Annotated in this window: 385 protein-coding genes, 2 tRNA genes, 1 other RNA gene and 1 pseudogene (1 of these 389 cut by a window edge); 204 read left to right on the forward strand and 185 right to left on the reverse strand. The window is 66.3% G+C overall.

Going from position 1 to position 459,987, the window contains the following annotated elements; genetic code table 11:
- The first annotated feature begins 61 nt into the window (after positions 1–61).
- The 6 genes from ACFFJ7_RS00480 to ACFFJ7_RS00505 all read left to right on the forward strand — a co-directional run bounded on the left by ACFFJ7_RS00480 (position 62) and on the right by ACFFJ7_RS00505 (position 7,433).
- Entirely contained in the window at positions 62–730 is a 669-nt protein-coding gene (locus ACFFJ7_RS00480) for a 4Fe-4S dicluster domain-containing protein (protein WP_377590193.1), read from the forward strand.
- 4 nt (positions 731–734) lie between these two features.
- Positions 735–2,360, forward strand: coding sequence for an FAD-binding protein (locus tag ACFFJ7_RS00485; RefSeq protein WP_377590195.1), 1,626 nt, complete (start codon positions 735–737; stop codon positions 2,358–2,360).
- A gap of 5 nt (positions 2,361–2,365) precedes the next feature.
- The gene (locus ACFFJ7_RS00490) at positions 2,366–3,607 is read left to right on the forward strand and encodes a complex I 51 kDa subunit family protein (protein ID WP_377590197.1); all 1,242 of its coding nucleotides are present in this window, start codon (positions 2,366–2,368) and stop codon (positions 3,605–3,607) included.
- 64 nt (positions 3,608–3,671) lie between these two features.
- On the forward strand, positions 3,672–4,823 hold the full coding sequence (lldD, locus tag ACFFJ7_RS00495) for an FMN-dependent L-lactate dehydrogenase LldD (protein ID WP_377590200.1): 1,152 nt from the start codon (positions 3,672–3,674) through the stop codon (positions 4,821–4,823).
- Between the two features lie 295 nt (positions 4,824–5,118).
- Positions 5,119–6,450, forward strand: coding sequence for a dicarboxylate/amino acid:cation symporter (locus ACFFJ7_RS00500; RefSeq protein WP_377590202.1), 1,332 nt, complete (start codon positions 5,119–5,121; stop codon positions 6,448–6,450).
- Positions 6,451–6,545: 95 nt separating this feature from the next.
- Positions 6,546–7,433: a LysR family transcriptional regulator gene (locus tag ACFFJ7_RS00505; protein WP_377590204.1), complete on the forward strand. Its 888-nt coding sequence runs from the start codon at positions 6,546–6,548 to the stop codon at positions 7,431–7,433.
- A gap of 19 nt (positions 7,434–7,452) precedes the next feature.
- Here ACFFJ7_RS00505 and ACFFJ7_RS00510 read toward each other — a convergent pair whose 3' ends face one another.
- Positions 7,453–8,232, reverse strand: a complete 780-nt coding sequence (locus tag ACFFJ7_RS00510; protein WP_377590206.1) for an inositol monophosphatase family protein — start codon at positions 8,230–8,232, stop codon at positions 7,453–7,455.
- Between the two features lie 268 nt (positions 8,233–8,500).
- Between ACFFJ7_RS00510 and ACFFJ7_RS00515 the strand changes: the two genes are divergently transcribed.
- Positions 8,501–9,274 carry an SDR family NAD(P)-dependent oxidoreductase gene (locus tag ACFFJ7_RS00515; RefSeq protein ID WP_377590706.1) on the forward strand — a complete coding sequence of 258 codons (774 nt, stop codon included), beginning with the start codon at positions 8,501–8,503 and terminating at the stop codon, positions 9,272–9,274.
- Between the two features lie 210 nt (positions 9,275–9,484).
- On the opposite strand, the gene ACFFJ7_RS00520 is transcribed toward ACFFJ7_RS00515, so the two are convergent.
- Positions 9,485–10,183, reverse strand: a complete 699-nt coding sequence (locus ACFFJ7_RS00520; RefSeq protein ID WP_377590208.1) for a FadR/GntR family transcriptional regulator — start codon at positions 10,181–10,183, stop codon at positions 9,485–9,487.
- 369 nt (positions 10,184–10,552) lie between these two features.
- Positions 10,553–13,375: a calcium-binding protein gene (locus ACFFJ7_RS00525; protein ID WP_377590210.1), complete on the reverse strand. Its 2,823-nt coding sequence runs from the start codon at positions 13,373–13,375 to the stop codon at positions 10,553–10,555.
- An 886-nt stretch (positions 13,376–14,261) separates the two neighbouring features.
- Here ACFFJ7_RS00525 and ACFFJ7_RS00530 point away from each other — a divergent pair.
- The 8 genes from ACFFJ7_RS00530 (at position 14,262) to lhpI (ending at position 22,951) form a co-directional block, all read left to right on the forward strand.
- The gene (locus ACFFJ7_RS00530; RefSeq protein ID WP_166953656.1) at positions 14,262–15,821 is read left to right on the forward strand and encodes an ABC transporter substrate-binding protein; all 1,560 of its coding nucleotides are present in this window, start codon (positions 14,262–14,264) and stop codon (positions 15,819–15,821) included.
- A gap of 61 nt (positions 15,822–15,882) precedes the next feature.
- Positions 15,883–16,857, forward strand: a complete 975-nt coding sequence (locus tag ACFFJ7_RS00535) for an ABC transporter permease (RefSeq protein ID WP_166953658.1) — start codon at positions 15,883–15,885, stop codon at positions 16,855–16,857.
- Positions 16,858–16,868: 11 nt separating this feature from the next.
- Positions 16,869–17,708, forward strand: coding sequence for an ABC transporter permease (locus tag ACFFJ7_RS00540; protein ID WP_377590213.1), 840 nt, complete (start codon positions 16,869–16,871; stop codon positions 17,706–17,708).
- 10 nt (positions 17,709–17,718) lie between these two features.
- Positions 17,719–19,305: an ABC transporter ATP-binding protein gene (locus ACFFJ7_RS00545; protein WP_166953662.1), complete on the forward strand. Its 1,587-nt coding sequence runs from the start codon at positions 17,719–17,721 to the stop codon at positions 19,303–19,305.
- Positions 19,302–19,580 carry an FAD-linked oxidase C-terminal domain-containing protein gene (locus ACFFJ7_RS00550; RefSeq protein ID WP_377590216.1) on the forward strand — a complete coding sequence of 93 codons (279 nt, stop codon included), beginning with the start codon at positions 19,302–19,304 and terminating at the stop codon, positions 19,578–19,580. The genes ACFFJ7_RS00545 and ACFFJ7_RS00550 overlap by 4 nt, the downstream gene beginning before the upstream one ends.
- The gene (locus ACFFJ7_RS00555; RefSeq protein ID WP_166953665.1) at positions 19,577–20,599 is read left to right on the forward strand and encodes a histone deacetylase family protein; all 1,023 of its coding nucleotides are present in this window, start codon (positions 19,577–19,579) and stop codon (positions 20,597–20,599) included. The genes ACFFJ7_RS00550 and ACFFJ7_RS00555 overlap by 4 nt, the downstream gene beginning before the upstream one ends.
- Before the next feature lie 175 nt (positions 20,600–20,774).
- Positions 20,775–22,019 carry a Zn-dependent hydrolase gene (locus ACFFJ7_RS00560; RefSeq protein WP_166953666.1) on the forward strand — a complete coding sequence of 415 codons (1,245 nt, stop codon included), beginning with the start codon at positions 20,775–20,777 and terminating at the stop codon, positions 22,017–22,019.
- Complete coding sequence (gene lhpI / locus ACFFJ7_RS00565) at positions 22,019–22,951, forward strand: bifunctional Delta(1)-pyrroline-2-carboxylate/Delta(1)-piperideine-2-carboxylate reductase (protein WP_377590219.1); 933 nt, start codon at positions 22,019–22,021, stop codon at positions 22,949–22,951. Before ACFFJ7_RS00560 ends, lhpI begins: the two co-directional genes overlap by 1 nt.
- Before the next feature lie 49 nt (positions 22,952–23,000).
- Here lhpI and ACFFJ7_RS00570 read toward each other — a convergent pair whose 3' ends face one another.
- The 4 genes from ACFFJ7_RS00570 to ACFFJ7_RS00585 all read right to left on the reverse strand — a co-directional run bounded on the left by ACFFJ7_RS00570 (position 23,001) and on the right by ACFFJ7_RS00585 (position 26,058).
- Positions 23,001–23,936, reverse strand: coding sequence for a LysR family transcriptional regulator (locus tag ACFFJ7_RS00570; protein ID WP_166953668.1), 936 nt, complete (start codon positions 23,934–23,936; stop codon positions 23,001–23,003).
- Positions 23,937–24,110: 174 nt separating this feature from the next.
- Positions 24,111–24,743, reverse strand: a complete 633-nt coding sequence (locus ACFFJ7_RS00575) for an RraA family protein (RefSeq protein WP_377590222.1) — start codon at positions 24,741–24,743, stop codon at positions 24,111–24,113.
- A gap of 53 nt (positions 24,744–24,796) precedes the next feature.
- A complete protein-coding gene (locus ACFFJ7_RS00580) occupies positions 24,797–25,141 on the reverse strand; it encodes a RidA family protein (protein WP_166953670.1) in 345 nt (114 codons plus the stop codon).
- Between the two features lie 296 nt (positions 25,142–25,437).
- Positions 25,438–26,058 (reverse strand): PadR family transcriptional regulator, encoded by a 621-nt coding sequence (locus tag ACFFJ7_RS00585; protein ID WP_377590224.1) that lies wholly within the window; start codon positions 26,056–26,058, stop codon positions 25,438–25,440.
- Between the two features lie 443 nt (positions 26,059–26,501).
- Between ACFFJ7_RS00585 and ACFFJ7_RS00590 the strand changes: the two genes are divergently transcribed.
- Both ACFFJ7_RS00590 and ACFFJ7_RS00595 read left to right on the forward strand, forming a co-directional pair.
- On the forward strand, positions 26,502–28,754 hold the full coding sequence (locus ACFFJ7_RS00590) for a TonB-dependent siderophore receptor (protein ID WP_377590226.1): 2,253 nt from the start codon (positions 26,502–26,504) through the stop codon (positions 28,752–28,754).
- A 154-nt stretch (positions 28,755–28,908) separates the two neighbouring features.
- Positions 28,909–30,165, forward strand: coding sequence for a YncE family protein (locus tag ACFFJ7_RS00595; protein ID WP_377590228.1), 1,257 nt, complete (start codon positions 28,909–28,911; stop codon positions 30,163–30,165).
- Between the two features lie 25 nt (positions 30,166–30,190).
- Here the strand turns inward: ACFFJ7_RS00595 and ACFFJ7_RS00600 are convergent, their stop codons facing one another.
- Positions 30,191–30,865 (reverse strand): TetR/AcrR family transcriptional regulator, encoded by a 675-nt coding sequence (locus ACFFJ7_RS00600; protein ID WP_166953672.1) that lies wholly within the window; start codon positions 30,863–30,865, stop codon positions 30,191–30,193.
- Between the two features lie 65 nt (positions 30,866–30,930).
- The gene (locus tag ACFFJ7_RS00605) at positions 30,931–31,107 is read right to left on the reverse strand and encodes a hypothetical protein (RefSeq protein ID WP_377590231.1); all 177 of its coding nucleotides are present in this window, start codon (positions 31,105–31,107) and stop codon (positions 30,931–30,933) included.
- A 153-nt stretch (positions 31,108–31,260) separates the two neighbouring features.
- On the opposite strand from ACFFJ7_RS00605, the gene ACFFJ7_RS00610 reads away from it, so the two are divergent.
- The 4 genes from ACFFJ7_RS00610 to ACFFJ7_RS00625 all read left to right on the forward strand — a co-directional run bounded on the left by ACFFJ7_RS00610 (position 31,261) and on the right by ACFFJ7_RS00625 (position 40,935).
- Positions 31,261–32,406, forward strand: coding sequence for an efflux RND transporter periplasmic adaptor subunit (locus tag ACFFJ7_RS00610; protein WP_166953673.1), 1,146 nt, complete (start codon positions 31,261–31,263; stop codon positions 32,404–32,406).
- Positions 32,407–32,411: 5 nt separating this feature from the next.
- A complete protein-coding gene (locus tag ACFFJ7_RS00615) occupies positions 32,412–35,564 on the forward strand; it encodes an efflux RND transporter permease subunit (protein WP_377590233.1) in 3,153 nt (1,050 codons plus the stop codon).
- A 291-nt stretch (positions 35,565–35,855) separates the two neighbouring features.
- A complete protein-coding gene (locus ACFFJ7_RS00620; protein ID WP_377590235.1) occupies positions 35,856–37,910 on the forward strand; it encodes a ShET2/EspL2 family type III secretion system effector toxin in 2,055 nt (684 codons plus the stop codon).
- Between the two features lie 163 nt (positions 37,911–38,073).
- Complete coding sequence (locus tag ACFFJ7_RS00625; protein WP_377590237.1) at positions 38,074–40,935, forward strand: ShET2/EspL2 family type III secretion system effector toxin; 2,862 nt, start codon at positions 38,074–38,076, stop codon at positions 40,933–40,935.
- Positions 40,936–40,992: 57 nt separating this feature from the next.
- On the opposite strand, the gene ACFFJ7_RS00630 is transcribed toward ACFFJ7_RS00625, so the two are convergent.
- From ACFFJ7_RS00630 to ACFFJ7_RS00650, 5 genes are read right to left on the reverse strand one after another with little or no spacing between them, the layout of a single operon-like run.
- On the reverse strand, positions 40,993–41,781 hold the full coding sequence (locus ACFFJ7_RS00630) for a cyclase family protein (RefSeq protein WP_377590239.1): 789 nt from the start codon (positions 41,779–41,781) through the stop codon (positions 40,993–40,995).
- A gap of 24 nt (positions 41,782–41,805) precedes the next feature.
- The gene (locus tag ACFFJ7_RS00635; RefSeq protein WP_377590241.1) at positions 41,806–43,047 is read right to left on the reverse strand and encodes an SDR family oxidoreductase; all 1,242 of its coding nucleotides are present in this window, start codon (positions 43,045–43,047) and stop codon (positions 41,806–41,808) included.
- Positions 43,044–44,234: a thiolase family protein gene (locus ACFFJ7_RS00640; RefSeq protein WP_377590243.1), complete on the reverse strand. Its 1,191-nt coding sequence runs from the start codon at positions 44,232–44,234 to the stop codon at positions 43,044–43,046. Before ACFFJ7_RS00640 ends, ACFFJ7_RS00635 begins: the two co-directional genes overlap by 4 nt.
- Before the next feature lie 26 nt (positions 44,235–44,260).
- The gene (locus ACFFJ7_RS00645) at positions 44,261–44,689 is read right to left on the reverse strand and encodes an organic hydroperoxide resistance protein (RefSeq protein ID WP_166953680.1); all 429 of its coding nucleotides are present in this window, start codon (positions 44,687–44,689) and stop codon (positions 44,261–44,263) included.
- Positions 44,690–44,733: 44 nt separating this feature from the next.
- A complete protein-coding gene (locus ACFFJ7_RS00650; RefSeq protein ID WP_377590246.1) occupies positions 44,734–45,528 on the reverse strand; it encodes an aspartate/glutamate racemase family protein in 795 nt (264 codons plus the stop codon).
- Positions 45,529–46,118: 590 nt separating this feature from the next.
- Between ACFFJ7_RS00650 and ACFFJ7_RS00655 the strand changes: the two genes are divergently transcribed.
- From ACFFJ7_RS00655 to ACFFJ7_RS00690, 8 genes are all read left to right on the forward strand, one after another.
- On the forward strand, positions 46,119–47,270 hold the full coding sequence (locus ACFFJ7_RS00655; protein ID WP_166953684.1) for an ABC transporter substrate-binding protein: 1,152 nt from the start codon (positions 46,119–46,121) through the stop codon (positions 47,268–47,270).
- 42 nt (positions 47,271–47,312) lie between these two features.
- Complete coding sequence (locus tag ACFFJ7_RS00660; RefSeq protein WP_166953686.1) at positions 47,313–48,356, forward strand: branched-chain amino acid ABC transporter permease; 1,044 nt, start codon at positions 47,313–47,315, stop codon at positions 48,354–48,356.
- Positions 48,353–50,122, forward strand: coding sequence for a branched-chain amino acid ABC transporter ATP-binding protein/permease (locus tag ACFFJ7_RS00665; RefSeq protein WP_377590249.1), 1,770 nt, complete (start codon positions 48,353–48,355; stop codon positions 50,120–50,122). The genes ACFFJ7_RS00660 and ACFFJ7_RS00665 overlap by 4 nt, the downstream gene beginning before the upstream one ends.
- Positions 50,122–50,832, forward strand: coding sequence for an ABC transporter ATP-binding protein (locus ACFFJ7_RS00670; protein WP_377590251.1), 711 nt, complete (start codon positions 50,122–50,124; stop codon positions 50,830–50,832). Before ACFFJ7_RS00665 ends, ACFFJ7_RS00670 begins: the two co-directional genes overlap by 1 nt.
- A 386-nt stretch (positions 50,833–51,218) precedes the next feature.
- Complete coding sequence (locus ACFFJ7_RS00675; protein ID WP_377590253.1) at positions 51,219–52,385, forward strand: acyl-CoA dehydrogenase family protein; 1,167 nt, start codon at positions 51,219–51,221, stop codon at positions 52,383–52,385.
- A 99-nt stretch (positions 52,386–52,484) separates the two neighbouring features.
- A complete protein-coding gene (locus ACFFJ7_RS00680; RefSeq protein ID WP_377590255.1) occupies positions 52,485–52,850 on the forward strand; it encodes a hypothetical protein in 366 nt (121 codons plus the stop codon).
- 10 nt (positions 52,851–52,860) lie between these two features.
- Complete coding sequence (locus ACFFJ7_RS00685; protein ID WP_377590257.1) at positions 52,861–53,601, forward strand: SDR family NAD(P)-dependent oxidoreductase; 741 nt, start codon at positions 52,861–52,863, stop codon at positions 53,599–53,601.
- A gap of 96 nt (positions 53,602–53,697) precedes the next feature.
- Positions 53,698–54,180, forward strand: a complete 483-nt coding sequence (locus ACFFJ7_RS00690) for a flavin reductase (RefSeq protein ID WP_166953696.1) — start codon at positions 53,698–53,700, stop codon at positions 54,178–54,180.
- A gap of 15 nt (positions 54,181–54,195) precedes the next feature.
- On the opposite strand, the gene ACFFJ7_RS00695 is transcribed toward ACFFJ7_RS00690, so the two are convergent.
- The 9 genes from ACFFJ7_RS00695 to ACFFJ7_RS00735 form a co-directional block, all read right to left on the reverse strand.
- Positions 54,196–54,681 (reverse strand): MarR family winged helix-turn-helix transcriptional regulator, encoded by a 486-nt coding sequence (locus ACFFJ7_RS00695; protein ID WP_166953697.1) that lies wholly within the window; start codon positions 54,679–54,681, stop codon positions 54,196–54,198.
- Between the two features lie 75 nt (positions 54,682–54,756).
- On the reverse strand, positions 54,757–56,799 hold the full coding sequence (locus tag ACFFJ7_RS00700; protein WP_377590261.1) for a 3-hydroxyacyl-CoA dehydrogenase NAD-binding domain-containing protein: 2,043 nt from the start codon (positions 56,797–56,799) through the stop codon (positions 54,757–54,759).
- 57 nt (positions 56,800–56,856) lie between these two features.
- Complete coding sequence (locus tag ACFFJ7_RS00705; RefSeq protein WP_166953701.1) at positions 56,857–58,023, reverse strand: ABC transporter substrate-binding protein; 1,167 nt, start codon at positions 58,021–58,023, stop codon at positions 56,857–56,859.
- Between the two features lie 88 nt (positions 58,024–58,111).
- Positions 58,112–58,510, reverse strand: a complete 399-nt coding sequence (locus ACFFJ7_RS00710) for a RidA family protein (protein ID WP_166953702.1) — start codon at positions 58,508–58,510, stop codon at positions 58,112–58,114.
- Positions 58,488–58,916, reverse strand: coding sequence for a thioesterase family protein (locus tag ACFFJ7_RS00715; protein WP_166953704.1), 429 nt, complete (start codon positions 58,914–58,916; stop codon positions 58,488–58,490). Before ACFFJ7_RS00715 ends, ACFFJ7_RS00710 begins: the two co-directional genes overlap by 23 nt.
- Positions 58,917–58,932: 16 nt before the next feature.
- The gene (locus ACFFJ7_RS00720) at positions 58,933–60,129 is read right to left on the reverse strand and encodes an acyl-CoA dehydrogenase family protein (protein WP_377590265.1); all 1,197 of its coding nucleotides are present in this window, start codon (positions 60,127–60,129) and stop codon (positions 58,933–58,935) included.
- A gap of 1 nt (position 60,130) precedes the next feature.
- Positions 60,131–60,988: an enoyl-CoA hydratase family protein gene (locus ACFFJ7_RS00725; RefSeq protein ID WP_166953707.1), complete on the reverse strand. Its 858-nt coding sequence runs from the start codon at positions 60,986–60,988 to the stop codon at positions 60,131–60,133.
- On the reverse strand, positions 60,985–61,791 hold the full coding sequence (locus tag ACFFJ7_RS00730; protein ID WP_377590268.1) for an SDR family NAD(P)-dependent oxidoreductase: 807 nt from the start codon (positions 61,789–61,791) through the stop codon (positions 60,985–60,987). The genes ACFFJ7_RS00725 and ACFFJ7_RS00730 overlap by 4 nt, the downstream gene beginning before the upstream one ends.
- A 9-nt stretch (positions 61,792–61,800) precedes the next feature.
- Entirely contained in the window at positions 61,801–64,134 is a 2,334-nt protein-coding gene (locus ACFFJ7_RS00735; RefSeq protein WP_377590270.1) for a bifunctional salicylyl-CoA 5-hydroxylase/oxidoreductase, read from the reverse strand.
- A 188-nt stretch (positions 64,135–64,322) separates the two neighbouring features.
- On the opposite strand from ACFFJ7_RS00735, the gene ACFFJ7_RS00740 reads away from it, so the two are divergent.
- From ACFFJ7_RS00740 to ACFFJ7_RS00760, 5 genes are all read left to right on the forward strand, one after another.
- Complete coding sequence (locus ACFFJ7_RS00740) at positions 64,323–64,871, forward strand: MarR family winged helix-turn-helix transcriptional regulator (protein ID WP_166953713.1); 549 nt, start codon at positions 64,323–64,325, stop codon at positions 64,869–64,871.
- A 243-nt stretch (positions 64,872–65,114) separates the two neighbouring features.
- A complete protein-coding gene (locus tag ACFFJ7_RS00745; protein ID WP_166953714.1) occupies positions 65,115–67,268 on the forward strand; it encodes a ferredoxin family protein in 2,154 nt (717 codons plus the stop codon).
- A 123-nt stretch (positions 67,269–67,391) separates the two neighbouring features.
- Positions 67,392–68,957, forward strand: coding sequence for an indolepyruvate oxidoreductase subunit beta family protein (locus ACFFJ7_RS00750; RefSeq protein ID WP_377590273.1), 1,566 nt, complete (start codon positions 67,392–67,394; stop codon positions 68,955–68,957).
- Positions 68,958–69,007: 50 nt separating this feature from the next.
- Positions 69,008–70,087, forward strand: coding sequence for an NAD/NADP octopine/nopaline dehydrogenase family protein (locus ACFFJ7_RS00755; protein WP_377590275.1), 1,080 nt, complete (start codon positions 69,008–69,010; stop codon positions 70,085–70,087).
- Positions 70,084–71,073 (forward strand): 3-hydroxybutyryl-CoA dehydrogenase, encoded by a 990-nt coding sequence (locus ACFFJ7_RS00760; protein ID WP_377590277.1) that lies wholly within the window; start codon positions 70,084–70,086, stop codon positions 71,071–71,073. The genes ACFFJ7_RS00755 and ACFFJ7_RS00760 overlap by 4 nt, the downstream gene beginning before the upstream one ends.
- Here the strand turns inward: ACFFJ7_RS00760 and ACFFJ7_RS00765 are convergent, their stop codons facing one another.
- Positions 71,074–71,577, reverse strand: a complete 504-nt coding sequence (locus ACFFJ7_RS00765) for a MarR family winged helix-turn-helix transcriptional regulator (RefSeq protein ID WP_166953718.1) — start codon at positions 71,575–71,577, stop codon at positions 71,074–71,076.
- 257 nt (positions 71,578–71,834) lie between these two features.
- Positions 71,835–73,466: an ATP-dependent acyl-CoA ligase gene (locus ACFFJ7_RS00770; RefSeq protein WP_377590279.1), complete on the reverse strand. Its 1,632-nt coding sequence runs from the start codon at positions 73,464–73,466 to the stop codon at positions 71,835–71,837.
- 127 nt (positions 73,467–73,593) lie between these two features.
- Between ACFFJ7_RS00770 and ACFFJ7_RS00775 the strand changes: the two genes are divergently transcribed.
- Complete coding sequence (locus tag ACFFJ7_RS00775; protein WP_377590281.1) at positions 73,594–75,210, forward strand: AMP-binding protein; 1,617 nt, start codon at positions 73,594–73,596, stop codon at positions 75,208–75,210.
- A gap of 70 nt (positions 75,211–75,280) precedes the next feature.
- Here ACFFJ7_RS00775 and ACFFJ7_RS00780 read toward each other — a convergent pair whose 3' ends face one another.
- Together ACFFJ7_RS00780 and ACFFJ7_RS00785 are read right to left on the reverse strand one after the other, a co-directional pair.
- Complete coding sequence (locus tag ACFFJ7_RS00780; protein ID WP_377590283.1) at positions 75,281–76,861, reverse strand: phytoene desaturase family protein; 1,581 nt, start codon at positions 76,859–76,861, stop codon at positions 75,281–75,283.
- Between the two features lie 28 nt (positions 76,862–76,889).
- A complete protein-coding gene (locus ACFFJ7_RS00785; RefSeq protein ID WP_377590285.1) occupies positions 76,890–77,711 on the reverse strand; it encodes a cyclase family protein in 822 nt (273 codons plus the stop codon).
- Positions 77,712–77,982: 271 nt separating this feature from the next.
- Here ACFFJ7_RS00785 and ACFFJ7_RS00790 point away from each other — a divergent pair, with 271 nt between their 5' ends.
- A complete protein-coding gene (locus tag ACFFJ7_RS00790) occupies positions 77,983–78,954 on the forward strand; it encodes an AraC family transcriptional regulator (protein ID WP_377590287.1) in 972 nt (323 codons plus the stop codon).
- Positions 78,955–78,975: 21 nt separating this feature from the next.
- On the opposite strand, the gene ACFFJ7_RS00795 is transcribed toward ACFFJ7_RS00790, so the two are convergent.
- From ACFFJ7_RS00795 to ACFFJ7_RS00830, 8 genes are all read right to left on the reverse strand, one after another.
- Positions 78,976–79,776 carry an SDR family oxidoreductase gene (locus ACFFJ7_RS00795; protein WP_377590289.1) on the reverse strand — a complete coding sequence of 267 codons (801 nt, stop codon included), beginning with the start codon at positions 79,774–79,776 and terminating at the stop codon, positions 78,976–78,978.
- A gap of 51 nt (positions 79,777–79,827) precedes the next feature.
- Entirely contained in the window at positions 79,828–81,045 is a 1,218-nt protein-coding gene (locus ACFFJ7_RS00800) for a styrene monooxygenase/indole monooxygenase family protein (RefSeq protein ID WP_377590291.1), read from the reverse strand.
- A 229-nt stretch (positions 81,046–81,274) separates the two neighbouring features.
- Entirely contained in the window at positions 81,275–82,273 is a 999-nt protein-coding gene (locus ACFFJ7_RS00805) for a SphA family protein (protein ID WP_377590293.1), read from the reverse strand.
- Between the two features lie 52 nt (positions 82,274–82,325).
- Positions 82,326–82,826 (reverse strand): flavin reductase family protein, encoded by a 501-nt coding sequence (locus tag ACFFJ7_RS00810; RefSeq protein WP_166953734.1) that lies wholly within the window; start codon positions 82,824–82,826, stop codon positions 82,326–82,328.
- Positions 82,823–84,229, reverse strand: coding sequence for a carboxylesterase family protein (locus ACFFJ7_RS00815; protein ID WP_377590295.1), 1,407 nt, complete (start codon positions 84,227–84,229; stop codon positions 82,823–82,825). The genes ACFFJ7_RS00810 and ACFFJ7_RS00815 overlap by 4 nt, the downstream gene beginning before the upstream one ends.
- A 72-nt stretch (positions 84,230–84,301) precedes the next feature.
- Complete coding sequence (locus tag ACFFJ7_RS00820; RefSeq protein ID WP_377590297.1) at positions 84,302–85,492, reverse strand: acyl-CoA dehydrogenase family protein; 1,191 nt, start codon at positions 85,490–85,492, stop codon at positions 84,302–84,304.
- 10 nt (positions 85,493–85,502) lie between these two features.
- Complete coding sequence (locus tag ACFFJ7_RS00825) at positions 85,503–85,907, reverse strand: nuclear transport factor 2 family protein (RefSeq protein WP_377590299.1); 405 nt, start codon at positions 85,905–85,907, stop codon at positions 85,503–85,505.
- 137 nt (positions 85,908–86,044) lie between these two features.
- A complete protein-coding gene (locus ACFFJ7_RS00830; protein ID WP_377590301.1) occupies positions 86,045–86,473 on the reverse strand; it encodes a cupin domain-containing protein in 429 nt (142 codons plus the stop codon).
- Positions 86,474–86,697: 224 nt separating this feature from the next.
- Between ACFFJ7_RS00830 and ACFFJ7_RS00835 the strand changes: the two genes are divergently transcribed.
- Positions 86,698–87,708: an AraC family transcriptional regulator gene (locus ACFFJ7_RS00835; RefSeq protein WP_377590303.1), complete on the forward strand. Its 1,011-nt coding sequence runs from the start codon at positions 86,698–86,700 to the stop codon at positions 87,706–87,708.
- Positions 87,709–87,890: 182 nt separating this feature from the next.
- Here ACFFJ7_RS00835 and ACFFJ7_RS00840 read toward each other — a convergent pair whose 3' ends face one another.
- Complete coding sequence (locus tag ACFFJ7_RS00840) at positions 87,891–88,814, reverse strand: LysR substrate-binding domain-containing protein (protein ID WP_246225343.1); 924 nt, start codon at positions 88,812–88,814, stop codon at positions 87,891–87,893.
- A 99-nt stretch (positions 88,815–88,913) separates the two neighbouring features.
- On the opposite strand from ACFFJ7_RS00840, the gene ACFFJ7_RS00845 reads away from it, so the two are divergent.
- The 15 genes from ACFFJ7_RS00845 to ACFFJ7_RS00915 all read left to right on the forward strand — a co-directional run bounded on the left by ACFFJ7_RS00845 (position 88,914) and on the right by ACFFJ7_RS00915 (position 106,091).
- A complete protein-coding gene (locus ACFFJ7_RS00845; protein ID WP_166953747.1) occupies positions 88,914–90,077 on the forward strand; it encodes an acyl-CoA dehydrogenase family protein in 1,164 nt (387 codons plus the stop codon).
- Positions 90,074–92,191 (forward strand): acetate--CoA ligase family protein, encoded by a 2,118-nt coding sequence (locus tag ACFFJ7_RS00850; protein WP_377590306.1) that lies wholly within the window; start codon positions 90,074–90,076, stop codon positions 92,189–92,191. The genes ACFFJ7_RS00845 and ACFFJ7_RS00850 overlap by 4 nt, the downstream gene beginning before the upstream one ends.
- Positions 92,192–92,427: 236 nt before the next feature.
- The gene (locus ACFFJ7_RS00855; RefSeq protein ID WP_377590308.1) at positions 92,428–92,898 is read left to right on the forward strand and encodes a tripartite tricarboxylate transporter TctB family protein; all 471 of its coding nucleotides are present in this window, start codon (positions 92,428–92,430) and stop codon (positions 92,896–92,898) included.
- Between the two features lie 6 nt (positions 92,899–92,904).
- The gene (locus ACFFJ7_RS00860; RefSeq protein ID WP_377590310.1) at positions 92,905–94,401 is read left to right on the forward strand and encodes a tripartite tricarboxylate transporter permease; all 1,497 of its coding nucleotides are present in this window, start codon (positions 92,905–92,907) and stop codon (positions 94,399–94,401) included.
- A 78-nt stretch (positions 94,402–94,479) separates the two neighbouring features.
- On the forward strand, positions 94,480–95,289 hold the full coding sequence (locus tag ACFFJ7_RS00865; RefSeq protein WP_377590312.1) for an alpha/beta fold hydrolase: 810 nt from the start codon (positions 94,480–94,482) through the stop codon (positions 95,287–95,289).
- Between the two features lie 119 nt (positions 95,290–95,408).
- Positions 95,409–95,795, forward strand: a complete 387-nt coding sequence (locus ACFFJ7_RS00870) for a Zn-ribbon domain-containing OB-fold protein (RefSeq protein WP_377590314.1) — start codon at positions 95,409–95,411, stop codon at positions 95,793–95,795.
- A complete protein-coding gene (locus ACFFJ7_RS00875; RefSeq protein ID WP_377590316.1) occupies positions 95,792–96,949 on the forward strand; it encodes an acetyl-CoA acetyltransferase in 1,158 nt (385 codons plus the stop codon). The genes ACFFJ7_RS00870 and ACFFJ7_RS00875 overlap by 4 nt, the downstream gene beginning before the upstream one ends.
- A 15-nt stretch (positions 96,950–96,964) precedes the next feature.
- Positions 96,965–97,888 carry an SDR family oxidoreductase gene (locus ACFFJ7_RS00880; RefSeq protein WP_166953762.1) on the forward strand — a complete coding sequence of 308 codons (924 nt, stop codon included), beginning with the start codon at positions 96,965–96,967 and terminating at the stop codon, positions 97,886–97,888.
- A 14-nt stretch (positions 97,889–97,902) separates the two neighbouring features.
- Positions 97,903–98,802 (forward strand): MaoC/PaaZ C-terminal domain-containing protein, encoded by a 900-nt coding sequence (locus ACFFJ7_RS00885; RefSeq protein ID WP_377590318.1) that lies wholly within the window; start codon positions 97,903–97,905, stop codon positions 98,800–98,802.
- Entirely contained in the window at positions 98,799–99,803 is a 1,005-nt protein-coding gene (locus ACFFJ7_RS00890) for an NAD(P)H-dependent flavin oxidoreductase (protein ID WP_377590320.1), read from the forward strand. The genes ACFFJ7_RS00885 and ACFFJ7_RS00890 overlap by 4 nt, the downstream gene beginning before the upstream one ends.
- Complete coding sequence (locus ACFFJ7_RS00895; RefSeq protein WP_377590322.1) at positions 99,800–100,576, forward strand: enoyl-CoA hydratase/isomerase family protein; 777 nt, start codon at positions 99,800–99,802, stop codon at positions 100,574–100,576. The genes ACFFJ7_RS00890 and ACFFJ7_RS00895 overlap by 4 nt, the downstream gene beginning before the upstream one ends.
- Positions 100,566–101,738: an acyl-CoA dehydrogenase family protein gene (locus ACFFJ7_RS00900; protein ID WP_377590324.1), complete on the forward strand. Its 1,173-nt coding sequence runs from the start codon at positions 100,566–100,568 to the stop codon at positions 101,736–101,738. Before ACFFJ7_RS00895 ends, ACFFJ7_RS00900 begins: the two co-directional genes overlap by 11 nt.
- A gap of 9 nt (positions 101,739–101,747) precedes the next feature.
- Positions 101,748–102,860, forward strand: a complete 1,113-nt coding sequence (locus ACFFJ7_RS00905; RefSeq protein WP_377590326.1) for an acyl-CoA dehydrogenase family protein — start codon at positions 101,748–101,750, stop codon at positions 102,858–102,860.
- Positions 102,861–104,960, forward strand: coding sequence for an acetate--CoA ligase family protein (locus ACFFJ7_RS00910; RefSeq protein WP_377590328.1), 2,100 nt, complete (start codon positions 102,861–102,863; stop codon positions 104,958–104,960).
- Positions 104,961–105,125: 165 nt separating this feature from the next.
- The gene (locus ACFFJ7_RS00915; RefSeq protein WP_377590330.1) at positions 105,126–106,091 is read left to right on the forward strand and encodes a Bug family tripartite tricarboxylate transporter substrate binding protein; all 966 of its coding nucleotides are present in this window, start codon (positions 105,126–105,128) and stop codon (positions 106,089–106,091) included.
- 51 nt (positions 106,092–106,142) lie between these two features.
- On the opposite strand, the gene ACFFJ7_RS00920 is transcribed toward ACFFJ7_RS00915, so the two are convergent.
- Positions 106,143–107,315 carry an alpha/beta fold hydrolase gene (locus ACFFJ7_RS00920; protein ID WP_377590333.1) on the reverse strand — a complete coding sequence of 391 codons (1,173 nt, stop codon included), beginning with the start codon at positions 107,313–107,315 and terminating at the stop codon, positions 106,143–106,145.
- Between the two features lie 208 nt (positions 107,316–107,523).
- Positions 107,524–108,018: an Lrp/AsnC family transcriptional regulator gene (locus tag ACFFJ7_RS00925; RefSeq protein ID WP_166953775.1), complete on the reverse strand. Its 495-nt coding sequence runs from the start codon at positions 108,016–108,018 to the stop codon at positions 107,524–107,526.
- Positions 108,019–108,178: 160 nt separating this feature from the next.
- Between ACFFJ7_RS00925 and alr the strand changes: the two genes are divergently transcribed.
- Both alr and ACFFJ7_RS00935 read left to right on the forward strand, forming a co-directional pair.
- On the forward strand, positions 108,179–109,336 hold the full coding sequence (gene alr, locus ACFFJ7_RS00930) for an alanine racemase (RefSeq protein WP_377590336.1): 1,158 nt from the start codon (positions 108,179–108,181) through the stop codon (positions 109,334–109,336).
- Entirely contained in the window at positions 109,333–110,589 is a 1,257-nt protein-coding gene (locus ACFFJ7_RS00935) for a D-amino acid dehydrogenase (protein WP_166953779.1), read from the forward strand. Before alr ends, ACFFJ7_RS00935 begins: the two co-directional genes overlap by 4 nt.
- 21 nt (positions 110,590–110,610) lie before the next feature.
- On the opposite strand, the gene ACFFJ7_RS00940 is transcribed toward ACFFJ7_RS00935, so the two are convergent.
- Positions 110,611–112,683 carry an ATP-dependent helicase gene (locus tag ACFFJ7_RS00940; RefSeq protein ID WP_377590338.1) on the reverse strand — a complete coding sequence of 691 codons (2,073 nt, stop codon included), beginning with the start codon at positions 112,681–112,683 and terminating at the stop codon, positions 110,611–110,613.
- Between the two features lie 180 nt (positions 112,684–112,863).
- Between ACFFJ7_RS00940 and fghA the strand changes: the two genes are divergently transcribed.
- On the forward strand, positions 112,864–113,706 hold the full coding sequence (gene fghA / locus ACFFJ7_RS00945; RefSeq protein WP_281351133.1) for an S-formylglutathione hydrolase: 843 nt from the start codon (positions 112,864–112,866) through the stop codon (positions 113,704–113,706).
- 78 nt (positions 113,707–113,784) lie between these two features.
- Here fghA and yghU read toward each other — a convergent pair whose 3' ends face one another.
- The 3 genes from yghU to ACFFJ7_RS00960 form a co-directional block, all read right to left on the reverse strand.
- Positions 113,785–114,660: a glutathione-dependent disulfide-bond oxidoreductase gene (gene yghU, locus ACFFJ7_RS00950; RefSeq protein WP_166953781.1), complete on the reverse strand. Its 876-nt coding sequence runs from the start codon at positions 114,658–114,660 to the stop codon at positions 113,785–113,787.
- Between the two features lie 150 nt (positions 114,661–114,810).
- On the reverse strand, positions 114,811–115,167 hold the full coding sequence (locus tag ACFFJ7_RS00955; RefSeq protein WP_377590341.1) for a YbaN family protein: 357 nt from the start codon (positions 115,165–115,167) through the stop codon (positions 114,811–114,813).
- Positions 115,168–115,181: 14 nt separating this feature from the next.
- Positions 115,182–116,387, reverse strand: coding sequence for an FAD-dependent oxidoreductase (locus ACFFJ7_RS00960; RefSeq protein ID WP_377590343.1), 1,206 nt, complete (start codon positions 116,385–116,387; stop codon positions 115,182–115,184).
- 308 nt (positions 116,388–116,695) lie between these two features.
- Here ACFFJ7_RS00960 and ACFFJ7_RS00965 point away from each other — a divergent pair, with 308 nt between their 5' ends.
- Positions 116,696–118,303, forward strand: coding sequence for an ABC transporter substrate-binding protein (locus tag ACFFJ7_RS00965; protein ID WP_377590345.1), 1,608 nt, complete (start codon positions 116,696–116,698; stop codon positions 118,301–118,303).
- Between the two features lie 23 nt (positions 118,304–118,326).
- Here the strand turns inward: ACFFJ7_RS00965 and panC are convergent, their stop codons facing one another.
- The 3 genes from panC to ACFFJ7_RS00980 form a co-directional block, all read right to left on the reverse strand.
- Complete coding sequence (gene panC, locus ACFFJ7_RS00970) at positions 118,327–119,187, reverse strand: pantoate--beta-alanine ligase (protein WP_377590347.1); 861 nt, start codon at positions 119,185–119,187, stop codon at positions 118,327–118,329.
- Complete coding sequence (panB, locus tag ACFFJ7_RS00975; protein WP_166953791.1) at positions 119,184–120,029, reverse strand: 3-methyl-2-oxobutanoate hydroxymethyltransferase; 846 nt, start codon at positions 120,027–120,029, stop codon at positions 119,184–119,186. Before panB ends, panC begins: the two co-directional genes overlap by 4 nt.
- 104 nt (positions 120,030–120,133) lie before the next feature.
- Positions 120,134–120,604: an Lrp/AsnC ligand binding domain-containing protein gene (locus ACFFJ7_RS00980; protein ID WP_166953793.1), complete on the reverse strand. Its 471-nt coding sequence runs from the start codon at positions 120,602–120,604 to the stop codon at positions 120,134–120,136.
- A 129-nt stretch (positions 120,605–120,733) separates the two neighbouring features.
- Here ACFFJ7_RS00980 and putA point away from each other — a divergent pair, with 129 nt between their 5' ends.
- Positions 120,734–124,483, forward strand: coding sequence for a trifunctional transcriptional regulator/proline dehydrogenase/L-glutamate gamma-semialdehyde dehydrogenase (putA, locus tag ACFFJ7_RS00985; protein WP_377590350.1), 3,750 nt, complete (start codon positions 120,734–120,736; stop codon positions 124,481–124,483).
- A 15-nt stretch (positions 124,484–124,498) separates the two neighbouring features.
- On the opposite strand, the gene ACFFJ7_RS00990 is transcribed toward putA, so the two are convergent.
- Positions 124,499–125,689: a DUF3422 domain-containing protein gene (locus tag ACFFJ7_RS00990; protein ID WP_166953797.1), complete on the reverse strand. Its 1,191-nt coding sequence runs from the start codon at positions 125,687–125,689 to the stop codon at positions 124,499–124,501.
- A gap of 200 nt (positions 125,690–125,889) precedes the next feature.
- On the opposite strand from ACFFJ7_RS00990, the gene ACFFJ7_RS00995 reads away from it, so the two are divergent.
- Complete coding sequence (locus ACFFJ7_RS00995; RefSeq protein WP_377590354.1) at positions 125,890–127,350, forward strand: protein adenylyltransferase SelO; 1,461 nt, start codon at positions 125,890–125,892, stop codon at positions 127,348–127,350.
- A gap of 198 nt (positions 127,351–127,548) precedes the next feature.
- Here ACFFJ7_RS00995 and ACFFJ7_RS01000 read toward each other — a convergent pair whose 3' ends face one another.
- From ACFFJ7_RS01000 to ACFFJ7_RS01020, 5 genes are all read right to left on the reverse strand, one after another.
- Positions 127,549–129,396 carry an ABC transporter ATP-binding protein gene (locus ACFFJ7_RS01000; protein ID WP_377590356.1) on the reverse strand — a complete coding sequence of 616 codons (1,848 nt, stop codon included), beginning with the start codon at positions 129,394–129,396 and terminating at the stop codon, positions 127,549–127,551.
- A gap of 4 nt (positions 129,397–129,400) precedes the next feature.
- Positions 129,401–130,282, reverse strand: coding sequence for a metallophosphoesterase family protein (locus ACFFJ7_RS01005; protein ID WP_377590358.1), 882 nt, complete (start codon positions 130,280–130,282; stop codon positions 129,401–129,403).
- Positions 130,283–130,348: 66 nt separating this feature from the next.
- Entirely contained in the window at positions 130,349–131,899 is a 1,551-nt protein-coding gene (locus ACFFJ7_RS01010; RefSeq protein WP_377590360.1) for an ABC transporter substrate-binding protein, read from the reverse strand.
- Between the two features lie 143 nt (positions 131,900–132,042).
- Positions 132,043–132,993 carry an ABC transporter permease gene (locus ACFFJ7_RS01015; RefSeq protein ID WP_377590362.1) on the reverse strand — a complete coding sequence of 317 codons (951 nt, stop codon included), beginning with the start codon at positions 132,991–132,993 and terminating at the stop codon, positions 132,043–132,045.
- A gap of 35 nt (positions 132,994–133,028) precedes the next feature.
- A complete protein-coding gene (locus ACFFJ7_RS01020) occupies positions 133,029–133,958 on the reverse strand; it encodes an ABC transporter permease (protein WP_377590364.1) in 930 nt (309 codons plus the stop codon).
- 170 nt (positions 133,959–134,128) lie between these two features.
- On the opposite strand from ACFFJ7_RS01020, the gene phnF reads away from it, so the two are divergent.
- Positions 134,129–134,887, forward strand: coding sequence for a phosphonate metabolism transcriptional regulator PhnF (phnF, locus tag ACFFJ7_RS01025; protein ID WP_377590366.1), 759 nt, complete (start codon positions 134,129–134,131; stop codon positions 134,885–134,887).
- Between the two features lie 42 nt (positions 134,888–134,929).
- Here the strand turns inward: phnF and ACFFJ7_RS01030 are convergent, their stop codons facing one another.
- A complete protein-coding gene (locus ACFFJ7_RS01030) occupies positions 134,930–135,754 on the reverse strand; it encodes an inositol monophosphatase family protein (RefSeq protein ID WP_166953807.1) in 825 nt (274 codons plus the stop codon).
- Between the two features lie 23 nt (positions 135,755–135,777).
- Positions 135,778–136,899, reverse strand: a complete 1,122-nt coding sequence (locus ACFFJ7_RS01035) for an ROK family transcriptional regulator (RefSeq protein ID WP_166953808.1) — start codon at positions 136,897–136,899, stop codon at positions 135,778–135,780.
- Positions 136,900–137,059: 160 nt separating this feature from the next.
- On the opposite strand from ACFFJ7_RS01035, the gene ACFFJ7_RS01040 reads away from it, so the two are divergent.
- A complete protein-coding gene (locus tag ACFFJ7_RS01040) occupies positions 137,060–139,819 on the forward strand; it encodes a glycerophosphodiester phosphodiesterase family protein (RefSeq protein ID WP_377590369.1) in 2,760 nt (919 codons plus the stop codon).
- Positions 139,820–139,965: 146 nt separating this feature from the next.
- Here the strand turns inward: ACFFJ7_RS01040 and ACFFJ7_RS01045 are convergent, their stop codons facing one another.
- The 8 genes from ACFFJ7_RS01045 to ACFFJ7_RS01080 form a co-directional block, all read right to left on the reverse strand.
- Entirely contained in the window at positions 139,966–141,003 is a 1,038-nt protein-coding gene (locus ACFFJ7_RS01045; protein WP_377590371.1) for an ABC transporter ATP-binding protein, read from the reverse strand.
- Complete coding sequence (locus tag ACFFJ7_RS01050) at positions 141,000–141,797, reverse strand: ABC transporter permease (protein ID WP_208394244.1); 798 nt, start codon at positions 141,795–141,797, stop codon at positions 141,000–141,002. The genes ACFFJ7_RS01045 and ACFFJ7_RS01050 overlap by 4 nt, the downstream gene beginning before the upstream one ends.
- Positions 141,794–142,621 carry an ABC transporter permease gene (locus tag ACFFJ7_RS01055; RefSeq protein WP_377590374.1) on the reverse strand — a complete coding sequence of 276 codons (828 nt, stop codon included), beginning with the start codon at positions 142,619–142,621 and terminating at the stop codon, positions 141,794–141,796. Before ACFFJ7_RS01055 ends, ACFFJ7_RS01050 begins: the two co-directional genes overlap by 4 nt.
- Before the next feature lie 152 nt (positions 142,622–142,773).
- Positions 142,774–143,823 (reverse strand): ABC transporter substrate-binding protein, encoded by a 1,050-nt coding sequence (locus ACFFJ7_RS01060; RefSeq protein WP_166953813.1) that lies wholly within the window; start codon positions 143,821–143,823, stop codon positions 142,774–142,776.
- 148 nt (positions 143,824–143,971) lie between these two features.
- Complete coding sequence (locus ACFFJ7_RS01065) at positions 143,972–146,188, reverse strand: esterase-like activity of phytase family protein (protein ID WP_377590376.1); 2,217 nt, start codon at positions 146,186–146,188, stop codon at positions 143,972–143,974.
- Between the two features lie 173 nt (positions 146,189–146,361).
- Positions 146,362–147,540 carry an acyl-CoA dehydrogenase family protein gene (locus tag ACFFJ7_RS01070; RefSeq protein WP_377590378.1) on the reverse strand — a complete coding sequence of 393 codons (1,179 nt, stop codon included), beginning with the start codon at positions 147,538–147,540 and terminating at the stop codon, positions 146,362–146,364.
- Between the two features lie 2 nt (positions 147,541–147,542).
- Positions 147,543–148,496 carry an amidohydrolase family protein gene (locus ACFFJ7_RS01075; protein WP_166953819.1) on the reverse strand — a complete coding sequence of 318 codons (954 nt, stop codon included), beginning with the start codon at positions 148,494–148,496 and terminating at the stop codon, positions 147,543–147,545.
- Between the two features lie 70 nt (positions 148,497–148,566).
- Complete coding sequence (locus tag ACFFJ7_RS01080; RefSeq protein WP_166953821.1) at positions 148,567–150,189, reverse strand: ABC transporter substrate-binding protein; 1,623 nt, start codon at positions 150,187–150,189, stop codon at positions 148,567–148,569.
- 226 nt (positions 150,190–150,415) lie between these two features.
- On the opposite strand from ACFFJ7_RS01080, the gene ACFFJ7_RS01085 reads away from it, so the two are divergent.
- The 8 genes from ACFFJ7_RS01085 (at position 150,416) to ACFFJ7_RS01120 (ending at position 160,239) form a co-directional block, all read left to right on the forward strand.
- On the forward strand, positions 150,416–152,101 hold the full coding sequence (locus tag ACFFJ7_RS01085; protein WP_377590381.1) for an ABC transporter ATP-binding protein: 1,686 nt from the start codon (positions 150,416–150,418) through the stop codon (positions 152,099–152,101).
- Between the two features lie 80 nt (positions 152,102–152,181).
- Positions 152,182–153,381, forward strand: coding sequence for an LLM class flavin-dependent oxidoreductase (locus tag ACFFJ7_RS01090; RefSeq protein WP_377590383.1), 1,200 nt, complete (start codon positions 152,182–152,184; stop codon positions 153,379–153,381).
- 25 nt (positions 153,382–153,406) lie between these two features.
- Entirely contained in the window at positions 153,407–154,393 is a 987-nt protein-coding gene (locus tag ACFFJ7_RS01095; protein ID WP_377590385.1) for an ABC transporter permease, read from the forward strand.
- Complete coding sequence (locus ACFFJ7_RS01100; protein WP_377590387.1) at positions 154,393–155,382, forward strand: ABC transporter permease; 990 nt, start codon at positions 154,393–154,395, stop codon at positions 155,380–155,382. The genes ACFFJ7_RS01095 and ACFFJ7_RS01100 overlap by 1 nt, the downstream gene beginning before the upstream one ends.
- A gap of 102 nt (positions 155,383–155,484) precedes the next feature.
- A complete protein-coding gene (locus tag ACFFJ7_RS01105; protein ID WP_377590390.1) occupies positions 155,485–156,744 on the forward strand; it encodes an acyl-CoA dehydrogenase family protein in 1,260 nt (419 codons plus the stop codon).
- Positions 156,745–156,828: 84 nt separating this feature from the next.
- Positions 156,829–157,866 (forward strand): ABC transporter substrate-binding protein, encoded by a 1,038-nt coding sequence (locus tag ACFFJ7_RS01110; RefSeq protein WP_377590392.1) that lies wholly within the window; start codon positions 156,829–156,831, stop codon positions 157,864–157,866.
- A gap of 200 nt (positions 157,867–158,066) precedes the next feature.
- Positions 158,067–159,098, forward strand: coding sequence for a LysR substrate-binding domain-containing protein (locus tag ACFFJ7_RS01115; protein WP_377590394.1), 1,032 nt, complete (start codon positions 158,067–158,069; stop codon positions 159,096–159,098).
- Between the two features lie 130 nt (positions 159,099–159,228).
- Positions 159,229–160,239 carry an aldo/keto reductase gene (locus ACFFJ7_RS01120; protein WP_377590707.1) on the forward strand — a complete coding sequence of 337 codons (1,011 nt, stop codon included), beginning with the start codon at positions 159,229–159,231 and terminating at the stop codon, positions 160,237–160,239.
- 21 nt (positions 160,240–160,260) lie between these two features.
- On the opposite strand, the gene ACFFJ7_RS01125 is transcribed toward ACFFJ7_RS01120, so the two are convergent.
- Positions 160,261–160,563: a hypothetical protein gene (locus tag ACFFJ7_RS01125; RefSeq protein ID WP_377590396.1), complete on the reverse strand. Its 303-nt coding sequence runs from the start codon at positions 160,561–160,563 to the stop codon at positions 160,261–160,263.
- Here ACFFJ7_RS01125 and ACFFJ7_RS01130 point away from each other — a divergent pair.
- Genes ACFFJ7_RS01130 through ACFFJ7_RS01150 form a run of 5 tightly spaced genes read left to right on the forward strand, consistent with a single transcriptional unit; the run spans position 160,553 to position 166,449 of the window.
- Positions 160,553–161,815, forward strand: coding sequence for an SfnB family sulfur acquisition oxidoreductase (locus ACFFJ7_RS01130; protein WP_377590398.1), 1,263 nt, complete (start codon positions 160,553–160,555; stop codon positions 161,813–161,815). The two genes, ACFFJ7_RS01125 and ACFFJ7_RS01130, sit on opposite strands and share 11 nt — an antisense overlap.
- An 11-nt stretch (positions 161,816–161,826) precedes the next feature.
- The gene (locus ACFFJ7_RS01135; protein ID WP_377590400.1) at positions 161,827–163,053 is read left to right on the forward strand and encodes an SfnB family sulfur acquisition oxidoreductase; all 1,227 of its coding nucleotides are present in this window, start codon (positions 161,827–161,829) and stop codon (positions 163,051–163,053) included.
- Positions 163,053–164,453 carry an LLM class flavin-dependent oxidoreductase gene (locus ACFFJ7_RS01140; protein ID WP_377590402.1) on the forward strand — a complete coding sequence of 467 codons (1,401 nt, stop codon included), beginning with the start codon at positions 163,053–163,055 and terminating at the stop codon, positions 164,451–164,453. Before ACFFJ7_RS01135 ends, ACFFJ7_RS01140 begins: the two co-directional genes overlap by 1 nt.
- A complete protein-coding gene (gene ssuD / locus ACFFJ7_RS01145) occupies positions 164,450–165,592 on the forward strand; it encodes an FMNH2-dependent alkanesulfonate monooxygenase (protein WP_377590404.1) in 1,143 nt (380 codons plus the stop codon). The genes ACFFJ7_RS01140 and ssuD overlap by 4 nt, the downstream gene beginning before the upstream one ends.
- Positions 165,589–166,449, forward strand: a complete 861-nt coding sequence (locus ACFFJ7_RS01150; RefSeq protein WP_166953860.1) for an amidohydrolase family protein — start codon at positions 165,589–165,591, stop codon at positions 166,447–166,449. Before ssuD ends, ACFFJ7_RS01150 begins: the two co-directional genes overlap by 4 nt.
- 50 nt (positions 166,450–166,499) lie before the next feature.
- Here the strand turns inward: ACFFJ7_RS01150 and ACFFJ7_RS01155 are convergent, their stop codons facing one another.
- The 4 genes from ACFFJ7_RS01155 to ACFFJ7_RS01170 form a co-directional block, all read right to left on the reverse strand.
- A complete protein-coding gene (locus ACFFJ7_RS01155; RefSeq protein WP_166953862.1) occupies positions 166,500–167,327 on the reverse strand; it encodes an ABC transporter permease subunit in 828 nt (275 codons plus the stop codon).
- Positions 167,324–168,097 (reverse strand): taurine ABC transporter ATP-binding protein, encoded by a 774-nt coding sequence (locus ACFFJ7_RS01160; RefSeq protein ID WP_166953865.1) that lies wholly within the window; start codon positions 168,095–168,097, stop codon positions 167,324–167,326. The genes ACFFJ7_RS01155 and ACFFJ7_RS01160 overlap by 4 nt, the downstream gene beginning before the upstream one ends.
- 99 nt (positions 168,098–168,196) lie before the next feature.
- On the reverse strand, positions 168,197–169,201 hold the full coding sequence (gene tauA, locus ACFFJ7_RS01165; RefSeq protein ID WP_377590408.1) for a taurine ABC transporter substrate-binding protein: 1,005 nt from the start codon (positions 169,199–169,201) through the stop codon (positions 168,197–168,199).
- Between the two features lie 226 nt (positions 169,202–169,427).
- The gene (locus tag ACFFJ7_RS01170; RefSeq protein ID WP_166953869.1) at positions 169,428–170,225 is read right to left on the reverse strand and encodes a MetQ/NlpA family ABC transporter substrate-binding protein; all 798 of its coding nucleotides are present in this window, start codon (positions 170,223–170,225) and stop codon (positions 169,428–169,430) included.
- 168 nt (positions 170,226–170,393) lie between these two features.
- Between ACFFJ7_RS01170 and ACFFJ7_RS01175 the strand changes: the two genes are divergently transcribed.
- From ACFFJ7_RS01175 to msrA, 9 genes are all read left to right on the forward strand, one after another.
- The gene (locus tag ACFFJ7_RS01175; protein WP_166953871.1) at positions 170,394–171,533 is read left to right on the forward strand and encodes a methionine ABC transporter ATP-binding protein; all 1,140 of its coding nucleotides are present in this window, start codon (positions 170,394–170,396) and stop codon (positions 171,531–171,533) included.
- Positions 171,514–172,167 carry a methionine ABC transporter permease gene (locus ACFFJ7_RS01180; protein WP_166953873.1) on the forward strand — a complete coding sequence of 218 codons (654 nt, stop codon included), beginning with the start codon at positions 171,514–171,516 and terminating at the stop codon, positions 172,165–172,167. The genes ACFFJ7_RS01175 and ACFFJ7_RS01180 overlap by 20 nt, the downstream gene beginning before the upstream one ends.
- A gap of 14 nt (positions 172,168–172,181) precedes the next feature.
- Positions 172,182–173,366, forward strand: a complete 1,185-nt coding sequence (locus ACFFJ7_RS01185) for an amidohydrolase (RefSeq protein WP_377590411.1) — start codon at positions 172,182–172,184, stop codon at positions 173,364–173,366.
- 147 nt (positions 173,367–173,513) lie between these two features.
- Positions 173,514–174,872 (forward strand): LLM class flavin-dependent oxidoreductase, encoded by a 1,359-nt coding sequence (locus ACFFJ7_RS01190; protein ID WP_166953877.1) that lies wholly within the window; start codon positions 173,514–173,516, stop codon positions 174,870–174,872.
- A 131-nt stretch (positions 174,873–175,003) separates the two neighbouring features.
- Positions 175,004–176,320, forward strand: coding sequence for an O-acetylhomoserine aminocarboxypropyltransferase/cysteine synthase family protein (locus ACFFJ7_RS01195; protein WP_377590414.1), 1,317 nt, complete (start codon positions 175,004–175,006; stop codon positions 176,318–176,320).
- Positions 176,321–176,378: 58 nt separating this feature from the next.
- A complete protein-coding gene (locus ACFFJ7_RS01200) occupies positions 176,379–177,428 on the forward strand; it encodes an amino acid ABC transporter substrate-binding protein (RefSeq protein ID WP_166953880.1) in 1,050 nt (349 codons plus the stop codon).
- A gap of 15 nt (positions 177,429–177,443) precedes the next feature.
- Positions 177,444–178,628 (forward strand): amino acid ABC transporter permease, encoded by a 1,185-nt coding sequence (locus ACFFJ7_RS01205; protein ID WP_377590416.1) that lies wholly within the window; start codon positions 177,444–177,446, stop codon positions 178,626–178,628.
- Positions 178,625–179,752, forward strand: a complete 1,128-nt coding sequence (locus ACFFJ7_RS01210) for an amino acid ABC transporter permease (protein WP_377590418.1) — start codon at positions 178,625–178,627, stop codon at positions 179,750–179,752. The genes ACFFJ7_RS01205 and ACFFJ7_RS01210 overlap by 4 nt, the downstream gene beginning before the upstream one ends.
- A 111-nt stretch (positions 179,753–179,863) precedes the next feature.
- Positions 179,864–180,373 carry a peptide-methionine (S)-S-oxide reductase MsrA gene (msrA, locus tag ACFFJ7_RS01215; RefSeq protein WP_166953884.1) on the forward strand — a complete coding sequence of 170 codons (510 nt, stop codon included), beginning with the start codon at positions 179,864–179,866 and terminating at the stop codon, positions 180,371–180,373.
- A gap of 157 nt (positions 180,374–180,530) precedes the next feature.
- Here the strand turns inward: msrA and efeO (ACFFJ7_RS01220) are convergent, their stop codons facing one another.
- Genes efeO (ACFFJ7_RS01220) through efeU form a run of 4 tightly spaced genes read right to left on the reverse strand, consistent with a single transcriptional unit; the run spans position 180,531 to position 184,832 of the window.
- On the reverse strand, positions 180,531–181,385 hold the full coding sequence (gene efeO, locus ACFFJ7_RS01220) for an iron uptake system protein EfeO (RefSeq protein ID WP_166953886.1): 855 nt from the start codon (positions 181,383–181,385) through the stop codon (positions 180,531–180,533).
- 26 nt (positions 181,386–181,411) lie between these two features.
- Positions 181,412–182,767, reverse strand: coding sequence for an iron uptake transporter deferrochelatase/peroxidase subunit (efeB, locus tag ACFFJ7_RS01225; RefSeq protein ID WP_377590421.1), 1,356 nt, complete (start codon positions 182,765–182,767; stop codon positions 181,412–181,414).
- An 11-nt stretch (positions 182,768–182,778) separates the two neighbouring features.
- The gene (efeO, locus tag ACFFJ7_RS01230; RefSeq protein WP_377590423.1) at positions 182,779–183,975 is read right to left on the reverse strand and encodes an iron uptake system protein EfeO; all 1,197 of its coding nucleotides are present in this window, start codon (positions 183,973–183,975) and stop codon (positions 182,779–182,781) included.
- 17 nt (positions 183,976–183,992) lie between these two features.
- Complete coding sequence (gene efeU / locus ACFFJ7_RS01235; protein ID WP_166953892.1) at positions 183,993–184,832, reverse strand: iron uptake transporter permease EfeU; 840 nt, start codon at positions 184,830–184,832, stop codon at positions 183,993–183,995.
- A 322-nt stretch (positions 184,833–185,154) separates the two neighbouring features.
- Here efeU and ACFFJ7_RS01240 point away from each other — a divergent pair, with 322 nt between their 5' ends.
- Genes ACFFJ7_RS01240 through ACFFJ7_RS01255 form a run of 4 tightly spaced genes read left to right on the forward strand, consistent with a single transcriptional unit; the run spans position 185,155 to position 188,923 of the window.
- Entirely contained in the window at positions 185,155–186,084 is a 930-nt protein-coding gene (locus tag ACFFJ7_RS01240; protein ID WP_377590426.1) for a heme/hemin ABC transporter substrate-binding protein, read from the forward strand.
- 21 nt (positions 186,085–186,105) lie between these two features.
- Positions 186,106–187,233, forward strand: coding sequence for a FecCD family ABC transporter permease (locus ACFFJ7_RS01245; protein ID WP_377590428.1), 1,128 nt, complete (start codon positions 186,106–186,108; stop codon positions 187,231–187,233).
- On the forward strand, positions 187,230–188,087 hold the full coding sequence (locus ACFFJ7_RS01250; RefSeq protein ID WP_166953898.1) for a heme ABC transporter ATP-binding protein: 858 nt from the start codon (positions 187,230–187,232) through the stop codon (positions 188,085–188,087). The genes ACFFJ7_RS01245 and ACFFJ7_RS01250 overlap by 4 nt, the downstream gene beginning before the upstream one ends.
- Positions 188,088–188,113: 26 nt before the next feature.
- Positions 188,114–188,923: a HugZ family pyridoxamine 5'-phosphate oxidase gene (locus ACFFJ7_RS01255; protein ID WP_377590430.1), complete on the forward strand. Its 810-nt coding sequence runs from the start codon at positions 188,114–188,116 to the stop codon at positions 188,921–188,923.
- 26 nt (positions 188,924–188,949) lie between these two features.
- Here the strand turns inward: ACFFJ7_RS01255 and ACFFJ7_RS01260 are convergent, their stop codons facing one another.
- The 4 genes from ACFFJ7_RS01260 to ACFFJ7_RS01275 form a co-directional block, all read right to left on the reverse strand.
- Positions 188,950–190,923: a glycerophosphodiester phosphodiesterase family protein gene (locus tag ACFFJ7_RS01260; RefSeq protein WP_377590432.1), complete on the reverse strand. Its 1,974-nt coding sequence runs from the start codon at positions 190,921–190,923 to the stop codon at positions 188,950–188,952.
- A 367-nt stretch (positions 190,924–191,290) separates the two neighbouring features.
- Positions 191,291–191,914 (reverse strand): YceI family protein, encoded by a 624-nt coding sequence (locus ACFFJ7_RS01265; protein WP_377590434.1) that lies wholly within the window; start codon positions 191,912–191,914, stop codon positions 191,291–191,293.
- 137 nt (positions 191,915–192,051) lie between these two features.
- Positions 192,052–193,137: an Acg family FMN-binding oxidoreductase gene (locus ACFFJ7_RS01270; RefSeq protein WP_377590436.1), complete on the reverse strand. Its 1,086-nt coding sequence runs from the start codon at positions 193,135–193,137 to the stop codon at positions 192,052–192,054.
- 28 nt (positions 193,138–193,165) lie between these two features.
- Positions 193,166–194,149 (reverse strand): zinc-dependent alcohol dehydrogenase family protein, encoded by a 984-nt coding sequence (locus ACFFJ7_RS01275; RefSeq protein ID WP_377590438.1) that lies wholly within the window; start codon positions 194,147–194,149, stop codon positions 193,166–193,168.
- A gap of 438 nt (positions 194,150–194,587) precedes the next feature.
- On the opposite strand from ACFFJ7_RS01275, the gene ACFFJ7_RS01280 reads away from it, so the two are divergent.
- A complete protein-coding gene (locus tag ACFFJ7_RS01280) occupies positions 194,588–195,883 on the forward strand; it encodes a porin (RefSeq protein WP_166949008.1) in 1,296 nt (431 codons plus the stop codon).
- Positions 195,884–196,245: 362 nt separating this feature from the next.
- On the opposite strand, the gene ACFFJ7_RS01285 is transcribed toward ACFFJ7_RS01280, so the two are convergent.
- The 6 genes from ACFFJ7_RS01285 to ACFFJ7_RS01310 form a co-directional block, all read right to left on the reverse strand.
- Complete coding sequence (locus tag ACFFJ7_RS01285; RefSeq protein ID WP_166949010.1) at positions 196,246–197,058, reverse strand: DUF1013 domain-containing protein; 813 nt, start codon at positions 197,056–197,058, stop codon at positions 196,246–196,248.
- Positions 197,059–197,397: 339 nt separating this feature from the next.
- Positions 197,398–198,144, reverse strand: a complete 747-nt coding sequence (locus tag ACFFJ7_RS01290) for a YebC/PmpR family DNA-binding transcriptional regulator (protein ID WP_166949012.1) — start codon at positions 198,142–198,144, stop codon at positions 197,398–197,400.
- A 182-nt stretch (positions 198,145–198,326) separates the two neighbouring features.
- Positions 198,327–199,043, reverse strand: a complete 717-nt coding sequence (locus ACFFJ7_RS01295) for a fumarylacetoacetate hydrolase family protein (RefSeq protein WP_377590441.1) — start codon at positions 199,041–199,043, stop codon at positions 198,327–198,329.
- 229 nt (positions 199,044–199,272) lie between these two features.
- Entirely contained in the window at positions 199,273–200,061 is a 789-nt protein-coding gene (locus ACFFJ7_RS01300) for an enoyl-CoA hydratase (RefSeq protein WP_377590443.1), read from the reverse strand.
- Positions 200,062–200,076: 15 nt separating this feature from the next.
- Positions 200,077–200,973 carry a 3-hydroxyisobutyrate dehydrogenase gene (gene mmsB / locus ACFFJ7_RS01305; RefSeq protein WP_377590445.1) on the reverse strand — a complete coding sequence of 299 codons (897 nt, stop codon included), beginning with the start codon at positions 200,971–200,973 and terminating at the stop codon, positions 200,077–200,079.
- A 75-nt stretch (positions 200,974–201,048) separates the two neighbouring features.
- Positions 201,049–202,545: a CoA-acylating methylmalonate-semialdehyde dehydrogenase gene (locus ACFFJ7_RS01310; RefSeq protein ID WP_377590447.1), complete on the reverse strand. Its 1,497-nt coding sequence runs from the start codon at positions 202,543–202,545 to the stop codon at positions 201,049–201,051.
- A gap of 149 nt (positions 202,546–202,694) precedes the next feature.
- Between ACFFJ7_RS01310 and ACFFJ7_RS01315 the strand changes: the two genes are divergently transcribed.
- Positions 202,695–203,600 carry a LysR family transcriptional regulator gene (locus ACFFJ7_RS01315; RefSeq protein ID WP_377590449.1) on the forward strand — a complete coding sequence of 302 codons (906 nt, stop codon included), beginning with the start codon at positions 202,695–202,697 and terminating at the stop codon, positions 203,598–203,600.
- On the opposite strand, the gene ACFFJ7_RS01320 is transcribed toward ACFFJ7_RS01315, so the two are convergent.
- On the reverse strand, positions 203,592–204,629 hold the full coding sequence (locus ACFFJ7_RS01320; RefSeq protein WP_377590451.1) for an AraC family transcriptional regulator: 1,038 nt from the start codon (positions 204,627–204,629) through the stop codon (positions 203,592–203,594). The two genes, ACFFJ7_RS01315 and ACFFJ7_RS01320, sit on opposite strands and share 9 nt — an antisense overlap.
- Before the next feature lie 171 nt (positions 204,630–204,800).
- On the opposite strand from ACFFJ7_RS01320, the gene ACFFJ7_RS01325 reads away from it, so the two are divergent.
- From ACFFJ7_RS01325 to ACFFJ7_RS01345, 5 genes are all read left to right on the forward strand, one after another.
- On the forward strand, positions 204,801–206,474 hold the full coding sequence (locus ACFFJ7_RS01325) for an acyl-CoA synthetase (RefSeq protein WP_377590453.1): 1,674 nt from the start codon (positions 204,801–204,803) through the stop codon (positions 206,472–206,474).
- Between the two features lie 18 nt (positions 206,475–206,492).
- The gene (locus ACFFJ7_RS01330; protein WP_166949026.1) at positions 206,493–207,260 is read left to right on the forward strand and encodes a 3-hydroxyacyl-CoA dehydrogenase; all 768 of its coding nucleotides are present in this window, start codon (positions 206,493–206,495) and stop codon (positions 207,258–207,260) included.
- A gap of 139 nt (positions 207,261–207,399) precedes the next feature.
- The gene (locus ACFFJ7_RS01335; protein ID WP_166949028.1) at positions 207,400–208,590 is read left to right on the forward strand and encodes an acetyl-CoA C-acyltransferase; all 1,191 of its coding nucleotides are present in this window, start codon (positions 207,400–207,402) and stop codon (positions 208,588–208,590) included.
- A 23-nt stretch (positions 208,591–208,613) separates the two neighbouring features.
- A complete protein-coding gene (locus tag ACFFJ7_RS01340; RefSeq protein WP_166949030.1) occupies positions 208,614–209,741 on the forward strand; it encodes an acyl-CoA dehydrogenase family protein in 1,128 nt (375 codons plus the stop codon).
- 10 nt (positions 209,742–209,751) lie between these two features.
- A complete protein-coding gene (locus ACFFJ7_RS01345) occupies positions 209,752–210,906 on the forward strand; it encodes a CaiB/BaiF CoA transferase family protein (protein ID WP_377590456.1) in 1,155 nt (384 codons plus the stop codon).
- A 72-nt stretch (positions 210,907–210,978) separates the two neighbouring features.
- On the opposite strand, the gene ACFFJ7_RS01350 is transcribed toward ACFFJ7_RS01345, so the two are convergent.
- The 8 genes from ACFFJ7_RS01350 to ACFFJ7_RS01385 form a co-directional block, all read right to left on the reverse strand.
- On the reverse strand, positions 210,979–212,223 hold the full coding sequence (locus ACFFJ7_RS01350; protein WP_166949034.1) for a phenylacetate--CoA ligase family protein: 1,245 nt from the start codon (positions 212,221–212,223) through the stop codon (positions 210,979–210,981).
- Between the two features lie 72 nt (positions 212,224–212,295).
- Positions 212,296–213,141 carry an ABC transporter ATP-binding protein gene (locus tag ACFFJ7_RS01355; protein WP_166949036.1) on the reverse strand — a complete coding sequence of 282 codons (846 nt, stop codon included), beginning with the start codon at positions 213,139–213,141 and terminating at the stop codon, positions 212,296–212,298.
- Between the two features lie 54 nt (positions 213,142–213,195).
- Entirely contained in the window at positions 213,196–214,533 is a 1,338-nt protein-coding gene (locus tag ACFFJ7_RS01360; protein ID WP_377590459.1) for an ABC transporter substrate-binding protein, read from the reverse strand.
- A 50-nt stretch (positions 214,534–214,583) separates the two neighbouring features.
- Positions 214,584–215,660 (reverse strand): branched-chain amino acid ABC transporter permease, encoded by a 1,077-nt coding sequence (locus ACFFJ7_RS01365; RefSeq protein ID WP_166949040.1) that lies wholly within the window; start codon positions 215,658–215,660, stop codon positions 214,584–214,586.
- A gap of 12 nt (positions 215,661–215,672) precedes the next feature.
- Positions 215,673–216,629 carry a branched-chain amino acid ABC transporter permease gene (locus tag ACFFJ7_RS01370; RefSeq protein ID WP_208394090.1) on the reverse strand — a complete coding sequence of 319 codons (957 nt, stop codon included), beginning with the start codon at positions 216,627–216,629 and terminating at the stop codon, positions 215,673–215,675.
- Positions 216,630–216,639: 10 nt separating this feature from the next.
- Positions 216,640–217,461: an ABC transporter ATP-binding protein gene (locus ACFFJ7_RS01375; RefSeq protein ID WP_166949042.1), complete on the reverse strand. Its 822-nt coding sequence runs from the start codon at positions 217,459–217,461 to the stop codon at positions 216,640–216,642.
- A 43-nt stretch (positions 217,462–217,504) separates the two neighbouring features.
- Positions 217,505–219,472, reverse strand: a complete 1,968-nt coding sequence (locus ACFFJ7_RS01380; protein WP_377590462.1) for an AMP-dependent synthetase/ligase — start codon at positions 219,470–219,472, stop codon at positions 217,505–217,507.
- A gap of 232 nt (positions 219,473–219,704) precedes the next feature.
- A complete protein-coding gene (locus ACFFJ7_RS01385) occupies positions 219,705–220,382 on the reverse strand; it encodes a Crp/Fnr family transcriptional regulator (RefSeq protein WP_166949045.1) in 678 nt (225 codons plus the stop codon).
- 179 nt (positions 220,383–220,561) lie between these two features.
- On the opposite strand from ACFFJ7_RS01385, the gene ACFFJ7_RS01390 reads away from it, so the two are divergent.
- Positions 220,562–221,092 carry an isochorismatase family protein gene (locus ACFFJ7_RS01390; protein ID WP_166949047.1) on the forward strand — a complete coding sequence of 177 codons (531 nt, stop codon included), beginning with the start codon at positions 220,562–220,564 and terminating at the stop codon, positions 221,090–221,092.
- A gap of 65 nt (positions 221,093–221,157) precedes the next feature.
- Here the strand turns inward: ACFFJ7_RS01390 and ACFFJ7_RS01395 are convergent, their stop codons facing one another.
- From ACFFJ7_RS01395 to ACFFJ7_RS01415, 5 genes are read right to left on the reverse strand one after another with little or no spacing between them, the layout of a single operon-like run.
- Positions 221,158–222,069, reverse strand: a complete 912-nt coding sequence (locus ACFFJ7_RS01395; protein WP_166949049.1) for a hydroxymethylglutaryl-CoA lyase — start codon at positions 222,067–222,069, stop codon at positions 221,158–221,160.
- Between the two features lie 3 nt (positions 222,070–222,072).
- Complete coding sequence (locus ACFFJ7_RS01400; RefSeq protein ID WP_377590465.1) at positions 222,073–224,097, reverse strand: acetyl/propionyl/methylcrotonyl-CoA carboxylase subunit alpha; 2,025 nt, start codon at positions 224,095–224,097, stop codon at positions 222,073–222,075.
- Positions 224,094–224,882 (reverse strand): enoyl-CoA hydratase/isomerase family protein, encoded by a 789-nt coding sequence (locus ACFFJ7_RS01405; protein WP_166949053.1) that lies wholly within the window; start codon positions 224,880–224,882, stop codon positions 224,094–224,096. The genes ACFFJ7_RS01400 and ACFFJ7_RS01405 overlap by 4 nt, the downstream gene beginning before the upstream one ends.
- Positions 224,883–224,894: 12 nt before the next feature.
- On the reverse strand, positions 224,895–226,517 hold the full coding sequence (locus ACFFJ7_RS01410; protein ID WP_377590468.1) for a carboxyl transferase domain-containing protein: 1,623 nt from the start codon (positions 226,515–226,517) through the stop codon (positions 224,895–224,897).
- Positions 226,518–226,519: 2 nt separating this feature from the next.
- Positions 226,520–227,701: an isovaleryl-CoA dehydrogenase gene (locus ACFFJ7_RS01415; protein WP_377590470.1), complete on the reverse strand. Its 1,182-nt coding sequence runs from the start codon at positions 227,699–227,701 to the stop codon at positions 226,520–226,522.
- 178 nt (positions 227,702–227,879) lie between these two features.
- Between ACFFJ7_RS01415 and ACFFJ7_RS01420 the strand changes: the two genes are divergently transcribed.
- From ACFFJ7_RS01420 to ugpC, 5 genes are all read left to right on the forward strand, one after another.
- The gene (locus tag ACFFJ7_RS01420) at positions 227,880–228,881 is read left to right on the forward strand and encodes an AraC family transcriptional regulator (protein WP_377590472.1); all 1,002 of its coding nucleotides are present in this window, start codon (positions 227,880–227,882) and stop codon (positions 228,879–228,881) included.
- Between the two features lie 146 nt (positions 228,882–229,027).
- A complete protein-coding gene (gene ugpB, locus ACFFJ7_RS01425) occupies positions 229,028–230,356 on the forward strand; it encodes a sn-glycerol-3-phosphate ABC transporter substrate-binding protein UgpB (RefSeq protein WP_377590474.1) in 1,329 nt (442 codons plus the stop codon).
- 178 nt (positions 230,357–230,534) lie between these two features.
- On the forward strand, positions 230,535–231,419 hold the full coding sequence (gene ugpA, locus ACFFJ7_RS01430) for a sn-glycerol-3-phosphate ABC transporter permease UgpA (RefSeq protein WP_166950183.1): 885 nt from the start codon (positions 230,535–230,537) through the stop codon (positions 231,417–231,419).
- Positions 231,420–231,429: 10 nt separating this feature from the next.
- Positions 231,430–232,278, forward strand: coding sequence for a sn-glycerol-3-phosphate ABC transporter permease UgpE (gene ugpE, locus ACFFJ7_RS01435; protein WP_166949063.1), 849 nt, complete (start codon positions 231,430–231,432; stop codon positions 232,276–232,278).
- A gap of 1 nt (position 232,279) precedes the next feature.
- Complete coding sequence (gene ugpC / locus ACFFJ7_RS01440; RefSeq protein WP_377590477.1) at positions 232,280–233,359, forward strand: sn-glycerol-3-phosphate ABC transporter ATP-binding protein UgpC; 1,080 nt, start codon at positions 232,280–232,282, stop codon at positions 233,357–233,359.
- 108 nt (positions 233,360–233,467) lie between these two features.
- Here ugpC and ACFFJ7_RS01445 read toward each other — a convergent pair whose 3' ends face one another.
- The gene (locus tag ACFFJ7_RS01445; protein ID WP_166949069.1) at positions 233,468–234,148 is read right to left on the reverse strand and encodes a TerC family protein; all 681 of its coding nucleotides are present in this window, start codon (positions 234,146–234,148) and stop codon (positions 233,468–233,470) included.
- Between the two features lie 304 nt (positions 234,149–234,452).
- The gene (locus ACFFJ7_RS01450; protein WP_166949072.1) at positions 234,453–235,700 is read right to left on the reverse strand and encodes an MFS transporter; all 1,248 of its coding nucleotides are present in this window, start codon (positions 235,698–235,700) and stop codon (positions 234,453–234,455) included.
- A 409-nt stretch (positions 235,701–236,109) separates the two neighbouring features.
- Between ACFFJ7_RS01450 and ACFFJ7_RS01455 the strand changes: the two genes are divergently transcribed.
- The 5 genes from ACFFJ7_RS01455 (at position 236,110) to ACFFJ7_RS01475 (ending at position 244,808) form a co-directional block, all read left to right on the forward strand.
- A complete protein-coding gene (locus tag ACFFJ7_RS01455) occupies positions 236,110–237,675 on the forward strand; it encodes a flagellin N-terminal helical domain-containing protein (protein ID WP_377590480.1) in 1,566 nt (521 codons plus the stop codon).
- 274 nt (positions 237,676–237,949) lie between these two features.
- A complete protein-coding gene (locus tag ACFFJ7_RS01460) occupies positions 237,950–238,801 on the forward strand; it encodes an ImuA family protein (RefSeq protein WP_377590482.1) in 852 nt (283 codons plus the stop codon).
- A gap of 22 nt (positions 238,802–238,823) precedes the next feature.
- A complete protein-coding gene (locus ACFFJ7_RS01465) occupies positions 238,824–240,272 on the forward strand; it encodes a Y-family DNA polymerase (protein WP_377590708.1) in 1,449 nt (482 codons plus the stop codon).
- 5 nt (positions 240,273–240,277) lie between these two features.
- The gene (locus ACFFJ7_RS01470; RefSeq protein WP_377590484.1) at positions 240,278–243,517 is read left to right on the forward strand and encodes an error-prone DNA polymerase; all 3,240 of its coding nucleotides are present in this window, start codon (positions 240,278–240,280) and stop codon (positions 243,515–243,517) included.
- Positions 243,518–243,677: 160 nt separating this feature from the next.
- Positions 243,678–244,808 (forward strand): polyamine ABC transporter substrate-binding protein, encoded by a 1,131-nt coding sequence (locus tag ACFFJ7_RS01475; RefSeq protein ID WP_377590486.1) that lies wholly within the window; start codon positions 243,678–243,680, stop codon positions 244,806–244,808.
- A gap of 424 nt (positions 244,809–245,232) precedes the next feature.
- Here the strand turns inward: ACFFJ7_RS01475 and ptsN are convergent, their stop codons facing one another.
- The 7 genes from ptsN to ACFFJ7_RS01510 all read right to left on the reverse strand — a co-directional run bounded on the left by ptsN (position 245,233) and on the right by ACFFJ7_RS01510 (position 251,594).
- Positions 245,233–245,715: a PTS IIA-like nitrogen regulatory protein PtsN gene (gene ptsN / locus ACFFJ7_RS01480; RefSeq protein WP_166949083.1), complete on the reverse strand. Its 483-nt coding sequence runs from the start codon at positions 245,713–245,715 to the stop codon at positions 245,233–245,235.
- 166 nt (positions 245,716–245,881) lie between these two features.
- Positions 245,882–246,484, reverse strand: coding sequence for a ribosome hibernation-promoting factor, HPF/YfiA family (gene hpf / locus ACFFJ7_RS01485; RefSeq protein ID WP_377590488.1), 603 nt, complete (start codon positions 246,482–246,484; stop codon positions 245,882–245,884).
- Positions 246,485–246,675: 191 nt separating this feature from the next.
- Positions 246,676–248,349: an RNA polymerase factor sigma-54 gene (rpoN, locus tag ACFFJ7_RS01490; protein WP_377590490.1), complete on the reverse strand. Its 1,674-nt coding sequence runs from the start codon at positions 248,347–248,349 to the stop codon at positions 246,676–246,678.
- Between the two features lie 119 nt (positions 248,350–248,468).
- A complete protein-coding gene (gene lptB / locus ACFFJ7_RS01495; protein WP_208394116.1) occupies positions 248,469–249,242 on the reverse strand; it encodes an LPS export ABC transporter ATP-binding protein in 774 nt (257 codons plus the stop codon).
- A gap of 93 nt (positions 249,243–249,335) precedes the next feature.
- Positions 249,336–249,986 (reverse strand): LptA/OstA family protein, encoded by a 651-nt coding sequence (locus ACFFJ7_RS01500; RefSeq protein ID WP_377590492.1) that lies wholly within the window; start codon positions 249,984–249,986, stop codon positions 249,336–249,338.
- 93 nt (positions 249,987–250,079) lie between these two features.
- Positions 250,080–250,745, reverse strand: a complete 666-nt coding sequence (gene lptC / locus ACFFJ7_RS01505) for an LPS export ABC transporter periplasmic protein LptC (protein WP_166949096.1) — start codon at positions 250,743–250,745, stop codon at positions 250,080–250,082.
- Positions 250,746–250,979: 234 nt separating this feature from the next.
- On the reverse strand, positions 250,980–251,594 hold the full coding sequence (locus tag ACFFJ7_RS01510) for a ribonuclease D (protein ID WP_166949098.1): 615 nt from the start codon (positions 251,592–251,594) through the stop codon (positions 250,980–250,982).
- Between the two features lie 717 nt (positions 251,595–252,311).
- On the opposite strand from ACFFJ7_RS01510, the gene ACFFJ7_RS01515 reads away from it, so the two are divergent.
- From ACFFJ7_RS01515 to recR, 7 genes are all read left to right on the forward strand, one after another.
- Complete coding sequence (locus ACFFJ7_RS01515) at positions 252,312–253,868, forward strand: methyltransferase domain-containing protein (protein WP_377590495.1); 1,557 nt, start codon at positions 252,312–252,314, stop codon at positions 253,866–253,868.
- Complete coding sequence (locus ACFFJ7_RS01520; RefSeq protein ID WP_377590497.1) at positions 253,865–254,890, forward strand: glycosyltransferase family 4 protein; 1,026 nt, start codon at positions 253,865–253,867, stop codon at positions 254,888–254,890. The genes ACFFJ7_RS01515 and ACFFJ7_RS01520 overlap by 4 nt, the downstream gene beginning before the upstream one ends.
- Before the next feature lie 42 nt (positions 254,891–254,932).
- The gene (locus tag ACFFJ7_RS01525) at positions 254,933–257,308 is read left to right on the forward strand and encodes a glycosyltransferase family 4 protein (RefSeq protein WP_377590499.1); all 2,376 of its coding nucleotides are present in this window, start codon (positions 254,933–254,935) and stop codon (positions 257,306–257,308) included.
- A gap of 70 nt (positions 257,309–257,378) precedes the next feature.
- An RNA gene (gene ffs, locus ACFFJ7_RS01530) (signal recognition particle sRNA small type) lies at positions 257,379–257,475 on the forward strand.
- A 90-nt stretch (positions 257,476–257,565) separates the two neighbouring features.
- Positions 257,566–259,407, forward strand: a complete 1,842-nt coding sequence (locus tag ACFFJ7_RS01535; protein ID WP_377590501.1) for a DNA polymerase III subunit gamma/tau — start codon at positions 257,566–257,568, stop codon at positions 259,405–259,407.
- A gap of 30 nt (positions 259,408–259,437) precedes the next feature.
- The gene (locus ACFFJ7_RS01540) at positions 259,438–259,758 is read left to right on the forward strand and encodes a YbaB/EbfC family nucleoid-associated protein (protein ID WP_166949106.1); all 321 of its coding nucleotides are present in this window, start codon (positions 259,438–259,440) and stop codon (positions 259,756–259,758) included.
- A 12-nt stretch (positions 259,759–259,770) separates the two neighbouring features.
- Positions 259,771–260,373 carry a recombination mediator RecR gene (gene recR, locus ACFFJ7_RS01545; RefSeq protein ID WP_166949108.1) on the forward strand — a complete coding sequence of 201 codons (603 nt, stop codon included), beginning with the start codon at positions 259,771–259,773 and terminating at the stop codon, positions 260,371–260,373.
- 63 nt (positions 260,374–260,436) lie between these two features.
- Here the strand turns inward: recR and ACFFJ7_RS01550 are convergent, their stop codons facing one another.
- The gene (locus tag ACFFJ7_RS01550; protein WP_377590504.1) at positions 260,437–261,963 is read right to left on the reverse strand and encodes a CYTH and CHAD domain-containing protein; all 1,527 of its coding nucleotides are present in this window, start codon (positions 261,961–261,963) and stop codon (positions 260,437–260,439) included.
- Between the two features lie 508 nt (positions 261,964–262,471).
- Here ACFFJ7_RS01550 and ACFFJ7_RS01555 point away from each other — a divergent pair.
- Positions 262,472–262,699: a hypothetical protein gene (locus ACFFJ7_RS01555; RefSeq protein ID WP_166949112.1), complete on the forward strand. Its 228-nt coding sequence runs from the start codon at positions 262,472–262,474 to the stop codon at positions 262,697–262,699.
- A 174-nt stretch (positions 262,700–262,873) separates the two neighbouring features.
- On the forward strand, positions 262,874–263,275 hold the full coding sequence (locus ACFFJ7_RS01560) for a Ros/MucR family transcriptional regulator (RefSeq protein WP_166949114.1): 402 nt from the start codon (positions 262,874–262,876) through the stop codon (positions 263,273–263,275).
- Between the two features lie 328 nt (positions 263,276–263,603).
- Here the strand turns inward: ACFFJ7_RS01560 and rpmF are convergent, their stop codons facing one another.
- Both rpmF and mtgA read right to left on the reverse strand, forming a co-directional pair.
- The gene (gene rpmF / locus ACFFJ7_RS01565; RefSeq protein WP_166949116.1) at positions 263,604–263,789 is read right to left on the reverse strand and encodes a 50S ribosomal protein L32; all 186 of its coding nucleotides are present in this window, start codon (positions 263,787–263,789) and stop codon (positions 263,604–263,606) included.
- A gap of 178 nt (positions 263,790–263,967) precedes the next feature.
- The gene (gene mtgA, locus ACFFJ7_RS01570; protein ID WP_377590507.1) at positions 263,968–264,723 is read right to left on the reverse strand and encodes a monofunctional biosynthetic peptidoglycan transglycosylase; all 756 of its coding nucleotides are present in this window, start codon (positions 264,721–264,723) and stop codon (positions 263,968–263,970) included.
- 320 nt (positions 264,724–265,043) lie between these two features.
- Here mtgA and ACFFJ7_RS01575 point away from each other — a divergent pair, with 320 nt between their 5' ends.
- Entirely contained in the window at positions 265,044–266,003 is a 960-nt protein-coding gene (locus ACFFJ7_RS01575) for a polyprenyl synthetase family protein (RefSeq protein ID WP_166949120.1), read from the forward strand.
- Between the two features lie 24 nt (positions 266,004–266,027).
- Here the strand turns inward: ACFFJ7_RS01575 and trmB are convergent, their stop codons facing one another.
- From trmB to ACFFJ7_RS01620, 9 genes are all read right to left on the reverse strand, one after another.
- Positions 266,028–266,753, reverse strand: a complete 726-nt coding sequence (gene trmB, locus ACFFJ7_RS01580) for a tRNA (guanine(46)-N(7))-methyltransferase TrmB (RefSeq protein ID WP_166949123.1) — start codon at positions 266,751–266,753, stop codon at positions 266,028–266,030.
- Between the two features lie 9 nt (positions 266,754–266,762).
- On the reverse strand, positions 266,763–267,935 hold the full coding sequence (gene metK, locus ACFFJ7_RS01585) for a methionine adenosyltransferase (RefSeq protein ID WP_166949125.1): 1,173 nt from the start codon (positions 267,933–267,935) through the stop codon (positions 266,763–266,765).
- A 212-nt stretch (positions 267,936–268,147) separates the two neighbouring features.
- Positions 268,148–268,600 (reverse strand): helix-turn-helix domain-containing protein, encoded by a 453-nt coding sequence (locus tag ACFFJ7_RS01590; protein WP_166949127.1) that lies wholly within the window; start codon positions 268,598–268,600, stop codon positions 268,148–268,150.
- A gap of 259 nt (positions 268,601–268,859) precedes the next feature.
- Positions 268,860–270,533 (reverse strand): apolipoprotein N-acyltransferase, encoded by a 1,674-nt coding sequence (gene lnt / locus ACFFJ7_RS01595; RefSeq protein ID WP_377590511.1) that lies wholly within the window; start codon positions 270,531–270,533, stop codon positions 268,860–268,862.
- A 2-nt stretch (positions 270,534–270,535) separates the two neighbouring features.
- Positions 270,536–271,681, reverse strand: coding sequence for a hemolysin family protein (locus ACFFJ7_RS01600; RefSeq protein WP_377590513.1), 1,146 nt, complete (start codon positions 271,679–271,681; stop codon positions 270,536–270,538).
- A gap of 70 nt (positions 271,682–271,751) precedes the next feature.
- Entirely contained in the window at positions 271,752–272,267 is a 516-nt protein-coding gene (gene ybeY, locus ACFFJ7_RS01605) for an rRNA maturation RNase YbeY (protein WP_166949131.1), read from the reverse strand.
- Positions 272,261–273,316 (reverse strand): PhoH family protein, encoded by a 1,056-nt coding sequence (locus tag ACFFJ7_RS01610; protein WP_166949133.1) that lies wholly within the window; start codon positions 273,314–273,316, stop codon positions 272,261–272,263. The genes ybeY and ACFFJ7_RS01610 overlap by 7 nt, the downstream gene beginning before the upstream one ends.
- Before the next feature lie 167 nt (positions 273,317–273,483).
- Positions 273,484–274,878 (reverse strand): tRNA (N6-isopentenyl adenosine(37)-C2)-methylthiotransferase MiaB, encoded by a 1,395-nt coding sequence (gene miaB / locus ACFFJ7_RS01615; RefSeq protein WP_377590516.1) that lies wholly within the window; start codon positions 274,876–274,878, stop codon positions 273,484–273,486.
- Positions 274,879–275,041: 163 nt separating this feature from the next.
- A complete protein-coding gene (locus tag ACFFJ7_RS01620; RefSeq protein ID WP_166949138.1) occupies positions 275,042–276,985 on the reverse strand; it encodes a potassium transporter Kup in 1,944 nt (647 codons plus the stop codon).
- Between the two features lie 494 nt (positions 276,986–277,479).
- Here ACFFJ7_RS01620 and zapE point away from each other — a divergent pair, with 494 nt between their 5' ends.
- The 8 genes from zapE (at position 277,480) to lpdA (ACFFJ7_RS01660) (ending at position 288,797) form a co-directional block, all read left to right on the forward strand.
- Positions 277,480–278,694, forward strand: a complete 1,215-nt coding sequence (zapE, locus tag ACFFJ7_RS01625; protein ID WP_377590519.1) for a cell division protein ZapE — start codon at positions 277,480–277,482, stop codon at positions 278,692–278,694.
- Positions 278,691–279,314, forward strand: a complete 624-nt coding sequence (locus ACFFJ7_RS01630) for a TetR/AcrR family transcriptional regulator (protein ID WP_246225070.1) — start codon at positions 278,691–278,693, stop codon at positions 279,312–279,314. The genes zapE and ACFFJ7_RS01630 overlap by 4 nt, the downstream gene beginning before the upstream one ends.
- A 273-nt stretch (positions 279,315–279,587) precedes the next feature.
- On the forward strand, positions 279,588–280,553 hold the full coding sequence (gene mdh / locus ACFFJ7_RS01635; protein WP_166949142.1) for a malate dehydrogenase: 966 nt from the start codon (positions 279,588–279,590) through the stop codon (positions 280,551–280,553).
- Between the two features lie 203 nt (positions 280,554–280,756).
- Positions 280,757–281,956, forward strand: coding sequence for an ADP-forming succinate--CoA ligase subunit beta (gene sucC / locus ACFFJ7_RS01640; protein ID WP_377590522.1), 1,200 nt, complete (start codon positions 280,757–280,759; stop codon positions 281,954–281,956).
- Entirely contained in the window at positions 281,956–282,840 is an 885-nt protein-coding gene (gene sucD / locus ACFFJ7_RS01645; RefSeq protein WP_166949147.1) for a succinate--CoA ligase subunit alpha, read from the forward strand. Before sucC ends, sucD begins: the two co-directional genes overlap by 1 nt.
- Before the next feature lie 175 nt (positions 282,841–283,015).
- Positions 283,016–285,976 carry a 2-oxoglutarate dehydrogenase E1 component gene (locus tag ACFFJ7_RS01650; protein ID WP_377590525.1) on the forward strand — a complete coding sequence of 987 codons (2,961 nt, stop codon included), beginning with the start codon at positions 283,016–283,018 and terminating at the stop codon, positions 285,974–285,976.
- 80 nt (positions 285,977–286,056) lie between these two features.
- The gene (gene odhB / locus ACFFJ7_RS01655) at positions 286,057–287,283 is read left to right on the forward strand and encodes a 2-oxoglutarate dehydrogenase complex dihydrolipoyllysine-residue succinyltransferase (protein ID WP_166949151.1); all 1,227 of its coding nucleotides are present in this window, start codon (positions 286,057–286,059) and stop codon (positions 287,281–287,283) included.
- Between the two features lie 113 nt (positions 287,284–287,396).
- A complete protein-coding gene (gene lpdA, locus ACFFJ7_RS01660) occupies positions 287,397–288,797 on the forward strand; it encodes a dihydrolipoyl dehydrogenase (RefSeq protein WP_166949153.1) in 1,401 nt (466 codons plus the stop codon).
- A 153-nt stretch (positions 288,798–288,950) separates the two neighbouring features.
- Here the strand turns inward: lpdA (ACFFJ7_RS01660) and ACFFJ7_RS01665 are convergent, their stop codons facing one another.
- Positions 288,951–289,838: an HpcH/HpaI aldolase/citrate lyase family protein gene (locus ACFFJ7_RS01665; RefSeq protein WP_377590528.1), complete on the reverse strand. Its 888-nt coding sequence runs from the start codon at positions 289,836–289,838 to the stop codon at positions 288,951–288,953.
- Positions 289,835–290,620 (reverse strand): 3-hydroxybutyrate dehydrogenase, encoded by a 786-nt coding sequence (locus ACFFJ7_RS01670; protein WP_166949157.1) that lies wholly within the window; start codon positions 290,618–290,620, stop codon positions 289,835–289,837. Before ACFFJ7_RS01670 ends, ACFFJ7_RS01665 begins: the two co-directional genes overlap by 4 nt.
- A 411-nt stretch (positions 290,621–291,031) precedes the next feature.
- Here ACFFJ7_RS01670 and ACFFJ7_RS01675 point away from each other — a divergent pair, with 411 nt between their 5' ends.
- Together ACFFJ7_RS01675 and ispG are read left to right on the forward strand one after the other, a co-directional pair.
- Positions 291,032–291,655: a transcriptional repressor gene (locus tag ACFFJ7_RS01675; RefSeq protein ID WP_377590530.1), complete on the forward strand. Its 624-nt coding sequence runs from the start codon at positions 291,032–291,034 to the stop codon at positions 291,653–291,655.
- A gap of 55 nt (positions 291,656–291,710) precedes the next feature.
- Positions 291,711–292,973 (forward strand): flavodoxin-dependent (E)-4-hydroxy-3-methylbut-2-enyl-diphosphate synthase, encoded by a 1,263-nt coding sequence (gene ispG, locus ACFFJ7_RS01680; RefSeq protein ID WP_166949159.1) that lies wholly within the window; start codon positions 291,711–291,713, stop codon positions 292,971–292,973.
- A gap of 92 nt (positions 292,974–293,065) precedes the next feature.
- Here the strand turns inward: ispG and ACFFJ7_RS01685 are convergent, their stop codons facing one another.
- The 4 genes from ACFFJ7_RS01685 to ACFFJ7_RS01700 form a co-directional block, all read right to left on the reverse strand.
- Positions 293,066–293,656, reverse strand: coding sequence for a BA14K family protein (locus tag ACFFJ7_RS01685; RefSeq protein ID WP_377590533.1), 591 nt, complete (start codon positions 293,654–293,656; stop codon positions 293,066–293,068).
- 211 nt (positions 293,657–293,867) lie between these two features.
- On the reverse strand, positions 293,868–295,118 hold the full coding sequence (locus tag ACFFJ7_RS01690; protein WP_166949163.1) for a glycosyltransferase family 4 protein: 1,251 nt from the start codon (positions 295,116–295,118) through the stop codon (positions 293,868–293,870).
- A gap of 123 nt (positions 295,119–295,241) precedes the next feature.
- Positions 295,242–295,802 (reverse strand): helix-turn-helix domain-containing protein, encoded by a 561-nt coding sequence (locus tag ACFFJ7_RS01695; protein WP_377590535.1) that lies wholly within the window; start codon positions 295,800–295,802, stop codon positions 295,242–295,244.
- 172 nt (positions 295,803–295,974) lie between these two features.
- Positions 295,975–296,385 carry a hypothetical protein gene (locus tag ACFFJ7_RS01700; protein ID WP_166949167.1) on the reverse strand — a complete coding sequence of 137 codons (411 nt, stop codon included), beginning with the start codon at positions 296,383–296,385 and terminating at the stop codon, positions 295,975–295,977.
- A gap of 585 nt (positions 296,386–296,970) precedes the next feature.
- On the opposite strand from ACFFJ7_RS01700, the gene ACFFJ7_RS01705 reads away from it, so the two are divergent.
- From ACFFJ7_RS01705 to hmuQ, 3 genes are all read left to right on the forward strand, one after another.
- Positions 296,971–298,881 carry a type I secretion system permease/ATPase gene (locus ACFFJ7_RS01705; RefSeq protein WP_377590538.1) on the forward strand — a complete coding sequence of 637 codons (1,911 nt, stop codon included), beginning with the start codon at positions 296,971–296,973 and terminating at the stop codon, positions 298,879–298,881.
- Between the two features lie 81 nt (positions 298,882–298,962).
- Positions 298,963–300,270 (forward strand): HlyD family type I secretion periplasmic adaptor subunit, encoded by a 1,308-nt coding sequence (locus ACFFJ7_RS01710; protein WP_166949171.1) that lies wholly within the window; start codon positions 298,963–298,965, stop codon positions 300,268–300,270.
- Between the two features lie 8 nt (positions 300,271–300,278).
- Positions 300,279–300,635 carry a heme-degrading protein HmuQ gene (gene hmuQ, locus ACFFJ7_RS01715; protein ID WP_166949173.1) on the forward strand — a complete coding sequence of 119 codons (357 nt, stop codon included), beginning with the start codon at positions 300,279–300,281 and terminating at the stop codon, positions 300,633–300,635.
- Here hmuQ and ACFFJ7_RS01720 read toward each other — a convergent pair.
- Genes ACFFJ7_RS01720 through ACFFJ7_RS01730 form a run of 3 tightly spaced genes read right to left on the reverse strand, consistent with a single transcriptional unit; the run spans position 300,620 to position 304,371 of the window.
- The gene (locus tag ACFFJ7_RS01720; protein WP_377590541.1) at positions 300,620–300,907 is read right to left on the reverse strand and encodes a sulfurtransferase TusA family protein; all 288 of its coding nucleotides are present in this window, start codon (positions 300,905–300,907) and stop codon (positions 300,620–300,622) included. The genes hmuQ and ACFFJ7_RS01720 overlap by 16 nt on opposite strands.
- An 8-nt stretch (positions 300,908–300,915) precedes the next feature.
- Positions 300,916–302,415 (reverse strand): anthranilate synthase component I, encoded by a 1,500-nt coding sequence (gene trpE / locus ACFFJ7_RS01725; protein ID WP_377590709.1) that lies wholly within the window; start codon positions 302,413–302,415, stop codon positions 300,916–300,918.
- An 18-nt stretch (positions 302,416–302,433) separates the two neighbouring features.
- Entirely contained in the window at positions 302,434–304,371 is a 1,938-nt protein-coding gene (locus tag ACFFJ7_RS01730; protein WP_377590543.1) for a peptidylprolyl isomerase, read from the reverse strand.
- 1,243 nt (positions 304,372–305,614) lie between these two features.
- Here ACFFJ7_RS01730 and ACFFJ7_RS01735 point away from each other — a divergent pair.
- The 4 genes from ACFFJ7_RS01735 (at position 305,615) to arfB (ending at position 315,571) form a co-directional block, all read left to right on the forward strand.
- Positions 305,615–313,594, forward strand: a complete 7,980-nt coding sequence (locus ACFFJ7_RS01735) for an autotransporter domain-containing protein (protein ID WP_377590545.1) — start codon at positions 305,615–305,617, stop codon at positions 313,592–313,594.
- Positions 313,595–313,892: 298 nt separating this feature from the next.
- Positions 313,893–314,180, forward strand: a complete 288-nt coding sequence (locus ACFFJ7_RS01740; RefSeq protein ID WP_377590547.1) for a hypothetical protein — start codon at positions 313,893–313,895, stop codon at positions 314,178–314,180.
- Positions 314,181–314,352: 172 nt separating this feature from the next.
- Positions 314,353–314,925: an invasion associated locus B family protein gene (locus tag ACFFJ7_RS01745; RefSeq protein ID WP_377590549.1), complete on the forward strand. Its 573-nt coding sequence runs from the start codon at positions 314,353–314,355 to the stop codon at positions 314,923–314,925.
- Positions 314,926–315,148: 223 nt separating this feature from the next.
- Positions 315,149–315,571 carry an alternative ribosome rescue aminoacyl-tRNA hydrolase ArfB gene (arfB, locus tag ACFFJ7_RS01750; RefSeq protein WP_377590551.1) on the forward strand — a complete coding sequence of 141 codons (423 nt, stop codon included), beginning with the start codon at positions 315,149–315,151 and terminating at the stop codon, positions 315,569–315,571.
- A gap of 36 nt (positions 315,572–315,607) precedes the next feature.
- Here arfB and ACFFJ7_RS01755 read toward each other — a convergent pair whose 3' ends face one another.
- Together ACFFJ7_RS01755 and epmA are read right to left on the reverse strand one after the other, a co-directional pair.
- Positions 315,608–316,678, reverse strand: a complete 1,071-nt coding sequence (locus ACFFJ7_RS01755) for a lysine-2,3-aminomutase-like protein (protein WP_377590553.1) — start codon at positions 316,676–316,678, stop codon at positions 315,608–315,610.
- On the reverse strand, positions 316,675–317,757 hold the full coding sequence (gene epmA, locus ACFFJ7_RS01760; RefSeq protein WP_377590555.1) for an EF-P lysine aminoacylase EpmA: 1,083 nt from the start codon (positions 317,755–317,757) through the stop codon (positions 316,675–316,677). Before epmA ends, ACFFJ7_RS01755 begins: the two co-directional genes overlap by 4 nt.
- A 137-nt stretch (positions 317,758–317,894) precedes the next feature.
- Between epmA and efp the strand changes: the two genes are divergently transcribed.
- The 3 genes from efp to ACFFJ7_RS01775 all read left to right on the forward strand — a co-directional run bounded on the left by efp (position 317,895) and on the right by ACFFJ7_RS01775 (position 319,478).
- Complete coding sequence (efp, locus tag ACFFJ7_RS01765; RefSeq protein WP_166949191.1) at positions 317,895–318,461, forward strand: elongation factor P; 567 nt, start codon at positions 317,895–317,897, stop codon at positions 318,459–318,461.
- Positions 318,462–318,567: 106 nt separating this feature from the next.
- Positions 318,568–318,996 (forward strand): organic hydroperoxide resistance protein, encoded by a 429-nt coding sequence (locus ACFFJ7_RS01770; protein ID WP_166949193.1) that lies wholly within the window; start codon positions 318,568–318,570, stop codon positions 318,994–318,996.
- A 161-nt stretch (positions 318,997–319,157) separates the two neighbouring features.
- On the forward strand, positions 319,158–319,478 hold the full coding sequence (locus ACFFJ7_RS01775) for a hypothetical protein (RefSeq protein ID WP_377590558.1): 321 nt from the start codon (positions 319,158–319,160) through the stop codon (positions 319,476–319,478).
- Positions 319,479–319,492: 14 nt separating this feature from the next.
- Here ACFFJ7_RS01775 and ACFFJ7_RS01780 read toward each other — a convergent pair whose 3' ends face one another.
- From ACFFJ7_RS01780 to ACFFJ7_RS01805, 6 genes are all read right to left on the reverse strand, one after another.
- The gene (locus tag ACFFJ7_RS01780; RefSeq protein WP_377590710.1) at positions 319,493–320,260 is read right to left on the reverse strand and encodes an SURF1 family protein; all 768 of its coding nucleotides are present in this window, start codon (positions 320,258–320,260) and stop codon (positions 319,493–319,495) included.
- A 44-nt stretch (positions 320,261–320,304) separates the two neighbouring features.
- A complete protein-coding gene (gene cyoD, locus ACFFJ7_RS01785; protein WP_377590560.1) occupies positions 320,305–320,700 on the reverse strand; it encodes a cytochrome o ubiquinol oxidase subunit IV in 396 nt (131 codons plus the stop codon).
- Positions 320,700–321,335: a cytochrome o ubiquinol oxidase subunit III gene (gene cyoC / locus ACFFJ7_RS01790; protein ID WP_166949199.1), complete on the reverse strand. Its 636-nt coding sequence runs from the start codon at positions 321,333–321,335 to the stop codon at positions 320,700–320,702. Before cyoC ends, cyoD begins: the two co-directional genes overlap by 1 nt.
- Entirely contained in the window at positions 321,332–323,341 is a 2,010-nt protein-coding gene (gene cyoB / locus ACFFJ7_RS01795; RefSeq protein ID WP_377590563.1) for a cytochrome o ubiquinol oxidase subunit I, read from the reverse strand. The genes cyoC and cyoB overlap by 4 nt, the downstream gene beginning before the upstream one ends.
- 6 nt (positions 323,342–323,347) lie before the next feature.
- Entirely contained in the window at positions 323,348–324,445 is a 1,098-nt protein-coding gene (gene cyoA, locus ACFFJ7_RS01800; protein ID WP_377590565.1) for a ubiquinol oxidase subunit II, read from the reverse strand.
- 358 nt (positions 324,446–324,803) lie between these two features.
- Complete coding sequence (locus ACFFJ7_RS01805; RefSeq protein ID WP_377590567.1) at positions 324,804–325,778, reverse strand: metal ABC transporter solute-binding protein, Zn/Mn family; 975 nt, start codon at positions 325,776–325,778, stop codon at positions 324,804–324,806.
- Positions 325,779–325,987: 209 nt separating this feature from the next.
- Between ACFFJ7_RS01805 and ACFFJ7_RS01810 the strand changes: the two genes are divergently transcribed.
- The 7 genes from ACFFJ7_RS01810 (at position 325,988) to ACFFJ7_RS01840 (ending at position 333,468) form a co-directional block, all read left to right on the forward strand.
- Positions 325,988–326,977, forward strand: coding sequence for an LLM class flavin-dependent oxidoreductase (locus tag ACFFJ7_RS01810; protein ID WP_166949207.1), 990 nt, complete (start codon positions 325,988–325,990; stop codon positions 326,975–326,977).
- A gap of 314 nt (positions 326,978–327,291) precedes the next feature.
- The gene (locus tag ACFFJ7_RS01815) at positions 327,292–327,987 is read left to right on the forward strand and encodes a hypothetical protein (RefSeq protein ID WP_377590568.1); all 696 of its coding nucleotides are present in this window, start codon (positions 327,292–327,294) and stop codon (positions 327,985–327,987) included.
- 265 nt (positions 327,988–328,252) lie between these two features.
- Positions 328,253–329,419, forward strand: coding sequence for an ABC transporter ATP-binding protein (locus tag ACFFJ7_RS01820; RefSeq protein ID WP_377590569.1), 1,167 nt, complete (start codon positions 328,253–328,255; stop codon positions 329,417–329,419).
- A gap of 40 nt (positions 329,420–329,459) precedes the next feature.
- Positions 329,460–330,596: an ABC transporter substrate-binding protein gene (locus tag ACFFJ7_RS01825; protein ID WP_166949215.1), complete on the forward strand. Its 1,137-nt coding sequence runs from the start codon at positions 329,460–329,462 to the stop codon at positions 330,594–330,596.
- A 122-nt stretch (positions 330,597–330,718) separates the two neighbouring features.
- Positions 330,719–331,564: an ABC transporter permease gene (locus ACFFJ7_RS01830; protein ID WP_377590570.1), complete on the forward strand. Its 846-nt coding sequence runs from the start codon at positions 330,719–330,721 to the stop codon at positions 331,562–331,564.
- Positions 331,561–332,382, forward strand: a complete 822-nt coding sequence (locus tag ACFFJ7_RS01835; RefSeq protein ID WP_166949220.1) for an ABC transporter permease — start codon at positions 331,561–331,563, stop codon at positions 332,380–332,382. The genes ACFFJ7_RS01830 and ACFFJ7_RS01835 overlap by 4 nt, the downstream gene beginning before the upstream one ends.
- Before the next feature lie 75 nt (positions 332,383–332,457).
- Positions 332,458–333,468 (forward strand): LacI family DNA-binding transcriptional regulator, encoded by a 1,011-nt coding sequence (locus ACFFJ7_RS01840; protein ID WP_377590571.1) that lies wholly within the window; start codon positions 332,458–332,460, stop codon positions 333,466–333,468.
- 36 nt (positions 333,469–333,504) lie between these two features.
- Here the strand turns inward: ACFFJ7_RS01840 and hemN are convergent, their stop codons facing one another.
- The 4 genes from hemN to ACFFJ7_RS01860 all read right to left on the reverse strand — a co-directional run bounded on the left by hemN (position 333,505) and on the right by ACFFJ7_RS01860 (position 338,186).
- Entirely contained in the window at positions 333,505–334,857 is a 1,353-nt protein-coding gene (gene hemN / locus ACFFJ7_RS01845) for an oxygen-independent coproporphyrinogen III oxidase (protein ID WP_377590572.1), read from the reverse strand.
- Between the two features lie 119 nt (positions 334,858–334,976).
- Positions 334,977–336,485 (reverse strand): catalase, encoded by a 1,509-nt coding sequence (locus ACFFJ7_RS01850; RefSeq protein ID WP_377590573.1) that lies wholly within the window; start codon positions 336,483–336,485, stop codon positions 334,977–334,979.
- A 203-nt stretch (positions 336,486–336,688) separates the two neighbouring features.
- Positions 336,689–337,366: a FadR/GntR family transcriptional regulator gene (locus ACFFJ7_RS01855; protein ID WP_377590574.1), complete on the reverse strand. Its 678-nt coding sequence runs from the start codon at positions 337,364–337,366 to the stop codon at positions 336,689–336,691.
- The gene (locus tag ACFFJ7_RS01860; protein ID WP_377590575.1) at positions 337,350–338,186 is read right to left on the reverse strand and encodes a sulfite exporter TauE/SafE family protein; all 837 of its coding nucleotides are present in this window, start codon (positions 338,184–338,186) and stop codon (positions 337,350–337,352) included. Before ACFFJ7_RS01860 ends, ACFFJ7_RS01855 begins: the two co-directional genes overlap by 17 nt.
- A gap of 360 nt (positions 338,187–338,546) precedes the next feature.
- Here ACFFJ7_RS01860 and trhO point away from each other — a divergent pair, with 360 nt between their 5' ends.
- Positions 338,547–339,578, forward strand: coding sequence for an oxygen-dependent tRNA uridine(34) hydroxylase TrhO (gene trhO, locus ACFFJ7_RS01865; protein ID WP_377590576.1), 1,032 nt, complete (start codon positions 338,547–338,549; stop codon positions 339,576–339,578).
- A 63-nt stretch (positions 339,579–339,641) separates the two neighbouring features.
- Here trhO and ACFFJ7_RS01870 read toward each other — a convergent pair whose 3' ends face one another.
- Entirely contained in the window at positions 339,642–341,354 is a 1,713-nt protein-coding gene (locus tag ACFFJ7_RS01870) for an L-lactate permease (RefSeq protein WP_343042504.1), read from the reverse strand.
- Between the two features lie 367 nt (positions 341,355–341,721).
- On the opposite strand from ACFFJ7_RS01870, the gene ACFFJ7_RS01875 reads away from it, so the two are divergent.
- Both ACFFJ7_RS01875 and ACFFJ7_RS01880 read left to right on the forward strand, forming a co-directional pair.
- Positions 341,722–342,492 (forward strand): FadR/GntR family transcriptional regulator, encoded by a 771-nt coding sequence (locus ACFFJ7_RS01875; RefSeq protein WP_343042505.1) that lies wholly within the window; start codon positions 341,722–341,724, stop codon positions 342,490–342,492.
- A gap of 89 nt (positions 342,493–342,581) precedes the next feature.
- Positions 342,582–344,444 (forward strand): Na/Pi cotransporter family protein, encoded by a 1,863-nt coding sequence (locus tag ACFFJ7_RS01880; protein ID WP_377590577.1) that lies wholly within the window; start codon positions 342,582–342,584, stop codon positions 344,442–344,444.
- A 9-nt stretch (positions 344,445–344,453) separates the two neighbouring features.
- Here ACFFJ7_RS01880 and ACFFJ7_RS01885 read toward each other — a convergent pair whose 3' ends face one another.
- Complete coding sequence (locus tag ACFFJ7_RS01885) at positions 344,454–344,882, reverse strand: MerR family transcriptional regulator (protein WP_428982477.1); 429 nt, start codon at positions 344,880–344,882, stop codon at positions 344,454–344,456.
- Positions 344,883–344,966: 84 nt separating this feature from the next.
- On the opposite strand from ACFFJ7_RS01885, the gene ACFFJ7_RS01890 reads away from it, so the two are divergent.
- Together ACFFJ7_RS01890 and ACFFJ7_RS01895 are read left to right on the forward strand one after the other, a co-directional pair.
- A complete protein-coding gene (locus tag ACFFJ7_RS01890; RefSeq protein WP_377590578.1) occupies positions 344,967–347,204 on the forward strand; it encodes a heavy metal translocating P-type ATPase in 2,238 nt (745 codons plus the stop codon).
- A gap of 180 nt (positions 347,205–347,384) precedes the next feature.
- Positions 347,385–348,374, forward strand: coding sequence for a DMT family transporter (locus ACFFJ7_RS01895; protein WP_377590579.1), 990 nt, complete (start codon positions 347,385–347,387; stop codon positions 348,372–348,374).
- A 39-nt stretch (positions 348,375–348,413) separates the two neighbouring features.
- On the opposite strand, the gene ACFFJ7_RS01900 is transcribed toward ACFFJ7_RS01895, so the two are convergent.
- The gene (locus ACFFJ7_RS01900) at positions 348,414–349,529 is read right to left on the reverse strand and encodes an alkene reductase (RefSeq protein ID WP_377590580.1); all 1,116 of its coding nucleotides are present in this window, start codon (positions 349,527–349,529) and stop codon (positions 348,414–348,416) included.
- 354 nt (positions 349,530–349,883) lie between these two features.
- Between ACFFJ7_RS01900 and ACFFJ7_RS01905 the strand changes: the two genes are divergently transcribed.
- Genes ACFFJ7_RS01905 through lpdA (ACFFJ7_RS01920) form a run of 4 tightly spaced genes read left to right on the forward strand, consistent with a single transcriptional unit; the run spans position 349,884 to position 354,865 of the window.
- Positions 349,884–351,140, forward strand: a complete 1,257-nt coding sequence (locus tag ACFFJ7_RS01905; protein WP_166949243.1) for a 3-methyl-2-oxobutanoate dehydrogenase (2-methylpropanoyl-transferring) subunit alpha — start codon at positions 349,884–349,886, stop codon at positions 351,138–351,140.
- Between the two features lie 2 nt (positions 351,141–351,142).
- Entirely contained in the window at positions 351,143–352,156 is a 1,014-nt protein-coding gene (locus ACFFJ7_RS01910; RefSeq protein ID WP_377590581.1) for an alpha-ketoacid dehydrogenase subunit beta, read from the forward strand.
- Position 352,157: 1 nt separating this feature from the next.
- Positions 352,158–353,450, forward strand: coding sequence for a dihydrolipoamide acetyltransferase family protein (locus tag ACFFJ7_RS01915; protein WP_377590582.1), 1,293 nt, complete (start codon positions 352,158–352,160; stop codon positions 353,448–353,450).
- Between the two features lie 2 nt (positions 353,451–353,452).
- The gene (gene lpdA / locus ACFFJ7_RS01920) at positions 353,453–354,865 is read left to right on the forward strand and encodes a dihydrolipoyl dehydrogenase (RefSeq protein ID WP_377590583.1); all 1,413 of its coding nucleotides are present in this window, start codon (positions 353,453–353,455) and stop codon (positions 354,863–354,865) included.
- Between the two features lie 36 nt (positions 354,866–354,901).
- Here the strand turns inward: lpdA (ACFFJ7_RS01920) and ACFFJ7_RS01925 are convergent, their stop codons facing one another.
- Together ACFFJ7_RS01925 and ACFFJ7_RS01930 are read right to left on the reverse strand one after the other, a co-directional pair.
- Positions 354,902–356,017, reverse strand: coding sequence for a hypothetical protein (locus ACFFJ7_RS01925; RefSeq protein ID WP_377590584.1), 1,116 nt, complete (start codon positions 356,015–356,017; stop codon positions 354,902–354,904).
- Positions 356,018–356,051: 34 nt separating this feature from the next.
- On the reverse strand, positions 356,052–356,522 hold the full coding sequence (locus ACFFJ7_RS01930) for a CesT family type III secretion system chaperone (RefSeq protein WP_377590585.1): 471 nt from the start codon (positions 356,520–356,522) through the stop codon (positions 356,052–356,054).
- A gap of 369 nt (positions 356,523–356,891) precedes the next feature.
- Between ACFFJ7_RS01930 and ACFFJ7_RS01935 the strand changes: the two genes are divergently transcribed.
- The 3 genes from ACFFJ7_RS01935 to ACFFJ7_RS01945 are packed head-to-tail and all read left to right on the forward strand — an operon-like array spanning position 356,892 to position 360,454.
- Complete coding sequence (locus ACFFJ7_RS01935; RefSeq protein ID WP_377590586.1) at positions 356,892–358,076, forward strand: RLV_5639 family protein; 1,185 nt, start codon at positions 356,892–356,894, stop codon at positions 358,074–358,076.
- Positions 358,060–359,019 (forward strand): DUF6384 family protein, encoded by a 960-nt coding sequence (locus ACFFJ7_RS01940; protein ID WP_377590587.1) that lies wholly within the window; start codon positions 358,060–358,062, stop codon positions 359,017–359,019. Before ACFFJ7_RS01935 ends, ACFFJ7_RS01940 begins: the two co-directional genes overlap by 17 nt.
- Positions 359,020–359,023: 4 nt before the next feature.
- Positions 359,024–360,454, forward strand: a complete 1,431-nt coding sequence (locus ACFFJ7_RS01945) for a coiled-coil domain-containing protein (protein ID WP_377590588.1) — start codon at positions 359,024–359,026, stop codon at positions 360,452–360,454.
- Position 360,455: 1 nt separating this feature from the next.
- On the opposite strand, the gene ACFFJ7_RS01950 is transcribed toward ACFFJ7_RS01945, so the two are convergent.
- Genes ACFFJ7_RS01950 through ACFFJ7_RS01965 form a run of 4 tightly spaced genes read right to left on the reverse strand, consistent with a single transcriptional unit; the run spans position 360,456 to position 365,104 of the window.
- Complete coding sequence (locus ACFFJ7_RS01950; RefSeq protein WP_377590589.1) at positions 360,456–361,175, reverse strand: ABC transporter ATP-binding protein; 720 nt, start codon at positions 361,173–361,175, stop codon at positions 360,456–360,458.
- A complete protein-coding gene (locus ACFFJ7_RS01955) occupies positions 361,172–361,954 on the reverse strand; it encodes an ABC transporter ATP-binding protein (RefSeq protein WP_377590590.1) in 783 nt (260 codons plus the stop codon). Before ACFFJ7_RS01955 ends, ACFFJ7_RS01950 begins: the two co-directional genes overlap by 4 nt.
- Positions 361,951–363,858, reverse strand: coding sequence for an ABC transporter permease (locus ACFFJ7_RS01960; RefSeq protein ID WP_377590591.1), 1,908 nt, complete (start codon positions 363,856–363,858; stop codon positions 361,951–361,953). The genes ACFFJ7_RS01955 and ACFFJ7_RS01960 overlap by 4 nt, the downstream gene beginning before the upstream one ends.
- 25 nt (positions 363,859–363,883) lie before the next feature.
- A complete protein-coding gene (locus tag ACFFJ7_RS01965) occupies positions 363,884–365,104 on the reverse strand; it encodes an ABC transporter substrate-binding protein (RefSeq protein ID WP_377590592.1) in 1,221 nt (406 codons plus the stop codon).
- Between the two features lie 268 nt (positions 365,105–365,372).
- On the opposite strand from ACFFJ7_RS01965, the pseudogene ACFFJ7_RS01970 reads away from it, so the two are divergent.
- The 3 genes and pseudogenes from ACFFJ7_RS01970 to ACFFJ7_RS01980 form a co-directional block, all read left to right on the forward strand.
- Positions 365,373–365,465: pseudogene (locus tag ACFFJ7_RS01970) on the forward strand (hypothetical protein); the annotation flags it as partial.
- 118 nt (positions 365,466–365,583) lie between these two features.
- The gene (locus tag ACFFJ7_RS01975; protein ID WP_377590593.1) at positions 365,584–366,357 is read left to right on the forward strand and encodes a ferredoxin--NADP reductase; all 774 of its coding nucleotides are present in this window, start codon (positions 365,584–365,586) and stop codon (positions 366,355–366,357) included.
- A gap of 176 nt (positions 366,358–366,533) precedes the next feature.
- Positions 366,534–370,067 (forward strand): vitamin B12-dependent ribonucleotide reductase, encoded by a 3,534-nt coding sequence (locus ACFFJ7_RS01980; RefSeq protein ID WP_377590594.1) that lies wholly within the window; start codon positions 366,534–366,536, stop codon positions 370,065–370,067.
- Between the two features lie 12 nt (positions 370,068–370,079).
- Here ACFFJ7_RS01980 and ACFFJ7_RS01985 read toward each other — a convergent pair whose 3' ends face one another.
- The 3 genes from ACFFJ7_RS01985 to ahpC all read right to left on the reverse strand — a co-directional run bounded on the left by ACFFJ7_RS01985 (position 370,080) and on the right by ahpC (position 373,354).
- Positions 370,080–371,045, reverse strand: coding sequence for a LysR substrate-binding domain-containing protein (locus tag ACFFJ7_RS01985; protein WP_377590595.1), 966 nt, complete (start codon positions 371,043–371,045; stop codon positions 370,080–370,082).
- Positions 371,046–371,056: 11 nt separating this feature from the next.
- Positions 371,057–372,634, reverse strand: coding sequence for an alkyl hydroperoxide reductase subunit F (gene ahpF / locus ACFFJ7_RS01990; protein ID WP_377590596.1), 1,578 nt, complete (start codon positions 372,632–372,634; stop codon positions 371,057–371,059).
- Positions 372,635–372,790: 156 nt separating this feature from the next.
- Entirely contained in the window at positions 372,791–373,354 is a 564-nt protein-coding gene (gene ahpC, locus ACFFJ7_RS01995; protein ID WP_166949287.1) for an alkyl hydroperoxide reductase subunit C, read from the reverse strand.
- Positions 373,355–373,942: 588 nt separating this feature from the next.
- On the opposite strand from ahpC, the gene ACFFJ7_RS02000 reads away from it, so the two are divergent.
- The 4 genes from ACFFJ7_RS02000 (at position 373,943) to ACFFJ7_RS02015 (ending at position 380,543) form a co-directional block, all read left to right on the forward strand.
- Entirely contained in the window at positions 373,943–375,343 is a 1,401-nt protein-coding gene (locus ACFFJ7_RS02000) for a hypothetical protein (protein ID WP_377590597.1), read from the forward strand.
- 331 nt (positions 375,344–375,674) lie between these two features.
- Positions 375,675–377,618, forward strand: a complete 1,944-nt coding sequence (locus ACFFJ7_RS02005) for a PrkA family serine protein kinase (protein WP_166949291.1) — start codon at positions 375,675–375,677, stop codon at positions 377,616–377,618.
- A gap of 70 nt (positions 377,619–377,688) precedes the next feature.
- Positions 377,689–378,996: a YeaH/YhbH family protein gene (locus ACFFJ7_RS02010; RefSeq protein WP_377590598.1), complete on the forward strand. Its 1,308-nt coding sequence runs from the start codon at positions 377,689–377,691 to the stop codon at positions 378,994–378,996.
- The gene (locus tag ACFFJ7_RS02015; protein WP_377590599.1) at positions 378,993–380,543 is read left to right on the forward strand and encodes a SpoVR family protein; all 1,551 of its coding nucleotides are present in this window, start codon (positions 378,993–378,995) and stop codon (positions 380,541–380,543) included. Before ACFFJ7_RS02010 ends, ACFFJ7_RS02015 begins: the two co-directional genes overlap by 4 nt.
- A 28-nt stretch (positions 380,544–380,571) precedes the next feature.
- Here the strand turns inward: ACFFJ7_RS02015 and ACFFJ7_RS02020 are convergent, their stop codons facing one another.
- Together ACFFJ7_RS02020 and ACFFJ7_RS02025 are read right to left on the reverse strand one after the other, a co-directional pair.
- Complete coding sequence (locus ACFFJ7_RS02020) at positions 380,572–381,867, reverse strand: Hsp70 family protein (protein WP_377590600.1); 1,296 nt, start codon at positions 381,865–381,867, stop codon at positions 380,572–380,574.
- Between the two features lie 103 nt (positions 381,868–381,970).
- Positions 381,971–382,432 carry a hypothetical protein gene (locus tag ACFFJ7_RS02025; RefSeq protein ID WP_166949299.1) on the reverse strand — a complete coding sequence of 154 codons (462 nt, stop codon included), beginning with the start codon at positions 382,430–382,432 and terminating at the stop codon, positions 381,971–381,973.
- 205 nt (positions 382,433–382,637) lie between these two features.
- Between ACFFJ7_RS02025 and ACFFJ7_RS02030 the strand changes: the two genes are divergently transcribed.
- Both ACFFJ7_RS02030 and ACFFJ7_RS02035 read left to right on the forward strand, forming a co-directional pair.
- A complete protein-coding gene (locus ACFFJ7_RS02030; protein ID WP_377590601.1) occupies positions 382,638–384,044 on the forward strand; it encodes a leucyl aminopeptidase family protein in 1,407 nt (468 codons plus the stop codon).
- Positions 384,041–384,823: a C40 family peptidase gene (locus ACFFJ7_RS02035; RefSeq protein ID WP_377590602.1), complete on the forward strand. Its 783-nt coding sequence runs from the start codon at positions 384,041–384,043 to the stop codon at positions 384,821–384,823. The genes ACFFJ7_RS02030 and ACFFJ7_RS02035 overlap by 4 nt, the downstream gene beginning before the upstream one ends.
- Here ACFFJ7_RS02035 and ACFFJ7_RS02040 read toward each other — a convergent pair.
- From ACFFJ7_RS02040 to motA, 19 genes are all read right to left on the reverse strand, one after another.
- Positions 384,817–385,554 (reverse strand): HesA/MoeB/ThiF family protein, encoded by a 738-nt coding sequence (locus ACFFJ7_RS02040; protein ID WP_166949305.1) that lies wholly within the window; start codon positions 385,552–385,554, stop codon positions 384,817–384,819. The genes ACFFJ7_RS02035 and ACFFJ7_RS02040 overlap by 7 nt on opposite strands.
- Positions 385,555–385,750: 196 nt before the next feature.
- Positions 385,751–386,869 (reverse strand): esterase-like activity of phytase family protein, encoded by a 1,119-nt coding sequence (locus ACFFJ7_RS02045; protein ID WP_377590603.1) that lies wholly within the window; start codon positions 386,867–386,869, stop codon positions 385,751–385,753.
- Between the two features lie 33 nt (positions 386,870–386,902).
- Complete coding sequence (locus tag ACFFJ7_RS02050; protein WP_166949307.1) at positions 386,903–387,847, reverse strand: SPFH domain-containing protein; 945 nt, start codon at positions 387,845–387,847, stop codon at positions 386,903–386,905.
- A gap of 175 nt (positions 387,848–388,022) precedes the next feature.
- Complete coding sequence (gene fliP, locus ACFFJ7_RS02055; RefSeq protein ID WP_166950211.1) at positions 388,023–388,751, reverse strand: flagellar type III secretion system pore protein FliP; 729 nt, start codon at positions 388,749–388,751, stop codon at positions 388,023–388,025.
- 41 nt (positions 388,752–388,792) lie between these two features.
- Entirely contained in the window at positions 388,793–389,311 is a 519-nt protein-coding gene (locus tag ACFFJ7_RS02060) for a flagellar basal body-associated FliL family protein (protein ID WP_377590604.1), read from the reverse strand.
- Positions 389,312–389,341: 30 nt separating this feature from the next.
- On the reverse strand, positions 389,342–390,055 hold the full coding sequence (flgH, locus tag ACFFJ7_RS02065) for a flagellar basal body L-ring protein FlgH (RefSeq protein WP_377590605.1): 714 nt from the start codon (positions 390,053–390,055) through the stop codon (positions 389,342–389,344).
- Positions 390,056–390,057: 2 nt separating this feature from the next.
- Entirely contained in the window at positions 390,058–390,732 is a 675-nt protein-coding gene (locus ACFFJ7_RS02070) for a MotE family protein (protein WP_377590606.1), read from the reverse strand.
- Positions 390,729–391,826 (reverse strand): flagellar basal body P-ring protein FlgI, encoded by a 1,098-nt coding sequence (flgI, locus tag ACFFJ7_RS02075; RefSeq protein WP_377590607.1) that lies wholly within the window; start codon positions 391,824–391,826, stop codon positions 390,729–390,731. Before flgI ends, ACFFJ7_RS02070 begins: the two co-directional genes overlap by 4 nt.
- Positions 391,823–392,320 carry a flagellar basal body P-ring formation chaperone FlgA gene (gene flgA / locus ACFFJ7_RS02080; protein WP_166949317.1) on the reverse strand — a complete coding sequence of 166 codons (498 nt, stop codon included), beginning with the start codon at positions 392,318–392,320 and terminating at the stop codon, positions 391,823–391,825. The genes flgI and flgA overlap by 4 nt, the downstream gene beginning before the upstream one ends.
- A gap of 51 nt (positions 392,321–392,371) precedes the next feature.
- Entirely contained in the window at positions 392,372–393,163 is a 792-nt protein-coding gene (gene flgG, locus ACFFJ7_RS02085; protein WP_377590608.1) for a flagellar basal-body rod protein FlgG, read from the reverse strand.
- A 215-nt stretch (positions 393,164–393,378) separates the two neighbouring features.
- Entirely contained in the window at positions 393,379–393,705 is a 327-nt protein-coding gene (gene fliE / locus ACFFJ7_RS02090; protein WP_377590609.1) for a flagellar hook-basal body complex protein FliE, read from the reverse strand.
- Complete coding sequence (flgC, locus tag ACFFJ7_RS02095) at positions 393,705–394,145, reverse strand: flagellar basal body rod protein FlgC (RefSeq protein WP_166949323.1); 441 nt, start codon at positions 394,143–394,145, stop codon at positions 393,705–393,707. The genes fliE and flgC overlap by 1 nt, the downstream gene beginning before the upstream one ends.
- Positions 394,142–394,534, reverse strand: coding sequence for a flagellar basal body rod protein FlgB (gene flgB, locus ACFFJ7_RS02100; RefSeq protein WP_377590610.1), 393 nt, complete (start codon positions 394,532–394,534; stop codon positions 394,142–394,144). Before flgB ends, flgC begins: the two co-directional genes overlap by 4 nt.
- A 151-nt stretch (positions 394,535–394,685) precedes the next feature.
- On the reverse strand, positions 394,686–395,168 hold the full coding sequence (locus ACFFJ7_RS02105) for a BspJ family T4SS effector nucleomodulin (protein ID WP_377590611.1): 483 nt from the start codon (positions 395,166–395,168) through the stop codon (positions 394,686–394,688).
- Positions 395,169–395,193: 25 nt separating this feature from the next.
- Positions 395,194–396,267, reverse strand: a complete 1,074-nt coding sequence (gene flhB / locus ACFFJ7_RS02110; RefSeq protein ID WP_377590612.1) for a flagellar biosynthesis protein FlhB — start codon at positions 396,265–396,267, stop codon at positions 395,194–395,196.
- 108 nt (positions 396,268–396,375) lie between these two features.
- Complete coding sequence (locus ACFFJ7_RS02115) at positions 396,376–397,407, reverse strand: flagellar motor switch protein FliG (RefSeq protein WP_377590613.1); 1,032 nt, start codon at positions 397,405–397,407, stop codon at positions 396,376–396,378.
- Between the two features lie 140 nt (positions 397,408–397,547).
- Entirely contained in the window at positions 397,548–397,934 is a 387-nt protein-coding gene (gene fliN, locus ACFFJ7_RS02120) for a flagellar motor switch protein FliN (RefSeq protein ID WP_166949333.1), read from the reverse strand.
- A 341-nt stretch (positions 397,935–398,275) separates the two neighbouring features.
- Complete coding sequence (locus ACFFJ7_RS02125; RefSeq protein WP_166950213.1) at positions 398,276–399,214, reverse strand: flagellar motor switch protein FliM; 939 nt, start codon at positions 399,212–399,214, stop codon at positions 398,276–398,278.
- A 2-nt stretch (positions 399,215–399,216) separates the two neighbouring features.
- Positions 399,217–400,116 carry a flagellar motor stator protein MotA gene (motA, locus tag ACFFJ7_RS02130; protein WP_377590614.1) on the reverse strand — a complete coding sequence of 300 codons (900 nt, stop codon included), beginning with the start codon at positions 400,114–400,116 and terminating at the stop codon, positions 399,217–399,219.
- Positions 400,117–400,301: 185 nt separating this feature from the next.
- Between motA and ACFFJ7_RS02135 the strand changes: the two genes are divergently transcribed.
- From ACFFJ7_RS02135 to ACFFJ7_RS02260, 26 genes are all read left to right on the forward strand, one after another.
- Complete coding sequence (locus tag ACFFJ7_RS02135) at positions 400,302–401,786, forward strand: DUF1217 domain-containing protein (RefSeq protein WP_377590615.1); 1,485 nt, start codon at positions 400,302–400,304, stop codon at positions 401,784–401,786.
- 7 nt (positions 401,787–401,793) lie between these two features.
- Positions 401,794–402,522: a flagellar basal-body rod protein FlgF gene (flgF, locus tag ACFFJ7_RS02140; protein ID WP_377590616.1), complete on the forward strand. Its 729-nt coding sequence runs from the start codon at positions 401,794–401,796 to the stop codon at positions 402,520–402,522.
- A 10-nt stretch (positions 402,523–402,532) separates the two neighbouring features.
- Positions 402,533–403,903, forward strand: a complete 1,371-nt coding sequence (fliI, locus tag ACFFJ7_RS02145) for a flagellar protein export ATPase FliI (RefSeq protein ID WP_377590617.1) — start codon at positions 402,533–402,535, stop codon at positions 403,901–403,903.
- 100 nt (positions 403,904–404,003) lie between these two features.
- On the forward strand, positions 404,004–405,257 hold the full coding sequence (locus ACFFJ7_RS02150) for a flagellar hook protein FlgE (RefSeq protein ID WP_377590618.1): 1,254 nt from the start codon (positions 404,004–404,006) through the stop codon (positions 405,255–405,257).
- A gap of 91 nt (positions 405,258–405,348) precedes the next feature.
- Positions 405,349–406,758 carry a flagellar hook-associated protein FlgK gene (flgK, locus tag ACFFJ7_RS02155; RefSeq protein WP_377590619.1) on the forward strand — a complete coding sequence of 470 codons (1,410 nt, stop codon included), beginning with the start codon at positions 405,349–405,351 and terminating at the stop codon, positions 406,756–406,758.
- A 4-nt stretch (positions 406,759–406,762) separates the two neighbouring features.
- A complete protein-coding gene (locus tag ACFFJ7_RS02160) occupies positions 406,763–407,785 on the forward strand; it encodes a flagellar hook-associated family protein (protein ID WP_377590620.1) in 1,023 nt (340 codons plus the stop codon).
- A 64-nt stretch (positions 407,786–407,849) separates the two neighbouring features.
- A complete protein-coding gene (gene flaF / locus ACFFJ7_RS02165; RefSeq protein WP_377590621.1) occupies positions 407,850–408,197 on the forward strand; it encodes a flagellar biosynthesis regulator FlaF in 348 nt (115 codons plus the stop codon).
- A gap of 5 nt (positions 408,198–408,202) precedes the next feature.
- Positions 408,203–408,598, forward strand: a complete 396-nt coding sequence (gene flbT / locus ACFFJ7_RS02170; RefSeq protein WP_377590622.1) for a flagellar biosynthesis repressor FlbT — start codon at positions 408,203–408,205, stop codon at positions 408,596–408,598.
- A gap of 27 nt (positions 408,599–408,625) precedes the next feature.
- Complete coding sequence (gene flgD, locus ACFFJ7_RS02175; protein WP_166949351.1) at positions 408,626–409,018, forward strand: flagellar hook assembly protein FlgD; 393 nt, start codon at positions 408,626–408,628, stop codon at positions 409,016–409,018.
- A 30-nt stretch (positions 409,019–409,048) separates the two neighbouring features.
- Entirely contained in the window at positions 409,049–409,318 is a 270-nt protein-coding gene (gene fliQ, locus ACFFJ7_RS02180; protein ID WP_166949353.1) for a flagellar biosynthesis protein FliQ, read from the forward strand.
- Between the two features lie 38 nt (positions 409,319–409,356).
- Positions 409,357–411,447: a flagellar biosynthesis protein FlhA gene (flhA, locus tag ACFFJ7_RS02185; RefSeq protein ID WP_377590623.1), complete on the forward strand. Its 2,091-nt coding sequence runs from the start codon at positions 409,357–409,359 to the stop codon at positions 411,445–411,447.
- Positions 411,447–412,202 carry a flagellar biosynthetic protein FliR gene (fliR, locus tag ACFFJ7_RS02190; RefSeq protein WP_377590624.1) on the forward strand — a complete coding sequence of 252 codons (756 nt, stop codon included), beginning with the start codon at positions 411,447–411,449 and terminating at the stop codon, positions 412,200–412,202. The genes flhA and fliR overlap by 1 nt, the downstream gene beginning before the upstream one ends.
- A gap of 164 nt (positions 412,203–412,366) precedes the next feature.
- Complete coding sequence (locus ACFFJ7_RS02195) at positions 412,367–412,765, forward strand: hypothetical protein (RefSeq protein WP_377590625.1); 399 nt, start codon at positions 412,367–412,369, stop codon at positions 412,763–412,765.
- An 83-nt stretch (positions 412,766–412,848) separates the two neighbouring features.
- Entirely contained in the window at positions 412,849–413,328 is a 480-nt protein-coding gene (locus tag ACFFJ7_RS02200) for a rod-binding protein (protein ID WP_377590626.1), read from the forward strand.
- The gene (locus tag ACFFJ7_RS02205) at positions 413,325–413,780 is read left to right on the forward strand and encodes a hypothetical protein (RefSeq protein WP_377590627.1); all 456 of its coding nucleotides are present in this window, start codon (positions 413,325–413,327) and stop codon (positions 413,778–413,780) included. The genes ACFFJ7_RS02200 and ACFFJ7_RS02205 overlap by 4 nt, the downstream gene beginning before the upstream one ends.
- Positions 413,777–414,229 carry a hypothetical protein gene (locus ACFFJ7_RS02210; protein ID WP_166949365.1) on the forward strand — a complete coding sequence of 151 codons (453 nt, stop codon included), beginning with the start codon at positions 413,777–413,779 and terminating at the stop codon, positions 414,227–414,229. The genes ACFFJ7_RS02205 and ACFFJ7_RS02210 overlap by 4 nt, the downstream gene beginning before the upstream one ends.
- A gap of 48 nt (positions 414,230–414,277) precedes the next feature.
- Positions 414,278–416,986, forward strand: a complete 2,709-nt coding sequence (locus ACFFJ7_RS02215; protein ID WP_377590628.1) for a hybrid sensor histidine kinase/response regulator — start codon at positions 414,278–414,280, stop codon at positions 416,984–416,986.
- Positions 416,983–417,459, forward strand: coding sequence for a chemotaxis protein CheW (locus ACFFJ7_RS02220; protein ID WP_377590629.1), 477 nt, complete (start codon positions 416,983–416,985; stop codon positions 417,457–417,459). Before ACFFJ7_RS02215 ends, ACFFJ7_RS02220 begins: the two co-directional genes overlap by 4 nt.
- 138 nt (positions 417,460–417,597) lie before the next feature.
- The gene (gene cheB, locus ACFFJ7_RS02225) at positions 417,598–418,824 is read left to right on the forward strand and encodes a chemotaxis-specific protein-glutamate methyltransferase CheB (protein ID WP_377590630.1); all 1,227 of its coding nucleotides are present in this window, start codon (positions 417,598–417,600) and stop codon (positions 418,822–418,824) included.
- Complete coding sequence (locus ACFFJ7_RS02230; protein ID WP_166949371.1) at positions 418,821–419,690, forward strand: CheR family methyltransferase; 870 nt, start codon at positions 418,821–418,823, stop codon at positions 419,688–419,690. The genes cheB and ACFFJ7_RS02230 overlap by 4 nt, the downstream gene beginning before the upstream one ends.
- A 254-nt stretch (positions 419,691–419,944) precedes the next feature.
- Positions 419,945–421,315: an MBOAT family O-acyltransferase gene (locus tag ACFFJ7_RS02235; protein ID WP_166949374.1), complete on the forward strand. Its 1,371-nt coding sequence runs from the start codon at positions 419,945–419,947 to the stop codon at positions 421,313–421,315.
- 14 nt (positions 421,316–421,329) lie between these two features.
- Positions 421,330–422,325: a hypothetical protein gene (locus ACFFJ7_RS02240; protein ID WP_377590631.1), complete on the forward strand. Its 996-nt coding sequence runs from the start codon at positions 421,330–421,332 to the stop codon at positions 422,323–422,325.
- 121 nt (positions 422,326–422,446) lie between these two features.
- A complete protein-coding gene (locus ACFFJ7_RS02245) occupies positions 422,447–423,619 on the forward strand; it encodes a phosphoserine transaminase (RefSeq protein ID WP_377590632.1) in 1,173 nt (390 codons plus the stop codon).
- Between the two features lie 149 nt (positions 423,620–423,768).
- Complete coding sequence (gene serA, locus ACFFJ7_RS02250) at positions 423,769–425,352, forward strand: phosphoglycerate dehydrogenase (RefSeq protein WP_166949380.1); 1,584 nt, start codon at positions 423,769–423,771, stop codon at positions 425,350–425,352.
- Between the two features lie 147 nt (positions 425,353–425,499).
- Positions 425,500–426,792: an adenylosuccinate synthase gene (locus ACFFJ7_RS02255; protein ID WP_377590633.1), complete on the forward strand. Its 1,293-nt coding sequence runs from the start codon at positions 425,500–425,502 to the stop codon at positions 426,790–426,792.
- Positions 426,793–427,058: 266 nt separating this feature from the next.
- Positions 427,059–428,279, forward strand: a complete 1,221-nt coding sequence (locus tag ACFFJ7_RS02260; protein WP_166949384.1) for a hypothetical protein — start codon at positions 427,059–427,061, stop codon at positions 428,277–428,279.
- A 243-nt stretch (positions 428,280–428,522) separates the two neighbouring features.
- On the opposite strand, the gene rpoH is transcribed toward ACFFJ7_RS02260, so the two are convergent.
- The 6 genes from rpoH to ACFFJ7_RS02290 all read right to left on the reverse strand — a co-directional run bounded on the left by rpoH (position 428,523) and on the right by ACFFJ7_RS02290 (position 434,517).
- Positions 428,523–429,422 (reverse strand): RNA polymerase sigma factor RpoH, encoded by a 900-nt coding sequence (gene rpoH, locus ACFFJ7_RS02265; protein WP_166949386.1) that lies wholly within the window; start codon positions 429,420–429,422, stop codon positions 428,523–428,525.
- Between the two features lie 344 nt (positions 429,423–429,766).
- Positions 429,767–430,804, reverse strand: coding sequence for an RluA family pseudouridine synthase (locus tag ACFFJ7_RS02270; protein WP_377590634.1), 1,038 nt, complete (start codon positions 430,802–430,804; stop codon positions 429,767–429,769).
- Between the two features lie 140 nt (positions 430,805–430,944).
- A tRNA-Glu gene (locus ACFFJ7_RS02275) sits at positions 430,945–431,020 on the reverse strand.
- 124 nt (positions 431,021–431,144) lie between these two features.
- Positions 431,145–431,795: a sigma-70 family RNA polymerase sigma factor gene (locus ACFFJ7_RS02280; RefSeq protein ID WP_377590635.1), complete on the reverse strand. Its 651-nt coding sequence runs from the start codon at positions 431,793–431,795 to the stop codon at positions 431,145–431,147.
- 363 nt (positions 431,796–432,158) lie between these two features.
- Positions 432,159–434,021 (reverse strand): histidine kinase dimerization/phosphoacceptor domain -containing protein, encoded by a 1,863-nt coding sequence (locus tag ACFFJ7_RS02285; RefSeq protein ID WP_377590636.1) that lies wholly within the window; start codon positions 434,019–434,021, stop codon positions 432,159–432,161.
- 208 nt (positions 434,022–434,229) lie between these two features.
- A complete protein-coding gene (locus ACFFJ7_RS02290) occupies positions 434,230–434,517 on the reverse strand; it encodes a NepR family anti-sigma factor (RefSeq protein WP_166949392.1) in 288 nt (95 codons plus the stop codon).
- A 355-nt stretch (positions 434,518–434,872) separates the two neighbouring features.
- Between ACFFJ7_RS02290 and ACFFJ7_RS02295 the strand changes: the two genes are divergently transcribed.
- Positions 434,873–435,691, forward strand: a complete 819-nt coding sequence (locus ACFFJ7_RS02295; protein WP_166949394.1) for a response regulator — start codon at positions 434,873–434,875, stop codon at positions 435,689–435,691.
- Positions 435,692–435,760: 69 nt separating this feature from the next.
- Here ACFFJ7_RS02295 and ACFFJ7_RS02300 read toward each other — a convergent pair whose 3' ends face one another.
- From ACFFJ7_RS02300 to ACFFJ7_RS02310, 3 genes are all read right to left on the reverse strand, one after another.
- Positions 435,761–436,249, reverse strand: a complete 489-nt coding sequence (locus tag ACFFJ7_RS02300; RefSeq protein ID WP_377590637.1) for a phage holin family protein — start codon at positions 436,247–436,249, stop codon at positions 435,761–435,763.
- Positions 436,246–436,581, reverse strand: coding sequence for an ElaB/YgaM/YqjD family protein (locus ACFFJ7_RS02305; RefSeq protein ID WP_166949398.1), 336 nt, complete (start codon positions 436,579–436,581; stop codon positions 436,246–436,248). The genes ACFFJ7_RS02300 and ACFFJ7_RS02305 overlap by 4 nt, the downstream gene beginning before the upstream one ends.
- A gap of 93 nt (positions 436,582–436,674) precedes the next feature.
- Positions 436,675–436,887: a CsbD family protein gene (locus tag ACFFJ7_RS02310; RefSeq protein WP_377590638.1), complete on the reverse strand. Its 213-nt coding sequence runs from the start codon at positions 436,885–436,887 to the stop codon at positions 436,675–436,677.
- 208 nt (positions 436,888–437,095) lie between these two features.
- Between ACFFJ7_RS02310 and ACFFJ7_RS02315 the strand changes: the two genes are divergently transcribed.
- The 3 genes from ACFFJ7_RS02315 to ACFFJ7_RS02325 are packed head-to-tail and all read left to right on the forward strand — an operon-like array spanning position 437,096 to position 440,090.
- Positions 437,096–438,124 carry an NAD-dependent epimerase/dehydratase family protein gene (locus ACFFJ7_RS02315; RefSeq protein ID WP_377590639.1) on the forward strand — a complete coding sequence of 343 codons (1,029 nt, stop codon included), beginning with the start codon at positions 437,096–437,098 and terminating at the stop codon, positions 438,122–438,124.
- Between the two features lies 1 nt (position 438,125).
- A complete protein-coding gene (locus tag ACFFJ7_RS02320) occupies positions 438,126–439,118 on the forward strand; it encodes an MraY family glycosyltransferase (protein ID WP_377590640.1) in 993 nt (330 codons plus the stop codon).
- 12 nt (positions 439,119–439,130) lie between these two features.
- Positions 439,131–440,090 carry an NAD-dependent epimerase/dehydratase family protein gene (locus ACFFJ7_RS02325; RefSeq protein ID WP_377590641.1) on the forward strand — a complete coding sequence of 320 codons (960 nt, stop codon included), beginning with the start codon at positions 439,131–439,133 and terminating at the stop codon, positions 440,088–440,090.
- On the opposite strand, the gene ACFFJ7_RS02330 is transcribed toward ACFFJ7_RS02325, so the two are convergent.
- The 3 genes from ACFFJ7_RS02330 to ACFFJ7_RS02340 form a co-directional block, all read right to left on the reverse strand.
- Entirely contained in the window at positions 439,999–442,002 is a 2,004-nt protein-coding gene (locus tag ACFFJ7_RS02330; protein ID WP_377590642.1) for an SDR family NAD(P)-dependent oxidoreductase, read from the reverse strand. The two genes, ACFFJ7_RS02325 and ACFFJ7_RS02330, sit on opposite strands and share 92 nt — an antisense overlap.
- 55 nt (positions 442,003–442,057) lie before the next feature.
- Positions 442,058–442,636 (reverse strand): ActR/PrrA/RegA family redox response regulator transcription factor, encoded by a 579-nt coding sequence (locus tag ACFFJ7_RS02335; protein ID WP_166949408.1) that lies wholly within the window; start codon positions 442,634–442,636, stop codon positions 442,058–442,060.
- Between the two features lie 111 nt (positions 442,637–442,747).
- Positions 442,748–444,061: an ActS/PrrB/RegB family redox-sensitive histidine kinase gene (locus ACFFJ7_RS02340; protein ID WP_377590643.1), complete on the reverse strand. Its 1,314-nt coding sequence runs from the start codon at positions 444,059–444,061 to the stop codon at positions 442,748–442,750.
- A gap of 645 nt (positions 444,062–444,706) precedes the next feature.
- Between ACFFJ7_RS02340 and ACFFJ7_RS02345 the strand changes: the two genes are divergently transcribed.
- Together ACFFJ7_RS02345 and ACFFJ7_RS02350 are read left to right on the forward strand one after the other, a co-directional pair.
- Positions 444,707–446,011: a polyhydroxyalkanoate depolymerase gene (locus tag ACFFJ7_RS02345; RefSeq protein WP_377590644.1), complete on the forward strand. Its 1,305-nt coding sequence runs from the start codon at positions 444,707–444,709 to the stop codon at positions 446,009–446,011.
- A 127-nt stretch (positions 446,012–446,138) separates the two neighbouring features.
- On the forward strand, positions 446,139–446,885 hold the full coding sequence (locus ACFFJ7_RS02350) for a M48 family metallopeptidase (protein ID WP_166949414.1): 747 nt from the start codon (positions 446,139–446,141) through the stop codon (positions 446,883–446,885).
- 39 nt (positions 446,886–446,924) lie between these two features.
- On the opposite strand, the gene ybaK is transcribed toward ACFFJ7_RS02350, so the two are convergent.
- The 3 genes from ybaK to hemA form a co-directional block, all read right to left on the reverse strand.
- Positions 446,925–447,398: a Cys-tRNA(Pro) deacylase gene (ybaK, locus tag ACFFJ7_RS02355; protein ID WP_377590645.1), complete on the reverse strand. Its 474-nt coding sequence runs from the start codon at positions 447,396–447,398 to the stop codon at positions 446,925–446,927.
- A gap of 194 nt (positions 447,399–447,592) precedes the next feature.
- Positions 447,593–447,667 (reverse strand) — tRNA-Thr (locus ACFFJ7_RS02360).
- A 226-nt stretch (positions 447,668–447,893) separates the two neighbouring features.
- Positions 447,894–449,120 carry a 5-aminolevulinate synthase gene (gene hemA / locus ACFFJ7_RS02365; protein WP_166949622.1) on the reverse strand — a complete coding sequence of 409 codons (1,227 nt, stop codon included), beginning with the start codon at positions 449,118–449,120 and terminating at the stop codon, positions 447,894–447,896.
- A gap of 377 nt (positions 449,121–449,497) precedes the next feature.
- On the opposite strand from hemA, the gene ACFFJ7_RS02370 reads away from it, so the two are divergent.
- The 10 genes from ACFFJ7_RS02370 to ACFFJ7_RS02415 all read left to right on the forward strand — a co-directional run bounded on the left by ACFFJ7_RS02370 (position 449,498) and on the right by ACFFJ7_RS02415 (position 459,814).
- Complete coding sequence (locus tag ACFFJ7_RS02370; protein WP_377590646.1) at positions 449,498–449,710, forward strand: hypothetical protein; 213 nt, start codon at positions 449,498–449,500, stop codon at positions 449,708–449,710.
- Between the two features lie 50 nt (positions 449,711–449,760).
- Positions 449,761–451,053, forward strand: a complete 1,293-nt coding sequence (gene murA / locus ACFFJ7_RS02375) for a UDP-N-acetylglucosamine 1-carboxyvinyltransferase (RefSeq protein WP_166949624.1) — start codon at positions 449,761–449,763, stop codon at positions 451,051–451,053.
- Between the two features lie 134 nt (positions 451,054–451,187).
- Positions 451,188–451,835, forward strand: coding sequence for a DsbA family protein (locus ACFFJ7_RS02380; protein WP_166949627.1), 648 nt, complete (start codon positions 451,188–451,190; stop codon positions 451,833–451,835).
- Positions 451,836–451,864: 29 nt separating this feature from the next.
- Positions 451,865–455,317, forward strand: a complete 3,453-nt coding sequence (gene smc, locus ACFFJ7_RS02385; RefSeq protein WP_377590647.1) for a chromosome segregation protein SMC — start codon at positions 451,865–451,867, stop codon at positions 455,315–455,317.
- A 358-nt stretch (positions 455,318–455,675) separates the two neighbouring features.
- Complete coding sequence (locus ACFFJ7_RS02390) at positions 455,676–456,038, forward strand: AtpZ/AtpI family protein (protein WP_377590648.1); 363 nt, start codon at positions 455,676–455,678, stop codon at positions 456,036–456,038.
- 96 nt (positions 456,039–456,134) lie between these two features.
- On the forward strand, positions 456,135–456,884 hold the full coding sequence (locus ACFFJ7_RS02395; protein WP_166949633.1) for a F0F1 ATP synthase subunit A: 750 nt from the start codon (positions 456,135–456,137) through the stop codon (positions 456,882–456,884).
- Between the two features lie 63 nt (positions 456,885–456,947).
- Positions 456,948–457,178, forward strand: coding sequence for a F0F1 ATP synthase subunit C (locus ACFFJ7_RS02400; protein ID WP_166949635.1), 231 nt, complete (start codon positions 456,948–456,950; stop codon positions 457,176–457,178).
- A 204-nt stretch (positions 457,179–457,382) separates the two neighbouring features.
- A complete protein-coding gene (locus ACFFJ7_RS02405) occupies positions 457,383–457,919 on the forward strand; it encodes a F0F1 ATP synthase subunit B family protein (protein WP_166949637.1) in 537 nt (178 codons plus the stop codon).
- A gap of 9 nt (positions 457,920–457,928) precedes the next feature.
- On the forward strand, positions 457,929–458,414 hold the full coding sequence (locus ACFFJ7_RS02410) for a F0F1 ATP synthase subunit B family protein (RefSeq protein ID WP_166949639.1): 486 nt from the start codon (positions 457,929–457,931) through the stop codon (positions 458,412–458,414).
- 170 nt (positions 458,415–458,584) lie between these two features.
- The gene (locus ACFFJ7_RS02415) at positions 458,585–459,814 is read left to right on the forward strand and encodes an alpha/beta hydrolase (protein ID WP_246225147.1); all 1,230 of its coding nucleotides are present in this window, start codon (positions 458,585–458,587) and stop codon (positions 459,812–459,814) included.
- Positions 459,815–459,895: 81 nt separating this feature from the next.
- On the opposite strand, the gene ACFFJ7_RS02420 is transcribed toward ACFFJ7_RS02415, so the two are convergent.
- A protein-coding gene (locus ACFFJ7_RS02420) for a hypothetical protein (RefSeq protein ID WP_377590649.1) crosses the window boundary here: on the reverse strand, positions 459,896–459,987 show its 3' end. Its footprint extends 238 nt past the window's final position; only the last 92 of its 330 coding nucleotides appear in the window; its start codon lies off the right edge, out of view; the stop codon is at positions 459,896–459,898.

Genomic DNA, 459,987 nt, shown 5'->3' on the forward strand with positions numbered 1-459,987 from the left:
AAGAAGACATGGCCGACCTCTGTGCGCCTGTCGGTCAACGGAATCGGGGAGTTTCCTTCTCATGTCAGATCGTATTCGCTTGAGCATAGACGGCCGGGAACTGACGGTGGAACCGCCTCTGTCCCTGCTGCAGGCCGCGACGGCGGACGGCACGCCCCTGACCTCCAATGTGGGCTGCATGGGGCAGGGCGTTTGCGGGGCGTGCCGCTGTCTGGTGCGCCGGGAAGGCGAAAGGGAGGTCTCCACAGTGCTGGCCTGCGAAACCAGCGCGGAAAACGGCATGCAGGTCAGCTTCATCGACTATTTCACCCCGCACAGGCCGCATGTTTACGACATTGTCGGCATCACCGATAGCTGGCGCATCGCGGACGCGGTGAGGGATGTCTTTCCCGAGGCGGACCATTGCCGCCATTGCGGCGGATGCGACAGGGCCTGTCCGAAAGGGCTTGAGGTGCAACGCGGCGTGGCGCTGGCGGCGGCCGGCAATCTGGCGGGGGCAGCCGATATCTTCGACCAGTGCGTGATGTGCAATCTCTGCACGCTCGCCTGTCCGGAGCACATCTGGCCGAACCATCTGGGCCTCATGGTGCGCCGCGCCGTGACGGCGCTCGGCCTGCGCCCCTCTGATCTCATCGCGCGGCTGGCCGAAATCGAGCGCGGCCAGCAGCCGATCGATTTCTCCGGCCGGGACGATCACGACGCAGCCGCTGGCGCGGCGCGGAAAGGTTGACATCATGATATCCGCAATCGCTTTCGAGCAGGCGATGGCGTCGCTGGTCCGCGACGCCGATCCGGTGTTGCGTCCCGATCCGCTGTCGCGGGAGGAACTGCTGGAAGCCTATCATCCCGACGCCGGGCCGGAGGCGCGCGTATCGCTCAGGGTTGGTCCCAACAGGGGCGATCCCTGCCATCCTGCGCTGGCGCGCGTCGTGGAAGGCGATGCGCTGATTGGCGACGTCGACCTCGCCGCAATCGCGCCGATGAGCACGGACGTTCTGGTGGTCGGCGGCGGTGGCGCGGGCGCGGCCGCCGCGCTTTCGGCGCGCGCCGCCGGGGCCGAGGTCGTGGTCGCGGCCAAGCTGCGCATCGGCGACAGCAACACGGTGATGGCCGAAGGCGGCATACAGGCGGCTTTGGGAGAAGACGACAGCCTGCAACGCCATTTCGATGACACGATGAGAGGCGGCCACCGTGCGGCCGATCCCGCACTCGTGGCGCGGCTCGCCGGCGACGGGCCGGATGTCGTCCGCTGGCTGATCGGGCTCGGCGTCGATTTCGATCTCGCCGAGGGGGCTGCCCCTGGCGCGCGCCTCATGCGCAAACGCGCCGGCGGCACAACGGCCGCGCGTATCCTGAGTCACCGCGATTTCACCGGTCTGGAGATCATGCGCGTGCTGCGCGAGGCGGTGGAACTCGACCGCGGCGTGACGGTGCTCAACCGGTCTCCCGCCATCGAGTTGCTGTCGGACGAATATGGCCGTTGTGCGGGCGCGGTGCTCTACGATCTCGAACACCGCGTCTTCAAGCTGGTGCGCGCCGGCGCCGTCATACTGGCGACGGGCGGGGCGGGGCGCCTGCACCTGACGGGCTTCGCCACATCGAACCACTATGGGGCGACTGCCGATGGTCTGGCGCTGGCCTATCGCATTGGCGCGCGGCTGCGGGAGGTCGATTCGTTCCAGTATCATCCGACCGGAGTGGCCCATCCGCCGCATCTTGCCGGCGGGCTGATCTCCGAAGCGGTGCGTTCGGTCGGCGCCAGGCTGATCAACGGGCTGGGCGAACGCTTCATCGATGAGCTGGCGCCGCGAGACGTCGTGACAGCCGCCATCCTGCGGGAATGCGCGCAAGGCCGCGGCGTCGGGCGTGACGGATCGGTCGGCGTGTTTCTCGATACGCCGGGGCTGCTGAAAGAGCGGCCGCAACTCCTCGACAAGCAGCTCGTCTCGCTGAAGCACCTTGCTCACCGTTGCGGTGTCGATCCGTGCGTCGATCCGCTGCTCGTCTATCCGACCCTGCATTACCAGAACGGGGGCGTGGCGATCGACGGGAACGGCGCCACCAGCGTCGAGGGCCTTTACTGCGCCGGCGAGGTGGCGGGGGGTGTTCACGGTCGCAACCGCCTGATGGGCAACGCGCTGCTCGACATTTTCGTCTTCGGCAGGCGCGCCGGCGCGGCGGCGGCCGGTCAGGCGGGCACGCCCCTCGCCCACGGGCGGATCGGCCTAGGGCATGTACAGCGGTGGCGGCGTGAACTGACCCGCGCCGGTGTGACCGGCGGGTCGCTCTCTCCCGTTCTTTATCCGGCCTACGGCAATTTCGAACTGCGCAGCCATATGGCGGCTGGTGGAAAAGGTTGAAGATCATGGCAGGGCTCAATTCGGTTCTTCTCGATCCGGCGATCGGGGTTGGCGCGAACCTCGCCGCCTGGACGAGCGCGGGAGGCGGCGAGGGGCTCGCGCGGGCGCTGGACCGACCGCAGGACATCATCCCCACGCTGCGGGCGGCGGACCTGCGGGGCATGGGTGGTGCCGGCTTTCCCACTTGGCGCAAATGGACGGCGGCGGCCGAGATGGCGGACGGCGAGAAGTACGTCGTATGCAACGGCAACGAGGATGAGCCGGGGACGTTCAAGGACCGCTACCTTCTGCGGTGGACGCCACATCAGGTCATCGAAGGCGCGTTGATCGCGGCTGTGGCCATCCGCGCCGGCACAGTGATCTTCTACATCAATCCCCGCCAGGCGGAGGGCATCGAGGCCATGCGCCATGCGGTGGCCGAGTGGACGGACAGCGGCCTGCTGACCGAGGTGGAGCGTGTCGTGGGACGGAATGTGCGGCTGTCGGTGGCGCCGAGTTCAGGGCGCTACATCGGCGGAGAGGAGTCGGCGGTCGTACGCTGGCTGAATGGAAGCTTCCCGTTTCCGCGCCGCAAGCCGCCGTTTCCTTTCGAAAAAGGTGTCAACGACCGCCCGACGCTGATCAACAACACGGAGACCCTCGCCAACGTCCCGCATATCCTGAAGAACGGCGCGGACTGGTACCGCAATCTCGGCATTGGCGGCGCGAGCGGCACCAAGCTGTTCTCCCTCTCGGGGGATGTGCTCGAACCCGGCCTCTATGAATTGCCGATGGGCACCAGTCTCCAGGAACTGATCTTCACCCACGGTGGGGGCATGCTGGGCGGCCGGGCCTTCAAGGCGGTTTTCACCGGCGGGCCGTCCAACACGCTGCTGACGGCGCGCGATCTCGACGTGCCGCTCGATTTCGATTCGGTGCGCAGCCGTCAGTCCCGCCTGGGTACGGGGGCCATGATCGTTATTTCGGAAGGCACCAGCATCGTGCGCAAGGTCGCCGAATATGTCGAGTTCTTCGCCAATGGCTCGTGCGGGCAATGCCCGCCGTGCAAATGCGGCACCTTCCAGATGGCGCGCCTGCTCGACCGCATTGCGACCGGGCGGGGCACGGAGGCGGACAGGCGGGCGCTCGGCCATCTCTGCCTCATCCTGCCGGGCAGCGGGCGGTGCGCGCTGATAGATGGCGCGGTCACGGTGGTGCAAAGCTCCCTCCAGACATTTCCGGAGGAATATGCGACGCCCGGCGTCTGAGCCCGCCGGCATGTCACTTCCCCAATCTTTCGGCACGATGCGATGACGCAAGGGAATGCCTGATATGATCGTTTCTTCTTCCACGGATTACCGGGAAGCCGCACAGCGGCGTTTGCCGCCCTTCCTGTTCCACTATATCGACGGCGGTGCCTATGCGGAACAGACCTTGCGGCGCAACGTCGGGGACCTTTCCGCGCTGGCGCTCCGGCAGCGCGTGCTGAAGAGCGTCGGCGAGGTCGATCTCTCGACGGAGGTGTTCGGCGAGGCGTTCGCCATGCCGGTGGCGCTCGGGCCCGTGGGCCTGACGGGCATGTATGCCCGCCGGGGAGAGGTGCTGGCCGCGCGTGCCGCGGAGGCGAAGGGGCTGCCCTTCACGCTGTCCACCGTTTCCGTCTGCTCCCTGGAGGAAGTGCAGGGCCGCAGCGCACGGCCGATATGGTTCCAGCTTTACGTGCTGAAGGATCGCGGCTTCATGAAGAACGTGCTGGACCGGGCGTGGGCGGCCGGCATCCGTACGCTCGTCTTCACCGTCGACATGCCGGTTCCCGGCGCCCGATACCGCGATGCCCATTCTGGCATGTCGGGGCCGAACGCAGCGGCCCGGCGCCTGCTGCAGGCTTTCACGCATCCCGTTTGGGCCTGCGATGTCGGGCTTCTCGGACGGCCGCACGATCTGGGCAATGTATCGGCCTACCGCAACCGGAAAACCCGGCTGGAGGACTACGTCGGCTGGCTCGGCGCCAACTTCGATCCCTCGATCGGCTGGAGCGACCTGCAATGGATCAGGGATTTCTGGAAGGGCCCGATGATCATCAAGGGAATTCTCGACCCGGAGGACGCGCGCGACGCGGTGCGTTTCGGCGCTGACGGCATCGTCGTGTCGAACCATGGAGGACGCCAGCTCGATGGCGTCCTGTCCAGCGTTCGCGCCCTTCCGGCGATCGCCGACACCGTTGCCGGCGATCTGGCCGTGCTTGCCGACTCGGGCGTGCGCTCGGGCCTCGACGTCGTCCGGATGCTGGCGCAGGGGGCGAACGCCGTTCTTCTCGGCCGCGCTTTCGTATACGCACTGGCGGCGGCCGGCCAGAAAGGGGTCGAGAACCTCCTCGATATCTTCGCCCGCGAAATGCGGGTGGCGATGACGCTTACCGGAGCGCGCTCGATAAGGGAAATAACACGTGACAGCGTCGTGCGCGGGCTGGAGAAACCGGCCTGACCGGACCAGGACGGACGGTTGCCGAGGATGTACGGGCGGGCCGGCGAGAAGCCGGCCTCGTCGTTTGCGGGCAGCCGGCGGCTGGCTCAACCCTGTCCCGAACCGGGCGTGCGGAAAACCGGAAAACGCGCCGGGACCAGTTACGGATTACCGGACAGGATCGGCGGCGGTGAGGCACTAATTCGCGGAAAACCCATGTTTTTCAAATGATTATAACATTGGCATGCGGCTTGCGAACGAAGTCATGCAGAAGAAGTCCCGTTCATCGGGATAGCGATGGCCGAGGGAGAAGCCGGTGTTGATATCGCAAACCGCCAAACCGATACGCAAACAGCCGTTCTATCGGCACCTCTATGCACAGGTGATACTTGCGATCGTCGCGGGCATCACCCTCGGCCATTTCTGGCCCGAGGCGGGAACGGCCATGAAGCCCTTCGGCGACGCCTTCATCAAGCTGGTGAAGATGATCATCGTGCCGGTCATCTTCCTCACCGTATCCACCGGCATCGGCAGCATGAGCGACCTCGGGAAGGTTGGCCGGGTCGTGGGCAAATCCATGGTCTACTTCCTGTTCTTTTCGACCTTGGCGCTGATGATCGGACTTTGTGTCGGCAACATCGCGCAGCCGGGCGCGGGGCTCAACATCGACCCGGCGACGCTCGACGGCGCGGCGGTGCAGGGTTACGCCGACCAGGCCCACGAGAGCACGCTGGTGGGTTTTCTGTTGAGCATCATTCCCAACACCATGATGGGGGCCTTCTCCGAGGGCAACATCCTGCAGGTGCTGTTCATCGCCGTGCTTTTCGGCCTTGCGCTCGCCTCGGCGGGCGAACCGGGGAAACCCGTTCTGGAATTCCTTCAGGCTGTGACGGCGCCTATCTTCAAGCTCGTCTCGATCCTGATGAACGCCGCGCCCATCGGCGCTTTCGGCGGCATGGCCTTTACCGTCGGGCAATACGGTGTCGGTTCGATCGCGAACCTCGTCAAGCTGGTGATCGCGTTTTACTTCACGGCTTTTTTCTTCGTCGTGGTCGTCCTTGGCGCAGTCGCGCGGTTCAACGGCTTTTCGATTTTTTCGCTGCTCCGCTACATCAAGGAGGAACTGCTGGTTGTGCTCGGCACGAGTTCGTCCGAGGCGGCGCTTCCGAGCCTGATGCAGAAGATGGAGGCGGCCGGGGCGACGAAGTCCGTCGTCGGTCTCGTCATCCCCACGGGCTATTCCTTCAATCTCGACGGCACCAACATCTACATGACCATGGCGGTGCTGTTCATCGCGCAGGCGGTCGGGATAGACCTTTCGCTCGGGGAACAGGTCGTGCTGCTGCTCGTGGCCATGCTGAGTTCGAAAGGCGCGGCCGGCATCACGGGCGCGGGTTTCATCACGCTCGCCGCGACGCTTTCAGTCGTGCCCTCCGTCCCGGTCGCGGGCATGGCCCTGATCCTCGGCGTGGATCGCTTCATGTCCGAATGTCGCGCGCTGACGAACCTCGTCGGCAACGCGGTGGCGTGTCTCGTTGTGGCGCGCTGGGAAGGCGAACTGGACGAGGACAGGTTGCGCGCCGCGCTGAGCGGCAACGCAGGGGCCGGCTCTTCCTCTCCGCAGCAGCCGGAGACAGCTTCCGAATGACGACGCATGAATGACGACGCAGGGCGAACGCTTCCAGCGATACGCCCGGCGAAAAATCATCGATCCCCAGACACACATTCAGACACAGGCTGAAGATGGAATTCCGACAGTTACGCGCTTTCGTCGAGGTCATCCGTCAGGGCGGGTTTTCTCACGCCGCCAGGACCGTGCTCGCCACCCAGTCAGCCGTCAGCAAGGCTGTGAGACAGCTTGAGAACGAGATTGGCACGCCGCTGCTCGACCGGATCGGGCACCGCAGCGAACTCACCATAGCCGGGGAGGCGGTCTATCGCCGTGGTGCGAAGCTGCTCGCCGACCGCGACGATCTCCTTGCCGAACTCGATGAAATCCGTGGCCTCAAGCGTGGCGTCCTGAGGCTTGGCCTGTCACCGCTGGGCAGCGGCGCGCTGTTGGCGCCGCTTCTGGCCGTCTATCGTCAGCGTTGTCCGAAAATCGAGATACGGCTCATCGAGCATGACAGCGATCATCTCGAAGAAATTCTGCGAGAGGGCCGCATGGACTTCGCCTGTCTGCCGTTATCGGCTTCGGAAGATCTGGACTGGGAGTCTGTCCGCAGCGAGCCCCTGATGGCGGTATTGCCTGCAAACCATCGTCTTGCCGCCAGGCCGGCGATCTCGCTTGCTGATCTCAGGGATGCGCCATTCATCCTTTTCGACAGCGGCGCCGACCTGCAGCAAACCATCGTTGAAGCCTGCAGAAATTCGGGGTTCGAGCCGAACGTCGTGACGCGCAGCAGCCAGATCGAGTTCATGATCGAACTGGTCGCTGCCGGGCTGGGGGTTGCTGTGCTGCCCCGCCTTGTCGCCTCCGCGAGGTGGAACGTGGCGGTGCGTCATGTCTTGCTCGAAGCGCCCGACATGGAATGGAACATGGCGATCGCCTGGCGACGGGGTACCTATCTTTCGGACGCAGCAAAAATGTGGCTCAGACTGGTACGAGAGGCGCGCGGCGGGCCGGAATGATCGGGCGCCGCGATGTCGGTCAGTCCATCGTCGGTTTCCCCAGGCCAAGCGCCGCGAGGAGGTCAACGGCTTCCGGTTTGCCGATGGCGAATTTCAGCCCGGCCGTCAGCGGCACATTATCCCACCCGAACGTCGCGCGGGCGCCGAGGGCGATCAGGATCGGCCAGGCGGCCATCACGTCCCAGCTTGAATCGCCCATCGCGAGGTAAACGTCGGCCTCTCCGGTCGCGACTTCCATCATCGCCATGGTGGCGGAGTTGCAGGAGCGAATCATCAGCCGCGCGTCGCGCATCAGAAAGCGCAGGACCTCGATCTGCTCATCGACCGGCGCGCCGCTGTCGAGGCCCACGCCGATTGAGCCGCGATCAGGCGCAAAAGGCGTCAATGGTGCCAGGAGTGCGCCATTCAGTGTCGGGGCGCTCCCTTTCCCTCCGGCGAGCGTCGTGCCGCGAACCGGGGCATGGATAACCCCGAGCACGGGGCAGCCGTTTTCAAAAAGGCCGATGGAAACGGCCCACTGATCTCCGCCGCGCACGAAATTGAACGTGCCATCGATCGGATCGACCACCCAGATGCGGCTGCTTCCGCCTGTCTGGCCGCCGCTTTCCTCGCCGAAGAGACCGTCATCGGGAAAGGCCGCGCGCAGCCGGCTGGCGATCAGGCTTTCCACGGCCCTGTCTGCCCCGGTAACGAGGTTGAGATGAGCCTTCGAGGTGACCGGCAGGCTGCCTCGCTTCTCGAAATGATCGAGGGCGAGCCTGCCTGCTTCCTCCGCGATGGCTACAATTCTCTCCAGCATTTTCGTCTCCGTTCGCCCAGGTGCAGGAGGGCCGCGCGACAAGCGCACCCGACAAAAGCTGGCGCCAGTAAGCAGCGTAATCTAACAACCAAATGACAATCATATTATTATTCATACCATATGGGCAATTCTGCCAACATGTTGGAAAAAGCGTCAAACTTGCCGTTTATCGTCGTCTGAAGCGGCTTTGGACAAGCATGCAGCGGTGGCCTGCCGGCGGCGACGACGGAACCGTTCCAGCGTTAATTCAACGAATGCGGATCAGGAAATGACACGGGAATCTTTTGCGACCTACCCAAGCCTCAAGGAAAAAAGTGTTTTCATCACGGGAGGCGGAAGCGGTATCGGCGAAAGCCTCGTCATGCACTTTTCGGCCCAGGGCGCGCGGGTCGCCTTCGTCGACATCGCGGAGGATGCCTCACGGGCCGTTGTCGAGCATGCCGTGGATACCGGCTGCTCGCGACCGCTCTTCATTCACTGCGATTTGCGCGATATCGACGCATTGAGGGCGGCCATCGGCGAAGCCAGCGCCGCGCATGGCGCCATCCGGGTGCTCTGCAACAACGCGGGCAATGACGACCGGCACGCAACGGAAACGGTAGACGTTGCCTATTGGGACGACCGCATGGCTGTGAACGTCCGTCATCAGTTTTTCGCCGCTCAAGCCGTTGTGCCCGGGATGCGGCTGGCGGGTGGGGGCTCGATCATCAACTTCGGCTCCATTACCTGGATCGTCGGCGACCCCGATTGTCCTGCGTATGTCACTGCCAAGGCCGCGATTTATGGCATGACCCGTGCGCTGGCCCGCGAGTTCGGCCCCGCGAACATCCGTGTAAACTGTCTGGTGCCCGGCTGGGTCATGACCGAACGGCAAATGCGGTTATGGGTGAACGAAGCCGGCGAGCGCCAGATCGCGGAACGGCAATGCCTGACGACGCGGTTGCAGCCGTCGGATATTGCCCGCATGGCGCTTTTCCTGGCGGCCGACGACAGCCGTATGTGCACAAGCCAGCAATTCATCGTTGACGGCGGCTGGGTCTGACGGCTGCCCGCCCGTCGCCGCCTTCGTCGACGGCGGCTGTGAAGCGCATCTCAAGCCAGATTGGCGGGGGACCCTATCCATGGTCACTAACAGCCTCCGGAGCGCTTTCCGATCAGATGGAAGCATCTGATCGATCAGAATTCGCTCAAAATAGGGAATCGAAAATCTGTCCTGTTTCAACGTAAACAGGACAGATTCTAGACTCCGCTTCTAGACCCCGCTTCGCGCTCCCAGCCCCCGCTCCACGTCAGCCTCCGCGTTGTCCAGCAGTTCGAGAAGTGCTTCCCGCACTCCCTTGGAGTCGCGCGCCTCGATGCAATCGATCACGCGGCGATGAAGCGGCAGTGATGGGCGTTGCCCGTAGGGATTGGCGTTAGACAGATGAAAACTGATGATAACAGCCGCCTTGGTGAGAGTGCCGAGAGAGCCGATGAGTTCGTTGCCGGTCATTCGCAGGATGAGCTGATGGAACGCCAGATCCGGTTCCGCGAAGCGTTCCCCGTCATCGGCATATTGCTCCATGAGAGCAAAATGTTCTTTCAGTTCAGCGATCTGGGCTGCGCTCGCCCGCTGGGCGGCCAATTCCCCCGCCGCCGGCTCGATCGCGCGCCGCAGTTCGAAAAGCGCGCGCGCATCGGCGATATCGACCGTCGAGCCATAACGCCAGGCGAGAATGTCGGGATCAAGGAAGTTCCACTCGCTGCGGGGGCGAACACGTGTGCCCGTTCGGGGGCGGGACTCGACCATGCCCTTTCCGGCCAGCACCCTGATGACCTCGCGCATGACGGTGCGGCTGACGTTGTGGGCCGCGCTCCAGTCCTCCACATTCGGCAACGGCGCACCGGGCTGCAGTTCACCACGCAGAATACGCTGTCCGAGTTGATTGAGGAGCGATGCGTGCAGGCTCATTCCTGGCAGGTAGGTTGCTCTTGCAGACTGTAAGGGCATGCGCTTGGGTCCGATCGCCTATTAAATAATATGATATCTATCATAATGTAATTTAGCACCCTGACAAACGGAAGATAGTTTTTCACGACGACAAGCGACATGGGCCTCTTGAGCCGCTTCGCACCTCGCTTCCGTGACGTGATTGAATGATATGCCGATGGCGTAGATCTCCTCCCGGTGGCCTGGGCGATGCGTCGTTCGCGTTCGAACAGCCCGCGCTCGTCGAGCTTCCGGCCCCCCTCATGACAACGTGCAGATGGTGGGCTGGAAGATCATATTCAGAAGGGCGCCGTGAGGCGCCCTTCCGGTTGATGACATCCATGCGGATCGTCAGACGAAGAGGAAATCGTCGCTCTGCAGGCTCGCGAGCTGGACGCCCGTGAGCGTCACGGTGTTGTCGGCGTCGAGGGTGAACACCGTGTCGGTGCCCACCTGCCGGGCTGCCGCAATCGCCGTGGCGTAATCCGCGAACACGTCGGTCGAGAACTCAAGGACGTCGGAACTCGCGCCCGTCGTCTTGAAGTCCGTCACCGTGTCCTTGCCGAAGCCGGCCGCAAAAGCGAAGACGTCATGGCCCGAGCCGCCCGTGAGCTTGTCGTCGCCAGCGCCGCCCTCGATCCGGTCCGCGCCCGAACCGCCGTCGACCACGTCGTTGCCCGCGCCGGCGCGGATGACATCGGCGCCGGAGCCGGCGTCGATCACGTCGTTGCCTTCGCCGCCGTCGATCACGTCATCGCCGGAGCCCGCCTTGATCGTGTCATCGCCGAGGCCGCCGTCGATAAGGTCGTCACCCGAACCGCCGTCGATGGTATCGTTGCCTTCGCCGCCCTTGAGCGTGTCGTTGCCGGCTCCGCCCTTCAGCGTGTCGTTGCCCGCGCCGCCGTCGAAGGAGTCGTCACCGTTGCCGCCGTTGATGACGTCGTCACCGGCCCCGAAGAGCAGATTCTCGATGCCGGTGAAGATGTCGGTGCCGATGCCCTCGCCCGAGACGCGGCCAGCGGCGAAGTCGACCGAGACCGGACCCGTCGCCTCGGAGAGGTCGAGCGTGTCGAAGCCCTCACCGCCATTGATGAGGTCATCGCCGGCACCGGCCAGGATGATGTCGTCGCCGGCACCGCCGTTCAGCTGGTCGTTACCCGCCCCGCCGTCGAGGCGGTCGTCGCCGGCGCCGCCGTCGAGCTGATCGTCACCCGCCCCGCCGGCGAGCACGTCGTTGCCCGCGCCGCCGAGAAGCTGATCGTCGCCTTCGCCGCCGTCGAGGCTGTCGTCACCCTCGCCACCGTCGAGCTGGTCATCGCCAGCCCCGCCGAGGAGCGTGTCGCTGCCGATGCCGGCGGCAAGCTGGTCGTCGCCGTCACCGCCATCGAGGCTGTCGTCGCCGTCGCCGCCGACGAGCACATCATCGCCGGTGCCGCCGAGAAGCACGTCGTCGCCCGCGCCGCCGTTGAGGAGGTCGTCGCCCGCGCCGCCGACAAGCCGGTTGGCTTCGTCGTTGCCGATCAGGGTATCGTTGCCCGCACCGCCGATGACGTTCTCGATAGCGACGAGTTCGTCCTCGCCGGTGTCGTCGCCGTGGGCTTCGCCGGCTGTGAGGTCAACCGTCACGCCCGCCGTGTCGGCCGAGTAGTCGGCCGTGTCGATGTCTTCGCCGCCATCGAGCAGGTCGTCGCCTTCGCCGCCGGCGAGCACGTCATCGCCGTCGCCGCCGAGAAGTACGTCGTCGCCCGCGCCGCCCTTCAGGGTATCGTTGCCTTCGCCGCCGTCGAGGCTGTCATCGCCTTCGCCGCCGTCAAGGATGTCGTCGCCGGCAAGCCCCAGAATGGTGTCGTCGCCGTCGCCGCCATGGAGGGCATCGATACCGACGGTGCCCGTCAGCTCGTCGTCGCCCGTCGTGGCATCGGTGCTCGTCGTGCTGTTGACGAGCGTCACGCTTGCGCCTTCTTCGGCGACGATGCGCGCATCGTCACCGTTTGCCCCCAGAATGACGAGGCCTTCGAGAACCACGCTGCCGGCGGTCACATGGATCACGGGCGAGTCGCCGCTGCCCTGGATCGTGATGTCGGCCTTGCCGTCACCGTCGATGTCGCCGTTGATCGTGAGGTTCTTGGCGATCGCCAGCTCAGCCTCGTCAAGGGTAATGACCTTGCCGGCCAGGAAAGCGTCGAAGGTGATCACGTCGCCGGGATTGGCATTGGTGATTGCTTCGCGCAGTGAAATCGTGAAGTCGTAATTGTTGTCGCTCTCGCCGTTCGTGTTGACGGTCCAGGTGTGATACGGCGCGACTTCCGGAAGGGACGGGTCACGGTCGAGCGTGTAGTCGAACAGGCGCGTATAGGTGTAGACGTTCTCGTCGCCATCCGGCTCGACGATCATTTCCACCACAATATGCAGGCTGCCGTCGGCCCGCTGCACGATCTCGATCCCTTCGACCTCGTAATCGGCGTCCTCGGGAACGGGAAGCTGGAACAGTTCCTCGACGTGGCCGGTTGCCAGATCGACGCTATAGACCGAACGGGTGTTGTTGTCCGCGGCCATGTAGAGCTTGCCGTCATGGACCTTGGCGCCCTGGACGTTCTTGAGGCTCTGGTCCATCTCAAGCGTACCGACGAAGCTCCAGTCGCTGAGATTGTAGATGTTGATGGTGTTGCCGTTCCGCCATTCCTTGCCGTAGCCGACGCCGTTTTCGCCATCGACGGCGACGAACGTCGCGACGTCGTTGCGCAGGTTGGTCGGCGCACCGTAGAGCGCGTGAAGCTGGCCGGTATAGCTGAGGTCGGAGGCGTTGAAGACGGCGACGTAACCGTTCTGGTAGCCTCCGGCCGCGCTGTCCAAGGCTACGTAAATATGTCCGTTATAATAGTCGATGTCCCCGATATGATCGAGGCCCATGTCATAGAGTTCCCGCGGAATGCCGGTGGAGATCTCCTCGGTTACCGGATTGAGCGAGCCGGTGGTCTGCAGGAATTCGAGGTTCTCCGTCAGGCGCGCCATGCCGTGCTGCCAGGTGGCAATCCATTCATTGGCATCGCCGTTCCAGACCAGGCCCTGGGTGAAACGAAGCCCGGCAAGATCGTCGACGTAGTTCATGTCGGTGAAGCCATCGAGGCTCCACGCGGAAGAGGTAGCAGCGTTTTCTGTCACGGAAGTGGTCATTTGTCGTTCCTTAACGCAAGGCGATCAGAAGCTTGCATCAGCCCCCGCTCCCGAAAGAGCGGCGTTGAAAAACCTGCCCGCGGGGAAGGGCCGCAGGCGAATTGTCCCGGGAATGACGGCTATCGGCGCGCTCTCCAGTCGTCGGCGTTTCATTTGCCACCCGGAGGTGACGCGGAGATGACAATTCCTAATATGATATTATTATTTGCCAAACGTATCTATTGCTGAGGACGGCCGAGCGTTTTTTTCATCCTGCCAACCTGGTTTCCCTTGGCGCCGAATGCGGTCGATGCCGGTCGTATCGGCGAGGACCGGCGACGCAGCGGGCGCGGAAATCACCGGTCAGCCGACTTGGCGAGGTTTTGTCAGGGGGCTTTATGGCAAACTCATATCCCGGCGCCACGGCCGCCTCGCGCTTGCGGCAGCGGACACCTTCAGGCAGTCAAGCCCGTGGGGCGCTTGAGCAAAGCCCACACGCGAGCAGTCGAAGACCGGGAGTGTTGGTATAAGCTCACGCTTCCGGGGAAAGCAGTGTTCCAGGTTACGACGATACAGAAATTGAAACTCTTCCCCACTCAACCATAAAAAGCATAGCCAATCAGGATACGCAGACACGGTATCACGATATATGAATCTTAGCCTGTTCGAGAGCGTGGCCATCAGGCAAAAGATATCCAAATATTATGCATCTGCCGTGTATCGGATACCCGGATGCCTGTGTCTTGCGCAGATATTACGTCGCTATTGCAGCAATAAGCCTGGACTATTTGTGGCGTGGCGAGTGCTCGCGGATACTTTTGACATAAACGCGGCCCGTCTCACGATGCGGATGGCCTGCTAATGATCGAAGACGCAATAAACGTCTGAAACAAAGGGGAAGTCTCGGATGAAACGCATTCTTGCCTCTGTACTCGTCAGTCTCGTTGCACTCGGAGGCGTTGTCGGAGGAGCCGTGGCCGACCCGGTCCGCGGCGGGCGCGCCAATGTCGTGATCCAGCCTGAGCCGCCCAGCCTGATGCTGGGGCTGTTCCAGAACACCCCCACCCAGATGGTTGCGGGGAATATCTATGAAGGCCTGCTGCGCTACGATACGAAATTGAACGCGATGCCGTCGCTGGCCCGTAGCTGGACTGTTTCAGAGGATGGCCTGACCTACACCTTCTCCCTGCAGGAGGGCGTGAAATGGCATGATGGCAAGCCCTTCACCGCGGCGGACGTGGTGTTCTCGGCGGACGTCTTCCTGCGCGAGCGGCACCCCCGCTTCCGCGCCGTGCTGGCTCATGTCGAGGCTATCACGGCACCGGACGACAACACCGTGGTCTTCAAACTGAAGAGCGCCTTCGGCCCCTTCCTCAATGCCTTCGAGGTCGGCTCGATGCCGATCGTGCCGAAGCACATCTACGAAGGCACCGATTTCAACGCGAATCCCGCAAATAACAGGCCGATCGGCACCGGCCCCTTCAAGTTCGCCGAATGGGTCAAGGGTTCCTACATCAAGCTGGTCAGGAATGACGAGTACTGGGATAAGGGAAAGCCTTATCTGGATGAAGTATATTGGCACGTGATTCCGGATGCGGCCTCGCGCGCCGTGGCCTTCGAGACCGGCAAGGTCGATATCCTTCCCGGTGGCGCAATCGAGAACTTCGATGTGCCGCGCGTGTCGGCGCTGGACAACACCTGCATCACCGAAGCCGGCTGGGAGTTCTTCGGCCCGCAGTCGTGGGTGTGGCTGAACAATCGCCGGGGGCCGACCGCCAGCAAGGAATTCCGGCAGGCGCTGATGTATGCGATTGACCGCGACTTCATCCGCGACGCCCTGTGGAACGGCATCGGCAAGGTCTCTACCGGGCCGTTCGCGCAGTCGACGAAGTATTACGACGGCTCCATAGCGCCTTATTCCTACGATCCGAAAAAGGCGCGGGAGCTGGTCGCGGCGTCCGGCTACAAGGGCGAAGTCCTGAACTTCGTTCCCATGCCCTATGGCGAGACCTGGCAGCGCGTGGCCGAGGTCATCCGGCAGAACCTCGCCGACGTCGGCGTGAACGTCGAACTCGTGGCGACGGATGTGGCCGGCTGGAACAAACGGCTGTCGGACTGGGACTTCGATCTGGCGACCACCTATCTCTACCAGTATGGCGACCCGGCGCTCGGCGTGTCGCGTACCTATGTCTCCGACAACATCGCCAAGGGGTCGCCCTGGAACAACGTCGAGGGCTACGCCAATCCAGAGGTTGACGCTCTCTTCGGGAAGGGCGCGGGCACCATCGATCAGGGGCAGCGCAGCGCGGCCTACACCGAGGTCCAGAAGAAGCTCGTCGAGGACGTGCCCGTCGCCTGGCTTCTGGACATGAGCTTTCCCACGATCACCCGCTGCAACGTCAAGGACCTGGTCACCACCGGCATCGGCCTGAACGACGGCTTCAAGAACGCCTACATCGAGAAGTGACCCGATGGCCCCGGCGGCAGGGCTGCCGGGGCATCCCGTTTCCGGTCCGAGGTTTTCCAAGATGAAGATCATCACCCGCATCGCCGGGCGAGCGGCCAAGGCTGCCATCGTGCTGCTGGCCATTCTTGTCCTGAATTTTCTGCTGATCCATGCCGCGCCCGGCGATCCGGCCACTGTCATGGCGGGTGAGGCGGGCGCCACGGATGCGCTTTTTCTGCAGCAACTGCGCGAGAAGTTCGGCCTGGATCAGCCGCTTTATATACAGCTATGGACTTATGTGGCCGATGTCGCGCGGCTCGATCTGGGCTTTTCCTATCGCCAGCAGATGCCGGTGCTCGACCTGATCCTCGACCGGCTGCCGGCGACGCTGCTGCTGACGGGCACCGCATTCGTCATATCGATCATCGTCGGCGTTCTGGCGGGCGTGGTCGCCGCCTCCCGTGCCGGCACGTGGTTCGACACGCTCATCTCGACGCTGGCGCTGCTTTTCTACGCCACGCCGCTCTTCTGGGCCGCTCTGATGGGCGTGCTGCTGTTTTCGGTGGCGCTCGGCTGGCTGCCGCCGTTCGGCTTCCAGACAGTGGGCGCGGACTACACGGGCATGGCGAAGGTGCTGGATATAGCGCGGCATCTGGCGTTGCCGGCGATCTCGCTCGGGCTGTTCTTCACGGCGGTCTATTCGCGGATGACGCGCGCCTCGATGCTGGAAGTCTCACAGATGGATTTCGTCAAGACGGCGCGCGCCAAGGGGTTGTCGCCGTCGGTCATCCAGCGCCGCCACATCCTGCGCAACGCGCTGCTGCCGATCGTGACCCTCGCCGGCCTTCAGGCGGGGCAGCTTGTCGGCGGCGCGGTGCTGACGGAGACAGTCTTCGCCTGGCCCGGCATCGGGCGGCTGATGTTCGAGGCCCTGACGCAACGTGACTACAACGTGCTTCTGGGCGTGTTCTTCGTCTCGGCCGCGATGGTGATCCTGTTCAACGTGATCACCGACGTCATCTACGGGATCGTCGATCCCCGTATCCGCGCTCAGTAATGGAGGCTGCTATGAAAGATTTCTGGCGCCGGTATTCGAGCAACCGTGGCGGGGTCGTGGGTGCCTTGCTGCTCGTTCTGGTGGTGGCGCTCGCCATCGCCGCGCCATTGCTGTTCCCGGGGAGCCCGTGGAAGATGGTGCAGCGGCCCTTCCTGCCGCCCTTCGAGAGCAGCGCGCTCCTGCTCGGCACCGATACCGTGGGGCGGAATGTCGCTGCCGGGCTGGCGCACGGCGCGCGGGTTTCGCTGCTGGTCGGCCTGGTCTCCACTTTCGCGGCGCTGTTGATCGGCATCCCCGTCGGCGCGCTGGCCGGCTATTTCGGTGGCTGGGTCGACGATGTGCTGATGCGCATCACGGAGTTCTTCCAGACCGTGCCGAGCTTTGCGCTGGCCATCGTGATCGTGGCAATCTTCCAGCCTTCGGTCGTGTCGATCACGCTGGCCATCGCCGTCGTGTCCTGGCCGCCGGTGGCGCGTCTGGTGCGGGGCGAGGTGATGTCGCTGCGCCGGCGCGAATACGTCGAGGCCGCTATCCTTCAGGGGCTGTCCGCCCGCTCGATCATCCTGGGGCAGGTGCTGCCGAATGCGGTCTCGCCCATCATCGTGATGGCCTCGCTGATGGTGGCGAGCGCGATCCTGCTGGAAAGCTCGCTGTCGTTTCTGGGCCTGGGCGATCCGAACATGATGTCCTGGGGATACATGATCGGCGCCGCGCGCACCGTGATCCGCAATGCCTGGTGGCTTTCCGTCTTCCCGGGTGTGGCCATCGTCATCACCGTGCTGGCGCTGAACCTCATTGGCGAGAGCCTGAACGACGCCCTGAATCCGCGCCTGTCGCGCCGCCGGTCGTGAGGAGATCAGGATGGAACCGACTCTCAGCATCGAACGTCTGACGATCGACCTGCCCGAAGGCGCGGACCGGCCCCACGCCATCCGCGATGTATCGCTCGCGCTCTATCCCGGCCGCACTTTGTGCATCGTCGGCGAATCCGGCTCGGGCAAGTCAATGTCGGCCAATGCCGTCATGGGGCTTCTGCCCCGTGGCGTGACCGTGGGCGCAGGCCGCATCCTGTTTCAGGGCCGCGACATCACCGGCCTGACCGAGGCGCAGTTTCAGGCGCTTCGCGGCGCCGGCATCGCCATGATCTTTCAGGAGCCGATGACGGCGCTCAATCCGCTGATGCGGATCGGCGCCCAGATCGCCGAGGTGTTCGAGGCGCATGGCCAGCTCACGCCTTCCGCGCGCGGGGAGCGTGCTCTTCAACTGCTGCGGGAGGTCGGCATTCCCGATCCTGAGCGCGCGCAGCACGCCTATCCTTTCCAGCTCTCCGGCGGGCAGCGTCAGCGCGTGGTGATCGCGATGGCCCTGGCGCTGGAGCCGAAGGTTCTGATCGCGGACGAACCCACCACGGCGCTGGACGTGACGACGCAGGCGCAGATCCTGAAGCTGATCAAGGAACTGCAGGTACGGCACGGGATGGCCGTGATGTTCGTGACGCACGACTTCGGTGTGGTCGCCGAAATCGCCGACGATGTGGCGGTGATCGAACTGGGCGAGCTGGTGGAGCAGGGGCCGGCTTCTAAGGTGCTGGTCAACCCCGATCATCCGTATACGCGGCGCCTGATCGACGCGATTCCGAAGGTCGAGTTTCACCCCTCTGGCACGCGGGAGGTGCCGCTGCTGCGCGTGCGCAATCTTGTCAAGGCGTTTCATATCGGGGAGCGCGTGGTCAAGGCCAGCGACGACGTGTCCATCGACGTGATGCGCGGCGAGACTCTGGGCATCGTTGGCGAATCCGGCTCGGGTAAATCGACGCTCGGTCGCGCCATCGTGCAGTTGATGCAGCCCGACAGCGGCACCATCGAAATGGACGGGAAGGACATCTCGCACCTGCGCGGCGCGGCGCTGAAGGCGCACCGCAAACGCATCCAGATGATCTTTCAGGATCCCTACGCCTCGCTGAACCCCCGCGCGCGCATCGGCCGCATCCTGACGGAAGGCCAGATGGCCCACGGTGTGAAGCGTGAGGCCGCCCAGGCCCGCGCGCGCGAACTGCTGAAGCTGGTGGGGCTCAGGGAAAGCGCGATGGACCGCTTCCCCCACGAGTTCTCCGGCGGGCAGAGGCAGCGCATCGGCATTGCCCGTGCGCTGGCGCTCGAACCCGAGGTCGTCGTTGCCGACGAGGCCGTGTCGGCGCTGGACGTGTCGGTGCAGGCCCAGGTTCTTGATCTGCTTGAGGATCTCAAGCAGAGGCTGGGGCTGACCATGATCTTCATCACCCACGATCTGCGCGTCGCGGGCAAGATTTGCGACCGTATCGTCGTGATGCAAAAGGGCAGGATCGTCGAGATCGGACGGGTCGAGCAGGTCTTTCTCTCTCCACGCGCGGAATATACCCGCAACCTGCTGGAGGCCGCACCCGGGCTGGAGCTGGAGGGGCTTGCATGACCGATCTCACCGAACGGCTCGCGGAGCCGTATCCCGTTCTGGACACGGATATTGCGCCGCGCCCGCGCGCCGGAATCGCTGCGCCGGCGCAGCAAATGAACGGAACCTTTTTGGCAGAGCACGGCGTGGGCCTGTCCAGGCTGGCGCCCGTGGCGCGCCACAAGGATCCGGCGGCGCTCGATGTGATGCGCGCCATCAAGGCCGCGTCGGACCCGAAAGGCATCCTCAATCCGGGCAAGACGTTGTCCGCAATCCCGACGGAGGCAGGGGAATGAAGGCCGTTTTTGATGAACGCCAGCGGCAGCACGATCCTCAGTTCAGACTGCAGGACGGCAAGGTTATCGTGAACCCGGATCGTCCCGAGCGTGTGGGCGAACTGTTGAAGGGGGTCGGGAAAGCCGGCCTCGTGCTGACGGAAGCTGCCGATCACGGCATGGCACCGCTGGCGGCCCTGCATACGCCGCGTTATCTGGACTATCTGCGGAACATTCACGCGCGCCGCTCGGCCCTGGCCGCGGGACTGGCCGAAGTCGTGCCCGGCCGCATCGCGCCCGATCGGAATGTGCATTACTCCTACGAGACAGAGGCGCAGATCGGCTATCACAATGCGGACACCTCGTGCCCCATATCGGCCGCGAGCTGGGACGCGATCTACTGGTCGGCCCAGACCGCGCTCACCGGCGCCGATCTGGTCCTCGCCGGGGAGCGGGCAGCCTACGCCCTGTCACGCCCCTCGGGCCACCACGCCTATCGCGAGGTCTCCGGCGGGTTCTGCTTTCTCAACAACTCGGGAATAGCGGCGGAATACCTGCGTTCGAAAGGCCACCGGCCGGCCATTCTTGACATCGACGTGCACCACGGCAACGGCACGCAGGGCATCTTCTACGATCGTGACGATGTGCTGACGATCTCGCTGCACGCCGATCCCGCCGAGTTCTATCCCTTCTATTCGGGCGGCGCGCAGGAATGCGGCGCGGGGCGCGGCGTCGGCTACAACCTCAACCTGCCGCTGGCGCGCGGGGCGGGGGACGAGGCGTATCTGGCGGCGCTGGACCGGGCGCTCGGCCAGATCGCGGCTTTCGGTGCGTCGGCCGTGGTCGTGGCGCTCGGCCTGGACGCGCATGAGGACGATCCGTTCCAGGGGCTGAAGGTCACCGCCGCGGGTTTCTCGCGCATCGCGCGGCGGATCGCGGGCCTCGGCCTCCCGGTCCTGAACGTGCAGGAGGGCGGCTACATGCAGCCCGCGCTCGGGGACAATCTGGCGAGCTATCTGGGCGGCCTGCAAGGCGCCTGATCCCGCGCGCCGTCGCGGGAACCGCTGCGGCCCCGGCGGGCCGCCGATATGCGGCGCCTGCCGTGTATATGGTAATAATTATTTATTATCAAATGCATAGCAGGAACCTGTTTATCTTCAAGGGTCGTTGTCGGTTCAATTCGATCCATTCCGGCCCCGATATCAAGAGGCGTTCATGACAATTTCGGCAGAGACCCGTGTCGACCTGATGCGGTTTTGGAGCACGATCGAGCGCTCGGCGCAGATCGGCGTCGGCCGGCCGGGCGGTTTGTCGCGGCTGACGCTGGGAGATGCCGACCGCGACGTGCGCAACCAGTTCGTCGCCTGGTGCCGCGAGGCGGGCCTCGGCGTCGAGATCGACACGATGGGCAATATTTTCGGACGCCGCGCCGGGCAGGACGACACCTTGCCGCCGGTCATGATCGGCAGCCATCTCGATACCCAGATCAACGGGGGCCGCTTTGACGGAATCGCCGGTGTTCTGGCCGGGCTGGAGGTGGTCCGCACGCTCAACGACGCCGGGCATACGACCCGCCGGCCCATCGCGATCGTGGACTGGACGAACGAGGAAGGAGCGCGATTTTCGCCGCCGATGGTGGCCTCGGGCTGTTTCGTCGGCCGCTATGAAACGGCGTGGTGCCACGACCTGATCGCCGACGACGGCGCGCGCTTCGGGGACGAACTGGAGCGGATCGGCTACAAGGGCGACATTCCCTGCAAGGCGGGCGAGATCGACGCCTATTTCGAGCTGCACATCGAACAGGGGCCCATCCTCGATGCCGAGGGGCGCGAGGTCGGCGTGGTGACGGGCGGCTATCCCAGCTATGGCATGCGCGTGCGTTTCACGGGCGAAACGGCGCACACCGGGCCGACGCCGATGGATTTGCGCCATAACGCGCTGATTGCCGGGGCGCGGTTTCTGACGGCTGTGGACGACATCGGCTGGGAATTCGCCATCCTTGACGGCAAGGCCACCGGATCGCGCCTTGCCGCCTGGCCCAACAAGCCGGGAACGCTGTCCGAAACCGCGGAATGTGTGGCTGACGTGCGCCATCCCGATCCGGCCACCGCCCGCGTCATGGCGGAGAAGATGCGCCGGGCGGCGAGCGAGGCCGCGGCGAAGGCCGGCTGCGCGCTCCAGGTGGAGGACGAATGGTTCTGGGGCGGCGATATCTTCGATCCCGAACTGATCGGCCTGATTCGCAGCGAGGCCGTGCGCCAGAACTGCAATTGGCGCGACATCCAGTCCCAGGCCGGGCACGACGCCTATCATCTGGCGATGCACTGCCCCTCCGCGATGATCTTTACGCCCTGCAAGAACGGCATTACCCATAACAACAAGGAAGACTGCGACCCGGAGTCTTTCCGCGCCGGCCTGAACATGCTGTTGCACGCCGTCGTGAACAGGGCGGATCGTTGATGCGGTTGTACGATCATCACGCTGTCGAGGAGCGTCTGGACTGGCGGGGCCTGATCGAGACCCTGCGCGACGGTTTCGCCGGCGCCTCCGTCGAGGCGCCCGCACGTCAGGTCCTCACCATCGGGCAACCCGGCGGTCAGCAGGTCTCGCTGCTGATCATGCCCGCATGGCAAGCCGGTCGTGCGATCGGGGTCAAGGTTGTCACTTTCTTCCCCGGCAACGCGGCGGCGGGCAAGGCGACCATCAACGCAGGCTATCTGATGTTCGACGGAGTGGACGGCCGCTTCGTTTCCGCCATGGACGGCGATGCGCTGACGGCGCGGCGGACGGCGGCTGCCTCGGCGCTGGCGGCGGACTATCTGGCGCGGAAAGATGCACGCACGCTTCTGGTGATCGGCACCGGCCAGCTCGCCGCGGCGGTGGCGCAAGCCCACGCGACCGTGCGCGACTACAGCCGCATCATGATCTGGGGCCGCAGCCCGGAAAAAGCCGCCGCCGTCGCCGATTCGCTCGCGGAGCAGGGATTGCCGGCAAGGCTGTGCGCCGATATCGAGGCCGGCTGCCGCGCGGCTGATGTCGTCAGCTCGGTAACGGCCTCTACCCGGGCCTTCATCCGCGGCGAATGGCTGGCCGAAGGCAGCCATCTCGATCTGGTCGGCGCCTTCAAGGCGGACATGAGGGAGGCTGACGACCTCGCGCTCGTTCAGGCGCGGGTCTATGTCGACGGGCGCGCGGGCGCTGTCCTGTCGGGGGACCTGTCCCAACCCATCGCCGCGGGGGTGTTTCACGAATCGCGGATCGCGGGCGACCTGACCGAACTTGTGCAGGGCCGCGTTACCGGGCGCGAAAGCGTCGCGGAACGCACGCTCTTCAAATCCGTCGGCCTCTCACAGGAGGATCTGCTGGCCGGCATGCAGGTGGCTGGGCTGTAGAACGTCCGCTTTCCGTCCCGGCGCGTTCTCCGTTCCGGCGTCCGGCCGGCTACGTCATGTCGGGGTAAAGCTTCAGTAGCTCGTCGAGCAGCACGACGAAGTTCCGCTCCGGCACTGTCAGCTGGTCCGGGCCGCTGTAGACCAGAAACACGTCGGCACCCAACGAATGGTCGGCAAGCCGCAGGGGCCACAGGTGGCCTGCCTCGACCTCGTCCGCGACCGCAACCACGGGCAGGATGCCGATTCCGAGCCCGGCAATGATCATTCGCCTGATTTCCTGAAGGTTGTGGCTGGAGCCGCTGATGCGCCGTCCCAGCCCCAGCCCGTCCCGCAGCATGATCATCGGCTCAAGCCCCATCCCCTCGCTCGCGCAACTGAAGGTCACGAAGGGCTCCTGCGCCAGTTCTCGCGTATCGACCTGCTCGCGCCCGAAAAGCCGATGCTCGGCGCCGCAGAAGACGCCGAATTCCTCGCGGAACAGGTGGCGGCATTCGAGGTTGATCATCGGCTTGGTCAGCAGGCAGATGCCGATTCCAGCCTTGTCCTGGGTGATCTGACGCACCGTTTCCAGCGAGTTCCGCACGTCGATGCGCCAGACGATCGAGGGGTAGCGATGATGATAGAGCCGCAGTGCCTCGTCGAACAGCGGCGAGTGCAGGCCGCTGATGATGCTCAGCCGCAACTCGCCGAATTCCTCGTCGTTGCGGTCCTCCGCCAATAGCGAGATGCGATCCACGCCGCGCAGAATCTCGGCGCATTCCTGATAGATTCTCTCGCCGCGCAGGGTCAGCGCGAAATGCCGGCTGCCGCGAAACACGAGCTGGCAACCGAGTTGCTCCTCAAGCTTCTGCAGCGCCAGGCTGACTGAAGGCTGGCTCATCTGCAGCCGCTTGGCCGCGCGCGTTATGCCGCTCTCCTCCGCGATCACGCAGAAGATGCGCAACAAATTCCAGTTCAGCTCCGCCGTCGCCGGCCGTGACGACATATCGGCCCCTGTCGAAATATCCGCAGTGGGGAGAGGATGCATCCGTTTCGTCGATAAGCAATACCTATTCGCAGCCCAAAACGTGCGGGAAAGCCCGCCATGGGCAACGCCCGCAGCCCCTGTCAGCCGGTACTGCGGGAGCAGGGGGCGAGGTGCCCGCGAAACGGGCTCCGTTCATGGGAAACTCCGTCGCCGCCGTTGCGGCCACGGCCCGTCCGGGGGCTGCGCCTGCGCGGTGATCTGTTTCAACGTCTCGCCCGCCTTGAGACGGCGAAGAATATCGGTCTCGTCGCGTTGCATCTGCAGCGCGGTGTCAGCCAGTTGTCCGGCTTGCGCGGGATCGAGCACGACGACGCCGCTTTCGTCGGCCAGGATGATGTCGCCTTTGCCGACCCTGACGCCGCCGCAGGTGATGAGGCCGCCGACCTCGCCCGACAGGCGCCGGTTGCGTGTCGTGATCGGGGAGCGTCCGCGGCACCAGACCGGCAGGCCAAGCGCCAGCAGCGCGGCCCTGTCGGTGACGAAGCCGTCCACGACCACGCCGGCAACGCGGCGTTCATGGGCCGCCTGTGCCATCACCGCGCCGAAGCAGGCATGACGCAGGTCGCCGCAGCGGTCCACGACGATCACCTCGCCGGGCGCGGCAATGGACAGCGCCTCTATCAGCGCGGAATCGTCCTCGCCGGGAACGCGCACGGTCAGCGCGGGGCCGAAAATGCGCCGGCTTGGAAACAGCGCCTGAATCGACGGCGCCATGAAGCCGTGCTGCAAAAAATGCCCGAGAGTGGCAGTCTCTACATTCGACAAGTCCGGAATCATGGCGGACGTCTCGCTGCTGTTAGCCGGATAACGGCCCTGCTTCAGCGGGCAGCCGTGACAATGAACTCGACGCGGTATCCGGGCGCCGCGAGCCGCGCCTCGCCGCATGCGCGGGCGGGCGGGTTCTGCGGATCGATCCAGGCGTCATAGACGGCGTTCATGCTCTCGAAATCGGCGATGTCCGCCAGCCAGACGATGACCTGAAGAATGCGGGATTTATCGCTGCCGGCTTCGACAAGCAGGGCCTCGACGCTTGCAAGCGCCTGCCGGGTCTGCTCGGCAACCGTGTCGCCCGGCTCGCCGACCTGGCCGGCCAGCCAGACCGTGTCTCCGTGAATCACCGCCTCGCTCATGCGCGGGCCCGGGTGCAGCCTCTTTATCGTCATCGTCCTGCTCATCGTTGTTGATTCTGGCAGAAGGCAGTTTAGGTCCAACCTCCGGCTCCAGCCAGCATTAAGAAAACGGATAGTGTGATTTGAAGGATAGGCCAGGGCTATGGACCTGCCAGTCTCCGGAGATGGCCATGCCCGATGCATGACTGCGGAAATCTTGCGCTACGCCGTAGCGGGCTGGAGCTATCGCGCATCGCCGCTTCCTTTTCGGGACGTGCGGGAACCAGAAGGAAATCCCGCACGTGTGACGTCGAAGGCCGGGGCCGTTGGTATAAGCTCCCGGGGCGGTTTCAGAGATCGACGTCGTTCTCTGGCGTTTGCCCGGCGATTTCCTCAGCAGCGCGCTTGAGGATATCGGCGATGCGCTTCTGTTCTGCATCCGATGCGCCGATCCTTGCCGCGATCGCCGCCTTGAGCGCGCGGCGTGCCGCATTCAGCTCGGGCACGGCGTCCGGAATGTCGCGATCGCCGCGCATGCCGGGGCCTTCCGGCCGCTCGCCGCCGAACCAGGCGCGGGCTTCGGCGATCCGCGCGCCGATCCGTTTCAGATGAGCGACGAGGGCGGTGACCGCCTCGCGGTTCTCTTCGAGATGGGCTCGCCCGGCGTCGGTGATCGCATAGACCTTCTTGTTGCCCTCCGTCGTCGCTGCCGCCTGGCCCGCCTCGTCGAGAAAGGTCAGGGTGGGGTAGACGACGCCCGGGCTCGGCGTGTAGGCGCCGCTCGTCAGCTCCTCGATCGCCCGGATGACGTCGTAGCCGTGGCGCGGCTGCTGCTCAAGCAGGGACAGCACGATCAGGCGGAGATCGCCGTCGCCGACCATGCGGCCGACGCGGAACGGATCGTCACCGCGCCCGCCGCGCGGGCCGCGGCCGAACGGGCCGAAGCCGCCCCTGCCGCCGTGCGGGCCCATGAATGCGAAGCCGCCGCCGCCGCAAGGGCGTTGGCGTTGTTCGGAATGATGAAAATGACCCATAGTGGCCTCCAGTGTTCTTGCGATATATCGTAAGTAGCAAACTGGGGTATCGGTTTCAAGATATATCTTACGTTATATCTCGTGAAGGAGGCGAGCGGAGTTGGCGGCAGCGGATGTTGCGAGGGTGAAGGTTCCATCCCGATCCGTGCCGTCCGCATTCCTCCGGACATCGTCACGCGGCCTGCGTGCCGGCGGCAAGTAGTCGACGGCGTCTACCGCGTATTGTTTTCTTATGTAATCGATTGTAAAAACTATATATTATTCTTATAATAATTAAAATATGCATTGAATACTTTGTTAAATTATGTGTTGTTTGTGCACTATTTGATGCCTGTTTACGATGATAGATTTCGCGCGGAATCACATTGGAGAAGGTGCAGATGCGCAATTTATCGGGATCGACGCCGATCTTGCGGGCAGGCAGGCGACTGCTGATCACCGCGAGTTTGCTGGCGATAGCCTCTCATGCCGCTGCGCAGCGGGCGAGCGGAGCGCAGTCCAACGGCGAGACGGCGGTTCTCGAGACCATCGTCGTGGAGGAGGCGAAGGAAACCGCCACCGGGCCTGTGAACGGGTATATCGCTCGCCGCTCGGCCACCGCCACCAAGACCGATACGCCTCTCATCGAGACGCCGCGCTCCCTCAGCGTCATCCCTCGCCAGCAGATCGTCGATCAGGGTGCGCAGAGCGTCTCGCAGGCCCTGCGCTATTCCGCCGGCGTCGTTTCCGAAACGCGCCCCACCAACGGCCGCTACGACAGCGTGTTCCTGCGCGGTTTCGGCGGCGGCGGCACGCAGGCCGCCTACATCAACTATCTCGACGGGCTGAAGCTGCAGCGCGGCATCTCCTACGCCATTCCCTCCGTCGAGGTCTACGGGCTGGAGCGCATCGAAATCCTGCGCGGGCCGGCCTCTGTGCTCTTCGGGCAGGTCAGCCCCGGCGGCATCGTCAATCAGGTCAGCAAGCGGCCGCAGTCAACACCGCACGGCGAAATCCAGTTGCAGGGCGGCACGTGGAACAAATTGCAGGGCGCCTTCGACATCGGCGGGCCGGTCGATCCCGACAAGAAGCTGCTCTATCGCATCGTCGGGCTCGGCCGGGCGGCGGATACGCAGGTCGACCACACGCGGGAAGAGCGCATCTACATCGCACCCTCGCTGACCTGGCAGCCGACGGCGGCGACCTCGTTCACCATCCTGTCGAGCTATCAGCGCGATCCGGAAACGGGGTTCTACGGCGGCCTGCCGGCTTCCGGCACGCGGCTGCCCAACCCGAACGGCAGAATTCCCACCTCGTTTTTTCCTGGCGATCCGGTTTTCGAGGGGTTCAGCCGCGACACCGCCCAGATCGGCTATGCATTCTCGCACCGCTTCGACGATACGTGGACCGTGCGCCAGAACGCGCGCTTCCAGCATATCGAGTCCAAGTTCAAGACATTGGCCGCGGCAGGCATCGCGGGTGACCTGCGCACCATTGTCCGCCGGCCGGGATACTCGCGCGAGCGTATGAACGGCTTTGTCGTCGATAACCAGGTCGAGGCGCGTTTCGAGACCGGTGCGCTGAGCCACACGGCGCTGGTCGGCCTCGACTATCAATACAGCTGGGCCAACCGCTCGCTCAATTCCGGCGGAACCGCCCCGTCTATCGATTTCACACGTCCCGTTTACTTCCAGCCGTTTACAGCGCCGGGGATTGCCTATACCGACCGCGAGCAGAACTTTGCAGGCCTCTACGCGCAGGATCAGATCCGGCTCGGCAAATGGGCGTTTCTGCTCGGCGTCCGGCAGGACTGGGTGGAGACGCGCCAGAACGCGCAGGCGAGCCCCGGCAGTTCCGTCTTCAGGCGCACGAAGGAGACCGACGATGCCTTCAGCGGCAATGCCGGCGTCGTCTATCTGTTTGATAACGGCCTTGCCCCCTATGCGAGTTTCTCGACCTCGTTCGAGCCCGTCAGCGGCACGGATTACTATGGCAATACCTTCGATCCCTCCGAAGGCGAGCAATACGAAATCGGCCTGAAATACCAGCCGGCCGGTTTCAACAGCTCCGTTCAGGTCTCGGCCTTCAACCTGACGCAGACCAACGTGCTGACGAGCGATCCTGTCAATGCCAACTTCAGTGTGCAGACCGGCGAAATCCGCTCGCGGGGCGTCGAGGTGGAGGCGCGCGTCAACCTGCTCGACGGGCTCGACGTGATCGGCGCCTATACTTTCATCGACGCCAAGGTCACCAAGGATAACAACGTCAATACGCTGGGGCGCACGCCGGTGGGCGTGCCCAGGCACACGGCCTCGCTGTGGGGGCATTATACCTTCTCGGAAGGCGCGCTGCGCGGGCTGTCGCTCGGCGCGGGCGTGCGCTACGTCGGCGTGACGCCGGGCGACAGCACGGGGTGGTTTACCGTGGCCGGCTTCCCGCCCGTGCGCGCCACCGTGCCCGCCTATACGCTTGTCGATGCCGTGCTGTCTTACGACCTCGGTGCGCGGTTCGGGGAACTGAAGGGCTTCAACGTCGCCGTTAACGCCAACAACCTGTTCGACAAGGAATATGTGTCGGGCTGCTATGCCGTGAACAACGGCTGCGTCTACGGCCCCCGCCGTACCATCACCGGCACGCTCTCCTACCGCTGGTAGAGTCACACCGTGCGGTGCTTGAGCAAAACCCGCGCGAGCGGCCGGAGGCCGGGAGCGCCGGCATCCGGCGGCGCGCCTGCTCACGGGGCGGAGCCGAGCACCGGGCGGGGCTTCGACAATATGTAACGCCCGATATGCATCATGGGAGAAAAACATGAAACGATGGCTTCAAATCACCCCCATTCTCGCGGCCATGGCCGGTGCCGCGGTCCCGGGTGGGGCGATCCTCTGGGCGCCGCATTCTTCCGCCGCGGCTTCCGAAACAGTGGCGGGGGCGGCTGTGAAGACACAAGAGATCCTGCGTCAGCCCGTCGCGTCCGACGTGGTGGAACTGGAATACGGCGCCGGGCAAAACGCGGTCTTCGTCGCCGCCCCCGACTGGAAGGACGAGGCCGGATCCCGGGTGCTGCGGCTCAACCCTGAAACCCTCGCCACAGAGGCGGAGATTGCGCTGCCGTCCAAGGGCTTCGGCGTGGCGCTGGATTCCGGAGCCGGCCGCCTCTACCTGACACAGCCGTTCAATGGCGCCATCGCGGTCGTGGATGCCAACCGAAACGCGCTGGAAACCCGCATTCCGCTGGTGGACAAGGCCAATCTGGAGAATCTGTACCGGGAGCGAGGCGCTTCCCCGAAGCAACTTGCATACGCGGCCGAGCAACTGAAAAAATACAAGATCGTCGAGGACTATCCCTACAGGTTGCGCGAGCTTGCGGTCGACCGCCACAACGGACGCCTCTTCGTGCCGGGCCTGGGTTTCGGCATCGACAGCGTCCTGTTCGTGGTCGACACGAAGGCGCAGAAGCTGGAAAAAACCATTCCCGGCTTCGGCTTCAACGCCGTCGGCATCGCGCTGGACGAGAAGAACAACCGCGTCTTCGTCTCCAACATGCAGGGCCAGTTGATCGTTGTCGACACCCAGAAGCTGGAGGTGATCGGAAAATACGAGATCGAGGCCGACCAGTTGCTCAATCTCGTCTACGATCCCGGGACGAACCGCCTGTTCGGCGTCGATCAGGGGATCGATCGTGACCAGGTGCGCAACGTGCAGCTCGGTGTGGAATACAAGCGCCGCAGCGCCGGAGACAGGCTCTTCGCGCTGGATCCCGACACCGGCAAGACGCTCGCCGAAGTGCCCGCCGGCCCGGACCCGATCAGCCTGCGCCTGGATGCCGGGCGGAAGCGTCTCTACGTGACCAACCGCGGCGGCGTGCGTGTCGATGAAGGCAAGGGCACCTTGGGCGTTTACGACGCCAACACCTATGCGCTGTTGCAGACGATTGATCTGCCGCCGCATCCCAACAGCCTCACGCTGGGCGAGAACGGCGACATCCTCTACGTTACGGTCAAGAACGACGGCAATGGCAAGAAAGCGGGCAAGCAGGAAAGCGTGGTGCGGATCGACCTTAGGTGAAGTGGGTCGAAGCGGCGCGACCCCGTCAATGCGGCGGTTGTCGAGCGACGGGGTCGCCGTCCGGCGCCGGTCGGTCGTCGCCGGTTTTCTTCTGTTCCCGCGTCCAGGAGGACAGTACCAGCTTGATGAATGCCTGCCCCTCGGGCACCAGATGGCATCTTCCCTTGTCCAGCGCCCATTCCCCGACGAGGCCGGAGACGGCGGCGTTCAGCGTTACGGCAGCTGTCTGGGGGGACCAGGGAGGCGGCAGGCCGACGTCACGCTCGACGAGCTGGAAAATCTGGGCGAAGTGCTTGACCATCTCCTCGCGGAACGTCGAACCGCCTTCTTCTGCGTTGTCTGCCATGACGATATCGAGGCGCATGATGCCGCGGATCATCCCCTGCTGGCGAGGGTCCGTCTGCAGCCGCTCGAACATCTCCGCGATAAGGTCGCCAAGTTTCGCGAGGGAGGCGGCATCGGGGCTCTCCGAAAGGGTCTGCGCGAGCTTCCGGAAAGGCTCCTGAGCCCTGTCCCGAAGGGCGGTGAGCAGCCCCTGCTTGTTCCTGAAGTGCCAGTGGACGGCGCCGCGCGTCACGCCGGCCGCCGCAGCTATTTCCTCAAGGCTGACCTTATCGAATCCCTTATCTAGGAATAAGCTCTCAGCTGCCTGGAGGATTTGACGTCCCGTCTCGGCCGCCTGCTCTTTTGTTCGTCTCATCACCTTGCCTTTATCGTCTGTTTATTCCGGCATACGGTACGTTTCTTATTATTGCAATAACCTCACTAGTTGACGGTACTCCCGGCCACGATAGTGTTGAACTCGGCACCCCTGCGCCTGTTGTCGACTGCCGGCGCGCAGAACTTGTGATTTTCCTTGCCGGGCTTGCCGTGACCGGCCTTGGAGATCCGTGGAGCCTCCGACCCGCGCCGAGCCCGTTTTATGGCAATGATCTGCTTCATGCTTTCCTCCCGCTCGCCGAGTTGATCCGGCAATCATGACGGCTGTTCCGCGTCCCCATGCGCCGGGTGAGCCGCAGGGTTTCTATCTAAACGTATTTACAAACGTAACGATTGTATATATAAATCGCGGAGAATGTCAGTCGAGGAACCTTCATGCGTAGATCCTTCCGCGGACTCGTGGCCGCCTGTTGCCTTATCGTGCTCGCCGCGCCAGCGCTGGCCCAGATGCCGGGCGGGGGAGGGCCGCCGGCGGTCGGCGTCGTGACGGTTCAGGAGACGGAACTGACCGAGACGACGGAGTTCAACGGCCGCATTGAGGCCACCGACCGGGTCAATCTCGTTGCCCGCGTCTCCGCTTTTCTTGAGGAGCAGTTGTTCGTCGAGGGCGCCGACGTGAAGAGTGGCGATCTTCTCTTCCGGCTGGAGCGACCGCCCTACGAGGCCGATATCGAGGCGAAAGAGGCGGCTGTCGCGCAGGCGCAAGCGCAGCTCGATAACGCCAATACCGCCTTCGACCGCGCGGACCAGCTGCGCAAGTCGGGTTCGGGATCGCAGAGCGCGCTGGACAATGCGCTCGCGGCGCAGAGAACCGCCGCCGCGCAGCTTCGCGCCGCCCGGGCGGCGCTGCGCGTGTCGCAGATCAACCTCGACTACACCGAGATCCACTCGCCGATCGACGGCCGCATCGGCCGCGTCTCCGCGACCGTCGGCAACGTGGTGTCGCCGACCACAGGCACGCTGGCGACGGTGGTCAGCCAGGATCCGATGCATGTCACGTTCCCCGTGCCCACGCGCCAGCTCGTCGAGCTGCAGCAGAGGCACGCGGCGGAAGGCGGTGTATCCAAGGGGCTGAGGCTCCGGCTGCGCCTGCCCGACGGGCGCGCCTACCATCTGGTCGGGACGCTCGATTTCGTGGATGTGAGCGTCGCCGCCGCCACCGACTCGATCACCTTGCGTGGATCGATCGCCAATCCGGCCGATGAGAACGGCCGGCGTGAGTTGTTCAACGACGAGTTCGTGCGTGTCATCCTGGAGTCCGTCACGGCGCAGAAGGTGCTGGCGATCCCCCGCGCGGCGGTGCTGACCGATCAGCAGGGCAACTTCGTCTATGTCGTTAACGCGGAGAAGGTTGCCGAGGTGCGGCGGGTCAGGATCGGGCAGTCGAGCGCCGGCACGGCAACCGTCGTCGACGGGCTCGTCGTCGGCGACACGATTGTTGTCGAGGGTGTCCAGCGCGTGCGGCCCGGGGCGCCGGTTACGCCCGAGCCGCTTCCCGCCCAACCGGCAACGGGAGGTTGACCGCGATGATCTCCGACGTCTTCATCGACCGGCCGCGGCTTGCCATCGTCATCGCCATCGTCATCACCATCGCCGGCGCCCTGGCGCTGACCAGCCTGCCGGTGTCGCAACTGCCGGATATCGTGCCGCCGCAAGTGTCCGTGTCCGCGAACTACCCGGGCGCCTCGGCGGAAGTGCTGGAGGCCACCGTCGCACAGCCGATCGAGTCGAAGGTCATCGGCGTCGACAAGGCGCTCTATATGAAGAGCACCAGCGGCAACGACGGCACCTATACGCTGACTGTCAGCTTTGCGCTCGGTACCGACGCGGACATCAACACGGTCAACGTCAACAACCGCGTGCAGACGGCGCTCTCGCAATTGCCCGCCGGGGTTCAGGCGCTCGGCGTCACGGTGCAGAAGAAGTCGTCCTCCATCCTGCAGTTCGTCACGCTGAGCAGTCCGGACGAGCGGTACGATCCGCTGTTCATGACGAACTACGCGACCATCAACGTTCTCGACGAGCTGGCGCGCACGCAGGGCGTAGGTTCGGCTTCGCTCTTCGGCCGCATGAACTATTCGATGCGTATCTGGTTCGATATCGAGCGTCTGTCGAGCCTCGGCATGGTGCCCTCGGACGTGATCACGGCCATCGCCGCCCAGAACGTGCAGGCGCCTGTCGGCCGCATCGGCGCGCGCCCGGTTCCGGACGACCAGCAGTTCCAGTTCAACGTGCAGACGCAGGGAAGACTCAGCACGCCGGAGGAGTTCGGCGACATCGTGCTGCGTGCCAATCCGGACGGTTCCGTCCTCAAGGTTCGGGATGTGGCGCGTGTGGAACTCGGGGCGCAGAACGAGGACTCGCTGAACCGGCTCAACGGCAAGCCGTCCGTCGCCATCGGCATCTATCTGTCGCCGGGCGCCAACGCGCTGAACGTTTCCAGCGCCGTGACGGCCAAGATCGAGCAGCTTCAGACCCGCATGCCGGAGGGGCTGAAGGCGCAGATCATGTATGACTCGACCACCTTCGTCTATGACACGATCGAGGCGGTCATCCATACACTGATCGAGGCCTTCGTCCTCGTCGCCGTCGTCGTGTTCGTCTTCCTCGGCAACATTCGGGCCACGCTGATCCCGATCATCGCCGTCCCGGTCTCCATCATCGGCACTTTCGCGGTGCTGCTGGTGCTCGGCTATTCCGCCAATACCGTTTCGCTTCTGGCGCTGGTGCTCGCCATCGGCATCGTCGTCGACGACGCCATCGTGGTGGTGGAGAACGTCGAGCGCGTGATGGAGGAGGAGCCGGACCTGTCGCCTGCGGATGCCACCAAGAAGGCCATGATACAGGTGACGGCGCCGATCATCGCCATCACGCTCGTCCTGCTCTCCGTCTTCGTGCCGATCGGCTTCATTCCGGGTATCTCCGGCGAGCTGTTCCGGCAATTCGCGGTGACGATCAGCGTCGCCATGCTCATCTCGGCGCTCAACGCGCTGACGCTGTCGCCGGCCCTGTGCGCCGTGTTCCTCCGCCACACGGGAGAGAAACGCGGCATCATGGGCTGGATCAGCCGGCGCATCGACGGGGTGCGCGACGGCTATGCCTGGATCGTGCGCAAGACGCTGCGCCTTTCCGTGCTGTCTCTCGTCATCGTGGGCGTTTGCGGTTTCAGCATCTTCAGCCTGTCGCAGATTACCCCGTCCGGCTTTTTGCCGGAGGAGGATCAGGGCGCGTTCTTCATCAACGTGCAACTGCCCGACGGCGCTTCGGTCGCCCGCACCAGCGAGACGGTGCGCCAGGTCGAGGAACTGGTGGGGGCGTTGCCCCAGGTCGAGAACGTCACCTCCGTCATCGGCTTTTCGCTACTCGACAGCTTCTCGGCCAGCAACAACGCCTTCATGATCGTCCAGCTGAAGCCGTTCGAGGACCGCACGGCGGCGACCGACAAGGTTCAGGTTATCATCGGCCAGGTGTTCGGCGGCGTGCAGCAGATCCGCTCGGCCATGATCCTGCCGTTCAACCTGCCGCCCGTCATCGGCCTGTCCACCAGCGGCGGCTTCGAGGCCATGGTGGAATCGCTGGAGGGCGCCGATCCGGCGACGATGGGCAGCATCGTGAACGCCGTCGTCGGCGCGGCCAACCAGGACCCGTCGCTGAGCCGCGTCTTCACGACCTATGCCGCGAACGCGCCCTCGCTCTATCTCGACATCGACCGCGAGAAGGCACAGGCGCTGGGCGTCGGCATCAACGACATCTTTTCTGCCCTGCAGACGACGCTCGGCGGGTCCTACGTCAACAACTTCAACCTGTTCGGGCGCACCTGGCAGGTGAACGTGCAGGGCGAGGTCGACAACCGCCGCGACATTCCCGCCCTGTGGAACATCTTCGTCCGCAGTGCGAGTGGCGACATGGTGCCGCTGCAGGCGATCGCGGAACTGAAGACCATCGTCGGCCCTGCCGTCATCACCCGCTACAACAACTATCGTGCCGTCACCATCAACGGCTCGCCGGCGCCCGGCGTGTCGTCAGGCAACGCCATGAATGCGTTCGAGGCCGTGACGGCAAAGGTGCTGCCGGCGGGCTACGCACTCGAATGGACGGGCACGTCCTATCAGGAGCGGCAGGCGGGCGGGCAGACGGTCGTCGTCCTCGCGCTGGCGCTGCTCTTCGCCTATCTCTTCCTCGTCGCCCTCTACGAGAGCTGGACCATCCCCGTTCCGGTGCTGCTCTCGGTCGTCGTGGCCGTGCTCGGCGCGTTCGGTGCGATCGTCGGCTGGGGCCTCACCCTCGATCTATACGGCCAGATCGGCCTCGTGGTCCTGATCGCGCTGGCGGCGAAGAATGGCATCCTCATCGTCGAGTTCGCCAAGGAGCGCCGGGAGAGCGGTCTTGGCATCCGCGAGGCGGCCGAACTGGGGGCGAAACTGCGTTTCCGCGCGGTGATGATGACCTCCTTCGCCTTCATTCTCGGCCTCGTACCGCTGGTCACGGCCAACGGCGCCTCGATGCTTGCGCGCCAGAACGTCAGCTCGCCCGTGTTCATGGGCATGATCGCGGCGAGCAGCTTGGGCATCATCCTGATCCCGATGCTCTATGTCACCTTCCAGACGGTCCGCGAGAAGGTCAAGGACCTGTTCGGAAAGGGGAAACATGCCGCTTCCTCCCCGACGCACCACGGGTGAGGGAGACGACGTCCGGCCGCACGCCCCCTCATCGTTGCCGGACGTCGGCGGGGCGCGCATCGCCTGCGGTGCGCGCCCCGGAATTCCTTTCTGTATGCGGGAGGATATCCTGACCGGGAGCACGGCCTTCAGGCGCGCGGCATGGCAGACACCCGCCGCCCGTTTTCAGGAAAGCTCAAGGGACTTGCCTTGCGAAAAGGAGCCATGTATGTGGTAATAGCGGATAAATGGATAGCCCGTTTTCCGGTGATATAATAATGTATATTATTATTCTATACTGGAATGAAATATATGAGCGATATACCGGTAAATTGCCGAAACGCGGGAGATATTCAAAGTTACCTATCGAGTAACGAGGATAATAATCGCGTTTCCAGAGATAAACCATCCGGGCCGTTCGGACCATTCGGGCCGCTCGCACCGAAGAGATGGATACCTGAAGTAAAAGCAGCGGGCAGCCCGGCCCTGCTCAGTCCGGCGCTTCTTTCACAGCGCAAGGTGCGGGTCGTGGAACATGCGCATGTGCGTATCCGTGACGGCGTCACGGTTTTTCCGGTCGGCTTGGGAAAGCCGAGGCACGACAAGCGCCTTCCCTATTATTCGGAGCGTTACGTCGCATTCCCCGGTAATCTCAATACGCTGCTTCCTTTCGCGGGCGGATCGACAGAGGCAGACCTCATCACATGCCGGCATCTGGCCGCGCGGTTCATCGCGGAGGCACGCACCGCCGCCAAGCTGTTGCCGCATCGGCTCTTCGGCAACAAGGAGCTTGTAGCGAAAAACGTCACGCGCGATACGGAAGCGGAATTCGAGAGAATGACGCAGGAAGCGTCCGCGAAACATATCGTCAGCAATGACAGGTTCGGACATCATCTGGCGACGTTTTTCCGTGGCATGCAGTCCGGGGAGAAGAAGCATTTCCTCATCTGTTCCTGTAACCACGCCATGGCGTTCGAACTGCATCGCAAACCCGGCAACGCCGACGGTCATGACGAGTACGTCGTGCGATTTTTCGACCCCAACAGGACGGATATCAAAATTCGCTGCCAGCTCGATGATCCGGGCGGTTTCGAGTGCAATCAATATGCGTTGCGCCATTTTCTTGGTGACAGATACTATAGGGAATATTTTGGCGTCGGTGAGCGGGAGTCGATCCTGTTCGATTGCACGGATGCAGTGCCGGCTCAATCCAGGGTGGTGACGCTTGAGACGGGGGAGAAGCACGACCTTTCCGAAATATTGCTCTATCATCTGTTGGTCTTTAGCGGCGATCATGCGGCTTTTGACGTTGTCCGGCAAAGAATGGAAGCCATTCCTGACGTCATGGAGCGCCGCCGCCTGCTGAAGGCCAGGGATGCAGACGGTGTTTCGGGGCTTCATATGGCCCTGCAAGATAACCGGGCCGTGGCAATAGAGGCCTTCGCGACGCTGCTGAAGGCACTGGACCTTGGATCGGACGGGCGCGATGCCTTTCTTGGCCGCCTGCTGGAGGCCAGGGATCCAGCAGGCGTTCCGGGACTCTTTCTGGCGCTGCAGACTGACGGAGCGGCGGCGATCAAGGCCTATACAATGTTGCTGAAGGTGCTCGATCTCGGGCCGGAGGCACGCATTCCGGTTCTTGGTCGCCTGCTGGAGGCCAGGCGACCGGACGACGGTACCACGGGCCTCACCATGGCATTGCAAGGTAATCGCGTTGCCGGTATCGAGGCCTACGGGAGGTTGCTGGAGCAACTCAACCTCACGGGAGACGAACGCGCGGCTCTTCTTCCCGGTCTGCTGGAGACCAGGGATGCGGACGGTGCTCCCTGGCTGTTCACGGCACTAGAAAGTAATGAGGCTGCCGGTGTCGAGGCATACGGGGCGTTGCTGAAGGCGCTCGCCCTTACGCCGGAGGAGCGGGCGGCTTTTCTTTGCGGCCTGCTGGAGGCCAGAGATGCACAGCGTGTGCCGGGCCTTTTCATAGGATTGCAGGAGAATCGGGCGGCCGCGATCGAGGCATACGGGGAGTTGCTGAAGGGGCTCGCCCTTACGCCGGAGGAGCGGACGGCTTTTCTTCGCGATGTGCTGGAAGCCAGAGATGCAGACGAGATCCCGGGCCTCTTCATGGCGGTGGCCCATAGTTGCGCCGCCGCAATCGAGGCCTATGGGAAACTGCTGAACCTGCTTTCCCCCGACCAGGCTGGCGCAATGCTGGGGACGCTGGGAAAAGGGCGCTTGCGCTCCATGGCCCTGGATCTGGCGAACAGCAACACGAAAGAGGCCTATTACGAGCTGGAGAATCAACTCACGATTCAAGCCAAGCTACTTTCCGACCAGATTGAATCAGCTGAACAGAATGCGCTCTAACTTTATATTTTACTGAAACTCTCATTCAACTCGATGCACCGGTTTGCATGAAAAACAATCTAAACCAGTGTTAAGTTCTTCGGGAAGGCAACAATTGTCTGTCTCTTCGTATTTTATGCAGTTCCGGATTTAAAAACGATGTCAATTTTTACTGAGGAATAAAATGAGAAAAGCAATTTCGAAATCGTGTTATTTTGGGAAGGCTGAAGATAACCACTTGCGCAACGAAAGTGATGATAAGCTTCGCAAGCATGCATCGTTTGAACGCCTCTGGCAGAGCGCCCGGACACCCGATGCGGAAGCGGTGCGCAATGCCGCTGCAGACAATCCGATACTTCTCCCACAGCGCACAGTGCGGGTGGTCGAACACGCGCATGTGCGCCTTCTTGACGGTGCCAGACTTTTCCCCGCCGGTGGAGGGCAACCGGCGCATGACAAGAGCGTTCCCTGTTATTCGGAGCGTTACGTCGCGACCGCCGGTAATTTTAACGGACAGGCCTATTTTAATGGCGGATCGAAGATGGCAGACTTGATCGCATGCCGTCATCTGGCTGTGCGCCTCATCGCGGAAGCGCGCGCAACCGCCAAGCTGCTGCCGCATCGGCTCTTTGGCAGCAAGGAACTTGTAGCGGAAAACGTCACGCGCGATACGGAAGCGGAATTCGAAAGAATGACGCAGGAAGCGTCTGCGAAACATATCGTCAGCAATGACAGGTTCGGACATCACCTGGCGACATTTTTCCGTGACATGCAGTCCGGGGAGAAGAAGCAATTCCTCATCTGTTCCGGCAACCACGCCATGGCCTTCGAGCTGCACAGGAAGCCGGGCAAGTCGGGCGGTCATGACGAGCACGTCGTGCGCTTTTTCGACCCCAACAGGACGGATGTCAAAATTCGCTGCCAGTTGGCCGATCCGGCCGGTTTCGAAAGCGATCAATATACGCTGCGTCATTTTATCGGCAGCGACGACTACGATCTTTACTTCGGCGCACGCGAGAAGGAGTCGATCCTGTTCGATTGCACGGACGCTGATCCGGCGCAGTCCAGGTTTGCAACGCTTGAAACGGCGTCGGAGCGCGGCGTTTCCGAAATACTGCTTCACCATCTGCTGAGTTCCGGGGGCGATCGGGCGGCTTTTGATGCTGTCCGGCAGAAAATAGCGGCGATTCCGGATGAGGCGGAGCGTCGCACTCTGCTGGAGGCCAGGAGTGCAGGCGGTGTGCCGGCGCTCTATATGCTGCTGCAGAATAACCTCGCTGCTTCGATCAAGGCCTATGGGGAGATGCTGAGCACGTTTGCCGGTGAGCCGGAAAAGCGCGCTGATTTTCTTCCCGGTTTGCTGAAAGCCAAGCGTGCAAACGGTTTGCCGGGCCTCCATATGGCGTTGCAGAATAATTGCGCTGCCGGGATCGGGGCGTTCACGGTGTTACTGGAGGGGCTCGACCTTACAGGGGAGGAACGTGCGTCTCTTCTTCCTGAGTTGTTGAAGGCCAGGGATGCACGCGGCATCCCGGGACTGTTTATGGCCTTGCACAATAATAGAGCTGCCGTGATCGAGGCTTACGGGGGGTTGCTGGAGAGACTCGCCCTCACGCCGGGGGAGCGGGCAGAATTTCTGCATGCCCTGCTGGATGCCAGGAGTGCAGACGGTTTGCCGGGCCTCCATGTGGCGTTGCAGAATAATAGCGCTGCCGCGATCGAGGCTTACGGGGGGTTGCTGGAGAGACTCGCCCTCACGCCGGGGGAGCGGGCAGAATTTCTGCATGCCCTGCTGGATGCCAGGAGTGCAGACGGTTTGCCGGGCCTCCATGTGGCGTTGCAGAATAATAGCGCTGCCGCGATCGAGGCATTCGCGGGGTTGCTGGCGCGGCTCGCCCTCACGGCAGAGGAGCGCGCATCACTTCTCCCGGGTCTGCTGGAGGCCAAAGATGCAGACGGTGCTCCGGGGCTGCTCATAGCGTTGCAAAATAATCAAGCTGCCGCGATCGAGGCCTATGGGGCACTGCTGAATGGGCTTGGCCTGACGCGGGAAGAGCGTGCGTCTCTTCTTTCCCGCCTGTTGGAGGCCAAGGATGCAGACGGTGTCCCCGGACTGTTCACGGCGCTACAAAATAATGGAGCTGCCGGAATCGAGGCGTACGGGGCGTTGCTGAAGGAGCTCGACCTCACAGGGGAGGAGCGCGCGTCTCTTCTTTTCGGCTTGTTGGAAGCGAGGCGCGCAGACGGTGTGCCGGCTCTCTATATGGCGCTGCAGAATAATAGCGCTGCCGCGATTGAGGCTTACGGTGAATTGCTGGCGGGGCTCGCCCTCACGGGAGAGGAGCATGCATCTCTTCTTTCCGGCCTGCTGGAGGCCAGAGACGCAGAGGGTGTCCCGGGGCTGTTCGTGGCCTTGGTGAGTAATTGCGCTGCCGCGATTGAGGCTTACGGTGAATTGCTGGAGAGGAGGCTCAACCTTTCGGCGGAGAGGCGCGCGTCACTTCTCCCCGGTCTGCTAGCGGCCAAAGATGTAAACGTTGTTCCGGGGCTGTCCAGGGCGCTGCAAGATAATCAAGCTGCCGCGATTGAGGCCTATGGGGCACTGCTGGGAAGGCTTCGCCTCACGCCGGAGGAGCGCGTGTCGCTTCTCCCCGGTCTGCTGGCGGCCAGGGATGCAAACGTTGTTCCGGGGCTGTTCATGGCGCTGCAAAATAATCAAGCTGCCGCGATAGAGGCCTATGGAGCACTGCTGAAAGGGCTCAGTCTGACGCGGGAAGAGCGTGCCGCTTTTCTCGGTAGCCTACTGGAAGCCAGGCGCGCAGACGGTGTCCCGGGGCTATTCCTGGCGCTGAAAAATAATGGAGCCGCCGCGATCGAGGCATATTCAAAGATGCTGAACATGCTGTCTGCCGACCAGTCTCGCGAGATGCTGGACATGCTGCAGGAAGGACACCTGCGTTTCGGGTTATTGAGAAAGGCGGACGGCGATACGATATACGCCTATCGCGACATGGAGGCGCAGCTTCGGTCTCAGGCCGAAGCATGATCCGATTTCTGTAAATCGGATCATGCTCTGCAAGTGCTTGATCTCGGCCGAAGTCTTTTACGCTACCTCTTTCGGCACCAGCGCCAGTACACGCAACGGGCTTCCGGAGCCGCGCTGCACTTTCAGCGGCGCGGCGACGAGTACGCTGCCGCGCACGGGCAGTCGGTCGAGGTTGGTCAGGCATTGCAGGCCGTACTTGCCGTTGCCATGCAGGAAGTGGTGGGCGGGGTAGGGCGGATCGAGATGGCCGCCCTGGCCGGCGTCCGTGCCGATGGTCTCCGTGCCGAAGCCCAGAATGTCGCGCTCGATGACGAGCCACTGCATGGCGGCCGCGTCGGGGCCGGGTGTATGCGCGCCGTCGTCGCCGAGGTTGGCATAGGCGCGCCAGTCCTTTTTCGACCAGTCCGTGCGCATCAGCACCCACGCGCCGGCGGGGATGCGCCCGTACGCCGTCTCCCACCGTTCGAGAAACGGGACCGTGAGCAGAAAATCGGCATCGGCCGCCGCCTCGCGCGTGCAGTCGATGACGATGGCCGGCGCGATCATGTGGCGCGTCGGCAGGGTATCGACGCTGTTGTTCGGCAGGTCACGGCCTGTATACCAATGCACCGGCGCATCGAAATGGGTGCCGGTGTGCTCGCCGAAGCTCAGGTTGTTCCAGTACCACGCGGGACCCGCGGCATCGTAGCGGGAGATTTCCTCGATGCGCACAGGGGCGGACTGGCCGATTTCCGGCGGCATGACGATGACGGGGAAATCGGGTGAAAGGGTGAAGGTCAGATCGACGACATCGATTTCGCCGGAGGCGATTGCTTCCGCAAAGCCCGACAGGTCACAGGTTGGCATGCATTTCCTCCGGCGTTTCTGGCCTCAACCGGCAAGTTCCCGCTCCAGCGCCTTGGGATCGGCGATGAAGCGCGCGTGAATATCCTGCGCGACGTCGCCGACGAAGACGTCTTCCAGCCCGCGCTGCAGGGCATCGACGACGGCGCGCGCCAGCGCGGCGGGGGCGACCTTCGGCGGTGGCTCGGTCTGGAACCACTCAATGTCGAGCGGGCCCGTGAATACGTTGACGACCTTGAGGCCCCCCGGTCGGAAGGAGGCACGCAGCGACTGGCCGAGCGACAGGCACGCGGCCTGTGAGGCCGACCAGGCGCCGTAGGCCGGCAGGTTCGCGAGCGCATACACGGACAGGATGTTTACCCACGCGGCCGCGCTGTTGACGCCATCTGCGCCGCGCGCGCGCATGACGGGGCCGAATGCCTGCGCGAGCCGCGCCAGCCCGAGGTAGCCGGTTTCCAGCTCCTCCCGTACGACGTTGAGGCCATCGCGGTCCAGCACGCCGCCGGGGCGGATGTGGGCGGCGGTGTTGACGAGGATGTCGACCTTGGCGCCGATGTCTGCGGCGAGATCGCGCACCGATCTGTCGTCGCGCACGTCGAGCGGCACGATGCTCACGCCTTCAAGAGCCCGCAACTCCGCCTCACCCGCAAACGGTTTCCACTGTTCCGGCACGCCCGCGAACACCGTGCCGGCGCCGGCCGCCTTCAGGGCCTTGACGGCGGCAAGGCCGACGGGGCCGCGCGCATCCGTCACCAGCACACGGCGGAACTTGGGATCGGCGGTCAATTCGCGCCATTGCCGGTCGTCGGCCATGTTCGGAGTCCTCGTCGCGGGATGGGCGAAGGCGACCGCCTGTCCACTGCGGTCGAGCTGCAGGGACAGCGTCACGCGCGCGCCCAGCGTGCAGTCGGCGTGCAGATGCGCGATCACCGCCGGTCCGCAGTCGAGCGTGACGATGCCGGCGCGCCACGGCGCGCGCTCGCGGAAATAGACCTCGCTCGGCACCCTGATCGTGGTTTCGCTCGCCAGAATGCCGCCGGCCGGCGCGTCCGCGAGCTTCACATTGAACGACAAACACGCCGGGCACGCTTCCCGGGGCGGGTAGTGGAACGTGCCGCACTCCCCGCATCGCGGCAGCATGAAGCGCCCTTCCGCCGCCGGGCGGATGAGGCCGTGCGCCTTGCGGCTGCGCTCGGCCGGGGGCAGGGTGGGCTGGCGCGTGCGCTTGAGGGGATCTTTCCGGCGGGGGGGTGCGATGGGGTCGGTCATGCGTTGTCTCCGCCCAGAATGGCCGCGCCGGAGGAAAGGCCGCGATCATAATTGATCATGCCGAAGCCGGACGCAAGGCTGAGGCGTGCGCCTGCGACCTGGGTCGGTCCGGCCGCGCCGCGAACCTGCCGCATCGCCTCGACGATGCCGAGATGCCCGCCGGCAGCTCCCGCCTGCCCGACGGAAAGCTGGCCGCCGGAGGTGTTTTGCGGAAAGCTGCCGTCGATGGTGAAGTCGTGCTGGCGCACGAAGTCCGGCCCTTCGCCCTTGCCGCAGAAGCCGAGATCCTCGAACTGCATCATGACGATGACGGGATAGTCGTCGTAGGTCTGGACGACATCGAGGTCGTCCGGCCTGATGCCGGCCATGGCATAGAGTTCGCCGATATCCTTTGCCCAGCCGCCGCGTACCTGTATCGGGTCATCGGAAAAGGCATTGTGGCGCTCGATCGTCGCGAGGAGGCGCGCGCCCGCGAGGCCGAGCTGCGTCGCGGTTTCCCGCCGCATCACCAGAAAGGCCTCGGCGCCTGCGCAGGGCATCACGCAATCATACAGATGGATGGGATCGCTGATCGGACGCGCGTTGATGTAGTCGTCGAGAGAGAGCGGCGTCTTCATCAGTGCGTTGGGATTACGCAAGGCATTGCTGCGTTGGCTGACGGCGATTTTGCCGAAGTCCTCGCGCGTCGCGCCGAACTTTTCCATGTAATGACGGGCGATCAGGGCGAAACTGGCGTTCGCGCCGCCGGAGCCGTAGGGGTAGACACCGTCCTGCGCGAAGCGCGAGAAGGTGGAGAGCGTGCGCCGGAAGCTGTCCGGGTGGTTGGTGTCGGCGGCGACGCAGGCGACGATGTCGGCATCGCGCGCCTGCACCGCGCGCGCGGCCCGCCGCAGAGAGATGATGCCGCTGACCCCGCCCATCGCCACATGGTCGAGCCAGCGCACGCACAGGCCGAAGTGCTGGGTGATGCCGATGGCGGTATCCGGCCCCACCGTGAAGCTCGCGAGGCACAGGCCGTCGATGGCGCCGGGCGCGATGCCGGCCTCCCGTGTGAGTGCCTGCAGGGCGCGGCCGATCCACCAATGGGCGCCTTCGATGGAGTAGCGCACGTAAGGAACGGTGACGGGCGCGACCAGCACCACGTCATCGTAAGGTGTGCGGGTGGCCTGCGGTTCTGGGCGGGTCACGGACATGTCCTTCAAACGCAAGTTCGTTAAACCACGGTCAGCGTCACGTCGACGTTGCCGCGCGTGGCGTTGGAATAGGGGCAGCGCTCATGGGCCTGCGCGACGATCTCCCGGGCGAGGTCGGGCTCTACCCCCGGCAGCGACGCCCGCAGCTCGACCGCGAGCGCATAGCCGACCGCCACGGGCCCGATGCCGACAACGGCGGTGATCGTCGTGTCGTCCGCCAGCGGGATTTTTCGCGTGCGCGCCACGAGCTTCACCGCGCCGAGGAAGCACGCGGCATAGCCGGCGGCGAAAAGCTGCTCGGGATTGGTGCCGGGGCCGTCGTCGCCGCCAAGCCCCGCAGGAACGGAGAGCTGTACGGATAGCCGCCCGTCGGTGCTGGCGGCCTCTCCCTGCCGGCCGCCGGTGGCGCTTGCCTGTGCGGTGTAAAATATCTTTTCAGGTTTCGTCATCGCTGGCTTTCCTCATTTCTCATGATTCTGTATCGCCTCCGGCGTCAGGCGGTCTGCGGCCCGCGCCCCCGGGCGACGAGTGCACGGAAGTCCTCCCGCGCCCGTGCGGGGGACAGGGCGAAGGCCGGTCCACGGCTCGGTTCGATGCCGTTCAGCCGGTGCAACTGCACCCACATCTCGGCACTCTTCAGGGCGACTGCCGCGCAGTTGATGACGGGCGCCCGCCCCACGGTGAGGCCGCGCTCGCGGCTGAGCAGCAGGCCGGGCAGGACGCCGGCCGGGATGACGACGTCCGCTCCCGCGTCGACCAGCGGTTGCGCGCAGGCCGCGAAGGCCGCGCACATGCGGGCGTGGGCATCGTCGTCGCCGGCGAAGGCGTCGCTGAAATCGGCGGGCGTGCAATCGAGACCGCGCACGCCGACGACCCGGTGCTCCAGACCGTAGAGCGCCGCCTGCTCCAGATGCCACGTCTCGAAAACGCTGTCGAGTGTGACAAGGCCGAAGCGTCGGCCGAGCTGTGCCGCCGCGTAAAAGGACGCCTCGCCCGTGCCGATCACAGGGATTCGCAGCGAGGCGCGCAGCTCATAAAGGCCCGGATCCTGGAAATGGCCCATGACGACGGCATCATAGCCGGCGTCTTCAGCCGCAAGGCCGTTGTCGATCGCCAGAATGGCGCAGCGCAGCTCGCTGAGGCGGCCGAAATCGCGATCCGGCGGCGATATTCCCGCCACTTCCACCGTCACCCCGGGGGCGGCAATGCCGTTCAGATAGTCCTGCAGGCGCGTCATGTACGGCGCGCTTGCGGACGCATCCACAAAGCTCTGCCAGAAAATACGCATGTCCTCTCCGCCCGTTCTTGCCGGATTCTCAACCGGATCAATCATTTCCGGCTGCTGACGGCCGGACGTGTTCTTAGCGGGTTAAAAAGTTAAAGCATAAACTAATTGGACCGTCAACCGAGGTGAGCAGTCGCCGTAAATAATCTTGCAGCGGCATAGGCCAATGGCTTGCTGCGTGTGCGGTCAGTCTGCCAAAAATGAGGGAGGAATGGATGAACATATTGGCAAAAAATGGAAATTTTGATGCCGGCATAGGCCGCCTGCGAAAAGAAGCGCCACGTCTGAAATATGCCATTGACTTGCGTTGTGAAATTCTTCTAAGCTTAAAATAATAACGCGAGCTAGTCGCGTAAGGGGAATTAAGGATGCCGCAGTCGAGGGTTGACAGGCGCCATCCGGGGAGAGTGCCTCCCATGCAAGTTTGAAACGAATGTGCGCGGAAGTTTGCGTCGTCACCCGTTCCTGCGATGGTTTAGACGGGCATCGCCGGGGCTGACACCGGCGTCGTCCGTCTGCCGGTCCGGTTTCCGCCGTGACGACAGCCGCCTTCCGAGCCGTCATCGAACAATAAAACGAGTGAGGGAAACAGGATGAACAAGTGGCTATCCATCGTATCGCTTCTCGCCGGCGTGTTTTCCGCGCAGGCGGCGCTGGCGGATATAAAGGTCGGGTTCGTGACCGGGCTCAGCGGCAACGGCTCCTCGATCGGCATCCCGTATGCCAAGGGCATCGCCGCCGGCCATGAATACCGTGGTGAGGTCGACGGCGAGAAAATCCAGCTCATCCAGCTCGACGACGGCTCCGATCCGTCCGCCGCCACCCGCGCCGCGCGCAAGCTCGTCGAGGAAGAAAAGGTCGACATCCTCATCGGCACCGCGACCGCCCCGGCCACCATCGCCATCGCCTCCGTGGCGAGCGAGCTGAAGGTGCCGTTCATCGCCATCTCGCCGATCAATCTCAACGAGAAGGAAGGTGCTGAAAAGTGGACGGTCGCCGTCCCGCAGCCGCCGGCGCTCATGGTCAAGGTCGTGACTGACCGCATGCACCGCGACGGCGTCAAGAACGCCGGCTACATCGGCTTTTCCGATGCCTGGGGCGATTTCGTCTACGCGGGCGCGAAAGCCGCGGAACAGGCCGGCCAGTTCAAGGTGATCTCGAACGAACGCTACTCGCGCACGGACACGTCGGTGACCGGCCAGATCCTGAAGATTCTCGCCGGCCGCCCTGACGCCGTTCTGATCGGCGGTTCCGGCACGCAGGGCGCATTGCCAATCCTGACCCTCGCCGACCGCAACTTCAAGGGCCAGATCTACGGCACGCCGGCGCTCGTCAACGCGGATTTCATCCGTGTCGCCGGCAAGTCGGCGGAGGGCATCCTCGTCTCGACCGGGCCCGTCATCGTGGCGGAGCAGCTGCCCGACGATCACTTCGCCAAGAAGATTTCGCTCGCCTTCCGTGAGGCTTACGAGAAGGTCAACAAGAGCGAGACGAGGGACGGCTTCTCCGCCTACTCGTTCGACGCCTGGCTGATCTTCACGGAAGCGGCTGCGCGCGCCAAGGCGAAGGCCACGCCCGGCACGCAGGAGTTCCGGCAGGCGCTCAAGGACGAAATCTTCAAGACGAAGGAACTCGCCGGCGTGCATGCCATCTACAACTTTACGCCCGCCTCGAACTATGGCGTCGACGAGCGCGGCCTTGTGCTCGTGCGCCTTCAGAACGGCGCCTGGAAATACGAACCCTGAGGCCGCTGGCCGTTCAACAACGACAGGAAGGCGTGACGCAGAATGACGCTTGAAATCGCCGCGATCCTCGGAATAGACGGTGTCGCCAACGGCGCCATCTATATTCTGGTCGCAATCGGCCTCGTGCTCATCTTCACGGTTACACGGGTTATCTTCGTCCCGTTCGGCGATATTGCCGCCTTCACCGCGCTGACGCTCGCGGCGCTGGAAAACCGGCAGGTGCCGGGCACGATCAGCCTTGTCATCGCGCTCGCCGTCATCGCGGCCCTGATAGAGGTCGTGTCTCTTGTGCGGCGCGGGGACTTGCACGCAGTTCCCCGCGCCCTCCTGTTCTATCTCGGCCTGCCGCTGCTCGTGGTCGCCCTGGTGCGCTTCGGCATCGGTTTCGAGTTGCCGATGGCGGCGCGTATCGCGCTCGCTATCCTGCTGGTGCTGCCGATCGCGCCGCTGCTCGACCGCATCATCTTCCGCCCCATCGCCGATGCGTCGGTGCTGCTCCTGCTCATCGTCTCCGTGTCGCTGCATTTCGCGCTGTCGGGGCTCGGCCTGCTGTTCTTCGGGCCGGAGGGCGTCCGCACCCAGCCGTTGACGGAGGCTGCGTTCGATGTCGCGGGCATCCTGATCTCCGGGCAGACGATCCTTATCGTGGTCACGTCGGTGATCTTCAGCATCGGCCTTTATCTTTTCTTCGACTACACGCTGACCGGCAAGGCGTTGCACGCGACCGCCGTCAACCGCACGGGCGCACGGCTGATGGGCATCCGGCCCGCGCGCTCCGGCGCCATCGCCTACATCCTCGGTTCGCTGATGGCTGGCACGTCGGGGGTGCTGATCGCCCCCGTCAACACGATCTTCTACGATTCCGGCTTCCTGCTCGGCCTCAAGGCGTTCGTGGGCGCCATCATCGGCGGCCTCGTCGGCTATCCCTCGACGGCGCTCGGCGCGCTGTTCGTCGGCCTGCTGGAGAGCTTCGCTTCCTTCCAGAGCAGTGCGCTCAAGGAGGTGATCGTTTTCTCGCTGCTGATCCCGATCCTTATCTGGCGCTCCCTTGCCTCCACCCATTCAGAAGAAGACATCGAAGAATGAGCCCTAACCATATCCGTGCGGCGGGCGTGGCGGCGGCCCTTCTGCTCCTGGCGGCACCCTACGCGCTCAACTCGTTCAGCATCACGCTGATGAACTATATCGGCGTCTATGCCCTGGTGGCCATCGGCCTTGCCCTGCTGACGGGCGTGAGCGGCATCGTCTCCTTCGGTCAGGCGGCGTTCGTGGGTATCGCCGCCTATGCCACGGCGTGGGCGACGGCGGTCAACGACTATTCGCCGTGGATCGGCCTTCTGCTCGCCATCGCCCTCACCTGCAGCATCGCGGCCTTTCTCGGGCTGGTGACGCTGAAGCTGCAAGGGCATTTCCTGTCGCTGAGCACGCTCGCCTGGGGGTTGGCCATCGCCTTTCTCTTCGGCAACATCGATGGGCTTGGCCACTTCAACGGCATCGCCAACATTCCGCCCATCGCCATCGGTCCGTTCGAACTGCTGTCGGGCACGCAGATCTACTACCTGATCTGGGTGATCGTCATCGCGGCGCTCGTGCTCGCCTACAACTTGCTCGATTCCCGCGTGGGGCGGGCGATGCGCACGCTGCGCGGCGGCAACCTGCTGGTGGAGAGCCTCGGCGTCGACGCCTTCCGCATCAAGCTGGCCGTCTTCGTCATCGCGGCGCTGCTCGCGGCGATCTCGGGCTGGCTCTATGCGCATCTCGGGCGCTTCGTGAGCCCGACGCCGTTCGAGGCCAAGATGGGCATCGAATATCTGATGATGGCGATGATCGGCGGTTCCGGCAGCCCCATCGGCGCTGTCGTCGGCGCGGCCCTCATCACGCTGCTGAAGGACTACGTGCAGGATATCCTGCCGCTGATCGCGGGCGGCGCCTCCGGGCAGCTTGAGATCGTGGCGTTCTCCTTCCTGTTCATCCTGTTCCTGCAGAATGCGCGCAACGGCATCGTGCCCTATGTTACGCGCTTTCTGCCGAAGCCCGCGGAAGCGCCGCCCGCGCCGGCGACGCCCCTGCCGCGCCGGCAGCAGCCCGCGCCCGGCACGCCGCTGCTTGAGGTGCAGGATGCCGAGAAGCGGTTTCAGGGCCTCATCGCCGTCAACAAGGTGAATTTCGAGATCCGGGCGGGCGAGATCGTCGGCCTGATCGGCCCCAACGGCGCCGGCAAAAGCACCATGTTCAACCTGATCACCGGGGCTCTGCGCGCGACGTCCGGGCAGATACGCTTTGCCGGTCTCGACGTTACCAGAAGCGCGCAGCGCGAGGCCTCGCGCGCCGGGATCGCGCGCACCTTCCAGCACGTGAAGCTGCGCCCGCGCATGAGCGTGCTGGACAACGTCGCCCTCGGCGCCTACCAGCGCACCGGGGCGAGCTTTCTCTCGTCGGCGTTGCGGCTCGACCGGGCCGAGGAGGCGAGCGCCCGCTACGAGGCGTGGCAGCAGCTCGAACGGGTTGGCCTTGCCGACAAGGCATTCGAGCAGGCGGGTAACCTCGCGCTGGGCCAGCAGCGCGTGCTTGAGATCGCGCGCGCCCTTGCTTCCGACCCCGTGCTGCTGGTGCTAGACGAGCCGGCCGCCGGCCTGCGGCGTCAGGAGAAGATCGCCCTGGCCGAGCTGCTCCGTTCCCTGCGGGCGCAGCATCTCACGATCCTGCTCGTCGAGCACGACATGGAACTGGTGATGAACCTCGTCGACCGCATCGTGGTGATGGATTTCGGCACCAAGATCTGTGAGGGCCTGCCCGCAGACGTGCGCAACGATCCCCGCGTGCAGGAAGCCTATCTTGGAGGAGTGAGCTGATGTCGCTGCTTTCCGTCGAGAACGTCAGCGTCAGCTACGGCAAGGTCGAGGCCGTGCGCGGGGTCAGCCTGTCCGTCGAGGCGGGCCGCGTCGCGACCGTCATCGGCCCCAACGGCGCGGGCAAGACGACGCTGCTGACCGCCGTCATGGGGCTCCTGCCCTACAAAGGGCGCATCCTGTACGACGGCATGGATCTGTCGAAGCTGGATGTCGAGGCGCGCGTCGAGCGCGGCCTGTGCCTGGTGCCGGAAAAGCGCGAGCTTTTCTCGGAGATGTCGGTCTCCGACAACCTCATCCTGGGCGCGTACAGCCGCCGAGACCGCAACAATGTCGCGCGCGATCTCGATGCCGTCTACGACCGTTTTCCGCGGCTGCGCGAGCGGCGCAGCCAGCTCGCGGGCACGCTGTCGGGCGGCGAGCGGCAGATGCTGGCGCTGGGGCGGGCGCTGATGACCAAGCCGCGCCTGCTGATGCTCGACGAGCCGAGCCTCGGGCTTGCGCCGCTCATCGTGCGCGAGATTTTCCACGTCATCGGCTCGCTGCGCGATCTCGGCGTGTCGCTGCTGCTCGTGGAGCAAAACGCCCGCGCGGCGCTGGAGACCGCCGACTTCGGCTATGTGCTGGAAACCGGCGAACTGGCGAGCGCCGGGCCGTCGAAGGATCTCATCCACGATCCCCGGCTGATCGCCACCTATCTGGGCGAGCACTGAATGGCGGCGGCCGGGCAGGGGACCCGGCCGCCGCCCGATGCCTCCGCAGCGCCGGATCAGAAAAAGGCGCACGGAGAGAATAGGCAAAGGGAGATTTTCCATGCGAAAACCAGTTTAGATCTGTAAGCGCAAGGTTTCAGTATTGTTATGCAATCTGCTCTGGAATTATTGTCCGGAGATATTTGCGTTTTACAAAGTAAAAGAAACTATATATTTAAAAAAGATATTGACTCCAAACATAATTACGGTAATTTTCACGTAAGTTGGTTCGATGGATATGCACGATGACGGGCAGACTGGCCCGCCGACGCAGCCGCGACAATAATCACCAGCGTGAAGACGCGGGCGGCCGGACGACGAACCCAACGACAGAGGGATGTACGATCATGACAACAGACACCGCTCCCGGAGGGCCGGCCGCAGCCGGCACGGAACCCGCCATCGACATGGATGCCGTCCTCGCCGAAATCCGCCGGCGCCGCCTTGAGTTCGAGGTCCTCCGCCATGTGCCGCAGGACGTCGTGCGCAAACTTCAGCAGATCGGCTGTTACCGGGCCTTCGTGCCGCGCGAGTTCGGCGGCGACGAACTCTCGCCGGCGGATTTCTGCCGCCTGCTGGAGCGCATCGCGGTCGCCGATGCTTCCACGGCATGGGTTGCGAGCTTCGGCGTTTCGTCGGTCTATCTGGCGGGGCTGCCGCCGGAGCGGTTCGCGGAAATTTATGGCAACGATCCCGATACCGTGTTCGCAGGTGCGCTGTTCCCGCCGCAGCCGGCGCGGACGAACGGCGACGTACTGACGGTTTCCGGGCGCTGGAACTATTGCTCGGGCGTGACGGGCGCCTCCCTTGTCGGCGTCGGTGTCAAGGTCGAAGGCTGGGATGACGGGGGCCTGCCGCGCATGGCAGTGCTGCCGCGCGGGCGCGTCACCGTCGACGAGAACTGGGACACCATCGGCCTGGTCGCCACCGGCAGCCATGACGTGGTGCTGGAGGATGCCGAAATCCCGCGGGACTGGACCTTCGTGCGCGGCGGAAAGTCCAGGCGGGAAGGGGCGATCTTCCGCTATCCCTCCATGGCGATCGCCGCGCAGGTGCTGGCTGTCGTCGGGCTTGGCACCGCGCGCGAGGCGCTCGACGTGCTGGCCGAGATGGCCGGCGGCGACGGCTCCATCACCGGCGCGCCGCTGCTCGCCAAACGGGCCTATGTGCAGGCGGAACTCGCGCGTAGCGAGGCGGCGCTGGCGGGCGCACGCGGCTTCTTCTACGACACCATCGAGGATGCCTGGCAGACGCTGCTCGCCGGCGACGAGCTGAGCCAGCAACAGCGCATTCGCCTGCGTCTTGGCGCGACGAGTGCCGCCCACGCGGGCGCCGAGGTGGCGCGCGCGGCCTACGTCGCGGGCGGCACGCGCTCCATCGTCCGCCATCATCCGCTCGGCCGGGCGATGAACGATGCCGCCGCCGTCGCGCAGCACGCCTTCCTCGGCCTCGGCACGTGGGAGAGCGCGGGCGGCGCGCTGCTCAACCAGCCGGGCGTACCCGGCTATCCATGACTGGAATCTGTCCTGTTTCAACGTAAACAGGACAGACTCTAGATTTCTTATTTTGAGCGAATTCTGATCGGAACGCGCTCTAGCAAAAGAAGGGGAACCATGATGACCACTGAAGCAAAGCCGTTGCGCGTCCTGTTCTGCATCGCCGTGCAGCAGAACTTTTTCGATCTGCCCGCCGCCGAGATCGGCACCGTCTGGAAGGCCTTCGGCACGATGCTGAACGACCTCAGGAACCTGCCGGGCGTGACCATTCTCGGCACCATCGATGACGACCAGACGATGGTCGGCACCTCGCCCAACGGCTGGCCGTGGACTGCCTACATCCTGGCGGACGTCCCCGACCACGCCACCGTGGTCGCCGGCTGCAACCTGTTCCGCACGACGCCGGTGGGCGAATACCGTCTGTGGAAGTTCTGCCGTGTCGAGGCCCGCATCGGCCGCGAACTCGTCATCCCCAATCTGTGAGGCATTGCTCATGACGCAGATTGCAGTCGTTACCGGCGCGACGGCCGGCCTGGGCGAGATCATCGCCCGCACCCTGCACGGCGCCGGCTATCGCGTCGCCGTCACGGGCCGCAACCATGCGCGCGCGCTGGAGATCGCCGCGGAGCTGGACGGGACGGGCGAAACGGCCGTCGGCCTCGAACTGGAGATCGCGAAACGCGACCATTTCGAAGCCGCTCTCGCACATCTGGTGGAGAAGTGGGGGCGCGTCGACGTGCTCGTCAACAACGCCTCCGTGACGCGGGCCCAGCCGGTGCTCGACATCACCACGGAAGAGTTCAACGAGGTGATGGCGATCAACGCCGGCGGTACCTTCACCGGCTCGCAGGTGTTCGGGCGCTATTTCAGGGATCGCGGCTACGGCCGCATCATCAACCTGGCCTCGCTCGCGGGGCAGAACGGCGGCACGGCGACCGGCGCCCACTATGCCGCCTCCAAGGGCGCGATCCTGACGCTGACGAAGGTGTTCGCGCGCGATCTCGCCCCCTACGGCGTCACCGTGAACGCCATCGCGCCCGGGCCGCTCGACTCGCCCATCGTCCACCGCACCATCCCGGCCGACCGCATGCCCGGCGTGCTGTCGACCATTCCGGTCGGCACGCTTGGCTCGCAGGAGTTCGTGGCGCGGACCGTTTTGCACCTCGCCTCGCCCGATGCGGGCTTCGTGACGGGCGCGACATGGGATATCAACGGCGGGCTTTACCTGCGTTGAAGGTCCGGGCGGGCGGCGGACCGGCGGCATCGAGCGCGCCATCCGTGCCCGCCCGGCAACAACGTGTCGGCAGGCCGCCTGCGGGAGTAACACTTGATGGTCAATTCGGATGAATTCCGCGAAGCGATGAGCCGGCTCGGTGCCAGCGTCAATCTGGTGACGACGGACGGCCCCGCGGGCCGCCGCGGCCTGACGGTTTCGGCGGTGTGCTCGGTGACGGATTCGCCGCCGACCCTGATCGTATGTATCAACCGCGCCAACCGCTCGCACGACATCGTGCGCGAGAACGGTGTCCTCTGCGTCAATATCCTCGCGGGGCGGCACGAGGCGCTGTCGAAGACTTTCGCGAGCAACCGGATGTCGAGCGACGACAGGTTCGCCGGCGGGGAGTGGGAAACACTGGCCACGGGATCGCCGGTGCTCAGCGATGCCCCCACGGCGCTGGATTGCAGGATTGCCGGTTGCGTCGAGGTGGGCACGCACACCATCTTCATGTGCGAAGTCGAGCGCATCAGGATGCGGGAGGCGGAAAACCTCGTCTATTTCAACCGCAGCTTCCACCATCTGCATCCCGCCTGAGTGGGGGGCGGCTCTTCAATCATCCACGGTTTCGCGCAGACGGCGCAAGTTGGCGAAGGCGCGATGCAGCGTGGCGTTCATGGCCTCGATCTCGGCAGGATCGATCGCCTCGAAGCCGGCGGAGAAGATGCGCTCCGCCTCGGCCCAGGCCAAGCGGCGTGCCTGTTCGCCTTTTTCCGTGATGCGCACCTCGGTGACGCGGCCATCCGACCGGCTTTGGTGACGTTCCACCAGCCCCTCTGTCGTCATGCGTTGGATGATCTTGGTCGTCGTGTTAAGGCGTATGACGCAGAAATCGGCAATCTCGGAAATGCTGAGAGACTGGCCCTCGTGCAGCGACATCAGCACCCGCCACGCCGGCATGTCGAGGTCGATGGGCTTGAGAACGCCTTCCATAACCTGCGTATAGACCGCGGATACGCGGACGATCCAGTAGAACGGCCAGTCAGTCTTGCGAAAGTCCTTGCGGATTTCGTCGGGTAGCGGAAGGGCGTTGCTCATCGTCTGTCCCGGTCTATTGCGGGACGACGATAGCACGTCCGGCCGGCGGATGGCGAAGGGCGAATGCGGCATTCCTTACAACCCGTCCGGATCGCGCCCCTCTTCGACAGCGCGCCGCAGCAGGCTGGGTACGCTCCACGATAGAGGATCGGCGGCAGCGAACGCCGCGAGCCGCCGTTCGATTTCGGAGAGGCCGATACGGCCCGCGTGGTGCATCGGCCCGCCACGCCAGCGCGGAAAGGCGTAGCCGTGGACGAGCACGAGGTCGATATCGGAAGCCTTTTCGGCAATGCCTTCCTCAAGGATGCGGAAGCCTTCCTCGATCATGGCGGTAACGGCGCGGTCGACGATTTCCTCATCGGTGAAGCTGCGGCGGGCGATGCCGGCCCTGGCCGACTCCTCCTCCACGATGCGCCCGACCAGCGCCGACGGGCTGGCTTGGCCTTCCGCATGGTCGTACCAGCCTGCACCGGTCTTGCGGCCGAGCCGCCCGGTCTCCTCCACGACGCGGTCGGCGATGGGGATGTAGCGGAAGTCCCTCTTCGTTTTCCAGCCGAGCCGCTTGCGGTTGGCATAGGCGATGTCGAGGCCGGAGAGGTCCTGCACCTCATAGGGGCCCATCGCCATGCCGAAGCCGCGCATGGCGGCGTCGACCTGCCACGGCGTCGCGCCCTCGATCAGCAGGATGTCGGTTGTCTGGCGATAGCGGGTGAGGATGCGGTTGCCGATGAAGCCGTCGCAGACGCCAGCCAGCACCGGGATCTTCTTCAGCCGCGCCGCGAGCCGCAGCGCGGTGGCGAGCGTCTCCGGCGCGGTTTCGCGCGCCTTCACCACCTCAAGCAGCTTCATCACGTGGGCAGGGCTGAAGAAATGCAGGCCCAGGAACCGGCCCGGGTTGCGGATGCCCTCGGCAATGCGGTTGACGTCGAGATAGGAGGTGTTGGTGGCCAGCACCGCCGTTTCCGGCAGCGCCGGGTCGAGAGCGCTGAAGATACGGCGCTTGACGTCCAGATCCTCGAAAGCCGCCTCGATGGCGATGTCGGCGGCGGGGAGCGCGTCGTAGCCGGCGTGGAAAGTGAAGCGGGCTTCCCTGTCGGCGGCAGCGGCCTCGGGCGTGGATTTGCCGCGCCTGACCGCGTCGTCGTAGAGCTTCGTCACGTTGGCGCGGGCGCGCTCCACCGCGGCTGCGTCGGTCTCGACCAGCGCGACGTCGATGCCGATGCCGGCGAGCGCATACGCGATGGACGAGCCCATGGTACCGCCGCCCACCACGACGGCCGAGCGGATGTCGGCGCCGCCCTCGCGGCCGCGTCCGGCGGCGGCGCGCTCGGCGAAGAAGATGTGACGCAGCGCGGCGGCCTGATCGGACGTCTTGAGGTTGAGAAAGGTCTGCCGCTCAAGCGCCAGCCCCTCGGCGAGCGGCAGGCGGGCAGCGGCCGCGACAAGTTCTATGGCTTCCAACGGCGCGATCTGTCCGGGCATCCGTTTGGCGGCCTGCCGGCGTGCTGCCTCGACGGCTGCGTCGGCGGCGGCCGGCGCAGGCAGGTCGCCGGTCGCGGGACGGTCGGTGAGCGCCAGGGCGCGCGCGGCCGCGACCGGATCGGCATCGACCGCATCGATAACGCCGAGGCGCAAGGCTTCCGCCGCGGCAACGATCCGCCCCTCGCTGATCAGCGACAGGGCCGCCGGGAGGCCGGTGAGGCGCGGCAGCCGCTGCGTGCCGCCCGCGCCGGGGACGACGCCGAGCGTCACCTCCGGCAGGCCGAGCGTGGCGGCGGGTGCGGCAATGCGCCAGCGGCAGGCGAGCGCGAGTTCCAGCCCGCCGCCGAGCGCCGCGCCGTTGATCGCCGCGATGACCGGAACGGGAAAACGCTCGATCCGCGCCACGATATCCGGCAGATGCGGCTCCCGCGGGGGCGCGGAAAACTCCCGCGCATCCGCCCCGGCGACGAAGGTCTTGCCGGCGCCGGTCAGGATGACGCGCCCGACATCCGCCGCCCCGGCTTCGTCGAGGGCTGCCATCAGCCCCTCGCGCACGGCGTGGGAGGTGACGTTGACCGGCGGGTTATCAATGGTGATCAGCGCGATGCGATCGTCGATGCGGACGGAGACGGACATGAAAACCTCACGGATGCCGGTCGTGGCGGGCGGAGCGCGGGCGCGTCTGCGCTCCCGTTACAAGGGCGGGAGAAGCTTCCACTTCCCGTCCTCGATGCGGATCAGCACGCGCGCCCGTTCGTCGACCCAGTTGAGATTGTCGGGCTTGAAATTGTAGATGCCCTGCGTGCCGACGAATTCCCGCGTGTTGAAGATGGCTTCGCGCAGCGCCTTTCGGAACTCCGGGGTGCGCGGCTGTGCGCCGGAAGCCTTCGCCCGCTTCGCCGCGTCGACGAAGGCGATCCATCCGTCGAAACCATAGGCGGAAAAGCCGTCTGACGGCGGCGCGCCGTTCACCTTCTCATAGGCCGCCCGGTAGGCCAGCGCCACGCTGCGGATCGGATTGGATTCCGGCAGCTGTTCCGCCACCGTGACCGGCCCGGTGGGGCAGATGATCCCGTTCGCCGCGCTGCCGGCGATGCGGAGGAAATCCGTGCTGATCATGCCGTGGTTGCCATATACGGCGCCCTTGTAGGCCCTGTCCTTCAGGGCCAGCACCGGCAGCGCGCCGGACGTGCCGGTACCGCCGATCATGACCGCGTCCGGGCGCGTGGATACGGCCCTCAGAACCTGCGCCGTCACCGACGTATCCGCCCGGCCGTAGCGCTCGTCCGCGACCACCTTGATGTTCGCGGCTCCGGCCGCCTGGACGAGGGAGTTGTACATCAGATCGCCGAAGGCATCGCTGAAGCCGATGAAGGCGACGGTCTTGACGTTGCTGGCCTTCATGTGATCGACGATGCCCTGCACCAGCAGGGAGGTCGGCTGCGGCACCTGGGCGACCCAGGGGCCATCCTTCCCCGGGGCCACGGGTGAGATGGGCGAGATCGCGATCATCGGAACCTGCAACTCGACCGCGGTGACGGCCATGGCGACCGTCTGCGGCGCGCCGGAGGTGCCGATCAGGAAATCGACCTGATCCTGTTCCACGAGCTTGCGTGCGTTGCGGGTGGAGATGGAAGGATCCGACGTATCGTCGAGCTGGATGATGCGGATTTTCTCGCCGTCGATCTCGCCCTGATACTCAAGCCCCGCCTGCAGGCCTTTCGCATTCGGGATGCCGATGGACGAAACCGGGCCGCTGAGGCCCGTGATAAAGCCGACGACGATCTCCGCCCGTGCGCCGCCGCAAACCAGCGGGACAAGCATCGCGGCGGACAAAAGAAGCTTCTGGTAACGTTTCATGACAGAGTTCCCCTTGTGTTTTCTTGCCCCGTCCGTTTCGGCGTTTCTTTTTTGTTGTTTTCGTGAAGACCGCTGTCGTCCCCGCCGATCACTCGTCCGGAATGACGGCGACGGCCTGTATCTCGATCCGGGCGCGTTCCTCGACCAGCGCGACGACCTGCACGGCAGCCATGGCGGGGAAGTGCTTGCCGATGATCTCGCGGTAAGCCTGGCCGATGCCCTTGAGGTTGTCGTTGTACTCGGCCCTGTCGGTGAAGTACCACGTCATCGACGTGAGATGCTGCGGCCCCGCGCCTGCTTCCGCGAGGATCGCGACGACGTTTGCGAGCGTCTGGCGCACCTGTCCGGTGAAGTCGTCGGTCTCGAACTGCTGTTGCGCGTTCCAGCCGATCTGCCCGCCTACGAAGACGGTGCGTCCGCGCGCTTCCACGCCGTTGGCGTAGCCAAGGGGCTTGGCCCAGCCGTCAGGTTGCAGGACCTTGTGCATCGTTGACCTCCAGATGGTGGGAAAGGGTGGTGCGGATATCGTCTGGCCATGCAATCGGCCGGTGATTCTTGAGCGACGTCGCGACGAGGCGCTGGCTCGCCGTCCAGACCGTATCGCCGCCGACGGCGACATGATGGGCGAAGTCGAGCGAGCTGCGGCCGATCCCGACCACGCGCAGGGTGAAGTCGAGCCTGTCACCGTGGAAGGCGGGCTTCGCGAACGTCACATCGAGCCGCACGGTCGGCACGCCGATGCGGCGCTCGTGGATGAGTGTCGTCCACGGTGCGCCGATGTCCGTGAAAAAGTCCTCGGTCACGCCGACGAGCATGTCGATGTAGGACGGAAAGTAGGCGATGCCCGCCGGGTCGCAGTTGCTGAAGCGCAGGGGGCGCGATGTCTCGAACACATCATACTCCTGTGAGTCAGGGCGCCTTGACCAGTTCGGGCTTGAGCAGCTCGCGCGCGATGATCAGCTTCTGCACCTCTGTCGCGCCCTCATAGATGCGCAGGGCGCGGATTTCGCGGTAGAGCTTCTCGACGGTCTCGCCGCTCGTCACGCCCCGCCCGCCGAAGAGCTGGACGGCGCGGTCGATGACGGTCTGCGCGGTTTCGGTGGCTGTCATCTTGGCCATGGCGGCCTCGCGTGTCGTCGGCTTCTGCTCGACGTCCCGCCGCCAGGCGGCACGGTATGTCAACAGCGCGGCCGCGTCGATGCCCGTCGCCATATCGCCGAGCGCGGCCTGCGTAAGCTGCAGGTCTGCCAGTGTCGCGCCGAACATTTTTCGCGCTTTCACATGCGCCACCGATTCATCGAGTGCCCGGCGCGCGAAGCCGAGCGCCGCACCGGCGACGGAGGCGCGGAAAATATCGAGCGTGCGCATGGCGAGCTTGAAGCCCTCCCCCGGCACGCCCAGCAGGCGCATCGCGGGAATGCGGCAATTGTCGAAATGCAGCGTCGCCAGCGGGTGCGGCGCGATGACGTCGATCCTGTCCTTGATGGAAAAGCCCGGATCATCCGGAAACACCACGAAGGCCGAGATGCCGCGGGTGCCCGGCTGCTCGCCGGTGCGGGCGAACAGCGTGTAGACGTCGGCGATGCCGCCGTTGGAAATCCACGTCTTCTCGCCATCGATGATGTAATGGTCGCCGTCGCGCCGTGCCGCGCATTGCATGGCCGCGACGTCGGAGCCGGCCTCGGCCTCCGACAGGGCGAAGGCGGCAAGCCATTCACCGGCGGTGACGCGCGGCAGCACCGCCTGTTTCAGCTCGTCCGGGGCGGCGAGGTTGATGGCGCCGGTGCCGAGCCCCTGCATGGCGAAGGCGAAATCGGCAAGACCGTCGTGCCAGGCAAGCGTCTCGCGGGCGAGGCAGATGGTGCGCGAATCGATGGCCGTCCTGCCCGAGTCGCCTGTCGCGGCGGCGAGCAGGCCGGCCTCGCCGAGCAGGCGCACCAGCGAGCGGCAGGCGGCATCCGTGTCGGCATGGTCGACGCCATGGAGCGCACCCGAGGCGGCGAAGGCGTCGAGCTTTTCCGTGAAGGCGCGATGCGCCTCCGCGAAGAACGGCCACGCGAGATGCTCGCGCGTCGGGCCGGCGGGCGAGGGGCGGGGGGCCGTCATGTCAGTTCCCCTCGAAGACGGGCTTCCGCTTGGCGGCGAAGGCCTCGAAGGCGCGGCGGAAATCCTGCGTCGCCATGCAGATGGCCTGCGCCTGCGCTTCCGCCTCGATCATCTCGTCGAGGCCCATGGCCCATTCCTGGTTGAGCTGGTTCTTGGTGATGCCGTGGGCGAACCACGGGCCGTCCGCGAGCTGGCGCGCCACGGTCCCCGCCGCGTCGAGCACCGCATCCGCCTCGTGGATCGCGTTATAGAAGCCCCACGCCAGTCCTTCCTCGGCGCTCATGGCGCGGCCGGTGAACAGCAGTTCCGCAGCCCGGCCCTGCCCGATGATGCGCGGCAGGATGCCGCAGGCCCCCATATCCGCCCCCGCGAGGCCGACGCGGGTGAACAGGAAGGCCGTTTTCGCGGCGGGCGTGGCGTAGCGCAGATCGGAGGCCATGGCGAGGATCGCGCCCGCGCCGGCGCAGACCCCGTCCACGGCCGCGATCACCGGCTGCGGGCACTTGCGGATCGCCTTGACGAGATCGCCCGTCATGCGCGTGAAGGCGATGAGGTCCGGCATCGCCATGTTGGTCAGCGGCTCGATGATCTCGAACACGTCGCCGCCCGAGGAAAAGTTGCCGCCCGCGCCGTTCAGCACCACGGTGCGGATGTCCGAGGCGTAAACGAGATCGCGGAACAGGTCGCGCATCTCGGCATAGCTGTCGAAAGTCAGCGGGTTCTTGCGGTCGGGACGGTTGAGGGTCAACGTCGCCACGCGGCCATCTTCGCTCACTTCCCAGAGGAAGTGGCGCGCCTGATAGTCCCTGAAGGGACGCAGATGCGAACGCATCGTTGTGAGAGTTACCGCGCTGCTCATCCTGCCATGACCTCCCCGCCGGCCACCACGATGGCCTGTCCATTGATTGATGATGCACCCGGCCCTGCGAGCCAGCGCACGGCGTCCGCCACTTCTTGCGGTTGAACGAGACGCCCCTGTGGATTGGATCGGGTGAATTCGGCCAGCGCCTCGTCGCGCGAGCGGCCGGATTTCCCGGTGATGATGTCGACCGAGCGCGCCACCAGCGCCGTGTCGGTATAGCCCGGGCACACCGCGTTGACGGTGATGCCGGTGCGCGCCAGTTCCAGCGCCAGCGCGCGCGTGAGGCCGACGACCCCGTGCTTCGCCGCCGTATAGGCGGACACGTAGGCGTAGCCGGTGAGGCCGGCGGTGGAGGCGACGTTGATGATGCGCGCGCCATCGCCATGCGTACCTTGGCCATGCTCGCGCAACTGCGGCAGCGCGGCTTGCGTCACCAGAAAGACGCTGGTCAGATTCGTGGTGACGGTCTGTTGCCAGAGGTCGCGCGTCGTCCTGTGGAAAGGCGCGCTCGGCGCCTCGCCTGCATTGTTGATCAGGATCGAGACCGTGCCGAAGGCGGCGTTGGCCCGCGCGAGCCCCGACGAGATGGCGTCGGCGTCGGTGACGTCGAAGCCGTCCGCGACGAAGGCCTGGCCCGGCGGCAGGGTCGCCGCGACGGTGTCGAGCGGCTCCCGCCGCCGTCCGGCCAGCGTCACATTCGCGCCGTTACCCGCGAGGGCCAGCGCGATGGCCGCTCCGATGCCGCCGCCCGCGCCGGTGACGAGCGCGTGCCGGCCGGCGAGAGGTGCTGTTGTCGACATGGCCCGCTCCTACGACGACGTGCCGGCGGCGCGGGCGAGGTTCGACTCATACTGGTATTTGGCGGAGCGGTACTGCTTCGGCCACGGGATGCCGGTGATGCCGATCTTCGCTGCCTCGTGCAGCGACCAGGCCGGATCGGCGAGGTGCGGGCGCGCCACGGCGCACAGGTCCGCACGGCCGGCCGCGATGATCGAGTTGGCGTGGTCCGCTTCCGAGATCGCCCCCACGGCGATGGTGGGGATGTGGATTTCGTTGCGGATCTTGTCCGAGAACGGCGTCTGGAACAGGCGGCCGTAGACCGGCTTCTCCTCCTTCCACACCTGCCCGGACGAGCAGTCGATGAGATCCGCGCCGGCCTCTTTGAACAGCCGTGCGAAAATCGCCGCGTCGTCCGGCGTGTTGCCGCCCTCGAACCAGTCGTGGCAGGACAGGCGCACTGAGATCGGCCTGTCAGCCGGCCAGACGGCGCGCACGGCCGCGAATACTTCCAGCGGATAGCGGGCGCGGTTCTCGTGGCTGCCGCCGTATTCATCCTCGCGCCGGTTGGTGAGCGGCGACAGGAAGCTCGACAGCAGATAGCCGTGCGCGACGTGCAGCTCCAGCCAGTCGGCGCCGGTGGCGGCGGCAAGCTCGGCGGCGCGCACGAAATCCGCCTTCACGCGGTCCATGTCGGCGCGGTCCATGGCCTTCGGCACCTGGCTGTGCGGCAGGTAGGGCAGGGCGGAGGCGGAGAACAGCGGCCAGCCGCCTTCTTCCGTCGCGGGATCGCCGTCGAGCGGCTGGTCGATGCCGTCCCAGGCCCGTTTGGTCGCACCCTTGCGGCCGGCGTGGCCGAGCTGGATGCCGACCTTGGCATCGCTGTAGCCGTGGACGAAGTCCACCAGCCGACGCCAGCCCGCGGCCTGTTCCTCATTCCACAGGCCGAGGCAGCCGGGGGTGATGCGCGCATCCGGCGACACGCAGGTCATCTCCGCGAAGACGAGCCCGGCGCCGCCCATGGCGCGCGCGCCCAGATGCGTCAGGTGGAAGTCGTCGACGAGGCCGTTCGTCGCCGAATACATGGCCATGGGCGAGACGACGATGCGGTTCGCAAGCGTGACGCCGCGCACGGTATAGGGCGTGAACATGGGCGGCAGCGCCCGCGCGTCGTCTGCCACGTTGAGCCCCGTCCGGCGCGCGAACCAGCGCTCGTAGCCTTCGAGCCACTGCCTGTCGCGCAGGCGCAGGTTCTCGTGGCTGATGCGCTGGGAGCGGGTGAGCATGGAATACATGAACTGCTCGGGCTCCAGCGTATCCGCATAGCGGCGGCCGACGACCTCGAACCACTCCATGGCGTTGCGGGCTGCGTTCTGGATGCGCGCCACGTCGACGCGCCGCACTTCCTCATAGGCGTCCAGCACGGCGGGAATAGTCTCCTTGCCGTGGCCGAACTTCTCGAACTGGCGGGTGAGTTCGATGGCGTCGTCGATGGCGAGCTTGGTGCCGGAGCCGATGGCGAAATGGGCCGTGTGCGCCGCGTCGCCCATCAGCACGACGTGGGACTGGCCGTTGAAATGGCTCCATTTGCCGCAGATGAGGCGGTTGAAGTTGAGCCAGGCCGAGCCGCGCAGATGGCGGGCGTTGGTCATCAGCCTCGCGCCGTCGAGCACCTCCGCGAACAGTTTTTCGCAGAAATCGATCGAACCCTGCTGGTCGAGCTGCCCAAGGCCGTGCGCCTCATAGGCCTCCTCGGTGGTCTCGATGATGAAGGTCGAGGTTTTGTCGTCGAACTTGTAAATGTGCGCCTGGAACCAGCCGTGCTCGGTCTTGCGAAAGTCGAAGGTGAAGGCGTCGTAGAGCTTGTCGGTGCCGAGCCAGATGTAGCGGTTGGGCCGCACCACGAGATCGGGCTGGAACACGTCGGCGTAGTGGTTGCGGATCTTCGAGTTGACGCCGTCGGCGGCGATGATGAGATCGGCGTCGGGGAATTCGAGATCGCTCTCGACATCGGTCTCGAACACCAGTTCGACGCCCAGGTCCTCGCAGCGCTTCTGCAGGATATTGAGCAGGCGCTTGCGGCCGATGCCGACGAAGCCGTGGCCGGTGGTGCGCTGGCGGGTGCCCTTGAACAGCACCTCGATGTCGTCCCAATGGTTGAAGGCGTCCTCGATGTCGCCGGCGCTTTCGGGGTCCCACGTCTTCATGGATTCCATGGTGGCGTCGGAGAAGACGACGCCCCAGCCGAACGTGTCGTACGGCCTGTTGCGTTCGACCACGGAGATGCGGTGTTCCGGATGGAGCTTCTTCATGAGAAGCCCGAAATAGAGCCCAGCCGGCCCTCCGCCGATACTGACAATGCGCATGGGAACGGTCCTCCTGCTTTGATGGTTCCCTGTCCGGAGCTATTATTTTAATGTTAAAGTAATGGCCTGAAACGCGCCGTGTCAAGCGCCAAATCCGTCCTCGGGAGCGGTCGACGTGCAGCTTTTCAACCTGCGGCAGAGGCGGACATTGTTTTTCCGGGATAATTTAAGTATGAAGTAAAGCGGACATGGAGAAACAGGATCGGGTTGTGGACGCCACGGAAGACAATGGCAGCGTATTGATCGATGCCGAGTTCAAGGTGCACGAGAATCCGCATGCGCACCGGACGGAGCTGCGGCTGTGGCTGCGGCTGCTGACCTGCGCCAACATGATCGAGACGGAGATTCGCAAGCGCCTGCGCGAGCGGTTTGCCACCACGCTGCCGCGCTTCGACCTGATGGCGCAGCTTGAGCGCGCGCCGGACGGCATGCTGCTGGGCGAACTGTCGCGGCGGATGATGGTGTCGAACGGCAACCTGACCGGCCTCGTGGAGCGGCTTGTGCAGGAGCAGCTCGTCGAGCGACAGGTGAGTGAGACCGATCGCCGTGCGGCGATCGTGCGCCTCACTCCGCGTGGCCACGCCGTCTTCGCGACCATGGCCGCCGAACACAGCGAATGGATCGCGGAACTCGTCGGGGACCTCGACAGCAAGGAGCAGGACGCCCTCTGGCTGCAGCTCGGAGCGCTGAAGGCGTCGGTCCTGCGTGCCACCGCGCAGGTGGGCGGCAAGGACTGATCAGCTGCCCGCCGGTTTCGTGCCGTCGACAGAAGGCGGCATCGGGATGGCGTTTTCTGCCTCATAAATATGCATCATCATATAATTGTAGGCGCTCCATTCACAGGTGCGGCACTGATATTGCTCAATTTTAAGCTGAAATCATATTTGTTAAAAACCCGATTGACAGCCCTTCAATGTATATCATATGATTTTGCAGATTTATAAAATCATAAAGTCCGTTGACGGACGGGGGATGAGGTTATGGCTGAGCGTTCTTTTGCGCGCGAGGTGGAGGACCTGAAGCTCGGTGCCGGCGAGGTGTTCAGGGGCGAGGGGATCCTCGCCATCACCAAGGCATTGCTGCAATCCGGGGTCGGTTATGTCGGCGGCTATCAGGGGTCGCCCATCTCGCATCTGATGGATGTGCTGGCGGATGCCAAGGACGTCATGGAGGAACTCGGCGTCCATTTCGAGACGTCGGCCTCGGAGGCGACCGCCGCCGCCATGCTGGCGGCCTCCGTCATGTATCCCGTGCGCGGGGCGGTGACGTGGAAATCGACAGCCGGCACCAATGTCGCCTCCGATGCGCTTTCCAACCTCGCCTCGGGCGGGGTCACGGGCGGCGCGCTCGTCATCATCGGCGAGGACTACGGCGAGGGTTCCTCCATCATGCAGGAGCGCAGTCACGCCTTTGCGATGAAATCGCAGATGTGGCTGCTCAATCCTCGCCCCAACCTGCCATCCATCGTGCAGGCGGTGGAAGACGGTTTCGAGCTGTCGGAGGTCTCGAACACCCCGGTGATGCTGCAGGTGGGCATCCGCAGCTGCCACATGCATGGCCAGTTCGTCGCCAAGGACAACAGGCGCCCGCAATACACGCTGCGGCAGGCGCTGGAAAACCCCTCGCGCGATGTCAACCGCATCGTGCTGCCGCCCGCCTCCTTCCTGCACGAGAAGGAAAAGATCGAGCAGCGCTGGCCGGCAGCCGTCGCGTTCGTCAGAAACCGCAAGCTCAACGAGCATTTCGGCCCGCAGACAGGCGATGTCGGCATCATCGTATTGGGCGGCCTGTATAATTCGCTGCTGCGCACATTGCAGCAACTCGGGCTCGCCGACGTCTACGGCAATTCCGCCATCCCGCTCTACGTGCTCAACGTCGCCTACCCGCTGGTGGACGACGAGGTGGCGGAATTCTGCGTGGGCAAGAAGGCCGTGCTGATGGTCGAGGAGGGCGCGCCCGAGTATATCGAGCAGTCGCTGCACACCATCCTGCGCCGGCGGGATATCCGGACGCATCTCTCCGGCAAGGATGTGCTGCCCATCGGCGGCGAGTACACCGCGCCCGTCCTGATGCAGGGCCTCAGCGCTTTCTTCGAGGCGCAGGCACCGCACCTGCTCGGCAACCGCCCGCCGGTGCCGGACCCATCCCCGGTTCTCGCCGACAAACGCATCAAGGCCCTTGCGGAAGTGGTGCCGCCGCGCCCGGCCGGATTCTGCACGGGTTGTCCGGAGCGCCCTATCTTCGCCGCGATGAAGCTCGTGGAGAAGGAACTCGGGCCGCACCACATCTCGGCCGATATCGGCTGCCACCTGTTCTCGATCCTGCCCCCTTTCAATCTCGGCGCGACGACGATGGGCTATGGCCTCGGGCCGGCCTCGGCCTCGGCCTTCAACGTCGAGGCCGACAAGCGGTCCATCGCGGTGATGGGCGATGGCGGTTTCTGGCACAACGGCCTGACCAGCGGCGTCAGCAATGCCGTGTTCAACAAGCAGGATGGCGTCATCCTCGTCGTGGACAACTACTATTCGGCGGCGACGGGCGGGCAGGACATCATGTCCTCGCGCGCGCGGAACCCGCGCCGCAAGACGAACAACTCCATCGTCAATGCGGTGAAGGGCATCGGCGCGACATGGGTGCGCCAGATCGACCGCACCTATGACGTCGCGCGCCTGCGCGACACCCTGCGCGAGGCGCTGACGACGAAGGAGCCCGGCCCCAAGATCATCGTGGCCTCGTCGGAGTGCATGCTCAACAAGCAGCGGCGCGTCAAGCCGCAGTTCGCGAAGGCGGTGAAGGACGGCAGGCGCATGGTGCGGGAGCGCTTCGGCGTGGATGAGGATGTCTGCACCGGCGATCACGCCTGCATCCGCCTCTCCGGTTGTCCCTCGTTGTCCGTGAAGCATACCGACGACCCGCTGAAGGACGATCCGGTCGCGGCCATCGACAACACCTGCGTGGGCTGCGGCAACTGCGGCGAGGTGTCGGAAGCGGCAGTGTTGTGCCCGTCGTTCTATCGCGCGGACATCATCCACAACCCCACGCGGATCGACCGCTTTCTCGCCGCCGTGCGCGGCAAGGTGATCGGCTGGCTGCAGGCCCGCCGCGAGGCGCATCGCATCGTCTTCGCCGAATAGAACGGTTTGAATTATTGCTGTATCACTGTCCATCGTGAGTACAGTTCTAATTTATACAGTTTATCGCCAACTTGCGTTTAATTAGAGATATAGCTTGAACGCAAACTGCTTTGGGAAGCAGCCATGACCGATATCGTGACGACGGCGGACCGGCACGCGGCCGCCCCCGCGCTGGCCGCCGACAAGCCGCTCGCCATCGCTGTGTTGGCAATGGGCGGGCAGGGCGGCGGCGTGCTCGCCGACTGGATCGTGGCGGTCGCCGAGGAAAACGGCTGGGTCGCGCAGTCGACCTCCGTGCCCGGCGTCGCCCAGCGCACCGGCGCAACCATCTATTACATCGAGGCCATTCCCGCGCGCGAGGGCCGCGAGCCCGTGCTCTCGCTCATGCCCACGCCCGGGGATGTCGATGTCGTCATCGCGGCCGAGCTGATGGAGGCGGGGCGTTCCGTGCTGCGCGGGCTGGTGACGCCGGACCGCACCACCCTGATCGCCTCCACCCATCGCTCCTTCGCCGTGATCGAGAAGGAGAAGCCCGGCGACGGCATCGGCAATCCGACCGTGGTGACCGACGCGACCGATTTCGCCGCCCGGCGCACGATAGCCTTCGACATGGAGACGCTCGCCGTGAAGAACGGCAGCGTGGTGTCGGCGGCGCTGTTCGGTGCGGTGGCGGCCGCCGGCGTTCTGCCGTTTTCGAAAGAGGCGTTCGAGGCGACGATCCGCGCCGGCGGCAAGGGGGTTGAGCCGAGCCTGCGCGCCTTCAACGCTGCCTACGAACGCACGCGGCAAAAGCCCAAGGACACACTGACGGCCACGCCGCCCAAGCGGCTCGACGCACTGCCGGAAACGGCCGGTCACGCGCAACTCGACGCGCTGGTGCGGCGTATCCGGCAGGAGTTCCCGGCCGAGGCGTGGCCGCTGCTCTACGCCGGCGTCCGCAAGCTGACGGACTTCCAGGACCCTGCCTACGCCGACGAGTATCTCGACCGCGTCGCGACGCTTCATGCGCTGGACAGGGAGCACGACGGCGCGGCGCGCGGCCATGCCTTCACCGTGCAGGCGGCGAAATATACGGCCGTGGCAATGGCCTACGACGATGTCATCCGCGTGGCGGATCTCAAGGTACGCGCCTCGCGCTTCGAGCGCGTGCGCCGGGAAGTTGGCGCGAAGGCCGACCAGATCGTCTACACCACCGAATACATGCATCCGCGCATGGAGGAAATCTGCGGCACGCTGCCGAAGGGGTGGGGGGAGTGGATCGAGAACCGGCCCACGCTCTTCGCCCGCCTCGACCGGCTGGTGAACCGCGGGCGGCGCGTGCGCACGGGCACCCTGTTCTGGTTTGCGGGGCTTTACGGCGTCTCCGCCCTGCGGCGCATCCGCCGCAAGACGCTGCGCCATGCGCGCGAAGCGGCGCACCGCGAGGCATGGCTCGCCCTGGCGGCGGACACCATCGCCGCGAACTACGACCTCGCGGTCGAGGTGCTCAACTGCCGCCGGCTGATCAAGGGGTATTCGGATACCCATGCGCGCGGCCACTCGAAATTCGACCGGGTGCTGTCGGTGCTGCCCGTCCTGACCGCGCGGGAGGACGGCGCTGCCTGGTTGCGGCGCCTGCGGCAGGCGGCCTTGCTGGATGAAGAAGGCGTCGCGCTCGATGGCGCGTTGAAGACTGTCGCCACGCTCTGACGGTGGCCGGCGTCCGTTTCACACAATCAGAACAGGAAGAGGGAATTGCCATGAAAGTCGTCGTTATCGGCGGGGGCAACGGCTCCTACGCGGCCGTTGCGGATCTGGTGGAGGCGGGGCATGACGTGCGCTGGTGGCGCCGCGACCGGGCCAGCTTCGAGGATATCCTGAAGGCGGGCGGCATCACCGTCACCGACCATGCCGGCAGCCGCAAGATCGCCATAACGCCCACCGACGACCTCGCCGCCGCGCTCGACAGCGCCGCGCTCATCCTCGCGCCCACGCCCGCTTTTGCGCAGGAAGACATCGCGGCTGCGCTGGCGCCGCATCTCGTCGACGGACAGGTGATCTATCTGCCGCCGGGCACTTTCGGTTCCTACATCATGCTGCGGCGCATCCGCGAGCACGGATCGAAGGCCGATGTCGCCATCGCGGAAACCGGCACGCTGCCATGGCTGGCGCGCAAGCAGGGGCCGCTCGAAGTGCGCATCACCACCCGCGCCTCGCGCCTGCCCACAGGCGTGCTGCCCGCGCGTCTCACGGACCACGCGATCGCCGTCATCGGTGAGGCGTTCCCGGGCGCCATCGAGCCTGTGGAGGATGCGCTCTCGGGCGCGCTCATGAACGCCGGGCCGATCATCCATCCGCCGCTCATCCTCATGAACGCCGGCCCCATCGAGCATTTCGACCGCTGGGACATCCACAACGAAGGCACGCAGCCCGCCATCCGCCGCACCCATACGGCGCTCGACAACGAACGCATCGCGGTGCGCGAGGCGCTGGGCTACGGCGCGCCGCATTTCCCGCTCGCGGACCACTACGAGACCAGCAACTGGATGTACGGCAACCTCGCACACGACAAGCTGGTCGATTCCGGCGACTGGCACGAGTCCCTCGATCTGAAGACGCACCGCTACATGCAGGAGGACGTCGGGCTCGGCCTTGCCTTCCTCGTCTCCGTGGGCGGCTGGGCGGGCGTGCCGACACCGGTCGCCGCCGGCCTGCTGGCGGTTGCCTCCGCCGTGGCGGAAACGGATTTCCGCAACGAGGGCCGCACGTTCGAGAACCTCGGCCTCGCCGGGCTCGACGGGGCGCAACTGCGGGAAATCCTGCGCGAGGGCCTGTCGTGAGCAGAGAGATCGTCGCCTGCATCGGCGCGGGGCGCATGGGGCGCGGCATCGCGCAGAGCGTGGCCTACGGCGGCCATGAAATCCGCCTGCTCGACGCGCGTGCGCGCGACGGGGAGGCCTTCGGCAAGCTCGCCGGCGAGGTTGAGGCTGAAATCCGGCAAGGGCTTGCTGCACTTGCCGATCTCGGCGCCTTCGACGGCGCGGCCATCCCCGCGATCCTTGGCCGCGTCACCGTCTGGCCGCTCGACCGTGCGGCCGAGGCGGTCGAGGGGGCCGCGATCGTGTTCGAGGGCGTGCCTGAGGTGCGGGAGGCGAAGGCCGCGGCCTTCGCCCTGTTCGACGCGCACGCGGATGCGGACGCCATACTGGCTTCCACGACGTCGACCATGCTGTCGACCGATCTGGCGCAGCTGACGCGGCGGCCGGGCTCATTCCTGAATGCGCACTGGCTGAACCCGGCATTCCTGATGCCGCTCGTCGAACTCAGCCCCTGCGAGGAAACGGACGAGGACGTCCTTGCGCGCCTGCGCGCGTTTCTGGAACGCCTCGGCAAGGTGCCCGTCGTCTGCAAGGCGTCGCCCGGCTACATCGTGCCGCGCATCCAGGCGCTGGCGATGAACGAGGCGGCGCGTCTCGTCGAGGAGGGCGTGGCAAGCGCGGAAGATGTCGACAAGGCTGTGACCTACGGCTTCGGCCTGCGTTTCGCGGTGCTCGGCCTGCTCGAATTCATCGATTGGGGTGGCGGCGACATCCTCTATTACGCGAGCAATTATCTGGCGCAGGCGTTCGACGACGACAGGTTCGCGCCGCCCGGCATCGTGCGTGAGAACATGGAGGCGGGCCGGATCGGCCTCAAATCCGGGGCGGGCTTTTTCGACTACGCCGGGGTCGATGTCGATGCGTATCGCCGCCGGCGCATGGCGGCGTTCGTCAGCGCGCTCGGCGCGAACGGGCTGCTGCGGCCGCCGGCGGCGAACGAGACCTGATCAGCCGCCCAGGTTCCGGGTGTTCTGCAATATCCGATGCAGGATGGCGACGAAGTGACGGTATTCGCTTTCGTCGATACCGTCGAACATCTGCCGGAACATCTTGTACATGTTCGGCCACAACTGCTCGAAGGCGGCGCGTCCCTCGGCCGTGATGGTAATATCACGGATGCGCATGTCCTCCGGACGCGGGGTGCGGCGGATGTATCCTTGCGCCTCCAGCGAGTCGAGCGTGCGGCTCATGCTCGACTGCTCGGTGACGGCGAATACCGACAGTTCGTTGATCGTCAGCGACGGCGCGACGGAGAGGATGGCGAGCACCCGCATCTTCACCGTCGTGATGCCGAGCGCCTTCAGCTCGTCCGACAGGCTGGCGTTCCAGCGCGCGATGACGCGGTTCATCAGGTAGGGCGCGAACTGGTTCAGGCCGATCTCGCCGATGGTCGGCAAGACCGTGTCATCCTCCTGCGAACGAAGAACTGTTCCCGCAAACCGATCCTGCATAGATGCCCGCTTCCACTGACCTTAGAGCGCGTTCCGATCAGATGGAATCATCTGATCGGAACGCGCTCAAAATAAGGAACCTGGTATCTGTCCTGTCTCAACGTAAACAGGACAGATACCAGGTTGCCTGAGCGCCATCCGGCCCGGGACGGTCGGATGATTCCATCCGATGGACGAGCGCCCTGACGAGACTGATATGGCAGCATTTTCGAGCCTGCACAATCGTCATCGGCACGGGCGCGTTGCGGCGGATGTTCTCAGCGGCGCACCTGATAGCCCGCTTCTTCCCTGTCCCAGACGCCGGGCACGCGCCCTTCATCGCGCAGGGCGAACTTGCGGATCTTGCCGTTTTCCGTGAGCGGCATCTCCGCCACGACCCGCACGAAGCGCGGCACCGCGAAATAGGGCAGCTTGCCCTCGCAATGCATGACGATATCGAGCGGCGACAGGGCATTGGCCTGCTTGAGGACCACGGCGACGGCCACCTCGTCCTCGCCGAGTTCCGATGGCAGCGGATAGGCCGCGCAGGCCTCGATGGCCGGGTGGGCGAGCAGCGTCTGCTCCACCTCCCACGACGAGATGTTCTCGCCCCGCCGCCGGATGGCGTCCTTGGTGCGGTCGATGAAGCGGTAGTGGCCGTCCTTCTCGCGCACGACCCTGTCGCCGGTGTGGAACCACAGGTTGCGCCACGCTTCCACCGTCTTGTCGGGCATGCCGAAATAGCCCGTGGCGAAGGCGAAGGGTTCGAGCGCACGCAGGATCAGCTCACCCGCCTCACCGTCCGGCACGGGCGTATCGTCCTCGTCGACGACGCGCGCCTCCATGCCGTCGATCAGGTAGCCCATGGTGCCGGGATGGTCGGAGGGGATCGGACTGCCGAAGACGAAATTCGTTTCCGTGGAGCCATAGGCGTCGAGCAGCGGCACGCCGAAGCGCTCCTGAAACGGACCGTGGAACCGGCCGGGAACGCCGCCGCCAAGCGCCGCGCGGATGGCATGGTCGCGGTCGCCGGGCTCGGGCGGGCGCGAGAGCAGGATGGCCGCCATCGCCCCGAGCAGATAGGTGACGGTGGCGCCGTGCTCGCGCGCGCTGTTCCAGAAGCCCGACGCCGAAAACTTCGGCAGGATGACAAAGCGGCAACCGTGCAGCAGCGCCTGAAAGAAGGTGTTGAGCGCGTTGGTGTGGAACAGCGGCAGGGTGGTGAACAGCACGTCGTCCGCCGTCAGGCCGAAAGCTCTGCCGGTGTTGACGCCCCACCAGAACATCTGCGCATGCGGGCAGCAGACGCCCTTCGACGGCCCCGTGGTGCCGGAGGTGTAGAGGATGGCGATCGTGTCGCCGGGTCGCAGCGCCGCCGCCTCCGCGCGCTCGCCGGGCACGGGCAGCGGCTGCAGCGCCAGCCCCTTGCCGGTGGTGTCCTGCGTGCCGTCGAGCGTCCAGATGAGGTCCGGCACCGGCCCGCCCGCCTCGATGCCCGACTGCAGGGAGGGCAGCAATGCATGGTCGATGACCAGCAGCTTCGCGCCGGAATTCGTCAGGATATGCGCAAGCTGCACGCCCTTCGAGGCCGTGTTGATCGGCACGGCGATGGCGCCGAGCCAGGCGCAGCCGAGAAAAACCTGCAGGAACTCAAGCCGGTTGGCGGCCATGATCGCAACCCGGTCGCCCCTCGCGATGCCGGCGTCGAGCAGTGCGCCCGCGGATGCCGCCGCGAGCTGCTCGACTTGCGCGAAGCTCAGCGTCGTATCCGCGAAAGTGACGAACGGCCGCTCGCCGAGAGCAGCCGCCCGGCGGGCGAGAAGGATCGGCAGGGTGCGTTCCGCAGGCATAAACTCGTCCGCGAGTGCCGCTCCGGCCGGCAGTGCAGGATTGCTGTTCGGATTGCTCAATCGTCCCTCCCGGACCTTGCGTCCGCGCTCAATTGTTGGTGTCCGTGCACGATATTATATATTTAAAATTTTTGAAATACCCTCTATCGTCGCCACAACCAGAGCATCCGACAACCGGAGGGGAACCATGGCTTCGATCGCGTCTCCATTCGCGGCTTTCGCCGCATCCGTGCTGCGCACGCCTGACGCGCCGTTTCTGACTGCGCCGGCGAGCGCGGGGTTGAGCTACGCGCCGGACGGCTTCCGCATCACCTATGGTGCGCTTTTCGCCGAGGTAGAGCAGCTGCGGGCGCGCTACCGGGCCGCGGGCTACGGGCGGGGAACGCGCGTCGCGCTGCTGCTGGACAACCGGCCGGATTTCTTCGCGCACTGGCTGGCGCTCAATGCGCTCGGTGCGTCCATCGTGCCGCTCAATCCCGATCTGCGGGCGGACGAAATGACGTTCCAGCTCTCGCTGTCGCGGGCGCAACTCCTCGTCGCCGCGCGCGAACGCATGGAGGGCATGCGCGGCGTCGATCTGGCGCAGGCGCGTCTGATCGACGCCGGCGACGCCATTCCCGCCGCGCAGGCCGACATCCGGGACGCGGCGGAGCCGGTGGAGGACGACGAATGCGCGCTGCTCTTCACCTCCGGCAGCACAGGCCGGCCCAAAGGATGCATCCTCTCGAACCGCTATTTCATGCAGCTCTCCGAATGGTACGTGACGCAGGGCGGCATCGCCTCCCTGACACCGGGCGAGGAGGTCGTGCTGACGCCGCTGCCCATGTTCCACATGAACGCGCTCGGCTGCAGCGCGGTCGGCATGATGCGCATCGGCGGCGCGGTGGTACCGCTCGACCGGTTCTCCGCCCGCCGCTGGTGGGCAAGCGTGGCGGACAGCGGCGCGACGGTGGTGCATTGCCTCGGCGTCATTCCCGCCATCCTGCTGGAACTGCCTGTCTCGCCCGATGAGCGCCGCCATCAGGTAAAGTTCGCGTTGGCGCCGGGGGTCGACACGAACCACCGCGCGGCCTTCGAGGCGCGTTACGGCATCCCCATCGTCGAGGCATGGGCGATGACGGAAACGGGCGGCGCCGCCGTCACCTCGACCGCAGGCGAGGGCAGTGCCTTCGGTCCACGCTGCATCGGCAGGCCTGTGCCCTCCATGGACTATCGCCTTGTCGACGATGCCGGCGCCGATGTCGCGCCCGGTCAGCCGGGGGAACTGCTGGTGCGCGCCCGTGGCAGCAATCCCCGGCGGGGTTTTTTCAGCGGCTACCTCGACGATCCGCAGGCGACGGAGGACGCATGGGCGGACGGCTGGTTTCACACCGGTGATGTCGTCCATGGCGATGACAAGGGATTGCTGTATTTCTTCGACCGCAAGAAAAGCATCGTCCGCCGCAGCGGCGAGAACATCGCCGTGCTGGAGGTCGAATCCGCGCTCAACCGGCTGCCGGGCGTCGAAACCAGCGCCGTCGCGCCTGTGCCCGATCCGCTGCGCGGGGAGGAGGTGTTCGCCTTCATCGTCGCGGCGGGATCGGGAGCGCGGGATATCGCGCTCGCGCAGGCCATCCTCGAACAGGTGTCGCAGACGCTGGCCTATCACAAGCTGCCCGGCTACATCGCCTTCGTCGACGCCCTGCCGCTCGCCGCAACCCGCAAACTCGCACGCGGCGTCATCAAGGAAAACGCCGCGCATGCCGTCGAAGGCGGCTCGGCCTTCGACTTGCGGGTGCTTAAGGGCGCGTTCCGGGCCCGTTAGAGCGCGTTCCGATCAGATGGAATCGTCTGATCGAAAAGCGCTCTGGCCCGGCAGGCGCGCCGGCTTTTCATCAGTCCAGCGCCTTGCCGAGCAGGTATCCGGAGCCGCCGCCGAGGCCCGGGCCCGGATGGGTGGCCGCGCCGATGTGGTAGAGGCTGCGCACATGGGTCGCGTGGTTGATTGTGGTGCCGAGCGGTCGCCAGATGAAGAATTGGTCGATGCCGCAATACCCGCCGTAGGGGTCGCCGCCGACCAGATTGACGTTCAGCGCTTCGAGATCGGCGGGTGAATAGCTCTTGCGTGCGATGACCGCGCTGTCGAAATTCTCGATGTGCCGGCGCAGGATGGCCTCGACACGATCGGCGAACCGCTCGCGGATCGCGTCGGTCCAGCGGCCGTCGCTTTCCGTCGCGATTTCGCCGGCGGCATCGCCCTTGATGCGGCGCGGTGCTTCGGGCAATTGCAGCCAGAGGATGGCCTGTCCCTCAGGTGCGCGGCCGGGATCGAGCGCCGTCGGCTGGCCGACGCAGATGGTCGGCACGGCCGGCAGCAGGCCGCGCTCGGCCTCGTTGGCGGCGCGGGACACACCGTCGAGCCCGGGTGTCAGGTGGATCAGCGCTACGTCGTCGAGCCCGGCGCCCTTCCATTTCGGTTTTTCGCGCAAGGCGTAGTGGATTTGCATGTCGCCCTTGCCGTAGCGGTAGCGGGCTACACCTTCGGTCACCGCCTGTGGAACGGGCTGGCCGGCCAGCAGCTTGCCGTAGAGCTGGGACGGCGCGACCGAACAGATGACGCCCTTCGCGGCGGTGAGCGTCCCGCCATCGGCGAGGCGTACGCCCCGGGCGGTGTTGGCGCCGTCCACCGTCACGCTGATGACCTCCGCGTCGGTGCGCACGGTGCCGCCCTGTTCGGCGATCAGCCCCTCGAAAGCGCGCACGGCGTTGATCGCGCCGCCCCGGACGATCGGCGCTCCCGCCGCCTCCAGCGCGAAGCCGATGACCTTGACCATCTCGCCCGAATAGGTGCTCTCGGGGTTCAGCCCGCAATGCAGCACCCAGGGCGCGAAAAGGCCCTGCACGAGGTCCGACCGGTAGCGCGTTTCGAGATAGGGCCGGGCAGGGATGAGTGCCTCGCCGAAAAAGGCGGCCAGGCCGCGCAGGCCGCGCTTCCATGCCTCTCTTGCGACCGTCTTCAGCATGTCGAGCGACCACAGCCGCCCGCCGAGCAGGCCGAAGACGAAGCCGGCATCGGCGCCGAAACGGTCCATTTCCTGCTGGAAGGCTTCTCCATCCGCCGGATTGGCGGCGGTGAAGGCAGCGATGTTCCCGGCCCTGTCCGTGCTCAGCACGAGATGGCGCCCGTCGGGCAGCACAACCGCCGTGGGGTTCCGCGTGTTGCAGAACTCCAGCCCATGCCGGGCAAGATCGGCGCCGATGGCGGCGTAGGCCGGCGACGTGGTGAACAGAACGAAAGTTGTTGCCATCACGTCGTGGATGAAGCCGGGCGCGGTGATCGCCTCGGTGCGCAGGCAGCCTCCCGCGGCCGCCTCGCGCTCCAGCACCAGCACCCTGTTGCCCTTCTTGCCCAGCATCGCAGCGGCGACGAGGGCGTTGATGCCGCCCCCGACGATGATATAGTCCGCGTCGGCCATCCCTCGCTCTCCTGATCTGATCTATGGCTCAGCCGCGCGGAACCAGCGCGATGGCGCGCACCGGGCTGCCGGTGCCGCCGACAATCTTGAGCGGCGTCACCACAAGCAGCGCGCCTGTCGCGGGCAACCTGTCTAGATTGACAAGGCTCGCGAGGCCATAGCTGCCGACGCCGAGCAGCAGGTTGTGCGCGGGGAACGGCGGATCGAACGTGGCGGCGTTGCCCGCATCGGTGCCGACGCATTCCGTGCCGAAGCCGAGCACGCCCTTCTCCACCAGGTACTGCACCGCGTCGACGCTGGGGCCGGGCGTGTGGGAGCCGTTGTCGTCGGTGTTGAGGAACGCCTCGGTGCTGCTGTTGCGCGGGTACCAGTCCGAGCGCAGCAGCACCCACGCGCCCTTAGGGATGGCGCCGTGTTCCGCCTCCCAGCCCCTGATGTCGTCGGCGCTGAGCAGGAAATCGGGATCGGCGGCCACTTCCTGCGAGCGGTCGATCACGACGGCGGGTGCCACGAAGTGCTGTACCGGCACGGTGTCCGTGGTGTTGTCCGGCAAGTCCTTGCCGGAAACCCAGTGCGAGGGCGCATCGAAATGGGTGCCGGTATGTTCGCCAAGCTCCAGCCAGTTCCAGGCCCACCAGGGCCCGTCCTGATCGTAGGCGGAGATCTTGTGGATCGCGACCTTGGGCGTATTCCGCGCGAAATCCGGCGGCAGATGCAGGATCGGCGTATCCGGGCCGAGCGTAGCCGTGAGGTCGACGATCTCTATCGTGCCCGCGGTGAGGGCGGCTGCGAGATCGGCCAGGTTCCGTTGCGCCGGGGTCTGCCGAGTGTTGTCTTGCTGCGTGCTCATGTTCCACCTCTTTGTGATTTCTGGGTTTCTGGCGATTTCGAGGAATCCCGGCCTCTTTCCGCCGACCCGTTGCAGTTGAAAGCATATCCGGAAAACCGGGCAAGGAAAGATATTTTATATTCAAAGCATCTGTCGGGATCGAGAGCCGTCAGATGCGGGCGGGTGAGTGCACAAACTGCTTGTCAGCCGTCGACGCGCACTATAAATTTAAGCTTAAACAATATGACGGGAACATCTTTTACATCGGGATATAACGGGGAGGCAGCCGCCTATGGCTTCGGAACGCCCTCTTGCCCGCTATGCACGCTTCAGCACCACGGCCGTGGATGAAGCCAGGGAGCAGGTTGCAAAGGTTTACTGCGATCATCGTCTTGACCTTCTCGGTGGCGCACGCCGGCTCGGTGCCTGGCAGAACATGGCGCGCCTGGGTTCGATGAGCGTCGGCGCGATGAGCTACGGCGCCGACGTGGAGATCGCCCCCGGCCGGCTCGGGGATTTCTATCTCCTGATGCTGCCCTATGCCGGCGCGGCAGACATTCAGCACGGCCGGCGGCAGGCAGTTGCGACAAGCCATTGCGGCACTTTGCTCAATCCCGACGATCCAACGCGCATGCGCTGGTCCGCGGATTGCGACAAGCTCATGGTGCGCATCGACCGGCAGGCGCTGGAGCGGCAGCTCTCCGGCATGTTGGGCGGCGCCCCGGCCAGGGGCATCTCCTTCGATCTCGCCATGCCGCTGCGCGGCGCGATGGCGCGGTGGTGGCGCACCGTCGGCCTGCTGGCCGAGGATCTCGATGCATCGCCGCATGGCCGTGCCTCCCTCGCTGTCAGCCTGTACGAATCCCTGCTGCTCGTGAGCTTGCTGGAGCACCAGCCCAGCAATTACAGCGATCGCCTTTCCGCCCGCTGCGCCGGCATCGCGCCGCGCCACGTACGCAACGTCGAGGCCTATATCGAGGCCAATGCCGACAAGCCCCTCACCATCGACGACCTCGTGGCCGTCAGCGGCGTGAGCAGCCGCGCGCTGTTTGAGGGCTTCCGCCGCTTTCGCGGCGTCTCGCCTCTCGCCTACGTTCGCACGGTGCGCATGCGTATGGTGCGTGAACGGCTGCTCAATCCGCAGGACGGCGACACCGTCACCTCCGTCGCCACCGACTGGGGCTTCTACCAGCTCGGCCGCTTCGCCGCGCAATACCGGCAGATGTTCGGCGAAACGCCGTCCCAGACCTTGCGCCGGTGCTGACACGGACCGCCGGCGGCGGGATCAGCGCACGCTGCCGCTGCCGCCGGTCAGTTCCGCGATGGCCTGGCCCGCGCCTTCCGGTCCCAGCGCCGTGTAGCCGCCGTCTACCTTGAGTTCGGAGCCGGTGGTGAAGCTTGCCTCGTCCGACAGCAGGAACAGCACGCCCGCCGCCACTTCGGCGCCGCGGCCGACCCGCCCGAGCACGTGGTACTTCCCGCCCACGCGGTCGGCCTTTTCCTGATCGTTGCCGGACAGGCCGGCGATGGGATCGCTCCATATCCAGCCCGCGATCACGGTGTTGGCGCGGATACCGTCCGTCGCGTAATCCAGCGCCTGCGAACGGGTGAGATGCAGGATCGCGGCCTTGGAAACCGGATAGGTCCAGCGGCCGGATTGCGCCGCGTACGCGCTGATCGATGAGATGTTGACGATGGCGCCCCTCGTCTTGGCCAGATGCGGCCGTGCCTTCTCGCTCAGCAGTGCGCTTGAGACGACGTTCGTATTGAGTGTGTTGAGCCACGACTCGCGGCTGCTCGCCGCGCCGTCGTCGTCATAGACAGCCGCGTTGTTGACGACGAAATCCAGCCGTCCGAGCGCGGCGGCTGCGGCCACCAGCGCATCGAGGTCCTCGTCCCTGCGGATGTCGGCCGCGACATAGCGCACCTTGTCGCCCAGTTCGCGGGCGATGGCCTCGCCGGCTTCCTTGCCGCGCGCGCCGATGACCACTGTCACGCCGGCCGCGGCCAGCGCCTTTGTGATGTCCAGCCCGATGCTGGCCGCGCCGCCGGTGACGATGGCGACTTTTCCGTTCAAGCCTGACATTGGCATGCTTCCCCTGAATTCTGATTGTTGCGTGTCATTATGGCCGTCCCGTCATGCCGCCTGTTCCAGGAATGCATCGGCGGCATGCGGATCGGCAATGATGGGGAAAAAGGTGCGCGGGTCGTTGAAGCCGTTCACGAACCAGTGCGCCACGCGCGGGTCGTGCTGGGCGGCACCCAGCAGCTTCTGCAGATTGTCCGTGGGCGGCAGCAGGGTGCCGTTCGTCCACTCTACCACGAACCGTGCGTAATCCCAGTAGCGCTCGAAGGCGCCCTGCATGAAGGCGGCGTCGAACGGCCGGTCGCCGTGGTCGAGGATCGCCGCGAGGTAGGCGGCAGCGGCATGGCTGGCGTTGTTCGATCCCTGCCCGGTGATGGGATCGTTGAGGCACACGGAATCGCCCATGCCGAGCGCGAGCCCGCCGCACGGCAACGTCAGGACCGGCCTGCGCACGGTCGGCGGGAAACGGCCGGCGAGAACGCCGAGGTCGTCCGTCAGCACGCAGTCCTTGCTGCGTTCGTATTCGCCCGGCACGAACTCCCGGAGGATGCGCAGGCTTTCCGCGAGATGTTCCTGCGGGCTCCCGACGCTGGCCCAGTTGTCCATCGGCCCGCCGATGGCGCCCTCGAAGACCATGATCTCACAGGCGCCGCTCAGGGTAAGCGCGGGGAAGACGAAGTATTCGCCGATGCCGGGCATGAAGTTGAAGTTGACGGCCGTATGCTCCTGGCGCGGGCGCATGCCGTGCACGTAGGTCAGCGCGAGCGATCGTTGCGGCTTGTCGAAGCGCGAGCGGGTATCGTCCCGCTGGAACAGCTTGCCGATCTCGCCCTTGCCGGAGGCGACGATCACGAGGTCGCTTTCCTTGTGCAGCGCCTCCAGTTCGGGAATGCCGACGTCGGCTATGCGCAGTTCCCCGCCCGCCGCGACGAATGCATCCATCCAGCGGGGCATCTTGAGCCGCTGGTCGATGGCCTGCGCCGGGGCATTCAGCCGGGACGACCACTTCATGACGTTTCCGCCGCCGGGGCCGAGCAGGGCGAACTGGATACCCTCGACCGGCACCTCGCCGTCCCAGAAATCGAGGCCGATGTCGCGCTCGTTCTGCAGCGCGCGGTCGAACATGCATTGGCTGGAGGTGACACGTCCGTTGCGGATCTGCTCGCCGGTCTGGTTGGAGGTAATCACCACCTCGTAGCCGTGTTTGAGCAGCCCGACGCCGAGCTGCAGTCCGGCCTGGCCCGCGCCGACGATAGCGATTTTCGACATTTCTTCCTCTCTGTTATGGTTTTCAGTCATAAGAAAGTGAAAAATAGTACCGTTAGAGACTATGCGGGGAGCGCGGCGGCTGTGCGAAAATTGCGGAATATTGCGATGATCCCGCGCTGCGGCCGCGACATCTGTCCGGAGGTGTCGGCCGGACATGCCGCGCAAAAGCATGCGGCGCCCGGTGTCGCCCGGGCGCCGTTCGTCTGCAGCCGTTGATGACCGTGGCGCGCTATTCGAAGTGGTGGACGTAGCGCAGCACGTATCGTTGTCCTTCCGGCCGGTTGCGCGCGGCAAACTCGTGGTAACCGTTGACGAACAGGAAGTTGTTCTTGTCGAAGCCGTAGACCGCGCCGGGGCCCAGCGCCCATACGCGCTCCTTGCTGCCGGGTTGGCTCAGGCCGTTCACCCGCGTGTTCGTGGTCTGCTGGAGCCAGTAGCCGTTGAGCCCGACCCGCAGCTTCTCCGTCACCGCGTATTCGGTGGCGAAGTTCGCGTGTACGGCCTGCCCGGCGCGCGTATTGACCGTGCCGATGCCGTGGGACAGCGCCGGATCGGTGTTGGTGTCGTTCCACAGGTAGTGCAGCCGGGCGGAAACCGTCCATTTCGGCGTGATGAAGAACGTGCCGGCGATATAGGGATTGAAGGACCAGAAGTTCGCCCCCGGATTGACCGCCGCGGTCCGGTCGTAGTGTCCGGTCGGCGCAATGAACTGGGCCTCGATGCGGGCAACGAAGCGCGGGCCGTTCGCGCCCATGATCGGGTCGAACTGGTAGAACGGGCCGATGACGATGTCTGCCATCCCCCGCTCCGCCCGGAGCGCCGCTCCGCCGAGGCCGTCGTCGGTGTCCGCTCCCAGCACATAGGGGACGAGGAGGCTGACGCCGAACGCGCCCGGCCCGAGCTTCGCCGGGGAAAGATACATGAACTGCGTTATGCCCGCGAAGATCGAAACATCCTGCTTGGGGAGCGCGAGGCGGTTGCCCTGGCTGTCGGTGAGCCTGTTCGCCGTGTAGTACTGGAAGTACTGTGCCGCGTACCAGCCCGGTCCCGAGGGCGGTGCGCCGTCCAGAAAACTGGTCAGGCCGAGGTTGACGGTCGGCAGATCGTTGGCACGAAGCTCGGGAACCGCAAGAACCGAAAAAGCGCAGGTCAGGCCTATGCAAAGCCGGCGGCGGAACTTCCCCACGGACCCTGCTTTGCTTGCCTCGCGCCTGAAATCCAATAGCATGTTTGCCCCTCTGGTCGTTGATATTGAGATAGTCGGCGGTGAAAATCTTGAATCAGCCCAGGCTGTGCCAGCGCCGGTCGAGATAGACGAGTGCATCGATATCGGCGCTCTCCGTCGCACAGGCCACGTTTCCCTCCAGCAGAGTGGCGGTGACGAGCGTTGCGCCCTCGACGGGCGTCGTGCCTGTCAATCGGGCGCGGAACCAGGTTTCGACGCTGCGGTAGCGCGGCTCCCCGGTGGGCAGGCGCTCCCAGTCGATCCCGGAGCCGAAGCGGTCGGCGCCGCTGCTGGCGCAGAGGCGGGCCAGTTCCTGATCGGCATAGCGCAGGAAGTGAACGACGATCGTCTCCGCTTTCACGATCGCCTCCGAGGCGCGCGACGAAGAGGACAGCGAAAAGGCGACCACCGGCGGCGCGGCGCAGACCGAAATCAGCGAACTGACGGTCAGCGCGACGGGTCCGTTCTCCGTGTCGGCGGTAATGATCGCCACGCCCGCCGGGTGGCGGCGGAAAGCGTCGCGGAAGGCGTTTGTCATCGGACGTGTCTGGGTCATCGTGGACATTCCTGATCCTGCGTTTCCTGATCCTGCATCGGCCCGTAGCCCTCTCCGAGGATGCCGGCAGGGGCCTGATGGCGGCCGGCGACGAAATCCGCCAGATCCCGGCGAACCTCGGCGCTCAGCCGTTCGAAATCGTCTGCGCGCCAGCCGTGGAGCATCGGCGCGTCATGCCAGTCGCCGGCGTTGCCGAACTGGAACGGCAGATCGAGGCAATGCGCCGCACCCAGCTCCGGCAGACCCGCCAGCGCCGCAAATGCGCGCGATGTCACTGTGCAGCCCCGTTTTCGGGCCGATGCGGCAATGTCTTGCGCGAACCGGCCGAACGTCTGCCACGACGCGAGCGCGATGGTTTCGGTCCGATCCGCCGGCCAAGTGGCGGGAGAGGGCGGACAGGCCGGCTGTGCCGGGGTCTGAAGGCTGCGCGGGGCGCGAAGGGTGGCGGTTGCCTCGGCCGAGCCGGAGGGGTGGGGTGGCAGGAAAACCGACATTTCGTGCCACGTGATCCGCACATGGAGTGCGCGGACATGCAGCGGTCTGTCCGCACCGGCATCCTCCGTGGGCCAGACGGGCAGATACATCGGCGGGATCGCTCCCGGATTTTGCGGCGTCCGCGCCAGAACCTCTCCACCGGCCCGCAGCAGCGCTTCTGAAGCCGTCTCGTCCGCCCGCCCCGGAAAGGTGGCCTCGGCCACCTTTCCGGTAAAGGCGTGACGGTATGCGGGAGTCCACGGCGTGATCTGCGGGATGCTCAACAGCGCGGCCTGCCGGAACAGCCCCCGCGCCGCCGGCAGGCCGGCCAGCGCCCACGCATACCAGGCGCCGGCCGACTGGCCGGCAAGGGTTACCCTGTCCGGATCGCCGCCGAAGTCCCGGATACATCGCTGCACCCATTCCAGTGCGGCGAGCAGATCGCCGATCGGGCGATGGCCGTCGCCCGGCCCCTTGTCCTCAAGATGCCCCGCCGGACCAAGGCGATAATTCAGGGTGACGACGACCATCCCGCCGGCCGCCAGCCGTTCGCCGCGATACCAGCGCGCCGCGCCGCCGCCGCTGACCCAGGCGCCGCCGTGGAGGAACACCAGCACGGGCAGGCCGTCTGCCCCTTCCGGAGTCCAGACATTGAGATAGAACGCCTCATCACGCTGCGGGTTCTCGCGGATGCCCGGCCCCATCACCCGCTCCAGCCGGCTGGGCAACTGCGGAAAGACCGGCACGCCGGTCAGTTCCGCCGTTTCGAACTGGCCTTCCGCGGGCGTGACCGGGGAACGGGGATTGCCGGGTTGCGACAACCGCCCATATCTGAGGCCGTAATAGCACTCGGCGCCGTTTCGCAGCACACCCAGGGCAGTTCCGCGCCGAAGGCTGTGTCGGCCGTCATTCTCCGCAAGGTTCGGCATCGGCCGCTCCTGAAGCAGTTTCAGCAAAAGTGGACGCCGCTCTCGCGCCCGGAGTTGCATCGCAAAAATGGTCTAGACCAGCGGTGTCGGCGGAGCCACGCCAAGGATCGCCGCGCCGCCGATCTCGTAGCAGAGCGGGCTCGCGGCGATGGCATGGCGCACGCCCGTGTTCACGTCGCGCCACAGGCGGCCAAGGGGGTTGGCCTCGGCGAAAAGCGCGGTGCCGTGCAGCCAGGCGATGTCGTTCATCGCATCGGCGAGATTGTGAGTGGCATGGGCACAGCAATTGCGGATCATGGCCCGGTCCTGAAGCGACAGCGGTGTCGTTCCCTGCGCGGCGGCGTCGATGGTGTCGGCGGCGCGCTGCAGGAACATCTCCGCGGTGTCGATTTTCGCCCCTGCCGCGCCAATGCCCTGAACGAACGCGCCGGAGGTGTTCTGCGGCTGGTACTTCGAATAGGTCACAGGCCGTCTCGACGATGCCTGCGCCGTCAGTTCGAGCGCTGCTCTCGCCGCGCCGAGCGGACCCGAGATGATGACCGTCGGAAACATCGAGACCGGCGCGAGCCTCTGCAGGAAATGCGAATCCGCCGCCGCCTCGAAGCCCGGGCCGAGCAGGGTCTCTGCCCGCACCACCTGATCCGCCGGGACCCATTGATCCCGGGCGACGAAATTGTTGCTGCCGGTGCCGCGCATCCCGATCGTGAACCACGTATCCTTGATATCGTACTGATCCCTGTGCAGCAGCACGTAGCCGGGCTCCTGCGGCGCATCCGGGCTCTCGCGGATCTGGACGACGCCGATGGCCCATTCCGAATTCAGGATGTTGGAGCCGAACGGCCACTCGCCCGTGACGCGATAGCCGTCGCGGTCGCGCACCGCGGTATTGCTCGATCCGACGATGACCGAGGCCATGCGCACCGGCCTGCCGTCGCAGAAAACCCGGTCGCGCGACGATTGCGGAAAACGCAGCGTCAGAAGCGACGAGACACTGGAGATGACCGCAATCCAGGCCGCGTTGGTGCAGTATTGGCCGATGGCGCTCGCTACGTCGAGCAGCATCCGCGCGCCGCCTTCCTGCCCGCCGTTTTGCGCCAGCGTATTGATGCCGAAGACTCCCGTCGTCTCAAGTGCCGCGAGCGAGGCATCGGGAACGCGCCGCTCCCGGTCGGCCTGCGCCGCGTTTTCGTGCAGGATGGGGCCGATCTCGTGCACGCGGGCAATGATCTGGCTTGTCTGTTCGTTCTTGTAAGCGCTCGACATCCTGTTCCCCTCAGAAACCGAAGGCCTTGTTGACGGCGGCAAGATCCATGACCTCGCGCACCTCGACAACCTTGCCCCCACGCACCGTCATCACGTCGACGATCTCAAGTTTCACCGTATTGCCGTTCCGCAACGTGGCGGATTCCTCCAGTTGCAGGATGCCGACGCCCTTTTCCTCGTCGGCATAGAGCCCCTTCAACTGCATATCGAGTGTGCCCGGCCAGAAGGCCTGCGCCAGCCCGTCGAGCAATTCGCCGAAGAATCCGTCCCAGCCCCGATATGTTTTCGCGATCGGGCTGGTTCCTCCCACCACGGTCCAGATCAGATCTTCCGAGACGATTTGCTTCAGCGCGGCGTGGTCACCGGCACTGTGACCTTTCCAGAAGGCCTCGACCGTCTCCCTCACGCTCATCATACGCTCTCCTCATCGATTTTTATTTCCGCAAGGCATGCGGGGGCGGTACCCGGCCATGAGGCCGGACCCGTATCAATGTGTTGTTCTTTTTGGAAGCGGTCGCGGTGCCCTCGCGGGGCGTCCTGCCCGAACGTGGCTCAGACGAACTGGATTTCGTGCTCGGCACCCAGCCGGACGACCTCGGCTGGATCGCTCAATCCGCTAATCGCGATCATGTAGTCATACATCCGGCCGGTCGGGGAAACGACGACCAGCGCCCGTGCCAGCGCGTCCGAGCGGTTGTAGAGCGCGTGCGCGATACCCATCGGCAGGGAGACTGTGTCCCCGGCGCCGGCGTTGATGGTGCGGCCCTCCAGCTCGAATTCCATCACACCTTCGAGAATATGGAGGATCTCGTCCTGCGTCTCGTGGACATGTGTCGGCACGAAGCTGCCCGGCCCGAATTCCGCATGCATGAGCAGCGACGACGGCGTCAGATGCAGGGGCCGGTAGGGTTGGCCCAGAATGGTCCACTTCTGGCCCTTGAAGCTGTCGTCGCCGGCAACGATGCCTTTGCTGAAATCCATGATATTGCTCCCGTTTTCGATAGAAAGCCCCGATCGGGTGCCAACTGTGGCGTGAAACGCACGGCTGCGCCGGCGTCGCGCATTGCCCGAGGCAATTCCCCGATATTTCAAGCTGAAACCTTTATCCCCTTGACGAACGTCTCGTGCGGACGTTTTTATATGGTTTAAGCTGAAACTATATGCTCCCGGTCGTCTATCCGCTCGCTGCAGGGAATGTACGAATTATGCGGGAAAACACCTCAACAACCCACGGCACGCATGCAACGCCGATCGCCCGCCATCTCCTTTTCCAAACCACGGATATCGACGAGGCGCGTGAGAGGGTGGGCAGTGTGTTCTGCTGCCATAATATCGATTACGCCGGCCGAAGGCGGCAGCTTTCATGCAGGCAGAATTTCGTTTCCATGGGCCGGCTGGCGCTGAGCTACATCACCTATGGCGAAGACGTGGAGATCGATGCCGGGGAGCCGGGAGGCTGGTTCATGGTGCATTCCATCGACCGCAGCTCCTGCGAAATGCGGGTGGGCGGGCGGGATCTCGTTGCGGCACCCGGCATGGATGTCATCAGTTCCGCGACGCTGGGGCTGAAGATGAAATGGGCGGCCGCCTCCGCCCAGCTCGTCCTCAAGGTCGAGCGCCCGGCGCTGGAACAGCATCTGGCGTCGCTGCTGAACGACAGCGCGAGGTATCCAATCGAGTTCCTGCCCGATCCGGCGACCGGCGCCGGACGGGATCCCGGCTACCGGCGGCTGCTCGACTTCATCACCGCGGAAGCCGAGCAGGACGATACCTTCTTCCGGTCGCAGCGGGGCGGGCGGCATCTGGAAGAAACGATCATGACCATGCTGCTGACCGGGTTTCCGAACAACTACTCGGCTGCGCTGGCGGCGCCGGTCAGCCCGGCCGCGCCGCGGCACGTCCGTCTGGCCGAGGACTTCATGGCCGCGCATATGGGGGATGCGATTTCCGTGGGTGACGTCGCCGCCGCCGCCGGCGTGAGCATCCGCACGCTGTTCGAGGGGTTCCGGCATTTCCGCGGTACGACGCCCATGGCGGCGCTGCGGGCCATGCGGCTGGAAGCGGTGCGGGGCGAGCTGCTGGTTGCGGCGGGCAGGGCCACGTCCGTCACCGACATCGCCCTGAAATGGGGGTTCATCAACCTCGGCCGGTTCGCCGAAGCCTATCGGAAACGCTACGGCGAACTGCCGTCGCAGACTCTGCGGCGCGTCTCCTAAAGCGAATTCTGATCGATCAGATGGAATAGAACAGTTTGCATTTTTCCTGTGACGCCGGACGCAGTCGACACGGATTGCACTGTCGAGGATCGGCAGCGCAACAGGTGGCCAAAATCACCGGCCAGCCGATCCCGCGAGGTTTCGTCAGGAGTTCTGATGCGCCCGCGGATCGCCGCCGCCCGCTACTCCCTCGCCGGTTGTCTGAAGAACTCGCGCGGTTCCCCCGCCAGCGAGAGCAGCCAGTCGACGAAATGCCGCGTCGGCGTGGCGACCGACTTGACGGTGGGCCAGACCAGATAGAAGGAGGAACCAGTCTTGACGGGCGTCATGAACGGGCGCACGAGGCGGCCGGAGTCCAGTTCGTCCTGCAGGATGTCGATCTGGCCGATGGCGAGGCCAAGGCCATCCCGCGCCGCGCCATAGGCGAGGAGCGAGCTTTCGAAGATCATTCCGGGCTCGTCTGGCAGGCGCTGATCCGCCGCGTGCGCCCACAGATCCCATTCGCGGCGGCGGTACTTGGCATGCAGCAGCGCCGCGTGCGCCAGATCCGCTCCGGACCGGAACCCGTTGAACCGCTCGGCATAGGCAGGGCTGCAGACGACGTCGATCGTCTCGTCGAACAGCTTGCGGCAGCGCGCGTCGCCCCACTCCCCCTGACCGAGCTGGAACGCCAGATCCAGATGAGTGCCGCGGAAATCCAGCGGCTGCACGGTCGTGTCCAGGCGCACGGAATGGCCGGGATAGGCGTCGTAGAAGCGGCTCAGCCGTGGCGAGAGCCAATAGTGCACCAGCGTCGGATAGATGCGCAGGTGCACGACCATCTCGCGCTCGTTGCGCAGCACGCGATGGGTGGCCATTTCCAGATCGTGGAACAGGCCGATGATCTCCCGGCTGAAGGATTTCCCGACCTCCGTCAGCTTCACAGACCGGGCCCGGCGCTCGAAAAGCTGCACGCCGAGATAGCCTTCGAGAATGGCGATCTGGCGGCTGATCGCCACCTGGCTGATGCCCATGTGGTTCGCCGCCGCCGTAAAGGTATGATACTGCGCCGCGATCGCAAAGGCCCTCAGCGGGTTCAGCGGCAGGTTGCGGTACTGTTCTGCCATAACTTTTGGTTTCCCATGCTAGACCACAAGCATCGTTATCGCCGCAGCCCAGTTCGGTCAAACTGAGTTTGATCGGTGCGGAAGGGGCTGAGGAAACAGATGGATTTCAAACTTACCGAAGGGCAGCAGATTTTTTTCGATTCTGTCCGCAAGTTCGCCTTGTCCGAGCTGGCCGAAGGGGCATCGCAGCGTGCGCAGGCCAGGGAATATCCGTGGGACGTGGCGCAGAGATGCGCGGACATGGGGCTGCTGGGGATCGCCTTTCCCGAGGCCGATGGCGGAGCCGGCGGCTCGCTGGTCGACTCCGTGCTGGCCATTCGCGCCGTGGCCGAGGTCTGCCCGAAATCGGGTGACGTGATTCAGGCCTGCAATTTCGGCCCCATCCGTACCTTCGTGGAATATGCGACGCCGGAACAGAAGAGGCGCTTCCTGCCGGCGCTTCTTTCCGGCAAGGCGCTGATCTCGCTGGGCATGTCGGAGCCGGAAGCCGGTTCGGCGGTCACCGAGCTGACCACCTCGCTGACACCGGACGGCGACGGCTGGCGTCTGAACGGATCGAAGATTTTCGGCACCAACAGCGTCGAGGCCGGCGTCTATCTTGTCTATGCCCGTTTTGGGCCGGGCACGCACGGCATCGGCTCGGTTCTGGTCGAGCGCGGTATGGAAGGCTTCATCATCGGCAACCCGTCGGAGTTCATGAACGGGGAATCCTGGTCGCCTCTGTTCTTTGACAACGTGTTCATTCCGAAGGAAAATATCCTGCTGGGCGAGGGCGGCTTCAAGAAACAGATATCGGGCTTCAATGTCGAGCGGCTGGGCAATTCTGCGCGGGCGGTGGCGGTCGGGCGCCACGCCTTCAATCTGGCGCGCGACCATGCGCTGGTGCGCAAGCAGTTCGGCCGGCCGCTGGCGGAGTTCCAGGGGCTGCAATGGAAATTCGCGGATATGGAGCTGAAGCTGTCTGCGGCGGAGTTGCTGTTGATGCGCGCGGCCGTCAACGCAGCCGATGCGCCGGACGGCCTGCCCTCGGCGCAGGACACCGCGCTGGCCAAGCTGGCGTGCAACGAGGCCGGGTTCTTCGCCGCGAACGAGGCCGTGCAGATCATGGGCGGGCTTGGCTTCTCCGGGGAAAGCACCGCGCAATATTGCCTGCGCCGCACGCGGGGCTGGATGATCGCGGGCGGTTCGCTGGAAATTCTGCGCAACCGCATCGCCGAGGGCATCTTCGATCGCCGCTTCGATCAGCGCGGAGGCCGCAAGTGATACGCCACGACGATGCGAGCCTGCTGAAGGCGCTGATCGCGCCCGAAAGCGTGGCGTTGGTGGGGGTTTCCGGCTCGTCGGGCAAGCTGACGGCGCGCCCGCTGGAGCTTCTGCAGGCGAACGGCTGGCAGGGACGGGTCTATCCGGTCAACCCGACCCGGGACGAGATCGGCGGGCTCAAGGCGTACAAGTCCGTCCGGGAGCTTCCGGAAGGCGTCGATCACGCCTACATCCTGCTGAACGCCGATCCGGCGCTTGAGGCGCTGGAGGATTGCGCCCGCACCGGGGTGAAGGTGGTCTCGATCCTGGCCGACGGCTTTGCCGAGGCGGGAGAGGAGGGCCGCCTGCGCCAGGAGCGGCTGGTGCGCATCGCCGAGGAGGCCGGCATCCTGTTGATCGGGCCGAATTCCACCGGCGTTGTCGCCACGACACCGGGCTTCGTCTGCACCACCAACGCAGCCTTCCGCGCCGGGGGTATCACGAAGGGAAGGCTGGCCGTGCTGTCGCAAAGCGGCAGCGTGATCGGCACTATGCTCTCGCGCGGCAAGGCGCAGGACACGGGCTTTTCGGTCCTCGTATCGACCGGGAACGAGGCCACCGCCGGAGTGGGCCGGCTGGGGCAGTTGCTGCTGGACGATCCGGGCACCGACGGCTTCATCCTGTTTCTGGAGACGATCCGCGATCGCGAGGCGGTGGCGGCCTTCGCGCGCGGCGCGCGGGCGCGTGGCAAGCCCGTCGTGGCCTACATGATCGGCCGCAGCGAGGAGGGGCAGGCGCTGTCTGTGTCGCATACCGGCGCGCTGACCGGCTCGGCCCGGTCGGTGTCGGCCTTCCTCGCCTCGGTCGGGGTTCGCGAGGTCGAGGCGTTCGAATCGCTGATCCCGGTGGCGCGCACCCTGTCGCGGCTCGTGCCGGTGCCGAGCCGCCCGAGGTCGGTGACGGTGGTGTCCACGACCGGCGGCGGAGGCGCGATGGTGATCGACCAGCTTGCCCTGCGCGGCGTGCCCATCGCCGGCCTCTCGGATGCCTCGCGCGCGAAACTGACGGCGCAGGGCATTCCGCTCGGCCACGGCAAGCTGGTGGATGTGACGCTCGCCGGCACGCGCTATGACCGAATGAAGGAGGTCGTCAGCACGCTGATGGCGGACCCGGAAACCGGCATGCTGCTGGTGGTCATCGGCTCCTCCGCACAGTTCAATCCCGAGCTTGCCGTGGCGCCCATCGTCGATGCCCGTGCCGATGCGCCGGCAGGCGCGGCTCCGGTGCTGGCGTTTCCGCTCCCTCACGCGCCGGAAAGCCTGACGATGCTGGAGGCAGGCGGCGTGCCCGCGTTTCGCACCGTGGAAACCTGTGCCGAGGCGATCGCGGCGCTGTTCGCCCCGGTCCCCGACGTCGAGCCCGTGGCGGCGGCGCTCCCCGCCGAGGCCGAGGCGCTGATCGCCGTGCTCGTCCCCGGCACGCAGGACGAGACAACCTCGGCCCGGGTGATGCGGGCGCTGGGTGTGCCCGGCCCGCTGTCGGTGGTGCTGGCCCCGCACGCCGAACTGCCGGCCGATCTGGGCATTCCATATCCGGTGGTGGCGAAACTGGTTTCGGCCGATTTGCCGCACAAGACCGAGGCCGGCGCGATCCGCGTCGGGGTGACGGACCGCGCGGCTCTGATGCGGGCGATTGCCGACATGAAGGCCTCGGCGGAGGCGCACCGTCCCGGCTTCCGGCTTGAGGGCATCCTGATTCAGGAGATGTGCCAGGGCCTTGGCGAGGCTCTGATCGGCCTGACGCGCGATCCGGTGGCCGGCCCGATGGTGACGGTCGCCATGGGCGGCGTGATGACCGAAATCTACCGCGACAGCGCCGTGCATCCCGCGCCCGTCGACATCAACGCAGCCCGCGCGATGATCGCCCAGGTCAAGGGGTTCGCGCTGCTGTCGGGCTATCGCAACCGGCCGAAGGGCGATCTTGAAGCCCTCGCCCACGCGGTCGCTGCCGTATCCGCACTCGCCGGCGCCGCAAGGATTCAGGAGGCCGAGATCAATCCGATCCTCGTGCGTCCCGAGGGGGAAGGCGTCGTGATGCTCGATGCGCTCCTGTCCGTAGTCACTGACGGCCTTTAGAATCTGTCCTGTTTACGTTGATACATGACAGATTCCAGGTTCCTTATTTTAAGCGAATTCTGATTGGAGCGCGTCTTAGACCAGAACCGCCACCTTGCTCTATCTCTTTGCCCTTTCGTCGGATTTATCCGGGAAACGCCGCTCGTTCCCCGGTCCGGCGCAGGATGCACGGGCTGCGTGAGAAGGGGGAGCCGAGGGGTACGGCGTCGTCAAAAAATAAAACGGGAGGGTAGGTAATGTCCGTCAAGGATGTTCGCGATGTCATCGGCGGCACGCTGCTGATCGCGGTCGGCATCGCAGCCGCGATCGCCGCATCGGGATATGGCATAGGCAACGCCAGAAACATAGGACCGGGCTTCTTTCCAGTCATCCTCGCCGGGCTTCTGGTGCTGACCGGCTGCGGGATCGTCGTTTCCGCCGTGGATTTCAAGGGAGGCGTCTCCCCGGCACCGCCGATCCGGCTGGATGCGTGGCATCTGTGGTGCCTTGTGGTGGTTGCGGGCGGCTTCGTGTTGTTCGGCCTGCTGCTGCCGGTGGCCGGACTCTTCCTGACATGTCTTGTCAGCATCGCTGCGGTCGGGGCCGGGTCGCGGCTGCTGACGCCGGTGGGGGCGCTGGCAACCGCGGTCGTGCTGGCGGCGATCGCGGTGGTCCTGTTCCGCTACCTTCTGGATCTGCAGGTGCAAGCCTGGCCCTGGGGAGGTTGACGGGTCATGTGGGACAATATCATCCTCGGTTTTTCCGCGGCGGGAACGCTGGCCAATCTGGCCTATGCGCTGGCCGGCGCCCTGCTGGGAACGCTGATCGGCGTGCTGCCGGGCCTTGGACCGCTCGCCACCATCGCCATCCTGCTGCCCTTCACCTATGGGCTGGAGCCGCTTTCGGCGCTGATCATGCTGGCCGGCATCTACTACGGCTCGGCCTACGGTGGCTCGACCACCGCCATCCTGATGAGCCTGCCGGGCGAGACCGCCTCCACCGTGACCGTGCTCGACGGCTACCAGATGGCGCGCAAGGGCAGGGCGGGCGTCGCCATCGCCACGGCAGCCATCGGTTCCTTCGTGGCCGGGACGTTCGGCACGCTGCTGATCGCCGCCTTTGCCGCGCCTCTGACGCGAATAGCGATCGACTTCGGCCCGAAGGACTATTTCGCGCTGATGACGCTCGGCCTTGTCGGCGCGGTCTCGCTGGCCTCCGGCACCATGCTGAAATCGGTGGCCATGGTCGTGCTGGGGCTGCTGCTGGGGCTGGCGGGCTCGGATTCCAATACAGGCGCCCTGCGCTTCACCTTCGGCTTGCAGCAGCTCTGGGACGGCGTCGACTTCATCGTGCTGGCGGTGGGCCTGTTCGCTTTCGGTGAAATCTACTCCACCCTCGCGAACCGCGATGAGCCCGATGCAAAAACCAACCCGATCAACCGTCTCTGGCCGGATCGCGAGGATTTCCGCCGCATGTTCGCGCCGATCCTGCGCGGAACCGGGATCGGCTCGCTGCTGGGCGTGCTGCCGGGGGCCGGCATCTCGATGTCCTCCTTCATCGCCTACAGCGTCGAAAAGCGCGTGTCCCGCCATCCGGAAGAATTCGGCCAAGGCGCGATCGAGGGCGTCGCAGGGCCGGAATCCGCGAACAACGCCGCCGCGCAAACCGCGTTCATCCCCACGCTGACGCTGGGTATTCCGGGCAGCCCGGTGATGGCGCTGATCCTTGGCGCGCTCATGATCCACAACATCCAGCCGGGCCCTAACGTCATGTCGTCACGGCCCGAACTGTTCTGGGGGCTGATCGCCTCGATGTGGATCGGCAACCTGATGCTCGTCCTGCTGAACCTGCCGCTGGTCGGTATCTGGGTCAAACTGCTGAGCGTGCCCTATCGGCTGCTGTTCCCCGGCATCGTCATGTTCAGTTGCATCGGCGTCTATGCGTCGGGTTTCTCCTCTTTCGACCTGTATCTGACGGCGGTTTTCGGGGTGCTCGGCGTGGTTCTCAAGCTCCTCGGTTTCGAGCCCGCGCCGCTGGTGCTCGGCTTCGTCCTCGGCCCGATGCTGGAGGAGAACTTCAACCGCGCTCTGGTGCTGTCGGACGGCGACCTGCTGACCTTCGTTGACAGCCCGCTGCCGCTGGCGATGCTGGGCCTCGCGGTCTTTCTGGTCGTGCTGATGGTCATGCCCAAACTGCGGGCGAAGCGCGCGGTCATGTTCGCCGACGAATGACGGATCGGCTGTCGACAGGTTCCGGGCGCGGCAGCTTGTGGCCGCGCCCGTTTTTCTTTTCCGGCGAGGGAGCGAGAAATGAAGATGCACAGCAGCATCCGTTATTCCGGCGCGGATAGGCCCTGGCTTTTGCTGGTGCACGGCATGCTGACGAATGCGCGCCACTGGCTGCCCAACCGCGGGGGCCTCGGCCGGCATTTCAACCTTGTGCAGGTCGATCTGCCCGGCCACGGGAACAGCCCGCCGCCAGCGGAGGTGAACAGCCTGACGGCGGACAGCCTGATCGGCGGGCTCGACCGCATCCGCACGGAGCTGGGCATCGGCCGCTGGTATGTCTGCGGGCAAAGCTTCGGCGCGGGGCTGACGCTCAACTACGCGCGGCGCTATCCGGACCGGGTGGTGGCGCAGGCCTTCACCAACGCCCGGGTCGTGCTGCGGGAGAACGACAGCCCGCAGGAGCGCGCGTCCCGTCTGTCCCGGCTGGAGACGCTGCGGCGGGAAGGCGTGGCGGCCCTGCGGCGCGAGTATTTCCATCCCCGTTTCGCCAGACGCTTCCGACCCGATCTGCGCGACATGCTGTGCGCTGACGCCGAGCGCATCGATATGCCGACCTATACGCGCATCCTCGGCGAGGTGATGCCCTCGCTTTCGCTGCGGCATGTCGTGGATTCCGCGCCGAAAGTGCCGACCCTCCTGGTCAACGGTCGCCACGAACGCGCCTTCCAGCCCTTTCGCGCGGAGCTGGCGGCGATCTGGCCGCGGATGCGGATCGTCGATCTGGACGGAGGCCATTCGATCAATATCGAGAACCCGGAAGGCTTCAACGCCGCATTGATCGATTTCTTCACGGGGCATGCGATATTCGCTGAAGGTCCCAATTTAGCATAACAAAGAGTTAGGCATGGGTGACCGGAGCCAAGTTGAGCGTTTGCCTTAAACGCATTTAACTCTGGAGTCACGAGGAGCGGGCGAAGCCCTGAAGAGGCCGGCGCCCGCCGGGGGGAAACATGAATACGATCGAAAGGTCGCCGCTGCGGCGGTGGCAGGACCATTTACGTGCCGGCGAACTGGCCTATCAGTTCAGCCCGGATGCCGGCAGGGCGGTGTTCTATCCGCGTCTGGCATGCCCCTTCGGCGGCGTCGCGCCTCTTGAATGGCGCATCAGCGGGGGGCTGGGCACCGTCTATTCCATTTCGTGCGTCCATCCGGCGAAGGGCGATCCCTATCCGGTGGCGCTGATCGATCTGGACGAAGGTTTCCGCATGATGTCGACCGTCGAAGGCGCCAGCGGCGATCCGGCCGAGATTGGCCGGCGCGTGCGTGTGACCTTTCGTCCGGCGGAGAGCGTGGACGATCTCCCCCTGCCGGTTTTCGTCTGGGAGGGCGTGCAATGAACGCAGTTCCGAAACGGGGCGGCAGCGCCATCGTCGGCGTCGCCGAGAGCGATCTCGGCGTGGTGGCGGAGGGTACGACACCGCTCGATCTGATGGCGCAGGCCGTGCTGGCCGCGCTCGCTGACTGCGGGCTGGCGCTGCGCGACGTCGACGGCGTTTTCTGTGCCGCGAGCCAGCTCCGGATGCCGACGATCTCCCTGTGCGAATACATGGGCATCCGTCCGCGCTACTTCGATTCCAGCTACATCGGCGGAGCGTCGTTCCAGAGCCTCGCGGCCCATGCGGCGCTGGCGCTTGAGGCGGGGCTGTGCAACGTCGCGGTGATTGCCTATGGCTCGACCCAGCGCAGCGCACGGGGCAAGTTCACGCCGCAGCGCGACATCAACGACTACGACGGGCTGTACAATCCGCGCCTGCCCGTCACCGGCTATGCGTTGGCGGCGGCCCGTCACATGCATCTCTATGGCACCACACGCAGCGACCTCGCCGACATCGCGCTCGCGGCCCGCGGCTGGGCGCAGCTGAACCCGCGCGCCTTCGACCGCCGCCCGCTGACGCGCGAGGACGTGCTGAACGCGCCGATGGTGTCATCGCCTTTGGGCGTCAGGGACTGCTGCCTCGTCACGGACGGCGGCGCGGCGGTGGTCATGGTGCGGGCCGACATGGCACGCGGCCTGCGCAAGGCGCCGGTTTACCTGCTCGGCGCTGGCGAGGCCGAGGAACACCATTCCATCAGCCAGATGGCTGACCTGACCGAGACCGGCGCGGCGCGCTCCGGTGCGCAGGCCTATGCCATGGCGGGGCTGGCGGCGAAGGACATCGATGTGGTGCAGGTCTATGACGCCTTCACGGTCACCACGCTTCTGTTTCTGGAGGATCTGGGCTTCTGTCCCAAGGGAGAGGGCGGGCGCTTCGTGCAGGATGGCGCCATCGCGCCCGGCGGCAGGCTGCCGGTGAATACCTCGGGCGGGGGATTGTCCTACTGCCATCCCGGCATGTTTGGCCTCTTCACCATGGTCGAGGCCGCCCGGCAGCTTCGCGGCGAATGCGGCGACCGTCAGGTCGCCGGTGCCGAAACCGCCATCGCCCACGGCAACGGCGGCGTTCTGGCCGGGCAGGCCACGCTGATCCTCGGCAACTCTTCAACCCTCTGACGGAACGGACAAGCTATGACCGTGAAACTGCTGCAAGACAAAGTCATCCTCGTGACCGGCGCAGGCCGGGGGGTAGGGCGCGAAATCGCCCTGTGCGCCGCCCGCAACGGCGCGAAGGTGGTCGTCAACGACCTCGGCGCCTCGTTGGCCGGCGAGGGGCAGGACGCCAGCCCGGCGCAGGAAGTGGTGGATCTGATCCGCGCCGACGGCGGCGAGGGCGTGATCAACGGCGACAGCGTCGCCACCGCCGAGGGCGCGAAGCGCATGGTCGACGACGCGATCGCGAATTTCGGCCGGATCGATGGCGCCGTCCACAGCGCCGGCATCCTGCGCGACGTGATCTTCCACCGCATGACGCCGGAGGATTTCGAGGCCGTCCTGCGCGTGCACCTCTTCGGCGCCTTCAATGTTTCCCACGCCTGCGCGCCGCATTTCAAGGCGCAGGAAGGCGGCGCCTTCGTACACATGACGTCGACCTCGGGGCTGATCGGCTCCTTCGGGCAGGCCAACTACGCCGCCGCCAAGATGGGCATCGTCGGCCTCAGCCGGGCCATCTCGTTCGACATGGCGAAGTTCAGGGTGCGGTCGAACTGCATCGCGCCCCATGCCTTCAGCCGGATGATCGAGACCATTCCCGGCAAGGACCCCGAGGAGCAGGCGCGCGAGATGGAAAAGCGCCGCACGAGAACCCGTGCCGACCAGATCGCGCCGCTGGCGGCCTTCCTGTGCTCGGACGCGGCTGCGGGGATCACCGGCCAGATCTTCGGCGCGCGCGGCAACGAGGTCTATCTCTACAACCAGCCGCGCCCGATCCGCACCATGCACCGCGACGACGGCTGGACCGTGGAGGCGCTGGCCGAGCGCCTGCCGAATGCCTGGGCTTCCGCCTTCACGCCGGCGGAGCGCACCAGGGACGTCATCGGCTGGGACCCGATCTGAGAAAGGACGGCCCGATGGCCCTGAACGTCGACGCACTGGAAGCCTGGGCCTTTCCCCGGCTCGAACAGGACTATACCGACAAGGATACGATGCTTTACGCGGTATCCCTTGGCTTCGGTCAGGACCCGCTGGATCCCGCGCAATTGCCCTTCGTCTTCGAAAACGGCCTGACGGCGGTGCCCACCATGCCCGCCATCCTGTGCCATCCCGGGCGATGGACGGCCGATCCGGCGCTGGGTGTCACCCTTAGCAAGGTAGTGCACGGCGAGCAGCGGGTCTTCCTGCATCGGCCGCTGGCCCCCGTGGGGCGGCTCTACGCCCGCGCCCGCGTGGCGGCGGTCGAGGACAAGGGGGAAAAGGGCGCGGTCATTCATGCGGCCCGCACCATGTTCGACGCGCAAACCGGCGCGCCCGTGGCCTCGGTGCTGCATTCCTCTTTCTGCCGGGCGGACGGCGGCTTCGGCCGCAGCTTCGGCCCGGTTCCACGGGCCACGCCCTGCCCGGAGCGGATCTCCGATTATGAGGTGGATGTGGCGACCCGTCCGGAACAGGCGCTGATCTACCGGCTGAACAGCGACTGCAATCCGCTGCACGCCGATCCGGCCTATGCCGCCAAGGCGGGCTTCGACCGGCCGATCCTGCACGGGCTCTGCACCTACGGGCTGGCGGTACGGGCGTTGTTGCCAACCGTGGCCGACGGCGATGCCGCCGCGATCCGCTCGGTCGAGTGCCGGTTCTCGCGCCCGGTTTTCCCCGGCGAGACGGTGCGCTTCGAGATCTGGAGCGAGCGAGACCGGGCCCATTTCCGCGCCCGTGTGGAGGCGCGGAACGTCACGGTGCTGGATGCCGGCTGCGCCCTGCTGGGCGACGGTCACCCGGCCCCCGGCTACGCCCTTTTGGAGGAAAGCGCATGAGTCTGCCCGAGGCCTTTCGCGGCCGGCTGCGGCTGCCCGTCATCGCGTCGCCGATGTTCCTTGTCTCAGGCCACGAACTGGTCGTGGCGCAATGCAAGGCCGGCATTCTCGGTTCTTTCCCGTCGCTGAACGCCCGGCCGGAAAGCGAGCTGCAGGTCTGGCTGACGACGATCCGGGAGGCGCTCGCGGCCCACGACGCCGCCCATCCCGAAGCCCCCGCCGCGCCCCACGCGGTGAACCTGATCTCGAACAGGTCGAACGCGCGTTTCGATCACGACGCGCAGGTCTGCATCGACAATGAGGTGCCGCTCCTGCTGACCTCGCTGTCGCCGCCCGGCGATCTGGTCAAGGCCGCGCATGGCTACGGCGGGCTGGTGTTTCATGACGTGACCACGGTGCGCCATGCCGAAAAGGCGCTGGAGCAGGGCGTCGACGGGCTGATCCTCGTCTGCAACGGCGCGGGAGGACATGCCGGCACGGCAAACCCCTTCGCCTTCTATTCCGAAGTACGGAAGTTCTACGGCGGCACCATCGTTCTGGCCGGCGCGATAGGCACCGGCGGGGCTATCCATGCCGCGCTGGGGCTTGGGGCGGACATGGTCTACATGGGCAGCCGCTTCATTCCCGCCGCCGAAAGCCGTGCCCCCGGCGACTACCGCGCCATGGTGATCGAGGCCGCCCTGAAGGACGTGATCTACACGCCCTTCTTCAGCGGGCTGCCGGCGAACTATCTGCGGCAAAGCATCGTGGCGGCGGGGCTGGATCCCGAGGAAGTCGCCGCCGCCAGCCGCGACAAGAGCCGCTACCAGGCGGGCGCCCGCTCCGGGGCCAAGGCATGGCGCGACATTCGCGGCGCGGGGCAGGGCGTGGGTCTGATCGACCGCGTCCAGCCCGTGGCGGAGATCGCCGATCAACTGGAACAGGAATGGCATGCGGCCGAGGCCGCCGACGATGCTGCCCGCGCGCTGCGGGCCGGCTGGCTGCGCACGGGAGGACGATGATGGGCCTGCATCTGGAAAAATCCGACGGCATCGGCCGTATAACCTTCGACACGCCCGGCCGCCGCAACGCGCTGTCGCCCGAGGAACGCTACGAGATGGCCGACATCGTCCGCGGCCTGCGCTACGATCCGGAGGTGCGCGTGGTGCTGATCCGCGGCGCGAACGGCGATTTCTGCGCCGGTGCCGATGTCTCACGCATGGGCAAGGATACGCAGGGCAGTGCCCGTGCAAGGATGCAGCGCGGCGTCTGCGGCGTCGCCCGAGAACTGGCGGCGCTGGAAAAGCCCGTTGTCGCGGCGGTCTCCGGCGTCGCGGTCGGCTTCGGCTGGTCGGTGGCGCTGGCCTCGGACGTGGTGATCGCCACGGAAACCGCCCGCTTCTCCATGATCTTCTCGAAGCGCGGTCTCGCGCCGGATGGCGGGGCGATCCATTTCCTGATCCGCCATATCGGCCAGCTGCGGGCCAAGGAGCTGGCCTTCTCCGGCCGCATCCTCCCCGCGCCCGAGGCGCTGGGCATGGGGCTGGTCAGCCGCGTGGTCCCGGAGGACCGGCTTGAGGTCGAGGCGGAGGACTATTGCCGCCAGCTTCTGGCGATGCCCACGCTCGCGCTCGGCATGACGCGGCATCTCTTTGAAGTGGCGACCGCGACGGATCTGGATACCTATCTGGATATCGAGGCTCATACCCAGTCTTTCCTGAACCAGAGCGAGGACTACAAGGAGGCCATCCGCGCCTTCATGGAAAAGCGCCCCGGTGTCTATCATGGCCGCTGAGGGGAAGGACATGCCCGGCGCCGACCCGGATTGGAACGGTATGCCGGAGGCGGAATTCCGCGGCATCCTGAGCGCCTTTATCGAGGATGAGTGCCCGGCCGGGCTGCGCCACTATCCGCACCGTTTTCCGGCCGAAACCACGATGCCGTGGTACAGGGCGCTGCACCGGCGCAACTTCATCGCGCCCGGCTGGCCGGTGGAATACGGCGGGATGGGGCTTACGCCCGACCGGCACCTCATCTTCATCGAGGAGATGGAATCCGCCGGCACGCCCTGGCTGCATGATGCCGGGGTGCGCAACCTCGGCCCGGCGATCATCGCCTGGGGCACGCAGGAACAGAAAGCCCATTACCTGCCGAAGATGCATGCGGGCGAGCATATCTGGTGCCAGGGCTATTCCGAGCCTGCCGCCGGGTCCGACCTCGCCAGCCTGCAATGCGACGGCCGGATCGAGGGCGGCCGTCTGATCATCAACGGCCAGAAGATCTGGACGACCTCCGCCCATGTCGCCAGCCACATGTTCGCGTTGATCCGCACCAACCGTTCCGGCCCCAAGCAGGAAGGCATCAGCTTCGTGCTGATCGACATGCGGCTGCCCGGCATCACCGTGCGCCCCATCGAGAACCTGTCCGGGCATCCGGACTTCTGCGAGGTGTTCTTCGACGATGTCTCTGTCGGCATCGAGTGCATTCTGGGAGAGCCCGACAAGGGCTGGGCGGTGGCGCGCTCCCTGCTGGGATTCGAGCGCATCTGGGCCGGCTCGCCCAAACGGGCGCTGAAGGTGCTGCTGGCGCTGCGCCGCCAGATGGAGGAGCGCGGGCTGCTGACCGGCGACTACTGGCGCGACCGGCTGGCACAGGCGATCTTCGACACGCAGGACGCGCAGGACATGTACGCCGGCTTTGCCGATCTGGTGCGCAGCGACGGCAAGGTGGGGGTCGAGATCTCGGCCCTGAAGATCTGGTCGACAAGCGTCTTCCAGCGCCTGTCGGAGCTGCTTCTGGAAGTGGCCGGCAGCGATGCGGTCCTCGCCGGCGAGGGAGCGTCCGACCTGCTGGCGCCCTATTACGAGAGCAGGGCGCCGACGATCTTCGCCGGCACGAACGAGATTCACCGCAACATTCTGGCGCGCTCGGTCCTGGGCCTGCCGAAATCTGACTAGAGGCTGGCGATGACAGTTCTCGACAGGGAAACAGCCACGCTTCTGCGGGATGCCGTGGCGAAACATGCCGAACGCCATGCCGATGGCGCGGCAATCCGGTCTCGGCGGGCGACGCTGCCGGGACCGCGCGCCGCCGAGCTTGCGGAGATGGCGCAGCAGGGCTGGCTGGCGCTCGCCATGCCGGAAGACGCCGGCGGACTCGGCATCGCCGCCGCCGCCGTCGTCGCCGAGGGGCTCGCGGGCTGCTTCACCTCGGATCCGCTGGCCGGCCTGTTCCTCGCCGGGCGAGTGCTGGCGCTCACGGGGGCGGAGCCCGACCTGATGGACGGGCTCGCCGCAGGCACCGCCCAACCGGTGCTGGCCTGGCAGGAAGGGCCGCAGGACTTTCCGCTACCTTCGGCGAAGACGATTTGTGCCGGCGGCAAGGCCAGCGGCGGTAAGGGATGGATCGCCGGTGCGGCCGGCGCCAGCCATTTCATCGTCAGCGCCAGCGACGACGGCGAGCCGGTGCTGGTGCTGGCGGCGGCGGATGCGCCGGGGCTCGTCCTGACGCAGCAGTTCCGCGCCGATGGCTCGGCCATGGGGCGGCTCGATCTGCGCGACGTTCCGGTCCGTGAACTCGCCCGTGGCGAGGCGGCCGCCGCAGCCCTGCGGCGGGCGCTCGACGAGGGCTCGGTTCTCGTTGCCGCTGAACTGATGGGCCATATCGACCGGATGATGGCGCTCACGATCGAGCATCTGAAAACCCGCCGCCAGTTCGGCAAGCCCATCGGCGCCTTTCAATCGCTGCAGCATCGCGCGGCGGACATGTTCGTGCGGCAGCGGCTGGCGCGCGCGGTGCTGGAGGCCGGGCTGTCGCGGCTGGACGCGCTGCCGGACGCGGCGGCGCACGGGATGCAGGCTGCCCGGCTGCGGGCGCGGCTGAACGACAGCGCCCTGTGGATCATGCGCGAAAGCATCCAGCTTTTCGGCGCCATGGGCATCACCGATGAGAACGACCTCGGCCTGCATGTGAAACGCTGCCTCAGCCTGATCGGCTGGCTCGGAAACAGCGCCGAACAACGCCGCTATTTCATGGATCTGGCCGCGCCCGGCGGGCGCCTGGCCGAAGGGGGGATTTAGATGAACGCAGAAATCAGACGGGCCGGGCTCGACGCCCTGTTCCGCCCCGGAAGCATCGCGGTGATCGGCGCCTCGGACGATCCGCGCAAGATCGGGGGGCGGCCGATCCGCTACATGCTGGAGGCGAAGTCGGCGGTGAAGGTCTATCCCGTCAACCCGACCCGCTCGCAGGTGCAGGGGCTGACTGCCTATCCCACGGCCGCCGCCATTCCCGATCAGGTGGATCAGGCGATCATCGCGGTGCCCGCGCGCCAGGCCGAGGCCGCCGTGGCCGATGCCTGCGCCGCCGGCGTGCGTTCCATCGTGATGTTCAGCGCGGGCTTTGCCGAAGCTGGGGATGAGGGTGCCGCCGCCCAGACCCGGATCATGAAGATGATCCGCGATGCCGGGGCGCGGATGATCGGCCCCAATGCCATGGGCTCGTTCAACACGGCGGACCGCGTCTTCTCGACCTTCTCGACCGCGATGGACCGGGGCACGCCCGCCGTGGGCCGGGTCGGCATGGTCAGCCAGAGCGGCGCGGTCGGGTCCTACCTGCAGAACCTGGTCATCAGCCGGGGCATGGCGATTTCCAAGTTCGTGGCAACCGGCAACGAGGCCGATGTGCAGGCCGCCGAATGCCTCGAATGGATGGCGCAGGACCCCGATACCGACGTGCTGATGCTCTATATGGAGGGCTGCCGCAACGGGCCGGCCCTGATCGGCGCCCTGCGCACCGCCCGGCGGATGAAAAAGCCGGTGATCGTGTTCAAGGCAGGCCGCACGGAGGCGGGCCAGACGGTTGCTGCCTCGCATACCGGGGCGCTGGCGGGTTCCGTGCAGGTTTTCGACGCGGTATTGCGCGAGGCGGGCGTGTACTCCTGCCAGACGCTGACGGAAATGGTCGACGTCACCTACGTTTGCGCGCAGGGCCGCCTGCCCGTCGACAAGACGCTCGCCATCGTCACCGTCTCGGGCGGCGTGGGGGTGATGTCCACCGATGCGGCGATGGAGGCGGGAATCGCGCTGCCGCCGGTTTCCGAGGCGACGCTGGCCGAAATCCAGAAGGAACTGCCGCTGGCCGTGGGGCTGAATCCGGTGGATACCACCGCGCAGACCGTCGGCGACCGGGCCATGCTGACGCGCGCGGTGGAGCGCGTGCTGCGCGACCGCCCCTTCGGTTCGGCGATGCTGTTCTTCGCCAATGCCGGGCGCAACGCCCGCGACATGGAAATCCTGGCCGGGCCCCTGCGGGCGCTTCGCGCGGAGTTTCCGGAAACGCAACTGGCGCTGTGCGTGCAAACCACGCCGGAATTCCGCAGCCAAATCGAGGGACTGGGCTATCTGGTTTTCGAGGACCCGGTGTTCTGCGTCAAGGCGCTGGCAGCGGCGGCCGAGCTGTCGGCCGTGCGGCGGCGCCCGCTGGTCACGCCCCAGATCGAGGCGCTTGCCCCGGTTGCGCTGACGTCCTCGCCGGACGAGGCCCGGTCCAAGGAGCTGCTGGCGGCGGCCGGGCTGCATTTCGCGCAGGAACGGGTGGCGGCCAATGCTGACGAGGCCGCTGCGGCGGCGGAGGCCATGGGTTATCCGGTTGTGCTGAAGGTGTTGTCGCCGCAGATCGCTCACAAATCCGAAGTTGGCGGCGTTGCGCTGAATTTGGCTGACGCCACGGCGGTGCGGGCGGCCTTCGACCGTGTGGTTTCGAATGCTGCCGCAGCGGCGCCAGCGGCGGACATTCGCGGCGTGACCGTGGCGCAGATGATCCGGGGCGGCACCCAGACCATCATCGGCGCGCATCGCGACCCGACATTCGGGCCGGTGGTGATGTTCGGCCTCGGCGGCATCTATACCGAGGTGCTGAAGGATACGGTTCTGCGCACGGCGCCGGTCACGCACGAGGCGGCGCTGGAGATGATCCGCTCGATCCGCGCCTTCGCCATCCTCGACGGCGCGCGCGGGCAGGAAAAGGCCGATCTGGACGCGATCGCCGGGGCCATCGTCAGGGTCTCCCAGTTCATCGCGGCGCAGGGTCCGGAGGTCGAAAGCGTCGAGATCAACCCCTTCATCGCCCTGCCGGAGGGCGGAGTCGGCGTGGACGCCCTGATTCATGTGAAGGCCTGAAGGCCGCCGTTCCGCGCGGCGGCGGTCGCATAACCGCAGCTTATCGTCACGCGACGAGATGTCATTTGCCAGGCGGCATCGCGAGGGCCCTACATGGACTCCGCAGCCGACTGGCCGCGAAACGGACGATCGCACGAGACGATCGCCGGAGGAGGAGATACCCGAATGAAAGCCGCTTTCAAGTCATGGATCGTGGGCTGCGGGCTTGCGCTTTGCGCAGCCCTGTGGGGTGGCCAGGCCTCGGCCGACATCGCCTCGCAATCCACGATCCAGATCGTCGTGCCGTTCAACCCCGGCGGCTCGACCGATCCCTTCGTCCGCTTTCTGGCGGAGGAACTGCAGCACAAGCTGGGCAAGCCGGTCGTGGTGATCAACAAGCCCGGCGCGGGCGGCGTGGTCGGCACGGCCGAGGCCGCGCGCAACTCCGGAGACGGATCGACGCTGCTGTTCTCCAGCTCGTCGTTCCTGACGGGGCCGGCCTACAATCCGAACGCCGGCTACGATCCGGTCAAGAAATTCAAAGCCATCTCGGTTCTTGGCTTCAACGAGTTCATGATCATCGGCTCGCCCGCCGCCGGGGTGACGACGATCGACGATCTCTTCGCCAAGAACAAGGCGGGCAAGATCGTCATGTCGACGGCCGGCGTCGGGTCATCGACGCACTTCGTCGGGCGGATGGTGTCGAACGAGCTGGGCCTGAAACCGAGGATCCTGCATATGAAATCCTCGGGCGAGGCGATGATGGAAGTCATCGCCGGCCGGGCGGATTACTACGTCGGGTCCGTCGGCTCCTCGGCGCCGTATCTGAACAACAATCAGGGCAAGGCGGTGCTGTATCTGGGCAAGGGGCGCCGCCCGGAATTTCCCGAGGTGCCGTCGGCCGCCGAAAAGGGCTTTGCCGAGGTCGAGGCGGCGCAATGGTTCGGCTTCTTCGCGCCGGCCGGGCTCAGCGACAAGGATGTGACCATGCTGAACCGCATGGTAGCGGAAATCATGCTGTCCGAAAAAGGTCGGGAGCTGACGGCCAACCAGGGCGTGCGGTTTGAAGACTGGGATGCCGCCGCGTTCCAGGCCTATATGGCCAGGGAATTCGCGAACTGGCAGGCGCTGGTCGCCGCCGGCATGGAGTGACCCTCCCGCCGATGGCAACGCTGCCTCCGTGCGGAGGCAGCCGCCCACCGCTCAGTCGTTCGACAGAATCCACTTCGCGATCACGGGCCAGGTTTCGGCGATGGTCTTGTGGCCCATGAACAGCCCGATATGCCCGCCGGGAACGAGCGCCGAGCTGATCTTTTCAGGCGGCGTTCCGAGCAGATCCTTCGCGGCGAACACCTGTTCGCGCGTCGTGATGTCATCCGCCTCGCCCGCCAGCAGAAACGCCGGGCAGGTGACGTCGCCCAGCTTCAGCGTGCGCCCGAGGCCGGTGAACTGGCCTTTCGCGAACCGGTTTTCCTTGAACAGCAACCGGATCGCCTGAAGGTAATAGGTTCCCGGCAAATCCAGCGGGTTCTCGTACCAGCTTTCGAAATGCTTCGTCCGCTCGACGTAGCTCTTGTCGTCCAGATGCTCATAGAGCGTGACGTACTTGTCGATATATTGCTTGTCGGGATGCATGTTCTTCCAGCCCGCCAGCATGAACTTGCCGGGCATGCGCCCCTCGCCCAACGCGACCATCTCTTCATAGGCCGCCAGCGGCATGGCATGGGCAAGCTCGCGGATCGGGCCGTGGCCCGCGTCCGTGTCGATGGGCGCGCCCGCAAGCACCAGGGAGGCGATCTTTTGCGGGAACCGGGCCGCCATCATGGCCGAGAGCCAGCCGCCCTGGCAGAGCCCCACCAGATGCACACGCCCGCCCAGGTCGTCGATCGCGGCATTCAGCTCCGCCAGATAGGTGTCGATGGAGAAATAGCGCATCTCGGGTGTGGCGCTTTTCCAGTCAGTCACCCAGACGGCAGGAGCCCCCGCCGCCAGCAGCGCGGCGACAAGGCTTTGCCCCTCGCCGAAATCGGCGATGGTCGCCCCGTGCCCGGCGTAGGGCGCATCGACGAGGATCGGCGTGCCCGTGCTCGGTATACCTTGGCCCGGTGTACCCTGGCCCGGTGTACCCTGGCCCGGCGTGCCGAATTCCCGCAGCAACATGGTGGAGAGATCGAGCCGCACGGTGTTCTTCGTGTGCCATACCGGCGCCGGCGGATTGTCGATCTCTTCCGCTTCCTTCAGGAAGCCGAGCAGATGATCCGGAACCGACAAGGCGGCCTGTTCCGCCGCGAACATCGCCGAAAGTGGCCAGAACATCGGGACGCTGTGTTCGCCCGCGCCCTGTCCGGTCCGCCGTGCTTCAACTTTTTCAGCCATCGCCTGCCATCCCTTCGGTAAGGTTCCCCGCGCCCGGTTCATACTCTCCCCATCTGGTAGCCGCGGCAAGTTGCATGTTCGTGACGGAAACGTCTGTCGCCCGGCCGCTGGAAACTGTCGTGTTTACATTGAAACAGGACAGTTTCCAGTTTCCTTATGTTGAGCGAATTCTGATCGATCAGATGATTCCATCTGATCGGAATGCGCTCTAGCCCGCCTTGCCGCTTCTGACTGCGAGCGGCGCGCGGGAGCGGCTGCGGGCGGCGAGCGCGTTGCGGATCGCGAAGCTCGAATGGATGCGCGATACGCCGGGCAGCGTCGAGAGAATTTCCGTATGGACGCGCTCGAACGCTGCCGCGTTTTCCACCTCGACGCGCAGCAGGTAGTCGGCCGAGCCTGTCATCAGATAGCACTCGCGGATCTCGGGATGCTTGCGCACCGCCGTCTCGAAGCGGGTGAGATAGTCCTCCGTCTGCCGTTCTAGCGTGATATTGACGATGACCGCCATGGTGGTTTCCGGCAGGGCGTGGTCGATGATGGCCGTGTAGCCCCGGATCACGCCGCTGTGTTCGAGCTGCCTGATCCGCCGCAGGCAGGCGGAGGGCGACAGGCCGACTTCCTCCGCGAGCCGGGCGTTGCTCATGCGCGCGTCGAGACGCAGCAGGCGGATGATGTTGCGGTCGATGGTGTCGAGACCGGTCATGCAGGAACCTTCCGTTTTGACGTCGATTATTGCACAAATTATCCAATAGTGAAATTTTCAGGCGCACTTTGCGCATCCATTGCGTGATCCTTGCGCTAGATTCGATGCGTTTTGCAGGTGGCCCGCTGTCGCGGCGGCAACCCCGGTGCCGAGGTGTTTCATGTACGACGACGTTTCTCCATCCCTCGCGCGGGAGATTTCCTGCGGCGTGCTGACGATCGATCTCGATGCGCTGGCGCGCAATTACCGCGCGCTCCGGGCGCGGCTTGAGGGAGGCGCCACCGGCGCCGTCGTCAAGGCGGATGCCTATGGCCTTGGCGCGCAGCGGGTTGCACCCGTGCTTTACGATGCCGGCTGCCGCGATTTTTTCGTCGCCCATCTCGGCGAGGCCCTGAAGCTGCGGCCCGTGCTCGGGCACGACGCGCGGCTCTTCGTGCTGAACGGCCTGCTGCCCGGCGCGGAAGGCCTGTGCGCCGATGCCGGCATCGTGCCCGTTCTCAACTCGCTCGAACAGGCGGCTAACTGGGCCGCGACGGCGCGGGAGCGCGGGCGGGAGCTGCCGGCGGTTCTCCAGTTCGACACAGGCATGTCGCGGCTCGGGCTTTCCGGCGGCGAGGTGCAGGCCCTTGCGGCCGATCCCGCGCTGCTCGCCGGGGTGCGCCTCGCCTATCTGATGAGCCATCTTGCCTGCGCCGACGAGCCGGGCAATCTGCAGAACGCCGATCAGCTCGCAGTCCTGCACCGCTGCGCCGCGCTGTTTCCGGATGTGCCTCTGTGCTTTGCCAACTCCGGCGGCATCTTCCTTGGCGCCGGCTATCACGGTGCGTTGGCGCGTCCCGGCATCGCGCTCTACGGCGGCGTTCCGGCTCCGGGGGCCGACAACCCGCTGTCGCCGGTCGTGCGGCTCGACGTGCGCGTGATCCAGACCCGCACGGTGCCCGCCGGCGCGCGCGTGGGCTATGGCGGCACCCACATCACGGCGGGCGAGACGCGCCTCGCGACGATCGCGGCGGGATACGCCGATGGCATCTTCCGCCACCTGAGCAACCGCGGCGCCGTCTATTTCGGCGGTGTGCGGCTGCCGATCGCCGGGCGCGTGTCCATGGACAGCATCACCGTCGACATCTCAGCGCTGCCGCCGGGAACGCTGCGGCTGGGCAGCCTCGTCGAGGTGATCGGCCCGCACCAGACGCTGGAGGACATCGCCGGGGCCGCCGGCACCATTTCCTACGAAATCCTGACCAGCCTCGGGCGGCGCTATCATCGTGACTATCCGCGCGCCGGCACGGCAACGGAAGAAAACAGGGGAACCGCATGAACATCGTCATTCTCGGCTCGGGCGTGATCGGCGTCACGTCCGCCTATTATCTCGCGAAGGCGGGCCACAAGGTCACGGTGCTCGACCGCCAGCCCGGTCCCGCGCTTGAGACGAGCTTCGCCAACGCCGGCGAAATCTCGCCCGGCTATGCCTCGCCGTGGGCCGCGCCCGGCATTCCGCTGAAGGCGCTCAAGTGGCTGTTCATGAAGCATGCGCCGCTGGTGATCCACCCGGTCGCCGCGCTCGCCTCCTGGCGCTGGATGTTCGCCATGCTGTGGGAGTGCTCAGAGGAGCGCTACAAGATCAACAAGGGGCGGATGGTGCGCCTTGCCGAATACAGCCGCGACAGCCTGATCGCGCTGCGGGCGGAGACGGGCATCGCCTACGACCACCGCACGCAGGGCACGCTGCAGGTGTTCCGCACGCACAAGCAGCTCGACGGCGTCGCCAAGGACATCGCGGTGCTGAAGGCGGACGGCGTGCCGTTCGAGGTGCTGGACGCGGCCGGCTGCGCGGCGGCGGAGCCGGGCCTTGCGCGGGTGCGGGACAAGATCGTCGGCGGCCTGCGCCTGCCGAACGACGAGACTGGCGACTGCTTCAAGTTCACCAACGAACTGCACCGGATTTGCGAGGGGCTCGGCGTCGAGTTCCGCTTCGGCGTCGATATCCGCCGCCTGCGGGTGGCGGGAGACCGCATCGCAGCCGTCGAGACGGCGACCGGCGACATCAAGGCCGACCTTTTCGTCGCCGCGCTCGGCAGCTACGCGCCGGGGCTGCTCGCGCCGCTCGGCCTGCGCCTGCCGGTTTATCCGGTGAAGGGCTATTCGATCACGCTGCCCGTCGTCGACGAGGCGCGCGCGCCGGTCTCCACGGTGATGGACGAAACCTACAAGGTGGCGATCACCAGGCTAGGCGACCGCATCCGGGTGGGCGGCATGGCGGAGATCGCGGGCTTCAACCTCGATCTGCCCCAGGCGCGCCGGGAGACGCTGGAACATTCCGTCGAGGACCTCTTCGGCGGTGCCGGCGACCGGAGGCAGGCGACCTTCTGGACCGGTCTGCGGCCGATGACGCCGGACGGCACGCCGGTGATCGGCCCCACGCGCTACGCGAACCTCTTCCTTAACAGCGGCCACGGCACGCTCGGCTGGACCATGTCCTGCGGCTCCGGCCGCGTGCTGGCCGACCTGATCGGCGGCACGAAGCCGGACATCGAGACGGCAGACCTCGCGCTCGACCGCTACGGCGCATGAGCCGCTGAAGCGCGCCGGGCGCTACCGCCACATGTCCCGCATGCGGGCGGCGACATCGATGCGAACCTGCTGCGCCTGCGGCCCCGGCACCTGTCCGGGCGCCGCGACAGTCCACGCCCTGCACTCGAAAAGCGACAGCAGCGGCGGCGGAATGAAGCGCGTGCGCGAAGCATAGACGTGGCGGTCGCCGGTCGCTGACTGGCCGTGCGTGAAGAAGCGCTGCGGCACCACGAGCGCGAGCCTGTCCCGCGCCCGCGTCATCGCGACATAGAGGAGCCGGCGCTCCTCCTCCACCTCCTCCGATGTGCCGACGCCGAGATCGGAGGGAATGCAGCCGTCGACCGCGTTGAGCACGAACACGGACCGCCACTCCTGCCCCTTGGCGGAGTGAATGGTGGACAGGATCAGATAGTCCTCGTCGCGCAAGGGCGGCCCGGCCTGTCCGGACGTCGCGTCCGGCGGATCGAGGGTGAGTTCGGTCAGGAAGCGCTCGCGCGAGGGGTAGCCTGCCGCGATATCCTCAAGCTGCAGGAGGTCGGCCTTGCGCATCACGGCATCCTCGTCGTGGATGCGTTCCAGATACGGCTCGTACCAACTGCGGACCTGGCCGATTTCTCCCGGCCATCCGGCGCTGCGCGCGCGCAGGCCCGAGAGCAGCGCGACGAAGCCCGGCCAGTCGGCCGCCGCGCGCGGCGGTCCGGAATGCCCGGTGAGCGCCGCGAAGGGATCGGAGCTGCCGGCCATGGCGTCGAGCACAGCCTGCGCCGACGCCGGCCCCACGCCGGGCAGAAGCTGCATCACCCGGAAGCCGGCCACCCGGTCGCGCGGATTTTCGGCGAAGCGCAGCGCGGCGAGCACGTCCTTCACATGGGCCGAATCCAGAAACTTCAGCCCGCCGAACTTCACGAACGGGATATTGCGGCGCACGAGTTCCACTTCGAGCGGCCCGCTGTGTTGGCTCGCGCGGAACAGCACCGCCTGATCCTTCAGCCGCATGCCCGCCTCGCGGTTCTCCAGCACCTCCGTCGCCACGTAGCGCGCCTGGTCTCCCTCGTCGCGAACGGTCACGAGGCGCGGCCGCTCGGCGGCTTCCCGGTCTGTCCACAGGTTCTTGGTGAAGCGTTCCCGCGCGAGATCGATGACGCCATTGGCGGCCGCCAGAATCGGCTGCGTCGAGCGATAGTTGCGGTCGAGCGTCACCACATCGGCGGGCGGCGAGAACGTCTTCGGGAAATCGAGGATGTTGCGCACCGTCGCGGCCCGGAAGGAATAGATGGACTGCGCATCGTCGCCGACCACGGTAAGGCCGCTGCCTGCCGGCTTCAGCGCGGTGAGGATCGCGGCTTGCAGCCGGTTGGTGTCCTGAAATTCGTCGACCAGCACATGGTCCCAGCGCCCGCCGATGGCGGCGGCAAGCGCCGGCTCGCTCATCGTCTGCGCCCAGTAAAGCAGCAGGTCGTCGTAGTCGAGCACGTTCTGCGCCTGCTTGGCCTCGACATAGCCGGCAAACAGGTCGCGCAACTGCGGCTCCCACGCCGCGGCCCACGGAAAGTTCGCCCGCAGCACGTCGGCGAGCGGCGTCTGCGCGTTCACCGCCCGCGAATAGATCGCCAGACAGGTCGCCTTGGCCGGAAAGCGGCTCTCCGTCTTCGAGAAGCCGAGTTGATGGCGGACGAGGTTCACGAGGTCGGCGGAATCCTCGCGGTCGTGGATGGTGAACTGTGGATCGAGGCCGATGTCGGCGGCGTGTTCGCGCAGCAGCCGCGCCCCGATGCCGTGGAAGGTGCCGGACCACGCCAGCGCATCGGCAAGCGCGCCGGCCTTCCCGTCCGGCACGCCAGCGCAAATGTGCTCCACCCGCCGCCCCATCTCGGCGGCTGCCCGGCGGGAGAATGTCATCAGCAGGATGCGGCGCGGATCGGCGCCGTTGACGATGAGGTGCGCGACGCGGTGTGCGAGCGTATTGGTCTTGCCGGAACCCGCGCCGGCGATGATGAGCAGCGGCCCCCCGACCGCGCCGCCGGGAATGCCCACGCCGTGCTCAACGGCGGCTCGCTGCCTGTCGTTCAGTTTGTCCAGATATACCGCGCTCACCTCGGGCTCATCCCTGTCCGCATCGAGAATCAACGACCGTCCCCGACTATACGGACATTATCTGTTCTCATCGATCATTCCACGCCGGAAGCAGTCTGTGCGGCGGATACGGCGATTTACGTGCAGATGGGCGGATGATATCAACGGTGCGCTGCCGCATGGCCAGACGGGGAGGACTTCATGTCGCTGGAGATCGTATCACAGGCACGCTGCTTCGGCGGGACGCAGTATGTCTACCGGCATCAGTCCGAAGCCACCGGCACGGCGATGCGCTTTGCCGCCTTTGTTCCGCCCGCCGCGGAGACGGAGCCCGCGCCGGTGGTATGGTTCCTCTCCGGCCTCACCTGCACCGAGGAAAATTTCACCGTGAAGGCGGGCGCGCAGCGCGTGGCGGCGCAGCTCGGCCTCGTCCTGATCGCGCCTGACACCAGCCCGCGCGGCGAGGGCGTGCCGGACGATCCCGACGGCGCGTATGACTTCGGGCTCGGCGCCGGTTTCTACGTCGATGCCACGCAGGAGCCGTGGCGCGCCCACTATCGCATGGCGAGCTACGTCGGCGAGGAGCTGCCGGCCGCGATCGCCGGTCTCCTGCCGGTCGATGTCAGCCGGCAAGGCATCACCGGTCATTCCATGGGCGGGCACGGCGCGCTGACGCTGGCGCTGAAGAACCCCGGCCGCTACCGCTCCGTATCGGCCTTCGCGCCCATCGTCTCGCCGCTCGACTGCCCGTGGGGCGAAAAGGCGCTCGGCGGCTATCTGGGGCCGGACCGCGCCGCGTGGCGGGCCTATGACAGCTGCGCGCTGATCGAGGATGGCGCGCGCGTCCCCGACATTCTGGTCGACCAGGGTCTCGCGGACGGCTTTCTCGACACGCAGCTCAAGCCGCACCTGCTGGAGGAGGCCTGCCGCCGGGCGGGCCAGCCGCTGACCCTGCGCCGGCACGAAGGCTACGACCATTCCTATTTCTTCATCGCCACTTTCATCGAGGACCATCTGCGCTGGCATGCCGAACGGCTCGGCTGACAGGCTTGAGCAAAACCCGCGCGCGAACGGCCGGAGACCGGAAGCGTTGGTATTGCGTCGGCCGGGCCGTTCCGCTGGTCAGCCGGCCGCGATGATCTTGTCCTGCGTCTTCGTATCGAAGTCGCTGGCGTCATGGCGCTCGTGCAGCTGCTCGGACGGATCGCCGCTCACGCGGTTGACCATGCGCCCGCGCCGGACGGCAGGCCGGGCGAGGATAGCGTCCGCCCAGCGCAGCACATTCTTGTATTCCTGCACCTGCAGGAATTCGGCCGCGCCGTAGTTCCAGCCCTTCGCGAGGCCGCCGTACCAGGGGAAGGATGCTATGTCGGCGATCGTATATTCGTCGCCCGCCAGATACTCGCTCTCCGCCAGCCGCCGGTCGATGACATCGAGCAGGCGCTTGGTCTCCATGGCGAACCGGTCGATGGCGTACTGAATCTTGACCGGTGCATAGGCGTAGAAATGGCCGAGCCCGCCGCCGAGATAGGGCGCGCTGCCCATCTGCCAGAACAGCCACGAGAGGCATTCCGCGCGCGCGGCGGTATCGGTGGGCAGGAAGGCGCCGAACTTTTCCGCCAGATAGAGCAGGATGGCACCCGACTCGAAAACCCGCACCGGCGTCGGGCCGCTGCGGTCCAGCAAGGCGGGGATCTTGGAGTTCGGGTTGACCTTGACGAAGCCGCTGCCGAACTGATCTCCCTCGCCGATGCGGATCAGCCAGGCGTCGTATTCCGCGCCCTCGTGGCCAAGCGCCAGCAGTTCCTCAAGCAGGATAGCGACCTTCTGGCCGTTGGGCGTGGCCAGTGAATAGAGCTGCAGCGGGTGGCGGCCGACAGGCAATTCCTTCTCGTGCGTCGGGCCGGCGATCGGGCGGTTGATGTTCGCGAACCGGCCACCGTTGTCCTTGTTCCAGGTCCAGATCTTCGGCGGCGTGTATTCGGCGGAATCGGTCATGTCCAAACTCCAGGGATTGCGTCGCACAAGGGAAGGTATGGCGTGCCGCGAACGGTATCTCCCGATCCCGGGGCAAGTCAACGTCGGCGGCGGCCGGGCGGCGATGCCGCTGCTTCTTCCCGTGTCCGGGCGCACAAGGCTGGCCGGTCATCACGCCGAGGGCCGGGAGAACACGTAGGCGACGCCGGCGAGCATCAGCGCGGCCACGGCGATGGCCGAAACCGGCTCCGGCTCATATCCGATCCAGAACAGCAGGAAGCCGACGCTGCTGCCGGCGAGCGACATCAGCTTGGCCTGCCGCGGAACCGCGCCGCGCTCACGCCATTGACGCAGCAGCGGGCCGAAACGCGGATGGTCCAACAGCCAGCTCTCCAGCCTCTGGGAGGAGCGCGCGAAGCAGGCCGCCGCCACGATGAGGAAAGGAGTCGTCGGCAACACCGGAAGGAACGCGCCGATGAAGCCAAGCGCGACGAACAGGAGGCCGGCCGCAAGATAGAGACCGCGCATCGCGCACGCTCCCCTCACGTCCGCACGTGCTCGGGCCGGAAGCCCATGCCGATCAGCCGGCCGGTGAGGTGGGGCAGGAGGCGCGAACGGGCGATGGCACGCAGGAAGGCGGGCGGCCTGCCGCCAGTGGCGGCGCCCTCGCCGGTGCCGCGCTTGTGGCGCATCATGAGCTGGATCTTCTGCGTCGCCCAGGTCGGAAAGCGCCTGCGCGTCTGCACGGCGCGCAGGTGCGCGTCCGCCAGCGTTCCCTCGCGCAGCGGCCGCGCCAGGATATTGGCTGCGGCAATCGCGTCCTGAATCGCGAGATTGACCCCGACGCCGCCGATGGGCGACATCGCGTGCGCCGCATCGCCGATGCACAGCACGCCGGGCTTCCACCATTGCTCCAGCCGGTCCATGCGCACTTCGAGCAGATGGATATGATCCCAGTCGGCCAGTTCCTCGAAACGGTCGGCGGGAAGGGGCGCCACGGCGGCGAGCTTCGCCCGCAGCGCCGGAAGGCCGTCGCGCTTCACCTGCCCGAAGTTGCCCTTGCCGATTACATAGCCGACCTGCCAGTAATCGCCGCGGTCGATCAGGACGATGCCCTGGCTCGGGCCGGCGTGGCTCATGGCCTGCGGCGGGTCGTCGGCATGGCGCGACAGCCTCATCCACAGCACATCGACCGACGAGCCGAGGTCCGTGACGGCGAGCTTCGCCGCCCGGCGCACGACGGAGCCGCGTCCGTCCGCGCCCACGACGAGCGCGGCCGCGAGGGTGCGTTCCGTGCCGTCCGCATCGCGCAGCGTCACGCCGGTGATGCGCCCGTCCCGCTCGGCAAGGCCTGTGACCGCGCTGCCCATCATCAGGCGGAAACCGGGGAGCGCCCGCGCCTTGTCGGCGACGAAGGCGAGAAAATCCCATTGCGGCATGAAGGCGATATACCGGCAGCGCACCGGCAGGCGCGAGAAATCGGCGATGGTGGCGGGCCTGCCATCGATCTCCGCATGCAGGCTCGGCGCCTTCTGGTGCGGCAGGGTCAGGAATTCGTCGAGGAAGCCGAGTTCGTCCATCACCTCAAGCGTCGACGGATGGATGGTGTCGCCGCGAAAGTCGCGCAGGAAATCGCCGTGCTTCTCGACGACGGTCACGCGAACGCCGGCGCGGGCAAGCAGCAGGCCGAGCATGAGGCCCGCCGGGCCGGCCCCGACGATGCAGCAATCCTGATCCCGATCTTCCATCCCGCCCGTGTCCTCCGGCGTCTGCGGAGCCATTCGACGATGATGCGGCTGATGTCCTCCCGAAGCAACCGGGGCATAACGCCTCACGGGCTCTCCGGCGGCTGTGTCATCCCGGCGGGCGACGTTTGCCGGGCAGCCGATACCGCCTGCCGGAGAAGCCTTTCTTTCTCGCGGGCGCAGAAAAACATTCTTTCATGCGCCTGCGCCTGGCCGGATGATGGTGACCGGCGCGCCCGCTGATGACAGCAACGGCGCGTTCCGGCCTTCGCCGCACTCACCCCGGCCGCATTCAGAGGAGCCCCCGGATCATGACGATTTCCCGCCGTCGCTTCAATCGACTGTTGCTCGCGACCAGCCTCGCGGGCTTCGGCCTGTTCCGGCCCGGGCCGGGGCAGGCGCGGAGCGATGTCCCGATCCGGGGCGGGACGCTCAAATGGGCCTACACGCTGGAGCCCGGTTCCGCGCTTTTCGCCATCAATACGTCCTCGGGCACCGGGCAGGCCATCGGCCCGAAGGTCGTCGAAGGACTGTTCACCTTCGATTACGACCTCAACCCCGTGCCGCTTCTCGCAACGGACTGGTCGGTGAGCGGCGACGGGCTGCGCTATACCTTCAAGCTGCGTCAGGGAGTGCGCTGGCACGACGGGAAGGATTTCACGTCGGCGGACGTGGCCTTTTCCATCTTCCGCCTCAAGGAGGCGCACCCGCGCGGCAGTATCACCTACCAGAATCTGGTGGCGGTCGAGACGCCGGACCCGCACACGGCCATCGTCGTGCTGTCGAAGCCCGCGCCCTATCTCATCACGGCGCTGTCAAGCTCGGAATCGCCCATCGTTCCCAAGCATGTCTTTGAAGCGTTGCCGCTGCAGCAGGGCCAGACGCTTGCGACGGCGATCGGGACTGGGCCGTTCAAGCTTGTGGAGTGGGTGCCGGGAAGCCACCTGATCTTCGACCGCAATCCCGATTACTGGGACGAAGGCAAGCCCTATCTCGACCGGCTGGTGCTGCGCATCATCACCGATCCCGCCGCACGCGCCGCCGCCCTCGAAACGGGCGAGGTCGACATCGGCGCCAACCCCGTCGCCCTCACGGACCTCGGGCGCCTCAAGCAGAACCCCGATCTGGTCGTCGATGAAAAGATCTATGCCTATGCCGGCCAGCAGCAGCAGCTTTTCTTCAACTTCGACCGGGACATCTGGAAGGACCGGCGGGTGCGGCTGGCGGTGGCGAAGTCCATCGACCTGAAAGCCTTCGTCGACGTGGTCACCTATGGAACGGGCCTTGTTTCGCCGAGCCCGATCGCGGTGACGCTGAGCAAGTTCCACGACGCCGGCATCCGCCAGCATCCGTTCGATCCGGCGGCGGCGGAGCGCCTGCTCGACGAGGCGGGCTATCCGCGCGGCGCGAAGGGCTTCCGGTTCCCCGTGCGGCTGCTCTACAACACCTTCCTGGCGCCGAACTATGCCGATTTCATCAGCAACGCGCTGCGAACCGTCGGAATCGAGGCCGAGATCGTCAGGCTCGATCTGCCGACCTATCTGAGGACGGTCTACGGCGAGCGCAATTTCGACCTCACGATCGAGTCGCTGTCCAATCTTTTCGACCCGACGCTCGGCGTCCAGCGCGCCTACTGGAGCCGCAACATCAAGAAGGGCGTGCCCTTCTCCAACGCGGCGGGATACAGCAACCCCGAAGTCGACGCGCTGCTGGAGGCCGCCGCCATCGAGGTTGACGAGGCGAAGCGCCGGGAGCTTTGGGTGCGCTTCCAGAACATCATCCACGACGAGGCCGCGTCGGTCGACCTTATCGTCCCGGGCAGCCAGATCGTTGCCAACCGGAAGGTGAAGAATTTCGTCACCGGCGGGCAGGGCATCAACTGGAGCTTCGGCGACATCTGGATCGATCCCGGCGCGTGACAGGGGCAGGCGCGGCCCCTTCCTCAGGGTCGCGGAATTGCCCGCACGGGCACGTTGTCGATGAGGCGCACATCGCCGAGCCAGGCGGCGGCGAGCAGCCTTGCCGGCCGGGAGGCGTCGTCCACGACGGAAAAATCGTCCTCCGCGCGCAGTTCGAGATACTCGACCGGCCCGAAGCCCGCCTCGGCGAGCGCATGTCCGGCATCGGCGCGCAGCCGCGAAAGCGTGGCGCCGGCGGCGATCTCCGCCGCCGTGGCGGACAATACGCGCGCCAGCGCCGGCGCGGCCGCACGCTGTTGCGCATCGAGACGCAGGTTTCGTGACGACATCGCGAGTCCGTCGGCCTCGCGTACTGTCGGGCAGGCGACGATGCGCACCGGCAGGTCGAGATCGCGCGTCAGCCGGCGGATCACCTGAAGCTGCTGGTAGTCCTTCTCGCCGAATAGCGCGACGTCCGCCCCGGTTTGCAGCAGCAGTTTGGCGACGACGGTCGCCATGCCGTCGAAATGGCCGGGCCGGTGTGCTCCGCACAATCCCTCGCTGACGCCCGCGACCGATATCGTGGTGGCGAAACCGGGCGGATACATCGCCTCGACGCCCGGCGCATAGAGCAGGTCGACGCCGAGCGGCGCGAGCTTTGCGGCATCCTCCTCCTCCGTGCGCGGATAGGCGGCCAGGTCGCCCGCGCTGTTGAACTGCCGGGGATTGACGAACAGCGTGACGATGACGCGCCCGGCCTCGCGCCGGGCCGCCGCTACAAGCGCCAGATGCCCGGCGTGCAGCGCCCCCATGGTGGGCACCACGGCGACGGTGTCGCCCGCCGCCTTCCACGCCCGGACGGCGGCGCGCAGATCGGCGGGGGTGCGGACAATGGCGAGGCTCATCGAACGGCTCCGCCGGCAGGCGTCTGCGGGATATCGTCGAAGCTGTGTTCCGGCGCCGGGAAACGGCGCGCGCGCACGTCCTCGGCATAGGCCGCCATGGCGCATTCGGCATCGCGGGCAAGTTCCGCGTAGCGCCTGACGAAGCGCGGGCGGAAATCGGCGAACAGGCCGAGCATGTCGTCCACGACGAGGATCTGTCCGTCGCAGGCGGCGGACGCACCGATGCCGATGGTCGGCACGGGGATGGTTTCGGTGATGCGCCGCGCGAGCGGGGCGGTGATCTTCTCCAGCACCACGGCGAAAGCGCCGGCTTCCGCCGCCGCCGCCGCGTCGGCCAGCACACGCTCCGCGTCGCCGCCGCGGCCCTGCACGGTATAACCGCCGAAGGCGTTGACCGACTGGGGCGTCAGCCCGACGTGCGCCATCACGGGAATGCCGCGCTTCACCAGAAACGCCATGGTTTCAGCCATGTCGACGCCGCCTTCGAGCTTGACGGCGGCGCAATCCGTCTCGGCCATGACGCGGGCGGCGGAGGCGAAGGCCTGCGCCGGGCTTTCCTCATACGAACCGAACGGCAGATCGACCACCATGAGCGCCCGCTTGAGGCCGCGCCGCACCGCCTTCGCATGCAGGATCATCATGTCGAGCGTGACCCCGAGCGTGGAGGGCAGGCCATGCAGCACCATGCCGACGCTGTCGCCCACCAGCACGACGTCGCAATGCGCGTCGGCGAGCCGCGCCACCGGCGTCGTATAGGCCGTGAGGCAGACGATGGGCGCCGCACCCTTGCGCGCGCGGATATCGGGCGGCGTCAGGCACCGGGATTGGCTTGTCGCACTCATGAACTTGGCACCTCCCCTTGTTGACGTATTTGTGACGTTCGTTCCAGATAATCAAACCAGCGCCGCTTGTCACGCTTTCCGGTCGCGGATGGCGATCCCCTGCGTCAGATGCCGCTTTCCTTCACGGCCTGCATGACGACGTAGGTCGATGTGCTCGCCACGTGGGGCAGGCTCGATATCTTCTCGCCCAGCACGAGCCGGTAGGTCCGGATGCTGGTCGTGCGCACCTTCAGCAGGTAGTCGAAGGATCCCGCGATCATGTGGCATTCCTCGATCTCGCGAATCCGGCGCACCGCCGCGTTGAACTCCTGCAGCGCCGCCTCGCGCGTGTCGGTGAGCTTCACCTCCGTGAAGGCGATGTGGTCGACGCCGAACCGGTGCGGGTTGAGGACGGCGCGGAAACCGACGATGTAACCCTCGTCGATCAGGCGTTTCAGGCGTGCCTGGCAGGGCGTTTTCGACAGGCCGACGCGCGCCGAAAGCGCTGTGATCGACAGGCGCCCGTCGTCGCTCAGCGCCTCGACGATTTTCCGGTCGATCTGATCGAGTTGTGCCGTATCGATGGATTTTGCCATTCATTTTGCCTGTTGGTGAAGGAAACAATGGTGAAATTACCTTCTTTCATGCCTGATTCAAGTGAGAACGAAATGCCAGGCGATGGTATCGTTTCATGATCGGGGGCATCAACGACGGGTTGCACTTTCATGGCGAATATCCTGGAGGCCACGGCAGCGGTGAATGGCGCGGAGATACCCGTGCCGGGCGTGTTTGCGGCATTCGCGCCGGCCCTGCGTCCGCAAACGCCCTTGCGGCGCGCGATCACGGACGCCTGCCGGCGGCCGGAGACGCAGTGCCTTCCGCCACTGGTCGAGGCGGCGACGCTCGGTGACGAAACCCGCAGGCGCATCGCGGCGACGGCGACGACGCTGATAACGGCCCTGCGGGCCAAGCACAGGGGCGCGGGCGTCGAGGGGCTGGTGCATGAATATGCGCTCTCCAGCCAGGAGGGCGTGGCGCTGATGTGCCTCGCCGAGGCGTTGCTGCGCATTCCCGATCTGGCGACGCGCGACGCGCTCATCCGCGACAAGATCGCCGCCGGCGACTGGCGATCGCATCTGGGGGGCGGCCGGTCGCTGTTCGTCAACGCGGCGACGTGGGGGCTCGTGGTCACCGGCAAGCTCGTCGGCACCGTCAACGACGGCAGCCTCGCCTCCGCGCTGACGCGGCTCATCGCGCGGTGCGGCGAGCCTGTCATCCGCCGCGGCGTCGACATGGCGATGCGGCTGATGGGCGAGCAGTTCGTCACCGGCCAGACCATCGACGAAGCGCTGCAGCGCGCGCGCCGGCTGGAGGAAAAGGGCTTCCGCTACTCCTACGACATGCTGGGCGAGGCTGCGACCACCGCCGCCGACGCGCAGCGCTATCATGATGACTACGAGGCCGCCATCCACGCCATCGGCAAGGCTTCGGCGGGCAGGGGCGTCTATGCCGGGCCGGGCATTTCCATCAAGCTGTCGGCGCTCCATCCGCGGTACTCCCGCGCGCAGGCGGAGCGCGTGATGGGCGAGCTGCTGCCTCGGGTGAAGGCGCTGGCGCTTTCGGCGAAAAGCTACGACATCGGCCTCAACATCGATGCGGAGGAGGCCGACCGGCTGGAGCCGTCGCTCGACCTGCTGGAGGAACTCGCCCTCGATCCCGATCTCGCCGGCTGGGAGGGCATCGGCTTCGTGGTGCAGGCCTACGGCAAGCGCTGCCCCTTCGTGCTCGACTATATCATCGACCTCGCCCGCCGGGCCGGCCGGCGCGTCATGGTGCGCCTCGTGAAGGGCGCCTACTGGGACGCCGAAATCAAGCGCGCGCAGGTCGACGGCCTCGCGGATTTCCCGGTCTACACCCGCAAGAACCACACCGATGTGTCCTATATCGCCTGCGCCCGCAAGCTGCTCGGCGCGACGGACGCCGTCTTTCCGCAGTTCGCGACGCACAACGCACAGACGCTCGCCACCGTCTACCATCTGGCGCAGGAGGTGACCGGCAAGCCGTTCAGCGTCGGCCAATACGAGTTTCAGTGCCTGCACGGCATGGGCGAACCGCTCTATGAGGAGGTCGTCGGGGCGGACAAGCTGGACCGGCCGGCCCGCATTTATGCGCCGGTCGGCACGCACGAGACGCTGCTCGCCTATCTCGTGCGCCGCCTGCTCGAAAACGGCGCCAACGCATCGTTCGTGAACCGGATCGCGGACCCGGCCGTGTCGGTGCAGGACCTCGTCGCCGATCCCGCCGACATGGCGAGGGCGTTGCCTGTCATAGGGGAAAGGCATGAGCTGATCGTGCTGCCGGGCGACCTTTTCGGCGCTTCCCGCAGGAACTCCGCCGGCCTCGACCTGTCGAGCGAGACGACGCTCGCGGAACTCGCGGGGGTGCTGCGCGAGAGCGCTGCCGCCGGCTGGATGGCCGAGCCGCTGCTCGCGGACGGCGCGGGCGTCGGCACGGCCCGGGAGGTGCGCAACCCCGGCGACCGCCGCGATGTCGTCGGCCGGGTGGTCGAAACGTCCGACGCGGATGTGGCGCGCGCCACCGCCCTTGCGGCCGGCGCGGCGGAGGGTTGGGCGCGCATGCCTGTCGCGGAGCGCGCCTCCCTGCTCGACCGGGCGGCGGATATCATGCAGGCGCGCATGCCCGTGCTGCTGGGGCTCATCGCCCGCGAGGCGGGAAAGTCCATGCCGAACGCCATCGCGGAAGTGCGCGAGGCGATCGACTTCCTGCGCTATTATGCCGAGCAGGCGCGCGGCACCCTGACGCCCGCCGATGCGTCGGCAGGGGCACCGGCAGTGGAGCCACTTGGCCCGGTCGTCTGCATCAGCCCGTGGAATTTCCCGCTCGCCATCTTCACCGGCCAGATCGCGGCCGCGCTCGCCGCCGGCAATCCGGTGCTCGCGAAGCCGGCGGAGGAAACGCCGCTGATCGCGGCCGAGGGCGTGCGCATCCTGCACGAGGCCGGTGTGCCGCGCGGCGTGCTCCAGTTTCTGCCCGGCGACGGGCGCGTGGGCGCGGCGTTGGTCGCGGCCCCCGAAACGCAGGGCGTGATGTTCACCGGCTCCACGGAGGTGGCGCGGCTCATCCAGGCACAGCTCGCCGAAAGGCTGTCGGCGGCGGGCAAGCCCATTCCGCTGATCGCGGAGACGGGCGGGCAGAACGCGATGATCGTCGATTCGTCGGCGCTCGCCGAACAGGTGGTCGGCGATGTCATCGCCTCCGCCTTCGACAGCGCCGGCCAGCGCTGTTCGGCCTTGCGGGTGCTCTTCCTGCAGGAGGAGGTTGCCGAGCGCACGCTCGCGATGCTGAAGGGCGCGCTGCACGAACTCTCCATCGGCCGCACCGACAGGCTCGCCGTCGATGTCGGCCCGGTCATCACGGGAGAGGCGCGGGCGGCCATCGAGGCACATATCGAAAGGATGCGCGGCCTCGGCGCCGCCATCGAGCAGATCGACCTTGCCGGCGAGACGGCGCACGGCACTTTCGTGCCGCCGACCATCATCGAGATCGGATCGCTGGCGCAGTTGACGCGCGAGGTGTTCGGTCCCGTCCTGCACGTGCTCCGCTATCGCCGCGAGGACATCGATGGGGTGATCGACGCGATCAACGCCACCGGCTATGGCCTCACCTTCGGCCTCCACACGCGCCTCGACGAGACTATCGCGCACGTCACCGCGCGGGTGAAGGTCGGCAACGTGTATATCAACCGCAACGTCATCGGCGCTGTCGTGGGCGTGCAGCCGTTCGGCGGGCGCGGCCTGTCGGGCACCGGGCCGAAGGCGGGCGGGCCGCTCTATCTGGGACGCCTCGTCGCAACGCCGCCGCAGCTGCCGCGCGGACAGCGCACGCGCAGCGATCCGGCGCTGGCGGACTTCGCCGGATGGCTGGAGGCGAAGGGCGCGGCCGAAGAGGCGACGGCCGCGCGCCAGGCCGGCGAACGTGCCCTGCCCGGGCTCGAACTGGAACTGCCAGGACCGGTCGGCGAGCGCAACCTCTACGCGCTGCATCCGCGCGGGCGGATTCTGGTCGTCCCGCAGACGAAAACCGGCTTCATCCGCCAGTTGACGGCCGCGCTTGCCGCCGGCGACAGCGTGGTCGCGGACGCGGCCAGCGGGCTGGAGAGCACGTTCCGGGACCTGCCGGCAAGCGTCCTCGCGCGGCTTTCGTGGACGCGCGACGTGCCGTCCGCCTGCCCTTATGCGGGGGCGCTGATCGAGGGCGACGCGAAGCGCACGCGCCAGCTCGTCCGCGCCATCGCCGCGCTGCCTGGGCCGCTCGTGCCCGTGCAGGCCGCGACCGGCGAGGTGCTGGCCAGCAACCCGGACGCCTATTGCGGCCACTGGCTGGTGGAGGAGGTGTCGACCTCGATCAACACCGCCGCCGCCGGCGGCAACGCGATGCTGATGGCGATCGGCTGATGCCGGAGCGGCGCGTCACTTCAGGGCGCGGCGCACCATCAGCACGGCGGCGATGACGGCGAACAGCGTCATCGGCAGGGCGACCAGCATCCAGCTCCCGGTGCTGACGAGTTCGGAATGGTCCAGCGCTTCCAGCGACAGCTTGACGAGGCTTGCCGCGTAGTAGGTGATGGCGATGACCGAAAGTCCTTCCACCGCCTTCTGGATCTTGATCTGGGTGGCGGTGCGCGCCTCCATGCCCTGCAGGCGCTGGACGTTCTGCTCCTGCAGGCCGACCTGCACCCGCGTCTGGAGCAGGCTGACGAGCTGCGCGACATTGGCGGCGAGCTTGTCCAGCCGCCGTTCGGTCGCCCCGCAGGTGCGCACCGCCGGGCGGAAGCGCCGGTCGATGAAGGTGCCGAAGCGCTGGAATCCGGTCGCGCGCGTCTCGCGCAGTTCCCGGATGCGTTCCTCGACGATCTCGGCATAGGCGCGGGTCGCGCCGAAACGGTGGCTCACACGGGCGATGGTCCGCGACAGCTCGGAAGACAGCTCCGACAGCCGGTCGAGCAGCTCGCGCGGATCGGTCTTCGACGAACCGACGCTCTGCTCCGATAGAGCGACCAGCCGCTCGTCGAAGCGCGGCAGCGCGGCGCTGGCCTCGCGCGCCAGCGGCAGGCCGAGCAGCGCCATGGCGCGGTAGGTCTCGATCTCATAGAGCCTGCGCACCATGCGGCCGAGGCGGTAGGCGTTGAGGCTGCGATTGACGAGCAGGATGCGACCGAAGCCGGTGGTGTCAACGCGGAAATCGGAATAGATCGTCGCGTCTCCCCCGCCGACGGTGGACGCGACCGGCTGGATCATGCCGAAGCGCTCCAGCGCGGCGGCATCGATTCCGGCTTCTTCGCCTTCCGTTTCCGAGAGAACGAGAATCTGCACCCGCATCATCACCGTGCCGGCGTTGGTAACGCCCTCAAGGCTTTCTCGCGGCGCCACGGGCCAGGAGGAGGGGTTGTGCGTGAGTTCCACGACCGACGTCAGCGTGTGGAATTCGGCGTGCATCTCGCGCGCCAGCCTGAGACGCCCGTTCATGCCGCCCGACTGCTCGTGATAAAGCGGATGGGCATCCGAGCCGCCCATGTAGGCCGCGTGGCAGACGAGGGCCGGTCCGTCGAAATAGATGGATGGACGCGCATGAAGCTCGCGGTTGAAATCGATGGGATCCATGTCGGCGTACCTTCCCCCCGTTCAGTGCCGTTCGGACAGTGTGTATCATGCACGGGCGACATTGAAACTTTGCTATACGTCCGCCGGTGCGGACGTCCGCGACTTTACATGCGGGGGGCTGACATGCGCCGTTGCGGTCACCAGATATCCTGTGTGTCGCGCCGGTCCCGTCGCGCCTTGCAGATATCCGGGAGGCTGCCATGTCCTTTGCGTTCGACAACAGCTATGCGCGATTGCCGGATCGCTTCTACCGCCGCCAGCAGCCACAGCGGATGCCGGCACCGCGCCTCGTGCTCTTCAACGAAAGCCTGGCCGGGGAACTCGGCTTCGATCCCGCGTCCCTTACGCCGGACGAGATCGCCGCGCTGCTGTGCGGGACCATCCTTCCCGAGGGGGCGGAGCCGCTCGCCATGGTCTATGCCGGCCACCAGTTCGGCCAATGGGTGCCGCGCCTCGGCGACGGGCGCGCCCTCCTGCTCGGGGAGGCGGTGAGCACGGCGGGCCGGAGCTACGATATTCACCTCAAAGGCTCGGGACGCACGCCATTTTCCCGCGGCGGCGACGGGCGTGCGGCGCTCGGCCCGGTGCTGCGGGAGTACATCGTCAGCGAGGCCATGGCCCGTCTCGGCATCCCGACAACGCGCGCGCTCGCCGCCATCGCCACCGGCGACACGGTCATGCGCGAGGTGCCGTTGCCCGGCGCCGTTCTCGCGCGGGTGGCGAGCAGCCATCTCCGGGTGGGGACGTTCCAGTACTTCGCCGCCATAGGCGATCAGGACGGCCTGCGCCAGCTCGCCGACCACGCTATCGCGCGGCTGCATCCCGGCGCGGCGGAGGCGGAGAACCCATACCGCGCGTTGCTCGACGCGGTAGTCGCGGCGCAGGCCCGGCTCGTCGCGGACTGGATGGGCATCGGCTTCATCCACGGCGTGATGAACACCGACAACACCTCCATCGCCGGGGAAACGCTGGACTATGGGCCGTGCGCCTTCATGGACGCCTTCGACCCCGGTGCCGTCTTCAGTTCCATCGACAGTTTCGGGCGCTATGCCTATGGCAATCAGCCGAGCATCGTCTACTGGAATCTCGCCCGCCTCGCGCAGGCGCTGATGTCGCTGCTCGCGCCGGACACGGAGGCGGCGCAACGCGAGGCGCAGGCCGCCATCGACCGCTTCCCCGACCTCTACGAGGCGGCGTGGCTTGCCGTCATGCGCCGCAAGCTTGGGCTGCTGACGGCGCAGGACGACGACCGTGCGCTGATCCGCGATCTGTTAACCCTCATGCGCGAGGCGGCGGCCGACTACACGCTGACCTTCCGCGGCCTCGCCGACGCGCTTTTCACGGGCGACGGCGGGCGGGGCGGCATTTTCAGCACGCCGGCCTTCGCGCCATGGCTCGCGCGCTGGCGAAGCCGCACGGACAGCGACTGGCGCGAGCCGGCCGCCCTGCAGCGGCATCTCGAAAGCGTCAATCCGCTCTTCATTCCGCGCAACCACCTCGTCGAGGAGGCGATCGCCGCCGCCTACGCGGGTGACGACGCGCCCGCGCGCATGCTGCACAACGTCCTCGCCGAGCCCTTCATCGACCGGCCGCAAGATGCCCGCTACGCCGAACCGCCGCGCCCCGAGCAGGTGGTGCAACAGACGTTCTGCGGCACGTAGGAAGCGGTGCTTATGACGTATAAAATGAAGAATAATAAGTGTTTTCTTACGAGAAACGTATAGAATTGCGGCGCGATTTGAGGTGGATGTCACGCGCTTGACTATTTATGTGCCACGCTAAAGTGCAAAATATTCCATCTTTTATTTTCTAAAGCAATTTTTGACGAAAAAATGGTTTCCGTTTTCGTTGCAATTACTTCAGCCCTCCAGCACGACATGGCCGCCGCCGAGGTCCCTGTAGCGCGTCGGGGGCGGCGCATAGTTCAGCGGGCGCACCGGTGTTTTCCGTTCCTGCTCCTGCCCGCGGGCGCGGATGCGGCGGTGTGCAGGATCCGGAACGGGCACCGAATCCAGCAACTGCCGGGTGTAGCCGTGCGCCGGCCCGGCCAGCACGGCGTCCGTGGGGCCGCTTTCCACGATCCGGCCCTGATCGAGCACCGCCATGCGGTGGCTCATGCTCTCGATCACCGCCATGTCGTGGGAGATGAACAGATAGGCGATGCCGTAGTCGTGCTGCAGTTCCTTCATCAGCGCAAGTACATCCGCCTGCACCGAGACGTCGAGCGCCGAGACGGGCTCGTCCGCCACGATGACGGCGGGGTGCGAGGCGAGCGCCCGGGCGATGCAGATGCGCTGCCGCTGGCCGCCGGAAAACTGGTGCGGATAGCGGTCGATCGCGTCGGCGGGGAGGCGCACGCGCTCCAGCAGCGCGGCGGCGGCATCGCGGCGCTCCTGCGGCTTCATGCCGGTATGGATGGCGAGCGGTTCCGTCACCAGATCGGCGATCGACATGCGCGGGTTGAGGCTGGCGAACGGGTCCTGGAAAATCATCTGCAGGTGCCGGCGATAGGGATGGATCGCCTGCCGGTCGAGAGGTGCAAGATCGTGCCCGCGGAACACGATCGCTCCTTCCTGCGGCTCCACCAGTTTCAGCACGGAGCGGCCGATGGTGGACTTGCCCGATCCGGATTCGCCGACGAGGCCGAGCGTTTCGCCGGGCCGCAGGGTGAAGCTCACGTCCTCCACCGCATGCACGCGCGCCACCAGCCGGCGCAGCATGCCGGCCCGCACGGGAAAGCGCGTCACGAGGTTGCGCACATCGAGCACGGGGGCGTCGGCGGGCTGTTCCGCCGTTTCCATTTTCACCGGGACGGCGGGCGCGGCATAGCGCGGTGCGCCCGCGCCGAGGCGGGGCACGGCGGCCAGCAACTGGCGCGCGTAGGCGCTGGCGGGGGCGGCGAACAGGCGCTGCGTCGGCGCCGTCTCCACCATGCGCCCCTGCCGCATGACGACGACGTTGTCGGCGATTTCCGCCACCACGCCCATGTCGTGCGTGATGAAGATGACGGCGGTGCCCGCGCTCGTCTGCAGATCGCGGATGAGGTCGAGGATGCCGGCCTGGATGGTGACGTCGAGCGCCGTGGTCGGCTCGTCGGCGATCAGCAGCTTCGGTGCGCAGGCAAGCGCCATGGCGATCATCACCCGCTGGCGCATGCCGCCGGATATCTCGTGCGGATATTGCGTCAGCCGCCGCGCGGGCTCCGACATGCGCACGCGGTCGAGCAGCCGCTGCGCCTCGGCGAGCGCGGCGGTGCGGGACAGGCGGCGGTGCAGCATCAGGGTTTCCGCGATCTGGTCACCGAGCGTGAGTACCGGGTTGAGCGAGGTCATCGGCTCCTGGAAGATCATGGCGATCTGGTTGCCGCGAATGCGCTGCATCGCTGCCTCGGAGCAGGCGGCGAGGTCGAGGATCTCGCCGTCCTCCTTGCGGAAGAGGACGCGCCCGCTGTCAATGCGGCCGCCCTCGCGCTCGATGAGGCGCATGATGGCAAGCGACGTCACCGATTTACCTGAGCCGGATTCGCCGACGATGGCGAGCGTCTGCCCCTGCTCCACGGTGAACGAGATGCCCTGCGTCGCGCTGACCGGCGCATGGACGGGACCGAACGAAACCGACAGGCTGTCGACGGCGAGCAGCGGCGCGGAGGAGGCGGTCGTCGCGGCGCTCACGGGATCAGCGGCGCTCATGGGATCGGCGGCGCTCATGGGATCAGCCTTCCGTGCGCTGCAGGCGGCGCAGGCGCGCCTCGGGATGGTCCTCGAAGAGCGGCAGCGGCGTCATCCAGCGGTGCGCCGTGCGTCCCGCGGGCAGCGAGGCGGACAGGGCGTCGCGGCCGTAGACGCGCCAGTCGATGGTGTCGGACAGTTCGAGCAGCGCCCAGCTCGCCGCCGGCTCGGGATGGGTGGTGAAGGTTTCCGTCAGCGATTGCAGGGTGAAATGTGGCTGGCCGTTCACCACGGTGAGCGTATTCCAGTGGACGTGCCCGGCAAAGCAGGCGACCGGCACGCGCGCGCCCGCGAGCACCGCCCGCGCCCGCTCCGCGCCGCCCGGATAGGTGGCGCTGTCCGGGTTGCGTTCGAAATAGTAGTTGCCCTCCTGCGCATGGCCGGAGACGGGCACGTGGGAGAAGACGGCGAGCGGCCTGTCGGCCTGTGCCACGACGCCGGCGAGCCACAACAGATCGCTTTCGGGCAGCACGAAGCCGCCGGGGCGGTGGATGCGCGAATCCGCGCGCCAGAGCACGAGCGACCACGCGCCCATGTCCACGACCGTGTTGTCGAGCGTCTGTCCCAGAATCTCGGCGTTTTCGGCGACGGTGAGATGGTCGCGGTCGTGGTTGCCGCACAGGTGGAAGCACGGCGGCGCAACGGCGCGGAAGATTTCCGCCACCTCGGTTTCGAGCCGCAGGTCAGTGTCGCGGTCGCGGTCGGAAATGCGGTCGCCCATGTCGATGACGGCATCCGGCTTCGTATCGGCGACGAAGCGGGTGAATTCGGTCAGCAGCCCCAGCGCGCTGGAACCCTTCTTGGTGAAATGGTCGTCGCCGTGGTGGATGTCGGTGACGATGGCGAGGCGCAGGCTGCTGCTCATGGTGCAAATCCGGTTCGAGGCAGCGGGATGCCGGGGCCGCTGCGGCCCCGGCGTGTTTTCAGGCCGTCAGTCGATGCCGATCGCGCCGTTGCGGAAGTCGAGCACGTAGGCGATATGGCCCGGCAGCGGGCGCCAGTTCACGTTCTTGCGCATCGCCCACGATTCATAGGGCTGGTAGAGAACGAGGAAGGGCGGGTCCTGGCGGGTGCGCTCCATCAGCGCGGCGTAGGCGGCCTTGCGGTCCTCCACCTTTTCCGAGAAACGGAACTTGTCGAAGGTCTCGGCGAAGGCGGCGTCGGTCTTGATGCGCCCCTCGCTCTCGGCCGGGCCGCCGGGCGCCCACATCACGCCGAAGCCGCCGAAGGGATCGGCGAAGTACATCGGATTCGACCAGTTGCGCACGTTCATCGTGGGGTCGCCGCCGGTCCACTTGTCGTCGACGTTGATGCGCGTCTTCACGCCGATGCCGTTCCACATTTCGGAGACAGCCTGCATGGCGAGGAAGCCGTTGGTGTAGTAGGTGGCCGAGGTGTCGAGACGGATTTCCTCGCCGTTGTAGCCCGATTCCGCCAGCAGCTTCTTCGCTTCGTCCACGTCGTATTTGAAGATGACGGGTTCGGGCATGTAGAGTTCGCCGAACTGCGGGAAGGTGTGGCTCGTCGGCACCACGCCCTTGCCGAGCCAAAGCGCCTCGTTGAGCGTCTCGCGGTCCACGGCGAGGTTGAGCGCCTGCCGGAACTTCGGGTTCTTCATCAGCTCATGCTGGGTGTTGTAGATGATGAGGTGGAACAGCGGCGTCACCGCGCCTTCGACCTTGAGGTTCTGGTCGGACTCGATGGTGGCGATCTGGTCCGGCGGGATGTTGGTGATGAAGTCCACGGCGCCGCTCTTGAGGGCGGTGATGCGGCTCGCCATCTCCGGGATGCGGGTCATGGAGACCTTTTCCAGCGGGGCCTTCTTGTCCCAATAGCTGTCGAAGCGCTCCCACGTCAGCTTTTCGCCGGGTACGTACTCGCTGATGCGGTAGGGGCCGGTGCCGACGGGGGCGAGCGAGAAGGCCTCGAAATCGCTGTCCTCGGCTACGTTCGGGTCGCCGGTCAGCGCCTTGGTGTACTTGGCGGGAATGATCATGAGCTGCTGCGTGTTGAGCAGCGTCTCCCACAGCGGCTCCGGCCGATGCGTCTGGATGCGCACCGTGAAGTCGTCGACTTTCTCGGCGCCCTTGAAGTTGCCGAAACGGTCACGCGAGCGCACGGCGTAAGGCGCGAAGGTCGGCTGGAACAGGCGATTCAGCGAGAACACGACGTCGTCCGCGGTGAGCGGATCGCCGTTATGGAACGTCACGCCCTGCCGGAGCTTCAGCTCCATCGTGGTGGGGTCGATGCGCTTCCATTCGGTCGCGAGGCCGGGGCGGAAATCGGCGTCCGCTTTTGCCGCGTCGCGGTCGATGAGCACATCGAAGGTGTTGACGTAGAACTGCTGGCCGACGTTGGAATGGTCGCGGCCGGGATCGAGAAAGGGCGGCATGTTCTGCGAGCCGACCTTCAGCTCCTGCGCAAGCGCGGGGGCGGAGAGCGCGGCCATCAGCGCCGTGGCGGCGAAGACCTTGAACTTCATGACGAATCTCCCGAAAAACGGTTAGCGTGGGCAAGGAGGTGACGACGGCCCGGACAGGGCCGCCGCCGCGGCGGGCGCACCGGCGTCGCGGACGCAGCCGCGGGCGCCGGCCGCCCGGCCGGTTGTCGTTTCGCGCCGCCCTTTCACCGGCCGCGCAGGCGCACGTCCATCCGGTCGCGCAGCCGGTCCCCCAGCATCTGGACGACGAAGGTGGTGAGCAGCATGAAGACGGCGGGTGCGATCACGATCCACGGCGCGGAGGGCATGAAGTCGCGCCCGATGCCGACCATGGAGCCGAGCGTCGCCGTGGGCGGGCGCAGGCCGAGCCCGAGGAACGACAGGCTCGATTCCAGCAGCACGATGTTCGAGAAGTTCAGCGTGAACATCACCACGATGGGCGAGACGACATTGGGCAGGACGTGGCGGAAGGCGATGCGCGCCGGGGAGGCGCCCGCCGCCCGCGCGGCCTCGATGAAGGGCATCTCGCGCAGCTTCAGCACTTCCCCGCGGATGATGCGGGCGTATTGCTCCCAGTAGGCGACGCCGAGTACCGCGATCAATACCTGCCAGTGGCTGCCGAATACCGCGACCGCCAGCAGTGCCACCAGCGTGAACGGCACCGCGATCTGGATGTCCACGAGCGACATGATCAGGCCGTCCGCCCTCCCGCGCAGCATGCCGGCGAACAGGCCGAGCGTACCGCCGATCAGCATGCCGATCATCGAGCCGCTGAGCGCGATCGCCAGCGTCATCCTGAGGCCGTAGAGGCTGCGCGAGAGGATATCGCGGCCGAGTTCGTCCGTGCCCAGCAGATAGCCCGGCCGCGCGCCCTCGAAGCCGATCGGCGGGCGCAGCCGCATCAGCAGTTTCTGCGCGTTCGGGTCGAACGGCGCGACGACGGGCGCCAGCAGCGCCGCGAGCACCAGCAGCATGCCCAGTGCGAGCGTGACGCGCATCATCCAGCCGGCCTCGCGCCAGAGGTCCGCAGCCTGGCGGCCGAGGCGCACCGCAAGATGCGGTCTCGCACGGGGGGTAGCCGTCCGTTCCGTCGCGTTGCGGGCCGGTTCGGCCTGCGGCAGGGCAATTTCCGTCATTGTGGCCCTCCTTTGTCCCGGTTCGTCCAGTCGGCTCATGCCTTGCGGCCCACCCGCACGCGCGGGTCGGCAAGGCCATAGGCGAGATCGACAGCGAGGTTGATCAGAACGACTGCAAGCGCGACCGCCATCACCCCGAATTGCAGCACCGGGTAGTCCCGGCGCAGGGCCGCGGTGACCAGCAGGTCGCCGACGCCCCGCCATGAAAAGATCGTCTCGATCACCACGTTGCCCGCCGCCATCAGGCCGGCTATCTGCAGCCCCAGCACGGAGAGAATGGTGATGTTGGCGTTGCGCAGCGCGTGCTTGAGGATGACGCGCGGCTCCGGCAGGCCCTTGGCGCGCGCGGTGCGCAGGTAGTCCTGCCCCAGCACGTCGAGCATGGCGTTGCGCGTGAAGCGCGTCAGCCCCGCGATGTAGAAGGCAGACAGCGCGGCGACCGGCATCACGTAGTGCCAGGGCGTGGCGTTGCCGGTGCTGGGCAGCCAGCCGAGCCAGAATGAGAAGACCAGCAGCAGGCCGATCGCCAGCACGAAATTGGGAATGGCATAGCCGAGGAAGGCGAAGGCCATCACCGCCTGCCCCAGCGGGCCGTCGCGCCAGATGGCGGCGGCAATGCCGCCCGGAATGGCGATGACCAGCGTGAGCAGGATGGCCGCGCCCGCGAGCGACAGCGACGGCCACAGCCTGTCGGCGAAGATCACCGTCACCGGGCGGCGCTCCACGATGGACAGGCCGAAATCGCCTCGCAGCAAATCGCCGATATACTGGACGAACTGCTGCGTGATCGAGCCGGTGATGTCGTAGAAATCCATCAGCCGGCTGCGGTCCTCGGCGCTGAGCCCCTCGTTGCCGGTGTAATCGAGCGGATTGCCGGACAGGCGGGTCGCGACGAAGACGGCGACGAGAATCACGCCCAGCGTGACCACCGTGCGCAGCAGGCGGTTGAGTGCGAAATCCAGCACGGCCTGTTTCCTTCGCTATCAAAGTTGTATAGATGAACTACACATGTTGTGTAACAGACACGTTGCTGAACGATGATGATTCCATGACGGAACGGGCGCGGCGGCTGGTCTCGCCACGGTTGCGGAATCGGCGGCTGCATTGATAACAGATGACTGCGGAGGAGACGCGCATGGAGGCGACGCGGCACATGGAGGCGACGTACAAGCTGGTCCGGAACGGGCGCGACGTACCGGTCTGGCGGCAGATCGAGACCGATATCGAGGTCGATATCCAGATGGGCGTCTTCGGCCCCGGCGACAGGTTGCCGAGCGAGCATGAACTCGCGGCGAAATTCGGCGTGAACCGGCATACGGTGCGTCAGGCCCTTGCCGGGCTCGCGGAAAAGGGCCTCGTGCATGCGCAGCGGGGCAGGGGCGTCTTCGTCGCCGACGAGCCGGTCGACTACACGCTCGACCGCAACGCGAAATGGAGCGAGGTGGAAAAGCGTTTCGACGGCGGCGGCGGGGAGGCGGTGCTATACGACTGCCGCGAGTTGCCCGCCACGCGGCAGGTGGCGCGCGCCCTGCGCATCGCCCCCGGCACGCCGCTCATCGCCACGGAGACACTGCGCCGGGCCGGGCCGGGCATCGGCACCTACGGCTATCACCTGTTTCCGAAAGTGCGCTTCGACGGCATCGATCGGGAATTCGTGCGCCACGCCAGCTTCACGAAGGCGATCGCGGCCTGCGGCGTGGCGGAGTTCTTCCGCCGCTCGACATGGATAAGTTGCCGCATGCCGCGCCCGCGTGAGGCGGAGGCGCTGGCGATCCCGGCCACGATCCCGGTGATCGTGATGACCTATGTGGACACCGATGCCGAGGATGCGCCCATTCTTTACGGCCACGGCGTCTTTCCGCGCCACCTCATCCGCATTCGCATCGATACCTGACGGCGCGGCCGGGAAACGGCGGCCGTTTCCCGGTTCGCTGTGCTACACGTCCCCGATCTCGCGCAGGATGGCGTCGTGCAGGCGGCCGTTGGAGAATACGCGCTCCCGGTCGCTGTCCGTGGCCGGCGCGCCCGACAGCGTCGTCACCATGCCGCCCGCCGCCCGCACCAGCGCCATGCCGGCGGCGTGGGAGACGACGTCCGTCCGCAGGCCGACGAAGGCATCCACCTGTCCGGCTGCGACCAGCGACAGCTCGAATGCGCCGGAGACGATGACGCGGATGCCGCGGACACGATTCGCGAGCCGCCGGATGATCTCCGTCGTCCGTGCCACGGTTGCGGCTTCATAGCTCGACGTCAGGGAAACGCACACGATGGCGTCCGCGAGCGTGCCGACGTCGGACACGCGCGCCGGGCGTCCGTTCACCGTCGCCATTCCCCCCTTCAGGAACGCCGCCGCGAGCGGGACCGCCGGCGACTGCACGATGCCGAGCACGGTTTCGCCCCCCTCCTGCGCGGCGACCGTCACCGAATACAGGGGCAGGCCGTTGGCATAGTTGACGGTTCCGTCGAGCGGATCGACGATCCAGCGGAGTGGCGCCGTGCCGGGACGGCCGTTGCCGGGCGTTTCGCCGGTTTCCTCGGCGAGGATGTCCGCCTCCGGCGTCAGCTTGCGCAAGCCGTCGATCAGGAGTTCCTCGGCGGCGATATCCGCGTCCGTCACGATGTCGCGCAGTTCCTTGTGCGAGACGCTGCGCGAGCGCGCCTGCATGGCCACGAGAAGCTGCGCCGCCCGGTCGACGATGCCGGAGGCGCCTGTGAAAAGATGCTGAAGGTGATCCTGCGGACAGATATCGTTGTGTGACATCGGTAGGCCTTGCATTGCGCGATTCAGATGATGGCGTTCGGGAAGAAGCGGTCGAAGAAGGGCACGCACGCCGCCCCGATCGCGCCGCTCGACGGACCGAGCGTGGAGGGAACGACGGGTGCGACCCGGAGCCCGCGCGACGGCCCGGCGAGGGTCTCCCACGCGATCCGCCCCGTCAACTCCTGAGTCAGCCAGCGCGGCAGGCGCCCGCCGATGACGATGATGCTCGGATCGTAGAAGCCCGTCGCGATGCGCACGGCCTCCGCGAGCTGACCCGCTGCGCGGTCGAGCCACCGCTCCACGGTATCGCGCCCGTTCCCGGGCACGGATTCGAGGTCGGCGACGTCGGTCAGATGGATGTCGACAGCCGCCAGGGTCTCGATGAGATCGGTGCCGGTGGGACGCGGCTTGCCATAGGGAAACAGCACGCCGGTCACACCCGAATTGCCGTAGGCACCCCTGTAGAGACGCCCGTCGAGCACGATGCCGGCGTTGAAGCCGTGCCCGAGGTGGTACTTGAAGAGCATGCGGTGCCGGTGGCCGTTGGCGAAGTAATACTCGCCGAGCGCCGCACAGGCGCCGTCGTTCTCGATGACGGCCGGCATGCCGCAGACGCTGCCGAAGACGTCGGCGATGTTGATGTCGCCGTATTCGAGGAACAGGCTGTGCGCGAACACGGACTCCTTGTCCGGCGCGAAGTTGCCCGGCACCGAGACGCCGACACCGACGATGGCGTCCAGGTCGATCCCGTGCTGCCAGATCATGTGCGAGAGAATACCGTTCGCCTTTTCGGCGGCCACCGTGGGCGACGATTGCTCGATCCGCTCGCGCGTCATGGATACGACGGTCCCCGCGAGATCGATGATGGCGACGTCGACGACGTTCAGCGCGAAGTTGATGCCCGCCGAAAAGATCTGCCCCGCCGCTATGGTGAGCGTGCGCACAGGCTGCCCGAGCTTGCCCTCCCGCTCCGCGCTCTCGCTCACGATCCCCATCGCGACGAGGCGTGAGGCGATGCGGGAAATGCTCGCCTCCGTCATGTCCAGCCTCCTGGCGACATCCTTGCGCGACAGCGCCTTTTCCATGAACAGCAACTGCAGGAACCTGCGGTCGCTGTAGGACAACAGCGTCTGGACATCGGCCATGGCTTCTCCTCCTCGCCCAGCCATTTACGACACCCAGATTAAATTGCAAGATGTAATTTAATCGTCATCGACAGGTGCTAGGCATCTGTACGCTTTGGGGTTGGTGCGGCTTCCGGTGTCCGGTCGCGGCGCCTGGCGGCTGAATGACGAGGAGGCCACAATGACTGATACTGGTGTTCGTGAAGAAGGCGTCATCTATAGTGGCGCCTTCAATTTTGCGTTTGTCCGTTATGATCAGAACACGGTCGACGCCGGATATATCTCCGCGCAGCAGACGGCCGACGGCAGCGACGGCAACAACGTGACCATTGCGCTCAAGCGGAATACGTACTGGTTCGCGCTGGATCATGGCCGGATCGATAATTCGAACCGCGGCGACTACCACATCCGCGCGGGATCGGCGACGAACGACGCCATCAACGGCATTTTCGTCGCCTCGATCGCGTCGAACGGTGTCGACTGGGGCTTCGGGGACGGCGTCCAGTATGGCGCGGCGTCCATCGGCTACCGCTCCGACAACTCGCTGTTCGTGTCGGTGAATGAAGCGCCGACGGGCAACGAGTTCAACAGCGACATCTCCGCCGCCTATTTCGACTTCTCCCGCTTCACGGGCGCGTGGGTCCGCAACGGCGGCAACACCGTCGTTTCATCGGCCGGCTTCGCGGACAAGGCCGAGGTGTCGCGCAACAGCGACTACACCTACACGGTGACGCTCGACGGCGTGAACAGCCTGACGGACGGCATCCTGCTCGTGACCGGCGGCGCCAACAAGGGCGTCTACACGGCCGCGCGGCCGAAGGAAGACGGCAGCGGCTGGGTCATCGGCACGCACAACAACACCCACAACGGCTATGTCTACGACAACGAGGACTTCGGCTTCACCTACATTCCGACGGGCCACAAGGACGTCACTTTCGGGCGTGTGCTGAGCGACGGATCGTCGTCCGTCTCCAACGGCAATTACAACATCGTCAAGCTCGGCACCGGCGAGTACAAGCTCACCATCAACGGCCTGACGCCGAAGGACGGCGCTCTGGTGCTGAGCCCCGAGGGCCTCGACGGCGCCAACATAGACAATATCGTGTCGTATCAGGAGGTCGAGGACGGCTGGATCATCCAGACGCGCGACATTCCCTCCATGCAGCTTGAGGACGCGGGCGAGACGGTGCATCCGGACCGCTTCGCGGACCTGATCGGCGACGTGAACCCGGACTATGTGAACGCGCCCATCGACCGGATCATCGACTCCTATCAGGACGCCAAGGACGGCAACACGCTGATCGCGGCGCACCGGGCGGGCTATTACGAGGACGGGGCGCGCATCCTGCCCGAGAACTCCCTCAAGGCGATCGAGCACGCGATCAGCCTCGGTGTCGACATCATCGAGACCGACATCCAGCGGACCGCCGACGGGCACTATGTCCTGATGCACGACGGCAGCGTCAACCGCACGACGACCGGAACGGGCAATGTCAGCAGCCTGACGCTGGAACAGATCAAGTCGCTCAATCTCGTCATCGAGGGCACCCGCGAGGTCACGGACCAGAAGGTTCTGACCATCGAGGAACTGTTCGCGGCGATCGATGACAAGGTGATGGTCAACCTCGACAAGGTCTCCGTGGCGAACATTCCCGCCATCGCGAGGCTCGGCGAGGCGGCCGGTGTCGCCGACCAGCTTCTGTTCAAGGCCGCGATCACCAATGATGCGTCCCTGGCCGCCGTGAAAGCGGCGCTCGATGCGTCGCCTGCCGGAATCCACTTCATGCCGATCATGTATCCGGGCGTGTCGGCGGCATTCGTCGAAAAGGTGTTCTCGACGATCCCCGTCGACGCGGTCGAGATCAATGTCTATGCATCGGGCCCCGGGCAGGTCGAGGACCCCGGCTACTTCTTCATGCCCGAAATCAAGGCGCTTTTCGAGCAATATGACGTTCGCTACTTCATGAATACGCTTTTCCAGGGCTCCGGCAATTCGAGCGGCTCGATGAGCGGCAACCGCGGGGACTTCCTCGGCCTGGAGCGTCCCGATCTCGTCTATGGCTTCTGGGCGGATCAGGGCGTGTCGATCATCCAGACCGACGAGCCGCGGATCGCGATCAATTATCTGAACGAGAACGGTTATCGCCTGCCTCTCGCGGTGCTTGGCTATGACCTCGCGGACAACGAATTCGGCGGTCAGGACATCTTCCTGCACGACGCTGATGCGCTGGTGTCCGACCTCGGCACGGACGCCATCGACCGCGTGTTCTACGACGGCGAGAAGGCCACCGTCGTCCTGCCCGACAACATCGAGCAGGGCACCCTCCTCGACGCCGCGAAGGACAGCAGCCTCTTCGGCGGCGCGGGCGACAACACGCTCGCCGGCAATGCCTTCGACAACGTCATCCGGGGTGGTGCCGGCCGTGACGTCATGACCGGCGGCAAGGGCGCCGACACCTTCCTGTTCGATGCCGCCGACCAGTCCGGCGCGCGCCAGATCGACCTCGTCACCGACTTCAACATCGGCGAAGGCGACAAGCTGGCGTTCGACGGCCTTGGCGTGCACCAGCAGGCGAGCGGCCGCGGCACCTCGCAGGCGTTCACCAACGGCGTGCTGACCAACACGATCTCGAACATGCTGAGTTCGCTGACCAACGACGTGGCGCTGGCGACGACTTACGTGGCGAGCGTGATGGGCCAGAACAGCGTGGCGGCGTTCCGCTTCGACGACAACTGGTATGTCGTTCAGACGGGCGACCGCACGGGCAACATCAATGGGCTGAGCAACGCGCTGACGATGCTGAACCCCACGGGCCTGCGCACGGTGAGCAACATGGCGGAAGGCAACCTGTCGATCGAGAACGTGGTCGAACTCGACCTGGTGGGCACGACCGCGATCCGCGAGCTCGGCCAGATCGTCGGCTACGACCTCGTGGGCTGACGGCAGACGCCTGATCCAGCGACAAGACATCGGCGGGGCACGCAAGTGTCCCGCCTTTCTGTTCCGTGCGTCGAGACGCATCCGGCAGGCGCGGTGGGGGATTTCGGCAGCTTGATCGCATGTCTGCGACGTCAGGTACCGCCGTTTCAGCCCGTGACGGCGTGCACGTCCCGCCGACGCAGCGTGAGGACCACGTCGGCGCCTGGCGAAAACTGCGTGGAATCGTAGTGGTTGGGCGTTTCCACCTTCAACCGCAGGCCCGCCGCCGTCACCGTATAGCGGATGGAGGGGCCGGACAGGCTGGCATCGGCCACGACGCCCGGCAGGCGGATGGCCTCGCCCGCTTCGTCGCCAGCCGGCGCGACGGCCGTGCCGTTCGCGCCTTCCAGCCGCCAGTCCTGCGGCTGGATGACGACCGTGTCGGCGGAGCGGATGCCGGTCAGCCGCTCCAGCTCCTCCGGCGCCAGCAAGTTGCCGTCGCCGATGAAGCCGGCCACGAACAGGCTGCGCGGGCGGTGATAGATGTCGCGCGGATTGCCGGTCTGGGCGATGCCGCCGGCGTTCATCACGGAAATGCGGTCGCCGAGCGTCAGCGCCTCGTCCTGGTCGTGCGTGACCAGAATGCTGGTGAGGCCGGTGTCGCGCTGGATGCGCTTAAGCTCGTCGCGCAGGCGCTTCCTGATCTGCGCATCCAGCGCCGACAGCGGCTCGTCGAGCAGCAGCAGGGAGGGCTCCAGAACGAGCGCGCGTGCGAGCGCCACGCGCTGGCGCTGCCCGCCGGACAGCTGGTGCGGCCGCACGTCGGCACGCGGCCCGAGCGCCACCATGTCCAGCGTCGCCTCGACCTTCCGCGCGATCTCGGCCCGCGAGAGCTTTTTCTGCTCAAGGCCGAAAGCGAGGTTCTGGCGCACGGTCATGTTGGGAAACAGCGCATAGTGCTGGAACACCATGGCGATGCCGCGGTCCTTGGGCGGCAGGTTATCGATGCGCCGCCCGGCGAGGCGAATTTCGCCCGCCGATGGCGCCGCCAGCCCAGCGATGGCACGCAGCAGGGTCGTCTTGCCACAGCCGGAAGGGCCGAGCAGCACGTGCATCTCGCCCTGTCCGATCTCAAGGTTGATCCCGTCGAGGATGGTCGCGGCGCCATAGGTCGCGCTGACCTTGGCGATGGTCAGATAGCTCATCGGCTTGCGCGCTCCTCCGTTCGGGCGAGTCCCAGCGAGGCCAGGGTCATGACAAGCAGCAGGACGAAATAGATCAGCACGATCACGCTGGTGATGCGGCCGCTGAGGTTGCGCTGGGCGTACATGTACATCTGCAGCGTCTCGAAATTGCCGCCCACCAGCATCTTCGCATAGACGAACTCGCTGAACAGGATGGCGAAGTTCAGCACGGCGGCGACCATGATGCCGGGCACGATCGACGGCAGGATCACCCGGCGCAGCAGCACCGCGTCGCTCGCGCCCACAAGCCGCCCGGCATCGAGCAGATCCACGATCGCAAGGCCGCGCAGGCTGTTCTTGATCGCGATGTAGAACATCGGGAAGCAGACCGGCACATAAACGAGCACAAGCACCAGCGGCGAGCCGTTGATCTGCAGCGGCGGGTGGGAGAAGACGCGCAGGTAGCCCACCACCAGCACGATCGCCGGCACCGCATAGGGCAGGATCACGAGCCGCGCCAGCCAGCGGTCAAGCGCTGGCCAGTAGATATGCGCGCACACGATCGCCGGCACGATGAGCACCGTCGCCAGCGCCAGCGCCACCGCCGCCACCGCCAGCGAGCGGACCATGGCGGCGGTGAAGCGCGGGTCGGCGATCACGGTGAGGAAATAGTCGGCCGTCAGCGCGGACGGCAGCAGCGTGTCCGACCAGTCCGCGGCGAAGGCGTTGATGGCGGTGGCGGCGATGGGCAGCGCCATCAGCGTCGCCATGGCGATCAGAAACGTCCGCGACAGCAGTCCGTTCGACGGGATCATGGTCGCCTCTCCCGCACGAGGAACTGGCTGGCGACGATGGGGACGAGCAGCACCACGAGCAGCACCAGCGCGATGGCGTTGGCGAGATTGGGATCGGAGAAGATGTCACCCGACACGAGATCGCTGATGGCGATGGTCACCACGTTGACGCTGGTGCCCGTCAGCGCGTAGGTCGTGGCGAACGTGCCCATCGCGTTGGCGAACAGCAGGATGGCGATCGCGACGATCTGGCGCGCGACGATGGGCAGGCCGACGCGCAGCCAGAAGCGGGCCGACGATACCCCCATCAGGGCTGCTGCTTCCTCGATCTCCGCCGGCACGGCATCGAACGCGGGCGTGAGCAGCAGCGTGGCGAGGGCGATCTGGAAGTAGCAATAGGCGATCACCAGCCCGGCGAGGGAATAGACGTTGAAGCCGCCCGGCAGGCCGAGCTTGCCGACGAGGATGGTGAAAAACCCGTTCATGCCGAACAGGATGATGATCGCCATGGCAAGCGGCACGCCGGCGAAGTTGGCTCCCATGCTGCCGAAGGCGAGCGCGAACCGCCGCACGCCGCCGCCCCGCGCGCGCAGGGCGATGGCGAGCAGGATCCCGAGGGCGATGCCGATGCCCGTCGTCAGCACGGAAATCCAGAGGCTCGTGACGAAGGACTGCCGGTAATAGGTGCTTTCCAGCACCGTGCGGTAGTTGGCGAGGGAAATTTCCCCCTGCGCATCGAAGCTGTCGATGACGATGCTGGTCAGCGGCCAGACGACGAGCACCCCGAACACGACCAGCAGGGGCAGCGCGAGGAGGCGCATGCGCAGCGTATTGGCGTCGGTCATGGCGCTGAAGGCCCGCCGCTGCCGCGCCGGATGCGCACGAGCGCCCCGGCATGGCCGGGACGCTCGCACCTGTTGGCTTCACAGGAACCGCCGGGAACGGCGGGGATAGCCGGATGCATCATCCGCGCCTTTGCGACTGAAGGGCCGTCCGCTCAGAGCTTGGGAGCGACCTGATCGCGCCACTTGGCGGCGATGGTCGGCGCGGACTTCGTCCATGCCTCGCTGTCGATGGGCTTGGCCTTCGCGTACTGCTCGGACGGCAGCAGGCGCGCCTTCGTCTCTTCCGGCAGCGTGATGTGATCGACGCGGATGGGACGGGCGTAGCCGTTGGCGAGGTTGACCTGGCCGGCGTCGCTCAGGATGTATTCGCGCGTCAGCTTGGCGGCGTTGGGGTTCTTGGCGTGCTTGTTGATGATCGTCGCGTAGCCGCTGGTGATCGAACCGTCGGAGGGGATCAGGACCGTGAACTTGTCGCGGCCGACAACGTCGCGGTAGTTCAGCGCGTTGAAGTCCCACAGGGCGGCGACCTGAATCTCGCCCTTCTCCAGGCTCGCCGGGTTGGCGGCGTTGGCGACGAGGCGCTTCTGTTCGGCGAGCTTGGCGAAGAGGTCGATGCCCGGCTGCAGGTTGTTCTCATCACCGCCCTGCGCCACGGCGGCGGCGAGCACGGCGGCGTTGTCCTGCGCGGCGGAACCCACCTGCGCGATGGAGAACTTGTAGTCGCCCTTAAGCAGATCGGCCCACGACTTCGGCGGGTTCTTCACCTCGTTCGAGACGATGAACGCGATGGTGCCGGTGTAGGCGATGACCCAGTTGCCTTCGGCATCCTTCGCCCAGCCGGGGATCTGCTCCCACGTCGTGGGCTTGTAGGGCTGCGTCACGCCGCGCTTCACCGCGATGGGGCCGAATTCGAGGCCGACGTCGCCGATGTCCGCCGTGGCGTTGGCGCCCTCGTTGGCGAACTTGGCGATTTCCTCGCCGCTGCTCATGTCGGTGTCGGCGTGCTTGAGGCCGTACTTCTCCGTGAGCTGCGCCCAGGTGTCCTTCCAGTTCGCCCAGCCGTCCGGCATGCCGACGCTGTAGACCGCGCCTTCCTTGCGGGCGCCGGCTTCAAGCGTGGCGAGGTCCTGGGCCCGGGCGGGCGCGGCAACGAGCGCCGCAAGAGCGGCGACGGCAAACAGTGAAGCAGTGAATTTGCGCATGGCGCCTCTCCAGAGAGAAAAATGTCCGCGTTTGTCTGCCACCGCGCAATGACGCCGGTGTGACAGGTGCGCGGCGCCGGAGAGGCCGCAATGGATACGGCCGGCGGAGCGATCCGCCGGCCGTACCGGATTCGATGGCGTGTCGCCGTCAGTCGAGCTTGATCTTGCCGAGGTTGATGAACTGCGTCTCGCCGGAGGAACCGTCCACGCCGTCGTTGTCGGTGATGATGAAGCTCACGCCGTCCTTGTCCACGGCGAAGCTCTCGACCTTCTCAAGCACCGTGCCGTTCGCGGCCTTGAGGTCGGGCAGCACGTCGCGCGCCAGCGTCTTCTTCACCACGGCGATCTCCTTCGCGCCGATGGCCGCCGGCTTCAGGCCCGCGATCGAGAAGCGGTAGAGCTTCTTGATAGCGGCGGCGTCGCCCACCTGGTTGTCGCGCTCGATGACCACGAAGTTGTCGTTGCCGACGTAGGTGATTTCCGACAGGCCGACCCAGCCCTTCTCGGACTTGTCCAGCGGATAGTGGAGTTCGCCCCACGTCTTCGCAGCCGGGTTGTAGGCGAGGATCTTGACGTGGCCCTTCGGGTCGTCCTTCCACTCGCGCTGCACGGCGATCCACAACGTCTCGCTGTCGCCCTCGCCGGCCACCGCGATGCCCTCGAAGCCGTAGCGCGTGGCCTGCTTCTTCAGCTCTTCCGGCAGCTCGACGACTTCCTGCACCTCGCCCTTGTCGTCGACGCGGACGATCTGCGACTGGGTCGGGTTCTTCTCGCGCTCCGGATTGCCCTCCGACGCCAGCCAGAAGCCGCCGGCGGGACGGACGGCGATGCCTTCCAGGTCGAGATTGGCGACGGGCTTGCCGTCCTTCGTCACGACGCGCTTCTCGACGATGCGGGCAGGCTTCTGCGCCGCGTCGACGACATAGATGGCGCCCTGCGAATAGAAGCTGTCGCTGACGACATAGAGGCGGCCGGGGACGGACGGATCGGCGGCTGCGCCGGAGAGCGCGCCCCAGCCGATCGGCAGGCCCTTGCCGTCATTGCCGGAAACGATGGTCGGATAAACGGCCGGCGCCTGCGCGCGCTTGAAGATCGCGACGGTGGTGCCCTGTCCGCCGTCCTTGCGCAGGTCGGTCTCGTTGGCGGTCACGAAGAGATCGCGCTGCGGAATGACCAGCAGGCCCTCGGGTCCGATGCCGCCAGCCGGCAGGAGCTGCAGGAACGTGGGCTCCTTGCCCGCGCCCTCGTCCTTGTAGACGCCGACGACGGAGCCGCGCTCGGAACCGACGAAGAAGAGGTTGTCGTCGCCGTACTTGCCGAACGCGATGCCTTCGGGCTCGACGCCCTTCTTGTTGCGCTTGTCGGGATAGTGGCCGGCGCGCAGCACTTCATGCTCGAACGAGGCCTTGCTCTCGAACTCGACGGTGCCGTTCTTGTTGAAGATCGTGAAGCCGCGCGCGCCGCCCTTGTAGTCGCCCTCGTTGGCGATGACGAAGCGGTCGTCGTCCAGCCAGCGCACGGCGTCCGGTTCGCGCAGGGCGTTCTCGATCGTGTCGGTGGGGCTGATGACGCCGTCCTTCTTCGTGTCGACGTTCTCAAGCGTCACGGCGCCGGCGGGGAAGTGCGAGACGACCTTGCCTTCCTTCGCGTCGACGATGACGAGGTGGTTGTTCTCCTGCAGCGTGACGACGACCTCGTCCTTGCCGTTGAAGTCGACGAACTCGGGCTCGGGATCTTCCGGAGCGTAGGAGGCGAGGCCCGTCACTTCGACGCGGCGAACGGCGGCGCAGTCCACGTCGCCATCGGCACCCACGGCGGCGAGCGAGACGAAGCCGGCGGGAAGCTGCGGCAGCGCGCCCTCGTTGTGTTCCTCGTTGCGCTCATTCTCGATGGCGATGGCGACGGTCTTCTTGTCGCGGCTCAGCGCGACCGAGTCCGGCTGACCGCCCAGCTCGCACTTCTTTTCGAGGGTCTTCTTCGTCAGATCGACCACGCCGAGGAAGCCCGACGGCTCGGTGTAGCTCTTCGAGGTGTTGACGCCGACGAGCGCCTTGTTGCCCACGACGACGACCGAGGTGGGCTCGCCTTCGACGGCGACCGCGCCGCCGGCCTTGGGCGCGGCGGGATCGGTGATGTCGACGAGGCCGACGCGGTTGCCGGGCGAATCGGTGTAGACGAGCAGCGTGCCGTCAGCGTTGGCCGCGATGATCTCGGACACCGTCGGCTTGGCCGGATCGGCGCCTTCCGGCAGGTTGCGAATGACCGGGAAAACCGAAATCCGGTTAAAGTTCAGGGGCTCGGCCGCCATCAGGGCGGTGCCGGACAGCAGGCTGGCGCCGATAGCCAGCAGGATCGACCTCTTCATCTCGTTTTTTCTCCCTAGCCCGCGCGCGGGGCACAGCAATAGCAGTGCCGTATGTCATGGGTTGACGATGACATGGGCATGACATTTGGGGCATGACATTCGGGGCATGTCGTTCCGGGTATGACGCTCCGGGTATGACACGCCCTCTGCCGGGCCGGGCGATCCGTTTTCCCCTATTCCGCGGCAGTGCCGGCGGCGTGGCGCGCGAAGGCGGCGCGGCCGAGATTGGTGCGGATGAGGTTGTTCTGCGGTGCGTGGGCCTTGCCGCCCAGCGCGTCGCGGTGGTGGCGCTCCAGCGGGTTGTCCCGGTTGATGCCGGGATTGCCGCCGAGATCGAGGGCGATCAGCGTCGCGGCCTGCGCGTTCTCGATCACCGCGTGCTTGACGATGACGGCGTCGGCACCGAACGGCCGGCCGAGATCGTAGTCCTCGGCGAGGCCGCGCAGCAGGCGGCGGTTGATGCCGAGCAGCACCTCGATCTGGCCGACGCCGTCATGAAAGCGGGGCAGGGAGGAGAGCGGCGCGCCGAGGCTGCCGGGCGTGCGGCTGGCCGCGAAGTTCACCAGCCAGTCGCGGGCGGCGTGCGCCGCGCCGTCATAGACGGCGGGCACAAGGCCGAAATACCAGGCGCTCTCGCGTTCGTCGCGCCGGATGCCCGCCGAGGCCGGTGCGAGGTCGATCGTGTCCTCGTAAGGGATCGCGACGTTCTCCAGGACGATGTCGTCGCTGCGGGTGGCGCGCATGCCGACGGCGTTCCACGTGCGCTCGACCCGCAGGCCGGGTGCGTCCGTCGGCACCAGAAACGAGCCGAGCCGGGGCTCGGTCTCGTCCGTGACGGCGAGCACGAGCGCCCATTTCAGCAGCGGAATGCCTGTTGTGTAGATCTTGCGCCCGCTGATGAGCCACGTCCCGCCGTCTCGCCGCGCAACGGTTTGGGGCAGCGTCCCGTGCGAGGGCGAGCCGACGGCGGGCTCCACCTGCGCCGCGTTGAGCAGTGCCACGCCTTCGCGGTTGGCCCGCGTCACGCGCTCCACGAGATGCGCGGGCCATTTGCCGGAATGGCTGGCGCTGTATTGGTTGTTCAGATGCATCGCGTAGACGAGGGCGGTCGACGGATCGCCGTGGGCGACGGCGGAAACGGCGGCCAGCGCGTCGCGCAGCCCGCCCCCGAGGCCGCCGTGCTCGCGTGCGGTGGTGAGGCCGAGAAGGCCTGCCTCATGCAGCGCCTCGAAATTGGCGACGGGAAACTCCCCCGTTTCATCATAGCGGGCGGCCCGCGCCGCGAACTCCCGGCCAAGGTCGCGGGCGCGGGCCAGCGTGGCGGCTAAATCCGTATCGGGCAGAGCGGTCATCGTCAGGCTGCTCCCGTCTGCCCCGGGACGCGGCTTCCGAGAATGCGGCGCGCGTTGAGACCGGCGACGAGCTGCCGTTCATGCGCGTCGAGCCCGGCGCGGATCAGGTTGTCCCGCAGGCTCGCCTGCGCGAGTGCGGGCAGAATCGGCCAATCGGTGCCGGCGAGGACGCGCTCGACGCCGAAGAAGGAGGTGAGGATGCGCACGATTGCCGGGTCATCGCCCATGGTGTCGAAATAGATGTTGGGGCGCTCGCCGGCGTCGCGTGCCTCCCGTCCGTAGCGACCGCCGCGCGATGCCTGCACGATGGCGCCGAGCCCCAGCGTCGCGAAAACGAAGTTGATGTCGGGGAAGGCGTCGAGGATGTCCGATTCCAGCAGGGACAGGAAAGCAACGCCGTTCATGAGGCCGCGGCCGAGCGAATTGCCCGCCTTGCCCGCGCCGGCGATCAGGAGATCGGCCTGCGGCGCGTTGATGGGATGGACGAAAACCGGCGCCCGGTAGCGGTTCGCCACCTCAAGCGTGGGACGGACGGCGGGATCGGCGAGGAAGCGTCCGTGCCGGGAGGAGTCGATGACCAGCCCCGCGAGGCCGAGCGTGCCGAGCGCCCGCTCGGCTTCCCGCGCAGCCGCCTCGCCGGAGAACGGGTCGACCACGCCGAGGGCCGCAAGCCGTCCGGGATGGGCGGCGACGAGGCCGGCGAGCCAGTCGTTGACCCCGGCGATCGTGCTTTCGTCGGTGGGACCCTCCACCCCGAACAGGCTTTCGACGGTCGTGCTGACGACGGCAAGCGACACACCCGCGGCCGCGAAGGCGTCAAGCAGCGCGGCGGGATCGACGATCTGGCGCAGGATGTCGTCGCCGAGGCCGAAATTCACCCGCCGCGCGCCGCCAGCGCCCCGGTCGGCCGGCCACAGGTGGGTGTGGATGTCCACGATATCGAGATGTTCCGTCATTGCGATCGCCCGTCGTTGGGGGAGAGGTTTTTCAGGAAAGCAGCGGGCATCCGCGCCCGCCGCGTCCGCGTCACTTCACGATATACGCATCTGCCAGCGAGCCGCCGACGCCGTCTGCGGTGATCGTGTGATTGACGATCCGCTTGTTGTAGAGCGTGACTTCAGGGCTGCTGATGACGTCGATGGCGGGCAGATCCTCGACCAGAATTTCCTGGATGCGCCGCCACTGGGCCACGCGCTTTTCCGGATTCGTCTCGACGGCGGACTCTTCCAGAAGCCTGTCGACCTCGGGGTTGCTGTAAGCGGCACCGTTGGAGAACGGCACGCCCGGCTTGAAGTTCTTGCTCCAGTAGAGGCGCTGCACGCCGACGGTGGGGTCGAACAGGTTGCTCATGCCCTCGAAGGCAAAATCGAAGTCGCGGTCGGTATAGATACGCTTGGTATAGGTGGCGAAGTCCTGGCTGCGCACGGTCACGTCGAGGCCGAGCGGCGCCAGCGCCTGCTTGATGTAGTCCGCGCCGCGCTTGTAGATTTCGCCGCTCGGCACGTAATCAATGGTGAGGCGCTGGCGCACGCCGTCCCCGCCGCGCGCGAAGCCCGCTTCGTCGAGGAGCTTGTTGGCGGTGTCCGGATCGAGCGGGTAGGTCTTCAGATCCGGATCGAACCACCGGGTCAGGTTCGGGCTGATGGGGCCGGGGATGACGTTGCCGTAGCCGTAGGCGACGGTGTTCTTGAACACTTCCCTGTCGAGGGCGTGGGCGATGGCCCGGCGCACGCGCACGTCCTTGAAGAACGGGCGTTCGAGGTTGAACTCGATGCGGCTGATGCCGTTGTTGTACTGGTTGCCGTTTTTCTCGATGCCGATGTGCGGCAGGCCTTCGAGCCGCGACAGGTCGCTCAGCGAGATGGGCGTGTTGGGCGCAAGGTCGATCTCGCCGGTCTCGATGGCGATCGCCCGCCCGGCCGCGTCGGGGATGAAGCGCACGACGATCCTGTCGAGGTACGGCTTGGGCTTGTCCCAGTAGTCGGGGTTGCGCTCGTAGATGATGTGGCTCGCGCGCACCCATTCCTTGAACTTGTAGGGTCCCGTGCCGACGGGGGCGAGGTTGACCGGGTTCTCCGCCGCTTTCGTGCCTTCGTAGAGGTGTTTCGGCACGATCGGCGATTCCGTGGCGTTGAGCGCCGAGATGAGGTAGGGCGCCGGCTTCGAGAGCACGAGGATCGCCGTCAGCGGATCGGGCGTCTGCACCTCGACGAGGTTGAGGAAGGTGTTGCGGCCGCGCGGATGCACCTCCTTCAAGGTATTGATCGAATAGGCGACGTCGGCGGAGGTGAAGGGCTTGCCGTCATGCCATTTCACGCCCTCGCGCAGCTTGAACGTGTAGCGCAGGCCATCCTCGCTCACGGACCATTCCGTCGCCAGTTGCGGCCGGGGGTTGAGGTCGAAGTCGTAGGCGAGCAGCCCCTCGGTTGTCTTGCCCGATACGAAAACCGTGTTGTACGCCGTGTGGGCGATGGAGGTGAGCACTGGCGGTTCCGCGGCCAACAGCAGAGTGGCCGTGCCGCCATGCGCCGGTCCGGCAAGGGCGGCGCCTGCGCCGGTGGAGAAGGGCGCGCCCGTCACCGCAAAGCCGAGCGCAGCAAGGGAAACGCCGAGAAAGCGGCGGCGTGAGGAATGCAGTGCGAGACGCATCGTGGTCATCCTTTGAAACGGGTGGCGCGCTGGCCCGCGCGCCGTCTTCATCCGGGTCGATGTTGCCAACGCCATAATTCCATAAATTCCATATTACAAGTTATTTTATCGTGCGGTATGCTCCCGCAGGCGGCCATCCGGACCGGCCCGAGAAATGCCGCCGGCAGCGCTTGACAAGGCATTTGCGCAAATGCAATAAACTTTACAGAATTTATAGAGAAATTAGATGGCGCAAACGGAACAACCCGTTCTGGACGTTCGTAACCTGCGGCTGCGTTTTCCCGGTCCCGGCGGGGAAACGACCGCCGTCTCAGGGCTGAGCTTTTCCGTCCGCCCCGGCGAGGCCGTGGCGCTTGTCGGCGAATCCGGCTGCGGCAAGTCCTCGACGGCGCTGGCGATCATGCAGCTGCTGCCCGACACGGCGAAACTGGGCGGCGAGATCAGGGTCGACGGCCGGGACGTCATCGGCCTGCCGCGCAAGGAATTGCGGGCGCTGCGCGGCAGCAAGGTGGCGATGATCTTTCAGGAGCCGATGACCTCGCTCAACCCGGTGCACCGAGTCGGCGAGCAGATCGTGGAGGCGCTGCGCGCCCACAAGCCGCTGTCGCGGGAGGACGCGCGCGAGCGCGCGCTGGCGCTGCTGGAGCAGGTGCGTATTCCCGATGCACAGCAGCGGCTCGACGCCTATCCGCATCAGCTTTCCGGCGGTCAGCGCCAGCGCGTGATGATCGCCATGGCGATCGCCTGCGAGCCAAGGCTGCTGATCGCGGACGAGCCGACAACGGCACTCGACGCCACCATCCAGGCGCAGATCCTGCAACTGCTGGACGACCTGCGCCGCGAACTCAAGATGGGCCTGCTGCTCATCACCCACGATCTGGCGCTGGTGTCGCGCTGGACGGAGAACGTCGTCGTGATGCATCACGGCGAGAAGATGGAGCAGCTCGCCGCCGCCGACCTGTTCGGCCGGGCGCATCATCCCTACACGCGCGGCCTGATCGGCGCCTCGATCCGGCTCGACCGCTCGCAGCACTACCGCACGCAACGCCTGCCGGAAATCCGTGTCGTGCACAATGCCGACGACACCTACGAATTCCTGCTGGAGAAGCGGGAGCCGATCCGCCTGCCGCCGCCGGACCGCGGCGGCGCGCCGGTCGTCGAGGTGCACAACCTCGCCGTCCGCTACGATACGCCGCGCGGGCCGTTCACGGCGGTGGACGACGTCTCGCTCGCCATCGCACCGGGGGAGACGCTCGGGCTCGTCGGCGAGTCGGGCAGCGGCAAGTCCACGCTGTCGAAAGCCATCATGCGCCTCGTGCCCGCCCATTCCGGCCGGATCGTGTTCAGGGGCGAGGACATCACGCGCATCGAGGGCAAGAATCTGCGGCGCGTGCGCCGGAACATGCAGATGGTGTTCCAGGACCCTTACGGCTCGCTCAATCCCCGCCACACAGTGGGCGAGATTCTCGAAGGCCCGCTTGCCGTGCACGAGGTCAACGACGCGCGGGAACGGCAGAAGCGGGTACAGCGGATGCTCGATCAGGTCGGGTTGCCGGCGCGCTCCGCCAATCGCCTGCCGCACGAGTTCTCTGGCGGGCAGCGCCAGCGCATCGGCATCGCGCGTGCGCTGATGCTGAACCCCTCGCTCGTGGTGTGCGACGAGCCGGTGTCGGCGCTCGACGTGTCGGTGCAGTCGCAGATCCTCAACCTGCTGGTGGAGCTGAAGGAATCGCTCAACCTCTCCTACCTGTTCATCTCGCACGATCTCGCCGTGGTCCAGTACATCTCCGACCGCGTGATCGTGATGAAGGACGCGAAGGTGGTCGAGGAGAACGATCATCTGCGGATATGGACCCATCCCCGGCACGACTATACGCGCGCGCTCATCAGCGCGGCGGCGCGGGAAGCGTGAACGGCGAATGAACGGATGCGGCGGCGTCCGCGCCCTCGCGGCGCAGGCGTGTTTTTGGTCAACGTTGTCTGGAGTCAATGATGTCGTCCGCTATAGCAACGCCCGCCGCGCCGGCGGCGTGGTCCGCCGGGGAGAGCTTCTACCGCGTTCGCGGGCCGCTGGAGCGCGCGGACAGCCCGCTGGTGCGCGCCGCGCGGCAGCCGCTGATGCTGGGGCTGTTCCTCAATCTGCAGGACATCAGCATCTCCTCGTATCCCACCAGCAACACCTGGACGTTCGACTACAACGCCGACATCGTCCGGCAGGGGGAAGCGCTCGGCTTCGATCTCGCTTTCAGCCGCACCCAGTGGCTGCCCAAGGGCGGCTATGACGGCGAGGCTTCCCTCGATTCCTTCGTCGCGCTCGGCGGCATGGCGGCGATCACGAAGAGCATCCTGCTGATCTCCACGATCCATGTGCTCTACGGCCCGTGGCATCCGCTGCACCTCGCCAAGTTCGGCGCGACGCTCGACCACATCAGCAAGGGACGCTGGGGCATCAACGTCGTCACAGGCCATCGCGCCGTCGAGCACGAGATGTTCGGCTGGCAGCGCATCGAGCACGACAAGCGCTACACCATGGCGGGCGAGCTGTTCGACGTCCTGAACCGTCTCTGGACGGCGGACGACAACTATTCCCACGAGAGCGTCCATTCCGCCTGGAAGGTCTCGAACGGCTGGATCACGCCCAAGCCGCTTTATGGCCGGCCGGTTCTCGTCACGGCGACGGGCTCGCAGGCGGGCATCGACTTCGCCTCGCGCTACTCCGACATCCTGTTCATCACGTCCCCTGGCGGCGCGCATATCGACAGTGCCCTGGCGACGCTGCCGCCGCATATCGATGCGATACGGCGCACTGCGGCCTCGGTGGAGCGCGAGGTCCGGACGCTGATCAACCCGGTCATCGTCAGCCGCAACACCGAGAAGGAAACGCAGGCCTATCTCGACGCGCTGCTCGACAATCCGCCGCGCCCCAAAGGGGCGTCGTTCGGGCATGGCCACTACGACAGCGACGCCCATGCCTGGCGTGGCCGCTCGGACAAGACGCACAAGCAGGGCTACGGCCTCGGCGGCAACATCGAGATTATCGGCACGCCGGAGCAGGTCGTCGAGCAGTTCATCGCGCTCAAGCGGGCGGGCATCGACGGCCTGCAGCTCGGCTTCGCGGACTTCCGCGCCGATCTCCAGCATTTCGGCGAGAACATCCTGCCGCTGATGAAGAGCGCGGGGCTGCGGTTCTGAAATCACTGCGACGCGGAGCAAGCGGATGTCGAGTCTGGGAAAAATCGGAAGCAGCCTGCGGCGGACGGCCATTCAGGCCGTGCCCACGGTCATCGGGATCGTCATCCTGAACTTCTTCCTGCTGCAGATGGCGCCGGGCGACGCGGCCGACGTGATCGCCGGCGAGGCGGGCTCCGCCACGGAAGAGACCATGCACGCCCTGCGCGTGCAGTTCGGCCTCAACCATCCGGTGCTGGTGCAGCTCTACAACTACCTCAACGAGCTGGCGCATTTCAGCCTGGGCTTCTCGCCGCGCTACGGCATGCCGGTGGCGGAGCTGATCGGCCAGCGGCTGCCGGGCACGTTGCTACTGATGTCGCTGGCGCTGGGCATCGCGCTCTTCATCGGGCTCGTGCTGGGCTCTGTGATGGCCATCTTCGCCGGGCGGTTGCCGGACCGCGTGCTCTCCGTGCTGGCGCTCGTGTTCTATTCGGTGCCCGGCTTCTGGATCGGCCTGATGCTGATCATCCTGTTCTCCGTCACCCTCAGCTGGCTGCCCAGCGGCGGCGCGGGCACCATCGGCGCCGATCTTTCGGGCTGGGCGGGCCTGTGGGACAAGGCCCGCTACATGATCCTGCCGGCGACCTCGCTCGCCCTGTTCTACGTCGCCATCTACGCCCGCCTGACGCGCGCCTCGATGCTGGAGGTGAAGTCGCAGGATTTCGTGCGCACGGCGCGCGCCAAGGGCCTCTCCCCGTTCTCCGTCACTGTGCATCACGTGCTGCGCAATGCGCTGATTCCCATCACCACGCTGGCGGGGATGCATATCGGCAGCATGCTGGGCGGCGCCGTGGTGGTGGAGACGGTCTATAGCTGGCCGGGGCTGGGGCGCCTTGCCTACGAGGCGGTGATGGGGCGCGACTTCACCGTGTTGCTCGGCATCCTGCTCCTGTCCTCGCTTCTGGTCATCGCCGTCAACGCGGCGGTGGACCTGCTGCAAACCTTCCTCGATCCTCGTATTGGAGTGCGTTGATGTCGGCGACCGATCCAGTCCTGCGCGATCCGGCCCTGCTGGGTGAAGCCGCGCCGGCCAAGGCCGCGAACCCGCGCGAGCCCGAGCCGCCGAGCTGGCTCGGCAAGGAAGAGCCGCTCCCCGCGTATGTCGCCGGCACGGGCGCGACCCACGGGCGCCGGGCGCTGCGCATCTTCCTGCGCAATCCCAACGCGCTCGCGGGGCTGATCATCCTCGCGATCGTGGTGATCGCCGCCGGCATCGCGCCGCTGCTCTATCCCGGCGATCCGCTGGCGATGGTAGCGAAGCCCTTCCTGTGGCCGGGGCAGGATGCCGCCTATCCGCTCGGCACCGATTCCATGGGGCGCGACGTGCTCGCCGGCATCCTGCACGGCACGCGGATATCGCTGACGGTCGGGATCGCGGCGACGCTGCTCGGCCTCGTCGCCGGCATCAGCGTGGGCGCGGTGGCAGGCTATTACGGCGGCCGGGTCGACGATCTGCTGGTGCGCATCATCGAGATATTCCAGACGCTGCCCAACTTCGTGCTTGTCGTGGTGCTCGTCGCCATCACCCAGCCGACAGCCGCGACGATCTCCATCGCCATCGCCATCGTCACCTGGCCGAACGTTGCGCGGCTCGTGCGCGCGGAGTTCCGCTCGATCCGGGAAAAGGACTACGTGATGGCGGCGCGCAGCCTCGGATATGGCGACGCGCGCATCATCTTCCGCGAGATCCTGCCCAACGGTCTGCCGCCGATCATCGTGACGTCGTCCGTCATGGTGGCGGGCGCGATCCTGATGGAGTCCGCGCTGTCGTTCATGGGGCTCGGCGATCCCAACGTCGTGAGCTGGGGGTCGATGATCGGTGCCGGTCGCGAACTGATCCGTACGGCGTGGTACCTGACAGCGCTGCCGGGGCTCGCGATCGTCTTCACCGTGCTCGCTCTCAACATGATTGGCGACGGCCTCAACGATGCGCTGAACCCGCGCTTCCTGCAGGATCGCTGAACGCACCGGCACGGTGGCCGGCACGCGGCCGCCGTTCCGCTTTTTCACCACAGGCGCTTGCCGGCGCGAACGCTTCCGGGCGCAAACCATGAAGACAGTACCATGATCTCCTCGCCAATTGCCGTCGACATCGCCTCCCTCCCGCCCGCCGGCGCCGCGTCCGAATCTCCGCCGCGCGTGGCCGATATCCTGGCCCGGGTGCCCGCGCTCGCGGCGGAAATCGCGAAGGGCGCGGCACGGCGGGACCAGACCCGCGAACTGCCGTTCGAGGCGTTCCGGCTGATCAGGGAGGCGGGCATCGGCACGCTGCGCATTCCCGCGGCGCTCGGCGGGCCGGGAGGCACGGTCGAGAACTACATCGATGTCATCGCGCGGCTGGCGGCGGCGGATTCCAACGTCGCCCATTCCCTGCGCTCGCATTTCAATTTCACCGAGACGCTGGCACTCGATCCCGAGGGGGGCAAGGCGCGCCGCTATCTCGACGAGGTGCTCGCCGGCAAGCTGTTCGCCGGTGCGCATACGGAGCTGGGCACGGCGCGCCCCGGCGACGTCACGACGCGGCTCACCAGCACGCCGGCCGGCTGGCGGCTGAACGGGCGCAAATGGTATGCGACCGGCACCGCCTTCGCGGACTACGCGACCTTCAGTGCCAAAAACGATGCCGACGAGGTGGTCAGCGTTCTCATCCCCGTCGGCCGGGCCGGCATCGCGGTGCTCGACGACTGGGACGGCATGGGCCAGCGCCTGACGGCGAGCGGTGGCGTGCTGCTCGACGACGTCGAGGTGTTCGAGGACGAAATCTCGGCGCGCGCGCTTGACGGCCGCATCGGCCGCCATACGTCGACCCTACGCCAGCTTCATCTCGCCGCCTCCGCCGCCGGCGCGGTACGGGCGGTGCTGAACGAGGGCATCGCCTACGTGCGCGACCATGCGCGCCCGGCCGCGCACAGCCCGGCGGCGTCGGCGCGCGAGGATCATTTCATCCAGGAACTGGTCGGCGAGATCGCTGCCGCGTCCTTCGCCGTCGACGCGCTGGTGGCGGAAAGCGCCCGGGCGCTCGACAGGGCGGCGGCGGCGTTCGCGGCCGGTGACGAGGCGGTGCTCGACGCGGCGCTGGTGGAGAGCGCGCTCACGACCTCGCGCACGCAGATCGTCGCGTCGCGCCTCGCCCTGCGGGCGGCGGAACAGATATTCGATCTGGGCGGGGCCTCGACCACGTCGAGCAAGTACAACTTCGACCGGCACTGGCGCAACATCCGCACCGTCTTCAGCCACAATCCGCTGCTGCACAAGGCGCGGGTGGTCGGCGACTACTACCTCAACGGAACCACGACACATCTGCGCGAGGGCAAGGTCTTCTGACCGGGACACCCATAGCGTTTTCGAGCGAATTCTCATCGGCCGGACAGTTCCGTCTGATCGGATAGCATTCCAGGAGCAGCCATCATGAGCGACGAAAAACTGTCCGAAATCTGGTACACGCGCTGTCCGGTGCCGACGCCCGTCGGCCTCGCGGCGCAGCTCGGCTATCTCGAAGAAACCTTTGCCGCCGAGGGTATCGCACTGCGCTCGATTATCGATTCGCCGGACCCCGCCATCCGCCAGAGCCATTTCAACCATACCCTGAACTGGTCATTCCGCCACGGCGGCAACGTTCCGCCGATCCGCGCGCGCTCGGAAGGCCGGAAGACGCGGCTCGTCGGCATCACGTGGACCGACGAGTTCCAGGCCGTCATCACGCTGCCGCAAACGGGCATCCGGTCTGTCAGCGACCTGAAGGGCCGGCGTTTCGGCATCGCCCGGCGCCCGGAGGGCATCGTCGACTTTCATCGCGCCACCGCGCTGAAGGGGCTCGTCTCTGCGCTGTCGCTCGAAGGGCTTTCGCACCGGGATGTCGAAATCGTCGATGTCGCCGTGCGGGACAGCGTGCTCGACAAGTTCGGCGACGCCTCCCTGTTCGGCCTGCGGCGCCGGCCGCCGCACGGCGAGGAGATCGCGGCCCTCATCCGGGGTGAGACCGACGCTATCTTCGTCAAGGGCACGCCGGGCATCGCTGTCGCCAACCTCATCGGGGCTGTGCTCGTCGCGGATTTCGGCTTCCATTCCGATCCGAACATCCGCGTCAATTCCGGCTCGCCGCGCCTGCTGACCGTCGACGAGTTGCTGGCGGAAAAGCGGCCGGACCTCGTCGCGCGGCTGATCGAGGCCATTTTCCGCGCGAGCGAATGGGCGAAGGCCCATCCGGATGATACCCGCCGCTTCGTCGCGCGCGAGGCCGGCGCCACCGAGGAGCAGGTGCTCGTCGCCAACGGCCCGGACCTGCATCACCATCTGGGGTTGAGCCTGGAACCCGGGCTGATCGCGGCTGTGGGCACCTACAAGGACTTCCTGCTGGAGTGGGGCTTCCTCGCGGGCGATTTCGACATCGGCGAATGGGTCGATCCCCGGCCGCTCGAAGCCGCCACCCGCCGCGCCGCCGCCTGACGGCAAACTAAAACACTTAAAATCCATAGAATTTATCAATTAAATATTGACAGGCCGGCGCGCCTGTCTCATTCTTCCTCCGAGGGTGGGATGGGCGCCCTGCACGGATAACGAGCGGCCGTCCGCGGGGCGGGCGGCGGCGATCCGTTCTTCAGGTCGCCCGTGAGGGCGTGATTGTTTGAAGAGCCGATACCACTGCGATGAACATCGACACGCGGGCAAGATCAAGACAACCGTCTCCAACATTGGCGCGTTTGCCTCCGTTAACGGCCCTGCGCGCGTTCGTGGCCACGGCGCGCCATCTCAATTTCACCGGCGCGGCCGATGAGCTGCACGTGACTTCCGCCGCCGTCGGCCAGCAAATCCGCTTGCTGGAGGAGCACCTCGGCCATGCGCTGTTCGTGCGCAACCGTGGCGGCCTGCAGCTCACGACCGCCGGGCGCGCCCTGATGCCGGGCCTGACGTCCGCCTTCGATACGCTGCTCGAAACGTTGTCTGCCCTTGCGGAAGAGCCCGGGCGCGCGCCGATCCGCATCGTCGCGCCATCGTCCTTCGCCGGGAAGTGGCTGGCGCCGCGCCTCGCCACCCTGCAGGCGGCCGGGCCGCGGCTCGACGTGCAGGTGGATGTGTGCTCGCGCGGGGTCGACCTGTTCAGGGACGACGCCGATTGCATCATCGGCTACGGCGCGGGCAACGTCTCCGGCCTCGTCGTGGACCGGCTGTTCGGCGAGGCAGTCGTGCCCGTGTGCAGCCCTGCGTTCGCACAGCGCCATGGGCTGTCGGGGAACCCGCCGGCGCTCGCCGGCGCGCCACTGCTGCACGAGCAGGGGCCGTCTCCCGATCCCGCCTGCCCGGACTGGGGGGCGTGGTTGCGCCTGTTCGGGCTGCCGATGCACCTGGCCGAAAGCGGCATCACGCTGAGCCAGTCGTCGCTGGTGCTGGACGCGGCGGTGGCGGGGCAGGGCGTGGGCCTGGCCAAGCTGCGGCTCGCGGAGGCCGACCTGCTGTCCGGCCGGCTCGTCGTTCCCTTCGGTGAGCCGCAGCCGGTGGATTTCTTCTACTTCTTCGCGGCGACGCCCCTGAAGGCGAAGTCGCCGCAGGTGCGCCAGTTCCGGCACTGGCTGCTGTCCGAGACGCGCGCGGCACGGACGGATGTTGACCGCTGGCCGCCCGATGGCCCCTATCCCGCGTCCGGCGCGCATGCCGACACGCCCGCCATTGCGGCGGAATGACGTTGCGGGCATTTAAAATTTTGTCTATAGACGTAATAGATATATAGCGCTATCAAACGCTTCTCCGATGCGGGCGCCCGGCCGTCCGCCCATCCTGCCGATCTGACAAAGGAAACGCTCGTTCATGTCCATCCAGTATCGCACGCTGGGCCGCAACGGCCTGCGCGTATCGCCGCTCGCCCTCGGCACCATGATGTTCGGAGGCGAGACCGATGAGGCCACGTCGCGGCGCATCATCGACAAGGCGTTCGATCAGGGTTTCAACTTCATCGACACGGCGGATGGCTACGCGAATTACCAGTCGGAGGTCGTGGTCGGCAACGCCATCCGCGAGAAGCGCGATAGCTGGGTGCTGGCAACCAAGTTCGCGAGCCCGCGCGGGCTCGACGCGAACAGCCAGGGCGCCTCGCGCAAGTATATCCGCCGTGCGGTGGAGGGCAGCCTGAAGCGGCTCGGCACCGACTACATCGACATCTACTACCTGCATCGCGAGGACCATGAGACGAATGTCGCGGAAACGATCCGCACGCTCGGCGACCTGATTTCCGAGGGCAAGATCCGCTACTACGGCCTCTCCAACCACCGCGCCTGGAAAATCGCCGAATTCAGTCGGGTGGCCGATCAGCTCGGGCTCGATCGGCCCATCGCCTCCCAGCCGCTCTACAACCTCGCCAACCGCCAGATCGAGTTCGAGCACCTCGATGCCGCCGACTACTACGGGCTCGGCGTCGTGCCCTACAGCCCGCTGGCGCGCGGCGTGCTGACGGCTAAATATGCGCCGGGCGCGGAGCCGGAGGCGGGCACGCGCGCCGGGCGTCAGGACAAGCGCATCCTGCAAACGGAATGGCGGCCGGAATCGCTGAACATCGCCCAGCGCATCGGCGAGCACGTCAAGTCGCGCGGCATTTCTCCCGGCCAGTTCGCGCTGGCCTGGGTGCTCAACAACCGGCTCATCACCGCCCCCATCGTCGGCCCGCGCACCGAGGCGCAGTGGGACGACTACCTGCCCGCGCTCGAATACAGGTTTACGCAGGAGGACGAGGCGCTGGTCAACGAACTCGTCGCCCCCGGCCACTCGTCCACGCCCGGCTTCAACGATCCGGCGCATTTCTTCTTCGGCCGCCGGCCGTACGCAGGCTGATCCGGTTTTCCGGAAAGCCGGTCACCCGACATGCCGCCTTCCGGTTTCGCCGACCGGAAGGCGGCTTCCTGCGTTCGCTTCCGGCAAGTGTGACGCGCGGCCTGCGGGCGCCACGGAAAGATATTCTTCGTCAGCCGCGAAGCAAAATTGTGCCATCCCGCCGCAGGCAGGGCGGTGTGCGTCTTCCAGCTTGTAAAATTGATTATTTTTATAGAAAATATGATCTTCGACAATGAGCGTGGGCCGGAACGGCGTCACGCTCGTTGCCGCCCCCGAATCCGGGGCGTCTCGATCACATTGGAAAAGCCCGCAGATGACAGACATAGCCGATCCGCAACCTGCCTCCGGTAACGAGAATCCGGCGGCGCGCCAGCGCCCGTCCGCGCCGCAGCGACCGCACCGTATCGATAGCGACGCGGAAGCCATTGCCGCCGCGCGCGGGCTTGCAGGGCAGTTCGCGGCCGGGGCCGCCGCGCGCGATCGGGAGCGGCTGCTGCCGTGGGCGGAAATCGAGGCCTTCACCGCGAGCGGACTTGGCGGCATCACGGTGCCGCGCGAATACGGCGGTGCCGATGTATCCTATGCCACGCTGGCGGAGGTGTTCGAGATCCTGTGCGCGGCCGACTCGTCGGCAGGCCAGGTTCCGCAGAATCATTTCGGCGTGCTGGCCTTGCTGCGCGACGCGGGGTCGCCGGAGCAGAAGCGGCGCTTCTACGGCGACGTGCTGAATGGCTACCGCATCGGCAACGCGGGGCCGGAACTCGGCCGCCGGCCCATCACACACTCCGGCACGCGCCTGCGCGGCACGCCGGAAGGATTGCGTCTCACCGGGCATCGCTTCTATTCGACGGGCGCCATCTTCGCGCACTGGATTCCGACGCGCGCCTTCGACGACGAGGAGCGGCCCGTACAGGTGTGGGTGCCGTATGACGCGAAAGGGGTGCGGGTGATCGACGACTGGGCGTCGTTCGGCCAGCGAACCACCGCGAGCGGCTCCGTCGTGTTCGACGACGTCGCCATCGACGATCCCGGGCAGATCATTCCGGTCTGGTCGTTCACCGGGCAGCCGGGGCTTGCCGGGCCGGTGTCGCAGCTCATCCAGGCGGCCATCGATTCCGGCATTGCAGCCGGCGCCATCGATGAAGCCATCGCCTTCGTGCGCGACCACGCGCGCCCGTGGACGGATGCAGGCGTGGAACGCGCGTCCGACGACCTCTACATCATTCACGATGTCGGCCGCCTGAAGATCGACCTGCACGCGGCGCAGGCGGTGCTGCGCAAGGCGGGCCGGGTGCTCGACGAGGTGGCGCGCGCGCCGGTGACGGCCGAGTCGAGCGCGCGCGCCTCCGTCGCCGTGGCGCAGGCGAAGATCCTGACCACCGAAATCGCCCTTGCGGCCAGCGAGAAGCTGCACGAACTCGCCGGCTCCGCCTCCACGCGCGCCGTGCACAATCTGGACCGCTACTGGCGCAACGCCCGCGTGCACACGCTGCACGATCCGGTGCGATGGAAATACCACCTGCTCGGCAACTACGCGCTGAACGGCGTGCTGCCCGCGCGCCATCAGTGGAACTGAGAGGGATTGCCATGAGTATAGCTGCCCTTTCCCCGGCGCCTGCGCCCGCCGTGCGCCCGGCTGTCATCCGCGACGACGCGCAGGCGCTCGACGTGGCGCGCACATTCGCCGACGCCTTCACGCGCGATGCCTCCCTGCGCGACCGCGACCGCCTGCTGCCATGGGACATCCTGCCCGAGTATACCGCCAGCGGCCTGTGGGGCATCACGGTGCCGAGGGAATATGGCGGGCCGGGCGTTTCTACGGTGACGCTGGCAAAAACCGTCGCCACGCTGGCGAGCGGCGACGGTTCGCTGGCGCAGATTCCGCAGAACCACTACTATGCGCTGGAGGTGCTGCGCATCGGTGGCACGGCGGAACAGCAGGCGTTCTTCAACGGGCGCGTGCTGGCTGGCGAGCGTTTCGGCAATGCGCTGGCGGAAATCGGTGCGCGCGACTTCAAACGCCGCACGCAACTGGTGCGCGACCCCGCCGGCTGGTATGTGGACGGCCGCAAATTCTACTGCACCGGCGCGATCTTCGCCCATTGGATCCCGACGCTGACCGTGGCGCAGGAGGATGGCCGGGAGGTCACCTATCTCGTCTTCGTGCCCCGCACGGCCGAGGGCGTGACCATCGTCGACGACTGGGACGGCTTCGGCCAGCGCGTCACGGGCAGCGGCTCGGTCGTCTTCGAGCGCGTGGCGGTGAAGCCCGAATGGGTGGTGCCGTTTCTCGCCTCCTTTGAGCGGCCGACGACGATCGGCCCCTTCGCCCAGATCCTGCACGCGGCCATCGATCTCGGCATCGGCTGGGGCGCGTATCGCGAGACGCTGCCCTTCATTCGCGAGCGCTCCCGCCCCTGGATCGACGCGAAGGTGGAGCGCGCCGCGGACGATCCGCTGCTGCTGGAACGGCTCGGCGATGTCTGGCTGAGGCTGACGGCGGCCGAGGCGTTGCTGGAGCGGGCGGGCGAGGCGGTCGATGCCGCGCAGGGGGCGCCGGACGAGGACAGCGTGGCGCGCGCCTCCGTCGCCGTGGCGGAAGCACGGGTGCTCACCACCACTGCCGGACTTCTTGCCGCCAACAGGCTGTTCGAACTGACGGGCACCTCCGCCACCTTCGCGCAGGACAACCTCGACCGCTACTGGCGAAACGTCCGCACCCATACCCTGCACGATCCGGTGCGGTGGAAGTATCACGCGGTCGGCAACTTCTACCTGAACGGCAAACGCCCGCCGCGCCACGGAGCCCTGTGATGACGGTGAAAAAGCAAATCCTGCTCAATGCCTTCAACATGAACTGCGTCGGGCACATCAACCACGGCTTGTGGACGCACCCGCGCGATACCTCGGCCGACTACAACACCCTCGGCTACTGGACGTCGCTCGCCCGGACGCTGGAGCGGGGGCTGTTCGACGGCATCTTCATCGCCGATATCACCGGCGTTTACGACATCTACCAGGGCGGCATCGATCTGACGGCACGGGAGGCGATCCAGTTGCCGGTCAACGACCCGACGGTGCTGGTCTCCGGCATGGCGGCGGTGACGGAACACCTCGGCTTCGGCATTACCGTCAACGTCAATACGGAGCACCCCTACACCTTTGCCCGCCGTTTCTCGACGCTCGATCATCTCACGGGCGGGCGCGTCGGCTGGAACATCGTCACCGGCTATCTTGACAGCGCTGCCCGCGCCGTGGGGCAGGAGGCGCTGACCGAGCACGACACACGCTACGACCGGGCGGACGAGTATCTGGATCTGCTCTACAAGCTGTGGGAGGGAAGCTGGGCGGACGATGCCGTGCACCGCGACCGGGCAGCACGCGTCTTCACCGATCCCGCGAAGGTGCGGCCCGTTGCCCACGACGGCCGCTTCTACAGGTCGCACGGCTATCACCTGAGCGAGCCCTCCGTCCAGCGCACACCGGTGTTGTATCAGGCCGGGACGTCCGGACGCGGCAAGCAGTTCGCCGCGCGCCACGCCGAATGCGTGTTCATCTCCGCGCCCGACACGACGGTGGCGCGCGAGACCGCCCGCAGCTTGCGGGAACTCGCGGTGGCGTACGGCAGAAAGCCGGATGACATCAAGATATTCGTCGGTATCGCCGTGGTGCCCGACCGCAGCAGCGCGGCGGCGCGGGAGAAGCTGGCGGACTATGTGCGCCATGCCAATCCCGAGGCGGGCCTCGCGCATTTCGCGGCGAGCACCGGCATCGACTTTTCCCGTTACGATCCCGATGAGCCGGTCGCCTACGGGCCGTCGAATGCCATTCAGTCTGCGACGCAACTGGCGCTGAAGCGCGGCTGGACGCGGCGGCAGCTTCTTGGCCAACTGGGGCTTGGCGGGCGCCATCCGGTGATCGTCGGCGACGCCGTCACCGTTGCCGACGAACTCGCGCGCTGGATCGACGAGGGCGAGATCGATGGCTTCAACCTCTCGCGCGTCGTCACGCCCGAGACCTATGAAGACTTCATCGACATCGTGGTGCCGGAACTGCAGGAGCGCGGCCTCTACAAGACGGCCTACGCGGAAGGCTCGCTGCGCAACCGGATTTTCGGCGAGGGCAACAGGCTGCCCGCGCGCCATGCCGCCGGCGCCTATCGTTTCAACGCCTATCGCCTTCCTTCGGCGGAAGCTTCGGGAGCATCATCATGAGTCTTGAAATTTTCTGGTTCCTGCCGACCTCCGGCGACACCCGCTATCTCGGCAAGTCCGACTTCGGCCGCAAGCCGACCAACGCCTATCTGCGGCAGATCGCCGTCACCGCCGAGAACCTCGGCTACGACGGACTGCTCATCCCCACCGGATCGAGCTGCCTCGACCCGTGGGTGACGGCCTCGAGCCTGGTGCCTGTGACCAGCCGCATCAAGCTGCTGGTGGCGCTGCGCACCTCGCTGAGCGGCCCCACCGCCTCCGCCCGGCAGGCGGCGGCGCTCGACGAGGCGCTGGGCGGCCGCCTGCTGCTCAATGTGGTACCGGGCGGCGACGCCAAGGAACTCGCGGCCGACGGCGTGTTCTACGATCACGACACGCGCTACGAGGCGGCCGACGAGTTCCTCGGCGTCTGGCGGCGGCTGTTGCAGGGCGAGACGGTCGATTTCGCCGGCGATCACATCAAGGTCGAGGGCGCGCGCAATTTCCACCCGGCGGTGCAGCAGCCCTATCCGCCGCTCTATTTCGGCGGCTCGTCGCCCGCCGCTCACGAACTCGCGGCCAGGCATGTCGACGCCTATCTGACGTGGGGCGAACCGCCGGCGGCGGTGGCGGAGAAGATCGCCGACGTGCGCCGGCGCGCCGAAAAGTACGGGCGGACGGTACGTTTCGGCGTGCGGCTGCACGTCATCGTGCGCGAGACTGCCGCGGAGGCGTGGGCGGATGCCGACCGTCTCATCAGCAAGCTCACGGACGAGGACATCCGCCTCGCGCAGGAGAACTATTCCCGTATGGATTCGGAAGGGCAGAGGCGGATGGCCGCCCTGCACGGGGGGCGGCGCGACAGGCTGGAAGTGAGCCCGAATCTGTGGGCGGGCGTCGGCCTCGTGCGCGGGGGGGCGGGCACGGCGCTGGTGGGCGACGGGCAGACCGTCGTCGAGCGGCTCAAGGAGTATGCCGATCTCGGCGTCGACACCTTCGTGCTCTCCGGCTATCCGCATCTGGAGGAAGCGATCCGCTTCGCCGAACTCGCTTTCCCCTACCTGCCCGGCAAGCAGCCCGTGACGGTCCGTGATCAGGCGCTGACCGGCGGGGCATTCGATATCCGCGCGAGCGAGCCGAAGCAGAGGGCGTCGGCATGAGCGCGTCGCATCCCGTCATCGATATGCGCTGCCGGCCGGCCTACCTGCACGACTTCTTCGGCGCGACCCCCGGCACCGCCGCCTACGAGACCGCCCGCTGGCTGAACCGGCGGGTCGGCACGCGCGGAGACGATTCTCACTTCGTCCGCTCGCGCACGCCCGAAGGCTTCCTCGCGGAGGTGCGGGAGGCCGGGCTCGCGAAGGCCGTCGTGGTGGGGCGGCATACGCCGGCGCAACATTTGCCCAACGACCGCATCCACGCGATCGTCTCGGGCGGCGACGAACTCATCGGCATCGGCGCCGTCGATCCGGTGCTGCAGGGCGAGCGCGGCGCGCTGGAGGAGGCGGAGCGCGCGGTGAAGGTGCTCGGGCTCGCGGGCATCGACCTCGAACCCGGTTTCGGCGAGCCGCCGCGCCATCCCGACGATCCGGTCTATTTCCCGGTCTATGAGCTTGCCGCCCATCTCGGCGTACCGGTCTTCCTGATGAGCGGCCCGACGACGCCGGACCCGCGCTACAACGATCCCTCGCCGCTCGCCCGCGTGGCGCAGGCGTTTCCATCGCTGCCCATCGTCGTCTATCACGGCTATTGGCCCAACGTGCAGCAGGCGATCGGCGTCGCCTTCCGCTACGACAACGTGCATCTCGTGCCGGACATGTATCTGTTCCAGCCCGGCACGCAGGCTTATGTCGAGGCGGCCAACAGCTTTCTGGCGGACCAGTTCCTGTTCGGGTCGTCCTATCCCTTCCGGCCGATCCGCCAGACCGTCGATGACTTCCTTGCCCTCGGCTTCCGGGAGGGGGTCGTCGAGAAGCTGCTCTACGGCAACGCCGCACGCCTCCTCAAGGTCGGCTGAGGCGAGAAGCCGCGCGGCGGCCCCGCGCGGCACCCTTCGCTCCTCAAGCGCTATAGCCTGCCGCGCCAGGGAACGAATATCTTCTCCAGCACACGGACCACGGCTTCGAGCAGGAAGGCCACGGCGGCGATGACGAGGATGCCCATGATGACGACATCCGTCACCAGAAACTGGGCGGCGGACTGGATCATGAAGCCGAGGCCGCGTGTCGCGGCCACGAGTTCGGCGGCGACAAGCGTCGTCCAGCCCGCGCCGAGCGCGATGCGGATGCCGGTGACGATCTCGGGCAGGGCGCTGGGGAAGATGACATAGCGCAGCAATTGCGCGCGCGTGGCCCCCAGCGACCGCGCCGCGTCCAGCCTGTCCGGCGCGACGGAGCGGACGCCCGCCGCCGTGGACAGGGCGATGGGTGCCAGCATGGCGACGCCGATGACCAGCACCTTCGACACTTCGCCGATGCCGAACCAGATGATGACGAGCGGCAGATAGGCGAGCGGCGGAATGGGCCGCAGCAGCTCCAGCAGCGGATCGAGTATTCCCCGGCCGACGGGGCTGAGCGCGATGGCGAAGCCGACGGGAATGGCGATCGCCGCCGAGAAGAACAGCGCCGCGAACACTCGCGCAAGGCTTGCGCCGAGATGTTCCAGCAGCGTTGAATCGACATAGCCTTCGGTAAGAACGGCGATGAAACGCTCGAACACCGCTGCCGGAGGGGGCAGAAACAGCGGCGCGATCATGCCGCTCGCCGTCACCGCCCACCAGATGGCGAGCAGGACGAGCAGTGTAGCGGCGGACAGATGGGCCACCCTGAGACGCCGCCCGCCGGCCGGCGCTCCCGCCGTCACATCCGGTTCGAGATAATCGGTCGCCGAACTCATGCGGCTGCCTCCCGCGTGAAGACAAGGTCCAGAACCCGCTCGCGCAGGTCGACGAAAGCAGGGTCGCTGCGCACGGACCGCAGGGTTTCCCCGCGGGCGAGGCGTGTGCCGAAATCGATGCCGAATTCCTGCGCCACACGCCCGGGCCGCGCGGCCAGCACGACGAGCCGGGTGCCGAGCAGCAGCGCTTCCTCGACATCGTGGGTGATGAACAGGATGCCGGGACCGAGCCGCTGCCAGAGGTCCAGCACGACCTCATGCATCTGCGCGCGGGTGAGGGCGTCGAGCGCGCCGAAAGGCTCGTCCATCAGCAGGAAATGCGGCTCCGCCATCAGCGCCCGGGCAAGGCCGACACGCTGGCGCTGCCCGCCGGACAGCTCCCATATCTTGCGCCGTTCGAAGCCGGCAAGGCCGAGGCGCGCCAGGACAGCCTGGGCCCGCGGCCGGTATTCGCGTGCCGGAACCCCGCGCAGTTTCAGGGAAAGGGCGGTATTCTCAAGGGCGTCGAACCATGGCAGCAGCGCGTCATCCTGAAAGACGACGCCCCTGTCCGCACCCGGGCCGGTGATCTGTTCGCCGTTGACCAGCACCTGGCCGCCGGTCGGCTGCAGGAACCCCGCCGCCAGTTTCAGCAGCGTCGTCTTGCCCGATCCCGACGGACCGAGCACGGTGACGAAATCCCGCGCGCCGAAAGTGAGGGACAGGTTCGCGATCACCGGCGGCGCGTTGCCGTAGCGGACGCTCACGTCCTGAAGCGACAGCCGTGACATGGTTCTCTCCCTCGAAATGCGGTCCGGCGACAGGATGCGCGGTCCCCGGGCGGCGGTGCGCCCGGGGACCGCGGAAGACGGTCCGCGATGCGCGCCGCGTTACGAGCCCGCCGCCTCTTTCACGAAGCGGTTCGTGATGTAGGGCGTGTAATCGGGCAGGGCGGCAGGTATCTTGTTCTGCTCCTTCAGGAAGCGGGCGGTGTCGGCTATCGCCTTGGCGAGCCCGCCGCCGAGCAGCTCGGCGGAGGCCTGCTCCTCCAGCGTGGGCAGTTCATTGCCCGCGAGGATGCCGGGCACGTCCTCCGCCTTGCCGCCGGTGAGGCGGGCGATGTCCTGCACCTCCTTAGAGGAAGCGGTCCACGCCGCCGGATTCTTGCGGTAGGCGGCATGGGCCTCGCCCGTGAGCTTCACGAACTGCTTCACGGCCTCGGGATGCTTCTCGATGAAATCGTTGCGGGCGATCCAGGCGTCGAAGGTCGGCGCCCCCCATTCCCCCACCTGCCTGGAGGAGGCGAGCACGGTGCCGCTGGCCTTCGCCCTGCCGAGCGCCGGATCCCAGACGTAGGTGGCGTCGATGTCGCCGCGCTCCCAGGCGGCGATGATTTCCGGCGGGCGCAGGTTGAGGATCTGCACCTGCTTCGGGTCGATGTTCCAGTGCTTCAGCGCCGCCAGCAGGCTGTAATGGCCCGTGGAGACGAAGGGCACGGCGATCTTCTTGCCGACGAGGTCTTTCGGCTCCTTGATGCCGGACTTGTCGGAGACGACGAGTGCTTCCGCATCGCCGAGCAGGCCGGAGATGAAGATGGTCTGGAACGGCACCTTGCTGGACGCAGCCGCCGTCAGCGGGCTCGAACCCACGAGACCGATCTGCACGTCGCCCGAGGCGATGGCGGCAATCACGTCCGCGCCGGCGTCGAACTTGCGCCACTCGACAGGCAGGCCGACCGCCTTCTCGTAAAGCCCCTCCGCTTGCGGAACCTTCGCGAGGTCCACGGTCGTCTGATAGCCGATCACGAGCTTGTCGGCGGCGAACGAAGCGCCCGTGGAAGCGGCCAGCGAGAAGGCAGCCGCCGTTGCAAGCAGAATACGCCGGGAAACAGCCATTGGAACCCCCATTACCAATCCTGAAACAATGAACGATTTAGCGCACGGGAAACGGATAATGTCAATTAATTCCATATAAAATGTCTAATTATAAAATCCACTGAAATATCATGGTATTTACAATGAATGAGCCCGGCAGCGAACCGCCGGGCTCCTTTTCGCTCGGGAGAGACGCGCACGAGGCGCGGGGAAGGGCGGCCCCGGGACGAGGGCCGTCCATCTGGAATCAGAACGCCGGGAGCTGACCGGGGAACTTGTCCCTGATGAGCTGGCGGATGGTGTCGTTCTGATAAGCGGCGACCAGCTTCTTGAACACCGGCTTGTCCTTGTCCACGGTACGCACGGCGATGAAGTTGGCGTAGGGGTTGTTCTTGTCGGATTCGATGGCGATCGAGTCCTTGCCCGGCGTCAGGCCGGCCTGCACGGCATAGTTGGTATTGATGGTCGAGGCGTCGGTGTCGTCGAGGCTGCGCGGCAACTGCGCGGCGTCGATCTCGCGGATCTTGAGGTTCTTCTTGTTCTCGGTGATGTCGAGAACGGTCGGCAGCAGGCCGACGCCGTCCTTCAGCTTGATGAGGCCGAGCGACTGCAGCAGCAGCAGCGAACGCCCGCCGTTGGAGGGATCGTTCTGGATGCCGATGACCGCGCCGTCCTTCAGCTCGTCGAGCGATTTCACCTTTCTGGAATAGAGGCCGATCGGGGCGATGATGGTGTCGCCGACCGGGGTGATCTTGTAGCCCTTGGTCTTTATCTGGTTGTCGAGAAAGGGCTTGTGCTGGAAGGCGTTGGCGTCGAGGTCGCCTGCGTCGAGCGCGGCGTTCGGCAGCAGGTAGTCGCTGAACACGACGACCTCGACGTCGAGCCCGTCCTTGGCGGCGATCTTCTTGACCTCTTCCCAGATGATCTCCGCGTCGCCCGCGGAGATGCCGACCTTGACCTTCTCCTGCGCCGCCGCCTGCTGGGTCAGCGCCGGGCTGGCAGCGAGCGCGAGGGCCGCGAGGGCCGAAAGAAACCAACGCTTCATGACAGAAACTCCTGACAGGCCGGCGCATGCCACCCCGGCGGCGCCGCCCGATTCAAAATCCGCACGTGCCCGCCGCGATATGCGCACAGCAAGCATTGTTTCTATTGATCATATAAATTCTATAGAATATATGTCAACTCGTTTCGACGGGAAGGGACATTCATACACATGACGATTTATGCGGTGCGGCCGCACACGCCGGACGGGGATGCGGCCGCCGCGCGCGCTGCCCGTCCGCGACATGGCGGGCGGGTGACGTTCGAGAACGTCGGCAAGGCGTTCGATACGCCGGGCGGACAAGTTTCGGCGCTGCGCGGCATCGGCTTCACGGTGGAGCCGGGCGAGATTTTTGGCGTCATCGGCCGCTCGGGCGCGGGCAAGTCGACGCTGATTCGCACGGTCAACGGGCTGGAGAAGCCCACCGCCGGGCGGGTGCTGGTGGAAAATGCCGCCGGGGAGCGGGCCGACGTGGGCAGCCTCTCCATCGGCGAGCTGGCGCGGCTGCGCCGCGACATCGGCATGATCTTCCAGCACTTCAACCTGCTCTCCTCGAAAACCGTGGAGCGCAACGTCGGCCTGCCTCTTCGTCTCGCAGGCGCCTCCCGCGCCGAGGAGGCCGGGCGCGTCGCGGAACTGCTGGCGCTCGTCGGCCTCTCCGACAAGCGCGGCCGCTATCCGCGCGAGCTGTCCGGCGGGCAGAAACAGCGCGTCGGCATCGCCCGCGCCCTGGCGCGCCACCCCGCCATCCTGCTGTGCGACGAGGCCACCTCGGCGCTCGACCCCGAAACCACCCTGTCCATTCTGGACCTGCTGAAGGACATCAACCGGCGGCTCGGCCTGACCGTCATCCTGATCACCCACGAGATGGAGGCGATCCGCCACATCTGCGACAGGGTGGCTGTGATCGAGAAGGGCGAGATCGTCGAGATCGGCCCGGTCTGGCAGGTGTTCGGCGATCCGCGCGAGGAAGCGACGCGCGCCTTGCTCAAGCCCCACGCCGACGAACTGCCGGACGACCTGTCCGGCCGCATCGTGCCCCTGCCGGGTGAGCGGACGGTGCCGGTATTTGCCGTCACCTACACCGGCGCGGAGGCGGGAGAGCCCGATCTGGGCGGTCTGTTCGGCGTGCTCGGCGAAGGGGCGCGGCTGCTGCATGGCTCGCTCGACCGCATTCAGGGGCATGCGCAGGGGCGGCTGCTGATCGCCGCGCCCGCCGTCGCCCCGCAGCAGGCGGCGCAGGCGCTCGCCCGGCTCAACACCCTTCCCCCACGCGCGGAGATCATCGGCTATGTCGACGGCGCTCTTTAATCTCTTTCTCAACGCCGTGTGGGAAACGCTGCTGATGGTAGGCGTTTCCGGACTCGTCACGCTTCTCGTCGGCGGCCCGCTCGCCGTCGTGCTGGTGACGACCGGGCCGGGCGGCGTGTTCGAGGCGCCGCGCCTCAACCAGGTGCTGGGCGCTGTCGTCAACGGCTTCCGCTCTACGCCGTTCATCATTCTGCTGGTGGCGCTGATTCCGTTCACGCGGTTGATCGTGGGCACGACCATCGGTATCTGGGCGGCGATCGTGCCGCTCAGCATCGCGGCCATTCCATTCTTCGCCCGCATCGCGGAGGTGAGCCTGCGCGAGGTGGACAGGGGCCTCGTGGAAGCGGCGCAGGCCATGGGCGCCAGCCGCCTGCAGATCATCACGAGCGTGCTCGTTCCGGAGGCGCTGCCCGGCGTCGTGGCGGGCTTCACCATCACGCTCGTCTCGCTCATCTCCTCATCCGCCATGGCCGGGGCGGTGGGCGCGGGCGGCCTCGGCGATCTCGCCATCCGCTATGGCTACCAGCGGTTCGAGACCACGGTGATGCTGCTTGTCATCGCGGTGCTGATCGCTATCGTAATGATCGTGCAGGGAACGGGCGACTGGTTCGCCCACCGGCTCAACAAGCGCTGAGGACGGGAGACATCATGCCGGAACAGGGCGGGATCGCGATCCCCGATGAAATCGCAGCCTTCAACGACGAGATCGTCGCCATCCGCCATGATCTGCACAGGCATCCCGAACTCGGCTTCGAGGAAGTGCGCACGGCCGGCATCGTCGCGGCCAAGCTGGCCGAATGGGGCATCGAGGTGCATCGCGGTGTCGGCCGCACCGGCGTCGTCGGCGTGCTGCGCGCGGGCAACGGCGGCAACCGCAGCGTCGGCCTGAGGGCGGACATGGACGCGCTGCCCCTGCACGAGGAAACCGGCCTGCCGTTCGCATCGGAGAGCGCCGGCCGCTTCCATGGCTGCGGGCATGACGGGCACACGGCGATCCTGCTCGCGGCGGCGCGCTATCTGGCCGCGACGCGGCAGTTCGACGGCACCGTGGTGTTCGTGTTCCAGCCCGCCGAGGAAGGTCTCGGCGGCGCGCGGGCGATGATCGACGACGGCCTGTTCGGGCGTTTTCCGGTCGACGAGATCTACGGCCTGCACAATTCCACCATCACGCCGCACGGGCATGTCCATGTGTCGCCGGGGCCGGTGCAGGCCGGGGCGGATTTCTTCGATATAATCGTGCGGGGCAGCGGCGGCCATGCCGCTCATCCGCATGCGGCGCGCGACCCGATCGTGGCCTCCGCCGGGCTGATCACCGCGCTGCAGGGCATCATCAGCCGGCACACGCCGCCGCGCGAGGCGGCGGTGCTGTCGGTGACGGCGATCAATTCCAACACCGCCTACAACATCATCCCTGAAACCGTGCACCTGCGGGGCACGGTGCGCACGCTCGACGGCGCGCTGAAGAAGCGCATCGCCCAACGCATCCGCGCCGTGGCGGAGGGCGTGGCGCTGGCGCACGACGTGCGCGTCGAGGTTGATATCCGTGACGCCGTGACGCCCCTCGTCAACGCCGCCGAACAGGCCGACGCCGTTGCCGCGGCCGCCCGCGCCGTCGTCGGCGATGCCAACGTGAGCACGGACTGGCGGCCGAGCATGGGCAGCGAGGATTTCTCCGAATATCTCACCCATGTGCCAGGTGCGTTCTTCTCCCTCGGGCACCATGGCGATATTCCCCTGCACAGTCCGCGCTTCGTCCTCGACGACGGCATCTTGCCCGTGGGCGCGGCGCTGTTCGCCCGTCTCGTCCAGGACCGCCTGCCGCCGGAAGCATGAGTCAGTACTTATTTTCTATAAAATATATAGAATGTATATTGACAGGGCCGGGCCGCTCTTCCATGCTGCCCGGCATGCGGTCGCCGCTGCCCGCGCCACGGTTGCGTGGCGGCGCGCCTTCCGGTCGTTCGAATGGTGGAAAAACTTATGTCGGATCAACAAACTTCCGCGCGGCGCCAGCTTAATCTGAACCTGTTCATCTATCCCGGCGGCCATCACGAAGCCGCGTGGCGGTACAAGGATTCCGATCTCGAACACCTGCTGGATATCGGTTACTACATCGACCTCGCCCGCCAGGCGGAGGCCGCGAAGTTCGACGGCATTTTCTTCGCCGACGGCCCGGCGCTCGCCGACAATATCAGGTATGCCAGCCGCTTCCGGCTGGAACCGCTGACCTGGCTGTCCGCGATCGCCGCGGCGACGCAGCGCATCGGCCTGATCGCCACCGCCTCCACCACCTATTACGAGCCGTACAATCTGGCGCGGCTTTTTGCCTCGCTGGACCACATCAGCAAGGGGCGCGCGGGCTGGAACATCGTCACGACCGGCGCCGAGCAGGCCGCGGCCAATTTCGGCCTCGCCAGCCACCCGGCCCATTCGGAGCGCTACAGCCGCGCGCGCGAGTTCGTCGAGGTGATCGGCAAGCTGTGGGACAGCTGGGAGGATGGCGCCATCGTCGCCGACCGCGCCTCCGGCGTCTTCGCAGATACGGACAAGATCCACACCATCGACCACATCGGCCGCTATTTCAACGTGCGGGGACCGTTCAACTCGCCGCGCACCCCGCAGGGACGCCCGGTCTACGTGCAGGCCGGCTCGTCGGCGGACGGGCGCGCCTTTGCCGCGCAATACGCGGAGGCGATCTTCACCGCGCACCAGACGCTCTCCAACGCGCAGGAGTTCTACAAGGACATCAAGACGCAGGCGCGCTCCCTCGGCCGCAATCCCGATCACGTCAAGGTGCTGCCAGGCATCAGCCCCTTCATCGGCGCGACCGAGGCGCAGGCGCGTGCTCTTTATGACGAGTTCAACGAACTCACCCAGCCCGCCTATTCGCTCGGCCTGCTGAGCAGGCTGCTCGGCGTGGACGTCAGCGGCTACGACATCGACGCGCCCTTCCCGCGCGAGATCATCCCGGCCGAGGGTGAGCGAACGGTCGCCAGCCGCTTCAAGGTGGTGGTGGACATCATCGAGCGCGAAAACCCGACTATCCGCCAGTTGACGCATCGTCTGGCGGGTGCGCGGGGACACTGGGTGGCGGTTGGCACGCCGGAGCAGATCGCGGATAATATCCAGACGTGGTTCGAGAACGGCGCTGCGGACGGCTTCAACGTGATGCCGCCGTGGCTGACGGGCGGTTTCGATATCTTCGCCCAGGAGGTGGTTCCGATCCTGCGCAGGCGGGGACTGTTCCGCGAGGAATATACCGGCACGACGCTGCGCGAGCACTATGGCCTGCCGCGGCCCGAAAGCCGGTTCAGCTTTCCCGTGCGCGAGACTGCGTGATCGTCCGGGGCGGGAGCGCTTCTCCGCCGGTTGAAATCGGCAAGCGGGGCTTCCCCCCGCGCCTTTCTCCGCGATAATGGCCCTCCGTTGCCCTGCTTCACGTCAGGAAGCCGATATAGAGGAAACGACCCATGTCATCAGACGTCAAGCCATCAGACATCAAGCGGCCCGAGACCCTCGCGCTGCACGGCGGAACCTATCGCGCCGATCCGGCGACCGGCGCGGTCGCCGTACCGATCTACCAGACGACGTCCTATCAGTTCATCGACACCGACCACGCGGAGCGCCTTTTCGCGCTTGAGGAAATCGGCCACCTTTATACCCGCGTCTCCAACCCCACGCAGGATGCGTTCGAGCAACGCATCGCGGCGCTGGAGGGCGGCGCGGCGGCGCTTGCCGTCGCCTCCGGCCAGGCGGCCTCGGCCTATTCCGTGCTGAACGTTGCGGGCGCGGGCGACAACATCGTCAGCTCCACCGATCTCTACGGCGGCACGTGGGCGCTGTTCGCCTCCACCCTCCGGCATTTCGGCGTCGAGGTGCGGTTTGTCGATCCGGCGGACCCGGAAAATTTCCGCCGCGCCACGGACGGCCGCACCCGCGCCTACTATGCCGAATCCCTGCCCAATCCCAAACTGCAGGTGTTCCCGATCGCGGAAGTCGCGGCCATCGGTCGCGAACTCGGCGTGCCGCTGATCGTCGACAACACGGCGGCGCCGCTGACGATCCGGCCGCTGGAGCACGGCGCCGCGATCGTCGTCTATTCGGCGACCAAGTACATCGGGGGCCATGGCACCTCCATCGGCGGGGTCATCGTCGACGGCGGCAACTTCCCGTGGGAAGATCACAAGGACCGTTTCCCCACCCTGAGCGAGCCGGACCCGAGCTATCATGGCGCGGTCTGGATCGAGAAGGCGAAGCCGCTGGGGCCGGTGGCCTATGTGTTGCGCGCCCGTACGGTGCTGCTGCGCGACGTCGGCGCGGCGATCTCGCCCTTCAATGCCTTCCTGTTCATCCAGGGGCTGGAGACACTGCCGCTGCGCGTCCGCCAGCACAACGAGAATGCCGTCAAGGTCGCCGAGTTCCTGAAGGAGCGGGCGGAGGTGACGCGCGTCATCTTCCCCGCGTTCCAGACCGGCGAGGACGGGCGGCGTGCGCGGGCGTATCTCCGGGGCGGCTACGGCGCGCTCGTCGGCTTCGAACTCGCGGGCGGCGTGGAGGCGGGCCGGCGCTTCATCGATGCGCTCCGGCTCTTTTACCATGTCGCCAACATCGGCGACGCGCGTTCGCTCGCCATCCATCCCGCCACGACGACCCATTCGCAGCTCTCGGCGGAGGACCAGCTCCGGACAGGCGTCTCGCCGGGCTACGTGCGGCTCGCGGTCGGCATCGAACATCCCGACGACATTCTCGCCGATCTCGCCCAGGCGCTCGGCCGTGCGGGTGTGTAGGCGTTTCCGTTTTCCACGAGTGAGAAATCAGTTTCCTGAAAGTGAATAGGGGGCAATCATGGGGCTTTCAATCAGCGGTTTCCACAAGGCGCTGACGGCACGCTGGGGCCGCACGCTCGCCGCGTCGCTCGTCGTGGCGGGCGGCCTGCTGTCGGCCGAGGCGCAGGCCGGACCGACGCTCGACAAGATCACCCAGCGCGGTACCATCAAGGCGGGCGTGGGCACCACGCCGGGCTTCTTCTCGCCGGACAGCAACGGGCGCTGGCAAGGCTTCTTCGTCGATATCGGCCGCGCCATCGCCATCGCGACGCTCGGCAACCAGGACAAGATCGAGTTCACCGTCTCCTCGCCCCAGCAGCGCCTGCCGGCCTTGCAGGCGGGCGAGTTCGACATCCTGCTGTCGGGCGTCACCGTCACCATCACGCGCGCCTTCAAGCTCGGCTTCCACTTCGGCCCGACCGTCTTCTATGACGGGCAGGGCATCCTGGTACGCAAGGATCTCGGTGTGACGAAGGCCGCCGACCTCGAAGGCGCCACCATCGGCGTGCAGAGCGGCACGACGGGCGAACTCAACATCGCCGACTTCTTCCGCAGGCACGGCAAGTCCTTCAAGGCGCTGACCATCGAGGACACGCGGCAGTTCAACGCCGCGCTGGAGGAGGGCCGCGTCGACGCGATCACGCAGGACTCCTCTGACCTCGTCGGCAAGCGCAAGCAGCTCAAAAATCCCGAAAACTACGTGCTGCTGCCCGAGCGTCTGTCCAAGGAGCCGCTCGCACCCGCCGTCGCCGGCGGCGACGACCGTTGGCTCGAACTTGTCAACTGGTCCGTGAACGCCCTCATCCAGGCGGAGGAATGGGGCATCACCTCGGCGAACGTCGACGAGTTCCTGAAGTCCGAAGACCCGGCGATCCGCCGCTTCCTCGGCGTCGATCCGTCGGTCGGCGAGGCCATCGGGCTCGATCCGAAATGGGCCTATAACATCGTCAAGACGCTCGGCAACTACGGCGAGCTGTTCGACCGCCACCTGAAGCCGCTCGGCTGGGAGCGCGGCTACAACAACCTGTGGACGAACGGGGGCCTGCTCTATTCGCCGCCGTTCCGCTGAGCCGGAATACCGCACGTGTCTGAAACAGGTCTGACCCCGGCCGCGCCGGGGCCGGCCGGCCGGATAAGGGCCTGGTGGGGGCCGCGCATCGTCACGCAGATCGTGACGGTCTGCGCGGTCCTTGCCCTGTTCTGGCTGCTCGGCCAAAACACCGCCACCACCATGGAGCGCATCGGGATCGCGCCCGGTTTCGGCTTTCTCGGACATTCCGCGAATTTCGAGATCGGCGAGACATCCATCCCCTTCAGCGCCGGCAATACCTATGCCTATGCGATGCTGGTCGGCCTCATCAACACTGTCAAGGTGGCGTTGCTGGGTTGCATCCTGACGACGATACTCGGCGTCACCATCGGCATCGCCGGCCTGTCGGGCAACCTGCTGCTCGCCGGCCTCGTGCGCGGCTACATCGAGATCGTCCGCAACACGCCGCTGCTGCTGCAACTGTTCTTCTGGGTGTCGCTGACGAAGGCGTTTCCACCGCCGCGACAGGCGGCACCGCTTTTCGACGCCGTGTTCCTGACGAACCGCGGCGTGTTCTTCCCCGCGCCGATCTTCGACGGGATGCCGGACGGCGCGGGCTGGCTGATCGGTCTCCCACTCGCGGGATACGGTCTCTTCCTGTGGCTCGCCCGCCGCCGGGGCGCGCTGACCTTGCGGCGCGGGTTGCTGACGGCGCTCGCCTGCCTCGCGCTTGCCGCCGCCCTTCTCGCGGGGAGCGGGGTGAGCGTCGGTTTCGACGTGCCCGTCCTCGCCGGCTTCAACATCCGCGGTGGGGTTACCATCACGCCCGAGTTCACGGCGCTGCTGGTCGGGCTCACGGTGAAGTTCTCGGCGGCGATCGCCGAAATCGTGCGCGCGGGTATCCAGTCGGTGGGGCAGGGGCAGTGGGAGGCCGCGCGGTCGCTTGGCATGCATCGCGGGCAGATCATGCGCCTCATCGTCATTCCGCAGGCGTTGCGGGTGATCACGCCGCTGATCACGTCGAGCTATCTCGACCTGACGAAGGATTCGAGTCTCGCGGTCGCCATCGGGTACCCCGACCTCGTCAGCGTCATCAACACGACGGCCAACACCACGGGGCAGGCCTTCGAGGCGCTGATCATCCTGATCGGCGTGTTCGTGACCATCAACCTGTCCGTGTCCTACGCCATGAACGTCTACAACCGGCGCGTCGCGTTGCGCGGGAGCGGCCCCCGATGACGACGCTCGACAACATTCCGGGTGCTCTGTCCCGTGGTCCGGAAACGCCGGAGCCGGAGGCCGGGGCGCGTAATGTCCGCCTGCCGCTCTGGCGACGCCTGCGGGCGGGGCTTTTCGGCACCCCGGGCAACACGGCGATCACGCTTGCCACGCTGCTCGCACTTGCCTGGACGGTGCCGCCGTTCCTGCGCTGGGCCGTCATCGACGCGACATGGAGCGGCACGTCGGAGGAATGCGCCGCGGCGGCGGGCGCGTGCTGGGCGTTCGTCGCCGCGAAGTTCCGCTTCATCAGTTTCGCCTTCTACCCGCCTGCGCTGCACTGGCGGCCTTTTCTCGTGGTCGTGCTGCTGCTGGCGCTGCTCGCGGCGACGGCGCTGCCGCGTTTCTGGCATCGGGGGCTGTTGCTGGCGTGGCTTGCGGGCATCGCCGCCTGCTGGCTGCTGATGGCCGGCACGCTCACGCCGCCCCCCGTACCCTCCAACCAGTGGGGCGGGTTGCCCGTCACGCTGCTGGTATGGACCGTCTGCTTCGGGATAGCGACGCCGCTCGCCATCGGCCTGGCACTCGCCCGCCGGTCCGACATGCGCAGCGTCAAGGTGCTGGCCATCGCCTTCATCGAGCTGATGCGCGCCATTCCCATGGTCGCCATCCTCTATGTGGCGATGCTGATCCTGCCCATGGCGGTGCCCGACGGCCAGCTCATCGACAAGACCATCCGCGCAATGGTCATGATCACGCTGTTCTGGTCGGCCTATCTCGCGGAGGTGGTGCGCGCCGGCCTGCAGGCGATTCCGCCGGGGCAGGACGAGGCAGCCATGGCGCTGGGGCTCGGCTACTGGCGCAGGATGCAGCTCGTCATCCTGCCGCAGGCGCTGCGCACCGTCGTGCCGGCGATGGTGAACCTCGCCATCGGCTTCCTGCTCGCCACCTCGCTGCTCGCCGTGATCGGCATCGTCGACCTGCTCAACGCCGCCCGTGCGGCGGCCACCGACCCGAGCTGGCTCGGGTTCTACGACGAGGCGTATCTGTTCGTTGCCGCGATCTATTTCGCCTTCTGCTTCGGCGGATCGCGCTACAGCATGTGGCTCGAACGCTATCTCGGCGCCGCGAAAGAGCGCGGGTGAGCCAGCTGTACGCGGCGGATTGCGGTGGCAGGGCCTTTACAACGCCCTGCCGCCCGACCATCTTTTCGCCCGAGGGCGGCAGGATTTTTTCCGAGTGACTGGAGGAACGCGATGACCCATGAACGTGCTTTGCTCGCAGGCGGTTGCTTCTGGGGCGTGCAGGACCTTGTCCGCCACCACAAGGGCGTCGTCTCGACGCGCGTCGGCTATTCCGGCGGCGATGTGCCGAACGCGACCTATCGTAACCACGGTACCCACGCCGAGGCGATCGAGATCATCTTCGATCCGGCGGTGGTGAGCTACCGGGAACTGCTCGAATTCTTTTTCCAGCTCCACGATCCGACCACGCCCGACCGGCAGGGTAACGATATCGGGACGAGCTACCGCTCGGCGATTTTCCATACGTCTCCCGAGCAGGAGCAGATCGCGCGCGAGACCATTGCCGATATCGATGCATCCGGCCTGTGGCCGGGCAAGGTCGTGACCGAGGTCGCGCCGGCTGGGCCTTTCTGGGAGGCCGAGCCGGAGCATCAGGATTATCTGGTGCGCTATCCGAACGGCTACACCTGCCACTTCGTGCGCCCTGGCTGGCGGCTGCCGGCAACGGCCGACCGGTCCTGACCGGCCGTCGCGGTTCGCGCCTTGGAGTTTTTCTCATTTTGATTGAATCAGAAAGCTGAAAAACTCTTGAGCCTGCGCGGCGTTAGAGCGTTGAAAAAGCGAAGCTTTTTCTGCCATAGGCAAATGCTGGAGTGTTTCTGTCTTTGACAGAAGCACTCTAGTCGAGCCCGAGCTTGCCGCGCAGGGTGGAGAGGTCTTCCGCCAGCGTGTTGACGGCGCCGGCCAGCACATTGCGGTCGGCGTCCGTCAGCTTCTCGTAGCTCTGGAAGCCATTGCCTTCCTTGTATTTGGCGAGGATGACGTCGACGCGGTTGAAGTTGCCCTCAACCTTCTTGACGAACTCCCCGTCATCCTTGGGCAGCAGCGGCCGGAACAGATCGAAGATCTTGCGGGAGCCGTCGAAATTGCCCTGGAAATCCCACAGGTCGGTGTGGCTGTAGCGGTCTTCCTCGCCCGAGATCTTGGTGGCGGCGACTTCCTCCATCAGCACGGCGGCGCCGCCGACGACTTTCTCCGGCGGGAAGGTGAGGCCGGCGATGCGCTTGTGCAGCTCCTCGACGTCGGCCAGCAGCTTGTCGGCAAAGGGGCCGAGCTCGGCGGTGCTGTTCTTCTCCCACAGGCCGTATTCGATACGGTGGAAGCCCGTGAAGCCGGGGTCGGCCTCGGCCTTCTCGTGGTCGTCCGCACGCGAGTCGATCGCGGCGTCGAGGTCCGAGAACAGTTCGGCGATCGGCTCTATCTGCTCGTAGCTCACGCGCGTGGGCGCGAACAGGGCTTTGGCCTTCTCCACGTCCCCGGCCTTCACGGCGTCGGTGAACGCCTTCGTGTCCTTGACGAACTGCTGCGTCGCCTTCGTGACGTAAATCTTGTACTCGGCCACCGGCGCGACGAGGTCGAGCGGCGACACCGCCGCGGCGGCTTGCGCCAGCACCGGCGCCGACGGGGCGGCGAGCGTGAGGGAACCGAGCGCCAGCGTGGTTGCGGCGGCAAATGACAACAGACTTTTCTTCATGAGGGGAACTCCGGTTGTCGAGGGGATCATCCTGCGGCCGGTACGAGGTGCGCCGCCGCGAGCAGCGGGCGGGCGAAAAAGTCGTTTTCGTCGCGCACGCCGGGAAGGGTGAAGAAATAGCCGCCGCCCACGGGCTTGATGTATTCCTCCAGCGGTTCGCCGTCGAGGCGGCGCTGGACGGTGATGAAACCATTGAGCAGGTTGGCCTGATAGCAGATGAACAGGAGGCCCATGTCGAGCTGGCCCGATTTCGTCACGCCGTTCGAATAGTTGAACGGGCGGCGCAGAATCAGGTTCGTCTCGCTCTCCGGCGTGCGCGGATTGGCGAGCCGGATATGGGAATCGTGAGGCGTGTGGACGCCGTCGGGGTCGCGGCCGAAGTCGGGAACATCGAATTCGCTTGCCCCGGGACCGCCGTCGAGCGGCGCGCCGCTGTCGCGCGCGCGGCCGAAGATGCGCTCCTGCTCCCGCAGCGGCGTGCGGTCCCAGCGCTCGACGAAGTTGCGGATGATGCGCACGGCCTGATAGGTGCCGCCCGCCGTCCACTCCGGCTCCTCCCCGCCGCGTTGCACCCACAGGATGCGGTTCATCAGCGCCGTGTCGTTGGCGTCCGGATTGGCGGAGCCGTCGCGGAAGCCCAGGAAGTTGCGGGCACTCTCGGCCGGCCGGTCCGGCACCTCCGGCAGCACGGGCACGGCGCCTTCCTGCTTCCAGCGCAGCCAGAGCAGATCGGGCAGGTTCTTGACGATGTCCCGCAGCGCGTGGATCGTCGTGTCGGCGGTGTTGGCGCAAAGCTGGATAGACAGGTCGCCGTGGCACAGGTCGGCGTTGAGCGCGTCGTTGGGGAACGCCATCATGCGCTCCAGATACTTCGGCCTGAAAGGCCCGAGACCGAAGCGACCGTCGAACAGCGATGAGCCCACCGAGACGGTGACGGTGAGATTGTCGGGGATGACCACCGGCCCCAGGATGCCGGAATCGGTGGGCGGGAAACGCGGGTCGCGCACCGGCGGCGTGCCGCCTTCCATCAGGAAGCGCGTCCGTTCCGTCAGTGTGCGGAACAGGCGCACCAGTTCGTCCGGGGTCTGCGCCAGCACGTCGAAGGACGCCACCATGCCGCAGGCCGGCCGGGGCGTGACGACGCCGGCCTGATGCTCGCCGAGGAAGGGCTGCTTCTCGGCGGTGCGGTCGCTCACCGGCGCCGTCGCCACATTGCCGCCGGCGGCGGGCTCGCGGGCAAGGCCGGGACGGGGCGCGACGCCTGCCATCATACCGGCGAGCGCCAGCGCCTTGAGGCCAAGCGCCTTCAGGATGTCGCGCCGCACGGGCGAATACGGCTTCAGGCGCGGCTCGCGCACGGGGCTGTCCGGTTCGTCGATCATGCGCCGTTCCTTCATTCGAGACCGATGGAGGCGTTGAGCTTGCCCGTTGCGTCCGCCAGCGCCTGCAGGCTCGCGGCGATGGCGGCGCGGTCCTCCCGGCTGACATCGCCGAGGCGCGCGTAACCCTGCGGGCCGCGCAAGCCGTCGATGCGGGCAACCGCCGCATCGAGCTTCGCCTGCGTTTCCGTGGCGAGCGCCGGATCGGCCTTCGCCACCAGCGGCTGCAGCAGGCCGATCACCTTGCCCGCGCCGGCGAGGGTCGCGGCGAGCGAGTCGATGTCCGTGCCGCTGTAGCGTTCCTCGCCCTCGCTTGCGATGCTGCCGGCCCAGCGCGTCAGCAGCGTCCTCGCGCCGTCCGCCATCCGCTCCGGCGGCAGTTGCAGGGCGCCGAGCCGTTCTTCCAGCGTGGTGACGTCCGCGAGCAGCCGCTCCGCGACGGGCGTGAGGCCGGCGAGGTCTCCCTGGGCGAACAGCCCGTATTCCAGACGGTGGAAGCCCGTGAAGGCGGGATCGGCCTCGCGCTTTTCGAGATAGTCGGCGCGGGCGCTGATCGCGGCGTCGAGATCGACGAAGCGCTGGGCGGCGGGTTCGATGTGCCTGTAGAGCGCGCGCGCCGGCACATAGAGCGCCCTGGCGCGCGCAAGGTCGCCATCGCGGACGGCGGCGGCGAGGTCCGCCGTGGCGCTCGTCAGGGCGCCGGATTCCAGCGCCAGGTAGACGCGGTACTCGGCGAGCGGGCCGATGAAAGCCGTCAGCGCCGGCCGGGCGGCGTTTCCGGCATCTGCCGAAGGGGTGACGGTGAGCGTGCCGCGCGGATTGCTGAGCAGGCCGCAGGTGATCTGGAACGTGCCCGTATCGAGCCTTGCCGTCAGCGTCGACGAGAAGCCGGGGGCGATGTTCTCACGCTCTTCCACCACCATCACGCCATCGAGAATTTCCCACTCCACGGTGCGGTCGGAGTTGTTGACGATGCGGAAGGTGCGCCGCCCGGCCGGAACCGTCAGCTCGTTGGGATCGCAGGTTTTTCCCGTGATGGTGACGGTGATGGCGTCGTCCGGCGCGGGCTGTGGTGCCTTGCGGGAGGCAAGATAGAACACCGCGCCGCCCGCGATCACGAGCACGACGCCGCCGGCGACGGCAAGCCGCGCCAGGCGGGAGGACGGTGGGGCGGCCTTCTCGCGGCCGGCGTTGTCTTGCGGAGATGCCATGATGAAAACGACCTTGTTCAGCCCGGCGATCCGGAGACGGCGGACGGCGCGGGGGGCGCCGGCGTCCACAGGAACCATGGCAGCGTCAGCGCGAGGAACGCGATGTAGGCGATGACCTCGCCGACCGCCGGCGTTTCGTGATAGCCGAAAAGCCCGGCGAGCACGCTGCCGGCGACGCTGTCGAGGGGGAGCCAGTGGCTCGCGTCGAAGGCGGTTGCCTGCAGGCGGTTCCACACGCCCGCCTCGTGCAGCGCGCGCAGGGCACCGGCGAGGATGCCCGCGGCCACGAACAGGATGAATATCCCCGTCCAGCGGAAGAAGAGGCGCAGGTTGAGCCGCACGCCGCCCCAATAGATGCCGTAGCCAAGCGCCGCGGCCGCGAGGAGGCCGAGGAGCGCGCCGAGCGGCACGGCCAAGCCCTCGCTCTGCTGGAAGATGGCGAGCAGGAAGAACAGCGACTCGAGTCCCTCGCGCGCCACGGCGAAGAAAGCCATACCGATGAGCGCCAGCGTGGCATTGCGGCCGCCGGTGAAGGCCGCGTCGATATGGTCGTGAAGCTCGTGCCTGATGGACCGCGCCACCTTGCGCATCCAGAACACCATCGACGTCAGCACCACGACCGCGACGAGCCCGATGATGGCCTCGAACAGCTCCTGCGCCTTCTGCGGAAAGCCGGACGACAGCGCCTGCAGGGCTGCGCCCGCGAACAGGGTGAGCGCGAGGGCGAGAAGAATGCCGACCCACACGGCCGGCAGCCACGCGGCACGCCCGGTCTGCTTCAGATAGCCGGCGATGATACCGACGACGAGCGCTGCCTCAAGACCTTCACGCAGCATGATCAGGAACGGAGCCAGCATCGTCTATGTCCACATAACCCTCAAACGTTCGCGGGCGACGAACGCCCGCGAACCCGATAATCGTACATACGAAAATCGGTAATTGCGATATAAATCATTGATATCAAACAATATTTTCTTTATTATAGGTATAATAAGCAGGGTAACCCGTTGATGCATCAGGCAAGTCGTCATGCGCCAGCGATGCCGTATCCGCTCGCGCGTGCAGCAACGGGCGGGTGGGCCCAATCTGTCAATTGACTCGGCGGGTACGACACTATACGAGCGCATGATGTTCCCGTTTTCAGGTTTCGGGATGCCTTTCGCAAGGCAAGAGGCTGTTATGCAGACCGTTCGGCAGCGTTTGTCCGTAGTGCGTTATTTCGCCGGGGCGAGGGCTTTCTGTCTTTTTGTTTTCCTCTCTTTCATTGGTATAAATACAAGCTTCGCACAGGGCGGCGGGCCGGAGAGAATCGTATCGGTCGGCGGCGCGATTACCGAGATTCTGTACGATCTCGGGCTTGCTGACAGGATCGTGGCCGTCGATACGACGAGCCTGTTCCCGCCCGAGGCGCTGAAGGAGAAGCCCAATGTCGGCTACATGCGCGCCCTGTCGGTGGAGGGGATTCTCGCGCTCGGCCCCACGCGCGTGCTGCTGCTCGACGGCGCCGGGCCGCCGGAGGCGCTGAAGCTGCTGGCGGAATCGGGCTTGCCCATCACGCACATCGGCGACGATCCGACACCCGCGGGCGTCGTGGCGAAGATCCGCGCAATCGGGCAGGTGACAGGCGCCGATGCCGACGCCGCGACGCTGTCGGAGGCGGTGGAGCAGCGCTTCGCGCTGCTCGAAGACCTCGGCAGGCAGATCGGGCAGCCGAAGAAGGTGCTGTTCGTGCTCGGCTTTCAGGGCGGCAGACCGCTGGTCGCGGGGCAGGGCACGGCGGCGGACGGCATCATCCGGCTCGCCGGCGCGCACAACGCGGCGCAGGGTTTTTCCGGTTACAAACCCATGACGGACGAGGCGATCATCGAGGCCGCGCCCGATGCCATCGTCACCATGGGCAGCGCCGCCCATACGATGGAGCCGGAGGAACTGTTCGCGCGTCCCGCCTTCGCCGGCACGCCGGCCGCGCGGGAGCGGCGCCTCATCAGCCGCGACGGGCTGTTCCTGCTTGGCTTCGGGCCGCGCACCCCGCAGGCCGCCGCCGATCTGCTGCACGCGCTCTATCCGGCAGTGCCGATACCGCCCGCCCTTGCCGCCGGCGCTCCATAACGGCCTGCGCGGGGAATGTCCATGGCATCGGCAGCAGCGCGGGATGAACGGTCGTTCCTCGCCCGGCACGGGGGCGTGGGGCTGATGGCCGGCCTCGTCCTGCTCGTGCTCGCTGCCTCGGTCGTGTCGATGGGCACGGGCGCCGTTCCGCTGCCGCCGGAACGGGTGGTGCGGGTGCTATGGCTCGCGGCGACGGGCGCGCCGGATGCCATATCCGCCGGCGACCGGCTCGTCGTCATCGGCATCCGCCTGCCGCGCACGCTGCTCGGCCTGATGGTGGGCGGGGCGCTCGCGGTGTCGGGCGCGCTGATGCAGGGCCTGTTCCGCAATCCACTTGCCGATCCCGGCCTTGCGGGCGTCTCCAGCGGCGCGGCGCTGGCGGCGGCGCTTGTCATCGTCCTCGGCCAGCCGATCGTCACTTTTGCCGCCGCCGCGCTGTCGTCCTGGACGGGCGCTGCCCCGGCCCTGCAGGGTGGGGGAACGCCCTTCGCGCTGCTGCCGCTCGCGGCCTTCGGCGGAGGGCTGCTCGTGACGTTGCTGCTCTATGCCCTTTCCACCCGCAACGGCGAGACGCGCATCGCAACGCTGCTTCTCGCCGGTGTCGCCATCGGTGCGCTGACGGGTGCTGTCACGGGCCTGCTGTCCTACATCAGCGACGACCGGCAATTGCGGGACCTGACGTTCTGGTCGCTCGGCAGTCTCGGCGGCGCGACGTGGGACCGCGTCGTCACGGTTGCGCCGGCCATTCTGCCGGTGTTCCTCGCGGTGCCGTTTCTGGCACGCGGCCTCAACGCGCTGGCGCTGGGCGAGGCAGAGGCGTTCCATCTGGGCTTCGCCGTGCAGCGCATCAAGCGGGCGACGCTGTTCCTCGTCTCCGTGGCCGTCGGTGCGGCGGTGGCGACGTCGGGAGTGATCGGCTTCGTCGGCCTCGTGGTGCCGCATCTCCTGCGCCTGCTCCACGGCGCGGACCATCGCACCCTGCTGCCGGCGAGCGCGCTGCTGGGTGGGGCGCTGCTCGTCGGCGCGGATAGCCTGGCACGCACCGTCGTCGCGCCGGCGGAGCTGCCCATCGGCATCCTGACGGCGGTGCTGGGCGCGCCCTTCTTCCTGTGGCTGCTGCTGGCGCGCGGCCGGGATCTGTCCGCATGAGCGCGCTGGAAGCCCGTGGCGTCCATCTCGCGGCCGGCGGCAGGAGCCTGGTCGAGGCTGTCGACCTGTCGGTCGCCGCGGGCGAGATGGTCGTGGTTGCGGGACCCAATGGCGCCGGCAAGTCGACGCTGCTGCGCCTGCTGGCGGGCGAGGCGCGGCCGACGCGCGGCCACGTGCTCTACGGCGGCGCGGATATCGCAGACCTGCCGCCGTGGCGGCTCGCGCTGGTGCGTGCGGTCCTGCCGCAGAGCGCGCATGTGGCCTTCCCGTTTCGCGTGCATGAGGTCGTGCAGCTCGGCATCGACGGCGTCGGGCGCAAGCTGCCGCGCGCGGCGCGCGCCGACATCATGACCGGGGCGCTGGAGGCGGGCGATGTGCTCCATCTGCGGGATCGACTCTACCAGACATTGTCCGGCGGCGAGCGGCAGCGCGTGCAGTTCGCGCGCGTTCTTGGCCAGTTGCGGGCGGGGATGCGGACCGCCGACGCGGCCTCCGCGCCCATCCTCCTGCTGGACGAACCCGTATCGAGCCTCGATCTGAAGCACCAGAGCGCGCTGCTGCGGGCCGCGCACCGACTCTCGCGCGAGGGCGTGGCGGTACTGGCGATCCTGCACGATCTCAATCTGGCGGCGGCCTTCGGCGACCGGCTCGTCGTCCTGAACCGGGGGCGCGTCGCGGCCCGGGGAACGCCGGTCGAGGTACTGACCGACGCATTGCTGCACACGGTGTTCGAGGTGCCGTTCCGGGTGGGCGCCGTCCCTCCTGCGCCGGTTCCCTTCGTGCTGCCGTTCGAGGACGCGCCGCCGGCGGAAAAGGCCGCCATGTCTCATCGACAACCGTCACGCGCCGACTGATGATGAGCCTTATTGGAGGAGCCACGATGACCAACGCCCCGGAAACACCGATCACGCCGCGCGAGCTTCCCATCGACGAAGCGGCGGCGCTTCCGTTCGACGCCGTGCGGACGGCACGCACGCTCCTGCATACCGTGCGCCGGACGTCCGTCGCCACCATCGATCCCGGCAGCGGCTATCCCTTTGCGCTGGTGACGAATCTCACCGTGCTGCCGGACGGCGCGCCCTGTTTCTTCGCCGCCGGGATTTCGTTGCAGGCGCGTAATTTCGAGACTGATGACCGCGCTGCCGTCTCCCTCGCGCCCGAGGAGGCCGGCGATGCGCTTGTGCTGCCGCGCCTCACGCTCGTCGGGCGCGTCAGCCGGATCACGGGCGACGCCTATGAAGTCGCGCGCCGCCGCTATCTGGCACGCCATCCGAAATCGGCGGTCTATCTCGGCCTGCCCGATGCCCGCCTCTACCGCCTGACCGTCGAGAGCCTCAAGCTGAACGCTGGCCCCGCCCGCAATGCGGCGCAGGTGAGCCCGGCGGACCTCGTGATCGATCCGGCCGGCGCCGAGGCGCTGCTCGACGCCGAGGAAGCGGAAATCGCGCGGCTCGACGCGCTTCCGGGCGAGGCTGCCCGGCTCGCCGGCCTTGCGGGCGCGGACGTTTCCGCTGCCTCGGCCCGGCGCTGGCGGGTGAGCGGCATCGATCCCGACGGGCTCGATGTCGTCAGCCGGGAGGCGACGGCGCGCCTGTGGTTCCCGTTCCGCGTCGAAAGGCCCGGCCAGCTCCGGGAAGCGCTGGAGTGTTTCTGTATGAGAAAAACTCTCGCACACCCTTCCCGAAGCTGAATGCCGTTACCCGTTCCGGACGGGGGTTACGCCAGATCCTGCCAGAGGTCGGCCGGCGGCGTCAGCAGCGCGACCTTGCCGTGAGCCTCGTCGCTCTGCGCGAACGCGAGGGCGACGTCGGCGCGCGCCGTGCCGGCTTCGAGCTGCCCGATCCAGTACTGCCGCCCGGCCTGATCGGCCGCGCGCGCCAGCGCCGTCGTGTAGAGGGCGTCGACGAAGGCGCCCGCCTCCAGTCCCGTGCTGCGCTGTATGAACTCGTCCGAGGCGGCGAACTGGCCGGCGAGCGACCGCACGTCCTGCCCGGCCAGTCCCTGTTCCAGCCAGAAATCGAAGCCGGTGGCATCGGCGTCACGGCCGAGAAAGGCGTGGTAGAGGCCCTGGATGTCGCTCTGGCCCGACGTGAGCAGGGCCACGCTCTGGTCGGCGTAGGTCAGCGTCTCCACGTTGCTCACGCGCTGCACCGCGCCGGTGGCGGCGTTGGTGATCTGGATGAGCCCGCCTTCGACCGCGACGGTGTAGTCCGCCCGCGCGCCGGCGAGAACGAGCGTGTCGTCGCCCGCGCCGCCGTCGATGCGGTCGTTGCCCGCGCTTTCGATAAAGCGGTTATTGCCCGCGTTGCCGAGCAGCACGTTGTCGAGCGCGTTGCCGGTGACCTGCACGTCCTGCGTGCCGTTGAGGCGCAGCGCCTCGACGTTGTCGGCGAGCGCGATCTCACCGCCGCCGTAGTAGACGGCGAGGTCGCGGCCGTCCGTTCCCTTGTCCGCCGTCAGGCCGGCGGCGTCACGCACGAGGATGTCGTTGCCACCCCAGCTGTTAGGGGCGGCGATGGCGCCGTCTCCCGCCGCGTACTGGTCGGCGATGATGCGGCCGAGATCGGGGAAGTCGGTGAACAGGCCGTCGAGGCCGAAATCGAGCAGCTTCACGAACTCCTCGACCGGGAGCTGCACGGTGCCGTCGGGGTTGAGCGCCATGAAGGATTCATCGGCCCGCACCGTCCAGAGGATGAGTTCCAGCCCGGCCGCGCGGGCGACCTGCGAGAGATCGAGCACATTGCTGATGATCCGCGTCACTTCCGCCTTGCCGTCGCCATCGGCGTCGACCGGGTTGAGCAGGCGCGTCGTCTGCAGAAGGGCGTCCTTCGCCGGCGCGAGCGCGTCCGCGTAGAGGGCTGCCATCGCTTGCGCGGCCTTGAGCGAGTAGAGATCGGTGTTGAGCGCGCTTTCCTTCGTCAGCGGGAAATCGAAGTCCTTGTAGAGGTCGGGGTTCGCGCCGAGAGCGGCGTATTCCGGGCTGAAGTGGAAATAGATATCCGCCGCGCCGCCGAGCAGCTGGACGAGCTTGAAGTCCACGCCGGCTTCCGGCATGATTTCATTTTTGAGCTGGATCAGGTTCAGCACATCGAACGACTGGATGTAGACGCGATCGCGCTCCGTGAAGTCGAGGTCCACCAGCTTGTCGACGAGCAGCTGGCTCGTATCGACGTGGATGAACGACCCGTCAACATACTGGCCGGTGTACATGAAGTGGGTGGGATGCTTCGTCTCGGGCGCGATGGCGATCTTCTTGCCGGTTTCCGCCTCAACCTCGTTGACGAGGGCAATTACTTCCTCGATCGTCGGGATGCGGAACTGGTCGTTGTATTCCGCGCTTCCCGGGCGGGCGTCCGGAATGCGCTCGCGCGCATAGAGCGTCTTGATCTCGGCGAGCGTGAAGTCCTCCGCGAACCAGCCGGAAACCGTCTGGCCGTCGAGGTTCTTCGTCGTGTAGAGATGCGCGAATTCGGGGTGGTCCGCCACGTCGGTCGTTTCGTTGAGAAGGTTCTCATGGCGGGCGATGAGGTGCCCGTCCTTGGTGACGACGATATCGGGCTCGATCACTTCCGCGCCCTGCTCGATCGCCAGCTTGTAGGCCTCAAGCGTGTGTTCCGGGCGATAGGCGCTGGCGCCGCGATGGCCGATGATGAGCGGAATCTTCGCGGTATCGTTAGACTGTTCAGACATTGGATCACCCCGATATGTTGCAGGCTACGAGTTATCAAAGGCGCCGATGGGCCGGAAACCCGATTGCAGGCCAGATTGCGATGGATACACTCGTATAAGTGATGGGGGATGACCTGCTGATGACGTAGGCTCGCGCGGCGTCGCCTTTGCGGCGCCGCAGGGGCCTGTTCGAGCCGTTAGAATCTGTCCTGTTTACGTGGAAACAGGACAGATTCCAGGTTTCTTATTTTGAGTGCATTCTGATCGGAACGCGCTCTAGAGCGTTTTCAAGCAAAGTGGAGATCAGTTTGCGTGAAGAAAGCGCGTAATATCAAAAACTTATAGCATTTCGGCGTTTCAATGAAATGTCGAAATGCTATAGCGGCCGTTACTTCGCCTGCGCCGCGGTGTCAGGCACCAGCTCCGTCTCGATGACGAGCTTCACGTCGTCGCCGATCTGGGGAACGAGGAAGTTCAGCCCCCATTCGCTGCGGCGGATCGTTCCGGTGGCGGAGAAGCCGAGCGTCGCGAGCTTCGAGACGGGGTGCGCGGCCATCGAGCCGTTGAAGGTGACGTCGAGCGTTGCCGGGCGGGTCTCGCCACGGAAGGTCAACTCGCCCTCGACGGTGCCGGTCTTGTCGCCGGTGACGCGGATCGTCCTGGAGACGAAGCGGATCGGCTTGCCGGCGAGGAAATCAGCGTCGCCGCCGACCTTGGCATCGAAGTTCTCCTTCTCAGGCCACGGGTAATCGGTGCGGACCGAGAGCGGATCGATGTCGACGGTGAGCACCGAGGCTTCGGGTTTCTTCGGATCCCATTCAAGGTGTGTGTCCACCTTGACGAACCGGGCGGTGTAGTTCGACAGCCCCAGATGGTTGAGCGACCAGGTAAGGCTCGTGTGCGACGGGTCGTTCCTGTAGACGCCGGCGGGCGCCCCGGCGTCGGGTCCCGCGGCGAGGGCGGCCGTCGCCGGGAGAATGAGGGCGGCGCAGAATGCTGCGATGCGGAGCATGGTGTGTTTCCTTTGCTGCGGTTGTCGAGCGGCGCGATGCGGCACGGGTGATAAAGGGCACGAAAGGCCAAAATATCAAGCGACCAAAATGTCGAGCAGCGTCGTGCGCCGCGGCATGACAGGCAGCGGGAAATGCATCACACCAGAACCGCCGCGACGGGGCGGCGTGGCGAGAACGGCAGCGAAGGGCCGTAGCCGAAGCGCATCACGATATCGGGCCGCAGTCCGCTCTCGCCCGCGAGCGCGGCGAGTTCCGGCCGCAGCCGTGCGACTTCGACCGCCTGGTTGACGAAGGCGTGGCGCAGGCCGAGGCCGGTTGCCGTGAGCGCGAACCGCTGGCAGGCGCGGCCCACCGCGATCCAGTGCGCCCGGTCCGCCTCCTCCGCGAGGAAGACCGCGACCCCGGCCGAGGAATCCATCTGGCGCGCGTATTTGTCGCGTTCGCCGGCAGCGGTGAAGAACAGGTCGAGAGCGATGCCGCCGAGCGGCTCCGGCAGGACCGGGTTGCCGGTCGTCGCCGAGAACAGCCCGTCGCCGGAGGCCATGGCGGAACGTGGGCTGAAGCGCAGCCAGTGCTTCAGCTCTGCGATGAAGGCCGGATCGGCCATCTGCGCGTCGTTGCCGGCGATGACGAGGTCGCGCAGGCGGTCGATCTGCGTCCTCTCCGTGAAAAGGACGAGGCGCACGCCCGGCATGTCGGCCGCTGCGCGCAGCTTGTCGAGATCGGCGGCCGCCAGCGGCCGCCCGTCATAGTCGGCGCGCGTCGACTGGCGCGCCGAAATTGCGGCCAGCAACGGGTCGGGTCGCGCCTGAGCTGTGGAAAAAGCGTAGCGCACGCTCTCGCCTTCAACCGACAGCGCGCCGGGGCGCCCGCTCGCCGTCGCCGCGATCAGCAGGTTTTCGACCGCGCAGCCGAGGCTGACGAACAGGTGATGATCGTCCGGATCGACCGCCGGCGTCCGGCGTGAGGGATCGGGCAGAATGTCGATGGTGCCGCCGTCTGCGTGGAAGCGCCACGGCTGGGTGTTGTGGCTGTTGGCGGCAAGCGTCGCGTAGCGGATGAGATCGAGGATCTGCGGCTCCGGCGCCAGCGCGGCGCGCAGGCGGCTCGCGTAGGCCTCGTAGCCGGCCATCGAGCCGACGGAGGATCGCCAGCCGTAGACGCCGAGGCCGGTGAGCAGGAGCGTGCCGCCGGCGACGGTGAGCAGGTTGCGTCTGTTCATGCGGCGGCCTCCTCGATGCCGGGAGCGTTTACGGCACCAGCACCGCCGCGCCCTGGAAGCGGCCGTGGCGCAGGTCGTCCAGCGCCTCGTTGGCGCGGGTCAGCGGGTAGACGGCGGTCTCGGCCCTGACGCCGGCCTTCGGCGCGAGGGCGAGGAACTCCGTGGCGTCGGCGCGGGTGAGGTTGGCGACCGAGACGATCTGCCGCTCTTCCCAGAGGATGCTGTAGGGGAAGGAGGGAATGTCGCTCATGTGGATGCCTCCGCAGACAACGCGCCCGCCCTTCCTCACCGCCCGCAGCGCCATCGGCACCAGCGCGCCGATGGGCGCGAAGATGATGGCGGCGTCGAGCAGCACGGGCGGCGGCTCCTCCGACGCGCCCGCCCACGCCGCGCCGAGGCGTAGTGCCAGCGCCTGCGCGCCGGTGTCGCCGGCGCGGGTGAAGGCGTAGACCTCGCGTCCCTGCCACTGCAGAACCTGCGCCAGCAGATGCGCCGCCGCGCCGAAGCCGTAGAGGCCGATGCGCTTGCCGTCTCCGGCCATTTTCAGCGACCGCCAGCCGATCAGTCCGGCGCACATCAGCGGCGCGGCGGCGATCGGATCGTCGAAGCCGTCCAGCGGGAAGGCATAGGCCGCGTCGGCGATGACATGCGTGGCGAAGCCGCCGTCGCGGGTGAAGCCCGTGAATTCGGGCGCGTCGCAAAGGTTTTCGCGGTCCTGCGCGCAGTAGGGGCAATGGCCGCAGGTGTGGCCGAGCCACGGCACGCCGACCCGTGTTCCCGCCGCCGGCCCCTCGACGCCCGGCCCCAGCGCATCGACGCGGCCGACGATCTCATGTCCGGGCACGACGGGCAGCTTGCCCTCCGGCAACTCGCCGTCCACCACATGAAGATCGGTGCGGCAGACGGCGCAGGCCTCGATCCGGACGCGGATTTCGCCGGCGCCGGGTGCGGGCAGGGGGCGCTGTTCGAGAACGAGCGGCGCGCCGGTGCGGCGCAGAACCATGGCGCTCATTGTGCCGTCGGTCGCCGCTGCCGGGTCAGATTGTCGCTGTGCGGTCATCATCCGTCCCTCCGGTCCTGCGCATGGACGAGTACCGGCGTGCATCCTGCCACGGCGGGGACAGGGAGCCAATACGCCACGCGCCGGAATGACCGCGACAAAGGGCGCAGAGCACTCCCGCCGGCTTTGGCCACGTCGCGCTGTCCACAGGCTTCATCCAGCCTCCGGGCAGCCACATTCCGCCGGTGTCTGCTGCGCAAAAGGGCGTCATATGGACCCCGGATGCGACGTCGTGACTCATTTTAAGGCAACCGTCGGCCTGCGTTCCGGGCATACTGTGGCAAAGAAGCGATAGGCGCCTCAAGCAACCCGTGCTTTAATGGCTGGGTTAATACAGAGTCAAAAAGCCAGATTGGATATCTTCTACTTTGCCTTATTGGAGGCGGACCCATGATAAAATTAACCCGCCACTTGCTGGGAGGAGCGGCATGTCTTGCCGCAGTCTCTTCTGCATCGGCCGCCGATCTGCCCGTATCGAAGAGCGCACCGGTCGAATACGTGCGCGTATGCTCCGCGCATGGTGAGGGCTTTTTCTATGTGCCGGGCACCGATAGCTGCATCAAGATTGGCGGCCGCTTGCGCACGGATTTCGCCTATACGCAGCCCAAGGGCTCTACCGTTACCGAAACCGATGGAAACGGCAACGTGACCGCCGCGTGGCGCGACGGCCGCTATCGCGACGCCACCGGCATGAGGGCGCAGGCGCGCCTGGAGGTGGACGTGCGCACGCCGACAGATTACGGCACGCTGCGTGCCTTCCTGCGCTACGAAATCGAAAAGAACACCGGGATCTTCAGCGATGACGAGAGCGGCGCGCTGGTCGACAGCGCCTATATCCAGTGGGCGGGCGTGACGGCAGGCCGCCTCCAGTCGTTCTTCGATTTCTACGCCTCGGACCTCAACTTCGGCAACGGTTTGCAGGGCACGTTCGGCTCGGACACGATTAACAACCTGCTCGCTTATACGGCGACCTTCGGCGCCGGCTTCTCCGCGACGATCTCGCTCGAAGACCGTGGCACCCGCAATGTCGGCGAGGACTGGTACGACGTCGCCGGCCAGCGCCTGCCGGATGTGGTCGCGAACCTGCATGTGGAGCAGGACTGGGGCTCGGCGCAATTGTCGGGCGCGCTGCGCCAGCTCAATTCGGGGGCGCTCTACGGGCCGTTCGCTCAACGGGTTGATACAACCTATGGCTGGGCCGTTCAGGGCGGCGTGAAATTCTCGCTGCCGACACTCGCCGAGGGTGACGTGCTGTGGCTGCAGGCAGCCTATGCCGACGGTGCGCTCACCTATATCGGCGCGGGCGACATCGAGACGGGGGACTTCCTGTCGATCGCGGCGGACGGCGCCATCGTCAATGGCGATATCAAGACGACGCGCGGCTGGAACGCGACGGCGTCCTTCCTGCACTACTGGACGCCGTCCGTGCGGCAGAGCCTGTGGGGCAGCTATACGGACGTGAGTTACGACAACGCGGTCAAGGCGGACTATGCGGCGCTGCGCAACTTCGATGTCTGGACGGTGGGCTCGAACCTGATCTGGTCGCCGGTGAGTTCCTTCGATATCGGCGTCGAGGTGCTGTATTCGAAGGCCGAGCGGAAGAGCTTCGCCGGCGAGATCATCGACAGCCGCCAGAAGTCGGAAGATCAGGTGCAGGCGCGCCTGCGGCTCCAGCGCGAGTTCTGAGCGTCAGCGGCCGAAACGGGGCCTGATAAAAATAGAGCCCGGATCGTCCTGCTGGACGGTTCGGGCTTTTTGCTAGAACTATAGAGCGCCAGACGTTCCGGTGGAATGAGACCGTGCGCTCTAAAGTTTGTATTTTACCGCAACTTTTCTTAAACTTGATGGATCGACTTGAATGAAAATTGCTCCAGACGGTGTGGTCATTTCATAGAAACGGTGACACGTTCCAGTTTTTATTTTTACGCAACTCCAGCAAAAGCGGCGCCCGCTTTTGCTGGAGTTGCTTTGGAGCAAAATTCCGATTCAAGTCGAATGCATTTTACTCTGGCGTGGATCAGGCCGCAGCGCCCGGCCCGGTCCTGCGGTCAGGGCTGGTCGTCCTCATCCTCGTCGCGCCGGGTGCTGGAGAAGACGTCACCGAGATTGATCTTGTCGTCCGCGTGCGTCGATTCATCGTCCGCATCGGCATCGTCGTCGCGCTTGAGTGTCTTGAGCTTGGCAAAGACGCTGTCCACGTCGATATCCTCGTCCTCGCGCCGCTTGGACGGCGCGCTGCCGAAGGACGAGGCAAAGCCGGGCTGCTCGTCGGGCGCCGTCGAAACCTCGGTGGGCAGCAGGCTCTGGCCGCCATCGACCTGCGGACGTGCAGGCGCATCCTTGGCGGAGCGCGACACCTCGAAATCGAGGTCGATCTGCGAGCACAGGCCGAGCGTCACCGGGTCGGCGGGCGTGAGGTTGGCCGAGTTCCAGTGCGAGCGGTCGCGAATCTGCTCGATCGTCGTCTTGGTGGTGCCGACGAGGCGCATGATCTGCGCATCCTTGAGTTCGGGATGGTTGCGCAGCAGCCACAGGATGGCATTGGGACGGTCCTGGCGGCGCGAAACGGGCGTGTAGCGCGGGCCCCGGCGCCGTTTGGCCTCCGGCAGCTTGACCTTGGGCGCCGACAGGCGCAGCACGTGCGACGGATCGGCCTCGCCACGGCCGATTTCCTCGCGTGTCAACTGGCCGGTAACGGTCGGATCGAGTCCCTTGATGCCGGCGGCGACCTCGCCGTCAGCGATGCCCTTCACCTCAAGCGGATGCAGCTTGCAGAACTCGGCGATCTGCGAAAAGGTCAATGCCGTATTGTCGACGAGCCAAACGGCGGTTGCCTTGGGCATCAGCGGTCCGGTGCTCATAGGGGGCGGCTCCTTGCGTTGTCCATCGCGGCCTGGCGATGGCGCGGATATTCGGTCGTCGGGCGGAAGATGCCGCCTGCCCGATGTCTCACGCGACTTGTCGGCCAGGCAAAATATCCCGCTTTCCGGCCCGGCCTCTCCGGCCGGGGCGGTCAACGACCACCAGATTGATGGGAAGACTTTTCGGAATATAGGGAAGGGCGGCCGAAATGGCAATTGATCGTTCACGCAAAAATGCGGAACGCGCCAAAAACCGCCTTTCCCCCCGCCGCCTTTCCCCCCGCCGCCTTTCCCCCTGCCGCCTTGCCGGCCGCAGCCCCCTCCCGGCCCGGGCTGGCGTCATTCCGCCAGCTTGGCGAGCAGCGTGTCGGAGAACTGGGCGTTGGTGTAGACGTTCTGGACGTCGTCGCCGTCCTCCAGCGCCTCGATGAGGCGCAGCACCTTCTCGCCCGCCTCGTCATCGACGGCGACGTCGTTCTGCGCCTTCCAGATCAGACGGGAGGCGCGCGGTTCGCCGAACGTGGCCTCAAGCGCCTTGGAGACGGCGGCGAGCGATCCCTGCTCGCAGTAGATCTCGTGGGTTTCCTCGTCCGAGACGACGTCGTCGGCGCCGGCCTCGATGGCCGCTTCCAGCACCGTGTCGGCGTCGCCGACGCTGGCAGGGAACTCGATGAAGCCGACGCGGTCGAACATGAACGACACCGCGCCGGTTTCCGCAAGGTTTCCGCCTGCCTTCGTGAAGGAGGAACGCACGTCGGAGGCGGTGCGGTTGCGGTTGTCGGTCATCGCCTCGACGATGAGCGCCGTGCCGCCGGGGCCATAGCCCTCGTAGCGGATTTCCTCGTAGTTCTCGCCGTCGTTGCCGGCTGCCTTCTTGATGGCCCGCTCGATGTTGTCCTTGGGCATGTTCTCGGCGCGCGCGGCGAGGATGGCGGCGCGCAGGCGCGGGTTCATGGTGGGGTCGGGCAAGCCGAGCTTCGCGGAGACGGTGATTTCACGCGCAAGCTTGGCGAAGAGCTTGGAGCGCATCGCGTCCTGCTTGCCCTTGCGGTGCATGATGTTCTTAAACTGCGAATGTCCTGCCACGGGTGCCTCCGGAATGCGGGCGGCTCGGCAGGGCGCGGTCAGCCCGGGCGGCCGGCCCGGATAGTACGGTTGATGCTTGTGTTACTGCGCATAACCGCAAAATTCCGCCCGCGCAACCCGGCCCGGCGGGAATGAAGGCCGCCGGGCCGGGATCGGGCGGTCTGGCGTCAGGCCGCCAATTATCAGGCTACCTTGGGGCCGATGGCGAGCGTGAGCGGTTCCAGCCCTTCCACGCTGGCGACGAGGTTGTCGCCGGGGACCAGCGGGCCGACGCCGTGCGGCGTGCCGGTCAGGATGACGTCGCCCGGCGCCAGCTCGAAAAAGGCCGAGAGGCGCGCGATGATTTCCGGAATCTTCCAGATCAGCAGGCCGATGTCCGATTCCTGCGCGACAACGCCGTTGACGGAGAGCGCGATGCGCCCTTGCGTGAGCAGCCCGGTTTCGGAAACAGGGCTCAGCGGCCCCGCGGGGAAGGAGCGGTCGAACGCCTTGGCGATCTCCCAGGGCTTGCCCTCCCGGCTCTGGATGTCGCGGCGCGTCAGGTCGAGACCGACGCCATAGCCCCAGATGTGGCCATTGGCCTCATTCTCCGCTATGTCGTGGCCCGCCTTGCCGATCGCCACGACCAGCTCGACCTCGTGGTGCAGATTGTTCGTCTGCGACGGATAGGGGATGGTCGTGCCCGCGTCCACGACGGCGTCGGCGGGCTTCTGGAAGAAGATCGGCGGATCGCGGTCTGCATGGCCTCCCATCTCGGCCACATGGGCCGCGTAGTTGCGGCCGATGCAGTAGATGCGCCGTACCGGAAACCGCGACCGGCTGTGCGCCACCGCGATGCTCGGCCGCGGGGGCGCGGGGATGACATAGTCGGGCGTATCTGTCTGCGTTTGCGAAGTCATGCCAATTGCCTCATGAAGGATTGCGGGACGCGCATTGTTCACCGCGTGGCGCCCGGATTTCAACCGGGCCGCCGGGCCGTGCGTTCGGCATCGTCGGGCAGGTCGATGCCACGCCGGTAACGCCGGCGAATCGCGCATGGAAGAAGGGCGGTTCCAAGCAGCGGTTCCATGCAAAAGCCCGGCGGCAGGGTGCCGCCGGGCCGGAAGGCCGGGCCTGGCGCGATGCGCCTTACCGATCCTTGAACGCGGGTGCGCGCTTTTCGATGAAGGCGGTCATGCCTTCCTTCTGGTCTTCAAGCGCGAAGAGCGAGTGGAAGACACGCCGTTCGAACCGCAAGCCTTCCTCCAGCGTCGTCTCCGACGCGCGGTTGACGGCTTCCTTGGCGATCAGCGTCACCGGCAGCGAGTGGGAGGCGATGGTCTTCGCGGTCTTGAGGGCGTCGTCGAGCAATTCCGCCGCCGGCACCACGCGCGCGACGAGACCAGCGCGCTCGGCCTCTTGGGCGTCGATGAAGCGGCCGGTGAGGACGAGTTCCATGGCCTTGGCGCGGCCGATGAGCCGGGTGAGGCGCTGGCTGCCGCCCATGCCGGGAATGACGCCGAGCTTGATTTCCGGCTGGCCGAACTTCGCCGTGTCGGCGGCGATGATGAAGTCCGCCATCATGGCAAGCTCGCAGCCGCCGCCCAGCGCGAAGCCCGCGACCGCCGCGATCACCGGCTTGCGAACGGCGGGCAGGCGTTCCCACGCGCCGAACCAGTCGGCGAGGTACATGTCGATGTAGCCCTGCGGCTGCATCTCCTTGATGTCGGCGCCCGCAGCGAACGCCTTCTCCGAACCGGTGATGACGATCGCGCCGATGGAGGGGTCGGCGTCGAAAGCCTGCGCGGCGGCGAGCACTTCCTCGGTCAACTGGCGGTTGATGGCGTTGAGCGCCTTCGGGCGGTTGAGCGTGATCAGGCCGACGCGGCCGCGCTCGCCCTCGCCGTGCACTTCGGTGAGAATGGTCTCATAGGTCATGGGGCTTGCTCTCCTTCAATTCCCGCCGCCCGTTCCGCCGCGAAGGAAGCGGATGATGGCGGAGAAATCCTCATTGCCATGGCCCAATTTATCGAACAGGTCAAACAGTTGTGTGGCGTGCGCGCCGAGCGGCGTCGCCGCGCCCGACGACAGCGCCGCGTCCTGAGACAGCTTCATGTCCTTGAGCATCAGCGCCGCCGCGAAGCCGGGCCGGTAGTCGCGGTTGGCGGGCGATGTCGGCACCGGCCCAGGCACGGGGCAGTTGGTGGTCAGCGCCCAGCACTGGCCCGAGGACGTGGAGGCGACGTTGAAGAGTGCCTCGTGGGTCAGCCCCAGCTTTTCGCCGAGCACGAACGCTTCCGCGACGCCGATCATCGAAATGCCGAGGATCATGTTGTTGCAGATCTTGGCGGCTTGCCCGGCGCCCGCTTCTCCGCAATGCACGGCGCGCTTGCCCATGGCGAGCAGGATGGGCTCCGCCCGCGCGAAGGCCGGCTTGCTGCCGCCCGCCATGAACGTCAGCGTCGCCGCCTGCGCGCCGACCGTGCCGCCGGACACCGGCGCGTCGAGCGTGAGATGGCCGCTCGCGGCGAAGAGGCCATGGGCGTTGCGGGCGCTGTCGACGTCGATGGTCGAGCTGTCGATGATCAGCGCCTCCGGTTTGACATGCGCCGCGATCTCGTTCCAGACGCCGAGCACCAGCCTGCCGTTTGGCAGCATGGTGACGATGACGTCCGCCTCCGCCACGGCCGCCGCGGCGGAAGCCGCGATCACGACGCCCGCTTCCTTCGCCGCCTCGCGTGCGGCGGGCACCACGTCGAAGCCGGTGACCTTGTGATGCGCCTTGACCAGATTGGCCGCCATCGGCCCGCCCATGTTGCCGAGCCCGATAAAGCCGATCGTGCTGCTCATCCGTTCTCTCCCTGGTTTTCTTGTGACTGTCGTCCATACGCTGCGGCCGGCGTGTTCACCGGCCGCCCGCCAGATTCAGCGCATCGTCGGGATGACGAATTCCGCGCCGTCCTTGATGCCGGACGGCCAGCGGGAGGTCACGGTCTTCGTCTTGGTGTAGAAGCGGATCGAGTCCGGGCCGTGCTGGTTGAGGTCGCCGAAGCCCGAGCGCTTCCAGCCGCCGAAGGTGTGATAGGCGATCGGCACCGGGATCGGCACATTGATGCCGACCATGCCGACGTTGACGCGCGCGGCGAAGTCGCGTGCCGCGTCGCCGTCGCGGGTGAAGATGGCGACGCCGTTGCCGTATTCATGGTCGGAAGGAAGCGCCAGCGCCTCCTCGTAATTGTCGGCGCGGACCACGGAGAGCACGGGGCCGAAGATCTCCTCCTTGTAGATGCTCATCTCCGGCGTGACGTTGTCGAACAGCGAGCCGCCGATGTAGAAGCCGTTCTCATAGCCCTGCAGCTTGAAGCCGCGTCCGTCGACGAGCAGTGACGCGCCCTCCTTCACGCCGGCCTCGATGTACGATTCGACGCGCTCCAGCGCCTGCCGGGTGACCAGCGGGCCGTAGTCGGCGGCTGCGTCCGTCGCCGGGCCGATGCGCAGCTTCTCGACGCGCGGCACGAGCTTTTCCGCGAGCCTGTCCGCCGTTTCCTTGCCGACGGGCACCGCGACGGAGATCGCCATGCAGCGCTCGCCGGCCGAGCCGTAGCCCGCGCCGATCAGCGCGTCGACCGTCTGGTCGAGATTGGCGTCCGGCATGATGATCGCGTGGTTCTTGGCGCCGCCGAAGCACTGCGCGCGTTTGCCGGTTTCGGCGGACCGCGTGTAGATGTACTGCGCGATGGCCGAGGAGCCGACGAAACCGACAGCCTTGATGTCGCGATCGTCGAGAATGGCGTCGACGGCCTCCTTGTCGCCGTTCACCACATTGAGAACGCCCGCCGGCAGGCCCGCTTCGAGGAAGAGTTCGGCAATGCGCAGCGGCACGGACGGGTCGCGCTCCGACGGCTTCAGGATGAAGGCGTTGCCGCAGGCGAGTGCGGGAGCGGCCTTCCACAGCGGGATCATGGCCGGAAAGTTGAAGGGCGTGATGCCCGCCACCACGCCGAGCGGCTGGCGCATCGAATAGACGTCGATGCCCGTGCCGGCCGATTCCGTGTATTCGCCCTTGAGCAGATGCGGGATGCCGACGGCGAACTCCACGACTTCGAGCCCGCGCTGGATGTCGCCCTTGGCGTCCGGCACCGTCTTGCCGTGCTCGCTGGCAAGCAGTTCGGCGAGAGAGTCGTATTCCTTGTGTGCGAGTTCGAGGAACTTCATCAGCACGCGGGCGCGCTTCTGCGGGTTCTGCGCCGCCCAGCCGAGCTGGGCAGCCTTCGCGTTTTCGACGGCCTCACGCAGTTCGTCACGGCTCGCCAGCGCCACGCGCGCCTGCACCTCGCCGGTCGACGGATTGTAGACGTCCGCGAAACGCCCGCTGCGGCCGGCCACGCGGCGGCCGCCGATGAAATGTCCGATGTCGCTCATGGTGTCGCTCCCGAATGCGATGCGAAACCGCCGGTTTCGCATTTCTTGTCGTTGCAATTGGTACGGTTTGTTTGGCATGGATTCATGCATGGCGGTACCGGTAAAATTCCTGCATCGTTGTGCATGGATTCCCATAAGGAGACACGCGCTTGGTCCAGCCCTTCAACTGGGATCTGTTGCAGTCCTTCCTCGCCATCGCACGCACGGGGCGGCTCACGCTTGCGGCGAAGCGTCTCGGCGTCGACCACTCCACCCTGAGCCGCAGGCTGTCGGCGCTGGAGGGTGCGCTGGGCGCGACCCTGTTCGAGCGCACCATGGCGGGCTACGCGCTCACCACGCACGGGGAACATCTGCTGCGGCACGCCGAGAGCGTGGAGAGCACGGTGATCGCGCTGCAGTCCGAACTCGCGGACAGCCGTTCCACCGTGTCGGGCGCGGTGCGGATCGGCGCGCCGGACGGCTTCGGCACGGCCTTTCTCGCCCCCGCCGTCGGGCGTCTGTCGCAGGCACATCCGGAACTCGACATCCAGATCGTGGCGACGCCGCGCAACTTCAGCCTGTCGCAGCGCGAGGCCGATATTGCCATCACGCTCTCGCGCCCCTCGCACGGGCGGCTGCACGCGCGGCTGCTGACGGATTACGCACTCGGGATCTTCGCGGCCGCCAGCCGGCCGGATTTGTGGCGCGACGTGGCGGGCGCCGAGGATTGCGCCGCGAAGCCCTTCATCAGCTATATCGATGACATGATCTTCACGCCGGAACTCGACTACCTGTCCTCTATCGCGCGTGACATCACGCCGCGCATCAGGAGTTCCAACCTGATCGCGCAATATCAGGCGACGGTCGCGGGCGCGGGGCTTTGCGTGCTGCCCTGCTTCCTGGCGGCGGGCGACAGCCGCCTCGTGCGCGTGCTGCCGGGCCTGCAGTTGACGCGCAGCTTCTGGCTGCTGGTGCACAGCGACATGCGCGACCTCGCGCGCATCCGCGTCACCGCCGATTTTATCGCCGACGAGGTGCGCCGCGCGAAATCGCTGTTCCTGCCCACGTCAGACTGACGCGGCGCCCGCGCGTTTCTGCCGGCGGTAGGCGCCCGGCGTCAGCTCCGTCCATTTGTGGAAGGCGCGGTGGAAGGCGCTCGGCTCCGCGAAGCCGAGGTCGGCGGCGATGTCGCCTATCCGCCTGTCCGTCGAGACGAGTGCGGCGAAGGCCCGGTCGCGGCGGATTTCGTCCCTCATTTCCGCGTAGCTCTCCCCCTCGCGGCGTAGGCGGCGGCGCAGGGTGGAAGGCGGCACGCGCAGGAGCTTCGCCATGCCCTCGAAATCAGGCCACAGCGCTGGCGCCATCTCGTGCAGGCGGGCGCGCACCTCGGCGTTGATGCCGGAATCGTAGCGGTAGCGGATGAGGATATTCGCCGGCGCGCGGCGCAGGAACTCCTTCAGCGCCGCCTCCGTGCGGTTGACCGGCAGGCGCAGGAAGCGCGCGTCGAAGACAAGGAGGCTCGCCGGGCAGCCGAAGGTGACAGGCGCGCCGAAGAACAGGCGGTAGTCGGCGCCGCCGCTCACCGGCTCCGGCCCGCGAAAATCCACGCGACGCAACGGCAGCCTGCGCCCGGCCAGCCAGCACGCAAGGCCGTGCAGCATGATCCAGTACGCGCGATAGGCGAAGGCGGAGCGGGCGGGAGACGTCTCGCGCAGGGTGATCGTGGCGAGGCCTTTCTCCACGGTGAGTTCCCCGCGCGGCTCGTCGATGACCAGCGTGAGGAAGCGCAGCGCGCGGCGCAGGGCGCGCTCCAGATTGGGACTGTCGAGCACCGCCCGGCCGATCATGGTGAAGCTGCCCGGCCGCATGGCCCGCGCGCCGAAGCCGAAATACTCGTCCTGCAGGGCGGCCGCGATGCCGAGCCACAGCGCGCCGTACTGGTCCGCCGTGACCTGCCCGTCCGGGCGCGACAACTCCTCCGGCGCTATCCCCGCCGCGGCGAGCACCGGGGCGACATCGAGGCCGCGCTCGCGCATCGGCTCCAGCGCTTCCAGCACGAAGCCCACCGTGATCATCCGCCGCGGCGCCTGGCTTCCCGTCTGCATCCCGTCTCCAGCCATGCGATGTGGCAAAACCGATCACATCATTCCATCAGGTTCAGTCATTGAATGCCACATCGTTGCGCGATAGCACAGTGGCAATCAGAAGTTTTACGTGTGACTATTCCCGGCGGCACACGTCGAACAATAAACACCATAAGATGGGAGGCCAGTATCGTGGTTCAGCAAACCAGCCCCTTTGAGCGCGATTACGCGCAGGCCTACGCGGCTTTCGATCTGGACGCGGAGGCCGCGACGCTGGCGGGGAGTCTCGCCGGCGGCATCAACGCCTGCGTCGAGACGATCGACCGCTACGCCGATACCGGCCGCGTCGCCTTCTACTGGGAAAGCCAGGACGGGCGCTCGGCGCAATACACCTTCGCGGAATTGCAGGCGCTGTCGGCGCGGTTCGCCAATTTCCTGACGGCGCACGGCATCGGGGCCGGCGACGTGGTGGCGGGCCTGCTGCCGCGCACGCCCGATCTGCTGGTCACCATCCTCGGCGCCTGGCGGGCGGGCGCCGTCTATCAGCCGTTGTTCACCGCCTTCGGCCCCAAGGCGATCGAGCACCGCCTGCGCACCAGCGGCGCGAAGCTCGTCGTCACCGACAAGGCGAACCGGGCGAAGCTCGACGAGGTCGAGGGGCTCGCGTTCAAGATCGCGCAGGTGTCTGCCGACGCGCCGCTTCCGGCGGGCGACATCGACCTCGGGACGGAGCTAGACCGGCAGTCGGAGACCTTCGCGCCGGTGCTGCGTCGCGGCAGCGATCTCTTCCTGCTGATGTCCACGTCGGGCACCACCGGCCTGCCCAAAGGCGTGCCGGTGCCGCTCGATGCGTTGCTGAGCTTTGCCGACTACATGCGCGAGTCGGTCGACCTGCGGCCCGACGACGTATTCTGGAACATCGCCGATCCGGGATGGGCCTATGGCCTTTACTACGCCGTCACCGGGCCGCTTCTCCTCGGCCATGCCACGATGTTCTACGATGGCGGTTTCACGGTGAAGGATACCTACCGCGTCATCAAGAAGCATGGCGTCACCAATCTCGCGGGATCCCCCACCGCCTTCCGCCTGCTGATCGCGGCGGGGCCGGAGGAGGCGGCGGTCGTCAAGGGCCAGTTGCGCGCCGTCAGCAGCGCGGGCGAGCCGCTCAACCCCGAGGTGATCCGCTGGTTCGCCGAGCATCTCGACGCGCCGATCTACGATCACTACGGCCAGACGGAACTCGGCATGGTGGTCTGCAACCATCATCGCCTCAAGCACACCGTGCATCCGGGCTCCGCCGGGGTGCCGCTGCCGGGATACCGGGTCGCCATCCTCGACGAGAACCACAAGGAGCTGCCGCCGCACACGCCCGGCGTTCTCGCGGTCGATATCGCGCGCTCGCCGCTGCTGTGGTTCACCGGCTACCTCAACCAGCCTACCCCGTCCATCGTCGACGGCTACTATCTCACCGGCGACGTGATGGAAATGTCCGAGGACGGCAGCGTCGCCTTCGTCGGCCGCTCTGACGATGTGATCACGTCCTCGGGCTACCGTATCGGCCCGTTCGACGTGGAAAGCGCTCTCATCGAGCATCCCGCGGTTGTGGAAACGGCCGTCGTCGGCAAGCCGGACCCGGAGCGCACGGAGATCGTCAAGGCATTCGTGGTGCTGTCGGACAAGTATGCGCCGTCGGACGAGCTGGCGGAGGAGCTGCGCCAGTATGTGCGCAAGCGCCTCTCGGCCCACGCCTATCCGCGCGAGATCGAATTCGTCAATGAGTTGCCGAAAACGCCGAGCGGCAAGCTGCAGCGCTTCATCCTGCGCAATCAGGAGATCGCCAGGGCGAAAGAAAAACAGGGCGCGTGAGCGAAAAGGGAAATCGACATGCAGATCAGCGATCGGGTTTTTCTGGTCACCGGCGGCGCCTCCGGGCTCGGCGCGTCCGTCGCGCGCCATCTCGCCGCGCGGGAGGGCAAGGTGGTGATTGCCGATGTCAGCGACGCTGCGGGTGCCGCCATCGTGGCGGAACTCGGCAACAACGCCCGCTTCGCGCGCACCGACGTGACCGACGCGGCGCAGGCGCAGGCCGCGGTACAGCTTGCCGTCGACGCTTTCGGCCGCCTCGATGCTCTCGTGAGCTGCGCGGGCGTGGCGCCCAGCGAGCGGGTCGTCGGCCGGCAGGGGCCGCATGCGCTGGAGAGCTTCGCCCGCGTCGTCAGCATCAACCTGATCGGCACCTTCAACGTGCTGCGGCTTGCGGCGGAGGCCATCGCCCGCAACGAGCCGGGCGAGGACGGCGAGCGCGGCGTGATCGTCAACACCGCTTCCGTCGCGGCCTTCGACGGGCAGATCGGGCAGGCGGCCTATGCGGCCTCCAAGGCCGGCGTCGCCGGCCTCACGCTGCCCGTGGCGCGTGAACTGGCGCGCTTCGGCATCCGCGTCGCCACCATCGCCCCCGGTGTGTTCGAGACGCCGATGATGGCAGCGATGTCCGAGGAGGTGCGCACCTCGCTGGGCAACACGGTGCCGTTTCCGCAGCGCCTCGGCAAGCCGGACGAATTCGCGGCCCTCGTGCAGCACATCATCGAGAACCGCTATCTGAACGGCGAGGTCATCCGCCTCGACGGCGCGCTGCGCATGGCAGCGAAGTGACGGCATAACGCCGGAGCGCATTCCTGCCAGATGGAAGCATCCGATTGACGGGAATTCGCTCGGAATCCAAGGAATTGGAGCATGTCAGCGTTTCCGTGAAACAATGGCATGCTTCCGGGCAGACTCGGGAGGAACAGTCATGACAACACAGGATCCGGTCGTCATCGCGGGCTACGCACGCACGCCGATGGGCGGTTTTCAAGGCGATTTCAAGGATGTGACGGCCTCGCAGCTCGGCGCCGAGGCGATCCGCGCGGCGTTGTCGCGCGCCGGCGTGGGCGGGGAAACGGTCGAGGAAGTCGTCTTCGGCTGCGTTCTTCCGGCCGGGCAGGGGCAGGCGCCCGCCCGCCAGGCGACACTCGGCGCGGGCCTGCCGCTGTCGACGGGCGCGACCACCGTCAACAAGATGTGCGGCTCGGGCATGAAGGCCGCCATGTTCGCCCACGACCTCATCCTCGCCGGCAGCGCGACGGTGGCGGTTGCCGGCGGCATGGAGAGCATGAGCAACGCGCCCTATCTGCTCGACCGCGCCCGCGCCGGCTACCGCATGGGCCACGGCAAGGTCATCGACCACATGTTCCTCGACGGTCTTGAGGACGCCTACGACAGGGGGCGCCTGATGGGCACCTTCGCGGAAGACTGCGCGGAGGCCTACCAGTTCACGCGCGAGGCGCAGGATGCGTTCGCCATCGGCTCGCTGACGAAGGCGCAGAAGGCCATTACCGATGGTCTGTTCCGCGACGAGATCGTGCCCGTGACGGTGAAGGCCGGCAAGGCGGAGCGCCTCGTTTCGGACGATGAACAGCCGCCGAAGGCGAAGCTCGACAAGATTCCGACGCTGCGCGCCGCCTTCCGCGAGGGCGGCACGGTGACGGCGGCGAACTCTTCCTCCATTTCGGACGGGGCGGCGGCGCTGGTGCTGCTGCGTCTGTCGGAAGCGGAAAAGCGTGGCCTGACGCCGCTCGCCGCCATTCGCGGCCACAGCACCCACGCACATGCGCCGAACCTGTTTCCGACCGCGCCCATCGGCGCCATCGAAAAGCTCTTCGAGCGCACCGGCTGGTCGAAGGACGACGTCGACCTTTACGAGATCAACGAGGCGTTCGCGGTCGTCGCCATGGCGGCGATCCACGACCTCGGTCTCGATCCCGACAAGGTCAACATTCACGGCGGCGCCTGTGCGCTCGGCCATCCCATCGGCGCCTCGGGCGCGCGCGTGATCGTCACCCTGCTCGGCGCGCTGAAGACGCGCGGCCTGAAGCGCGGCGTCGCGTCGCTGTGCATCGGCGGCGGCGAGGCGACGGCGATCGCGGTCGAACGGCTGAACTGACGCCGGAGAAGGGGGAGGACATCATGATCCTGACGGAAGACCAACTCGCCATTCAGGAGGCCGCGCGCAGCTTCGCGCAGGAGCGGCTGAAGCCCTTCGCGGAGGAATGGGACCGCAAGCACGAGTTTCCGCGCGATGCGATCCGGGAACTCGGGGAACTCGGCTTCCTCGGCATGCTGCTGCCGGAGGAATACGGCGGTTCCGACACCGGGCAGGTGGCGTATGCGCTCGCCGTGGAGGAAATCGCCGCCGGCTGCGGGCCGATTTCCACCATCATGAGCGTGCATTCGTCCGTGGGCTGCATGCCGATCTACCGTTACGGCACGGAGGAGCAGAAGCAGCGCTTCCTGCCGGCGCTGGCGAGCGGTGAGGCCATCGGCGGCTTCGCGCTCACCGAGCCTCAGGCGGGCTCCGACGCCAGCGCGCTGAAGACGCGCGCCGTGAAGGACGGCGAATACTATGTGATCAACGGTTCAAAGCAGTTCATCACCTCGGGCAGGAACGGCAGGACGATCATCGTATTCGCGGTGACGAATCCGGAGGCGGGCAAGAAGGGCATCAGCGCCTTCATCGTGCCCACCGACACCCCCGGCTACGAAGTCGTGCGGGTGGAGCTAAAGCTCGGCCAGCATCTGTCCGACACGTGCCAGCTCGCCTTCAACGACATGCGCATCCACGAGAGCCTGCTGCTCGGCAAGGAAGGGCAGGGCTACGCCATCGCCCTGTCCAATCTGGAGGGCGGGCGCATCGGCATCGCCGCGCAGTCGGTCGGCATGGCGCGGGCGGCCTTCGAGGCGGCGCGCGACTATGCGCGCGACCGGGTGGCCTTCGGCAAGCCGATCATCGAGCATCAGGCCGTCGCTTTCCGCCTGGCAGACATGGCGACGCGGATCGAGGCGGCGCGCCAGCTCGTGCTCTCGGCCGCGGCGCTGAAGGAGGCGGGCCTGCCTTGCCTGAAACAGGCGAGCATGGCCAAACTCTTCGCCTCGGAAATCGCGGAAAGGGTCTGCTCGGACGCCATTCAGATCCACGGCGGATATGGCTATCTGGCGGATTTCCCGGTCGAGCGCATTTACCGCGATGTGCGCGTATGCCAGATATACGAGGGCACGAGCGACGTGCAGCGCATCGTTATCGCCCGCGACCTGTGAGGAGACCGGCATGAACGGACCGTTGACCGGGGTGAGGATCGTCGAGATGGTCGGCCTCGGGCCGGGGCCGTTCGCCGCGATGATGCTGGCGGACATGGGTGCGGACGTGATCCGCATCCATCCGAAGAACGCGCGCCCGGCGCTGTCGTTCCTCAATGGACCCTACGACCTGCTGGCGCGCGGGCGGCCCTCCATCGCCATCGATGCGAAGTCGGAGGCGGGGCGGGAGGCGCTGTTCGCCTTGATCGGAGGGGCTGATGCGCTGATCGAGGGCTTTCGCCCGGGCGTCATGGAGCGCCTCGGGCTGGGGCCGGATGTGGTGCTCGCGTGCAACCCGCGCCTCGTCTACGGCCGCATGACGGGCTGGGGACAGACGGGCAGGCTCGCGAAAACGGCCGGGCATGACATCAACTATCTGGCGCTCACCGGCGCGCTCAACGCCATCGGCGCGCAGGGCGGGCCGCCCGCCATCCCGCTCAATCTCGTGGCCGATCTGGGCGGCGGCGGCATGTATCTCGCCTTCGGCGTCGTCTGCGCGCTGCTGGAGGCGCGCGGGTCCGGCCAGGGGCAGGTCGTGGATGCGGCCATGGTCGACGGTGTGGCGGCCCTTTCCGCCATGATCTTCGGCATGCGCCAGGCCGGGCTGTGGAGCGGCGGGCGCGGCGAGAACCAGCTTGACGGCGGCGCGCATTATTACGGCGTCTACGAATGCGCGGACGGGAAGTGGCTCAGTATCGGCGCTATCGAGCCGCAGTTCTATGCGAAGTTTCTGGAGCTGGCCGGGCTGAGGATCGAGGACTTCGCCGAGCAGGATAACCAGGAGCTGTGGTCCGTCTACCGCGAGAAGATCGCCGCCTGCATCCGCGAGAAGACGCGGGACGAATGGGCGGCGATCTACGACGGCACGGATTGCTGCGTGGCGCCGGTGCTGGACTGGGAAGAGGCGCCTGCGTATCCCCATTACAGGGACCGCGAAACTTTCGTTGAAATTGAAGGGGTTACGCAGCCCGCGCCCGCGCCGCGCTTCAGCCGGACGCCGGGCAGGGTGTCCGGCCCTCCGTCCCGCCCGGTGGACGGCGCGGGACCGGAGGGGGAAGAGCTTCTCAGGCGATGGGGCGTGCCGGAAGAGCGGATCGCGGCGCTGCGTGAAAACGCGGGTGCCTGACGCCCCGGCGGTCATCGCAAAAAATTTGCCGGCGAAACCTCCCGTTCGGAGAAAATTCGCCGGCTTTTCTTTTTATTTGTAGTCGCGCTCGTCAGCGATCACCTTGCCGTCGCCCGGCAGCTCGCCGGGCGCAACGATCTCGACCGTTCCGCGCACCTTGGTGATGTTCTGCAGCGTCGCCGCCAGCGCGGCGATCAGCGCCTTCGCTTCGGCCGGGTTGGTGACGGGCGATTCGGCGCGCAGCGTCATGTGGTCGGCCTCGTCGGCGCGGGTGACGACGAGGCGCAGCCGGCCGAGTTCCGGATGCACGCGGCCGACCTCGGCGATCTGCTCGGGGCGGATGAACATGCCCTTGACCTTGGTCGTCTGGTCCGCCCGCCCGAGCCAGCCCCGGATGCGCTGGCCGGTGCGCCCGCAAGGGCTGATGCCGGGCAGGATGGCGGAGAGGTCGCCCAGCGCGAGGCGGATGATCGGATGCAGCGGGTCGAGCGCCGTCACCAGCACCTCGCCGATCTCGCCTTCCGGAACCGGGTCTCCGGTGCCGGGGCGCACGATCTCGACAATCAGCCCCTCGTTGACGATCAGCCCCTCGCGGGCGGAGGTCTCATAGGCGACGACGCCGCATTCGGCGGTGGCATAGGCCTGATAGGCCTCGACGCCGCGCTCCGCGATCTCCTTCTGCAGCGATGGCGGGAAGGCCGCGCCCGACACCACGGCCTTGCGGATGGAGGAAATGTCCGCGCCCTTGTCGCGGGCGGTATCGAGCAGGATCTTCAGGAAGTCCGGCGTGCCGGTGTAGCCGGCGGGGCGATAGGCCTCGATGAGCTGGAGCTGGGCCTCGGTGTTGCCCGGCCCGGCCGGGATCACCGGGCAATCGAGCGCGTTCGCGCCGGAGTCGAAGATGAAGCCGCCGGGTGTGAGATGGTAGGAGAAGGTGTTCAACACGATCTCACCCTCCCGGAAGCCCGCCGCATAGAGGGCGCGCGCTGCCCGCCAGGCGTCGCGGCCGTTGACCTCCGGCTCGAAGATCGGGCCGGGGGAAGCGAACAGGCGGCTGTAGACCGGCGAAGGCGGCGCGAGCAGGCCGCCGAAGGGCGGGTTCGCGGCATGGAGGGACGGCAGGTTGGACTTGCGCAGCACCGGCAGGCGGGCGAGCGCCGCGCGGTCCCTGATCTCGGTCGAATCGATGCCCGCGAGCCGCTCGGCCCAGGCAGGCAGTTCCCGCGCCGCGTCGAGCACGGCGGGAAGGTTGGCGAATAGATCGGCTTCCCGCTCCGCGGGATCGCGGGTCTCGATCTGGTGATTGAAGGCGGTCATGCCGTTTCTCCGGTTTTTTTGAACACGGGATTTTCCGGGAGTCGGCGCCCGATGGCGCCGGCGGTCGCTTGCTCAGGAAAGCCAGCGCTTCCTGCGCTTGTAACTTTTCACCTCGCGGAAGGATTTGCGGTCGCCGCCGCCGACGCCGAGATAGAACTCCTTCACGTCTTCGTTCTCGCGCAGCGCCGCCGCCTCGCCGTCCATGACGATGCGGCCCGTCTCCATGATGTAGCCATAGGTGGCGTAGCGCAGAGCGATGTTGGTGTTCTGCTCGGCGAGGAGGAAGGAAACGCCTTCCTTCGTGTTAAGCTCGCGCACGATCTCGAAGATTTCCTCCACCACCTGCGGCGCCAGGCCCATGGAAGGTTCGTCGAGCAGGATCATGGAAGGCTTCGACATCATGGCGCGGCCGATGGCGCACATCTGCTGCTCGCCGCCCGATGTGTAGCCGGCCTGTGAGTTCTTGCGCTGGCGCAGGCGGGGAAAGTAGTCGTAGACCTTCTCCATGTCGCGCTTCACGGCGGCCCAGCCGTCTCGGCGGGTGAAGGCGCCGGTGAGCAGGTTTTCCTCGATGGACAGATGGCCGAAGCAGTGGCGGCCCTCCATCACCTGAATGCAGCCGCGCCGCACCAGCTCGTTGGGCGACAGCTGGTCGACACGGTCGTCCTTGAACTGGATGGAGCCCTTGGTGACCTCGCCGCGTTCGGCATGAAGCAGGTTCGAGATGGCCTTGAGCGTTGTCGTCTTGCCCGCGCCGTTCGCGCCGAGCAACGCCACGATGCCGCCCTTGGGCACGGTCAGCGACACGCCCTTGAGCACGAGGATGACGTGGTCGTAGATGACCTCGATGTTGTTCACCGACAGGATGCCGTCGCCTGCCGGCTCCGGCGCGGGGATGCTTGCGGGATTGAGGCTCATTGAAAAACCCTCCGTCCCTCTCCCGCAAAGGGAGAGGGACCTGCAAAGAGACGGTTACGCAGGCGCGTCGCAGGCTTCCGTGCGCTTCGGCCAGCCGGAGTTCTTTTCTGCGTATTCCTTGGCGGCGGCCTTGAGCAGCGGTTCGACGCGGTCATGCAGCGGCTCGACGAGATCGGTCGCGCGCACCCACTTCTCGCCGTCCCATTCCTGCAGGAAGGTGGCCTTGTGGCCGTTGTGGTCGGTGCAGGAGAGCTTCAGCGGCTCGGCGAAGCCTTCGAGGCCGAGTTCCTTCAGGCGCTCGGGGGTGATGTTGATGGCTTCGAGACCGCGGCGCACGTCCTCGCCCGTGACCACCTTCTTGCCGGTGATCTTCTGGGCGTTGGCGATGCCCTCCGCGATCAGCAGCGAGTTGTAGACGCCGCGGTTGTAGAGCACGTCGCCGACCTTGTTCTTGTCGGTCTTGCTCTTGCCGGCGTCGACGAGGTGCTTCTTGATGTCATCAAGGGCGGGGAAGTTGGCGCCCACGCCGTGCCAGTTCAGCGTCTTGAAGCCCTTGGCGCCGGGGCCTGCGGAGCGCACGTCATCCTCGCCCGGCCACCAGATCGAGACGAACTTGTCCATGGGATAGTTGATCTTGACGGCTTCCTTCACGGCGGTGGGGTTGAGCGCCCCCCAGCCGAACAGCACCATGTAGTCCGGCTTGTCGCGACGCACGCTGAGCCACTGCGAGGACTGGTTCTGGATGTTGTCGGCGGGCACCGGGTAGAGCTTGAGATCGAAGCCGATTTCCTTCGACAGCGATTCCAGCAGCGGAATGGGCTCCTTGCCGAAGCCGGCGTCGAGGTAGATGTAGCCGATCTTCTTGCCCTTCAGCTTTTCGAGCCCGCCTTCCTGGGAGCCGATGTAGGACAGGATCATGGAAGCGCCGTCCCAGTAGGTGTTCGGTGGGTTGAAGATCCACGGGAACGTCTGGCCGTCGGCGGAGGCGGAGAGGCCGTAGGCCATCGACAGCACCGGCACCTTGTCGACGCCGGCCTTGGGGATGAGCGACAGCGTCGTGCCCGTGGACCACGGGTTGACCACGACCGGCCCCTTGCCCTTGACGGCTTCGTAGCACTCCACGCCCTTCTTGGCGTCGTAGCCGGTCTCGCACTCCTCGACGCGCAGCTTGACGCCGCCGATGCCGCCGTCGCGCTCGTTCAGCAGCCGCAGGTAGTCGTGCATGCCGTTGGCGATCGGAATGCCGGACCCCGAGAACGGGCCGGTGCGGTAGGTGAACAGCGGCACGTAGATCTCATCCTCGGCGCGCGCCTGCGTGGGCGCGAAGGCGCTGAGGGCGGTGGTGGCGGCGAGAACGGCGGTCAAGGCCAAGGTCTTGTATGCTCTGGACATTTTTCTCTCCCTAGGATGAAGCCTTGCTGGCTCCTTTATCTGGCGCGTTCTCAGTAGGGGAACGGCCACGTTCTCAGTTTCTGCTTGGCCGTCTGCCACAGTCGGGCAAGGCCATGCGGCTCCACGATCAGGAAGGCGATGATGAGGGCGCCGATGATCATGTAGTTGAGGTGTTCGATTGTTGCCGCGCCGACCGAAAAGCCGAGGCTTTGCGGCAGGTAGCGCAGCACGATGGGCAGGATGAAGATGAACGCGGCCCCCATGAAAGAGCCGATCAGGCTGCCAAGCCCGCCGATGATGACCATGAACAGGATCAGGAACGACAGGTTGATGGAGAAGGCGTCCGGTTCCGCAGAGCCGAGGTAGAGGAACACCATCAGCGCCCCGGCGACGCCGGCGTAGAAGGACGAGACGGCGAAGGCGAGCAGCTTCGTCGGCAGCAGCCTGATGCCCATCAGTTCGGCGGCGATGTCCATGTCGCGCACCGCCATCCACATGCGTCCGACACGGCCGTGCACGAGGTGGGCGGCGACGAGCGTCAGCAGTGCCACGACGGACAGCACCACGAGATAGCGCACCTCCGGCGCGGCGTTGGGGCCGGTGATGGCGATGCCGAACAGCGTGCGCGTGGGCACCTCGATGGCGCCGGAGATGTTATGGTTCGTCAGCCACGGGATGCGCACGAAGCACCATTGCAGGAAGAACTGCGCCGCGAGCGTGGTGACGGCCAGATAGAAGCCCTTGATGCGCAGGCTCGGCAGGCCGAAGATGACGCCCACCCCCGCCGAGAAAAAGCCCGAGACGAGGAGCCAGACGATGATGTTCACCTGCGGGAAGACGGTGGTGAGCTTGTAGCAGGCGAAGGCGCCGACGCCCATGAAGCCTGCATTGCCGAGCGACAGCAGCCCGGTGTAACCGGTGAGCAGGTTGAGCCCGATGGCGGCGAGCGCGAAGACGAGGAAGGGGATCATCACCGCATTGATGAAGAAGCTGCCGCCCAGCAGCGGCACGCCGACGAAGGCGGCGGCGATGATGACGGCGACGCCGATCTTGTCCTGAAGGATCGGAAAGATCGCCATGTCGTCGGCGTAGTTGGTCTTGAACTGGCCGGCCTCACGGTAGAACATGTCGGGCCTCCCTCAGATACGTTCGATGATCTTGTCGCCGAACAGGCCCTGCGGCCGGAACAGCAGGAAGACAAGGGCGATGAAATAGGCGAGCCAGCTCTCGATGCCGCCGCCGACGAGCGGGCCCCAGTAGAACTCGCCGAGCTTCTCGCCGATGCCGATGATGAGGCCGCCGACGATGGCGCCCGGCACGGAGGTGAAGCCGCCGAGGATGAGCACCGGCAGGGCCTTGAGGCCGACGATCTGGAGGGCGAAGGACACGTCCGAGCGCGCGCCCCACATGATGCCCGTGGTCAGCGCCACGACGCCCGCGGTGAACCACACGATGACCCAGATCTGGTTGAGGGAGATGCCGACCGACAGCGCGGCCTTGTGGCTGTCCGCCACCGCGCGTAGCGCCCGGCCGATGCGCGTCTTCTGGAAGAAGACGGCAAGCCCGGCCACCATGATCGAGGCGATGAGGGCGGCCGCGATGTCGAGCTTCTGCAGCGAGACGAAGCCGCCGAGCATCTCGATATCGACCGAGCCCGTGGGCAGGTAGAGTTCCTGCGTGATCATGGATTTCGGATTGCCGCCGAACACGAGTTCGCCGAGCCCGATCAGAAAATAGGTCAGGCCGAAGGTGGCCATGAACAGGATGATGTCCGGCTGGTTCACGAGCGGGCGCAGCATCACGCGCTCCACGCCGACGGCGAGCAGATACATCACGCCGACGGTGAGCACCAGGGCGAGGAGGGCGGGCACGCCGATCTCGAACAGGCCGACGAGCGTCAGCGCCGCGAACACGACCATGATGCCCTGGGCGAAGTTGAACACGCCCGACGCCTTGAAGATCAGCACGAAGCCGAGCGCGATCAGTGCGTAGAGCACGCCGGAGACGAGGCCTTCCCAGAGGGTCTGCACCAGCAGATCGGGCGCGCCGGCCATCTGCACGAAGGGATCGAGGAAGATGTTGTACAGAATTTCCATGGCCTCCTCCTCAATGGGCCACGCCGAGATAGGCGTCGATGACCTTGCTGTCGTTCTTGACCTCGTCGGGCACGCCGTCGGCGATCTTGCGGCCGTATTCCAGCACCACGATGCGGTCCGAGAGGTCCATGACGACGCCGATGTCGTGCTCGATGAGCGCGATGGTGGTGCCGAACTGGTTGTTGACGTCGAGGATGAAGCGGCACATGTCCTCCTTCTCCTCCAGGTTCATGCCGGCCATCGGCTCGTCGAGCAGCAGCAGCTCCGGCTCCATGGCGAGGGCGCGGCCAAGTTCGACGCGCTTCTGCAGGCCGTAGGGCAGGCGGCCGACCGGCGTCTTGCGGATCGCCTCGATCTCAAGGAAGTCGATGATTTCCTCGACGAACTTGCGGTGTTCGATTTCCTCGCGGAAGGCGGGGCCGTGGCGCAGCACCTGCCAGAAGAAGCCTCGATGCATCTTCAGCGTGCGCCCGGTCATGATGTTGTCGAGCGTCGACATGCCCTTGAACAGCGCCACGTTCTGGAAGGTGCGGGCGATGCCCTGGCTCGCGGCGACGGACGGACGCATGCGGTTGCGCGTCGCGCCCTTGAAGGTGATGCGGCCTTCCTGCGGGTTGTAGAAGCCGTTGATGACGTTGAGCATCGACGTCTTGCCGGCGCCGTTCGGCCCGATAATGGCGCGGATTTCGCCCTTGCGGATGTCGAAGGAGACGTCGGTGATGGCTTTGACGCCGCCGAAGCGCAGGGAGACGTTCTCGACGCTGAGCAGGATGTCGCCCTTGTGTATCGCGCCGGCTCCCCCGCCCGCGCCGCCCCAGTTAGGCGTCCCCATGCTCGCGGCTCCCGTGATGTCTGGCGTTCTCATGTTTCCCCCCTCATGCCGCCTGTTTCGCCGGGGCGGGCGGGACCACCGCCACGTCGCGGATCTGGACGCGGGCGGAGATGGAGCCCTTTCGGCCGTCCTCGAAGGTCACCTCGGTGGTGATGTCCTCTTCCGTCTTGCCGGCATAGAGCGCGTCGATCAGCGGCTTGTAGCGGTCGGCGATGAAGGAGCGGCGCACCTTCTGCGTGCGGGTCAGCTCGCCGTCATCGGCATCGAGTTCCTTGTGCAGGATGAGGAAGCGGTGTACCTGCGCGCCCGCCATCAGCGGCTCTTTCGCCAGCGCCCGGTTCACTTCCTCGACGTTCTTCTGCAGCATCTCGTAGACGCGCGGATGGCTGGCGAGTTCCTGATACGAGGCGTAGGAGACGTTGTTGCGCTCTGCCCAGTTGCCGACGGCGGTGAGGTCGATGTTGAGGAAGCAGGTGACGAAGTCGCGCCCGTCGCCGAACACCACGGCTTCCTTGATGTTGTGGAAGAACTTCAGCTTGTTCTCGACGTATTTCGGCGGGAACAGAGAGCCGTCCGACAGCTTGCCCACATCCTTCGCGCGGTCGATGATCTTGAGGTGCCCGTCCGGCTCGAAGAAGCCGGCGTCGCCCGTCTTGACGAAGCCGTCCTCCGTCAATGTCTCGGCGGTCTTTTCCGCGTCCCTGTAGTATTCGCGGAACTGGCCGGGCGAGCGGAACTGCACCTCGCCGCTCTCCGCGATGCGGATCTGGACGTTGGGCGTGGGCGGGCCGACCGTGTCGGCGCGGATCTGGCCGTCCGGCTGCGCGGTGACGTAGAGGAAGGCCTCCGTCTGGCCGTAGAGCTGCTTCAGGTTCAGCCCCAGCGAACGATAGAAGGAGAACAGGTCCGGCCCGATGGCCTCGCCCGCCGTGTAGGCGACGCGGATGCGGGTGAAGCCGAGCACGTTCTTGAGCGGCTCGTAGATGACGAAACGGCCGAGTCCGTAGAGCAGCCGCCCGCCGAGTGGCACGGATTCGCCGTTCAGGAGCTTCTCGCCGTATTTCTTCGCCACGCCGATGAAGTAGTGGAACAGCCTGCGCTTCGTCGGCCCGGCGTCCTCCATGCGGATCATGACGCGCGTCAGCAGCGCCTCGAACACACGCGGCGGCGCGAAGTAGAAGGTGGGGCCGATCTCGCGCAGGTCGTGCTCGGCGGTCTCGGGCGATTCCGGGCAGGCCATGCAGAAGCCGGCGACGAGCCCCTGCGCGTAGTTGAGGTAATGGTCGCCGACCCAGGCGAGCGGCAGATAGGCCAACACCTCGTCGCGGTCGGTCAGCCGGTCGAACGTCACGGTGTCGGTGGCGGCGTCGATACAGCCCTTCGCCGTCAGCACCACGCCCTTGGAACGGCCCGTCGTGCCGGACGTGTAGAGGATGATGGAGACATCGTCGCCCGATCCCTGCTCGATGCCCTCATCGATGCGCTCGCGCACGGCGTTCTCCGTCAGCGCGTCGCGGCCGATGCCGATGATCTCGTCGATGGAATGCAGCTTCTCGTGATCGTAGTCGCGCAGGCCGCGCGGCTCGTCGTAGAAGAGATGCGCGAGGTTCGGCAGGCGGTCGGAGACCGACAGCAGCTTGTCGACCTGCTCCTGATCCTGCACGGCGGCGAACTTCACCTCGGCGTTGGCGAGCACATAGGCAAGCTCTTCCGCCACCGCGTCGGCATAGACCGGCACCGGGATCGCGCCGAGCATCTGCGCGGCCGTCACGGACCAGTAGAGCTTGGGGCGGTTGGTGCCGACAATGGCGATGGCGTCGCCGCGCCGCACGCCGATGCCGGACAGGCCGGCCGCGTAGGCACGGACGATCTCGTAGCTCTCCGCCCACGTCCACGTTTGCCAGATGCCGTAGTCCTTGTGGCGGATGGCGGGCCGCGTTCCACGCACGGCTGCATTGCGCGCAAGGAGTTTCGGAAAGGTGTCAGGACGTGCGGAAGCATTCGTCGTCATGACGTCAAACCCTCCTGTAAAGCCTTGAAAGGCTTGATGGCGTTTCCTCCGGAGGCCGTAGCGCGAGCGCCCGGACCTCTCTCTTGTGTCGCAAAATCGCGCGAATTGGTTTTTTCCGCAACCGTTCGCTTGACAGACAGAACGGGTTATTTCATTGTATCGTTGCGTCTTGTGTGCCTTACGCGAAATTTCCTTTCGTATTCCCGTGTGCCGCATCACGGCGCTGTTTTGCTCAGCCGGCGCCGTAGCGCGACAGCTCGGCGAGGTCGATGACACGGACGCCGTTGCGCTCCATGGCGAGCAGGCCCTCTTCCTCCAGCTCCTTCAGGCTCTTGTTGACGGCTTGCCGCGACAGGCCGCAGATGAGGCCGAGTTCCTCCTGGCTGATGTCGAGCCAGTTGCCCACGCCCGGATACAGCACCGGATTGAACAGCCAGCCGAGGGCGCGGGCCACGCGGGCGCGCGCATCGAGCAGGCGGTCGTAGCCGACCGTGGCGATGAACTGGCCAAGCCGCTCGTTGAGCTGGCGCACCAGAAAGCGGTTGAAGCCGACGGAATTCTCGAAAAGCCAGTGGAATGTCGCCTTTTGCATCAGCGCCACGCGCGAATCGCGCACGGCGACGATGTCGTACTGGCGAATTTCGTCCTTCAGCACGGACCCTTCCCCCACCCAGCCGCTGGTGGGGACGCCGGAGAACGTCACCGCCTTGCCGCTGGTGGAGACAGTGCCGACCTTGATGATGCCGCTCGCCACGCCGCACCAGTAGTTCATGCGGTCGCCCTCGTGGCAGATGTAATCGCCCTTGGCGAAGTGTTTCTCCACGGTGCCACGGGCCGCGCGCTCGCGCTCGGCCGCCGTCAGGTCGCCGGCCCAGGGGGCGATTTTGGACAGATAGTCGGCCGTTATCAAATGGCTACCCGCTCCTTGCCCGTGGTTCCGTCTGGTATCGCGGCGGACGCTTCTTGTGGCAATGTATTGCTTTTTTCCGGATGGCCGCGTTAGAACCGGAGTATTATCCGCGCCGGGGATTTGCTCAAGTCCCCATATAGTTTAACGTGAAAGAAGAAAATCCTTCGAGGGAGACGGTCATGCTGCAGGCACGGCGTTCCACGCTCTTGCTGGTCGATTTTCAGCAACGGCTTGCGCCTGTCATTGACGGCGCGCAAGAGACGATCGAACAGGCGGAACGTCTGGCGCGCGCGGCGCAACTCGTGGGCGTGCCCGTGCTCGCCACCGAGCAGATCCCGGAGAAGCTCGGCGCCACGGCGGATGCGCTGCTGCCGCTCCCCGAGAAAATCATCGCCAAGCTGAGTTTCGACGCGACGGGCGAGCCGGGGCTGCGCGAGGCGCTGGACGAAAGGCGCGAGACCGTGCTGGTGACGGGCTGGGAGGCGCATGTCTGCGTGCTGCAGACGACCTTCGGCCTTGTCCGCGCGGGCTTCACGCCGGTGGTGGTTGCCGACGCCGTTGCCTCGCGGAAACCTTTCAGCAAGGATATCGCGCTGCGGCGGATCGCGGCGCGCGGTATCGAGATCGTGACCGTGGAGATGGCTATCTTCGAATGGCTGGAGCGTGCCGATCACCCACGCTTCCGCGAAGCGCTCCCGCTCATCAGGTAAGTCAAGCGGTCGCGGCGCTGGAGCAAAACCCGCATGCGCGCGGCCGGTGACCGGGAGCGTCGGTATCAGCCCGCCCGTTTCGCGAGAATCGCATTGGCAACGTTCGAGCCGTTGGTCCGGCCGAGGTGCCGCGAGATGAACGCGCCGGCATCCACCAGCGCGTCCAGGTCGACGCCGGTCTCGATGCCGAGGCCGTCGAGCAGATAGACGACGTTCTCCGTCGCCACGTTGCCGGTCGCGCCCTTTGCGTAGGGACAGCCGCCGAGGCCGGCGACGGAGGCGTCGAACTGGCTGATACCGAGTTCGAGCGCCGCATAGATATTGGCCAGCGCCTGCCCGTAGGTGTCGTGGAAATGGCCTGACACATCGCCGATGTCGTAGACGGCGAGGGCCGCTTCCAGCGCCTTGCGCGCCTTGCGCGGCGTGCCCACGCCGATGGTGTCCGCGATGCCGACGTGCTGAACGCCGATATCCTTCATCAGCCGGGCGACGTAGGTGACCTTCTCCGCCGCGATCTCGCCCTCGTAGGGGCAGCCGAGCGCGCAGGAGATGGCGCCGCGCACGCGGATGCCCGCGGCCAGCGCGGCCTCGACCACGGGAGCAAAGCGCTCGATGCTTTCGGCGATGGAACAGTTGATGTTCTTCTGGCTGAAGGCCTCGCTCGCCGAGCCGAACACCTCGACCTCGCCGGGCTTCGTCGGCAGGGCCGCCTCATAGCCTTTCATGTTGGGCACGAGCACGGAATAGACGACGTCGTCGCGGCGCACGATGCCGGCCATGACGGCGGCATTGTCGGCCATCTGCGGCACCCATTTCGGGCTCACGAAGCTCGTCGTCTCTATGTGCCTGAGACCGGCCTCCTGCAGGCGGCCGATGAGTTCCACCTTGACGGCGGTGGAGACGAAGTTCTTCTCGTTCTGCAGCCCGTCACGCGGGCCGACCTCGACGATCCTGACTTTCGACGGGAGCGCGCCCATGGTTTACTCCGCTTTCTGCAATGGTTCGAGCCGCAGCAGTTCCGCGCCCTCGCTGAGCTGGTCGCCGATGCCGTAGAGCAGTTCAGAGACGGTGCCGTCGATGGGGGCCTTGATGGTGTGCTCCATCTTCATCGCCTCCATCACGGCGAGCGGCTGGCCCTTCGCGACCGTTTCTCCCGCTTCGACCAGAAAGGCCACGACCTTGCCGGGCATCGGCGCGGTAAGGCGCCCGGCTTCCGTCTCGGCCTCGCCCGCATGCGCCAGCGGATCAGCGAGACGGACGGCGGCGCTGCCGCTGCCGGCGAAGACGGAAAACAGCTCGCCCGTGCGGTAGGTCGCGACGTGCAGGGGCCGGCCGTCGAGAGCGATATCGTCGGCGCCGTTCAGCGTCAGGAGGTGAGTGGCATCACTGATGCCGAGGCGGACGCTGTCGCGGTCCAGCGGCGTGAAGGCGGCGGTGTCCGCCGTCTCGCCGTGCTCGATGAGCAGCCGGCGCGTCACCGGCCCGCCGATGCGCCAGCCATCGCGGTGCGACCACGGGTCGGCGTTCGCGAGGGCGCGCTCGGCCTGCACGATGTGGGCGACGATGGCCCCCGCCGTCACCGCGAACGGCAGGCCGAACGGGCGCTCGCTGCCGAAGAGCGCATCATGCTCGCGCCGGATGAGCGCGGTGTCGAGATCGGCCTGTGCGAAGGAGCGGCTCGCGGCCGTGCGGCGCAGAAAGGCGACGTTGTTGGCGACGCCGACGATGTGCGTCTGTGCCAACGCCGCGTCGAGCCGCGCCAGCGCCTCCTCGCGGGTGGCGCCGTGCACGATGAGCTTGGCGATCATCGGATCGTAGAAGGGCGAGATGTCGTCGCCTTCCCGCACACCGGAATCGACGCGAACGCCGTTGCCGTTGACGGCGAAGGCCGTATGCTCCGGCAGGCGGAAAACATCGAGACGCCCGGTCGCGGGCAGGAAGTCGTTGTCGGGATTTTCGGCGCAGATGCGCGCCTCGATGGCATGGCCGCCGATGGCAAGCTCGTCCTGATGCAGCGGCAGCGGCTCGCCCGCCGCAACCCTGATCTGCCATTCCACGAGATCGAGACCGGTGATGGCCTCCGTCACCGGATGCTCCACCTGCAGGCGGGTGTTCATCTCCATGAAATAGAAGTCGATGTCGCCGTCCGCCGCCGGCTCGGCGATGAACTCGACCGTGCCCGCGCCCACATAGCCCACGGCGCGCGCGGCGGCGATGGCGGCCTCGCCCATTTCCCTGCGCCGCGCGGCGCCGAGGCCGGGGGCGGGGGCTTCCTCCAGCACTTTCTGGTGGCGGCGCTGCACGGAGCAGTCGCGCTCGTAGAGATAGACGTAGTTGCCGTGGGAATCGCCGAAAACCTGGATTTCGATGTGGCGCGGGCGTTGCACGTAGCGCTCGATCAGCACGGCCGCGCTGCCGAAGCTCGCGATCGCCTCGCGCTGGCAGGAGGCGAGGTTTTCGGCGAAATCCTCGTGGGCCTCGACAATGCGCATGCCCTTGCCGCCGCCGCCGGCGCTCGCCTTGATCATCAGCGGATAGCCGATGCGCTCGGCTTCGGCGGCGAGCAGGTCGAAATCCTGTTCCGCGCCGTGGTAGCCCGGCACAAGCGGCACGCCGGCCGCTTCCATCAGGCGCTTCGATTCCGCCTTGAGGCCCATCGCCGCGATGGCGGAAGCGGGCGGACCGATGAAGACGAGCCCGGCCTGCGCGCAGGCCGCCGCGAATTCGGCGTTCTCGCTGAGGAAGCCGTAGCCCGGATGGATGGCATCCGCGCCCGTGGCCTTCGCGGCGGCGATGATCTTGTCCTGCCGCAGGTAGCTGTCCTTCGGCGCGGCTCCGCCCAGCGAGACCGCCTCGTCGCAGGCCGCCACGAACCGGGTGCGGGCATCGACATCCGAATGGACGGCGACTGTGCGGATCGCGAGGCGGCGGGCGGTCGCCGCCACCCGGCAGGCGATCTCGCCCCGGTTGGCAATGAGGATTTTTCTTATTTCTTGCTGTGTCATTGGTCCCCCGCCAGCCATGAAGGTTTCGTCTTGTTGAGGAAGGACTGCACGCCCTCTCGGCCCTCATGCGAGGCGCGGATGTCGGCGATGCGCCTGGCGGTATCGGCGACGAGCGCGTCGTCGACGGCGCGCCCGCCCGCTTCCCGCAGCAGGCGCTTGCCGGCGGCGAGCGCGGCGGGCGAGGCATTGAGGAATGCCTGAACGTAGCGCGCCACCGCCGCGTCAAGCGCCTCCGCGCCCGCTATTTCATGCACGAAGCCGGTCCGCGCGGCGGTTTCGGCCGAAAAAACCTCGGCGGTGAGGACGAAGCGTTGCGCCGCGCGCGGGCCGAGCGCCGCGATGACATAGGGCGCGATCGTCGCCGGGATGAGGCCGAGCTTCACCTCGCTGAGGCAGAAACGGGCGCTGTCGACCGCAACCGCGATGTCGCTCGCTGCGACGAGACCCATGCCGCCCGCGAAGACATCGCCCTGTACGCGCGCGACGACCGGCTTCGGGCATTCGTGGATCGTGCGCAGCATGGTGGCGAGGGCGGTCGCGTCCGCGAGGTTTTCCGCATGCGTGTAGTCCGCCATGCGGCGCATCCACGCCAGGTCCGCGCCGGCGCAGAAGGCCTTGCCGCTGGCGGCGAGCACGACGACGCGGATTTGCCCGTCGCCGCCGAGTTCGGCGAAGGCTTCAGTCAGCGCGGCGATCAGCGCGTCGTCGAAGGCGTTGCGCACCTCCGGCCGGTTCAGGGTCACGGTGGCGACGGGGCCGTCGCGGGCGATCAGAAGGCTGGTCATGGCTGGCCTCGCTCACATGCGGAACACGCCGAAGCGCGGCTCGGGGATCGGGGCGTTGAGGCTGGCGGAAAGGCCGAGCGCCAGCACGCGGCGCGTGTCGGCGGGGTCGATCACGCCGTCGTCCCACAGGCGGGCGGTGGCGTAATAGGGGTGGCCCTGATGCTCGTATTGCTGGCGGATGGGCTCCCGGAAGGCGGCTTCCTCCTCCGCGCTCCAGGTGCCGCCGCGTGCCTCGATGCCGTCCCGGCGCACGGTGGCGAGCACCGAGGCCGCCTGCTCGCCGCCCATGACGGAGATGCGCGCGTTCGGCCACATCCACAGGAAGCGCGGCGAATAGGCTCGCCCGCACATGCCGTAATTCCCCGCGCCGAAGGAGCCGCCGATGATGACGGTGAATTTCGGCACGTTGGCGCAGGCGACCGCCGTCACCATCTTGGCGCCGTGGCGGGCGATGCCCTCGTTCTCGTATTTCTGGCCGACCATGAAGCCGGTGATGTTCTGCAGGAAGACGAGCGGGATGCGCCGCTGGCAGCACAGCTCCACGAAATGCGCGCCCTTGGCCGCGCTTTCCGAGAACAGGATGCCGTTGTTCGCCACGATGCCGACCGGCAGGCCCTCGATATGCGCGAAGCCGGTGACGAGTGTGGGGCCGAAGCGGGCCTTGAACTCGTCGAACGCGGAAGCGTCCACGATGCGGGCGATGATTTCGCGCACGTCGAAGGGCTTTCGCGTGTCGGTGGGGATGATGCCGTAGATCTCGCGCGGGTCGTATTTCGGCGGGCGTGCCTCGATGATGTCGAGCGGGATTTTCTTCGAGCGGTTGAGATTGGCGACCGACCGGCGTGCCAGCGCCAGCGCGTGGGTGTCGTCGTTGGCGAGATGGTCCGCGACGCCGGACAGGCGCGTGTGCACGTCGCCGCCGCCCAGCGCTTCCGCGCTCACCACCTCGCCGGTCGCGGCCTTGACCAGCGGCGGGCCGGCCAGAAAGATCGTGCCCTGATTCTTCACGATGATGGTCTCGTCGCTCATCGCCGGCACATAGGCGCCGCCGGCGGTGCACGAGCCCATGACGACGGCGATCTGGGCGATGCCGTCGGCGCTCATGTTGGCCTGATTGTAGAAGATGCGACCGAAATGGTCGCGGTCGGGAAACACCTCGTCCTGGTTGGGCAGGTTAGCGCCGCCCGAATCCACCAGATAGACGCAGGGCAGGTTGTTCTGGGCCGCGATCTCCTGCGCGCGCAGGTGTTTCTTCACTGTCAGCGGGAAATAGGTGCCGCCTTTCACGGTCGCGTCGTTGCAGACCACGACGCATTCGCGCCCGGCGATGCGCCCGATGCCGGCGATGATGCCGGCGGAGGGGGCGGAATCGCTGCCGTCCTTCTCCTTGTAGACGTTGAAGGCCGCCATGGGCGCGATTTCGAGGAACGGCGTGCCGGGGTCGAGCAACAGCTCCACCCGCTCGCGCGGCAGCAGCTTTCCGCGCGCCACGTGCTTCTCGCGTGCCGCCTCGCCGCCGCCCAGCGCCACCTGCGCGAGGCGCTGGCGCAGGTCTTCCACCAGCGACTGCATGGCATCGGCGCTGGCCTGGAACTCCGCGCTGCGCGGGCTGATCCTGCTGTCGATCGCGGCCATGGTCAGTTTCCGGTTTCGTTGAACAGTTCGCGGCCGATCAGCATACGCCGGATTTCCGAGGTGCCGGCGCCGATCTCGTAAAGCTTGGCGTCGCGCCACAGGCGCTCTACCGGGAAATCCCTGGTGTAGCCGACGCCGCCGAGCGTCTGGATGGCCTCGCCCGCGATCCAGGTCGCTTTCTCGGCGGAATAGAGGATAGCGCCGGCGGCGTCCTTGCGCAGGGTGCGGGCATGGTTGCCCCGGTCGCAGGCCTTGCCGACCGCGTAGACATAGGCGCGGCACGCCTGCCACGTGGTGTAGATGTCCGCCACCTTGCCCTGCATGAGCTGGAATTCGCCGATGCTCTGGCCGAACTGCCTGCGCTCGTGGATATAGGGCACGATGGCGTCGACGGCCGCTGCCATCAGCCCCAGCGGCCCGCCCGAGAGCACGGCGCGCTCGTAGTCGAGGCCGGACATCAGCACCCGCACGCCGTTGCCCACGCCGCCCAGCACGTTCTCCTCCGGCACCTCGCAATTGTCGAAGAACAGCGGATAGGTGTTGGAGCCGCGCATGCCGAGCTTGTCGAGCTTCGCACCGGCCGAAAAGCCCGGAAAGCCCTTCTCGACGATGAAGGCGGTGATGCCCTTCGCCCCGGCTTCCGGGTCCGTGCGCGCGTAGATGACCAGCGTGTCGGCATCGCCGCCGTTGGTGATCCACATCTTGGAGCCGTTGAGCACGAAGCGGTCGCCCTTCCTTTCCGCGCGCAGCTTCAGGCTCACGACGTCCGACCCCGCGCCGGGCTCGCTCATGGCGAGCGCGCCGACATGCTCGCCGGAGACGAGCTTCGGCAGGTATTTCTCCCGCTGCGCGTCCGTGCCGTTGCGGTGGATCTGGTTCACGCACAGGTTGGAATGCGCGCCGTAGGAGAGGCCGACGGAGCCCGAGGCGCGCGAGACCTCCTCCATGGCGACGATATGCGCCAGGTAGCCGAGGCCGGTGCCGCCATAGGCCTCGCCGACGGTGAGGCCATGCAGGCCGAGTTCGCCGAGCTTGCGCCAGAGAGGGGCGGGGAAGGCGTTGTCGCGGTCCACCTCGGCCGCGATGGGCATTATCTCCTTTTCCGCGAAGGCGCGCACGGCCGCGCGGAGCGCGTCGACGTCCTCGCCGAGATCGAAATCGAGGCCCAAAGCCGGAAATGTCATGGCGTCTTTCCCTGTCGTTCGTCAATGCCGGTTTCCCCGGCTTGTTGCAGACGAGACTAATGCGTGATGCCCGCCGATTGCTGCCACAATGGTTGCAAATCCTGCCATCATGCGGAATGATGAAACCATGAAGGACAGCCATGGAAACGGGCCTAGAGCCGTCACGCCGATTGCCTTTGTGAACGCTGTTTCAAGGGCTTACGAAGGCTATGGCGTGCCGTTCGAAGGGGCGCTGCGGGCGGCACGGATTGCGCCGCGCCTGCTTGGCGATCCGCAGGCGCGCGTGACGGCGGAGCAGTTCGAGGCGCTTTCCGGCCATGCCATGCGCGAACTCGACGACGAGGCGCTGGGCTGGTTCTCGCGCCGTCTGCCGTGGGGCAGCCACGGCCTCCTGTGCCGCGCGGCGGTCACGGCGCCCGATCTCGGCATTGCCCTCAAGCGCTGGTGCCGCTGCCATGGCTTACTCACAGAGGATATCCGGCTCATGCTGACCGTCAAGGCGGGAACGGCGAGCCTCGTGATCCAGGAGCGGCGCATGCCGGCGGAACTGCGCGAGTTCTGTCTCGTCTCGGTGCTGCGCATGGTGCACGGCTTCGCCTGCTGGCTGATCGACTCGCGCATTCCCTTGAATGACCTGTCGTTTCCGTTCCCGCGCCCCGCGCATGCCGCCTCGTACCGGGCGATGTTTCCCGGCGAGGCGCGGTTCGGCGCGGAGGCGGCGGGCTTCAGCTTCGACGCCAATTATCTGGCGCTCGCGCCCGTGCGCGACGAGGCGGCGACGCGGGCCATGCTGCAGAAGGCGCTGCTGCTGACTGTGCTGCAATACCGGCGCGACCGTCTGCTGGTGGACCGCGTGCGCATGCTGCTGCGGGCGCGGATGTCGGGCCGCGGCCACGCGCCGGGCCTGCCAAACGCCGAGGAACTGGCAGTGATGCTGAACATATCGGGCCGCACCTTGCATCGGCAGCTGAACGAGGAAGGGGCGTCCCTGCAACAGATCAAGGACGACGTCCGCCACGAACGCGCCCTGGAGCTGATCCAGCGCAGCAACAGGCCGCTGAAGCAGATCGCGCATCTCGTCGGCTTCCGCAGCGAGAAGAGCTTTTCGCGCGCGTTCCGCCTCTGGACGGGCGCGGCCCCCGGGCAATTCCAGCGCCAGCGCCAGCGGGCGCAGGGCTGACACGCATTGCGTTTTCTTCCACTGACGTTCACGCTGTCGTCAAAACGTCATCCGTCCGTCAACTAATCATCATCGCCTCAGCCTATGTCCGAGCTAATGATGCACACCTGCGCCTCGCGGGATCGTGTGGCTTTGGGAGAATGACAATGGCGAACAAGGTTGTGACTTCGGTTGTGGCGCTCGCCGCCTCTCTGGCGCTGACCGCGCCGGCGCTCGCGGTGACGGAAATCCAGTGGTGGCATGCGATGGGCGGCGAGCTTGGCGTCAAGCTCGAGTCGATCGCCAAGGGCTTCAATGAATCGCAGTCCGATTACAAGATCGTGCCCGTCTACAAGGGCTCCTATCCCGAGACGCTGACGGCCGCCATCGCCGCCTTCCGCGCCAAGCAGAACCCGGCTATCGTGCAGGTGTTCGAGGTCGGCACCGGCACCATGATGGCCGCCAAGGGCGCCGTCTACCCGGTCTACAAGCTGATGGCCGATCACAACGAGCCTTTCGACTCCAAGAGCTACCTCGCGCCGGTCGTGGGCTATTACTCGGACACGCAGGGCAACATCCTCTCGCTGCCGTTCAACTCCTCGACCCCGATCATGTATTACAACAAGGACGCCTTCGAGAAGGCCGGCCTTGACCGCAATACGCCGCCCAAGACCTGGGCCGAAGTCGAGTCGTTCTCGAAGAAGATCAAGGAATCGGGCGCGGCCAAGTGCGGCTTCACCACCGGCTGGGTGTCGTGGGTGCAGCTCGAAAACTTCTCCGCCCTGCACGACAAGCCCTACGGCACGCTGGAGAACGGCTTCGGCGGCCTCGGCACGCAGTTCCAGTTCAACGGCGACGCGCAGGTCAAGCATTTCGCCAATCTGAAGAAGTGGTCGGACGAGGGCATCTTCCAGTACGGCGGCCCGGTGGGCGGCAACGACGCCCCGCCGAAGTTCTACTCGGGCGAATGCGCCATCTACTTCAACTCCTCGGCCTCGCGCGCCGGCGTCGTCGCCAACGCCAAGACCTTCGCTGTCGGCTTCGCGCCGCTGCCCTATTACGACGACGTGATCAAGGAGCCGAAGAACTCCATCATCGGCGGCGCCACCCTGTGGGCGCTGCAGGGCCGCCCGGCCGAGGAATATAAGGGCGTGGCGAAGTTCTTCTCCTACCTGTCGAAGCCCGAGGTGCAGGCTGACTGGCACCAGTTCACCGGCTACCTGCCGATCACGTACGCTGCTTACGAACTCGGCAAGACGCAGGGCTATTACGAGAAGAACCCCGGCTCCGACATCGCCATCAACCAGATCACCCGCGGCGAGCCCTCGGTCAACTCCAAGGGCATCCGCTTCGGCAACCTCGCCCAGGTGCGCGACGTGATCGACAGCGAGTTCGAGGCCCTGCTCGCCGGCAAGAAGAGCGCGAAGGAAGCGCTCGACGCGGCTGTCGTCGGCGGCAACCGCATCCTGCGTGACTTCGAGGCCGCCAACAAGTAAGGCGCGCCCACCGCGATCATGAAGCCCGCGCCCATTCCGGCGCGGGCTTTCCGCCTTTGCCCCAGGGCGCTCTCGGACCGGATGGCACCATCTGACCGGAAAGCGCCTGAATCGAAAGCTTGCAGAGCGTGATCCGGTGTCATCAAGCCGGATCATGCTGCAGACCGGCCGGCCCCGCATGCAGACGAAGCGCACGATCTTCCCGAACAAAGTCCTGCCTTACGCGCTGCTCGCGCCGCAGATCGCCATCACCGTGGTGTTCTTCCTGTGGCCCGCCGGGCAGGCGGTCGTTTCTTCCTTCCTGCGCGAGGACCCGTTCGGGCTGGCATCGACCTTCGTGTGGTTCGAGAACTACACGCGGCTGTTCGAGGATCCGGCCTATGTCGACTCGCTCAGGGTGACGGCCGCCTTCGCCATTGCCGTGACGTTCTGCTCGATGACGTTCGCGCTGCTGCTGGCGGTGGCGGTCAACCGCCTCATCAGGCTGGGCGGCGTCTACACCACGCTGCTCGTGTGGCCCTATGCGGTCGCGCCCGTCGTGGCGGGCGTGCTGTGGTGGTTTCTCTTCAACCCCACCATCGGCATCCTGCCCTATCTGCTGTCCTTCATGGGCGTGCACTGGAACCACCGCATCAACGGCAACCATGCCATGATCATGCTGGTGGTGGCGGCGAGCTGGAAGCAGATTTCCTACAATTTCCTGTTCTTCGTCGCCGGGCTGCAGTCCATCCCGCGCTCGCTGATCGAGGCGGCGGCCATCGACGGTGCCGGGCCGATGAAGCGCTTCTGGACCATCATCTTTCCGCTGCTGTCGCCGACGACGTTCTTTCTGCTGATCATCAACGTCAACTACGCCATGTTCGACACCTTCAGCATCGTGGACGCCACCACGGGCGGCGGGCCGGCGGGGGCGACGAACATCCTCGTCTTCAAGGTGTTCGCGGACGGCATCCTGGGCCTCAATATCGGCTCATCCGCCGCGCAGTCGGTGATCCTGATGATGATCGTCATCGCGCTTACGTTCGTCCAGTTCCGCTACGTCGAGCGGCGCGTGCAGTATTGAGGGGCGAGACATGATCGAGAACCGTCCCTGGCTGAACGTCTTCACCCATCTGGTGCTGATCCTCGGCGTCGCTATCGTCATCGCGCCCGTCTATCTCGCCTTCGTCGCCTCCACGCACGGGGACGGCGCCTTCGTCAGCGGTGTGATGCCACTGTGGCCAGGTTCCGAGATGGCCGCCAACTACGGCTCCATGTTCACCACCGGCATGGCGAAATCCGGCGCGCCGCCGCTGGCGCTGATGATGTGGAACGCGCTGGTGATGGCGGTCGTCATCACCGTGGGCAAGATCGCCATTTCCATCATCTCCGCCTATGCGATCATCTATTTCCGCTTTCCCGGCCGCGTGCTGTTCTTCTGGATGATCTTCATCACGCTGATGCTGCCGGTGGAGGTGCGCATCGTGCCCACGTTCAAGGTGGTGGCCGATCTCGGCATGCTCAATTCCTACGCGGGCCTCACCCTGCCGCTGATCGCCTCCGCCACCGCGACCTTCCTCTTCCGCCAGTTCTTCATGACCCTGCCGGACGAACTGACGGAAGCCGCGCGTGTGGACGGCGCCGGGCCGATGCGCTTCTTCCGCGACATCCTGTTGCCGCTGTCGCGCACCAATATCGCGGCGCTTTCCGTGATCCTGTTCATCTATGGCTGGGTGCAATATCTGTGGCCGCTGCTTGTGACGACGGACCCGCGCTATTACACCATCGTCATGGGCATCAAGCGGATGGTGGCGGTGGCGGAGGCCGATCCACAATGGAACCTCGTCATGGCCGCCGTGATGCTCGCCATGCTGCCGCCGGTGCTCGTCGTCATCCTGATGCAGCGCCTGTTCGTCAAGGGCCTCGTCGAGACGGAGAAGTAATGTGGCCACTATCGCAATCGAGAATGTCCGCAAGACCTATCCGGGCGGTATCGAGGTCATCAAGGGGCTAGACCTTTCCATCGCCGCGGGCGAACTCGTGGTGCTGGTCGGCCCCTCGGGCTGCGGCAAGTCCACCCTGCTGCGCATGATCGCCGGGCTGGAGAGCATCACCGCGGGTGAGATCGCCATCGGCGGGCGCGTCGTCAACAACCTGGAGCCGGCCGAGCGCGACATCGCCATGGTGTTCCAGAACTACGCGCTCTATCCGCACATGTCGGTGCGCGGCAACCTGGAATACGGCCTGAAGAACCGCGGCACCCCGCGCGCCGAGATCGACGCGCGCGTGAAAGAGGCGGCGCGCATCCTCGAAATCGAGCCTTTCCTCGACAGGAAGCCGCGCCAGCTCTCCGGCGGCCAGCGCCAGCGCGTCGCCATGGGCCGCGCCATCGTGCGCAAGCCGCAGGCGTTCCTGTTCGACGAGCCGCTGTCCAACCTCGACGCCAAGCTGCGCGGTCATATGCGCGTGGAAATCCGCCGCCTGCAGCGCACGCTCGGCACTACCCTCGTCTATGTGACGCACGATCAGCTTGAGGCGATGACGCTCGCCGACAAGCTCGTCGTCATGAATGGCGGCGCCATCGAGCAGCAGGGCTCGCCGCTGGAGCTTTACGGCGATCCCCAGACGCTGTTCGTCGCCAGCTTCATGGGTTCGCCGGGCATGAACCTCATCGACGTGGCGCAGTTGCGCGCCGCCGGCGCCACCCTGCCGGACGCGGTACCGGCGGGCACGGGGGTCATCGGCATCCGTCCGGAGGACGTCTTTCTGGAAGCGGGCCGCGTCGACGGGCCGGCGATCACGCTGCCCGCCCGCATCGAGGCGGTGGAGATGGTCGGCGCCGAAAGCCTCGCCTATGCGGCGGTCGGCGGGCTGTCGCAGAGCGTCGTGCTGCGCATTCCCGGCGCATGGACCGGGCACGCCGACACCGCCGCCGACCTGCACCTGCCCCTCACGCGCCTGCATTGCTTCAGCAAGGAAACGGGGCGGAAGGTGCCCTTGTCCGCCCCGGCGCTTGCTGCGTGAACGGCCGTTATCCGGCCGTTTTGCCCGCCGGTTTCCTGATCCGCCGCGGTTCGACCGGGTATCACGGTCGCCCGCCACGGATCAAGAATACCGGCGGTTGTTGCCTGGTTATCCGCCGTTCACCACGCCGTTGACGACGGGCAACAGTTCAAGCAGGCCGCGGTAGATCATCTCCAGCGCCACATAGAGGATGATGGCGAGGCCGACATACGCGATCCAGCGGAAGCGGTGCAGCAGCTTGGCGATGTAGCTCGCCGCCACGCCCATCAGGGCAACCGAGAGCACGAGACCGAAGATCAGGATTTCCGGGTGCTCGCGCGCCGCGCCCGCCACGGCGAGCACGTTGTCGAGCGACATCGACAGGTCGGCGAGGACGATCTGCCACGCGGCCTGTGCGAAGGTTTTCCGCGGCGCCCTTCCGGAAACCGCGCCGTCCTTGTTGATGTCTTCCTCGTTCAGCGCCTCGACGGCGTCCATTTCTTCGTGCTGCTGCACGCGCAGCTCGCGCCACATCTTCCAGCAGACCCACAGCAGCAGCACGCCACCGGCGAACAACAGGCCGACGATCTGCAGCAACTGCGTCGTTATCGCCGCGAAGAATATGCGCAGCACGGTCGCCGCCGCGATACCGATGAGGATGGCCTTGCCGCGCTGTTCCTTGGGCAGGCCGGCGGCCGCGAGGCCGATCACGATGGCGTTGTCGCCCGCCAGCACCAGGTCGATCATGATGACCTGCAGCAGCGTGTAAAACGCATCGGGAGTGAGTAGATAATTTATAGTTTCAGCCATATGGCACCCGCTATGAAGGGCGCCTGTCGTCGTTGGGCCGAAATGGCCGCCGCGAGGCCCGCCGCGCCTCCGATTTCAGGGGGGTGACCCATGAAAGGGCTGCGGCAGGGCGCGAAGCTTCGGCAATGTCGGAGAAAAATCCCTGCGCTCCAGGCCACCCGGTTTCAGATATCCAGTCCGACATCACAGTTCATCGAACTGCCAGAGGGGCCCGGGCTGGAGGCCTTGTCTATACCGCCGGATGCGCGGGGTTTCAAGGGAGCGGCGGGGAAAATCGTCGTCGAAAAAGTGTCATCCGGCCTGCTCAGACCCGCCCCTCCAGATGGCGCGCCTTGCGCAGCTGCGGGAACCACCAGGCCCACAGGCCCGCGACGAGGATGGAGCCGACGCCGCCGAACACCACGGCCGGCATCGCGCCGATCATGGCGGCCATGACGCCGGCGCGGAACTCGCCCAGTTCGTTCGAGGCGCCGACGAACACCGAGTTGACGGCGTTGACGCGCCCGCGCACGTGGTCGGGCGTCCACAGTTGCAGCAGGGTCTCGCGTATATAGACGCTGACCATGTCTGCCGCGCCGACGAGCGCGAGCATGGGAATGGAGAACCACGCCAGGGTAGAGACGCCGAAGGCGGCGGTGAACAGCCCGAACAGGCCGACGCAGCCGAACATGATGAGCCCGGCATGATCGCGGATGGGATGGCCGGTCAGCCACAGCGCAGTGGCGATGGCGCCGATGCCCGGTGCCGCGCGCAGCATGCCGAGCCCCCACGGCCCCAGCTCCAGGACATCGCGCGCATAGACCGGCAGCAGCGCGATCGTGCCGCCGAGCAGCACGGCGAACAGGTCGAGCGAGATCGCGCCGAGCACGATCTTTTCCTTCCAGATGTAGCGGAAGCCCGCGAGCAGCGTGTCGACGGTTGCCTTGTCGCCGACGATGTGCTGGCCGGCGGCGGAAATCGAGAAGGTGAGCACCGTGCCCGTCAGCAGCATGATGGCCGCCGTCGTATAGGCGGCGACGGGCGAGAGGCCGTAGAGCAGCCCGCCCGCGACCGGGCCGACGATGGTGGCGATCTGCCACGCGGAAGCGTTCCACGACACCGCGTTGGCGAAATGCTCCGGCGGCACCAGATTGACCACCAGCGAGGCCGAGGAAGGCGCCAGAAAGGCCCGCGCGATGCCGAACCACAGCAGCGTGACGAACACCGCTGCCGGCTGGAACAGACCGGTGAGCGTCAGCGCGAGCAGCGCGAGCGCGCACAGCCCCTCCAGCCCCAGCGAGAGGCCCATGATGGTGCGCCGCCCGAAGCGGTCCGCCGCCACGCCCGTGACCAGCACCAGCACCAGCGCAGGCAGGAACTGCACGAGACCGACCATGCCGAGGTCGAACGGGTCGCGCGTCAGGTCGTAGATCTGCCAGCCGACGGAGACGCTGACGATCTGGATGGCGAAGGAACCGAGAAAACGTGCCAGCCAGTATCGCGCGAAGGCGCTGTGACGGAAGGCTGTATAACGGTCGGCGCGCGCCGCGGCTGCGTCATCGGAGACAAGCATCTTAAGGCCACAGGTGAGGAGCGGGGGAGCGGGCGAACGCCCCTTGAGGCGGGGCCCGGAGAACCGGGGTCCGGAGAGAAGGCAGGGTTGGAGACGGTAACATCTGCGACGACCGCTGCCCCAGATGGCCATGGCCCGATAGCGCTTGTCAATCTGCGCCCGCTGCAATGCTGATGTGCGGCGGGATGCTGCGCCGTCGCGCGGCGCTTTCACGCCTTGCGCAAGCTCCGTGCAAGCTTGCGGGTGCATCTTGCGTATCACGCTGGTGGGCCGGGATTGGAGCTTCGCGCGCCTTCAGGGCATGCGTCGATGTCCGCTTCTCCGGAGACATGATGTCGTTCCCGCCAGGCCGGTTCCAGCCCGGTATGTCCCAAATCATGTGTTCTTGACCTGAGAAGGGATCGCTATAATGGCCAGCTTGTTTACGAACTCCTCCGCGCAGACCGCCCTGCAGACGCTGACGGCGGCCTCCAAAAGCCTGTCAGCCACGCAGAACCGCGTTTCCACCGGCTACCGCATCAACACGGCGGAAGACAACGCCGCCTACTGGTCCATCGCCACCACCCTGCGGTCTGACGTCGGCGCGCTCGGCGCGGTGAAGGACGCTCTTGGCCTCGGCGGCGCCACCATCGACACTGTCTACACCGGCATCAACGACACCAAGGATCTGTTGGACCAGGTGAAGTCCAAGCTGGTCGCGGCGAGCCAGACCGGCGTGCCGCGCGCTCAGGTGCAGGCCGAAGTCACCCAGCTCCAGAACCGCCTGAAGGACACGTCGAAGTCCACCGTCATCAACAGCGAAAGCTGGCTGACGCAGAATTCGTCGGCGAATGGCTACAACAGCACCAAGAGTGTGGTCGGCTCCTTCACCCGCGCCGCCGGCGCGGTGACGATCGAGAACATCGACATCGATATCGGCAAGACCAAGCTGTACGAAACCAGCGACTCGGCGCAGACCACCGTGACGACTGCGCTGGACAACTCCGGCGCGGGCGCGTTGGCGACCTATAGCGCCGCCTTGGGCGCCATCAAGAGCGTCACTGCGGCAACGGATTCCGCATGGAATGCCTCGGCCCTCGACGCGGCGACCGGCGACGCGGCAAGTGCTGCGAAGGTAGGCGCTCCCGCCGCCGCGCGCATATCGGGCGCGACTGCGACGGGTACTGCCGTTCAGACGGCTTCCGCCGCGGTTCATACTGTGACTGCAGGTGAACTCGATGCCGCGCTTGCCGTTTTCGCGGCCGACTACACGAATGGCGGTGCTGCTTTCGTTGCTTCGCTGACGACCAAGCAAAAGACGGACTTGCTGGCTGAGGTCAACAAGGCGGGTACCGAATACAAGACGGAGCTGGAGAGCATCGCCGATGCCGCGACCGGCGGCGACACCGGCACGACCGCCGAGGCGTCGTCTGCCGATGCAGCGAAGGTTGCAGCCACTGCATACGATGCAGCCGTCGCGACCGCGTTCGGGAAAGTCCTGTCGACTTCCGCGCGTGACGCCTTCGTGGCCAAAACCGGTGAGGATGCGCGTGTTGCTTATGAAGCCACGGCAACCGCAAGCACGGACAACCAGAAACTCGGCATCTTCGACAAGGTGAGGACGGTCGTCTCCTCGAAGGACGGCACGGAAGCCAAGGCTGTCCGCGTGTCGGACATCGACATCTCCAAGCTGACGGATACAGATTTCGACAAGGGCGTGCTCTCGGCCTATATCTCCGCTGTTGACGATGCACTGCAGGAGCTGACCTTGTCAGCTTCTATCCTCGGTGCCGCCAAATCCCGCGTCAACGGTAACCAGACCTTCGTCCAGAACCTGATCGACGCCAACAAGCGCGGCATCGGCCAGCTCGTCGACGCCGACCTCAACGAGGAGTCCTCCAAGCTGAAGGCCCTGCAGGTGCAGGAGCAGCTCGCCGTTCAGGCGCTTGGCATCGCCAACAACTCCACCCAGAACATCCTGTCGCTCTTCCGGTAAGGCGCGTCCGGCCGGAATCGTTCCGGAAAAGGCGGAAGCATCTTCCGTCCATGGTTACACCCCGCAAGGGGTGTAACTTTCTGGAGCTGCACCCCGCGAGGAGTGCAGCTTTTTTTATGGCATTCCCTGGCCGGCACGCTCGCCGGCGAAACATCGAACGGGGGATTGACTCCCGCATAAGTACATGGAACGTTCCATAAACAACGGATAAGTTCCAGGGCGATTCCGTGGCCTGTGTCCATAACGGGCGCGGGCAATCTGCGGAGTAACGGGTATGTGTGACGTTTCAGCCTTGCGGGAGCTGCGGGCGGTCATCGCCGGCATCGAGGGGCGGTCCGGCGGTTCCGCCGCTGCGCGCCGGCGGGCCATCCTGCCCTTCGGCGAAACCGCTATCGATGGGCATCTGCCCGGCGGGGCGGAGGGCAATCCGGAACGCGGCCTGCGTATCGGCGGTCTGCATGAAGCTTGCGGCGCGGGGCGTGATGCAGGAGCTGCCGCCGCGCCGGCGCTGTTTGTCGCATCCATCGTCGGGCGGCTGCGGGGCGATGTCCTGTGGTGCGCCCGCAGCATCGATGTGTTTCCCGCAGCCCTCGCGGCGGTGGGGCTTGAGCCGGGGCGGGTCGTCTGGGCAGCGTGCGGATCGCGCCACGATGTGCTGTCGGCGATGGAGGAGGGGTTGCGCTCTTCCGCCATCTGCGCGGCGGTGGCGGAGGTGTTCGACCTGAAATTCCTCGAATCCCGCCGCCTTGGCCTTGCCGCCGAAGCCTCGGGCGTCATGGCGTGGGTGGTGCGCCATGGCGAGGATGCGCCGGAAGGGCGCGCCGGTGCGGCGCCGGCGAGGGTCCCCGCCAGCGCCGCGCTGACACGCTGGCGGGTGGGGGCGTCTCCTTCGCCGCCGTCGTCTTCCCTGCTTACACTGCGCCCGCTGTGGCTGCTGGAACTCCTGCGTTGCCGCAATGGCCTTCCCGGACAATGGATTGTGGAGGCTCCCGATGAGCATGGCCTTTTATCCGCCGCACGAGACCCTGTTGCATGGATGCCCGCCCGCCCGCCAGCGGGTGGCCTCGGTCTTTCTCCCCACGCTGGGGACGGACAGGCTGCGCCGGCGCGCCGGCGCGCGGGCTGAGGGCGAGGCGCCCTTCGCCACGGTGCGCAGCGACGGCGGCCGCCGGCTGCTGGCCTGCGTCGACGATCGCGCCCGCCACTGCGGCCTTGCGCCGGGCATGACAGCAGTGCGCGCCCACGCGCTGGCGCCCGGCCTCGCGCTGGCCGACCACGATCCCGCCGCCGACAGGGAGGCGCTGGAGACCGTCGGCCTCTGGCTGCTGCGTCGCTACAGCCCCGTCGTCGGCATCGATGACGGCATCGACGGGGAAGGGGAGGCGGACGGCCTGCGGCTGGACATCGCAGGTTCGGCGCATCTCTTCGGCGGCGAGGTGCGACTCGTTGCCGATCTGGCGGCGCGCCTTGCCCGCAGTGGCTTTGCCGCCCGCGTTGCGGTGGCGGATACCGCGGGGGCGGCGCATGCGCTGGCGCGCTTCGGCTCTTCCGGCACGGTCGTCGTCCCGCCGGGGGAGGCGCTCGCGGCGCTGGCCGGCCTGCCGGTCGCAGCGTTGCGCCTGCCGCCCGCCGCCGTCGAGGGGCTGGAGCGGATGGGGCTCGTGCGCATCGGCCAGTTATACGGGATGCCGCGCGCTCCACTGGTCCGCCGCTTCGGGGAGGCACTCGCCTGCTGCCTCGACCGGGCGGCGGGTGTGCGGGCGGAGCCGTTTACCCGCCTCGACAACCCGGAACTGCTCGCCGTGCGCCGGCGCTTCGCGGAGCCGATCGCCGCCCCCGGACAAATTCTGCATCAGGTGCAATCGCTGTGCGCGCGCCTTGCGGACAGGCTCGCGGCAGCGGGTGCGGGCGCGCGGCGGCTCGATCTCGTCTGCGGGCGGGTCGACCGCTCGCATGCGGGCCTGAGCCTCGGCCTCTCGGCGCCGGTGCGCGACCCGCGCCGGCTCTCCGCGCTGCTGCGGGAGCGGCTGGCGCTGGTCGATCCCGGCTTCGGCGTCGAGGATATCCAGCTTGCCGCGCCGCAGACGGAAGCGATGGCACAGGCGCAAATCCGGCTTGGCGCGCGCGGCGCCGACGGAACGGACGGGAGGGCTGATCTGGCCATGCTGGTCGACCGCCTCCACGCCAGCGGCAAGGCGCGGCGGCTGTTCCGCCTCGCGGCGCGGGAAAGCGACCTGCCCGAGCGCTCCTTCGTGCGGGTGGATGCGCTGACGCGCCCGCCGCCTGCCACCTTCGCCGCCGCCGGTCCCGTCCGGCTGCTGGCACATCCCGAGCCCGTCTCGACGCTGGCGCTGCTGCCCGATTATCCGCCCCGGCGCTTCGCCTGGCGCGGGCATACGCATGACGTCCGCCATGCAGACGGCCCGGAGCGTATTTACGGCGAGTGGTGGCGTGCGGCTGACGAGGGCGATGCGGTGCGGGATTACTTCATCGTCGAGGATACGGCCGGGCACCGCTTCTGGCTGTTCCGCGCCGGCGACGGCGAGCACGGGGAAACCGGCCCGCAGCGCTGGTTCATCCACGGCCTGTTCGGATAGCGCCGATGCAGACCGGAGCAGCTTACGCGGAATTGCAGGTCACCACCAATTACAGCTTCCTGCGCGGGGCCTCCCACCCCGAGGAGTTGGTGGGCGAGGCGGCGCGCCTAGGCCTCGCGGCCATCGCCGTCACCGACAGGCAGAGCGTGGCGGGCGTCGTGCGCGCCCACCATGCGGCGAAGGAGGCGGAGCTGCGCCTCGTCGTCGGCTGCCGGCTCGACCTCACGGACGGCCCCTCCGTGCTGGTCTATCCGACGGACCACGCCGCCTGGTCGCGCCTCACCCGCCTGCTGACCGTGGGCAACCGGCGGGCGGGCCACGACAGCCTGGTGAAGGGTGAGCGCTGTCTCGCATGGGCGGACCTCGCGGCTGCCGGCGAGGGGCAGATCGTCACCCTGCTGCCCGATGCGGCGGACGAGGCCGCCAATGCCGACATGCGCCGCCTGCGCGATACCTTTCCCGGCTTCGCCTATGTGGCGCTGTGCCTGCGCCGCCGCCATCACGACACGCACCGGCTGCTGGCGCTGGAGGAGGGCGCGCGGGCGCTCGGCCTGCCGGTCGTCGCGGTCAACGACGTTCTCTATCATGCGCGCGAGCGGCGCATCCTGCATGACACGCTGACAGCCATCCGGCACAACTGTACCATCGATGCGCTGGGCTTCCGGCGCGCGCGCTTCGCCGACCGCTTCCTGAAGGCGCCCGGCGAGATGGCGCGCCTCTTCGCCGCGCATCCGCAGGCAATCCGCAACACGCTGGAGATCGTGGACCGCTGCCGCTTCTCGCTCGCGGAAATCCGCTACCAGTATCCGGTCGAGACGGTGCCGGAGGAAGGCACGCCGCAGGAAGTGCTGGAACGTCTCGTGCGGGAGCGCACCGCCGAACGCTATGGCGACCGGGTGCCGGAGCGCGTCGCCCGCCTGCTGCGGCGCGAACTCGCCCTCATCGGCGAGAAGGACTATGCGCCTTATTTCCTGACGGTGCATGCCATCGTGAGCTTCGCCCGTTCGCGCGGCATCCTCTGCCAGGGGCGCGGGTCGGCGGCCAACTCGATGGTGTGCTTCGTGCTCGGTATCACGTCGGTGGATTTCACGGCCCCGCATTTCAACGGCGCCGAGCCGTTGTTCGAGCGTTTCATCAGCAGCGCCCGGCAGGAGCCGCCCGATATCGATGTCGATTTCGAGCACGACCGGCGCGAGGAAGTCATCCAGTGGATTTTCGAGCGCTACGGGCGCGACCGGGCGGCGCTTGCGGCGAGCATCGTGCGCTATCGCCGCCGGGGTGCGCTGCGCGATGCCGGCAAGGCGATGGGCCTGTCCGAGGATGTGCTGTCGGTGCTTGCCCGCCACTACGCGGGCGCCGAGACGCCGGAGGCACGGTGCGCGCAGCTTGCGGCGCTCGGCCTCAACGCCGACGACCGGCGGCTGCAGCTCACGCTCGAACTGGCGGACGGGCTGAAGGGCTTTCCGCGCCACGCCTCCCAGCATCCGTGCGGCATCGTCATCTCCCGCGACCGGCTCGACTCCATCGTGCCTATCGCGCCCGCCGCCATGCCGGACCGGCAGGTGATCGAATGGGACAAGGACGATATCGATCGCATGGCCATGATGAAGGTCGACGTGCTCGGCCTCGGCATGCTGGGCGCCATCCGGGGCGCGTTCGCGCTGCTGCGGGCGCACAAGGGCATCGATCTCGACATGTCGCGCATCGAACAGGACGACGTGGATGTCTATGAGATGATGGGCCGGGCCGACACCATCGGCGTCTTCCAGATCGAATCGCGCGCGCAGATGTCCATGCTGCCGCGACTGCGGCCCCGACACCTTTACGACCTGACGATCCAGATCGCCATCGTCCGCCCCGGCCCCATCCAGGGCAACATGGTGCACCCTTACCTGCGCCGGCGGGGCAGGCCGCCCGGCTCGGTGAAATATCCCAGTCGAGCCTTCGAGAAGGTGCTGGGCAGGACGCTGGGCGTGCCGCTGTTTCAGGAGCAGGTGATGCAGCTTGCGGTCGATTGCGCCGGCTTTTCTCCTGACGAGGCGGACGAACTGCGCCGCTCGATGGCGACGTTCCGCGCCCCCGGCACCATCGAGCGGCTGCGCCAGCAGGTCATCGACGGCATGGTGAAGAACGGTTACACGGCGGAATTCGCGGCCCGGACCTTCACGCAGCTACAGGGGTTCGGCGCCTACGGCTTTCCGGAAAGCCACTCGGCGAGTTTCGCGCTGATCGCCTATGTCTCCGCCTGGCTGAAATATCACCATCCGGAGGTGTTCTGCTGCGCGCTGCTCAATGCCCAGCCCATGGGTTTCTATGGCGTCGCCCAACTGGTGCGGGATGCGCGCAACCACGGCGTCGCGGTGCGGCCGGTCGATGTCAACCGCAGCCATTGGGATTGCACGCTTGAAAGAGAGGCGGCGGACAGGGGGGCGGTGCGGCTTGGCCTGCGGATGGTCAAGGGGCTGACGGAGGCGGAGGGCGGGCGGCTCGTCGCCGGCCGGGGCGACAGGCCCTATGAAACGGTGGGGGAGTTGGCCGGTCGTGGCGGTGCCTCGCGCGGGGCGCTCATGGCGCTGGCCCGCGCCGATGCCCTCGCTGGCCTCGCGGCGGAGCGGGAGGCAACCGCGCGCCGCCCCGCGCTCTGGGCCATCGCGGGCATGGAGGGGCGCGGCGACGGCGGCACGCTGCCGCTGTTCGGAGATCGCCCGTTCGCCGCCCCCCTTGCCGGCCTGGTGCGCGAGCCGCCCGTCGTGCTGCCCGCCATGCCCTTCGGCCGCGAGATCGTCGAGGATTACGACAGCGTGGGGCTCAGCCTGCGGGGGCATCCCGTGGCGCTGGTGCGCCGGGAACTGGCGCGCGCCGGCTACCGCTCCTGCAGGGATCTTGCCGCGAGCCGAGACCGGCAGTGGATGGCTGTCGCCGGCCTCGTGCTGGTGCGCCAGCGGCCGGGCTCGGCGAAGGGCGTGATGTTCATGACCATCGAGGACGAGACGGGCAACGCCAATGCTGTGTTCTGGCAGGATATCCAGCAGCGCTTCCGTCCCGTCATCCTCGGCGCGTCGCTCATCGGCATCCGCGGCCGGGTGCAGCGGGAGGGGCAGGTGATCCATCTCGTCGCCCGCTCGGCCGTCGATCTCGGGCCGCTGCTGCGCTCGTTCGCCGGGCGCGCTGCGGACGGGCGCCCGTCATCCGCTCCAGGCGCCGCCGGCCCGGTACTGGACGTGAGCGCGCGCGATTTCCGGTGACGGGAAAGGACGCGCGCCGATGGGAAATGGATGCAAAGGAGCGAGGTTTTGCGTATGGTGGCCCGTCGTTTCGAACCGGGGGCGACGTGTTGCGTTTTGACTTCACAAATACTGTCTGAATCTCAAAGCTGGAATTTCGCAAGACGGGAGAAAGCCGGACATGATCCGCGCCATCGCTTCACGCTTCAGGACAAATGCCGCTGCCGCGCTTGCCGCCGGCGCCTCGCTCGCCCTCCTCATGCTCGCCGGCCCCGCCGCCGCCCAGCAGAAGACGGTGCACGTCTACAACTGGTCGGACTACATCGACCCCGACACCCTCGATGCGTTCACCAGGGAAACCGGCATCAAGGTCGTTTACGACACTTATGACAACAACGAGATCGTCGAGACCAAGCTGCTCACCGGCAAATCCGGCTATGACGTCGTCGTGCCGTCGGGGCCGTTCCTGCAGCGGCTGATCAAGGCCGGCGTGTTCCAGAAGATGGAGCCGGCAAAGATCCCCAACACGAAGAACCTGTGGCCGGAGATCGCCGAGCGCCTTGCGGTGTTCGACCCCGGCAACCAGTTCGCCATCAACTACATGTGGGGCACCACCGGCATCGGTGTGAATGTCGCCAAGGTGCGCGAGCGCCTCGGTGCCGACGCCGTGCTCAACACCTGGGACCTCGTGCTGAAGCCGGAAGTGGCCGAAAAGCTCAAGGACTGCGGCATCTACATGCTGGATTCGCCGGAGGACCTGCTGCCCGGCGTGCTGAACTACCTCGGCCTCAATCCCGATTCCAAGGACGCGAAGGACCTGCAGAAGGCTGCCGATGCTCTCATCGCCGTGCGGCCCTTCATCCAGAAGTTCCACTCGTCGGAATACATCAACGCGCTCGCCAACGGCGATATCTGCGTCGCGGTCGGCTACTCGGGCGACATCCTGCAGGCGGCAACCCGCGCGAAGGAAACGGGGAACGGTGTCGAGATCAGCTACCGGGTGCCGCGCGAGGGCGCGCTGATGTGGTTCGACAGCTTCGCCATTCCCGCCGATGCACCGCATCCGGAGGAGGCGCGCGCCTTTATCGACTTCCTGAACCGGCCGGAGATCGCGGCGAAGAACGCGAGCTTCGTCTCCTACGCCAGCGGCAACCTCGCCGCCCGTCCTCTCGTCGACGCTGCAGTGCGCGACAACCCGGGCATTTATCCCGACGACGAGACGCTGAAGCGCCTGTTCACCAACACCGCCTATGACGACCGCACCCAGCGCACCGTCACGCGGCTGTGGACGCGCATCAAGACCGGCCGCTGACGCATTGGAATCTGTCCTGTTTACGTTGAAGCAGGACAGATTCTATTTCCCTTATTTTGAGCGAATTCTGTTCGGAGCGCGCTCTATAGCATTTCGACATTTCATTGAAACGCCGAAATGCTATAAGTTTTTGGTATTACGCGCTTTCTTCACGCAAACCGGTACCCACTTTGCTTGAAAACGCTCTAATACCGTACTTCGACGAGGCAAACTGATCGAAGTGCGGCCAAGCTTGTGCGGTGCTTGGGCAAAGACCACATGCGAGCGGTCGAAGGCCATGCGCGCGTTGATATATTAGATGAATGGAACGGCCTGCACGGGTGCAAACCGCTCCAAAAGGCCTGCCCGCCTTGGGCGCCCGCTTCCGGACGGGCCGTCAGGTCAGCCTGCCCGGAAACGATATGAAGACGATGATGACGGTGTGTCAGCCCGAAACGGCCTTGCCGCTTTCGGCGCCCGGCGTTTCATGGGTGAGGATGGCATAGATCGCGCTCGCATCGCGGGCGGAGCGTAGCCGGTCGAGATTGCCGGGTTCGCGCAGAAGCCGCGCGACGCGGGCAAGGGCCTTCAGATGATCCGCCCCGGCGGATTCAGGGGCGAGCAGCAGAAAGATGATATCGACCGGCTGGCCATCGATGGCCTCGAAGTCGATCGGCTTTTCCAGCCGGGCGAACAGGCCGAACAGCCTGTCGATCCGCGCCGGCTTGCCGTGGGGAATGGCAATGCCATCGCCGATGCCTGTCGAACCGAGGCGCTCGCGCTGGAGCAGCGTCTCGTAGATTTCACGTTCGTCAAGGCCGGTGAGATGGGCGGCTCTGGCCGCAATCTCCTGCAACGCCTGCTTCTTGCCGCTCGCTTTCAGCGAGGGCACGATTGCGTCGGGTGTGAGGATATCGGTCAGGGGCATATCTCGAACACGCGCAGCCGCGGGTCGCTCCTTCAGTGCAGGTCCGGGAGGCGTGCATACGCGCGCCGAGCCATGCAATCTACCACAGATATGAGCACCGGACGCCTGCCCGAGAGCAGAAAATCCGATGCTCGCTCAATAGTCGGACGGAACCCGCCGCGACCGGTCAGCCCTGGATTTGCGAACCTGCGGGCGGATCGATCCAGCCGATGGTGCCATCGTGACGGCGGTATACGATATTTACCCGGCCACTGCCAGCATGTCTGAACACAACTACGGGAGCGCCGGTCAGGTCAAGCTCGACGACAGCCTGACTGACGGAAAAGCGGTGGAGAGCGGCAATATTTTCCGCCACGATCACGGGATGGAAGCTCTCGTCGACCTCGATCTCCTCCTGCGGGGCCTCGATGACATAGGCGCGCACCTCTTCCGGCTCGGCCAGCGGCAGGTGTGCGAGGTCGGCGGAGCCGGGCTGGGCGCGTTCCTTCAGGCGGCGGCTGTGGCGGCGCAGCCGGCGCTCGAAACGGTCGGCGGTGTGGTCGAAGGCCGCGTAGGCATCCGGCGCGGCGCCGGTCGCCTCCAGGGTGAGGCCGGTGTTGAGATGCAGCACACCGACCGTGCGGAAGCCGTTCCCCTCCTTTTCCACAACCACATGGCCCGAATAGCCGGTGTCGAAATATTTGGCGATGGCGGACGAAACGCGGGCTTCGATCTGCCCCCGCAGCGCATCGCCGATGTCGATATTCTTTCCGGTGATCCGTAACGCCATTGCAATCTCCTTCCCTGATACACTTCTTCGGGCCGGTCCGGCGGAAGACCGCATGTTCCCGGGCCGGCCCGTCAAGCCTGCGCCCAACACAGCACGGCGCAAGTGTTCAGCTTATGATCATGATCAATCGCCGGCTAGCGTTATTTGTCGCGCCCCGCTCCCGGCGCTTGCGCGCGCTTTTCGTCGCCGCGTCACGTCCTGGCGGCGAGCGCGCGGCGGCGGTCCACCGACGAGGGAATACGTAGCGATTCCCGGTACTTGGCAACCGTGCGCCGCGCCACCTCGATGCCTTCCTCGCGCAGTTTCCGGACGAGGGCGTCGTCGGAGAGCACGTCGCGTGGCCCGGTTTCCGCGCCAATCAACTGGCGGATGCGATGGCGGACCGCCTCAGCCGCGTGGGTGTCGCCGCCATCGGCGGCGGCGACGGCAGCGGAGAAGAAGTACTTCATGGGGAAAACGCCCCTGTCGGTGCCGATGGCCTTGTTGGCCGTCACCCGCGAGATGGTCGATTCGTGCATCTCGATGGCGTCGGCCACCGTTTTCAGGTTGAGGGGGCGCAGATGCGCCGCGCCGTGGCGGAAGAACCCCTCCTGCTGGCGCACGATCTCGCTCGCCACCTTGAGAATGGTGCGGGCGCGCTGTTCGAGGCTGCGGGTCAGCCAGTCGCCGCTCTGCAGGCATTCGGAAAGGAACGCGCGGTCGGCGTCGGAGCGGGTGCCTTGCATCAGCTTCACATGGTAGGCGCGGTTGAGCAGCACGCGCGGCAAAGTGTCCTCGTTCAGCTCTACGACGAAGCCGCCGTCACGGGCGCGGCGCACGAAGACATCGGGCACCAGAGTCTGCGCGGGCTCGTTGCCGAAGCCGCGCCCCGGCTTGGGATCGAGCTGGCGCAACTCGGCGAGCATGTCTGCGAGGTCCTCCTGATCCACCCCGCACACCTTGCGCAGCGCCGCGTGATCGTGGCGGGCGACGAGTGCCAGGTTGGCGACAAGCGCCTGCATGGCGGGGTCGTAGCGGTCGCGCTCGCGCAATTGCAGCGCCAGGCATTCGGCGAGACTGCGCGCCCCGACGCCCGTGGGCTCGAAACTCTGCACCAGCGCCAGCACGCCCTCCACGCGCGCCTCGTCGACGCCAAGCCGCGCCGCAATGTCTGCCGTGGTCTCGCCGAGATAGCCGGCGGCATCGATGGCATCGATGAGGAAGCGGCCGATCAGGCGCGCCTGCGCGTCCGTCGTGGCGAGATCGAGCTGGGCCGCGAGATGGTCGTAAAGGCTGATGCCGGCGGCGAGCGTCGCCTCCAGATCGGGTGCATCGTCGAGATTGTGGCTGCCGCCGGACAGCGGCGGCGAGGACGACACCATCAGCCCCTCGTCGGCCGCGAGCGCCTCCGCTCGCGGCTGGCTGCCGTCGTCCTGGAACACGTTGTCGAAGGAGGTGCCGAAATCGGCCTCGATCGAATCGCGCTGCAACTGCGGTTCTTCCGGCGACCAGTCGCGCAGGCTCTCCAGATCCGTTGAGTCCGATTCCGCGAAGTCCGCCTCCGACGTGTCCGGATCCAGCGGCGTGCCGGGAGATGCGGCGTCGATCTCTTCAGGTCTGTCGCCGGTGGCGTCCTGCGAGGTGTCTCGCGCGTCCGGCAGTTCCTCGCGTGCCAGTTCTTCCCGCGTCGTTTCGTCGCGGCCTGTCTCGTCCGGCGCGGAGGCGTCGTCGACACGTTCGAGCAGCGGGTTGCGTTCGAGTTCGGTTTCGATGTGGGAGACGAGTTCGAGATGCGACAGCTGCAGCAAGCGGATCGCCTGCAGCAGTTGCGGTGTCAGCACGAGCGACTGGCTTTGGCGCAACTCCAGCCGGTGGGAAAGTCCCATTGGCGCAACCCCGATTTCCCCTGCCGCCGGGCCTCAGAACCGGACAGCGGCACGCTTCTTGCTTGAAGTCTCTTTTCGTTATCTAGCGCCTTTGCGAGGTTCCGTCAAAGCTGCATTTGCTAAAGCTGGAAATCCTCGCCCAGATACAGGCGGCGCACGTCGGGGCTGGCGATGATTTCGGCGGGCGTGCCCTCCATCAGCACGCGGCCGGAGTGGATGATGTAGGCGCGGTCGATCAGGCCCAAGGTCTCGCGCACGTTATGGTCGGTGATCAGCACGCCGATGCGGCGGCGTGTTAGGTGGCGCACGAGGTTCTGGATATCGCCCACGGCGATGGGATCGATGCCGGCGAAGGGCTCGTCGAGCAGCATGAAGGCCGGATCGCCCGCGAGAGCGCGCGCGATCTCGCAGCGCCGGCGCTCGCCGCCGGAGAGTGCGATGGAGGGCGACTTGCGCAGCCGCGCGATGTCGAATTCTTCGAGCAGCGCGTCGAGCTTCTTCTCCCGCGCCTTGCGGTCCCGCTCCACCACCTCGAGCACGGCACGCAGGTTGTCCTCGACGCTGAGGCCGCGGAAGATCGAGGCTTCCTGCGGCAGATAACCGATGCCGAGCCGCGCGCGCCGGTACATCGGCAGGCGGGTGATGTCGTGCCCCTCAAGCGTGATGGAGCCGAGATCGGCCGCCACGAGGCCGGTGATCATGTAGAAGATCGTCGTCTTGCCGGCGCCGTTGGGGCCGAGCAGGCCGACAGCTTCGCCCTTGCGCACGTGGAGCGAGGCGCTCTGCACCACCGTGCGGCCGCGATAGCTCTTCCGCAGCCCGTCGATGGCAAGGACACCGTCGTGCGTCAGCGGAACGGCGCGGAACCCGCCGCCCGCGTCGTCCGCCGGCAATGCATGGTCCGGGAAGGTGCCGGCGGGGCTGGCGGTGTCGGGCGAAAGCGTCACGAAGATATCCCGGTTCGATGTGGTTGCGAAGAAAGGCCGTTACTTCGGCGGATTGCCGCTGCCGGGGACGAACACGCCCTGCACGCGGCCGCCCGGTTTGGCGACGCAATTGGCGATGCTGGTGTCGAGGTTGTAGACGATCCGGTCGCACTGCTGGACGTTCTTGCCCTGGCTCAGCGCCACCTTGCCGGTCAGCACGACGGTGTTGGAATCGCGGTCGAACACGGCGTGCTGCCCTGTCGCCGTCTGGTCCTTGGAGACGACGGTGACCGGCCCCTCGCAATCGAGCTTGCGGATGTTGTTGTTGCCGCCGGGGCCACCAGGGCCGCCGGACGCGGGTGCCGGCGCGGCGCCGGCGGCGTTGCCCGTCGCGCTCTGCTCATAGAAGACGTTCAGCGACGAGCAGCGCATGGTGGTTTCACCCTGCACCGCGACGACATTGCCGGTGAAGGTGGCGCGCTTTTCCTTGTCGAAGATGTCGAGCCGGTCGGCGTCGATCTTGATCGGATCCTTGCCGGAGCCCAGGCCGCCGAGCGGCTGGCTGCCGGGGCGCTGCGCCTGTGCCTGCGCCTGCGCGTCGGCCGCGGCGATCGATAGCATCGGCGCGAGAAGGGCCGCCATCAGCAGCGCGCCGCGCGAAATCCGCCCGTGTTTCCCGACGAGCGGCATGTCTGTTCCCTGCTGTTCCATCGTCCGTTCCATCCTGTCCCGCAGCGCGCCAGCGGTCGCCTCTCGCCCGGCCGCCCTCCGGCCGGTGCCCCGCCGCCGGCCGTTTTTAGCAGATTATTTCCCGCCATCCAGAATCGCGTGTACGCGACCTTCGAAAACGATATGCTTGCCATTGTCCGAAATGTCGAGCCTGTCGGCGGAAATCGTGCCTTCGGTGATCGTGACGGTCACCGGCTCGCTGGAGACGACGCGCCCGCCCTTGAAGTCGACGGCGGCGGAGGAGAGCTTCGCCTCGTAGCCGGTGTCGGTGCGCACGCGGACATCGCCCGCGAGGTTCAGGGATTCCTTCTGCGAATCGTAGATGCCGCTGCGGGCGTTGATCTCGGCCTTGCCGCCGCCGTCGAGGCTGATCTGCCCGGTGATCTGCTGCAGTTCGACGACGGACGGGTTCTTCACGTCCTGCGTGGCGGAGGCCGCCGTCATCTCGTAGGGCTGCGTGCCCGCGCGGAAGCCGGAGAGCCTGGGGGCGTCCATGGTAATTTTCGAGCCGGACAGCGAGACCGGCCCGAGGCTCAGGCCGCCGATGCTGCGGAGCGGGTCCAGAATGCCGATCATGGCCACCGCCGCCACCGCCGCCAGGGCGGCGATGGGGATGAGCCGTTTCATGGCCCGCACGCGCGCCGAATGCCGGAGCGCCGCCTTGTAGGCGGCAGGCGTGATCCCGGCGGGCGGCGGATCGACCGGGGCGCGGCGGGCGCGTGGGGAAGAAGCGTCAGTCAAAAGGCGTCCGTCTTCGGTTGTGGCGCCGCGCGGCGGGGTGCCGGGCGGACGGAATACCTGTCATCAGGCAACCTGCGGTCAGGATACCTGAATTCGGATGACCGTTATATAGTACAGAGGGCGCGTCCCGTCCAAGGGCGGCGACGCGGCCGGAATATCGTCCCGGCCGATCCGTTCGTCCGGCCTGTCCATCCAGCCATGCCCGATCCTGTCCGCCTCGGACCCGCCGGGCCGTCACATATGGGCGAAGATATCCGTCTCCGGCCAGCCGGCGAGGTCGAGCCGGGCGCGTGTCGGCAGGAAGGCGAAGCAGGCGCGGGCGATGTCGGTCCGCTTCTCCCGCGCCAGCATGGCGTCGAGCTTTTCCTTGAGAGCGTGCAGGTGGAGAACGTCGGAGGCGGCGTAGGTAAGCTGCGCGTCGCTCAGTGTCTCCGCCGCCCAGTCCGACGATTGCTGCTGCTTGGAAATCTCGACGCCGAGCAATTCCCGCAGGTTGTCCTTCAGTCCGTGGCGGTCCGTGTAGGTGCGCACGAGTTTCGAGGCGATCTTGGTGCAGTAGACCGGCTGCGGCATCACGCCGAAGGTGTGGAAAAGTACCGCGAGATCGAAGCGGGCGAAGTGGAAGATCTTGAGGACGTTCTCGTCGGCCAGCAGCCGGATCAGGTTCTCGGGGCGCGGGCCGTCGCGCCGGATCTGCACCACGTCGGCCGATCCGTCTCCGGCCGAAAGCTGCACCACGCAAAGCCGGTCCCGATGGGGATTGAGGCCGAGCGTTTCCGTGTCGACGGCGACCGAATCACCGAAGTCGATTCCGGCGGGCAGATCGCCCGAGTGGAGCCTGATGGTCATGGCAGGACCTCTTGTCTCAAGACATGCGGCAAGCGCGACATGCGGCAGGCGCGGCAGCGGGCCGGAACCGGCGGAACGCCACGCCCGGCTGTCGCGAGCGTCCCATGATACCCAAGTTTCCGACGTACCCAAGCTTCCGGTGCGCCTGCGGGCTTTAACACCCGCATGCCCGATCGACAAGGCCCCTGTTCATACGGTCTGTATCCACAAGACCCGCCTGTGCGGCGCGGCTCCGTGCCGGAGGTTTTTGCCGGAACCGATTGAACAGCCTGCGGGGCGATGCTATCGATCGGCGCGGAAGACAGCCGGGATCGCCTTCCCGGGCAGGCTGCAACGGAGCCGTTTCGCTTTTCGCCGAAGCGTCCGAACGGCTCGCGGTCATAGCTCTGTCGCGCTTTCGGGCCGGAGAGGCGGCCTCCGCCCCTCCCGAAAGCGTTGTGGCATGCGGAGCGACGATAGCCATGGGTTCGCGTATCGATGGGGTGTATGCCGATTGGCCGAAGGCGCCGGTTCATGCAAACCGGGGCGAAACGGCTGCAGCGCCGCTGCATCGACCTTTCAAGTCGATCCACCGAACGCTCAAGCTGACGTTTTCATTGCCGCTTGTATGTGCGAATGTAATATAGAACGGGCCTGTCACCTGTTTAACCGAAGATAGATACTGGTCAGCGCGGCGATTGATCGATCCTTGCCTGATCTGCAGCGTGTGTGGGGAACATGTCCGATCAACCGTCCATCGAACAACTGCTCACCCGAATCCGCAAGGAAGCGCACGGCTTCGCGATCCCTTCGCAGGGAAATCCGGCCCGCCGCGCGTCGCTGACGCTCGCCACCGCGCCCGTCGACCTCATCGATATCGATGCGAGGCTGGAGGCCATCGAGCGGCGGCTTGAGCGGGATGCGGCCTCGCTGCCCCCGACGATCGCGGAACTGCGAACGGGCCTGCAGGCGCAGGCTTCCGCCATCGCCGCGCAGCGGGACCGCATGGCGGCCATCGACAGGGCAGAGAACGAAATCCGCATCCTGCGCGAGCGGCTGCGGGTTCTCAGCCTTGCGCCATCGGACCGCGACGGGTCCGATGCCCCCGCCGCGCGGGCGACGGAGGGCGAAGGGGCCGAGAGCACATGGGCGGAGGGCCGTTCGCCGCTCGCACCGCGCGACCGGCTGGACCTCTGGCCGCAACTGCTGCTGGAGGAAGGTGACGTCTTCCTCAACAACGCCTACCGGGTGCTGCTCGACCGGGATATCGATCTGCTGGGGCTCGACGGCTACAGACACAAGCTCGCGGAGGGGCGCGGGCGCCTTGAAATCCTGTGCGACATCTCATCTTCGCCCGAGTTCGTCGCGCGCGGCAAGGATGACCCGACGTTGCGCCGCCAGAGGCGAATCTTTTCCTGGGCGCGGTGGGTAGATCGCGCGCCCTTCCGCTTTCTGTCCCGGCCGCTTTACCGGTTCCTGCGCAGCAACGAGAACGGCATTCTGGCCGTGCAGGCGGCGCGCGTCGCGCTGGCGGCCCGCGGCACCGTCGCGGCGCTGGGCGAGCGACTCAACGCCGGGAACGGCGGCGGGGACAACGCGGTGGCGACCGATCCGCGCCTCGACGCCTATTACCTGGCATTCGAGAACGCCATGCGCGGGCCGGAGGACGTGATCCGGGCGCGCCACGGCTACTATCTCGACACGCTGGCGGCGGTGAAGTCCGTCTGCGACGGCCCGATTCTCGATCTCGGCTCCGGGCGCGGCGAGTGGCTCGGGCTGCTGCGCGACTGCGGCTACGAGGCGCGCGGCATTGACCTCAGCCCGGCGATGGTCAGCGTCTGCCGCGACAAGGGCCTCGACGTCACCCACAACGACGCGCTGTCGGCGCTGCGCGCCGTGCCGGACAGCAGCCTCTCGGTGGTGAGCGGCTTCCACATCATCGAGCACCTGCCGTTTCCCGTGCTGTTCTCGCTGTTCGAGGAGGCGTTCCGCGTACTGCAGCCGGGCGGACTCGTGCTCTTCGAGACGCCCAATCCCGAGAACGTGTTCGTCGGCAGCTATTCCTTCTATCACGATCCGACGCACCGCCACCCGCTGACGCCCGTCACCATGGGCTTTCTGGCGCGCTACCACGGTTTCGAGACGGTCGACATCGCCCGCCTGCATCCGCACGATCCGGAAACGGCGGTGCGGGAGGAAGGTCCGGTGGCGGATCGTTTCAACGCGCTGTTCTATGGCCCGCAGGACTATGCCATCCTCGCACACAAGCCGCGCGAGGAGTATCCGTCCGTATGAGGTTGATCGTCACCGTCAATGCCACGCCGTTCCTGACCGGTGGGGCCACCTATCATTTCGCGGGACTGGTGGATGCGCTGCAGGCGCGCGGCCATGAGGTGGAGACGCTGCGGTTTCCCTTCACGTTCCATCCCGAGGCCAGCATCGAACGGTTGATGAACTGGTGCGAGACGCTGGACCTGACGGCCCCCAACGGCCAGCATGTCGACAAGGTCATCAGCCTCCAGTTCCCCGGCTATGGCGTGCGGCATCCCCACCACGTCGTCTGGGTGATGCACCAGCACCGCGCGGTGTACGATCTCTACGCGGGGGAGGATGCGTCGCCGGAGGTGCAACGCCTGCACGACCTTATCCACGACTACGACAAGCGTGTGCTGGCGCGCGCGGAGCGGATATTCGCCAACTCGCGCAATGTCAGCACGCGCCTCCTGCGCTACAACGGCATCGCCGCCGAGCCGCTCTACCATCCGCCGCCGCTGGCGGAATTCTACCGCTGCGACGAGGCGCTGGACTACGTCTTCCTGCCGAGCCGCATGGAAGCACTGAAGCGCCAGGATCTGGTGCTGGAGGCGGCGAAGCTTTGGCGCTCGCCCGTCATCTGCGTGCTGGCGGGCCGGGGCGGTCTGCTGGAGCAGAACAGGCAGTTCGTGGCCGAGAACGATTTGGGCGGCAAGGTCGTCATTCTGGAGGATTGTCCGGATGCCGAGAAGCTCGCCCTCTACGCCAATTGCCTCGGGGTGATCTACCCGCCGCGCGACGAGGATTACGGCTATGTCACGCTTGAGGCGCAACTTGCCGCCAAGCCCGTCATCACCTGCGCCGATTCGGGTGGCCCGCTCGAGTTCGTCGCGGACGGGGAGGAGGGCTTCGTCGTCGAGCCGACCGCGCAGGGCATCGCCGACGCGGTCGACCGGCTGTGGAGCGACCGCGCCAAGGCGCGGGACATGGGCAGGCTGGGGCTCGCCCGCTATCTGGAACGGGACATTTCCTGGGACACGGTCGTCGGCCGCCTGACCGAGTGACCGCGCAACCCGCAAGGACGCGCAACCTACGACGGATCGAAGATGAAAATCGCGGTGATCGCTCCAAGTCCCGTGCCGTTCGCCTTTGGCGGCGCGGAGCGCGTCTGGCTCGGGCTGACGCAGTACTACGCCTATGAGACGAAGCATGTCTGCGAACTGATCAAGGTGCCGACGCTGGAGCGGAACTTCCGCGAGATCGTGAACGGCTACCGCCAGTTCTCCTGTCTGGACCTGTCGCACTTCGACCTCGTCATCTCGGGCAAGTATCCGGCGTGGATGGTTTCGCACCGCAACCATGCGGTGTACATGCTGCACCGGCTGCGCGGCCTCTACGACACCTGGCCGGGCGACCTCGACACCGCGCTGCCCGACGACGCACTGCTTGGCCCGCTACGGCCGTTGCTCGAAGGCCCGTCGACCTGCCGCAGCCAGCTCTCCGAGATTTTCGGCGAGATCGACCGGCTGCTGGCCGCCGATCCGCCCGCGCACTGGCTGGCGCTGCCCGGGCCGCTCATCCGCGCCGTCGTCCACAAGCTCGACGATATCGGCCTGTCGACCGGCAGCATCAGCCGGCACGTCGCCATATCGCATAACGTGTGCCGGCGGGCGGGCTATTTTCCGCAGGACGCGGAGCCCGAGGTGGCCTACGTGCCGTCCGACCTCGGGCTCGCCATCCTGAAGGAAGACGACGCCGGCACGATCACGGGGCCTGACGGCGCCGCGCCGACATTCTTCACCGCGAGCCGACTCGATCACGCCAAGCGGATTTCGCTCATCATCGATGCGTTTCGCCGGGTGGAGGGGCCCGCGCGCCTCGTCATCGCCGGCGACGGGCCGCAGCGACAGGAACTGACCCTGCGGGCCAAGGGCGACGGCCGCATCAGCTTCGCGGGGCGGCTCTCGGAGCAGGAACTCGCGCGCCACTACCGCACGGCGCTCGCCGTTCCCTTCGTGCCCTACGACGAGGACTACGGCCTCATCACGCTGGAGGCGCTGGCGGCGGGCCGACCGGTCGTCACCGTCAGGGATGCCGGCGGTGTGCTGGAATTCGTCGAGGACGGCGTGACCGGCCTCGTCACCGACACAGACCCCGCGGCGCTCGCCGCCGCTTTCGAGTCGCTGCTCGCCGATCCGGAGCGGGCGCTGCGGATGGGTGCCGCGGGGCGCGAGCGGGTGCGGCCGATTACCTGGCAGAACCTCGGCACGGCGCTCGTGATCCCGTCGCGCAAGCGCCCGCGCCGTCGCATCGTCATCGCCAACTCCTACCTGCTGTGGCCCGTAGATACGGGCGGCAAGCGGCGACTGTGGTCGCTGGCGCGGGAGTTCGCGCGCACGGCGGACGTGACGGTTGTCTCCCTCGGCCGCGACGACACGCCGGCAGAGGAGTTTTTCTTTTCGCCGCATTTCCGCGAAGTCCGCATTCCGATCTCGCCGGAACATATCGACGCGGAATGGGCGCTGACGAAAAAACTGGATGAGACGTCAGTCTCCGACATCTCGGCTGCGCTCTACGGCCACCTCACGCCCGCGCTGTCGCGGGAGCTGCGCGGCCGCCTCGCAGGCGCGGACCTCGCCATCGCCTGCCATCCCTATCTCTACCGCTTCATCCGCGAGGCCTGGGAAGGGCCGATCTGGTACGACGCCCACAATGTCGAGACCCTGCTCAAGGACGCCATGCTGCCGAAGACGCCGGCCGGCCGGGCGGTCCTCGCCGAGGTCGCGCAGCTCGAACGCGAATGCGTGGAGGGGGCGGAGCGCATCCTCACCGTCAGCGAGGAAGAGAAGGCTGCCTTCCGGGATATGTTCGGCAAGCCGGAAGACCGGATCGTGCTGGTGCCCAACGGCACCGACATTCCGGCGGACCCGTTGCTGGAGCGCGGGCGGCGCGAGGCGCTGAAGGAGAAACTCGGCGTGCACGGGCCGCTGGCGCTCTATGTCGGGAGCTGGCACGCGCCAAATGTCGAGGGCGCGGTCGCGCTCGCCGGCATCGCCCGCGAACGTCCGGAATGGACGTTCTGGTTCGTGGGCAAGATGTGCGCGGCCCCCGAGCTGCGCGCCCGCGATCTGCCGCCGAATGTCTCGCTGCTAGGCCTCGTCGGGGAGGATGTGCTGCAGACGGTTTTCGCCGCCGCCGATGTCGGCATCAATCCGGTGATCGTGGGCGCTGGCACCAACTTCAAGGTCATCGACTACGCCGCCCGCGGCGCGCTCGTGCTCACCACGCCCATCGGCATCCGCGGGCTCGACATGAAGGACGGGGAACACGTGATCGTGGCGGAGCGCGAGCGCATGGCGGAGGCACTGGCGCACATCGCCGGCCGTGGCATGGGCGCCCATGAAGGCATGATCGCCAACGCTTTCAGCCACGTGCGCGACCACTTCACGTGGGAGACGATCCTGCGCGACGTCGTTGCCTGATTGCCGGCGCCTGCTGGGGAAATCGCACCGCCCCCTTGCGTTGGCGGGCAGTTTCCCCGATATAGGGAGCGGGAGGTTGGCGTTGGACGTTCCACTCGCCAACCGGGTCAGGTCCGGAAGGAAGCAGCCCTAACGAGACCGGGCGGGTCTTCGTCCAGCCTCCCACCGCAATTCGCCCGCCGGCTCCTGACTGATTTCGGCGGCGTGCGGCCGGGCCACGCTATGATGCCTGCCGTATTCCTCGCCCGGATGGTGCCGTGACCGCTTCGCCCAACGCCCCCTACCGCGTTCTCGCGCGCAAGTACCGTCCCCGCAGTTTCGGCGACCTGATCGGGCAGGACGCCATGGTCAGAACACTCTCCAACGCCTTCGAGGCCGGGCGCATTCCGCAGGCGTGGATGCTGACCGGTGTGCGCGGCGTGGGCAAGACGACCACTGCCCGCATCCTGGCGCGCGCGCTCAACTTCGTCCGCGCGGACGGATCGGGCGGGCCGACCGTGCATCTCGACGAATCAGGCGTGCACTGCGACGCCATCATGGAATCGCGCCACGTCGACGTGATGGAGATGGACGCCGCCTCCCACACCGGCATCGACGATGTGCGCCAGATCATCGACGGCATCCGCTATGCGCCGGTCAGCGCGCGCTACAAGGTCTATATCATCGACGAGGTCCACATGCTCTCCGAGAAGGCGTTCAACGCCTTCCTGAAGACGCTGGAGGAACCGCCGCCCCACGCCAAGTTCGTGTTCGCCACCACGGAAATCCGCAAGGTGCCGGTGACCATCCTGTCGCGCTGCCAGCGGTTCGACCTGCGCCGCGTGGAGGCGGCGACGCTGCGGGCGCATCTCGCGCGCATCTGCGCGGCGGAGGACGTCGCTGCCGACGAGGAGGCGCTGGCGCTCATCGCCCGCGCGGCGGAGGGCTCGGTGCGCGATTCGCTCTCGCTGCTGGACCAGGCCATCGCCCACGGCGCGGGCCGCATCGATCTCGCCGAGGTGAAGGCCATGCTGGGCCTCGCCGATCGCGGGCGGGTGATCGATCTGTTCGAGGCGCTGATGCACGGCGATATCGCCACGGCCCTCGCCGAACTCGCCAGCCAGTACGATGCGGGCGCCGATCCGGCCGTGGTGCTCGCCGACCTGGCCGGCTTCACCCATCTTGTCACCCGCCTCAAGCTCGTGCCGGAGGCGGCGAACGACGCCGCGCTGACCGATGTGGAGCGCGTGCGCGGCGCCGACCTCGCCGGCAGGCTTTCGGTGCGGGTACTGTCGCGGACATGGCAGATACTGGTCCGGGGGCTGCCGGAGGTGCAGGCCGCGCCGCAAGCGCTGGCGGCGGCCGAGATGGTACTGGTGCGCCTCGCCTATGCCGCCGACCTGCCCTCGCCGGAGGAGGCGTTGCGCCTGCTGCGCGACAATGGCGCGGGAACCGGAGCGGGTGAACGGCCCGGCGCGATTTCCGGCGCGGGCAGGGAGGGGGCGCCGTCAGGCGGCGGCCAGCGTCTGGCGCTCGCGACCGTGCGCGCGGAGCCGGTTGCGCTTGCGCGTCCCCAGACGTCTGCCCGGGCTGAAATGGCCGCCCGGCCTGAGGTATCCGCCCGGCCCGGGGAGGCCGCGCGCGAGGAAATCAGGCTCGCCCGCTTCGAGGACGTGGTGGCGCTCGCCGGCGAACATCGCGACGTCGGTCTCAAGGCGGCGCTGGAGCGTGACGTGCGGCTGGTGCGCTATGAGCAGGGCGTGATCGAGGTGGCGCTCGTCCCCGGCGCGAATCCGTCCGTCATCGCCGATCTCGGCAAGCGCCTGCTCGACTGGACGGGGCGGCGCTGGGTGGTGGCGCTCTCGTCGGCGGAAGGCGCGCCCACGCTCGCGGAGTTGGCGCGCGCCCGCGCTCAGGAGCGGCGTGAGGATGCGCGCGCCCATCCGCTGGTGCAGGCGGTGCTTGCCCGCTTTCCGGGCGCGACAATCGTCGGCGTGCGTGACATCGTGCAGGAAGCGGAGACCGACACCCACGCCGACGCGGTCGGGGAGGCGAACGCCGGTCTCGATGACGATGCCGGCCTCGCACCGGATGCGCCCGCGCCCTATATCGACGACTGAGTGACTGACGCACAGGGGAGCACCGTAAACATGCGCGACATCATGGGATTGATGAAACAGGCCCAGGGCCTGCAGCAGAAGATGGCCGACGTGCAGGCCGAGTTCGACGCGATCGAGGTCGAGGGCACTTCCGGCGGCGGATCGGTCAAAGTCGTCGCCACCGCCAAGGGGCTGGTCAAGACGGTGACCATCGACCCCTCGCTCCTCAACCCCGACGACAAGGAGATCGTCGAGGATCTCGTCGTCGCCGCCCTCAACGACGCGCGGGCCAAGGGCGAGCGGGTGGTGCAGGACCGTATCGCCGATCTGACGAAGGGATTGCCGATCCCGCCCGGCCTGAAGCTGTTCTGAGGTTCGCGGCCGATGGCCTCGCCCGCCGGTCCTGAAATCGAGCGGCTGATCCAGTTGCTGGCGCGCCTGCCGGGGCTCGGCCCCCGCTCCGCGCGCCGGGCCGCGCTGCAACTCGTCAAGCGGCGGGAAACGCTGCTCGCGCCGCTGGCGGAAGCCATGCAGCAGGTCAGCGAGCGGGTGAGGGTGTGCTCGGTCTGCGGCAACGTCGATACGTCCGACCCCTGCGCCATCTGCCGGGACGAGACGCGCGACCCCTCGCTGCTGGTGGTGGTCGCCGACGTTTCCGACCTGTGGGCGCTGGAACGCGCGGGCGCCGTCCGCGCGCGCTATCACGTGCTGGGCGGCGTGATTTCGGCGCTCGACGGCGTGCGCCCGGACGACCTCAACCTCGCCACCCTCCACCAGCGGGCCGCTGATCCTGCAGTGCGGGAAGTTCTGCTGGCGCTCAACGCGACAGTCGACGGCCAGACGACAGCCCACTACATCACCGCGATCCTGGCCGATCTGCCGGTGCGCGTCACGCGGCTCGCCCACGGCGTGCCGATCGGCGGGGAACTGGACTATCTCGACGACGGTACGCTGGCCGCCGCCATCAGGCAGCGCGGGGCGTTCTGACGTCCCGGCACCGGTTCCCGACCGGTGCCGGCGGGGCGGCTCCTTCGAAAAAGGCTCCGGCTCCTACTGCCCGTCGTGCCAGAACGGGGGCGTGTCGACGAAAGCACTGTAGGTTTTTTCCGCTCTGGCGAGCAGTTCGCTCTCATGCGCCGCATGTTCCTCGCGCAGTTCCTGCTCGGCGTCGGACAGCGCCGCGCGCTCGCGGCTGACGGCGATGTCATTGAGTTCGCCCAGCAGGTCCTGCAGCGTCGACATGGCGGACACCGCCGCCTTGTAGCGCTTGCGCGTTTCCGGCTCGTGGAACAGGCCGGCGAAGAATTCCGCCGCATAGCGCAGCTTCTTCAGCTCGATGCGCACCTCGTGCCGCTCGGGCGGCGTGAGCGTCGCGAGTTCGGCCCCGGCGGCGATGATTTTCCGGCGGCGGCGGTCGAGCTGCTTGCTGGCGAATTTCCACACCGGCTGCTCGCGCCGTTTCCGTGCGGCCTTGTCGGGGCTGCGGGTCCAGGCACCCGCCTCGACCCACGCCAGGGCGGCGATCACGGCCCGGGTGCAGCGGCGCGAGGCGATGGCCCGTTGGGCACTGTCATAGGCGTGCTCGCGCTGCTTGCCGTAGTTCACGAGCAACTCGGCGAAGGCAGGGGCGCCCGCGTGTTCGGCTTTCGCGGGTTCGAGCACGTTCTCGATATAGACGTCGAGATCGCGCGCCGCGCCGAGGCGGTTGGCGATCCAGCGCAATTCACCGCTGATGAAGATGCGCTGGCCGTCGTCAGCGACCTTGCGGAACACCGAGATCGCCGCCCGCAGCCGCCGCAATGCCACGCGCGCCTGATGCACCGCGCCGGAGACGGGCGCGCGCCGCAGCACCTCCTCGTTGGCGAGGAACTGCTTCAGGCAGGAGCGGGCGATGATCCTGAACGCCTCGCCGGTTGGCGTATCCGGCGCAAGGTCCAGCGACGGCGCCTTGGTGACCGCCGGCTCGCGGCCGGTGATGAGATCGTAGCCGCGGTCGGACTTGGCGATGTAGCCCGGGCGCACGGAGACGATGGCGGCGATTTCCTGCGCCAGCGCGTACAGATCGGTCGCGTCGCCCCGCTTCAGCTCCAGCTCCACCTCGGCGAAGCGGCGCGCCCTGCGGCCCACCGACACCCGGCCGTGATCGAGCGCGACCTCGATCCCGGACGCGCGATAGTCCAGGGGAACGACCTCGCGGTCGACGTTGATGGTGAAGATCGGCCGGATGGCGGTGCGGCAGCGGTCGTCCGCGATCAGCGGCGCGAGTGCGGTGTCCGCGATGCACGAGAAATCGGGCGCGGTACCGACGACGGGGTGTTCCCATTCATTGCGGTCCATGACCAGCAGGCCGAAATCGCGGGCGCTCTTGACGGTCTGGATGGTCTGTTCGCCGTCGGCGCGCAGGCGCAGCGAGACGCCGGCTCGGTGCAGGTCGTGCTCGGGCGTGTCGAAATAGGTCGACCGCAGACGCTTGTGCACGCCGCGCACCGATTGCAGCCGCAGGAACGCCGGGTGGGTCGACAGGCGCTGCAGCGACGCAGGGCTCAATGCCAGCTTGAGTTCAATTTCCTCGGCCATCGTTCTCCTACCCCCACGACAAGTTCGGCCCTGCCCCGGATGCCGCTTCAACCGAAGTTCCGCTCCGGCTGAAGTCGTCACGCCGGGATACGGCGCGGTGTCCGGACGATCCTGCACGAACATGAAACGAATACAACGGTTCAGATGTTCTGGGCGACGCTCATCCTGAGCAATTACCACGACAGTTTGGTGATCGTGCGATGGACAGGAGTTGTGGCAAAAATGTCGCTTGACAAGCGACATAATTGACGCAAATAGTGAAGCGTGATGAAAGATATACGTATGACAGTATCATGACATCTGGTTGCGGTTGTCCGTTGTTGTACGTAGCCGGTCGTTGCTGCGCGTGAGACAAGCATGAGGAAGGGTATCGTCAAGTACCTGGGTTAGCACATGGGTGCCGGCGCCCGTCTTCTGTATGCACGACGCGGATACAGGGAATATCGCACAGGGCAGGAAACGGTTTGAGCGATTTTTTACACGCAATCAACCGGAGGTATTTATCTTGATGGCTGAACATGACGCTCAGAAAGACAGTTATGTCGCGGAATGGTCTGCGTCCGCAACAATTCCGTCGGTCGCGATGCAGGCCATCTCCGACGCCGCGATCGATATCGCGGACGGGCGTGGGACGAGCCGCTCGACGATCGGCTGGAACAGGCAGCGGGCGCTGGCCGAGCGGATACTGTCAAGAATCTACCTCACCGGCTGGAACGACGCACTGCGCTCGTCCTGAGCAACGGGCCGCGCGCTTTCAACCGGGAGAAACGCCGCCTTTCCGGTCAGCGGCACAGGTCGTCTTTGAAGGGCGGGCGCCAGCGGGGCCCGGCATCCGTCCGCAAGTTCAGAAAATGGAAAGGTCGCTCCCGCCGTCGCGGGGCGGCACAAATCTCGTGATGGAGTGTTTGACATGAATACGGTGGAAAGTGCCGACCCGACCATAGCGGAAATTACCCGCTCGGTCGTCAAGTCCTATGTTTCGTTCAACAAATTATCTGCCGACGATCTGATCGACGTGGTGCAGGCCGTGCATACCACGCTCGACAGGCTGAGCCAGGGCGCTCCCAAGCCCGAACCCCGCCCCGAGCCCGCGGTTCCCGTCGAGATATCCATCACCGACGACTACATCATCTGTCTGGAAGACGGCAAGAAGTACAAGTCCCTGAAGCGCCATCTGGCAGCACATTACAAGATGACGCCCCAGCAATACCGCGACAAGTGGGGTCTGCCGGCCAATTATCCGATGGTTGCCCCCAACTACTCCGCTACGCGGGCCATGCTCGCCCGCCGCGCAAGCGGCGTGATGGACTGAGTGCAACCATGTCTGCATAAAATATTATACGAACAGTCTGATTCCGTCAGAACGTCCGGCGCTGCAAGGCAAGACACGTGCCGTTAGCGGGAGGGCAATCCGCCTTCCCGAAAAGGCGCGCCGCGGCACTCGGCACGGTTCCGCGAACAGAGCGTCCGGAAGGCGGCCGTCAGGTGTCTTCAGCGACGAAAAAGCCCATTCCTGCAAAAAGCCCATTCCTGACTGTGCGAATCAGGAATGGGCTTTTTTGATATCGGGCGCTTTATGCTTCCGCCGCGCGCCTGGGCGGGCGGCGGGAGCGCGTGGCGGCGCCATGTTCGGGACCGGATCAGGCCTCGACGCGCGGCTTCAGGATCTGGCGACCGCGATAGATTCCCGTCTTGAGATCCACGTGGTGCGGGCGGCGCAGCTCGCCCGAGTCCTTGTCCTCGACATAGGTAGGGTTAGCCAGCGCATCGGCGGAACGGCGGTGGCCGCGTTTTGCTGGCGAGGTTTTTCTTTTTGGAACGGCCATAACTCAACTCCGATCAATGGCGATGATCCGGCAATCCGGACACAACCCATCCATGTTCAGATTTCAATGGGATGCGGGCTTTTACAAGATTCCATCCCGTTTGGCCAGCGTTTTTTGACCGTCGCCGCCGCGATCCGTGACAGCCGGGCGGCGGCGGGGGTCGTTCGCCGTCCGTGCCTTATGGAGCGGGCGCTTCGGCTAGGCAGCCCGCATCCTCATTGGGCATGCGCGCGATCACGGCATTGGCGGCGCGGGCGTGGAAGCGGGCTGGGCGCGCGGGGTCGCGCTGGCGCGGATTGGGCAGGGCGGTGGCCAGCAGCGCCGCTTCGCGCCGGGTGAGGTTTCTGGCGCTCTTGCCGAAGTAACGCCGCGCCGCTGCCTCGGCGCCAAAGATGCCCACGCCCCATTCCGCGATGTTGAGATAGTTCTCCATCATCCGCCGCTTCGACCAGATCGCGTCCGCGTAGAGCGCGAGCGGCACTTCCAGCCCCTTGCGCACGTAGGAGCGACCCGGCCACAGCACGAGGTTCTTGACGGTTTGCATGGGAATGGTGGAGGCGCCGCGCGCCGGCCCGTCGTCGCCTGCATCGCCGATCACCTGCCGCAGCGCGCCCCAGTCGACGCCCCCGTGCAGGCAGAAGCGCGAATCTTCCGAGGCGATGACGGCCTGCGGCAGTGCCGGCGCGATGTCGGCGAGCGCGACCCATTCCCGCTCCGCCGGCTGCAGCGTGAGCCAGCGCCCCAGCATCAGCGTGGAGACGGGTGGGACGACGCCGTACAGGAGTAGTAGCAGAAGCGGCAGGGCGGCGGTCGCCAGACCGGCGAGGACGAGCCAGCGCAGAACGCGCCGCAGCCTGCCGCCGGTCGCCGCCGGGCGCGTTTTCCGGCGTGGCGTCACTGTTTCCTTCCTCGTCGCGGTCTCCCCCCTTGCCATATCCCTTCCGAAGTCCCTCCTGATGACGGGTTTGCGGACCGTCGTATCGGAACAGGATGACGTTTCCCGGACCGGTCACGCTGTTCCATGCTTTTGTTCGTGCGTCGTCTTTTCCAGGAAGCGGCGCCAGAGACGCGGGAGCGTGCGGCAGACCGGATGTGGACAGGGACGGCCGAAGCTGAGACAAGGAGACGAGGCGGCAAGGAATCGATCCCCGAAGGGAGCCGGACGCCGCCCGGACGGGCGACGGCACCGATGCCCCCACGGGACCAATCATACGCACGCGGGTTGATGTTGTGAAGACAGTGGAAGGCGGGGCCATGGAACACGAAGCGACGCGAATCACGGGCACGGATCTCGATCCCGAGGCGGCCTTCCAGCGTCGGCTGGGCGCCGTTGTCCAGGCGGTCGAGGAGCGGATAGCGGCCCTGCTCGACGATGCGCCGCGCCGGGGCGAGATCGCACGCCCGGCCCGGCTCGTCGCTGCCATGCGCCACGCCATGCTGGGTGGCGGCAAGCGGCTGCGGCCCTTCCTCGTGATCGAGACGGCGGCGCTGTTTGGCGTTCCCTTCGCCCACGCGCTCAACGGTGCCTGCGCGCTGGAACTCGTGCACGGCTATTCGCTGGTGCACGACGACCTGCCCGCCATGGACGACGACGATCTTCGGCGCGGCCGCCCCACCGTGCACAAGGCCTTTGACGAGGCCACCGCCATTCTGGCCGGCGATGCGTTGCTGACGCTGGCCTTCGATGTCGCGGCCGACGAGAGCAGCCACACGGACCCGGCCGTCCGCGCCGCCTTCGTGCAGGGGCTGGCACGCGCGGCGGGCCTCGGCGGCATGGTCGGCGGGCAGATGATCGACCTCGCGGCGGAGGGTCGCTATGGCGATGTGCTGCTCGACGAGGCGCGCGTCAGGCGTCTGCAGGCTATGAAGACCGGCGCGCTGATCGCCTTCGCGGTCGATGCCGGGGCCCTGTTGGGGCGCGCGCCGCTCGGCGACAGGCAGGCGCTCGGCGCCTACGGGCGGGCGGTGGGGGCGGCGTTCCAGATCGCCGACGACATCCTCGACCGCGAATCGAGCGCGGCCGCCATGGGCAAGCGCACGGACAAGGATGCCGGGAAGGGCAAGGCGACGCTCGTCGGCGTGCTGGGGCTGGAACGCGCCAGGCGCGAGCGTGACACACTGGTGGAGGCCGCGATCGCCGCGCTGGCATCGTTTGGCGCGAAGGCCGATATCCTGCGCTCCGCCGCCCGCTTCACCGCCTCGCGTCAATCGTGAGGCGCCGCCGGGGCGCCCGGTCCGTTACCGCCGCACGGCGGTGATGTAGCTCGGCCTGCGGCCCTCGCGGAAAGCCTTCTGTTCGTAGCGTGTGCTGAGCCAACCCGGCCATGGCTCGCGCCAGTCGTCGGCGCGCTCCGCCTGCCAGATGAAATCAGGCGAGCGGTCCAGCCGCGCCAGCGTCCAGGCGGCATAATCGTCGATGTCGGTTGCGAAACGCAGCAGGCCGCCGGGGCGGATGATGCGCGCGAGCAGCGACAATGTCTCGTCGGAAATAATGCGCCGCTTGCGGTGCCGGCGCTTGGGCCACGGGTCGGGATACAGGATGAACGCCTGCCCGATGCTGGCCGCGGGCAGGCGCGCCAGCACCGGGATCGCGTCCGCGTCGTGCAGGCGGACGTTGTCGATGCCCTCGTCCGCGACGCGCCCAAGCAGCTTCGCCATGCCGTTGATGAAGGGTTCGAAGCCGATGATGCCCTTGCCGCGATCCGCCAGCGCCCGGGCGATCAGGTGTTCACCGCCGCCGAAGCCGATTTCGATCCAGACGTCATCCACCGGCCGCCCGAAAAGGCCATTCGGCGTGAGCGGCCCGGCCTCGGGCAGACGCAGGCGCGGCAGCAGGTCGCTGATGAGATCGGCCTGTCGGTCGCGCAGGCGTTTGCCCTTACGGCGCCCGAAGAAGGCGCCGCGCAGGGAATCGGCTGCCGCATCGGCATCCGCCGGTGCGGACGGCGTGTCCGGAACCGTCATCGCCTGCCGTCAGCCGAGGATCGAGCGCAGCGCGTCCACGAGATCGGTGCGCTCCCACGAGAAGCCGCCATCCGCCTCGGGTGGGCGGCCGAAGTGGCCGTAGGACGAGGTGCGGGCATAGATCGGACGGTTGAGCGACAGATGCTGGCGAATGCCGCGCGGCGACAGGTCGAGCACCTCAAGCAGCGCGCTTTCGAGCTTCGCCTCGTCCACCCGTGCCGTGCCGTGCAGATCGACATAGAGTGCGAGCGGCTGCGCCACGCCGATGGCATAGGCGATCTGGATAGTGGCGCGGTCCGCCAGATCGGCCGCGACGACGTTTTTCGCCAGATAACGCGCCGCGTAGGCGGCCGAACGGTCGACCTTGGTCGGGTCCTTGCCGGAGAAGGCGCCGCCGCCGTGCGGGGCCGCACCGCCGTAGGTGTCCACGATGATCTTGCGGCCGGTCAGGCCCGCGTCGCCGTCCGGCCCGCCGATGACGAACTTGCCCGTCGGGTTGACGTGCCAGACGGTCTTCGCATCGATCCAGCCTTCGGGCAGCGCCTCGCGCACGTAGGGCTCGACAATGGCGCGCACGTCGTTCGAGTTCAGCGTCGGGTCGAGATGCTGGGTCGACACGACAATCTGCGTCACGCCGACCGGCTTGCCGTTTTCGTAGCGCACCGTCACCTGGCTCTTGGCGTCCGGGCCGAGCGTGCCCGATTCGCCGCTGCGGCGCGCTTCCGACAGGCGCTTCAGGATGCGGTGGGCATAATAGATGGGGGCTGGCATCAGCTCCGGCGTCTCGCGCACGGCGTAGCCGAACATAATCCCCTGGTCACCGGCGCCTTCGTCCTTGTTGCCGGCGGCGTCTACGCCCTGCGCGATATCGCCGGACTGCGCATGCAGCAGAACCTCGATATCCGCGTCGTGCCAGTGGAAGCCCTCCTGCTCGTAGCCGATGTCCTTGATGGCGAGGCGCGCGAGATGAGCGATGTAATCGGCGGTGATCGTCGCGGGGCCGCGCACCTCTCCCGCGATCACAACGCGGTTGGTGGTCGCCAGAGTCTCGCAGGCGACGCGCGCTTCCGGCTCGGCGGCAAGATAGGCATCGACGACGGTGTCGGAAATACGGTCGCACACCTTGTCGGGGTGACCCTCGGAAACCGATTCGCTGGTGAAGACGTAGTTCTGACGCGACACGATCCAATATCCCTGCTGTCAGCGGTTGGTGGACATGGGGCTACCATATCGGGCTACCGGAAGGCCGCGGAAACCGACACACGCGATCACCGGCCCAGGCTCCCTTAAAGACCCTGACTTTTGGCAGTATGTGACGGTTCGGTCAAGACGGGATATCGAACTCGTTCTCTAAAAAGAACGACAGGACACAAAAAAACCACCAGCCTCCTCGGCTAGCGGGGCAGGGTCGGCTGGCAGGCGATGGATTCCACGAGTTCGATGATTCGGCGGCGCACGTTCTGATCCGGTATGCGCAGGAAGGCGCGAATCAGTTGCAGCCCCTCCTCGGTCGAGATGACCTCCGGCATGTAGGGAGCTGTCGCCCGTTCGGTGAAGCCGGGAACCGTCGTCGCCAATTCCTGCAGGCCCTCGAAGAAGAATGCGGCCGGCACGCCTAGCACGGCGCCGATCTGCTGCAGGCGGCTTGCGCTGATGCGGTTCGTGCCTTTCTCGTATTTCTGGACCTGCTGGAAGGTTACCCCGAGCGCGTTGCCGAGCTTTTCCTGGCTGATACCCAGTTCCTGACGGCGTGCCTTGACCCGGCTTCCGACATGTTTGTCGATCTTGTTCGCGGTGGTTGTCACGTGTGCCTCTCGAGGGGGACGCGAAGCGGTACGGCTCGGCATCACCCGGGCCGCGTCCGATGTTGTCTGCCTGTGCCGGGCCTCCCCGGAGAACGCATTTCTGGAAGCGGCGTCGCCACGCGCGAATGCAGACGCCTGCTCGTCTCCCGATGCCGGATGAGATCTGCTATGTCGTATGTGTCGCAATGTACAGCCGTCCTGTTCGACAATTAACACAACACCTCGGCATGCGTCCCGGCCTGTTATGAAAAATGCACATTGTGTTGATAATCTTCCGGAACCCGAAGCGTCGGCGAAGCGGTCACCGCCCCTTTCCGGGCGAAAAACCGGCTATACAAAAGCATATAATGACGCCCCAATAAAGGCCAGCGCCCCATATAGCGTAGAATACGGTATATATCGTTATGTCCAGTGGTTGCGGGAGTTCGGCGTCGATGATGCCGGCAACGCCGAGGGGTAGTTGCGCAGTGGCGCGGCCATAGGGATCAATCACGGCCGAGATACCGGTGTTGGCCGCGCGCACCATGGGCAGGCCCTGCTCGATGGCGCGCAGGCGCGCCTGCGCGAAGTGCTGGTAGGGGCCCGGCGTCATGCCGAACCATGCATCGTTGGTGACGTTGAGCAAGAATCCTGCGCGGCCGGGCGCGGGCAAGGTCGCTTCCTCCGGAAAGATCGCCTCGTAGCAGATGAGCGGGGAAGCCGGCGGCAGGCCCGGCACATTCAGCGCGGCGCGTCCGTTTCCGGCCTCGAAACCGCCGGGGGTGTGCACGAATTGCCGTATACCCACGCGGCGCAGCAGATCGTCGAACGGGAGATACTCGCCGAACGGCACCAGATGCACCTTGTCGTAGGTGGCGAGCGAGCGACCGTCGCTGTCGAATACGCGGATCGAATTGAAGTAGCGGTAGCTCTGCTCGCCGGGCAGTGGCATGTCCGCGCGCGCCGCCCCCGTGATCAGGACGGTGCCGTCAGGCAGCATGCGGGTAATATCGTCGAGCGCCTCGGGTGTGTAGTCGATCAGGAACGGAAACGCCGATTCCGGCCAGATCAGGTGGGTGACGTCGGCGAGCCGCTCGCCGCCCGCGCCCTCCTGTCCGCTGATGGCGGCATAGCGGGCGATCGCGCCCGCGCGGAAAGCGGGGTCGGCGCGTTCCGCCTCGGCGATGTTGGGCTGCATGATGCGCAAGCGGATGTCCGCATGCACGGGCACCGGCCCGGCGGGGATGCGCCACCAGCCGAAGGCTGCCACCAGCGCCAGCACCGCCGCACCTGCCGCCGGCATCGCGAACCGTGCGGCCTTGCTGCCGGCATCCGCGAGCGTCGCGGGTGCGGTGTGGATGAACAGCACCAGGGCCGTCAGCCAGTGCAGGCCGCCGAGCGCCGCTGCCTGTGCCAGCACGTCGCCCTGCCCGAAAGCCATGCCCCAGGCATTCCACGGAAAGCCGGTGAGAACCGTGGCGCGTAGCCACTCCGACAATGCGAGCGCCGCCGCGAAGAGCGGAACGCGCCGCCAGCCTGAACGCCAGAACCACCCTGCAAGGCCGAAGCCGAAAGCCGGAAACAGCGCAAGCCCCGCCGGCAGGCCGACGACGCCGAGAGGCAGCGCCCAAAGGAATTCGTCGGCATCGACGAGGAAGGCGGAACCGAGCCACCATAGGCCGGCCAGAAAGAAGCCGAAGCCGAACCACCAGCCGAGCGCCGCCGCCGCGCGGGCCCGCCGCCACGGCCCGCCGGCACGCTCCGCTGCCCCGTCCACCAGCCAGACCGCGAGCGGGAAAGAGACGAACAGCACCGGCCACAGGCCGAACGGCGGCATGGCGAGCGCACCGAGCGCTCCGCCTGTGAAAGACAGCGCCGCGCGCCATCGTGTCGATACGCCGCGCACGCGGGCGGCAAGCCACGCCGGTCCGAATCCTGCCGGCCCGGACTTCGCCTGCTCCCCCGGCGGGGATCGGCGCGCTTCAGGAATGGTCAAGTTCAAGCATCCGGTGGCACGTCGGACCCGGCATGTCGCTGCTGGCCACCGTTGCCTTCCGGTGCGACGACAGGCGGCAGCTTGCCCTCGTGCCGGTCGCTGCGGGTAAGGTCGAAGACGGCGGCCGGCTCATGGTCCCGCCGCGCGGTAAGCGCCGCGTCGCCGTCCGCCGCGGTTCGGCCCTCGATCGACAGACGCAGGCGCTTGAGACGGCGGGAATCAGCGTCCAGAATATCGAACACGAGGCCGTAGGGGCCGGGGATGCGCTCGCCCACGTCCGGCACCCGCCCGGCCAGCGTCACGATGAGGCCGCCGATGGTGTCGACCTCCTCCGCCACCTCGATGGCGTCGAGGTCGATGCCGATGGCCCGCGACACCTCGTCCAGATCGGCGCGCGCGTCGATGATGAAGACGCCGGGACCCGCTTCCGTGATCTCGGGGGCCTCCTCCTCGTCGTGCTCGTCCTCGATGTCGCCGACGATCATCTCCATGATGTCTTCCATCGAGACGAGCCCGTCGGTGCCGCCGTATTCGTCGATGACGAGCGCCATGTGGGTGCGGGTCGCCTGCATCTTCACCAGCAGGTCCATGACCGGCATGGAGGGCGGCACGTAGAGCACCGGCCGCAGGATGGCCGCGGCGGAAAGCGGCGCCGTCAGATCGACCACGAGCCTGTCCGGTGTCGCTTCCTCGCCGGCGGGCGCGGCGGCGCCGATGCCGATCTCGGCGATGTAGTCGAGGAAATCGCGAATGTGCACCATGCCGCGCGGATCGTCGAGCGATTCGCCGTAGACCGGGAGGCGTGAGTGTCCCGCGTCGCGGAACGCGCGGATGACTTCCGCGGGTGTGATGTCGGCCTGGATCGCGATGACGTCGGCGCGCGGCACCATGGCGTCGACGACACGCAATCCGCTGACATCGAGAACATTCTGCAGCAGGGAGCGTTCCTGCGGGGTGAAGTCGCTTGCCGCCGAGTCTTCCTCCAGCGCCTCCTCCAGCGTCTCACGCACGGAAGTGTCGTTGCGCAGGCCAAGGCCGGTCAGGAGCCGGTCGATCCAACTGTCGCCCTCGCGACCAGCTTCGCGACCCGGATCGCGATTTGGCCCCGGTTCCTCGGATCGTGACGGCGAACTTCGATCGTCGCTCATGGTATTTTCAGGTCTCCAGTTCCAGAGCGTCTTCCGATCGGATGGCTCCATCCGATCGATGAGGGTTCGCTCATAACAAATCAAGGTCGGCATAGGGATCGGCTATGCCAAGGTCCGCAAGCGCGGCGATCTCCAGCGCTTCCATTTCCTCCGCCTCCGCGTCGGTCTCGTGGTCGAAGCCGAGCAGGTGGAGCGTGCCGTGTATGATGAGATGCGTCGTATGGTCGGCGAGCGTCTTGTTGTCGTCTTGCGCCTCGCGCGCTACCGTCTCAAAGGCGAGCACGATGTCCCCTATATGGGGAGCGTCCGCCAGTTCATCGGGATCTGCGGCGGGAAAGGACAGCACATTCGTGGGCTTGTCGAGGCCGCGCCACTGCGCATTGAGCTGGCGCACCGCCTCGTCGTCGGCCAGGGCGACGCTCAATTCCGCCCCCTCGCGCAGGGGCACGCCGGCTCTCGCCAGCGCCGCGCCGACGGCGCGTTGCGCCAGCGCGGCCACCCGTTCCTTTGTCGGCGCCAGCACCGACCATGCCTTCGACTGCACCACCACGTCAACCGACACGGCGCCTGTCGTGCCACTCACCATGCTGAGGAGTCCCCGCGCTTGATCGCCTGCGTCCCGGCCAGGCGCGCACTTTCTTCATCATACGCATGCACGATACGTCTGACCAGCGGATGACGCACGACGTCCACGTCGCGGAACCGGACGTGGCCGATGCCCTCCACGCCCTCAAGCACCCGCACCGCCTCCACGAGGCCGGACTTCTGCCCCGGCGGCAGGTCGATCTGCGACGGGTCGCCGGTGATGATCATGCGCGATCCCTCGCCGAGGCGCGTCAGAAACATCTTCATCTGCATGGAAGTCGTGTTCTGCGCCTCGTCGAGCAGCACCACCGCGTTGGTGAGCGTGCGCCCGCGCATGAAGGCGAGCGGCGCGATCTCGATGACGCCGGTGGCGAGGCCGCGCTCCACGTGGCGGGCCTCCATGAAGTCGTAAAGCGCGTCGTAAACCGGGCGCAGGTAGGGATCGACCTTCTCCTTCACGTCGCCGGGCAGGAAGCCGAGCCGCTCGCCCGCCTCCACGGCCGGGCGCGACAGCACCAGCCGCTCCACGACGCCCTGTTCCATGAGCTGCACCGCGTGGCCAACCGCAAGCCAGGTCTTGCCGGTGCCGGCCGGTCCCTCCGCGAAGACCATCTCGTGGCGGCGCAGCACGCGCAGATAGGCGTCCTGCGTCACGTTGCGCGCCTTCACGGAGCCGCGCTTGCGGGTCGTGATCTGCTCGAAGGTGGCGCGGCCGGGCGCGGCGCGCTCGGCGGGCCGGAAATCGTCGCTCACGGGAAACAGCGAGCCCTGCAGTGTGCTTTCCTCGATGGCGCCGTCGACCTCGCCCGTGGTGATGGTCGTGCCCTCGCGCACCTGCTCGTAAAGGCTTTCCAGCACGTGGCGGGCCTGCTCGGCCACCGTGGGCGGCCCCTTGATGACGACATGGTTGCCGTTGGCGGTGATCTGCAGTCCGAGCTTGCGCTCGATATGGGCGAGATTCTGATCGTAGAGGCCGAATACGAGGCTCGCGAGACGGTTATCGTCGAAAGTCAGCGAGAGGTCGGTGTCCGGGGCTTGTTCTGCATTCATCAGCGATGATCGTATCTTTTCGGGAAATGGGGGCGGGAGAGTATGGCGTCCTCGTTGCGGGCGTTGCTGCAGTCCGTTGGCTCTCACGCGCATGTCTCCCTGGTGGTCAGGCTGGATCGCTCATGATGAAACACTCATGTCGGAACGCTCACTCAATTCCTCAACGCTCATGCTGCATTCGCGCCCACGGCGCGGACGATGGTTCCGCTCGCGCCCGCTTGGCCGGCGCGGCGGCCGAACAGGCTGTTCGGGCCGGTCTCCGTGATCTCGACGGCCACGATATCGCCGATCGCAACCTCGCCGTCGTCGAACTGGACCGCCTGCAGATAAGGCGACTTGCCCGCCATCTGGCCCGCGTGGCGACCCTTGCGCTCCACCAGCACGTCGAACGTCCGGCCGACTGCCGCGCGGTTGAATTTCTGCCGGTCCTCCTCCAGCGCGTCCTGCAGGGCGGCGAGGCGCGCGCTTTTCACGTCCTCCGGCACCTGTTCGACCATTTCGGCGGCCGGCGTGCCGGGGCGGGGGCTATACTTGAACGAGAAGGCGCTCGCGAAACCCGTTTCTCGCACCAGCCGCAACGTGTCCTCGAAATCCGCGTCCGTCTCGCCGGGGAAGCCGACGATGAAGTCCGACGAGAGGGCGATGTCGGGGCGCGCCGCGCGCGTGCGGTCGATGATGCGCCGGTAGTCGTCGCGCGTGTGCCTGCGGTTCATGCCGGCCAGGATGCGGTCGGAACCCGACTGCACCGGCAAGTGCAGGTAGGGCATCAGCGCCTGCAGGTCGCGGTGGGCGGCGATCAGGTCGTCGTCCATGTCGCGCGGGTGGCTCGTGGTGTAGCGCAGCCGCGCGATTCCCGGCACATCGGCCAGGCGGTGCAGGAGCCGCCCGAGCGACCACGTCCGCCCGTCCGGCCCCTCGCCGTGATAGGCGTTGACGTTCTGCCCGATGACCGTGAACTCGCGCACGCCCGCCGCGGCGAGCCGCTCCGCCTCCGCGAGGATCTTGGCGGCGGGGCGTGAGATTTCCGCGCCGCGCGTGTAGGGCACCACGCAGAAGGTGCAGAACTTGTCGCAGCCTTCCTGGATGGTCAGGAACGCCGAGACGCCGCGCGCGCGGATTTTCTGGGGCGAGGGCGCGGGCAGGTGGTCGAACTTGTCCTCGACCGGGAATTCCGTATCCACCACGCGCTCGCGCTTCGCCTTAGCCAGCAGCGCGGGCAGGTTGTGGTAGCTCTGCGGGCCGACGACGAGATCGACCGCGGGCGCACGACGAAGGATCTCGCCGCCCTCCGCCTGCGCCACGCAGCCGGCGACGACGATGGTGGGCGCGCGCCCCTCGGCCGCCGTCCGCTCGTCCTTCATGACGCGCAGGCGGCCGAGTTCGGAATAGACCTTCTCGGCAGCTTTCTCACGGATGTGGCATGTGTTGAGGACGATGAGGTCGGCGTCTTCGGCGCTGTTCGTCTCGATGAAGCCTTCGGGTGCGAGCACGTCCGCCATGCGTTCGGCATCGTACGCGTTCATCTGGCAGCCGTAGGATTTGACGTATACTTTTTTCTTCACGTTCCAGCTTTGCAATGCGTTTCGCGGATAACCGGCAGGCTGCACTGTACACGATGTTGTGTCATACGATAAGCATTCGTTTGCTCATTCTGCATGACAGCAAGGTGCGGGATCGGCGGGCGCTGCAGCTTTGCACAGCATTTTCCGCCCGCCGCCCGCCGTGTTACACCGTCACCTGCGTGCCGACCTCGACGACGCGGCCGGTCGGAATCTGGAAGAAGTCCGTGGCGTCGGAGGCGTTGCGGGCGAGCGAGATGAACAGGTGATCCTGCCACAGCGGCATGCCGGATTTCGCCGCCGGCCGGATGGAGCGGCGCGACAGGAAGAACGACGTCGACATGATGTCGAACTTGAAGCCGAGCTTGCGCAGGATGGAAAGGCCCTTCGGGATGTTGGGCGATTCCATGTAGCCGAAACGCATGGTCACCTGCCAGAAGCTGTCGGCGAGCGGCTCCAGCGTCACCCGCTCGTTGTCGGAGAGGCGCGGCGTGTCGTCCGTGGTGATGGTGAGGATGACGTTCTTCTCGTGCAGCACCTTGTTGTGCTTCAGGTTGTGCAGCAGCGCCGAGGGCGCGGTCTCCGGGTCGCTCGTCAGGAACACCGCCATGCCGCGCACGCGGTGCGGCGGGTTGGTCCTGAGCATCTCGACGAGGTCGCGCAGCGGCACGTCCGTCTTGCGCGTCTTGGCGAACAGGATGCCGGTGCCCTTGCGCCACGTCGACATGATAACGACGAGGAAGATCGCCAGCACCACCGGCACCCAGCCGCCCGACACCAGCTTGCCGAGGTTGGCGGCAAGGAACGCCGCATCGATGACCACGAAGGGCAGCAGCAGCGCCAGCGCCGCCGCGAGCCCCCATTTCCAGCCCTTCCAGACCACGAGGATGGCGAGCAGCCCGTCCATCAGCATGGCGCCGAACACCGAGATGCCGTAGGCGTGGGAGAGGGCGCTCGACGTCTGGAACGCCACCACCAGCACAAGCACGCCTACGAGCAGCAGCCGGTTGACTTTCGGCATGTAGATCTGCCCCGCGTGCTCCGCCGAGGTGAAGCGAACCTCCATGCGCGGCAGCAGGCCGAGCTGGATGGCCTGGCGTGTGAGCGAAAAGGCGCCCGTGATGCCGGCCTGCGAGGCGACGATGGTCGCGAGCGTCGCCAGCACGATGTAGGGCAGCAGCGCCCATTCCGGCACCAGCCGGTAGAAGGGATTGTCGATCGCCTCCGGGTGCGCCAGCAGCATCGCCCCCTGCCCGAGGTAGTTGAGCGCCAGCGCGGGAAAGACGAAGTAGAGCCACGCGACGCTGATCGGCTTGCGGCCGAAATGGCCGAGATCGGCATAGAGCGCCTCCGCCCCCGTCGCCGCCAGGCAGACGCCGCCGAGCACCGCGACCGCGATGCCGGGATGCTGGTAGAGGAAGCGGACGCCGAAATAGGGGTTGAAGGCGGCGAACACCGCCGGATCGTCGAAGAGATGCAGCAGTCCGACAAGGCCGATGGCGGAAAACCACAAGATCATCACCGGCCCGAACAGCGTCGCCACCCGCGCGGTGCCGTAGCGCTGCGAGATGAACAGGCCGAACAGGACCGCGATGGTGATCGGCACCACGTAGTCGTCGAGGGCGGGCGTCGCCAGCTTGACACCCTCCACGGCGGACAGCACGGACATGGCGGGGGAAATGATGGAGTCGCCGTAGAACAGCGCCGCCCCCAGCATGCCGATGAGCAGGATGGAGGGGCGCCCCTTGCCCAGCACGCGCTGTGCAAGCGCCACGAGCGTCAGCGTGCCGCCCTCGCCCTTGTTGTCGGCCCGCAGCAGGATGAGCACATACTTGCAGGTCACGACCAGGATGAGCGTCCACAGGATCAGCGAGAGCACGCCCACGACCGAGGAGCGCAGCAGCGGCCCGCCGGCGGAAGCCGCGAGCACGGATTCGCGCAGCGCATAGAGCGGGCTGGTGCCGATGTCCCCGAACACGACGCCGATGGCGCCGATGACCAGCACATGCAGCTGCTGCGCCGACGGTGCCGCGTTTTCCGCCCGCTCCGTCTCGCTGTCGTTGCGGTCCTGTGCGGCTGCCGCCGGGGATACACCCTTGCCTTCCGTCATGAAATACTTTCTGTCGTGATGCCGGCGGCTCCGGTCTCCGACCAGCGCCGCTTGGGCTTCGCTCAAACGTCGTGCGGGTTTCACATTGGCCGGGAGTCAAGCTCGTCGGCCCTTCGTGTGGAACCCGGTTTGCCTGCGCGGCCGGGCCGCAGTCCACCCTGAACGGGCGGCACGCTCATATCATAGGGGCTTCTTCATGCCAAACGGATGTCTGGCAGCGGCGCATGCGGCATCGGTACTGCATCCGGCGCGCATCCGTCGCCGTCATGCAGCGGCATTCAATCCGTCACAATGCGATAAATGACGTCATTATATGCAGCCCGATAGAGTAGTATATCTCATGGCGATAGTTCATCTTTTTGACCGCCTGTAATCTGGTGGCGTGCGCCCGCGCATTGCGAATACTGCGGCGAAGGAGTAGAGCATGCGGGGCCGGCGGGATGGTTTCCGATGAAACAGGCCCGCCGGCGCAGACGTGAAGCAAGGATTTCCGCATGACAGCCCGCATTCCGGCGCCCGTTGCATCGTCCCCCGCCTCCGTGCATGCGCACTACGAGGCACTGGTGACGTCGGGAGCCATCGAGCGTGATCCGGCGCAGGAGCGGCTCGTGGCGCGGCTGGATGCGGTGATCGCGGCGCTCGTCGCCGCTCCCCCTCCCGTCAGGACCGGCCGTTTCGCCCGGTTCTTCGGTGGCGGGCGCGAGAACAGGCAGCCGGCCGTGCGCGGCCTCTACGTCTGGGGATCGGTGGGACGCGGCAAGACGATGCTGATGGACCTGTTCATGCAGGCGGCCCCGGTCGCGCGCAAGCGCCGCGCCCATTTTCACGACTTCCTTGCCGACGTCCACGAGCGCATCTTCCGCTTCCGCCAGCGCATCAAGGACGGGAAGGAGAAGGACACCGACCCCATTCCCCATGTCGGCGCGGAACTCGCAGCCGAGGCGACGCTGCTGTGCTTCGACGAGTTCACCGTCACTGACATCGCCGACGCCATGATCCTGGGGCGCCTGTTCGCGAGCCTGTTCGAGAACGGCGTCACCATCGTCGCCACCTCGAACGTGGTGCCGGACCGGCTCTACGAGGGCGGCCTCAACCGGGCGCTGTTCCTGCCGTTCATCGCGCTGCTGAAGGAGCGCATGGACGTGATCGAGCTGTCCTCGCGCACCGACTACCGGCTGGAAAAGCTCAGCGGGGCCGATGTCTACCACACGCCCAACGGCGCCTCCGCGCGTGCCGCGCTGGACGACGCCTTCCGCCGCCTCGCCGGCACGGCGGAGGCCGGGCCGCTCGTGCTCAGCGTCAAGGGGCATGCGCTGAAAGTGCCCGTCGCGGCGGGCGGCGTGGCGCGCTTTTCCTTCGCCGACCTCTGCGCGACGGCGCTCGGCGCATCGGACTACATTTATCTCGCCCGGCATTTCCATTCCATCGTGCTCGACGACATCCCGGTGATGACTGCGGAGCGGCGCAACGAGGCGAAGCGCTTCATCACGCTGATCGACGCGCTCTACGACCGGCACGTGAAGCTCGTCGCTTCCGCAGAGGCGGAGGCGGACAAGCTCTATGTCGCGGAGGAGGGGCGGGAGGCGTTCGAGTTCGACCGCACGGTCTCGCGCCTCATCGAGATGCGTTCGGAGGATTATCTGGCGCTGCCGCACGGGCGCGGCGATTCGCTGGCGTCGGGCGAGAGCACGGGCCTCGTCGAGACATGAGTCCGCTGCGCCGGATGCAGGAGCCGGTGCCCGAGCGGGTCGACGTGCGTCTGGTGGCCATCGCCGCGGAACACGTACGGCAGGTGGGCGCGCGCCGCGTGACGGTGGTCGGCATCGCCGAGGAAGCCGGCATGACGCACGCCAACGTCTATCGCTATTTCCCCTCGAAGGAGGCGCTGATCGATGCCGTGGTGGCGGATGCGCTGAAGCCCGTCGAGCTGATGATGGCGGACATTGCCGGCGCGCCGGATCCGGCCGATGACAAACTCGAACGTTTGACACTGGCGCTCGCGCACGCCTACCGCGACCTCGCCGCGAACGACCGGGCGATCTTCGAGCTTTACGCGGACATCGCCAACGCCAACCGTTCCGTGGCGCGGCGGCACCGGGGGCGGGTGTTCATGTTCGTGGAGCGGGTGGTGGACGAAGGTGCGGCCATCGGCGTGTTCCACTTGCGCGACCGCGAGACGGCGCTGTCGTTCCTGACCGACATGCTGTTCCGCTTCTCGCACCCTTCGGCCATCCTGCTCGATGCCGGGCGGCCGAAGGAAGTGATGGAGAGGCGCTTCTCGGTGCTGATTGGCGTGGCGCTGCGGGCTCTTGTCGGCGGCTTCGTATGAGCCTATGGGTATGATGCTGCGAGAAAGTTACAGAATTCCGGATCTGAAACACGATGGTTTTCACCGAAACCGGTTGCGACGGCTCCGTCATGATCTTCCTCAACGTATTGAAGGTGCAGGAAGATTATCCATGCCCCCGCGGCCGGCGCGCGCATCGGCGCGCGCGGCGGCTGCCTCCACCCCCCGGCATGCGGCTTGAAGGCTTGCACGCTTTGAGTCAAGTAGACGGCGCAAACGGGGTTTTTCATCCCTCCAGTTCAAGGATCGGTTTCCATGGCCCGCAAGAAGATCGCTTTGATCGGCTCCGGACAGATCGGCGGCACGCTCGCTCATCTCGCCGGTTTGAAGGAACTCGGTGACGTCGTTCTGTTCGACATTGCCGAAGGCATCCCCCAGGGCAAGGCCCTCGACATCGCCGAATCGGCCCCGGTCGACGGCTTTGACGCGGCCTTCAAGGGCGCCAATTCCTATGCGGATATCGCGGGCGCCGATGTCATCATCGTCACCGCCGGGGTGCCGCGCAAGCCTGGCATGAGCCGCGACGACCTGCTCGGCATCAACCTCAAGGTGATGGAGTCGGTGGGGCAGGGCATCCGCGAGAACGCGCCGGACGCCTTCGTGATCTGCATCACGAACCCGCTGGACGCCGCCGTGTGGGCGCTGCAGAAGGCCTCGGGCCTTCCGGCCAACAAGATCGTCGGCATGGCTGGCGTGCTCGACTCCGCCCGCTTCCGCCACTTCCTCGCCGACGAGTTCAAGGTGTCGGTGAAGGACGTCACGGCCTTCGTGCTCGGTGGCCACGGCGACGACATGGTGCCGCTGACGCGCTATTCCACCGTCGCGGGCGTCCCGCTGCCGGACCTCGTCAACATCGGCTGGACCACGCAGGAGCGGCTTGACGCCATCGTCGAGCGTACCCGCAAGGGCGGCGGCGAGATCGTCAACCTGCTCAAGACCGGTTCTGCTTTCTATGCGCCGGCCGCGTCCGCCATCGCCATGGCCGAGAGCTACCTCAAGGACCAGAAGCGCGTGCTGCCCGCCGCGGCTTATCTCTCCGGCCAGTACGGCGAGAACGGCCTGTTCGTCGGCGTGCCGGTGGTGATCGGTGAGAACGGCGTCGAGCGCATCATCGAGATCGCCCTGTCGGCGGACGAGAAGGCTGCGTTCGACAAGTCGGTGCAGTCTGTCAAGGGGCTGATCGAGGCGTCGAAGACCATCAACCCGGCGCTTGCTGGCTGATCATCGGACGGCGGCTCGGGGAGGGCCGCCGTTTCGCCATCCCGGCGTCTTCGGATCGTGCCATGTTTCATGGTGCGATCGCGCGGGACGACACGGCGGCAAGAAGACACGGCAGGTTGCAGGCGTCAGCAGGCACCCGGGCCACCAGCTATCCGAGCCATGAAGATCCAAGCCACAAGATCTTAGCCACCTGGGACGACGATATGAACATTCACGAATATCAGGCCAAGGCCGTCTTGAAGGAATTCGGGGTGCCGGTTTCGCGCGGAAAGGCGATCTTTTCCGCGGACGAGGCCGCTGCCGCAGCGCGGGAACTCGGCGGACCCCTGTGGGTCGTCAAGTCCCAGATCCACGCCGGCGGCCGTGGCAAGGGCAAGTTCAAGGAGCCCGCGGCCGGCGAGAAGGGCGGCGTGCGCCTTGCCCGTTCCGTCGAGGAGGTGGAGGAATTCGCCCGCCAGATCCTCGGCCACACGCTGGTGACGGAGCAGACGGGCCCCGCCGGCAAGCAGGTGAACCGCCTCTACATCGAGGACGGCTCCGACATTGCCAAGGAATTCTATCTCTCCGCGCTGGTGGACCGCGCCACGAGCCGCATCGCCTTCGTCGTCTCGACGGAAGGCGGCGTGAACATCGAGGAAGTGGCGCACAACACGCCCGAGAAGATCGTCACCTTCTCCATCGACCCCGCCACCGGCGTGCAGCCGTTCCATGGCCGCAAGGTCGCCAAGGCACTCGGCCTTTCGGCTGAGCTCGCCAAGCAGGCGGGCAAGCTGGTCGAGAGCCTCTATGACGCTTTCGTCGACAAGGACATCAGCCTGCTGGAGATCAACCCGCTGATCGTCACGAAGGATGATCGGCTCGTTGCGCTCGACGCCAAGGTGTCGTTCGATTCGAACGCTCTCTACCGGCATGCAGACATCGTCGAGCTGCGCGACACCACGGAAGAGGACGCCAAGGAGATCGAGGCGTCGAAGTACGACCTCGCCTACATCGCGCTCGATGGCAACATCGGCTGCATGGTCAACGGCGCGGGCCTCGCCATGGCGACGCTCGACATCATCAAGCTCTACGGCGAGGAGCCGGCGAACTTCCTCGACGTCGGCGGCGGCGCCTCGAAGGAAAAGGTGACGGCGGCGTTCAAGATCATCACCTCCGATCCGAACGTGAAGGGCATCCTGGTCAACATCTTCGGCGGCATCATGAAGTGCGACGTCATCGCGGAAGGCGTCATCGCCGCCGTGAAGGAAGTCGGCCTGTCCGTTCCGCTCGTCGTGCGCCTCGAAGGCACGAACGTCGAACTCGGCAAGCAGATCATCAGAGAATCGGGCCTGAACGTCGTCCCCGCCGACGACCTCGATGACGCAGCCCAGAAAATCGTCAATGCCGTCAAGGGAGCAGCCTGATGTCCGTTCTGATCGACAAATCGACGAAAATCATTACCCAGGGTTTCACGGGCAAGAACGGCACGTTCCACTCCGAACAGGCGCTCGCCTACGGCGCGCAGGTCGTCGGCGGCACGTCGCCGGGCAAGGGCGGCTCCAAGCATCTCGGCCTTCCGGTGTTCGACACGGTCGCCGAGGCGCGCGAGGCGACGGGTGCCGACGCTTCCGTCATCTATGTCCCGCCGGCAGGCGCGGCCGACGCCATCCTTGAGGCGATCGACGCCGAAATCCCGCTCATCGTCGCCATCACCGAGGGCATTCCGGTGCTCGACATGGTGAAGGTGAGGCGCGCGCTCGACGGCTCCAAGTCGCGCCTCATCGGCCCCAACTGTCCCGGCGTGGTGACTGCGGGCGAATCGAAGATCGGCATCATGCCGGCTAATATCTTCTCGGTGGGGTCGGTCGGCATCGTGTCGCGTTCCGGCACGCTGACCTACGAGGCGGTGTTCCAGACGACGCAGGAAGGCCTTGGCCAGACGACGGCGGTCGGCATCGGCGGCGACCCGGTGAAGGGCACCGAGTTCATCGACGTGCTGGAGCTGTTCCTTGCGGACGACAAGACCGAGTCGATCATCCTGATCGGTGAGATCGGCGGCTCGGCCGAGGAAGAGGCGGCGCAGTTCCTGAAGGATGAGGCGAAGCGCGGACGCAAGAAGCCGACCGTCGGCTTCATCGCCGGCCGCACGGCGCCTCCCGGCCGCCGCATGGGCCACGCAGGCGCGATCATCTCCGGCGGCAAGGGCGGCGCGGAAGACAAGATCGCGGCGCTGGAAGAGGCGGGCATCCGCGTCTCGCCGTCGCCGGCGCGTCTCGGCAAGACGCTGGTCGAGGTGCTCAAGGGCTGATGGCGCGGCGGACCGGCGCCTGCCGCCGATCCGCCACCTTCCGGTCGTATTCGGATGGCAAGGACAGCCGTCCCCAGAACAATCATCCCGTCACCGCCTCCGGACGGTGATGGGTTTCGGGCCGCAAGGCCCGCTCGCCCGGACGGGTCCGGGTTCCGGCAGGATGATAAGGGTCATGGCACGGCAGGATGTGAACGACGCATTTGCTCAAACCTCATTTCTCTACGGCGGAAACGGCGCCTATCTCGATGAGCTGTACGCCCGCTACGAGCAGGACCCTAAGTCGGTGGATGCCGGCTGGCAGGCGTTCTTCGCCGGCTTGAGCGAGGACAAGGCGCTCGTCGAGAAGAATGCGCAGGGCGCGTCGTGGCAGCGGCCCAACTGGCCGGTTCCCGCCAACGGCGAACTCGTCTCGGCGCTGGACAGCGACTGGTCCGGCATCGAGAAGGCCGTGGGCGACAAGATCAAGCAGAAAGCCCAGAAGGGCGGCGTCGAGCTGTCGCCGGAGGCCGTGCAGCAGGCGGCGCGCGACAGCGTGCGCGCCATCATGATGATTCGCGCCTACCGCATGCGCGGCCACCTGCACGCCGATCTCGACCCGCTGCACCTCAGCCCGCCGCGCGATCACGAGGAACTGCACCCGTCGAGCTATGGCTTTGGGCCGGGCGACCTCGACCGCAAGATTTTCATCGACCACGTGCTCGGGCTTGAGTTCGCCACCGTCAACGAGATGCTGGCGATCCTGAAGCGCACCTATTGCCGGACGCTCGGCGTCGAGTTCATGCACATCTCCGATCCGGCGGAGAAGGCGTGGATTCAGGAGCGCATCGAGGGCCCGCACAAGGAAATCACCTTCACGCCGGAGGGCAAGCGCGCCATCCTCAACAAGCTGATCGAGGCCGAGGGCTTCGAGAAGTTTCTGGACCTGAGGTACACGGGCACGAAGCGCTTCGGTCTCGACGGCGGCGAGTCGCTTATTCCCGCGCTGGAGCAGATCATCAAGCGCGGCGGCAACCTGGGCGTGAAGGAAATCGTGCTCGGCATGGCCCACCGCGGCCGCCTCAACGTGCTGACGCAGGTGCTGGCCAAGCCGCACAGGGCGCTGTTCCACGAGTTCAAGGGCGGCTCCTTCGCGCCCGACGACGTGGAAGGCTCCGGCGACGTCAAGTATCACCTCGGCGCATCGAGCGATCGCGAGTTCGACGGCAACAAGGTCCATCTGTCGCTCGTCGCCAACCCGTCGCATCTGGAGATCGTCAATCCGGTGGTGCTCGGCAAGGCGCGCGCCAAGCAGGACCAGCTCGGCGACCGCGAGACGCGCACTTCCGTGATTCCGCTGCTGCTGCACGGCGACGCGGCCTTCGCCGGCCAGGGCGTCGTGGCGGAGTGCCTTGGCCTGTCCGGGCTCAAGGGGCATCGCACCGGCGGTTCCGTGCATGTCATCATCAACAACCAGATCGGCTTCACCACCAACCCGCGCAACTCGCGCTCCTCGCCCTATCCGTCGGATGTGGCGAAGATGGTGGAAGCGCCGGTGTTCCACGTCAACGGCGACGATCCGGAGGCGGTGGTGTTCGCCGCCAAGATCGCGACGGAGTTCCGCCAGCAGTTCCACAAGCCGGTCGTCGTGGATATGTTCTGCTATCGCCGCTTCGGCCACAACGAGGGCGACGAGCCGGCGTTCACGCAGCCGCTGATGTATCAGGCGATCCGCAACCACCCGAGCGTGCTCGAAATCTATACGAGCAAGCTGGTGGCGGAGGGCGTGGTGACGCAGGCGGAGGTCGAGGAGCGCCGCGCCGCCTGGCGCACCCACCTCGAAACCGAGCTTGAGGCCGGGCAGACCTACAAGCCCAACAAGGCGGACTGGCTGGACGGCAAGTGGGCGGGCCTGAAGGCGGTGCGCGAGGACGCGGACGACCCGCGGCGCGGGGCTACCGGCCTTCCGGAAGCCGAGCTGAAGCTGCTGGGCGAGAAGCTCACGTCGGTGCCGGCCGATTTCAACGTCCACCGCACCATCCAGCGCTTCCTCGACAACCGCCGCAAGGCAATCGAGACGGGCGAGGGCATCGACTGGGCGACCGGCGAGGCGCTGGCCTTCGCCTCGCTGCTGAAGGAAGGCAAGCCCGTGCGCCTGTCGGGGCAGGATGTCGAGCGCGGTACGTTCTCGCAGCGCCACTCCGTGCTGGTCGACCAGAAGGACGAACACCGCTACATCCCGCTCAACGCCATCTCGGAGAGCCAGGCCAAATTCGAGGTCATCAACTCGATGCTCTCGGAAGAGGCGGTGCTCGGCTTCGAATACGGCTATTCGCTGACGGAGCCGAACGCGCTTACCCTGTGGGAAGCGCAGTTCGGCGACTTCGCCAACGGCGCGCAGGTGGTGTTCGACCAGTTCATTTCGTCGGCGGAGCGCAAGTGGCTGCGCATGTCGGGCCTCGCGGTGCTGCTGCCGCACGGCTACGAGGGGCAGGGGCCGGAGCACTCGTCGGCGCGTCTGGAGCGCTATCTGCAGATGTGCGCCGAGGACAATATGCAGGTGGCCAACGTCACCACGCCGGCCAACTACTTCCACATTCTGCGCCGTCAGTTGCGGCGGGATTTCCGCAAGCCCCTCATCCTGATGACGCCGAAGTCGCTGCTGCGCCACAAGCGCGCGGTTTCCCGGCTGGAGGAGTTCACGGAGACCAGCTCGTTCCACCGTCTCATCCGCGACGACGCCGAGCGGCTCGCGAAGGAGAAGATCAAGCTGGTGAAGGACGACAAGATCCGCCGCGTCGTGCTCACCGCCGGCAAGGTCTACTACGATCTCTATGAGGAGCGCGAGAAGCGGGGCATCGACGACGTCTACCTGCTGCGTGTCGAACAGCTCTATCCGTTCCCGGTGAAGTCGTTGATCAATGAGCTGTCGCGCTTCCGCAACGCCGATCTCGTATGGTGCCAGGAAGAGCCCAAGAACATGGGGTCGTGGACCTTCGTCGAACCCTATCTGGAGTGGGCGCTGGGGCATTCGAGCATCAAGGCGAAGCGTCCGCGCTACGTGGGGCGTGCCGCCTCCGCCGCGACGGCGACCGGCATCATGTCGAAGCATCTCGCGCAGTTGCAGGCGTTCCTCGACGACGCCTTTTCCGTCTGATTTTCGATCCGGCCGGCGTCCGCCGGCCGGGCCTTCATCCTGTCAAATAACCGGCCGCAGGCCACAATGGACACAAGATCATGGCGACCGAAATCCGCGTGCCCACGCTGGGCGAATCCGTCACCGAAGCCACTGTCGGCCAATGGTTCAAGAAGGTGGGGGAGGCGGTCAAGGCTGACGAGCCTCTGGTTGAACTCGAAACGGACAAGGTGACGTTGGAGGTCAACGCGCCGGCGGACGGCGTCCTGACGGAAATCACCGTCAAGGAAGGCGAGACCGTGGGCGTCGGCGCCCTGCTCGGCACGTTCAACGAAGGCGGCGCGGGTTCAGCCGCCGCTCCGCGGCCCGCCGCGGCACCTGCTCCCGCACCGGTTGCTCCGGCGCCCGCCCCCGCTGCGCCTGCCGCTGCCGGCCTGGAGAACGGCCCGGCCGTCCAGCGCATCGCGGCGGAAACCGGCATCAGCCCGGCCGGCGTGCCCGGCACCGGCAAGGACGGCCGCGTAACCAAGGGCGATATCCTCGCCTTTGCGGCGGCGCCCGCCCAGGCTCCTGCGGCCGTGCCCGCACCGGTCGCGACGCCCCGCGCCCCTGCGGCGCCCGGCGACGAGGCGCGCGAGGAGCGCGTGCGCATGACCAAGCTGCGCCAGACCATCGCGCGCCGCCTCAAGGAAGCGCAGTCGAACGCGGCGATGCTGACCACGTTCAACGACGTGGACATGACCAACGTCATCGAGCTGCGCAACCAGTACAAGGATGCCTTCGAGAAGAAGCACGGCGTCAAGCTCGGCTTCATGGGCTTTTTCGTCAAGGCCGCGGTGCAGGCGCTCAAGGAGCTGCCGGCCGTCAACGCCGAACTCGACGGCACTGACCTGATCTACAAGAACTACTATCACATCGGCGTGGCGGTCGGCACCGACAAGGGCCTCGTCGTGCCGGTGGTGCGCGACGCCGACCAGTTGTCGGTGGCGGGTATCGAGCAGCAGATCGGCGATTTCGGTCGCCGCGCCCGTGATGGCCAGCTCAAGATCGAGGAGATGCAGGGCGGTACCTTCACCATCTCGAACGGTGGCGTGTACGGCTCACTGCTGTCGACGCCGATCCTGAACGCGCCCCAGTCGGCCATCCTCGGCATGCACCGCATCGATCAGCGCCCGGTCGTCTACAAGGGCCAGATCGTGGCGCGGCCGATCATGTTCCTCGCCCTGTCCTACGATCACCGCGTGATCGACGGCAAGGAGGCGGTGACCTTCCTCGTCCGCATCAAGGAAAACCTGCAGGATCCGGCGCGCCTCGTGCTCGACCTGTGATTTCGCACCGGCCTCCCGGCTGCGGCCGGGAGGCGCCTCCCGTTTCATGATTTGACATTGCCGGTTGCTCTCGTCCGCAAACGCGAACCGGCGCTCGACAGGCAGGAAGTCCCATGTCTTATGATCTCGTGGTTATCGGCACCGGCCCCGGCGGATATGTCGCCGCCATTCGCGCCGCGCAGCTCGGGCTGAAAACGGCGGTTGTCGAAAAGCGCAAGACGCACGGCGGCACCTGCCTCAATATCGGCTGCATTCCCTCCAAGGCGTTGCTGTTCGCTTCCGAGAAGTTCGAGGAAGCCGCGCATGCCTTCGGCGATTTCGGCATCAAGGTGAGCGCGCCCGAGATAGATGTCGCCAAGCTGCTGGCCTTCAAGCAGGAGGGCGTCGACGCCAACGTCAAGGGCATCGACTTCCTGTTCAAGAAGAACAAGATCGATACGTTCCACGGCACCGGCCGCATCCTGGCCGCCGGCAAGGTCGAGGTAACGGCGGAAGACGGCACGGTGCAGGTGGTCGAGGCCAAGACCATCCTGATCGCCACGGGCTCGGACGTCGCGCGGCTGCCGGGCATCGAGATCGACGAGAAGGTCGTTGTCTCGTCCACCGGCGCGCTCGCGCTCGACAAGGTGCCGGGCCGGCTCGTCGTCGTGGGTGCAGGCGTGATCGGGCTGGAACTCGGCTCCGTCTGGCGCCGGCTCGGCGCGGAGGTGACCGTGGTCGAGTTCCTCGACCGCATCATTCCGGGCAACGACGGCGAGGTGGCCAAGCAGTTCCAGCGCATCCTGGCCAAGCAGGGCTTCATCTTCAAGCTCGCGACCAAGGTGACGGGTGTCGAGAACACCGGCCTGGGCGCGAAGGTGACCGTGGAGCCGGTTGCGGGCGGCGAGGCTGAGGTGATCGAGGCCGATGTCGTGCTGGTGGCGACGGGCCGCGTGCCCTATACCACGGGTCTGGGGCTTGCCGAGATCGGCGTCGCGCTCGATGAGCGCGGTCGCGTTGTGGTGGACGATCACTACCGCACCAACGTGGCGGGCATTCTCGCCATCGGCGACGTCATCGCCGGGCCGATGCTGGCGCACAAGGCCGAGGAAGAGGGCATTGCCGCCGTCGAGCTGCTCGCCGGCAAGGCGGGCCACGTCAACTACGGCGTGATCCCGGCCGTGATCTACACGACGCCGGAAGTGGCGTCCGTCGGCAAGACGGAGGAAGAGCTGAAGGCCGCTGGCATCGCCTACAACATCGGCAAGTTCCCCTTCACGGCTAATGCGCGCGCCAAGGTCAACCACCAGTCGGAAGGCTTCGTGAAGATTCTGGCCGACGCCACCACCGACCGCGTGCTGGGCGTCCACATCATCGGGCCGGAAGCCGGCGAGCTGATCCACGAGGCGACCGTGCTGATGGAGTTCGGCGGCTCTGCCGAAGATCTCGCCCGCACCACTCACGCCCACCCGACCCGCTCGGAGGCGGTGAAGGAGGCGGCGCTCGCCGTGGACAAGCGCGCCATCCACTTCTGATCCGCCTGGAGTGTTTCTGTCAAAGACAGAAACACTCCAGAATCTGTCCTGTTTACGTTGAAACAGGACAGATTCTAGGTTCCTTATTTTGAGCGAATTCCGATCGGAGCGCGCTCCAGGTTTTCGGGCTGCATGGAAGCGCCGGCGCTTCTTTCATGGGTGATGCAGGGCAGCGATGGCATCGGCGAGCGCGAGCGTGCGCCGGGCGATGGCAACGTGCAGATCCTCGATCATTCGCCCCTCGAAGCTCACGGCGCCCTTGCCGGCGTTTTCGGGCGCGGTGAAGGCGGCGATGAGCGCGCGGGCTTCCGCGATCTCGTCGGCGCCGGGGCCGAAGGCTGCGTTCGCGGCGGCGATCTGCGCCGGATGGATCAGCGATTTGCCGTCGAAGCCGAGGTCGCGCCCCTGCGCGCATTCGGCCGCGAAGCCGGCGGTATCGCTGAAATCGTTGTAGACCGAGTCGATCGCCGCAAGTCCACTCGCACGCGCGGCAAGCAGCACCTGCTGCAGCCACGGCAGCAGGGCTGCCCGGCCCGCCCACACGCGCACGCCGGTCTCGCGGGCAAGATCGTTCGCGCCGATGACGAAGAGAGCGAGACGGCTTGCGGGCTCCAACGCCGTGCGGGCCATGGCGTCGGCGTCAAGCACGGCGCGCGCCGTCTCGATCATCGCCCACACCTGCACCCGCGCCGGCGCGCCGAGCGCGTCGAGGCGCCAGCCGATGTCGCGCACGGCCTCGGCCGAGGCGGCCTTGGGGACAAGGACGGCATCGGGCGCGACGCTTGCGGCGAGCGCCAGGTCGTCGGCGCCCCACGGCGTATCTGCACCGTTGACGCGCAGCGCCACCTCGCGGCCGCCGAAGCCCCGTGCGATCGCGGCCCTCGCCTGCTCGCGCGCCGCCTCCTTGGCGGCGGGGGCGACGGCGTCCTCCAGGTCGATGATGACGGCGTCGGAAGGAAGGCCGCGCGCCTTTTCAAGCGCGCGGACATTCGAGGCCGGAACGAACAGCAGGCTCCGGCGTGGCCGTATCGCGGCCGTCAATGCGCCGTCCATCCGCCGTCGACGGGGATGATCGCGCCGGTGATGGAGCGGGCAGCGTCCGTGGCGAGGAACACGGCAAGCGCCGCGATTTCGTCCACCGTGACGAACTCCTTCGTCGGCTGGGCGGCGAGCAGGACGTCGTTCTTCACCTGCTCCTCGGTGATGCCGCGCGCCTTGGCCGTGTCGGGAATCTGCTTCTCGACGAGCGGCGTCCAGACGTAGCCGGGGCAGATGGCGTTCGCGGTGATGCCGAAAGTGGCCGTCTCCAGCGCCACCGTCTTGGTGAAGCCGGCGATGCCGTGCTTGGCCGAGACATAGGCGGACTTGAAGGGCGAGGCGATGAGCGCGTGCGCGGAAGCCGTGTTGATGATGCGGCCGAACTTGCGCTCCTTCATGCCGGGGATGGCGGCGCGCGTGGTGTGGAAGGCGGCGGAGAGGTTCAGGGCGATGATCAGGTCCCACTTCTCGACCGGGAACTCCTCCACCGGGGCCACGAACTGGATGCCGGCGTTGTTGACAAGGATGTCGACCGAGCCGAAAGCCTTCTCGGCCTCCACCACGAGGTTGAACGCCTCGTCCGCCTTCGAAAGGTCGGCGCCGGAGTAGAAGGCCTTCACGCCGAATTCGTCCTCGATGCCGAGGCGCTCTTTTTCGATGGCCGCCGCATCGCCGAAGCCGTTGATGACGACGTTGGCGCCCTCGCGCGCGAAGGCGCGGGCAATGGCGAGGCCGATTCCGCTCGTGGAGCCGGTGACGACAGCGGTACGCGATTTCAGAGACATGGGCAAAAGCCTCCCTGGCTTCCCGTGGAGAAGATGAACATGCGCAAAATCGTTGAACAGCCGGGCGCCGGGGAGGCTGCCCGCGTTTCAACCTGACGACCGGACACGACCTTGTCCGGGAACGGGACGGCCCTTTCGAGCCGCTTGCCTTTCCGGGGCCGTGATCCGCGCTGCAAAGAGCATCGACGCGCCCGCGCGCCTTTCGGTACGCACGGAATGCGGCATGCCGCAAAATGCAACCATATCATAGGCGCATATCCCTTGTCACAATATGACGCGCGCGGCGTCATGCCGGCTTTTTGCCGTGCGATGTGTAACAATCGAGGAATATGTTATAATGTTCAATCAGTGATGGAAGAAACCGGCATCGGCATGCGTGGCGGCGCCTGGCGTGACGCGAAGGAGAACGGCGTGAATGCTCGTCCTGTGCATGGCGGTTCCTACAGGCATACGCACGACGCCTTGCCCGGCGACGCGACGGGCCGCTTCCACGCGCAGCCCCACGCGCATGGCGGGGAGGCGTGCGATCACGCGACGCACCGGGCTGCGCTCGCGCCCGGCGCCCTGCAACACGCAGCCGACCTGTGCCGTGCGCGCGGTGTGCGCATGACGCCGATCCGGCATGACGTGCTTTCGGCCCTCTACACGACGCACCGGCCTCTTGGCGCCTATGACATCGCAGAGATCATGGGCCGCGAGGCGCAAAGGCGCGTTGCGCCGATCACCATCTACCGGGCGCTGGAATTCCTGCTGGAACAGGGTTTCATTCACAAGCTCGAGACCCGCAACGCCTTCATCGCCTGTCCGCACGTTCATTCGCCCGGCGAGCTGGTCGTCTTTCTGATCTGCGAGCAGTGCGGGGGGGTGGACGAGGCATCCTCGCCCGTCTTCAGCGGCGCGCTGGCGAAGATGCTCGGCGAGGCTGGCTTTACCCCGCGCAACGAGGTGGTCGAGATCGCCGGCATCTGCGCCCATTGCGGCGGCAAGGGGCAGGGGGAGGTCGCACCCAAGGATTCGGTTGCCGAACCGGCCTGAATGGGCGATATAGGCGGCAGCCGACGTTTGCCGCTTTCCCCGGATCCTGTTTCAGATGAACGTTGCCCCCGCTTCCCTTGTCGACGCGGCTCTTGCTGCCGAGGCTCGCCCGGCTGCCCGTCATCACACTGTCGCTGTGGATGTAGGCGGCGTCGTGGTCGGCGGCGGCGCGCCGGTCGTCGTGCAGTCGATGACCAACACCGACACGGCCGACGTCGCCGCGACCGTGACGCAGGTGGCCGCGCTGGCGCGCACCGGGTCGGAGCTGGTGCGCATCACCGTGGATCGGGACGAGGCGGCGCGCGCCGTGCCCTACATCCGCGACGCGCTGATGGTGAAGGGCATCGAGGTGCCGCTCGTCGGCGACTTCCACTACATCGGCCACAAGCTGCTGACGGAACACCCGGCTTGCGCCGAGGCGCTGGCGAAATATCGCATCAACCCCGGCAATGTCGGCTTCAGGCAAAAGCGTGACAAGCAGTTCTCGACCATCGTCGAAATCGCCGCGCGCAACGGCAAGCCGGTGCGGATCGGCGCCAACTGGGGCTCGCTGGACCAGGAACTGCTGACGCGGTTGATGGATGCGAACTCGAACAGCGATACGCCGCTCGACGCGCGCGCCGTTACCCGCGAGGCGCTGGTGCAGTCGGCGTTGCTGTCTGCGGCGCGGGCGGAGGAGATCGGCCTGCCGCGCGACCGCATCATCCTCTCCGCGAAGGTCTCGGCGGTGCAGGATCTGATCGCCGTCTATCGCGATCTGGCGCGCCGCTCCGACTATGCGCTGCATCTGGGTCTCACCGAGGCCGGCATGGGCTCCAAGGGCCTGGTCGCGTCCTCCGCGGCTCTCGGCATCCTGCTGCAGGAGGGCATCGGCGATACCATCCGCTATTCGCTGACGCCTGAGCCCGGCGGCGACCGCTCGCTTGAGGTTCGCGCCGCGCAGGAATTGCTGCAGACGATGGGCTTCCGCACCTTCGTGCCACTCGTCGCCGCCTGCCCCGGTTGCGGGCGCACCACCTCCACCGTGTTTCAGGAACTGGCGCGCGACATCCAGAGCTGGATCACGACATCCATGCCCGAGTGGAAGACGCGCTATCCGGGTGTCGAGAATCTCAATGTCGCGGTGATGGGCTGTATCGTCAACGGGCCCGGAGAGTCGAAACATGCCGACATCGGCATTTCGCTGCCCGGCACCGGCGAAACGCCTTCCGCCCCCGTGTTCATCGATGGCGAGAAGGCGATGACCCTGAAAGGGGCGGGAATCGCCGATGAGTTCAAGAACCTCGTCAACGACTATATCGAGCGCCGGTTCGGCTGATGTCCGCCGGGCTGCAGGAGCGGCCCGGCTTGCACTGCCCGCCGAACCGTTCCGTCTTCCCGCTTTCGGGCGCCGGGAATGGCCGGGCGCGGCTATTTGCAGAAATAGCGCTTGCCGTCATAGGCGACGTACGTTCCCGAGTCGGGATCGAACGACCGGTATTTGCTGGCACAATAGCTGAGCCATGTGGCGTCCGAGCGCGGCGGCGGGTCGTCCTGTGCGGCGAGTGCTCCGCCCAAGGCGGCGCCAGCCGCAAGGCCCAGCACGCCGGCGGCGACCGCTGCTCCCGGATTGTAAAAGTCCGGGCCGTGGCTGCGGTAATAATAAGGCGGCGGTGGAGGCGGCGGCGGCCGGTACCAGTGGGGCGGCGGCGGCCGGCGCGGATAGCGATAGCCATGTCGCCAGCGCGGCGGACCGTAGTAGTCGCGCGGCGGCCCGTAATACCGGCGCGGCGGGCCGTCGTAGTAATAGTCGGGAGGTGGCGGCCCGTAGCGATACTGCACGTCGACGATCGGCAGGCCCTCTGCCTCGCCACGTCCGGAATCCGTCAGCGTGACCGCGGCAGCCGGCGGCACCGTGATGGCTGCCGTCGACAGGATGGTGAGCGCGGCGAGCAGCACGCCGGCAACGCGCCGGGCCGGTTTCGACCGCCATTCGGTCTGCTGAAGAGCATCCTTTTGCATCACAAAGTTACTCCCTGCGTATTCGCTCCCCGAGGGGCGAATGGTCGAGAGCGTTTACCGATCGCACCGGATCGGCAACGGCTCTCTATTTCTCTCGGCAGGGAAAATTCCTGTCAGCCAGATGGCTTCATTCGACGTCCGGGCGCCCCTGCTTGAATAGGATTCGAACAGGCCGCCGTGTCGGTATTAAGGCCGCATTTTGTCGTCACGCTTACGATTTCGTGGCGTGCGGCCACTCCCGGATGGCGGCGACTATGGGCGCGTGCGCGTTGCGGAAATAGGTCTCAATCCCCTGCCGCGCCCGCTGGCCGAGCGCCTCGCGTTCCGCGGGATCGTCGTGGAGACGGCGCAGGAACGCGGCTGCCTGTCCGATGTCGGGATCGGCCCAATGGAGATCGGGCGCGACATAGAGTTCGCTGGGGTCTTCGACCGGAATCTGGCGGTACGGCACCAGACAGGCGGTTTCTTCGGACATGAAGTCGAGATTGCCGGACCAGCCGGTGGCCACCACAGGCCGCCCGGCGAGCATCGCCTGTGCGGGCACCAGGCCGAAACCCTCCGCCCGGTGAAGGGAGACGACGGCGTCGGAGGAGGCGAGAAGCGTCCACATGTCGTCGTTGTCGAGCGTGTCGAGAAGCAGGCGGATGCGCGGATCGTCGCCGATGGCGGCGCGCACTGTCGCGAGCGCCTCCGCCTCCAGGTGCGAATCGCCGAGCTTGAGCACGAGCAGCGCGTTCTCCCCGCCGGGAAAAGCGCGCCTGAAGGCATCGACGGCGGCGAGCGGATTCTTGCGCGCGAGGCTCGACCGCAGGCTCGCCACGACGGTGGCGACAAAGGCATCTTCCGGCCAGCCGAACCGCGCCCGGTCCCTCGCGAGGCCGGCGGGGGCGCTCATGATGTGGGGAACGACGCGGATCGGCAGCTTGACCCCGGCATTCTCGAAGGCCTGGCGCACGAAATGCGTCGGCACCCAGAGTTCATCGACGAGCGTGAGGGGCGTCAGCCAGTCGTCCGGGATGCGTTCCAGTTCCCAGACACAATAGCCGATGATGTACTTATCGCGAAGGATGTCGTCCGGCAGGAATTGCAGCGCGTAGCCGAACTGCCCCGGATTGAAGTTGAAGATCACGGTCGCCGGCCCGGAGGCATCGGGAAGCACGGCGTCCCTTTCACCGGTGGCGAAGGCATGGCCGATGTCGAAATCGCGGATCGGCACGCCGGCCTCCTCCACGAGGCCGCGTGTGAGGCGCGCGCTCCAGCCGAGGCCGAGCGGACTTGCGAGGAAGCCGCACATCATGACCGGCGCCTGGGGCGCGGCAAGCCGGCGGCCGGCCCGTTTCGGCAGGGGGATGAGCCTCGCCACGATGCGCCGGCGCAGCGGGCGGGGCACAAGCCGCCACAGGCGAACGAGGCCGAACTTGAACCACAGTTGCGGGATCAGGCTCAGAACCTTGTTTGCCATCGGGAAACCATGAGGTGAGAATCGCGGGAAAGGTCGGCCGCTCGGCCCGGGCGAAAAGACGCGCGGACATTACAGACAATCGCAGGACGACGATAGCCCCCTGTCGTTGTGGCCGAACGGGTCTCAATCCCCGGCCGCGTTCCCTCCACCGGCGGGCGCTGTGGTAGCGGGTTCCGGATCGCCCTTCCGCGCGCCGGCCCGGTCCCCGCGCCGCCTGCCCCTGCCGCCCTCCGCGGCGTCGCCGGGAGCGGGGGAGGCGAGCGACAGGCGGTCCCGCGCCTGTTCCAGCTCCATGGTCTTCTTGCCGAGCAGGCGGTGCAACTCCCGCACCTGCTCCCGCAACTGCCGGTTCTCCGTCGACAATGCACTGCCTGCCATCCCGGTACTGGCAGACGCATCGCCGAAAAGAATGGCGAAGGTGACGGGATCGTAATAGCGCAGAATCTCGCGAACGAAATCGGACAGAGACAGACCTATGGCGTTCGCCCAGGTCTCGTAACGGTCGGGCGGGATGCGACCATGTCCCGTCTCGATCTGTGAAATGAACGTGTAATATTCGACCCCGAGGATTTCCGCCAGTTGCCGCTGCGAGAGGCCGGCGCTTTCGCGTCGTTCCTTCAGCCAGCGGCCGCCGATGCGGCGCAGTTCTTTCGTGTCCTGCGTCTGTCGTTGATTTGTATACATTCGTGCCCCATAATAAATAAAAAAGATGAAACAGAATTCATGTTTCAAAATTGAATGTGTATGCCTCTTTATGTATGCAAACGGCCGACAATAACGACTCTATATGGAATGAAGTATCGCTTCCATAATCCTTAAGATTAGCGATCATAGATTTTATCTTCAACCTACTACTTCATTTTTTCTGGCGGTACAAGTCCGCACCCGATGTTTGCGCGGGTCGCGAATCCGCATGCGCGGCGCCATTTCCGGCGCGGGCCGCCGGGGGCGTGGGCAGGCATTCCAGACGTGCAACCGCTTCCGCGACCAGCATGCGGAGTTCCCCGGCATGGAGAGCCTTGCCGAGCGCAGGCGCGATGGCCGTATAGGTCCTGCCCGTGCGAATGACATGGAGAATCGGCTCGCCCGTGAACTCCTCGCAGATGGCGAACCATGCGTCGCCCTCATCCGAGAGGCCCCAGCCCACGTCGGTGTCGGCGCCAGTATTTTCCAGCGCCTCGCAGGCGTGACGAAGTGCCGCGAACTCGTCGGCGGTCCAGCCGGTCCATCCACGGAACAATTGCGGCAAGGTCGTTTCAACGCTCATGTTATCTCACACCTATAGCTGTATTCAGGGTAGCACAACAAGCAGGACGATTTGAATGACGGCGCAATTGTGTTATTCTGCTTTACAATCTTGAAAAATTAAAGCTTGAGACTGCGATTTCAATAGTCAATGAAAAATAAATCATATTTCAGCCTCGAATTGAAATCAAAAATACGCATATTACCGTTATATTTTTTATAAAAACTCACATACGTATAAATATATAAATATAATTTTCCCATTAAAATATAGAATATATAATTATTGATTAGTATTTATTCATCATTTATTTTCATAAATATTTTATATTTACATAAATATAGGCCCCCAAGTTTCATGATTGTATTCTTATATCAGTTAGGTTGCGGAGACAATGTTGTTTTAGTCGCAATATGTGCACTGGATTGCGGCTATTGCGTTGATGGCGTATCATTCTGTATGTAATGCATATCGTGTGGCGGCTCTTGGCCGGCGGCAGGCGTCCGGGCGTGGATGCTGCCGCTGTATTCATGTGTCCGCCGCGGCGTAGGGGTTTCCGATGCGCGGTCGGGAGCCGGCAGTCTGGACAGCAGGAACCGTTCCAATATGGCAGTCGATATCGCGAAATTCCGGGAACACGCCGGGCGTTGGATCGCTGGTACGGGGGATGCCGTAGCCTCCTTCTTCTCCGGTTCTCCCAAGGGAGGCGCCTCCGGGGGCGGGGCCCTCGTTGCCGGTGGCCGCGCCGCGCCGCTGCGTCCGGGAGAAAACGCTCTCGACGCCGCCTTTCGCGCCGCGCGTCCGGCGATCATGTCGGCGATCTTCTTCAGCCTGTTCATCAACGTGCTGGGGCTCGTCGGGCCGCTCTACATGATGCAGGTCTACGACCGCGTGCTGTCGAGCCGTAATGTCACGACGCTGCTCCTGCTGACGCTGATCGTCGCCATCCTCTACGTCACGGCCGCCATTCTGGAGACGGTGAGGACGCGGCTTCTGGTGCGCGGCGGCGTCGCCTTCGACGGCGAGGTGAAAACGGAGGCGTTCGACTCCGTCCAGCGCGCCACGATCCAGCAGCCGTCGCAGGGCCATACCCAGGTTCTGCGCGACGTTGACACGGTGCGGGAGTTCTTCACCGGTGCCGGCATCATCGCCGGCTGCGACCTGCCGTGGGTGCCGGTCTACGTGGTCGTCGCCTTCCTGCTGCATCCGTGGTACGGCCTGTTCGCCATCATCACCTGCATCATCTCCGCCATTCTCGCCATTGCCAACGACCGCGCCACCCGTCCGGTGCTCGACAAGGCCACCAAGGCCTCGATTGCGGCGTCCGGCAAGGCCTCCGCCACGTTCCGCAACGCGGAGGTGCTGCAGGCCATGGGCATGATCTCGCGGCTGCGCCACCGGTGGGAGGAAAGCCGCTCGGCGGCGCTCGGCTGGCAGGCGCAGGCCTCCGATCGCGCGGGCTATCTGATGGCCGCGAGCCGCTTCAACCGCATGTTCTCGCAGAGCCTCATCCTGGGCCTTGGCGCCTATCTCGCCATCAACCGCGAGATATCGCCCGGCATGATGATCGCCGCCTCGATCATCGTCGGACGCTGCACGCAGCCTATCGAGGCCGCGATCGGCAACTGGAAGGGCTTCGTCGGCATGCGCGGCGCGCTGAAGCGCGTGCGGGCGCTGCTGAAGGCGGTGCCGCCCGGCCCGCCGCGCATGCGGCTTCCCGACGCCAAGGGGCAGCTCGTGGTCGAAAACCTCGTCGTCCGCGCGCCGGGCCGCGAGGGGCCCGTGCTCAAGGGCGTATCGTTCGGCGTGCGCGAAGGCACCATCCTCGGCGTAATCGGCCCGAGCGCGGCTGGCAAATCCAGCCTGGCGCGGGCCATCGTCGGCGTGTGGCCGGCGGTCGCGGGCGCGGTGCGTCTCGACGGGTCCGACCTCAAGCACTGGGATCCGGAGCAGCTCGGCCAGTCGCTCGGCTATCTGCCGCAGGATGTCGAACTCTTCGCCGGCACGATTGCTGAAAACGTCGCCCGCTTCGATGCGCCCGATGAGGCGAAGGTCGTGCAGGCGGCGCAGATGGCCGGCGTCCACGAAATGATCCAGCATCTGCCGCAGGGCTACAACACGCAGATCGGCGAAGGTGGGCACGCGCTTTCCGGTGGCCAGCGCCAGCGCATCGGCCTGGCGCGGGCGATCTACGGCCTGCCGGCGCTCATTGTGCTCGACGAGCCGAACGCGAATCTCGATGCTGCCGGCGAACAGGCGCTGATGAACACGATTCGCGCGCTGAAACAGGCGAAGCGGACCGTTGTATTGGTCACCCACAAGACAAATATACTGACGTTGTGCGACGCGATCCTGATGATCGCCGACGGCACGGTGCAGGCGTTCGGCGAGCGCGACGAGGTGCTGGCCCGCGTCATGGGGCCGCGCGTCGTCACCCAGCCGGCCCCCGCTGTGCAGCAGGGCGGCGGGCAGGGCCAGCCGCCGGCGGTGTCGGGGCAGGCGGCGGCGCAGGCGTGAAGGCGGGCATGACGCCCGCCGCCGCGCGGCAGGTGCCGGACCGGCACGGACGTTATTCGAGCATGGCAGGGTATCAGGATCATGAGTGAAGAAGCCCCCAAGATCTCCGGCGATTACCGGCCGGTTGCCCGCTTCGGTTACGCCGTCGTGGTGCTGACGTTCGGGCTGCTCGGCGGCTGGGCCGCGCTGGCGCACATCGACAGTGCCGTCATCGCCTCGGGTCTCGTCTCGGTGGAGGGCAAGCGCAAGGCCGTCCAGCATCTCGAAGGCGGCATCGTGCGTGAGATCAATGTCACCAGCGGCAGCCGCGTGGAGCAGGGGCAGGTGCTGTTCCGGCTGGATGCCACGAGTTCCGACGCCAACTACGTCGCGACCCGTCGCCAGCTCGACTCCATGCTGGCGCTGGAGGCGCGCCTCGTGGCGGAGCGGGACATGAAGGAAACGATCGCCTTCCCCGCCGAGCTGACCGGGCGCGGGGACGAGCCCGAGGTCGCCCGCACCATCGCTGACCAGGAGACGCAGTTCCGCGAACGCCGCGCCTCGCTCAACGGCCAGATCGATGTCATGAAGACCCGCATCACGCAGTACCAGTCCGAGATTGGCGGCCTCGACCGCGAGCGCCAGTCCGCCCAGCAGCAGCTTTACTTCATCGACGACGAGCTGGTCGGCGTGAAGGCGCTGGCGAAGAAGGGCCTCGTCTCGAAGACGCGCGAATCGTCGCTGGAACGCGAGAAGGCGCGCCTCGACGGCATCATCGGCCGCAACCAGGCCGACAGCGCCAAGGCCCACAACGCCATCGGCGAGATGCAGATCCAGATTCGGCAGGCCGAGCAGGAGTTTCAGGAGAAGGTCGGCCAGAGCCTCGCCGACACGCGGCTGAAGCTCGGCGAGCTGCAGGAGCGCATCCGTATCGCCGAGGACGTGCTGAAGCGCATCGACGTCGTCGCACCGCGCTCGGGTATCGTTCACAACCTGAAGGTGTTCACCCTCGGCGGCGTCATCCGCCCCGGCGACACGCTGCTCGAAATCGTGCCCGAGGACGACGACCTCGTCGTCGAGGTGCATGTCGAGGTCACGGATATCGACCGCGTCCACACCGGTCTGCCGGCGGAGGTGCGCTTCCCCGCCTTCCATTCCCGCACGACGCCGCTCATCATGGGCACGCTGGACGACATCTCGCGCGACCGCCTGACCGACGAGACCACGCGCATGCCGTATTATCTGGCGCAGGTTTCGGTGCGCAATACGGACCTGCCGGAAAACCTGAAGACGCGGCTGCGGCCGGGCATGCCCGCGGAGGTCATCTTCCCCACGGGCGAGCGGTCGGTGCTTGACTATCTGACGCGCCCGCTTACAGAAGCGATCACGACTTCCTTCCGCGAAAAGTGAGACGAGTCATGTCGCAGTATATCGCCATGAACCGCTTCAGGGTCCTGAAGGGTTCCGAGGCCGAGTTCGAGCAGGTCTGGTTGTCGCGCGAGGTGCACCTGCACGAGCTGCCGGGCTTCGTCGAGTTCCACCTGCTGCGCGGGCCGGAGACGGACGAACACACGCTCTATGCATCCCACACCGTTTGGCGTTCGAAGGCCGATTTCGAGGCCTGGACGCGCTCGGAGGCATTCCGCGCCGCTCATCGCAACGCGGGCGACCGCAAGCCGCTCTACGCGGGTCCGCCGCAGTTCGAGGGCTTCGAGGTGCTCCAGACCGTGCTCGGCGACGGCACGCGCGTGAACGCGAATCAGGCCGCTGGCTGATTCGCCACCACCCGGATCGTGAATATGCGTGCGCCGCCTTCGGGCGGCGCATCCGTTTCCGGCGCATTTCCTTCCAGGATATGGCCCGTTTCCCGCACGAGATGGGGAATGTCGATGCCGGCCAGCGGGTCCGTGCAGGCCACGACGAGCAGGGTGCCCGGCGTCGCCCGCGCCAGCGCCTTGCGCGTGCGCAGCGCCGGCAGCGGGCATTTCAGCCCGCGCAGGTCGAGATGCACCGTCGTCTCGCCTCGTCCCGCTCCCGCCGCGTCCATGGCAGCTGCTATTGCCCCCGCCGGGCGGTCGCGGCGAATCGCACGGCCTCCTCGGCGGCGCGGAACTGGGCGCGCGCCTTGTTGATGCACTCCTGCAGCTCGGCCTCCGGGTCGGAATCGTGCACGATGCCCGCGCCCGCCTGCACGGACATGCGCCCGTCCCGGACGATGGCGGTGCGGAGCACGATGCAGGTATCCATCTCGCCGCCGGCGCCGAAATAGCCGATACAGCCGGCATAGGGGCCGCGCTTGTGCTTCTCCAGCTCGTCGATGATCTCCATCGCCCGCACCTTGGGCGCGCCGGAGACCGTTCCCGCCGGAAAGCCTGCGGCGAGTGCGTCGATCACGTCGTGCTGCGGCGCCAGCCGGCCCACGACATTCGAGACGATGTGCATCACCTGGCTGTAATATTCGAGGTAGAAGCTGTCCGTCACCTTCACCGTGCCGGTGGCCGAAACCCGGCCTACATCGTTGCGGCCGAGGTCGAGCAGCATCAGATGCTCCGCCCGCTCCTTGGGGTCGGCGAGCAGCTCGGCCGCCAGCGCCGCGTCGGCGGAGGGCGTCTCGCCCCGGCGGCGTGTGCCGGCGATGGGGCGCACGGTGACGTTCCCGTCCGCCACCTTCACCAGAATTTCCGGGCTGGAGCAGACCACCTGGAAGTCGTTGAAGTCGAGGAAGGCGAGATACGGCGAGGGGTTGGAGCGCCGCAACGCCCGGTAGAGCGACAGCGGCGGCAGCGAAAACGGCGCGTCGAACCGCTGCGACAGCACCACCTGGAAGATGTCGCCGGCCTTGATGTACTCCTTCGCCCGCGCCACCATCTGCCGGAACTCCTCCGGCGCGGTGTTGGAGACGGGTTCCGGCGCGGCCAGCGCGGCCACGTCGATGGGCTGTTCATGCGGCAGGGGCGCGTCGAGCGCCGCCACCGCTTCCTCGATTCGCGCAACGGCGGCCTCGTGCGCCTGCCGTGCGCTTACCCCGGCGGCGGGCCGCACGGGTGTCACCAGCGACAGCGCGTCGGTGACCGAATCGAACACCGCGATCAGCGTCGGGCGCACCATCACCGCGTCCGGCAGGCCCAGCACGTCGGGCGGCGGGGAGGGCAGGCGCTCCATCAGCCGCACCATGTCATAGCCGAGATAGCCGAACACGCCGGCCGCCATGGCCGGCAGGCCGCGCGGCAGTTCGAGCCGGCTTTCCGCCAGCAGCGCGCGCAGGCTGTCGAGCGGCGGGCGCGAATCGCTCTCCGGCGCTCCGTTCCCGCGCGTTACCGTGACGGCGCCCTCCTGGCAGCGCCAGATCACGTCCGGGTTGAGGCCGATGATGGAATAGCGCCCGCGCGCGGCTCCGCCTTCCACTGATTCGAGCAGGAAGGAAGGCCCGCGCGTAATGGCGCGCAGCTTCAGAAAGGCGGCGACGGGCGTTTCAAGGTCGGCGACGAGCGTGGTGCTGACCACGCCGGGCGTGCCCGCCTCGTAGGCGGCCTGGAAGGCGTCGGTAAGGAGCATGTCGGACATCGCGATACCTCAAAGTCCGCCGGAGGGGCCGGCGCCGATGGCCGCCCGCAGCGCCTGCTCGTTGAAGGTGGGCCGCAGTTCCGTCTGCCGCTTGCCGATGTATTCGGCCAGCAGGTCGTCGGCCAGGGCGGTGCGCAGCTGCTGCGCCACCGCTGCGGCCTGCGGGGAGCTGGCGGCGAGCGGCGGCGTTGCCGCTTCCGTCACCTGGAACACGACGCGCCCTTCCGGCAGGGCGGCGGAGCCGGCCTTGCCCTTGTGGGTGGCGAATATCTGCTGCACGGCGGCGGGCGGCAGGCCGCCCCCCTGGCTGTTGCGGGCGATGTCCGTCACCGTCCGGGCGGGTCCGGCGAAAGTACCGGCAGGGAAGGAGGCCACGATGTCGTCGAGGCTCTCGCCCTTGTCCAGCCGCGCCACGATGTCGCCTGCGGTGGCGGAAAGCTTGTCCGCGACGGCCTCGTCCCGCCAGCGCTTCAGCGCCTCGTCGCGCGCCTCCGCGAAGGTACGGTCGCGCTCGGGCGCGACATCCGTGACGTCGAACCACACGTAGCCCGCGCCCGTGCTCGTCTGGCGGCGCAGCGGCGCGTTGTCGGCCCCCACGTCGGAGGCGAAGGCGGCCTTCAGCAGGTCCGCGCCGCCCGGCAGGTCGGGGATGGTTTTGCCCGCGCGGTCGCGCCCGGCGCTGTCCACGGCGCTGATGGTCTGCAGCGGAAGCCCGTTCGCGGTCGCGATCTCGGCCAGCGGCGTGGCGGCGGCGCGCGCGTCCTCGATGCGGTCGTGCAGGGCGTTGACGGCCGCGCGCGCGTCATCGATGGCGATGGCGAGGCGCACCGCCTGCTCCACCTCGCCGAACGACTGCACGGAAGGCGGCGTGATCGACACCACACGCACGATCACGGTGCCGAATCGCCCCTGCACGGGCGCGCTGATTCCCGGCTCCGTCAGCGTGAAGGCGGCCTCGGCCACGGCGGGGTCGAACACGGCGTCGCGCGCCACGAGGCCAAGGTCGTAGTCCGCCTCCGCCACCTTGCGCTCGGCGGCGATGGCCGTGAAATCCGCCCCCTCGGCGAGTCGCTGCCGGGCGGCGGCGGCCTCGTCCGCGTTCTGGAAAACGAGCTGCTGCACGTGCCGCGTTTCCGGCGTGCCGTAGCGGCTTTCCTTGTCGGCCTCATAGCGGGCGACGGCGGCTTCGCGCGTCACCTTCTCCGGCTTCGCCAGCGTTTCGGGGTCGATGGAGAGCACAGCGATGGAGCGGAATTCCTGCAGGCGGAACATAGGCTTGCGCTCATTGAACCACGCCTCCAGCGTGGCGTTGTCCGCGTCGGCGACGACGCCCGCCGCCTGCGGCGCGAGCGTGATCTGCCGCGCCTCGCGCCGTTCCGCCACGAAGCGGTGGAAGGCTTCCTGCATGGGCGCCGTCGGCGCAATGTCGCCCGTGAGGCTTTCGGCGATCTGGCGGCGCGGCAGCACGGCGCGCTGCTCGTCGACGAATGCCTTTTCGGTGATGCCGGCGTTTTGCAGGGCGGCGTCGAAGGCGGCGCGGTTGAAGTTGCCCTGTGAATCGCGGAACTGCGGCTCGCGCATCACGATGTCGACGATGGTGGCGTCCGGCACGGCGAGCTTCAGGTCGTCGGCGCTGGTGTCGAGCACGGCCTGCCCCACGAGTTGCCCCAGCACCTGCTGTTCCAGGCCCAGCGCCCGCGCCTGTTCGGGCGAGATGGGCGTGCGGAGCTGCCGTTGCAGCGCCTGCAGCTGGGCCAGATAGGCGTCGCGCGCCGCCTGCGCGGAGATGGTGCGCTCCCCCACCGTGGCGACGGTGTTGCCGCTCGGCCTCGCGATCCAGTCCGCCACGCCCCAGATGCCGAAGGAGAGGATGAGCAGCCCGAACAGGACTGTCGTGATGGCCTTGCCGAACCAATGGCGGCCGGCGTTGCGGAAGATCTGGAGCATGGGTCTGGCGATATCCGGAACGGGAATGGTGTTGAACGCGAACGGCGAACCGTGCGCTCCCTAGCGATAAAGCGGAAACGCCGGGGCCGCAATGCCCGTGCCGCCGCCGGGCGCCGATTGTGGCGCCCGCCCGCGCCTCCCGCGCCGCTCCACCCTGACGGATGCGCCGAAGCATCACCCTTCTTGCCGCATTATGTGTCCAATATGGCACATAATGACTCAAACGCGGTGCTGTTACGCCGAATGTATCTATACTTCATGAACGAAACTGGCCTATTTATGACATATCTGTCAGGTCGCGTGCGCGAACGGTGAGATGCGCGGGCGGGCCGGACGTCAGTGGAAGAGGCAACACGCAATGGTTGAATACAGGCATTCATCAGGCGCCCGCGGGAACGTGTCCGATGGAATCGGAAACGTTCCCGCGGGCGGCCTTGGGCTGACGAAGGGCGAATCGCGCCCCTCGGCGGCCGGCCGTTTCGCAAGGCTCGCGCTGACTGCGGCCCTGCTGTCCTCCACCGCCCTCGTGGCAGCCAGCGGCGCCTGGGCGCAGGCGGGGGCATGGACGGGGGCATATGACGGTTCCTGGGTTACCCCCAACAACTGGCACGGCGGTGTCCTCCCTGGAAGTGCGCATGATGTGACCATCAGCGGCGGTATAGCCAGCCAACCAGGTTATAACCATAGCGCAACTACTACTATAAGATCGCTTTCATTGCTTGCTCAAAGTGCCGGTCAGAAGAATGCTGTGCTATATATTTATAAAGGCGGTATTAATGTCACCGCAGATATCCGGGTGACCAATAATGCTAGCACTGGTGGGGGGCGTATCATATTAAGCCCCGCGGGAGCGGAATCGCCATCCTTTTCCGGGCAGACGGTAGACATAACGGGGGCTGAAAGTTATGTTGAAATAAATGGCGGTTCAGGTGCCAGCGTGGGTGTAACTAGCCTGACTGCGTCAGGTTCTATTAAAATTTCTTCGAGTAATGCTGATGCTCCGTCAGCATATACTGCTGGGGGTGGGCTCAACGTTACAAGCGGGTCAGTCTCGGTAACCGGTTCGGCTGCATCTTTGGCTGTTGGCACTAGCAGCGCGGCAGCTCAGTTGAATCTCGGGTCGGGCAGCGTCACGGTGAACGGTGGCCGTGCAACTATCTATGGTAAAGCAAACATCGGTGGCAGCAACACTGCTCTCCTCGACGTCAAGTCCGCTGGTGCCTTGGTTGACGCGAAAGGTGGTATGTCCATCACGAATAATGGCGGCGTCTCCATCTCCGGTGGTGAGGTCGCGATCACCGGCGGGTTGAGTGTTGCTGGCGCCACCGGCACCGTTGCGGTTACGGCGGGCAAGATGTCGGTGGCGGGCGGTGCCACTATCAAGGACCGCACATTCGTGGTCGGCGGTACCGGCGCCCTCGCGGTCACGTCGGGCAGCCTCTCCCTTACAGCGGGTGCCGGCCTCACCAATCAGGGCACTGCTGCCACCACCGTCGCCGGCATGACGACGCTGGGCGTCGCGGGAGCTTCCGGCACGGCCGGCAACCTCACGGTCAGCGGCGGCGCCATCAACGCTGACGGCGGCCTGACTGTCGAGAAAGGCACCCTCACCGTCGCGGGCGGCAACCTCACCGTCGGCAAGACCGACGATATCAAGGACCTCGTCGTCAACGACGGCGGCGCCGTCGTCATCGACAGCCCTGACAACTCGCTTTCGGTCACCGGCAGCCTGAGCGTCTCCGGCGCCACGGGTGACTTCAGCATCAAGCAGGGCGCGCTGGACGTCGCCGGGGCGGCAGCAAACAATGGCCGGGCCATCACGGTTGATAATGGCGGCACGTTCAACATCGGGCAAACGCTCACCGTTGCGGGCAGCTCTGCCGCCATCCTGCTTAATAGCGGCACCGTGGCGGTAACGGGCGCGACGACCGTCGGCGCTGAAAATGCAACAGCTGGGGATGCTCTTCTGCGCATCGTGGGCGGCACCTTCAACGCCAACAGCGGCTTGTCCGTCAACAATTGGGCATCGGTCGATGTCGACGGTGCCAGCGCCCGTCTGGACGTCGCCGGCGCGCTGACCGTCACCGGTCCGGGCGGCGACTTCAAGGTCCAGCAGGGCGCGGTGAACGTCGGCGGCGGCGCGACGTTTGTCAGCCGGTCTCTCGAAGTCGGCGGCGGTGCGACAAACGCCACGTTCGACGTCGCTGAAAGGCTGACCGTCGCTGGCACGGGCAGCGGCGTTTCCGTCTGGGACAACGGTACCGTGACGGTAACGGGCGCCACGACCATAGGCGGGGAAAACGCAACGGCTGCGGATGCCCTGCTGCGCATCATTGGCGGCACGTTCAACGCCAACAGCGGCTTGTCCGTCAACAATCTTGCATCGGTCGATGTCGACGGCGCCAACGCCCGTCTGGACGTCGCCGGGGCGCTGACCGTCACCGGTCCGGGCGGTGACTTCAAGGTTCAGCAGGGTGCGGTGAACGTAGGCGGCAGCGCGGCGTTTGTCAGCCGGTCTCTCGAAGTCGGCGGCGGTGCGACAAACGCCACGTTCGACGTCGCTGAAAGGCTGACCGTCGCAGGCACGGGCAGCGGCGTTTCCGTCTGGGACAACGGTACCGTGACGGTAACGGGCGCCACGACCATCGGCGGCGCCGACGTGGAAACTCTGTTGAGGGTCGCCAACGCCACCTTCAACGCCAACGGCGGCCTGACAATCGACAACGGGGCAAGTGTCGGTTTCATCGACCCGAACGCGCGCCTTGCCGTCACCGGTCCGCTGGCCGTCAACGGCGCGAGCGGCAGCCTCAACTTTCAGCAGGGCGCGCTGGACGTCACCGGCACGGCGGCGATCGACGGCCGTAATGTCACGGTCGGCGGCACCGGCACGTTCAGCGTCAGCGAAACACTGGCCGTTGCGGGCGCGAACGCCGACCTTTCGCTGCTGGGCGGCGGCGGCGCGACCGTGGCGGGCGCTACGACCGTTGGCAACGCCGGCGCAACCGCTGCGGATGCCACCCTGTTTGTCGGCACTGCCGGCAAATTTGCCGCTGAAGGCGGCTTGGCCGTCAACAAGCATGCCACTCTCAGGGTTGGCACTGGCCCATCCCTCGCGGGCGCGGGCGCAGTCGTCGTCGGCAAGGCCGGCGCTCCGGCAGATCTGACGATTGCGTCCGACGCCGGTTTCCACCTTGTCGCAGCCAATATTGCCGACAAGGCTGTCGCCGTGACGGGCAATCTGGTCATCGGTGGCGCCGCGGCCGATGCCACGCCGATCACCTTGACGAGAGGCACGATCGACGTCACCGGCGGCGCCACGATTACGAACCGCAGCGTCACGCTTGGCGGCCCGACGGCTGACGACGGCGTCGTTCTGGCCGTGCGCAAGGCGGGTTCCGCGCCGGACGTGACCGATGGCACCCTGTTTATCGCCGGCGCCGGCCGCGTGAGGCTCGCCAACACCGCCAGCGCGCTGCACGTCGCCGAGGTCGCACTTGTCGATCAGGCCAGCACGCTCGTCTTCGGTGCAGCGGCTGACGGGGCATACACGATCACCGGCGCCGGCGGCGTCGAGATCGCCGCCCCGGTCACGTTCGAACTCACCGGCGAAAACACCTTCGCCGGCGGCGTCACCCTGACGCAGGGCTTACTCTCCGTCACGAACCTCACGGGCATTGGCGCCCAGGGCAGCCGCTCGCTTCGGTTCAACGGCGGTGGCGTCCATTTCGCGGACAGCTTCACCAGCGACGAGGGCATCGTTTTCACCCGTGCCGGCAACGCGGCGGTTTCCATCGACGCGGCCGGCGCTGGCAAAACCTTCACTGTCACAAATCTGCTCTCCGGTCAGGGCGATGTGATCCTTGATGCGAACGGGGGCACCATCGTTCTCTCCCGCGACAACACCTACGGCGGCGTGGGCAGCAAGACGGTAATCCGGGACGGCACGCTCCAGATTTCGAAGATCGGCAATCTCGGCACCGGCGCCTCGCCGGCCGACAGCAAGCGCACGGTCCTCGTCGGCAGTGGGTTGGAAGACACCGCCACGCTGGCGATCGAAGGCACCCAGCTTGTCAACGACGATCTTCTGGCCCTCACCTTTGCCGGAAGCGGCTCCGGCCTTTCCATCCTCGACGCCGCCAACACCTTCACCCTCAAGGACCAGATCGAAGCTATCGACTTCGTGAAAAAGGGCGAAGGCACGCTGGTGCTGACGAACAGCGCCAACCTCAACAAGAGCCTCACGGTTGCCGGCGGCACGGTCGCGGTTACGAAGGCAGGCCAGCTCGGTGACGGCGACGTGACGCTCGCCGGAGGTTTCCTGAAGATCGACTCCGGCGATATCAGCGTGCCCAGCGACGCGGGCGATATCGCGTCGTCCAACGACGCGCTCAATGCTGGCAAGCTCATCCGCTTCGCGGGCGCTGCTGCCGCTGACGCCACGCTCGCGAGCGGCTTCGACATCGCGGCTGCCAAGAGCTTCACGCTGGAGAACGACATCACGCAAAACGGCGGCGCCGGCACCGTGACGCTCGTCAAGAAGGGCGACGGCAAGCTGGTTCTGGCCGGCACCGGCACCGGCGCGCAGGTCGACAACATCCTGCAGGCCGGCACTCTCGCCGTGACGAAGGTCGAGCAGCTTGGCGCCACCGCCACGGTCACCTTCGCCGGCGGTGCGCTCGGCATCGGCAACGGCCTCACGGCCGCCGCTCTTGCTGACGACACGGGCTTCAATCTCGTCTGGGGTGGCGCCAACGCCGCGCTGGATGCCGGCTTCGACATCGCGGCGGAATCGACCTTCACCATCGGCAGCAACGCGCTCGGCCAGTACGACACCGTCACCGGCGCACTGGTCAAGAAGGGCGAAGGCACGCTCGTCCTCGCCAACGCCGGCATCGCTTACGGCGGCGGCACGGTCATCGAGGCCGGCACGCTCAGGTCGGAAGGCGATTTCAACTTCCGGGAGGGCAAATACACCGTCAACGGCGGCAAGCTGGAGGCCGACCGCGCGGATCTCACCGTCACCGCGCTCGCCGGCACCGCCCGGGTCGTCGAAAAGCTGGACGCCGTCAACGGCAACAGCTCCTTCGATCCGAAGCAGTACGAACTGGACGCCGGCACCGTCCAGATAGCGTCCGGCGCCGCCGATGACGTCGCCAGCCAGCGCACGGCGAAGCTCACAGTCAAGGAAACCGGCAAAGACGGCTTCTGGGGCAGGATCCTCGGCTTCTTCACCGCAGGCGCAGACAGTGAGGCAAATCCGGAGGCTCTCGCCGGCAATCTCGTCGTCGCCGCGGCGGACAAGGAAGTGCGCCTCGTCGGCAACGCGAGCAAGGTCGGCACCGTCGACGTCACGTCCGGCACGCTGCGTGTCGACGCCGCGGATGTCCAGGTCGCGACGGACGACACGCGGACCTTCCGGGGCTCCCTCACAGCCAACAGCGTCACTGTCAACGGCACTGCGGCTCAGAGAGCCCGCCTCGCCGGTTCCGGCGACATCATCGCGCCGGCTGTCAACATCGGCCAGTTCGGCACCCTGCTCGGCGACAGGGCCGGCACGCTCAGCGTCAAGGGCGACGTCACCCTCGCCAAGGGCGCGACCCTCGAACTCGGCGCCTTCCAGTCCCACGTTGTCGCCGCTGCGCAGCCCTACTTCAACATCGAGGGCAAGCTCACTGGCGCCACAAAGGCTGGCGAGTACACGCAGGTCGTCCTGCTCTCGGGCGAACGCGAGGCGGGCCTCTACCGCGTCGCCACCACCACCGGCGGCGTGATCGGCAACTTCAGCACCGGCATCGACAGCCAGGATATCCAGAAGTCGAACCTCGGCAAAACCCTCGACCTCGTCTCCGTCAAGGACGTCGACGCCGTCCGCGTCTGGAACGGCACCGTCGACGAAACCACCGGAGTCGGCACTTGGACGGCCGGCGGCACTGACTGGCAGGACACCACCGGCCAGAAGCGCGGCGACCTGCATCAATTCACCAATCACGTCGTCGTCGGCGTCATCGGTGCGGACGGTACCGCCGTGGCCGCGGGGGGGACAATAAACGTGGTGGACATCCCCGGGTCCGAAATCACGGACGCCAAGGCAAACTGGCTGACGAACGGCCTCCAGTTCGGTCAGGAAGGCGTGTCCACGGGGACGGAAGAATGGACGCTGACCGGCGCAAACCTCGCGCTGAACGGCAACAAGGACAAGCAGACCACAATCAACATCGCGGCCGGAAAGGCCACGATCGAGAATATCCTCACCGGCGAAGCCAGTCTGCGCAAGACCGGTACGGGACGTCTCGATCTCACTGGCGCCAATACTTACAAGGGCGGCACCATCATCGATGAAGGCACGCTATTTGCCGCAACAGATAGTGTCCTCGGCGACGCCGCCGGTGCGATCACCTTGAAAAGCAGCGGCTACCTCGGCCTCGCCGAAGGCTTCACAACCAACCGCGCTATCAGGGTCGAAAACGTCGAAAGCCGAACCGAAGACGCCGCCTGGGCCGGCATCTACGCCCTCGGCACCGCCCACCTCAATGGCGAACTGACAGGTAACGGCAAGCTGGAACTGGGTAACGGATACCAGTATATCGGCCAGACAGGCCAGTCGAACTACGTCTTCGCCGGCGGAAACAAGGTAAACTACGACGGCGAGATCTCGGTCGAACAGGGCGCAAGTCTGAAGGTCAACGGCGAAGGCCGGATCGGCACGCTGGTCGTCGACGGCGTCCTGCACGGCTCCTTCGGCCACACGCTGACGGTCACCAGCCTTACCCTGTCCTCGACCGCAGAAGTAAAGGTCACGCTGCCCGAAGGCGCTGACACGTCCGTGTCGGTGTTCAAGGGTGCCGATGTCACGCTTGGCGGCCAGCTCAGCGGACTCGATCTGCCCGCCGGTTACACGGTCGGCGACGGCGGCGTGGACCTTTACCTGTTCGACTACGCCAATTACGCCGGCGGCGAACTCGTCATCTCCGACGCGGTCAAGGCCAGGTATGCTGACTCGAACTTCACCTTCGGCGTGATTTCGAACGGCCGCCTGGTCCTGAACTCCAAATCCGGGCCGGGAGGCAAGGACGATGGCGGAAACAACGGCGGCGGAAACAATAATGGCGGAAACAATAACGGCGGCGGTAACGGCAATTACGAGGAGATCGACTACGGCAAGGACGAGCAGAGCCAGAACTGGACGAACGACAAGTTCGTCGGCGGCCAGAGCTGGAACCACGGTACTGCGGTATTCAACGGTACCGGGTCCGAAGAGAAGCCTGTCAATATCGAAGGTCTCGTCCGCATCGCCGGCCTGACCATTAACGGCGAGAACTTCCTGCTCCGGGACGCGGGTGGGCAGAATGGGCAGCTCTACCTCCAGGCCGCGCAAGGCGAGGCCAGGGTTGCGCTGACCGTCATAACCGATGGTTCGGCTACCATCGCAATCCCGGTCGGCGGCGAGTCCGATTTCGTCAAGAAGGGTGCTGGCCTGCTCACACTCTCGGCCAACAGCGACTACGCGAAGACCGGGTTCGTCGAGGAAGGCACACTCTACGTGACCGGCAAGTTCTCCAACGCCACCTTCGAGGTGACGGGCGGCCTGCTGCGGGTCAATGGCCAGGCGAAGAAGGTGACAGTCGGTCCGGACGGTACCCTTGAGGGCCTATTCTCCGACACCACCGGCAGCCGTGGCGTCAATATCGGAACGTTGGTCGTCGAAGGCGGCAGGTTGAAGCCCGGTAACTCCCCTGGCACGCTGCGCGTCGGCGCACTGGTCCAGAACGGTGGCCTGATCGAGTTCGAACGTGGCGACAAGATCGAGGTTCTCGCCGGGGCCGGTGGAACTCCGGACGGTCAGGCCGTGTTCGCCAAGGCGCCGAACGGCGCGCAGGTCGGGCTCGCTCTGTCCGACAGTCGCGGCTACACCTTCGGCAACAACTACACCTTCGTGACGGCCGAAAACGGCGTGACGTTCGCGACACATGATGCCGTGCGGGTGTGGGAAGTCGGTAACAGCCGCTTGTTCTCGGGCTTCCGGGCCGAGGCCGCGGGTCGCGAGGGCCGCTTCTACCTCCAGCGTGATCGTGCCTTCAACACAGTGGCTCTCTCCGCCAATCAGTACGCCGTCGCCAACGCTCTCGACCGGGAGGATATCGACGGACGCAGCTCGGTGGATCCGATCTACGACGCTATTGCCTCTGCATCGAACGATCAGGTCAACGACGTGCGTGTCGCCTTCAACCAGCTCTCGGGCGAGGTGCACGCATCTGCCAAGGGCGTGCTGATCGACGAAAGCCGCCATCTGCGCGAGGCTACCCTCAACCGCACCCGTGCGGCGCTGACCGGATCGACGACAGCGGCTCCGGGACAGGTCGTCCAGACGCCGACCGGTTCCAACCTCTCGGTCTGGGGTCAGGCCTATGGTTCGTGGGGTGAGACGAAGAGCACCAGCAACACGGCCAAGCTCGACCGTTCGACCGGTGGCTTCGCCCTCGGCTTCGACGCCGGGATCGCAGATGCCTGGCGTCTGGGTGTCGCGGGCGGCTACGCCCAGTCCGACATCGAATCGAAGTCGAACATGAGCAAGGCGGACGTCGACAACTACAACCTCGCCGTCTACGGCGGCGGGCAGTTCGGCAACCTTGGCTTGCGCTTCGGCTTCGGCCACACGTGGCACCGTCTGGATACGCGGCGCGAGTTGAACGTCCCGAGCCTTGGCCTGCGCGATACGGCCAGCGCAACTTACGACGCCCGCACACTGCAGCTCTACGGTGAGGTCGGCTACGCGCTGGACTTCAACGGGGCGGCTGTCGAGCCGTTCGTCAACCTCGCCTATGTCCACCACAACAGCGACAACTTTGTCGAGCGCAGTGCGCTCGCCGGCTCCAGCTTTGCGCTGCGGTCGCTTGGACACAACGAAGGAACGGGCTTCTCGACACTCGGCGTCCGCCTGTCAAAGGGCTTCGACCTGAGTGGCATCAAGGGTACGGCCTCCGGCACCATCGGCTGGCGGCATGCGTTCGGCGATGTTGATCCTCAGTCGGCATTTATCTCCGCGAACAGCAATAACCTGTTCACGGTCACGGGTGCGCCGATCGCCGAAAACGCGCTCGTCCTGGGTGTCGGTCTGGACGTCGAAATCGCAACCGGCACGACGCTGGGCGTGAGCTACAACGGCCAAGTCGGCAACCATGTCGGCGATCACGGTGTGAGGGGCAATTTCTCGGTCAAGTTCTGATCGGGGTCCCAAGCGGGAGCGGGTCGGGCGCCTTGCGCCGGGCTCGCTGCCATCAGCGGTCGGGAGCGGGGATTGCGGCAGCGCAATCCCCGCTTTCCTATTGATTTATGGTATCAAATTGATCCGAAAACGGCGCTCCGTTACGGGTTTGATGCCGCAGGCGGACCAGTTCGGCGATTCCGCGAGAAGACGGACTATCGGGATAGCGGGGATCCGGCCACGGCACACTGGCGGCAATTGTATTTTCCGCCATTCCTTGTATCGATTGTCGAATGTCGTTTTTGAAAGGACAGATCGCATGGTTCGCTCACCGATTGCCCTGGCTGTCACGTTGGCCCTGTCGTCGGCTATTTCACTGGCCGCGGTGTTGACGGCACTTCCCGCTGCCGCGCAGTCGCTGGCGCGGGAAAACCAGCATATGGACGACAGCTTCCTTTATGCGCGGCCGGCACACGGCGGAGGCCGTGTGCCGAACTATGTCGCCGACTCGGCGCGTGGCCAGCCGCTCGACTATCATGACCGGCGCCGGTTCGAACGTCCGTACCTTTCCGGGGAATCGACGGGCCTGAAACTGCCTACCCGCTGATCACTGAAAGGCATATATGTCGGTAAAGCCGCCGGCATACGGCCATTTTCAGGGTCAGGCAGCTTTTAATGTCGCTTTCGTCTCGTTATGTGCTACATGTGTCGCGGACATGCGGCCAGATGGTCGCAAGATGCGTCCTTGCGCAGTGAGCAAGATGAAAGAGGCTCCGGTGATGAAGAAGATGGTTGTGATGGCGCTGGCCGGTATCTCCCTGGTGGCGGTCGCCGGCGGCATGCTGGTGCTTTCCGGCATTGGCGGAGTAGGCGCCGCCCTGGCGCAGAAGGCAGCCGCGGGTGACGCGACCCCGAGCGCGCCCCAGCGCATCGAGACGACGGTTTACGACTCATGGACCGTCACCTGTCAGGATGTGGCTGACAAGAAGAACGCTTGCACGGCGGTGCTGCGCGTCGCCGACAACCAGAGTGGCAACATCGTTCTGGTCTGGGCAATCGGCAAGGATACTTCGGACAAGCTGACGGCTGTCATCCAGACGCCGACCGGTGTGCAGATCGGCGCGGGTGTCGCGCTCAGGGTCGGCAAGGCGGCGGAGCGCAAACTGGCCTATGCCGCGTGCTCGCCCCGCCAGTGCGATGCGACCACGTCCGCCGATGCCGGTTTCCTGAAGGACGTGACCGCGAGCGACGAAGCGACCGCGACGATTACCCTTATCGATGGCCGCACGGCGGAGTTCAAGTTCTCGCTCAAGGGGGCGGCGGCAGCTCTTAAGCAGGTCGCGGGGGCTTGATCCGCAGGCGCCAGGCCGCCGCTCGATCGTTCCTAAAGCGGTTTGCGTTATAGTTTAAACGGGGCCTGTTGTTCAAATCGCTTTAGATCTTATGTTTTCGCCGTAAGGGCGGCGGACGGGAGGATGTCTTCCGCGGGAGGCATCCTGTTTTCTCCCGCGCCGTTCTGCTATACGCTCGGTATGGAGGCAGCGCGGCTGCCGGCGCTGGCCCCGGACTCTGGACATGATCCCGATCACGCATTTCATCGCGCTCGACGAAGCGGAGATCGAGGAAACCTTTATTCAGGCGTCTGGACCGGGCGGGCAGAACGTCAACAAGGTGGCGACGGCTGTACAGTTGCGCTTCGATGCACGCCGCTCTCCCAATCTGCCGGAGGATGTGCGTGCGCGGCTGATGGAACTGGCGGGGCAGCGTCTGACACGCGATGGCGTGATCGTGATTCAGGCGCGCAGCTTCCGCACACAGGAACGCAACCGGGCCGAGGCGCTGCGGCGACTCGTCGATCTCATCCGTCAGGCGGCGAAGCGTCAACCGATCCGCCGCCCGACACAGCCCACGAAGGCGTCAACGCGCCGCCGGCTCGATGACAAGGCGCGCCGCTCCGGCATCAAAGCGCTGCGCAGCGGCAAGCCGACGGCCGATTAAGATGGGACGGGGCGATATTCCGGGGGCGCCTGCCGTTCACTCCGGCGGATAGGTGTGCGTGTGTCCGCGAAAATCGGTGACGTGCCAAGTGTCGTCTCCCGTGGTTTTTTCGGCGGCGCAGGGGTTGAGTGGCGCCTTGCCGTGACCGCCGGGGATGTCGAGCACGTAGGTCGGCTGGCACAGGCCCGAATAATGGCCGCGCAACGCGCGCACCAACGCCTGCCCTTCGTCTATGCCGGTGCGGAAATGGCCGGTGCCGGGGGCGAGGTCGCCGTGATGAAGGTAATAGGGCTTGATGCGGTTCTCCACGAAGGCACGCATAAGGGCGCCGAGCGTGCCGGCGTCGTCGTTGACGCCGCGCAGCAGCACGGACTGGCTGAGCATCACGATGCCGGCGTCGACGAGGCGCGCGCAGGCGGCGCGGGCGTCGCAGCCGAGTTCGCGCGGATGGTTGGCGTGCAGAACCACGTAGACCGCCTTGCCGGCCTCCCTGAGAGCCTCGACCAGCGCGGGCGAGACGCGCTCCGGCGCGACGACCGGCACGCGCGTGTGCCAGCGCAGCACCTTGACGTGGTCGATTTGCGCGAGCCGTTCCGTCACCGCCGCGAGGCGACGCGGCGAAAGGACGAGCGGGTCGCCGCCGGTGATCACGACCTCCCAGATTTCGGGATGCGCGGCGATATAGGCGATGGCGGCTTCGAATGCCTCCTCGCCGAGCGCGGTCGGTTGACCGGGGCCAACCATCTCGCGCCGGAAGCAAAAGCGGCAATAGACAGGACAGACATGCACCAGCTTCAGCAGCACGCGGTCCGGATAGCGGTGCACGATGCCCTCGACCGGCGAATGGGCGTGATCGCCGATGGGGTCGTCGCGTTCCTGCGGGGTGTGATCAAGCTCGCGCGCGTCGGGAATGAACTGGCGGGCGATGGGGTCGTCCGGATCGGTACTATCGATCAGGTCGGCGACAGCCGGGGTGATGGCGATAGCGTAGCGGGCGGCGACCCGTTCGAGAGCGGCTTGCGCGGCGGGCCCTATGAAGCCGGCGTCGGCCAGCTCCTGCGGGCGGCGCAGCGTGGTGCGGGGCTTTTCGATCACGGGGCCGGTCATGCTGTTGCCTGCGGAATGGAAAGGGGCGCCCATAGTACCTCTTCGATATGTCGGGCGTCCGTGGCGAGCATGACGAGCCGGTCGAGGCCGAGCGCGATGCCGCTCGTCGGCGGCATGGCGGGCAGCAGGGCGAGAAGCGCCTCGTCGAGCGGGTAACGCTCGCCGTAGACGCGCTGTTTCTCGTCCATCTCCAGCATGAAGCGGCGGCGCTGCTCCACCGGGTCGGTGAGTTCGCCGAAGCCGTTGGCGAGTTCGACGCCGCAGACGAACAGCTCGAAGCGCTCCGAGAGGCGCGGGTCGGCCGGGCTGCGGCGCGCCAGCGCCGCTTCGTGGGCCGGGTAGGCATCAAGCACGGTGGCCCGGCCGTGTCCCAGATGCGGCTCGATGCGCTGGTTGAGCACATGGCTGAAGATATCGGACCAGGTATCGTCCGCGACGATGCGAATTCCAGCCGCGCCTGCGGCCGCCGCGAGGGCGTCGCGGTCGGGCGGGGCGAGGGGGGCTTCGGGGATGGTGGCGAGCAGGTCGATGCCGGCGTAGTGCCGGAACGCATCGGCCACCGTCAGGCGCTGCGGCTCGGCGAAGGGGTCGGCCTCAGCGGACCGGAAGCGCAGCCGCGTTGTGCCCGCTGCCTCCGCCGCTGCGCGCAGGATGGCGGCGCAGTCGGCCATCAGCGTATCGTAGGGCTCGTCGGCCCGATACCATTCAACCAGCGTGAACTCGGGGTGATGCAGGGGGCTGCGCTCGCGGTTGCGGTAGACGCGGGCAAAATTGACGATGTGTGTTTCGCCGGCTGCGACAAGCTTCTTGCAGGCGAATTCGGGCGAGGTGTGCAGGTAGAGCGGCCGGCGGGCGAGATCGCCGTCAAGGAAATGCGTGGCGAAGGCGTGCAGATGTGCTTCGTTGCCGGGCGACGTCTGCAGGGCGGGGGTCTCTACCTCGATGAAGCCGCGTTCCGCAAAGAAGGCGCGCAGCCGGGCGGTGATGCTCTGGCGCGCGAGAAGACGGGGGCGGCGGCGGCCATGGGCCTCGTGCGTGAAAAATGCGCGGGAATCGGCGATAAAATCGGTTTCGGCCATCAGTTTTTGCACTCAGGCATCTGGCTATTGCTGTCGGGATGAGTAAGGTGGCGCGCGACAGCCGTAGGTATACGCCTTCGGTATCCGTTCCCTGGCCGGACGTTACACGAAACAGAAGACAAGCAGAGGTTTATCACGTGAAGGTTATCGCGAGTTCCGTTCGTAAAGGCAACATCCTTGAGGTCGACGGCCATCTGTGCGTCGTGCTTTCCGCCGAAAGCTTCTTTCCCGGCAAGGGCACGCCGACGACGCAGATCGATATGCGCCGTATCGCCGACGGCGTGAAGGTTTCCCAGCGCTACAAGACCACGGAGCAGGTGGAGCGCGCCTTCGTCGAGGATATCGATTTCTCGTATCTGTACCAGGATGGCGATTCTTACATCTTCATGAACCCCGAGAGCTTCGAGCAGCTCACGGTTTCCGCCGATGTGGTCGGCGATCAGGCCGTGTACCTGCAGGAGGGCATGGTCGTCAAGCTGTCCATCTTCGAGGGCAACGCCGTGGCGATCGAGCTGCCGGCGCGCGTCACCCTTGAAATCGTCGAGACGGAACCCACGGTGAAGGGGCAGACGGCGTCGTCCTCCTACAAGCCGGCGATCCTCTCGAACGGCGTGCGCGTGATGGTGCCGCCGCACATCTCCACCGGCACGCGCATCGTGGTGCAGACCGAGGACGGTTCCTACGTCGAGCGCGCCAAGGACTGACGGTTGCGGCCACGCTTTGCCCGCGGGCCGACTTCGGTCATAGTCCACCTGCGCCGCGCGAAGGTCCGCATTCCGCTGGCCCGCGGATCGGCGCGGGAGATGGGTCATGACCGGAAACGTGTTGTACACCGCCACTGCCACGGCAAAGGGCGGGCGCGAAGGACATATCCGCAGTTCGGACGGCGTGCTTGAGGCCAATCTTGTCGTGCCCAAGGGGCTTGGCGGTCCGGGTGGGGCGGGGACCAACCCTGAACAATTGTTCGCGGCCGGCTACGCGGCCTGCTTCGAGGGCGCTGTGCGCTTTGCCGCGCGGCAGGCGGGCGTCAAGCTGGGGCCCGACACACAGGTCACCGCGCATGTCGGCATCGGCCCGCGTGAGGCCGGCGGTTTCCAGATCGCCGTGAAGCTGGAGCCGCATCTCGACGGTGTGGACCCGACGCAGGCGCAGGACCTCGTCAATACGGCGCATGAGAAGATCTGTCCCTACTCCCACGCCACGCGCGGCAATGTCGAGGTGACGATCGAACTCGTCTGACCGACAGGGCGGAAACCGGGCGGCGGGTATCTGCCGTCCGCTGTTTCGCACGTGCTGAAAATGTTTTCCCACCTTGCTCCGGCCGGGCGGTGTTGTTACCTTCCCGTCCGCACGGGTGGCAAGGTAACGACAGCGCCCGACCGCACTCGGGGCTGGTGTTCATGCGTTTTCTCTTTCGTCTTGCGGGCTTCCTGCTGCTTGCCGCCGGATTCGTGTCGCTGATTGTCGACGGTGCGCGCGCCATCGCCGACGACAGCCTCGTGTTCACCAGTCTCGGGCCTGTCCTCGCCTGGCTGCTGCCGTCGTTTTTTCCGCGCATCCAGCTGCTGGCGGTGGAGAATGTCGGCGCGTATCTGTGGGATCCAGTGCTGGTGACGCTGTTCGAGGCGCCGGCCTTCGCGGCGGCGGCGGGGCTCGGCGTGTTGTTCCTGTGGATCGGCCGCCGCCCGTCGGAGCCGATCGGCTTTTCCACCCGCTACTGAACGAGTCGCGCGCGTCAAGCGTCGGGCGCGGACCGTTGCGCGCGCCTGTATTCCAGCCATATATGCCGCGCGAAACAGAGATACATGCCGGCCGCGACCGCTGCCATGGCGAACCATGTCAGCGCGTAGCTGAGGTGGCTGTTGGGGAAGGCTATCCGCGTCAGCCCGCCGCGCGGATAGCCGTCCGGATTGGCGGCGGCATCGGCATCGATGAAATAGGGTGCGACGGCACCGAGATCGCGGGCGGCGGCGATCGCCTCCACGTCGCGCGAGTACCAGCGGTCATTGGCGGGGTCGTTGGCGCGCAGGAAGGCGCCGTGCGGCTCCGTCATGCGGATGAGGCCGGTCACCGTCAGTGGGCCCGCGGCCTGTGCCGCCGCCAGGCTTTCGGCAGCGCGTCGTTCTGTCGGTACGAATCCCCGGTTGATCAGCGTGACGGCGCCGTGATCGTCCCGCAACGGCGTCATCACCCAGTAGCCGGCGCCGAAGTCCGTGACGGCATAGACGGTGGTTTCCCTGTCGTGCTGGAATTCGCCGGTGAGCTGCACGCGCCTGTACTCGTCCTTCGCGCGGGTGATTGCCGGCCATGTGTCCGGCGCGGGCGTCGGCACGGCTGCGGCATGCACGCGCGCTTCCACGCGGGCGATCAGGTCGGTCTTCCACGCCAGACGCTGCACCTGCCAGACGCCGAGCGCCAGCAGGCCGCAGACGATGGCCAGCGCCGCAAAGCCCCAGAGGAGGAGCGAGCGCAGGGGAGACGGCGGAGCGGCCGGCGACGGCACGAGTCCTTGTCTGTCGTCAGACGGGTCACCGCCCCGGGGCAGGCTCACGGCAGGCTTTGCGCCTGCTCGGGCGTCATTGGCATCATGTGGGTGTTCAGATGGTGCATCACCCACATCGATCCGGCAATGGCGATGACGATGATGATGATGGTGAAGACGAAGGCCATCAACGTCCACCCGCCTTCCGAACGCGCGTTCATGTGCAGGAAGTAGACCATCTGCACGACGATCTGCGCGACGCCGAGCGCCATGACGGCGATGGCGGTGAGGGCAGGGCTGCCGAGCGTGCCGTTGATCACCAGCCAGAAGGGGATGACGGTCAGGATGGCCGACAGGACGAAGCCCGTCACATAGCCGTTGACCGTGCCGTGTGCCTCGCCGGAATCATGCCTGTGGTTGCCGGCATGGACCGCGCCGGCGTCATGCGGATTGGCGGCCATCACAGCACCCCTATCAGATAGACGAAGGAAAACACCACGACCCAGACGAGATCGAGGAAGTGCCAGAACATCGACAGGCACATGACACGGCGCGCGTTGGCCTCGCCGATGCCACGCTGGCTGATCTGCACCAGCAGGACGCCGAGCCAGATCACGCCGAAGGCGACGTGCAGCGCATGGGTGCCCACGAGCGTGAAGAACGAGGACAGGAAGGCGCTGACCTGCGGCGTCGCGCCGATATGGATCAGGTGATAGAACTCAAAAATCGTCAGCCCCAGGAAGGCGAGGCCGAATACGCCGGTCACCGCGAGCCAGCGCAGCGTGCCTGCCTTGTTGCCCTGCTGCATGGCGATCACGGCGAAGCCATAGGTAATCGACGAGATCAGCAGCGCCGCGGTGGACACCAGCACCTGATTGAGGTCGAAGAGATCGACCGGCGCCGGGCCGCCCGCGTAGCTGCGGCCGAGGACGGCATGCACGGCGAAGAGCGACGCGAAGATCAGGCAGTCGCTCATCAGGTAGACCCAGAAACCGAGCATCGTCCCGGTTTCGTGATGGCCGTGGTCGCCCTCGTCCTCCGTGACGAAGAAGACGGGCGCGCCCTGGATATCGGATGGGCTGATATGTTTGGTCATGATGCCACCTTCCCCGCCAGCAGTCTGGTCCGCGTCTCTTCCGTCGCGGCGACCTCGGAGGCCGGGATGTAGTAGTCCCGGCTATAGTTGAACGTGTGTGCGATGGCGGCGGCGATGAGCGTCGCGAGCGACACGGCGGCGAGCCACCAGATGTGCCAGATCAGGGCAAAGCCGAGCACGAGCGAGAGCCCGGCGAGCACCACGCCCATGCCGGTGTTCTTCGGCATGTGGACGGGGCGGAAGCCGGCAAGCGGGCGGGTATAGCCGCGGCTCTTCATGTCCCACCACGCATCGATGCCATGCACCACGGGGGTGAAGGCGAAGTTGTAGGCGGGCGGCGGCGAGGAGACCGCCCACTCAAGCGTGCGGCCGTTCCACGGATCGCCGGTGGTGTCGGCATAGGCCTTGCGGCGCAGGAAGCCGACCGCGAACTGGGCCACGAAGGCCAGCGTGCCGATGAAGATCAGGCTCACGCCGACGGCCGCGGCGACGAACAGGATATGGAGCGAGGTATCCTCGAACTGGCTGATGCGGCGCGTGACACCCATCAGGCCGAGGATATACACGGGCATGAACGCCACCCAGAAGCCGACGAGCCAGCACCAGAACGACACCTTGCCCCAGAACGGATCGGCCCGGAAACCGAAGGCCTTCGGGAACCAGTAGACGATGCCGGCGAACATGCCGAACACGACGCCGCCGATGATGGTGTTGTGGAAGTGAGCCACCAGGAACAGGCTGTTGTGCAGCACGAAGTCGGCCGGGGGAACGGCGAGGAGGACGCCCGTCATGCCGCCGACGACGAAGGTGAGCATGAAGCCGACGGTCCACATCATCGGCACCTCGAAGCGGATGCGCCCCTTGTACATCGTGAACAGCCAGTTGAAGATCTTCGCGCCCGTCGGGATCGAGATGATCATCGTCGTGATGCCGAAGAACGTATTGACGCTCGCGCCCGACCCCATGGTGAAGAAGTGGTGCAGCCACACCAGATACGACAGGATCATGATGGCCGCCGTGGCGTAGACCATGGAAGTGTAGCCGAACAGGCGCTTGCCGCAATAGGTGGCGACCACTTCCGAATAGACGCCGAACGCCGGCAGGACGAGGATGTACACCTCCGGATGACCCCAGATCCAGATGAGGTTGACATACATCATCGGGCTGCCGCCCATGTCGTTCGTGAAGAAGTGCGTCCCCACATAGCGGTCCAGCGTGAGCAGGGCGAGCACGGCGGTGAGGATGGGGAAGGTCGCGACGATGAGGATATTCGTGCACAGCGTCGTCCAGGTGAACACCGGCATGCGCATGTACTTCATGCCCGGGCAGCGCATCTTGACGATGGTGACGATCAGGTTGATGCCCGATAAGGTTGTGCCGACGCCCGCTATCTGGAGCGACCACAGGTAATAGTCCACGCCGACCCAGGGACTGGCCTCGATGCCGGAGAGCGGCGGATAGGCGAGCCAGCCCGTCTGCGCGAACTCACCCACGAACAGCGAGGCCATGACGAGCACCGCGCCGGACGTCGTCATCCAGAAGCTGAAATTGTTCAGGAACGGGAAGGCGACGTCGCGCGCGCCGATCTGCAACGGCATGACGTAGTTCATCAGCCCCGTCACCAGCGGCATGGCGACGAAGAAGATCATGATCACGCCGTGCGCGGTGAAGATCTGGTCGTAGTGATGGGCGTTCAGATAGCCCTCGCCGCCGCCGGAGGCCATTGCCTGATGCAGGCGCAGCATGATGGCGTCCGCCAGCCCGCGCAGGAACATCACCAGCGCGAGGATGATGTACATGATGCCGATCTTCTTGTGATCGACGCTCGTGAACCACTCGTTCCAGAGATAGCCCCAGAGACGGTAGCGGGTGATCGCCGCCAGCACCGCGCCGCCGAGAACGGCGACAGCGGCGAACGTCCAGATGATGATCGGCTCGTGCAGCGGAATGGCTTCGAGGGTGAGGCGCCCGAAGACCAGTTGCTGGAGATCGCTGTCGAAATTCATGACGGGTTACTCGCTGAAAATCCGGGTGGCGGCGGGCGCGGCGCTCATGCGGCGGTTCCCCGCCGCGAGGTCGGCGACGACGGCCAGCGCCGTGGCCGGCTCGGAGCCGGGGGTGCACAGGTTGTCGGCCAGCGCCTTCTCCAGCCGTGCCAAGGCGAGCGCGGCGGGGTTGCCCATGCGCCCGAGCCCGCTGATGCGGTTCGCGTCCTTGTGCATGATGTCCATCATGCACTCCTTGCCCTCGGGCACGCACATGTTGACGATGCGGTAGAACAGGTCGCCATCGACGCTTTTGAAGTAGCGCACCGGTTCTGCCTCGCTGGGGCGGGCGATGTCGAGGTAGGCGGCGCGGGTGAGCGCGTTGCCGGAGGCCCGCGCGTTTGCGACCCAGGCGCCGAAATCGCTGTCCGACAAGCCGTGGAACTTGAAACGCATGTGCGAGAAGCCGTGGCCGGTGTAGTTGGCGGAGAAGCCGTCGAAGACGCCCTCCTTGTTGATGACCGCGTGCAGCTTCGTCTGCATGCCGGCCATGGCGTAGATCTGGCCGGCGAGCGCGGGCACGTAGAACGAGTTCATCAGGTTGGAGGAGGTGATGGTGAAGCTGATCGGCCGGTCGACGGGCGCGGCCAGCTCATTGATCGTCGCGATGCCGTATTGCGGATAGATGAACATCCATTTCCAGTCGAGCGAGACGACCTGCACGCGCAGCGGCTCCATGTCCTCCGGCACCGGGCGGTTGGCGTCGAGGCGCTCCAGCGGGCGGTAGGGATCGAGCCGGTGGGTGGCGATCCACGTCACCGTGCCGAGCACGAGGATGATGGCGATCGGCGCGCCCCAGATGGCGAATTCCAGTTTCGTCGAGTGATGGAAGTCCGGATCGTAGGTGGCGCTCCTGTTCGACTGCCGGTACTTCCACGCGAACAGCAGGGTCAACGCCATGACGGGCAGGATGATGAGCAGCATCAGCCCTGTGGAGACCAGAATGAGGTCCTTTTGCTGCGTCGCAATGTCGCCGGCCGGAGCCATGACGACCCACTGGCAACCGGATAAAAGGGGCGATATCGCAAGAAGCGATACGAGGGGAAGCGCTTTGACCCGGGGCATCCGTCTCATCCATGTTGGTGCAGGCACGGCAGACGGCGAGGACTCGCCGCCACCATGCAAATGATCGCACTGCATACAGACGCGGAAATGCCCTATCAAGGGCTCGGGGCAGGGGTGCGACAACATGCACACCCCCGTTACAAAGTTGAAATTTCTGTTGCCGATGCCGAATGCTGGGGTTGTGCACCCGAAAAGGGTGTGCGACGGCTGGCTTTATATGATTATAAAAATTCAAATCCAGCGAATAGTTACAAATGAAAGTATTCGCCGATGACAATGGGTGATGCCATCTGCAACCGACGGCAAGCCAAGCGTGCCACCGGTTGCGGCATGGTGCGCCGCATCATTGTGCGCCGCATCAGCGAACGGTGAGTTTTCCGTCCATGCCCGTTTCGGGGGCCTCGCCGCCGAGGGCGCGGGCGATGATGGTGACGTTGTGGTCGATCATGCCGACATAGGTGCCCTCGTAGGTGCCGGCCTCGCCGGCGGCGTCCGAGAAAAGTTCCCCGCCGATCACAACCTTGTGGCCTTTCGCCGCCGCGCCTTCGACCAGCGCCTTGACGTTGCGGTCTGAGACGGACGATTCGATGAAGATCGCGCCGATCCCGCGGTCGACGATGAGCTGCACGAGATCCTCGACCTGCTTCAGGCCTGCCTCGCTTTCGGTGGAAATGCCCTGGATTCCGCGCACTTCATAACCGTAGGCGCGGCCGAAATAGTTGAAGGCGTCGTGGGCAGTCACCAGAATGCGCGACTGCGCCGGCACGGAGGCGAGCACCTTGGCGGCATAGTCCGCGACCCTGTCGATTTCCGCGAGGTAGGCCTGCGCGCCAGCCTCGAAATCCGCCCGGGCCTCGGGGCGCAGTCTGATCAATTCGTCGCGCGCCGCTGTGACAACGCCCTTCCACAGGTGCGGATCGAACCACACGTGCGGATCGGGCAGGGCGGCGTTCTGGTCGTTCTTCAGCAGCCTGTCCCGCGGGAGCTGTTCGCCCAGGGCGATGACGGTCTTGCGCTGCCCGAGCCGCTCCAGGAACTCCTGAAGCTGGGCTTCGAGATGCAGCCCCTGCCAGAAAACGACGTCCGCCCGTGTGGCCGCCGCGATGTCCGAGCTGGTCTGGCGATAGAGATGCGGATCGACGCCCGGTCCGAGCAGCGCATGGACGTCGACATGCTCCCCACCCACGGAGCGGACCGCGTCGGCGACCATGCCCGTCGTGGCGACGACGTTCAGTTTCTTCTCCGCCGCCATCGCCGGCGCCGCCGCAAGCCCGCCCGCCAGCGCGATTCCGACCAAACCGGCCAGCAGCGACCGTCTTGTCCTCTCAAGCATCTTGCCCGTCCTTTTATTGCAAATGAATGTCATTTGCATCTTTAGCCGTTTCGCCGCGCGATTGCAAGGGCCTGCAGGGTGATCGGGTGTGCCGCGGACTTCTGTTCCGCGCGGGTGCCATTCTTGACGCGGCAACCCGGCCTCCCCATATTCCGGAGGCGCAGCGGAAGGGGCCTCGCATATCCGGCGGTTTTCGTGTGGGAGATGTCATGACGCCCTTGTCCATTCTCGATCTCGTTCGCGTCACGCAGACGACGGACGCGCGCGGCGCGCTGATCAACGCGCGTGATGTCGCCGTCCATGCCGAGCGTTGGGGCTACAACCGCATCTGGGTTGCCGAGCACCACAACATGGCTGGCGTCGCCAGCGCCGCGACGGCGGTCGTGATCGGCTACATCGCCGACGGCACGCAGCGCATCCGCGTCGGCGCGGGGGGCATCATGCTGCCCAACCACGCGCCTTATGTCATCGCCGAGCAGTTCGGCACGCTGGAGCGGCTGTTTCCGGGGCGCATCGATCTGGGGCTCGGACGGGCGCCGGGCACGGACCAGCTCACGCTGCGCGCCCTGCGCCGCCCCGCCGAGGCGGCCGACCACTTTCCGCAGGATGTGCTCGAATTGCAGGCCTTCCTCGCGCCGCCGGGGCCGGACCAGCGCATCGTCGCTGTGCCGGCGGCGGGCACCGATGTGCCGCTCTGGATTCTCGGATCAAGCGTCTTCGGCGCGGCGCTGGCGGCGGAACTCGGCCTGCCCTATGCGTTCGCGTCGCATTTCGCGCCGGACTACCTTCTGCCTGCGCTTGAGCTTTACCGCAATCGCTTCAAGCCCTCGGAGCAGCTTGGGAAGCCCTATGCGATGGTGGGCGTCAACATCGTCGCCGCCGACAGCGATGCGGAAGCCCGCCGCCTCGCCACGACGCAGCAGATGTCGTTCACCGACCTCGTCAGCGGCCGGCGGGGACTGAGCCGCCCGCCGATCGACGACATCGAGACCTACTGGGCCGGCGCCCAGAAAGAGCACGCGCGGCGCATGCTCGCGCGTTCGATCGTCGGCGGGCCGGAGACGGTGCGGGCGGGAATCAGCGCGCTGCTGGCGGAGACGGGCGCCGACGAGCTGATCATCGTTTCCGATGTTTATGAGCATGCAGCGCGCCTGCGGTCGTTCGAGCTGATCGCCGCCGCGTGGTGGGGCGGCGTCTGAACGCCGCATCCGAAACGCGCGTCAGCCGGATTTCCGGTGCAAAAGCCCGATAGGGAGTTGAGGACGGATTGCTTTGCCGTTATCAACCCCGCATCGTCCGGCAAAATAGAGTTGTTGCATCAGGCGGAAGCGAACGGCGCTTCGCCGCCGCTGCATATAGCGCCGGCTTCTGCGGAAACTGCGCCATTATCGTTTACAGGAGAAGCTGCCTGATGAGACATACGTCCCGGTCCTTTACGGTGGAGGTCAAGCGGTCGCGCATGCGCGCCGACGCCTCCCCGGCCGGTCCTTCTGCGTGGAGCCGGGAGCCGCCGATGGCTCCCGCTTCCAGTTCCCTTTCCTGGGAGGAACTGCTGCAGCGGCTGCCCGCCGCGCCTGCCGGGCAGGATAGCCCCGCCGCTTCCCCGCCCGCACCGGAACGGCAGGAGACGGAGCGGACCGGCAGGCGGGTCCTTCCGTCGCTGCTGCCCACCGAAGGCCTGTTTCCGGATAACGATCAATCCGTTGAGGAGACAGCCGGAATGTCTACTGACGAGAAAGAGCCCGAACCGCGCCGGCCGCGCAGGACGCGGACCGCGGCGGCGAACGGAGAGGCGCGGAATGCCGCTGCCGCCCCGTCGCAGGCCGACGATATGCCGATGGCGGTCAACTTGCCCGACCATGGAGCTGTCGACCTTGAAGCCGGCAGCCATGAGTCAGGCAGCCATGAGACGGACATCCATCAGGCTGTCACTTCGGAGGCGGAGGCACAGGAGTCCTCTGTCCATGAGTCCGCGGCCTATGAGCCCCCGGCCCATGAGTCTCAGGCCCATGAAGCGGCCGAGGATGAGGCTTTGTTCCATACCGCGCATGCGCCGGCCATCCGGGCGCTGGTAGAGGCGCATCTGCGCGATCATCCTGCGGGTGAAAGCGAGCCGGAGCACGCCGAGGAGCAGCATCGTCCGGTTGCGAAGCGCCGCCGGCAGGATTTCTGGAAACGCCGCCTGCGCCTGCGCATGGGCCACGACTGAGCCGGGCGCCAAGCGCCGGCGTCAAGTGCCGGGTGCTGGTGGGCGCCACCGCGCGATCTCCTTTTGGAGAACATGATTTCTCCGGAAAAGGTGCCACGCTTGCCTTGCCGCCACGACAGCCGGCCATGATGGCTCGCCATGACGGGCCCGCCCCCGTCAGCATCGTCGCGCGCATCGATATCGGCGGCCTGTCATCAAGCCGTTATCCGCCCGTTCTAAACCCTCATTCATGAATGCACAGGTGTGCAAAGAACGGGTGTGAAGGATGGATGCAAGCGAGCGGCCCTTTCTCGATCTGACGGGCGTCACCGTCTCCTACGGTTCGACGCGGGTGCTCGAAGGCATCGATCTCGGCATCGGGAAGGGCGAATTCGTGGCGCTGCTCGGTGCCTCGGGCTGCGGCAAGACGACCCTGCTGCGCACAATCGCCGGTTTCATCGTGCCTGATGCGGGCACGGTGAGCGTTGGCGGCCACGACGTCACGCGCCTGCCGCCGGACCGGCGCGGCATGGCGCTGATGTTCCAGTCCTACGCGCTGTGGCCGCACATGACGGTCGCGCAGAATATCGGCTACGGCCTGAAGCTGCGCCGCCAGTCACGCGCCGATATCGCGAGGCGCGTCGGGGAGATCGCGGCGATGCTCGGCCTTCAGGGCCTTGAGGCACGCAAGCCCGCGTCCCTCTCGGGCGGCCAGCGCCAGCGGGTCGCCCTGGGGCGCTCGCTCGCCGTCGATCCGGAAATCCTGCTGCTCGACGAGCCGCTATCGAACCTCGACGCGCGCATCCGCCTGAGCCTGCGCCACGAAATCCGCACGCTGCAGCAGCGCATGGGCATCACCGCCGTTCACGTCACCCACGACCGCGAGGAGGCGATGGTGATGGCGGACAGCATCGTCATCCTCGACAAGGGGCGCATCGCCCAGCGGGGCACGCCGGAGGAGGTGTACAACCGCCCGGCGAGCGCCTTCGTCGCCGCCTTCATGGGGGCGGAAAACGTACTCACGCTCTCGGGCAGTGCCTCCGGCGAGGGATTTGCCATCGCGCCCGGCCCGTTCAACGCCGGCTGCCTCGTGCCTGGCCCGCTGCCGACGGGCGGCGTCGAGGTGCGTTTCCGCGCGGAGGCGGGGACGCTTGGGCCTGCCGATGCGCCGCCGCCGGAGGACGGGCGCACGCTGCGTCTGGCCGGGCATGTGGTCAGCACGAGCTATCCCGGCGGCATCTGGCGCCACGCGGTGCGGCTGGGTGAGGGGGCGGCCGATGGCGCGACGGTACTCGTCGATGCGCCGCATCCGGTCGCGCAGGGGCAGGCGGTGTCGGTGCTGCTGCCGCCCGATACGTTCTTCGTCTTTCCGGCGGCGGGCGAGGCGCCTCCGCCGGCTTCCGATTCCCGATCCGGCGACAGGCGTCGGCGTCTGGAAGTGCAGCAAGCCTGAGTTCCTCTCCGTTCATTGTTTGCCCTTTTGGAGACACACCATGAAGACCCTTTTCAAGGCCGCCTTCGCCTTCGGCCTCACCATCTCGCCGGTGACGGCGGCGGAGCTGACGGTGCTCACCGCCGGCGACCAGAACATGGTTGACTATGTCAACGAATATCTCGGCCCGCTGTTCGAGAAGCAGAACCCCGGCACCACGGTGCGCGCGGTCGGCACCGGCCCCGGCGATGCGGGCTCGCAGAAGATCGTCGAGCGTTTCGACGCGCAGGCCAAGGCCAATGTCGCGAAGTGGGACGCCGACGTCGCCGTCGTGCATGAGAAGTTCGCCGGCCCGCTGGTCAAGAACGGCTATCTCGAAAACTACCGCGACCGCATCTCCACCGGCAAGCTCGTCACCCGCGCCAATGCCGACAACGCCCTCGGCACCGACGTGAAGGGTTACGTCATGCCGATGTTCAATAGCCAGACGGCGCTCGCCTACAATCCCGCGCTGCTCGCCAACCCGCCGAAGAGCTACGAGGAGCTGGCGAAGTGGGCCAAGGAGCACCCGCGCCAGTTCGGCTATAACGGCATCAAGGGCGGCGCCTCGGGCGTGAGCTTCGTCATGGGCTGGATCTACGCCTTCGGCGACACCGACGCCGACAAGCTGCAGAACGGCCCCTTCGACGAGGCCGACACGAAGAAGTGGGACAAGGCGCTGGCTAGCCTGAAGGAATTCAACGCCAACGCGCAGCTCACCCCCGGCAACGCCGGCACGCTCGACCTGCTGAGCCGCGGTGAGATCGCCATCGGCCCGGTCTGGGTCGACATGTTCTACTCCTGGCAGGCGAACGGCCAGCTCCCGCCGGACTTCAAGCTCGTGCTGCCGGCCCCCGGCATGCCTGGCCAGCCGATGCACTACGTGATCCCCTCCAAGGCGCCGAACAAGGAACTCGCCGAGAAGTTCGTCGAACTCGCCACGAGCCCCAAGGTGCAGGCCGAGGGCATTGTCGAGCGCTTCAACTGGTATCCGGGCATCGACGCGCAGCACGTTCAGGCCGAACTCGACCCCAAGGTCTGGGCAAAGCTCTTCACGAACGTCACGCCGGAAGATCTCGCCCGCTATGGCAAGCGCTTCCCCATCGCGCCCTATAACAACGCGATCCTCGAAGCCTACGAGCGCACGGTGACCAAGTAATCATCGTCGCGCGATCGCCGTGCACCGCAACGTGTAGCCGTGCACTGTAACGTATATAAGGTGTGGAGGCCGCGCAGGCGCGGCCTCCCGCTCCCCCGGACCGCCGTTCCCGGATCGCCACCATGCCCAGCCTCACGCCGCAACGCCTTCTCGGACTTTTCCTCGTGCTGCCCGCGCTTGCGATGGTGGTGCTGTTCTTCATCGTGCCGCTGAGCGCTTCCGTCATCGGCGCCTTCGAGGTCGAGGGCGGGTTCATGGGGGGGCTGGGGCTCGACAACATCATCAAGGCGTTCGATTTCTACGCGCAGGACATGCTGTTCACGCTGGTGATCGTCTCGCTGTCGACGCTGCTGATCGCCCTGTTCTCGATCGGCATCGGCGGCTACCTGACGCTTGGCGAGAACCCGCGCGCGATCGCCATCCTGCGCTGGCTCTACCGCTGGCCGATGTTCATTCCCTTCATTGTGGTGGGGCAGGTGCTGCGCACGTTCCTCGCCAAGAACGGCCTGATGAACGGCACCTTCGTCGCCATGGGCCTCATCACGCCGATGCAGGCGACGAGCCTCCTCGACTGGCGCGGCATCGTCATCGCCTTCGTGTGGAAGCAGACGCCGTTCGTGGCGCTGCTGGTGGCGGGGGCGATGGCCTCCATCGACCGGGGCACCATCGAGGCCGCGCGCAATCTCGGAGCCTCGCGGCTGCGCATCCTGTTCGAGATCGTGGTGCCGCAGGTGGCGACGACGCTGCTCGTCGGCATGATCCTGTCCTTCGTCACCATGATGTCGGTGCTGTCCGTGCCGCTGATGATCAACGCCCAGTCGCCGACCATGCTGACGACGGACATCGCCTTCCGCATCAATGCCTATGGCGACTATGGCGTTGCCAATGCACTGGGGCTCGTGTCGCTGCTGATGGCGAGCGGCGTGGCGCTCGTCTATCTGCGCATCGCCATGCGGGAGCGGTCATGAGCACCTTCCTGTCCCGTCTCGATCCGTGGTGGCTGCCGCGCGCGCTGGTGCTCGGTGCGCTCGCCTTCGTCATCTTCGGCCCGCTCGCCAACCTGCTGCTGTGGACGGTGGCGGAGAAGTGGTATTTTCCGCACGCCCTGCCGCTTGAGTTCGGCTTCAGCTATTGGGAGCGGGTGTTCTCGCCGCGCGGCAACGCAGTGGAATCGCTCACGAACAGCATCGTCGTGGCGCTGCTCACGGTGGTGCTGTCGCTGACGCTCGCCATTCCGGCGGGCTATGCGCTGGCGCGGCTGAAGCTGCCGCTGCGCGGCCTCGTGCTGCTCGCCTTCCTCATTCCGCAGGCGTTCCCTAACCTCACCGTCTATGTCAACATCGCCCGCCTGTTCTATGTGGTCGGCCTCAACGGCACGATTCCGGGCGTGGTGCTGGTGCATACGACGCATGGCCTCGTCTATGCGGTGTGGATCGCGACTGCCGCCTTCGCCGCCGTGGATGCCGAACTGGAGGAAGCGGCGCGCTCCATCGGCGCCTCGGGGCTGCGCGCCTTCTTCGACGTGACGCTGCCGCTGGCTCTACCCGGCCTGCTGGCGAGCGCCATCTTCGTGTTTCTGGAATCGCTGGACGAGTTCACCGGCAGCTATTTCGTCGGCGCGCCGGATGTGAACATGCTGCCGCTGCTGCTCTACACGGCGGGGGCGGGCGGCAACTACCAGATCGCCTCCATCACCGCGCTGCTGCTGCTCATCCCCTCGATCGGCTTCATGCTGGTGGTGGAGCGCTTCCTGAAGGTCGATGTGCTGGCGCGCGTCGGGCGGTAGCCTTGCCGGCTTCCTTCCCGTATACAAGCACCAGTTGCAATAGTTGCAATCCCTGAAATGCATCAAGAAGAAGCAATGAACGCGCCCCCCGGCCGGCCCAACTTCGTCACCGCTCAACATGTCGCCGAACGTGCCGGCGTCTCGCGCTCCGCCGTCTCGCGGGCCTTCACGCCCGGCGCGAGCATCGCCTCGGAAACGCGCGAGAAGGTGATGCGCGCCGCGGAGGAGCTTGGCTATCAGGTCAACGATCTCGCACGCGGCCTGCTCGCGAACCGCAGCCGGCTGGTGGGCATGGTGGTGACGGGTATGGAGGTCGGCTTCCGCGCACATCTCACTGCGGCGTTGTCGAAGGCGCTGATCGCGCGTGGCAGTATCCCGCTGCTCATCAACACCGGGCGCACGGAAGAGGAGATGGCGGCGGCGCAGAGAATCCTCTTCGGCCACCGGGCGGAGGCGATCGTGGTGCTCTCCGGCTCTCCGCCCGCGAGCTTCATCGATATCGCGCGCCGCAACGGCCAGCCGATCATCGTCATCGGCCGCTCGGAGCCCGATGCCGACCATGTGCAGATCGACAACGACGGCGCGGCGCGGGAGGCGGCGCGGCTGTTCGTGCGGCGCGGCTTCTCGCGGCTGGCGGTGGCGGGCTCGCTGTCGCGCACGCCCAACCTGCTGGAGCGCGAGCGTGCCTTCGCCGACGAGGCACGCCGGGCGGGCGCGCACGTCGCCGTCGTCCACGGCCGCGATTCAACCTATGCGGGCGGCGTCGACACGGGGGAGGTGCTGTTCAGCGCCGAAGGGGTGCAGGCGGTGTTCTGCGTCAACGATCTGATGGCGCTTGGCCTCATCGACCACGCCCGCCGGGTGGGGCTCGCCGTGCCGGGCGACGTCGCCGTGATCGGCTTCGACGACCTGCCGGAGGCTGCTTGGAGAAACTACGAACTCACCACCTTCCGGCAGGATCCGGCCGCGATGGCGCTGGCCGCCGTGGAACTGCTGGAGCGGCGGCAGGCCGACCCCGCCTGCGCCCCCGCGCGCTCGAAACTCACGGCGCCGCTCGTGGTGCGGACAAGCTTTTCGCCTGCCTGAGCCCAGTGCCCACCGTCATTGTCAGGCTGCTTGTCGTCAGGCTGCCTGGCCGTGGGTGCGTCCGGAACCGCCGAGATAGGCGTCGAAGCAGGCGGCGACGGCGCGGACGATGAAGCGGTGGTCCTGGCGCACACGGACGACGCCGGCGTCGATCTCCACGATGCCGTCGTCGCGCAGGGCGTCCAGCCGCGTGTTGCCGTGCATGAGGAATTCCGTATCGATATTGTGCGCGCGGCCGACGGCGGCGAGGTCCACGGCGAAGTCACACATCAGCCGTTCGATGACGGCGGCGCGTAGCCGGTCCTCGTCTGTCAGGCGATAGCCTTTCGCTGTGGCGAAGGCGCCCGCCGCGACGCGCGCCGCATAGCTGCCCGTCGGTACCTCGTTCTGCACGAAGCCCTGCGGCATCTGGCCGATGGCGGAGGCGCCGAGGCCGATCAGGGCCTCGCTCGTGTCGGTGGTGTAGCCTTGGAAGTTGCGCCGCAGCCGTCCCGCGGCCGCGGCGAGCGCCAGCGGATCGTGGGGCAGGGCGTAATGGTCGAGGCCGATGCGTGTGTAGCCGGCGGCGGTGAGCGTCTCGGCGATGGCCTCGGCCTGCGCGTCCCGCTCGTGCGCGCCGGGCAGGGCGCTTTCGTCGATCAGCCGCTGGTGCTTTTTGAACGACGGCACGTGGGCGTAGCCGAACACCGCGAGCCGATCCGGCCGCATGGCGACGGCCTCGCGCGCGGTGTCGACGCAGGAGCGTTCGGTCTGGTGCGGCAGGCCGTAGATCAGGTCGACGTTGATGCCGGTGACGCCGGCCGCCCGCAGATCCGCCATCGCCTCCGCCGTCCGCGCGGCGCTTTGCAGGCGGTTGATGGCCCGCTGCACCTTCTCGTCGAAACTCTGCACGCCGAGGCTGGCGCGGCGCACGCCCCCTTCCCCAAGGGCAAAGGCCATGTCGCGTGTCAGGGTGCGCGGGTCGATCTCGATGGCGATGGCGGTATCGGCATGGAAGGCGAGATGCCGGCGCAGCCAGTCCATGAGGGAAAGGAAGGCATCGGGCGACATGATGGTGGGCGTGCCGCCGCCGAAATGCACATCGTCGATGACCGCGCGGTCGCCGGCGCGTGCCGCGACGAGGCGCACTTCCTCATGCAGAACCGCCAGATATTCCTCGATCGGATGGTCGCGCAGCGTGATGCTGGTGTGGCAGCCGCAATACCAGCACATCGCCCGGCAGAAGGGGATGTGCAGATAAAGCGCGGTGCGGATGCCCGGCGCAAGCGAGGCGAGCCACTCGCCATAACACCGCGCGTCGACGGCGGGGGAGAACAGCGGCGCCGTCGGGTAGCTGGTGTATCGCGGCAGACGGGCCGCGCCATATTTCTCCAGCATCGACGTTTGCATGAAACTCTCCACCATTACACTTGACCGATCCGTTCACATAGCCGGATACAGCGGAGGTTTCCTTGAGCAAAGCCAAGGAAGCGCCGGGCGGAACGGGCCGCCCGGTGCTCAAGCCCGGCTCAGGCGCCGGCGGGCGCCGAGACGAGCGCGGGGCCGGGTTCCGGCGCCGGCTCTTGCCGCGTCAGCACGCGGGCGCGGATGCGCTCGCCAGTGGCCGGGTCGATGCTGGCCCAGTACCACAGGAAGCGTTCCTTCACCGGATCGCGCGTCAGCGCGTTGTACTGGCCGACCAGCGTGTCGACGAGGCGGTCGCGCTGCTCGTCCGTGAACACGTCGCGGACCAACGCGCCGGCCTGACCGAAATCGTCGTCGTCACGGCGCAGCGTGTAGGCGGCGCGCACGAGCGCCCCGTCCGCCTGCCAGCCAGGCCCCTCCGCAGCGCGGGCCGGATCGGCCTGCGGCCCGCCGAGCGAGTTGGGGGCATAGACGGGATGCCCTGCTTCGGCGAAGGTGTGGCGCAGATGGCCATCCTTGGCGTAGCTGTGCACGGGCGCCTTGGGGCGGTTGACGGGCAGCTCGTTGTAATTGGCGCCGATGCGGTAGCGGTGGGCGTCCGCGTAGGAGAACACGCGCGCCAGCAGCATCTTGTCGGGGCTGACATCGACGCCGGGCACGAGGTTCGAGGGTTCGAAGGCGGCCTGCTCGATCTGCGCGAAATAGTTCTCGGGATTGCGGTTGAGCACGAATTCGCCCACCGGGATCAGCGGATAGTCGGCGTGCGGCCAGATCTTCGTGAGATCGAACGGGTTGAAGCGGTAGGTCTTCGCGTCCTCATAGGGCATGATCTGCACCGAGACGCGCCAGCCGGGATAGTCGCCCCGCGCGATGGCCTCGTGGAGGTCGCGCAGGTAATAGTCGGAATCGATGCCGGCGATCTTCTCGGCCTCGCCGCCGGTGATATTGCGCTCGCCCTGCCGGTTGTGGAAGTGGTACTTCACCCAGAAGCGCTCGCCAGCCGCGTTGATCCACTGGTAGGTATGCGAGCCGTAGCCGTTGAGATGGCGCCAGGAATAGGGCAGGCCGCGGTCACCCATGAGGTAGGTGACCTGGTGCGCGCTCTCCGGCGACAGGGTCCAGAAGTCCCACTGCATGTCGGCGTCGCGCAGGTGGGTGTGCGGCAGGCGTTTCTGCGAGCGGATGAAGTCCGGAAACTTGATGCCGTCGCGGATGAAGAACACCGGCGTGTTGTTGCCGACGATGTCGTAATTGCCTTCCGTCGTGTAGAACTTCAGCGCGAAGCCGCGCACGTCGCGCCAGGTGTCGGGCGAGCCGAGTTCGCCCGCCACCGACGAGAAACGGATCAGCAGGTCGGTCTCGACGCCGGGCTGGAACAGGGCGGCGCGCGTATAGCGGGAAACGTCCTCGGTGATCTTCAGCACGCCGAAAGCGCCGCCGCCCTTGGCATGCACGACGCGCTCCGGCACCCGCTCGCGGTTGAACTGGGCAAGTTTTTCAAGGAGATAGACATCATGCAGCAGGACGGGCCCGTCCGGGCCCACGGTGCGCGAGTGCTCGTCGGAAGCAACCGGCGCGCCCGCCGTCGTGGTGGTGAACTTGTGATCAGTCATCGATACAGGCCTTTCACGTTCAGTTCGTCCGGGGGAAGGAATTTTTCGTCTGCCGTGGAAGCATGGTCAGCCGCCATTCGGGCGACGATATCGTTTCAGATTAATTCTAGTTCCAGAATAGACAACCCGTAAATGCGGCTTTCCGCGCAGCCGGGTGCGCCGCGTTACACGGAAGGGGCAATGTCAGGACGGGGATGGAACGCTCAGGCGTCCGTCAGCCGTTCGCCGGCTGTGCGCAGGTGGGCGCGCATGGCGGTCTCCGCCGCCTGCGGATCGCGCGCCTCCAGGGCGGCGACGATGTCGTCGTGCTGGCGCAGGAGTTCCTCGCGCAGTGCGAGGGAGAAGGTTATTTCGCGGGCGCTGAGCCACGCATCTTCGGCGCGCACGCCATTGATGAGTTCGAACACCCCCCGCAGCAGTTCGTTGCGCACCGACTGCGCGATGGCCGCGTGGAAGGCGCTGTCGAAACGTTCGTACTGGCTGCCCGTCCGGGCGTCACGGGCGCGGGCGACAAGTTGCTTCAGGCGCTCGATATCGGCGGGAGTGGCGCGGGTGGCGGCAAGGCGCGCGAGCATCGGCTCGATTTCGAGGCGCGCCTCGACGATGTCCCGCGGGCTGGTGTGCGAGGCGAGCGCGCCGCGGCCCGCGCCGGCGGCGCGGGTGGGACTGAGGAACGTGCCCTGTCCCTGCCGGCGGTACACCAGCCCTTCCGCCTCCAGTTCCGCCAGCACCGCGCGCACCATGCGCCGGCCGACGCCGAAACGCGCCATCAGGGTGCGCTCCGGCAACAGGCGCCCGGCGCGGATGACCTCGCCCTCGCCGGCCTCGATGGCCATGCGCAGGCTCGCCCGCACGCCGGCCGGGTCACTGGAAGAGGTCATAGAACATCCGCGCCGAGGTGATGGCCAGGAACACGGCAAAGCAGCGCTGCAGCGCCCGGCGCGGGATGGTGTGGGCGAGCCGCGCCCCCACCGGCGCCATCGCCATCGTCAGCGGCACCAGCACCAGCGCCCCCACCCAGTTGAGATAACCCAGCGAGAAGGGCGGCAGGCCCGCGACGCCGATGCCCGAAGCGATATAGGTGAGCGTGCCGGGAATGGCGATGACGAAACCGATGGCGGACGCGGTGCCCACGGCCTTGCGGATATCGTAGCCCATGGCTGTGAGGATAGGCACGCTGAGCGAGCCGCCGCCGATGCCCATCAGCGCGGAGATGAGGCCGACGAACGCGCCCGATGCCCACTTGACGAAAACATTCGGGAAATCGTCATAGAGCTTCGTGCCGGCGCCGCTGAAGGTCATCTGGAGGGCGACGAGCAACGCCACCGTGGCGAACACGATGCTGAGCACGCGCCCGTCGACACGGCCGCCTATCAGCGCGCCCGCCACGACGCCGATGGCGATGGGCAGGCTCCAGCTCTTCAGCAAGGGCACGTCGACCGCGCCCCGGGCGTAATGGCTTTTCACCGACACGGCGGAGGTGGCGATGATCGTCGCCAGCGAGGTGGCGACCGCGATCTTCATGCGCAGCGTCTCGGCGATGCCTACGGCGGAAAAGATGTGGTAGAGCACCGGCACGATGACGATGCCGCCGCCGACGCCCAGCAGCCCGGCGATCAGCCCGCCCAGCAGCCCGGCGACCGCGATCGACACGACCCAGAAGAGATACTGGGACGCATCGCCCCCCAACAGTTCAGGCACGGCGCTTCTCCGGATTGGCGAAGGCACCGCACTTTCCCGTGACGATGCGGACAGCGTGCCTCGCAAGGAACCAATGCAGTCTTGATACGATATTGGTTCGGTAACGCAAAAGGAAAAAACCGACGGTACGTTTCACCGTGCGCGATCTGTCATCGGCAGGCTGGAATCTGTCCTGTTTACGTTGAAAGAAGATAGCTCCTCGATTCCTTATTTTGAGCGAATTCTGATCGGAAATCGCTCTATCAAACCAATAAGAAATTGGTCTCAGTCAGAAATGGCACGGAGACCACCGCCGCTTGACCGCATGCGGGCATTGCAGGAGAAGAACGGTTTGTTACCCGATTCCCCGCCGGACGAGATATGACCGCTTCCGCTTCCGCCGCCGAACCGTTCAAGGTGATGGCGCTCTACAAATTCGCCGATCTGCCCGACGCGGCCGCGATCCGGCCCGTGCTCGCGGCGTTCTGCTGCGCGCGGCGCATCAGGGGCACGCTCATTCTCGCGCCGGAGGGCATCAACGGCACCGTCGCCGGCACGCCGGACGCCATCGCCGACCTGCATCGGTATCTGCTGGCGGAAGGGCCTTTCGACACGCGGCTTGCGGGGGCGGAGATCAAGTTCTCCCACGCACGTGAAATGCCGTTCCTGCGCATGAAGGTGCGGCTCAAGCCCGAGATCGTCACCCTGCGCGCGCCGGAGGCCAACCCGGCGAGGATCGTCGGCACGTATGTCGCGCCCGATCAATGGAATGCGCTGATCGCGCGCAACGACGTCGTGGTGGTGGATACGCGCAACGATTACGAGGTCGGGCTCGGCACCTTCCGCCGCGCGCTCGATCCCGGGACGCGCACCTTCACGGAGTTCAAGGATTTCGTCGCGCGGGAACTTGACCCGGCGCGCGACCGCAAGGTCGCCATGTTCTGCACCGGCGGCATTCGCTGCGAGAAGGCCTCCGCCTATCTGCTGGCGCAGGGGTTTGAGGAGGTGTTCCACCTCAAGGGCGGTATTCTCGCCTATCTGGAACAGGTGCCGGCCGAGCGCAGCCGCTTCGACGGCGAGTGCTTCGTCTTCGACGAGCGTGTCTCCGTCGGCCATGGGCTGGTGGAAGGCGAGGCGAGCCTCTGCCGCGCCTGCCGTCATCCGCTCACTGCGATGGAGTGCGCTGATCCCGCCTTTGTCGAGGGTGTTTCCTGCCCGCATTGCGCGGGCGATGCCGCGCGTGAACGCACCCTGAAGCCGGCGCGCGTCGCGGAACGGCAAAGGCAGGTGGAACTCGCGCGGGCGCGCGGCCTCGCCCATCTCGGCGACGACGCCACCCGCACGGCGCAGGAGCAGAAATGCAGGAAGCAGGCCCGCAAGGAGGCCTCCCGCCAACGTCAGTCCGGGCAGTAGCAAGATATATATAGAGAGAGATAGGAGAGGCGGGAGCGTGATGCTCCCGCCGCCCGCATCGGCTTACTTGACGACCATGTGGGTGAACGGCGCCACATAAGCCTGCAGCATGACGAGAAGGCCGACGAGCACCGCAAGCGCGATGGAGTGGAAGAACACGTAGCGCAGGATCGGGCCCTCGCCGTCCTTCCAGCCCGTCGCGGTCGAGGCGACAACGATGGACTGCGCGTCGATCATCTTGCCCATCACGCCGCCCGACGAGTTGGCGGATGCCATCAGTATCGGCGAGAGGCCGAGCTGCTGCGAGGTGATCTTCTGCAGGCCGCCGAACAGCACGTTCGAGGCCGTGTCCGAGCCCGTAAGCGCCACGCCGAGCCAGCCGAGCAGCGTGCCGAACAACGGGTAGAGAACGCCCGTGTGCGCGAAGGCGAGGCCGAGCGTCGCATCGAGGCCCGAATAGCGGGTGAGGTAACCGAGCCCCAGCATCAACGCGATGGTCGCCAGCGAGAAGCGCACGCGCCAGATCGTCTTGCCGTAAAGCTCGACGAGCTTCAGCGGCCCGTATCCCATCAGCAGCCCGCCGATGATCGCCGCTGCCAGAATGCCCGTGCCGGTCATCGACAGGTAGTTCAGCACGTAGACGGCGGGCTCGGCATGCGCCTCGGCGACCACGGGCGGCACCTTCACCACCTCGTTGTGCAGGCCGGAGATCGGGATGCGGAAGGAGGACAGGCCGTCCAGCGCCTGCTTGACGAAGGGCGTGCCCCAGAAGAAGACGAACACGGTGAGGATGCCCCACGGCAGCCAGGCCCGCACGAGCGCGGCGCGGTCGATGGTGGCCGCGGCCGCGCCACCGTTGATGCCGATCTCCTTGCGTGCCTCTTCGGCCCGGCCGGAGGCTGCGGCGGCGGAAGCGGCCTCGGCTTCCTCACGCCCGGCAAGCGCGGTGGAGGTCCATACGCGGCGCGGCCGCCAGACCTTGAGGAAGAGCACCAGCGCCACCATGGATACGATGGCGGCGATCACGTCCACGAGCCAGGGGCCGTGGAAATTCGAGACCAGGAATTGCGGAATGGCGAAGGATACGCCACAGACGAGAATGGCGGGCCAGATCTCGGCCATGCCCCGGAAGCCGGCGAAGGCCCAGATGAGCCAGAACGGCACCAGCACCGAGAAGAAGGGCAACTGCCGCCCGATCATCGCCGACAGGGAGATCAGGTCGAGCCCCGTCACCGCGGCGAGCGCGATGACCGGCGCGCCGAGCGCGCCGTAGGCGACCGGCGCCGTGTTGGCGATGAGCGCAAGGCCGGAAGCCGCGAGCGGCGAGAAGCCGAGGCCGATCAGGATGGCGCCGGTCACCGCCACTGGCGTGCCGAAGCCCGCCGCGCCCTCGAAGAACGCGCCGAACGAGAACGCGATCAGCAGGAGCTGCAGGCGGCGGTCATCCGTGACGCTGGCGATGGAGCGCTGCAGGATGCGGAAGGAGCCGTTCTCCTCCGTCAGGCGGTGCAGGAAGATGATGTTGAGCACGATCCAGCCGATGGGGGCGAGGCCATACGCCGCGCCATAGACGGCAGCGAGGCCCGCCTTCTCCGCCGGCATGCCGAAGACCAGCACGGCGATGACGAGCGCCGCCACGAGGCCGGACAACGCCGCATAATGCGCCTTCATATGCAGGAAACCCAGCCCCACGAGCATCACGGCGACCGGGATCGCAGCGAACAGGGTGGACAGGGCCAGACTGCCTAACGGATCATAAACTTGATTCCATATCACGGTCGCTTCCTCCTGAAGCATGATCCCGAAAGGCGAGGGCTTTCCGGGAAGGACTTTTCCAAGTGCGCTGCCGCTTGTCGTTATTGTCTGCCGGCATGCGCCGGTGCGACAATATCGCGCAATACCGCGAGGGTGGTAAAATATTTTTGCCAGACATGCAATCTGGACAAAAGTATGTTCTTTCATTTGCATTATTCGATTTGTGACATCATCATTTTCCGTCGCGTCCGGCAGGGAAGAACGGGTGCGATCCGACGTCAGGCCGGTGACGGGCGGGGATTCATCGTCGTATTCTCCCGCGCCGGCCGGTGATTCCCGTTGATGCCGGTGCGTTCCGCCACAGGGCGTCGCCCGAAGAGGTTGTGTCGTGATCGAGCCCGTACAGACGCGCAAGCTGGCCGACGGCATTGCGGAGCACCTCGAACTGCTCATCCTCGAAGGGGTGCTGCGGCCTGGCGAGAGGCTGGTCTCCGAGCGGGAGCTGGCCGAACGGCTGGAGGTGTCGCGGCCGTCGCTGCGCGATGCGCTGGACATTCTGGAAAAGCGTGGGCTCGTCGTCACGACGAAGGGGGGCACCTTCGTCGCCCAGTTCCTCGCGCCGCTGATCGATCCGCTGGCGGGGCTGCTGCAGTCGAGCGACCGCGCCCTGGACGACTATTTCGAGTTCCGCCAGCTCATCGACGCGGCGGCGGCGCGCATGGCGGCGGCGCGGGCGACGGATGTCGACCGGGCCGAGATAAGCGCCTGCATCGCGCGGATGAAAAGCGCGCATGACGTGGCGGTTCCGCAGCCGGAGACGGAGGCGGCGGTGGATGCCGAGCTGCACCTGCTCGTCTACGAGGCCGCGCATAATCTCGTCGTCCTGCATGTCATGCGCACGTTCGCGGACATGCTGCGCCGGGATATCCTCTTCAACCGCGCGCGGCTCTACACCCGTGCCGGCGTGCGCGACGCCCTCCTGGCGCAGCACGAGGCCATCGCCGACGCCATCCTCGCCGGCGACTCCGGCAGGGCGGAGACGCTTGCCCGCGACCACATCCGCTTCACCCACGAATCGCTGCTGGCCGTCCGGCGCGACGAAAGGCGGCTCAACGTCGCCCTGCGGCGACTCGGGCGGCGCGACATCGTCAGTTCCTGACGCACGCCTCGTTTCCACCGCGCGGGAGGCTGGCGGCGGCGGCGGATTTCGGCTATCCGGAAACGTGTAAAAGCAGGAGCAAGGCCATCATGACCGGCACGGGAACGCTGCGTCAGTATTCCATCAATGTCGTGCTGCTGCTCGGCGCGGTGGCGCTGGCATGGAGCTTCTGGTCGAACGACCGCTGGATGCAGCTCTGCGCTGGCCTCGCGCTGTTTCTGTTCGGCATGCAGTGCCTTGAGGAGGGCCTGCGCGACCTCGCCGGCGAAAAGCTGGAGGCGACGCTCGCCCGCAGCACCGAGACGCCGCTGAGAAGCCTCATGGTCGGCTTTGTCGGCACGACCATGCTGCAGTCGAGCACGCTCGTGTCGCTGATGACGATCGCGTTCATCTCCACAGGGCTGATAGGCCTCGCGGCGGGCATCGCCATCATCTTCGGGGCCAATCTGGGCGCGACAACAGGCATCTGGCTGCTGGCGCTCGCGGGGCAGAACTTCAGCCTGAGCCCGCTCGCGCTGCCGCTCGTCGTCTTCGGCGTGCTCGCGAGCTTCCGTGGCGCGCGGGCCCGGGCGGCCGGGCGCATCCTGCTCGGCATCGCCTTCATCTTCCTCGGCATCGACCAGATCCGCGCCGGCTTCTCGACCGTCACCGACGGCCTCGATCTCACGCAATACCAGATCGGGGGCATGCTCGGCCATCTCGTCTTCGCCGGGCTCGGGCTCCTGCTCACCATGGTGCTGCAATCGACGCACGCCACGCTGATGCTGACGCTCACCGCGCTGTCGCTCGGGCAGGTGGAACTCATGCAGGCGGCGGCCATCGCCATCGGTGCCAATGTCGGCAGCAGCGTCACCACCGGGCTCGCGGGGGCGCTCGGCGGCAACCGCAGCGGGCAGCGCCTCGCGCTCGCGCACGTGTTGTTCAACGTGGTCACCGCCGTGCTGTCGTTCCTGCTGATCGGGCCGCTGGTGTGGCTGACGAAGGAGAGCGCCGCGCTGATCGGCTTTGCCGACAACGAGCTGATCATGCTCGCGATCTTCCACACCCTGTTCAATCTGCTCGGCGTGCTGGTGTTCTGGCCGGTGCGCGGCGCGCTGGCGCGGTGGCTGGAGCGCGTGCTGCCGGAGCGGGAGGAGCCGCATGTGCTCATCCCGGCGTCTGCCGAGGGCGGTGCGCCCGTCGCGCCGACGCGCGCCCGCTACCTCAACCGGCAGGCGCTACAGTCCTTTGACACGGCGGCGAGCGCCGTGGTCCACGAACTCCTGCACCTCGCGCGCCTCAGCATCGAGGTCATCTGCCACGCGCTCTACCTGCCGGTCTCGGAACTTGACCGCGCCACCCACGACAAGGCGCTGCTCGCCGCGCGGCCGGGCGACGGCTATCTCGACGCCGACACGCTGTATCAGCGCCATATCAAGGGCGTCTACAGCGACCTGCTCGCCTTCATGAGCCGCATCGATATGCCCGTCGAGGACGTCGTGCACCGGCCGTTCTGGATGGCCAGCCAGCTCGCGGCGATGCAGCTCGTCGAGACCGTCAAGGACGCCAAGCACCTGCAGAAGAACCTCGGCCACTACCTGCGCGGCCCCGACACGCCCGCGCGCGACGCCTATGTCGAACTGCGCAGCCATCTCATCTGCGTGCTGCACGACACGCGCGAGATCGCCCTCCTCGGCCCGGACGACGCGGGATGGGACGAGCGCCTCGACGAGTTCGACCGGCAGCAGCGCGCCTTCGAGACGCGCTTCCGCAGCCACATCTTCGCCGCCGTGCGCGACGACAGGATGGACGGCATGCAGCTCAGCTCCCTGCTGAACGACCTCGGCTATGTCGGGCGTATCACCCGCGGGCTGCGCACGCTGCTGCTGATCCGCGCCGGCGAGGACGCGGGAGACCTGCTGCGCGACCTGCGCGTCGGCGCGGGCGGAGAACTGCTGATCACGGCGGCGTAAGCGCCGGCATCAATGCGTGTGGTGATCCGACCGGCAAAGGCCGTGGTCGGCCAGCACCTCGATCACGCGGCAGTCGCAGACCTGGCCGTGGCCGCATTCGGCCACCATGCGGGCCAGCTCCGCGCGCAGGGCCGTGAGGCTCTCGATGCGCCGCTCCACTTCCTCCAGATGCTTGCGGGCGATGCTGTCCGCCGCGTGGCAGGAGGACTGCGGCCGCGCAGTCATGGCGAGCAGTTCGCGCACGTCGGCGAGTTCGAAGCCGAGTTCGCGCGCGTGGCGGATGAAGTTGAGCTGCCGCACGGCGGCTGCGTCATAACGGCGCTGCCCGCCCTCGCTGCGCGGTGGCGCGGAGACGAGACCGGCCTGTTCATAGTAGCGGATGGTCGCGACCTTCACCCCCGTGCGCCGCGACAGCTCGCCGATCGAGATATCCATCATGAACCTCCGGAACGAACCCTCTTGACCCTCCAGTGACTAGAGGTTGTACACCCGCGCATATGGGTCGGAAAGGACGCGAAGGCAATGACGGATACGCAGGGTGCAAGGGTGACATTCCGGGTCGGCGGCATGGATTGCGCCGCCTGCGCCCGGAAAATCGAGACGGCGGTGGCGCGCCTGCCGGGCATCACTGGCGTCGATGTCTCCGTGATGACGGGCACCTTGACGGTAGAGGGCGCCGATCTCCGCCGCGTCCCGGCCGAGGTGGAGGCGCTCGGCTACACGCTGGAAGGCGGCTCCCGCCATGCCGGGCACGACGGGCATGATCACCGGCACGAGGACCACCAACATGAGCACGATCATAATCACGATCATAACCATAGTCATGACCATGACCATGATCACGATGCTCATGACGGACACGCCCACAGTCACGCGGATTTCAGCGGCGATCAGTGGTGGCGGTCGCCGAAGGCGCGGCTGATCCTTTCTTGCGGCGCGGCGCTGGTCGTGGCGCACGGCATCGGCCTTGTCGTGCCGCAATCGGGGCAATGGCCGTTCCTCGTCGCGCTGCTCATCGGCCTCGTGCCGATCGCGCGCCACGCCTGGGCGGGGATACGCGCCGGCACGCCGTTCTCCATCGAAACGCTGATGACGATTTCCGCCGGCGGCGCCTTCATTATCGGCGCGGCCGAAGAGGCGGCGATGGTGGTGGTGCTGTTCCTGATCGGCGAACTGCTGGAAGGCCTGGCCACGCAGCGCGCACGCGCGGGCATCTCGGGCCTGACGAAGCTCGTGCCCGACGTGGCGCTCGTCGCGCGCGGCGGCGCCCTCGTCGAGACGTCCGCCGCCGATCTCGTGCCCGGCGACATCATCACCGTGCGGCCCGGTGACCGCATCGCCGCCGATGGTGTCATCGTGGAGGGCGAGAGCGCCATCGATGAGGCGCCGGTGACGGGCGAGAGCGTGCCGGTCACCAGGGGGCCGGGCGGGCGCGTCTTCGCGGGTACCATCAACACCGATGCCGTGCTGCGTGTCGAGGTAACGGCGCGCGCCGCCGACAACACCATTGCCCGCGTCGTCCGTCTCGTCGAGGAGGCGCAGGCGAGCAAGGCGCCGACCGAGCGCTTCATCGAGCGCTTCGCCACCCGTTACACGCCCGCCGTGCTGGTGCTGGGCGCGCTGGTCGCCGTCGTGCCGCCGCTCTTCTTCGGCGGGGAGTGGGGCGTGTGGATCTACCGTGGCCTCGCGGTGCTGCTGATCGGCTGCCCCTGCGCGCTGGTGATCTCGACGCCGGCGGCCATCGCGGCCGGACTGTCGGCGGGCGCGCGGCGCGGCCTGCTGCTCAAGGGCGGCTCCGTGCTGGAGGGGCTCGGCCGCGTCACCACGGTCGCCTTCGACAAGACCGGCACGCTGACGCAGGGGCGGCCTGTCGTCACCGATGTGGAGGGCGTCGGGCTGGCGGTCGACGAGGTGTTGGCCTATGCGGCCGCGCTCGAACGCGGCTCGAACCATCCGCTGGCGCTCGCCATCCTGTCGCGGGCGGAAGGGCTGACAATCCCGCAGGCGAGCGGGGTGCGGGCGCTGGCGGGCAAGGGCGTCGCCGGCATCGTGAACGGGCTGGAGGTGGCGCTGCTGTCGCCGCGCGCGCTGGGCGAGGCCGGCCTGTCGGTTCAGCATGCGGCTGTCGTCGGGGCGCTCAACGGCGGTGGCAAGACGGTGTCGGTGCTGACCGTCGACGGCGTGCCGGCCGGTTTCATCGCCCTGCGCGACGAACTGCGCCCGGATGCCCGCGCCGCCCTGGAATGGCTCGCGCGGCTCGGCGTGTCGTCGGTGATGCTCACCGGCGACAACCGCGCCACGGCGGGTGCCATCGCGGACGAACTCGGCCTCGCGCCGGCGGCCGGGCGTGTCCATGCCGAACTGCTGCCCGAGGACAAGAGCCGCATCGTGCGCGCGCTGCAGGCGAAGGGCGAGGTGGTGGCGAAGGTGGGCGACGGCATCAACGACGCGCCGGCCCTGGCCGTTGCCGATGTCGGCATCGCCATGGGCGGCGGCACCGATGTGGCGCTGGAGACGGCGGACGCCGCCGCGCTCCACGGGCGCATGGCCGACATCCCGGCCATGATCGCGCTTTCGCGCGCCACCATGGCCAACATCCGCCAGAACATCGTGCTGGCGCTCGGCCTCAAGGCCGTGTTCCTGATCACGACGATTCTCGGCGTCACCGGCCTGTGGCCCGCCATCCTCGCCGACACGGGCGCGACCGTTCTCGTCACGGCGAACGCCCTGCGCCTGCTGGGGTGGAAGGCGCGGGGCTGAGGCCCCGCGTCTGGCCTGCGCGGCTGGAAATGCTCCAAGTTATTTCCCGGTCAGGATTGCGGCCGGCGCATGGGTAAAAGCATCGTGATCGGTGGTATGGTCGCACGGACGCGGGGTACTGTTCCGCGCTTTTTCCGTGACGCGAACGCCTTCCTCACGCCCACTGCGAGTATGTCCGCCATGACCGAGCCCTTGACCCGGCCCGCGACCAAGTTCCCGCGCTCCCGTCCTGCCGCGCCCGAAGCGCCGGCCATGGCCGACCGGCGGGGGGTCGGCATCTTGCTCGTGGTCGCGGGGGCGATGACGATGTCGATGATCGATGGCTCCGCGAAATGGCTTGTCGGCGAGGGCCTGCCGCAAGGGCAGATCGTGTTCATACGCTTTCTGCTGCCCTGCGCCGTACTGGCGCTCGTGTTCCTGCCGAGCCAGGGGCTTTCGGTCATGCGCACGCGCTCGCTGAAGCTGGAGGTGCTGCGCTCCCTTTGCATGGTCGGCACCACGGCGACCAACTTCATGGCACTGAAATACCTGCCGCTGACCATCACCGGCTCGATCATGTTCAGCTCGCCGCTGATCCTGTGCCTGCTGTCGGGCGTGGCGCTGGGCGAGCGGGTGGACTGGCAGCGCTGGCTGGCGGTGCTGACGGGCTTCGCCGCCATCCTGATCATCATCCGCCCCGATCCGGCGTCGCTTCACCCGGCGATGCTCTATTCGGTGGCGATGGCGGTGCTGATGGCCTTCTACGCCATTCTCACGCGCAAGCTCGCCGGCGTCGATTCGAGCCTGACGCAGCAGTGCTACATATCGTTCACGGGTTTCGCCTTCGCGCTGCCGTTCGCTTTTCAGGGCTGGACATGGCCGCACACGCCGGCGGGCTGGTTCGCGTGCGTGCTGATCGGCCTGGCCGGGCTGGTCGGACATACGTTCTATTCGATCGCCCACCGCTTCGCGCCGGCGACGACGCTTGCCCCCTTCACCTATGCGCAGCTCGTTTTCATGGCGCTGGGGAGCTGGCTCGTGTTCGCGCAGGCGCCCGATATCTACTTCTTCATCGGCCTGCCGATCCTGATCGGGTCCGGCATCTACATCTGGTTCCGCGAGCTGAGCCTCGCCACGCGCCGCAAGCGGGCGGCGCCGGAGCCCGTTCTGCGGCAGGAAGCGGCGGAGTAGGGCGGCAGTTCGAACCGCCGCCCCTGTCAGACAACGGCCTCAGCCGAGCGCCGGATAGTCCGTGTAGCCGTGGTCGCCGCCGCCGTAGAGCGTGGAGGGATCAAGCTCGTTCAGCGGCGCGTGCTCCCTGAAGCGGCGCACAAGATCGGGATTGGAGATGAAAGGCCGGCCGAAGGCGACGAGATCGGCGCGCCCCTCCGCGACGGCGGTCTGCGCGAGTTCGAGCGTGTAGCCGTTGTTGACGATCCACGCACCCTTGCCGCCTGCCTGCCGGTAGGCTTCCTTCAGCTTCGCGTAGTCGAAGGGCGTATCGCCCTGCCGGTAGTCGCGATCGCCGCCGGTCGCGCCTTCGATGACGTGGATGTACGCGAGGTCGAAGGCGGCGAGTTCGCGCACGTAGGCCTCGAACAGGGGCTGCGGATCGGGATCGCTGGCGTCGTTGGCCGGGGTGACGGGCGAGATGCGGATCCCGGTGCGCTTGCCGCCGATCTCCTCCGCGATGGCCTTCGTCACTGCCAGCGGGAAGCGGAGACGGTTCTCGATGCTGCCGCCGTAGGCGTCGGTGCGGTGGTTGGAGCCGGCGCGCAGGAACTGGTCGAGCAGGTAGCCGTTGGCGGAGTGGATTTCGACGCCGTCGAAGCCGGCCGTGTCAACCGCGCCGCGCACGGCCTTGCGGAAATCCTCGACAATGCCTGGCAGTTCGGCGGCTTCGAGCGCGCGCGGCTCGGAGGTCTCGGTGAAGGAGCCGGTGCCGTCCGCGGCGATCAGGTAGGTCTTCGCCTTCGCGCGGATGGCGGAGGGCGCCACCGGCGCCTGCCCGCCGGGCTGCAGGGCGGTGTGCGAGATGCGCCCCACGTGCCAGAGCTGCACGAAGATATGGCCGCCGGCCTCGTGCACGGAATCCGTTACCTTGCGCCAGCCGGCGAGTTGCTCGGGCGCGTAGAGGCCGGGAACGTCGGCGTAGCCCTGCCCCTGATGGGTGATGGCGGTTGCTTCCGTGATCAGCAGGCCGGCCGTGGCGCGCTGCGTGTAGTAGAGCGCTGTCGACGCGGTGGGAATGGCGTTCGGCGCGCGGTTGCGCGTGAGCGGCGCGAGCGCGATGCGGTTTGCAAGCGTGAGATCGCCCAGGGTAACGGGATCGAACAGGTTCGCCATGAAGATCGTCCTCGGTGGGGCGCGGGATGCCGGGAGAGGCGTTTCCGGCGCCTGTTGCTGCACGTGCGAAGTATAGTATGGCGCCGCGTCATGCCCGCAAGCGGTTTCGGCGCAGGCTGTGCGCCGACGCACACCCTGTATGGTTTCATCTGCACCTGAATGAAAAGCAACGCCGGGCGCCGCGGCAACAATCTTCCCGCCCGTGGCGGGCAGGCGGGCGGTTTGTTGTTATTTGCAGCGGCGCATACGCGCCGTCTGGACTTGGGCCCGGGCCGGGATACTATTGCGAAAAGGCGTCCCGTTCGCGAGAGATGCCGGGGAAGAAGACAGTGGGAACCAGGAAAGGGAGCGGCCATGACGATCGGGTCGGGGTCGGCGGTGCCCGGTGACGGGCGCCTGAGTCTGCACGTGCCGGAGCCGGAGGTGCGCCCGGGCGGCGCGCCGGATTTCTCCAACGTCCGCATTCCCCACGCCGGCGCCGTGCCGCGTCCGGATATCGACGTCAACCCGGAGGACATCCGCGACCTCGCCTTCTCGATCATCCGCGTGCTGAACCGCGCGGGCGAGGCGACCGGGCCGTGGGCGGGGATGCTGACGGACGAAGAGCTGCTCGCCGGCATGCGCGACATGATGACGCTGCGCACCTTCGACGCGCGCATGCAGATCGCGCAGCGGCAGGGCAAGACTTCTTTCTACATGCAGCATCTGGGCGAGGAGGCGATCTCCTGCGCCTTCCGCAAGGTGCTGGCGCCGGGCGACATGAATTTCCCCACCTATCGGCAGGCCGGCCTGCTGATCGCGGGCGGCTATCCGCTCGTCGATATGATGAACCAGATCTACTCCAACTCCCGCGATCCGCTGAAGGGCCGCCAGCTGCCGATCATGTACGCCTCGAAGGAGCACGGCTTCTTCACCATATCCGGCAATCTGGCGACGCAGTTCCCGCAGGCAGTGGGCTGGGCAATGGCCTCCGCCATCAGGCACGACAGCAGGATCGCCGCCGGCTGGATCGGCGACGGCTCCACCGCCGAGTCCGATTTCCACGCGGCGCTCGTCTTCGCTTCCACCTACAAGCCGCCCGTGGTGCTGAACGTCGTCAACAACCAGTGGGCGATCTCGACCTTTCAGGGCATCGCGCGCGGCGGCGCCGGCACCTTCGCCGCGCGGGGGCTTGGGTTCGGCCTGCCGTCGCTGCGCGTGGACGGCAACGACTACCTCGCCGTCCACGCGGTGGCGAAATGGGCCGTGGAGCGGGCGCGGCGCAATCTGGGGCCGACGCTCGTCGAATACGTCACCTACCGCGCGGGCGCGCATTCCACCTCCGACGACCCGTCCGCCTATCGCCCCAGGGACGAGTCGGACGCCTGGCCGCTTGGCGATCCGATCATCCGGCTGAAGAACCACCTGATCGTGCGTGGCGTATGGTCGGACCAGCGCCACAGGCAGGCGGAGGCCGAAATCCTCGACACAGTGATCGCGGCGCAGAAGGAGGCCGAGAGCTACGGCACGCTGCATTCCGGCGGCAAGCCCTCGGTGCGCGACATGTTCGAGGGCGTCTATGCGGAAATGCCGCCGCATCTCGTGCGCCAGCGCCAGCAGACGGGGATATGATCATGGTGCAGATGTCGATGATCGAGGCCATCCGCAGCGCCATGGACATCGCCATGGGCCGCGACGAGGACGTCGTCGTCTACGGCGAGGACGTGGGCTACTTCGGCGGTGTGTTCCGCTGCACGCAGGGCCTGCAGCAGAAATATGGCAAGACGCGCTGCTTCGACGCGCCGATCAGCGAATCCGGCATCGTCGGCACGGCGATCGGCATGGCTGCCTACGGGCTGAAGCCCTGCGTGGAAATCCAGTTCGCGGACTACATGTATCCTGCCTACGACCAGATCACGCAGGAGGCGGCGCGCATCCGCTACCGCTCCAACGGCCAGTTCACCTGCCCCATCGTCATCCGCATGCCCACGGGCGGCGGCATCTTCGGCGGGCAGACGCATAGCCAGAGCCCGGAGGCGCTGTTCACCCACGTCGCCGGGCTGAAGACGGTGGTGCCCTCCAATCCCTACGACGCCAAGGGCCTGTTGATCGCGGCCATCGAGGACCCCGATCCGGTGATCTTCCTGGAGCCCAAGCGCCTCTACAACGGCCCGTTCGACGGCCATCACGAGCGCCCCGTCGTCTCGTGGGCGAAGCACCCGGCGGGCGACGTGCCGGACGGACATTACACGGTGCCGCTCGGCAAGGCGGCGCTGGCGCGCGCCGGTTCCGCCATCACCGTTCTCGCCTATGGCACCATGGTGCACGTGGCGCTTGCCGCCGCGCAGGAAACCGGCATCGACGCCGAGGTCGTCGACCTGCGCACGCTGGTGCCGCTCGACCTCGACACCATCGTCGCCTCCGTCGCGAAGACCGGGCGCTGCGTCGTGGTGCACGAGGCGACGCTCACGTCGGGCTTCGGCGGGGAACTCGCGGCACTGGTGCAGGAGCACTGCTTCTACCATCTGGAGGCGCCGGTGGCGCGCGTCGCGGGGTGGGATACGCCCTATCCGCATGCGCAGGAGTGGGACTACTTCCCCGGCCCCGCCCGCGTGGCGCGCGCGCTGACCGAAACGATGGAGGGCTGAGATGGGCGAGTATGTCATCAGGATGCCCGATGTCGGCGAGGGCATCGCGGAGGCCGAACTCGTCGAATGGCACGTGAAGGTCGGCGATCTGGTGCGCGAGGATCAGGTGATCGCCGCCGTGATGACCGACAAGGCCACGGTCGAGATTCCATCCGCCGTCGATGGCGAGGTGCTGTGGCTCGGCGCGGAACTCGGCACCAGGGTCGCCATCGGTGCGCCGCTCATCCGCCTGAAGGTCGATGGCGATGGCAACGTGGCGGCGGGTGAGGCGGAGCCTGCGGAGCCGGCGGCGGGCGGCGAAGCACCCGCCGCCGGGACGCCGGCAGCGCCATCGCCGGTGGAAGCGCCTGCACCGCCGCCGCTGCGGAAGGCTGCTCCCGTTCCCGGCCGGGCGGCCATCGTGCCCCGTCCGGCGGGGGAGAGGCCGCTGGCCGCGCCTTCCGTGCGCCAGCGGGCGCGCGAGGCCGGCGTCGACCTGCGGCAGGTGGCCGGTTCCGGCCCCGCCGGGCGCATCACGCATGACGATCTCGACGCCTTCGTCGCCCACGGCGGGCAGACGGCGCAGGCGCGTGCCGGCGGGCTCGCCGCGCGCACGGAGGTGGAGGAGATCAGGGTCATCGGTTTGCGCCGCCGCATCGCGGAGAAGATGGCGCTGGCGAAGTCGCGCATTCCGCACATCATGTATGCGGAGGAGGTCGACGTGACCGCGCTCGAAGAGCTGCGCGGCACGCTGAACCGCGACAAGAAGCCCGATCAGCCGCGCCTCACCATCCTGCCCTTCCTGATGAGGGCGCTGGTGCGCGCGATTGCCGACCATCCCCAGATTAACGCGCGCTACGACGACGAGGCGGGCATCATCCACCGCCACGCGGGCGTGCATATCGGCATCGCCGCGCAGACGCCGGCCGGTCTCGTCGTGCCGGTGGTGCGGCACGCGGAGGCGCGCGACCTGCGGGATTGCGCCATCGAGCTGAACCGCCTGTCGGAGGCGGCGAAAGCCGGCACCGCGAGCCGCGAGGAACTGACGGGCTCGACCATCACCATATCGTCGCTCGGCGCGCTGGGCGGCGTCGTCTCGACGCCGGTGATCAACTATCCGGAGGTCGCCATCGTCGGCGTCAACAAGATCGCCGTGCGGCCGGTGTGGGACGGCACGGCCTTCGTGCCGCGCAAAATCATGAACCTGTCGTCGAGCTTCGACCACCGCATCATCGACGGCTGGGACGCGGCAAGCTTCATCCAGCGCCTGCGCGCCCTGCTGGAGACGCCCGCGCTCATCTTCGTGGAGAGCTGACCATGCCGAATCCCGCAACGGGCAAGGATATCACCTGCAGGCTGCTGGTCATCGGCGCCGGGCCCGGCGGCTACGTCACCGCCATCCGTGCCGGGCAGCTTGGCGTCGACACCGTGATCGTCGAGGGACGCAAGGTCGGCGGCACCTGCCTCACCATCGGCTGCATCCCCTCCAAGGCGCTGATCCACGCGGCGGAGGAATTCGACCGCGTGGCGCAACTCGCGGCCGGGAACAACCCGTTCGGGATCGCGGCGGAGCTGCCGACCATCGATCTCGCCCGGACGATCCAATGGAAGGACGAGATCGTCTCGCGCCTCAACAGCGGCGTTGCGGCGCTGCTCAAGAAGGCTCGCGTTAAGATCGTGACCGGCCGCGCGCGCTTCGTGGACGGCCGCACGGTCGCGGTCGAGACCGATGTCGGCACGCAAATCGTGCGCGCGGAAACCGTCGTCATCGCCACAGGCTCCGCGCCGGTGGAACTGCCGTTCCTGCCCTTCGGCGGCGATGTGATCTCGTCGACGGAAGCGCTGTCGCTCACCCGGGTGCCGGACAGGCTCGCCATCATCGGCGGCGGCTACATCGGGCTCGAACTCGGCACCGCCTTCGCCAAGCTCGGCAGCCGCGTGACGGTGGTGGAGGCGGCGGAGCGCATCCTGCCGCAATATGACGCCGAATTGACGCAGCCCGTATCCAGACGGCTGAAGAGGCTCGACGTGACCGTGCTCACCGGCACGAAGGCGCGCGGCCGTGACGGCTCCGGCAAGCTCCTCGTCGAGGGCGCGGACGGGACGACGACGAAAATCGCCGCCGACAGGATACTCGTCACCGTCGGCCGTCGGCCCGTGACCGAGGGCTGGGGCCGCGAGGAACTGGCGCTCGACATGGACGGCCGCTTCCTGCGCGTGGACGCGAAGTGCGAAACCTCCATGCGCGGCATCTATGCCATCGGCGACGTGACGGGCGAGCCGATGCTGGCGCACCGTGCCATGGCGCAGGGCGAGATGGTGGCGGAGATCGTCGCCGGCCACCGGCGCCAGTGGGACAGGCAGGCGATCCCGGCCATCTGCTTCACCGACCCCGAGATCGTGTCGGTGGGGATGTCGCCCGACGAGGCGCGCGCTGCCGGGCGGGAGATCAAGGTCGGCGTCTTCCCTTTCACCGCGAACGGCCGCGCCCTGACGAAGCACGCCGAGGACGGCTTCGTGCGCGTGGTGGCGCGGGCGGACAACCATGTCGTGCTCGGCATCCAGGCGGTGGGACAGGGCATCTCCGAAATGGCGGCGGCCTTCGGGCTCGCGCTGGAGATGGGCGCGCGGCTGGAAGACATCGCCGGCACCATCCACGCCCATCCGACACAGGGTGAGGCGCTGCAGGAAGCCGCGCTGCGGACGCTGGGGCGCGCTATCCATATGTGATGTGAGCATGTGCCGGCTGCGCGCCGCCGCGTGGCCTCAGCCGCGGCCGACTCCTGTCCTGGTGGTGACGGGAGCATGTTTCGCCGGCCCGGCAGGGGACTGCTTCAGCCTGGCGAGCGTGGCGTTCGGATCCGATGCGGCAACGGCAAAAAAGGCCCTCAGTCCGATGAACGTTCCGTCCGGATCGCGCATTTGCTCAAGGAGAGCATGGGTTTTGTTGCGCAGATCGAGAAGCTGGGATTTGGCCTCCGCCGTCGGGGCCTTGTCGCTGAAGGCGGGGTTTGAAAGCATTTCAAGTGTATGCTCAAGGTCATTTATGGCATTTGTGGCCCAGGTATGACCTTCGATAGCTACTTTCTTGAATTTGTCCGGAGAGGTTCCGCTTTTCAGCGCTGTATTCAGTAGCAGGGCCATGCGGCTGGCGCCTTGCGCCCCCATCAACTCCGTTTTTTGCAGCTTGAGCCATGCGTCGTTCGCCGCCGCCGGATCGTTCATGATGTCCTGCAGCGCTCCTCTTACCCAATCCTGTGTATTGAGCTGACGAAGGTCGGGCCGGGAAGAGAAGCTGACGGAATCGTGCAGGGCCACGGCAAGTTTCATGGCGTGCGGGTTCCCGCCGCGCTGGGCGTGCATGAGAAACCGCGTGTTGAAGCCGATCGGGCTGTCCGCATATGACACGATGGCATCCATCAGGTACGAGGCAGTATCGGCCTGAGGGTCGGTCGTGAAGCGCAACTGCATGTCCTTGATGAACTTGTCCGATGCGGCGGCAAACGCTTTCTTCGCCGTGGCAAGCCCGTTGGCGCCGGGAAGGGGCAGCGGCGCAGCCTTTACCTTTTTCGAACGGTCGTCGCCCTCCGCGATGATTTCGCGAACCACACGGGCCGAGAGAGGTGTCGCGTTGGCGAGGTCGATCTTTCCGCTCACGTTCCTGACGAAGTCGGCACCATATTGACGTTGCAGGACAAGAGCGAACTCGGTTCTCAGCCGCTGGTTGGCTGTCTGGCCTGGATCCCGGAACCAGTTCGAAAGGCGGCTCGCGAAGGCACTGTCACCGAATTTGGTGAGCTGCGGTTTGTCGTTCGCGTCGTCAAGCCTCAGAAAACCCTTGTTCCCGCCCAGGAGCCGGAAATGAGACAGTTCAAGAGCCATGAATGATGTCCTTTTGCTCGGGATTGCAATGGCGTCAGACCTGAATGTGGATGTCCGCGAAGGGCGCGCCGTGGACCGGGGCGTCATCGCTGCGGCTGACGAAATCCGGTGCGTTGATGGTGGCGGTGAGCTTTTCGACCCGGTCGACGATGGCTTCGATCGCAGCCTCGAAATCCTGCGGCGTCAGGCCGCGCAGGGGGATGCGCTCGATGAACATGATCCTGCGGGCGTGCCGATCGATGCCGATGGCGCCCGTGCCCATGATCAGCGTGGCATAGCTCATATCCTGCAGCTTTTCGAGCAAGGCGCTCCAAGGCTGGTCGGGCAGGGTGCCGATCCGCGAGTGCACCAGAAGGATCTTGAGATGCTCCTTGTACTCTATATCGAGAACGACATCGTCGAAACCGAGGCAGCAATAGCCGTCTTCGTCGAGGGCAAGCTCGGGGATATTGATCAGCTTGCCGAATTCCTGAATAATGTGCGTATGGTTGGCAATAAAAGACATAAAACTCCTCCAATGAAAAAGTATATGGAAATTACTTCCCCGGCTTAAGGAGGGTGAATCAGGAATACGCGCAGAAGACATATTCTCCCATGGCGAAAAATTTGTCAACGTTCAGAAGAAAAATATGACATTTGAAAGGATTTATTATTTTAGTGAATCTTGCATTATAATATTATTACTTTGATATTATTTCATGTTATTTTCAGATTGTTTCGTCCCGTTAGTGTAACATTGTCGGCGCTGTGCCCGGCCTGCGGCGTCATGGCGTGTATTGCGCTTGTCATTGCCGCCCGATAAGCTTCGCGAACCTGAGAGCTTCCAGGGGCATAGAGACACAAGCATCGTCCAGGCGCATCGAGGAATGATTCCATGAGCGAAGTCGCGGTCAAAACACCGTTGCAGTATCTCGACAAGGCGGTCGGCGCGCTGCGCGACCTGGGGCTGGTGAAGGATGGCGCCGCCGAGGAATCGCCCATCGTTGGCCTCCTGAACAAGATCGCCGATATCGAGCCGGACAAGATCGCCGTCATCACCCGCACGCTGCAGCAGATGAGCGTGTTCAACGAGGTGGTGCGCAACGAGGTGGCGCAGATCGTCGTCGGCCAGCGTTATGAGGACATCGCCAAGGCGTTCGATTCCATCCGCGACGACGCCAAGCGGATGGTCGACCAGCTCGACGACGGCAAGATCAACCTGTTCGAGCGCGCCACCAACGTGTGGATGAAGGTCGCGCGCGGCGACGTCTCCGACCGTTTCGACAAGATCAAGGAGACATACCTCGAAGTCTCCCGCGATACCCGCCAGAACATCGAGCGCGAGCAGGCGATCCTTGAGGCCTACCGCGACTTCCGCGGCGCGCTGAAGCAGGCCGAGGTCGCGGCGCTCGAAATCCTGAAGACGGCGGGGGGCAAGCTCGACGCCGCGCGGGCCGAACTCGGCGACGCCTCCGACAAGGTCTCCGGCTTCCCGCCGGACGGCGACGTGAGCGAGCGCGCGAAGCTCGAACTGCTCCGTGACGAGCACCTGCGCCGCGTGCAGGGCGAGGAGGGGCGTTATCAGATCGCCAAGGACCTCGCCGACAACCTGACCATCAGCTACAACACGTCCGAAGTGGTCATGGCGCGTCTTCTGCAGACCACCAACGCCAAGGAGCGCGTCTACCAGCAGGCGATCAGCTTCTTCACCACCAACGAATCCGTGCTCACCGCCCTCAAGGCGTCGTTCACCGGCCTGTTCGGGCTGCACGAGGCCACGCAGACGCTCAACGAGCTGAAGGAAGGCGTGTCCACCTCGCTGGAGGTGCTGGCGGAGATCGGCGGCAAGGTGCAGGAAGAGGCGCTCAAGGCCGGTTATGGCCCCACCGTCCGCGCGGACGCGGTGAAGAAGCTCGTCGACAGCGTGATCAACTTCCAGACCCGCTCGATCGAGATCGTCGCCGAGATGCGCAAGCTTTCGACGCAGAACAGCGAGGAAATCCGCAACGCGGTCGAGGACGGCAAGCGTCGCATCGCGCGCCTCGCCGCGGAGGGCAACGCGCTTGTCATCGAAGGCTGACACGCCGGCATCCGGAAGCGCCGGCGCGCTCGACGAGGTGATGCTGGCCATGGACGTGGTGGACACACTGCGTCACAACGAAAATGTCGCCCTGAAGGAACTGGGGCAGGAAGGCCGGGACGAGGACCTCAAGGAGCGGCTGCGCCGCATCTACGAAAGCCAGGGGCTTGAGGTCTCCGACCGCATCCTCGATGAGGGCATCAAGGCGCTCAAGGAAAGCCGCTTCACCTACGAGCCGGCGGAGGCGGGCTCGCGCCTGCTCGCCGGCATCTGGGTGAGGCGCGGTCTCTACGGCAAGATCGCGGGTGCGGTTCTCGTCGCGCTCGTGGCGTGGATCGGTGTGTCCGCCTGGCGCGGTGCCAGCGAGCAGCGGGCGCGGGAGGCAGCGCGCATCGAACTTGCGGAGACATTGCCCCGGCGGCTGGAACAGGCGGCCTCGCGCGTGCTGGCCGATGCCCGCACGGCGGACGCGCGCGACCGTGCCGAAGCCCTGCACGCGGACGGTGTCGCGGCGTTGACGCAGGGCGATGCCGACGCGGCGCGCGGCGCCGCCGCCGCGCTGGAGCAACTGCGGGCGAGGCTCGCCGAGACCTACCGGCTGCGCATCGTCTCGCGCCCCGGCGAGGACACGGGCGTGTTCCGCATTCCGGACGTCAACAGCAACGCCCGCAACTATTACCTCATCGTCGAGGCGGTGACGCCTGATGGCAAGGTGCTCTCGCTGCCCGTCCGCAGCGAGGAGGACGGCAAGGTGAAGACCGTTACCCGCTGGGGCGTGCGGGTGCCGCAGCGCACCTTCGACGCCGTGCGGCGCGACAAGGGGGACGACGGCATCGTGCAGAACGATACGCTTGCCGAAAAGCCGCGCGGCGGGTTGGAACCCGTCTACCGCATGAATGTCTCGCCGGACGGGGAAAACCCCGGAACCATTACCGAGTGGTGACGCCATGATCAGTGCAGGCGATGCCTTTTCCGCCATCGAACAGGCCATGGGCCGCGTCCGGGCGGACGAGAACAGGGTCACGGGCGTCATCGACGCGGCCACCGCCGACGCCACGCGGCTGCGCGGCGAGCAGGCCTCGCTCTACGGCGATCTGGCGCGGCTGCGGCTCGACGCGCTCGGGCAGGAGTCGGTCAAGGGCGAACTCGACGCGGCGGAGCGCCGGGCGTTGTCGGCGGTCGAGGCGCACAACCGGCAAGTGGCGGCCATCCAGCAGCAGCACGGCGCGCTGAGCGACGACCTGCGGCAGTTGCAGACCGAGCGCGCCGCGCTCGCCACCGCGGTGCAGGACGCAGCGGCGCGTATCGACACGCAGGAGGCGGCGACCGAAAAGCGCCTCGCCGACGATCTCGCCTGGCAGGCGCAGGCGGCCAGGCGCGATGGCGCGCAGGCGCGGGCGGAGGCGGCCGACGCAAAGGCGCAACAGTCGGAAGCGGACCGCGACGGCAAGTCGAAGCCTTATCTGGCCGATAGGCTCTTCGCCTATCTGTGGGCACGCGGCTTCGGCACGCCCAACTATCGCGGAAGCTGGCTGACGCGCTGGGGCGACAGTTATGTGGCGCGCGTCATCCGTTACGAGCCGGCACGGCAGAACTTCTTCATGCTCAACGAAATCCCCAGGCGGCTGCGCGATCACGCCGACCGCCTGAAAGCGGAGGCGCAGGAGGAAGAGACGCGCCTGCAGGCGCTGGAGCGCGTGGGGCTTGAGGCGGACGGCATCGCGGCGCTGGAGGCAGGGCACGAAAAGGCCGTGGCCGCGCTCGATGCTCTCGACAAGAAGCAGGCGGAACTCGAACGTGCCATCGCCGCAACGGACGAGCGTCGCACGGCGCTGGTCGAGGGCGAGGGCTCCGGCCTGCGCCGCGCGCAGGAAGAGCTGGCGGAATCACTGCGGCGCGAGGATCTGCGCGCGCTGCTCGGCGAGGCGCTGGCGACACCCACGCCGGACGACGAACGCATCGTGCAGCGCCTGCAGGAGATCGACGCCGCGCTCGCCCGCCTGACGCGCGAGGCGGAGGAGGCCCGCAAGGTCGCCGTCGAACTTGCCCGCAAGCGGCTGGAGCTGGAGCGCTCACGCAACGATTTCCGCCAGACCGGCTACGAGCGGCAGGGCGGCGGCTTCGTCAACGACAAGCTGATCGGCGACATCCTGGGCGGCATCATCGGCGGCGTGCTGTCGTCCCGCGATCTGGGCGATGCGCTGCGCAGCGGCTACAGGCAAGGCAGCCAGCCCCGCGACAACCGCTGGAATCGCCCGCCGCCCACGCGCGATGGCTGGGGCGGCGGCTTCGGTGGCGGCGGGCGTTCGTCGGGCGGCTCGTCCGGCCGGAGCGGCGGCAGCGGCGGCGGCGGCTTTCGCACCGGCGGACGGTTCTGAGTCATACGGCCAGATAGGCGTCGCGGACGTCGGGCTGCGCTTCCAGTTCCGCGAGCGTGCCGGAAAAGCGGATGCGTCCCTTCTCGATGATGTGGACGCGGTTCGCGATCAGCCGCGCAAAATGCAGGTTCTGCTCCGAAAGCAGCACGCTCAGGCCCTGCTGCCGCATGGCCAGAATGGCGTCGGCCATCTGCTCGACGATGCGGGGGGCCAGCCCTTCGGAGGGCTCGTCGAGCAGCACCAGCGAGGGGTTGCCCATCAGGGTGCGGGCGATGGTAAGCATCTGCTGCTCGCCGCCGCTCATCCGCCCGCCCTGGCGCCGGCGCATCTCGCCGAGATTGGGGAACAGCGCGTAAAGCTGCTCGGGCCGCCACGTCGCCACGCCCGGACGCGGCGGCTGCCGGCCGACTTCGAGGTTTTCCTCCACCGTGAGTTCGGTGAAGATGCGCCGGTCCTCCGGCACGTAGCCGAGCCCCCGGCGCGCGATCGCGTATGGGGGCAGCGCCGATATGTCCGCGCCCGCGAAGACGACCGTGCCCGTGCGCCGGGGCACGAGGCCCATGATGGCGCGCAGCGTCGTGCTTTTGCCAGCGCCGTTGCGACCCAGCAACGCCACGACCTCGCCCGCGCCCACATCGAACGCCACGTCGGACAGGATGTGCGCCGGGCCGTACCAGGCATTGAGGCCGGAAATTCGCAGGCTGGAAACTGGCAGCGTCATGCCGGCTTTTCCTCGCGGTGGCGGGCGTCGTAGAGGAAGCCCTCGCCGAGATAGACGGCGCGCACGCGCGGGTCGCGGCGCACTTCCTGCGGGGTGCCGAAGGCGATGCGCTCTCCCCGATCGAGCACCATCACTGCATCGGCGTGCTCGAACACCACATCCATGTCGTGTTCCGTGAACAGCACGGCGACGTTCTTCTCGCGCGCGACGGCGGCGGCGAGGCGCATCAGCGCGGTGCGCTCGCGCGCGGCCATGCCCGCCGTCGGCTCGTCCATCAGCAGCAGGCGGGGGTTGTTGGCGAGTGCGACAGCGAGTTCGAGGCGTTTGAGATCGCCATAGGCAAGTTCGCCGCAGGGCCTGTCCGCCTGGTCTGCAAGGCCGGTTAGCGCCAGCAGCCCGTCAGCCTCTCCGCGGCAGGCGGCGCCCGCGAAGCCGCGGAAGCTGAAGGCGCGGCGGCGGAAGGACAGCAGAGCGACCTGCACGTTCTCGCGCACCTTCATGGAGGCGAAGGTGGCCGTGATCTGGAACGTGCGCCCCACGCCGAGCCGCCACACGGCGGCGGGGCCGAGGCCTGTGATATCGATGCCGCCGAGGCGGACATGGCCGGCATCGGGCGTGATCTGGCCGTTCAGCATGTTGAAGCAGGTGCTCTTGCCCGCGCCGTTGGGGCCGATCATGGCGAGAATCCGGCCCGCATCGAGTTCGAAAGAAACGCCGCGCACGGCCTCGACGCCGCCGAAGGATTTGCTCAGTCCTTCCGCCTGGAGCAAGGCGCTCATGGCGCTGTCTCCCGACCGGACGAGCGGCCGCGTCCGCGCAGCAGCGCGGGCAGGTAGCGGTCGCGGGCGTCCTCCACGAAGCCGACGATGCCGCGCGGGAACAGCAGCACGATGGCCACGATCGCGCTGCCCAGCACCAGCCGGGACAGGTCCGTCCTGCTCATGAGCCAGATTGCCAGCGCCTTGTAGACGACGGCTCCGGCGACAGCGCCCGACACGGTTTCCACGCCGCCCAGCAGCACCATGACGAGACCGTCGACGGAGACGGGAATGCCGAGAAAATCGGGAAAAACAGACCCCTTGAGAAAGGCCTGCAGCGCGCCTGCAAGCCCGGCGAAGGTGCCGGCGACGATGAAGGCCAGCCATTGCAGGCGTGCGCGGTCCAGCCCGATGGCCTCTGCCCGCAGGGCGCTGTCGCGCGCCGCCCGCAGCGCATAGCCGAACGGCGAGAAAACCAGCGCGCGCAGCGCGGCGACACCGGCAACCGCCACGCCGAGCGACAGCCAGTAGAAACCCCGCGCGCCGGCTGCCCAGTCCGCCGGCCAGACGCCGAGCATGCCGTTGTCGCCACCCGTCACCTCGACCCACTGGAAGGCGATCGACCACGTGATCTGCGCGAAGGCCAGCGTCAGCATGGCGAAATAGACGCCGGAGAGGCGAACGCTGAACCAGCCGAACAGCGCCGCGCCCGCAAGCGCGAGCAGCGGCCCGGCGATGAGCGCCGCTTCCATGGGCAAGCCGGCGAGCACGGTAAGGAAGGCCGCGCCATATGCGCCGAGGCCGAAGTAGGCGGCGTGGCCGAAGGAATCGAGGCCGCCCACCGTCATGATGAAATGCAGGCTCGCGGCGAACAGCACGAAAATGCAGATCTCGCTGCCCACCGTCAGCCCGTAGTCGCCGACGAGGAAGGGCAGCGCGGACGCGGCGAGGATGGCACCGGCCGCGAGCGCGCGCTCGGCGGGGGAAAAGGGCTGCCATGGCCGCACGGAGATGCCGGCCGCCTGCCGCGCCGCCGTGAACGGCTTGCCGAGCAGGCCCCACGGCCGCAGCACCAGCACGACCGCCATGACCAGAAACACCAGCACGAGGGAGATTTTAGGCAGCAGCAGGATGCCGAAGGCGTTGAGTTCCGACACCAGCACGGCGGCCAGAAACGCGCCGGTGACACTGCCGAGGCCGCCGATCACCACCACGACGAAGGCCTCGACGAGGATCGACAGATCCATGCCATGGGTGACGGTGGTTCGCGGAATCTGCAGCGCGCCGCCCAGTGCCGACAGAAAAATGCCGAGCGCGAACACGCTGGTGAACAGCCATTTCTGGTTGACGCCCAGCGCCGCCACCATGTCGCGGTCCTGCGTGGCGGCGCGCACCAGCACGCCCCAGCGCGTGCGGTGGAACAGCAGCCACAGCAGCCCCAGCACGACCGGTCCCAGCGCCATGAGCAGGAAGTCGTAGGACGGCACCCGGTGGCCGAAAATCTCCACCGCGCCCCGGAAGCCGGGCGCGCGCGGCCCCATCAGGTCGTCCGGCCCCCATGCTATCACGACGAGATCCTGCACCATCAGCGTGACGCCAAAGGTCGCGAGCAACTGGAACAGCTCCGGCACGTGGTAGATGCGCCGCAGCAGGGCCATTTCCATCAGCGCGCCCAGCGCCGCGACGATGAGCGCGGCGAGCAGGATGGAGCCCCAGAAGCCGAACGCGCCGCCGAAACGGTCGGTCAGCGTGAAGGCGACGTAGGCGCCGAGCATGTAGAAGGCGCCATGCGCGAAATTCGTGATGCGCGTCACACCGAAGATGATCGACAGGCCGGAAGCGACGAGGAACAGCGACGCGGCGCTGGCGAGACCGCCGAGAGCCTGTATGAAAACAAAGCTCGCCTGAGCCAGGATGATGTCCACGGCCGTGGCTTTCCGGCGCGCGGCGTCAGTTTCGCGGGCGCAGTTTCGCGGCCTCTTCCTCCGGCGGCAGATAGTCCGCCCCCTTGCGGAAGGCGAAGTCGACCATCACGCCCTTGCCGTCGACGATGCCGGTTCTGCCGACATAGGCGCCGAGTGTGCTCTGGTGGTCGCCGGCGCGGTAGACGATGGGGCCGAAGGGCGTATTCACCTCCAGATTTTTCGCGGCCTCGATCAGCGCTTCCGTGCTGGTGTCCGTCGCGCGCTCCAACAGGGCTGCGACGCTCCTGACGGTGGAATAGCCGATGATCGAGCCGAGGCGAGGATAGTCGTTGTGCAGCGCGCGGTAGGCGTCGAGGAACGCCTTGTGCTCCGGCGTGTCGATGCCGTACCAGGGATAGCCCGTCACGATCCAGCCTTCGGGCGTCTCGTCCTTCAGCGGATCGAGATACTCGGGCTCGCCGGTGAGGTAGCTGACCACGGCGCGGTTCTTGAACACGCCGCGCGTGTTGCCCTCGCGCACGAACTTGACGAGATCGGCGGCGAAGGTGGCGTTGAGGATCGCGTCGGGCTTCGCCGCGTCGATCGCCTGCAGAACCGGCCCGGCGTCGATCTTGCCGAGCGGCGGCCATTGCTCGGCGACGAATTCCACGTCCGGGCGCTTCTTGGTGAGCAGTTCCCTGAACACGGCGACGAAGGACTGGCCGTATTCGTAGTTGGGCGCCACGGTCGCCCAGCGCTTCGCCGGCAGCCTGGCGGCCTCTTCCGCCAGCATCGCCGCCTGCATGTAGTTCGAGGTACGCAGGCGGAAGGTGTAGTCGTTGCCCTTCGACCAGACGAGCGCGTCGGTGAGCGGCTCGGACGCGAGGTAGAGCACCTTCTTCTGCCTTGCGAAGTCCGAGAGGGCGAGGCCGACGTTCGACAGGAAGCCGCCCGCGAGTAGCGCGACACGGTCGCGGGAGACGAGTTCGTTCGCCGCCGTCAGCGCATCGCCCGGCTTGCCCGCGTCGTCCTTCGAGATGACGACGAGCTTCTGGCCCCGGATGCCGCCGGCGTCGTTGATTTCCTTGAGGGCGAGTTCCATGCCCTTGCGATAGGGGTCGGTGAAGCCGGGCAGGGTGGAATAGCTGTTGATTTCGCCGACCCGGATCTCGCCCTGTTGCGCACGGGCGGGGGCGGCTGCCATCAGCGCGGCGGCGGCCACGATGCCGATTGCCTTCAAACCCAAAGCCTTCAAGCCAGAAGTCATGATCACTGTCCGCCCCTTCCCATCACGATGCGGATTGCCCGCTATCCCGGCCCCAACCCTCGCCCTTTGTGACCGATGTCATTGTATATCCGACTCGACTCGCCGTGTAATGGCCAAACAACGCGCAATCCCGGCGGTTCGTCGCATCCGCGCACGGATGTCGCCTCGGCAGAGCGCGTTCGCGGGTGCGCGCCCGCATGCGGCGCGGGAGAAAACATGCTGGCTATTAACCCTGCCGAGTGTATAGACTGTGACGGTGTGAACCGGAATGTCCGGCGAGGCCATCTTCGCCGGCACGGAACCGCGCGCATCTGCATGGGTTGCCATCGGCGCGCACAATGCCGAGGTGTGGCCCGCCATCACCAAAAAGGGGGAACCACCGGAGGATGCCGAGGAACGGGGAAGAGGCCGGCGGGGCCGTCCTTCTTCGCGCCGCGGGGCCGCCTGTGATTTCCCGCCGCCCATTACCGAGCGATACCATGAGCAATTTTTTCAACGAGCGTGTCCTGAGCGTCCATCACTGGACGGACACCCTGTTCACCTTCACCACCACGCGCGATCCCGGTTTCCGTTTTCGCACGGGCGAGTTCACGATGATCGGTCTCACGGTGGATGGCCGGCCGCTGCTGCGCGCCTACTCGATCGTCAGCCCGAGCTGGGAAGATACGCTCGAATTCTTTTCCATCAAGGTGCCGAACGGCCCGCTGACCTCGCGCCTCCAGCACATCCAGGAGGGCGACACGATCATCGTCGGGCGCAAGGCGACGGGAACGCTGGTGCTGGATAACCTGCTGCCCGGGCGCAAGCTCTATCTGCTCGGCACCGGCACGGGCCTCGCGCCGTTCCTCTCCATCATTCGCGATCCCGAAACCTACGAGCGTTTCGAGCAGGTCATCCTCGTCCACGGCACGCGCTGGGTGCGGGAGCTGGCCTACGCCGACCTGATCACGAAGGAGCTGCCCGAGCACGAACTGCTGGGGGAAGAGGTGCGGGAGAAGCTCTTCTATTACCCCACGGTGACGCGCGAACCCTTCCGCCACGAAGGCCGCATCACGACGCTCATCGAGAGCGGCAGGTTGTTCGCGGACCTGGAGCTGCCGCGGCTCGACAAGGAGACGGACCGCGTGATGATCTGCGGTTCACCTTCGATGATGGTCGATCTGCGCACGCTGATGGACGGGCTCGGCTTCGACGAGGGCAACAGCGGCGAGCCGGGCCACTTCGTCATCGAGAAAGCCTTCGCCGAACGCTGACGCCGCCGGGGCCTTCCGGCGCCGCAATTTCGTGTGGGAATGCCGCGGCTCGGGGCGGCCCGCACGAGAACCGGCGGGGCCATTGCTGTATTATGTGAGTCGAGATTATCGTCGGCAGCAGGCGGCCCTTCGCGCCGCCGCCGGCGCGGACGCACGGCAGGAACAGGACCATCGCCATGAAATTCCAGCGTTATTTTACGGCTCCCGGCGATTCGTCCCATGCACCTTATGACGCCATCGCCTTCCGCAAGGCGGTGAGCGAGATCCGCAACCCGGACGGCTCCGTCGTGTTCAGGCTCGCGGACATCGACGTGCCGAGCGACTGGAGCCAGGTCGCGACCGACATCATCGCCCAGAAGTATTTCCGCAAGGCGGGCGTGCCGACACGGCTGAAGCGGGTGCCGGAAGAGGGCGTCCCCGCCTTCCTGTGGCGGTCTGTTCCGGACGACGAGGCGCTGGCGGCGCTGCCCGAAGCCGGGCGCTATGGCGGCGAGACCGCCGCCACCCAGGTGTTCGACCGGCTCGCCGGCTGCTGGACCTACTGGGGGTGGAAGGGCGGTTACTTCTCGTCGGAGGAAGACGCGGCCGCCTTCCACGACGAGCTGCGCTTCATGCTGGCCCGGCAGATGGTGGCGCCCAACTCGCCGCAATGGTTCAACACCGGCCTCCACTGGGCCTATGGCATCGACGGGCCGGGGCAGGGCCACTATTACGTCGATTTCCGCAGCGGCGAGACGGTGCGCTCTAGCTCGGCCTACGCGCATCCCCAGCCGCACGCCTGCTTCATCCAGTCCGTCAACGACGATCTCGTCAACGAGGGCGGCATCATGGACCTGTGGGTACGTGAGGCACGGCTGTTCAAGTACGGCTCCGGCACCGGCACCAACTTCTCCAGCCTGCGGGCTGAGGGGGAGCCGCTCTCGGGCGGCGGTCGGTCGTCCGGGCTGATGAGCTTCCTCAAGATCGGCGACCGCGCGGCGGGGGCGATCAAGTCCGGCGGCACCACGCGGCGCGCCGCCAAGATGGTGATCCTCGACGCCGACCACCCCGACATCGAGGAATTCATCGACTGGAAGATCAGGGAAGAGCAAAAGGTCGCGGCGCTCGTCACGGGCTCGAAGACGGTTGCCAGGCATCTGCAGGCGCTGCTCGACGCGAGCGCGCAGGACGGCGGGCGCGTGACCGATCCGGCGAAGAACGCCGCGCTCCGGCAGGCGATCCGCGCCGCGCGCAAGGCGCTGGTGCCGGACAACTACATAAAGCGCATCCTGCAACTCGCCGACCAGGGCTTCGACGAGGTGTCGTTCGACACTTACGATACGGACTGGGATTCGGAAGCCTATCTCACCGTCTCCGGCCAGAACTCGAACAACTCCGTCTCGCTGCGAAACGAGTTTCTGGACGCCGTGACGGCGGACAGTGAATGGGCGCTCATCCGGCGCATGGACGGCAAGGTGGCGAAAACCGTCCGCGCGCGCGATCTGTGGGAGCGCATCGGCTATGCGGCGTGGGCTTCCGCCGATCCGGGCCTGCACTTCCGCACCACGATGAACGACTGGCACACCTGCCCGCAATCGGGCGAGATTCGCGGCTCAAATCCGTGCTCGGAATACATGTTTCTCGACAACACGGCCTGCAACCTCGCGTCCATCAACCTGCTGCGATTCTTCGACCGCGAGAAGGACACATTCGACCACGCTGGTTATGTCCACGCCTGCCGGCTGTGGACGCTGGTGCTGGAAATCTCGGTGCTGATGGCGCAGTTCCCTTCGCGCGAGATCGCGGAACTCTCCTACCGTTTCCGCACGCTCGGCCTCGGCTATGCCAACATCGGCGGGTTGCTGATGACCATGGGGCTGCCCTATGATTCGGAGGCGGGCCGCGCGCTGTGCGGCGCGCTCACCGCCATCATGACGGGAACGGCCTACGAGACCTCGGCGGAGATCGCGGGCGAGCTGGGCGCCTTCCCCGGCTATGAGGAAAACGCAGCCGACATGCTGCGCGTGATCCGCAACCACCGGCGCGCGGCGCGGGGCGAACGCGAGGGTTATGAGAAACTCGGCAAGCCGCCGGTGCCGCTGGACCACGCCAATATCCCCGACCCGGCGCTACAGGCGCTGGCACAGCAGGTGTGGGACCGGGCGCTGGCGCTCGGCGAGAAGCACGGCTTCCGCAATGCGCAAGTTACTTGCGTTGCACCGACGGGCACCATCGGGCTCGTCATGGACTGCGACACCACCGGCATCGAGCCCGACTTCGCGCTGGTGAAGTTCAAGAAGCTCGCGGGCGGCGGCTACTTCAAGATCATCAACCAGTCCGTGCCGCATGCACTCAAGAAGCTCGGCTACACACACGCGCAGATCGCCGATATCGAGACCTACGCCGTCGGCCACGGCACGCTTGCAACCTCGCCGACGATCAACCACGAGGACCTGAAGGCGCGCGGCTTTTCGATCGAGGCGATCGCGGCGCTCGAAAAGGCGCTGCCTTCGGCTTTCGATATCAAGTTCGCCTTCAACAAATGGACGCTGGGCGCGGACTTTCTCACCGGGACGCTGAAGGTGGGCGCCGAGCGGCTCGACGATCCCGCTTTCGAGCTGCTGCCGTTCCTCGGCTTCTCGCGCGCCGACATCGAGGCGGCGAACGTCCACGTCTGCGGGGCGATGACGCTGGAAGGCGCGCCGCATCTGCGGCACGAGCATTACGCCGTCTTCGACTGCGCCAATCCGTGCGGGCGCATCGGCAAGCGCTTCCTGTCGGTCGACAGCCACATCCTGATGATGGCGGCGGCGCAGCCGTTCATCTCCGGCGCGATCTCCAAGACGATCAACATGCCGAATGACGCCACCGTCGAGGACTGCAAGCGCGCCTACCTGCAATCGTGGAACCTCGGCCTCAAGGCCAATGCCCTCTACCGTGACGGCTCCAAGCTGTCGCAGCCGCTCAACGCGGCGCTGATCGCCGGCGAGACGGAGGAGGCGGAGGAACTGCCCGCGGGGCCGGACGCCGCGCGCACCGCGACCGTCACCGAACGCATCGTGGAGCGGATCGTGGCGCGCAACCGCGAGAAGCTGCCGAACCGCCGCCTCGGCTATACCCAGAAGGCGACCATCGGCGGCCACAAGGTCTATCTGCGCACGGGTGAATATACAGACGGGCGGCTGGGCGAGATCTTCCTCGACATGCACAAGGAGGGCGCGGCCTTCCGGGCGATGATGAACAACTTCGCCATCTCCATCTCGCTCGGCCTGCAATACGGCGTGCCGCTGGAGGAATACGTCGAGGCGTTCACCTTTACCCGCTTCGAGCCGGCGGGCTTCGTGCAGGGTAACGAGTCGATCAAGAACGCGACCTCCATCCTCGACTACGTCTTCCGGGAACTGGCGATCTCGTATCTCGGGCGCTATGACCTCGCCCATGTGAACCCGGCCGATATCCGTCACGATGCGCTCGGCGAGGGCAGCGATCATCCTACGCTCATTCCCGCCTCGCGCGGCTTCCTGCGCGGCAACGGCAACGGCGCTCCTGCCGCCGCCGCGCCGCAGGCCGTGGAGCATTCCGGCGCCGTCGGCGCGGACGAGCGGCGCAAGGAAGCGCGGCTGAAGGGCTATGAGGGCGAGGCCTGCACGGAATGCGGCAACTTCACCCTAGTGCGCAACGGCACCTGCCTGCGCTGCGACACCTGCGGCAGCACGACCGGCTGCTCCTGAGCCCGGGCGGGGTCACGCAGGAACCGCAGCGGTGCGCGTGCGGCTTTCGATGTCGGGCGCGTGGTCTGCCGTGCTGCCTTCTGCCAGCAGCCTTTCCGCGGTTTCGCGCAGCACTGCGGCCATCTCCCGCAGCAGCCCGTCGAGGGCTGAACTCTTACGCCAGAACAGGGCGATGCGCCGGCTCGGGGTGGAGTCGGCAAAGCGGATGAGGCGGATCTGGTCGGCGTGGGGCAGGGGGCTCTGCGCGGCAAGCTGCGGTAGCAACGTCAGGCCGGAGCCGGCCATGACCATCTGTCGCAACGTCTCCAGGCTCGTCGCGCGGAAGCTCGCCTGCTCCGCGCTGCCCGACAGGCGGCAGACCTCAAGCGCGTGCTCGCGCAGGCAGTGGCCGTCTTCCAGCAGCATCAGGTTATGTTGCGCGAGTTCGGACGTCTTCAGCGTCTTGCGCCGCGCCAGCGGATGGTGCTCCGGCACGGCGAGCAGGAAAGGCTCGTCGAACAGGATGTCGCAGTGCAGTTGCGCGTTCTGCACCGGGAAGGCGAGCACGGCCGCATCGAGCTTGCCCTCATCGAGCTGCGCCAGCAGCAGATCGCTCTTTTCCTCGACCAGCAGCAGCTCGATGCGCGGGAAACGCGCGCCGAGCAGGGGAACGACGTGTGGCAGCAGATAGGGCCCCAGCGTGGGGAAAATGCCGAGACGCACCGTGCCGCAGCCACCCCCGCTGCGCCGGCGCGCGACTTCCCTGATCTGCTCGATCTCATGCAAGGCGCGGCGCGCGCGCTCGACGATGTCTGCGCCTGCCGGCGTCAGCATGACGTTGCGTGGCGCCCGCTCCACGAGCGCCACGCCCAGCTCCTCCTCCAGCTTGCGGATCTGGGTGGAGAGCGTGGGCTGGCTGACGAGGCAGACTTCCGCCGCCCGGCCGAAGTTGCGGTGGTCGGCGAGGGCGACGAGATATTGCAGTTCGCGAACGTTCATGATGTGCCGGCTTACGCGGCCCTGTTTTCCGCGTCCGCGGGCGTGGAGCGTATCAGGTGGTCGAAGGCCGAGAGCGACGCCTTTGCCCCTTCGCCGACGGCAATCACGATCTGCTTGTACGGCACGGTCGTGCAGTCGCCGGCGGCGAAGACGCCGGGCACCGATGTCTGCCCGTGGACATCGACGATGATCTCGCCGCGCGGCGACAGGGCGACGGCGTCCTTCAGCCATTCGGTGTTGGGCAGCAGGCCGATCTGCACGAAAACGCCGTCAAGCGCCAGCGTGTGCTTGTCACTGCTGCGGCGGTCCTCATAGACGAGCCCGTTGACCTTCTGCCCGTCGCCCGTGACTTCGGTCGTGCGGGCGGAGGTGATGATGTCAACGTTCTTCAGGCTGCGCAGCTTGCGCTGCAGCACGTCGTCCGCTCGCAGGGCCTTGTCGAACTCGATCAGCGTGACGTGGCTCACCACGCCGGCAAGGTCGATCGCCGCCTCGACACCGGAGTTGCCGCCGCCGATCACCGCGACGCGCTTGCCCTTGAAGAGCGGACCGTCGCAATGCGGGCAGTAGGCGACACCCTTGTTGCGGTAGGTGTCCTCGCCCGGCACGTTCATCTGCCGCCAGCGCGCGCCCGTTGCCAGGATGACGGTCTTCGAGCGCAGCCGCGCGCCGCCGGCGAGGCCGATCTCGACAAGGTCGCCCCGCAGTGCGAGCGACTCGGCCTTCTGCAGATTCATGATGTCGACTTCGTATTCGCGCACGTGCTGCTCCAGCGCGGCCGCGACCTTGGGGCCCTCGGTGTGGGGGATAGAGATGAAGTTCTCGATCGCCATCGTGTCGAGCACCTGCCCGCCGAAACGGTCGGCCACAATGCCGGTGCGGATGCCCTTGCGCGCCGCGTAGATGGCGGCGGCCGCCCCGGCCGGGCCCGCGCCGACCACCAGCACATCGAAGGCCGCCTTCGCGCTGATCTTTTCCGCATCGCGCGCCGCTGCGCCGGTGTCGAGCTTCGCGACGATCTCCTCGACGCCCATGCGGCCCTGGCCAAACACCTCGCCGTTGAGATAGACGGTGGGGACGGACATGATCTGGCGCGCCTCAACCTCGGCCGGGTAGGCCGCGCCGTCGATGGCCACATGGCGGATGCGCGGGTTCAGCACAGCCATCAGGTTGAGCGCCTGCACCACCTCCGGGCAGTTCTGGCAGCTCTGCGAGAAATAGGTCTCGAAGGAATAGTCGCCGTCGAGTGTCTTGACCTGGTCGATCACCTCCTGCGCGACCTTGGGCGGATAGCCGCCCACCTGCAGCAGCGCCAGTACCAGCGAGGTGAATTCGTGGCCCATCGGCAGGCCGGCGAAGCGCAGGCTGATGTCCTGGCCGGGCGTCGTGAGGGCAAAGGAGGGCGCGCGCTCGCCGCCACCCTTGAGTTCGCTGACGCTGATCTTGTCGGAAAGCGCGCGGATCTCGCCGAGCAGTTCCTGCAACTCGCGCGATTTCGCGCCGTCATCGAGCGAAGCGATGATGTGAATGGGGCGCACGACCCGTTCCAGATAGGCCTTGAGCTGCGCTTTCAGGGTGTCATTCAGCATGGATCATCCTCCGGGGTAGAAATGGGCCGGCACGGCGCGCCGCTGAGGGCGGCGGGGCACGGTGGCAAACCGCAGGCCGTGCGACATTGCGCGGGCTCCGGTTTGCCGCCGGAGCCTTCCCCCGGATTCCGGGAGAAGGCGGTGCGGCGGACGAACTCAGATCTTGCCGACGAGGTCGAGCGAGGGAGCGAGCGTCTCCTCGCCTTCCTGCCACTTGGCGGGGCAGACTTCGCCGGGATGCGAGCGCACGTACTGGGCCGCCTTGATCTTGCGCAGCAGTTCCTCGGCGTTGCGGCCGATGCCCTCCGCCGTGATCTCGACGAGCTGGATGATGCCATCGGGATCGACAAGGAAGGTGCCGCGGTCGGCAAGGCCCTGGTCCTCACGCAGCACCTCGAAGTGGCGCGAGAGCGTGGCGGTCGGGTCGCCGAGCAGCGCGTACTGGACCTTGCCGATGGTGTCGGAGGTGTCGTGCCAGGCCTTGTGGGTGAAGTGCGTGTCCGTGGAAACGCCATAGATATCGACGCCGAGTTTCTGGAACTCCGCGTAATTGTCGGCCAGGTCGCCAAGTTCCGTCGGGCAGACAAAGGTGAAGTCTGCCGGATAGAAGAAGAACACGGACCACTTTCCCTTCAGGTCTTCATCGGTGACCTCGATGAACTTGCCCTGCTGGTACGCCTGCGCCTTGAAGGGTTTGATCGCGGTATTGACGAGAGACATAACGGCTCCTTGATCGGATGGTTTCGGTAGCAACGAGGCATAAGACCGTGCAGCGCGTCCCTGCGGACAGACGCGAAACCGCTGCGGCGGTCCTGGCCTTCGCAATGCAATATAGGGAAGATGCCTCTCATGATGAAATAGATAGATTCGGCGATAACGATAGATACCGGCTATTGATGGCCGCTTCGTCCAGCCGGCGGACCTTGCCGGAGTTCGGGAGGCGGACAGTTTAATGCATCAAAATCAAGATGATGGATGCGATATGATCGCGGTGCTGTGTCGTATCGATGCCCCTTGTCCGCTCCCCGCTATGTGCCGCGGCGGACGGGCTGCGACGGTTTGACCCACCCCGTGCGCAGGCATCGCTGCCCCGTGGAAACGCCCGGCGGACGAATCGATGTTGCGCCGCACTGCCTGTGCTGCCCCGACAGGACGGGAGGAATTGTACAGAATTATGCTGCTTTCTCTACATTACTTTATAATCGTTATAATTAAATGTTCATTTAATGTAATTGTCTTGACCTGATGCATATTATAGTGTCGCGGGCGCACAGATTTACTGCGATTCCGGAACTGAAAGGCCCTGCCATGACGCCCCGCATTTCTTATGTTAAGCACCGCTGCAAACTTCCCGTCCTTGCACTGGCGCTCGTCGTTCTCGTGCCTGCGGGCGGCTTCGCGCAGAATGCCGTCTTCGATGCGCCTGACGCCGATTTCAAGGGCCGGGTGTCGGCTGGCGGCGTCGTGACGCCCGGCTCGGCGGCGATCTTGCGCGGATCGTCGTTCAAGCCGGGGCAGACGGTCATCCTGTCGCGCGGCAACACCATCCTCAACCCGGAGGGCAAGCCGCTGACGGTGGACGACAAGGGCGGCTTCGAACTCAAGATCGACGTCCCGGCCGATGCAGTGCCCGGCCAGCATCCCATCATCGTCAACGTGGCGAATCCCACGGCCGCCGCCGTGGCGCAGCTCAAGGTCTCGCCGGTCATTCCCTCCTCGGGCGCCGACAAGTTCACGGCAGTCAGCGAGAAGGTGGTGCCCGGGCTCTATCAGGTCGCCTATAGCCCCAAAAGCAACGCGCTTTTCGTCACCTCCGCCGTCGGCCGTCCGCCGGTCAAGGAATCGAAGCTCGTCAAGCTGAACGCCGGGACGCTCGCCAAGGAGGCAGAGGTCGACGCGAAGCCCGTCGCCGGCCGCAGCGACGGGCATCTGCACGCCGTCTACGGCGTAGGTGTCGACGATGTTGAGGGCAATGTCTGGACGACGACGACGCGCGACGGCTCCGTCGCCGTGTTCAGGCAGAGCGATCTCTCGCTCGTGAAGCAGTTCGAGGCCGATGCGGTTCCCCATTCGCGTGACGTGGTGGTGGACGCGGAACAGGGCCGCGCCTACGCTTCGGCCGTTGGCGGCAACTTCGTCGTCGTCTTCGACACGAAGAAGCTGGAGAAGCTGCAGAATATCGAGATCGAGTCGAAGGTGCGCGGCGAAAAGTTCACGCCCACGGCGCTCGCGCTCGATGCCGGCAACCGCAAGCTCTACACCGTGAGCCTGAGCACGGCCGAGGCCGCCGTCATCGACACGAAGACCAATACCGTCGACAAGGTGCTCCCGCTGCTGGGCGCCAAAAGTTCCATCGGTGTGGCGGTGGATGCCGCCGGCAAGCAACTCTACGTCGTCTCGCAAGGCAGCGACAACCTGCTGATCATCGATATCGAAACGGGCAAGGTGCTGCATGACGTGAAGACGGGCGCAGGCCCGCTCAACGTCGCGTTCGACCCCGTCAGCAAGCTCGCCTACGTCGTCAACCGGGGGGCCGGCACCGTAACCGTCGTCAACCCGCAGGGCGAGATCGTCGCCAACCTGGAAGGCGGCACGTTCCCGAACCATGTCGCGGCTGACGGCAAGGGTCACGTCTTCGTTATCAACAAGGCGCGTGGGGAAGACGACCCGACAGGCGACCGCTTGACGAGGCTCACGCCCAAATCCTGACCGCCTCTCCGGAGCCCCCGGCTCCCGCCATATCGCTGAAAAACAGGACACCGCCGGCACGAGCCGGCGGTGTTTTTGTGTTCACGCCTGCCTTGTTTCGCGCCGGTCCCCGAAAAAAATCCGATTGTGCGCGTGCAAGATCATGATCACAATCAAAACGAATCGGGTCGTGAATCACGTGATTCCTTTGCGGGATGGTGTTTCTTCTTCACCGCATGCCCATATCAGGAGTGTAGCACGAGACGCGACCTGCCAGTGCAGGGGGAGGCAAAAGGGGCTGACACGGCGGGGGACATTCTCGGGGCAACATTTTCAAGGTTGAGGATCAGCGATGGCAATGAATGGCGATCTCTTCACCAACTACGCGCAGGCTTTCGAGGCGCGTCGGCAAGTCGAAATGTCTCTTGAGGATTATCTGAAGGGCTGTCGCAGCGACCCCATGTTCTACGCCAGCGCGCCCGAGCGTCTGCTCGCGGCCATCGGCGAGCCGGAGACGATAGACACCTCGCGCGACCCGCGCCTCGGGCGCATCTTCATGAACCGTACCATCCGCACATACAGGAGCTTCGCGGAATTCTACGGCATGGAGGAAACGATCGAGCGTATCGTCTCCTTCTTCCGCCACGCGGCGCAGGGGCTGGAGGAGCGCAAGCAGATTCTCTACCTGCTGGGGCCCGTGGGCGGCGGCAAGTCCTCGCTCGCGGAGCGTATCAAGGCGCTGATGGAGGTGCATCCCGTCTATGTGCTGAAGGCCGGAGACGAGGTGAGCCCGGTGTTCGAAAGCCCTCTCGGCCTCTTCGACCTGTCGCTGGCCGAACGGCTGGAGGACGACTACGGCATTCCGCGCCGGCGGCTCACCGGGCTGATGAGCCCGTGGTGCCGCAAGCGGCTGGAGGAATTCGGCGGCGACATCTCGCGCTTCCGTGTGGTGCGCATCCTGCCCTCGCGGCTGCGTCAGGAGGCCATTGCCAAGACCGAGCCCGGCGACGAGAACAATCAGGACATCTCGGCGCTCGTCGGCAAGGTGGACATCCGCCAGCTGGAGACCCTGTCGCAGAACGATCCGGACGCCTACAGCTACTCCGGCGGGCTCAACCGCGCCAACCAGGGGTTGCTCGAATTCGTCGAGATGTTCAAGGCGCCCATCAAGATGCTGCACCCCCTGCTGACCGCGACGCAGGAAGGCAATTACGTGGGCACCGAGAATATCGGCGCCATCCCGTTCACCGGCGTGATCCTCGCCCACTCGAACGAATCCGAGTGGCAGAACTTCAAGAACAACAAGAACAACGAGGCGTTCATCGACCGCATCTACGTGATCAAGGTTCCCTACTGCCTGCGGGTCAGCGAGGAGCAGAAGATCTACGAGAAGCTCGTGCGTGGCTCGGAGCTGTCGGATGCCGCCTGCGCGCCGGGCACGCTGGAGTTGCTGGCGCGCTTCTCGGTGCTGTCGCGGCTGCGCGAGCATGAGAACTCCAACCTGTTCTCGAAGATGCGCGTCTACGACGGCGAGAACATCCGCGAGGTCGACCCGCGCGCCCGCAGCCTGCAGGAATACAAGGACGCGGCCGGCGTCGACGAGGGCATGGACGGTATCTCCACCCGTTTCGCCTTCAAGGCGCTGGCGGCGACCTTCAATTACGACACCATCGAGATCGCGGCCGATCCGGTGCATCTCATGTACGTGCTCGAACAGATGATCCGGCAGGAGCAGCTGCCGGCTGAGACCGAGAAGCGCTACCTTGAATTCATCAAGGGCGACCTCGCGCCCCGCTATGCCGAGTTCATCGGTCATGAAATCCAGAAAGCGTATCTCGAATCCTATCACGACTACGGCCAGAACCTGTTCGACCGCTACGTGGCCTATGCGGACGCATGGATCGAGGATCAGGATTTCAAGGATCCCGACACCGGGCAATTGCTCGACCGCGAGCTGATCAACCAGGAACTGACCAAGATCGAAAAGCCTGCGGGCATCGCCAATCCGAAGGATTTTCGCAACGAGGTGGTGAAGTTCGCGCTGCGCACCCGCGCCAGCCACGGCGGCCGCAACCCGTCGTGGACCAGCTACGAGAAAATCCGCGAGGTCATCGAGCGGCGCATGTTCTCGCAGGTGGAGGACCTGCTGCCCGTCATCAGCTTCGGCTCCAAGAAGGACGGCGACACCGAGAAGAAGCACGACGAATTCGTGCAACGGATGGTCGAAAGGGGCTATACTGAACGGCAGGTTCGACGTCTGGTGGAGTGGTATATGCGCGTCAAGCAGGCGGGTTGAACGCAGCGGCCGGCGCAGTAATCGCCGCGCCGGCCGCGCCGAAACCTTTGGTATTCGAGGTGACACTTCCGTGCACATCATTGATCGACGCCTCAACCCCGGAGGCAGGAGTTTCACCAACCGGCAACGCTTTCTGCGCCGGGCTAAAAATCTGGTGCAGCGCGCGGTGCGGGAGGACTTCAAGAACCGCTCCATCAAGGATCTCGATCAGGGCGGCGAGGTTTCCATTGTCCGCGAGGGCGTCCACGAACCCGTGCTGCGGCGTGCGGGCGGCAGTGGCAAGCGCGATGTTGTGCTGCCGGGCAACAGGGACTACGTGGAAGGCGACAGGATAAGGCGGCCGCAGGGCGGCGCTGGCGCCGGCGCGGGTTCCGAGGCCGGGCAGGGCAGCGGCGAGGATGCGTTCCGCTTCCTGCTGACGCGCGAGGAATACCTCGACCTGTTTCTCGACGATCTCGAATTGCCCAACCTCGCCAAGCGCAAGCTTGCGACCACCGAGGCGAAGGAGCTGCGTCGCGCCGGTTACTCGACAACCGGTTCGCCGTCTAGCCTTTCGGTCTCCCGCACCATGCGCCATTCGCTTTCCCGGCGCATCGCCCTGCGGCGCCCCGGGCGGGCCGCGATCCGGGAGATCGAGGAGGAGATCGCCAGGCTGGAGGTGAGCGGCGGCGATCCCGCGCGTCTCGCGGCGCTCCGGGTGGAGCATGAGCGCCTCGTGCAGCGCAGCCGGCGCATCGCCTACATCGATCCGATCGACCTGCGCTACCGGCGTTACGAGCAGACGCCGCGCCCCGTCGCACAGGCGGTGATGTTCTGCCTCATGGACGTGTCGGGCTCCATGAGCGAGCATATGAAGGATCTCGCCAAGCGCTTCTATGCCCTGCTGCACATCTTCCTGCGCCGCAGCTACCGCAACGTCGACGTCGTCTTCATCCGCCACACGGATCACGCCGAAGAGGTGGACGAGGAGACGTTCTTCCACAGCCCGGAGACAGGCGGCACCATCGTTTCCACCGCGCTGGAGGAGATGCTGTCCGTGGTGCGCGCGCGTTACAACCCCGACGACTGGAACATCTATGTCGCGCAGGCGTCGGACGGCGACAACATCGGCACGGACAATGCCCGCGTGGCGGCGCTCGTCAACGAGTCGATCCTGCCGATCTGCCAGTATTTCGCCTATCTGGAAGTGGGGCGCGGCGACACGCACCTGCCCGCCGGCGTCATGACGCGCACCACCGACCTGTGGCGCACCTACGAGGGGCAGGTGGCGCCGGGCGGGCATTTCGTCATGCGCAAGGTCTGGCACCGGCGCGAAATCTATCCCGTATTCCGCGAGCTGTTCCGTCGCGCGGGCGTTGACGGGGGAGGCAAGTCATGACGGTTACCGCGACCCATCCCTTGCTGTTTTCAGGTACCGACTGGGACTTCAACACCATCCGCCGCATCTACGACGCCGTCGAGAAAGTGTCCGGCGCGGTGCTGGGTCTCGACACCTATCCGAACCAGATCGAGGTGATCACCGCCGAGCAGATGCTCGACGCCTACGCCTCCACCGGCATGCCGTTGCTCTACAAGCACTGGTCGTTCGGCAAGCAGTTCGCCCACCACGAGATGATCTACCGCAAGGGCATGGGCGGGCTCGCCTACGAGCTGGTCATCAACTCCAACCCCTGCATCAACTACATCATGGAGGAAAACACCGCCACGATGCAGACGCTGGTCATCGCGCACGCGGCGTTCGGCCATAACCATTTCTTCAAGAACAACTATCTCTTCCGGCAATGGACGGATGCCGAGGGCATTCTGGACTATCTCGCCTTCGCCAAGGGCTATATCGCGGCCTGCGAGGAACGACATGGCCTCGCGGCGGTGGAGCGCATCCTCGACATCGCCCATTCGCTGATGAACCAGGCCGTGCACCGCTATCCGCGCCGCAGCCGGCTCGACCTGAAGGCGGAGAAGAAGCGCGAGGCCGAGCGGCACGCACACCAGGAGCAGGTCTACAACGACCTGTGGCGCACGGTGCCCGGCACGCCGAAGACCTTCCGCACCGAAGCCGCGGCCGGCCGGCGCCGTGCGCTCCTCAAGCTGCCGGAAGAGAACATCCTGTACTTCCTGGAAAAGACGGCGCCGCTGCTGCAGCCGTGGCAGCGCGAGGTACTGCGGATCGTGCGCCAGATTGCGCAATACTTCTATCCGCAGTCGCAGACCAAGGTCATGAACGAAGGTTGCGCCACCTATTCTCATTACCGCATCATGACCCGTCTGCACGAGCAGGGCTCGATCAGCGACGGCGCCTTTCTGGAGTTCCTGCAGTCGCACGCCAATGTAGTCATGCAGCCGACGTTCGACTCGCCCCGTTACAGCGGCCTCAACCCCTATGCCATCGGCTTCGCCATGATGCAGGACATCGCCCGCATCTGCGAGACGCCCGACGACGAGGACCGCGAATGGTTTCCGGACATCGCGGGCCAGGGTGACGTGAGCGGGGTGCTGAAGCACGTGTGGGCGAACTATCGCGACGAGAGTTTTCTCGCCCAGTTCCTGAGCCCGCGCCTCATCAGGGAATGGCGGCTGTTCCACATCGAGGACGATGCCGGCCAGCCGGCGCTGACGGTGGGCGCCATCCACGACGAGCGTGGCTACCGCCGCATCAGGCAGGCGCTGGCGCGCCAGTACGACATCGCCTGGCAGCAGGCCGACATCCAGGTGGTGGATGTGGACCTCGACGGCGACCGGCAACTGACGCTGCAGCACGACACCGTCAACCACACCCTGCTGCATGACAAGGATGCCGAACTCGTGCTGCAGAACCTGGCGGAGCTGTGGGGCTATCGCGTGGTGCTGCGCGAGGTCGACCCCGCCACCGGCAAGCTGCTGAAGGAACACGTCGCCAAGGCGCCGCAGAAGCCGGGGCTGCTCTGATTGCGCGGCGCGGTATGCGGGGCGGCCGTCAGCCGTAGCGCCGGCGCGCCTCGATGGTCAGGCCGAGGCCGACGGCGCCGAAGCGGTCGCCGTCGATGGCTGCTGCATTGTCGAACTGCGAGAGGATTGCCGTGCGCACGCTCGGCATCTGGCTCGTGCCGCCGGTGAAGAACACGAAGTCGACGTCTCCCGGCGTCAGCCCGGCCTGCGCGACACAGGCGCGTGCGGTGTTGCCGAGACGGTCGCACAGCACCCGTGCGCTGTCTTCGAAGTCCGCCCGCGTCGCTTCCACGCCGAAGCCGGGCGCGACCCACGACAGCGGCGTCTCCACCCGCTCCCGGTCCGACAGCGCGATCTTGGCCTCTTCCACCGCGATGAGCACGCTATGCCCGCGCCGCGTCTCCACGACCTGCATGAGGCGGTCGATCAGCGCGGGCTCGCGGGCGTCGAAACGCACCTCGCGCAGTTCCGCCAGCCGCTTGGGATCGTAGAGCTGGTGCACGCTCGACCACGTCGACAGGTCCCAGTAGGGGGCGGACGGCACCTCGATGTCGCCGCGCTTCATCGGGCTGCGGTAGCCGAAGCCCGGCATGAACGTCCGCATGCTGAGCTGGCGGTCGAAGTCCGTGCCGCCGAGGCGCGCGCCGCCGTTGGCGAGGATGTCGCTGCTGCGCTCGTCGCGCTCGCCCGTTCCGCCCGTGAGGCGCACGACCGTGAAGTCCGACGTGCCGCCGCCGATGTCGGCCACGATGGCGATCTTCTCGCCGGACACATGCCGGCGCTCGAAATCGAGCGCCGCCGCGACGGGCTCGTACTGGAAGCTCACCTCGCGGAAGCCGATGGCCTCCGCTACCGTCCGCAACGTTTTCTCGGCGTGGCGGTCGCCCGCCTCGTCGTCGTCAACGAAATGGACTGGCCGCCCCATCACCACGGCGTCGAGCGGCGCGTCCTGCGCCGCTTCGGCACGACGCTTGAGCGCTTCCAGAAAGAGGCCGATCACCTCCGAGAACCTGATGCGCCGGCGGTAGACGGCCGTGCGCTCGTCGATCAGCGCCGAGCCGAGTATCGATTTCAGCGACCGCATCAGGCGGCCGTCGATGCCCTCGATATAGGCCGCGACCGCCTCCCGCCCGATGAGGAGCTTGGCCCCGGCTTCCGCCGCGAAGAAAACCGCGCTGGGCACGGCGACATGAGCGCCCTCCAGCGCCACGAGATGCGGGCCGGATGAGCCGTGAATGCCCAGTGTCGAGTTCGAGGTGCCGAAGTCGAGCCCGCAGGCCGACCGGGGACCGAAGGGGCGATCCTGCCCCGAATTGTGCTGCATGCCCGTCCTCACCTGCCGGCAAAGACAGGCCGCATGCACCAAAACCGCGCGGATTTCAATCCCGAAAACATGTCCCGGGCGGCAGGCGTGCCCTGCGCGGCGATCAAAGCTCGCTGCTTCCCCAGAACAGGAAGGAGCCGACGTCGCCCGGGAGGTCGTTGCGGTAGTCGAGAATCTCGACGCGCATGCCGTAACCGAGCGGCTTCAGGTGCTCGCGCCAGACGTTGTAGAGCCCCAGCGGCTGCCCGCGCAGCGTCTCCGGCCATTCCGGATCGTTGGCGATGATGGCGCGACCATGGTCCATCAGCGTCTCGCTGGGGTAGCGGTAGACGAGCACCTCGTTCAGGCCCTGCTCGCTTGCCGCATGGATAAGGGTCGACGTGTGCCGAAGGACCTCGTCAACATTGATCGCGTCCGCGTGGAGAAGGGAGTCGACGATTTCCGCGCGGTGTGCGTCGCCGGTGGCATGCAGCTGGCGCAGCCGCTCCCGTTCGGCCTCGCGCTTTTCCTGCGCCTTGCGCGCGAATTCGGTGGCTGGAGGAAGAGAGAACGCTTCTGACGTCATGAAGGCGGCTCCTGATCTTGTGTGCCGGAAATATAGAACAGACGCATCCCGTAAGCATCACGGAATCAAGTATTGCTGATGACAGCGACGCAAGCGTGAATCGCGCCCGACGCACGGTTTCGGTGCAAATCTGCGCCGGTGTGTCGCATGGGCCAGAAAATGCTGTAGGCTGGGGCCTTCCGCGACATACTCGATGAAGGTCGTCATGCATCCGCTTCTCGTCACCGATCCGTCGGCCAACGCCATCACCGTCCACGCCGTCACTGCCGCGAACCGGGCGGCGGTGCTGGAGGCGCTCGATCCGCCTGCGCGGCGTTTCGCCGCCGCCCAGGGCCTCGGCAGCGAAGGGGATGCGCCGGAAGCCGGGAAGGTCTGGCTGCTGCCGGATGCGGAGGGCAACATCGGCATCGTGCTGTTCGCCGTCGAGGGCGAGAGCGCGCGCCGGCCCGATCCCTTCCTGTTCGGCAAGCTGCCGGGAGTGCTGCCCGAGGGCATCTATCGCCTGGCCGGGGTCGCGGCAGCCGCGCTGCCGGCGGCGGTGCTGGCCTGGCTGCTCGGCGCCTACCGCTTCGCCCGCTATAAGGACAGCCCCGCGCCGAAGGCCCGGCTCGTCCTGCCCGACGGCGTCGACGGCGAGGAAGTGAGCCGCCTGGCCGCCGCGGTTGCCTTCGGCCGCGATCTCATCAACACCCCGGCGAACGATCTGGGGCCGGAGGCGCTGGCCGGCGCGGCCCACGCGCTCGCCACCCGCTACGGCGCGCGCTTCGCGGTGACGGCGGGCGATGACCTGCTGGCCGCGAACTTCCCGCTCATCCACGCGGTCGGCCGTGCCTCCGCCACGGCACCGCGCCTCATCGACATCACCGCCGGCGAGCCGGACTGGCCGAAGGTAACGCTCGTCGGCAAGGGTGTGACCTTTGACACCGGCGGGCTCGACATCAAGCCGTCGAGCGCCATGCTGCTGATGAAGAAGGACATGGGCGGCGCGGCCGCCGCCCTCGCCACCGCGCAACTGCTGCTCGACGCGCGGGTGAGGGTGCGCCTGCGCGTGCTTGTGCCGGCGGTCGAGAACGCCATTTCCGGCGCCTCCTTCCGCCCCGGCGACATCATCCCCAGCCGTAAGGGGCTGAGCGTCGAGATCGGCAACACGGACGCCGAGGGCAGGCTGGTGCTCGCGGATGCGCTGGCGCTGGCTGCGGAAGAGCAGCCGGAACTCATCGTCGACTACGCCACCCTCACGGGCGCGGCGCGCGTGGCGCTGGGGCCGGACCTGCCGCCCTTCTACACGGAGGACGACGCCATCGCCGACGAAATCGCCCGCACCGGGGAGGCCGTGAACGACCCCGTCTGGCGGCTGCCGTTGTGGCCACCCTACGACGGCATGCTGGCCTCGAAGGTGGCGGACATCAACCATGTATCGAGCGGCGGCTTCGCCGGCTCCATCACCGCCGCGCTCTTCCTGCGGCGCTTCACGCAGGGCGTGCCGCACGTCCACTTCGACATCTACGGCTGGACGCCCGCCGCGAAGCCGGGCCGTCCGGAGGGCGGCGAGGTGCAGGGCGCGCGCCTCGTCTATGCCTGGCTGAAGCAGCGCTATGGAACGGCGTCATGAGCGGCATCGAAGGACAACTGCGGCAGGTGACGGCCGCCATCGCCCCCCTGCGGCGCATCCCCGTCTCCGACGGCGCGCTCGATACCGAGGCGCTGATCGGCGAGCGGGTGCTGGTGTGGGAGGAGCAGGAGGGCTGGGCGCGCGTCACGCTGCTCGGCGACGGCTACGAAGGCTACATGCCGGTGGCCGCGCTCGGAGAGGTGGCCGCGCCCACGCACCGGGTGAGCGCGCTGCGCACCTTCGTCTATCCCGGCCCGTCCATCAAGCTGCCGCCGCTCGACGCGCTGCCGTTCATGGGGCAGGTGCGGGTGGGCGCCCTTGCGGACGGCTTCGCCCGCATCGAGCGGGAATACGGCGAAGGCTTCGTCTACGCCGCGCACCTGACGCCGGCGGAAACCCCGGTGGGCGGGGATTTCGTCGCCGTGGCGGAGCGCTTCCTTGAAGTGCCCTATCTGTGGGGCGGCAAGTCGGCGCTCGGCATCGACTGTTCGGGCCTCGTGCAGTTGTCGCTCTCCGCGGCCGGCGTCGAGGCTCCGCGCGACTCGGGACCGCAGCGGGAAGGGCTGGGCGAGGAATTGCCGGCCGGCGCGGCCTTGCGGCGCGGCGACCTCGTCTTCTGGCCGGGCCATGTCGGCATCCTGCGCGACGCGCAGACGCTGCTGCATGCAAGCGGCCATCATATGACCGTGGTCAGCGAGCCGTTCGTGCAGGCAGTGGAGCGCATCCGCGCGCAGACTGGCCACGACATCGCCGTGGCGCGCCGCATTCGCGATCAGTAGCTGATCGTTTCGAACCGCATCGTGAAGGCGTCGATGATGAGCAGCCGGCCGACCAGCGGCTCGCCGAAGCCGACGATGGCGCGCACGACCTCGATCGCCATCAGGCTGCCCACCACGCCGGGCAGCGCGCCGAGTACGCCCACCTCCTCGCAGGTGGGCACGCTGCCAGGCGGCGGCGGCTCAGGAAACAGCGTGCGGTAGGAGGGGTTCGGCTGTCCATCCGGCTTCGTCTCGAAAGGCCGCAGGGTGGTGAGCGATGCATCGAACTGGCCGAGCGCGCCCATGACCAGCGGCTTGCGCTCTGCGAGGCAGGTGTCGGCGACGAGATAGCGGGTTGCGAAATTGTCCGAGCCGTCGGCGACGACATCGTAACCCCGGACGATCTCCACTGCGTTCTCCGCATTGAGCCGCACCGGATGGCGCGTGACCGCGACATGCGGGTTGAGGCGGGCGATGGCGTCGGCGGCGCTGTCTGTTTTCGGGCGGTCGATGTCCGGCGTGCCGTGGATGACCTGCCGCTGCAGGTTCGACAACGACACCGTGTCGTCATCCACGATGCCGATATGTCCGACGCCGGCGGCCGCCAGATAGGACAGCACCGGCGCGCCGAGTCCCCCCGCGCCGACGACGAGCACGCGGGCGCGCTTCAGCTTCGCCTGCCCGGGCCCGCCGACATCGCGCATGACGATGTGGCGTGCGTAACGTTCGATCTCGCTTTCGGAAAAAGCCATGCCAGTATCCATTCCGCCGCATCGTGATCATACAAAATCGGCGCGGCCCAAAAATACAGTTTAAAGCAATTTCAGCAAAAGTGGACACCGCGCTGGCGTCCGGAGCTGCACATAATAAAGAGATAAGCTATTGTTGCGTTTCAGCGAAACGCAACAATGGTCTGGTGCACATCCGTGGCGATGATAGCGTGGGCCGCTACGGCGCGGGCGCGTCCGGATCGAAGGCGAGCATGATAAACTGCGTCACCTGCCCGCGCGGGTTGAAGTTGTTGTCGGACGCCAGCACCAGCGTCTTGCGGCCATCGATTTCCGGGCCGAAGCTGATGCTCTCGATGTTATCCATGTCGAGACCGAACGTGCCTTCCTCCAGCGTGAACAGCAGCGTCTTCGCCGCCGGGGTATAGACGGTGTCCCGCAGCGAGGTGCGTCCCAGCACGTCGGTTGCCCCCTTCAGCGATGTCTCGAACACCCTGATGGTGTTGCCGTAGCCGACCGCGAAGCTGCGTTCCACGACGAGAAGCCGCTCGCCGTCCAGCGCGAGCACGGCCGAGACGCCGTTGTCCGCATAGGGCGGCAAGCCGGTCGCCGCGCGTGGGATCGGCTCCGTGACATAGACATACTCGGCCACGGGCTTGGCGGTGCGCGGGTCGAGGGCCAGGATCCGCGACGGGCTCCCGGCTTGCAGCGTCGCCTTGTCGCCGTCCTGCGTCAGCGCGTTTTCAAGGGCGGAGAACAGCGTGGCGCCGTCGGGCGAATGAGACAGGCCCTCGAAGGAGAGGTTGTCGCGGACGCCGGTCTTCCGTTCGCCGTCGGGCAGGTAATAGGCAGGGATGTCGAACGTGCGCCGCCGGTAGCCGTCGATGCTCGCCTCATAGATGGCCGGGCGGCCCTGCCGGTCGCCCTCGCTCGCCCACACCAGCAGGCCACCGCGCGGATCGAGGCTGATGCCTTCCGGGTCGATATCTTTCGGCGCGAACAGCGCGCCGCCCTCGCCCCGCAGCGGAACGGTCTCGACGATATCGACGCCCGCGCCGCCGCGCTGGGAATACGTGAGCTTCAGCTTGTAGAATCGGGCGGGGCCATTCTCGGCCCTGTCGTCCGAAATGGCGTAGAACAGCCCGCTGCGCGGATCGTAGTCCAGGTCGGAAATGCCGCCGAACGCGACGCCGTCGATGGCGAGGCCGGTGGGCAGGCGGATTTCGCCGATCAGCGACGGCTCGCGCCCGGCTGCGACGGCGCCTCCGCTCATGCCGCAGGCGAGCGCGAGCGCACAGGCGGCCCGCATCCAGCGTTTCGTCGTCCGGTATTCCGTCACGGTTCAGCTCCCAGGATTCGATTCCATGTATGGTCAGGCAGGGCGATGGGCGCCGATGTTGAGCACCGGAGAGGCGTCCTTGTCGGACACGAGAACGGTCAGGATATTGCCGATCATGCGGGCCTTCTCCTGATCGTCGAAGCTCACGCCGTGTTTTGCCAGCGTTTCCGCCGCCTCGACGGCGATGCTGACAGCGCCCTGCGCGATGATCTCGCGCGCGGCGATCACGGCCGCCGCCTGCTGCGGGCGCAGCATGGCCTGCGCGATTTCCGGCGCGTAGGCGAGATGCGTGAAACGGGCTTCGTCCACCGCGATGCCGGCGGGCGCGAGGCGCTGGGCGATCTGATGGGTGAGTTCCTCCACCAGCGCCTCACCGCCGTCCCGCAGCGCGGTGACTGCCGCCGCCGGGGCATCCGGCGCGGGCGAGGGGATGCGGACGGGCTCGCCCGACCAGGTGTCATAGGGATAGCTGCCGGCGAGATGGCGCAGGCCGGTTTCCGCCTGCGAGCCGACGAACTGGCGGTAGTTGTCGACCTGCAAGGCGGCGCGGGCGGCATCGAACACGCGCCACACCACGACCGCGCCGACCTCGATGGGGTTGCCCGAGCGGTCGTTGACCTTGAGCGGCCCCACCTCCTGCGTCTGCAGCCGTTTCGATACGATGGTGCGGGAAAACAGCGGCACGGTCCAGCGCAGGCCCGGTGTCTCGTCCGTGCCGATATAGGCGCCGAACAGTTGCACCACCGCCGCCTCGTTGGGCTGGAGCGAATAGGTGCCCGTCAGCGACCAGAAAGCCACGATCGCCACCAGGGCGAGGAGCGTGATCCTGCCGAAATCGGGGCCGCGAAACGTCGCCGGGGCGAGCAGTTCCTGCGCGCCGAGGCCCAGTGCGGCCAGCAGAACGGCAAGGCCGACGATGAGCGCGAAATAGCCGTTGAAGGCAAGGGCGGGGCGGTCCGTAACAACAGCTTTCGTCACCGGGAATTCCTTTCGGGCCGGGCTCGTGTCCATCGTCTCTTTCCGGCAGCGATCTTCCGGAAAGGCCGCGTACCATAAGCGCCCCCGGCGGGGCGCGGCAAGGGGCCGCCGCGCGCCCGGCAGGTTATGACGCGCCGGCGACGGCCGTGTGAAGCACCCGCCAGTGCGGCGCTCCTCAGAAGAACGAGCGTACGAGCCCGCCCGTCAGCAGGTTCCAGCCGTCGATCAGCACGAAGAACAGAACCTTGAAAGGCAGTGCGAGCACTGTCGGCGGCATCATCATCATGCCCATCGACATCACGAGCGTCGCCACGATCATGTCGATCACGAGGAAGGGCAGCACGATCAGGAAGCCGATTTCAAATCCGCGCCGCAACTCCGAGATCAGGAAGGCGGGGATGAGGATACGCAGCTCGACCCCGTCACCAATCGGGTCCCGCACCTCCTGCCCGGCGGGCGTGGGAAAGTTCGCGGCTGCGAGGTCGGCGAACAGGCGCAAATCCTTGTTGCGGACCTGCGAGAGCATGAACTCGCGGAACGGCCCGGTGATTTCCACATAGGCTTCCTCCTCGGTGATGCGGTTTTCCATCAGCGGCACCACGCCGCCCTGCCATGCGCGGTCGAAGGTGGGCGCCATGATGTAGAACGTCATGAACAGCGCGAGCGTGGTGAGCACGATGTTGGCCGGCGTGCTTTGCAGGCCGAGGCCGGAGCGCAGGAACGACAGCGCGATGATCAGGCGGGTGAAGCTCGTCACCATGATCAGCAGGCCCGGCGCCACCGAAAGCACGGTGAGCAGCGCCGCGATCTGGATGATGCGCCCGGAAGCCGTGCCGTCACCGGCGGGAACGAGCGCCGACAGGTCCGGTATCTGTGCCGACGCCGGAAGCGCGGCGGCGAGCATGGCAGCCGCAAGCAGCGGCGCCCTCAGGCGCTGGCGGAGGTTCACTGCACCACCATCGTTTCGAGGATGAACTCGCGAACCTTGCCGCCGGAGCGGATGGCGGCGCGGTCGTTCAGGTCCTCGCGCAGGTTCTGCAGCCCGGCCGGCCCCTGCAATTGCGCCAGCGTGACGGTGCGCAGGTAGGTCAGGACATCCTGCGATATCTCCGCCGACAACACGGAAAGCAGGTTGCCGTCGGTGCGGACGGCCTGGTCCACGACGAGGGACGACTCGATCTTGATGAACACCGTGTCCGGCGACATCAGGTTGGTCGTGATCGGCTTGAGCTTCACCAGCATGATATCGCCGTTGTAGTGCAGCGTGGAAGGTACCGCGCGCGCGGCCTCGGCCTCCTGCTCCTTCTTCCGGAAATTCTCCTCGATGGTGCTCGACATCAGGAAGCCGATGCCGCCGCCGAGCAGAATCGCGAGGGCAGTCAGCACCAGCGCCGCCAGAAGTACGGCGCGCATCCCGCCGGAGGAGGGCGCGGCGGGCTGGTCAACGATCGTCAGTTCGGCCATGGCTTCTTTCACTTTGACGGAATGCCGGGATCAGAAGGGAGTCAGCGCGTCGTAAAGCTGATGGCCCGTCGCCGGCTGCTGGACTTCAGTGACCCGGCCACGCCCGCCGTAGGAAACCCTGGCCTCGGCGATCTTGTCGTAGGCGATGGTGTTATTGCGCGAGATGTCGCGCGGCCTGACGATGCCGGCGATGTTCAGCACGCGCACCTCGTAGTTTACGCGCACCTCCTGCGAGCCGCTGACCAGCAGGTTGCCGTTCGGCAGCACCTCCGTCACCACGCCAGCGATCGACAGGCTCAGCTTTTCCGAGCGATCGATCGTGCCCTCGCCCTTCGCGCGGGTGTTGGACGTCACGCTGCCGTTACCCGACAGGCTCGTGGAATGGGTCGGGGTGTTGAAACCGAGATTGACACCCAGATTGGCGCTGGACGCGCGCTTGCGCTCCGAGGTGTTGTCGAACTGGGCCTTGTCGTTGATCGAGATGATGACGGTGACGATGTCGCCGACATTGGCGGCGCGCGGGTCCTGGAACAGCGCCTGCCCTTGCTGCCCCCACAGCGAATGATAGGCATGGCCGTTCCAGGTGGGGAAGTTCCCCGGCAGTGGCGCGCGGGCCACGTTGAGCCCGGTGCCGACCGACGTCATCACCGGTTCTCGGCCGAGATCGTTGATGCCGCTGCACCCGCCGAGCATGACCGTGCCGAGCAGGGCGGCGGATATCCGGGTACGGCGCGTTCGCGACATCGTCATGGTCCTGCCCCGCTCGCGGCGGCATTGCCAGCCGTATCCTTCGACATGTCCCTGGCGGCGTTTCGGGCGCTACTCTTGGCCATATTCCTGGCCTCCCGTTTCAGGACACCGGTGACGACGCCGGTGAGATGCGCGGCCCTGCCGGGTTCCATTTCATTGAGGATGGCGCTGGCGCTGCGCGTGTCGATTTTCGACAGCAAGGCGACGGCGGCATCATCCTGCATGGCGGCGATCTGGGCAGCAGCGGCGTCCGCCCGCATCCGCGCATAGATCGAGACGATGCGCTCCTCCGTCCTGTCCAGAAATTCCTGCCGCCGCCTGAGCCATAGTTCGGTTTCCGCCCGCTTCTCCTCAAGCTTCACCGCGCGTTCCTCGATATCGATCCGCATCGCCTCCAGCGTCTTCGCCTGCCATGCGAAACGGGCGTCCGCCGCCGCGTCGACGATTGCCGCGCAATAGGGATTGGCTGCCGCATCGGCGCCGGACGACGCGGAAGCCGGCTGTCGCGGCGCCTCCCCGCGTTCTCCAGCCTTCGCGCCGACCGGCTGCGTCTGCGCCGTTGCGGGCGATACGCCGAAAGCGAAAGCCAGCAGGATCGTCGCCAACGATACCGCAGCCGATCCGGCCGGTGACCTGCGTGCGAGGGGAGTGGTCGCGTGCGTGTATATCATTGGACAATCAGATCCGCTTGCAAGGCACCCGCCGTCTTGATGGTCTGAAGGATGGCGATGATGCCTGTCGGCTTGAGGCCGATCTGGTTGAGGCCATGGACCAGCGACTGCAGGCTGGTGCCAGTCACGATGGCGAGATGCCCGTTCTGCTCCTCGGCGGTGATCTGGGTTCTGGGTTCAATCGCTGTCTCGCCATCGGAGAAAGGGGCCGGCTGCGCGACCCGCGGCAGTTCGGTGACCCGCACGGTGAGATTCCCGTGGGTCAGCGCCACCGTGGAAACCGTCACATCACGGCCGATCACGACCGTGCCCGTGCGCTGGTCGACGACCACCTTGGCGGGCGTGTCGGGGATGACGGTGAGGTCGCCGATCGCAGCCATGAAACGTGCGCCATTCATCTTGGCCGGGCGCTGCACCACGACGCTGCGCTGGTCCCGCACATGGGCGGACGCCGTCTTGAAGTGCTGGCGTGTGTAGCCGTTGATGGCATCCGCGATGCGCGAGGCCGTGTTGAAATCCGGGTTGCGCAGCTCCAGCACGAGCTGGGCGATATCGGCGAAACGCCCCGGCAGCTCGCGCTCGATCAGGGCGCCGTTGGGGATGCGGCCTGCCGTCGGCACGCCCTGCGTCACGTTTTCCGCCTCGCCCGCGGCCATGAAGCCGGAAACGGCGATCGGCCCTTGCGCGACGGCGTAATTGTAACCGTCGCCGCCCATGAGCGGGGTCGCCAACAGTGTGCCGCCCTTGAGCGACTGGGCATCGCCGAGCGAGGAGACCGTCACGTCGATGCGGGTGCCGGTGCCCGCGAAGGCGGGAATGTCCGCCGTTACCATGACCGCCGCCGCGTTGCGGGTGCGCAACGTGGCGTTGCGGACGTTGATGCCCATGCGCTCCAGCATCGATTGTAGGGCCTGCTCCGTGAACGGCGAATTGCGCAGCGAGTCGCCCGTGCCCTGCAGGCCCATGACCAGCCCGTAACCGACCAACTGGTTGTCCCGCACGCCCTGCAGCGTGACGATATCCTTGATGCGGGTGCTGGCGAACGCGAGGCCCGCGTGCAGGATGAACAGCGTGGCCAGCAGGAGCTTCATCATCGCACGGGCTCCCCGGTGCGCAGGGAGCCATCCTGCTGCACGGTTCCATGGACGATCAGTCCGCTGTCGAGGTTGCGCACCTTGATAAGCTCGCCGAGTTCGCCATCCTGCAGCGGGGTGACGACAGCGATGATCGTCAGCCCGCCCTCCTCGAAAACAAGCTGGGCAGGCATGCCTTTCCGCACAAGTTTCGCGTTCTCGACGGCGTTGGCCGGAATGGCCTGCCCGGGCAGCAGCGTGCGCCGCGCGATCTTGCCGACAAGAGCCCTCGCGGACGCGACATAGCCGCCGCGCACCGGCCGCAACTGCCCGAACTCCCGCTCGTCGACCATGTCCTTCGTTATCGTGTCGCCGGGATAGACAGTCACGACGGCGACTGCGAACACGCCCTGTACGATCGGTTCCCGACCCGTCTGGGCGCCCGCCGGCTGCATGAAGGCGAGCGCCGCGATCGCGCACAGGAGAGTTCTGAAACGGGCGGAACTGCGCACCATGACAACTGCCGGCTGTATTGAAGGATCGTGCCCGGGGGCGCCGCGCCTCAATTACCGGATCCCCTTGGAAACCGTCGCCAGCATCTCGTCGCCGGCCTGTATCACCTTCGAGTTCATCTCGTAGGCACGCTGCGCACTGATCAGCTCGGTGATTTCCTTCACCGGGTCGACATTCGACGCCTCCAGATAGGTTTGCTTGATGGTGCCGAAACCGGGATTGCCGGGGAGGCCGACCACAGGCGCACCCGACGTCAGCGTTTCTCGGAACAGGTTGCCGCCCAGCGGCTCCAGACCCACATCGTTGGCAAAGGTGGCGATGTTGATCTGTCCGAGGTCCTGCGGCACCCCATTGTTGCCGACAAGGGCGACCACCTGGCCGGCCTCGCTGATGGTGATCTGGGTCGTGTCCTGCGGGATCGCGGCCAACGGCGACTCGATGACGTAACCGTCGAGCGTCACGAGTTGGCCGTTCTCGTTCTTGTTGAACGCGCCGGCGCGCGTGTAGAGAATCTCGTCGTTGGGCCCCGTGATCTGGAACCAGCCCCGCCCGACGACCGCGACGTCGAGTTCATTGCCGGTCTGCGTCAGCGCCCCCTGCTTGTGAACGTTGCGAATGGCGGTCACCTGCGTGCCGACGCCGAGCCGCGCGCCTTCCGGAACGGTCCCGTCCGCCGTCTGGTTCGGCACGCCGGGTATCCGAAGGCTCTGATAGAGCAGATCGGAGAACTCCGCGCGCGAGCGTTTGAAGCCCGTGGTGTTGATGTTCGCGATGTTGTTCGCGATCACTTCGACATTGATCTGTTGCGCGTTAGCACCTGTCGCCGCGATGGCCAGTATGCTCATGATGGTCCCTCCTCAGCGTGATATCCGGCGGAACGGCAACCACCCGGCCGACTGCAGCGTCGCATCCGGACGGCTTGATCTCATCCAGACCCTGCCCATAGTCACTGACAGCCTCTAGAGCGCGTTCCGATCAGATGGAATCATCTGATCGATCAGAATTCGCTCAAAGTAAGGAATCTAGAATCTGTCCTGTTTCAACGTAAACAGGACAGATTCTAGATCGTCATCCGGCTGATTTCCTGATAGGCGGCGACGGCCTTGTCCCTCACGGCGAGCGTTGTCTGCAGTGACCGTTCCGCCGTCAGGACCGCCTCGACGATCGCCTGTGTCGGCATGCGCCCCTCGATGCCGGCCACCGCCGCCGCCTCGCTCTTGCGCAGCGAGGTCGCGGCGTCGGTGACCAGTGAACCGAGCACGGCGGCGAAGTCAGCGGTGGCAGAGGCGGCGGTGGCCGCCGTGCGTCCCGCCGGAGGCAACCCCGCGACACCGTCCGACGCGCCGAACGCGCTGGTTGCCGTAATGCCGTTGACTGTTGTCGCCATCATGAGTTCCTCAGCAGATCGATGGTCATCGAGGACAGGGAGCGGGAGAACTTGACGACCTGCACGTTCGCCTCGTAAGAGCGAACGGCTTCCCGCAAGTCTGCCATCTCAACGAGCACGTTCACGTTGGGCACCTTGACATAGCCTTCGGTGTCCGCCCCCGGATGCCCCGGATCGAGGCGCATGCCGAATGGCGCCTTGTCCGTGCCGATGTCGCGCGTGCCGACGATCTCGACGCCGGTCGCGCGGTCCAGCTCCTGCCGGAAGGTGATCGTCTTGCGTCTGTAAGGGTTACCGCCCGGCGTCGATGCCGTCGCATCCGCATTGGCGATGTTCTCCGATACCACGCGCATGCGGGTGGACTGTGCCTGCATGGCGGCGGAGGCCATGCGGGAAGACAGGTCGAGCCAGTCGCGGTTCTGAACAGGGACGATCGTCATCCGGGCCCCCGCGCGCTGGACAGGATAAGCGAGTGAAACTTCTTCACGACGGACGTATTCAGGCTGTATTGCCGGGAGACGGAGCCCGCCTTGAGAAGTTCCTCCTCGATACTGACGGAATTGCCGGAGTGATGGATATCCAGGTTCCGTCCCTTTTCATCGCGCACGCGCGCCGCCTGCGACCGGGCCGGATCGGACCCGATATGGCCTTCCGCCGTGGTCGCCAGCCGCAGGGCCGTTCTGCCCAGCGTCGCTGCGAACGGCTCGATGTCCTGGGTGCGATAGCCGGGCGTATTCGCGTTGGCGACGTTGCGCGCGATTGCCGTCTGGCGGGTTGTCAGCCAGTCGGTCTGCCGCGAGGCAAGGTCAAACAAGTATAGTGGCCCCATATCCAGCTCCCGATAAGCGAGACTCGCGTCCGCGACAGCCCGTGCCGGGCGCGGACCATGTCTCGCCATCCGTATCCAGCCTACGCGCACAACCTTGTCCGAACCTGTCGCCCGGTGCGCGTTTTCACCCCTGCTGGCCAGGATCGCCGCTTCAATGAAACGGGTGATGTTTCGGGCCACAATCGTGCGGCAGGTCGAACCCGCCGGACAGGCGTGCGGCGCAGAACGCAGCCGACAATTGGCCGAGAGCCTCGGCAGACCGGCCATAGGGCATGCTGCCGTCCGCCAGCGCCACGCCCGCGAAGTCGTTCGCGAGGTGCAGCAGGAAGGAGACGGCCACGAGTTCGTGCGCGAAGCGCATGCCGAACGAGACAGCGGGGGCAGCATCGTGGCGTCCCGCCGGATCGCGGCGTTCTGCGACGTATGAGCCGAACGTGTAGCGAAGCGTGCCCGGCTTGAAAAACATCTCGGACGAGGATTCGATGATGTCGTTGATGGCGCCATGATTGCGGCTGGCGACGCTCGTGACCAGGAACGACCGGTCGACATAGCATAGGTCGACGATGAACGGCCTGATGTTATGGCAAATCAGCCGTTCGGCCTCATAGGCCTTGCCGGCCGGCCGCGTGGCCACGGGTCGGAAACGTTCTGGCGGGCTATTATGCATGACGGCCGTTGCGCTGATAGAGATAATGGAACAATTGGGCCACGGCCCGATAGAATTCGGGCGGGATGGACCGGTCGATCTCGACATGTTCGTACATGGACCTTGCGAGAGCCTTGTCTTCGATGAGCGGGATATCGTGTTTCTGGGCGATCTCGCGGATGGCCAGCGCGATCAGATCCTTTCCCTTGGCGAGCACGACCGGCGCGCCTCCCTCCTCGGGCACATAGCGCAGTGCGATCGCGAAATGCGTCGGGTTGGTAACGACCAGCGACGCATTGGGCACGGCGCTCATCATGCGCCGGCGCGAACGGTCCTGCGCGATGGAGCGCATGCGTGCTTTCATCAGCGGATCGCCCTCCGACTGGCGTAACTCGTCCTTGATCTCCTGGCGCGTCATGCGCAAATCCTTGCGCCATCTGAACCGCGACCAGACCAGGTCGGCGGCGACGAGTGCCACTGTCGCCACGCAGATCGCGGACACGAGGCGCATGGCCAGACCGAGAACGATTTCCGGGATCGCGCTGGGGTCGCTGAACATGGCATTCACGACGTGGTGCTGCTCCGAGTTCAGCAAAATGGTGCAGACGATGGTGATGATCAGCAGCTTGGCGACCGATTTGGCGAATTCCACCTGCCCCTGAAGCCCGAAGATGCGCTTGAAGCCGCCGGGCAGCGACAGCCGCGACCATTTGGGCTCAAGACGCCCCGGCGCGAACCGGGGTGGATTCTGCAACACGGACGCCAATATGCCGCCCACCATCAGAATGCAGACGATCGGCAGCAGGAACCCGCCGACACCGATGGCCACAAGCTGAAGCAGCGCGACCGCATCCCGCCCGGTGGTGAGGGAAATCGATTCCGGCGCATCGATGAAAAAGGCCAGGAAGCTGTTGAGGACGGCAACGGAATTGTAGATGAACAGATAAAGGATGATGCAGATGCCCATGATCGAGAAGAAAACAGCCATCTCTCGCGATTGAGGGACGTTCCCCTGCTCGATCGCGTCTTGTATTTTCTTTTCTGTCGGCTCCTCGGTCTTGCTGTCCGGATCCGCTGCCTCTGACATCGACTTTTCCGGCCTCCCACGTGGCGGAAGCTTTCGCCGACCGCGCCGGATCGGCAAGCCTTCTGCGATTATCTCTCCGGCGTCCTGCGGCGGTGCGACCCGCGCACGTTACTGCACGTACATTTCCTGCTCGCCGTCGGAGGCGAGATCGATCTCGCCGCGTCCGGCCATGTCGAGCGCGAGGTCCGTTATGAAGCGCCGCGCCTCCAGCACCTCCCGCTGGGCGATGGGCTGGCCGCCTGCCAGTTCCGTCTCGACCGCCCGGCGTGACCGCGACGGCAACGCGCCAAGAGCCACCTCGCGGTAGGCCGCATCCGTGCCGCGCAGCGCGACGATGAGCCTTTCCACCGGAATGGCGTCGAACAACGCCGACCGCGCGGCCGGCGTCAGCTTGACGATATCGTCGAAGGTGAACAGCAGCCCCTTCAGGATCTCGGCAGACTTGGGGCGGTCGTGCGCGAGGCTTTGCAACATCTCCTCCATGTGATCGCGGTCCATCTTGTTGATGATGTCCGCCATCTTCGCATGGGTGTCGCTTCCCATGTTGCGGGAGAAATTCGTCATGAAGTCTTCGTGCAGGGTACTCTCGATCACCCGCAGGACTTCGTCCACGATCGGCTTGCACGCCAGCATGCGCCGGGTGACGTTGTTGCGCAGTTCCTGCGAGAAGTGCGTCATCACCTTGGCTGCGCACATCGGCTTCACTCGCGAGAGGATGAGTGCGATCGTCTGCGGATGCTCCTTCAGCAGATAAGTTGAAAGAACGGTTTCGGAAACACCCGAAATGCGCTCCCAGATGGACTGGCTGGAGTTGCCGAGAACGTCGGCCATGATGTCGGCGATCTGCTCGGGCGGCAGCACGCCGCTTAGCAGCTTCTCCACCTCATAGGCCGTGCCGAAGAGATGAGCGCCGGCCTGGAACTGTGCCGCGAAGTCCTCCACGAGCTGCGCCTGCTGCGCAGGCGGAACCGACCCTAGCGCCGCCGCCGCGCGGGTGATCAGCTTGATTTCCTCGGACGTGAAGTGCTTGAGCAGACGCCCGGCCGCCGGGCTGCCGAGAGTGAGCAGGAGCGCGGCGACGCGGTCGACACCCCGGGAAAGAGAGACAGTCTTGCGGGTTACCGTTCCCTGAACGCTCATCTTGCTTCACTCGACTAAAGCACCAAACCGGTGACGGATGCGGTTCCCGGGGAGGTTTGATGCCTGAACAGGAAAATAGAGCGGCGGCATGCTTCAGGTTCCCGGTCGCTGCTCCGCCGTATAATTCTTCCCGGCGCGTCTCAGACCACTGCGTCATCGGTCGACGGCCCGACGATCTCGGTGAGCTGGACGCCGAACCGCGAGTTGTCGTCCTCGACGACGACGACTTCGCCGCGGGCGATTACCCGGCCGTTGACCACGACATCCACCGGCTCACCCACCCGGTGGTCGAGTGGCACAACCGCGCCGCGTCCAAGCTTCATCAGCGCGGCGACCGGCATCGTCGCCGAGCCGAGTACAACCTGTACGAGCACGGGAATCCGCTTGATCGTATCGAAACTGTGCAGCTCCCCGCCGCCGCCCGCCTTGCGGCGCTCGTCGTCGAGGGAGGAGAACTGATGGGGCATGAAGGCGTGCGTCCCGTCATCGGTGTCCGCTGCGTTCAGATCGTCTGCTTCCTCGGACATCGTACAAAATTCCCGTATCAAGACTCGTTGCGGTGCGTCCCGTGCAGGGGAACACAACCTGAAAAACTGGGACCTTCCGGAAAACCGGACTCCGGATCAGTCGCCCGGTGATCCCCGGACGTTGAATTGCTCCGGAAAGCAGTTGCCGCTTCCAGGGGCCACGAAAGCTCAAATGCCAGCCGGAATAGAAAACAGGAAACCGGAAGCATGTCGCGGCTCTATTTCCTGTTCTGAGGCTCCAGAGTGCCAGACGTTCCGATGGAATAAGGTCATGCAATCCAAATTTATATTTTACTGTAAATTGCATTCAAATCGATGGGGCGCCTTGAATGCAAACTGCTCTAACGGGACAGGATATCGTCGATGATGTCCTTCTTGTTGTCGATGACTTCCTCGATGCGCAGGCTGTAGGAGCCGTCGGATTTTCCCAGCAAGCACCTGAAGACGGGCTCATCCTCGCTTTCGAGCGTTACCAGCGTTCGCGGGTTGGCCTGCAGCTGGATGGTCTGGCCGATGGCCAGAGTGGCGATTTCCTCCAGAGTCATGTAGCGCTTCTCAAGCACGGCCTGAAGCGACACCTCGGCGCGCTGTACCTCCGACTCGATCTGCTTGCTCCAGCGCGGGTCGCGCACGGTCGGCTCGCTGGTGATGACGCGGGAAAGGTTCTGACGCATGGGTGTGAGGGCGGATTGCGGGATGACGACGAACATCTCGCCGCCGCTGTTCAGCGCCTGGACCAGGAACTTCGCCACCACGGACTGGCTGTTGCGCCGTCCGATGACGGCAAAGTCCATGCGCGTCTCGCTCCGCTCCAGCTTGAACTGGGTATCGGTGACGAGGGCGAAGGCAGTTCTCAACGCCTTGCTGATCTGCTCGAACATCATGGTCGCGACGCGGGTCTCAATGGTCGAGAAAGGCCGCTCGTCGTCGATGGGCGGCTCGGTGCCGTCGGCACCGAGCAGAACTTCCGTCATCGTGAAAATGAAGTCGCGGTCGAAACCGACCAGCACCTGGTTGTCCCACTGCACCGCCTGAAAGACTCCGGCGATGGCGTTGGACTCGTACATTTCGAGAATATCGTTGATCCGGCCGCTTTCGATCGTGCTCAGCGAGCAATAGGCAGGCGAGGCCGCAAGATGGCGGAAGTCGTCCACCCAGATCGTCGACATGCGGTCGAAGATGACGTGCAGCATCGGCAGCCTGTCTAGAGACAGGCCGGTCGAGTCCAGCAGGCGGTCGCGCCCCTTGCTTTCGGACGAGGCGTTCCACGCGCCGTCCATTCTCACGCAGCCTCCTGCTGGGTCTGTTCCGCGTCAGCGGGCTTGCCCCCGCCCGGCGACATCAGCGCGCTCTCAACGTCGTCGATGGACGGCCGCTCGTAGGAGCTGATCGACTTGCGGCCGTGCTCCAGCGCGACCTGTGGCATAGCCCCGTTCATGAACGCCACGAGCGCCTGCTTCACGATCTGGTAGGGCTGGATCTGCTTCTCGCGAGTCGCCTTGATCTTCGCGGCAAGGGGCGAGAAGATGCCGTAGGAGGCGAAAATGCCGGTGAAGGTGCCGACGAGCGCCGCTCCCAACAGTGCACCCAGCAGGGCAGGCGCCTGATCGATCGCTCCCATCGCCTTGATGATCCCGAGCACGGCAGCCACGATGCCGAGCGCGGGCAGCCCTTCCGCCACGCTCGTCATGCTATGAAAAGGCTTCAGTGTATTGCGGCGGATCGTGGTGATCTCCTCGTCCATAAGCGCGTCGAGTTCATGCGGCTTGATGTTGCCGATGACGATGAGGCGCACGTAGTCGCAAATGTAGTTGGTCAGTTCCTTGTCTGCGAGAATCGTAGGAAAACCGGCGAACACTGTCGAATTTCCGGGATCGTCGACATGCGTCTCGATCTCGTTGCGCGGTCGCGTGCGGACGAGCCGCATCAGCCCGAACAGCAGCCCGAGCAGGGCGAGATGATCCTCCCGCCGGGGCACCTTTCCCAGCAGCGCCTCGATCGTCGCGCGTCCGGTATCGATCTGCACTCTCCAAGGATGGGCGACGATGAAGGCGCCCACGGCCATCCCGAAAATGATGACAAATTCCCACGGCTGCCAGATCACGCCGACATGACCGCCCATCGCCACGAAGCCGCCGAGCATGGAGCCTATGGCCACAAGCAAGCCTATGACAAATCCCATGGACCATACTCCTCGTCCAGCCGCTTCCGGACATGGCCGGCCGGATAGCATTATGACGGCAAGCTTGCGCGAGGCTGGACAGCCGGGCCGCGCCGGCGGGCGAGCAGGACAGCTACGCGAAAGCTTGGTGCGGTAAGCCGGGATGAACGGGCGCCGGTGTCGCCGGTCCAGCAGCGGGGTCTCTCGTGGTCGGATTGCAGTCGTCGTATCTGAACTATCAGGTTGTAGTCCGGGATCTGGACAGGTCGCTGGCACGGAAGGCGGCGGAGCCCGCGCTCGCGCGCGACGTTGCCCGTTTCACGGAGGCTGCTGCCGATATCCGGTCCGTCGATGACCTGTTCGACGACGACAGGACTTACGGCTTCGCGGTCAAGGCCTACGGCATGGACGAGCTGTTGTATGCGCGGGCGCTGATACGCAGGGTCGTCAGCGAGGGAGCGGGATCGGACAGCTATGCCAGGAGGCTGGCCGACAGCCGCTATCTCGATCTGGCCGGCGCATTCCAGGTGACCGACTCCGGCCGGGCGCCGCCCGTTCTTCAGGCTTCGGCTCTGACGGTGGCGCAACGCTATCGCGACAACCTCGACAGCATCGGCAAGCGTGGTTCCGGGAAAGCCGAGGAGCGGATTCTCGAATACAGAATCGAGATGGACAAGCTCAAGGATTTCGATGCATTCCTGAATAGCGATCTTGCGCTGACTTTTACTTTGCGCGCTTTCGGCCTCGACCGGCAGGCGCTTCAGCCTGGCGAGGTTCGCAAAGTCGTGACCGACGAGATGGCCGCGCGTGCTGCCGGAGGTTCCGGCGCCTACATCTCGGGTCTCGATACGGTCGGTATCGACGACGCGGATGGCCGCTACAGGTTTGGCCGGTTCATTGATGCGTTTCTGGCATCCGGCCGCGCCGAGGGGCAGGAAGCAGTGATCGCCAGTTACCGTATGGAGGCGCCGAAGTTCGGCGAACGGCTTGCTGCGGGCGTGGATGACGATATCGTCGCTTTCTACGAGGGTCTCGACAAGATCAAGGTTGCCGACGACCTGGCGGGCAACTGGCAGACGTTGTCGGTCGGTTTGCGTGCCTTCGATCTCGAACATCTGATCGGGCAGGAAAAGGCGATCGTTGCCGCGCTCAAGGGCGATGCGCGGGCGCTGTCGCTGACGAACGCGGCGGACCGCGCGAATTTCGAGGCCTTCAGCGCGGTGTTTGCTTTCGAGCGCGACGGGACGCCGACCGTCGCACCGCTGGTGCGCGACGTGGAGAAGACGGTGCAGGCATATATCCGCCAGACGCTGGAAGTCGATATCGGCAATGAGGACACCAACGTCCGCCTCGCGCTCTACTTCCAGCGCAAGGCCGAGGGCATCAAGTCGTTTTACGACATTCTCGGCGATGAGGCGCTTGCGGAGGTTGTGCGTACGGCCTTCGGCGTTCCGCCGGAAACGGCGGCCTCCGACCTCGATGCGCAGGTGCGCATGATGGAGCGGCACATCGGCATCGCGGATTTTCAGGATCCGGAAAAGGTTGAGAAGCTGATCTCGCGCTTCCTGCTGCTGGCGGAGTCGAATACGGCTGCTGCGTCCGCGCCGGTCCTGTCGCTCTTCGGCGGCGGCTCCGGGCTCGCGGATATCAGCTATGATCTGCTTCAGGCGCGCCAGAGCCTGGGACGGTGAGGGCGAAATGCAATCGGGACTGTATGTAACCTTATCCGGCCAAGTCGCGCTGGAACGCCACTTGACCGCCGTGGCGAACAACATCGCCAACATCAACACGTCGGGCTTCCGTGCCGAGGGCACGACGTTCGAGAGCGTGCTGTCGCGCACGGGGCCCGTGCCGGTAGCATTCGCCGGCAGCGGCAAGATGTTCCTGTCGCGGCAACCGGGTCTGCTGACGCAGACCGGCAATCCGCTCGATCTTGCCGTCAGGGGTGATGCGTGGTTCGCGGTGCAGACGCCGGCTGGCGTGCGCTACAGCCGCGACGGCCGGCTGACGATGACCGACATGGGCGATATCGTGACGGTGACCGGGCATCCCCTGCTGGACCAGGGCGGCGCGCCGCTCGCCGTCGATCCGCTGGGCGGTGACATATCGGTGGCGCCGGACGGCGCTGTTTCGCAGGGCGGCGCGGTCGTCGGCGCCGTCGGGCTGTTCCAGATCGCGCCGGGGGCCGATCTGCGCCGCGCCTCCGGCGGGGCCGTGGCTGCCGACCCGAGCGCCGTGGTCCCGGTCGAGGATTTCGTCAACACGGGTATTGCACAGGGATACATTGAAGAGTCGAACGTCAATCCCATCATGGAGATGACGCGGCTCATCGCGGTCCAGCGCCGGTTCGAGCAGGCGGCGACCGCTGCCGGCACGATGGAAAATACACTGGACCAGACCATCCGCGATCTCGGGCCGGCGTCCTGATAGACTGCTCATGAGTCCAGTCGCTGCTCCCGTCATGACAGAGACGCCCGTTGCCGGCGGGCGCACCATCCTTGCCCGGCTGGAGCAGGTTGCCGCCGCCTGCGACCGGAACTTTCCCCTCGTGCGTATCGGCGGCTCCATCCTGGAGGTCACGACGGCCTATTGCCGTGTCGCGGGGCTTTCGCGGCAGGTGCGGCTGGGGGATCGCGTCGTTTTCGAGGAAGGCGGACTTCCGGGAGAGGTTGTGCGTATCGACGAGGCGGGCGCCACGATCAAGCCCTTCGGCAACCGTGTCGAGGCGCCGATCGGCTCCGGTGTGTTCCACCACGGGGCCATGACGGTACGTCCAGATGCGAGTTGGAAAGGGCGCGTCCTCAACGCCTTCTGCGAGTCCATCGATGGCGGCGGCATGCTGGCGGTGGGCGAGCGCGAGATGCCGGTCGACACGCCGCCGCCGGCGGCGCTTAACCGCGCCCGCGTGACGACGCCGCTGCGGACGGGCGTGCGCCTGCTCGATCTGTTCACGCCGCTGTGTTTCGGGCAGCGCATCGGCATCTTCGCCGGCTCGGGTGTCGGCAAGTCGACCCTCCTCGGCATGTTGGCGCGTGCCCGGGTGTTCGATACGGTCGTGGTGGCGCTGGTGGGCGAACGCGGGCGGGAAGTGCGCGAATTTCTGGAGGGGCCGCTGGCGGAAAACCGTGCCCGTGCGGTCGTCATCGTCTCGACAGGTGACGAAAGCCCGATGATGCGGCGGATGGCGCCGCGCACAGCGATGGCGGTGGCGGAATATTTCAGGGATCGCGGCGAGGCCGTGCTGATGGTCGTGGACTCGGTCACGCGCTATGCGCATGCCGCGCGTGACGTGGCGCTGGCGGCGGGCGAGCCGGCGGTGGCGCGCGGCTACGCGCCCAGCGTCTTCAGCGATCTGCCCCGGCTGCTGGAGCGCGCGGGGCCGGGTTTCGAGGGCGGCGGCACGATCACGGGCATCTTTGCCGTGCTCGTCGATGGCGACGACCATAACGATCCCGTCGCGGACAACATCCGCGGCACGCTCGACGGCCACATCGTTCTCGACCGCGGCATCGCGGATCAGGGCCGCTATCCAGCCGGCAACGTGCTGAGTTCGATCTCGCGCCTCGCGACCCTGTCGTGGACGCCGGAGCAGCGTAACCTGCTGCGCCGGATGCGAGCCATGATCGCGCGTTTCGAGGACACGCGCGACCTGCGTCTCGTCGGCGGCTACCAGCCGGGGCTCGACGCGGAACTCGATCAGGCGGTGGCGCTGGTGCCGCGCATCTACGAGGCGCTGCGGCAGGATTTCGACTCGCCGACGAGCGAGGACCCGTTTCAGGAACTGGCCGACGCGCTGCGCGCCGAATAGGGACGTGGTCACCGGTTATCGACTTTTCACCGTGGTGAGCCTCGCGCAAGGCACATGGTGTTGATTGACCGTGCGCGAACGATCGGCAACGGAGCTGTCCATGAGCATCATGCAAACTGCGACGTCGGGGATGAAGGCTCAGGCGAACCGGCTGGCCACGGTCGGCGACAACATCGCCAATGCCTCGACCACCGGCTACAAGAAGGTATCGACGGAATTTGCGCCGCTCGTGCTGCCGTCGAGTTCGAGCAGTTTCAACTCCGGCGGCGTGGAAACCACCGTCAGGCGCTCGGTCAGCCTGGAGGGCGGGTTGAACTCCACTACGTCGACGACCGATCTGGCGCTGCGCGGCAACGGCTTCTTCGTCGTCGAGGATTCCAGTGGCGCCCGGTACATGACGCGGGCGGGCTCCTTCGTGCCCAATGCCGAGGGCTATCTCGTGAACGCGGCCGGTTATTACCTGACTGGCTATCAATTGCGGGACGGCGATGCCAGTGTGGTGCTCAACAGCCTGAACGGCGGCGAGCGCATCAATGTCAACAATATCAACATGCAGGCCACGCCGACCACAGAGGGCGTTTTCGCAGCGAACCTCGACGGGCGGGGCGATGTCCCCGCTGTAGCGGCGGCAAGCCTGCCGAGTGCTAATGTGACAACTTCCACCTTTACCTCGAAGTCGTCGATGGTTGTCTACGATAACCTCGGCGGCGACGTCATGATCGATATCTACTTTACGAAGACCGGCGTTAACACGTGGGAAATGAGCATCTTCAATCAGGCCGCAGCAACGGGCGGCGGATTTCCGTATACGGGCGGGGCTCTCGTCACCACGAATCTCACATTCAGCGGCACGACCGGCGCTATTACCGCGCCGGCTTCTGCGCAAACGGCGTTCACGGTGCCTGGCGGTCAGCCGACAACTGTCGACCTCTCCGGCCTTACCCAGCTCAAGTCGGATTACACGCCGCTTGAGCCGGAGTTCAACGGCAATGCACCGAGCACGACGACGGGCGTGAGCATCAGCGCTGATGGTATCGTTTCGTTCGCGATGAAGAACGGTTCGACGATCGATGCCTACCGCATCGCCCTCGCCGACGTGCCGAGCCCCGATAATCTGACGGCGCTCTCGGGCGGTGTTTTTCAGGCGAACTACGATTCGGGTAATCCGCAAGTCGGCTTCCCGGGACAGGGCGGGCTAGGCGCCATCCGCACATCGGCTCTGGAGGCGTCGAACGTCGATCTTGCGGACGAACTGGCAACCATGATCGAGGCCCAGCGTAACTATACCGCCAATTCCAAGGTGTTTCAGACCGGGGCGGAGGTGCTCGAAGTTCTGGTGAATCTGAAACGTTGACCGGCGTGGTTGAGCGTGGCGCGGGTCGCGATGCGGATGGTTCGCCGGGTATGGCCGTGTGTCGCCGGCATGGTCTGGAGGTTGTGAGGTCATGAGTCTGGATGCAGCCCTGAACGCCGCGCAGCTGTCGCTTTCGGCCAATTCGAAGCGCATCATGGTTTCCGCGCTCAATGTAGCCGGCGCCAATGATCCCAACTATTCGCGCAAGCTGTCACCGCTGGTCATGGAGAGCGGCGGCGTTTACGCCGCCGGCCCCACACGGGCAGGCGACACTCGGCTTTACGAGCGCTATCTTGAGGCGACCTCGGCTTCCGCCCGCGACGGGGCGCTGCTCTCCGGGTACATGCGCCTGTCGGACACGGTCGGTGATACGTCAGTGGGGACGTCGCTCGTCGCACGGCTTGGCGCGCTGACGGACGCGCTGACCGAATATGCCAACGCGCCCGGCGACGACAATCTGGCCCGTGCAGCCGTGACCGGAGCCAGGGATCTGGCGGTCGCTCTCAACGACGCGGCCTCGGTCGTCGACGAAGTGCGCAGCGGGGCGGCGGAGGAGATCAAGACTTCCGTGGGGCGGATCAATACCTTGTTACAGGAGTTCAGGCAGGTGAATGCCCGTGTCGTACACGGTTCGGTCGCTGGCTCGGACGTTACCGACGATCTCGACCGCCGTGACGCTCTTGTCGCCCAGTTGGCAGGGGAGGTTGGCGTGTCCATCGTGACGCGCGCCAACAATGACATGGTGCTCTATACGGACGGCGGCGTGACGCTGTTCGAGACGACTGCCCGGGAGGTGCGGGCGGAAGTCGGCGGGGGAACCGCCCGTGTGTTCATCGATGGCGTGCAGGTGGCTGGCGATGCACCGCAGATGCCTTCGAAGAGCGGAAAGCTGGTTGGTTTGACGGAACTGCATAACGAGGTCGTCAAGGATTACGGGGCGCAGCTCGACACGTTGGCGTTCGGGCTGATCCAGGCGTTTCGGGAAGTCGATCCGGCGGCTTCAGGGGCGGATCTTCAGGGACTTTTCGTGGGCGGGGGCGGTTCTGCCGCGCTGCCGGCTTCGGCGGGCGGACTTGCGGGCACGATCGCCATCAACGCGGCCGTCGATTCCAGGGCTTCCGGCGATCCGGGCAAACTGCGCGACGGCATCAATTACTCCTATAATACAGAAAGCGCTCCGGCTTATGCCGACCAGCTCTTTGGCCTGCTCGGTCAGCTCGGCGATACGGCCGTCGCCGGGCTCGGCGGCAAGAGGCCGCTCGATTACGCAGCCGCGACCGTCAGTTGGGTTGAGAGCGGCCGGAAAGCGGCTTACTCGGCCGCCGAGTCGAACGGGGCCGTCGTGCAACTCGTCACGACCTCGCTGTCGAATGCGCGCGGGGTGGACATCAACGAAGAAACGGCATTGCAGCTTGAGCTGGAACGGCTGTTCGCCGCCTCCGCGCAGCTGATTTCCGTCGTCGACAATATGTTCCAGAGCCTGCTGAATGCCGTGAGGTAAGGCCATGTCCGCGAATTTCGTATCCACCTATAACCTGCTGAACGGCCCGCGCCTTTACGCCCGCAACGCCCAGGCCGAAATCGCGCGTCTCGGCAAGGAGATCGTCACGGAGCGGCATGCGGATGTCGGCCTCGTTCTGGGCGCGAAGACGGGCCATGCCGCCATCCTGCATCAGGAGGCCGGCCGCATCGGCACGCTCATGATCTCGAACGGCGTCGCCGCCGGGCGGCTCGATGTCACGCAAGCGGTGATCACCGAGCTGCGCGAGACGGCGGATTCGATGCTGTCGACACTGACGGGCCTGCCGACCAACTCCCTGGGGTCCGCAACGATAGAGGGCGAAGCCGGCCGCAATCTGGCGGCGCTGATCGACAAGCTGAATGCGTCCTTCGCAGGTGCGCGGCTGTTCGGCGGCATCAAGACGGATACGGCGCCGATGAAGAACGGGGCGGACACCGTCGCGGTAGCTTTCGACGGCTATGTCACTGGTCTGAGTGCTCCTGTCAGCGGGGTGACCGCGGCGCAGTTCGAGACATTCCTGTCGAGCGCCGCGTTCAGCGGCCTGTTTACCGCTGCGGGGTGGGAGACGAACTGGTCCGCTGCATCCGATACCAACATCAGCACCCGGATATCGGCGACGGAAACCATCGAAACATCCGTCAATGCCAACGCCAGGGCGTTTCAGCAACTGACACAGGCCTATGCCGTGCTCGGCGCGCTTCCGTCGTCCGGCCTGAATGAAAGCGCCTTCAAGACCGCCGTCTCCCACGCCATCGCACAGCTTGGCGAGGCGGTGAACGGGCTGACGATCATGCAAGCCGACCTCGGCGGGGCTCAGACGCGCATCAAGACCGTGAACGAGCGGCTCAAGACACAGGAGACACTGGTGACGGAAAACCTGAGATCGCTCGAAGGGGTCGATGCGACGGAGGCGAAAGTGGCATCGGACGCATTCGAGCTGCAACTGAACCTGTCATATGCCCTGACGGCGCGGCTGCAAAACCTCAGTCTTCTCAAATACCTGTAGCGTATAGCCGGATGCCGGATCTCATCGACGCATTATGGAAATTGTTTCGCACAGGATCATGAACATGTACATGCTTTCTTACGGCGAAATGATGGAGAACGATCCGTTGTCCATCCGTTCGAGCGAGCGCCAGGCGTTCGATATCGTTATCGAGCTGCTGGAGGACGGCGCCCGGCATGGCCAGGGGTCTGCGCAAAACGAACTGGCGCTCACCCGGGTAGCCGAGCTTTGGCAGTTTCTTATCGATGACCTCATCAATCCGGACAACGCCCTCCCGGAGGAGCTGCGCGGGTCGCTGATCTCGATCGGCGGATGGATTTTACAGGAATCGCAACGGATTCGTTTTGGCGACGCGGGCGATGTCTCGGGCCTCATCAGCGTCAACAGGATCGTTCGCGACGGATTAAAGTAAAAGCTATGCGTTTGAACCTCAAGGCCGGCGAGAGACTGTTCATAAACGGTGCAGTACTGCGGTTCGAGCGGCGTGTGACGATCGAACTGCTGAACGATGCGACTTTTCTCCTGGAGGCGCATGTGATGCAGTTCGAAGATGCGACAACGCCGCTGAAGCAGCTCTATTTCATCATCCAGTCGATGCTGATCGATCCCGCGTCGATGCCTGCCGCGCGTCCGTCGGTTCTCGATCTGATTGCGCCGATGCAGGAAGCCTATCGCGATGCGACCATCGTCGAGGGGCTCGGCAAGGTTGGCGCGCTTGTCGCGGATCGGCGCGCCTTCGAGGCGCTGCGCGTCCTGCGCGGCCTGTTTCGTCCCGAAGGCGGGACGGCCGAAAGGATGCGCGAGGTGGCATGACCGCCGCAACCGGAAGGAGAGACGATGATGGTGTCGGTGAGTAACGTGGGGCAGGCAGCGGCGGCGAGCACGAAGCAGGCATCGAAGACGACGCTCGACTACGAGGCGTTCCTGAAGCTTTTCGTCGAGCAGTTGAAGCATCAGGACCCGACCGCGCCAATGGATGCCGCCCAGTCGCTGGCGCAGCTCGCGACATTTTCGCAGGTTGAGCAGAGCGTTGCCACCAACAAGAAGCTCGACTCCCTGCTGTCCGCACACTCCCTGTCCCAAGCCAATGGTCTGATCGGCCGTACGGCGACCTCGGCGGACGGGCAGGTATCCGGCGCAATTGTGTCGGTCAGGGTCACGGATGAGGGCGCTCTCGCGACGCTCGGGAGCGGGGAGACGCTGCTCTTGGGCGGCGGAGTGTCGATCTCGTGATAACGGCCGGAAACGCAGGGGTGAGCGGGCATGAATGAGGCCGATGCGCTCGATCTCGTTCAATCCGCAATCTGGACGGTCATCATCGGCGCCGGTCCGGCCGTCGCGGCCGCGATGGTCGTCGGCATCATCATCGCGCTGTTCCAGGCGCTGACGCAGATACAGGAAATGACGCTGACCTTCATCCCCAAGATTCTCGTCATCCTCGCTGTCACCGCGCTCACCGGGTCGTTCACCGGCGGCAGGATATTCACGTTTGCCGAACAGGTGTACGGCCGCATCGTGACGGGGTTCGAGTGAACGCCGATGATTGCAGCCTCTTGCCGGAATGATCCCGAATGGCCGATCTGTTTGTAGGCAGCTTGAACGCGACGCAAGGTAACAAGGGCCGCGACGTCAGCTTCGCGATCGGCATCGTCGCGATCCTGCTCATCCTGTTCCTGCCGATCCCGCCGTTCCTGATCGACATCGGCCTTGCGTTGTCCATCGCACTTTCGGTGCTCATCCTGATGGTGGCGCTGTGGATACAAAAGCCGTTGGAGTTCTCGGCCTTTCCGACGGTGCTGCTGATCGCGACGATCCTGCGGCTGTCGCTCGGCATTGCCACGACCCGTCTCATCCTGGCCGATGGCGACAAGGGCGTCACGGCGGCGGGTTACATCATCCACGGCTTTTCGCAATTCGTGATGAGCGGCGATTTCGTCATCGGGCTTGTCGTGTTCGCCATCCTGATCACGGTGAACTTCCTCGTCATCACCAAGGGTGCGACGCGCATCGCGGAAGTGGGCGCGCGCTTCACCCTCGACGCCATTCCCGGCAAGCAGATGGCGATCGACGCGGACCTGTCGGCAGGCATGATCGACGACAAGGAGGCCCAGCGCCGCCGGCGGGAACTGGAGGAGGAGAGCGCGTTCTTCGGCTCCATGGACGGCGCGTCCAAGTTCGTCCGTGGCGAGGCCGTCGCGAGCCTGATCATCACGGCGGTGAACATCTTCGGCGGGATCGTCATCGGCGTCACGCGCCACGGGATGCCGCTGTCGCAGGCTGCCGACGTCTATACCAAGCTGACGGTGGGCGACGGTCTCGTTTCGCAGATTCCGGCGCTTGTCGTCTCGCTCGCAGCCGGTCTGCTGGTCTCGAAGGGTGGTACGCAGGGATCGGCCGAACAGGCGGTGCTCGGGCAACTGAGCGCCTATCCCAAGGCGCTGTTCGTCTCGGCGGGCCTTATGGCGCTGATGGCGCTCACGCCGGGCCTGCCGATGCTGCCGTTCCTCGCGCTCGCGGGCATGCTCGCCTCCGTGGGCTATATCATCCCCCGCCGGCGGGCGGAATTGCAGGCGCAGGAGGAGATCGAACTCCAGAACAAACGCGCCCTGGAGCGGGTGGATACGCGCGAGGCGATCCGCGAGACGCTGAAGACGGCCGAGATCGAGCTGTGCATGGGGCGGCAACTGTCGGTGCGGCTCAAGGCCAACCAGGGCGAACTTATGCACCGCGTCTCGAAGATGCGCCGCAAGTTCGCGCAGCAATACGGTTTCATCGTCCCCGAAATCAAGCTGACGGACAGTCTCGCCACGCCGCCGAAAAGCTATCAGATCAGGATCCACGGCACCATCGTGACGTCGCACGAACTGCGGCTCAACGACTTCCTGGTTATCGTCGGTGACGGTGCCAAGCCCGATATCGCGGGAGACGAGGTGCGCGAACCCGCCTTCGGCATGAAGGCCATATGGGTCAACGAGATCTATGCCAACGACGCCAGGCGCCTCGGCCTTTCGCCGGTGGACAGTCTCTCCGTCCTGCTGACGCATCTCGGCGAGGTCATCCGGAACAACCTGCCGCTGCTGCTGTCCTACAAGGACATGCGGATACTTTTCAACCAGCTTGACCCTGAATACAAGCGCCTGATCGACGACATCTGCCCGGCCCAGATATCCTATTCGGGCTTGCAGGCCGTTCTCAAGCTGTTGCTGGCCGAGCGTGTATCGATCCGCAATATCAACCTCATTCTGGAGGCGATCGCCGAGATCGTCCCGCACGTGCGCAAGACCGAGCAGATCGTCGAGCACGTACGCCTGCGGATCGCGCAACAAATCTGCGGCGACCTTTCCGACGAGGGCGTGCTACGGGTGCTGCGGCTCGGCAACCGCTGGGATCTCGTCTTTCATCAGAGCATCAAGCGCGATGCCCGTGGCGACGTGCTGGAGATCGATATCGACCCCGCGCGTGTCGAGGAGTTCGGAGCCGAGGCAGCGAAGGCCATTCGCAAGCATCTGGGAACCGGCAAGGCGTTCGTGCTCGTTGCGGCTCCCGACGCGCGCCCCTATGTCCGCATGATCGTCGAGCGGATGTTTCCGGCCCTTGCGGTGCTGTCTCACGTGGAGATCGCGCGCGGAACAGAGATCGAGAGTCTCGGGGCGATATCGTGATGCCGTCGGTCGCCTCGGACGCCGTTGTCGGCGCGCTGCTGCTGATGTGTCGCATCGGCGGCTGCTTCATGCTGATGCCGGGCCTGTCGCATGCGGGCATTCCTGCCCGTATCAGGCTCTACGCGGCGTTTGCCGTGGCGCTGACGCTGTTTCCGCTGCTGTACGACAAGGTGAATGCCGCGTTCCAGGGCAAGCCGTTCGCGTTTCTGATCCTGCTCGTCGTTTCGGAGGTTCTGTCGGGCATCTGGATCGGGTTTCTCGGCCGGCTGATGTTTCTCGCCTTCGAGACATTGAGTGTACTGATCGCGATGTCGCTCAGTCTCAGCAATCCATCCGGCGTCTCGTTCGACCAGATGGAACCTCTGCCGCCGGTGGGAACTATACTGGGGCTCTCCGCCGCGATGCTCGTTTTCGCCGCCGATCTGCACTGGGAGGTGCTGCGCGCGGTCGCTGCTTCGTACGATAATATGCCGCCGGGCCTGCTATTCCAGTCACGGCTGTCGCTGGTCGGCGTTGTGGATCAGTTCGGGAATTCGTTTCTTCTGGCGCTGCGCATCAGCGCACCGATCATCGTGTATGCGGTGATCGTCAATTTCGCAATTGGTATCGTCAACAAATTCACTCCCCAGATTCAGGTCTATTTCATATCGATGCCCTTCGTTATCGCCGGTGGCATGTTCCTTCTCTATATTCTTGTTAATGAAATGCTATCCGAATTCATTAAGGGAGTTTCACGCTGGCTGGTGTACGGCTAGAGAACGTAATGAACTTGGATAAGGACAGTAAAGGTTGAGGAGAAACCAGGATTTGTGATGGAATAAGACGATGATCTCTGAGTTTTATATTTTACCGAAACTTGCACTAAAGGCCATGGGGTGAATTGAGTGCGAACTGCTTTAAAACGCGGCACAGGTGACGGATGAAGGACCGGTTACACAAAATCGAACGTGTCGTCGTAGTGCAGCAGCAACTGAAACGCCTGTCGGAGTGGAAGCTCGCCCTGCTGCGCCGGGACGAGGCGGCCCTCGGGAAAGCGCAGGAGCAACTCGTCAGCCGGCTTAACGACGGGGCCGCGCACCACGGCCTGTTCGTCGGCTCGATGGCGCGCCGCCTGACTCAGCTCTCCCGCGAGGCGCAGGTGGTGCACGCCGAAAGCGAGGCGCTGCAGGGACGGGTGCGCGAGGAGGCACTGCGCCTCAAGCGCACCGAGCGGCTGGCGCAGAACATGGCGCGCGCGTCGGATGCCGAGGACGAAAAGATCGGGCTGGAGCGCATCGTGGAAGCGGGCGCGGTCCGAAAAGACGACAGCCTCGCGTAAGGTCCGGCGGTTAGGGTGTCATACGACAGGCCCCGGAACGGCATTTAGCCGCCGGGCGGAAGGTATTGCTGGAGTGGGAGGTCATGGCTGTCAGTATCCCTGCCGATATCGTCATGGACGTCGCCCGGGCGGCCGATCCGGCGCGCTTCCGGGTCGCCGTCGATAAGCTGGGTGGCGCTGACTATGCGCAGGTTGCCGGCGAGGTGGCGCTTGCCTTCAGCGCCGGCGAGGAGGAGTCAGCTGTGACGACTGCACGGCGGGACGGTTTCGGCCTGCCTCTCGACGTAGAGAGGGCGCGGCTGCGGCTGGGCGGGCGCGACGGACTGCCCGGCGTCAATCGTTTGCGCGCGGGCGATATCTATCAGCAGTTCGAGGCGGTGACGCTGCAGACATTCGTCGAGGCGCTTCTGCCGCGAGAGTCCACGGCATGGTTCGGCAAGGGTTTCGCGGGCGACATGTGGAAGTCGCTGCTGGCGCGGCAGATGGCGGAAGAACTTGCCCGCTCCGGCGGCATCGGCATCGCGCGCGCCGTGAGGCGTGCGCATCCGGATGGCGCGGCATGAGTGGTGGGGCCGATCGCATGGTGGCGGACGACGGGCGCAGGGATGAAGCGGGGCCGTTCGATGGCGACGACCCGCCGTCGGCCGCGCATGTCGCGTTGAAGCAGGCACTCCGCCGCCTCGATGCAGCGCTCGATGCCGAGAGCGCCTTTCTGCGGCAGGGCCTTGCGGGGAATTTCGACGAGATTACCCGACAGAAGGGTCAGTGCCTGCTCGATCTGGCGCGTCTTGCGCGCGTCGTGGACGTGCAGGCGCTTGCAACAGGTGAAGAAGGCGATGCGTTGCGGCGGAATGTCCGGCACATCCGGGCACGGCTGGCCGACAGCGAGGCAACGCTGGCCCGCTATCTTGACGCCGCCCGCGAGGTCGGCGCGATCGTGAGCGAAGGCATGCGCCTGGCTGAGTCCGACGGCACCTATGCCGAGGCGGGGCCGTTCGGACGATATGGACGATGACGCGTCTCGTGCTGATCGGCCTTTGGGTCTGCGTCGTGACGCTCGTCTCCGCATATGGCGTCGCAAGCTGGTCGTCGAGCCAGGCGAAGAAAAAGGAGGAGGCGCCCTATCTCGAAGGGCTGGAGTTCCGCAAGCTGAGGCTGATCAACGTGCCGATCGTCGCCGACAACGCGGTCAAGGGCTATGTCGTGGCCCAGTTTGTCTACACCGCAGACGCGCGCACCTTGCGGGAGATATCGATTCCGCCCGAGCCACTGATCATCGATCGCGCCTTCAGGCTGATCTACGACGACACGGACCGCAAGTTCGACGGTGTCAACAAGAAGGACCTCAACAAACTGACAGGCGCAATCAAGGTGGAGGTCAACAAGATGTTCGGCGCGGATATCGTTTCAGACATCCTGATAGAAGAATTTAACTACATCGATAGAAAAGAAATTCTGGACTGAAGGGGCAAAAGAATACCTGCCTGGAACAGCGTTACCGGAGAGGCTGTTATGGATGACCTTTTGCGCGAGTTTCTGACCGAGGCGACCGAAAGCCTCGACCTCATCGACGCCGAGCTTGTGAAGTTCGAGCGTGAGCCCAATAACGCGGACATCCTCGGCAACATCTTCAGGCTCGTTCACACGATCAAGGGCACCTGCGGCTTCCTGGGGCTGCCGCGGCTGGGCTCGCTGGCGCACGCGGCCGAAACGCTGATGGGGCGCTTCCGCGAAGGGGCGCAGGTGAGACCCGAGGCCGTCGATCTGGTGATGCGCTCGATCGATCGCATCAAGGCAATCGTCGCCGATCTTGAAGTCAACGATGGCAGCGAACCGGCGGGCAGCGACGCGGACCTGATCGGCGCGCTCGATGCGATGGCCGAGAAGGCCGGGGCGTCAGGAGCTTCTTCCCCTGCGATTCCGGAAGAGGACGGGGAGGCCGCCGCCGGTGACGGAAACCCTGACGAACTCGAACGCCTGTTTCGTGAGACGCCGGTCGAGGTTCCGTCCGCCGGCGCGTCTTCCGCCGCGGGGGAGGCAGGCCGTCCCGGCGCGCCGGTCGCGGTGCGGCCGGCTGGCGGCGCGCCCGAGCCACCGCTGGCTTCCCGCGAGGCCCCGGCGGTCCATGGCGACGACGGTGGCACGCATGCGCGCGGCGGCAGCGCGGCGCAGTCGATCCGGGTCAATGTCGAGACCCTCGAACAGCTCATGACCATGGTGTCGGAGCTGGTGCTGACACGCAACCAGCTCCTGGAGCTGGTTCGCCGGCAGGAGGAATCGGAGTTCAAGGTGCCCCTGCAGCGACTGTCCCAGGTGACGGCGGAGCTGCAGGAAGCGGTGATGAAGACGCGGATGCAGCCTATCGGCAACGCCTGGCAGAAGCTGCCACGCATCGTGCGCGACCTGTCGCGCGATCTCGGCAAGCCGATCGATCTGCAGATGCTCGGCGCCGACACCGAACTCGACCGGCAGGTGCTTGAAATGATCAAGGACCCGCTGACTCACATGATCCGCAACTCCGCCGATCACGGCCTCGAAAGCCCCGGGGAGCGCGCGAAGGCGGGCAAGCGCGAGGCCGGCACCATCCGGCTGGCGGCCTATCACGAGGGCGGCCATATCATCATCGAGGTCGGCGACGACGGCAGGGGCCTCAACACGGATCGCATCCGCGAGAAGGCGGTGGCGAAGGGGCTCGCGTCGGCGATCGATGCGGAGAAGATGTCGGACGCGCAGATCCACGCCTTCATCTTTCATCCCGGCTTCTCGACGGCTGAGGTCGTCACGAACGTCTCGGGCCGCGGCGTGGGCATGGATGTGGTGCGCACGAACATCGAGCTGATCGGCGGTTCGGTGAACGTCCTTTCCCGCCGGGGGCAGGGGTCGACGTTCCTGATCAAGATTCCGCTGACGCTGGCGATCGTCTCGGCACTGATCGTCGAGGCGGCATCGGAGCGCTTCGCCATTCCGCAACTGTCTGTCGTCGAGCTGGTGCGCGTGCAGAAGGGCAGCGAGCACCGGATCGAGCGGTTCAAGGAGGCGCCGGTGCTGCGCCTTCGGGAAAAACTCCTGCCGATCATTTACCTCGACCAGATGCTCGGCATCGCCGGCGATACCCGCCGGACAGGCGCGGTTGAAGACAGTTTCGTGGCGGTGATGCAGGTCGGCAGCCGTTCGTTCGGCATCGGCGTGGACAACGTCCTGCACACCGAGGAAATCGTGGTCAAGCCCGTGTCCTCGATCCTGCGTCACGTCTCGATGTTCTCGGGAACGACCATTCTGGGCGACGGCAGCGTCATCCTGATCGTCGACCCCAACAGCATGGCGCAGGTGATGACGACCGGCCTCGCCTCCGGCGTCAGCGCGGCGCACGAGGACGAGGCGCCGGCGCTCACTGGCGCGCATGCGGCCGAAACGCTGTCGCTGATCCTGTTCAGGGCGGGCTCGGACGAGCCGAAGGCGGTGCCCCTGTCGCTCGTGACGCGCCTTGAGGTTTGCGACGCGAGCCGGATCGAGCGCCTCACCGGGCAGGATCTCGTGCAGTATCGCGGATCGCTGATGCCGCTCGTCTATCTCGATCAGGCATCGCGCGACAGGGCGCAGGGCGAGCGGGCGATGCTGGTGTTTACCGACAGGGGCCGGGCGATCGGCCTCGTCGTCGACGAGATCATTGATATCGTCGACGACGAGAACTTCACCATCGAGTTCAATTCCGAAATTCCCGGCATCATGGGCACGGCCGTGGTCAAGGGCCGGGCGACGGAGATTCTGGATATCGGCCATTTCCTGCCTCCGACCTTCCGCGCCGTCGCCGGCCCCCGGAACGTCAAGCCGGCGGAGAGGCCACGTGTCCTGCTGGTCGACGACAGCGCGTTCTTCCGCAACATGCTGTCGCCTGTGCTGAGGGCGGCGGGTTATGACGTGACGGTCTGCGACGGCGTGCGCGAGGCCTATTCGCATCTCGACGCTGACCCGCCATACGATGTCATCGTGAGCGACATCGATATGCCGGAGATCGATGGCTTCACCTTTGTCGAGCAGTTGCGGGCCGGCGCGCGGACGCGGGACTTGCCGGTCATCGCCCTGTCGGGGCTCAACACGCCGGAGGCCATCGAGCGCGGCCGGCGCGTGGGCTTCACCGACTACATCGCCAAGTTCGACAAGGAGGGGCTACTGGCGGCCCTGGAAGAATTCACCGCGGACGGAATCGGAGCGAATCCATGAGCATGCCGCTTGCCACGATTTGTGAGGAGAGTCACTGCCAGTTCGTCACGGTGCGCATCGCGAGCCAGCTCTTCGGCCTGCCGATCTGGGCCGTGCATGATGTGTTCGTGCCGCAGCGCATCACGCCGGTGCCGCTCGCACCAGTCGAGGTGGACGGGGTGCTGAACCTGCGCGGGCGGATCGTCACGGCCATCAATATGCGCCGGCGCCTCGGCCTGCCGCTGCGTGCCAACGGCGATCCGGTCGTCGCGGTTGGCATCGACTTTCAGGGCGAGGTGTATGGCTTGCTCGTCGACGAGGTGGGCGAGGTGCTCACGCTCGACAGGAGCCGGCTGACCGCCAAACCACCCAATCTCGACCAGCGATGGAGCGCGGTGACGGACGGCGTTTTCGCGCTGGAGGCGGAACTGCTCGCCATCCTTGATGTCGAGAGTATCCTCGCCAGCATCCGTGAGGATCATGTTTCGTCCTGAGGTCCCGACCGCCTGTCCGGGGCACGGCTGGCGCGATAGCTCGACCGCCTCGGTTTTCGCGACGATGCATGCTTTTCCGCCGGGGACAGTGGCGTGCGGTAACGAGGCGCCGTTCATTGAAATGCCTGCTGCAGAAGGATGCCTGGCTTGTCCGTGACACGCGATTTACAGACGGGCGCCGGGTCCGACGATATACGGGTCATGATCGTGGACGATTCCGCGGTCATCCGGGGCCTGACCGCGCGCTGGATCGCGGAGGCGGCGGGCGTGGCAGTCGTCGCGACCCACGCGAACGGCAGGAAGGCCGTCGAGGACGTGGCGATCTCGAAGCCCGACGTCGTCATTCTCGACATCGAGATGCCGGAGATGGACGGGCTGACGGCGCTGCCGCTGCTGCTGGAGCGGCATCCCGGGGTCGTCGTGATCGTCTCGTCGACGCTGTCGCGGCGCGGGGCGGAAATCAGCCTGCGCGCGCTGTCGCTGGGGGCGGCGGAGTGCATCGCCAAGCCGGACGGCAGCGGCCGCATCGCGAGCGCCGCCGAATACCGCCGCGAACTCTTCGATATGGTGACGCACCTCGGTGCGCGGGCACGGGCAAGGCGCGCGCGGGAAGGGGCGGTGGCCGCCGGCACACGGGAGCAGGCCGTGCCGGCACGGTTGCCGCCGGAAGCGCGCGGGCACCTGCCGGAACAGGCGACGGGCGGACGGGCGGGGAGCGGGCCGCCCGTCAGGCGACAGGCCGCCGAAGGCGCAAGGGCGCTGCGGCCTTACTCCAGCGTGCCGCCGCGCGTGCTCGCGCTGGGCAGTTCCACGGGCGGACCGCAAGCGCTGGTGCAGGTGCTGGCTTCCTGCAGGGAGGTGCTGGCGCGGGTGCCCGTGCTCGTGGTGCAGCACATGCCGCCCACTTTCACCGCGCTGCTCGCCGAACAGCTCGGCCGCGCCGCCGGACTGCCGGCGGCGGAGGCGAAGGAGGGAGAGGCGGTCGTCGCCGGCCGCATCTATGTCGCCCCCGGTGGCCTGCACATGCTGGTGGCGTGCAAGGAGGACGCGATTGTGGCGCACCTGAGCGACACACCGCCGGAACATTTCTGCAAGCCGGCGGTCGATCCACTCTTCCGCTCCGTGGCGCAGGTCTTCGGCCCGGCGGCACTTGGCGTGGTGCTCACGGGCATGGGCAGCGACGGCGGATTGGGGGCGGCGGCGATTGCGGCCAATGGCGGCAGCGTCGTCATTCAGGACGAGGAAACCAGTGTCGTCTGGGGCATGCCAGGCGCTGTCGCTGCGGCCGGGGCTTGCGCGGGTATTTTTCCGCTGCCGCAGATCGGCGGGCAGCTGCGCGAACTGCTGCGGGGAAGCGCCCGATGAAGGCCGAGGACTATGACTTCATCGCGCGGCTGGTCAAGGAACAGTCGGGCCTCGCGCTGCCGGGCGACAAGCACTATCTTGTCGAGAGCAGGCTCCTGCCCGTGGCGCGCGAGGCGGGCGTAGACGACCTGAGCGGGCTTGTCCGGCAAATGCGCCGCATCGACACCGGGCCGGCGCTACGCGAGGCGGTCGTGGAGGCGATGACGACCAACGAGTCGTTCTTCTTCCGCGACAAACTGCCGTTCGAGTATTTCTCCGGTGTCGTGATGCCGTATCTTCTGGAGGCGCGGGCGGCGAAACGCCACATCCGCATCTGGTGCGCGGCGGCGTCGACGGGGCAGGAGCCTTATTCGCTTGCCATCTGCCTGCAGGAAATGGGCGCGCGCGTGTCCGGCTGGCGGATCGAGATACTCGGGACGGACATCTCCCTGCAGGCGCTGGCGCGCGCGCAGGCGGGCTGTTACACGCCGTTCGAGGTTCAGCGCGGCCTGCCGCCGCACCTTCTGGCGAAGTATTTCGTCCAGAAACCGGAACGCAACGGCGACACGTGGGAGATCGTTCCCGCCATCCGCTCGATGGTGACCTTCCAGAAGTTCAATCTGCTCGACCGTTTCACGGCATTGGGCACGTTCGACATCGTCTTCTGCCGCAACGTGCTGATCTATTTCGATTCGCGGACGAAGGCGGATGTGCTGGAACGCATCGCCCGGGTGATGCCGCCCGATGGCTTCATGATGCTCGGCGCCGCTGAAACCGTCGTCGGGCTGACGGACATGTTTCAGCCGATTCCCGCCCGCCGGGGCCTGTATAGCCCTGCGGGGAACAGGTCCGCACCCGGCCTTTCCAGCTACGTGGGCAACGCATGAGGATGCGCCGCGGCCACTTCCCGGGATCGCGCGCTGGCGGCGCGTGCGGGCAATCCCGGTCCTGCGGCCGACGGGCGCGCGCCGGACGCGGAAATCCGGCCCGCGCCGGAAGCGGGGGCACGGGTTTATTCGCCGACGCATATCCACTAGATTGACCGCTGCCCGGCGCGAATCGGCCGCCGGCGGCAACGCTTCCGCCAACGCACCCGCCAGGCGGAGCAGTTCCCGTTTCGCCCCGGAGCCCGACGCGCCGCATGCTGTTCAATTCGTTTGCCTTTCTGCTTGCCTTCCTTCCCTGCGCGTTGGTTCTCCACTGGATGGCGGAACGGTTCGCGCCGCAATGGCGCCTGCCGTTGCTCGTGGTTCTGTCACTGGCGTTCTATGCTTATTGGGACTGGCGGTTCCTGCCGCTGCTGATGGCGTCGATTCTGATCAACTGGACCGTCGCGCGGCTGTTCGGGCATCGGCCGCGGCACGAGCTGATCTACGGCGCGATCGCCGTCAACCTGCTGGTGCTCGGCCTGTTCAAGTATGCGGATTTCGCGATCGGGCTCGCGGGCGAGGTCGCAGGCGAGACGTTCACGCCGCTGCGGCTCGCGCTGCCGCTCGGCATCTCGTTCTTCACCTTCCATCACATCATGTACCTCACGGATCTCAAGGCCGGGCGCGCGCCGCAATTCGGGTTGACCCGCTATGCGCTCTACATCGCCTTTTTTCCGCAGGTTCTGGCCGGTCCGCTCGTGCGCTGGACCGAGATCATGCACCAGTTCGACGAGCGGCCCTATCTGCGTCCCGACGCGGCCGAGCGCTTCGCGCGGGGGCTGATGCTGCTGACTGTGGGGCTTGCAAAGAAGGTGTTCATCGGCGATCCGCTGTCGCTCTACGTCAACCCGGCTTACGAGGCGGCGGCGAACGGCGCCGTCAGCGTGCAGGCGGCCTGGCAGGCCGCACTCGCCTTTCCGTTCCAGATCTATTTCGACTTTTCCGGCTACACCGACATGGCGCTCGGCATCGCGCTGCTGTTCGGCATCGTGCTGCCGCAGAACTTCGAGAGCCCCTATCGCGCCACCTCCCTGCAGGACTTCTGGCGGCGCTGGCATATGACGTTGTCGCGCTTCCTGCGCGATTATCTCTATATCGGCATGGGCGGCAATCGATACGGGCTGGCGCTGCAGCTATTCGCGCTGTTCATGACGATGACGCTCGGCGGCCTGTGGCACGGCGCCGGGCTCACCTTCGTCGTCTGGGGTATGGCGCATGGCGCGGGGTTGTGCGCGGGCGTGTTGTGGCGCAAGGCTGGCCTGCGGATGCCGACGCTGGCCGGCTGGACGCTGACGTTCGCCTTCGTGGCGCTCACCTTCGTACTGTTCCGCGCCACGAGTTTCGACGCCGCGTGGACGATTTACGAGGCGCTGCTGGGCTTCGGCCCTGACGGCGAGCGCATCAAGTGGCGCACGATCGCGCTCGCCGCGCTGGTGGCGATGGTGGGGCCGACGGCGTGGACCTTCGTTCACCGCCTGCCGCCGTCGCGTTGGGTGGCGGTGCTGACGGCGCTCGTTTTCGTGGTCATCATGTTCAAGATCGGCGATGACGCCAACTACGAGTTCATCTATTTCCAGTTCTGATGCGGGGAAACGGGGTGCAGGGCAGTCGGGAATTGCAGTGGCGGCGTTTCGCCATCACGCTCGTGGTGCTGGTGGCGGTGTTGTTTCCCGCGGCCGTCGCCGCGCTCTATGTGCTCGATCCCTATGGCTCGGGGCGGGTCACGCTCATCGATCCGCCGGGCGTGCGTGCGCAGGGAACGCGCACGGAGCATGCCAGCCGCGCGCGCGATCAGGCCTTCGATTCCGTCATTATCGGCAATTCGCGCATTCAGGCGCTCAGTCCCGAGCGGCTGACGGCGCTGACCGGCGCGCGATTCGCCTCCCTGACCATTCCCGGCACGCACCCCAAGGAGCAACTGACGCTGTTGCGCTGGTGGCTGCGCCACCGGCAGACGCCGCCGCAGGTCGTGCTGCTGGGCACGGATGCCTACTGGTGCAAGGCCGACCCCACACTGACGCCCGTCAACCCGTTTCCGTTCTGGCTTTATGACGAGGACCCGCTCGTCTATGCGCGCGGCCTTGCCCGGTTCAGCGTGCTGGAGGAGGGGCTGCGCCGCATCCAGTATATAGTCGGCGCGCGTGAACGCTCGCGACCCGACGGCTACTGGGACTACGATCCGATCTATGTCCTGCAGGGCTTCGAGACGCCGGAAAAGCGCCGCCGGCTGCTGGAATACAAGACAGAGGTGCCCGTCAACGACACCGGCCGCTTTCCGGCGCTCGAAGCCCTGCGCGAAGCCGTGCGGGAGGTTCCCGCCGCGGCGACGGTCGTGTTCATGATTCCGCCCGCCTTCGTCACCGGCCAGCCGAAGCCCGGCAGCGCCGAGGCGGACACGGAGGCGCGGTGCCGCGCGGCGCTGGGCGAAATCGCAGCCGCGCGCCCCAACACGATCATCGTGGAGTGGCCGGGCACTCGCCGCGAGACGGAGACAGCCGACGACTACTTCGATCAAATCCATTACAAGGGCCACCTCGCCCGCGTGCTGGAAGACACGATCGCGCAGCGCATCAGGGCGGCGCGCGGCGCCTGAGCAGGGAGTGGAAAAATGCGCGGAGGGCGATGATTTGCTTGCGCGCGGGGGCGAACTCCGATATCTCCATCCACGGGACACTTCCCCCCAACGGGAAGCGCCCATCTGTGAGGATGGATACATGACAGATATTGCAAAGCCCGTCGCGCGGCCGGTCAACCCCGCGTTCTCTTCCGGCCCGACTGCCAAGCGCCCCGGCTGGAGCGTCGAAGCGCTCAAGGATGCAGCGGTGGGCCGCTCGCATCGCGCGAAGATCGGTAAGGCCAAGCTCAAGCTCGCCATCGATCTGACCCGGGAAATTCTCAAGGTTCCTGAAGATTACCGTATCGGCATCTTGCCTGCGTCCGACACCGGCGCGGTGGAGGCGGCGTTGTGGTCGCTGCTCGGCGCGCGCGGCGTCGATCTGCTGGCGTGGGAGTCGTTCGGCGAGGGCTGGGTGACGGACGTCGTCAAGCAGCTGAAGCTGGAAGACGCGCGCGTCATCAAGGCTCCGTACGGCGAACTGCCTGACCTCGCGCAGGTCGACACGAAGACGCGCGATGTGGTGCTGGCGTGGAACGGCACGACCTCCGGCGTGCGCGTGCCGAACGCGGACTGGATCGCCGACGACCGCGAAGGGCTGATCATCAACGACGCTACCTCCGCCGCCTTCGCGCAGCCGCTGGAGTGGAAGAAGTTCGACGTCGTCACCTTCTCGTGGCAGAAGGTGCTGGGCGGCGAGGGTGCGCACGGCATCCTGATCCTGTCGCCGCGCGCGGTGGAGCGGCTCGAAACCTACAAGCCCGCCTGGCCGCTGCCGAAGATTTTCCGCCTCACCAAGGGCGGCAAGCTGATCGAGGGCATCTTCGTCGGCGAGACGATCAACACCCCCTCGCTGCTGGCGACCGAGGACTATATCGACGGTCTGCAATGGGCGAAGTCGGTCGGCGGGCTCGATGGCCTGATCGCCCGCGCCAACGCCAACGCCAAGGTGCTGCACGACTGGGTGGCGCGCACGCCGTGGGTCGCGAATCTGGCCAAGGACGAGGCGACCCGCTCAAACACGTCCGTCTGCCTGTCGATCGTCGATCCCGATGTTGTCGCCCGGGGGACGGAGGCGGTCGCCGCCGTCGCCAAGGGTATCGTCGCGCTGCTCGACAAGGAAGGCGCGGCCTATGACATCGGCGCATATCGCGACGCGCCTCCCGGCCTGCGGATCTGGGCCGGTGCGACCGTCGAGGCGAGCGATCTCGAAGCGCTGACGGCGTGGCTCGACTGGGCGTTCGCCGCCGAAAAGGCGAAGCTTTCCGCCTGAGAGCGGTCGTCGCTGGACATTGACGCAGGGCCCGGCCGGCGCCGGGCTCTTGCTGCCGCCCTGAGTTTAGCGGGCGTCCGCGACGGATGCGCATCCGTCGCGATTTCCTTCCGTTACGAAATTTCCCTTTGCCCGAGAGGCTTGCTGATATGACCGCTCCCAAGGTGCTCATCTCCGACAAACTGTCGGATGCCGCCGTCCAGATTTTCAAGGACAATGGCGTTGACGTCGATTTCCGGCCCGGGATCGACAAGGACGAACTCGAAAAGATCATCGGCGACTACGACGGCCTCGCCATCCGCTCCGCCACCAAGGTGACGGCGAAGCTGCTGGAGAAGGCGACGCGCCTCAAGGTGATCGGCCGCGCGGGCATCGGCGTCGACAATGTCGACGTGCCGGCCGCCACCGCGCGCGGCATCATCGTGATGAACACGCCGTTCGGCAACTCGATCACGACGGCCGAGCACGCCATCGCGCTCACCTTCGCGCTGGCGCGCGAGCTTCCCGCGGCCGATGCCTCCACGCAGGCCGGCAAGTGGGAGAAGAACCGCTTCATGGGCGTGGAGCTGACCGGCAAGACGTTCGGCATCATCGGCTGCGGCAACATCGGCTCCATCGTGGCGGAGCGGGCCGTCGGCCTGCGCATGCGCGTCATCGCCTACGATCCTTTCCTCTCGCCGGAGCGCGCGCGCGATCTCGGCGTGGAGAAGGTGGAACTCGACGACCTGCTCACCCGCGCCGATTTCATCACGCTGCACACGCCGCTGACCGAAAAGACGAAGAACATCCTCTCCGCCGAGAACATCGCGAAGACGAAGAAGGGCGTGCGCATCATCAACTGCGCCCGCGGCGGCCTCGTCGACGAGGTGGCGCTGCGCGCGGCCCTCGACAGCGGCCATGTTGCGGGCGCCGCCTTCGACGTGTTCACCGTGGAGCCGGCGAAGGAAAACCCGCTGTTCGGCCACCCCAGCGTCGTCGCTACGCCGCATCTGGGCGCTGCCACCACGGAAGCGCAGGAGAACGTCGCGCTGCAGGTTGCCGAGCAGATCTCGGACTATCTGCTGCGCGGCGCGATCACCAACGCGATCAACTTCCCCTCAATCACCGCCGAGGAGGCGCCCAAGCTGCGGCCCTTCATCGAGCTGGCGGAAAAGCTCGGCTCCTTCGCGGGCCAGCTCACGGAGACGGACATCAAGACCGTGCGCATCGCCTATGAGGGCACGGTGGCGCAGCTCAAGACCAAGGCGCTGACCTCCGCCGCCGTCGCGGGTCTGCTGCGGCCCTTCCTGCAGGACGTCAACGTCGTGTCCGCGCCGACCATCGCCCGCGAGCGCGGCATCGTGATCGAGGAGATCACGCGCGAGGCCGTGAGCGACTATGAGGCGTTGATCACGCTCACCGTCGTCACCGACACGCTGGAGCGTTCGGTCGTCGGCACCGTCTTCGCCGATGGCAAGCCGCGCATCGTCGGCATCAAGGGCATCAAGGTCGATGCCGAGTTCGCGCCGTCCATGATCTACGTGTCGAACGAGGACAAGCCGGGCTTCGTCGGCCGCTTCGCCAGCGTGCTGGGCGACGCTGGCATCAATATCGCGACCTTCGCGCTCGGCCGTGACTCCGAGGGCGGTTCGGCGGTGGCGCTGGTACAGGTCGACGGCGCGGTGCCGCAGGCTGTGCTCGATGCCGTGCAGGCCATTCCCGGCGTCAAGCACGCCCATCAGCTTGTGTTCTGATGGCGATGCAGATGTCGCGGGGCTTGACCTTGCGGACGTGATCTTTCATGAAATCAGTGAGAGCCCCGGCCAAGAGAAGCACTCTCGGCCGGGGTTTGTTTTTGCCGTGGTGCCGCACGGCTTCGGGACAATGAATGCGAGGCTGAAATGGCGAACGTCGTCGTGGTCGGCGCCCAGTGGGGCGACGAGGGCAAGGGCAAGATAGTCGACTGGCTGTCCGAACAGGCCGATGTGGTGGTGCGCTTCCAGGGCGGGCATAACGCGGGGCACACGCTCGTGATCGGCGGCGAGACCTACAAGCTGTCGCTGCTGCCGTCGGGCGTGGTGAGGCCGGGCAAGCGCGGCGTCATCGGCAACGGCGTGGTGCTCGATCCGCAGGCGCTCGTCGACGAGATCGAGCGGCTCGGCGCACAGGGCGTCGTGATCACCGCCGACAACCTGCGCATCGCGGAAAACGTGTCGCTGATTCTGCCGCTGCACCGCGAACTCGATTCCCTGCGCGAAAGCTCCAACGTCGGCACCCGCATCGGCACGACGCGCCGGGGCATCGGCCCGGCCTATGAGGACAAGGCCGGACGGCGTGCCATCCGGCTCGCCGATCTTGCCGATCCGGAATCGCTGCCGGGCAAGGTGGAGCGGTTGCTGTCGCATCACAACGCGCTGCGGCGCGGCTTCCGCCTGCCGGAATACGAGGCGGAGGCGATCATCGACGAACTGCTGCGGCTCGCGCCGAAGGTGCTGCCCTACATGGACACCACCTGGCGCACGCTCGACAATGACCGGCGGGCAGGCAAGCGCATCCTGTTCGAGGGCGCGCAGGGCGCGCTGCTCGATGTCGACCACGGCACGTATCCCTTCGTTACCTCGTCCCACACGGTGGCGGGGCAGGCGGCTGCAGGCTCTGGCCTCGGGCCGACCGCCATCGGCTACGTGCTCGGCATCGCCAAGGCCTATACGACGCGCGTGGGCGAGGGGCCGTTTCCCACGGAGCTGTTCGACGATACGGGCGAGCTGATCGGCCAGCGCGGGCGCGAGTTCGGCGTCGTCACCGGGCGCAAGCGCCGCTGCGGCTGGTTCGACGCCGTTCTGGTCCGCCAGACGGTCAGCACCTCGGGTATCACCGGCATCGCCTTGACGAAGCTCGATATTCTCGACGGCTTCGAGGAGATCAGGATTTGCGTCGGCTATGAACTCGACGGCAATACGATCGACTACCTGCCGGCGAATCAGGCATTGCAGGCGCGGGTGAAGCCCATCTATGAGAGCATCGCCGGCTGGCAGGGCTCCACGGCAGGCGCACGCTCGTGGGCGGATCTTCCCGCCGAAGCCATCAAATATGTGCGCCGTATCGAGGAATTGATCGGCGCGCCGGTGGCGCTTCTTTCCACCAGTCCGGAACGCGACGATACTATCCTCGTGCACAACCCTTTCGAGGGATAAATCACTGCTGGCGCGCACGTCGAACGGATGGGGCCATCCGTTCGACAATAATGCGCGCCAGAATGGCTGCTGCCCCGAACCGGGGCGCGGGCACTTCTTGGATAAATTTGATGCATGAATAAAAAGATAGAGCAAAACACCGATTCATGTTCAATGCATTTTGCTCCAATGCGGCGCGTCTGCCGGTCCGGCTGGATCGGCGCATGCGCCGAGAGCCGGCCACGGCGCTGTAAATTGAGGCTGCCTCCAAGGGCGGTTAGTGGTGAATGACAGATCTATACGCATTGTTAACCCGGGCGATCAACAGCCAGCCGGAAAATACGCCGGAAGCGCGGCTTGCGGTCTACAATCATATTCGCGGATTGTATGAACGCCAGCGGCAGGATATCGACCCCAATCTGCCGGAAGCGGAAATCCTGAGCGAACAGACACGCTTGCTGCGCGAGCAGGCGTCGCTGGAGACCGTCATCGCCCGTATCGAGGCAGAGCTGGCGGAGGAACCGCCGCGTACCGGAGAAGCGCTGACCTTCGACCGTTTCGCGGCGCAGGACGGGAGCGGGGACGATGCCTCGGCCAATAGCGGTGCTGCCGGCCAACCTGCCGCGGCTGGAGATGCCGCGCGCGAGCGCCCGCGTGTGGCCGCGCGTCGGGAGAAGCGCGAAACCTCTGCGGTGCGCCGTGGCGGCGTGATCGCGGCGATCGCTCTGGTGCTTGCCGGGATCGGCGGCGCTGCCTGGTGGCTTCGCAACGATGCGCTGCCACCGCAGGAGGCTGGTGCGCCGGCGCCTGCCAGCGACACGGCGGAGACCGCGGGCAACGGCAAGATCGCCGACCGGGTGAGTGGCGCGCCGCCCGACGAGCCGGCGCAGCCCGCCGCGCCGGTGGAGGCCCGGCCCGCCCAAGCCGCGCCGCAGACGGCGGCCGCGCCACAAACGAACGGCACGCAGGCGCAGACGGAGGTCATCGCGCAACGCGCGTTCCTGTTCGAACTCGAGGACGAGAACAGCACGCAGCCGAAGATTTCGGCCGGGCAGGTATTGTGGCGGCTGGAAGGCAAGGGCAGCAGCAACGCGGCGCTTTATGCCGATGTTGTCATCGCCGAGGCCGGGCTGTCGTTCTCGCTGGTGATGCGCCCCAACGACGATCCGTCGCTGCCCGCGTCACATACGATCGAGATCGTCTTCGTGAACGATCCCGGCTCGCCCGACCGCGTAGTGCGCGATATCGCCGTGCCGCAACTCCGCGTCGACAAGGAACCGCGCGGCGTGCCGCTGGCGGGGCTGCCGATACCCGTCGCGGACAACGTGTTCCTCGTCGGCCTGTCCAACGTCGCTGCGGACGTCAGCCGCAACAGGGACCTGTTGCGGCAGCGCGACTGGGTCGATCTGCCGCTGCGTTTCGCCAGCGGCAAGATGGGGACGATCACGATCGCCAAGGGATCGGTTGGTCAGCAGATCATTTCTGACGCGCTCGATAGCTGGAAGTGACGCCGGCAGCCGGGTCGGGATGACTCTCGTTCAATCGTCATCCCGCTTTTTTCCGAAAGCGGCGTCCACTTTTGCTGAAATTGTTCTATTTATAGCAGTTTGCATTCAAGTCGATCCATCGAATTGAATGCAAGTTGCATAAAATATAGGGCGCACGTTCTGATGGGATCATCTGATCGATCAGAATTCGCTCAAAATAAGGAGCCTGAAAACTGTCCTGTTTCAACGTAAACAGCACAGATTCTAGTCGGCAGCGCTGACCGGCTGGGGGTTCTCGATGCGCGCGAGCCCCCGCTTGACAGCTTCCTGCACTTTCTCGAAAGCCCGCACCTCGATCTGGCGCACGCGCTCACGGGAGACGCCGAACTCGCCGGACAGCTCCTCCAGCGTGACAGGCTCGTCGCGCAGCCGGCGGGCCTCGAAGATGCGTCGCTCGCGGTCGTTGAGAACGCCGAGCGCCTCACGCAGCGCTGTGAGCCTGTTGCTGCCTTCTTCCTCGACGACCAGGTTCGTTTCCTGATCGACACCGTCGTCGACGAGCCAGTCCTGCCATTCGCCTTCGCTTTCCTGCCGCAGCGGAGCGTTCAGCGAGGCATCGCCGATCAGACGGCGATTCATGTCGATGACTTCCTTCTCCGGCACGCCGAGCTTGGTGGCGATCGTACTCACATGCTCGGGCAGCAGGTCGCCGTCCTCATAGGCCGAAATCTGGCCCTTGGCCTTGCGCAGGTTGAAGAACAGCTTCTTCTGGTTCGCGGTGGTGCCCATCTTGACGAGCGACCACGAACGCAGGATGTATTCTTGGATGGCGGCCTTGATCCACCACATGGCATAAGTTGCGAGGCGGAAGCCCTTGTCGGGCTCGAAACGCTTGACGGCCTGCATCAGACCGACGTTCCCCTCCGACACGACCTCCGCAATCGGCAGGCCATAGCCGCGGTATCCCATGGCGATCTTCGCGACGAGCCGCAGGTGCGATGTGACCAGCTTATGTGCCGCAATCCTGTCCCCGTGCTCCTTCCACCGCTTGGCGAGCATGTACTCCTCCTGCGGCTCCAGCATGGGGAAGCGGCGAATTTCGGCCAGATAACGGCTGAGGCCGCTGTCGCTCGCCAAAGTCGGCAATGCCGATGAACTGCTCATAACGCCTCCTCTCGGATCCCCTCATCAGGCGGATCAGTCCGGTTGCCGGATGGCCAACCTGTTTTCACTATAATGCATCCGGCCAATAAAGGGGAAGAGATCAAAAATGACAATCCTGTCAGGTCCGCTCTTCCTCATGGCCGGGACGCGAAACGTGTTTCCCGCGAAAAATACTATCGAAACACGGAGTCACGAAAAGTAATGACAAATTTTGATAACTGTATGGTGAAGCCGGCGGTTTGACCGAACCGTTGCGGCAAATTCAGTATCCATGCAAAAGGCGCACCGGTCGGTGCGGCTCCGCACGATGGGCAGCGGGTAAGATATATGCCGTGCGGCGGCTCTCAACCTTCGCGCAGCGCATCCAGAAGCCGCTGCATGGGCGGCGGCGGCGCGCTTTCGAAGACCATCTCCTCGTCCGTATCGGGATGGGCGAAGCCGAGCAGCGTAGCGTGCAACGCTTGGCGGCCGAGGGCGGAAAGTGCCTGCCGCGCCGCATCGTTCAGATGGACTTCCTTGGTGCGGAAGCCGCTGCCGTACAATGTATCTCCGAGCAGGGGATGGCCGCGATGGGCAAGGTGCACGCGAATCTGGTGCGTCCGCCCCGTTTCGAGTTCGCAACGCACGAGGCTCACGACGGGTTCCGCCGAGCGCGGCGGGAAATTCTCTTCCACCCGGTAGTGCGTGATGGCCTCGCGGCCGCGCCCGCGCGCGACCACGGCGATCTTCTCGCGGTTGTGGGCCATGCGTTCGAGCGGGGCGTCGATGGTGCCAGCCCGCGGCAGGGGTGCGCCCCAGCACAGCGCGGCATAGGCGCGCTGCAGCGGGCCGGTGCGGCCGTGGTCGGCAAACTGGGCCGCGAGCGACTGATGGGCGCGATCCGTCTTCGCCACCACCATGACGCCGGACGTGTCCTTGTCGAGCCGGTGTACGATGCCGGGCCGGCGCACGCCGCCGATGCCGGAAAGGCTGTCGCCGCAATGGGCCAGCAGCGCGTTGACGAGCGTACCGCTGGGGCTGCCGGGCGCGGGATGCACGACGAGACCGGCCGGCTTGTCGATGACGATCAGCGCGTCGTCCTCATATATGACATGCAGCGGGATGGTCTCGGGCGTGGGAGCGGCGGGCTCGGGCGGCGGCACGATCAGGCCGAGGCGTGCGCCGGTGGCAACGCGCGCGCCCGGGTCGGTCACGATGGCATCGCCCACGCTGGCGTGGCCCGCGCGAATCAGCTGCTGGAGGCGGCTGCGCGACAAGTCCGCGCCGGCGGGCAATTCGGCGATGGCCTGCGCCAGCGCCTTGTCGAAACGGGTCGCGGCGTCGCCCGCCCAGGTCGCGTCGATCCTGTCGCCTGATTCGGTGACGCTATCGATGGAACTCAAGCAAACCTCGTCCTCTGGGCCGCGCGCCATGGCACGCATAATAGGGAAAACCACCATGAAAAATCGCCGATCATGCGCCGCGCGAAACACAAACGACAACGCGGCCGGAAAGCGGGGCATCGGTTACCCGCAAACGGCGATGGTGCTCCCAAGGGGACTCGAACCCCTGTTTTCGCCGTGAGAGGGCGACGTCCTAGACCGCTAGACGATGGGAGCATCCGCAGGCAGGAGGTCCGTATATAGGCTGATTGCCGGCAATGCAAGCACGATCTTCAACGAAACCTGCCGGCTGTGGATCGTTTGCACCGGGCGGATGTGGGCCTGCTTTCTTTGGCGGGCGTCATCGCCCGCCGCCGGGGCCCGTGGCGTGGTCCAGCACGCCCTGCCACGCGGGATCGGGGCCGATCTCGTTCGCCGAATCGATGGTCAGCAGTTGCGCGAGGCGGCCGCGCGCACGGTTGACGCGGCTCTTGATCGTGCCCAGCGCGCAGCCGCACACTTCCGCCGCTTCTTCGTAGGAAAGCCCCGCGCCGCCCACCAGCACCAGCGCCTCGCGCTGGTCGTTGGGCAGTTTCATGAGCGCCTCGCGGAAATCCCGCAGGTTCATATGGCCGATCTGCGGCGGAGGCGTCGCCTGCATGGAGGCGATGCGCCCGTCGACGTCCTCGACCTCGCGCCGGCGCTTCCGGTACTCGGAGTAGAAGACATTGCGCAGGATGGTGTAGAGCCACGCCACCATGTTCGTGCCCTCCGTGAAGGAGGACAGTTTCGCCCACGCCCGGATCAGCGTTTCCTGCACGAGGTCGTCTGCGCGCTCCGGTTTGCCGCACAGGGAGATGGCGAAGGCACGCAGCTTCGGAATGGCGTCGATCAGATCCTGCCGGACGCGCTCATTCGCTTCGCCCGCTTCCGCGTTTCCGGCGCCATTTGCCTGCGGCCGGGCCGTATGGCTGCCGGCGTTCGCGTGATCTTGCGCGTTTTCCTGCGTCATGCGGGTTTTCCCCGAACAAGTTTCCGTTCCCGGTTGTTTCGTCATCGGAATTGTCGCGTGCTCCATTCGCTTGCGGGCGAGCGGGACGGCCGTCGAAGGAAGCCGTCCGGCTGACAGGCATTCAACCTGGAAACATGCCGCGGAACATCCGCCGCCTCCGTGCGGCGGGAGCGGGTTGCGAGCGCCTCCCGGCCGCGTTCCTCCATGCCGTGCCTTGTGCTTGGCCGTTGCTGTCCACCGGAAAACGCATGTCCCGGCGAAAAGTTCCGGATATCGTTGCAGATGACGGTCCGGGGAGTACCGAAACAGGCACAGATCATGGGGAGGCGGCCTTTTCTGGTTCCTGGCCGGACGATGGCGCTGTCATCGGCCGGGATTGGCGTCGAGGCGGTCGAGCGGGATGACGATGGTCCGCCGCGAGGGCTCGCCATCGTCGACGGAGGTCGCCCCGAGCTGGCGGATGTAAGCGCGCGCCAGCCGCTCCTGCAGCGGTGACACGGCGATGGCGATGCCGGGAACGGTGCCGATGGCGAGCCGTAACGGGCCGGATGCCGGCCCTGTCGTCGCCACCTCCGCGCTGACGGTGGCCTTCGGCGTCCGGCCATCGGCATCGGGCGCCGCGCGCTTCACGGCGTCGAGATAGGCCGGCAGCAGGGCGGCGAGATAAAGCGCGATGCCGATCGCCCGGTCGAGGTCGACGACATGGCCGGCAGCGGGTGGTATCTCGACGATGTCGGCTTCCGCCATGTCCGCCGTGCGCCGCAGGCAGTCGATGACATCGTGCATCAGTTCCGCCAGCGGCGTTTCGCCCATGTCGCCGGAACTGTAGCCGACCCGGTACGCCACCGACATGGCCTGCACATGATCTTCGATGAAGCGCAGTCCGTCGCCCTCGGCGGGGGCGGTTGGCCGCGCCTGTGCATCGGCGGCCCTCTTGTGCAGGCTGAGCAGGCTGACGATGACCTGGAAATTGTTTTTGACGCGATGGTGGAGTTCCCGCAGCAGCGTGTCCTTCTCCACTGCGGCGTGTTCCAGCTGGCGGGCGTAGCTCGCGACGTTGGCCGCCATTTCGTTGAAGGCCGTGCCCAGTTCCGCAAGCTCCCGCGGGGCGTTGCCGATCCGCACCGCGCGCACCGAGAGACGGCCGCTGCCGTAGACGCGCGTCACCCTTTGCAGATAGGTGATCCAGCGCACGACGAGCCGCTCCGTCACCCACAGGGTGCCGACCGTCGCCACCGCCAGCATCAGCAGCAGCGGCGCCAGCGAACTCCAAAGCACGGAGCGCTCGGATGCGAACAGCAGCGTCTCGGGATAGCCTGTCAGGACGAGCAGGTCCGGGTTGACGGTGGAGGCCAGGAAATAGCGGAACTGCTCCCCCGATTGCGACTGCGCGGCGAAGTTCCCGCCCGGGGGCAGCCGGCCTATGGCGTCCGCCAGCGTGGAGGGGCCGTCGGGGAACCAGTTGTCGCCGATGGCAGGCGTGCTCGAACGGGCGATGACATCGCCGTCCGCCGACAGGATCGCGCTGCCGCGGTCGATGCCGAGCCGCATGGCGCCGATCGTATAGGACAGGACGTTGGTCCGCAGCCCGGTGATGACGAAGACGCGCCGCTCCTCGGCCGGTGGCGGCGGCGCCTCGTCCGCCGCCGACCGCACCCTCGCGCCGAGTATCAGGAGACGCTCGTCGGGCAGATGCAGGAAGGTGGACCCGTTCTCCCCGGCCGGCCGGGCCAGCAGGCGACCGTACATGGCTTTTACTTCGGCCCGGGCGTCGTCGTCCGAGACGAAGTGCGCGCCCGTGTCGACGACGCAGATCACCGCATCGTCGACCAGAACGGCGGCGAAGCTGTATTCACGCCGTTCGCGCAGCACGTCCGAAAGACGCACCTCGCACCGGTCCCGCCGGCTGACGGCCGGGTCGGTGCGGGCGAACTGCGTCGCGGCGACGACGCTGTTGTTGCGCAGGAACTCGTTGATGTCTGCCGCCACACGTTCGGCTGCCCGCGTCGCACCGGCGAGCTTGATGGTGCGCAGGTGCCTGTATTGCGACCATGTCCATAGGCCGGAGATGATGGCGGCGGGAAGCAGGACGAGCGAGAGAACGATGACGATCTGGCTGCGCAGCCCCCGGCTGCCGATGTGCGGGCGGGCGCCGCCGCTCCTCTCCCGGTCGCGGGCGGGCGGCACGGCCTGGCGCGCGGATCGCTGTCGCTCGTTCGCCGTCACTGCGTCATGACCTTCCTGCGCTGCATTAGAATCTGTCCTGTTTACGTTGAAACAGGACAGATTCTAAATTCCTTATTTTGAGCGAATTCTGATCGATCAGATGATTTCATCTGATCGGAACACGCTCTAAAGAGATGGAGCGGATCGACTGTTGCCGGAACGGTTCAGTCGCTCCACCTGCCTGGCGAGGCGGGCAGGGGGGGGGGCGTCAGCCTTTCCGGGTCTGCCGGTCGAGGTCGTCGAGGAGCTTGAGGAAACGGTCGGGCGTCTCCTGTGTGATCAGGTCGCTGTAGAGCATCTTCAACTGCGCGCCGATGCGGTTCTGGATGTCGGGCGTCAGCGGCGGCGTCGATCCGTCCGCGGGCGGCGCAACGGGTTCGTGCCCTTCTTCTGTCTTGCCGGCGCTCGCGGCCGCGCGCTCCGTCCCGGAATCACGCACGTTCGTCGCGCCGGCTTGCGACCGCTGTCCGTTTCCAGAACGATCCGTATCATTCATCGCGGCCTCCAGCCCTCCCGCCGCCGGATGCAAATACACATCCGCGACGCTGCCATCACTCGTAACCACTTCGACGTCCTGTCCATACATGTCAATGACGGTTTACAATCGCTTGAAGAACGTCGAAGCCTGCAGAAGGTTCCGGGGCCATGGAACTTTTCGCTGCAAACAGGGTTAACATGGCGGATCGTCTTGCCCGGCAAGGCGAATCGTCCGGCGCGTGCGGCCGGCCGTGAGGTCCGGCGGTGCGTCCCGGCGATCGGCCCGCGCGACAATTTCCGGAAGATTTCGCCCGAGCTGGTCTATTCCACTGAACACGAATTCTGGCCTGTCGTCGTTTGTAAGGGGTTTCTCGATGTCTCTTTCCCAACTGGTTGCGCCGCATCTGCCTTATCTGAGACGCCTTTCGCGGGCGCTGACGGGAAGCCAGACGAGCGGTGACGCGCATGCGGTCGCGGCGCTTGAGGCCATTGTCGCCGATCCGGATCTGTTGCGCCGCGACATCGCGCCGCGCGTGGCGCTGTTCCGCGTGCTGCTCGACATCTGGCAGCGTGTGCCAACCAACCGGGCCGAAGGGGCGGATGCGCCCGTCGGCGCGATCGAGCGGCATGCGGGGCAGGCCCTGTCGGTGCTGGGCCTGCGCGCGCGGGCCGCTTTCCTGCTCGATGTTCTCGAAGGGCTGTCGCGGGAGGAGATCGGTCAGGCGCTCGGCGCTTCGCCGGAGGAGGTGGACCGTCTCGTGCAGGAAGCGAGCCGTGAGATTTCCGCCCAGATCGCCTCCGATGTCCTGATCATCGAGGATGAACCGATCATCGCGATGGATATCGAAGCCCTTGTCGAGGGGTTGGGCCACCGCGTGACGGGTATCGCCCGCACGCATGCGGAGGCGGTGGCCTCCGTCGCCGTGCACCGGCCCGGCCTCGTGCTGGCGGATATCCAGCTTGCCGACGGAAGCTCCGGGCTTGATGCAGTGAACGAGATCCTGACGCGGATCGAGGTCCCCGTCATCTTCATCACCGCCTATCCCGAGCGTCTGCTCACAGGCGAGCGGCCCGAGCCCGCGTTCCTGATCACGAAGCCGTTCAGCGTCGACGCGGTGCGGGCGGTCATCAGCCAGGCGCTGTTCTTCGGCCAGCAGGCACAAGGCCCCGCTTCCCGCGCGGCGGCGGGCTGAAGCGGCTGAACCGGCCGGGCTTGCCCGGCCGGCGGAAATCGTCCGGCGTCCGCAATGCCGGTCCGGCGGCTATTTGCCGCGTGTGACGCGGCGGGCGATGAGAAAGCCGGAGAGTACCGCAAGGCCCGCGAGCGGCAGGGGGCCGACAGTCCGCGCGAGCGTCTGCCCGCCTTTCTGCGCCAGTTCCTCCGGCTTCAGGCCGCGCACTGTCTCGCCGAGTCCCTGAAACGCGCTTTGCGTCGCGGCGGCGAGATCGGCCGCGGGCGCGGGTGCCGGCGGCATGGGCCGGCGCGCGGAGAGAGACGTTGCGAGCCACGCGATGAGCGCCAGCGCGAGATAGACGCCAGCGACAATCAGCGATGCGCTGACCGGCCCGAGCACCCGCGTCAGCGTCTGATGTCCCGCCGCCGTCAGGAAGCCTACGGCAACGACGGCGAGAATTCCGGCAACGGCGAGCCCGACGATGCGCGAGACGGCGCGGCGCGCGTCCTCGCGCAGGCGCGCGGTCTGCGCGGCGAGCATCTGCGCGCCGAGCAGCGCCCGAATGAGGCCGATCATCCCCGCCGGCTCAGCAGACCGAGCACGAAGCCCACGCCCGCCGCCACGAGCACCGATTGCAGCGGGTTCTTCTCGATGCAAGCCTCGACCTTGGTCGTCGCGGTGCGCACGCTGTCCTGCGCGTCGGCGGCGAGGCGATGGCCTGCCTGGCTCACGGATTCCGTGGTCGCGGAAACAGTCTGCGCAAGGCTGTCTGCCGCGTCCTTGACGCCGACGCGCGCATTCTCCGTCTCGCGGCGGACGAGTTCCGCGACGGAATCGGCGAGGCCGCGGATATCGGTGCGCAGCGTTTCGATTTCAGCGTTGAAGGCGTTCTCGGTCTTGTCTGCCATGATGCGATCCTTTCACGTGGGGGCTGGAACGATCCAGCGCCGGCCATTATAGTGAGGGCCGGCGCCGGTCATTAATATGACAGAAGGCAAACGTCAGAGGCGCGACGTCCACGTATCGATTTCGCGCTCCGCCTGCTCCTTCGCATAGCCGTAGCGCTCCTGCAGGCGGCCGGCGAGTTCCTCGCGCTTGCCATCGATGACGGTGAGGTCGTCATCGGTGAGTTTGCCCCATTGCTGCTTCACCTGGCCGGTGAACTGCTTCCAGTTGCCCTGAATCTGCTCCCACGTGTTCTGAACGGTTCCCATGATCGTGTCTCCCTGTTGGTGAAGTATTGAAGGAACGCAGGCAAACGCGAATGGTTCCGCATGCTGGAAGCTGCCGAAAGCCGTGTATCCGTGCCGGGAAAGCGCGCTTTCTCTCTCCCATTCCCGAAAAATTGCTTTATTGTCCGCTCCCGATCGTCGAACCGTGACCTGAGCGGAACACCACTTGCCAAACGAAATATCGCCGACCGTGACTTCCGCTTCCATCGCTGCGCCCGTTCTGGTGACCGGCGCCGCCGGGTTCGTGGGCTACCATGTGGCTCGCCGCCTGCTGGAGCGGGGAGAGAGCGTGGTGGGGGTCGACAATCTGTCGCCCTATTACGATCCCGCCCTGAAGGAGGCCCGGCTCGCGCAACTCGCCGGATATCCCGGCTTCCATTTCCGGCGGTTCGATCTTGCCGATGCAGCCGCGACCGCGGCGGCTTTCAGGGAGGTCGCGCCCCGGCGGGTTGTGCACCTCGCCGCCCAGCCCGGCGTGCGCCAGTCGCTGGTCGACCCGCACCCCTACATCTTCGCCAACGTGGTCGCGTTCCTCAACGTGCTGGAAGGTTGCCGCCATGGCGGCGTGGAGCATCTCGTCTACGCCTCGTCGAGTTCCGTCTACGGCGCGAACCGCAAGGTGCCCTTCAGCGAGCGCGACAACGTCGACCATCCCGTCAGCCTCTATGCGGCGACGAAGAAGGCGGACGAGCTGATGGCGCATTCCTATGCGCATCTCTACGGCCTGCGGGCGACGGGGCTGCGCTTCTTCACCGTCTACGGGCCATGGGGGCGGCCGGACATGGCCGTCTACATCTTCACGGACGCCATCGCGCGCGGGCGGGAGATATGCGTTGCCAACGGCGGGCAGGTCTGGCGAGACTTCACCTACGTCGATGACGTGGCGGAGGGCGTGCTGCGCGTGCTCGCGCGCCCGGCCGCGCCCGACCCGCTGTGGAACGGCCTCACGCCCGATCCCGCGACATCGTCCGCGCCGCATCGCGTCTACAACATCGGCAACAACCGGCCGGAGGAACTCAACCGGCTGATCGCGGTCATCGAGGCGGCGGTCGGGCGCAAGGCGACGCGCTCCGACATGCCGCTGCCGCCGGGCGACATGCTGGAGACGGCGGCCGACATCGCGGATCTCGCCCGCGATACCGGCTTCTCGCCCGCGACCTCCCTTGAGGACGGCATTCGCCGCTTCGTGGAGTGGTATCGCGGCTATCACGGGGCCTGACGTGGGCGCCGCCGCCGTTCTGCTGTCGGCGCTCGCCCTGTCGTGGGCGCTGATTCTCGCGCTCCGCCCGCTGTTGCAGCGCTATGCACTGGCGCGGCCCAACGCCCGCTCCAGCCACAAGGTGCCGACGCCGCAGGGCGGCGGCATCGCCGTGGTGGCGTCGGCGCTGCTCTGCGCGGGCACGGGCCTGCTGCTCGCGGACCGGACGGCGGACCTGCCGGGCTTCGCGCTGCTGGCGCTCGCGGCCGTCGGGCTCGCGATCGTCGGGGCCGTCGACGACATCCGCCCGCTGTCCGCTTCGCTGCGGCTCGTGTTTCAGGCGCTGGCGGTTGCGCTGGCGCTCGCGGGCGCCGGCGTGGGGGCGCTGTTTCCCGTGCTGCCCGCCGCCGTGGAATGGGCGCTCGTGGCGCTCGCGGCGATCTGGTTCGTCAACCTCGTCAACTTCATGGACGGGCTCGACTGGATGACGGTCGCCGAAATGGTGCCGGTCACCGCCGCGCTTGTGCTCTTCGCCGCGTTCGGCGCACTCGATCCCGCCAGCGGCCTCGTCGCGGCGGCTCTGCTCGGCGGCCTGCTCGGCTTCGCGCCGTTCAACCGGCCGGTGGCACGGCTTTTTCTCGGCGATGTCGGATCGCTGCCGATCGGCCTCATCGTCGGTTTCCTGCTCTACAGGCTTGCCGGGGAGGGCGGCTTCGCGGCGGCGCTGCTGCTGCCGCTCTATTATCTCGGCGATGCGACGATCACCCTGCTGCGCCGCCTGTCGAAAGGCGAGAAGGTGTGGCAGGCGCATCGCAGCCATTTCTACCAGCGTGCCACGGACAACGGCTGGCCGGTGCCTGCCGTGGTGGGACGGGTGGCGGCGCTGAACGTCGTGCTCGCGCTGCTCGCGGCCCTGACGCTGGCCACGGAGGCGATCGTCTGGAAGGCGGTGCCGGTGATGGCCGGTGTGGCGCTCGTCGGCTTCGTGCTATACCGGTTCTCGGTCAGGCGATAACGGGGGCGGGCCATGCGCATTCTGCTGACGGGCGCGACCGGTTTCATCGGCCGCCATCTGGTTGCCTCGCTGCAGCGCGGCGGCCATACGGTGCGCGCCGCGCTGCGGGAGGAGATACCCGTCGCGCCGGGAGTCGAGCGGGCGGTGGTCGGCGACATCGGCGGCTCTCCCGACTGGCGGCCGGCGCTCGCGGGCGTTGATGCTGTCATCCACGCGGCGGGCATCGCGCATGCCGGTCCCGATGTTCCGCCGGAGCGATACCGCCGCGTGAACCATGCGGCGACGCTGCATCTCGCGCATGCGGCGCGGGGGCGCGTGGAACGGTTCGTATTCCTGTCCTCGATCCGCGCCCAGACGGGGCCGTCCAGTCCCGCCGTCCAGCGCGAGACGGACGACCCGTATCCGACGGACGATTATGGCCGCTCGAAGCTCGCCGCCGAGCGTGGGCTTGCGGAAATCGACGATCTGTTCGCCGTCTCCCTGCGGCCGGTGCTCGTCTACGGGCCGGGCGTGCGCGGCAACATGGGCGCGCTGATCGGCCTCGCGCGGCTACCCATCCCGCTGCCCTTCGGCGCGCTGCGCGCCCGCCGTTCGCTGGTGGCGGTGGAGACGGTGGCGGAGGCCGTGGCCCACCTGCTGACCACCCGCGATGCAGCCGGCAAGCCGCCCGCCGGGCCGTTCATCGTCGCGGACCGCGCGCCGGTCAATGTGGGCGAGATCATCGCCGCGCTGCGGGCGGGGCAAGGGCGCCGGCCGGGCTTGCTCAGCGTGCCCGTGCCACTGCTGCGCGCCGGCCTGTCGCCGCTGGGGCGGGCCGCGTTGCTGGAGCGCCTCGACAGCCCGCTCGTCGTGGAAGGCTTGCGGCTGGCTCAGTCCGGCTTTACGCCGTCTGTCTCGTCCCGTGAGGGGCTTCGCCGGCTGGGGGCGCTGCTGGCGCGCCGGCGGACGGACGGCGAGCAAAATCGGGAATAGCCGCGTCGAGCACCGCCTCGGCGGCCGCCCGGTCATAGCGGGTGACGGCGTCGTCGAGCTGCGCCAGCCACGCATTGAGCTGCAGCCGGCTGGCGAACACGGCCCGCGCCGCCATCACACCGTCGATGCCCGTCTCCGTAATCGCTTCGTCGTGCGCGAAGAGGATTTCGTGCAGGCGTTCGCCGGGGCGGATGCCGGTGACGGCGATCTCGATATCGGCGCCGGGTTCGAAACCGGCGAGCCTGATCATGCGCTCGGCCATGTCGTAGATGCGCACGGGCTGGCCCATCTTCAGCACGTAGACGGACGGGCGCTCGGCGCCGGCCTCGGCCGCGCGCATGTCGCCGTCGGCGTGGGAGGCGGCGGTCAGCACGAGGTTGCACGCCTCCCGCACCGTCATGAAGTAGCGCACCATGTCCCGGTGCGTCACGGTCACCGGGCCGCCGCGCGCGATCTGCGCCTTGAACTTCGGCACGACGGAACCGTTGGAGCCGAGCACGTTGCCGAAGCGCACCGCGATGAGGCGCGGGGCCTCCGGAGCGCTGGCGCCGGCACTGTCGAGCGCCTGTGCGTACATCTCCGCGAATCGCTTGGTGGCGCCAAGCATGGAGACGGGCTCGATGGCCTTGTCGGTGGAGATCATCACGAAGGCGTGCGCACCCGCCGCCAGCGCCGCATCGGCTGTGTTGACGGAGCCGAACACGTTGGTGCGGATGCCCTCCGCCCAGTCCTGCTCCAGATAGGGCACATGCTTCAGCGCGGCGGCGTGGAACACGAAGTGGGGGCGATATTCGGCCAGCACCTGGTGCAGGCGCGCCCGGTCGCGCACGTCGGCAATGGCGCCGTGGACGGCGGGCCCGTTGTCGAGGGCGCGCAGCTCCTCCGTGATCTGGTGCAGGGCGGGTTCCGAGTTCTCGATCACCAGAATGTCGGAGGCGCCGAAGGCAGCCGCCCGCATGCAGATTTCGCTGCCGATGGAGCCGCCGCCGCCCGTCACCGCCACGCGCTTGCCCTGGATGAAGCGGGCGAGCCGCTCGTGGTCGATCTCCACGGTGGGGCGCAGCAGCAGGTCCTCGATCTCGACGGGCGCGAGCGAGGCGATGCCGCCCGTCAGCTCTCCCTTGCCGACATCGAGCCCCTGCAGGCGCGACAGTGGCAGGCCGAGCTTGCGCGCGCGTGCCAGCAAATGCTCACGCTCCGCCTCCTGCCCGAGGGCGCTCGGCGCCAGCACCAGCCGGCGGATGTTGTAGCCGCGCTCGGCGAAGTCGACCACCGCCTGTTCCAGATCGGCGAATTCGCCGACGACCGGCACGCCGCGGATGGACTGGCCGAGATCGCTGGCGCGCGGCGTCAGGATGCCCTTGGGCTGGATCTTGCGCAGCGCGCCCGATTCGACGGCCCGTAGCAACACTTCCGCGTCCGATCCCCGGCCCAGGATGAGGGCCGGCACGGCGCCCTCCCGCTCCAGCGTGTGGCGCGACTGCGCGTATTTCAGATAGCGGTAGGCAAGGCGCGGCCCCCCGAGCAGGAAGAGCTGCAGCATCCAGTAGAGGACGATGGTGATCTTGCCGAAGAAGAAGAAGCCGTAGAACGTGCTCGACGCCAGCACGTAGTCGACCACCAGCAGCGTCAGCGCCAATACCGTGACCGCGCGCAGGATGTTGGCGAGGTCGGGCAGGGAGGCGAAGCGCCAGCGCGATTTGTAGAGCGCGAAAATCCAGTACACCACGCCCGCGTAGACCACGAAGCCCGGCAGGATCATCGGCAGTGCATCGAGACGGGTGGCGAGCTGCGGCCCGTCGAACCGCATGACGAAGGCGAGCGCCACCGCCAGCCCTGTCATGAAGAGATCGTGGGCGATGATGAGCAGCTTTTTCAGGCCGGTCGATGAACGGGTGTGCGTCGTGGTCATGGCCGGCCGGGTATCTGCCGCGCGGCGCCCATTGTCAATGTCCGCCCTGTTTTCGTCAGCGCGGCGCGCGCTTGGCCAGGATGCGTTGCAGGGTGCGTCGGTGCATGTTCAGGCGCCGCGCCGTCTCCGACACATTGCGGCTGCATGCCTCGTAAATGCGCTGGATGTGCTCCCAGCGGACGCGGTCCGCCGACATCGGATTCTCCGGCACCGGCGCGCGGTCGCCGGGCCGCGACACGAGCGCGGCGTGGATTTCGTCGGCGTCGGCGGGCTTGGCCAGATAATCGAATGCGCCGAGCTTCACGGCGGTGACGGCGGTGGCGATATTGCCGTATCCCGTCAGGATGATACCGCGCGCGTCCGGCCGCACCTCGTTGAGGCGGGTGATGGCGTCGAGCCCGTTGCCATCGCTCAGGCGCATGTCGATGACGGCATAGGCCGGCGGGCGCTCCTCGATCAGCGCGATGCCGCCCGCGACGGTATCGGCCGTGCGCACCTCGTATCCCCGCTGCTCCATGGCGCGGGCAAGACGAGTCAGGAAGGCGTGGTCGTCATCGATGATGATGAGGCTGCGGTCGCCGTCGGGGCAGCCCGGATCGGCCGCGCCCGTTTCAGGACCGTTTGCATCCGCCATGGCGTTCCTCCTTTCGTTTGTCGGTACTTATGCACCATTTTCACCGCCCTGCAATTCCGGACAGGCGGCGCGGCATGAAAAATCGGGGCGAAATCCTGCCCGTTAAACCTGTCATTCCGCCTCGAACACCTGCCGCGGCCAGACCACCTGCACGAGCGCGCCTTCGCCGGGGGCGTTGGTCCAGGTGACTTCGGCGCCCGAACGTTCGATCAATGTCTTGGCGATGAACACACCGAGCCCGTGGCCGTCCGCGTTGTCGTCGTGGCTGCGGCGCACGATTCCACGCCGCTCCGCGCCGCGTGACGTGACGTAGGGTTCGCCGAGCCGCAGCAGGATGTCGGGCGTGAAGCCCGGCCCGTCGTCGCGAACGGCGAGCGTCACCGTATCCGCCGTCCAGTGCGCCTCGATCGTCACCTGCCTGCGGGCGAAGTCGACGGCGTTGTCGACGATGTTGCCCAGTCCGTACAGCAGGCCGGGGTTGCGTGCGGTCACGGGCTCCCGCCCTTCTCCCTTGCAGGTGATCGTGATCGGCACCTCGAAGCCGCGCTGCGGGCCTGCCACCTCCTCGATCAGGTGCGAGAGCGTCAGATGGCCGAGGGGGCCTGCGTCGTTTGTGCCGAGCGAGGTGAGCGTGGCGAGGATTTCCCGGCAACGGCCGACCTGCTCCCGCAGCAGGGCGAGGTCTTCCGCCATCGGATGGTCCGGGCCGGCGGCGCGGTCGAGTTCCCGCACCACGAGCGCGATGGTGGCGAGCGGTGTACCGAGTTCATGCGCGGCGGCGGCGGCGAGGCCGTCGAGCTGCCAGAGATGCTGCTCGCGCTCCAGCACCAGTTCCGTCGCGGAAAGGGCATGCGCGAGCTGGCGCGCTTCGTCCGCCACCCGCCACGTGTAGACGCCCGTGAAACCAAGGCCGAGCTGGATCGCGAACCAGATGCCGATAATATAAGGCAGCGGCAGCGACAGCGTCTCGCCCGATACCCACGGCAGCGGCAGGTGGAAGAAGGCGAGGCCCGTCGTCAGCGCCAGCGCGAAGGCCCCCAGCAGCAGCGTGCGCCATGGCGGCAGCACCGTCGCCGAAATCATCACCGGCGCCAGCACCAGAAGGGAAAAGGGGTTCTGCAGTCCGCCGGTGAGGAACAGCAGCACCGAGAGCTGCAGGACGTCGTATCCCAGAATGAGCGAGGCGAGCCAAGGATCGAGTCGCGCGCTCGCCGGATAGCGGATGCGCAGGATGATGTTGAGCAGCGCGGAACAGGCGATCACTCCAAAACACGCGCCGAACGGCAGCGCATAATCCAGCCCGAACTGCACGCCGGCGACGGCCGCGCTCTGGCCGATGACCGCGAGCCAGCGCAGGCGCACGAGCGTGTCGACCTTGAGCCGATGGGCATCGTGCTCCACGTCGATGCCTTCCGCCTTCGCCATGCCCCGCCTCCCGCGATCGTGACTGCCCGGCGCGGTCGCTCGCCCGGCCGGTTCGCTGCAAGGCTATAGAGCATCGGACCGGGAAACGGGTACCGTTTTCCGGAAAAATGCGGCTTGCGGTAAACGGGCGGGGCGGCGGATGCGCGCGGGAAGTCATGTCCGGAGAACATCGCTCGGCGGAATGCCGAATCACCTGCGCGCAGAGGTGACTGATTCGTGCGGTCTCTCTCCGCCGGAGCCCGTTTCCGGACGCCTCTGCAGCAAGCGGAGGCTCGCGGATGCGGGAAGATCGTCAAGAATCTGTTAATAGTTGCGCGAGAAACTTGTTGCGGGGCAGAAATGCTCTCTGATTCGCGTTAACCGAATTTGAAAGTTTTAGATGGAACAGTTACCATCCGGCTAACGTTCACGAGGATCGTAAAGCGGTGAAGGCAAGCGTTCCGCGCATGCCCCGGCCGCCGAACCGGCCCCGGATCAGGAACCACGGAAGCCAAGAACCGGACAACCCGGCGTGGCGTTCCGGCCGGGGAGCAATCCCGGTGACGGCACAGACCGGTGGGGCCCCGCATGTCGCGATGCCCCTGGGAGGATTTGTGCGCCTGTGCGCGTCAGAGCGCGCGGCGCCATAATGGGGAGGCCGAGAACATGAATCTCGCCTACTACTGGTATGAGGCGGCCTTTGCCTTTGCGCGGCCCGCCCGCACGGTGTCGAACGCCACCCGGTATGCGTTCAGCATTCCCGTTAACCCGTTGAGTTACACGGCTTACGGGCGCACCATCTCGGCCGCATGCGAACTCTTCGAGCGCAGCACGCGACAGTATGCCAAGCCAGAGTTCGGTTTCGGCGCCATCGAGGTCGACGGCCGCCGCATCACGATCCGCGAGCGTGCCGTATGGGAAGCGCCGTTCTGCCGGCTGATCCGCTTCGAGCGGCCGGGGCTGCGGCGCAGGCAGCCCAAGCTCCTCATCGTCGCGCCGATGTCCGGCCACTACGCCACGCTGCTGCGCGGCACGGTGGAGCGGTTCCTCGCGACGCATGACGTCTATATCACCGACTGGGTCGACGCCTCCGCCGTGCCGCTGTCGGCCGGGCGCTTCGATCTCGACGACTATATCGATTACGTCATCGCCATGCTGCGCTTCCTCGGGCCGGACGCGCACGTGATGGCCGTCTGCCAGCCGGCGGTGCCGGTGATCGCGGCCGTGGCGCGCATGGAGGCGATGGACGATCCCGCGTCGCCGCGCTCGATGACGCTGATGGGCGGGCCGATTGACACGCGCGAGAGCCCGACGGAGGTCAACCGCCTGGCGCAGGAGCGTGGTATCGCATGGTTCCGGCGCAACTGCATCACCAAGGTGCCGTTCACGCGCTCCGGCTTCATGCGTGAGGTTTATCCCGGTTTCCTGCAGCTTTCCGGCTTCATGGCGATGAACCTCGACCGGCATCTCATCGCCCATCACGACATGTTCCAGCATCTCGTGAAGGGAGACGGCGATTCGGCCGAGAAGCATCGCGCCTTCTATGACGAGTATCTCGCCGTGATGGATCTGACGGCCGAATTCTACCTGCAGACGGTGGAACAGGTGTTCGTCGAGCAGTCGCTGCCGAAGGGCGGCCTCCTGCATCGCGGCGAGCGGGTCGACCTTTCCGCCATCCGCCGCACCGCGCTGATGACGGTGGAGGGCGAGCGCGACGATATCTCCGGCGTCGGGCAGACGCTGGCCGCTCACCGGCTTTGCCCCCGCATTCCGGAAGAACTGCGCGACCACTACCTGCAGATGGGCGTCGGGCACTACGGCGTGTTCAACGGCAAGCGCTTCGTCAACGAGATAGCGCCGCGCATCGCCGCCTTCATCGACCGGGTCGACGCGATCCGCAACGGGGAGGGCGAGCAGCGTCCGGCGCCCGTTCGCGCCGGTGCCCGCCCGGCGCTGACGGTCGTTGCCTGAGCGGCCAACGAGCGGCCAGGGCATCGGTTGACAGCGACGGCGGAAGGGGCGCTGATAGGAAAGGGCGCCCGGCGGCCGGGCGGAATCATCCGGCCGGCGGACGCTGCCCCTTCCGTGGTCTTTCCTGATGCTCTCTGGCCTGTTTCGCAGGCGCCAGCCTTCGGCGCCGGATCATATCGATGTCGCGCACGCGGGGAGCGTCTTCCGCGTGCGCCTGCTCCCGCGCACGGGCGTGAAGCGTTTCACGTTGCGCGTGTCCATGGCGACCGGCGAGGCGGTGTTGACCATGCCGTCGCGGGGCGATGTCTCCGCCGCGCGCCGCTTTCTGGAGGCCCACGGCGGCTGGCTCGCGCAGCGCATGCAGAGCGTGCCGGAGCGTGTGCCCTTCGAGCCGGAGGCGGTGATTCCCCTGCGCGGCGTGCCGCATCGCATCGTGCACTGGAGCAGCATCCGGGGGCGGGCGTCGGCAACCGTCGATGCCTCGGGCGTGCCGATCATTTCGGTCACCGGCGAGGCGCCCCACGTCTCGCGGCGGGTGCTGGACTTCCTGCAGGCCGAGGCGCGGCGCGACCTGTCGTCGGCCGTGGCGCGGCATACGCAGGCACTCGGCGTTCCGGCCCGCAGCATTACCCTGCGCGACACCAGAAGCCGCTGGGGCTCGTGCTCGGCGCAGGGGCGGCTCAACTTTTCATGGCGGCTGATTCTCGCACCGCCCCTGGTGCTCGACTATCTGGCCGCACATGAGGTGGCGCATCTGCGCGAACTCAACCACTCCGACCGCTTCTGGGAGCTGACCCATCGCCTTTGTCCGGCCACGCCGCAGGCCGAAGCGTGGCTGAAGCGCCACGGCAGCAGCCTGCACCGCTACGGGTAGCGGGCGCCCGCTCACGCGGCTTTTCCGCGGCGGCGGATTTCAGCGAACGAGATCCGCTGCCGTGGCCCCCAGCGCGCGGATGAGATCGTCCGGCCGGATACGGACCTGCAACCCTCTCTGCCCTCCGTTGAGATAGACTTCCTCTTCGAGCGTCGCCATTTCCTCGATGGCGGTCGGAACCTGCCTGCGCTGGCCGAAGGGACTGATGCCGCCGACCTTGTAGCCGGTCAGCCGTTCGGCGTCGGCCGGCTTCATCATATGTGCGGACTTGCCGCTGAAGGCTGCGGCGACCTTCTTCATATTGACCTCCTGATCGGAGGGCACCACCACGCAGGCCGGCTTGCCGTCGACCTCAACCATCAGCGTCTTGAGCACGATGGAAGCCGGCACGCCGATTTCCTCGGCCGCCTGCAGGCCTATGCGCGCGGCTTCGGCGTCATAATCATAGGTGACGAGCGTAAAGGGTATGCCGGCGCTGGTCAGCGCGAGCGTGGCGGGAGTGGTCCTGGACATTTCGTCCTTATAACAGCGCCGCCGTTTGCAAAAAAGCGGGATGTCGTGTCGCTGTCAGGGTCGCGACAATAGGCTGCACGGAGTTTGCACGGATAGACGTATATATTCCGGAAGCATTCCGCGTGGTCATCCTGGCCCACACCAGATCCCGGCCGGCGCGTCCATTCCCAATAGACTGATTTTTCTGAAATCGCTGGTGCTGCTGGACAGGATTGAACTGTCGACCTCTCCCTTACCAAGGGAGTGCTCTACCACTGAGCTACAGCAGCGCCTGAAGGAAAGCCCGCATGGGTGAGGCCCTCTTCGATGAAGCCGGACATTGCCACGCATGGGGCGGCCCGGCAAGACGAGCAGGAGGATGTCCACAAACGAAGCGATGGGCTTTCCTGACTGTGCGCACCTCCTTAAGCAGGTGCGCCGCACCCGTCAACCCCTCCTGTGCGGGAAGCCGGGGATGACGGCGGTTTTTCGTTGCGCCGGTCCCCGTGCCTCGCCTCACGCCGCCGCGCGGGCGGCGTGCAGCGGCAGATCGAGCTTGCCCCAGACGGCGACGAGCGCGGCGGCGAGGTCGTCGATCAGGGCATCCGTATGGAACGGCGTGGGTGTGATGCGCAGGCGCTCCGTGCCGCGCGGCACGGTCGGGTAATTGATGGGCTGCACGTAGATGCCGTGCTCGTCGAGCAGCAGGTCGCTCGCAGCCTTGGTGCGCTCCGGATCGCCGACCATGACGGGCACGATGTGGGTCGGGTTGTCGCGCACCGGCAACCCGGCCCGCTTCAGCACTTCTTTCGTGCGCGCCACCTGCTTGCGGTGCGCCTGCCGCTCGCTGCCGCTCTTCGACAGATGCTCCACGGATGCCAGCGCCGCCGCCGCGACCGCCGGCGGCAGGGCGGTAGTGAAGATGAAGCCGTGCGCGTTGGAGCGGACCGCGTCGACGATGGCCGACTTCGCCGCGATATAGCCGCCGATGCAGCCGAACCCCTTGGCGAGCGTCGCCTCGACGATGTCGAGCCTGTCCTGTGCGCCAACCTCCTCGGCGTAGCCCGCGCCGGTCGCGCCGTAGAGGCCGACCGCATGCACCTCATCGATATAGGTGAGGGCGTGGTAGCGTTCGGCCAGATCGCAGATGGCATGAATGGGCGACACGTCGCCGTCCATGGAGTACACGCTCTCGAACACGATCATCTTGGCCCGTTCGCGCCCGGCAGCCTTCAGCAGATCTTCGAGATGCCCGAGGTCGTTGTGGCGGAAAACGGCCTTTTCCGCCCCCGAGCGGCGCACGCCCTGGATCATGGAATTGTGGTTCCATTCGTCGGAGAGTAGCAGGCAGTCGGGCAGCAGCTTCGCGATGGTTGCGATGCCGGTCTCGTTGGAGACATAGCCGGAGGTGAAGACGAGGGAGGCTTCCTTCCGGTGCAAGTTCGCCAGCGCCCGTTCCAGCGCCACGATCGGACCGCTGGTGCCGGAGATGTTGCGCGTGCCGCCCGCGCCCACGCCCATGCGCTGCGCGGTTTCCACCATCGCGCCGATGGTATCGGGATGCAGGCTCATGCCCAGATAGTCGTTGGAGCACCAGATGACGACATCGCGGGTGCCGGCGTCGGTCTGGCGGGTGGCGTGGGGAAAGCGGGCCGCATCCTTTTCCAGCGTGACGAAAACCCGGTACCGCCGCTCCTGATGCAGGGTATCGAGGGCGGTGTTGAAATAATGATCGTAATTCATCGGCTGTCCATGAAGGCGACGGCTCGGCGGCGGACCCCGCCTGCGGCTGCAGGCAACTTTCCTTCGCCTGCGGCTGCAGGCAGTTTTCCATCGGCGGCAGCTTTGGCCCGGACGGCAGACGCCGGGGAGAAAACCGCTTTCCGATCCGAGTATCGTTACAATCAACGATAAATCAACATTTCCCACGCCATGTTACGCGGCGCAAGTGGTCGTCTCGCCGCAGGCGCATGCCCGCCGCGCGGCGGCGCCGGGCATATTCCTGTTGCGCGCGGCCGCCCGCATGGTTATCGCTGTGTATTCGATGTCGTGATGCCGGAGACGCTGCGGTTGCCAGGTTCCGGCGAGCACGGATGTTTGCCTGTCTGAATGATCCTGTCATGAGTGCATCGACGCCGGACCGCCAGACCAGACTCGCTCTGGCGCTGCGTGAAAATCTCAAGCGCCGCAAACGCCAGACGCGCGAACGCGCGCGCGAGGCGCAGGATGAAAGCCGCGAGGCGGAAGCGCACGATCGCGCCGGGGACGTCGCGGGCGCTCCCGATTCCGGCACGGCGGGGGGCGATGCATCATCCGGAGAGGGCGGGGCTTGAGCGACTGGAACGGGCGCCGGCAGGCGGCGGATTGAAAGGAAGGCAACTGAATGGACCGGATTCGTATTGTCGGCGGGGAAGCGCTGAACGGCGCCATACCGATTTCGGGCGCGAAGAATGCGGCTCTGCCGCTGATGATCGCAAGCCTTCTCACCGACGAGACGCTTCAGTTGCACAACGTGCCGAGGCTGGCCGACGTCGCGCAGCTCCTGCGCATTCTCGGCAATCATGGCGTCGATCACGGCGTGGCCGGCAAGCGCCCGGGCCAGACGGCAGTGACCGGCCAGAGCATCCGGCTGCGCGCGCGCGACATCATCGATACCACCGCGCCCTACGAACTCGTCTCGAAGATGCGGGCGAGCTTCTGGGTCATCGCGCCGCTGCTCGCGCGCATGGGCGAGGCGCGCGTCTCGCTGCCCGGCGGCTGCGCTATAGGCACGCGGCCCGTGGATCTGCTGCTGATGGCGCTGGAGCGCCTGGGGGCCAGCATCGACATTGACGGCGGCTATGCCGTGGCGCGGGCGCCGAAGGGGCTGAAGGGCGGCGACATCGTCTTCCCGAAGGTGACGGTGGGCGGCACGCACACGGCCCTGATGGCCGCCGTTCTCGCCGACGGCACCACGGTGATTGAGAACGCGGCGCGCGAGCCGGAGGTCGTCGATCTCGCCCAATGCCTGACGGCGATGGGCGCGCGCATCACGGGGGCGGGCACGCCGCGCATCGTCATCGACGGCGTGGCGCGGCTCGGCGGCACGGAGCACACCGTGCTGCCCGACCGCATCGAAACGGGCACCTATGCCATGGCCGTGGCGATGACCGGCGGCGACGTGCTGCTGGAAGGCGCGCGGCCGGACCTGCTGCAGAACGCGCTCGACACGCTGGAGAGCGCCGGCGCGGAGATCACGCCCACCAACGAGGGCATCCGCGTGGTGCGCAACGGCCACGGCATCACGGCCGTCGACGTGACGACGGAGCCGTTCCCCGGCTTCCCGACCGATCTGCAGGCGCAGTTCATGGCACTGATGACGCGGGCGCGCGGCACGTCGCGCATCAGGGAGACGATTTTCGAGAACCGCTTCATGCACGTGCAGGAACTTGCCCGGCTGGGCGCGCGCATCCGGCTCGACGGCGATCTCGCCTATGTCGAGGGTGTGCAGCGCCTCACCGGCGCGCCGGTGATGGCGACGGACCTGCGTGCCTCCGTCTCGCTCGTCATCGCCGCGCTCGCCGCCGAGGGGGAGACGACCGTCAACCGCGTCTACCACCTCGACCGCGGCTTCGAGGCGCTGGAGCACAAGCTGGGGGCATGCGGCGCGCGGATCGAGCGAATCAGCAATTCCTGATCGCCCGCGCGGATATCCGCTGATATTTGCGTGATCGCCATCGCGTGGCCCTTGCCTCGAAGGGGCGGATGCCCCAGTTTCCCGTGCTGTGGATAATGCCCCGGTGTGGTGCGCTTCCGTTGGAGACAGGAAAGATGACGACACGTCGTAACGTGATCACAGCAATCGCCGCTGGCACGGCCGCCGGCCTTTTCGGCCGGGGAGGCATCGCCATGGCGCAGGACGTTTCCGTCGTCGCGCTCGCCGCGCCCGGGCCGCTGGGCGACGTCACGCTCGGCGCTGACGATGCCAAGGTCACGGTGATCGAATACGCCTCGCTCACCTGCTCGCACTGCGCCGCCTTCCACAACGAAACCTTTGCCGCCTTCAAGGAAAAGTACATCGATACCGGCAAGGTGAAGTTCATTCTGCGCGAGTTCCCGCTCGACGACCTTGCGCTGCTCGGCTTCATGCTGGCGCGCTTCCGCGGCAACGACAAGTTCTATGCGGTCACGGACCTGCTGTTCACCCAGCAGGGCAAGACCTGGGCGAAGCCCGGCGACCAGAAGCCGCTTGATTCGCTGCTCCAGACACTGCGGCAGGCCGGGATCACGCAGGAGGACTTTGACGCCACCATCAAGGACCGCAAGCTGTACGACGGCATTATCGCCGTGCGCGAGCGGGCGGCGAGCGAGTTCGGCATCAACGCCACGCCGACCTTCTTCATCAACGGCAAGCGGTATCCCGGCGCGCTGTCCCTGAGCGATCTGGACAAGGCGATCGGGCCGCTGCTCGCCGAATGAGAGCGGCCCGCCCGGCGTGAGGAGACGCGGTGAAGCTTAACCGGCTGCGCATCGTCGGCTTCAAGACGTTCGTCGAACCGAGCGAGTTCCTGATCGAGCCCGGCCTCACCGGCGTGGTGGGGCCGAACGGCTGCGGCAAGTCGAATCTCGTCGAGGCGCTGCGCTGGGTAATGGGGGAGAACTCCTACAAGTCCCTGCGCGCCTCGGGCATGGACGACGTGATCTTCGGCGGCTCCAACACGCGCCCGGCGCGCAACAGCGCCGAGGTGGTGCTTTCCATCGATAATTCCGCCCGCACCGCGCCGGCCCATTTCAACGATTCGGACGTGCTGGAAGTCTCGCGCAAGATCATGCGCGACGGCGGCTCGGTCTATCGCATCAACGGCCGCGAGGTGCGGGCGCGCGACGTGCAGTTGCTGTTCGCGGATGCGGCGACGGGCGCGCGCTCGCACGCCATGGTGCGGCAGGGGCAGATCGGCGAGATCATCGCCGCCAAGCCTGTCGCACGCCGGCGCATTCTGGAGGATGCGGCCGGTGTGGCCGGCCTCTACAGCCGCCGCCACGAGGCGGAACTTCGCCTGCGCGCGGCGGAGGACAACCTGCAGCGTCTTGAGGACGTGATGCGCGAGATCGACGGCCAGGTCGACAGCCTGCGTCGGCAGGCGCGCCAGGCCATCCGCTACCGGGCGCTCTCCGCGGAGATTCGCAAGGTGGAGGCGATCGGCTTCCTCATCGCCTGGCGCGCGGCCACGGCGCAGCTCGCTACGGCGGAGGAGGAGGCCCGTGCGGACGGGCAGGCGGTGCTCGCCTGCAACGACCGGCAGGCGCAGGCGGCCTACACGCACGGGCTCGCTGCCCACACGCTGGCGCAGGCGCGCACGGCGGAGGAGGAGGCCGGGCATGAGCTGCAGCGGCGCATGCAGGAACTGGCGGAACTGGAAGCGGGTGAGCGGCGCGACCGCGATCGCGCCGCGGACACCGCCCGCCGCATCGCCGAACTTGAACGCGATCTCGAACGGGAAAAGACACAGGCGCAGGACGCCGTCGTCATGACTGCACGCTTGGAGGATGAGGACGCCGCCCTGCACGCGCGCCTCGCCCATGCGCAGGATGAACTGGCGGAGGCAGTGGAAGTCGTCGCGCAGACGCAGTTGTCGCTGGAGGATTCTGAGGCGGAATTCGGCCGTGTGCAGGCCGCGGTTGCCGATGCTGGCGCGCGGCGCGCGGCATTGGCACGCCAGATCGGCCAGGAGGAACAGCGCCTCGAAAAGCTCGCGGCCGAGCGCCGGCGCGTGGCAGGCGATCTCGACGCGCTGGCGGCACAGGCGCAGGCAAGCGAGACGCTCGACCTGCTGCGCGAGGAGCTTGAAGGCTTCGAGGCGTCGCATGGCGAGGCGGAAGATCGGGCGCTTGCCGCGCGCACGGGCGTCGCTACGGCGCGTGAGGCGGAGGCGGCCCTGCGCAAGCCGCTCGACGAGGCCGTGAGGCGCGCCCAGCATCTCGGCGCTGAGGCGGCGGTGCTGGCGCGTCTGGTGGCGCCGGCCGCCGCCGGCGGCTTCGCGCCGGTGCTCGATTCCGTCCGCGTGGAGAAGGGCTTCGAGACGGCGCTTGGCGCCGCCCTCGGCGACGATCTGCTGGCCGCGACCGATGCCGCCGCAGCCGTGCACTGGGCCGATTCGGGGGAAGGGGAGGCCGACGCCGCGCTGCCGGCCGGCGCCGCGCCGCTCTCGGAGGTCGTCGAGGCGCCCGCCGTTCTGACCCGCAGGCTGCGCATGACCGGCGTCGTGTCGCGGGAGGCGGGGCCGCTGTTGCGCGCGCATCTCGTGCCTGGCCAGCGGCTGGTCTCGCAAGAAGGTGATGTCTGGCGTTGGGACGGTCTCACGCGCGCGGCGGATGCCCCTTCCGCCGCGGCGATTCGGCTCGCGGAGCGCAACCGCCTCGCCGATCTGCAGCGGGAGGCGGAGGAAGCCGACTCCGAAGCGGAGGCGCGGCGGCAGGCCCTCGACGCGGCACAGGCCCGCACGCGCGCGGCGGACGACGAGGAGGCGCGGGCGCTCGACGCCCAGCGCGCAGCCCGTCGCGCGGCCGAAAGCGCGCGCGTGAAGCTGCTCGACGCCGAACGCGCCGCTGCGGCGTCGACTGCCAGACACGCCGCGCTGGAAGAGGCGCATACGCGGCTGGCGGCGGGCGAAGCGCAAGCGCGGGAAGGGCTTGAAGCCGCGCGTGCCGAACTGGCCACGCTTCCGCCGGTCGACGACGAGGCGTTGGAGAAGGCGCGCCGCTATGCCGCACAGATACGTGCCGCGCACGGCGAATCAGAACGTGCCCTGCAGGGCCTCCAGCGCGACATCGGCGCGCAGACTCGCCGCCGGCAGGCCATCGCCGCCGAATCGAGGGCTTGGGAGGAACGCCGGTCACGAGCCGATTCGGTGCTGGCTGACGTCGCGGAGCGGCTGTCGTCCGCGCGCGAGACGCTGGTGGACCTGACGGAGACGGCCGAGGACAAGGCCGTGCGCCGCAACGGGCTCGCCGCCGCCGTGGCCGAAGCGCAGGCCGCGCTGGAGCAGGCCGCTAACGCCCGCCGCGCGGCGGAAACAGCGCTGGCGGCGGCGGACGAGTCGGCGCGCGCCGCGCTTGATGCGCTCGCCTCGGCGCGCGAGGCGCGGGCGCGCTCGCAGGCAATGGGCGAGGCAGCGCGCGGTCGGCTCGCCGACATCATCCGCCAGATTGCCGATTCGGTCGGCGTGGCGCCAGAGGCCCTGCACGCGCATGCGGAACACGACCCCGAGGCGCCCCTGCCCGAATCGCAGGAGGTCGACCAGCGCCTGATCGCGCTGCGCCTCGACCGGGAGCGGCTCGGCGCCGTCAACCTGCGGGCCGAGGCGGAGCTTGACGAGGCGCAGGGCAAGCGGGACGGTATCGGCGCCGAGCACGACGAACTGGTCGAGGCGATTCGGCGGCTCAGGCAGGCGATCGGCAACCTCAACCGCGAGGGGCGCGAGCGGCTGATGGCCGCTTTCGATGTCGTCAATGGCCATTTCCAGAGCCTGTTCACGTCGCTGTTCGGCGGCGGCACGGCCGATCTGACCCTGGTCGATTCCGACGATCCGCTGGAGGCGGGGCTGGAAATCTATGCCCGCCCGCCGGGCAAGAAGCCGCAGGTGCTGACGCTGCTGTCCGGCGGCGAGCAGGCGCTGACGGCTATCGCCCTGATTTTCGCCGTGTTTCTGACGAACCCCTCGCCCGTCTGCGTGCTCGATGAGGTGGACGCGCCTCTCGACGATTCCAATGTCGAGCGCTATTGCGAGTTGCTGCGCACCATGGCGGGCCAGACGCTGACGCGCTTCATCGTCATCACCCACAACCCCATCACCATGGCGGCGATGGACAGGCTGTTCGGCGTGACGATGGCGGAGAAGGGCGTCTCCCAGCTCGTGTCGGTCGATCTGGCGCTTGCAGGACAAATCCTCGACGTCGGCTGATGGACGCCCCGCTATTTCCTTCCGGGAAAAGGCGAATTCCGCAGCGCGAGTGAATCGTCCGCCTCAGGTGTTGCGCGGAAGACCATGCGGGCGGAAATCGTCAGCTTCGGTGTGCCGATTTAGCTAAAAAAGAATATTTCTTTTATATTACATAGACTTATTCATTGTCTGGCTCATGTTGACACCGGCTGTCACACTCACTATGTTGCGCCGCATTCCTTGTGGATGAACGGTTGCAGGCCTTACGGCAGCCGCGCGGCCACGGGAATCCGTCCGTATCGAATCCGGCGCATGCTTTTGAAAAGTTTCGATTTCGGTGATAATGCGCGGAAAACGCATTGTGCCAGGGGATCGTCGCATGTCTGGAAACGGTGAGGACGGCAGGCAACCCGAAGATCGTGATCTCGCCAAAAGGCTCGATGATCTCGGCCGCCGGTTGTCCGCGAAGGAAAAGGAGGCTCTGGCCGCCCGCAAGGCGCAGGAGCCGCGGCCGGGTGGTGACGCCACGGCCATGTCCAACGCCTTGCGGCTGTCGGGGGAGTTCATCGCCGGTGTGGTGGCTGGCGCGGGCATCGGTTGGGCTATTGACACCTATCTGGGGCTCTCGCCCTGGGGCTTGATCGTTTTTCTGCTGCTGGGCTTCTTGACAGGCGTCTGGAACGTGCTACGGGCGGCAGGGTATCTGAAAACACCGCGCGACCATGGGTCGGGCGGACGATGATGCGGTGAATTTCTGGCCGGCGCGGCGTGCCGGGCGGGTGGCGAGGCAGATGCGGCGGAAAACCGTCCGCACGCAGACAGCGGGGGCTGAACGGCCATGGCGAGTCCTACCGAACAATTTGAGATTCGGCATTTCACCGGACCGTTGTTCCATCTGGGCGACTCGCCCGTCACCTTCACCAACTCCGCGCTGTTCATGGTGCTGGCGGTTGGTGTGATCACGGCTTTCCTGGCGGCTGCGACCGCGCCGCGCGCGGTCGTGCCGGGGCGGTGGCAGAATCTGGGCGAACTGCTCTATGAGTTCGTCGCCAGTACCGTCCGACAATCGGCGGGCAAGGACGGCCTCGTGTTTCTGCCGCTCGTGTTCTCGCTCTTCACCTTCGTGCTCATCGCCAATCTGCTTGGCCTGCTGCCCTATGCATTCACGGTCACGAGCCACATCATCGTGACGGCGGCGCTGGCGCTGCTGGTGATCTTCACCGTGATCGGCTACGGCGTTGCCAAGCATGGCGCGAAGTTCCTCAACATCTTCGTGCCGTCGGGTGTGCCGGGCTGGCTCCTGCCGCTGATCGTGGCGATCGAGGTGGTGTCGTTCATCTCTCGTCCGGTCAGCCTCTCTGTCCGTCTTTTCGCCAACATGCTTGCCGGCCACATCGCCCTCAAGATTTTCGCGGGCTTCGTCGCCGCGCTGCTGGCAGGGGGCTTCGCCGCCTTCCTGTCGCCGCTGCCGCTGGCCTTCACTGTCGCGCTGACCGCCCTCGAAGTTCTGGTGGCGGTGCTTCAGGCCTACGTTTTCGCCGTGCTGACCAGTCTTTATCTGCACGACGCCCTGCATCCCGGCCACTGATCGAAGCTATAACCCGGCCGGTTGTTCCGCCATCACGTCAAGAGTTACTCGAAGGAGCTTTCCATGGAACTCGCTGCTGCTGCTAAGTACATTGGTGCTGGTCTCGCCTGCTTCGGTCTGGCTGGCGCTGCTCTCGCGCTGGGCAACCTGTTCGGCCAGTTTTTCGCCGGCGCCTTCCGCAACCCGAGCGCGGCTGACGCGCAGCGCGGCACGCTGGTTCTGGGCTTCGCCCTCACGGAAGCTCTCGGCATCTTCTCGCTGCTGATCGCGCTCCTGCTTCTCTTCGCCGTCTGATTGATTGATACGGTGACGGCGGCATTTGTCTTCGGGGGCTTCTCCCGAAGACGAGCGCCGCGATAGGCCGCTGTCTGCAAAAAAGCAGGCTTGCGGACCTGTCTGTCTGTTTTGGCACCAGTTTCGCCGGGCCGGATTTGCCTCTCCGGAGCAGACGTGTGTCAGGCGTGGTGCATGAGCCTCGTTGTGAGGGGGAGTTGACAGATGGCTGAAGCGATCAAAACCGGGGCTGAAGTCGCGCACGAGGTCGGCTTTCCTCCGTTTAACGCCGAAACCTTTGCGTCGCAGCTGTTCTGGCTCGCGGTGACGTTCGCATTCCTGTACTGGTTCGTGTCGAAGATTGCCCTGCCGCGCATCGCGGCGGTGATCGCGGATCGCAAGCAGCGAATAGATACGGATCTCGATGATGCCGCCCGGCTCAAGGCGCAGGCGGATGAGGCTTTCAAGGCCTACGAGGCGGAACTCGCCACGGCCAAGGCCAACGCCCGGTCCATAGCCGAGGATACCCGCGCGCGCCTTAGTGCTGAAAGCGATGCCCGGCGCAAGTCGCTGGAGCAGGATCTTTCGGCCCGGATCGCAGCCGCGGAAAAGACCATCGCCGATACCAAGACGCAGGCGCTGACGCATGTCGGTGAGATCGCGGGTGATGCGGCCTCCGCTATCGTGGAGCGCATCCTGGGCAGCGCGCCCACGGCGATCGCCGTGGATGCCGCGGTCAAGTCCGCCCTCGATGGCCGATAGGAGGCAACCATGTTCTGGGAAGCTGAATTCTGGGTTGCCGTTTCGTTTTTCTGCTTCGTCGGCATCGCTCTGAAGATGGGGGCGGGCAAGATGCTCGTCGGCCCGCTCGACGATCGCACGAAGCAGATCGCCAGCGATCTGGCCGAGGCACGCCGGCTGCGCGATGAGGCTGAAGCGCTGCTGAAGGCCTATGAGGCGAAGCGTGTCGCCGCCGAGGCCGAGGCCCAGGCGATCGTCGACAACGCGCGCACCGAAGCGGAACGCGCCGCCGAGGAAGCCCATGCCCGCCTGACGGATTTCATCGCGCGGCGGACCAAGGCGGCGGAGGCCAAGATCGCGCAGGCGGAGACGCAAGCCACGGCCGACGTCAAGACCGCTGCGGCTGAAGCGGCCGTGCGTGCGGCGGAGGAAATCCTGCGCGGCAGCCTGAAGGGCAAGACCGCAGAGCGGCTGTTCGAGGAAAGCCTCAACGAGGTCCGCACGCAGATCCACTGACGCAGTGCTGTCAGGCGTATCGGGAAAGAATATGTGATCCTGGGGGGCTCATGCCCTTCAGGATCGTCTTGTAAGAATCTGGTCGTCAACTCGTTGATCCGACAAGGGCGGGGCCCATGAAACCGGTCGAACGTTTCCGCAAGGTATCGCTCCGTGGCTCCCGTTTCCTGATGGTGGGCACAGTCGGTATCGTGCTTGCATCCTGTGCCGGCAATCCGCGCGGCGTCCTGGGGCCGGTGGCGGAAACGTCTCCCGGCGCGACCCAGGTGGACATGCTCGTGGCGACCACTCGCGGCAAGTCCGCGAACCGGGGCGAGCTTTTCTCCGGCGAGCGCAGCCCCACCCCTGCTTTTGCGGACATCACGGTATCCATTCCGCCGAAGGAGGCGCGCACCATCGGCGAGGTGCAGTGGCCGCGGCGTTTGCCGGGCAACCCGGCCACCGATTTCGTGACACTGCGTGCCGATATCGTCAATCAGGACGAGGCGTTGCGCCGGTTCCGCCGCACTGTGGCGAAGGTGCCGCACGGCAACGTGCTGGTGTTCGTGCACGGCTATAATAATCGTTTTGAAGACGCTGTCTTCCGCTTCGCGCAAATCGTGAACGATTCGGACGCGAAGGTCGCGCCGGTCCTGTTTACGTGGCCGTCTCGCGGCAGCCTGCTTGCGTACGGCTATGACCGTGAGAGCGCCAATTTCTCGCGCGACAATCTGGAAAATCTGCTCGCCGAGCTGTCCCGCGATAAGCGGGTGGGTGAAATATCAATCCTCGCCCACTCCATGGGCAACTGGGTGACGCTGGAAGCCTTGCGGCAGATGGCGATTCGCAACAACGGTCGACTTGCGCCCAAGATCGCCAACGTCATGCTGGCGGCGCCCGACGTCGATATCGACGTCTTCCGCACGCAGGTCGCCCAGATCAAGGGAAGCGGTGTCAAAGGCAAGCGCAGCGCGAATTTCGTGCTGTTTACCTCGCGGGATGACCGCGCACTCGCGCTTTCGCGCCGCGTCTGGGGCAGCACGGCACGGCTTGGCGCCATCGATCCCGCGGTCGAGCCGTTCAAAACCGAACTCCGGCGCGATAACGTGACCGTGGTCGACCTCACCGGTGTGCGCACAGCCGATCGTCTGAATCACGGCACTTTCGCGGAAAGCCCGGAGGTGGTGCAGTTGATCGGCGGCCGTCTGGCCGGTGGGCAGACCATGACCGACTCGCGCGTCGGCCTCGGCGACCACATCATCCAGATCACAGCTGGCGCGGCCTCTTCGGTGGGAACGGCGGCGGGCCTCGTGCTCGCTGCGCCTGTTGCGGTTATCGATCCCAATACGCGCAACAATCTTGGCAGCCAGTTCGAAGGCTTTGGCGATGAGCTGGCCAAAACGACAGGTTCCGTGCGCTGAAAGGCGATGCGCCGTCCGTTTGTCTATGCAACACCTTTCCCCGGAAGTGGCATCCGCTTCCGGGAGGCAGTGTAAAACGCTTCACCGCCGCCGGGCATCGACCGTGACACGCACGGGAACCGGTGCTCCGAGGCCGCCGCGAGGCGGAACAGGCGCGAGGCGCAGGCGGCGCC

The sequence above is a fragment of the Pseudochelatococcus lubricantis genome (genome assembly GCF_042432495.1).
GTDB lineage: Bacteria > Pseudomonadota > Alphaproteobacteria > Rhizobiales > Beijerinckiaceae > Pseudochelatococcus > Pseudochelatococcus lubricantis.

Bases quoted from the DNA above. Each gene is read 5' to 3' on its own strand.
- ACFFJ7_RS00480 (WP_377590193.1), top strand. From the start codon at position 62: ATGTCAGATCGTATTCGCTTGAGCATAGACGGCCGGGAACTGACGGTG.
- ACFFJ7_RS01555 (WP_166949112.1), top strand. From the start codon at position 262,472: ATGGCTGAACATGACGCTCAGAAAGACAGTTATGTCGCGGAATGGTCT.
- ACFFJ7_RS00515 (WP_377590706.1), top strand. From the start codon at position 8,501: ATGACACGGGAATCTTTTGCGACCTACCCAAGCCTCAAGGAAAAAAGT.
- fliP (WP_166950211.1), bottom strand. From the start codon at position 388,751: ATGCTCGCCGCCGCGCTTCCGGCGTCGGCACAGATACCGGACCTGTCG.
- ACFFJ7_RS02025 (WP_166949299.1), bottom strand. From the start codon at position 382,432: ATGACGTCAGAAGCGTTCTCTCTTCCTCCAGCCACCGAATTCGCGCGC.
- ACFFJ7_RS00660 (WP_166953686.1), top strand. From the start codon at position 47,313: ATGACGCTTGAAATCGCCGCGATCCTCGGAATAGACGGTGTCGCCAAC.
- ACFFJ7_RS01975 (WP_377590593.1), top strand. From the start codon at position 365,584: ATGAGCAATTTTTTCAACGAGCGTGTCCTGAGCGTCCATCACTGGACG.
- ACFFJ7_RS01285 (WP_166949010.1), bottom strand. From the start codon at position 197,058: ATGAGCACCGGACCGCTGATGCCCAAGGCAACCGCCGTTTGGCTCGTC.
- ACFFJ7_RS00595 (WP_377590228.1), top strand. From the start codon at position 28,909: ATGAAACGATGGCTTCAAATCACCCCCATTCTCGCGGCCATGGCCGGT.
- ACFFJ7_RS02295 (WP_166949394.1), top strand. From the start codon at position 434,873: ATGTCTCTTTCCCAACTGGTTGCGCCGCATCTGCCTTATCTGAGACGC.
- flgK (WP_377590619.1), top strand. From the start codon at position 405,349: ATGAGTCTGGATGCAGCCCTGAACGCCGCGCAGCTGTCGCTTTCGGCC.
- ACFFJ7_RS00635 (WP_377590241.1), bottom strand. From the start codon at position 43,047: ATGACCGACCCCATCGCACCCCCCCGCCGGAAAGATCCCCTCAAGCGC.
- ACFFJ7_RS02040 (WP_166949305.1), bottom strand. From the start codon at position 385,554: ATGGCTTTTTCCGAAAGCGAGATCGAACGTTACGCACGCCACATCGTC.
- ACFFJ7_RS02220 (WP_377590629.1), top strand. From the start codon at position 416,983: ATGAGCATGCCGCTTGCCACGATTTGTGAGGAGAGTCACTGCCAGTTC.
- ACFFJ7_RS01310 (WP_377590447.1), bottom strand. From the start codon at position 202,545: ATGAGCGACATCGGACATTTCATCGGCGGCCGCCGCGTGGCCGGCCGC.
- ACFFJ7_RS00620 (WP_377590235.1), top strand. From the start codon at position 35,856: ATGAGCGATATACCGGTAAATTGCCGAAACGCGGGAGATATTCAAAGT.
- ACFFJ7_RS02210 (WP_166949365.1), top strand. From the start codon at position 413,777: ATGACGCGTCTCGTGCTGATCGGCCTTTGGGTCTGCGTCGTGACGCTC.
- ACFFJ7_RS01915 (WP_377590582.1), top strand. From the start codon at position 352,158: ATGGGCGAGTATGTCATCAGGATGCCCGATGTCGGCGAGGGCATCGCG.
- ACFFJ7_RS00895 (WP_377590322.1), top strand. From the start codon at position 99,800: ATGATGGGCCTGCATCTGGAAAAATCCGACGGCATCGGCCGTATAACC.
- ACFFJ7_RS00675 (WP_377590253.1), top strand. From the start codon at position 51,219: ATGACAACAGACACCGCTCCCGGAGGGCCGGCCGCAGCCGGCACGGAA.
- ACFFJ7_RS01405 (WP_166949053.1), bottom strand. From the start codon at position 224,882: ATGACCAGCCTTCTGATCGCCCGCGACGGCCCCGTCGCCACCGTGACC.
- ACFFJ7_RS01510 (WP_166949098.1), bottom strand. From the start codon at position 251,594: ATGACCATCAGGCTCCACTCGGGCGATCTGCCCGCCGGAATCGACTTC.
- ACFFJ7_RS00785 (WP_377590285.1), bottom strand. From the start codon at position 77,711: ATGAGCACGCAGCAAGACAACACTCGGCAGACCCCGGCGCAACGGAAC.
- ACFFJ7_RS00510 (WP_377590206.1), bottom strand. From the start codon at position 8,232: ATGCTGGAGAGAATTGTAGCCATCGCGGAGGAAGCAGGCAGGCTCGCC.
- efeU (WP_166953892.1), bottom strand. From the start codon at position 184,832: ATGCTGGCTCCGTTCCTGATCATGCTGCGTGAAGGTCTTGAGGCAGCG.
- ACFFJ7_RS00645 (WP_166953680.1), bottom strand. From the start codon at position 44,689: ATGACGAAACCTGAAAAGATATTTTACACCGCACAGGCAAGCGCCACC.
- ACFFJ7_RS01320 (WP_377590451.1), bottom strand. From the start codon at position 204,629: ATGCAGACGGGAAGCCAGGCGCCGCGGCGGATGATCACGGTGGGCTTC.
- ACFFJ7_RS00740 (WP_166953713.1), top strand. From the start codon at position 64,323: ATGGAGAAACAGGATCGGGTTGTGGACGCCACGGAAGACAATGGCAGC.
- flbT (WP_377590622.1), top strand. From the start codon at position 408,203: ATGCGTTTGAACCTCAAGGCCGGCGAGAGACTGTTCATAAACGGTGCA.
- ACFFJ7_RS01110 (WP_377590392.1), top strand. From the start codon at position 156,829: ATGAGCGACGAAAAACTGTCCGAAATCTGGTACACGCGCTGTCCGGTG.
- ahpC (WP_166949287.1), bottom strand. From the start codon at position 373,354: ATGTCTCTCGTCAATACCGCGATCAAACCCTTCAAGGCGCAGGCGTAC.
- ACFFJ7_RS00530 (WP_166953656.1), top strand. From the start codon at position 14,262: ATGAAACGCATTCTTGCCTCTGTACTCGTCAGTCTCGTTGCACTCGGA.
- ACFFJ7_RS02160 (WP_377590620.1), top strand. From the start codon at position 406,763: ATGTCCGCGAATTTCGTATCCACCTATAACCTGCTGAACGGCCCGCGC.
- ACFFJ7_RS02350 (WP_166949414.1), top strand. From the start codon at position 446,139: ATGCTCTCTGGCCTGTTTCGCAGGCGCCAGCCTTCGGCGCCGGATCAT.
- ACFFJ7_RS00790 (WP_377590287.1), top strand. From the start codon at position 77,983: ATGGCTTCGGAACGCCCTCTTGCCCGCTATGCACGCTTCAGCACCACG.
- ACFFJ7_RS01085 (WP_377590381.1), top strand. From the start codon at position 150,416: ATGGCGCAAACGGAACAACCCGTTCTGGACGTTCGTAACCTGCGGCTG.
- ACFFJ7_RS01575 (WP_166949120.1), top strand. From the start codon at position 265,044: ATGGAACACGAAGCGACGCGAATCACGGGCACGGATCTCGATCCCGAG.
- ACFFJ7_RS01880 (WP_377590577.1), top strand. From the start codon at position 342,582: ATGACCGGCACGGGAACGCTGCGTCAGTATTCCATCAATGTCGTGCTG.
- ACFFJ7_RS02300 (WP_377590637.1), bottom strand. From the start codon at position 436,249: ATGATCGGCCTCATTCGGGCGCTGCTCGGCGCGCAGATGCTCGCCGCG.
- ACFFJ7_RS00505 (WP_377590204.1), top strand. From the start codon at position 6,546: ATGGAATTCCGACAGTTACGCGCTTTCGTCGAGGTCATCCGTCAGGGC.
- ACFFJ7_RS01065 (WP_377590376.1), bottom strand. From the start codon at position 146,188: ATGAAGAGGTCGATCCTGCTGGCTATCGGCGCCAGCCTGCTGTCCGGC.
- ACFFJ7_RS01705 (WP_377590538.1), top strand. From the start codon at position 296,971: ATGGCAGTCGATATCGCGAAATTCCGGGAACACGCCGGGCGTTGGATC.
- ACFFJ7_RS01030 (WP_166953807.1), bottom strand. From the start codon at position 135,754: ATGTCACACAACGATATCTGTCCGCAGGATCACCTTCAGCATCTTTTC.
- ACFFJ7_RS00700 (WP_377590261.1), bottom strand. From the start codon at position 56,799: ATGTCCGTCTCCGTCCGCATCGACGATCGCATCGCGCTGATCACCATT.
- ACFFJ7_RS02415 (WP_246225147.1), top strand. From the start codon at position 458,585: ATGGTGGGCACAGTCGGTATCGTGCTTGCATCCTGTGCCGGCAATCCG.
- ACFFJ7_RS01935 (WP_377590586.1), top strand. From the start codon at position 356,892: ATGAGCGAAGTCGCGGTCAAAACACCGTTGCAGTATCTCGACAAGGCG.
- ACFFJ7_RS02325 (WP_377590641.1), top strand. From the start codon at position 439,131: ATGCGCATTCTGCTGACGGGCGCGACCGGTTTCATCGGCCGCCATCTG.
- ACFFJ7_RS00665 (WP_377590249.1), top strand. From the start codon at position 48,353: ATGAGCCCTAACCATATCCGTGCGGCGGGCGTGGCGGCGGCCCTTCTG.
- ACFFJ7_RS01080 (WP_166953821.1), bottom strand. From the start codon at position 150,189: ATGCGTCTCGCACTGCATTCCTCACGCCGCCGCTTTCTCGGCGTTTCC.
- ACFFJ7_RS01095 (WP_377590385.1), top strand. From the start codon at position 153,407: ATGTCGAGTCTGGGAAAAATCGGAAGCAGCCTGCGGCGGACGGCCATT.
- ACFFJ7_RS01720 (WP_377590541.1), bottom strand. From the start codon at position 300,907: ATGGACGCGGCGGGAGCGGGACGAGGCGAGACGACGGTGCATCTCGAC.
- ACFFJ7_RS01890 (WP_377590578.1), top strand. From the start codon at position 344,967: ATGACGGATACGCAGGGTGCAAGGGTGACATTCCGGGTCGGCGGCATG.
- arfB (WP_377590551.1), top strand. From the start codon at position 315,149: ATGATCCCGATCACGCATTTCATCGCGCTCGACGAAGCGGAGATCGAG.
- putA (WP_377590350.1), top strand. From the start codon at position 120,734: ATGGCGAATATCCTGGAGGCCACGGCAGCGGTGAATGGCGCGGAGATA.
- ACFFJ7_RS01590 (WP_166949127.1), bottom strand. From the start codon at position 268,600: ATGCCGAGCCGTACCGCTTCGCGTCCCCCTCGAGAGGCACACGTGACA.
- ACFFJ7_RS01455 (WP_377590480.1), top strand. From the start codon at position 236,110: ATGGCCAGCTTGTTTACGAACTCCTCCGCGCAGACCGCCCTGCAGACG.
- ACFFJ7_RS02395 (WP_166949633.1), top strand. From the start codon at position 456,135: ATGGCGAGTCCTACCGAACAATTTGAGATTCGGCATTTCACCGGACCG.
- ACFFJ7_RS02005 (WP_166949291.1), top strand. From the start codon at position 375,675: ATGGCAATGAATGGCGATCTCTTCACCAACTACGCGCAGGCTTTCGAG.
- ACFFJ7_RS01330 (WP_166949026.1), top strand. From the start codon at position 206,493: ATGCAGATCAGCGATCGGGTTTTTCTGGTCACCGGCGGCGCCTCCGGG.
- ACFFJ7_RS01630 (WP_246225070.1), top strand. From the start codon at position 278,691: ATGAGTCCGCTGCGCCGGATGCAGGAGCCGGTGCCCGAGCGGGTCGAC.
- ACFFJ7_RS02200 (WP_377590626.1), top strand. From the start codon at position 412,849: ATGGCTGTCAGTATCCCTGCCGATATCGTCATGGACGTCGCCCGGGCG.
- ACFFJ7_RS01200 (WP_166953880.1), top strand. From the start codon at position 176,379: ATGGGGCTTTCAATCAGCGGTTTCCACAAGGCGCTGACGGCACGCTGG.
- ACFFJ7_RS01000 (WP_377590356.1), bottom strand. From the start codon at position 129,396: ATGAGCGCCGCCGATCCCATGAGCGCCGCTGATCCCGTGAGCGCCGCG.
- ACFFJ7_RS01695 (WP_377590535.1), bottom strand. From the start codon at position 295,802: ATGTATACAAATCAACGACAGACGCAGGACACGAAAGAACTGCGCCGC.
- ACFFJ7_RS00520 (WP_377590208.1), bottom strand. From the start codon at position 10,183: ATGAGCCTGCACGCATCGCTCCTCAATCAACTCGGACAGCGTATTCTG.
- ACFFJ7_RS02060 (WP_377590604.1), bottom strand. From the start codon at position 389,311: ATGGCCGAACTGACGATCGTTGACCAGCCCGCCGCGCCCTCCTCCGGC.
- ACFFJ7_RS02205 (WP_377590627.1), top strand. From the start codon at position 413,325: ATGAGTGGTGGGGCCGATCGCATGGTGGCGGACGACGGGCGCAGGGAT.
- ACFFJ7_RS01950 (WP_377590589.1), bottom strand. From the start codon at position 361,175: ATGACGCTGCCAGTTTCCAGCCTGCGAATTTCCGGCCTCAATGCCTGG.
- ugpA (WP_166950183.1), top strand. From the start codon at position 230,535: ATGCAGACGAAGCGCACGATCTTCCCGAACAAAGTCCTGCCTTACGCG.
- ACFFJ7_RS01250 (WP_166953898.1), top strand. From the start codon at position 187,230: ATGAGCGCGCTGGAAGCCCGTGGCGTCCATCTCGCGGCCGGCGGCAGG.
- flhA (WP_377590623.1), top strand. From the start codon at position 409,357: ATGGCCGATCTGTTTGTAGGCAGCTTGAACGCGACGCAAGGTAACAAG.
- ACFFJ7_RS01115 (WP_377590394.1), top strand. From the start codon at position 158,067: ATGAACATCGACACGCGGGCAAGATCAAGACAACCGTCTCCAACATTG.
- lhpI (WP_377590219.1), top strand. From the start codon at position 22,019: ATGCGGTTGTACGATCATCACGCTGTCGAGGAGCGTCTGGACTGGCGG.
- ACFFJ7_RS00625 (WP_377590237.1), top strand. From the start codon at position 38,074: ATGAGAAAAGCAATTTCGAAATCGTGTTATTTTGGGAAGGCTGAAGAT.
- ACFFJ7_RS00965 (WP_377590345.1), top strand. From the start codon at position 116,696: ATGACGATTTCCCGCCGTCGCTTCAATCGACTGTTGCTCGCGACCAGC.
- rpoN (WP_377590490.1), bottom strand. From the start codon at position 248,349: ATGGGACTTTCCCACCGGCTGGAGTTGCGCCAAAGCCAGTCGCTCGTG.
- ACFFJ7_RS00920 (WP_377590333.1), bottom strand. From the start codon at position 107,315: ATGGCTGAAAAAGTTGAAGCACGGCGGACCGGACAGGGCGCGGGCGAA.
- ACFFJ7_RS01810 (WP_166949207.1), top strand. From the start codon at position 325,988: ATGACGCCCTTGTCCATTCTCGATCTCGTTCGCGTCACGCAGACGACG.
- ACFFJ7_RS01350 (WP_166949034.1), bottom strand. From the start codon at position 212,223: ATGACCGCCTTCAATCACCAGATCGAGACCCGCGATCCCGCGGAGCGG.
- ACFFJ7_RS02330 (WP_377590642.1), bottom strand. From the start codon at position 442,002: ATGACCACGACGCACACCCGTTCATCGACCGGCCTGAAAAAGCTGCTC.
- ACFFJ7_RS01980 (WP_377590594.1), top strand. From the start codon at position 366,534: ATGAAATTCCAGCGTTATTTTACGGCTCCCGGCGATTCGTCCCATGCA.
- ACFFJ7_RS01855 (WP_377590574.1), bottom strand. From the start codon at position 337,366: ATGACCTCTTCCAGTGACCCGGCCGGCGTGCGGGCGAGCCTGCGCATG.
- ACFFJ7_RS00885 (WP_377590318.1), top strand. From the start codon at position 97,903: ATGGCCCTGAACGTCGACGCACTGGAAGCCTGGGCCTTTCCCCGGCTC.
- ACFFJ7_RS00750 (WP_377590273.1), top strand. From the start codon at position 67,392: ATGACCGATATCGTGACGACGGCGGACCGGCACGCGGCCGCCCCCGCG.
- fliN (WP_166949333.1), bottom strand. From the start codon at position 397,934: ATGTCCGAGGAAGCAGACGATCTGAACGCAGCGGACACCGATGACGGG.
- ACFFJ7_RS01520 (WP_377590497.1), top strand. From the start codon at position 253,865: ATGAGGTTGATCGTCACCGTCAATGCCACGCCGTTCCTGACCGGTGGG.
- ACFFJ7_RS00535 (WP_166953658.1), top strand. From the start codon at position 15,883: ATGAAGATCATCACCCGCATCGCCGGGCGAGCGGCCAAGGCTGCCATC.
- ACFFJ7_RS02305 (WP_166949398.1), bottom strand. From the start codon at position 436,581: ATGGCAGACAAGACCGAGAACGCCTTCAACGCTGAAATCGAAACGCTG.
- ACFFJ7_RS01710 (WP_166949171.1), top strand. From the start codon at position 298,963: ATGAGTGAAGAAGCCCCCAAGATCTCCGGCGATTACCGGCCGGTTGCC.
- ACFFJ7_RS01735 (WP_377590545.1), top strand. From the start codon at position 305,615: ATGTCCATCACGAATAATGGCGGCGTCTCCATCTCCGGTGGTGAGGTC.
- odhB (WP_166949151.1), top strand. From the start codon at position 286,057: ATGGCGACCGAAATCCGCGTGCCCACGCTGGGCGAATCCGTCACCGAA.
- sucD (WP_166949147.1), top strand. From the start codon at position 281,956: ATGTCCGTTCTGATCGACAAATCGACGAAAATCATTACCCAGGGTTTC.
- ACFFJ7_RS01850 (WP_377590573.1), bottom strand. From the start codon at position 336,485: ATGACTGATCACAAGTTCACCACCACGACGGCGGGCGCGCCGGTTGCT.
- ACFFJ7_RS00610 (WP_166953673.1), top strand. From the start codon at position 31,261: ATGCGTAGATCCTTCCGCGGACTCGTGGCCGCCTGTTGCCTTATCGTG.
- ACFFJ7_RS00910 (WP_377590328.1), top strand. From the start codon at position 102,861: ATGAACGCAGAAATCAGACGGGCCGGGCTCGACGCCCTGTTCCGCCCC.
- ACFFJ7_RS01670 (WP_166949157.1), bottom strand. From the start codon at position 290,620: ATGTCTCTGAAATCGCGTACCGCTGTCGTCACCGGCTCCACGAGCGGA.
- ACFFJ7_RS01245 (WP_377590428.1), top strand. From the start codon at position 186,106: ATGGCATCGGCAGCAGCGCGGGATGAACGGTCGTTCCTCGCCCGGCAC.
- ACFFJ7_RS01930 (WP_377590585.1), bottom strand. From the start codon at position 356,522: ATGTCTTTTATTGCCAACCATACGCACATTATTCAGGAATTCGGCAAG.
- ACFFJ7_RS01685 (WP_377590533.1), bottom strand. From the start codon at position 293,656: ATGCAAAAGGATGCTCTTCAGCAGACCGAATGGCGGTCGAAACCGGCC.
- serA (WP_166949380.1), top strand. From the start codon at position 423,769: ATGACCGCTCCCAAGGTGCTCATCTCCGACAAACTGTCGGATGCCGCC.
- ACFFJ7_RS01925 (WP_377590584.1), bottom strand. From the start codon at position 356,017: ATGGCTCTTGAACTGTCTCATTTCCGGCTCCTGGGCGGGAACAAGGGT.
- tauA (WP_377590408.1), bottom strand. From the start codon at position 169,201: ATGGCTGTTTCCCGGCGTATTCTGCTTGCAACGGCGGCTGCCTTCTCG.
- ACFFJ7_RS01610 (WP_166949133.1), bottom strand. From the start codon at position 273,316: ATGAATGCAGAACAAGCCCCGGACACCGACCTCTCGCTGACTTTCGAC.
- ACFFJ7_RS00900 (WP_377590324.1), top strand. From the start codon at position 100,566: ATGGCCGCTGAGGGGAAGGACATGCCCGGCGCCGACCCGGATTGGAAC.
- ACFFJ7_RS01375 (WP_166949042.1), bottom strand. From the start codon at position 217,461: ATGGGGACGCCTAACTGGGGCGGCGCGGGCGGGGGAGCCGGCGCGATA.
- ACFFJ7_RS00990 (WP_166953797.1), bottom strand. From the start codon at position 125,689: ATGGATCCCATCGATTTCAACCGCGAGCTTCATGCGCGTCCATCCATC.
- ACFFJ7_RS01070 (WP_377590378.1), bottom strand. From the start codon at position 147,540: ATGACCGCTCTGCCCGATACGGATTTAGCCGCCACGCTGGCCCGCGCC.
- ACFFJ7_RS00880 (WP_166953762.1), top strand. From the start codon at position 96,965: ATGACCGTGAAACTGCTGCAAGACAAAGTCATCCTCGTGACCGGCGCA.
- ACFFJ7_RS00550 (WP_377590216.1), top strand. From the start codon at position 19,302: ATGACCGATCTCACCGAACGGCTCGCGGAGCCGTATCCCGTTCTGGAC.
- flaF (WP_377590621.1), top strand. From the start codon at position 407,850: ATGTACATGCTTTCTTACGGCGAAATGATGGAGAACGATCCGTTGTCC.
- ACFFJ7_RS00725 (WP_166953707.1), bottom strand. From the start codon at position 60,988: ATGAGCAGCGCGGTAACTCTCACAACGATGCGTTCGCATCTGCGTCCC.
- murA (WP_166949624.1), top strand. From the start codon at position 449,761: ATGGACCGGATTCGTATTGTCGGCGGGGAAGCGCTGAACGGCGCCATA.
- ACFFJ7_RS00845 (WP_166953747.1), top strand. From the start codon at position 88,914: ATGGATTTCAAACTTACCGAAGGGCAGCAGATTTTTTTCGATTCTGTC.
- ugpB (WP_377590474.1), top strand. From the start codon at position 229,028: ATGGCGAACAAGGTTGTGACTTCGGTTGTGGCGCTCGCCGCCTCTCTG.
- ACFFJ7_RS01700 (WP_166949167.1), bottom strand. From the start codon at position 296,385: ATGAGCGTTGAAACGACCTTGCCGCAATTGTTCCGTGGATGGACCGGC.
- panB (WP_166953791.1), bottom strand. From the start codon at position 120,029: ATGAGTGCGACAAGCCAATCCCGGTGCCTGACGCCGCCCGATATCCGC.
- ACFFJ7_RS00855 (WP_377590308.1), top strand. From the start codon at position 92,428: ATGTCCGTCAAGGATGTTCGCGATGTCATCGGCGGCACGCTGCTGATC.
- ACFFJ7_RS00540 (WP_377590213.1), top strand. From the start codon at position 16,869: ATGAAAGATTTCTGGCGCCGGTATTCGAGCAACCGTGGCGGGGTCGTG.
- ACFFJ7_RS01910 (WP_377590581.1), top strand. From the start codon at position 351,143: ATGGTGCAGATGTCGATGATCGAGGCCATCCGCAGCGCCATGGACATC.
- alr (WP_377590336.1), top strand. From the start codon at position 108,179: ATGTACGACGACGTTTCTCCATCCCTCGCGCGGGAGATTTCCTGCGGC.
- ACFFJ7_RS00585 (WP_377590224.1), bottom strand. From the start codon at position 26,058: ATGGGCCCGCACGGCGGCAGGGGCGGCTTCGGCCCGTTCGGCCGCGGC.
- ACFFJ7_RS02280 (WP_377590635.1), bottom strand. From the start codon at position 431,795: ATGACGCAGGAAAACGCGCAAGATCACGCGAACGCCGGCAGCCATACG.
- mmsB (WP_377590445.1), bottom strand. From the start codon at position 200,973: ATGAGCAGCACGATCGGCTTTATCGGGCTCGGCAACATGGGCGGGCCG.
- fliQ (WP_166949353.1), top strand. From the start codon at position 409,049: ATGAATGAGGCCGATGCGCTCGATCTCGTTCAATCCGCAATCTGGACG.
- ACFFJ7_RS01175 (WP_166953871.1), top strand. From the start codon at position 170,394: ATGACGATTTATGCGGTGCGGCCGCACACGCCGGACGGGGATGCGGCC.
- ACFFJ7_RS02235 (WP_166949374.1), top strand. From the start codon at position 419,945: ATGCTGTTCAATTCGTTTGCCTTTCTGCTTGCCTTCCTTCCCTGCGCG.
- ACFFJ7_RS00655 (WP_166953684.1), top strand. From the start codon at position 46,119: ATGAACAAGTGGCTATCCATCGTATCGCTTCTCGCCGGCGTGTTTTCC.
- ACFFJ7_RS02345 (WP_377590644.1), top strand. From the start codon at position 444,707: ATGAATCTCGCCTACTACTGGTATGAGGCGGCCTTTGCCTTTGCGCGG.
- ACFFJ7_RS00735 (WP_377590270.1), bottom strand. From the start codon at position 64,134: ATGCGCATTGTCAGTATCGGCGGAGGGCCGGCTGGGCTCTATTTCGGG.
- ACFFJ7_RS00705 (WP_166953701.1), bottom strand. From the start codon at position 58,023: ATGAAACGTTACCAGAAGCTTCTTTTGTCCGCCGCGATGCTTGTCCCG.
- ACFFJ7_RS01895 (WP_377590579.1), top strand. From the start codon at position 347,385: ATGACCGAGCCCTTGACCCGGCCCGCGACCAAGTTCCCGCGCTCCCGT.
- ACFFJ7_RS01390 (WP_166949047.1), top strand. From the start codon at position 220,562: ATGCTGCAGGCACGGCGTTCCACGCTCTTGCTGGTCGATTTTCAGCAA.
- ACFFJ7_RS01815 (WP_377590568.1), top strand. From the start codon at position 327,292: ATGGCTCCCGCTTCCAGTTCCCTTTCCTGGGAGGAACTGCTGCAGCGG.
- cyoD (WP_377590560.1), bottom strand. From the start codon at position 320,700: ATGGCCGCCAATCCGCATGACGCCGGCGCGGTCCATGCCGGCAACCAC.
- ACFFJ7_RS01090 (WP_377590383.1), top strand. From the start codon at position 152,182: ATGTCGTCCGCTATAGCAACGCCCGCCGCGCCGGCGGCGTGGTCCGCC.
- ACFFJ7_RS01015 (WP_377590362.1), bottom strand. From the start codon at position 132,993: ATGACGGAAATTGCCCTGCCGCAGGCCGAACCGGCCCGCAACGCGACG.
- ACFFJ7_RS00915 (WP_377590330.1), top strand. From the start codon at position 105,126: ATGAAAGCCGCTTTCAAGTCATGGATCGTGGGCTGCGGGCTTGCGCTT.
- ptsN (WP_166949083.1), bottom strand. From the start codon at position 245,715: ATGCCCCTGACCGATATCCTCACACCCGACGCAATCGTGCCCTCGCTG.
- ACFFJ7_RS01260 (WP_377590432.1), bottom strand. From the start codon at position 190,923: ATGTCTGAACAGTCTAACGATACCGCGAAGATTCCGCTCATCATCGGC.
- ACFFJ7_RS02245 (WP_377590632.1), top strand. From the start codon at position 422,447: ATGACAGATATTGCAAAGCCCGTCGCGCGGCCGGTCAACCCCGCGTTC.
- ACFFJ7_RS01210 (WP_377590418.1), top strand. From the start codon at position 178,625: ATGACGACGCTCGACAACATTCCGGGTGCTCTGTCCCGTGGTCCGGAA.
- ACFFJ7_RS02255 (WP_377590633.1), top strand. From the start codon at position 425,500: ATGGCGAACGTCGTCGTGGTCGGCGCCCAGTGGGGCGACGAGGGCAAG.
- ACFFJ7_RS01820 (WP_377590569.1), top strand. From the start codon at position 328,253: ATGGATGCAAGCGAGCGGCCCTTTCTCGATCTGACGGGCGTCACCGTC.
- cyoB (WP_377590563.1), bottom strand. From the start codon at position 323,341: ATGAATTTCGACAGCGATCTCCAGCAACTGGTCTTCGGGCGCCTCACC.
- zapE (WP_377590519.1), top strand. From the start codon at position 277,480: ATGACAGCCCGCATTCCGGCGCCCGTTGCATCGTCCCCCGCCTCCGTG.
- ACFFJ7_RS01840 (WP_377590571.1), top strand. From the start codon at position 332,458: ATGAACGCGCCCCCCGGCCGGCCCAACTTCGTCACCGCTCAACATGTC.
- flgD (WP_166949351.1), top strand. From the start codon at position 408,626: ATGGTGTCGGTGAGTAACGTGGGGCAGGCAGCGGCGGCGAGCACGAAG.
- ACFFJ7_RS01770 (WP_166949193.1), top strand. From the start codon at position 318,568: ATGACCGGAAACGTGTTGTACACCGCCACTGCCACGGCAAAGGGCGGG.
- ACFFJ7_RS01130 (WP_377590398.1), top strand. From the start codon at position 160,553: ATGACAGACATAGCCGATCCGCAACCTGCCTCCGGTAACGAGAATCCG.
- mdh (WP_166949142.1), top strand. From the start codon at position 279,588: ATGGCCCGCAAGAAGATCGCTTTGATCGGCTCCGGACAGATCGGCGGC.
- ACFFJ7_RS00810 (WP_166953734.1), bottom strand. From the start codon at position 82,826: ATGACCCAGACACGTCCGATGACAAACGCCTTCCGCGACGCTTTCCGC.
- ACFFJ7_RS00730 (WP_377590268.1), bottom strand. From the start codon at position 61,791: ATGTCGACAACAGCACCTCTCGCCGGCCGGCACGCGCTCGTCACCGGC.
- ACFFJ7_RS01560 (WP_166949114.1), top strand. From the start codon at position 262,874: ATGAATACGGTGGAAAGTGCCGACCCGACCATAGCGGAAATTACCCGC.
- ACFFJ7_RS01060 (WP_166953813.1), bottom strand. From the start codon at position 143,823: ATGCGCAAATTCACTGCTTCACTGTTTGCCGTCGCCGCTCTTGCGGCG.
- ACFFJ7_RS00555 (WP_166953665.1), top strand. From the start codon at position 19,577: ATGAAGGCCGTTTTTGATGAACGCCAGCGGCAGCACGATCCTCAGTTC.
- ACFFJ7_RS00805 (WP_377590293.1), bottom strand. From the start codon at position 82,273: ATGCTATTGGATTTCAGGCGCGAGGCAAGCAAAGCAGGGTCCGTGGGG.
- ACFFJ7_RS00890 (WP_377590320.1), top strand. From the start codon at position 98,799: ATGAGTCTGCCCGAGGCCTTTCGCGGCCGGCTGCGGCTGCCCGTCATC.
- ACFFJ7_RS01300 (WP_377590443.1), bottom strand. From the start codon at position 200,061: ATGACCTATGAGACCATTCTCACCGAAGTGCACGGCGAGGGCGAGCGC.
- ACFFJ7_RS01600 (WP_377590513.1), bottom strand. From the start codon at position 271,681: ATGAGCGACGATCGAAGTTCGCCGTCACGATCCGAGGAACCGGGGCCA.
- ACFFJ7_RS01620 (WP_166949138.1), bottom strand. From the start codon at position 276,985: ATGACGGAAGGCAAGGGTGTATCCCCGGCGGCAGCCGCACAGGACCGC.
- ACFFJ7_RS00835 (WP_377590303.1), top strand. From the start codon at position 86,698: ATGCGGGAAAACACCTCAACAACCCACGGCACGCATGCAACGCCGATC.
- ACFFJ7_RS00590 (WP_377590226.1), top strand. From the start codon at position 26,502: ATGCGCAATTTATCGGGATCGACGCCGATCTTGCGGGCAGGCAGGCGA.
- fghA (WP_281351133.1), top strand. From the start codon at position 112,864: ATGTCGCTGGAGATCGTATCACAGGCACGCTGCTTCGGCGGGACGCAG.
- flgF (WP_377590616.1), top strand. From the start codon at position 401,794: ATGCAATCGGGACTGTATGTAACCTTATCCGGCCAAGTCGCGCTGGAA.
- ACFFJ7_RS01355 (WP_166949036.1), bottom strand. From the start codon at position 213,141: ATGAGCCTCAATCCCGCAAGCATCCCCGCGCCGGAGCCGGCAGGCGAC.
- cheB (WP_377590630.1), top strand. From the start codon at position 417,598: ATGCCTGGCTTGTCCGTGACACGCGATTTACAGACGGGCGCCGGGTCC.
- ACFFJ7_RS02400 (WP_166949635.1), top strand. From the start codon at position 456,948: ATGGAACTCGCTGCTGCTGCTAAGTACATTGGTGCTGGTCTCGCCTGC.
- ACFFJ7_RS00875 (WP_377590316.1), top strand. From the start codon at position 95,792: ATGAACGCAGTTCCGAAACGGGGCGGCAGCGCCATCGTCGGCGTCGCC.
- ACFFJ7_RS01900 (WP_377590580.1), bottom strand. From the start codon at position 349,529: ATGGCGAACCTGTTCGATCCCGTTACCCTGGGCGATCTCACGCTTGCA.
- ACFFJ7_RS01955 (WP_377590590.1), bottom strand. From the start codon at position 361,954: ATGAGCGCCTTGCTCCAGGCGGAAGGACTGAGCAAATCCTTCGGCGGC.
- ACFFJ7_RS02310 (WP_377590638.1), bottom strand. From the start codon at position 436,887: ATGGGAACCGTTCAGAACACGTGGGAGCAGATTCAGGGCAACTGGAAG.
- ACFFJ7_RS01945 (WP_377590588.1), top strand. From the start codon at position 359,024: ATGATCAGTGCAGGCGATGCCTTTTCCGCCATCGAACAGGCCATGGGC.
- panC (WP_377590347.1), bottom strand. From the start codon at position 119,187: ATGAGCCTCGCCATTGTCCGCACCCCCGCCGATCTGCGCGCCGCCGTC.
- ACFFJ7_RS01195 (WP_377590414.1), top strand. From the start codon at position 175,004: ATGTCATCAGACGTCAAGCCATCAGACATCAAGCGGCCCGAGACCCTC.
- ACFFJ7_RS02390 (WP_377590648.1), top strand. From the start codon at position 455,676: ATGTCTGGAAACGGTGAGGACGGCAGGCAACCCGAAGATCGTGATCTC.
- ssuD (WP_377590404.1), top strand. From the start codon at position 164,450: ATGAGTCTTGAAATTTTCTGGTTCCTGCCGACCTCCGGCGACACCCGC.
- mtgA (WP_377590507.1), bottom strand. From the start codon at position 264,723: ATGGCAAGGGGGGAGACCGCGACGAGGAAGGAAACAGTGACGCCACGC.
- ACFFJ7_RS00925 (WP_166953775.1), bottom strand. From the start codon at position 108,018: ATGACCGGTCTCGACACCATCGACCGCAACATCATCCGCCTGCTGCGT.
- cyoC (WP_166949199.1), bottom strand. From the start codon at position 321,335: ATGACCAAACATATCAGCCCATCCGATATCCAGGGCGCGCCCGTCTTC.
- lldD (WP_377590200.1), top strand. From the start codon at position 3,672: ATGATCGTTTCTTCTTCCACGGATTACCGGGAAGCCGCACAGCGGCGT.
- ACFFJ7_RS01460 (WP_377590482.1), top strand. From the start codon at position 237,950: ATGTGTGACGTTTCAGCCTTGCGGGAGCTGCGGGCGGTCATCGCCGGC.
- ACFFJ7_RS01690 (WP_166949163.1), bottom strand. From the start codon at position 295,118: ATGGCAAACAAGGTTCTGAGCCTGATCCCGCAACTGTGGTTCAAGTTC.
- msrA (WP_166953884.1), top strand. From the start codon at position 179,864: ATGACCCATGAACGTGCTTTGCTCGCAGGCGGTTGCTTCTGGGGCGTG.
- ACFFJ7_RS00650 (WP_377590246.1), bottom strand. From the start codon at position 45,528: ATGCGTATTTTCTGGCAGAGCTTTGTGGATGCGTCCGCAAGCGCGCCG.
- ACFFJ7_RS01265 (WP_377590434.1), bottom strand. From the start codon at position 191,914: ATGCTCCGCATCGCAGCATTCTGCGCCGCCCTCATTCTCCCGGCGACG.
- ACFFJ7_RS00795 (WP_377590289.1), bottom strand. From the start codon at position 79,776: ATGTCAGGCTTGAACGGAAAAGTCGCCATCGTCACCGGCGGCGCGGCC.
- ACFFJ7_RS00865 (WP_377590312.1), top strand. From the start codon at position 94,480: ATGAAGATGCACAGCAGCATCCGTTATTCCGGCGCGGATAGGCCCTGG.
- ACFFJ7_RS01005 (WP_377590358.1), bottom strand. From the start codon at position 130,282: ATGAGCAGCAGCCTGCGCCTCGCCATCGTCACCGACATCCACCACGGC.
- ispG (WP_166949159.1), top strand. From the start codon at position 291,711: ATGAACGTTGCCCCCGCTTCCCTTGTCGACGCGGCTCTTGCTGCCGAG.
- ACFFJ7_RS01885 (WP_428982477.1), bottom strand. From the start codon at position 344,882: ATGATGGATATCTCGATCGGCGAGCTGTCGCGGCGCACGGGGGTGAAG.
- ACFFJ7_RS02215 (WP_377590628.1), top strand. From the start codon at position 414,278: ATGGATGACCTTTTGCGCGAGTTTCTGACCGAGGCGACCGAAAGCCTC.
- ACFFJ7_RS01450 (WP_166949072.1), bottom strand. From the start codon at position 235,700: ATGCTTGTCTCCGATGACGCAGCCGCGGCGCGCGCCGACCGTTATACA.
- ACFFJ7_RS01010 (WP_377590360.1), bottom strand. From the start codon at position 131,899: ATGAAGTTCAAGGTCTTCGCCGCCACGGCGCTGATGGCCGCGCTCTCC.
- ACFFJ7_RS00780 (WP_377590283.1), bottom strand. From the start codon at position 76,861: ATGGCCGACGCGGACTATATCATCGTCGGGGGCGGCATCAACGCCCTC.
- ACFFJ7_RS01140 (WP_377590402.1), top strand. From the start codon at position 163,053: ATGACGGTGAAAAAGCAAATCCTGCTCAATGCCTTCAACATGAACTGC.
- efeO (WP_166953886.1), bottom strand. From the start codon at position 181,385: ATGAAGAAAAGTCTGTTGTCATTTGCCGCCGCAACCACGCTGGCGCTC.
- ACFFJ7_RS00490 (WP_377590197.1), top strand. From the start codon at position 2,366: ATGGCAGGGCTCAATTCGGTTCTTCTCGATCCGGCGATCGGGGTTGGC.
- ACFFJ7_RS02115 (WP_377590613.1), bottom strand. From the start codon at position 397,407: ATGAGCGTTCAGGGAACGGTAACCCGCAAGACTGTCTCTCTTTCCCGG.
- ACFFJ7_RS01370 (WP_208394090.1), bottom strand. From the start codon at position 216,629: ATGGAAATTCTGTACAACATCTTCCTCGATCCCTTCGTGCAGATGGCC.
- ACFFJ7_RS00560 (WP_166953666.1), top strand. From the start codon at position 20,775: ATGACAATTTCGGCAGAGACCCGTGTCGACCTGATGCGGTTTTGGAGC.
- fliI (WP_377590617.1), top strand. From the start codon at position 402,533: ATGAGTCCAGTCGCTGCTCCCGTCATGACAGAGACGCCCGTTGCCGGC.
- ACFFJ7_RS00710 (WP_166953702.1), bottom strand. From the start codon at position 58,510: ATGCACAAGGTCCTGCAACCTGACGGCTGGGCCAAGCCCCTTGGCTAC.
- ACFFJ7_RS01240 (WP_377590426.1), top strand. From the start codon at position 185,155: ATGCAGACCGTTCGGCAGCGTTTGTCCGTAGTGCGTTATTTCGCCGGG.
- ACFFJ7_RS02230 (WP_166949371.1), top strand. From the start codon at position 418,821: ATGAAGGCCGAGGACTATGACTTCATCGCGCGGCTGGTCAAGGAACAG.
- ACFFJ7_RS00570 (WP_166953668.1), bottom strand. From the start codon at position 23,936: ATGTCGTCACGGCCGGCGACGGCGGAGCTGAACTGGAATTTGTTGCGC.
- hemA (WP_166949622.1), bottom strand. From the start codon at position 449,120: ATGAATTACGATCATTATTTCAACACCGCCCTCGATACCCTGCATCAG.
- ACFFJ7_RS02370 (WP_377590646.1), top strand. From the start codon at position 449,498: ATGAGTGCATCGACGCCGGACCGCCAGACCAGACTCGCTCTGGCGCTG.
- ACFFJ7_RS02340 (WP_377590643.1), bottom strand. From the start codon at position 444,061: ATGGCGAAGGCGGAAGGCATCGACGTGGAGCACGATGCCCATCGGCTC.
- recR (WP_166949108.1), top strand. From the start codon at position 259,771: ATGGCCTCGCCCGCCGGTCCTGAAATCGAGCGGCTGATCCAGTTGCTG.
- ACFFJ7_RS01540 (WP_166949106.1), top strand. From the start codon at position 259,438: ATGCGCGACATCATGGGATTGATGAAACAGGCCCAGGGCCTGCAGCAG.
- ACFFJ7_RS01280 (WP_166949008.1), top strand. From the start codon at position 194,588: ATGATAAAATTAACCCGCCACTTGCTGGGAGGAGCGGCATGTCTTGCC.
- flgH (WP_377590605.1), bottom strand. From the start codon at position 390,055: ATGTCGCGAACGCGCCGTACCCGGATATCCGCCGCCCTGCTCGGCACG.
- ACFFJ7_RS02410 (WP_166949639.1), top strand. From the start codon at position 457,929: ATGTTCTGGGAAGCTGAATTCTGGGTTGCCGTTTCGTTTTTCTGCTTC.
- ACFFJ7_RS01335 (WP_166949028.1), top strand. From the start codon at position 207,400: ATGACAACACAGGATCCGGTCGTCATCGCGGGCTACGCACGCACGCCG.
- ACFFJ7_RS00685 (WP_377590257.1), top strand. From the start codon at position 52,861: ATGACGCAGATTGCAGTCGTTACCGGCGCGACGGCCGGCCTGGGCGAG.
- ACFFJ7_RS00545 (WP_166953662.1), top strand. From the start codon at position 17,719: ATGGAACCGACTCTCAGCATCGAACGTCTGACGATCGACCTGCCCGAA.
- ACFFJ7_RS01125 (WP_377590396.1), bottom strand. From the start codon at position 160,563: ATGTCTGTCATCTGCGGGCTTTTCCAATGTGATCGAGACGCCCCGGAT.
- ACFFJ7_RS01805 (WP_377590567.1), bottom strand. From the start codon at position 325,778: ATGCTTGAGAGGACAAGACGGTCGCTGCTGGCCGGTTTGGTCGGAATC.
- flgB (WP_377590610.1), bottom strand. From the start codon at position 394,534: ATGGGGCCACTATACTTGTTTGACCTTGCCTCGCGGCAGACCGACTGG.
- epmA (WP_377590555.1), bottom strand. From the start codon at position 317,757: ATGGCCGAAACCGATTTTATCGCCGATTCCCGCGCATTTTTCACGCAC.
- rpmF (WP_166949116.1), bottom strand. From the start codon at position 263,789: ATGGCCGTTCCAAAAAGAAAAACCTCGCCAGCAAAACGCGGCCACCGC.
- ACFFJ7_RS00800 (WP_377590291.1), bottom strand. From the start codon at position 81,045: ATGTCGAAAATCGCTATCGTCGGCGCGGGCCAGGCCGGACTGCAGCTC.
- hmuQ (WP_166949173.1), top strand. From the start codon at position 300,279: ATGTCGCAGTATATCGCCATGAACCGCTTCAGGGTCCTGAAGGGTTCC.
- ACFFJ7_RS02035 (WP_377590602.1), top strand. From the start codon at position 384,041: ATGAGCGGCATCGAAGGACAACTGCGGCAGGTGACGGCCGCCATCGCC.
- trpE (WP_377590709.1), bottom strand. From the start codon at position 302,415: ATGCTCCTTACCGACGCCTTCCAGGCCGCCTACGAGGCGGGCACGCCC.
- ACFFJ7_RS00720 (WP_377590265.1), bottom strand. From the start codon at position 60,129: ATGACGGCCCCCCGCCCCTCGCCCGCCGGCCCGACGCGCGAGCATCTC.
- yghU (WP_166953781.1), bottom strand. From the start codon at position 114,660: ATGACCGATTCCGCCGAATACACGCCGCCGAAGATCTGGACCTGGAAC.
- ACFFJ7_RS02405 (WP_166949637.1), top strand. From the start codon at position 457,383: ATGGCTGAAGCGATCAAAACCGGGGCTGAAGTCGCGCACGAGGTCGGC.
- ACFFJ7_RS02150 (WP_377590618.1), top strand. From the start codon at position 404,004: ATGAGCATCATGCAAACTGCGACGTCGGGGATGAAGGCTCAGGCGAAC.
- lpdA (WP_377590583.1), top strand. From the start codon at position 353,453: ATGCCGAATCCCGCAACGGGCAAGGATATCACCTGCAGGCTGCTGGTC.
- ACFFJ7_RS02015 (WP_377590599.1), top strand. From the start codon at position 378,993: ATGACGGTTACCGCGACCCATCCCTTGCTGTTTTCAGGTACCGACTGG.
- ACFFJ7_RS01825 (WP_166949215.1), top strand. From the start codon at position 329,460: ATGAAGACCCTTTTCAAGGCCGCCTTCGCCTTCGGCCTCACCATCTCG.
- ACFFJ7_RS01515 (WP_377590495.1), top strand. From the start codon at position 252,312: ATGTCCGATCAACCGTCCATCGAACAACTGCTCACCCGAATCCGCAAG.
- ACFFJ7_RS02195 (WP_377590625.1), top strand. From the start codon at position 412,367: ATGAAGGACCGGTTACACAAAATCGAACGTGTCGTCGTAGTGCAGCAG.
- ACFFJ7_RS00825 (WP_377590299.1), bottom strand. From the start codon at position 85,907: ATGATGAGCGTGAGGGAGACGGTCGAGGCCTTCTGGAAAGGTCACAGT.
- hemN (WP_377590572.1), bottom strand. From the start codon at position 334,857: ATGCAAACGTCGATGCTGGAGAAATATGGCGCGGCCCGTCTGCCGCGA.
- efeB (WP_377590421.1), bottom strand. From the start codon at position 182,767: ATGATCGACGAACCGGACAGCCCCGTGCGCGAGCCGCGCCTGAAGCCG.
- ACFFJ7_RS01755 (WP_377590553.1), bottom strand. From the start codon at position 316,678: ATGACCGGCCCCGTGATCGAAAAGCCCCGCACCACGCTGCGCCGCCCG.
- ACFFJ7_RS00605 (WP_377590231.1), bottom strand. From the start codon at position 31,107: ATGAAGCAGATCATTGCCATAAAACGGGCTCGGCGCGGGTCGGAGGCT.
- ACFFJ7_RS01105 (WP_377590390.1), top strand. From the start codon at position 155,485: ATGATCTCCTCGCCAATTGCCGTCGACATCGCCTCCCTCCCGCCCGCC.
- ACFFJ7_RS00745 (WP_166953714.1), top strand. From the start codon at position 65,115: ATGGCTGAGCGTTCTTTTGCGCGCGAGGTGGAGGACCTGAAGCTCGGT.
- ACFFJ7_RS01270 (WP_377590436.1), bottom strand. From the start codon at position 193,137: ATGAACAGACGCAACCTGCTCACCGTCGCCGGCGGCACGCTCCTGCTC.
- ACFFJ7_RS01075 (WP_166953819.1), bottom strand. From the start codon at position 148,496: ATGACGGAACATCTCGATATCGTGGACATCCACACCCACCTGTGGCCG.
- ACFFJ7_RS02260 (WP_166949384.1), top strand. From the start codon at position 427,059: ATGACAGATCTATACGCATTGTTAACCCGGGCGATCAACAGCCAGCCG.
- ACFFJ7_RS01170 (WP_166953869.1), bottom strand. From the start codon at position 170,225: ATGAAGCGTTGGTTTCTTTCGGCCCTCGCGGCCCTCGCGCTCGCTGCC.
- ACFFJ7_RS01050 (WP_208394244.1), bottom strand. From the start codon at position 141,797: ATGATCCCGTCGAACGGACTGCTGTCGCGGACGTTTCTGATCGCCATG.
- ACFFJ7_RS01475 (WP_377590486.1), top strand. From the start codon at position 243,678: ATGATCCGCGCCATCGCTTCACGCTTCAGGACAAATGCCGCTGCCGCG.
- ACFFJ7_RS00840 (WP_246225343.1), bottom strand. From the start codon at position 88,814: ATGGCAGAACAGTACCGCAACCTGCCGCTGAACCCGCTGAGGGCCTTT.
- ACFFJ7_RS02380 (WP_166949627.1), top strand. From the start codon at position 451,188: ATGACGACACGTCGTAACGTGATCACAGCAATCGCCGCTGGCACGGCC.
- ACFFJ7_RS02030 (WP_377590601.1), top strand. From the start codon at position 382,638: ATGCATCCGCTTCTCGTCACCGATCCGTCGGCCAACGCCATCACCGTC.
- fliE (WP_377590609.1), bottom strand. From the start codon at position 393,705: ATGGCGACAACAGTCAACGGCATTACGGCAACCAGCGCGTTCGGCGCG.
- flgI (WP_377590607.1), bottom strand. From the start codon at position 391,826: ATGATGAAGCTCCTGCTGGCCACGCTGTTCATCCTGCACGCGGGCCTC.
- ACFFJ7_RS00980 (WP_166953793.1), bottom strand. From the start codon at position 120,604: ATGGCAAAATCCATCGATACGGCACAACTCGATCAGATCGACCGGAAA.
- flgG (WP_377590608.1), bottom strand. From the start codon at position 393,163: ATGAGCATACTGGCCATCGCGGCGACAGGTGCTAACGCGCAACAGATC.
- rpoH (WP_166949386.1), bottom strand. From the start codon at position 429,422: ATGAGCAGTTCATCGGCATTGCCGACTTTGGCGAGCGACAGCGGCCTC.
- ACFFJ7_RS01180 (WP_166953873.1), top strand. From the start codon at position 171,514: ATGTCGACGGCGCTCTTTAATCTCTTTCTCAACGCCGTGTGGGAAACG.
- lpdA (WP_166949153.1), top strand. From the start codon at position 287,397: ATGTCTTATGATCTCGTGGTTATCGGCACCGGCCCCGGCGGATATGTC.
- ACFFJ7_RS02290 (WP_166949392.1), bottom strand. From the start codon at position 434,517: ATGAATGATACGGATCGTTCTGGAAACGGACAGCGGTCGCAAGCCGGC.
- ACFFJ7_RS00775 (WP_377590281.1), top strand. From the start codon at position 73,594: ATGGCTTCGATCGCGTCTCCATTCGCGGCTTTCGCCGCATCCGTGCTG.
- ACFFJ7_RS00815 (WP_377590295.1), bottom strand. From the start codon at position 84,229: ATGCCGAACCTTGCGGAGAATGACGGCCGACACAGCCTTCGGCGCGGA.
- ACFFJ7_RS00935 (WP_166953779.1), top strand. From the start codon at position 109,333: ATGAACATCGTCATTCTCGGCTCGGGCGTGATCGGCGTCACGTCCGCC.
- flgC (WP_166949323.1), bottom strand. From the start codon at position 394,145: ATGACGATCGTCCCTGTTCAGAACCGCGACTGGCTCGACCTGTCTTCC.
- ACFFJ7_RS01255 (WP_377590430.1), top strand. From the start codon at position 188,114: ATGACCAACGCCCCGGAAACACCGATCACGCCGCGCGAGCTTCCCATC.
- sucC (WP_377590522.1), top strand. From the start codon at position 280,757: ATGAACATTCACGAATATCAGGCCAAGGCCGTCTTGAAGGAATTCGGG.
- ACFFJ7_RS01830 (WP_377590570.1), top strand. From the start codon at position 330,719: ATGCCCAGCCTCACGCCGCAACGCCTTCTCGGACTTTTCCTCGTGCTG.
- ACFFJ7_RS00630 (WP_377590239.1), bottom strand. From the start codon at position 41,781: ATGCCAACCTGTGACCTGTCGGGCTTTGCGGAAGCAATCGCCTCCGGC.
- ACFFJ7_RS01395 (WP_166949049.1), bottom strand. From the start codon at position 222,069: ATGGGCGCGCTCCCGTCGAAAGTCAGGATCGTCGAGGTCGGCCCGCGT.
- ACFFJ7_RS02000 (WP_377590597.1), top strand. From the start codon at position 373,943: ATGACGCCCCGCATTTCTTATGTTAAGCACCGCTGCAAACTTCCCGTC.
- ACFFJ7_RS01650 (WP_377590525.1), top strand. From the start codon at position 283,016: ATGGCACGGCAGGATGTGAACGACGCATTTGCTCAAACCTCATTTCTC.
- ACFFJ7_RS01185 (WP_377590411.1), top strand. From the start codon at position 172,182: ATGCCGGAACAGGGCGGGATCGCGATCCCCGATGAAATCGCAGCCTTC.
- ACFFJ7_RS02125 (WP_166950213.1), bottom strand. From the start codon at position 399,214: ATGGACGGCGCGTGGAACGCCTCGTCCGAAAGCAAGGGGCGCGACCGC.
- ACFFJ7_RS00485 (WP_377590195.1), top strand. From the start codon at position 735: ATGATATCCGCAATCGCTTTCGAGCAGGCGATGGCGTCGCTGGTCCGC.
- ybeY (WP_166949131.1), bottom strand. From the start codon at position 272,267: ATGGTGAGTGGCACGACAGGCGCCGTGTCGGTTGACGTGGTGGTGCAG.
- ACFFJ7_RS01905 (WP_166949243.1), top strand. From the start codon at position 349,884: ATGACGATCGGGTCGGGGTCGGCGGTGCCCGGTGACGGGCGCCTGAGT.
- ACFFJ7_RS01150 (WP_166953860.1), top strand. From the start codon at position 165,589: ATGAGCGCGTCGCATCCCGTCATCGATATGCGCTGCCGGCCGGCCTAC.
- ACFFJ7_RS00860 (WP_377590310.1), top strand. From the start codon at position 92,905: ATGTGGGACAATATCATCCTCGGTTTTTCCGCGGCGGGAACGCTGGCC.
- ACFFJ7_RS00995 (WP_377590354.1), top strand. From the start codon at position 125,890: ATGTCCTTTGCGTTCGACAACAGCTATGCGCGATTGCCGGATCGCTTC.
- cyoA (WP_377590565.1), bottom strand. From the start codon at position 324,445: ATGCCCCGGGTCAAAGCGCTTCCCCTCGTATCGCTTCTTGCGATATCG.
- flgA (WP_166949317.1), bottom strand. From the start codon at position 392,320: ATGGTGCGCAGTTCCGCCCGTTTCAGAACTCTCCTGTGCGCGATCGCG.
- ACFFJ7_RS01340 (WP_166949030.1), top strand. From the start codon at position 208,614: ATGATCCTGACGGAAGACCAACTCGCCATTCAGGAGGCCGCGCGCAGC.
- ACFFJ7_RS00820 (WP_377590297.1), bottom strand. From the start codon at position 85,492: ATGTCGAGCGCTTACAAGAACGAACAGACAAGCCAGATCATTGCCCGC.
- ACFFJ7_RS02020 (WP_377590600.1), bottom strand. From the start codon at position 381,867: ATGCAGCACAATTCGGGGCAGGATCGCCCCTTCGGTCCCCGGTCGGCC.
- ACFFJ7_RS00600 (WP_166953672.1), bottom strand. From the start codon at position 30,865: ATGAGACGAACAAAAGAGCAGGCGGCCGAGACGGGACGTCAAATCCTC.
- phnF (WP_377590366.1), top strand. From the start codon at position 134,129: ATGGAGGCGACGCGGCACATGGAGGCGACGTACAAGCTGGTCCGGAAC.
- ACFFJ7_RS00670 (WP_377590251.1), top strand. From the start codon at position 50,122: ATGTCGCTGCTTTCCGTCGAGAACGTCAGCGTCAGCTACGGCAAGGTC.
- ACFFJ7_RS01275 (WP_377590438.1), bottom strand. From the start codon at position 194,149: ATGAGCGCCATGGTTCTGCGCCGCACCGGCGCGCCGCTCGTTCTCGAA.
- ACFFJ7_RS01100 (WP_377590387.1), top strand. From the start codon at position 154,393: ATGTCGGCGACCGATCCAGTCCTGCGCGATCCGGCCCTGCTGGGTGAA.
- ahpF (WP_377590596.1), bottom strand. From the start codon at position 372,634: ATGCTGAATGACACCCTGAAAGCGCAGCTCAAGGCCTATCTGGAACGG.
- ACFFJ7_RS00955 (WP_377590341.1), bottom strand. From the start codon at position 115,167: ATGCGCGGTCTCTATCTTGCGGCCGGCCTCCTGTTCGTCGCGCTTGGC.
- ACFFJ7_RS01045 (WP_377590371.1), bottom strand. From the start codon at position 141,003: ATGAGCTATCTGACCATCGCCAAGGTCAGCGCGACCTATGGCGCCGCG.
- ugpE (WP_166949063.1), top strand. From the start codon at position 231,430: ATGATCGAGAACCGTCCCTGGCTGAACGTCTTCACCCATCTGGTGCTG.
- ACFFJ7_RS02335 (WP_166949408.1), bottom strand. From the start codon at position 442,636: ATGGCGGATGCAAACGGTCCTGAAACGGGCGCGGCCGATCCGGGCTGC.
- ACFFJ7_RS01445 (WP_166949069.1), bottom strand. From the start codon at position 234,148: ATGGCTGAAACTATAAATTATCTACTCACTCCCGATGCGTTTTACACG.
- hpf (WP_377590488.1), bottom strand. From the start codon at position 246,484: ATGGCGTTACGGATCACCGGAAAGAATATCGACATCGGCGATGCGCTG.
- ACFFJ7_RS01155 (WP_166953862.1), bottom strand. From the start codon at position 167,327: ATGAGTTCGGCGACCGATTATCTCGAACCGGATGTGACGGCGGGAGCG.
- ACFFJ7_RS01985 (WP_377590595.1), bottom strand. From the start codon at position 371,045: ATGAACGTTCGCGAACTGCAATATCTCGTCGCCCTCGCCGACCACCGC.
- ACFFJ7_RS01135 (WP_377590400.1), top strand. From the start codon at position 161,827: ATGAGTATAGCTGCCCTTTCCCCGGCGCCTGCGCCCGCCGTGCGCCCG.
- ACFFJ7_RS00960 (WP_377590343.1), bottom strand. From the start codon at position 116,387: ATGGAAGATCGGGATCAGGATTGCTGCATCGTCGGGGCCGGCCCGGCG.
- ACFFJ7_RS01360 (WP_377590459.1), bottom strand. From the start codon at position 214,533: ATGTCCAGAGCATACAAGACCTTGGCCTTGACCGCCGTTCTCGCCGCC.
- ACFFJ7_RS01400 (WP_377590465.1), bottom strand. From the start codon at position 224,097: ATGACACAGCAAGAAATAAGAAAAATCCTCATTGCCAACCGGGGCGAG.
- ACFFJ7_RS01365 (WP_166949040.1), bottom strand. From the start codon at position 215,660: ATGTTCTACCGTGAGGCCGGCCAGTTCAAGACCAACTACGCCGACGAC.
- ACFFJ7_RS01525 (WP_377590499.1), top strand. From the start codon at position 254,933: ATGAAAATCGCGGTGATCGCTCCAAGTCCCGTGCCGTTCGCCTTTGGC.
- ACFFJ7_RS01190 (WP_166953877.1), top strand. From the start codon at position 173,514: ATGTCGGATCAACAAACTTCCGCGCGGCGCCAGCTTAATCTGAACCTG.
- trhO (WP_377590576.1), top strand. From the start codon at position 338,547: ATGACCGCTTCCGCTTCCGCCGCCGAACCGTTCAAGGTGATGGCGCTC.
- ACFFJ7_RS01500 (WP_377590492.1), bottom strand. From the start codon at position 249,986: ATGGAACAGCAGGGAACAGACATGCCGCTCGTCGGGAAACACGGGCGG.
- ACFFJ7_RS01965 (WP_377590592.1), bottom strand. From the start codon at position 365,104: ATGACTTCTGGCTTGAAGGCTTTGGGTTTGAAGGCAATCGGCATCGTG.
- ACFFJ7_RS00695 (WP_166953697.1), bottom strand. From the start codon at position 54,681: ATGAGCAACGCCCTTCCGCTACCCGACGAAATCCGCAAGGACTTTCGC.
- ACFFJ7_RS01040 (WP_377590369.1), top strand. From the start codon at position 137,060: ATGACTGATACTGGTGTTCGTGAAGAAGGCGTCATCTATAGTGGCGCC.
- ybaK (WP_377590645.1), bottom strand. From the start codon at position 447,398: ATGTCCAGGACCACTCCCGCCACGCTCGCGCTGACCAGCGCCGGCATA.
- ACFFJ7_RS01295 (WP_377590441.1), bottom strand. From the start codon at position 199,043: ATGACTTCGCAAACGCAGACAGATACGCCCGACTATGTCATCCCCGCG.
- ACFFJ7_RS01380 (WP_377590462.1), bottom strand. From the start codon at position 219,472: ATGACGACGAATGCTTCCGCACGTCCTGACACCTTTCCGAAACTCCTT.
- ACFFJ7_RS01035 (WP_166953808.1), bottom strand. From the start codon at position 136,899: ATGGCCGATGTCCAGACGCTGTTGTCCTACAGCGACCGCAGGTTCCTG.
- ACFFJ7_RS00765 (WP_166953718.1), bottom strand. From the start codon at position 71,577: ATGCAGGATCGGTTTGCGGGAACAGTTCTTCGTTCGCAGGAGGATGAC.
- ACFFJ7_RS00690 (WP_166953696.1), top strand. From the start codon at position 53,698: ATGGTCAATTCGGATGAATTCCGCGAAGCGATGAGCCGGCTCGGTGCC.
- ACFFJ7_RS00525 (WP_377590210.1), bottom strand. From the start codon at position 13,375: ATGACCACTTCCGTGACAGAAAACGCTGCTACCTCTTCCGCGTGGAGC.
- flhB (WP_377590612.1), bottom strand. From the start codon at position 396,267: ATGTCAGAGGCAGCGGATCCGGACAGCAAGACCGAGGAGCCGACAGAA.
- ACFFJ7_RS00905 (WP_377590326.1), top strand. From the start codon at position 101,748: ATGACAGTTCTCGACAGGGAAACAGCCACGCTTCTGCGGGATGCCGTG.
- ACFFJ7_RS02070 (WP_377590606.1), bottom strand. From the start codon at position 390,732: ATGATATACACGCACGCGACCACTCCCCTCGCACGCAGGTCACCGGCC.
- ACFFJ7_RS01550 (WP_377590504.1), bottom strand. From the start codon at position 261,963: ATGGCCGAGGAAATTGAACTCAAGCTGGCATTGAGCCCTGCGTCGCTG.
- ACFFJ7_RS01745 (WP_377590549.1), top strand. From the start codon at position 314,353: ATGAAGAAGATGGTTGTGATGGCGCTGGCCGGTATCTCCCTGGTGGCG.
- ACFFJ7_RS01730 (WP_377590543.1), bottom strand. From the start codon at position 304,371: ATGCTCCAGATCTTCCGCAACGCCGGCCGCCATTGGTTCGGCAAGGCC.
- ACFFJ7_RS00580 (WP_166953670.1), bottom strand. From the start codon at position 25,141: ATGACGATAAAGAGGCTGCACCCGGGCCCGCGCATGAGCGAGGCGGTG.
- trmB (WP_166949123.1), bottom strand. From the start codon at position 266,753: ATGACGGTTCCGGACACGCCGTCCGCACCGGCGGATGCCGATGCGGCA.
- ACFFJ7_RS01055 (WP_377590374.1), bottom strand. From the start codon at position 142,621: ATGACCGACGCCAATACGCTGCGCATGCGCCTCCTCGCGCTGCCCCTG.
- ACFFJ7_RS00755 (WP_377590275.1), top strand. From the start codon at position 69,008: ATGAAAGTCGTCGTTATCGGCGGGGGCAACGGCTCCTACGCGGCCGTT.
- ACFFJ7_RS01775 (WP_377590558.1), top strand. From the start codon at position 319,158: ATGCGTTTTCTCTTTCGTCTTGCGGGCTTCCTGCTGCTTGCCGCCGGA.
- ACFFJ7_RS01415 (WP_377590470.1), bottom strand. From the start codon at position 227,701: ATGACATTTCCGGCTTTGGGCCTCGATTTCGATCTCGGCGAGGACGTC.
- ACFFJ7_RS00870 (WP_377590314.1), top strand. From the start codon at position 95,409: ATGAATACGATCGAAAGGTCGCCGCTGCGGCGGTGGCAGGACCATTTA.
- ACFFJ7_RS01835 (WP_166949220.1), top strand. From the start codon at position 331,561: ATGAGCACCTTCCTGTCCCGTCTCGATCCGTGGTGGCTGCCGCGCGCG.
- fliR (WP_377590624.1), top strand. From the start codon at position 411,447: ATGCCGTCGGTCGCCTCGGACGCCGTTGTCGGCGCGCTGCTGCTGATG.
- ACFFJ7_RS00830 (WP_377590301.1), bottom strand. From the start codon at position 86,473: ATGGATTTCAGCAAAGGCATCGTTGCCGGCGACGACAGCTTCAAGGGC.
- motA (WP_377590614.1), bottom strand. From the start codon at position 400,116: ATGGGATTTGTCATAGGCTTGCTTGTGGCCATAGGCTCCATGCTCGGC.
- ACFFJ7_RS01410 (WP_377590468.1), bottom strand. From the start codon at position 226,517: ATGGCCGCGATCGACAGCAGGATCAGCCCGCGCAGCGCGGAGTTCCAG.
- ACFFJ7_RS01740 (WP_377590547.1), top strand. From the start codon at position 313,893: ATGGTTCGCTCACCGATTGCCCTGGCTGTCACGTTGGCCCTGTCGTCG.
- ACFFJ7_RS01345 (WP_377590456.1), top strand. From the start codon at position 209,752: ATGAACGGACCGTTGACCGGGGTGAGGATCGTCGAGATGGTCGGCCTC.
- ACFFJ7_RS00680 (WP_377590255.1), top strand. From the start codon at position 52,485: ATGATGACCACTGAAGCAAAGCCGTTGCGCGTCCTGTTCTGCATCGCC.
- ACFFJ7_RS00615 (WP_377590233.1), top strand. From the start codon at position 32,412: ATGATCTCCGACGTCTTCATCGACCGGCCGCGGCTTGCCATCGTCATC.
- efeO (WP_377590423.1), bottom strand. From the start codon at position 183,975: ATGGCATCTCCGCAAGACAACGCCGGCCGCGAGAAGGCCGCCCCACCG.
- ACFFJ7_RS01470 (WP_377590484.1), top strand. From the start codon at position 240,278: ATGCAGACCGGAGCAGCTTACGCGGAATTGCAGGTCACCACCAATTAC.
- ACFFJ7_RS01160 (WP_166953865.1), bottom strand. From the start codon at position 168,097: ATGTCACGGCTGTCGCTTCAGGACGTGAGCGTCCGCTACGGCAACGCG.